Origin of the sequence: Caloramator sp. mosi_1 (assembly GCF_028622835.1) — a bacterium.
Taxonomy (GTDB): domain Bacteria; phylum Bacillota; class Clostridia; order Clostridiales; family Caloramatoraceae; genus Thermobrachium.
Map to the genome: position 1 here is coordinate 1,348,187 of NZ_CP117677.1, position 461,373 is coordinate 1,809,559.

Sequence of the window (461,373 nt, forward strand, 5' to 3'; positions counted from 1 at the left end):
AAATTAAAATCAATGGTTGATGTTGAAGTAGCAAGCGAACTTGTTCCAACAATTGATGAATATAGAAGTGCACTTATGGAGGCAGTTGCAGAAACAGATGAAGAACTACTTGATAAATATCTAAGTGATGGAGAACTTTCAGATGAAGAAATAATAATGGGACTTAAAAGGGTATATTATCCTGCGAAATAGCACCAGTATTTTGTGGTTCGGCTGCAAATAACATAGGCATACATACTCTCCTTGATAATATTATTACTTATTTCCCATCACCAATAGAGAGGACCTATGAAGGAATTAACCCTAAAACAGGAGATATAGAAAAGAGAAGTTCAAGCATAGATGAAGCATTTTCAGCTGTTGTGTTTAAGACAATTGCAGACCCATTTGTAGGAAGATTGTCATTGTTTAGAGTTTTATCTGGAAGTATTTCAGCAGATTCTTCAATATATAATTCTACTCAAGATAAAGTAGAAAAAGTTGGAACACTATACCTTTTAAAGGGTAAAAACCAAATTGCAGTGGATAAGCTTTATGCTGGAGAAATAGGAGCAGTTTCAAAGTTGCAGTATACATTAACAGGAGATACTCTTTGTGATGCTGCTAAACCAATTGTTTATGGTAAGATAGAATTCCCTGAACCTTGTTTATCAATGACAGTTAAACCAAAATCTAAGGGAGATGAAGACAAGATTTCAAATGGTCTTCATAAATTGCTTGAGGAAGACCCAACCTTTAAGATAAGTAGAGATGTTGAAAATGCAGAAACTATAATTTCAGGACTTGGTGAAATTCACATTGAAATAATTGCAAACAAACTAAAAAGTAAATATGGAGTAGATGTAGTACTTGAGACTCCAAAGGTACCATATAGAGAAACAATTAGAAAAACCTCTGATGTACAAGGTAAATATAAGAAACAAAGCGGTGGTCACGGACAATACGGAGATGTTTGGATAAAGTTTGAGCCACAAAATGAAACCGAGGATTTAATATTTGTAGATCAGATAGTAGGTGGTGTTGTTCCAAGACAATATATTCCAGCAGTTGAAAAGGGCTTAAGAGAGGCTATGAAGCACGGAGTTCTTGCAGGATATCCAGTTATAGGTATTAAGGCAACTTTACACGATGGTTCATACCATCCAGTTGATTCTTCAGAAATGGCCTTTAAAACAGCTGCATCTTTAGCATACAAAAAGGAATGAAGGAAGCAGATCCAGTTCTACTTGAACCAATAATGCACGTTGAAGTTACTATTCCAGATGAATATATGGGAGATGTAATGGGAGATATTAATAAGAGGCGTGGAAGAGTTTTAGGAATGGAACAAAAGAACGGACTTGAGGTTGTAACAGCAGAGGTTCCACTTGCAGAGATGTTTAAATATGCTACTGAATTGAGATCAATGACTCAAGCAAGAGGAAGTTTTACAATGAGATTTGAACGCTATGAGGAAGTTCCTCCTGTAATTAGTCAAAAATAATTGAAAGTGCACAAAAACTTAAAGAGATGGAAGAAGAATAAGCCTTTGGCTTATTCTTTTTTATAGTAAAAAACAAATTATTATGTAAATAAAATACATTTTATAATTTATTTTCATATAGAGTAAATTTTATATTTATTTATTTTGATAAATATCTTTATAAAAAAATTTAAAGGGTAAAACTAAATATTGAGGAGGGAGATAATGTCAGATTATAGAATAAATTTTGGCAGCATTATAGACCAGTTAGATCAACGAAAGCTGTTGGATGTAATTGATATAATTGGTAAAAATGATGAGCTTGTTATAACAATAGATGCAGCAGATGCAACTCAAACTGAAAGTATAAACAGAGTCTTAGAAAATAATGGATTTGAAATTACTGTAAAAGGTGGCCACGACGATAACAAATACAATATTATTGCAAGGAGGCGTTAGTATGAAGGATGAATACAACCTTCATTTATATGGAGAAATGGTTCCATCAGAATTTGCTTGGATGACACCAGAGGAGCAGAGGAAAAGAGTAGATGAGGTAGAGCAAAAATTAAAGTCAAAAAATAAAAGGATAAAAAATAGGTGGTTTAACCACCTATTTAATAAAAAATGAGAAATAGCTAAATATTTTTCTTTATTTAGTTACAATAGTTATAATTTAAAGTAAATTGGAAATAATTAAATTTGAAGGGCTATAAATAAGTATTATAATTATAGATGAAAGGTCAAAGAAAGTCAAAGTCAAAAGAGGTGGTGTGATGGCAAGACTATCTGATATTATAGAGGATTTTATAAAACAGATGCTTGAGACAAGCGAACAGAATGTATTAGAGATACAAAGAAATGAGTTGGCTAACATATTTAACTGCGCACCATCGCAAATAAATTATGTTTTAACAACAAGGTTTACAATAGATAAAGGTTATTATATAGAAAGCAGACGTGGCGGTGGAGGATGCATAAGAATAACAAGAGTTGAATTGGATAAAAATCAATATATAAAAAGAGTAATAAAAGAAAACATAATGGATAGTTTAACTCAAAGTGATGCAGAAGCATATATAGAATTTTTTAAAGATAGGGGTTTTTAAGTGAACGAGAGGCAACTATAATAAAGGCCGCAATTAGTGATAGAAGTATTCCGCTTGATGGTGAAACAAAAATAGAGTGCGTGCACATATATTAAAGAATATCCTAATAACAATGATAGAATAGGGGGTATTGATATGTTGTGTCAAAGATGTAATCAAAAGAAGCCAATGTTCATATAACAAAAATAATAAATGGAGTGAAGACTGAACTTCATCTTTGTGATGAATGTGCAAAACAAAGTGAAGACGTAAATGTAAATTTAGCATTTAATTTTGGAATGCCTATGTCCTTTCAAAATATTTTAGATGGGTTTGTAGAGATGTTAGGAGGTGCTCCTAAAACCTACGAAGAAGAGGTTTGCCCTGTTTGTAAGATGTCCTTTAATGATTTTAGAAATAAAGGAAGAATGGGATGCAGCAGATGTTATACTACCTTTGCACCTAAGATTACACCTATCATAAAAAGAATACACGGTAATATAGAACATACAGGAAAGGTTCCTGTTAGAACAGGAGGAGATCTAAAGTTAAAGAGGGACATCGAGAGATTGAAGGAAGAACTTAAACTTGCCATAAACAAAGAAGAATACGAAAAGGCTGCAAAGCTAAGGGATGAAATAAGAAATCTTGAATCTAAATTAGGTAACCAAAGGGGTGAGTAATATGGCTTGGTTCTTTTCAAAGTCATCTGATGAGGGGATTGTTTTAACAAGTAGAATAAGACTTGCACGTAATATAGATAATACACCTTTTCCACATATTTTAGATAAACAAAATGCAAAGAAGATAGTAGAGGAAGTTAAAGCCTCTATTTTAGAAAGCAATTCAGCAATTTCGAAGGATTTTGACCTTATTAATTTGAGCGACATTTCCTTAAATGAGAAAATGTCAATGGTCGAAAAACATTTAATAAGCAGAGATTTAATAAATAGAAGTGATATTTCTGCTGTTTTGATTAATAAAGATAAAAATGTATCAATAATGATAAATGAAGAGGACCATATAAGGCTTCAGGTAATCTACCCAGGCTTTAAGCTTAAGGAGGCCTATGAGTTAGCAAGTAGGATAGATGATTTAATTGAACAAAGAGTAAATTATGCCTACGATACAAGGTTAGGATATTTAACAAGCTGTCCAACCAATGTCGGAACTGGACTTAGAGCTTCAGTTATGCTTCATCTTCCAGCACTTACTATTACAAAAACATTAATAATATTATAAATACAATAAATCAAGTAGGCTTAACAATAAGAGGACTTTATGGAGAAGGAAGCAATGCTTTAGGAAATGTATATCAAATATCTAATCAGATAACCCTTGGCCTATCAGAGGATGAAATTATAAACAACCTGATAGCTGTAACAAAAAGATAGTAGAAAAGGAAAAGAAGGCAAGGGAGATGCTACTTGAAAAACAATCAGTTGAGCTTGAGGATGAGCTGTACAGGGCCTTAGGTATATTAAAATATGCAAGAAGTATTTCTACGCAAGAGAGTTTAGAGCTTATATCAAAAGTAAGAATGGGAGTAGAAATGGGAATAATAAAGGATGTACAAGTAGATAGATTAAATGAACTATTTGTAAGTGTACAACCAGCAACATTACAACTTATTGAAAAAAGAGACCTAAGCCCTAAGGATAGAGATATTGTTAGAGCAAAATTAATAAGAGAACAATTAAATTAAGGAGGTGTATATTATGTTTGGAGGATTTACAGAAAGAAGCCAAAGGGTTTTGAATTTGGCTGCAGAGGAGGCTCAAAGGCTTGGGCATAATTTTATCGGAACAGAGCATATTCTTCTTGGGATTATAAGAGAAGGTGGATATGCTTCAAAGGTATTATCTGAATACGGTGTAGATGCAAATAGATTAAGACAAGAGATAATCAACATAGAGGGCACAGGTGAAGTTGATTTCTTTTTAAAGCAACTGGAACTTACTCCAAGAACAAAAAGACTTATAGAAGTTGCAAAGGGAGAAGCCAGTTCATTAAACCATAACTTTATTGCACCTGAACACCTTCTTCTTGGAATTATAAGAGAAGGAGAGGGTGTTGCAGTTACACTTCTTGAAAAGATGGGAATAGATTTCAATAAAGTAAGAAATGATTTAATTCAAAATATGTCACAAAACAATGAAGTTCAAGCAAAGTCAAGACAGGATAAAAGGACAAAGGCAAATACTCCAAACTTAGATCAATTTGGAAGAGATTTAACTGAACTTGCAAGAACAGGTAAACTTGATCCTGTAATAGGAAGGGAAGAGGAAACTGAAAGGGTAATAGAAATATTATGTAGAAGAACTAAGAACAATCCTTGTCTAATAGGCAGAACCTGGTGTAGGTAAAACAGCTATAGCAGAAGGATTAGCACAAAAGATAGTAGAAGGAAATGTTCCAGAAATACTAAAGAACAAGAGAGTTGTAACTCTTGATTTATCAGGTATGATTGCAGGTTCAAAGTATAGAGGTGAATTTGAAGAAAGATTAAAGAGGGTTATGGAGGATATAAAAAAGGCGGGAAATGTAATATTATTTGTTGATGAGGTTCATACAATTGTAGGTGCAGGTGCTGCAGAGGGGCAATGGATGCATCCAACATTTTGAAACCAGCTCTTGCAAGGGAGAATTACAGGTTATAGGTGCAACTACAATTGACGAATACAGAAAGTATATAGAAAAGGATTCAGCATTAGAGAGAAGATTTCAACCTGTTATGGTAGGAGAGCCTTCAGTAGAAGAGTCAATATTAATCTTAAAAGGATTAAGGGATAAGTATGAAGCACACCATAAGGTTAAGATAACTGATGAAGCAATAGATGCAGCAGTTAACCTTTCACATAGATATATAACAGATAGATATCTACCAGATAAAGCAATAGACCTAATGGATGAAGCTGCATCTAAGGTTAGATTAAAGACATTGACTGCACCACCTGATATTAAAAAATTAGAAGAGGAAATAGAGAAGGTTAAAAAGGATAAGGATGAAGCTGTAAATATGCAGGAATATGAGAAGGCTGCAAAGCTTAGGGATAAGGAACAGGAGCTTGTTAATGAGCTAAATAAGTTAAAGGATAATTGGCAAAATAAGAAGGATAATGAAACACTGTCAGTAACAGCAGAGGATATCGCAAATGTAGTATCAAGATGGACTAATATACCAGTTAATAAGCTAACTGAAACAGAATCAGAAAAACTTTTAAAACTTGAAGAGATACTTCATAATAGAGTTGTAGGACAAGAAGAAGCAGTTAAAGCAGTAGCACGAGCAGTAAGGCGTGCAAGAGTGGGATTAAAAGATCCAAAACGTCCAATAGGTTCCTTTATATTCTTAGGTCCAACTGGTGTTGGTAAGACAGAGCTTACAAAGGCACTTGCAGAGGCTATGTTTGGTGATGAGAATGCAATGATTAGAATTGATATGTCAGAGTATATGGAAAAGCACGCTGTGTCAAGGCTTATAGGTTCTCCACCAGGATATGTTGGATATGAAGAAGGAGGACAATTAACTGAAAAAGTAAGAAGACAACCATATTCAGTTGTGTTATTTGATGAAATAGAAAAGGCACATCCTGATGTATTTAATATTTTATTACAGATACTTGAGGATGGAAGATTGACTGATGGTAAAGGTAAGACGGTAGATTTTAAAAATACAATAGTTATTATGACATCTAATGTTGGTGCAAGTACTATAAAGAAGCAGCAAAGCCTTGGATTTGCAGCAAACACAGAAAAGGATAAGGAAAATTCCTATGAAAAGATGAAGGAAAATGTAATGGAGGATTTAAAGAGAACCTTTAGACCTGAGTTTTTAAACAGAATTGACGACATAATAGTATTCCATTCTCTTGAAGAAAAGGATATAGAAAAGATTGTTGAGCTGATGTTAAATAGCGTAATAAAGAGACTTAAGGATTTAGATATAGAAATAGAATATACAGAAGAAGTTAAGAAACATCTTGCAAAGGCAGGATTTGATCCTGTATATGGAGCAAGACCTTTAAGACGTGCTATAACTAAGGCTGTTGAGGATAAGTTGTCAGAGGAAATGTTAAAGGGTAATATTAAAAAGGGCGATAAAGTAAAAATGGATGTAAAGGATGGAGAGATTGTGTTCGAAAAATAAGGGGAGTAAAAATCCCCTTATTTTTTAATTTACATATTTATTTTTAGAAAACTTAGTGTAAAATAATAAAATGGAAATAAAAATTTAAAATTGTGGAAGTGATTTTATGCCAAAGATTAAAACAAAATTTATTTGTCAAGAATGTGGATATGAATCCCTAAAATGGATGGGAAAGTGTCCAGAGTGTGGTGCTTGGAACAGTTTAGTAGAGGAGATAGAACAAAATAGTAGTAAAACATATATAGCCACAACTAATGTAGTAATGCCTCTTACTGTAGATGAAATAGAGGTTACGGAGGAGGAGAGATTAAAGACAGGTTTAGATGAACTTGATAGAGTTTTAGGCGGAGGTATTGTACGAGGTTCTTTGATTCTGGTAGGAGGAGACCCAGGTATAGGAAAATCCACTCTGCTTCTTCAAGTATCTAAAAATTTATTATTAAAGGGCTATAAAGTTTTTATATATCAGGTGAGGAATCTGAAAAGCAGATTAAAATTAGAGCACAGAGGTTAAAGGTTAAAGGAAGTAATCTTTATATTGTTTCTGAAACAAATTTAGATATTTTAGAGAAGCATATACAGAATTTAAAACCTGATATAATCATAGTAGACTCTATACAAACGATGTTTAAAATGGAATTGCAATCTGCACCAGGAAGTGTAAGTCAAGTTAGAGAGTCTACATTGACTTTTATGAGGATTGCAAAAAGTCTTTCTATACCTATATTTATAGTTGGTCACGTCACTAAAGAAGGGGCCATTGCAGGTCCAAGAGTTTTAGAACATATGGTGGATACTGTTTTATATTTTGAAGGAGAAAGACATCATACCTATAGGGTTATTAGAGCTGTAAAAAATAGATTTGGTTCAACTAATGAAATAGGAATATTTGAGATGAAGGGAGATGGGCTAAAGGAAGTACTTAATCCATCAGAGGTTATGTTGTCAGGAAGGCCTGAGAACGTACCAGGTTCAGCTGTTGTTTGTAGTTTAGAGGGAACAAGGCCTGTTCTTGTTGAGATACAAGCCTTAACTTCTGCAACAGCCTTTGGTATGCCAAGAAGAATGGCAACAGGAATTGATTACAATAGAGTTGTACTTTTAATGGCGGTTTTAGAAAAAAGAGTAGGTATGCAACTTCAGACCTTTGATGCCTATATAAATGTTGTTGGCGGTTTAAAATTAGATGAGCCAGCCTGCGATTTAGGGATAGTTTGTGCAATTGCCTCAAGTTTCAGAAACATTCCAATTGACTCCAAAACGGTTGTGATTGGAGAATTAGGTCTTACTGGTGAAGTAAGAGGAGTAAATTTTATTGAAAAGAGAATTTTAGAGGCACAAAAACTTGGTTTTGAAAGATGTATAGTTCCTTATGAGAATTTAAAGGCTATTGAGGATAAGCTTGACATAAATGTAATTGGAGTAAAAATATATATGAAGTATTAGAAGAGATATTAGGGGGATAGTTAATATGAGATATAGAGAAACTGAACTTTTAAATGTTTTAAAGCTGATGGCACCAGGAACACCCCTAAGGGATGGACTTGAAAATGTTTTGAAGGCAAAAACAGGTGGACTTATTGTTATTGGTGATCAAGAAGAGATTATGAAAATAGTAGATGGTGGTTTTTATATAAATAGTGAATACTCACCTTCATATTTATATGAACTTGCAAAGATGGATGGTGCCATTATAATCAGCAGTGATTTAAAAAGGATTCTTTATGCAAATACACAGCTTATACCAGACCCAACTATTCCAACAACAGAAACAGGAACAAGGCATAGAACAGCAGATAGGGTTGCAAAGCAGACGGGAAATTTAGTTATTGCAATTTCTCAAAGAAGAAATGTAATAACAGTATACAAAGGAAACTTTAAATATGTTCTTAAGGATATAAGTATTATACTTACTAAGGCTAATCAAGCGATTCAAACTCTTGAAAGGTATAAGCAGGTTTTAGATGAAGCTATGTCAAATCTATCTGCATTAGAGTTTGAAGATTTAGTAACAGCCTATGATGTAACTGTAGCAATACAGCGAAATGAAATGGTAATGAGGATAGTCTATGAAATTGAAAAATATATATATGAGCTTGGAAATGAGGGAAGACTTGTTTCGATGCAGTTAGATGACTTAGCAGATGGAGTAGAGGAGGAGGGTATGCTTCTTATAAAGGATTATGCAGAACGTGATGTTGCAGATGTTCAAAAGGCAATAAGAAATATTCCTTCTGATGATTTAATAGACATAAATGTTGTTAGCAAAGTTTTAGGATATGCACCAGATGCTATGTTTGAAACAATGATATCTCCAAGGGGATATAGACTTTTAAATAAAATACCGAAGTTACCACAGGTAGTTGTAGAAAATATGGTTAAGACCTTCGGACAATTTAAGAATATATTAAATGCAACAATTGAGGAGTTAGATGCCGTAGAAGGTATAGGAGAGGCAAGAGCAAGAGCAATAAAGGAAGGATTAAGAAAGATTCAGGAACAAGTAATCCTAAACAGAAGAATATAATTGTTATTATTTAAATTTACCCCAAGAATGAATTTTTATTTAAAATCCTTCTTGGGGTATTTAGATATACAGATTTATAACATAGAGAATTTTCCGAGAGTAGTTATGTTTTTATATTCCTTTAAAAGCACATCAAATAGGTTGATGTTTAGTGCATCACAAAGAGCAGCAAGATAATATAGTTCTGATCCTATTTCGTCCTCTAAAACTTCACGACAGTTATCGCAAAGTTTCCCTTAATTTGATAAGATAGAAGTTTTGAAGCATCCTCTAAAGAACAGTCTTCAGGCAGCTTTTGTTTTTCTGCGTCTATCTTAATACAACCACAATTTGTTGCAGATTTTGCAATAGCTCGATTTATACGAGATTGTGATTCATTAAGTTTGGTCATTATGTCAAGTATGCTTTTGTGCCTTATTAGTGATTCAGAAACGGCATTTTGGAAGTCATCGATTATTATGTCCTTCATATGCTTACACCCCTTTTCTTAAAAATTAAACAGGAGGTACAAAGCTTACAATATGTTGGGGTAAACTTTGCTTTAATAATATTATAAATATTCTTACTTTAATGTGTCAAATGTAATGGGTTAATATATACAATATTTAACATATTAAAAAAGACATTAATATAATGAATTAAGGAGATTTTTAATTTTTAATAAAAGAGGGGTTGCTATGTTTAATATTGGAGATAAAATTTATCATCCTAAGTTTGGGGCAGGAAGTATAGTTAATATAGAGGAAAAGGAGATATTGAAGGAAATAAAAAGATATTATATGATAAAATTTATTATAGATGATATAGAGATTATGCTACCTGTAGATTATAATAGTCATAAAAAGGTGCGAAAAGTTATTAAAGAAGAAGAACTTAAGATTATATTTAGAAAAATGAGTGAATCTCCTAATAAGTTACCATCAAAATGGATTGATAGATTAAAATTATATGAACTAATATTATCAGAAGGAGATGCTTATAAGATTGCTGAAACCATCAGAGATATAAATTTCCTATCAAGTAAAAAACAGTTATCAAAAAGTGAGGATAAGATATTAGATAATTTTATTTTATTTTTATCCAGTGAAATTTCTATTATATTAAATGTATCAATTGAAGAAGCAAAGCAAAAATAATTAATAACTTATTGTCTAAAAATTAATAAAAATATAATAATATTATCTTTTACCTTCATTGCTTTTTTTATAATTGTTGTATAGTAAATATTAAAATATGGAAAATATATGTAATAGGAGGTGTATAAATGCTAAATAGGATATTTAGGTGGCTTTTACAATTTCGGACTTATACTGGGATATGTATTGACATCAATAGTTGTTAAAATTGACTACATCAAGCATTTATTTAATATCAACTCAACTTCACTTACAGGAATCATAATTTATATTTTTGGTATTTTATTGGTAGGACTAATATTCTATATCATATCACCCTTTATTATTTCTCTGGTATGGAAATTAGTTGAACTATTAGAAGCAGGATTACAAAAGGTTCCGACAAATGAAATAATAATTGGAGTAATTGGACTTATTATTGGACTTTTAATTGCAAACCTTCTTATAGGTTCAGTAGCAAGCTTTTGCAGACTAATTCTGTTTTATCGGTAATAGGCAGTGTGCTTTCTTTAATAGTAAACATTGTGTTTGGCACTTTAGGTGTAAACGTAGCAATTAAGAAAAAGGATGAATTATCAAATGTTTTTACCTTTATGAAGAAGTTTACTAAAGATAAAAAGCATAAGATTGATATTAAACCAAGTCAACCTAAAATATTAGATACAAGCGTAATTATCGATGGAAGAATTTTAGATATTTTAAAAACAGGATTCATTGAAGGTACTATAGTAATTCCTCAATTTGTCCTTGAAGAATTGAGACACATTGCCGATTCTTCTGATAATTTAAAAAGGGCAAGAGGTAGAAGAGGTCTTGATATATTAAATGAAATACAAAAGGAACTTCCTGTAAATGTAGAAATATGCGACAGGGATTTCCCAAATGTAGCTGAGGTTGACAGTAAATTATTAAAGCTTGCTGAAACTTTAGGTGGTAAGGTTATAACAAACGATTTTAATCTAAATAAAGTTGCAGAATTCCAGGGTGTTCCAGTTTTAAACATAAATGAACTTGCTAATGCAGTAAAGCCAGTTGTTATACCTGGAGAAGAAATGAATATCCATATTATAAAGGATGGAAAGGAATCGGGACAGGGTGTAGCATATCTTGATGATGGTACTATGATTGTTGTTGAAGGTGGAAAAAATATGTTGGAGAAGTTGTTGATGTTATTGTTACAAGTGTCCTTCAAACAGCAGCAGGAAGAATGATATTTGCTAAACTTAAAAATGCACAGGATAAAGCAGTATAGGAGGAATTATGGTTACAGCACTTATTGTAGCGGCAGGTAAAGGAAAGAGGATGGGATTAGGATATAATAAGCAGTATCTTTTATTAGATGGTAAAGAAGTAATAGCAAGAACAATAGATGTATTTGAAGAGGCTGATTTTATAGATAGTATAATTGTAGTAGTTTCGAAGGATGAATTAGATTATTTTAGAAGAAATATCATAGAAAAGTACAATTACAAAAAGGTTAGTAAAATTGTTTGTGGAGGAGAGGAAAGACAACATTCTGTTTATAACGGTCTGATTGAATGTGAAAAAAGTGATATAGTGGTTATACACGATGGTGCAAGACCTTTTGTAAAAAGGAACATATTATGGAAACAATAAATAAAGCAAAAATATATGGTGCATCTGCAGTTGCTGTTAAGGCAAAGGATACAGTAAAACTTGTAAAGGGAGATTTTTGAAAAGACTTTAGATAGAGATCATATATATTTCATTCAAACTCCACAAACCTTTCAATATGAATTGATTTTAGAAGCCCATAGATATGCACAGAAAAATGGAGTTGTTGCAACTGATGATACAAGTTTAATAGAGTTTATAGGGAAAAAAGTAGCTATTGTTGAGGGTTCCTATGATAATATAAAAATAACTACAAAGGAAGATATTTATTTAGCAGAGTTTATATTGAAAAAATGAAATTTTACAAAAATAAGTTGCAATTTTCATATGAGTATAATATAATGTAATATGTAAAGTAAATAGTTTAACGGAAACAACGGCGTTTCCTTATAATACACATTAAGTGTATATAAGGGGCGCCTTATCTTTTTGAAAAAGGGAGGTTTTTATATGGCAAACGGAAATGGAAAAATTGATTTAAAGCAAGTTTTTGGAGAAAATGTATTTAATGATGAAGTGATGAGGGAAAGGCTACCTAAGAATGTTTATAAATCCCTAAGAAGGACAATGGACGAAGGTGTTCCTCTTGACCCATCAGTTGCAGATATTGTTGCTAATGCTATGAAGGATTGGGCAATTGAAAAGGGTGCAACCCATTATACCCACTGGTTTCAGCCAATGACAGGAATAACTGCAGAAAAGCACGAATCCTTTTTAAATACAATAAGTGAAGGAAGAGCAATAACTGAGTTTTCAGGTAAATCTTTAATAAAGGGTGAACCTGATGCATCATCCTTTCCGTCAGGAGGTATAAGAGCAACTTTTGAAGCAAGAGGATATACTGTATGGGATGCTACATCCTATGCATTTTTAAAGGAGGATGAGGGTGGATTAACTCTTTGTATTCCGACTGCCTTCTGTGCCTATACAGGTGAAGCATTAGATAAAAAGACACCTCTTTTACGTTCAATGGAGGCAGTATCAAAGCAGGCACTTAGAATACTAAGGTTATTTGGTAATACAACAGCAAAAAAGTATTTGCGACAGTTGGAGCCGAACAGGAATACTTTTTAATAGATAAGGACCTTTATCTGAAGAGAAAAGACTTAGTTTTCACAGGAAGAACACTATTTGGGGCAAAGCCTCCAAAAGGACAAGAACTTGAGGACCATTATTTTGGAAGTTTAAAGGACAGGATAGCAAACTTTATGAAGGATTTAGACTATGAACTTTGGAAGATGGGAATACCAGTTAAGACTAAGCATAACGAAGTGGCCCCAGCACAACACGAAATAGCACCTATTTTTGAGAATGCAAACATTGCAACTGACCACAATCAGGTTATAATGGATACTTTAAAGAGAGTTGCAAACAGACACAATTTAGCTTGTCTTCTTCACGAAAAACCCTTTGCAGGAGTTAATGGTTCAGGAAAACACAACAACTGGTCTCTTTCTACAAATGAAGGTCAAAATCTATTTGAACCAGGTAAAACTCCCCACGAAAATGCACAGTTTTTAATATTTTTAAGTGCAGTTATAAAGGCTGTTGATGAATATGCTGAACTCTTAAGGGCCTCTGCGGCGAATACAGGAAATGACCATAGACTTGGTGCAAATGAGGCACCACCTGCTATAATATCTATGTTTTTAGGTGAACAGCTAACAGAGATTCTTGAAAACATTGAAAAGGGAAATGGTACAGAAAAGAGGGAAAGAGAATATTTAAGAATAGGAGTGAGTACTCTTCCACCGTTACCAAAGGATGCTACAGATAGAAACAGAACTTCGCCTTTTGCTTTTACAGGAAATAAATTTGAGTTTAGAATGGTACCTTCTTCATCTTCTATTGCAAATCCAAATGTTGTTTTAAACACTGCAGTGGCAGAAGTTTTAAGTGAAATTGCAGATAGACTTGAAAAGGCAACGGATTTTGATTTAGAGGTAAATACAATTGTTAAGGAAATAGTTAAGAACCATAAAAGAATAATATTTAATGGTGATGGTTATTCAGAGGATTGGGTAAAAGAGGCTGAAAAGAGAGGTCTTAAAAATATAAAAATACGGTTGATGCTATTCCAGCGTGGATTTCTGATAAAGCAATTAATTTATTTGTAAAACACGGAGTATTTACAGAAGTTGAACTTAGAGCAAGATACGAAATTAAGTTAGAGGAATATATAAAGCACATTAATATAGAAGCACGAACTATGATTGATATGGTTAAAAAACAAATAGTACCAGCAGTTATAAGAGAAATAACAGATGTTTCAAAATCAATAAATGAAGTTAGAATGGCAATTCCGGATGTTGATGCAGAAGCACAATTAGAAGTATTAAAGGAGTTACAGTATAATTTAAATGAATTAAGAAGAGAAACTTTAGAACTTGAAAAGAATTAGAAGCTGCTCATAGTTTTGAAGGGGATATTTTCAAAAAGCAGTAGTATTTAGAGATAAAGTAGCAGAAAAGATGAAACAAGTAAGGGTTTATGGCGACAAACTTGAAATGATGGTTGATGAAAATAAATGGCCATTCCCAAGCTATGAGAAGTTACTATTCTATGTGTAATTTTTAAAAATAACTTAAGTTGATTTAGGTTATAGTAGTTTTGTTATAAAGGCTCCTACTATGGATTAAATTGGTGTAATAAACTATAAAGTCCATAGAGGGGCCTTAAAATTTGTTTGTATGTTTATGTTAAGTAAACATTAAGATTTGTTAGTGTTGCTTGGAGTATTTAAAATATTGTGGTATAATTTACCTGTATTAGGAGGTGCGTTATGAGGATAGGTCACGGTTATGATGTACATAAACTTGTTGAAGGAAGAGACCTTATAATAGGTGGTGTGAAAATACCATACGAAAAGGGACTTTTAGGCCATTCTGATGCAGATGTGCTTCTCCACGCTATAATGGATGCAATACTTGGAGCTGCTGCATTAGGTGATATAGGTAAACATTTCCCAGATACAGATGAAAGATTTAAGGGTGCCGATAGTATGAAGTTGTTTGAGTATGTAATTGAACTGATTGGGAAAAGAGGTTTTAGGGTAAATAACATAGATGCTACAATAATAGCCCAAAGACCAAAGATGGCACCTTATATTGATAGGATGAGAAAAAATATTGCAGAGGTTTGTAAAGTAAGTATAGATGATGTAAATGTAAAGGCTACAACAGAGGAGGGACTTGGATTTACAGGAGAGGGGTTAGGTATTGCAGCCCATTCTGTTTGTACAATTATAAGGGGGAATAGAATGATTGAGGTAATGGGGTTAACTAAAAATTCAAAGATGTAACTGCAGTTGAAAATATTAGCTTTAAAGTAGATGAGGGTGAAATAGTTGGACTTTTAGGAGAAAATGGGGCAGGAAAAACAACTACATTAAGAATGATTTCAACAATGCTAAAGCCAACATCGGGTACAGCAAAAATATGTGGCTTAGATTTAATTAAAAATCCAGATGAAGTAAGAAAAAAGATAGGAATTTTGTTTGGTGGAGAGGTAGGGTTATATGATAGGTTAACTGCAAGAGAAAATATTAAGTATTTTGCAGATTTAGGGGGACTTTCAAAGGAAGAGACCGACAAAAACATAGAAATGTTAGCACAGATGCTGGATATGAAGGAATATATGGATAGGCGTGTTGGAAAGTTCTCAAGGGAATGAAACAAAAGGTTGCAATAGCAAGAGCAATTGTTCATAATCCTGATGTTATGCTTTTGACAGAACCAACAATAGGTCTTGATGTTTCATCCAGTGCTATTGTTCAGGATTTTATATTAGACTGTAAGAAGAAAGGAAGAACCATTATATTTTCAAGTCATAGTATGAGGGAAGTTGAAAAGTTGTGTGATAGGGTAGTAATTATTCACAAGGGTAGACTTGTTTATGATGGAAGGATTGAAGATTTAAGAAGAGAATATAATGGTGAGGATTTAGAAAAAGTATTTTTGAGATTGGTGGGGATAAAAATGAATAGTTTGTGGGGAATTGTTTTTAGAAAGGAATTAAAGGATTTATTTAGAGATAGAAAGACGGTTATTATGTCTGTTGTGCTTCCATTAGTTCTTTTTCCGCTGTTATTTGGGCTAATAGGTAGAGGCGTTAAAAGTTCTACTGAAAAAGTGGCTAATGAAGTAAAGATAGCCTATGTTGGAGGAGAATCCTCTCTAAAAAGCTTTTTATCTCAGGTACCTAACATAAAGATTATTGAAACACAAGATTATAAAGAAGCAATAAAAAAGGTAGTGTATATTTAGCGGTTGTTGTAGGAGAAGATTTTGATTTTAATATGGCAAAGGATAAGATGTCGGAAATAAAAATTATATATGATTCAGAGAGTACAAATTCCCAAACTGCCTTGGATGTTGTTGAAGACATTATTAATTCTTATAAGGATGAGGTTGTAAAAAGAAGGCTTAAGGCAAAGGGAATAGATATATCAATTTTAAAACCCATTGAGGTTAAGAATGAACCAATAAACAAAGAAAAGGCAAATCAAGGTGCCCTTATTTTAACTATGCTTCTTCCTCTTTACTTAATAATATATGCAATAACAGGTCCAATGGCTGCTGCAGTTGATTTAGGTGCAGGTGAAAAGGAAAGGGGAACATTAGAGCCGCTTCTTACAACTCAAGCAAGCAGAATGCAACTATTGTTCGGTAAACTTTTTGCAATAACTATTATGGGAATTATAGGAACTACCTCTTCCTTAACAGGACTATATATAGCCTTTAAATATTCTATGAATTTTTAGGTGAGTTTGGATTGAATATTTCTATAGGCTCTCTTGTATTAATAGGAATTACTGCAGTAATATTAAATATGATTTTTGCAGCACTTGAACTGGCTGTAAGTATATATGCAAGGTCCTTTAAAGAAGCCCAAACATATTTATCTCCTGTTACAATAATTGGTATGATAGTTGCCTATGGAACCTATATGATGGATGTAAAGAATGTATCTACAGTAATGTTTAATATACCTCTTGCAAACATATCGCTCATTATAAAAGAATTTATAATTGGAATCTATAATCCTTTGCATATAACTATAACATTTGCTTGGGCGTTAATTTATATTGTAGCATCTATAATGTTTGCAAGGTATATGTTTAGTAGAGAAGAAGTAATATTTAGAACTTGACTAAAAGCCCCTTGAAGATAGTTAAACTAACTTCAAGGGGTTGACTTGTTTAATTATGGATCATTTCATCCAATATGTCCTTTATACTTGAGGTTAAATAGGATATTTTATCCTCGAGCATTTTTGCTCTCAATATAAATATCATCTACTTCTACAAGTTTAATTCTGGTTTCGATATTATTAAGTTTCCTATAGGCCTGGGTAAAGAGATTATTAAGTAAATATCCCTTTGAGGAAGGATTAGAATTGCATAGATACAGGCATTTTATAAATCCAAGACTTTGCGAAAAATAAGAAAGGGAAAGAAGATAGTCGTTATAGATTTCACGATATATAGGCATAGATTCTTTAGATACTTTAATTCCCTTTAAGTGATATGAAAGGTTAAAAAGTGCTTTTTCTAAGGAGTTCATCTTAAAAATTATTCCTGCAAGAGTACTTTCCTTATATTTAGTTTCCAAGGGGAAAACCTCCTAAAATTTATTTATACTATAAAATATGCAGATAATATTATTAAGATGTTTAGTTTACATTACTTAAATTTGTGTTAACTTTAGGCAATATGTTGTACGTATACAGCGGACAATGCAAGAAATATTTTTAGATGTGATGTAAAATATTAGATATATAAAGAAAGAATATAATAATGCAAGAAATTAAAAGAAATGTTCATTCAATTATATTTAATGAGTAAATATTAAAAAATATAGGTTAATATAAGATATAATAAGGATAAATTAAATTGAATTTTTTGTCGAGTATTGTATATTAATATTAAGATAATTTAAAATTTTTATAGGAATGAGGGAAAAATATGCAAGTTACTTTTGAAATGATTAAAGAGGCTCAAAAAGATTAGATGGAGTAGTGAGAAAAACAGAACTTGCTAAGTCCTATAGCTTAACTCAATTAACGGGAATGAATGTATTTTTAAAGGCAGAGAATAGACAAAAGACGAATGCATTTAAATTAAGAGGAGCGTATAACAAAATAGCAAGTCTAACAGAAGAAGAAAGAAAAAGAGGAGTTATAGCTTCATCTGCAGGAAATCATGCACAGGGTGTTGCATATGCTGCAAAGGTTTTTGGGATAAATGCAACTATATGTATGCCAGAGACTGCTCCCAAGACTAAGGTAGAATCAACAAAATCTTATGGTGCAACAGTAGTTCAATATGGACTTGTGTATGATGATTGTTATCAAAAGGCTGTTGAAATTCAAAAGGAAACAGGTGCAACATTTGTGCATCCCTTCAACGACCCATATGTTATTGCTGGACAGGGAACAATAGGTCTTGAAATACTTGATGAATTTAGTGATGTTGATGCTATTGTTGTTCCAATAGGTGGAGGTGGAATTATATCAGGTATAGCAATAGCAATGAAGCATATAAAACCAAGCATAAAGGTAATTGGGGTTCAGGCTGAGGTTATAGCTTCAACAAGAGCATCACTTGATGCAGGTAAGATAGTGACACTACCAGGTGTGAAGTCATTAGCAGATGGTATTTCAGTTAAGACACCAGGGGATGTAACTTTTGATATAATACAAAAATATGTTGACGATGTAGTTACTGTATCAGAGGATGAGATAGAGGATGCAATATATAGACTACTACAAAAATCAAAGCTTGTAGTTGAAGGAGCTGGTGCAACAACAGCAGCTGCTGTTATAAATGGAAAGGTAAATATGTCTGGTAAAAATGTTGTTTGTGTATTAACTGGTGGAAATATAGACCCTATGGTACTTGCGAATATAATTCAAAAAAGAATGCATAGCTACAGATTCATCTGTAGCTTTTTTAATATATGTGTTGAAAAAAATGAATAAATATATAAAATTGTATTAGTATATTATTTTACGGAGGTGTATTATGGAAAGAGTTAGATTTGCCCCAAGTCCAACAGGGCATTTGCATATAGGTGGTGCAAGAACAGCACTATTTAATTATCTTTATGCTAAGAAGACTGGTGGAAAGTTTTTGCTTAGAATTGAAGATACAGATTTAAACCGTTCTACAGAGGAATCAGAAAAGGTTATTATTGAAGGTTTAAAGTGGCTTGGAATAAATTGGGACGAAGGTATAGAGGTTGGAGGAGAACACGGGCCTTATAGATCAACAGAAAGAGTACATATATACAATCCATATGTTCAAAGGCTTTTAGATGAAGGGAAGGCATATCTTTGCTACTGCTCAGAAGAGGAGCTTGAAAAAGAAAGAGAAGAGGCACTAAAAGAGGAGAAATGCCAAGATATTCAGGTAAATGTAGAAACTTAACAGAAGAAGAGAGAGAAAGGTTTGAAAAAGAAGGTAGAAAGCCTGTTGTAAGATTTAGAGTGCCAGAAGATGAGCTAATTGTAGTAGATGACCTTGTAAGAGGAAGAGTAGAGTTTAATTCAAACGATATTGGGGATTTTATTATAGTAAAATCAGACGGAATACCTGTTTACAACTTTGCAGTTACAATTGATGACTATTTAATGAAAATAACTACAGTAATTCGTGGAGAAGAACATCTTTCAAATACACCAAGACAAATTCTTATATATAAGGCATTAGGTTTTGATATTCCAAAGTTTGCACACGTTTCTTTAATACTTGGAAAAGATAGAACAAAGATGAGTAAACGCCACGGTTCGACTTGGGTAGAACAATATAGAGATGCGGGATATCTTCCAGAGGCTATAATTAACTTCCTTGCTCTACTTGGATGGTCTCCTGAGGGAGAAGAAGAAATATTTTCTATGGAAGAACTTGAAAAAATGTTTGATATAAATAGGGTAAGTAAGAATCCAGCTGTTTTTGATATCGATAAGTTAAATCATATAAATGGGATTTATATAAGAAATGCAGAGCTTGATAGAATAGTTGATTTAGCAATTCCTCATCTTGTAAAAGGTGAGTTTATTACAGAGGAATTTGCAAATACAAATAGAGAATGGATATCAAAGATAGTAGATACAGTAAGAGGCGGATTATCCAATGTTTCAGAGATTGTAAACCACGTGGGTATATTCTTTGGAGAAGAAGTTAATTTAGAAAACGAAGAAGCACAGGAAGTATTAAAGCAAGAACACGTTGCTGCACTACTTGATGAATTTAAGAATATACTATTAGAAACAGAAGTAGTTACTAAAGAAAATGCAAAGGACATAATGAATGAAGTTAAAAGAGAACAGGAGCAAAGGGAAAAGCGTTATTTATGCCAATAAGAGTTGCTGTAACAGGTCAAGTTCACGGTCCTGAGCTTGTGAATGTTTTAGAAATATTAGGTAGAGATATGTTAATAAAAAGAATTGAATATGTAAAACAAAATTTGCTATAATAAAATAAAAGGCAATGAAGGGAAGAATAAGGAATTAATCCATTTCAGAGAGTAGCTGTCTTAGGCTGTGAGCAGCTATATGGACACTCCTTTAGTGCGTCCTTGAGCTTTTCTACTGAAGGTCAAGTAGGTAGAGACGGTAATTCCGTTATAATTTTGAGTGAGGCTATTGCCTAATTAGAGTGGAACCACGGAGTGCCCCTTCGTCTCTAAGGAGATGGAGGGGTTAATTTATATAATAAAGAGGTGATGTTATGGGAATTAAGGTTTTTAATACTATGACAAGACAAAAGGAAGATTTTGTAACAGTAGAACCTGGTGTTGTTAAGATGTATGTATGTGGACCTACTGTTTACAACTTTTTCCACATAGGTAATGCAAGAACCTTTATTGTGTTTGATACCATTAGAAGATATCTGGAGTATAGAGGGTATCAAGTAAAATTTATTCAAAACTTTACAGATATTGATGATAAAATGATTAAGAGGGCAAATGAAGAAGGTGTAACTGTAAAGGATGTAGCAGAAAAATATATAAGTGAGTATTATAAGGATGCAGATGCATTAAATTTAAAAAGAGCAACTGTGAATCCAAGGGCTACAGAGTATATAAATGAGATAATAAAGTTCGTTAAGGATTTAGAGGACAAAGGATTTGCCTATGCAGTTGATGGGGATGTTTACTTTGATACTACTAAATTTAAAGAGTACGGAAAATTAAGCCATCAGAGCATAGAGGATTTAGAGGCTGGTGCAAGAATTGAGGTAGATGAGAGAAAGAGAAATCCTATGGATTTTGCACTATGGAAGGCCAAAAAGAGGGAGAACCAGCGTGGGAAAGCCCTTGGGGTGAAGGAAGACCAGGTTGGCATATAGAGTGTTCAACAATGGCTTGCTCGCTACTTGGTGAAACTATTGATATTCACGGTGGCGGAGCAGACTTAGTATTTCCTCACCACGAAAATGAAATAGCACAAAGTGAAGCAAGAAATGGCAAACCTTTGCTAAGTATTGGATGCACGCTGCCTATTTAAATGTAAACAATCAAAAGATGTCAAAATCATTAAATAACTTTTTACAGCAAGAGAAATATTAGAAAAATATGATGCAGAAGTTATTAGAATGTTTATGTTGTCTGGACACTATAGAAATCCTATTAACTTTAGCCTTGATTTATTAGAACAAGCAAAGGCTGGACTTGAGAGAATTTATAATTCTATATCAAATCTTGAACACGTAATTGAGCTTTCAAAGTTTGACACAATTAAGGAAGAAGAAAAGGAATTTAGTGTAAAACTTGATGGTTATAGAGATAGGTTTATTGAAGTTATGGATGATGATTTTAATACTGCAGATGCAATTTCTGTTATTTTTGATATGGTAAGGGATATTAATAGTAATATTAACCTTGAAAGTTCTAAGGAAATTGCAAAGAAGGCGTTAGATTTAATAAGGGAGCTTGGTTCTCCACTTGCAATACTTCAAAAAAGACTAAAGAAGATTTAGATGAAGAGATTGAAAGACTTATTGAAGAAAGACAAAAAGCAAGAAAAGAAAAGAATTTTGCTCTTGCAGATAAGATAAGAGATGAGCTTAAAGCAAGGGAATAATATTAGAGGATACACCACAGGGTGTAAGGTGGAAGAGGATGTAAAAGGGGCCTTAAGGCCCTTTTAAAATATATAGGTAAGGTAGGAGAAGAGGGAACCGATTAATATTCCGGCTGCTACGTCTGTTGGATAGTGGACTCCAAGGTAAATTCTTGATAGACCTACTAAAAGGGCAAGCGAGATAAATAAAACTGATAGATAAGGAAAGAAAAATGCTAATGTTGTAAATATTGAAAACGCAGCTGTTGTGTGCCCAGATGGAAAGGAATAATCCTTTAGTTCGATGTTAAAGGATGAAAAATCCTTATTTATCCAACAAGGTCTTTGTCTTGAGAAGGCCTTTTAATAAAATGTACACAAATATGGCTTGTGGATAGAGATATTAAGCAATTTTTACCGCATTCCTTTAGATAATCATTTCCGCAAAATATCATTAAAAGAGGCATCACTATTGTAAAAACAGGTCCCCCAAGATGAGTCACTAAGGGCATTATCTTGTCAAAAAGTTTTCGTTTGTATATTATATTAAAAGCATATAAAATTCTTAGGTCATTTTCAAAGATAAAAGATTTTACCTTTTTCATATTATCCTCCAAATCTTTTATTAATATAATAATATATTTTTGTTATAATGGTGTAAAGTTAATATTAAATAAGATTAAGAAAGGGAGCTTAAAATGTTAAATGTTGACAAGTATATAGGACTTAGCAGAAGAGAAGTAGGACTATTAAGTCCTATTATTTGGGCGTATATTGGAGATGCTGTATATGAGATGTTTGTAAGAAGTCACCTTATTACAAAGGGTATAGTAAAACCAAACCAAATCCATAGAGCGTCAATAATGTATGTTAAGGCATCAAATCAGGCACAGTTTTTAAGGGAAATTGAACCTATTCTAACAGAAGAGGAGCTTGATATAGTAAGAAGGACAAGGAATGCAAAGGTAGGACACGTTCCTAAAAATGCAAATTTATTTGATTACAAAATGGCTACTGCCTTTGAAGGGTTAATAGGATATCTCTACCTTACAAGAAGATACGATAGACTTGACGAAATTGTAGATATTACTTTAAATAAAATTAATGTATAAGGGATGGTGTTTTTATGGAATCAAAATTAAAAGTTAAGCTTTTAGCCTATACTCCTGATGCTGAAAAAATAGTAGCATCAGCTGCAAAATTATGTTATAGTGCAGTTGGAGTGGAAGAAATTTCAAATAAACTTGATGATGAATCAACAGAGAGATTTTTAAATATGCTTATGTCATTAGGGCACGAATCTCCTATAGAGCATATAAGTTTTACCTTTGCAATTGAAGGTATATCAAGAGCTTGTAGCCATCAGCTTGTAAGACATAGAATAGCTTCCTATTCACAACAAAGTCAAAGGTATGTTAGACTTAATCAATTTGAATACATTATTCCTCCAGCAATATATGAAAATGAAGAGGCATTAAATTTGTTTCTTGAAGCTATGAAGAAGGATCAAGAATACTATGACAAAATATCTGCTATATTAAAGGAAAACCATATGAAAAGATTGATTAAAGAAGGGGAAGATGAAAATAGTGCTGAAAAAAGGCTGAAAAAATGGCAATAGAAGATGCAAGATATGTATTTCCTAATGCCTGTGAAACTAAAATTGTTGTTACAATGAATGCAAGAACTCTTTTGCACTTCTTTAATCATAGATGCTGTACAAGAGCTCAATGGGAAATAAGACAGGTTGCTGATGAAATGCTAAAGCAAGTGAAGGAGGTAGCACCTACGATATTTAAATTTGCTGGACCATCCTGTATAAGGGGTGCTTGTAAAGAGGAAGTATGAGTTGTGGTAAACAAAAGGAAATGAGGGAAAAATACTTATAAAAAGGAGAGAAAATGTATGAACAAAACTAAAAAGAAAGTAGATTTTAAAAATGAAAATGTAGAAAATATTGTAGAAGGTAAAAACCCTGTTATAGAGGCATTAAAATCAGATACAACTGTTGAGAAGATATATATTGCAAAGGGTTTATCACAAGAAGGACCTATGAAACTAATAAATGCTTTAGCAAAGGAGAAGGGAATTCCAGTTATAGAGGTTGATAGAAAGAAACTTGATGATATGTCTGTAATTAATGTACATCAAGGGGTTATTGCAGTTGTTTCTCCCTATAAGTATTCAACAGTAGATGAAATTTTAGAATATGCTAAGGAGAAGGGAGAAGATCCTTTTATAATTTTACTTGATGAAATTGAGGATCCGCATAATTTAGGTTCGATTATAAGGTCGGCAAATGTATTTGGAGCCCACGGAGTTGTAATTTTAAAAGAAGATCAGCATTAGTTACCCCAACAGTTATAAAGGCATCTGCAGGAGCTGCAATGCACACAAAGGTTGCTAAGGTTACAAACCTAACACAAACAATAAAGGAACTAAAAGAAAAGGGTCTTTGGATAATAGGAACAGATATGGATGGTGAGATAAGTTATAAAACAAATCTTAAAGGACCGATTGGTCTTGTAATTGGAAGCGAAGGTAAAGGACTTTCAAGGCTTGTTAAAGAAAATTGTGATATTATTGTAAAGATACCTATGATGGGGCAAGTTAATTCCTTAAATGCTTCTGTTGCAGCAGGGGTTGTAATGTATGAAGTTATAAGACAGAGGGGAATATAAAGTGGAATTTAAAAGATATATGTTTGTGGATGGCTATAATGTAATAAATCAATGGAATATTTTAAAAAATATTAAAGATGAAAATTTAGATTATGCCAGAGATAAACTGGTTGATTTATTGCAGGAGTATTCAGTTATAAAGAATACAACTGTAATAGTTGTTTTTGATGCACACCTTCAAAGGGGAAAGTAGAAAGTGTACAAAGAATAGGAAATATTGATGTTGTATATACAAAAGAGGGTGAAACTGCCGATTGTTATATAGAGAGAAACGTTGCACATTACTCTAAAAAGGGCAAGTATATGTGGTAACCTCCGACTATATAGAGCAGAGAATAATTCTTCAGATGGGTGGTGCAAGAATTACTCCAACAGAACTTTGGTGGGAGATAGAGACATTAAAAAAGAGGTTAAGAAAAAGTCGAATGTTAGCTATAAAGATAAAACCATTACACTTGCTGATGTCTTAGATGAGGAAATTTTGGAAAAACTTGAAAAAATGCGTCGAAAGCGTTGAAAATACTTGATTTATGGAGGATTTAGCATTATAATTTATTTTAGTTGAGGCCTTTGATTTAGGGGGTTAAATTGAGTTATAATTTAGCTAAACAAAATAAAATGTTGAATTATATTGATATGGTGGATGAAGAAATTGTTGAACTTGCCAAAAGGGGGATAATAAAGCAGAGGAATATTTGATAAATAAATATAAAAATTACGTTAAATCAAAGGCTAAAAGTTATTTTTTAGTTGGAGCTGAAAAGGAAGATTTATATCAAGAAGGAATGATAGGTTTATATAAAGCAATAAGAGATTTTAAGCCAGAAACGCTTGCTTCCTTTAGAGCTTTTGCAGAAATATGCATTACAAGACAAATAATAACAGCAATTAAAACTGCAACCAGACAAAAACATATTCCTCTAAATAGCTACATATCGCTAAATAAACCTGTTTATGATGAAGAATCAGATAGAACTCTTATAGATGTTTTATCTACTATATATGTATCAGACCCAGAAGAGCTTATAATAAGCAAAGAACAGAGAAAAAGATTGAAAAGAGAATGAGGGAAGTATTGAGTGATTTAGAACTTGAGGTTTTGAGAAGTTATTTAAATGGAAAAACCTATCAAGAGATTGCCTGTGATTTAGATAGACACGCAAAGTCAATAGACAATGCACTTCAAAGAGTAAAAAGAAAAATAGAAAAGCTATTGACAGAGGATTAATTATAATATTGACATATTTTTTTAAGAGTGTACAATATAATACTGAAGTGTATTCTGAGCTTTGCCCATGTAGCTCAGTAGGCAGAGCGTCACCTTGGTAAGGTGGAGGTCGTCGGTTCAATCCCGATCATGGGCTCCATTATTTTACATTTATGAAACACCAGGATGAGTTTTTCTGTCAGACATATCGCCCAACTAAAAATGGGCGAAAAAATAAACTAGGGTATGAACAGTCCGAAGTTACGCCTGTGGAGATTAATAATCTGTGAAGCAGGAACCCAAAATGGGAAGTTCAAATTTTGCAATATTAAACTATACATAAAGGAGGAGAAGAGAAATGGCAAAGGCACATTTTGAGAGAACCAAGCCACACGTAAACATAGGAACAATAGGACACGTAGACCACGGTAAGACAACATTAACAGCAGCAATAACAACAGTATTAGCTCAATACGGAAGAGCACAAGCAACAAAGTATGACGAAATAGATAAGGCACCAGAAGAAAAGGAAAGAGGAATAACAATCAACACAGCACACGTTGAATACGAAACAGAAACAAGACACTATGCACACGTTGACTGTCCAGGACACGTTGACTACGTAAAGAATATGATAACAGGAGCAGCACAAATGGACGGAGCGATCTTAGTAGTTAGTGCAGCAGATGGTCCAATGCCACAAACAAGAGAGCACATACTACTTGCAAGACAAGTTGGTGTTCCATACATTGTAGTATTCCTAAACAAGGCAGATATGGTAGACGACCCAGAACTAATCGACCTAGTAGAAATGGAAATCAGAGACCTACTAAACGAATATGAATTCCCAGGAGATGACACTCCAATAGTAGTAGGATCAGCACTACAAGCATTAGAATGTGGATGCGGAAAGCCAGATTGTCAATGGTGTGGAAAGATATTAGAGCTTATGAACACAGTAGATAGCTACATTCCAACACCAGAAAGAGATAGAGATAAGCCATTCCTAATGCCAGTAGAAGACGTATTTACAATCACAGGAAGAGGAACAGTTGCAACTGGTAGAGTAGAAAGAGGAGTACTAAAGGTAGGAGACGAAGTAGAAATTGTAGGACTATCAGATGAAAAGAAGAAGACAGTAGTAACTGGAGTAGAAATGTTCAGAAAGATACTTGATATGGCAGAAGCAGGAGACAACATAGGAGCACTATTAAGAGGTGTAACAAGAGACGAAATCGAAAGAGGTCAAGTACTTGCAAAGCCAGGATCAGTAAATCCACACAAGAAGTTTGAAGGTCAAGTATACGTATTAAAGAAAGAAGAAGGTGGAAGACATACTCCATTCTTCAACGGATACAGACCACAATTCTACTTCAGAACAACAGACGTTACAGGTTCAATTAAGCTACCAGAAGGTGTAGAAATGTGTATGCCAGGAGACCACATCAATATGGAAGTTGAACTAATCACTCCAATCGCTATGGAAGAAGGATTAAGATTCGCTATCCGTGAAGGTGGAAGAACTGTAGGTGCTGGTGTTGTTGCTAAGATTTTTGAATAATAACATTGGGAGCTTAGGGTTATCCTGAGCTTCCTATTTTACTTTTAATATGGTAAATATTAAATTTATTTGTGTTCTTGACACAATGTAGTATTTATGATAAATTAAAATAGAATGCTTAAAAATAGTGATGTAGCACTTTTCTCAACTAGGAGGTGTAGAAGGTGAGAGTAAAGATAACATTAGCTTGTACAGAATGTAAGCAAAGAAATTATCACACAACTAAAAACAAGAAGAATGACCCAGATAGAATAGAGCTAAATAAATACTGCAAATTCTGCAAGAAGCATACTGTTCATAAAGAAACAAAGTAATTTTGATTAAGGATGTGAATCTTATGGCAGCTAAATCAAATGGGGTAGTGTCATATTTTAAGGATATAAAGGCCGAATTTAAAAAATTACCTGGCCTACATTAAATGATGTAAAGGAAGCAACAATTAAGACACTTGTGGTTATGTTGTTCTTTACAATAATAATAGCCGTATATGATTCAGTGTTTAGTAACATACTAAAGGGTGTCCTCAATTATTTTAAATAAAAGGAGGGAGGGACTATAAAGGTTAGTCCCTTAAGCTATGGCAGAAAGAGCAAGATGGTATGTAGTACACACATACTCAGGTTATGAAAACAAGGTTAAGGCAAATTTAGAAAAGACTATAGAAAACAGAGGTTTGCATGACCTTATACAAGATGTTCAAATTCCTTTAGAGGATGTCGTTGAAACAAAAACGATAAAACAAAAGTAGTTCAAAGAAAAAAATTCCCAGGATATGTTTTGGTTAAAATGGTTATGACAGATGAGTCTTGGTATGTAGTTAGAAACACAAGAGGTGTTACAGGTTTTGTAGGACCAGGCTCTAAACCAGTGCCTTTAACAGATGAAGAGGTTGAGGCAATGGGAATTGTTGAACCAGTGCAGCTTATAGATGTAGAAGTAGGTGAAAACGTTAGAATAATAAGCGGTGCATTAGAAAGCTGCATAGCTGAAATTAAAGAAATTAACTATGAAAAGAAAAAGATAAAAGCTCTGGTTAATATGTTCGGAAGGGAAACTCCTATCGAACTTGATTTTAACCAGATTGAAAAGATATGATTTCGCATTTTAAGGAGGTGTATAGAAAATGGCAAAGAAAGTAGTAGGTATGGTAAAACTTCAATTACCTGCAGGTAAGGCAACTCCAGCCCCACCAGTAGGTCCAGCACTTGGTCAACACGGTGTTAACATTATGGGATTCTGTAAGGAATTTAATGCAAAGACTGCAAATCAAGCAGGATTAATAATCCCAGTTGTTATCACAATATATCAAGACAGATCCTTCAACTTTATACTAAAGACTCCTCCAGCAGCAGTACTATTAAAGAAGGCAGCTGGTATAGAGTCAGGTTCAGCAGTACCAAACAAGCAAAAGGTAGCTAAGGTTTCAATGGCTAAGGTAAGAGAAATAGCTGAACTTAAAATGCCAGACCTAAATGCAGGTTCATTAGATGCTGCGATCAGCATGATCAAGGGAACTGCAAGAAGTATGGGAATTGAAATAGTTGAGTAATTTCCTGCTTTTTAGTGGGAGGTTATTACCGTTAATACCACATAAGGAGGGTTAAAGATGAAAAGAGGAAAGAATTATTTAGAAAGTGCAAAGCTTGTAGATAAGAGCGTACTTTATAGTCCAAAGGAAGCTTTAGATTTAGCAATCCAAACTGCTAAGGCTAAGTTTGATGAAACAATCGAAGTGCATGTAAGACTTGGTGTAGATCCAAGACATGCTGACCAACAAGTTAGAGGAGCAGTTGTTCTTCCACACGGTACAGGAAAAACTGTTAAGGTTTTAGTGTTTGCTAAGGGAGATAAGGCTAAGGAAGCTGAAGCTGCAGGTGCAGATTATGTAGGAGCAGAAGAACTTGTTGATAAGATTCAAAAGGAAAACTGGTTTGACTACGATGTAGTAGTAGCAACTCCAGATATGATGGGTGTTGTAGGTAGATTAGGTAAGATACTTGGTCCAAAGGGACTTATGCCAAACCCAAAATCAGGTACAGTTACATTTGATGTTGCTAAGGCAATAGCTGAAATTAAAGCAGGTAAGGTTGAATATAGAGTTGACAAGACTGCTATAGTACACGTTCCAATTGGAAAGAAGTCATTTGGAACTGAAAAGCTTCTTGATAACTTCCATACATTAATGGAAGCTATAGTAAAGGCTAAGCCAGCAGCAGCAAAAGGACAATACATCAAGAGTGTTACAGTTTCAAGTACAATGGGACCTGGAATTAAGATAAATCCAGCAAAGACTCTTGAATAATATATTGACACGCTGCTTTAAATTTGATATAATATTTAAGTCGAACTGAATACGAAAAAAATGCCGTAGACAGTAGGTGCCATAGTGCATAACGGGTAACCGACCTACCGAGGTTTTAGATATGATATTTAGGCCTCTCTATGTCTACGGGAGGCCTTTTGTGTTTAGCAAAAGGCCTATATAAAAGGCAAGGAGGTGTAAACGGTGGGCAACAGAGAAATTAAAGAAGCAAAAGTAAGAGAACTTGCAGAAAAATTCCAAAAAGCCCAAGCAGCTATTTTGACATCATATATAGGTATTACAGTTGAGCAAGATACTGAGCTTCGTAAAAATATGAGAGAAGCGGGCGTAGAATACAAAGTTGTAAAGAATACTTTAGCTTTAAGAGCAGCTAAGGAAGCAGGTATTGAAGGTTTAGATCAATATTTTGAAGGACCAGTTGCTATTGCTTTTGGATACGATGATCCAACTGCACCAGCAAGAATACTTGCTAACTTTGCTGAAAAGAATAAAGCAATACAACTAAAAGCAGGTGTTGTACAAGGACAATTATTTGACACTGCGAAGGTTGTTGAATTATCAAAGATACCACCAAGAGATGTTCTTATTGCAAAATTCCTTGGAAGTATCAAGTCACCATTATCAAGCCTTGTTTATGTGCTTGATGCTATTAGAAAACAAAAAGAAGAAGCAAATGCATAATAATTAAAATTTAGTGGAGGTGTTTTAAAATGACAATTCAAGAAATCATTCAAGCTATAGAAAATATGACTGTTCTTGAACTAAATGAATTAGTAAAAGCATGTGAAGAAAAGTTCGGAGTTAGTGCAGCAGCTCCAGTAGCAGTTGCAGGTGCAGCAGCTGCAGCAGCTCCAGCAGCTGAAGAAAAGACTGAATTTGATGTAATTCTTGCAAATGCAGGTGCTGAAAAGGTTAAGGTAATTAAGGTTGTAAGAGAACTAACTGGTCTTGGATTAAAGGAAGCTAAGGACCTAGTTGACAACGCTCCAAAGACTCTAAAGGAAGCTGTAAGCAAGGAAGAAGCTGAACAAATAAAGGCAAAGCTTGCTGAAGTAGGAGCAACTGTAGAAATAAAGTAATTTAAGAATAAATAAAAGAGTTACTGAATGAACATTCAGTAACTCTTTTTATTTTTAAATTATACAACAAAGACCATTTTTTATTATTTTGTAAATTTGTCGCAGATTAATTTTTGTTTTTTATTATTATCTTGACACATAATTAGGATTATGGTATCATATTAAAATGCACGAATAATGGGATTATTATGCAATAATATAATTTATTTTGTATATTATTTTCTTATTATGTAAAAAATATATAGATAGCTGATAAATATTTTATTTAAATTAACATATAGTGTCAATAGTCATTTATTAATACATAAGGGGTGAGATTTTAATGGTACATCCTGAAAACAATATCGTACATCCTGTTCAAGTTGGCAAGAGAACAAGGATGAGCTTTTCAAAGATCAAAGAAGTCATTGACATGCCAAATCTTATCGAAGTACAGCTTAACTCATATCAATGGTTCTTAGATGAAGGGTTAAGGGAAGTATTTGAAGACGTTAATCCAATAACAGATTACACTGGCAATTTAGTTTTAGAATTCGTTGACTACAAGTTGGACTATGACAATATAAAATATACTGTCGAAGAGTGTAAGGAAAGAGATGCAACATATGCAGCACCTTTAAAAGTTAAGGTGAGATTGGTTAACAAAGAAACCGGAGAAGTAAAGGACCAAGAAGTGTTTATGGGAGATTTCCATTAATGACAGAACAAGGTACATTTATAATAAACGGTGCCGAAAGAGTAATAGTAAGCCAATTAGTTAGATCACCAGGTGCATACTATGCAGAAACAATAGACAAATCTGGTAAAAGACTTTATTCATCAACAATTATTCCAAATAGAGGTGCTTGGATAGAATATGAAACTGATTCTAACGATATTATTTACGTTAGAATTGATAAAACAAGAAAGCTTCCTCTAACAGTATTTATTAGAGCACTTGGATTAGGACTAGACAATGAAATTATCCAGTTCTTTGGCGAAGATGAACATTTAAGAGCAACAATAGAAAAAGACAGCACAAAAACAACTGAAGAAGGTTTAATAGAAATTTATAAGAGATTAAGACCAGGTGAACCACCAACAGTTGAAAGTGCAACAACTTTAATAGAAGGTTTATTCTTTGACCCGAAGAGATATGATTTATCAAGAGTAGGAAGATATAAGTTTAATAAAAAGCTATCAATAGCTTTAAGATTAGCAGGTCAAATTGCTGCTGATACCATTGCTCACCCTGAAACAGGTGAAATACTTGTTGAAGAAGGGCAAAAATATCAAGAGAAACGGCTTGGGCAATACAAAATGCAGGTATTAATGTAGTAGATGTACTTGTTGAAGGAAAAAGAGTAAAGGTTATAGGTAATAATTTTGTAGACCTTCACAGCTTAAATCTTCCATTTGATTTAAGTGATTTAAATATAAGAGAGTTTGTACATTATCCTACACTTAAAGCAATATTAGATGAGTATCAAGATGAAGAAGATATAAAGGATGCAATAAGACAGAATATACATCAACTTATTCCAAAACACATAATAAAGGATGATATTTTTGCATCAATTAGCTATTGCTTAAACCTATCCTTTGGCATTGGATACGTTGATGATATAGATCACCTTGGTAACAGAAGACTAAGAGCAGTAGGAGAACTACTTCAAAACCAATTTAGAATTGGTTTATCAAGAATGGAAAGAGTAATAAAGGAAAGAATGACAATACAGGACTTAGACGTAGTTACTCCACAACATTTAATAAATATAAGACCTGTAGCAGCAGCTATAAAGGAATTCTTTGGTAGTTCACAGCTATCACAATTTATGGACCAAACAAACCCATTATCAGAACTAACACACAAAAGAAGACTTTCTGCATTAGGACCAGGAGGTCTTTCAAGAGAAAGAGCTGGATTCGAAGTTAGAGACGTTCACCACTCACACTATGGTAGAATGTGTCCTATAGAGACACCAGAAGGTCCAAACATAGGTCTCATAAACTCACTTGCAACCTATGCAAGGGTAAATGAATATGGATTTATTCAAACTCCATACAGAATAGTTGATAAAGAAAAGGGATTAGTAACAGATAAGGTTGTTTACTTAACAGCTGATGAAGAAGACCAATATATAATTGCACAGGCAAACGAACCTCTGGATGAAAGTGGAAGATTTATAGATAAGAGGGTTACAGCAAGAGCAAAGAAGGAGATAGTTGTAGTATCTCCAAATCAAGTTGATTTAATGGACGTTTCACCAAAGCAAATTGTTTCAGTTGCAACAGCTATGATACCATTCCTTGAAAATGATGACGCCAACAGAGCACTGATGGGTTCAAATATGCAACGTCAAGCAGTGCCACTAATAAAAACAGAGGCTCCAATTGTAGGAACAGGTATTGAGTATAAGGCTGCAAAGGATTCAGGAGTAATACCACTTGCAAAGGCCGATGGTGTTGTTGTAAAGGTTACAGGTGACACAGTTCAAATCAAGAGAGATGAAGATGGAAGGATAGATACTTACAAACTAATAAAGTTTAAGAGATCTAACCAAGGAACTTGTATTAACCAAAGACCTATTGTTAACGAAGGCGATAGAATAAAGAAGGGTGACATAATAGCAGATGGGCCTTCAATTGACCAAGGTGAAATTGCTCTTGGTAAGAATATATTAATCGGTTTTATGACTTGGGAAGGTTATAACTACGAGGACGCAATCCTAATTTCAGAAGAACTTGTTATGAATGATGTATTTACATCAATTCACATAGAAGAGTATGAATGTGAAGCCAGAGATACAAAACTTGGACCAGAAGAAATAACAAGGGACATACCAAATGTAGGAGAGGATGCTCTAAAGGATCTTGATGATAGAGGTATAATTAGAATAGGTGCTGAAGTAAGATCAGGTGATATACTGGTTGGTAAAGTGACTCAAAGGGAGAGACTGAACTTACAGCAGAAGAAAGACTACTTAGAGCAATATTTGGAGAAAAGGCAAGAGAGGTTAGAGATACATCCTTAAGAGTGCCTCACGGTGAAGCAGGTATAATAGTTGATGTAAAGATATTTACAAGAGAAAATGGAGATGAGCTGCCACCAGGGGTTAATGAACTTGTAAGAGTTTACATTGCTCAAAGAGAAAGATTTCTGTTGGTGACAAGATGGCTGGTCGTCACGGAAATAAGGGTGTTATTTCAAGAGTTCTTCCAGTAGAAGATATGCCATATTTACCAGATGGAAGACCACTACAAATAGTATTAAATCCACTTGGTGTTCCATCACGTATGAACATCGGTCAGGTGTTAGAAGTGCATTTAGGTCTTGCAGCATCAAAGCTTGGATGGCACGTTGCAACACCAGTATTTGATGGTGCAACAGAAGAAGATATAGAAAAGTGCTTAGAGCTTGCTGGATTTAGTCCAGATGGTAAGATTAGATTAAGAGACGGTAGAACAGGTGAAGAATTTGATAACAGAGTAACAGTTGGTTATATGTATATGCTAAAACTTGCACACCTTGTTGATGATAAGATACACGCAAGATCAACAGGACCATACTCACTGGTAACTCAACAACCACTTGGTGGTAAGGCACAGTTTGGTGGTCAAAGATTTGGAGAAATGGAAGTTTGGGCAATTGAAGCCTATGGAGCTGCCCATATGCTACAAGAAATACTAACTGTTAAGTCTGACGACGTTGTAGGACGTGTTAAGACATATGAAGCAATAGTTAAAGGTGAGAATATACCAGAGCCAGGAGTTCCAGAATCATTTAAGGTTCTTATTAAGGAATTACAATCTCTATGTCTTGATGTTAAGGTGCTTACTGATGATAAGCAAGAAATCACAATTAAGGAAGATATAGAAGATGATTTAGAAGAAATGCAAGAAACTATGGAGAGTGTAGAGGGAATATTCCCTACTGCACCACAGGAAGATATGGTTTATGAAGAAACTGAAGAAAATTAAGATATGATGGATGAAGACATAGATATAAACACCTTAATGGACGAGGACATAAAGATTGATGTTGATTTTGGTATAGATGAAGATTTAGATGGTTTTGATGATTTTGAAGAATAATAAAATATAGACTACCTGCACAATGTGTAGGTAGTCCATAATAAAAAATGAAGGGAGGATGTCCTCTTGTTCGAATTAAACAATTTTGATTCCATTCAAATAGGTTTAGCTTCTCCAGAAAAGATAAGAGAATGGTCAAAGGGTGAAGTTAAAAAGCCAGAAACAATAAACTACAGAACTTTAAAGCCAGAAAAGGACGGACTTTTCTGTGAAAGGATATTCGGGCCTGTTAAGGACTGGGAATGTCATTGTGGTAAGTATAAAAGGGTTAGATATAAGGGAATAGTTTGTGATAGATGTGGTGTTGAAGTAACAAAGTCAAAGGTAAGACGTGAAAGAATGGGACATATTGAACTTGCAGCACCTGTATCACATATTTGGTATTTTAAAGGGATTCCATCAAGAATGGGATTAATACTTGATATGTCTCCAAGATCTCTTGAAAAGGTGCTTTACTTTGCTGCCTATGTAGTTATAGATCCAGGTAATACAGGTTTATCAAAGAAACAAGTATTAACTGAGAAGGAATACAGAGAGGCAGTAGAAAAGTATGGTGAAGGTTCCTTTAGAGCAGGAATGGGTGCAGAGGCTGTTAAGGAACTTCTTCAAGAGATAGATTTAGAAAAGCTATCAAAGGAATTAAGAGCAGATTTAGAGGGAAGTACAGGACAGAAAAAGGTTAGAACTATAAGAAGACTTGAGGTAGTTGAAGCGTTTAGAAAATCCAACAACAAGCCAGAATGGATGATTTTAGATGTTATACCAGTTATTCCACCAGACTTAAGACCAATGGTTCAATTAGATGGTGGTAGATTTGCAACATCAGACTTAAATGACTTATATAGAAGAGTTATAAATAGAAATAACAGATTAAAGAGATTACTTGATCTTGGAGCACCAGATATAATAGTTAGAAATGAAAAGAGAATGCTTCAAGAAGCGGTAGATGCACTTATAGACAATGGAAGACGTGGAAGACCAGTTACAGCTCCTGGAAATAGACCATTGAAATCTCTTTCAGATATGCTAAAGGGTAAGCAAGGTAGATTCCGTCAAAACCTACTTGGAAAGCGTGTTGACTACTCAGGACGTTCAGTTATCGTAGTAGGTCCAGAACTTAAAATGTATCAATGTGGTCTTCCAAAGGAAATGGCACTTGAGTTGTTTAAGCCTTTTGTAATGAAGGCACTTGTTGATAAGGGAATAACTCACAACATAAAGAGTGCTAAAAAGATGGTTGAAAAGGTTAATAATCAAGTTTGGGATATACTTGAGGAAGTAATACAAGACCATCCAGTACTATTAAACCGTGCTCCTACTCTACATAGACTAGGAATTCAGGCATTCCAACCAGTACTTGTAGAAGGACGTGCAATTAAGCTGCATCCTCTTGTATGTACTGCATATAATGCAGACTTCGATGGAGACCAAATGGCAGTTCACGTACCGCTATCAGTAGAAGCACAGGCTGAAGCAAGATTTTTAATGCTTGCAGCTCATAATATGTTAAAACCATCAGATGGTAAGCCAGTTACAGTACCATCTCAGGATATGGTACTTGGTTCATACTATCTAACAATTGAAAAAGAGGGAGAAAAGGGAGAAGGAAAGTACTTCTCATCTCCTGAAGAAGTATTACTTGCTTATCAGCTTGGAGAAGTAGGAATACACGCTAAGATTAATGTAAAGGTTACTAAGGAGATAGATGGACAAAAGGTAAGCAAAATAATTAAAGCTACTCCAGGTAGAATTATATTCAATGAAGCAATCCCACAGGATATAGGATTTGTTGACAGATCAAATCCAGAAAAAATGTTTGACTTGGAAGTTGATTTCTTAGTTGATAAAAAGCAATTAGGTAAAATTGTAGATAGAGTATATAAAAAGCACGGACCAACACAGGCATCAATAACCCTTGATAAGATAAAGGCACTTGGATTTAAGTTCTCAACAAGGGGTGCTATTACAGTTTCTGGTTTCAGATATGATTATTCCAGAGGCCAAGAAGGAATTACTTGCACAAGCAGATGCAAATGTAGATGAAATTCAAAAGATGTTTAGACGTGGTCTAATTTCAGAAGAAGAAAGATATAATAGCGTAATCGACACTTGGACAAAAACAACAGAGTCTGTTACAAATGCTCTTATGGACAGCTTTGATAAATTAAACCCAATATATATGATGGCACACTCAGGAGCAAGAGGTTCTAAGAACCAAATTAGACAGCTATGTGGTATGAGAGGACTTATGGCAAACCCATCAGGTAAGATTATCGAGCTTCCAATTAGAGCAAGTTTCCGTGAAGGTCTTAACGTGTTAGAGTACTTTATATCAACACACGGTGCAAGAAAAGGTCTTGCGGATACAGCATTAAGAACAGCAGACTCAGGTTACTTAACAAGAAGACTTGTTGACGTATCTCAGGATGTTATAGTAAGAGAGGAAGACTGTGGAACTCAAGAAGGATTCTATGTAGAAGCTATAAAGGATGGCAATGAAGTAATTGAACCACTTAAGGATAGAGTGTATGGAAGATATGCAGCAGAGGATGTTATAAATCCTGAAACAGGAGAAGTACTTGTTGCTAAGAATGAATATATAACAGAAGAAATAGCAAATAAGATTGAAAAGCTTGGAATAGATAAAGTAAAGATTAGAAGTGTATTTACTTGTAAAACAAGATATGGAGTATGTTCAAAGTGCTATGGTATGAATATGGCAACAGGTGACAAGACAAATATAGGAGAAGCAGTAGGTATAATAGCTGCACAATCTATCAGTGAACCAGGTACTCAGCTTACGATGAGAACATTCCATACAGGTGGTGTAGCTGGTGCCGACATTACTCAAGGTCTTCCAAGAGTTGAAGAGTTATTTGAAGCAAGAAAACCAAAGGGACTTGCAATATTATCTGAAATTGGGGGCCTTGTAAAGGTTACTGAAGATAGAAAGAGAAAATTAGTTACAGTTACATCAGATTCAGGAGAAGAGAGAGTTTACCCAATTCCTTATGGTTCAAGACTAAAGGTTTACGATGGTCAAGTGATAGAAGCTGGAGATCTTTTAACAGAAGGTTCAGTAAATCCACACGATTTAATTAGAATAAAAGGTGTTGAAGCGGTTAGGGCTTACCTTCTTGCAGAAGTTCAAAAGGTTTACAGAATGCAAGGGGTTGAAATTAATGATAAGCACCTTGAAATTATAATTAAACAAATGATGAGAAAGATAAAGATCGAAGAAGCAGGAGATACAGATCTACTGCCTGGAAGCCTTGTAGATATGTTTGAATTCGAAGAAGTAAATAGAGAAGCAGTAGAAAAGGATTAAGACCAGCAGAAGGTAAAGTTTCACTGCTTGGTATAACAAAAGCTGCACTTGCTACAGATTCATTCCTATCTGCAGCTTCATTCCAAGAAACAACAAGAGTTTTAACAGATGCAGCAATAAAGGGCAAGATTGACCCACTTGTAGGATTAAAGGAAAACGTAATCATAGGTAAACTAATACCAGCAGGTACTGGTATGACAAAATACAGAAGTATACAAATACGTACAACAGAGGAAGAAAATACAGAGACAGATTTAACAAAATAATAACACAGTATTGTTGACACATTGAATTTTAGATGTTAAAATTAAATTTGTGTGACTATGGGACAGCATTATGCTGTCCATAGTCAATGTATTTTTGCCTTTTTAGAGGGTGGTAAAATGAGCGGAAAGTTGCCAAACAAAAAGATTGTAGGAGCCAAGCAGACATTAAAGGCAATAAAGCAGGCAACTGCAAAAATTGTATATGTTGCAAAGGACGCAGATAAAAAGTAACTCAACCAATAATCGATTTATGCAATGAAGCTAAAGTTGAACTGGTAATTGTTGAAAGTATGCAAGAACTTGGAAGATTATGTGGAATTGATGTTGGAGCGTCTGCAGCATGTATATTAAAGGATTAGCTTAAACATTATTTTTATATAATGTGTTTCACTTTGGAAGGAGGTGCACATATGCCAACTATTAACCAGCTAGTAAGACTTGGAAGAGAAAAGGTTGAAAAGAAGTCAAAATCACCAGCTCTTAAGGCTTGCCCTCAAAGAGAGGAGTATGTACTGTAGTTAAGACTACAACTCCAAAGAAGCCAAACTCAGCGTTAAGAAAGATTGCCAGAGTAAGGCTTACTAACGGAATTGAAGTAACTGCATACATCCCTGGTGAAGGACACAACCTACAAGAACACAGCGTTGTTCTAATAAGAGGTGGAAGAGTAAAGGACCTTCCAGGTGTTAGATATCACATTGTAAGAGGTACTCTTGACTGTGCTGGTGTTGCTAACAGAAAGCAACAAAGATCAAAATACGGTACTAAGAGACCAAAGAAGTAATTTAATATTTAGTGCTGTGTGCAATGCAATGAAAGCTCCTTCTAGGGTTATATAGATTGCATTAACAGAGCACTTTGCGGCGAAAGCCGAGTACCGATGAACTTAAATTCTTATGTTAAGGAGGGAAGAAAAGTGCCAAGAAAGGGTTATGTTCCAAAGAGAAGTACTTCCTGATCCAATATATAATAGCACTGTTGTAACAAAACTTATCAACAAGATTATGTGGGACAGGAAGAAGGGCGTAGCACAAAAATATGCTACGATGCATTTGAAATAATAAGAGAAAAGACAGGAAAGGATCCACTTGAAGTATTCGAAACTGCAATGAACAATGTTATGCCAGTTCTTGAAGTTAAAGCAAGAAGAATAGGTGGAGCAACTTACCAAGTTCCTGTTGAAGTTAGACCTGATAGAAGACAAACACTTGGTATCAGATGGCTTGTTGATGCAGCAAGAAATAGAGGAGAAAAGTATATGAGACTAAGACTTGCTGGTGAAATAATGGATGCAGCAAACAATACAGGTGCTGCTGTTAAGAAGAAGGAAGATACTCATAAAATGGCAGAAGCAAACAAGGCGTTTGCTCACTACAGATGGTAATAAATTTATAAAAATCACCCTAAATGCACATAATGTTAATGTGCATTTAGGGTTTCCTATATACAAATAGTATCCTAGAGAGGAGGAAAAATAGTGCCGAGATTAGTACCACTTGAGAAGGTTAGAAATATAGGTATAATGGCGCATATAGACGCAGGTAAGACAACAACTACAGAACGTATTCTTTTCTATACAGGAAGAACTCACAAAATAGGTGAAGTTCACGAAGGTGCTGCTACAATGGACTGGATGGTACAAGAGCAAGAAAGAGGTATCACAATAACATCAGCAGCAACTACTTGCCAATGGAGAGGGCACACTATAAACATAATAGACACACCAGGACACGTAGACTTTACAGTTGAAGTTGAAAGATCACTTCGTGTACTTGATGGTGCTGTTGCTGTATTCTGTGCAAAGGGTGGAGTTGAACCACAATCAGAAACAGTATGGAGACAGGCGGACAAGTATGGTGTTCCAAGAATAGCATATGTTAACAAGATGGATATAATGGGTGCTGACTTCTTCAACGTTGTACAAATGATGAAGGACAGACTTGGTGCAAAGCCAGTTCCAATACAAATACCAATAGGTAAGGAAGATACATTTAAGGGTGTAATCGACCTTATTGCAAATGAAGCACTTATTTACACAGATGACCTTGGAACAACTTCAGAACATACACAAATTCCAGAGGAATTAAAGGATCTTGCAGAAGAATATAGAACAAACCTTATAGAAGCTGTTGCTGAATCAGATGAAGAATTAATGATGAAGTACTTAGATGGTGAAGAATTTACAATAGAAGAAATAAAAGCAGGACTAAGAAAGGCTACTATAGCTGGTGAAATAGTTCCTGTTTGCTGCGGTTCTTCATATAAGAACAAGGGTGTTCAACCACTACTTGATGCAGTAGTTGAATTCCTTCCATCACCAGTTGATATTCCTTCAGTTAAGGGTGTCAACCCAGATTCAGGTGAAGAAGATGAAAGACACGCAAGTGATGAAGAACCATTATCAGCACTTGCATTTAAGATAATGGCTGACCCATTCGTTGGAAAGCTTGCATTTACAAGAGTATATTCAGGTATTCTAACTTCAGGAAGCTATGTTCTAAACTCAACAAAGGGTAAGAAGGAAAGAATAGGAAGACTTGTTAAGATGCACGCCAACCACAGAGAAGAAGTAGAAGAAATAAGAGCAGGAGATATAGGTGCTGTTGTTGGTCTAAAAGATGTTACAACAGGGGATACTCTATGCGATTCAGAAAAGCCAATAATACTTGAAAAGATGGAATTCCCAGAGCCAGTTATACACATTGCTATAGAACCAAAGACTAAGGCTGGTCAAGAAAAGCTTGCTCTATCACTACAAAAGCTGGCAGAAGAAGACCCATCATTTAGAACTTATACTGACCAAGAAACTGGTCAAACAATAATAGCAGGTATGGGTGAGCTACACCTTGAAATAATAGTTGATAGACTTCAAAGAGAATTTAAGGTTGAATGTAATGTTGGTAAGCCACAAGTTGCTTACAAAGAAACTATTAGAAAGGCTGTTAAGGTTGAAGGTAAGTTTGTAAGACAATCAGGTGGTCGTGGACAATACGGTCACGCTTGGATTGAACTTATACCTCAAGAAAGAGGAAAGGGATATGAATTTGTTAACAACATCGTTGGTGGTGTAATACCAAAGGAATATATACCAGCAATTGATTCAGGTATACAAGAAGCTATGACAAGCGGTGTTGTTGCAGGATATCCAGTTATCGACTGTAAAGTTGTACTATTTGATGGTTCATACCACGAAGTAGACTCATCAGAAATGGCCTTCAAGATTGCAGGTTCTATGGCATTTAAGAATGCAATGCAAAAGGTTGACCCAGTGCTTCTTGAACCAATAATGAAGGTTGAAGTTGTTGTTCCAGAAGAATATATGGGAGATGTAATGGGTGATATCAACTCAAGAAGAGGAAGAATTGAAGGTATGGAACCAAGAAATGGTGCTCAAGTTATAAGAGCATTTGTTCCATTAGCTGAAATGTTTGGATATGCAACTACTCTACGTTCAAGAACACAAGGTAGAGGAACATATGTAATGCAATTTGCAACATATGAAGAAGTTCCATCAAGCATCCAAGCACAAATAGTTGGAGAAAGAAGCAAAGAGAGCTAATTAATTTGAGTTTATATATAAAGGAGGAGAAGAGAAATGGCAAAGGCACATTTTGAGAGAACCAAGCCACACGTAAACATAGGAACAATAGGACACGTAGACCACGGTAAGACAACATTAACAGCAGCAATAACAACAGTATTAGCTCAATACGGAAGAGCACAAGCAACAAAGTATGACGAAATAGATAAGGCACCAGAAGAAAAGGAAAGAGGAATAACAATCAACACAGCACACGTTGAATACGAAACAGAAACAAGACACTATGCACACGTTGACTGTCCAGGACACGCTGACTACGTAAAGAATATGATAACAGGAGCAGCACAAATGGACGGAGCGATCTTAGTAGTTAGTGCAGCAGATGGTCCAATGCCACAAACAAGAGAGCACATACTACTTGCAAGACAAGTTGGTGTTCCATACATTGTAGTATTCCTAAACAAGGCAGATATGGTAGACGACCCAGAACTAATCGACCTAGTAGAAATGGAAATCAGAGACCTACTAAACGAATATGAATTCCCAGGAGATGACACTCCAATAGTAGTAGGATCAGCACTACAAGCATTAGAATGTGGATGCGGAAAGCCAGATTGTCAATGGTGTGGAAAGATATTAGAGCTTATGAACACAGTAGATAGCTACATTCCAACACCAGAAAGAGATAGAGATAAGCCATTCCTAATGCCAGTAGAAGACGTATTTACAATCACAGGAAGAGGAACAGTTGCAACTGGTAGAGTAGAAAGAGGAGTACTAAAGGTAGGAGACGAAGTAGAAATTGTAGGACTATCAGATGAAAAGAAGAAGACAGTAGTAACTGGAGTAGAAATGTTCAGAAAGATACTTGATATGGCAGAAGCAGGAGACAACATAGGAGCACTATTAAGAGGTGTAACAAGAGACGAAATCGAAAGAGGTCAAGTACTTGCAAAGCCAGGATCAGTAAATCCACACAAGAAGTTTGAAGGTCAAGTATACGTATTAAAGAAAGAAGAAGGTGGAAGACATACTCCATTCTTCAACGGATACAGACCACAATTCTACTTCAGAACAACAGACGTTACAGGTTCAATTAAGCTACCAGAAGGTGTAGAAATGTGTATGCCAGGAGACCACATCAATATGGAAGTTGAACTAATCACTCCAATCGCTATGGAAGAAGGATTAAGATTCGCTATCCGTGAAGGTGGAAGAACTGTAGGTGCTGGTGTTGTTGCTAAGATTTTTGAATAATTAAAATAAGGGCGACGTTAAGTCGCCCTAAATTATGAAAAAATACTAATAAGAAAATAAAACAAAGGTATTGTCAAATTACAATTTATATTGTAAAATATAAGAGTTGTGAAGTGTCAAGGTGCGATGACGCAAGAGGTTGCCGGTAACGGGGAATTCTTGCCGAGTATGTCCAGATCTTGAATCGGGCGACGAGGTTGTGTGTGTATTTATGGGGATAATTAAGAAACACCCGGTATAGTGTACACAATAACCGTTGTCGTGCGTAGTAAAATCAAAGCGTGCGATGAAAAGGAGGGTAAGATTATGGCAAAGCAAAAATAAGAATCAAATTAAAGGCATTTGATCACAATCTATTAGATGCATCAGCTCAAAAGATAGTTGAAACAGCAAAGAAGACTGGAGCACAAGTTTCAGGTCCAGTACCACTACCAACTGAAAAGGATGTAGTTACAATCCTAAGAGCAGTACACAAGTATAAGGATTCAAGAGAACAATTCGAAATAAGAACTCATAAGAGACTAATCGATATAACAAACCCAACTCAAAAGACAGTTGATTCACTTATGAGACTTGACCTGCCAGCAGGTGTTGATATCGAGATTAAGCTATAATATGAACTATTATGAATGCAGATGCATTCCGCTGATAAGTTTAGGAGGTGTAAGAGATGAAAAAGGCAATATTAGGTAGAAAGCTTGGAATGACTCAAATATTTGATGAGAACGGAAGAGTAATTCCTGTTACAGTTATAAAGGCTGGTCCATGTTTTGTAGTGCAAAAGAAGACTGTGGATACAGATGGATATAACTCAATACAAGTTGGTTTTGAAGAAATAAGAGAAAAGCTTGTAAATAAGCCAATGAAGGGACATTTTGCAAAAGCAAATCTTAAACCACTAAGATTTGTTAAGGAATTTAGATTAGAAGATGTTTCAGCATACGAAGTAGGAAGCGAAATTAAGGCTGACGTATTCGCAGCTGGAGATAAGGTTGATGTTACAGGAACATCAAAGGGTAAAGGATTCCAAGGTGTTATTAAGAGATGGAATGCTAACAGAGGACCAATGAGCCACGGTTCAAAGTATCATAGAGCGGTAGGTTCAATGGGTGCTTCATCAGACCCATCAAGAACATTCAAAGGAAAGAAAATGCCTGGACATATGGGTGCAAGAAAGTCAACAATGCTTAACCTACAAGTAGTAAAGGTTGATGCAGAAAGAAACCTAATACTTGTTAAGGGTGCAGTACCAGGACCAAAGAAGGGTCTAGTAATAATAAGAGATTCAGTTAAGGCTTGATTCTAAAGGAAAGGAGGAATAACGATGCCTAAGGTAGATTTATATAATATGAATGCTGAGAAGGTTGGAGAAATCGAACTTTCAGATGCAGTATTTGGAGTTGAAATAAATCCATATGTTATGCATCAAGTTGTAAAAATGCAACTTGCAAATAAGAGACAAGGAACACAATCAGCTTTAACAAGAGCAGAAGTTTCTGGTGGTGGAATAAAGCCATGGAGACAAAAGGGAACAGGTAGAGCAAGACAAGGTTCTATAAGAGCTCCACAATGGACACACGGTGGTATTGTGTTTGCTCCAAAGCCAAGAGATTACAGCTTTACAGTTCCAAAGAAGGTAAAGAGACTTGCATTAAAGTCAGCTCTTTCATCAAAGGTTGTTGATAACAACATAATAGTTCTTGATGAATTAAAGCTAGACGCTCCAAAGACAAAGACAATAGTTGAAATGCTTAAGAAGTTCGATGCAAAGAAAACTTTAATAGTTGTTAAGGAATCAGACGAAGTTATCTATAAGTCAGTAAGAAATATAGAAAACGCACACGTTATACCAGTAAACAACATAAATGTTTACGACCTATTAAAGTATGAGAAGCTAATAATAACAAAGGATGCCGCTTCTAAAGTGGAGGAGGTGTATGCATAATGAAGCTAACAAGCTATGATATAATAAGAAGACCAGTAATAACTGAAAAGACAATGGCTCAAATGGCAAATAGACAATACACCTTCATGGTTACATGTAGATGCAAACAAGTCAATGATAAAGAGAGCAGTAGAAGAAGTTTTTGGAGTTAAGGTTGAAGACGTTAAGACTCAAAATTATGAAGGAAAGACAAAGAGAGTTGGAATGAACGTTGGTAAGAGACCAAACTTCAAGAAAGCAATAGTTAAACTTACTGCAGACAGCAAAGCAATTGAATTCTTTGAAGGATTTAATGCGTAATTGATATAGATACTTTGGCGCTATTGGCGGGATTGCCAGATAAGCTGTAAAGGAGGGTTAGCAATGGGAATTAAAAAGTTTAAACCAACTACGCCTGGTAGAAGAAATATGACTGGGCTTTCATTTGAAGAAATTACAAAGAAGGAACCTGAAAAGTCATTGGTTATAACACTAAAGAAGCATTCAGGTAGAAATAGCTACGGTAGAATAACTGTACGTCACAGAGGCGGCGGTTACAAGATAAAGTACAGAATTATAGACTTCAAGAGAGATAAGGATGGTATTCCAGCAAAGGTAACTGCTATAGAATACGATCCAAACAGAACAGCAAATATAGCACTTCTTACTTATGCCGATGGAGAAAAGAGATATATACTTGCTCCAAATGGACTATCAGTAGGCGATACAGTAATGTCAGGTGAAAATGCTGACATTAAGGTAGGAAATGCTCTAAAACTTAAGGACATTCCAGTAGGTACAATGATTCACAACATAGAATTAAATCCAGGAAAAGGTGGTCAATTAGTAAGAGCAGCTGGTGCGGCAGCTCAGCTAATGGCAAAGGAAGGTAAGTATGCACAAGTTAGACTACCATCCGGAGAAGTTAGATTAGTAAGACTTGAATGTAAAGCTACAATTGGTGTTGTAGGAAATGCAGAACACGAACTTGTTATAATAGGTAAAGCAGGTAGAAAGAGACATATGGGTATCAGACCTACAGTTAGAGGTTCTGTAATGAACCCAGTTGACCACCCACACGGTGGTGGTGAAGGTAGATCACCAATCGGACGTCCATCACCTGTTACTCCTTGGGGTAAACCAACTCTTGGATATAAGACAAGAAAGCATAAGAAGTATTCAGATAAATTAATAGTAAAGAGAAGAAAGTAATATAAGGGGCAGGGCTAAGCTCTGCTTCCTAATGTTAACTTATGCGAAGGGAGGCACGAATTAATATGGGTAGATCATTAAAAAAGGTCCATTTGTAGAAGAAAGACTTTTCAAAAGAATACTTGAAATGAACAAAAGCGGTGAAAAGAAGGTAATAAAGACTTGGTCAAGAAGTTCAACAATATTCCCACAAATGGTTGGACACACAATAGCTGTATATGATGGAAGAAAGCACGTTCCAGTTTATATTACAGAAGATATGGTAGGACATAAGCTTGGGGAATTTGCACCAACAAGAACTTACAGAGGCCATGATGACACAGAAAAGAAATCAAAAGTTAGATAATGAAGGGAGGGCGCATTCATGGAAGCAAGAGCACATGCAAGATATATAAGAATGTCTCCAAGAAAAATAAAGGTTGTTCTTGACCTAATAAGAGGCAAGAAGGTTAATGAGGCTTTAGCAATACTAAAGCACACTCCAAGGGCAGCAGCACCTGTTGTTGAAAAACTACTTAAGTCAGCAATAGCAAACGCTGAAAACAATCACAATATGGATGTAACTAAGTTATTCGTTGCAGAAACATATGCAAACCAAGGACCAACACTTAAGAGATTTAGACCAAGAGCTCAAGGAAGAGCTTACAGAATAAGAAAAAGAACTAGCCATATTACTATGGTATTAAAAGAAAGAGCATAAAGCATAACCAGAAGGAGGGTTAATAGTGGGACAAAAAGTAAATCCACATGGATTAAGAGTTGGAGTTATTAAAGACTGGGATGCTAAATGGTTTGCAAATGATAAGGATTTTGCAGACTTACTAATAGAAGATAACAAGATAAGAGAATTTATAAAGAATAAGCTATATGCTGCAGGAATTTCAAAGGTTGTTATCGAAAGAAAAGCAAACAAGTCAGTTAAGGTTAATATACACACTGCTAAGCCAGGTATAGTAATCGGAAAAGGCGGTCAAGGTGTAGAAGAACTTAAGAATGAAATTGCTAAGATGACTGGAAAGAACATACTTATAAACATAGTTGAAATAAAGAATCCAGAAATAGATGCACAACTTGTTGCAGAAAATATAGCTGCTCAAATAGAAAAGAGAGTTTCATTCAGAAGAGCAATGAAGCAAGCTATATCAAGAGCAATGAAGTTCAATGTAAAGGGTATTAAGACTGCTGTTTCAGGAAGACTTGGTGGAGCTGAAATGGCAAGAACTGAAAGATATCACGAAGGAACTATTCCACTACAAACTTTAAGAGCGGATATTGATTACGGATTTGCTGAAGCTCATACAACTTACGGAAAAATAGGTGTTAAGGTTTGGATATATAAGGGAGAAGTTCTTGGAAAGAAAAAGGAAGTTATCGAAACTGAAGAAGCTGCTAACAACTAATGTAACGGGAAGGAGGAAAATACCATGTTAATGCCTAAGAGAGTTAAGCATCGTAAGGTGCAACGTGGAAGAATAAAAGGAAAGGCTACAAGAGGTAACTTTATAGCATACGGAGATTATGCTATAATGGCAACAGAAGCTGGATGGATAACAAGCAATCAAATAGAAGCTGCCAGAATAGCAATAAACAGACATGTAAGAAGAGGCGGAAAGCTTTGGATAAAGATATTCCCAGATAAGCCAATAACAAAGAAACCAGCTGAAACACGTATGGGTTCAGGTAAGGGTTCACCAGAATACTGGGTAGCAGTAGTTAAGCCTGGTAGAGTATTATTTGAATTATCAGGGGTTGCAGAAGAAGTTGCAAGAGAAGCAATGAGACTTGCATCACACAAGCTTCCTGTAAAAACTAAGTTTGTTACAAGAAGAGACTTCGAGATGGGTGGTGAAGTAAATGAAGGCTAATGAATTAAAGGCACTACGTGAAAGCAATCTTCAAGAATTAAATAAAAAGGTTATGGATTTAAAAGCTGAACTTTTCAACTTAAGATTCCAACTTGCCACAGGACAGCTTGAAAATCCAATGAGAATAAGAGAAGTTAAGAAGTCAATCGCACAACTTAAGACAATAATAAGAGAGAAAGAACTAGTAGAAGCAAATAAATAATGAAGGGAGGTACTTCCTGTGGAAAGAGGACTAAGAAAGGTTAGAATAGGTAGAGTTGTATCTGATAAGATGCAAAAGACAATAGTAGTTGCTGTTGAAGATAAAGTACGTCACCCATTATACGGAAAGACTGTTAACAGAACAAAGAAGTTTAAGGCACACGATGAAAACAATGAAGCTAAAATCGGTGATATTGTAAAGATAATGGAAACAAGACCATTAAGCAAGGATAAGAGATGGAGACTTGTTGAAATAGTTGAAAGAGCAAAATAATTGGTTGTGAAAGGAGGGCTTTTATATGATTCAGCAACAAACCATACTAAAGGTTGCAGATAACTCTGGCGCTAAGGAAATTATGTGTATCAGAGTATTAGGTGGTTCAAAGAGAAAGTATGGAAATATAGGAGATATAATAGTTGCTAGCGTTAAAAGTGCAACACCCGGAGGTGTTGTTAAAAGGGAGACGTTGTTAAGGCAGTTATCGTAAGATCAGTAAAAGGAACAAGAAGACCAGATGGTTCATATATAAGATTTGATGAAAACGCAGCTGTTATAATAAAGGATGATAAAACACCAAGAGGAACAAGAATTTTTGGACCAGTTGCAAGGGAATTAAGAGATAAGGAATTTACAAAGATACTATCACTTGCACCAGAAGTTCTATAATGCAAGGAGGTGGCTAAAGTGACAATGCCTAAGGTACATGTAAAAGAGGAGACACAGTTGTTGTAATAGCAGGAAAAGATAAGGGTAAGGTAGGAGAAGTTCTAAAGGTTCTACCAAAGAAGAATAGAGTAATAGTAAAAGGTGTTAACATGATATCAAAGCATGTTAAACCAAGTATGGCAAATAGAGAAGGCGGAATAATAAAGACAGAAGGAACAATACACGCATCAAACGTTATGCTTTACTGCACAAAGTGCAATAAGGCAACAAGAGTAGCATACAAGTTCTTAGAAGACGGAACAAAGGTAAGAGTATGCAAGAAGTGCAATGAGACTTTCTAATCCTGAAAGGAGGTACACTAGATGATTCCAAGACTTAAGGAAAAGTATGAGAAAGAAGTGGTACCAGCATTACGCGAAAAGTTTGGATATAAGAGCATAATGGAAGTACCAAAAATAGAAAAGATCGTTATCAATATGGGTGTTGGTGACGCTAAGGATAATTCAAAACTATTAGATGCGGCAGTAAATGACTTAACTTTAATAACAGGACAAAAGCTGTTGTTACAAGAGCTAAGAAGTCAATAGCAAACTTCAAGCTAAGACAAGGAATGCCAATAGGATGCAAGGTAACTTTAAGAGGAGCAAAAATGTATGAATTTGCTGATAAACTATTTAATGTAGCTCTTCCAAGAGTTAGAGACTTCAAGGGAGTTTCAAATAAGGCATTCGATGGTAGAGGAAACTATACTTTAGGAGTTAAGGAACAATTAATATTCCCAGAAATAGAATATGATAAGGTAGAAAAGCTAAGAGGAATGGATATTGTGTTTGTAACTACTGCAAAGACTGACGAAGAAGCAAGAGAACTATTAAGACTTCTTGGAATGCCATTCGCTCAATAATAAAGGAGGGAAAACTGTGGCACGTAAAGCATTAGTTGAAAAGTGGAAGAGAGAACCTAAGTTCTCAACTAGAGCATATACAAGATGTAGAATATGTGGTAGACCACACGCTGTTCTAAGAAAGTACGGAATATGCAGAATTTGCTTTAGAGAACTAGCTTATAAAGGACAAATTCCAGGTTGTAAGAAGGCAAGCTGGTAATGATAAATGAAAGGAGGCAGAAAATATGGTAATGACTGATCCAATTGCAGATATGCTAACTCGTATAAGAAACGCAAATATAGCAAGGAAAGACTTTGTTGAATTTCCTGCTTCAAAGATAAAGAAGGCCATAGCACAAATTATGTTAGAAGAAGGTTATATATCTAACCTTGAAGAATATATGGACGGGTCAGTTCCAATGTTAAGAGTAACTCTTAAGTATGGACAAAACAAAGAAAGAGTTATAACTGGTGTTAGAAGAATATCAAAGCCAGGTCTTAGAGTATACGCTCAAAAGGACAATATACCAAAGGTGCTTGGAGGATTAGGAACAGCTATTCTTTCAACATCAAAGGGAATAGTAACTGATAAGGTTGCAAGAAAAGAAGGAGTAGGCGGAGAAGTTATCTGTTATATATGGTAATATAAACGAATGGAGGTGCAGTCATGTCAAGAATAGGAAGATTACCTATTGCTGTTCCTCAAGGAGTAACTGTTACTGTTGATGCAAACAACCTTGTAACAGTTAAAGGTCCAAAAGGAACTCTAACAAGGCAATTTAGCAAATTAATGAATATAAATGTTGAAGACGGAAAAGTTGTAGTAACAAGACCAAACGATGAAAAGAAGTCAAGAGAGCTACACGGTCTAACAAGAACATTAATTAACAATATGATAGTTGGTGTTACTCAAGGATATCAAAAGGCACTTGAACTTGTAGGTGTAGGTTACAAGGTTCAAAAGCAAGGAAAGAAGCTTGTAATTAATGTTGGATACTCACATCCAGTTGAAATAGAACCAGTAGAAGGAATTGAGTTTGATGTACCAGCAGCTACACAAATAGTTGTTAAGGGTATAGACAAGGAAGTTGTTGGTCAAGTAGCTGCAAGAATAAGAAGCGTAAGAGAACCAGAACCATACAAAGGAAAGGGAATCAAGTACGTTGACGAAGTAATTAGACGTAAGGAAGGTAAGACAGGTAAGAAATAATAGAAGGGAGTGAGCGACATGATAAATAAGCCATCCAGAAGCGAACAAAGGGAAAAGAGACACCTAAGAGTTCGTAAGAAGGTTTATGGTACTGCTGAAAGACCAAGATTAAATGTATATAGAAGTGAAAAGCATATATATGCACAAATTATAAATGATGAATTAGGAGTAACACTTGTTGCAGCTTCATCACTTGATAAAGAACTTAAAGGAAAGCTTGAATGTGGTAGCAACAAAGAAGCAGCAAGAGTTATAGGAGAACTTGTTGCAAAGAGAGCCCTTGAAAAGGGAATTAAGAAGGTTGTATTTGATAGAGGCGGATATATATATCATGGTAGAGTTAAGGAACTTGCAGAAGCTGCAAGAGAAGCAGGCCTTGACTTCTAATTGAGAAGGAGGGAAATAGATGAGAATCGATCCTAGCAAGTTAAACCTTAAAGAAAAGGTTGTATATATAAACAGAGTTACTAAGGTTGTTAAGGGTGGTAGAAACTTCAGATTCAGTGCTCTTGTAGTTGTAGGAGATGAAAAGGGTCACGTTGGTGTAGGAATCGGTAAGGCTGTTGAAGTTCCAGAGGCAATAAGAAAAGGAATAGAAGATGCAAAGAAGAACCTAATAGAAGTTTCACTAACTGGAACTACAGTACCACACGATGTAGTTGGTGAATTTGGTGCTTCAAGCGTACTTATAATGCCTGCAAACGAAGGTACAGGAGTTATCGCAGGTGGTCCTGTACGTGCAGTGCTTGAGCTTGCTGGAATTAAGGACGTTAGAGCTAAGTCTCTAGGTTCAAACAATCCAAGAAATATGGTAAATGCAACAATAAACGGACTTTCCAAGCTAAGAACTCCTGAACAAATAGCAAAGCTTAGAGGAAAGACTGTTGAAGAGATATTAGGATAAGAGGGGGATTTACATGGCAAAGTTAAAAGTAACATTAGTAAAAAGCACAATAGGAAAAAACCTGACCATGTAGCTACTGTTAAAGCCCTCGGTTTAAGAAAGATAGGTCATACAGTTGAGCATCAAGATACTCCTGCAATCAGGGGAATGATAAATAAAGTAAATTACATGTTAAAAGTTGAAGAAATGTAATGAGGGAGGTGCTAAAATGAAGCTACATGAATTAAGACCAGCTCCCGGTTCAACAAAGGAGCCTAAGAGAAAGGGTAGAGGTACAGCTACAGGACAAGGTAAGACAGCTGGTAGAGGACAAAAGGGCCAAACTTCAAGATCAGGTGGTGGAGTAAGACCAGGATTTGAAGGAGGTCAAATGCCACTACACAGAAGACTACCAAAGAGAGGATTTACAAATAAGTTTGCTAAGGAATACACAGAACTTAATATAGAAGTTTTAAATAAATTTGAAAACGGAACAGAAGTAACACCAGAACTTCTAAAGGAAGCTAAGATAGTTAAGAATGTAAGAGACGGTATAAAGATATTAGGCGAAGGAACTTTAACAAAGAGCTTAACAGTAAAGGCTCATAAGTTCACAAAGTCAGCTATAGAAAAGATAGAAGCTGCCGGAGGAAAAGTAGAGGTGATTTAATTATGTTTAAGACCTTACGTAATGCTTGGGGGTACCAGAACTAAGAAAGAAATTGCTTGCAACTCTGTTCTTGTTATTAGTATTCAGGGCAGGAGTATTTATTCCTGTTCCTGGAGTTAGAACAGATGTTGTAAAGCAGATGGTAGAGGGAGGTCTGTTTCTGGGTTTCCTCGATATAATATCAGGTGGAGCTTTTAAAGATTTTAGTATTTTTGCATTAGGTGTAGTTCCATACATCAATGCATCCATTGTATTCAGCTTGTTAACAATAGCAATTCCAAGCCTTGAACAGCTTTCAAAGGAAGGCGAAGAGGGTAGAAAGAAAATTGCAGAATATACAAGATATGCAGCACTAATATTTGCTGCAATACAAGGTTTAAGCATAAGCTTGTATTTAAGAAACAATGGTGCACTTGCACAAGAAGGTTGGACACAAATTATTATTATTATAATAACCCTAATCACAGGAACAATTTTCTTAATGTGGTTAGGTGAAAAAATGACAGAGTACGGTTTGGGTAATGGAACATCACTAATAATATTCTCCGGTATATTAGCAAGGATACCAGCTATGATTGCTCAGTTAACTATATTAGTTAAGGGACAATCAGTTAACATTATACAAGTAGTTCTATTCTTAGTATTTGCACTTGCATTAGTTGTTGGTGTTGTTACTATGGACTTGGCTGAACGAAGAATACCTGTGCAATATGCACAAAGAAAAGTTGGAATGCGTATGTATGGAGCACAAAGTACGCATATACCAATAAACGTTAACTCAGCTGGTGTTATTGCTATAATATTTGCAATGTCAGTAATGCAATTTCCTCTTGTAATTTCACAACTTACTTTGCCACCAACAAACAAGTTTAGAATGTTATTTGAAGCAGGATGGTTAAGTCCAAAGTATCCACTATATCCAATTATTTATGTAATACTTATTGTATTCTTCACTTGGTTCTATACTACAGTAACATTTAAACCAGATGAAGTAGCACAAAACTTACAAAAGAGTGGAGGATTTATTCCTGGACTTAGACCAGGTAAACCAACTGAAGAGTTCTTAACAAGAGTTATAAATAGAATGACTATTATTGGTGGTATATTTGCTTCAATCGTAGCAGTTACTCCAATTATATTAAGCCAAGTAAGTAATCTTGGACAATTACAATTTGGTGGTACTGCATTACTTATTGTGGTTGGTGTAGCATTAGAAATAGATAAACAGTTAAAAGCAAACCTTGTGATGAGACACTACGAAGGTTTCTTGAAATAGAGTAAATGGAGTTGATTTAAATGAAAATAGTGCTTCTTGGACCACCTGGGGCGGGAAAAGGAACACAAGCAAAGCTGATAGTTCAAAAATATAATATACCTCACATATCAACAGGTGATATATTTAGAAAGAACATAAAAGAAATGACGCCTCTGGGCATCAAGGCCAAGGAATACATTGACAAAGGACAATTAGTTCCTGATGAGTTAACTGTTGAAATAGTAAAGGATAGGATAAAGGAAGACGATTGTAAAAATGGATTCCTATTAGATGGTTTTCCAAGAACAGTTGCTCAGGCTGATGCATTAAATGAAGTGTTAGCAGATTTAGGAACCAAGTTAGACTATGTTATAAATATTAAAGTAGATGAGAATAATTTAATAGAAAGACTTTCTGGTAGAAGAGTTTGTCCTAAGTGTGGAGCAAGTTTCCACGTAGTATTTAATCCTCCAAAGGTTGATGGAGTATGTGACTATTGTGGAGCGGAAGTTGTACAGAGAGCAGACGATTCTGAAGAGACAGTTAAGAATAGACTATCAGTTTACAATAAACAAACTCAACCACTTATAGATTACTATACTAATAATGGATTAATTATAAATATAAACGGTGAACAGGATATAAATGATGTTTTTGCAGAAATATGTAGTGTATTAGGGAGCGACAAGAAATGATTTATTTAAAGTCTGATCAAGAAATTGAAATGATGCGAAGAGCAGGACAAATAGTCGCTGAAACTCTTCTAATATTAGAAGAGGCAATTAAACCTGGTATCACCACTAAAGAACTTGATAGAATAGCAGAAGAATTTATAATAAGCTGTGGAGCCCGTCCTTCATTTAAGGGTTACCACGGGTTCCCAGCAACAATTTGTACTTCAGTTAATGAAGAAGTAGTACATGGAATTCCGGGAGAGCGAGTACTGAAGGAAGGCGATATAATAAGTGTTGACTGCGGTGCTTTTTATAGAGGTTTTCATGGTGATGCAGCAAGGACCTTCCCAGTAGGTAAGGTAACTCCCGAAGCCCAAAGACTAATTGATGTTACCAGGGAAAGTTTTTGAGGGAATCAAATATGCAAATGTAGGCAACAGATTAGGAGATATATCAGCAGCTATTCAGGAATATGTTGAAAAGAATAATTTCTCTGTTGTACGTGACTATGTAGGTCACGGCATAGGAAGGAAATGCACGAAGAACCAGCAGTTCCAAACTACGGTAAAAAGGGAAGAGGCATTAAACTGCAAAGAGGTCTTGTATTAGCAATAGAACCTATGGTTAATATGGGAACGTATGCAGTTAAGGAGTTAGAGGATGGCTGGACAGTTATAACATATGATAGAAAGCTGTCTGCACATTATGAAAATACTGTTGCTATACTTGATAATGGTCCTGAAATTCTTACTTTGAAAAAATAGAGGTGGAATATATGGATAATATTGCCCTGGGACAAATAGTTCATTCGAGAGCAGGTAGAGATAAGGGTAGATACTTTGTAGTAGTAGGAATTGTAGATGAAAACTATGTTCTTATTGCAGATGGTGATTTAAGAAAGATAGAATCACCTAAAAAGAAGAAGATTAAACATCTTGTTTTTCACGATAAACTTGCAGTAGACATAGTTGAAAAAATAAAAACAAACCAACGCATCACCAATGCAGACCTTAAAAAACTTTGCAGTCAATGGGTTTATTATAAGGAGGTTAGATTAGCCTATGGCAAAAGAGGATGTAATTGAATTGCAGGGTACTGTTATAGAAGCATTACCTAATGCAATGTTCCAAGTGGAGTTAGAAAATGGCCACAAAATACTCGCTCATATATCAGGTAAGTTGAGAATGAATTTTATAAGAATACTTCCAGGTGATAAGGTAACAGTTGAAGTTTCACCTTATGACTTAACTCGTGGTAGAATTATATGGAGAGGAAAGTAAGGAGGGATAGCCAATGAAGGTTAGACCATCAGTTAAGCCAATTTGTGAAAAGTGTAAAATAATAAGAAGACACGGTAGAGTTATGGTTATATGCGAAAACCCAAAGCATAAGCAAAAGCAAGGTTAATTTTGCGCGGCTGCACTGAAGGCTTAATCGCTTCGGTGATTTATATATTAAAGTTCAATGTGTTTTTAAGTAAAATACAGGAGGTGTAAAAACTCAATGGCAAGAATAGCTGGTATAGATTTACCAAGAGAGAAGAGAGTAGAAATAGCACTAACATACATCTATGGTATTGGTAGACCAAGTGCTAACAAGATTCTTGAAGCTACAGGTGTAAATCCAGATACAAGAGTTAAGGATTTATCAGAAGAAGACGTTAACAAACTAAGAGAATATATTGATAAGAACTTTGTTGTTGAAGGCGACCTAAGAAGAGAAGTAGCTCTTAACATAAAGAGATTAATGGAAATAGGTTGCTACAGAGGACTAAGACACAGAAGAGGTCTTCCAGTAAGAGGACAAAGAACTAAGACAAATGCAAGAACAAGAAAAGGACCAAGAAGAACAATTGCTAATAAGAAGAAAGCAGGAAAGTAATAAAGGAGGGACAGTGAATGGCGGCTCAAGCAAAGGCTAAGAAGGTTAGAAGAAAAAGAGAGCGTAAACATGTTGACCGTGGAGCGGCACACATCAAGTCAACATTTAACAATACTATAGTAACTATAACTGATACAGCAGGAAATGCTATTTCTTGGTCAAGTGCTGGTGCACTTGGATTTAGAGGTTCAAGAAAGAGCACTCCATTTGCAGCACAAATGGCAGCAGAAACAGCTGCAAAGACTGCAATAGAACACGGAATGAAGTCAGTTGAAGTTTATGTAAAGGGACCTGGAGCGGGTAGAGAAGCTGCTATAAGAGCTCTTCAAGCAGCTGGACTTGAAGTTAGCCTAATAAAGGATGTAACTCCAATTCCACACAACGGTTGTAGACCACCTAAGAGAAGAAGAGTTTGATGATTGGAGGTGTAAAGAATGGCAAGATATTCAGGACCATCATGTAAATTATGTAGAAGAGAAGGAGTTAAGCTATATCTTAAGGGAGATAGATGCTACTCAGAAAAGTGTGCATTAGCAAGAAGACCATATGCACCAGGACAACACGGACACAACAAGAAGAAGCTAACTAACTATGGTGTTCAATTAAGAGAAAAGCAAAAGGCTAAGAGAATTTACGGAGTACTTGAATCACAATTCAGAAAGTACTACGAAGAAGTTGATAGATTAAAGGGAATCACAGGTGAAAACCTACTAAGACTTCTTGAACTAAGACTTGATAATGTAATATTCAGACTTGGATTTGCAAGCTCAAGAGCAGAAGCAAGACAATTAGTAAGACACGGACACTTTACTGTAAATGGTAAGAAGGTAAATATACCATCATACCAAGTTAGAGTAAATGATGAAATAGCTGTAAGAGAAAAGAGCAGATCAAGCGAAAAGATAAAGGCTCTAATGCAAGTTGAAACTAATGTTCCAAAGTGGTTAACTGTTGATAAGGAAAATATGGTAGGTAGAGTAGTATCACTTCCACAAAGAGAGGACATTGATATACCAGTTAACGAAACATTAATAGTTGAGCTTTACAGCAAGTAATTTAGTGTAGAATTATTTGCCCTCGCAAGTTGATACTTCTAAATAAAGGAGGGTTAAATTAATGTTAGAAATAGAAAGACCAAGAGTTGAATGTGTTGAGAAATCCGAAGATGGTTCATATGCAAGATTTGTTGTTGAACCACTTGAAAGAGGATACGGAACAACCCTGGGTAATGCTATGAGAAGGATTCTGCTGTCATCACTTCCAGGTGCAGCAGTAACTTCTGTTAAAATAGATGGGGTTTTACACGAGTTCTCAACTATACCAGGTGTAAAGGAAGATGTAGTTGAGTTAATACTTAACCTAAAGAGTCTAGCAATTAAAATGGACGGCGAAGGAACTAGAACTGGTGTAATTGATGTTAAGGGGCCAGCAGTAGTTACAGGAGCGGATATAAAGGTTGATGGAGATGTTGAAATAATCAATTCAGATCACGTACTTGCAACAGTAAGTGAGTCTGGAAGATTATATGCTGAGAATAACTATAGGTAAAGGTAGAGGTTATGTTTCAGCTGATAAGAATAAGCATCCGGGTCAACCAATTGGTTTGATTCCAGTAGATTCAATCTACACACCTGTTAAGAGAGTAAACTATACTGTTGAAAATACACGTGTAGGACAGATTACAGATTATGATAAGTTAACTCTTGAGTTATGGACTAACGGAACTATAAAGCCAGAAGAGGCAGTTAGCTTATCAGCAAAGATATTAATTGAACACTTTAAGCTTTTCCTTTCACTAACAGACTTAGCTGATAAAGTAGAAATAATGGTTGAAAAGGAAGAAGAAAAGAAGGATAAAGTTCTTGAGAATGACAATAGAAGAGCTTGATTTATCAGTTAGATCCTACAACTGCTTAAAGAGAGCAGGAATAAACACAGTTCAAGAACTTGTAAATAAAACAGAAGATGATATGATGAAGGTAAGAAATCTTGGAAAGAAATCATTAGAAGAAGTTCAACAAAAGCTTGAAGCACTTGGACTTAGCTTGAAAAAGAGCGAAGAATAGGAGGGATTTTCAGTGGCAGGATATCGTAAGCTAGGACGTCCAACTGACCAAAGAAAAGCTATGCTAAGAAATCTTGTAACAAGCTTTTTAAGTCAGAGGACGGTAGAATAATAACAACTGAAGCAAGAGCAAAAGAAGTAAGAAGTCTTGCTGAAAAGATGATAACTCTTGCAAAAAGAGGAGACCTACACGCAAGAAGACAAGTTCTTGCTTTTATAACTGAAGAAGAAGTAGTAGCAAAGCTATTCTCAGAAGTTGCACCAAAGTACGCTGAAAGAAACGGTGGATACACAAGACTAATAAAGATGGGTCCAAGAAGAGGCGACGCAGCAGAAATGGTTATACTTGAATTAGTGTAATAAAAAAGAGGGATTAAGTTAAGTATATTTATACTTAATCCCTTTCTATATTAAATTTAGAAGGTGCCTGAGATGGAAAATATGGTTGAGATTAATAATGTTTTTTATGGATATAAAAAACACGACCAAGCAGAGGAGTTCTTGGCACTAAGGGGTGTCAATTTAAAGGTTAAAAAGGTGAGTTTCTTGTAGTAATTGGGCATAATGGTTCAGGTAAATCTACTCTTTCAAAACATATAAATGCAATATATCTTCCCAAAGAAGGAGAAGTAATAGTTAATGGAATGAATACAAAGGATAGTTCAAAACTTTGGGATATTAGACAGTCAACAGGGATGGTATTTCAAAATCCTGATAATCAGATTGTTGCAACAATAGTGGAAGAGGATGTTGCCTTTGGACCAGAAAATATGGGGGTTGAGCCAAGTGAAATAAGAAGAAGAGTAGATGATGCATTAAAGGCTGTCAGAATGGAGGAATATTCAAAGCACGCACCACATTTGCTATCAGGTGGACAAAAACAGAGGGTTGCTATAGCTGGAATATTAGCAATGAGGCCTAAATGCATTATATTGGATGAACCAACTGCTATGCTTGACCCATCAGGAAGAAAAGAAGTAATAGATACTATCAAGAAACTAAATAAAGACGAAAAAATTACTATTATATTAATTACTCATTTTATGGAAGAAGCTGTAGATGCAGATAGAGTTGTGGTTATGGATGATGGAAAGATCGTTGCAGAGGGAACGCCAAGAGAAGTTTTTCAAAGGTAGAGTTACTAAAGAGTTTAGGTTTAGATGTTCCTCAAGTTACAGAGCTTGCCTATGAACTTAGGAAAAGCGGAGTAAATATAAGACAAGATATAATAACTATTGATGAGTTGGTGGAGGAGCTATGTCAATTAAAGTAAATAATCTAACATTTAAATATATGGTAGATACTCCCTTTGAAAAACAGCATTAGATAATGTATCCCTTGAAATTCAAGACGGTGAATTTATAGGCCTAATAGGGCATACAGGCTCAGGAAAGTCAACACTTATTCAGCATCTAAATGGCCTTTTAAAGCCAACTTCAGGTGAAATATATGTTGATAATGAATGTATAACTTCAAAGGGTGTTGACTTAAAAAGAATTAGACAGTTAGTAGGCTTAGTATTCCAGTATCCAGAACATCAACTATTTGAAGAAACTATCTATAAAGATGTTTCTTATGGACCTAAAAATTTAGGTTTAGATGAAACTGAAGTTGAGCAAAGAGTAAAATGGGCACTTAATATAGTTGGTATTGATTATGATAAATATAAAGATGTATCCCCTTTGATTTAAGTGGTGGACAAAAAGAAGAGTTGCAATTGCAGGTGTATTAGCAATGCAGCCAAAGGTTTTAATTTTAGATGAGCCAACGGCAGGCCTTGATCCAAAGGGAAGAGACGAAATTTTACAAAACATAAAAATTTGCACAAGAAAGCTAAAATGACTATCATTTTAGTTTCCCACAGTATGGATGATGTTGCAGAGTTGGCAGACAGGTTAATAGTAATGTATAGGGGTAAAAATATTCTTCAGGGAACTCCAAAGGAAGTGTTTAGAAATGTTGAAACATTAGAATCTATTGGACTTGGTGTGCCTCAAGTAAAGTATTTAGTCAGAAGTCTAAATAAGAATGGCTTTAGCTTAAATGAAGATATTATAACTGTAAAAGAGGCAAAGGATGCTATCCTAAAGGCATTAAGGAGAGAAAAGAAATGATTAAGGACATTACATTAGGACAATATCTTCCTGGAGATTCCGTAATTCATAAATTAGACCCAAGAATAAAAATAATATTATCTACCTTATACGTTATTAACTTGTTTATTATAAATAAATTTATTGGATATCTTTATGTGGCTATTTTTACAGCCTTTATACTTTTAGTAGCTAAGATACCATTTAAATATATAATGAAGAGTTTAAAACCTATTTTATGGCTGTTACTTTTTACAGCAGCTTTTAATGTATTGCTTACACCAGGTGAAATAGTTTATGCAAGATTTGGACCATTTGCTATTACAGACAAAGGGGTATATCTTGCAGGTTTTATGATATTGAGAATAGTATTTTTAATAGTCGGAACCTCTGTTTTAACCTTAACTACCTCACCAATAGCATTAACAGATGGAATTGAACTTCTACTTAATCCATTTAAAAGATAGGTGTTCCAGCACACGAACTTGCAATGATGATGACAATTGCTTTGAGATTCATACCAACATTAATAGATGAAACAGATAAAATTATAAAAGCACAAAAGGCAAGAGGTGCTGACTTTGAATCAGGAAATTTAATTAACAGAGCTAAGAATTTGATTCCTATACTTGTACCTTTATTTATAAATTCCTTCAGACGTGCTGATGAACTCGCATTAGCGATGGAAGCAAGGTGCTATAAAGGTGGAGAAGGTAGAACAAGGATGAAACAGTTTAATATAGAGAAAAATGATTATATATCAATATTAGTTATGATAACCTTTATTATTATCTCTATATTAAGTAGGAGATAAATATGAAAAATATTAAATTAGTCATTGAATATGATGGAACAAACTATGTAGGATGGCAAAGACAAAAAAATGGTCTTTCAGTATCAGAAGTTATTGAAGGAGCCATTTATGAAATAACTAAACAAAATGTAGACCTTATAGGTTCAGGAAGAACAGATGCAGGTGTACACGCACGAGGGCAAGTAGCTAATTTTTTATAGATACAAAAATTCAACCTGAACGTTTAAAAGATGCAATAAATAGCAAACTTCCATCAGATATAACTATTGTTAATTCAATGGAGGTTGCTAAAGATTTTCATTCAAGGTACAACTGCAAAGGAAATGGTATAGCTATACGATTTTTAATAGGCAAGAGCCATCTCCGTTTTATAACAAATATGCAGCACATATAAAGTATAATCTTGACTTAGAAAAATGAAAGCTGCAGCACAATATTTAATAGGTACCTACGATTTTGCTGCATTTAAATCAGAAGGAAGTTCAGTTAAAACTACTGTTAGAACAATATACAGCATAGATATTGTTAAAAACGGAGATATTATACGTTTAGATTATAAAGGAGATGGATTTCTTTATAATATGGTAAGAATAATAACGGGTACCTTAATTGATGTTGGTAGGGGCAAAAAATACTATGGATATCCTTAAAATTTTGGAATCAAAGGATAGAAGCTTAGCGGGTTTTACAGCCCCAGCCTGTGGATTGTGTTTGGAAAAAGTTTATTATTAAATTAAGCTTGACACACCCGGCTCAATGTATTAAAATAAAAAATGGTGTAATTTACGATACTAAGATCCACTGGCCCCGGATCTTTATCGATAGAGAGATTCAATAAGTCAAGGAGGGAAAAAGATGAAAACATACATGGCAAAAACTCAAGAAGTAGAAAGAAAATGGTATGTTGTTGATGCTACTGACAAGACTTTAGGAAGACTTGCAAGCCAAATAGCTACAATACTAAGAGGAAAGCATAAGGCGATTTATACTCCAAACGTAGATACTGGTGACTTTGTAATAGTTATAAATGCTGAAAAAGTTGCTTTAACTGGTAAGAAGTTAGATCAAAAACTATACAGACATCACTCACTATATCCAGGTGGATTAAAGGAAATCCCATATAGAAGACTATTAGAAACTAAGCCAGAATTAGCAATAGAAGAAGCAGTTAGAAGAATGCTACCAAAGGGACCTCTTGGAAGAAAGATGGCAAAGAAACTTAAGGTATACAGAGGTGCAGAACATAATCACCACGCTCAAAAACCAGAAGTACTTGAATTAAAGTATTAATGTGGTGTGAAGGGAGGAAGGAAAGATGGCAAAGGTTCAATACTTTGGAACAGGTAGAAGAAAGACATCTATAGCAAGAGTAAGATTAGTTCCAGGAGAAGGAAACATCGTTATAAATAAAAGAGATATAGACAATTACTTTGGTCTTGAAACTCTTAAGGTTATAGTAAAGCAACCACTTGTTTTAACTGGAACACTTGATAAGTATGATGTACTTGTAAATGTTCACGGTGGTGGATTTACAGGTCAAGCAGGTGCTATAAGACACGGTATAGCAAGAGCACTTGTTCAAGCTGATGCTGATTTAAGACCAGTTCTTAAGAAGGCAGGTTTCCTAACAAGAGACCCAAGAATGGTAGAAAGAAAGAAGTACGGTCTAAAGAAGGCAAGAAGAGCACCACAATTCTCAAAGAGATAATTTACTTATTATATACAGGAACTGCACATATGCAGTTCCTGTTTTGTTTTTGTTTTGTTATTATTATTTTTCAAATGCATATAATAATTATTGAATAATTAAAATAGGGTGGTTATGATGATAAAAAGATATATTGCAGTAGTTTTAGCAATAGCTGTAGGTTTTATTTTATATATGAAGATACCTGCCTTTGGGTTTAACACAAATAAGGTTATAATAATTGATGCAGGACACGGTGGAATAGATCCAGGAGCAATAGGTAGAGATGGGACTATAGAAAAGGATATAAACCTTAGCATATCTCAAAAACTGAAGGGCTATCTTGAGGATGCTGGGTATACCTGCATAATGATTAGGGAGGTTGACGAGGGGTTATATAGTGAGTATGGTAGAATAAGAGATAAAAAGAACGAAGATTTAAGAAACAGAAAGCAGTTTATTAAAAAGTACAAGGCTAATCTATTCATTAGTATACACTTAAACTTTTTTCCTGAAAGTCAATATTATGGTGCACAGGTGTTCTATCCTAAAAATGATGTAGAAAGTGAGAAAATAGCAAAATTAGTTCAACAGGAGCTAATAAAGACATTAAATAGAGGAAATAAAAGAGAAGCAAAGGGTACAAATGATATATACGTAATAAGAGACAATCAGATACCCTCAATATTGATTGAATGTGGTTTTTTATCAAATTATGAAGAAGAGCAGCTACTTAAATCAGATATGTATCAAAATAAAATAGCCTGGGCCATTTTTAAAGGTATTTCGACATATTACCTGGGAAATAGTAAATAGTAATAAAACCGTCCTTACGTTTAATAAATAAGGACGGTTTTAAATTTACTTATTAATATGCTTATTGTAATATCTTTATTATATCCCTTGTTGTTAAAGCTATTTTATATGCGTGGTCGCCAACTCTCTCAAGGTTTGTTAAAGAATCTAAAAATATCATTCCACTATTAGGATTACAAATACATTTATTTAACCTATCGATATGGTCCTTTCTTAATTGTTTTTCTACAGCATCAATTTTCTGTTCAAGTTCAATTACTTCTTTTATTTTTCTAAATCTCTATTTTTTAGAGCTTCTAATGCTTTAGCAAAAGAACTATGGCATAATTCGAAAAAATATTTTAATTCAACTGAAGCTTCTTCAGAAAAGTTAATGTAGTGATTAAACTTATATTCTGCAAGATCTAAAAGGTTTATAGCGTGGTCTCCAACACGTTCCATATCATTTATCATATTATATAAACTCATAATTACTTCTGATTCACCATAGGTTGGATTTTTCATTGACAGCTTAGTTAAAAATTCATTAATGCGTCCTCAAGATAATCAAGTAAATCTTCATCCTTTTGTATTTGATTTATGTTATTTCTTCTAAAATCGAATATTAAATTAAAGGATTTTTCAAGGTTTAGTAGAGCTATTTCTCCCATTCTGCTAATTTCTTTAATACATTGTTCAATTGCTACAGAGGGGTATTAGTAACATAAGGGTTAATATATTTAAATCTCCTTGTATTACTGTTAGTTTTAGTAGGATATACATTATTTAAAAGACTCTTAATTATTGAATCTGAAAGTAATATTGAAATTAAAGAACCAAGTAGGTTAGTTAAAATATGCAAAAGAATAATATTTAATGATAAAGATGATGTTGCGTTTAATAGTTTAGGATTTAAAAGGAATACTATAAACACAGCAAAAGCACCTATTATATTAATTATAAAATGTATGAAGGAGGTTATAATAATGTGTCTTTCTTGTTTATAGGATTTTAATAAAACAAACAGAGAAGAACCTATGTTAGCTCCTATAACTGTAAAAACAGCAGAATTAAATCCTATAACATCGTTTTGTACAAAAGGAACAAGTAGTATGACGATTGCATTACTACTTCTAAAAATAAGAGCAATTAGAGTACCTAAAAATAAACTTGAAATATAGTTATTTTTGATTAAATGGATAAGTTGATTTTCTATTGTGCCAGTTTTTATATAAATTAAAGAGACCAAAGAAGTCCAATGCTTAAAAGCATTTGACCTAAATTATATATATTTTTCTTAGTATTTTTATTAACAAATAGAATTATAAAAGTACCAACAAATACAAAAGATAGGGGATTATAGAAATATTTAATAGTATAACAATAGGAATTAGTGATGCACCAATGTTGACACCACATATAAAGTACAGTATATTTATAAATTCAATAGATCCTGCCTCAAGTATACTTGAGTAGGTTGTTGCTGAAATAGTACTACTTTCAGTTATAAAAGAAAATATAATTCCTTCAAATAAGGAATGTATTTTTTATTTGTTTTCTGTTTAAATTGATTATGAAACCAGTAGCTAAAGTAATTTTGAGAAGAATGGCTAAGCATTCCAAGCGAAAAAATAAGTAAACCTATTCCACCTAATAAATTATAAATTTGTGTTTTCATCTGTATTCCCCCATTGATAGTTTCATTACTAATATTATATCAAATGCATTCTTTATATTACACAAAAAGTGTAATTAACTTAGTTTACAGCTAAAAATATTTTAAAAGTGCCATAGACAATAGTGATTTTAACACCTTGTTTATGGCACCTTAAAACTAATTATTCATCCTTTTTCATACAATGTGGGCAAGGATAGTAAAAGGGATGATCTAAAAGTAGTGAAGCTTCATTTAGTGAACTATACATATCAATTGCTTCTTTATCTATGCTATCAATATTACATTCAGGCTTTTCGTTTACTAAATCGTGCAGTGTCTTTTTTCAATATCATATAGATATCTTTTACCATAGTAGGGTTCTTCGTATCTTCTCATATTTTCACTCCTTAAAATCAAGTACCATTTGTGCAATATTGTTAGAATGGTCTCCAATTCTTTCGATATTGCTTATTAAATCTAAGAAAATAGTTCCACTTGAAGTTGAACATATACCCTTGTTTAGTCTATCTATATGCTCGTTTCTAAGTTGTTTTTCCATCATATCAATTTTACCTTCAGCCTCAAGAACCTTTTGTGCAAGAGTAAAGTCAAAGTTATTAAGAGCTTCTATTGAAGAATCAACTGCGTATTTTGCAACACTATATATTTCCTTAAGTTCCTTTATTGCATCATCTGAAAATATTAATTTATTATCTATCCTATATTGTGCAAGTTCTGCTATATTATCAGCGTGATCGCCAATTCTTTCTATATCATTTACTACGTGGAATAAAGATGTTATAATTTCTGAATCGTGTTCAGAAAGGGAAGTATTTGATAATGCTACCATAAAGGCAGTTATCTCTCTTTCAAGGAAGTTTACAACTTGTTCTACTTCAAAAACTTTATTTATAAGTTTTGTATCTTCATTAAAGAATGCTTCCATTGAAGTAGTTAAGTTTTCGGATGCAATTTTTCCCATTCTTGAAACTTCTTTAATAACTTGACCAACTGCTATAGATGGCGTTTCAAGAAGTCTTGAATCAAGATGTTCAAGGGTCATTGCAGTTGCTTCCTTTTCTTCTCCAGGAACTAACCATTTAACCCATTTTACTAAAAGTGGTATAAAAGGAGCTTGAATTATAACGTTTGTAAAGTTAAATATTGTATGTGAATTAGCAATTTGTCTTTTTATATCTCCTCCAAGTAGAGGAATTAATTTTACAACAACTGGAAGTATTGCCATAAAAATAAGTGTACCTATTAAGTTAAAGGATAGATGTATAAATGAAGCTCTTCGTGCGTTTTTACTTGCTCCTATACTTGCAAGCATTGCTGTAACACAAGTACCTATGTTATCACCAAATAATATTGGTAGAGCAACGTTAAGTGGCATAGCGTTTACTCCAGCAAGGGCTTGAAGTATACCTATTGTAGCACTACTACTTTGAACAACAGCTGTCATTCCAAGACCTACCAAAACTCCAAGTATTGGATGAGTTCCTAATGTTATGATTAAATTTCTAAAGCCATCCATTTGCGCAAGAGGCTTCATTGAATGTTCCATCATTTTCATACCAACAAATAGAACACCAAAACCAAAAACTATCTCTCCGATATCCTTTGTTTTCTTTTATTAGAAAACATAAGCATAGCAGCACCAATTGCAAGTATCAATGGAGCAATATCAGTAAGTTTAAAGGCTATAAGCTGTGCAGTCATAGTTGTACCTATGTTTGCACCCATTATAACTCCAGCTGCTTGATATAGATTCATAAGTCCTGCGTTAACAAAACCAACTGTCATAACAGTTGTTGCAGATGAACTTTGGATAATTGCAGTAACAAGTGCACCTACAGTGATTGCAAATAATCTGTTGGTTGTTAAAACCTCAAGTATCTTTTTAGCTTTTCACCTGCAGCTTTTTGAGTCCTCCTCCCATCATATGCATACCATAGACGAAAAGACCAAGACCACCAAGCAGTTCAAAGATCATTTTTGCATTCATAATATACCCCCATCTTTTACATTATTATAACGCGTAAACAAAGACTTTTACGCGTTATTTTTCGACAAATTAATTTTAAATAAGATATATTTTTACACACGTAGTTAATTATAGTTACCCAATGTTAAATCTGTGTTAAGTTTGTGTTAATAAAAGAAAATATTTAACTTGAATATAATGTTGAATTAATATAAATTTAACAATCCACTATATTAATTATACATTTGATTAAATACTTTATAAAGTATAAAATTAAAGAGGGGTGATTAAAATGTATTTAAAAGAGCTTGAGCCATTTAATAATAGAATAATTTCAAAAATTAATATAGATGAAAGACCAGCGAATTATGTTAATTTTCCTTCAGATTTATCTGATGAATTAAAGGATTTTTAATTGTAAAGGGTTTTAAAAAACTTTATTCACATCAAAGGGAGATGTATGAGCATTCTAAAAAGGGTGAAAATGTAATAATAACTACTCAGACAGCAAGTGGGAAAACACTAAGTTTTTGCTTCCAGTTGTAGATGAAATACTTAAGGATAATAAAACAAGAGCTATATTTGTATATCCTACAAAGGCCCTTGCAAATGACCAATTTAGAAATATACTGCCCTTTATTGAATATTTTGGAGAAGATAGAATACAAGCAGGTATTTATGATGGGGATACTCCCCTAATGAGAGAACAAGGATTAGAAAAACAGCAAATATTATTTTAACAAATCCTGAAATGCTTAATTCGGCCTTTTTACCAAACCATAGTTTATATGGTTTTAATCACGTATTTTCTAAGTTAAAGTTCTTTGTTGTAGATGAACTTCACGTTTATAGAGGTGCCTTTGGTTCACATATGGCCAATATTATAAGAAGATTAAAAGAATATGCAAATACTATAGGTCAAACCCTCAATATCTTTTTAGCTCAGCAACTATAGCAAACCCAAAGGAACTTGTTGAAACGTTAACAGGTGAAGAATTTTATCACGTTAAGAAGGATGGTTCGCCATCCCATAAAAAGCACATTTATATTTGGCAACCTCCCTATATTAGAGATTCAGAATATAGAAAGACTCCTGAAGAAGAAGCAGCAGAAATAATACCAGATATGATACAAAATGGGAGACGATTTATAACTTTTTGTAAAAGTAGGCGTGAAGTTGAGGTCGTTTTAAAGGAAACAAGGGATAAATTATCAAATATAGAATACATACCAAGTTTGTTAGATTTAACCGATAAGATAGCAGGTTATAGAGGAGGGTATAAAAAAGAAGAAAGAAAAGACATAGAGAAAAGACTTGTTAAGGGAGATATAAACGGTGTAATTGCAACAAATGCATTAGAACTTGGTATAGATATAGGGGACATTGATATTGTAATATGTTCAGGGTTCCCAGGCACCAAGGCATCATTTTGGCAGCAGATAGGACGTGCAGGAAGAAGAAAAGAAGCAGTTGGCATATTGATACTTGATGTTGGACCTATATATCAATATATAGCAGTAAATAGTGAATTTTTATTAAAGACAGGTATAGAAAATGCCGTTTTAGATAAAAACAATCTATTTATTCAACTTGCTCACGTAAGAGCAGCAGCTGCAGAACTACCACTTACCCTTGACGATGCAGAATTATTCCCTGATATTGCAGAGATAATACCTGTTCTTCTAAAGGCAGGAGAATTAAAGAATGATGGTGGAATATTTACTTGGATTGGTAAGGAACATCCAGCAGGTGATTTTAGTTTAAGAAATATATCAAGGGATATATACAAGGTAATTAATAAGATAAATGGAGAGATGCTGACAGAGATGGATGAATATCAGGCCTTCCACGAGGTATACGAAAAGGCAATCTATATGCACGATGGTGTGCAGTATATGGTTGAAAAACTTGATTTGGTAAATAGAATTGCAACTGTTTTTCCAATAGAAGTTAATTATTTCACTGTTCCATTTACAGATACAATGGTAAATATAATAAAGGAATTTAAGAACACAGAATTTGCAAGAACTACTGCAACCTTTGGAGATGTTCTAATAAAAGAGGCAGTAGTGGCTTATAAGATGATTCAGTTTCACAACAGGCAAAATTTAGGCTTTGAGTCTATAAGGGATAACCTTTTACTACCCTTGAAACAGAAGGATTATGGTATCTAATACCACAGGATGTCGATGATGTTTTAAACCTATATACAGAATTTAATTACTATAACGGAATAAAGCACGCACTTCTTACAGCAGCAAGGATCAGGACTATGGCAACAGCAGAGGATATTGGAGCGACTATGTTTAACACTGTTGAGAAGGATGGAGAAATAAAAAGGGCCTATGTAATACTATATGATTTATATCCAGGCGGATTAGGTTTTACAGAAAAGGCCTTTGATTATGCAAGGAAATCCTATTAGATGCCATAAATATGTTGAAAAATTGTAAATGTAAAGATGGATGTCCAGCTTGTGTTGGAGACTATCACCTTGATAAAAAGATGGTTCTTTGGGCACTTGAAGGTATGATAAAAGATGTGGAGGAGACTCCAAAGGTAACAAAAAGGTAGAAGAAGTCATTGTTGAGGAGAATAAATATTTTAAGTTAGAAGAATTAGAGTATAAATGGAAGGATTTTAGAAGCTTTTTAAGGTCAAGGAGTGAAGCCTTCTTAGGATTTTTTAACATAGTAGATGAGGTTGAAGTTAGAGGAAATGTATTAGTCCTAAATGTTACATCTTCCTTTTTAAAGAATGGATAATGGATACTTTAAATAAAGCAAAAATTGAAAATATAATAAGAAGATATGTAGAGGTTAATGATAATTTTTCTATAGATGTGAATGTAATAAATTATGAAAGCAAAATCGATAAAATTATTAGAAGATATGATGATTTAAATAGGTAGGTGAGATTTTGCAGGATTTATTTGATAAGTTAAATAGCTTTCAAAGAAGGGCAGTTGAGACAGATGAAAAATATGTGGCCCTAAGAGCAAGTGTAGGAAGTGGTAAGACTACAGTTATAGTGTACAGAGTATTATACTTACATCTTGTAAAAAAGTCCCTTTAGACAAAATTATGGTTGTTACATTTACAAACAAAGCTTCAGAGGAGCTAAAGGAACGGCTACAAAAACATATAAGTGAAGAAATCAAATATATAGGCACCTTCCACAGCATTGCAAATAGAATATTAAGGGAAAATGTAGACTTAGAGGAATTTGGATATTCTAAGGATTTTAGAATAATATCCTATGACGAGGCAGGCGAGATATTAAATAATATAATCAGAGAAGGAAGATTAAATATAAAATATAAATCAAAAGTACAAAAAAGGATAGAAGAGTTTAAAAATGGTAATATACTGTATGCAAATATGAAGAGAGAAGATGATATTGAAAGACTTTATGAAGAGTATAAAAGAGTAAAAAAGATAAAAACCTAATGGATTATGAAGATTTAATAATAAATTGTCGTGATTTCTTAAAGGAAAATTTAGAATTTGACCATATAATAGTAGACGAATTTCAGGATACAGATTATATGCAACTTGAACTAATAGAAAAAATTGCAGGGGATAGAGCAAAAATATTTGTTGTAGGAGATCCAAATCAAACAATATATTCCTTTAGGACAGGTACACGAAATATATTTAAGATGTTTATCGAAAAATATAATGCATCTATATATGAACTCCTATAAACTACAGGTCAACAAGAACAATAACAGAGGCAGCAGCAGCTTTAATAGGTGAGAAAATACATTGTGAAAGGGAATATGGAGAACCAATAAAGATTACAAGTCACTATGATGCCTTCAATGAGGCAAGCTATGTCTTAAGAAGAATTAAAGAGTTAAAGGATAAGGGAGTACATCTTAAGGATATTGCTGTGCTTTTTAGAAGACAAGCACAGGGGGAATTCCTTTATGATGTACTAAGTCGAGAAGTTGAGTGTGAATTTATAAAGGGAATAGAAGTGGAAGAAGATAAAATTGATAAAGAAAGTGTGAAACTTCTTACACTTCATTCATCAAAGGGTTTAGAGTTTAAATATGTTTTTATGGTAGGAGTAAATGAAGGAAATATACCAATATCTAAAAAGCGGGAAATTGAAGAGGAAGAACTTAGACTTTTCTTTGTTGGTGTTACAAGGGCAAAGGAGGTCCTTGAGATTTCGTATATAAAGAGTCCATCTTTTTTGGATTTAAGGGATATAAAAGCCAATATATAACTATGTTTCCCAAGAATCTTTTGTTAGAGGAGGATAATAATTCAAAATATACTTTAAATGAAATTTATGATATGTTAAGATTAGAAAAAGAAAAGAAAAATGCAGAAAAAAGGTTATCCATAAAAAATATGGAGAAGGAATTGTAATTTATGAGGATGATAATGTATTGAAGGTTAAATTTGATTCCTATGGTGAAAAGGAATTTTTAAAGTTGTTTTGCCAAGGAGAATTTATTTAAGGGGGATTTTTGTGGATGAATTCAACAATAACAATGATTTAAATGATGAACCAGTAAGACTGGGGTTTAAAGATGTACTTGCAATGACTATTGCAGCAATAGAGGTGCTTTTACCTATTGCATTGGCCTTTGCTGCTATAATGGGAATTGTGTTTTTATATTGTTGAAGTTTTGGATTAAATAGGGAGGAAGTTGATGAGCTATATAAAGGAAAGAATGAAAAGTATTTATTTCAATAATAAACTTTTTATTTTTGCTGTGTTTTTACTTTTTATTAAGAGTATTTCAATATTGGCATATATAATAACAGATACAAAGAGTTTTGCTTTTTTTACACTATAGGTTGTATACCCTCATACCTACTTTATTTTTCTTATATTATTATTTTAATGTCCTTTTATTTTTTATTTAGAGGAAAGGCTAAAGTTTATTATTTATTTTTTATAAACTTTTTAATTACTATTTTATTCTTGGTTGATATTTGGTACTTTAGAGGTTTTGGAAGTTTTTATCAGTACATTCATTGATGCAGACAGGAAACTTATACAATTTATCGGATAGCATAAAATCCCTTATAAGATTTTATGATTTAATTTTATTTTTAGATATTTTTGTGTTGTATTATTTTTATAAGAAACATAGTGTATACGTATTGAGAAAAAGTGTACAAGCTAAAGCATTTACTATTTCATTTTTGATTTCAATAATTTTTATAGTTGAACCAGTAGATGCAAAGATTTTATTTAATACAAAAAACAGGCAATATATCAGATAACATATTCTCCAAAGGTTACTATTTCTAATTTATCGCCAATTGGATATCACGTTTTTGATGTTTTCAATTATATAAAAGAATGTAGGCATATTGAACTTACTGAAGTGGAAAAGGCTGAAATAAATGAGTGGTTTAATAAAAAGGAAAAGATAGAAGCAGATAATGAGTACAAAGGTTATTTTAAAGGTAAAAATCTTATATATATACAGGTGGAATCTTTAGAGAATTTTGTGATTAATAAGAAAATAAATTCTAAGGAGATAACTCCAAATTTAAATAGACTTTTAAAAAATAGTATTTATTTTGATAATTATCACGAGCAAACCCATAATGGAATAAGTTCTGATGGAGATTTTATAATAAATACTTCTATGTACCCTGTTCGAAGGGGAAGTACATTTTTAGATATCCAGATAATACCTACAATTCTTTACCAAAGATACTCAAAAATACGGATACTATACTCACGCAATACATTCAGATAAAGGACCCTATTGGAATTGGATGAGGGCATTATATTCGATAGGCTTTGAAAAGTGTACTGATGAAACAAGTTTTAATGTTGACGAAAAGATAGGTTTAGGATTGAGCGATGAATCCTATTTAAAACAGATAGTGCCTTTAATTATAGCTCAAAAGAAGCCATTTTATACATTTATAGTTACATTAACAAGTCATATGCCCTTTAATATCGATGATAAATATAGAAATTTAAATCTAAATAAGGAACTTAATGACTCCTATTTAGGTGGGTATTTTGAAAGCATTCATTATGCAGATAAGTGCTTAGGAATGTTTATAGATGAACTTGATAAACAAGGAATATTAGAGGATACGGTAATTGTTATATCAGGAGATCACGAAGGAGTTCATAAATATTATCAAAGTAGTATCGAAAATTTAAGCCAAAAAGAGGATTGGTGGCTTGTTAATAACAAAGAGATACCTCTTATAATTTATCACAAGGGTATGCAGCCAAAGGTGATTAATACAATAGGTGGACAAATTGACCTTCTACCAACAATATGTTATCTGCTTGGAATAGAAAGTTCTGAATATCAAGATACAGCTATAGGTAGAGTTTTACTAAATACTAACTTAAATTTTACAGTTTTAGATGATGGAAAGGTTATTGGAGAGGTTGATGAAGAATTAAAACAACACGCATTAAAGGGTATTGAGATTTCAGATAAGATTATTAGTTCAAATTACTTTAATGGAAGATAAGGGCATAAGCCCTTATCTTATATTAAAGCAAAGTGATGCCTAATTCACTGCATTTTTGTATTATATGCTCTGGCCAGACAGATGATTGAACTTCCCCAATATGAGCTTTTCTTAGAAAGAACATACATATTCTTGATTGACCAATTCCACCACCTATCGTAAAAGGAAGTTCCTCTTGTAAAATCATCTGGTGGAAGGGTAAGTCTAATCTATCTTTGCAGTTGCATTTTTCAATCTGATAAAGCAGAGCATCTTTATCTACTCTAATTCCCATAGAAGACAATTCAAAGGCACAGTCTAAGACAGGATAGTAGAATATAATATCACCATTTAATTTCCAATCATCATAATCAGGAGAACGTCCGTCGTGTTTTATTCCTGATTTTAGATAATCCCTATCTGCATTAAGAATATAGCTCCATATTTTTTACAGGCTTGATATTCACGTTCTTTAGGTGAAAGTTCTGGGTACATATCCTCAAGTTCCTGAGTTGTAATAAATGTTATTTCCTTAGGCAGAATAGGTGTAATGTGAGGGTATAGGCTATAAACGTAAAGTTCGGTTTGTTTAAAAACACTATATATATCTTTAACTATTTGCTTTAGTGTCTGAACTGTTCTTTGTTCCTTTAATATTATTTTTCCCAATCCCATTGATCAACATAAATTGAGTGCAGTGCATCAAGTTCCTCATCACGTCTAATTGCGTTCATATCAGTGTATAGTCCTTCACCAGGTTTAAAACCATATCTTTTAAGTGCATATCTTTTCCATTTTGCCAATGATTGAACAACCTCAAGGGATTCTCCTTTAATATCAAAGGCATCAAAGGATACTGTTCTTTCAACTCCATTTAAATAGTCATTTAACCCTGTGGACTTTTGTACAAATAGAGGAGCAGAAACTCTTGTTAAGTTAAGCTTTTGGGATAACACGGATTCAAAGTAGTCCTTTAATCTCTTAATTGCAATTTCAGTCTCCTTTAAATCGAGGGTAGGTTTATAATCATAGCATACCTTCCATTCCATAATAGTTCCTCCTTAATACAATAGATTTTTATATATGTAGCGCTACAGATTACAAAATAAAAACCCTTCATCCCTTTAATGGGACGAAAGGTTAACTTCCGCGGTACCACCCAAATTGGTATAAAACCCACTCTCAGTACGGAGATAAACTCGATACTGTACTCCTTTTAACGGTAGAGTTTTCCGCCCAAGTCTACTTTCATAAAGATTTCGGTTGGGAGCTTAGGGATGTTCTTCAAAACAGGCTTCGTACTGGTCTTCCACCATCACCAGCTCGCTTTAACTACTTCCTGTATCTACTCTTCCCTTCATCGCTTTTTACTAATTATAAAGTGAAATTTTATAAATGTCAACATTCAATTTTAAAAATTTTTTATATTGTATTATTTTGATTGGTATTTATAAATATACTTTTTTATTGGTATATAGATTGGTTAAAGTGATTATCTTTTATTTATTTACTTGAATAAAATAGATTTATTTATAGTATTAATAAGTTTATAATAATTTTACATACGTTATAAAACATAATATTGAATAGTTTTTATGATTATCAAAATTATGCTATAATTTATTTGGTTATTTCTATAAATAAAATTAAAATTGTAGGTTTGGGGTGTTTTGTAGGTATGCTTGAAAATGATGTAATTAATACAGAATTTCATAAGGAAATAAATGAGTTGGAACAAATAATAGTGCATACATTAGATAAAAATAAAAATGTACTTATTAAGGGTAGTAGAGGATACGGCAAAACATTTTTGTTAAAGAGGATTTCAGAAAATATTAGAAATAATAATACATATACAATATATATAAATTCAAAAGATAAAAATGCTTATATAGATTTTATAAATCAATTATTGAAGATTTATCAATTGCATAAAAATTATACAGTATTTAATAAAGAAATTTTAGAGCTTTTATTGTCAAAGGTTAATAAAAATAGTAAAGATGAATTATATATATTATTTTATTATATAAGACAGATAATAAAAGATATTACTTTATATTCTAAGTTAATTGTATTAATAGATGATATTCAGTATCAAGATGAATATATTATTGATTTAATTACTTTTTTATTAAAGGAGAAACTGTATGAAGGTTTTAACTTTGTTATAGCATATTCTGAATCTTTAAATATAAATTTTATCAAATTTATTGAAGATATCAAGAAATTTGATTTTGAAGAATTTAAGTTAAAAGGAATATGTGAAAAAATATGATTAATAAATACACTAAGTTTAATAAGATGTATGATGAGGAAAAAATAAAAACTATTATAAAAGCTACTGATGGAAATCCACTTTTATTTATACAATATATGAATTATCAAAAAATAAAAGAGAGCTTTATAATGAACTATGGCCTATAAAAACATTTAACCAATTAGAGGAAGAATATAAAAAATTAATGAAATTTATTTCCCTTTTTAAAAATGGTGTAAGCCCATACGTTTTATCGAAGTTAACAGGATATGAAATAGACAATGTAGAAAGAATATTAAGTAAATTATTTATGGAAGGATTGATAAGTTATAGCATAACAGATATAGGATTTATTTATAAATCATCTTTTATGCTGCTAACAAATCACATATTGAAGGGATTGAATATTGAATATGTAAATTCATTAAGATTAGAAATAGTAAAGTTACTTAGTGAAAATAAAACACATTTTTTATATTTAACGAGGAGATTTTATATCAAATAAATCAAATCAATGATAATAAATTAAAGTTAGAATATTTAAGTAGGCTTAAGAAGTTTTATTTTAATGAGAAAAAATGGAATGCACTAATTGAGGTAATGTACGAAACAATTGAATTAATCAGCAATGAAGAAGTATTAAATATATATGAATCAATTGCAGATATATATGAATTAAATGGTGAAACAAAAAGAGCACTTGATATATACAACGATTTGATAAGTAAATACAAAGACGATAAAATTATAACACTTGAAATTTTAATAAGAAAAGCAAAACTGTTTATAAGAACAAACAATGTTAAGGATTTTAAAACTATATTATCTGAAATAAAAAATTATAAAACGGAATATATAAGAGACAAAAAGATATTAAATAATTTAGTAATAATAAATGCATACGACACACTATTTGATGGTGATTTAGAAAAATCAAAACATATATGTTTTAATATATTAAAAAATATAGAAATGGAACCTATTTTAAAAGGAGAAGCACATCAAATTCTGGCGGTTATAGATAAATTTTCTGGTAACCCAAAGGGGCAATAAGTAATTTCTTAAGGGCATATAAATTATTCACAAAGTGTGGATATATAAGAGGTATTGTATATTCACTAAATAATTGTGGAACTATATGGGTTGATGATTTTGAGGATTTTTCAAAGGGAATAAAATATTTAAATAAATCCAAAGAGATAGCAAGAAAAAATAATGTTATATCCTTAGAAATTATGCCTATATGCAACATAGCATTTACATTATTTTATCAATTAGAACTTGATGAATGTAAAAAAATTGTGTTGAGGCAATGAGATATGTAAATAGAGTAAATAATGTAGCAATAAAGACATTGATATTAGGGTGCCTTTCATTTATAGAATTAATAAATGGAAATTTTAAAAAGGCAATGAAATACTTAGAAGAATCAAAGATTTTAATAGATAAGGTACATAGTAATTATATATGGTCTTATTATTTATCAATGGCCTTAATTAACTTTCTAACAAATAATGAGAAAGAATTTAAAAACTACTTAGATATTTTAAAAAATAGTAATGATAAGTTACCTATAAATAAAGAAATAAACGTATTTTATAATATATATATTCCTGAATATTATATTAATAACATAGAAAAACTAAATCAAAATTTTAAGTTTAGTATATGTTTACTTTTATGTGAAAAAGAATTTAATGATTATGCAAATAAAATATTTGAAAAGATTATAAATGAACAGAAAGATAGTATTAATTTAGTTGCTAAAGTGCAGCTAATAAAGTATTTTTAGGATATAATTTAGAGTTAGAAGATATAGAATTGTTAATTAATAAAATAAAAAATAAACACATTCTATGGAAACTGTATATAATAAAAGCTTTATTAAATAGTAACCAAAATAATAAGTTTTCTGCTATAAATGATATTATACAAGCGGCTAATATAATAAATACTATCTTTAGTGGACTGAATTTTTCCTTAAAAACAAATTATGTGAAAAGATATGAAATATACTTAAAAAAACTTAAAGAAACTAATTTAATAGATTATTTTCTTGGTGTTTTGCATAATGAAGATAACAAATATGAAATGAATTTAGAAGAAATAAGGAAATATTGGATGAGCGAAAATAACAGTAAAGGCAATGAAATATTAGAAAATGTAATGCAGGTTATGAATAATTATTCCAATGATTGTTTGAAAAATCTTGAATTGATAGTAAGCTATATAAAATCTATAACTATGTCCGATGAGGTTTATATAGTAGATTCAACTGATAAAGTAATAGTAAGTACTAAAAAGAATTAAAATATAAAGAGTCAATAAAAAATTTAAAAGAGGGTATTTTTGAAACATATAAATACAAACTTAATAAAAATATAACAACTATGATAATCAAATTAAAAAATAAGCAATTTATTGAAGCATTTTTGGTAGCTAAAAGTGATAAACATTTAAACAATATTAATATAGATTCACTTAATTACTGCAAAATGTTTAATAACCTGATACTTCATAATATTCATCAACTTAATATTAATCAGAACTTTTATGTTGACAAATTAACAGGTGCTTATAATAGAAAGTATATGGACATAGTTTTTCAAGACTTAAACAAATATCAAAATTATAGTTTAGCAATGTTTGATATTGATAATTTTAAGTATATAAACGATAAGTATGGACATTTAATGGGAGATGAAGTTTTACGACAATTTTCTAAAGTAGTATTGATGGCTAATAAAAGGGAGTTTTTCCTGTTTAGGTATGGTGGAGAAGAATTCTTATTATTTATGCCTGATACTTCGAAAGAAGAAGCACTTGTTTTTGTGAAGAGATTAGAAAAGTTATAGAAAATATAGAAATTATAGGTTTGGAATATAAAATTACAGTAAGTTCAGGAATATTTTATTGTGATAATATTAAACAAAACATTAATTCATCTATTGAAAAAGCAGATGCAGCACTTTACATTTCAAAAATACAGGAAAAAATAGGTGTACAGTTTGGGATATAGAAAACAATATACACGAAAATAGTTTAAACTTTATTCCTACCGGAAATGTACTTAAAGATACAAAATATTTGGATGGAATTTCTAAAATAATTAATATTGCCAAGTTGAATTTAGATAAGGAAAAGAAAATAGAATTATATAAAAATAGATTAAAGGATTTATTTGAAGCATCATTTGTAAATATACACAAAGCTGAAACGCAATATTTTAAAGATGATCTATTTGAATTTACATTATCAAAGGTAATTGAGGAAAAAGGTATAAAGGTATTTATAGAGACAATAAAACAACATAATTCCTTTTTAATTAGGGAAAATATACTTGTTCCTATAATAAAAAATGAAGCTGTAGAATACGTATTACACATTGTATTTGATAATCAAAAGTTGCTTTTATTGCATCAAGATTATAATGCTCTTTCAACTATTGCTCAAATATACTTACTTATGGTATAATCAAATGTTGTTAAAACTTTAATACAAAGGAGCGTTAGATATGAGCTTATATAAAAAGTGGGAAGAACTTGCAGATTCAAAGGTTAATGCACCAGATTATGAAGAGTTTTGGACAGACTATTTAAAGAAAGAACAGGAAATCTATAAAGACATATTAGAGAACAAGAAAAATGTAGTTGAAGGAAAATTAAAGGACCTTGCTAATCAATATGGTGTTGATGAGCTTACATTTGCTGCATTTGTATCAGGTATCAACACAAGTTTAGTAAATCCAGTAGATGAAGAAAAATTAGAAGAGGATACAGAACTTAAGCTTGAAATAGACTTTGAAAAGCTATATTATAATATGCTTGATGCAAAGGCTAATTGGTTATATGAACTTCCAGAATGGGATGGAATTTTATCAGTAGAAAGAAGAAAGGAAATAAGAAAAGAATACAACAAATCAAAGATAGTTGTAAATGAAAACAAAGTAGGTAGAAATGATCCTTGCCCTTGTGGTTCAGGCAAAAAATATAAGAAATGTTATGGAAAATAAAGGTGCATTTGCACCTTTATTTTATATTTTTATGATTAATTACTTAAATGTGGTTTTATAAAAAATTTACATTTTAAGAACAATATTTTAGTTGTAGAAAAAAATTAAACAAATTATATTATAAATATGACATTAAATTTTTAAAGAAGGAAGGTCTTAATTATGGTGGAAGTTTTACGATGTGGTATAGATGTAGGTTCCACTACTGTAAAACTGGTTTTGATTGGGAAAAATGGGGAAATACTGTTTAAAAGATACAAACGACACTTTTCAGATATTAAAGGAACGCTTAAATCTTTATTAGAGGAACTGATAAATGAATGTGGAGATTTAAATTTAAATGTCAAAGTAACAGGTTCAGGGGGCTTTCAATTGCAAAGTGGACAGGCATACCCTTTGAACAGGAGGTGGTTGCTCTAACCTATGCAGTAGAAAGGTTAATTAATGAAGTTGATGTTGCTATTGAACTTGGTGGCGAAGATGCAAAGATTACATATTTTAAAAATGGAATAGAACAAAGAATGAATGGAACCTGTGCTGGTGGAACAGGTGCTTTTATAGATCAGATGGCAACCCTTTTAAATACAGATGCAGATGGACTAAACGAGCTTGCAAAGAATTTTGAAATTATTTATCCTATAGCCTCAAGGTGTGGAGTATTTGCAAAAACAGATATACAGCCTCTTTTAAATGAGGGTGCAAGAAAAGAAGATATAGCAGCATCTATTTTTCAGGCGGTAGTAAACCAAACAATAAGTGGTTTAGCTTGTGGAAGACCAATAAAGGGTAAGGTTGCCTTTTAGGAGGACCACTATATTTCTTATCCGAGCTTAGAAGAAGGTTTATTGAGACACTCAATTTAAAAGAAGAGGATGTGTATATACCACAAAATTCACAGGTGTTTGTAGCAATAGGAGCAGCACTTTTAAGCAGTAACAGCAATATTTATAGGTTGAAGGACATTATAAGTAAATTAGATGAAGCTATAGATATAAAAGAGGTTGATGAAGATGTACTTGAACCATTATTTAAAGATGAAGGGGAATATATAGATTTTATAAATAGACACGAAAGAAATAAAGTTAAAAGGCGAGAGCTTTCAAGCTACCAAGGAGAATGTTTTTAGGTATAGATGCAGGTTCAACCACAACAAAGGTTGCATTGATTGACAAAGAAGGAAATCTTCTATATTCATTTTACTCAAGTAATCAAGGAAGCCCATTAAATTCAATATTAGAAGCTCTAAAGGATTTATATAGTAACTTAAACGATAAAACATATATTGCAAAATCTGCAGTTACAGGATATGGAGAACAGCTATTAAAAAATGCATTGAATATAGATATTGGTGAAGTTGAAACTGTTGCACATTTTAGAGCGGCAAACTACTTTTTAAATGGAGTAGATTTTATATTAGACATAGGCGGACAGGATATGAAGTGCCTAACTGTAAAGGATGGAATTATTGAAAACATAATGCTAAATGAAGCCTGCTCTTCAGGGTGTGGCTCCTTTATTGAAGGCTTTGCAAAGTCCCTTGGAATGAATATAGAAGATTTTGCAAAGGCGGCACTTTTGCAAAGCATCCTGTTGATTTAGGAAGTAGATGTACAGTATTTATGAACTCAAAGGTTAAGCAGGCACAAAAGGAAGGAGCAACTGTAGAAGATATTTCAGCAGGATTATCATATTCTGTTATAAAAAATGCTCTATTTAAAGTTATAAAATTAAAGGATTCTAAGGATATTGGCAATAAGGTTGTAGTTCAAGGAGGTACCTTCTATAACGATGCAGTTTTAAGAGCCTTTGAAAAAATTACTGGTTTAGAGGTTGTAAGACCTGATATATCGGGGATTATGGGTGCCTTTGGAGCAGCACTTATTGCAAAGGATAATTACCAAGCTGGAGAAAAATCAAAGGTATTGAACAAAGATGAGATAATTAACTTAACCTATACAAATGAGATAAAAAGATGTAAATTATGTACTAACAATTGTCTTCTTACCTTAACTAAAATAAACAATAAAACCGTTGTAACCGGTAATAGATGTGAAAGAGGAGCAGGCATAGAAATCACAAAGGAAAAGCTTCCAAATCTTTATGAATACAAATACAATAAGTTGTTTAGCTATAAACCAATAGATGATACTGAAGCAATAAGGGGAAGTGTTGGTATACCAAGAGTTCTTAATATATATGAAGATTATCCTTTTTGGTTTACCTTCTTTACTGAACTGAAATTTAAGGTTATATTGTCAGATACATCAACAAGAAGACTATATGAACTTGGTATGGATACAATTCCTTCAGATACAGTATGTTATCCTGCAAAAATTGTGCACGGCCATATAGTAAATTTAATAAACAAGGGGGCAAATTTTATTTTTATCCATCTTTGCCCTATGAAAAAATTGAATTTAGCGATGCCCATAATCATTACAACTGTCCTGTTGTAACATCCTACAGTGAAGTAATTAAAAATAATATGGATATTTTAAATGAAAAGAGAATAAAGTTTTTAAACCCATTTCTACCCTTTGATGATAAAGAAAAGCTTAAAATTAGATTGTTTGAAGAGCTTTCAGATTTTAATATATCCTTTGAAGAAATATCTAAGGCAGTAGATAAGGCAGACAAGGAATTAAATAGGTTTAAAGAGGATATCAGAAGAAAAGGACAGGAAGTTTTAGAGTACATCATTAAAAATAATAAAAGGGCAATTGTACTTGCAGGGCGTCCATACCACCTGGATAAGGAAATAAATCACGGAATAGACAGATTAATTGTATCTCAAGGTTTTTGTGTTTTAACAGAGGATAGCGTAGCTCATCTTGGAAAATTAGAGGAGCCTTTAAGGGTAGTGGACCAGTGGGCATATCACTCAAGGCTTTATAGAGCAGCAAGTTTTGTTGCAAAAATAAGAATTTAGAACTTGTTCAACTTACATCTTTTGGATGCGGACTTGATGCTATAACTTCAGATCAAGTTAAAGAACTACTTGAAGCATACGGTAAGATATATACTTTAATTAAAATAGATGAAATAAACAATTTAGGTGCAGTTAAGATTAGAATTAGATCACTTAAAGCAGCGGTTGAAGAAAGAGATAAGTTAAACTTTGTTCCCAAAAGGATAAAACAATACTCACATAAAGCGGTATTTACAAAGGAAATGAAAAAAGACATACTATACTTGCACCTCAAATGGCACCAATACATTTTGAATTAGTTGAAGAGGCTTTTAAGTGGGCAGGATATAAACTTGAAGTTCTTCCATCAGTTGATAAAAATGCAATAGATGAGGGACTAAAGTATGTAAATAATGATGCCTGCTATCCTTCAATAATAGTAGTAGGGCAACTTATGAGTGCACTAAAATCAGGTAAATACGACCTTAATAATACCTCTGTGATTATTTCTCAGACAGGGGAGGATGTAGGGCAACCAACTATATTGGATTCTTAAGAAAAGCACTTTCAGATGCAGGATTGTCACACGTTCCTGTAATTTCTCTAAATGCTGTTGGGCTTGAAAAAATCCAGGATTTAAGATAACTCTTCCAATGCTTCATAGGGGTGTTATGGCATTACTTCTGGAGATTTAATAATGAGACTATTATACAGAACAAGACCCTATGAAAAGAAAAAGGAACCTGTGATGAGCTTTATGAAAAATGGATAGATAGATGTAAAAGGGTTGTAAGAAGAGGAAGCATATTTGAATATAAGAAGATTGTATCCGAAATGATTGCAGACTTTGAATCAGTTGAAATTGAAGATGTAATAAAGCCAAGAGTTGGTGTAGTAGGTGAAATACTTGTTAAGTTCCATCCAACAGCAAATAATGATATAGTAAAGCTTATTGAAGAAGAGGGTGGAGAGGCTGTAGTTCCTGATCTTGTTGATTTCTTCCTATATAGTGCCTATGATGCAGAATATAAGTATAAATATCTATCAGGAAGTAAGAGGGCAAAGATATTAGGTAATGCAACTATAAATGTAGTTGAGATGTATAGAAGTGTTATAAGAAAGGCACTTAAAAATTCAAAAAGATTTGAACCACCAACAACTATTTATCATTTAGCAGAAAAAGCAAAGGAGATAATAGATTTGGGTAACCAAACAGGAGAAGGATGGCTGTTAACTGCAGAGATGATAGAACTTATTGAGATGGGAGTACCTAATATAGCTTGTCTTCAACCTTTTGCGTGTTTACCAAACCACGTAACAGGAAAGGGTGTCGCTAAAGCTCTAAGAGAAAGATATAAGGATGTAAATATTGTTGCAGTAGATTATGACCCAGGTGCAAGTGAAGTAAATCAAATAAATAGGTTAAAACTAATGATGTCTGTAGCCCACAGAAGAATTGTGGACAATGTTAAAAAGTTCAATGAAAATATTGCTTTAGAAGAGGCAAGTATATCGGAGCAAAAATAAATGAGGACATTGTGTCCTCATTTATTTTTGTCTAAATTATTTCAAAAACTCATACATTTTGACACTACTTAATCGTTTAATTTTGTAGTAAAATAAACTTGAAGGGAGTGATTTTTGCTTGGAAAACTAAGAGATTACAAAAAGAAGGAAATAAGTTTTTATTTAGTTTTGAAAATGGAGAAGGGATATTAGAAGTAATAAGCAGTAGGATTATAAATGTTTTTGTTCCTATCAAATATAATGAGCACAATTCAAAGGCAATTGAAGACTTAAAAATAATAGAGTCAAATATTACAGAAAAAAGGTTTCAAGATAGGGTAGAGATAGAGACAGATGATGTTATTGCAGTAGTATACGATAATTTTAAAGTTAATTTTTATGATAAAGAAAAAATCCATTATGTTTAGATTATGATGGTGAGAGGAAACCATTTATAAGACGTGGAAATACTTCAATTGCAGAGGGAGAAGGAATAAGCACCCAGGCTGATTTTAAAAAACATAAAATTGAAGTTATAAAAAGATGCTTGGAGATGAATATTTTTACGGCTTTGGAGAAAAAACAGGTCATCTTAATAAAAAGGATACTACTATGAAATGTGGAATACAGATGATCCAAAACCCCACGTTGAAAGCTATACTACACTTTATAAATCCATTCCCTTCTTTATTACATTAAGAGATAATAAGGCTTTTGGAATATTCTTTGACAATACCTTTAAGACATATTTTGATATGGGAAAGGAAAACAGTAATTATTACTATTTTGGAGCAGATGATGGGAACTTAGATTACTATTTTATATATGGTCCAGAAGTTGTAGATGTTATTGATGGATATACATACTTAACAGGAAGAACTCCTCTTCCTCAAATGTGGACACTTGGTTATCAGCAGTGCAGATGGAGTTATTCTCCAGAAAGTAGGGTAATGGAGATTGCAGAAAACTTTAGAAAAAGAAACATTCCCTGTGATGTTATATATCTTGACATTGATTATATGGACGGATATAGAGTATTTACTTGGGATAAGCAAAAATTTAAAGACCCAAAACAATTTACAAAAAGTTAGAGGATATGGGATTTAAGGTTGTTACAATAATTGACCCTGGAGTTAAAAAGGATAAGGGATACTATGTTTATGATGAAGGAATTGAAAATGGATATTTTGCAACCGATAAGGACGGTATACCTTATGTAAATGAAGTTTGGCCAGGTGAATCCCTTTATCCTGACTTCTCAGATAGAAGGGTTAGAAGTTGGTGGTCAGAAAAACAAAAGGTAATGTTAGACAGTGGTGTAGCTGGAATATGGAATGATATGAATGAGCCTGCCTCCTTCCGTGGACCACTTCCAGATGATGTTCAGTTTAAAAATGATGGATTCCCAACAGACCATAGGGAAATACATAATGTATATGGGCATTTAATGTCAAAGGCAACTTATGAGGGAATAAAAGATATTCAAATAAAAGACCATTTGTTATAACAAGGGCGTGTTTTGCAGGAACACAAAAATATTCAACTGTTTGGACTGGAGATAACCACAGCTTTTTGAACATTTAAGAATGGCTGTTCCAATGTTAATAAACTTAGGGCTTTCAGGATTTGCCTTCTGTGGAACAGATGTTGGAGGTTTCCAATTTGATTGTACACCAGAACTTTTATCAAGATGGGTACAACTTGGATGTTTTACACCTCTATTTAGAAACCATTCTTGCGTAAACACAAGAGACCAAGAGCCTTGGGCTTTTGATGAAAAAACAGAAGAAATAAATAGAAGGTATATAAAGCTTAGATATAAATTACTTCCTTATCTTTATGACCTATTTTATCAATCAGAAAATAAGGGACTTCCAATAATGAGGCCTTTATTTATGCACTATATGAATGATAAAAATACCTATGAATTAAACGATGAATTCCTATTTGGTGAAAATATTTTAGTTGCTCCGATATTAGAGCAAGGAAAAAACTTTAGAGCAGTATATTTACCTGAGGGAGTATGGTATGATTATTGGACAGGTGAAAGATTAGAAGGCAAAAGACTGGTTTTAAAAGAGGCTCCAATTGACATTTGTCCGATATACATAAAGGCAGGAAGCATTATTCCAACCTATGAAGAAATGGACTATATTGGAGAAAAGGAATTAAAGGAAGTTGAATTTGAAGTCTATAGAGGAAATGGAAGCTATGTTCATTATGAGGATGATAGAGAGACATTTAATTATAGGGAAGGTAAGTATAATCTCTATAAGATAGCACAGTTTGAACAGGAGAATGTCTTAAACATTCAATTTAGCATTGAATATAAAGGATTCGATATGGGATATAAAAATATAAAGTTTAGACTAAAGAACATTAAAGCAAGTAATGTTAAAGTAAATGATGTTGAAGTTAAACCTGAAGTTGATGGAAATGATACAGTTATTTCTTTAGGCCTAAAAAATTGCAATATAAAGTTATTTATATAGGAAATTAGCCGGCTATTTAGCCGGCTTATACCATATTTTTATAAATCTATATTAAAGGGGAACTATTATGGGGGAAATTTGAGCTTCACTCTACGTATCTAATAATACAGGTTCTATATTAAGATGTTGTTGATAAATTGTAAACATAGTGTAAATAATAATATCAAAATATTTTTACAATAGTTTACAATTTATTTAAGTTAATTTAACTAATAAATAATAAACCTTACATTGAATTTATGATATATTATTTATTGTCATTATAAAATTAAGGAAAGGTGATATTGTGAACATCAAGGAAGTTATGGATATAGCCAGCTTTGCAGGGAGATACTTCTATCAAGTGGTGCAGAAATATATAGGGTTGAGGATACTATAACAAGAATCTGCAACAGCTATGGGGTTGAATGTGAATGTTTTGTTATGCCAACGGGTTTTTCACTAACGGTAAGGAATAAAAATGGAGAAGTTTTGAGTAATGTAAAAAGAATCAGGCATAGAAGTGTAGATCTCCATAGGGTAGAGATGGTTAATACCTTTTCAAGAAGGCTTCTTAATGAAAGGGCTTCATATAAAGAGGCAATGCAGGAGCTAAATAGTATAAAAATATGCCGTATTTTAGTTATAAGCTTCAAATTGTATCATCAGGTTTTGTTGCCTTTGGATTTGCTAAGCTCTTTGGAGGAAGTTTCTTAGATTCATTAGTTGCTTTTATAATAAGTATGTTTATATTTTATATCAAAGACAACATTCAAAGATATGGATTTTTTCAATTTTTGGAGTTTTTTATATCAGGACTTATAGCAGGAGTACTTTCTATAATTGTTGGTAAATTTATATACTATGTAAACATTGATAAAGTAATAATAGGAGCTATTATGACACTTGTTCCAGGTGTTGCAATAACAAATGGTATAAAGGATGCACTGTATGGTGATTTTATATCGAGCTTTGCAAGGCTTATTGAAGCTTCATTTATTGCAATTGCAATAGGCCTTGGTGTTGGTGTTTCATTAATATTACAATTAAGTTGGGTGTGATGTATTATGATGGATTTTGTTTTAGCATTTATAGGAAGCTTTGCGGGTGCAATACTCTTTAATATTGAAAGAAAAAATCTAATTTGGGCTGGAGTATGTGGAGGAATATCTTGGGTTGTATTTAAAATATTTTTTATTCAAACCGAAAGAGTTGTTTTTTCAACTTTTTAGCAGCATTTGTATGTGGGGTATATAGTGAGGCTATGGCAAGAAAACGAAAAACCCCAGCCTTTGTATTTTCCATTCCTGGAATCTATCCGTTAGTTCCTGGTATAACTGCCTATACAACAGTTAGAGCAATAGTTGAAGGAAGGCTTGTATTTGCAGCAAATAAAGGAATAGAAACAATAGGGACTGCCGGTGCAATCGCCTTTGGTATAATGCTGGCATCAACAGTATTTCAATTCTTTTATAAAGTTAACGAAAGATATAAAAATAAGCCTAAGCTTACTTCTTAGGCTTATTTTTGCATTCACTACATATCCCATAAAGCTCAAGCTTATGGTCTAATAGTTCAAAATCTTCATTTTCTATGTTTGATTTAAACATATCAAGAGGGCAAAAATCTATTGCCTTTGTTTTACCACATTTTGTGCAAATTATATGATGGTGGTGGTTATCTACCTCAATAATTTCATAAAAGCAGATACTATGAGCATCCATATTTGTTTTATGTACCAGCTCAAGTTGCTCAAGTATTTCAAGATTTCTATACACTGTTGAAAAATTTGTTTGAGGACATTTATTTTTAGATAGATTTAATATATCTTCAGCAGATAAAAACTTACCAATGTTTTCACATAAAACCTCTAATATAGCTCTTCTTTGATTTGTCATTTTATATCCATTTGATTTTAATATTTCTTCAAGCTGTACAGGTTTCATTTTAACACACTCCAATTTATTTTTCTGGTGGGTATATAAATGAATTAACTATGAAAGCAACAGCAATTCCAATAAGTGTTTCGAAAAATCTCTTATAGCTGTATACAAGTGCGTGCTTATTATCCTTTATATTTAGCATAATTGCTAAAAAACAATTCCTGCCATTGATATAGCATCATTCCATTCAAGCTTATTACATATACATATAAGAACAATTATTCCTACAGCTGAAAAAATTGCATTTGTCGGAAAGAAGGAGGCAAATACAAACCCAAGAATTGCTCCAATTAACGTACCTAAAAGTCTGTTTTTTCCTGCTGTATAAGTTTTTCTAAAGTAGACTGCATACATACAAGTGCAGCAATAGCCGCATAAAAGGGATAATCAAGCTTTAATAAATTTGAAATTATAATTGATAAAAATACAGAAAGTGCAGTTTTCAAATTTCTAAGGCCAATATTCATTGCATCACCTTTACAATTTTGTTTATTAAGATTATTATAATCAAAGACGCATCAATTTTCAAATACAGGTGGTGATAAAGATGAAGATGTGGGGAGACAAAAGATATTATTCTCTTAATTATTTTCTAAGACAGAAGTTTGGAGAGAAGGTTTTTAAAATATCCCTTGATGCAGGTTTTTCCTGTCCTAATAGAGATGGAAAGATATCAAGTGGTGGTTGTATATTTTGCAGTGCAAGGGGTTCGGGAGATTTTGCAGGCTGTGGAGAGGATTTGGAAAAGCAATTTAATGATATAAAAAGTATTATGAATAAAAAGTGGAAGGAAGGAAAATATATTCCTTATTTTCAAGCATATACAAATACCTATGCACCAGTTGATGTATTAAGGCAAAAATATTATAGCGTTCTAAATTTAGAGGGTGTTGTAGGACTTGCAATTGCAACAAGACCAGATTGCTTACCCGATGATGTTCTGGATTTATTAAGTGAAATTAATGAAAAAAATATTTGTGGGTTGAACTTGGTCTTCAAACAATACACGATGATACTGCACAGCTTATAAATAGAGGTTATCCGCTCGAGACATATATTAATGCAGTTGAAAAATTAAAAAAAGGAATATAGATGTAGTAACCCACGTTATACTTGGATTGCCAAAAGAAGATAAAAAAGAATGCTTGAGACGGTTGAATTTGTAGCAAACACTAATACACAAGGAATTAAACTTCATCTTCTTCATCTTATGAAGGGAACAAAGATGGTGGAATTATATGAAAAGGGAGAGCTTAAGTTTTTAGAGATGGAGGAATATGTAGATTTAGTGGTAGATTGTATAGAAAGACTACCAGAAAATATGGTTGTTCATAGAATGACAGGAGACAGTCCAAGGGAGCTTTTAATTGGTCCTATGTGGAGTTTAAAGAAGTGGGAAGTTTTAAATGCAATAGATAGAAGGTTTATCGAAAGAAATACTTGGCAGGGCAGGCTTTCATAATTAATACTTAGGTGAAGGGATTAACAACTATTTAACCTAATTAGTGACAGAAGTCGCCCACTTCTATAAGTGGGTGAGGATGTTGAATAGTAATGAACCTTCACCTTTTAAATATTTTGAAGAAAAATTTTAATAAAAAACTTGAAATAATTATTGTTTTAGTAGAAAATAGTAAATATATAAAAATAAATACATAAATAGAAAAAATAAAAATATATTTGTTTTAGAAAAACAAAAAGGAGTGAAATTATGTATAAAAACTCTATAGGTCCAGGACAGAAAGGATGATAGCAGGGGTTTGTGGAGGAATTGCAAACTATTTTGAAATTGACCCTACATTGGTAAGATTAGGTTGGGTTTTTGCTACATTTCTTGGAGGTTCAGGCATTTTGGCCTATATTATATGTGCTATAGTTATTCCACTTGAGCCTATTGAATAATTTTTTAGGGGGTATAAAATGTATTCAAATGTTGTTGCCTATTATAAAAACATTAATTTAAAAGGGATGGGGTAAAGTTAACAGTACTATATGGTGTACTAACAGGTTTTGTAGTTGAGACAATTATTTATATTCTCGATTTTTTAGGACTTGTTGACTTATCATTGTTTCAGAATACAGGTGTACAGTCGGTTTTAGAGAAGAGTATTTTCTTAGCGATGATGTTAACTCTTGTAATGTCACCAGTTTTAGAAACGATTATTTTTCAGTTTGGTATCTTTGAAATATTATATGGAATAATTGGTGCATTTAAAAGAAATAAAACTAAATGGAATACCTTAATACCTGCTACAATAACAGTTACATTGTTTGCATTTGCTCACAATTTTTCAATGGCGTATATTATTATAATATTTTTACCTTCGGTATTATTTCAAATTACTTATATAAAATTTAGAACTGAACAGAAAATGTCAAGGGCGATAATGTTTACTATGCTTCAACATTTTATCTATAACGCTTCAACAGTCGTATTTTCAATGATCTATTATCTAATATTTAAGTAATGTGGGGGATATTTATGTTCAAGAAAAGTTTAAAGATGATTTTTACAGAGCCTCTTTTAGTGATTCCATTATTTTTATGTAACCTTTTAGGTAATTTAAAACTTCCAATAAAAAAGATATACAACTTGAATATGGCTTTGATTTTAATAGTATAGTTCAAGCCTATTCAAAACAAATTAAGTTTGCACTTTTAATTTTAGTTTTGATGGTTTTAGTTTCGCCCTACCTTATAGCTTGGACTAATTTGATGATTAAAGATAGAGTTTTAAAGAATAAAGTTGATTTTAGAGAAAGTTTTAAGAGCTCTTCAAACTACTATCTTAGAATATTAGTTGTAGTATTGTCGTTAATGGGTGCACTAATAGTTTATCTATTTATGTCTGTGTTTATAATAGGCATACTTTATGTTACAACTAAGGGTTCTTTAGGAGTTTTTATAATAGGAAATTTATTTTTATATTAATATTAGTTTTTCTTGGTATATTAGTAACACCTGTGATTCCAATTATTGTTGTTGATAATGAAGGATTTACAGGAGCCTTTAAAAAATCCTTTAAGTTTGGTTTTTCAAATTTATTTAATATATTAGGAGTTTTCCTATTTTATATTGTTATAGGTGCAGTAGTAGGCTTGGTATTTAGTAAAGTTCCATTTGTTCAAACACTTGTTAATTCCTATATGGTAACTTTAGTAACAGTTTATGTGGTAAATAAATATATAGAAGATAATGTTGGGTATAAAGAGAATACAGAGGAAGTTACTATAAATAATGATAGTACAACATTAGAATAAGGGGGCAAGTGCCCTTTTTATTTTGTAAAAGTTTAGAAGTTAATTTTACAAACAAAATATTAACAAACTTACAATTAATTGACTTTAATTACTGGAACAATTAAAATAATTATGTATATTTTGGTAAAAAGTCAGATTAATTACTTGACAGAATGATTTAATTTTATTATACTTTGATTATAAAAATATTTGATAATCAAAGTATTGAGGTGGTACTGTGTCAAAGTCATATTCTGTACTAAATGAACTTTTGGTGGAACTATTTAACGATATACTTATGATTGAACAGCAGGCGTTAAAATCAAAGGACTTTAACGATTTATCAATTACAGAAATCCATACAATAGAGGCAATTGGAATGTATGGAGATAAGACTATGTCTGAAGTTGCAGAGAAGTTAAACATAACTGTCGGAACACTTACAGTTGCAGTAAATAACCTTGAGAAAAAGGATATGTAGAGAGAAAGCGTTCAGAAGAGGATAGAAGAATTGTTTTTGTACACCTTACCAACAAAGGTAAACTTGCTTATAGAATGCACGAAAAGTTTCACAGTGCAATGATAAATGAGGTAATTGAGGGGCTTACTGATGAAGAAGAAAAGATTTTAATAAGTTCCCTTGAAAAATTAAATAACTTTTTTAAAGTAAGGCTTAAAAAAATAGGTGGTGATGAATAGATGAAGTTAATTGGTATAGGAAGCTGTGTTCCAGAGAGGGTTGTGACAAATGATGAACTTTCTCAATATGTTGATACATCAGATGAATGGATAGTAACAAGAACTGGAATAAAGGAAAGAAGATTGACACTTGGACAAAACACCTCAGACCTTGGAAGTATTGCAGCACAGAGGGCAATAGATATGGCAAAAATAAAGCCTGAGGAGATAGACCTTATAATTGTATCAACAGTAACACCCGATTATTTTACTCCATCAACAGCCTGCGTAATACAAAAAATATAGGTGCGAAAAATGCAGCTTGTTTTGATTTGAATGCGGGTTGTACAGGACTAATATATGCACTTGTTACAGCAGAGGCAATGCTTAAATCACTTAACTACAGATACGCACTTATTGTTGGTGCAGAAACACTTTCAAAGATAGTTGATTGGAATGACAGAAATACCTGCGTTTTATTTGGAGATGGAGCTTCTGCTTGTGTAGTGGAGGCATCTGAAGATGGTGTTTTAAGTATGTTTCTTTCATCAGATGGAGAAAAGGGAAAATATCTTGAATGTAATGGATTGCCCTTAAGAAATGTTTTATTAAAGAACGCGTGGGATAGTTTTGTAAGGATGGATGGAAGGGAAGTATTTAAGTTTGCAACAAATGCAATTGTAAAGTGCATAGATATTCTTTTAAAAAATGCTAATTTACAAAAAGAAGATATATCTTATGTGGTTCCACACCAGGCAAATGTTAGAATAATTGACTATGCAGCAGAAAAAACAGGTATAGGAAAAGAAAAATTCTACGTAAACATAGATAAATATGGTAATACATCATCTGCAAGTATAGGAATAGCCCTTTGTGAAATGCAAGAAAAGGGAATGTTAAAAAGAATGACAAGGTTGTTTTGGTTGGCTTTGGAGGAGGATTAACCTCAGGAGGCCTTATAATAAATTGGAGTATATAAGGAGGAATTACAATGTTTGAAAAGATAAGAAATATAATAGCAGAACAATTAAATGTAGATGAAAATGAAATAACAGAGGAAACATCATTTGTTGATTTAGGAGTAGATTCATTAGACCTATTCCAAATACTAATAAGTCTTGAGGATGAATTTGGAATTGAAATTCCAAATGAAGATGCAGAAGGTATAAAAACAGTGAAGGATGTAGTAGATTACATAAAGGAAAGAATAGGTGAGGAATAATGATAAAAACAAAGCTATGTGAACTTTTAAATATAGAACATCCTATTATCCAGGGTGGGATGGCCTGGATTGCAGACAGTAGCCTTGCAGCTGCTGTCTCAAATGCAGGTGGACTTGGAATTATTGCAGCAGGAAACGCACCAGCAGAAATAGTAAGGGAAGAAATAAGAAAGGCAAAAAAATAACCGATAAACCCTTTGGTGTAAATATAATGCTTTTAAGTCCTTATGCAGAGGAGATAGCAAGGGTTGTATGTGAAGAAAAGGTAGCAGTAGTCACAACGGGTGCAGGAAATCCAGGGAAGTATGTTGAAATGTGGAAGGGAAATAATATAAAGGTAATACCAGTTGTTCCTTCTGTTGCACTTGCAAAGAGAATGGAAAGAAGTGGAGTAGATGCAGTAATAGCAGAGGGACACGAGTCTGGAGGACACATAGGAGAACTTACGACTATGGCACTTGTACCACAGGTTGTTGATGCTGTTTCAATACCTGTTGTTGCAGCAGGAGGTATAGCCGACGGTAGAGGCCTTTTAGCAGCTTTATCTTTAGGGGCTGTAGGAGTACAAATGGGAACAAGATTTTTAGTAGCAAAGGAATGTAATGTTCATCAAAACTACAAACAGAGAGTCTTATCAGCAAAGGATATTGACACAGTAATTACAGGCTTATCGACAGGACATCCAGTTCGTTCCTTAAGAAATAGATTTACAAGAGAGCTTCTAAATATCGAAAAGCAAGGACTAGATGCTGAAATTTTTGAACAAAAGGCTGCAGGATCTTTAAAAAGAGCAGCAATAGATGGAGATACTGACTTTGGTTCTGTAATGGCAGGTCAAGTATCAGGACTTGTAAAAAAGGAACAAACTTGTAGTGAAATTATCGAGGAAATAATAAATGAGGCTTCAATCCTTTATAAAGCCTTAGGTGGGATGGTGAAATAAATGAAGATAGCCTATTTATTTGCAGGACAGGGAAGTCAATATTTAAATATGGGTAGAGAACTTTATGAATTAAAGGAAGGTAGAGAAGTTTTTGATAGAATAAATTCTTGTATTGACGTAGATGTAGCAAAACTTTGCTTTGAAGAACAAGACAATTTAAATAAAACAGAATATGCACAAATTGCAATATTTACTGTAAGTATGGCGGCATTAAATATTTTAAAGTATAAGGGAATAGAAGTAGAGGCAGCAATAGGGCTTAGTCTTGGAGAATATTCAGCCCTCTGTTTTGCAGGAAGTTTTACGTTAGAGGATGGTGCAAAACTTGTTAGAAAAAGAGGACAAATAATGCAAAGGTATGCAGAAAAAACAAAAGGTACTATGGCTGCGATAGTAGGACTTGAGGAAACTGAAGTCTGTGAAATTTGCAAAAGCAGAAGGTGTAGGATTTGTTAGAGCTGCAAACTTTAATTGTCCAAAGCAGGTTGTTATAGCAGGAGAAGAAGAGGCGATACTCAAAGCAATGCAGATTGCAGAAGAAAAAGGAGCAAGAGCTGTAAAACTTAATGTAAGTGGAGCTTTTCATACAGAAATGCTAAAGGATGCAGGTGAGGAATTTTATAGTGTATTAAAGGATATAGATATAAGTCTTCCTAATAAGAAGATAGTTTCAAACTTATATGGTGATTATTATAAGGAAGATTGTGATATAAAGACAATTTTAAAAAGGCAGATGACGTCTCCAGTATACTTTGAAAAGGGCGTAAGAAAATTAATTCAAGATGGATATGATACATTTATTGAACTTGGTCCATCTAAGGTTTTAAGTGGATTTGTAAAGAAGATAGATAGAAAACTAACAACACTTAATGTAGAAGATATAAAATCTCTTGAAAAACACTTGAGTATATTGGAGGTGAGTAATATGAAAGTAGCAATAATAACTGGTGCAAGCCGTGGAATAGGAAGGGCTATATCAAGTGAGCTTGCAAAGATGGGGATAAACTTAGTTTTAAACTATAGAAAAAGTGAAGATGATGTTAAAGAGACAATTGAAGAAACAAAAATATGGTGTAGAAGTTTTAGCTGTTAAGGCAGATGTAAGTAACTATGATGATGCAAAAAGATTGTAGATGAAGCAGTAAATAAATTTGGAAGAATAGACATACTTGTAAATAATGCAGGTATAACAAAGGATACATTAATTTTAAGAATGAAGGAAGAGGATTTTGATTCAGTAATAGACGTTAATCTTAAGGGAACCTTTAATATGATAAAACACGCAGCACCTTACATAATGAAATCCGATGCAGGTAGGATAGTTAATGTATCTTCAGTAATAGGTTTAATTGGAAATGTTGGTCAGGCAAACTATGCATCTTCAAAGGCGGGTGTTATAGGGCTTACTAAATCTGTTGCTAAAGAGCTTGCTTCAAGAGGTGTTACAGTAAATGCTGTTGCACCTGGGTATATAGATACAGATATGACAAAGGTTTTAAGTGACAAGGTTAAAGAGGGAATAAAAATTTAATACCTTTAAAGAGAGTTGGAACTGTAGAGGATGTTGCAAATTTAGTAGGGTTTTTAGTTTCAGAAAAGGCGTCATATATAACAGGACAGGTTATAAATGTTGATGGTGGAATGGTTATGTAGGAGGTGTAGTATGAATAGAGTTGTTGTAACTGGACTTGGAGCCGTAACTCCACTTGGAAATAATGTAAGGGATTTTTGGAATGGTCTTAAGGAAGGTAGAAATGCTATAGATTTTATAAAATCTTTTGATAATCAAAATTTCAAGGCTAAACTGGCGGCAGAAGTTAACATAAATGCAGAAGACTATCTTGATAAAAAGAAGCAAGAAGAATTGATAGATTTACACAATTTGCTCTTATTGCAGCAAATGAGGCAGTATTAGACTCAGGACTTGATATTGAAAATGTGGATAAATACAGATTCGGCGTTGTGTTAGGTTCTGGTGTTGGAGGAATTAAAACACTTGAGAATGAACATAGTATACTTTTAGAGAAGGGTCCAGGAAGAGTATCACCATATTTTATACCAATGATGATTAGCAATCTTGCAGCAGGAAATGTTGCAATAAAGTTTGGTGCAAAGGGAATAGCAAATACAGTTGTTACAGCCTGTGCATCAGGAACCAATGCTATAGGTGAAGCCTTCAGATTAATTAAATTAGGATTGCTTGATGTTGTAATAACAGGGGAACTGAAGCAGCAATAACTCCTCTTGCTCTTGCAGGATTTAGTTCTTTAAAGGCGTTAAGTTTTAGCCAAGATAAAAATAGGGCGTCAATCCCATTTGATAAGGAAAGAGAAGGATTTGTAATGGGAGAAGGAAGTGGAATTCTAATACTTGAGAGCTTGGAACACGCACTAAAAGAGGAGCAAAGATATATGCAGAGGTTGTAGGCTATGGTGCAACCTGTGATGCGTATCATATTACAGCACCAGTTGAAACAGGTGAAGGTGCAGCCTGTGCTATGGATATGGCAATAAAAGAGGCAGAAATTGATGTGACCTGTGTAGATTATATTAATGCCCACGGAACAAGTACACCTTATAATGATAAGATTGAGACAACAGCAATTAAGAGACTTTTAAGGAGCACGCCTATAAGGTAGCTGTTAATTCAACAAAATCAATGATAGGGCATCTTCTTGGTGCAGCTGGTGCAGTTGAGGCGATAGTATGCGTAAAATCTATTCAGGAGGATTTTGTACATCCGACTATAAATTTAAACGTTAAGGATGAAGACTGTGACTTAGACTATGTACCAAATACGGGACGCAGTATGAGGGTAAATTATGCTCTATCCAACTCTTTAGGTTTTGGTGGACATAATGCCAGCATATTATTAAAGAAATGGGAAGGTTGATATTATGGATACAAAAACTTCAGGAACTTATTGAATGTGTAAGCAATTCAAATTTAACATATTTTGAGGTTGAAGAGAGCGGTATAAAAATAATAATGAAAAAGAATGTGAAGGTGTTGTAATAAAGGAAGTTCCAAGATTTGAAAAGGCAATTTCAGCAGACAAAGTTGAAGAAAAATCCTATGAAAAAACAGAGAAGGCAACAATACAGGAAATTAGGGATGAGATAGTTGTAAAATCACCTATGGTTGGTACCTTCTATAGTGCACCATCACCAGAATCAGAAGCCTTTGTTAAAGTAGGCCAAAGGGTAAAAAAGGAGATATACTCTGTATAATTGAGGCTATGAAGATAATGAATGAAATCGAAGCAGAGATTGATGGTATAGTTGCGGCGGTTTGTGTTCAAAATGGCGAGATGGTAGAATACGGTCAAGCACTCTTTAGAATTCAAAAGGAAGGTGAATGATGTGCTAACAATTAATGATATAAAAAAATAATTCCACATAGATACCCTTTTTGCTTGTGGATAGAGTGGATGAACTTGAGGCAGGAAAAAGGGCAGTTGGATATAAAAATGTTACGTTTAATGAGTATTTTTTTCAAGGGCATTTTGAACAAGAACCTGTAATGCCAGGAGTTTTAATAATTGAAGCACTTGCTCAGGTTGGTGCTATAGCAGTTTTATCCCACGAGGATTATAAGGGTAAGATGGCATACTTTGGTGGAATTAACAATGCAAAGTTTAGAAGAAAGGTAGTTCCTGGGGATGTTTTAAGACTTGAAGTAGAGATGGTTAAACTAAAGTCAAGGGCAGGAGTTGGAAGAGCTATTGCCTACGTTGGTGATGAGATTGCCTGTGAAGCAGAGATTATGTTTATTACAGCATAGGCTGGAGGTTAATTATGAAAAGGATACTTGTTGCAAATAGAGGTGAAATAGCTGTTAGAATAATAAGGGCTTGTAGAGAATTAGGAATTGAGACGATTGCTGTATATTCTGAGGCAGATACTAATTGTCTACACGCACATCTTGCAGACCACGCAATATGTATTGGTCCAGCTAAATCGAAGGACAGCTATTTAAATATGCAAAACATATTAACAGCAGCTTTAATGACTGGATGTGAAGCAATACACCCAGGTTATGGTTTTTATCTGAAAACAGTAGATTTTCAAAGATGTGTGAAGAGTGTGGTATTAAATTTATAGGACCATCTCCTGAATCAATATCTCTTATGGGAAATAAATCAGTTGCAAAGGAAACAATGAAGGCTGCTGGAGTTCCTGTAGTTCCAGGTTCAGACGGTGCTGTAAAATCATTAGACGAGGGATTTAGGATTGCTAAAAAATAGGCTTCCCCGTTATGATAAAGGCCTCTGCTGGAGGTGGAGGTAGAGGAATGAGACTTGTTTTTAAAGAGGAGGATTTTGCACAAAACTTTACCTCAGCAAAACAAGAAGCAGAGGCTGCCTTTTCAGATGGAAGTTTATATATTAGAAAAATATATAGAAAAACCAAGACATATTGAGTTTCAAATACTTGCGGATGAGTATGGTAATGTGGTTCATTTAGGAGAAAGAGACTGTTCTATTCAAAGAAGAAATCAAAAGGTTATAGAGGAGGCACCAAGTTCTCTTTTAAGTGATGCTTTAAGAAAAAGTATGGGAGAGGCTGCAATATCTGCGGCAAAGGCTGTGAATTATAAAAATGCAGGAACAATTGAGTTTCTCTTAGATATGTATGGAAATTTTTATTTTATGGAGATGAATACAAGAATACAGGTTGAGCATCCTGTTACAGAGCTTGTAACGGGTATAGATTTAATAAAGGAACAAATTAAAATAGCAATGGGAGAAAGACTGAGGTTTTCACAGGATGACATAAAAATAAAGGGACACGCCATAGAGTGTAGAATTAATGCTGAAAATCCAGATAAAAATTTTATGCCATCACCTGGCGAAATAAAGAGATTGATAGTTCCATCTGGTTTTGGAGTGAGGTTTGATAGCCATATTTATCAGGGATATAAGATACCACCCCATTATGATTCAATGATAGGTAAACTAATTGTTTATGGGGAAACAAGGCAAGAGGCTATAAGTAGGATGAATAGAGCATTATATGAACTAATAATTGATGGGATTGATACAAATATAGAATTTCTAAGTAAAATAATAAATCATAGAGACTTTATAGAAGGAAACTATGATACATCCTTTATTAAGAAAAATTTTAATATTTAGGGGTGACAGTATGATTGACAATATGTTTGATAGAAAAAAGAGATTTTTATGATAATGTATCTGTAAAAATAGATATACCTGATGGATTATGGATAAAATGTGATAGATGTAAAAGATTATATATAAGGATGATTTAGTTTCATCCCTTTATGTATGCACAAGTTGTGGATATCATTTTAGAATTACTGCACCCCAAAGAATAGAGATGCTCTGTGATGAAGGAAGTTTTGAAGAAATTGATAGGGATCTTGTAGGAGAGGATCCTTTAAACTTTCCAGGGTATCAGGAAAAGTTAAATAAAATTAGAGAAGAAACAGGATTGAAGGAAGCTGTCATAACTGGATTTGGTAAAATAGAGGGAATAGAAGTAGCACTTGGAGTTATGGATAATAGATTCTTGATGGGCAGTATGGGATATGCTGTTGGAGAGAAAATAACAAGGCTTGTATATAAGTCAATCGAAAAAGAACTCCCCTTATTATATTTACAACATCAGGTGGAGCAAGAATGCAGGAGGGAATTGTATCCCTAATGCAGATGGCAAAAACCAGTGCTGCACTTGCAAGACACAACAAAGAGGGACTTTTATACATATCCTACTTAACAGATCCTACAACAGGAGGAGTTTCTGCCAGCTTTGCAATGCTGGGAGATATTATACTTGCAGAACCAGGTGCCTTAATTGGTTTTGCTGGTCCAAGAGTTATAGAGCAAACTATAAGACAGAGGCTTCCAGAAGGGTTTCAGACAGCAGAATTCTTACTGAAACACGGATTTGTTGATAGGGTTGTAGATAGAAGGGATATGAGAAATATGATAAACAGCTTATTAAAAATGCACTTGGGGGTGAGGTAATGTCTATATTAGAATTAGATAAAAGATAGAGGAGCTGGAGGTTAAAATAGAGGAACTAAGAAAGATTTCAACTGAAAATAATATTGACTTAACAAGTGAAATAGAAAAATGGAAATGAAGCTCCTTGAACTTAGAAATGATTTGTCAGGTAAACTTACCCCTTGGGATAGAGTTGTCTTAGCAAGAATGAATGACAGACCCACAAGCCTTGATTATATAGAAATGATATTTGATGAGTTTATTGAATTGCACGGAGATAGATTATATGGAGATGATCCAGCAATTGTTGGAGGAATTGCTACATTAAATGGAATACCCGTTACGGTAATTGGAGAACAAAAGGGCAGAAATACAAAGGAAAATCTCTATAGGAACTTTGGAATGCCTCACCCTGAAGGATACAGAAAGGCCCTTAGGCTTATGAAACAGGCACAAAAGTTTAAAAGACCTATTATAACATTTATAGATACTCCAGGTGCCTACTGTGGAATAGGTGCAGAGGAAAGAGGACAGGCAGAAGCTATAGCAAGAAACTTAATGGAGATGTCTACTATAGATACACTAAAGATTGCAATAGTTATAGGAGAAGGCTCAAGTGGAGGCGCCCTTGCAATATCTGTAGCTGATGAAATTTGGATGCTTGAAAATGCTGTCTATTCTATTTTATCTCCTGAAGGTTTTGCAAGTATTCTTTGGAAGGATGCATCACGAGCTAAGGAGGCTGCTGATGTTATGAAGATGACAGCCTATGATTTAAAGGAACTTGGAATTATAAGCAGGATAATAAAGGAACCAGTAGGGGAGCCCACAAAGCACCTCAATTGGTGGCAGAGGAGATAAAGAAGAATTTAATAGAAGTGTTAAAAAATAGGTCGCATTTGTGACCTATTTTAATTTAAATATGAATTATTATAGACAAGTTGTAAAAATATTCGTATAATGGAGTTGATTAAATAAGATAGGGTGATGTTTATGCCAGTAACTATAAATGATGTTGCTAAAGAGGCAGGGGTATCTATTACAACAGTCTCGAGAGTTATAAATGGGAATTATCCTGTAAAGCAAGAAACAAGACAAAGGGTTGAGGAGGCAATAAAGAAACTAAATTTTCAACCTAATCTAATTGCAAGAAGTCTTGTCTGTAGAAAAACAAATAGTGTAGGTATTGTTATACCGAGTATAACGAATATGTATTTTACAGAGGTTGTAGATGGTATAGAAAAATATGCCAGAACCAATGGTTACGATATCTTTTTAAATATTACAAATGGAGAAGCAAAGGCAGAAATAAATGCAGTAAATAAATTTATAGAAAGATATGTAGATGGAATAATAGTTGTAGACCCACAGACAGAAAATATACTTTCAGGCTTTTATAATGAAATAGTAAATACAGTTCCTGTAGTTTTTGTAAATGGATATCATCAGGAGATAGATTTAAGTTTTGTTATAAGTAATGAGGAAAACGGCTTTAAAAATGCCCTAAAACATCTGAATAAGACAGGGCATAAGAATATAATATTTGTTAGAGGTGAAAGCAGCTATTCTTATGATTTAAAGGAAAATATATACAAAAATTTATTAAAAATATTGAAAGTAGAGAATACATTTTAACAGTTAATGGTGGAAATAGTATTGAAGTTGTTGAAAATACTAAAAAATCAATACTACGCTTAAACAGTGAAATAAAAATAGGAAAGGATTTTACTGCACTTATTGCCTGCAACGACCTTATGGCAACAGGTGCCTTAAATGCCTGCCTCGAACTTGGGATTAAGGTGCCAGATGAATTTTCTATAATTGGATTTGATAATATCATTCTATCCCAAATGACAACTCCAAAGCTGACAACAGTTGATCAAAATATGAAAAAGCTTGGTGAAAAGTCAGCAGAAATGCTGTTTAGTTATATAGAATCGGGATACGAAGCTGATAAGGTACTAATTAATACAAAACTAATTCTTAGGGAAAGTTGTAAGGTATAAAGGTCTCAAAATTAGGTAAAAACGCCTAATTTTGAGACCTTTGTTGCGATTAAATTGATGGACAATTTAGAAAAATTATTTTATAATAGAATTGAAAACGTTTTCTAAAGGGGTGTGTATAATGAAAAGCTTTTGGAGTTGACTACTATCCAGAACACTGGCCTATTGAATTAATGGACCAGGACATTGATAGAATGGTAGATATGGGGGTTGAAGTAGTTAGGATTGGAGAGTTTGCTTGGCATATAATGGAGAAAGAAGAAGGACAATATGATTTTTCCTTCTTTGATATGGTTATAGAAAAGCTTAAACAAAGAGGAATAAAGGTTATATTTGGAACTCCAACTGCAACTCCTCCAGCTTGGCTTATAGATAAATACCCAGATATACTTCAAAGGGATGAAAATTTAATGCCAAGGAGCTTTGGTGGGAGAAGAATATATTGCTATAATAGCAAAATATATAGGGAATATACAAAAAGATAGTTACAGAGCTTGTAGACCACTATAAGAATGAGGATTCTATAATAGCTTGGCAGATAGATAATGAATTTGGACACGAAGGTAGTGATTTATGTTTCTGTGATACTTGTAAAAATAGTTTTAGAGAATATTTAAAGGAGAGGTACGAAACAATAGATAATCTTAATAGAACTTGGGGGACAGTTTTTGGAGTCAGACCTATAATAGCTTTGAAGAAATTCCACTCCCACTTAAGACAATAACATATCACAATCCTTCAATGCTGCTTGATTATAAAAGGTTTATGTCAAAGTCAATAACTGAATATGCAAAGCTTCAGGTAGAGATTATAAGAGGTATATTAGGTGATAAGGCTGTAATTACAACCAACATAGCAGGTGGATATTTTGATAAAAATTTTGACCATAATGAAATGACAAAACTTATGGATGTTGCATCCTATGATAATTATCCCGTATGGGGAGGGTTAAAAGAACCAATAACTCCAGCAAATATTGCAATGGATTTAGATTTTATAAGGGGACTTAAGAGAAAAAACTTTTGGATTGTGGAAGAACTTATGGGAGCACAAGGACACACTATAATAGGTTATCTTCCAAGACCTAACCAAGCAAAGATGTGGGCATATCAGGCAGTAGCTCACGGGGCACAATCTGTACTGTTCTTTAGATATAGAACAGCAACCTTTGGAACCGAGGAGTTTTGTTTAGGCATAATTGATCAAGACAATAGAGAGGGAAGAAAATTTAGAGAGGTTAAGGAGTTCTTTGAAGATGCAAAGAAGCATAAAGAATTACTTCAGAGTCCAATAAAATCTGAAATAGCCTTTTTATATGATTATGAAAATATATGGGCTTGGAAGATTCAGCCTCAGAGTACTGCTTTTAATTATAAAGATGAAATGTTAAAGCTATACACCGCCTTCTATAGACATAATGTTCATATTGATGTTATTGATTCAAAGGAGGACTTTAGTAATTACAGGGTGGTTGTACTACCTGTTATGATGATAATTGATGAAGAACTAAAAATAAAGCTTGAGGAATTTGCTAAAAAGGGTGGTACTATAATTTTTACATATAGAACTTCTATAAAGGATAGAAACAATAATCTTTATCTTGGTAAGACAATGCCCTGCAATTTAGCAGAGCTTACAGGAATTGAGATTGAGGAAATAGAATCATTACAGGAAGGTCAATTTGCCTATGCAGACGGTAAGTTTGGAAAAACGAAATGCAAAGTTATGAGAGAAATGATAAATGTTAAAGAGGCTGAGGCTCTTTACAAATATGAAGACAAATTCTATAACCAAAAGGCGTGTATAACATTAAATAGGTTTGGAGAAGGAAAGGTATATTACATTGGAACTTCTGCTGATGAAGAAGTTTTATTAAAAATAGCAGAGGAAATTATAATGAAAAATAATATTGAACACTATAATACACCCTACGGCGTTGAGGTTTATACAAGGTATTTAAATGGCAAAAAGTATGTGTTTGTTATGAATCATACAGAGGAGGAAAAGGAAGTTTTAGGAGTAAAACTTATGCCTTATGATAGTAAGATTATAGAGGTGAAATAGATGGGGGTAAAAAATATAAAGATTATATTGGGCTTTATACTAAATCTATGCAATATGTGTTTAAAATCGAGGAGGATTTTATAAGACACGTTTATTTTGGAGAAAAAATACCATTAGAGGATTTTAAATTAGAGGAGATAAGGGAGGTCTCCTCTAATGATTCAATATATGATGTAGCTATGGAGGAGTTGTCTTATCACGGAAAGCTAAGGTTTAAAGAAACCTGTCTTAAGGCTGAGTTTGAAGATGGAACAAGAGACCTTGTTTTAAAGTTTAAGGATGTTAAAGTAGAGGATGATTATGTTGAAGTTGCACTTCAAGATGAACATTATAAAGTAGAAGTAAAACTTAAATATATTGTTTATGAAGAAGAGGATTTGTTTGCAAGATGTGTTGAAGTTATAAATTTTGGTGAAGAAAGGGTAAGATTTGAAAAGTTATTCTCCTTTGAACTCAATTTAGATGGATTAGGATATTACATAAACAATGTAGGGGTCATTGGGGTAAAGAAGGTGTAAAATTTAGACAACCTATAAACTATAGTAAGGTTGTACTTGAGAGTAGAAAGGGTAATACAGGTCATAACAACAATCCATATTTTATTATAGAAAAAAATGCAGAGGAGGATAGGGGAGAAGTTTATTTTGGTGCATTAGAATATAGTGGAAACTTTAAAATAGTTGCAGAGGGTATGCCCTATGGTTACACAAGGATATTAGTTGGGGTTAATGATTTTGATACTTCGATAACATTAGAAAAGGGTGAGTTATTCCTTTCGCCTACTGTTTATTTTGGATATACAAAAATGGCTTTGGGGATATGTCAAGACGAATGCACAGTTTTATTAGAAGTAAAATAATGCCTGAAAATTTTAATAAGAAACTAAGACCGGTTTTATACAACTCTTGGGAGGCGACTTTATTTGATGTTAAGTGTAATGAACAGATTGAACTTGCAAAGAGTGCAAAAGAACTGGGGTGTGAACTTTTTGTTGTAGATGATGGGTGGTTTGGAGAGAGAAATAGTGATAGTGCAGGTCTTGGTGATTGGTATGTTAATAAAAATAAATTTCCACAGGGCTTAAAACCTTTGATTGATGAGGTAAAAGCTTTGGGGATGAATTTTGGAATATGGGTTGAGCCTGAGATGGTAAATCCAGATAGTAACCTTTATAGAAATCATCCTGAGTGGGTATATCGTTTTAATAATAGAGAATGCACCACAGCAAGAAACCAACTTGTGTTAAATATGACACTAAAGGAAGTTCAGGAGTATGTATATGGTGTATTAGATGAACTATTAAGTAATAATGATATAAACTTTATAAAATGGGATATGAATAGGCCCTTTTCAGAGGCAGGAGCCATAAATCTAAAAGACAGAAGAAGCATTTGGATAAAGCATACAGAGGCAGTTTTTGATATAGTCAGGAGGCTAAGAGAAAAGCATCCTAATGTTCATTTCGAAGCCTGTGCCTCTGGAGGCGGAAGAGTTGATTTAGGTTCTATAAGATATTTTGACCAATACTGGACAAGTGATAATACCGATGCCTTTGATAGGCTTAAAATACAAGAATCCTATAGTCTAATTTATCCTACACTTGCAATGAGGGCTTGGGTAACGGATTGTCCTAACTTTTTAACCAACAGAACAATTCCTTTAAAATTTAGATTCCATTGTGCTATGATGGGTACTTTAGGGATTGGAGGCAATATAAATAAGTGGACTGATGAAGAAAAGAGAATAGCAAGGGATTTAGTAGAAGAATATAAAAAGATAAGGCATATAGTACAATTTGGAGATATACATAGACTAACCTCTATAGAAAAGGAAGAAATACATTCAGTTCAGTATGTTTTAGGGGATGAGTCGGTAGTATTTACTTTTTACCAAGGCAAAACTATTCAAAATCTAAGTTTAAAGTTAAGTTAAGGGGATTAGAGGAGGATAAAAGCTATAGGATAATTACAGAAGGAAAAGAGGAGTTTAAGTCTGGTGCATATTTAATGAATTATGGGTTAGAGTTAGAACTTAAGGGAGATTATGCTTCAAGTATCACACATATAAAAGGTAAATAATTAAAGTTTAGTTATAATATAATTAGCCCCTTGAAGGATTTTTGGCTTTTTTACGGCTTAATCAAGTCTAAGATTTTCTTTGTTTGAAGATGTCCTACCCTTGCGATGCCCTTCTCCTTAAGGGTCGCTGGGCTCAGCACATCGTGTGCCAAATTATGGGCTTTTCAAAGCCTAAAGATACGACTTGCTAAAGCTTATGAAAAGCCAATCGTAATCCTTTCAAGGGGCTATTTTGAAGCCTGAGTATTTTTATTGGTAGCAACAATTATCAAATATTTTGAAAATTTGTGTTTATTTTTTGTGATGTTGTTGTATAATGAATATAGAAAAGGTTTTCTATAAGGAGGAATGGTTATGGCAGAATTAAGATGGAACCCACTTTTAAAAACTTGGACTATGGTAGCTTCAAATAGACAGCAAAGACCTAATATGCCAAAGGATTGGTGTCCCTTCTGTCCAGGTTCGGGCAGGGTACCTGACAATTATGATGTATTTAAATATGACAATGATTTTCCAGCACTAACTCAAACACCAGGTGAACCTGATGTTGAAGGAAATGAATTATATAAAGTTGCTCAAAACTATGGAAAGTGTGAAGTCATTCTTTATTCACCAGAACATACTAAAACACTACCTGAACTTGAAGTTTCTCATATATATAAACTTGTTAATCTTTGGACACAAAGATTTGAGGAGTTATCAAAGGATGAAAGGATAAAATATATTTTTGAATTTGAAAATAGAGGAGAAGAAGTTGGAGTTACAATGCCCCATCCCCACGGTCAAATATATGGGTATTCCTTTGTTCCACTTAAGGTAAAGGTTGAATTAGATTCTTGTAGAGAATATTATGAAGAGAATAAAGAATGTATGATTTGTAGGATGAACAGAGAAGAAAAGGATTTTGAAAAGAGAATTATATATGAAAACGAAGGTTTTATTGCATATATACCATTTTTTACAGATTACCCCTACGGAGTTTTCATTGTAAGTAAATCCCACAAGGGAAACTTTACTGAGTTTACAGATAAGGAAAGATGGGATTTAGCAGACATTTTAAAGAAGGTAACAGGTGCCTTTGATACACTTTTTGATAGGTTATTCCCTTATATGATGTGTATACACCAAACACCTGTAAATAGTAAAGAGTATGAAAATAGCAAAGACTATTATCACTTTCATATAGAGTTTTATCCACCTCTTAGGGATGCAAATAGAATAAAATATTATGCATCCTCTGAAATGGGGGCTTGGGCTGCCTGCAATACCCTTTCAGTTGAACAAACATCAGAACAATTAAGACAGGCATTAAGAAAATTTTTAGATAAGATAGGGGGATAATTATGGACTTGAAAATGTTAAAGGATATGTTTGAGAAGGAATATGGCGAAGGAGAAGTTGAGGTTTATTTTTCACCTGGAAGAGTTAACTTGATAGGAGAGCATATAGATTATAACGGTGGTTATGTTTTTCCAGGTGCACTTACAATAGGTATCTATGGAATGCTTAGAGAAAGGAATGATAGTTTTATAAGACTTAGGTCTAAAAATGTAGATAGAGAGGTTGTAATAGATTTAAATAAAGATATAGTATACGATGAAGAAGATGATTGGGGCAACTATCCAAAGGGAGTTATAAAAAGGTAAAGGAATTAGGTTTTAAAGTTAATGGATTTGACATATTGTTCTACAGCAACCTTCCAGATGGTGCAGGACTTTCCTCTTCAGCAGCAATTGAGGTGCTAACTGCCTATATACTATTACACAAAAATAAAGGCAATGATGTAGACAGAGTTGAAATAGCAAAGATGTGTCAAGAGGTAGAAAATAAATTTGTTGGAGTAAACTGTGGTATTATGGATCAATTTGCTGTAGCAGTGGGAAAGGAAAATAATGCAATCTTGTTAGACTGTTCAACACTTTACTATGAGTATATTCCCTTTAACTTAAAGGATTCAAGTTTAGTTATAATGAATACAAATAAAAGAGGGAACTTAGCGAATCTAAGTATAATGAGAGAAGGTCAGAGTGTGATAGGGCACTTGAGATTATAAGAAGATATAGGCATATAGAAAACCTTTGCCAAGCACAAATAGAAGATTTGAATTATATTGAAGATGAAACAATTAAAAAAGAGCACGCCACGCAATTACAGAAAATATGAGGGTAAAAGAAGCAGTTAAAGTTTTAAAACAGGGAAATATAGCGGCCTTCTCTAAACTTTTAATTGAATCACATAAATCCCTTAAGGAGGATTATGAGGTTACAGGGTTGCATCTTGATACTATAGTTGAAGAGGCATTAAAATTTAGAGGATGTCTTGGTGCAAGAATGACAGGGGCTGGCTTTGGAGGTTGTGCAATTGCAATTGTAAAGGAAGGTATAGAAGATGAATTTATCAAAGTAGTTTCAAATAGATACAAAGAAAAAACAGGAAAAGAGGCATCCTTTTATATAAGCAAAATAGGTGATGGAGTCAAATTTTTAGGAAGGTGCTGAGATTATGAGGGTTGAAAATATAATTTACAAGGGTTTACAAGGAATAAAGGTAGAAAATGATGTTGTAAGTTTAGTGATATTACCTGAACTTGGTGCAAAAATAGCGTCAGTTATATATAAACCTCAAAATTTCGAAGTTTTAGCACAGCCAACATTAAATAAGTATACAACTGCAGAATATGGCGATAAATTTAAAAAATATGATACCTCAGGAATTGATGAAATGTACCCAACAATAGATGAATGTGAATACCCCTATGAAGGATACAAAGAAAGGATGCCAGACCACGGAGAGCTTTGGAGTATTCCTTGGAAGGTTCAGGTTTTTGATGATGAAATAGTATGTAGAGCTTGGGGTGTAAAATTTAAATATGAATTTGAAAGAAGAATAAAATTAGAGAAGAATGTCATAAGGTTTAATTATAAAGTAAAAAATACAGGAAACTGTCCACTGTATGGTCTTTGGGCATTTCACGGGCTTGTTGCCTGTGATGAATATAGCAGAATTTTATTAGATGAAGATAGTATAATGAATGTCCACAAAAGCAGTATTTATGGAGATGTAGGGAATATTCATCTATTCCCTGAAACTATTGATATGAAAGGCAAAAAGTTAGGGTTGATAGAATTGGACCTAAAACCCTTGAAAAGACAGAAAAGTTTTATGTAAATGGAGAGGTTAAGAAGGGGAAGCAGGAATAACATTAAATAAAAATAACTTGTTGTATAAATTATTATTCCCAAAAGATAGGATCCCATACCTTGGAGTTTGGATTAATGAAGGTGGATTTAAAGGTGAATATAATTGTGCACTGGAACCCTCAAATGCTTTTTATGATTCTGTTGAAATTGCTAAAGGATATGGTAAAATAAAACCATTAGAAGCAGGAGAAGAACAGGACTGGTATGTAGATGTTGTTCTTGAAGAATTAGTTTAGGAGGGGTTTGATGAATATTTTAGTAACTGGTGGAGCAGGTTATATAGGCTCCCATACTGTTAAGATGCTAAATAAAATGGGAAAGAATGTTGTAGTATATGATAACTTAGTTAAAGGACATAAAGATGCAGTTAAGTGCCCAAATTTTGTAGAGGGCGATATATTTGACAGTGAAAAATTAGAATGGACTATTAGAAATTATAACATTGATTCAGTAGTTCATTTTGCAGCCTACAGCCTTGTTGGAGAATCTATGGAAAAACCTCAAATGTATTACTATAATAATGTACAAGGAACCCTTAATCTTCTTGATGTTATGCTTAAAAACAATGTTAAAAAATTAGTATTTTCATCAACAGCAGCAGTTTATGGTGAACCTGAAAGAGTACCTATAACTGAGGATATAGCTAAAAATCCAACAAATGTTTATGGCAGAACAAAACTTATTATGGAAAATGCTATGGAGGACTATTCAAGGTCCTATGGGTTAAAGTATATTGCTTTAAGATATTTTAATGCCTGTGGAGCAGATGATGAGGGAGATATAGGAGAAGACCATAGCCCAGAAACACACCTTGTTCCACTTGTTTTACAAACCTGCCTTGGAAAGAGGGAGAGTATAAAAATATTTGGAGATGATCACAATACAAAGGATGGAACCTGCATAAGGGATTATATTCACGTTAATGATTTAGCAGAGGCACATATTCTTGCTTTAGAAGCACTTTACGATGGAAAGAATTCAAATGTTTATAATCTTGGAAATGGAAACGGATTTACTGTAAAGGAGATTATAGAGGCAGCAGAAGAGGTTACGGGAATTAATATAAAGAAGGAGATTGCTCCAAGAAGAGCAGGAGATCCAGCAATTTTAATTGCAAGTTCAGATAAGATAAGAAGAGAACTTAATTGGAATCCAAAGTATACAGATATTAAAAAGATTATTGAAACAGCTTGGAGATGGCACAAAAACCACCCAAATGGATATGATGATAAAAAATAGCTTTGCATTATGCAAAGCTATTTTTGTTATCTTAATAACGGTAAGCTGTATCCACATACCAAGTGAAATTAAAAATAATAAAATTGCATTTATCATATAGGCTAAGTCTTTAAAACCTTCTGGAGGTTGTGTTTTAGCTTTTACTATAAGAAATATTCCAAAAGCTGCAATTAAGAAAGAAAAAACAAGTGGAAATTTAATGGATTTGGAAATTTTTAAAATAACATAAGATAAAATAACCCCAATTAATATACAGATTGGGAAAATAAGATATTGCATATAATCCCTCCTCTTATTTATTATATCAATAAAATTCACAACATAAAACACAAAAAGTATTAATATTAATTAAAATGAAATAATTTTTTAGAGGAGAGAGATGGGGATATTAAGATATAATAAGAACAAATTTAAAAGATATAGTAAAATAAGTATTTTTAGTGTTGTATTTAAGTTGTATTTTTTATATTTTTAATTTGTTTAGTACTATTTTTCATAGTATTCATTAACTACAAACAACCAAATAAATCTTTGAAAGTAGTAAGAATGAAAAGAAGTGAAGCATTTAAAAGAGGAATGGATATGATTAATTTTGTATGGGAATATGATGCATCAAAAATGGAATTATAAATAATGATGAAATAACAATGCCAAGACACTTAAAGGATGGGGAACTTGTAAGTGGAATACCCTACTGCTGGGGTGGATACATATCCCTTGATATGAGCAATCAACCTCAAATTAAAAATTTCAAAGATGCCTTAGATAAGGGACTGGTTGCTGGCAATATAAACACAAATGGAGGTTATAAACCGCTAACTGCAGGTCTTGACTGTTCGGGTTTTGTTGGTGCAGTTTATAAACTGCCTATTAAGGTTTCTACACAAATGCTTGATGATTATTTTCACCCAATAAAGTTTGAGGATTTAAAGCCTATGGACATAATAAATCACAAAAATACCACGTTTTTATATACCTCAAAGAATCAGCAGATAAGAAGGGTATTATTGTTATGGAGGCAACGACAGGAAAATATGTTGCCTTTGACAGGACAACGATAAATTATAGAAGTTATTCTGAGATAAAAAGTACATTGAAGATGGAACTTATATACCTATGAGGTATAATAAAATAGTTGATGATAAAGTAGAACTATTTAAAGACAAGAATGAATTTAATAACTTTGAATATTTAGCTACCAAAATAATCTTAGATGAATTACAGCAGGGGTACATAGATTATGCAGGAGATGTTGATATATATACATTAAAATTAAATAAAGGTAATTATACTATAAATTTTAAAAGTGATAAACCTATTAATGTTGAAATATATAGTGGAGAAAATAATATACTGTCCTTGTATGTAGATAAAAATAATGAGGGGCAGTTTAGTATTTCAGAAGGTCAAGAGGTAAAGATAAAGGTTTATTCAAAAAATTAGAATACAGGTTTAAATATGAGTTTAGTATTTTAGATAAATAGTTCGAAGTTAAATTTAAGTGATAATAGAATAGCTTAGCAATATAAAGGAATTTTATCTGTATTGCTAAGCTAAATTTATTATAATGACAAATTATAATTTAAGGTAAATACCTACAGTTGATATAAAAAGTGCTAACACTGTTGCGGGTATAGCAAGCATTAACCATCTTTTCCATCCTACGTGTATTTTATTTTTTCCAATATGCTATAAGCCATAACGTTTGCAGAAGCCCCTATTGGTGTCATATTTCCTCCAATATCAAGTCCTAATGTTAAAGACCATACAAAGTTGCTTTTATACATAGCTAATTCAGGTGTCTGACTTATTATGCTAAGTAGAATATATGACATAGTAAGGGCCATAGGAACATTGTCAACAATAGCACTAATTACACCACATATCCAAATAAAGGAGAAGGAAAGTAATATAGGGTTTCCCTTTGAAATTCTGATTATCTTTTCAGCAATTACCGAAATAACTCCAGTTTTTTCAAGTGAACCTATTATAATAAATAAACCAATAAAGAATAAAAGTGTTTCACCATCTATTGAACGAAGTATGTCATCTGATTCTTCTTTTAATAATGATAAACATACCATAGCAGGCAGTAGTGTAGCAATAGATGCATATATATGGAATCCAAACATTTCATTTAGTAAATGATGTGTAACCAAGAAAAGTATAGCAAATACAAATGAAGAACCACCTATTTTTACATATTTCATATTTGATATTTTATTTTCTATAATTAATTTTTCTTTTTCATTATCATTAAGTTTTTTAATGCTTTTTAAGCCTTTTAAATTTATTAAGAAGAAAAACAGTGTTACTACAATAGTTGCAACAATGGCAATAGGTCCTGTGTTTTTAACAAAATCAGAGAATGTATAATTTAGAACGCTTCCTATTATTACGTTTGGCGGGTCTCCAACCAAAGTACCACTTCCACCAATGTTTGCAGTGCAAACTTCTGCAATAACCAAAGGAACAGGACTTATATCAAACATCTTGCAAAGATTTATAGTTAATATAGTGAAGAAAATAAGAACTGTTATACTATCCATAAAGCCTGCAAGAATAGCTGTTATCATTGGAAAAACAATATATATTTTTTAATATCAAAATTTAGTTTTTCCATAATTTTAAGAGCCATAAAATTAAAGAAGTTTGCTTCTTCAAGTACCTTAATAATAATAAACATACCCAGGAGAAGACCTATAGTATCCCAGCTAACAAAGGACATAGCATCATTTAAAGATAGAACACCTGATGCAATTATAATTAATGCTCCTATTAGAGAAATTAAATATTTTGGTAATTTTTCTAACATTAAAAGGATATAGGTTGCCGAAAAGGTTATTAGAGCAATAGTCATCAAATCCCCCTTAAATGTTTCTTTATTTAAATTATACAAAAATTAATAAAATTTAAAATAGTTTTGCTTAAAAAGGTAGAAAAATAATCTTTTTTGTCATTTTTTAAGTTAAAATGATTTCCCTATTAAATATAACTTGAATTCGGCAAGTAAATTTTAAAAAAGTTTCTACTTGCCATTTTTGTTTTCTTTATGAATAAATTTACATTTATTATGATATTTTATACCGTTAGGTCTTTTTTGAGTATACTTAATAAACCCAAATAACATTTGGATTTTTAAGGGAATTTATTGTTTTTATTTTACTATTAAGTATAAACTGTTATCATTTTTCTACTAAAAATATGTATTTGTTTTTGAATATGAGTAATGATTTTTTCTAATAAGCAATTATTTGAAAAACTTAAATATCTATAATATTTGCTGCCGCAAACATTACCACAAACTCTATAAAATATTCTTCTTAATGTACTAATTTCATGATGTTGTACTTCCTTAGGCATGATTGCTTGTTTAAACCAGTTATGAATGTTATATGCTATCATTTTTATTAAAAGGTACAATTCATTGCATTTATGATTTACTAAACTATTTTCGCTAAAGGCATAGCCTTCTTTTATTTCATCTATATTATTTTCAACATCACATCGTTGATTATAATCTTGAAATATTTCTTCAGGTGTTAAATAATTTATATTTGTTACTATTGCTTGATATTTATATTTACATTCTTCGAACATTAACTGATTCATATTTTTTGGAATAATTTTTTCTCTTATAATCACAAATCTTCTTGCTCTTTGCCATTTAGGCAATGGAACTGTAATTTCTGTAACAGATAAAGTAGAACTTATATCGTGCCATATATAATCCTTTGGATTATTATTTATAAAATCTATTATCATTTTAACAGTAGAATACATTTTACATTTAACAACATATTCTATTCCATTATCTTCAAAATATAAAAAGTTTTCTTCATCAAAAAACCTCTATCAAGTCTAACTCTTTTAAGAATATATCTTGAAGGAAGCTGGTTTACACAACTCTTAAAGAAATCTAAAAATTTATAATTACTATGGTGTCTACCATTTTCAAGAGTAATGTTAAGTAATTCATCAGTTCCTGAAATAAACCCAACTTTTTCTTTAAATGATGGTCTTCCATTGTACCTTGGATTATATCCTATTCCTGATTTTTCTTGATTACCAAAGATAGTTATAACAGTATCATCAATATTAATACAAACCTCGCGTACATCTTCAGTTGAAGACTTTAAGTCAAGTATTTTTTTATTTATAGTTCTTAATTCTTCTAAAGTTTCTGTTGGTAAAGCTTTTAAGAGATCTCTACATACTTTTTCACTGGGTAATTTATCTACACCTTTAAACTTTTTATATCCTTCATCATTTCTTAATGTTTCAATGTGCATAAATCTTGAGAAACCAAGAATATTTGCATCAATCTATGTATTCTATAATTTCTGCAGTATTAAAAGTAGAATTAGCGGCCTTCTTATAGGTTACGCCTTTTTCTAAAATAGTTGGTAATCCTATTATTTGTTTAAAGGATTCCACATAAGAAAAAGTTGCTACAGAAGTAACTTTGGTATCATTAAATTTTGCTTTCATGTTCAAAAATCTAATTTTCTTCTTTAAATTTTTTGATTTTGTTGTAAACTATCCATAGAAATCACCCTTTTGTGTTTTAGTTTTGCAATTATATTTTAACACTTAAAAGGGATGATTTCTTTTAATTTTTGAACAAAAATCCTTTAATTCCAATGTCTTTCGGCATTACTTGCCGAATACAAGTTTAAAAATAGAAAAGGGACAAGTTTTTGGGATAATAGGAAAAAGTGGTGCAGGCAAATCAACCCTATTAAGGTGCTTAAACTTGCTTGAAACTCCAGACGAAGGTGAAATTTTAGTAGAAGGAAGAGATATAACTAAATTTAATAAAAGAGAGCTTAGGGAGTACAGACAAAGGGTTAGTATGATATTTCAGCATTTTAATCTGCTTTCAAATTCAAATGTATTTAAGAATGTAGCTTTTCCCCTGGAGATAGCAGGACATAAAAAGGATTATATTGAAAAAGGGTTAGGGAACTTCTGAAGATAGTAGGATTAGAGGAAAAAGAAAGGGAATATCCTTCTAATCTATCTGGAGGACAAAAGCAGAGGGTTGCAATAGCAAGAGCACTTGCCAATAATCCTAATATACTCCTTTGCGATGAGGCAACCTCAGCCCTTGACCCCCTCACGACAAAACAAATTTTAGATTTATTATTAGAGCTGAATAAAACTTTTGGATTAACAATAGTTTTAATTACCCACGAGATGGATGTAGTAGAGAGAATATGTAGTAATGTAGCAGTTATGGAAATGGGTGAAATTGTTGAAGAGGGGACAAAGGATGAGGTATTTAAGAATCCTAAATCAAAAACATTAAAACAGTTTCTTCAAAGTCAAAATGGTAAAGTTTATTATTTAGACTTTAAAGAAAGAGCAATTTAGGGAGGACGATGATATGAAGGAAATAATAGATTTAATTTTACCCTCATTTTTAGATACGTTGTATATGGTGTTTTTTTCAACATTATTTTCTTTGATTTTAGGAGCTCCATTAGGAATATTTTTAGTGCTTACAGATAAAGAGGGGCTTCTAAAAATGCCAAAGTTAAACTCTGTAATAGGTTTTATAATAAACATAACAAGATCAATACCCTTTATTATATTAATAATAATTCTTTTTCCCCTCTCAAGAATTATTGTTGGTACAACAATTGGTAAAGAAGCTGCAGTGGTTCCACTATCAATTGCAGCAGCCCCTTCGTTGCAAGGGTAGTGGAATCTTCATTAAAGGAGGTTAATAAGGGAGTAATAGAGGCGGCGATATCATTAGGTGCTTCTACATCGCAAGTAGTTCTAAAGGTTTTAATAAAGGAGGCACTATCAGGTTTAATATTAGGTATAACTTTAACAATTGTAAATATAATAGGATATTCTGCAATGGCAGGTGTTATAGGAGGTGGAGGAATAGGAGATTTAGCGGTTAGATATGGGTATCAAAGGTTTAGAACAGATATACTTATAGTAACTGTTATAATTTTGATACTACTTGTTGAAATAACACAAAGAACAGGAAATTATTTTGCTAAAAAAATTGACAGGAGGTAATAACTATGAAGTTGAGAAAATTTACCGCAGTAGCTTTAAGTGTAGCATTGCTTTTAACAGGACTTACAGGATGTGCAAAAGGAAGTGACAAATGCAAAGAAGATTGTAGTAGGTGCAACTCCACTTCCGCACGCAGAGATACTAAATTACATAAAGCCAAAGCTTAAAGAAAAGGGTATAGAACTTGAAGTTAAGGAATTCACAGATTATATTACTCCAAATACTGCATTAAATGATAAGCAAATAGATGCAAACTTCTTTCAACACATTCCATATCTTGATGAGTTTAATAAGGAAAAGGGATTAAATCTTGTATCAGTTGCAAAGGTACACGTTGAACCAATGGGTGCATATTCAGAAAAAATAAAAATAAGGATGAAATAAAGGATGGAGCAGTAGTAGCAATACCTAATGATGCAACAAATGAAGGAAGAGCACTTTTGCTTTTACAAAAACAAGGTTTAATTAAATTAAAGGATAATAGCTTAACACAAACTCCAAAGGACATAATTGAAAATCCTAAAAATCTTCAATTTAAGGAGTTAGAAGCTGCACAGCTTCCAAGAGTTTTAAAGGATGTAGATTTTGCAATAATAAATACAAACTATGCACTTGAAGCCAATTTAAACCCAGTAAAGGATAGTTTGTTTATTGAAGATAAGGATTCACCCTATGCAAATGTTTTAGTTACAAGACAAGATAATAAGGATAATGAACTAATTAGAGAACTTATTAATGTACTTCAATCAGAGGATGTTAAGAAGTTTTTAGAGGAAAAATATCAAGGAGCAGTAGTTCCAGCCTTCTAAAAATGCTTTAGGTGTTTATACCTAAAGCATTTTTTCTTCAAATATCTTAAAGTTTAACCCAGCTAAGGCCCAAAAGAGAGGTGCAACATAAACAACACTATCATTAAAAATTCCAGCAATTAAATACGCAATAATAGCAAAAATATTGAAATTGTTATTAACTTATAGTGGTTATCTTCCATAGTTATAATTTCTCTAAAGCTATAAATTAAATAGCCAATAATAAATAATATAAAGGCTAATGTACCTACTATTCCAATATTAATTGCATTTTGTAAATACATATTATGAGGCTTGTCTACTAATATATTGGGAGTATTTAAAAATAAAAACTTACCTATATAATCGTGTTGTGGGAAATACAATGCATAGGTATCAGGTCCATATCCTATAAATAAGGTTTTCTTTAATAGTGGAATAGACCTTGACCATATATATACTCTTCCTGAACCAAGTCTTTCTTTGCCCTTTACATTTAATTTTTCTACAGGATCTATATTATAAGTTTTTCCGTTGAAGCTTAATATTTTAAATCCATTATTTGTTTTAATTAGGTTTAAGCTGTCATAGCCATTGTTTAATATTAATACTGGCATATTGTCATAATGATTAATAAAATATTTTAGTTGAGAATAGGTTGGGTTATCAAATAAAAATTCTTTTTATCTGAATCGAATTTAAAGGGAATCCTTTTGTTATTTTCGTCTACTACATAAATATTACTATTATTAATTATAAAATTTAAAGTAGACTTATTAAAATCAAGTGTAATCATATTATCTTTTACTTTTATTTCCTTTAGATTATTATAGTTTGGAGTAGTAATGGTTTTATTTATATCAGTAAACAGACTTTCAATTTTATTTCCAACATAGTTACTGGACAAAGTATTTATAAATGTGTATACAAGAAAATATATTATTAAAATAGGTACGACAAACTTTATATTTCTCAGTATTTCTTTATATTTGTAAATTAAAAATAGTATAACTGAAAAAATAACACCTAAAATTCCAGCTCTTGAATGTGAGGAGATTAAACTAAAAAACATAATAATAGAGAGTATACCATAAATAAATCTCTTTTTTCATTGCACAATACATAAAGTATAAAGGTAGTTATAAATGCAATAGCCATAAAATTTCCTACATAATTTGAATTATATAAGGTTGCATAAACATATCTTGGGCCTGGATTAAACTTGATATAAACCTTTCCTAAGTATTCTAATTAGAAATGTGTGTAGTTTTCCAACAATGTAATATTTTATAAAATCTAAATTAAAAAACTGAAAAATTGATATTATTCCTATTAAGCTTGAAGAAAATAAAAAGGCATTTAATATAAAATTTACGTCTTTAATTTGGGGTACAATAGCAAAAACAAAAATATTATTATGTATGAAAATAGAATCACTGCACCTTCATATCTGTCAGGAAATCCCCAAAGAGAAATATCTTTATATTTTGAAAATATTGTAGAAAGTATTATGAAAAACAAGTAAATAAATAGGGTAAGGTATATTTTAGAAAATTTTATGTTAATATCTTGTCTCCTTAATCTGTATAGCAGAGATATTAATGAAAAGAGTACCAAAATTAGAAGTACTTTGATTTTGTAGTAGGAGAAATAGTCAAAGTTTACTCCAGCAATCCAAAAATTTTTAAGATGATCAGGTAAGATAATAATTTTTTCATAAACTATTAAAGGAACAAAAAAATAAGAGATAAAGGCAATAAATAAAATTTTTTCAACAGAATCCCTCCTTTATTTGTAAATTATAACAAAAATTTTAATAAAAGTCCATTAAATTATCTAATATTAACAAAAATACAATAAAACCCCAAGAGATTTTAAAATTAATTCTTGGGGTTTTACATTATGCCTGCTTAATATATAAATTTTAGTTAAAAATTATTATTATTTTGCATTAAGCATTATTAAGAATTCACATCCGTCAATATTAACATTGTCATTTTCATCTATTCTCCCTGAAACATTATTTAATATTATTCTAACCTTAATGTTTTCATTTTCATCAATTATAGACAGCTCATTAATACTAAGTTCCTTATCTGGTCTTTCGGTTCCATATTTTTTACAGTTTGTTTGAATAATATCCTTAATACTCTTTCTGTAAATTTCTTTGTTGTTCTTTAATATTGCTATTTGAGCGGTTGAATTATAGTATTTAAAACTAAATTCCTTTGAATTTTGCACCTCTTGGCTGTAAGAATTGAGCTGTATAAAATAGTCATATCCCTTTATATCTATAAGGCTGTTTTGAGGGATTCTAAAGTAAAAATATTGTTCTTTAGGTAAATAAGGCATTTCATAGTTGAATCCAAAGACTTCATTCATTTTTGATGTATTAAAGTCCTTAGGTACGTACTTTAACTTATCTATTCCCTGTCTTGATTCAAAATAGAATACAATACTGCTTATTGTTCTTTGGTCGTCTTTATTTACATTTGGATTCTTTTCAATCTTTCCATTCTTTAGCACATTATTTTTAATTAAAAGGTGTTCAAAACGCTTGTTTTGACTGTACCTTGATATACTGAAACTGGATAATGGGGTAAATAAAGAAATAAATATTGTTAATGCAAGGGTTGACGGAATTAAAGTGTTTTTGGTTCTTTTCTTATATTCCAATATATAAAAACAAACAAAATCCATATTCCTGCTACTATAACATAATATCTTGGTTCGGTAACACCGTAGGCGTTAATTCTTATACCCATTGATACAAACATCATAACAATAAGAGGTATTATTATTTTAGTTATAATCTTAGTAAAATAGAAGGCAATTTTAACTTCTTCCTTTATTGGATGTAAAAAGAATATTACTAAAATAGTTATAAATGAATACCATAGTACAAGGTGGGATACAAGTCCCTTTGGCCAGTTTTGAGTTATTAATATCTTAAAAAGTAAATGTATAAAATAACTGTGTAGGCACTTAAAAGGGGAATAACTATATAGCTTAAAAGAATATTAAAGGCCCTTGGAAAATCAACTTTTGTAAAGACATCCTCCTTTTTGGTACAAGTGAAAGAAAGTAGTTTACAGCGAATATAAAAAGGCATATAAACCAAGTTTCTATATATGTTCTCAGGTTCCACTTTGATATTAAGCAATCGATCTATTGTAAAAAGTATAGCACTCAATCCTAAATAAAGAACTAATGTGTATATTGCTGTAATAAAAAACCTGTAAATATCTTAATAGAATACATTTCAAAATTCTTTCTATTCAAAAAGTAAGGAATAAAAAGAAATGCTAAATAAAAAATCAAATTAGTTCCAACAAATCTTGATACACTTATATAATCTATCTTATTAAGATATATAAAGTAGTATCCGATAATTATAATTATAGAAGTTAAATAGTATAGGAGTAGTTGTCTTAAGTCTTTACTTTTTCTTTCCCAAAGAAGTTTAAAACTCAAGGTAATAGGTATTGATAGTGCAAAAATTAAAATTAGTCGCTGTAAAGTTAAATTATTCTCTAACTTTCGTTCAATCATAATGATTATGGATAAACAGGTTGCAAAGGCTGATAAAACAGTTAAGGGAAATCGTCTTATACTATTTTCAAGTGCCTTTGTAAGTTTTAATGTCAAAGTTGAGATTCTCATAAAAATTCTCCCTTCATAGCTTATTATTAATATTATACTACAATGATTTATAAAAAAATTAAAAATTGGTATAAATTTTTAGAAAATATTTTTATCAATTTTTAATTTTTGTATCTAATTTAGCATTTAAAATATTGTTGTATAAAAAGTTTTTCTAAAGGATTTTGTGATTAAATGTAGAATTTAATTATATATGCTTAAGATTGTGGAGGAGACACTGATGAAAAAGGTATGATTATAACTTTAATTGCGGTATATATTTTGGCACTGGGGGCAGGAATTACTTTTGGCAAATTGTATGCAAAAACAAAATGAATAATGCAAAGGCAGAACAGATAAATAAAATTCGAAAAGAAGAAATAAATAAAAATGATGAAAACTTAAAGAACATTAGAGTTGAATCAAGTGAAAAAAATACAGAGGGCAAGGATTTAAATAAAAAGAAAATGAAGAACAAAACAATAAAGAAAAACAAGTAGATGATAAAATCAAAGAACAAACTTTAGCTTTAAATAGTGAAAAGAAGACATCACAAGCAGTTGATATAAACAAACAAAGAACAAGTCAATTTTACAAAAGTAAAGGCAAAAAGGTGGCCTATTTAACCTTTGATGATGGACCAAGTAAAGATGTAACACCCAAAATATTAGATATACTTAAAGAAAATGATATAAACGCAACATTTTTGTATTAGGATGTATGGTTAAGTCAAATCCTGAACTTATAAAAAAATATATGATAGTGGACATACTATAGCAAACCACTCCTATTCCCACTCATATAAAAAATTTATTCTTCACCAGATGCAATGATGCAGGAAATAAAGGAAACAGAAGCTTTAATAAAATCTGTACTTGGTGAAGAATATAACAATAATTTTTTAGATTTCCTGGAGGAAGTGGTGGAAGGCCTGTGGATATAAAGGAGACTATAGTGAATAATGGGTATTTATATATTGATTGGAACTGTTTAACAGGAGATGCAGAGGGTAAAATGATGTCGGTTGAAAAACAATATAATAGATTTTTACAAACATCAAAGAATAAAAATTCCCTTGTCATCTTAATGCACGACGGAGTTGGCAAGCATACAACCCCGAGGTTTTAAAAATGGTTATAAAATATCTTAAAGAACAGGGATATCATTTTGAAGTTATAAAGTAGGTGATGTTATGGAGAATGTAAAGGTATTAATAGTTGAAGATGAGGCAAGTATAAGAAAGTTTGTTAAGATTAATCTTGAAAGAAGTAAATTTATTGTATTTGAAGCGGAAAGTGGAGAGGAGGCCTTAGAATCCTTTTCAAGTATAAAACCCGATGTTGTTGTACTTGATGTTATGCTGCCTAAAATTGACGGATTTGAAGTTTTAAGAAGAATACGTGAGATAGATAACGAAGTGATTGTTATTATGCTTACTGCAAAGTCTCAGGATATGGATAAAATAATGGGGCTTGAAATAGGTGCAGATGATTATATGATAAAACCCTTTAATCCTTTAGAGCTTATTGCAAGAATAAATACTATATTTAGAAGAATAAACAAGGATGAATCAAAAAACAAGAAATAGTAAGCCATAACATAAAGGTAGATTTAGAGTCGATGAAGGTATTCAAGGATAACGTTGAGATTAATTTAACTCCTAAGGAGCTTGAAATTTTGCTATTTTTTATAAAAAATGAAGGAAAAGTTTTAAGTAGAAATGAAATTTTAGATTATGTTTGGGGAAAAAACTACTTTGGTGAAGTTAAAACTGTAGATGTACACGTAAGAAGACTAAGGGAAAAAATAGAAGATGATTCATCAAATCCCGTATATATAGAGACAGTTTGGGGATACGGCTACAGATGGCGAAGGGAGAAAAAGGTATGAGCAGTATAAGACGCAGGTTACTTTTTAACTTCGTCATTATTGTCGTTTTAACAGTTACAACGTTAAATTCTATTATTTTTCTATCCTTCAAGAATATCTACTATACTAATATTGCAAATCTACTAATAGGTCAGATAAAAATATCCTCAGATATCTATAGTAAATATTTTTCTAAAAACAGCTTATATGAAAACGTACTAAACGGTGTAGATATTTTTTAAATAGAAGTGACATAGAGGTACAGGTTTTTGATAATACTGGAAGAATAATATTTGATTCAATAGGGATAATTGAAGACAACGAATTTTTGGATATAAAGGAGGCTCTTTCAGGAAATATAGGCAGATGGATAGGAAATGTAAGCTATGATGATGAAAAGGTTCTGGCAGTATCTCATCCCCTTTATAGCGGTGGAGAGATAGTAGGCGGTTTAAGGTTTATAACAACCTTAAGGGAAGTAAATAAGGATTTAAGAAATATTTTTATGATAATTACTGTGCTTGGTGTTATTGTTACTTTGATTTTTGCATTAATTAGTATACTATTTTCTAACTCAATTGTTGTCCCTATAACAAAAATAACAGAGGTTGCAAAGAAGATGGCGGAGGGAGATTATAACAATAGGTGTGAAAATGCAGAATTTGAAGAAATAGAAAAACTCTCAACAACCTTAAATAATATGGCGGATGAAATAATAAAGAGGGAGAAACTTAAGGATGAATTTATATCCTCTGTTTCCCACGAACTTAGAACACCTCTAACCTCGATAAAGGGATGGGCAATTACCCTAAAGGAGGCAGGAGAAGATAAAGAGCTCATAAGGGATGGTCTTGACATCATAGAAAAGGAATGCGACAGGCTTACCTCTATGGTGGAGGAGCTTTTAGACTTTTCAAAGCTCTCTTCTGGAAAAATTGAGTTTAAGATGAAGATATTAGATTTAAATTGTTTCCTAAAAGAAATCAAGAAACAGATTGAACCGAGGGCATGCAGAGAAAATAAGATATTTAGTATTTTAATGGATAATAAAAGTATATTTGTATATGCAGATGAAAACAGGTTAAAACAGGTATTTATAAACCTTTTAGACAATGCCTTTAACTTTACAAATGCAGGTGACAGTATTAATGTCAAGGTGTTAGAGAATAGTAAGGAAGTTTTAATCATAGTTGAGGATACCGGACTTGGTATATCTAAGGAGGACTTGCCCCACGTCTTTGAAAAGTTTTACAAGGGAAAGGAAGTAGATCAAAAATGGTATAGGGCTTTCGGTATGTAAAGAAATAGTAGAAAAAATGAGGGGCAGTATAAAAATTGAGAGTGAGGAAAACAAGGGAACAAAGGTTCTTCTTATATTTCCTAAAAATGGAGTGGTTAAATGAGAAAAAGATTTTTAGTTGTAATTATGATTTTTGTTATTATAGCAAACTTTACGAGCTGTAGTAATTTTTCAAGTTCACAAAAGGTTAAGGCACCAAAGAATAAAATAATACCAATAAGAGGTACCTATAAGGTAGAAGGTGTTGATAATTATAAAAAGGACGATATGATTGAAAGGAGTTTTGTCTTTAAAGAGGACGAATTTTGGGATGGAGTAGATAGATTTATAGGTGTCAATTACAAAATAAAAATAGTTGATATGTCGGAGTATCTATTAAATGGATACAAAATAGATAACAGTGTAAACAAAGGGAAAGAAGTACAGGTAGTATCTGTATTAAGCAATGGAAACTTTATATATGATTTTATTAAAATTAACGATGATTTAATAATGCTTGTGTATAATAAAAAGGTATATAAATTGAAGAAAATAACTGACGAATATGATATGTCGTTTTGGAGAAGAAACATTAATATTTTACCATCTAAAAAAGTACACCCAATAAAGATATAGCCGTATACATTGGTTTAAGAAGTAAGGTAGACGGACAATATCTATACAAAACCTATTATATAGGAGCCTCAAATGGAGAGATAAAGGAGGCCTATGTAACTGATAACATATTTCTTCCAAGAAAAAATGGCTTTTGGAAAATAAATCTTGAGGATTCTCAAATAAAAATTGATAACCTTTCAAAGGGGCAACAAAAGGTTGTGGACAAAAAGAGGCAGCATCTCTTGTTCAAAGTACGGCAGATATTAATTTCTATATAGATTTTGTTGGAAATGACTATATTGTTATAAATCAAGAGGATGGATCATCAGAAAGATTAAAGATTGTTCCTGTTGACAGCCCAATGCAGCAGAGGGAATAAGTATAATGGATTTACTTGGAGAGGGATATAAACAAAAGTTTGATGAAAAGAGAGAGGAAATATTAAAGGAATTAAATGGAGAGGAGATAAATAAAGAATTAAAATATGAAAATATAGGCCTTTTAAGAAGGGAGGGCAACTACTTTTTAAAGGGAAGAATAAACTATAAGTCTTCAAACTTTATCTCCTATATTGACTTTAATACAGGATTTTTCCTCCAAACAATATGGTAATGTATGACAAACTCTGTATCTCTTTTAAGGATATAAAGGAAAAAATACCTCAGGCAATAGATGCCTACTCTTCCCCAAATAGGGACATAGTAGTTGTAGTTCTTCCAAAAACGATTGAATTTTATAAAATAAAAAATCAAAGGCTCTCAGAAAAGATAGGAGAAATTAAAACAGGCAAAAACGATAAAATAATTATGCTGGAGTGGGCAGAGGGGAGCTTTTCACAGGTGTGGAGGGAAAACTTTATTAAAAATAACTCTGCAGAGGAATTAAATATAAACAAAAATTAAGATTTTAACATTTTGTTAAGTATACAAAATTGTTTAATTATGGTATAATAAAAGAGATTTTAAAGTAAATAAATGTAATTTTTAATTAAAATAAATAAAAAACTAAAGAAATAAAATTCAAAAATTAACATATATATTTAATTTCATTATTAATTATTTTAAAAAAATATTAAAAAGCATAAAGTAAAGGGGTATTTTTATGCAGCCAAGAAAAAGGTTAGGAGAGTTTTTAATAGATGCAGGAATAATTACACAGGAACAGCTTCAAAAGGCTTTGATTATACAAAAAATACGAATAAAAAATTAGGAGAAATACTTGTAGAAAATGGTTTTGTAACAGAGGACCAAATAATTGAAGTTCTCGAATACCAGCTTGGAATACCCCACGTAAAACTTGATAGATATCCAATAGACCAAGAATGTGTGAAGATGGTTTCAGAGACCTTAGCAAAGAGGCATAGCCTTTTGCCTATTAAGTTTGAGAGGGACAAGCTTGTTGTTGCAATGGCAGACCCCTAAACATCTTTGCCCTTGAGGATGTTCAGATTTACACAGGTAAAGATGTTCAGCCTGTTCTTGCAAAGGAAGAAGAAATTAAGAGGTTTATAAATAAATACTATGGAAAGCAGGAGGCTCTAAAGGCGGCAGAGGAATTCAAAAAGGAAAATAAGGCCTTTAGAGCTGAAAAAGTAAAAACCCAAGAATTCAGGAGGATGATGTTCAGGGGCCTATTGTAAAACTTGTAAATTCAATATTTGAACAGGCTATAAATCAAAGAGCAAGCGATATTCATATAGAGCCCTTTGAGGAAGAGGTTAAGATAAAGTTTAGAATAGACGGAATTTTATATGAAATAATGAAGGTGGAATACGAACTTCACGCACCGCTTGTGGCAAGAATTAAGGTTATAGGTAATATGGATATTGCAGAAAAGAGAATACCGCAGGACGGAAGAACCACCTTTGAGATATATGATAGAGAATACGATATGAGAATATCATCTTTACCAACTGTTTTTGGTGAAAAGATTGTTATAAGAATAGCAGACAAAAGGGAGTTTTTAAAGGACAAAAAGAATTTAGGTTTTTAGAACACGACCTTATGCAGTATGAAAAACTTGTATCTTCACCCCACGGAATAATATTGGTTTCGGGACCCACAGGAAGTGGTAAGTCAACAACCCTTTACACCGCCCTTAGGGAGCTAAATACAGGGGATAGAAATATAATAACAGTTGAAGATCCTGTTGAAAGTACAATATATGGTGTAAATCAGGTCGAAGTAAATCCTAAGGCAGGACTTACCTTTGCATCAGCCCTAAGGTCAATTTTAAGACAGGACCCAGATATCATAATGATAGGCGAGATAAGAGATAGAGAAACAGCAGAGATAGCAGTAAGAGCGGCTATAACAGGCCACTTGGTTTTATCTACAATACACACCAATGATGCACCAAGTTCTGTAACAAGGCTTATAGATATGGGTGTTGAAAGCTTTATGATAAGTTCCTCTTTAATCGGCGTTATAGCCCAAAGACTTGTTAGAAGAATATGTCCCCACTGCAAAATGGAATATTTTGCAAACCTTGACGAAATAAAGGCACTTGGGCTTGATGAGAATAAGGAATACAAGCTTTATAGGGAGCAGGATGTATATACTGTGGACAAAAGGGATATATAGGAAGAACTGGTATCTATGAAATATTAACAATAGATAAGGAGTTAAGAGCCGCTATAACAAGGGGTGTAAGCTCTGATGAACTTAAGGATTTAGCCATAAAAAAGGAATGGTTACACTTAAAAACAGCTGTATTCAAAAGGTATTAAACGGTGAGACGACCGTTGAAGAATATCTAAGAGTTACTTATTCTATGGATTAATGAGGGGTGCTTATGGCAAATTATGTATATGAAGCAATAGATTTAAACGGAAAAAAATAAAGGGTAAACTTGTAGCTGAAGATGAACAGGATGCAATAAGACAGCTAAAGGACAAAAACCTTTATGTGGTAGATATAAATAAGGATAATCTGTTAAATAAGGAGATAGACATTAAGTTTTTAAATAAGGTAAAGGCAAAGGACCTTGCTGTGTTTTGTAAGCAGGTTGCAACCCTTTTACAGGCGGGGCTTAACATTTTAACCTGTTTAAGTGTAATAAAAAATCAAATAACCAACAAGAAACTAAAAAATGCCGTAATAAATCTATATGAGGATGTTGAAAAGGGTACTGCAATATCAACTTCAATGAAAAGATATCCAGATGTATTCCCTGAAATTCTAATCAATATGGTGGAGGCAGGAGAGGTTGGAGGTTCCCTTGACAACTCCTTTGAAAAGATGGCAATTCAGTTTGAAAAGGAAATGAAGCTAAAGCAAAAGATAACCAACGCCCTTATGTATCCCGCCATTGTAATTGTTGTTGCTTTAGCAGTTTTAAACCTACTTTTAATATTTGTTATTCCAACCTTTGTGGGAATGTTTAATGACCTTGGTGTAGAACTTCCGCCAACCACAAGGTTTATCTTAAGTACAAGTACCTTTATGCAGGATAATTGGTTAATAATTTTAGCACTATTTGTGCTATTAATTATATTTATAAACTACTACAAAAAGACTCCTTCAGGAAGTATATTCTTTTCAAAACTTAGGCTAAAGATGCCGCTAATTGGACAAATATCACTCTTTTCTTCAATAGCAAGGTTTACAAGGACGCTTTCTACTCTTGTAGGTTCAGGTGTACCTCTTGTTACTGCTATTGAAACAACCAAGAACCTTTTAAATAATGCCTACATAGAAGAGAAGTTTGAAGGAGTCGTAGAACAGGTTAGGGGGAGAAGGCCTAAGCAGGCCGATAGAAAACTTAGAAATTTTTCCAGAGCTTGTACCAATTATGATTAAGACAGGAGAAGAGAGTGGAACCTTAGAGGAGATGCTCTCTAAACTGGCAGATCTCTATGAAAATGAGGTTGAGAATATGGTTACAAGACTAACAGCAGTTTTTGAACCTATAATGATTGTATTTTTAGCCCTTATTGTAGGTTTTATGCTGGCATCAATAATTCTACCAATGTTTAAACTTTACGGAAATATGAATTTTTAAAAAAGGATGGGGAGGTTTTTAAAATGAATAAGAGAAACAAGAAAAAGGTTTTACGCTAATTGAAATGATTGTAGTAGTTGCTATTATTGCTATTTTAGTTGCAATTGGTGTTCCACAAATAACAAAAGTAATAGGTAATTCAAAAAGCAATCAGACATAGCAAATGCAAAAACAATAGCTTCAATGTTACAACAAAAATAGCTGAAGGTACTTTACAAAGTACTTCAAGTGGTCAATATTCACTAGTTACAAGTGCATTAGAAAGTTCAGATATACCAAAAGTTAAATTTAATTCAAGTTGGAATTTCTATTATACTTTTGATGGTAAAGATGAATTAAAAATCTTTATAAATGATAATTCTAATTATGATCAAGTATATCCATTTGAAGGTAATGATATTAATAGTAATGATGTTTATAAAAAATAATGTTTAATAAATTTTTTCATTAAGGGGCATATCTGCCCCCTAACCATATTTTTATAGGTGATAGATATGAGAAAAAAGGGTTTTACGCTTGTTGAGATGACAATAGTAATTGCAATTTTAGGCATTCTTCTTTCAATTTCATATATAAACTTTACCAAAAGCATAATTAAGTCTCAGATGGATTCTGCTGCCAACGAAGTTGCATCAATGCTTAAGGATGTATATGAGAACGGCAACAAATCTATGGACTATAACGCATATTATCTAAAGATAGAAAAAGAAGAAGGTACTTATAAAATAAAACTTTTCAAAAACGATAAAGAGGTAAGCGTAACTGAATATAAAAACATCGATTTAGAAATAAAGTGGATTACTCAAACAGAAAATAGAACCTATGAGGTACAGATTGAAAATTACATATATTTCTCATCAGAGGGAGAAGCGGTTTTAAAGTATGATAAAACTCAAGAAGGAGAAGGAATTAATCAAATAATTATAATATCAAAGTCAAAAAATGTATCAAAGAAGATTACCATAGAAAGCATCCCACCAGGCAGTATTAAGGTTGAATAAGTTAAGGAAGAGTAGGGGTTTACTATGAAAAAAAAGGTTTTACACTTGTTGAACTTTTGGTTGTATCAGCAATTCTATTAATCTTATTAGAAGCGGGGTACAGCTTCTTTAATAATCATTATAAAATACTTCAAGAGGAAAAAAGAAGGCCTATATAGAATCGCAGGTAAAGAGCTTTATGGACTATGTAATGCAGTCACTTCAAATGGCGTACCAGGAAAAAATAACAGTTGAAAATCATAAGATACATACAGATACACAGGAATTAGTTATATATGTTCCAAAGGATAACAGTAAAATAGATTTTGAAGAAAATAATGCGATAAAAATTGAGATATACAGTTTAGAAAATAAAATATATATATCAAAAACAAATGGTATTACGCTTAACAACAGAATACTTGATGGATATATTGAGGATTTTAGAATAACAACAAAACCAGACAATTACGATGAAAACAACAAATTAGAATATGTTCAGATAGATTTTACAGTAGACTATAAAATAAGAGGAATAAAAAGAGACTATTCAATCAAATACAATATAAGAAGATAAGGGGTAGTAATATGTTAGAGGGTTTATTTAATAGCTTAGTAATTGAAATAAATAGCAGTTATATAAAGGTAGTAGAAGGTAAAAAGGGTAAGAAGGTAAAAGTATTAAAATTAAATGAAATGTTGATAAATGAACAAAATAATGGAGTTATTGATTCTTTAGACGAAGCTGCTATTTTAAATTTAATGAATAAATATATGATTGAAAACAAGGTTTCAAAATATAATGTTAACATCGTTTTATCAGGCTTAACCAATTTACTTGTAAGAGAAGTAGTGATTCCTAACATTCCAAAGGATAAGATATATTCAATGCTAAAGATTGAAGCACCTCAATATTTCCCGGTAAATATAGATAGATATATATTAGATTACAAGGTACTTGAGGTTTTAAGAGAGGGCAAAACTAAAAAACTTAAGCTTTTAGTTTTTGCAGTACCTAAAAATGTTATTGACCAGGTAATTTCAGTTGTAAATAAGTTGAATTTAAAAATAAATAAAATAGATATAGAACCTAATGTGCTTGCAAAGCTTTCCTTTAAATTAGGAATAGGTAAAGATGAAAGTGCAATGGTTTTAAACGTAGAGAAGAACTTTTTAACTGCAGTTATTGTTAAAAACAATATAGTACAACTAACAAAGACCTATCCCCACGATTTAAGTGAGTTAACTGATGAAAATTTAAAGATAGACGACTATAAGCTAAATGAAATAAATGATAATGTTGTAAAGCTAATTGAGTTCTACAAAATCAAAGAAAGGGAAGAATTAAATAAGGTTTATATATTAGGAGATAAGGCTAAATTTCTACATCTTGAAAGAGTCTTGCCATCAAAAACAGGTTCTGATGTTTTATCAATAGAAAATCTGGATTTTGTAGATGGTGCCGAAGATTTGAATAAGTTTATAGTTCCAGTAGCTACATTTATATAGTATAAGGGGGATATTATGCTAACTAATATACAATTGAACAACAATAAGGATATAAATTTGCTTGAGGCCTATAACAGGCAGCACCAAAGGAAGAGTGAGGATAATAAAAAGATACTCATTGTTATTGCGGCAGAATTGATTTTATTTGCTGTTGTAACTATCATTTCAATCTTTAGAATATCATACTATAAAATGCAAAATGCAAAATTAGAAGAAAAAATAAAAAGCCTTATTCCAATCGAAAATCAGGTTAAGGAATATACACAGGTAAAGCTCTTATACGAAAACAAAAAGACAATCTTAGATTCAGTTGCAAAGGATAATGAAACACTAAATTTAGTTATAACAAATCTTGAGGAAATAACTCCTTCAGAGATGTCAATTGAAAATATGACCTTAAGTAAGGATAAGGTATCCTTTGTAATAAAGTCCTCAAGGGAGGAAAACATAGCACAGTTTGTTTATAATATGCAAAACTCAGAAATCTTTAAGAACATAGTGTTTAGCGGTATATCAAATCAAGGAAACGAAAAAAGAACATCAATTACTGCTGAGATTGTGAGGAAGTGATGGGTATGTTTAAGTTAACAGATAGAGATAAGAAAATGCTTTTAATTCTTTTAATTTTTATAATAGGGTTAGCCTTTTATTATACCTACAGCTTTACTTTAGGGAAAATAGATTCCCTAAAGGAGGAAAACTCTAAAAAGCAAGCAAGGCTTGAGGAACTAAACCGAGCAGTTGAGATATTTAATAAAAACAAAGACAAAATAGAGGAAACAAAGCTCAACTATTATGATATATCACAAAAGCTTGCAAATAATTTAGATGAAAAATTCTGTGTTGTAGATGTATTAAATTTACTAAGAAAATATGATGCAACAATAAATGACCTGCCTATATCTGCAAAACAGGAATACAAATATAACAAAAACAACAAAAAAATTGAAGGAGCCTTTTATTATACTCTGAAGATTTCAACACAACTATCCTATGACAAGTTCAAAAATATGCTTGTAGAAGTAGAGAATTTCAACACAGTCTATTCGATTGATAATGTATCCATAGTTCCAATATTAAATGGAGAAAATATTGCAACAACCTTTGATTTGAATTTATACGGTTATAGAGATGAAAAAGCACCAATTAGGCAATGGAAGGATTTTAATTTAAATACCGGGAAAATAAATATTTTTTCAAGTATTAGTGGGATAACTAATGAAAATAATAAGTCAAATAATGAATATATTGAAAAAATAAAGATTTTTTAGTAACAGTATCAACTTTAAACTCTCCAACTTCAGCAATTGTGTTAGAAAAGGTAGGAGAGGGAGTTGATGTTCTTGCAAAAATAATCCAATTGAAAAAGCATTTATAGAATTAAAACAAACTGGAGACAAATTTATGTATAAAATGTCTACAGAAGGTGGACAACATCCAAAGGATGGTGGTTACAAGGAATTTAACCCAAATTCTGATAGTATAATAATATATGTTTATTCACAAAAAGAAAATACTTAGATGATAAAAATGTAGCACTGTTAAACATAAAAAACGAAACACAAAAGAGCGTATTTGTTTATGTATATAATGATGATAGTGTATTACCAAGAGTAAATGTAATTCCTATAGGTTCTAATATATTTGTTGAGAAGAGATGATGAATATGATTAGAGGGAAAGATAAAGGCTATACATTAGTTGAACTTTTGGTTGCATTTGCAATTTTTGCTATTCTTATTGTACCTATTTCTTCTATAATAAATATGAATATAAAAAATAATAGTAAATCTAAGGATAATATTGAGATAGCTAATATAATTAATTATGCCTATGAAAGTTATATAAATGGAGAAGAAATAAATAATTATATGGGCTATGACATTGAATATGTAAAAGAAGAGAGAGTGGAAGATTATAAACTTAAAGGAATAAGATATGATGATTATGATTTAATAATAGAAGTTACAGCAAATAAAATTAAATTTAAATATAGTTATAGACATAATGGAATTACAGAGCTTAAAGATTATATTGTCAATGATTTTAATGAGATAAATAACTATAGGATTGAAATAATTTCTGATGAGGAAAATCTCATTTATAAAATAAACGATATAGAAATAACTACAACGGATTCTACTGCTGGGATACTTTTAATTTTAAATAATAGTGCAGAAAAAGAGTTAAATATGGTAATAGATGGTGTTAAGGAGACCAATAATATAAAATCAAAAATTATTAATTTTGCTTATATTAAATATCAAGAGGACAAAACAACACTTAATTTAGCTTCTGTATATCCAAATGTAAATTTTGAGGAGAAAAATGAAAATAAATTCACAGAAGAACAAAAATCGATAAATTAACTATTATTGTAAAAAGAATGGTAAAGAAGTTAAAAGACAAGTATTTGATATAACAAATAAACTAAAATGAGAGTGATGAATATGAAAAAGAAAAAGGGTTCGGCTTTGATTTTTGTAATTTTAATAATAGCTGTACTTTTCACATTAAGTATAGGTGTAATGCAAATAACATTAGCCTCCTTAAGACAAAGTACAAGTTACTACGGTAAAAATGAAGCCTTCTATATAGCCGATTCAAGTATGGAAAAAATTTTATTTTATTTAGATAAGGTTGCTGATGAAGCAAGGTATGAGGCAAACGCATATTGCTTTGATGCGTCTGGTGCAGTTAATATGCAAAATTTTGAAGAAGAATATAAAAAATTATTAGATGGTCAATTAACTAAAGAGGAGTATGAAAAAATTATAAAAGATGAGTTTATAAGGATTTATAAAGAATATATAATAGATTTTTAGAAAATAGCAAAGAAGTAGATATAAAAATAAATAATAAGGAAGATAGTGAACAAGATCTTGAAAATAAATATTGGAGAAATTGGCAGGAGTATTTACAATCTAAATTAAGTAGTGATAATGTAGAAATTGTTTTTAAAACCTTTAATGAAGCATCTTTAGATGAAGAGTTTAGCAAAATAGTTAATGGTATGGACAGGAATAAATTTATTAATCACAACAAAGAGGATTTAAATAACTATCCTAAAGAAACAATTATATTAAAGATACAATTGAAGGAAAAAAATATAAAGAGATATATGATAGCTACTTTTGAATTTAACCCATTTGGCAATAAATTAGATAAAGTCAGTTTAACCTCAAAAAAATAAAGAAGGGTTATAATAATGTATTAGACTATGCATTGATTGCTGGTAAAAACTTGTTTGTGGTAAATGATACTTCAAAATTCACAATAAATGGTGATGTATATGTTCGAGGTTCAGGAAATGATTTAGACGAACAAAAATTTTATAATGAATTTGGAGGAATTTTAGTTGGAGCAAATGAAAATACTCTAACTGAAATTAAGAAAAGTTCTATTAATAAAACAGAAATAACTAATTTGCCTACCGTCAAGGGTAACATAGAGGTAAATGGGAATGTTTACTTAGGAGAGGTAAAGAAAAACCAACGTCGGGAGAAGGAGAAAATTTTAAATTATCTTCAGGTTTTTTAAGAACATCAAAAGATGGTTCAACAGCAACAATAAATGGAGATATATATTGTCATTCAGTTGTAACAGATGAAGAAGCAACTGGTTCAAAAATTCTGATTAATGGCAATGCATATATAGCAGACAATATTTCTTTATATGCACAAAGTAGTGAAATAACAATAAATCAGAATTTAATATCCTTTGAAGAGGCAGATGATGATACAAACTTCAATAGCTCTTCATCAATAGTAGTAAATGATGATACTTCTAAATTAACAGTTGGACAAAATATTGTATTATTTGGAACAGGTTTTATAGAGGATCTAAAGGATTTGCAAAATAAATATTACAAAACAATAGAAACAACAGCAATAAATCCTAATTTCTTGATATACAATTATAAGATAGATCCATTTATTACAAGAGATAATAAAAATTTTAATTGGCAAACCAGTGAATCTGATTACAAAAACTATAATTTAGGAAATGGAAATACAATTAAAATGTTTGATACAACATCAGGTGATATGACTGAACAAGTTAATAAAGGATTAAATTTTTATTTCAATACTTAGTTAGAAATAAATACAATGATTTTTATGAACAAAACTATAATAAAGGAGAAGAAACAATTCAAGCAGATAATTTGACATTTTCCTCTGCATCAATTAACACAAGCTATTTCCCTTATATCTTTTAGCAAATGGAAAGATACAGGTTCTAAGAGAATTGAACTTTATAGAAGATAATGAAGGTAATAAATTGTTTAATGAAATAAATGATTATATAAGTGTTCACAACACTGACGGAGCACAAAGTATATATCTTAAGGTTTCAAAAGATTTAGTGCCAAAAATAAAAGATGATATAGTAAATAAATTAAGTTTTAAGGATAAGGGATTGGAAAGTGAAGGCTTCGAAGATTATATAAACTTTGGTAATCTTGAAGATATAGAAATTAAAGATACAACTAAAAGATTTTTATAAAGGTATCTAATTCTAATATAAGTTTAGACTTAAATGATTTAGATGAATATGAGGTGCTTATAATAACAAAAGGTACATTATATCTTAAAAATACTAAAGCTGAGGGAGTAAATATAAAAGGTAACATTATAGCTAAAGAAGACATAGTAGTGGAAGGTGGAAATATTAATCTTGTGTGGAACCAAGAAACATCAAAAGATTGCTACATTATTTTAATTTAACAGAATATGATAAGTGTATAGCTTTATACAAAGTATTTGCAAAGGGTATAAATCCTAAGGAAACAAAAGAACAAGAAGTATATAGCGGGTTTGATGAAAGAGTTAAGTCTAATATAAGTATAATTAGTAAAAGACAAATATTAACTAAATAAGAGGGTGAGGGTATGAAAAAACAAGGTTTATGGCGGCCTTCTTAAGTTTTTGCATAATTTTAACAGCAATTAACACAGGTGTATTTGCTGATACAACTATCCCTACAATAATAACAGACGAAATTAAAATATTAGAAATAGTTCCAGACTACAAAGATGAATCAAAATTAAAAAACTTTATTGAATCAAATAAAGCTACTTATCCAAATATAAAAGTCGATGCAATAACATTAAGCAAATTAAATTCCACAAGAAATGATATAAATGGAGAATATGACATAGTTTATTTTGGTCAAGGGAAGTATGGAGGAGTGTTAGAGTCAAATCAATGGGATAATAATTACTTGTCACAAAATAAAATGAGAAATCCTAATAGTATTGGAAGTTTTAATAATTATCATCCAAGACGTTATAATGATATAACAAATTTAAGGGCACAGAAGATAAAAGAAATGATAGAATCAGGTCAATGCGTTTTATTTCATAATAGTTCATTTATTGATTTTAATTCAAATAGCACAAAAATTGCCGCAAAGTATTCTAAATTATATAAAAACTTTAATTCTATAGCTAAAAAATAGGAATAAATGAAATATCAAAAGAAAGTTTTTATTATAATTTTTATTTAAACTATGTTAGTTCAAAGAAAAAATTGAATTTATTAAATTTACAGTACCCATCAGAAAATGTAGAATTTAAACAGAACGATAAATTAGTTTATTCCTTCATAATAGAAGATAAAAATAATTTAAGTGGTGGATACACAGCAACTCTATATTTAGATTATAACAGAGATACATTGTATAGGGATGATGAAAAAGCAATTGAAAAGATAAACTTAAAAAGGGCGAATTAATATCAATAGAATATACACTGCCCATAACCTACACAGCTCCAATATATTGGAAATTAGAGATAAAATCAAATAGTGATAGTAGAATTAAGTATGTAAAATACGGATTGATAAAATATAAGGGTATAAAAATAACAGGAAATATATTTCAGATTAGACCAAATAATGATTTTAAAATATATGATGCATTCAAAAATAAAGCTAATGATTTGAAAATAAAATTTGATGATAGCTTGAATTTAATAGAAGATGAAAATGGAAATTTTAGTTTTAAATTTGATAGTATGAAGTGTGATGATTTAAATAATTTAAATAAATCTATCAATTTTAGTTCTAAATATGATATGATTATTTTTGGGTTTGGTGATACATATAGAGGTGATATAGGTATAAAAAAGAAGGAAATAATTATATAGAAAAAGATATAATATGGAAAGATATCAAGGACTTTAAGGACAAGGGACTTGGAATAATGTTAACTCACGATACCATTTGGTATAATGGAAGTACTGCAAAAACATAAAAGCATTTTTTATGAGGGATGCAGCTCAGGTTAGTGTTAATGATTCAGATTATAGTAGTAATAACATAGAAAAGGTTTTTAAAGATAATTCAAACATAAAAAGCACATACTATCTCCCAAGGCCATCAATCATTACTTATATAAGAACAATTATTGGTGATATATTAGGTTGGGCAAGATATACTTATATGAGGGCTGGAACGGATTCAGGTTCAGGTGTCGAAACGCGTCCATTTGATCATAATTACAATAATTCAAGAGAAGTTGCACTTGTTAATAAAGGGATAGTAAATCAATTTCCATACAATTTACCTAATAATATGGAAGTAGGAAGAACCCATCTTCAATACTATGCCATTAATCTTGAGGATGAAAATGTAATACCTTGGTTTAACTTAGTTATGGATGATAAAGATATTTATAATTCTGAAGATTTTTATTATACCTATTCAACTAAAAATATTACTTTTTCTGGAACAGGACATACAACTACAGGTCCTGAAGGTATTGAAAGTTCACGCTATGAATTAATGATGTTTATAAATACAATGGCAAAGAGCTTTCTTGCAGCAAACCATAAACCAGACTTAGATGTAATTTCACCAACAGAAGGAAATAGTATATCAGTTACTTCACCAAGATTTAATGTTAGCTTTATACCTTATGATTATGACTTAAAAGATGCAGATAATCTGACAGCTAAGATATATATGCAAAATCAAAGTGGACAATATGAACTATTAAAAACAGAAAATGGACTTAAAAGTAGCCAAAGGTATGACTATGAGATTGATAATAAATATTATGGAACAGATCTAAATGATATATTAAAGAAATTAAAGGTTGAATTAATAGATAATAGTGGTGCATCAGCTTTTAAGGAAATAAATTTAAGAATAGTTAATGATGTAGTTGTTCCTAATCCTTCTTTGACCTATAAGGAATTCCAAAACACAAGCAAGCCAACAATTAAAGTAAATTTAAGCAAAACTAATACTAATACAACACAAAAACTAATGGTTAAACTTAAAGATAATACTGGTAATGTAATAAAAAGTGATGTTATTGATAACTTAAATGATGAACAAGAAATACATTATCAATTTGAAGGAATACAGGATACAATAGATTTTACAAAGCCATATATAATAGAAGTACAGCAGATATGCCCACAATATAATAAGCAATCTCACGTTGTAAGTGGAAATCTTTATATTGATACACAAAATCCAGAAATTAAAAATCTTTCACTTTCAAATGGTGAATTTTTAAGTGAAAATGGCAATTTAATTGACTACGACAATCCAATTTTTAAAGGAACATTAGAAGACAATGACCCAGAAGTTAGAGGAGTTGCTTTACTCAAAAGATAAATAATGGGCAAGAAGTTGATATAGCAAGTATTCCAGTTAGAGGAGGCGAATTTAAATTTGAATTACAGGCAAAACTTGAACAGGGAGAATATATATTAAAAATCGAGGCAGAAGATAGAGCAGGAAACAAAGCATATAAACAATATAGTATAGAGGTAAATTTCAATTATATAGAAAGTATTGAGATAAGAAATATTTCAAATAGATATAATCCGATTTATGCTAATAATAATTTAGTTTCTATGCAATTTATTATTACAAAAAAGAGAGTGTTTCTGTACCTTTAACTAATGTAATGATTCCTCTAAATTTAGAGTATAGTATTAATTCGGGTTTTTCAAAGATAGATGATTCAAATTATGCAAGCTCAACTTCTTCAAATTGTACTATAATTTCTTCTACATCAAATAAAATTTATATTAAAATAAATGATTTTAATGATAGACAGGTTGTAGTTAATCTAATCTTTAAGGTTTATTCAAATTCCAAAGATATAGATTTAATTGGAATTAAGTTAAATGAAAATGAAGAAATTGAATACAGTGTAAATAATAAAAATAAAAAGAGAAATTAAAGGATCAAGTGGAATATAAAATACAAGTAAAAAACTTTAGAATTATGTAAAGTAAATCCCCTACTTGTTAGGGGATTTTTATTTAATCTTAATCAAAATTTTACCATTTATCCCAACCATAATTATAAAATAATCTTAAGAAAAAATTAGGGGTTGGGATATATGAAAAGAAAAGTATATATTGGCCTTATACTTTTTTAATAGTTCTCTTTTTCTTAATGTCACCAAAGATACACATTGGATTTTAGATTTTAATATCATATCCTTCTCAAACCTTGTATATCTTTCTCTTAAATGATAAAATATATATCTAAAATATTCTTTTGGAGGAATAAAAATGAGACTGCCAGAGAAGTTTTTAGATAGAATGAAGGAACTTTTAAAGGATGAGTTTGATGATTTTTTAAAGAGCTATGAAGGAGAAAGGTATCAAGGTATAAGGGTAAATACGCTAAAGATTAGTGTCGAGGACTTTCTTAAACTTTCCCCATATAAAATATTAGATAGGGTGCCTTGGGAGGAGAGGGGCTTTTACATAGAAGAAGAAAAACCCGGTAAGGACCCCTACCACGCAGCAGGGCTTTTTATGTCCAAGAGCCAAGTGCAATGTCTGTTGCACCACAGGTACAGATTAAAAGGGAGAGAAGGTTTTAGACCTTTGTGCATCGCCAGGTGGAAAGTCAACCCAAGCTGCCTCTTACCTTCAGGGAGAAGGACTTCTTGTTTCAAACGAGATTAAACTAAAAAGAGCCCAAATACTTGTTCAAAATGTTGAAAGAATGGGAATAAAAAATGCAGTTGTAACAAACAACTCACCAGAGGAATTAGAGAGGGTATTTAAGGGATACTTTGATAAGGTTATAGTTGATGCTCCTTGTTCAGGGGAGGGAATGTTTAAAAAGGATAAAGATGCCCTAAATTATTGGAGCGTAGAGAACGTTCTTAACTATCAGGCAATGCAAAGGCCTATTTTAAGGTCTGCAGCTAATATGCTAAAGCCTGGAGGACTTATGGTTTATTCAACCTGTACATTTTCTGTTGAAGAAAATGAGTTTATTATAGATGAGTTTTTAAAGGAAAATAAGAACTTTGAACTTGTTAATATAGAAAAGAAATACGGCTTTAGAGAAGGTTTTTATGAAGTCTTTGACAACCCTGAGCTTAAAAAGGTTGCAAGACTTATGCCCCACAGACTAAAGGGAGAAGGGCATTTCTTGGCACTTTTAAGAAAGATAGATGGAGATGAAGAGACTCCAAATTTGTTAAAGAGCAACATAGGTAAAAAGATATAAGTGAATTTAAAAACTTTGTAAAGGATACGATAAAATTTGATTTTTATGATGAGAGGCTCTTTATGAGGGGAGATAGGCTGTATTATGTTCCAGAGGATTGTTTTGATTTAAAGGACATTAATGTACTTCGTCCAGGAATACTTCTTGGAGAATTTAAGAAAAACAGATTTGAACCAGACTATGCCCTTGCAGCAACCCTAAAGATGGATGAGGTATATAGGAATATAAACTTTAATAGGGATTCAGAGGAAATAAGAAAGTATATAGAAGGTTACACTTTAAATGTAGATTTAGAAGATGGCTGGTATCTTGTAAATGTAGATGGTTACTCCCTAAGCTTTGGGAAAGTAGCAAAGGGGTTCTTAAAAACTATTTCCCTAAGGCATTAAGATGGCAATAAAACATTAAGTTTAAACAATTTATACCATTAATTACAATTAGTAATTGAAACAAGTTAACTTAAGATAGCAAGTAATTCATCTTTTCTTTAATGTAGCTTTTGTGTATAATGAAAAATAAGGGAGTGATGTAAATGGATACAGCTATTTTAGATGCATTAAGGATAGTTATAAGAGAAGAACTTAAGCCAATTAAAGAGGATATATCACAGCTTAATGTGAGAATGGAAAGAATAGAGATAAGAATGGACAAATTAGAGTCCAGAATGGATAATATAGAATCCAGGATGGACAAATTAGAATCCAGGATGGATAAATTAGAATCAAGGATGGACAAATTAGAATCCAGAGTAAACAATCTAGAATCAGATGTAAATGGCTTAAAGCAGGATATAAAATATATAAAGGTACAAGTTGATGAGAACACACAAATTCTAAAAGCATTAGAACATAAAGTAAATGTTAGTAAGGCAGAAAATGATAAACTAATATACCAAGTGTCTGAATTAGAAGCAGGTTTAAATTCTCTAAAACCTGATGTTATAAAGGGGATTGAGGCATATAATTTTATACAGGAACTAAAGCAAATAGCAGCAAAGTAGGCAAAACTGCCTACTTTTTATATTTAAAGTAGTATTCCGGTGTGTTGTCATCGATAACCATAAATTCATACCCTCTTTCCTTATAATAATCTATTATCTTAGGCAGTGCCTTTACAGTATTATTGTCAGTCTCACTGCAGTGCATAAGCAAAAATACAGTATTCCATTTTTTACTTGTCTTAATTGCTTCCTTATAAAGCACATCTGGTTCTTTGCTGGGTACATATCCATCTGATATTCTTGCATTCCAATCAAATACCCTATATCCTAAATCTTTTAATTTCTTATGAAACTTCTCATCAAGGTGTCCAATGCTTCCACCAGGAAACCTAATAATTTTGGGTCTAATTCCTATAACATTATATATTGCATCTTCTGTTTTTTCATTTCCTCTATAAAATTGTCTTCACTTTTATATATTTGTTTCATTTTATGTGTATAAGAGTGTAGACCAATAGAATGTCCTTCATAATATATTCTTTTTACTACCTCTTTTCTTTCTTCAACTTTATTCCCAATTAAAAAGAAGGTAGCCTTAACTTCCTTTTGTTTTAAAACATCTAAAATCTGATTTGTAATTTTATAACTTGGGCCATCATCAAAGGTAAGATAAACTGTTTTTACTTTTGATGAATCATCAATAGCTGCTCTATAGGTTGCCTGAAGGTTAGAAAGAGTATACAGAATAATTCCTGTCAATAAGAAGGATAGAATAGATAGCACTTTATTTTTCACATAATCATCTCCTAAAGTTTATTATGCTTATTGTAAGTATTGAGGCTGATGAAAAAGCTATAATAAGATTGTCACCTTGAAGGGATTTTTTGGTATTCCTTTATTTAGTTAATCAAGTGTTGGATTTTCTTTGTTTTAAATGTCCTATTCTTCCTATGTCATCATTTGTGAGGAGTGCACAGCTTGGTATATACAGTGCCAAGTTACGGACTTTTTCAAAGTTTAAAGATGGCATTTACTTAAGCTTATAAAAAGCTAAAGGGAATCCTTCAAGGGTCTATACATACATAGCAGCTTTTATGTTTGTAAACACCAAATAACTTGCAAGAATCAATAATAATAGTATATACCGTATATTAACTTAATATAATTTAGTATGTGTATCAGTATAAATTAAAGCCTATTTTTTAAAGAATTTAGTTTTATCAGGGAGGAGTATTATGGAACATCTTAAAGAATCAAAGCATAGCTTATTAAAATTTTTACTACTTCTTTTTTATTGTACTTTCATTAAATTTATTAGGTTTTAGGGTTTTAAAACTGAATGTAGAATACTTTAATTCCTTTTCAGCAGTATTTATAAGTATTATACTTGAGGCAATACCCTTTATACTTTTAGGCTCTTTTATATCTGCAGCCATTCAGGTTTTTGTATCGGATGCAACAATAAAAAGATTAATACCTAAAAACAGGGTAGTTGCAATATTTACAGCATCCTTACTTGGCCTTTTTATTCCTATATGTGAATGTGGAATAATACCTGTAGTCAGAAGGCTTATCAAAAAGGAGTCCCAAGCTATGTTGCAATAACCTTTATGCTTGCTTGTCCAATTATAAATCCAGTTGTAATCCTCTCTACATACAACGCCTTTTACGATATGAAATATATGGTGGCATTTCGTGTAGGTTTTGGTGTTGCTGTATCTGTTTTAATAGGCCTTCTTTTATGGTATCTTGAAGGCGATAGGAATGTCCTAAAAACTACAGTAGAACACCACCACTGTTCCTGCGGTCATTCCCACCAGCATAAATCAAAACTTTATGAAATATTTGACCATACAAGTCACGAATTTTTGGATATAGGAAAGTTTTTGATTTTTGGAGCCTTAATTTCGGCAATAATACAGACTTCAAATCTTCGATTTGCCATAATAAATTATTCTACAGACAGCTTCCTATCTGTCATTGCTATGGGTATTTTTGCATATGTTATATCCTTATGTTCTGAGGCAGATGCATTTATAGCAAGAACCTTTATTCAGCAGTTTACAGTAGGCTCCCTTATTACATTTCTAATCCTTGGACCTATGATAGATATTAAAAATACTCTTGTATTGTTTTCCTCCTTTAAAAGAGATTTGCAGTAGAGCTTATTCTTTTAATATTTTTAATTTGTATATTAGTTGGCACACTCTTAAATACATCAATAATGTTGAGGTGAAGGTATGAAGGTAGAGAACATATTATGGGCAGGTATATTGTTTTTACTTTTTATAATAATAACCTTTTTAAATACAACAGGTAAAATATTTTATTTTCTTCATCCAAGACTTTATATATACAGCATATTTGCCTCCATTATGCTCTTTGTTTTGTTTTTATTCGAAATATATAAGCTTTTAAAGAGAAACATCATCACCATCATAAAATTAGAGTTTTTCCATATTTTATGTTTATAATTTTTGTTTTTATAGCAGGTACCTATCAGTTTGAAAATGCATCACGGAACATTGCACAAAACAAGGAGGTAAATTTAACAATTCCCTTTAAATTAACAGGAGAAATAATAAAGGATGGATTAATAGATGTTAACAACAAAAACTATTTAGATGTTTTAGATGAGCTTCAACGAAATTTAGATAAATATCAGGAAAGAGAAATAAAAATAGAGGGCTTTGTATTTAAAGATAAAAGTTTTAATAAAAATCAGTTTGTTGTTGCAAGAATGCTTATTACTTGCTGTGCAGCCGATGCACAAATAATAGGACTTATGGTTGAAGGGGATTATAATGTAAAGGAAAATGAATGGGTTAGAGTTGAAGGAGTAATAAATAAGGGAGTATACAACGGCGATATAATACCAATAATAAGGTCAAAAAGCGTTAAATTAATAGAAAAACCAAAGGAAGAGTATATTTATCCATAAATTTTAAATAAAAGAGGTCAATAAAGTTTGTATAATTAATAAATTAACAAAATTAGAATTTGAAATAATCAAAAAATATGTAATACTATAACAAACACTAATTAAGGGAGGTAAATATATGGGAAAGATAAATGGTAAAATTATAGCAATAGCAGTAGTAGTTCTAATAATATTTTGGGGTGTAGGAAGCTACAATGGACTTGTTTCCTTAGACCAAAAGACAAAGGAATCCTACAGCCAGATACAAAATCAGCTTCAAAGAAGAGCAGATCTAATACCTAACTTGGTTGAAACAGTAAAGGGATATGCAAAGCAGGAAAGGGAAGTAATTCAGTCTATAACAGATGCAAGGGCAAAGCTTGCAGGAGCAAAGACTCCACAGGAGCAGGCGGCTGCAAACAATGAACTAAATACAGCACTTTCAAGACTTTTAGTTGTTGTGGAAAACTATCCTAATTTAAAATCAGACGCAAACTTTAGACAGCTTATGGATGAACTTGCAGGAACAGAAAACAGAATTGCTGTTGCAAGACGCGACTATAATGCTGCCGTTAAAGAATATAATGTTAAGGTTAAGAGATTCCCAACAGTAATAATGGCAAGATTATTTGGTTTTAGCGAAAAACAATATTTTGAGGCAACCCCAAATGCACAAAATCCACCAGAAGTTAAATTCTAAGGGGGATTTTATGAAGAAAAAATCCTTCCCCTAAGCATTTTATTTATATTTTTTTAAGCATAGTGTCTCTTGCAGCCCCAAAATTTCCACAGCCTACAGAGTATAAATATTTCAACGATTATGCTAATATCATAGATCCAATAGTAAATCATAAGATACTCCAACTTGGAAGCGAACTATATACAAAAACAGGTGCAGAGATTACAGTTGTAACGATAGATTCAACAGATGATTTAAGCATCGAGGAATATGCCAATGAACTTTTTAGAAGATGGGGAATTGGACAAAAGGGTAAGGATAATGGAGTTCTTTTACTTGTTGCCGTTAAAGATAGAAGTATGAGAATTGAAGTAGGATATGGTCTTGAGGGGGCACTTCCTGATGGTAAAACAGGGAGAATAAGAGATGAGTACATTCTTCCTTATTTTAAGCAGGGTGACTATTCAAAGGGAATACTCCTTGGATATCAGGCACTATGCATAGAGGTTGCAAAGGAATATGGTGTTGAACTTGAATCCTTAGATAAAGACATTAAGCCTATTAGAAGTGGTAAAGCAGTAGAAGGGGATTCCTTTTATATAATACTAATTATATTAATTTTATTAGGTTTAGATGGAGTATTTTTTAGATGGACACTTTTAAGAACAATACTATATATATTAGCAAGTTCTAATAACAGGAGAGGGCCACGAGGCGGAGGTTTTGGTGGCTTTGGTGGAGGCTCCTCTGGCGGTGGCTTTGGAGGCTTTGGAGGAGGTTCTTCAGGTGGAGGAGGTTCCTCTGGTAGATGGTAACAAAAGTGCCACCCAGGTGAATGTTACTTTTCACCTGGGTGGCACGTTACTTATTTTATTTTGCAGCCTTTACTTCTGTCCAAATTCTATCGTATTCCTTCAGCATATCTGATAAATCCTTATATACTTCGCACCTACTTAAAACATCTTCATCTGGATATGCAGTTTTATCATTTCTTGTTTCTTCATCAAGCAGCTTATATGCCTCCTTATGAGGAGTAGAATAACCTATATATTCTGTGTTTTTCTTTGCTATTTCTGTTTCGCACATAAAGTTTATAAACATTTCAGCTTCCTTTTTATGCTTTGAAGTTTTTGGTATTACCATACAGTCAACAAAAAGATTACTTCCTTCCTTTGGTACTGCAAATTCTAAATCAGGATTTTGCTGCTTCATAAATACAGCATCGCCTGCCCAAGCTATGGCAAGTGCAGCTTCTCCTGATATCATCTTATCCTTTATCTCATCTCCAACGTATGCAAGCACAAGTGGCTTTTGTTTTATAAGTTCTTCTTTTGCTTGTTCTAATTTATCCTTATCTGTTGTATTTAAAGAATACCCAAGCTTTTGGAGTGCAACTCCTATAGATTCTCTTTGGCTATCCAGCATAAGTATTTGTTTTTTATATTTTTCATTCCAAAGTATATCCCAGCTGTCAACAGGGTCTGATACCATTTTCTTGTTATAAACTATTCCTACAACACCCCACATATAGGGTACTGAGTATTCATTATTTGGGTCAAAATCAAGTCCTTTAAATCTTTCATCGATGAATTTGTAGTTTGGAACATTAGAAAAATCAATTTTTTCAAGCATACCTTCCTTAATCATTTTTGAAATCATATAATCTGAAGGTATTGCAACATCAAAGGCAGTTCCTCCAGCCTTAATTTTAACGTACATATCTTCGTTAGTTGCAAAGGTCTCATAGTTTACCTTTATTCCGTATTTATTTTCAAATTCAGATATTACAGATTCATCAATATAGTCTCCCCAATTATATACATTAAGCGTTACCTTTTTGTCCTTTGAACAAGAGGTAAATGGGAGCACTGATAGCATAATTAGAAAAATAGCTATTAATTTACTAAGTTTTTTCAATTAATCTCATCTCCTTTAATTTGTTTTTTAAACTTAATGGGTTAATAAAAAGAGTAGTTAAAAAATTTATTTGAAATATAATGCATTAACAAATTGATGTTTATTTCTTATTTTGTACCTACTCTCTATTTATACACCCTTTACTATTATATTAAAATTTTAGTTTACTATTACTAAACAAATATAATTATACTACACTGTAAATATAAGTCAATACATTATTACCAAAACCTATAAAAAGATGCTGCATAAGCGGCACCTTTTATAGCTGTATAAATCCTATTTTTCTTTGCATCTTTCTTAAAGTCTTATTTGCAACATAGTTTGCCTTTTCGGCACCTTTTTTGTAGATAGACTCAAGGTAAGACTTATCTGATAAAAGCTGATTTACTTTATCCTGTATTGGCTTTAACTCCTCAATTACAATTTCAGCAACATCCTGCTTTAGCTTTGCATAACCTTGCCCTTCATAGCCAGAAACTATATCCTCAGGCTTTCTTCCTGTTATTGCAGAAATAATATTTATTAAATTCTTTATTCCTGGCTGTTCATCAGTATAATTAATAACTCCAACTGTATCTGTTACAGCCCTTGATATCTTTTTCTAATTACATCAGGAGAGTCGTTTATTAATATGTATCCGTTTGGATTATCCTCTGACTTTGACATCTTCTTTTCAGGATTTTGAAGGTCCATTATCTTTGCACCAGCCTCTGGTATATATGCCTCTGGAACCTTAAAGGTTGGGCTGTATAGGTTATTAAATCTAATAGCAATGTCCCTTGCAAGTTCAAGGTGCTGCTTTTGGTCCTTTCCTACAGGAACAAGGTCAGTATTATATAAAAGTATGTCTGCCGCCATAAGTACTGGGTAGTTAAAAAGACCTGCACTAATGCTCTCACCAAGTTTTTGAGACTTATCCTTGTATTGAGTCATTCTGCTTAGTTCTCCCATATAGGTAAAGCAGTTTAGCAGCCATTGTGCCTCGCTGTGGGCAGGAACGTGGGATTGTATGAATAAAGTACACTTATCTGGGTCGATTCCAGATGCTATGTATGTTGCAAGAATTTGAAGTGTACGAGCCCTTAAATCCTTTGGTTCCTGCTTTACTGTGATTGCGTGAAGGTCAACAACACAAAAGTAAGAATCATACTCTTCCTGAAGCTTTACCCAATTTTTTATAGCACCTAAATAGTTACCTAAGGTTAATTCACCAGAGGGTTTAATTCCACTAAACAATACCTTTTTTGGTCTTCCATAGAAATCCTCCTTTCGAATATATAAAAATAAAAGCCCTATGCCAAAGCATAGGGCGTAATACTACGCGGTACCACCTATTTCAAGAAGCAAAAGCTTCTCCTTTGAAGGATACTAACATATCCTGCTCCTTTAACGCAGAGCCTGCGTTTTAGGCTACTGTAAGTTCACCCAAATCCTCAAGGACCCATTCGGCCTATGGTAAGTTACTGCATTTCCACCACCAGCAGCTCTCTTTGAACATCCCATATGCTTACTTGCTTCCTGTCATTGGATTTATCTTTTTGTTTTTATTATTTTATTATATGCAAAAAATACATAGCTTACAAGTATTTTATAAAATTTTCTATATATAAAAATTAAAAAATATAACAAATATTTCATATCTATTAACTTTTGCAAATATTATGGTATAATATTTTAGACTACATAAGAAAAGAGGGACAAAAGTGAAGATACTTGTTGTTTCAGATAAAGAATCGACCTACATATGGGACCATTTTGATAAATCAAAATTTAATGATATAGATTTAATAATATCCTGTGGGGACTTAAAGGCAGATTACCTATCCTTTTTAGTAACTATGATAAATGCACCTTTATATTATGTTCACGGAAACCACGATAGAACATATATTAATAATCCACCTGATGGATGTATATGTATAGATGATAAATTAGTTGTCTTTAATGGGGTAAGAATATTAGGAATAGGTGGAAGCCCTCTATATAATGGGAAGGAATTTCAATATACAGAAAAACAGATGGAGAAGAGAGTACAAAGGCTAATTCCGAAAATTTGGTGGTATGGAGGAATTGATATTTTGGTAACCCATACACCAGCCTATGGTTTAGGGGACGCCCCTGATATAGTACATACTGGCTTTAAGGTATTTAGAAAACTTCTTGATAAGTACAAGCCCAAATATTTCCTTCACGGTCACCAGCATTTAAATTATGCAAATGGTGCAAGGATAATAAACTACAATGAGACGACAATAATAAATGGATACAGATACCATATATTTGAATACTAAAAAGTGCCACCCAGGTGAAATGTGAAATAACCCATTTATTGGAAATACATTTCACCTGGGTGGTTTTATATTATCACATTATCCACATACCACTTCATCGAAAGTATCTGTTCGTAGGTTGCAGCATCTCCTTCTTCAATCCTTAGCATACCTTTGTTGTCGTATATAGGGCCTGTGAAGGGGTTGTAGATGCCATCTGCTATCATTTTTTCATAAACTCAACAAGCTTTTGAGTCTCCTGTGGAACTGCATTTTTAGAGTAGTATATATCTAAGACTCCTGCATCAATTCCCCACCAGAAATTATAGGATTTATTTGTTCCTGTAAATATATCTGCAATATTTTTGGATTGTTCGTTTAGTACGCTCTTTAGTATTTTTTCGTAGAAAACTCCCCATCTCCAAATAGGTGCAGCATAGTATTTTTCAGGTTGTTTAGTCTCTTCATTTATTGAAGTTAACATTGAGTAAACTCCAAACATCTTTGTCACAGGATGATTTACATCTATAGTCATATTGGATATAATGTCAACTCCAAGGTCTATTAATTTTTTATTTGCATCTTCGTACTTATCATTTTTATGCCATTCACCAGTCCAGGAGACATAAACCTTAGAATATGGATTTACAAGCTTTGCTCCAAGAGAAAATGCGTTTATAGAACTAATTACTTCGTGGCTTGGCGTTGTTGCTACATATCCTATCTTGTTATTTTTAGTAAGTGCCCCTGCAATAATTCCTGTTAAAAACCTTGGTTCATAGGTTCTACCAAAGTAATTGTTAACCTGTGTATAGGGTGAAAACTCCGAACAATTAAAAAACTTAATATTAGGATACTCAAGTGCACATTTTAAAGTCTCCTTATGATATATAGGACTTGTTGTGAATATCACGTCGTATCCAACCTCAGCAAGATCCTTAAATACATTATAGGCACCTTCGTCTAAGGGTACATTTTCAACATATTCAGTAACGACCTGTTCCTTTAATACTTCTTCTATATGCTGTCTTCCAAGTTCGTGGGCATAGGTCCATCCAGATGATTCAATTGTATTAGCATAGGCAAATAGAACCTTTAGTTTCTTTTTAGGTATTACAAAGGTACTTAAGGTTTGAATCAGGTTTTCCCTAACCTCAAGAGGAGAGGTTTGAAGGTTTGCATAGTCAACATTTGATAAGGACTTAAGTTCTGGAATAAGAAGCCTTATCCTCTGGGTTACTTCATCCCTTGAGGTATTAATAAAGGGTAGTCCATAGAGTTTAAAATATTCAAATAGAGCATCTCCAGTTGTTATGGGTATATTTCCGCCGCCTAATGATAAATATATTTCTCTAAAGGGGATATAAATATTTCGTTCGAAATACTTATATCTATCTTCTTTAAAGTCTTCAGAATCTATATCAATTTTATCTATAGCATTTAAAAGCCTGTTAAATCTATTTTTCTTACTAAAGTATATTGTGTTAAGTCCCGTTATTTTATTGAAATTTAAGAACTCATAATAAATCTTTATATCGTGGTTATTTTCATCATACTTTGGTATAATTCTTGTTACATTTGCGTGTATGGAATAGGCATCAAAGTATTTTAAAACACTAACTCTTTTATTGCCTTCAACTACATAAAACCAGTTTAAATATTCATAAACCTTAATAGGGTCTCTAATGCCTTCTTCAAGATGGGCAGCACAAAGATTTACCCACTTTGTCTGCATCTCTGTATTTTCATTCAATAGAGGCATAAAGTTCCTTGCAAAGGATAAACTACGAAGATAAGAATATGTTCCAACAACCTTCTTTAAAGGTATTTCAATAAGCCCAAGATTAACTTCTGAAACTATATCTGTATTTTTAACAATACCCTCAAGGGATGGGAGATATCCTGATTCCCCTTTGGAGGCATATTTATTGTATTCTTTAACAGCCATACGCCTTGCAGCAGAATAATGTTCTCTTGCCTCATTAATAATATTGTTTTTCATCTACATCACCCTTAAAAGTCAAACTATAGTTTATATTATATTCTACAATATTTAAAAAAAATAGCAAAGAAAATATTAATTTACTATTAAAAAATATCTTTTGTGGAAAAATAAAATAAAAAGAGGTGATATGATGGACGAAAGATGGAGGCAGGGAATGTACGTGTTTCCCTTTGCACCCTTTACAAATTATTATGACTTAAAACAGGAACACGATACCTACAGAATATATGTAAATGGAGACTACGTTGGCAACAAGACTCTTTTAAGCCAAGGAGAAGATATAAAAGACATAGAAGGCTTTTTAAAAAGCAGAGGTTATAAAAATATAGCTTCACAAATTGAAGGAAATATGTATAATATAGAAGTTGCAGATGAATTATTAGAAGAAATAAAAAGAAACCTAAATGTTTATCTAAACAATAGATAAGCAGGAGAAATCTCCTGCTTAAAATTTACCTTTTAAAAATGTTTCTTAAGGCTTCTTTGGTTCGTTCCATAAATTGTTCTTTTTCTCAAGGTAATTTCTGTAGGTTTCTTCATCGTAATATTTTTCATCTTCTTTATAGAAGCCCATAACATCACCACCTTACCTTTATTATGTGCAAAGGCAGTGATTTTAATGTGCTATGTTAATAGATTAACAAACAGTAAATTGAATACACTAATTACTAAAAATACTATATTATTTTTCTTGCAATTATGAGGTTATCCCATTATAATTAAAAATATAAAAATATTATTAAAATATTTATAATATTTTTACAATTTTATCAAGGAGGTTACGAATATGAAAAGATTTCAAGATGTTCTGGTTATTGGACTAGCACTATTTGCAATGTTCTTTGGAGCAGGTAACCTTATATTCCCACCCTACATTGGACTTATATCAGGGGATAAATGGTTTATATCTTTAATAGGATTCCTTCTAACAGGAATAGGTTTACCTCTAATAGGAATTATAGTTATGTCTAAAAATGACGGTAAGTTTGAAAACTTTGCAGGTAAAGTGGGGACAAACTTTAGCAAAGGCCTTGGAATAATAATAATGCTTGCAATAGGACCACTTCTTGCTATACCAAGAACTGAGTGCTACAACTTATGAAATGGCAATAAAGCCACTATTTCCAGGTGTGAGCCCTATAATTGTTACAGCAATCTATTTTGCAATTAATCTATACCTTGTAATTAATCCATCATCTGTTGTAGATAAAATAGGTAAAATATTAACTCCAGTACTTTTAACAATGCTTGCAATAATAATATTTAAGGGAATAACTACACCAATAGGAACACCAATTGAAACAGGAATACAAAATCCCTTCTCAAAATCCTTTGCAGAAGGATATCAAACAATGGACGCACTTGCTTCAACAGTGTTTGCAGGAATAGTAATAGCAAGTGTAGTTGCAAAGGGCTATAAGGACACAAAGGATCAAATAAAACTTACACTTCTTTCAGGTGTAATTGCAGCAGCAGGTCTACTTCTTGTGTATTGAGGACTTATGTATCTTGGTGCAACAGCATCAGGAGTTGCAAATGCTGATATATCAAAAACTCAACTTACAATTATGATAACAGAAAAACTTCTTGGAACATTTGGTAAAGTAGCATTAGGAGTTGCAGTAGGTTTTGCCTGCCTCACAACATCAGTTGGGCTTACAGCAACAGCAGGAGAGTTCTTCTCAGGTTTAACTAACAATAAACTAAGCTACAAGTTGGTAGTAACAGTAGTTACTATATTTAGTGCAGTTGTATCAAACTTTGGAGTTGAAAAGATAGTAAAGCTTGCAGTTCCACTACTTGTTACTGTTTATCCAGTTGTTATAGTTCTAATTATATTAAATATATTTGATGAATTTATAAAGAACAAAAACTGCTATGCAGGTGCAGTATATATAACACTTATAATAAGCATAGTTGACGGACTTGCAGCAATAGGTATAAACTTAAAGGGAGTACAAGCACTAGTTGCAAAACTTCCTTTGCAAGTGCAAGTTTTGCTTGGATTGTACCTGCTATAATAGGTTTTATAATACCATTATTCTTCTCAAAAAAGCAGGGAGCTAATAACTAAAACTAAATAAGGGGTTGGAGGAGTTGCAGATACCTTTACCACCTGTAATGCCTAAATTCACAGTGTTTAGGTTTATTGCAGGGATAATAATAAAGCTTGTTGGAATATGGGGATATTATTTGTTGTTAATCGGGTTATCAACCTTTATGTGCCTAAAATTCTGCTTAAGGGCATATGAAAATAAAAGCTTTGATACAGTGCTATTAATTGTTATCTTCTATCTAATACTTGTTGGAGGAATTGTAGCACTTATAAATTCATAAGCCTTTTTACCTGTGGCTTGTGTTAATAACCTATGTGTGCTTTGATTTTGAATTGGCCTCTTGAAGGAATGCCAAGGAAATCCTTCAGGAGGCTAATTTTATCTTGACTTCTTAAACAGCCTCCTTTTTATACAAATCTTTATTTCTCTATGTTTTAACAAAAATCTTTTCTTTACTAATTGTTTTATAGTATATTATTATTAACAATTATTTTAACTTGTATTCGGCAAGTAATGCCGAAAGACATTGGAATTAAAGGATTTTTGTTCAAAAAATTAAAAGAAATCATCCCTTTTAAGTGTTAAAATATAATTGCAAAACTAAAACACAAAAGGGTGATTTCTATGGATAGTTTACAACAAAATCAAAAAAATTTAAAGAAGAAAATTAGATTTTTGAACATGAAAGCAAAATTTAATGATACCAAAGTTACTTCTGTAGCAACTTTTTCTTATGTGGAATCCTTTAAACAAATAATAGGATTACCAACTATTTTAGAAAAAGGCGTAACCTATAAGAAGGCCGCTAATTCTACTTTTAATACTGCAGAAATTATAGAATACATGATTGATGCAAATATTCTTGGTTTCTCAAGATTTATGCACATTGAAACATTAAGAAATGATGAAGGATATAAAAAGTTTAAAGGTGTAGATAAATTACCCAGTGAAAAAGTATGTAGAGATCTCTTAAAAGCTTTACCAACAGAAACTTTAGAAGAATTAAGAACTATAAATAAAAAATACTTGACTTAAAGTCTTCAACTGAAGATGTACGCGAGGTTTGTATTAATATTGATGATACTGTTATAACTATCTTTGGTAATCAAGAAAAATCAGGAATAGGATATAATCCAAGGTACAATGGAAGACCATCATTTAAAGAAAAAGTTGGGTTTATTTCAGGAACTGATGAATTACTTAACATTACTCTTGAAAATGGTAGACACCATAGTAATTATAAATTTTTAGATTTCTTTAAGAGTTGTGTAAACCAGCTTCCTTCAAGATATATTCTTAAAAGAGTTAGACTTGATAGAGGTTTTTGATGAAGAAAACTTTTTATATTTTGAAGATAATGGAATAGAATATGTTGTTAAATGTAAAATGTATTCTACTGTTAAAATGATAATAGATTTTATAAATAATAATCCAAAGGATTATATATGGCACGATATAAGTTCTACTTTATCTGTTACAGAAATTACAGTTCCATTGCCTAAATGGCAAAGAGCAAGAAGATTTGTGATTATAAGAGAAAAAATTATTCCAAAAAATATGAATCAGTTAATGTTCGAAGAATGTAAATATAAATATCAAGCAATAGTAACAAATATAAATTATTTAACACCTGAAGAAATATTTCAAGATTATAATCAACGATGTGATGTTGAAAATAATATAGATGAAATAAAAGAAGGCTATGCCTTTAGCGAAAATAGTTTAGTAAATCATAAATGCAATGAATTGTACCTTTTAATAAAAATGATAGCATATAACATTCATAACTGGTTTAAACAAGCAATCATGCCTAAGGAAGTACAACATCATGAAATTAGTACATTAAGAAGAATATTTTATAGAGTTTGTGGTAATGTTTGCGGCAGCAAATATTATAGATATTTAAGTTTTTCAAATAATTGCTTATTAGAAAAAATCATTACTCATATTCAAAAACAAATACATATTTTTAGTAGAAAAATGATAACAGTTTATACTTAATAGTAAAATAAAAACAATAAATTCCCTTAAAAATCCAAATGTTATTTGGGTTTATTAAGTATACTCAAAAAAGACCTAACGGTATAAAATATCATAATAAATGTAAATTTATTCATAAAGAAAACAAAAATGGCAAGTAGAAACTTTTTAAAATTTACTTGCCGAATTCAAGTTTAATAATTTCTGGGGAATAAAAATGCTAAGACACGCCGTATATGTTGAAGAAAAGGGATATATATATAAGGATGAAATAGAGAAAGATACACTAAACAAAATAGTAGATTTATTTAATTTAGAGGAGAAAACGACAGGGGATACCTATACCTACTTTAAATTAGACTCTAAAGATTATGTATTAGTAAAATCCCTTTTAATAGATGAAAAAATGCACTTCATATAGTTGTAATGGATGAAAAAATACAAATCCTCTTAATTTAATTCAAAAGGACATATTCATAAAAAGGCTCAAGACATAGAAAATTTAAAAAGAGAAATAGACGGAAACTTAAACCTTGATGAGGCAGAGGAGTTTTTAAAGTCAAGAAAAGATAGAAGCATAAAGGATATGGTCTATCTTCTAATAAAGGGTGAAAAAATAACCATAGTAGACGAAGTTTTAAATCAAATAAAATGGATAGAAGCAGTATACTATTGTTTTACCTTAAGCTCCTCAAAAATATAACCTTTACGACAAACCCATATTTTAAAGGAGATGTAAAGCTACACATACATAATAAAAATGAAGACAATTCTACCTATATTTTCGATTTTAAAAGAGGTATAAAACCTCAGCTTTCAGCAAACACATCCTACGTAAAATTCATAGACTCAGGTATATTTGCCTCAAAAAAGATATACCGCACCTATATGAATTTTATGGAATATTTTACCTACGACCAGCTGGAGGAAGGGTTAAATGACAGCTACAACCTTTTTCTTATTTTAAATGTTCCTAATTTAATAAATGATGCCCAAACTATAAAGGAGGCACTAAAATTCCTTTTGATTATATAAAATTAGATGAAAGACAAGCCTTTATAGAAAACTATATAAACTCCCTTGACTCTCTTTTAGCAAAATAACCTACGATATTTTTGAAAAATTTTTCATCTTTATCTTTAAGGATGTTGAACACAAAAAGGAGTATACGACAGAATAGTCTCTATGTTTTATAGAAGCTACTTTAATATTCTAAAGGAAACCTCAGATATTTATAGTGCAGTTCATATTTTTGAAGAAATATTAGAACTAAATAAAGAAAAACCATATTTTAAAACCTATGTACTTGATAAAACCTTTTTAAATTTGTTGAGGATTTTATAGGACTTGATACGGCAAAGGAACTTGCCCTATATATTGCAGTATCCTGTGCCTTAAGTTCAGGTTTTTCCTATACACAGCTTAAAAACATAGATGGCTTTAATAAAATATTAGAACAAGGTATAAGCGAAGGAATTGTAAAATATATATTAGATAAAATAGAACCAGACTTAGATTTTACCTTAAGCTTTATGATTGATGTAGAAGGTCGCACAGCAAATTCTATTATAGAAAATAAATTATATGAACTATATAAAATAGAAGACATTGAGGTTAAAAGAAGCATAAATAGGAGATTGATAGATTCAGACAAAAAGGAGTTAGCCTTTAACCTTTTTAAAAGAGGGCTTGAGGAAAGTGAAAACCCAATAGAATACTTTGAACAGTATAGAAAAGAAATATTAGATTATTTTATTGAATATACAAAGGAATATTTAGGAAAAATAATAATTGAGCACTTTAAAAGCCTAAATAGGCAAGAGAGATTCCAAGAAGCAAAAAGCTCTTATTTGAATATATTATAAACACGCCCTACACAATAAACAAAGAGGCAGAGGTTAAGATAGTAGAAACCTTCGAACTTGGCATTACCCTTGAAAACTACCTTCAGCATAAGTAACTTGTTGAACAGGTAAGGGGCATTAAAACAAAAAGAGATATTAAAACAAAGATTGATATGTCCTTTTTAGATGTAATCTACCTAATAGATGACTTTAAAGAGGGAGACTTTGGGGAACTAATTGAAGAAATAAAATGTGTAATTAGAGAATACGACATAGAAACCAGCATAAAACACAGAAACATTCTCCTCTATAAGGTAGGTAGATACTTAACAAATTTTGAATACCACAGGGCACTATTTGACCTTTTCTATGATGAAGAGGACCTATTGACCTATTTTGAATTTATTAAAATAAATAGAATGGAATTAAGTTACAAAGATATACTTGCAAGCTTTATTGTCTACTACCTATACTACATAGAACCAAAATACAGACTTTTAAATAGAGAAGATAAAAACACAGAAATTGAAGAAGCAATAATAAATGAACTTACAACCTTTAAAAGTAAGGATTTAGATTATTTTGACATAAAAATAAAGGAAACCTTTGATAATTTGCATTTAAGTATTCCAGTAAAATGGAGTATAATAGTAAATAATACAAAAAGAGGATGACTTTAAAATATAAATTACTAAACCTTTTTAGAGGGTAAATGAGGTGGTATTATGAAGGCAGAACTAATATGTGTCGGCACAGAACTTCTCTTAGGAAACATAATAAATACAAATGCAGCCTTTATAGCAGAGAAGTTGGCAGTCCTTGGAATTGACCATATATTCCAATCCGTTGTTGGTGATAACAGGGAAAGGTTGCTTTCACAGCTTGAAATTACAAAATAGAGCAGATATAATAATACTATGTGGAGGGCTTGGACCAACACAGGACGATTTAACAAGAGAAACAGTTGCAGAACACCTAAATAAAAAGCTTATTTACAATGAAGGCGTATATAGGCATATAGAAGAATACTTTAAAAAGATAAGAAGGCCAGCAACTGAGAGCAGCAAAAACAGGCCTATGTAATAGAGGGTGCAAAGGTTTTAAACAACGAGTGGGGTACAGCACCAGGCCTTTTGTGTGAAGTTGATGATAAGATATATATACTTCTTCCAGGGCCACCTATGGAACTTGAGCCTATGTTTGAAAAATACGTATTCCCATATTTAAAGGAAAAGAGCGGATATGTTATTGTTTCAAAAACTTTAAAGATAATGGGAATAGGAGAGTCCCAGGCAGAGGAGATGGTCCTTGACCTGATAAACAGCAAAAACCCAACGGTTGCACCCTATGCCAAAAATGGAGAGGTACACTTTAGAATAACTGCAAAGGCAAAAAGTGAAGAGGAGGCTCAAAATCTAATAAAGCCTGTATATGAAAGGTTTAAAGATATTTTTGGAATAAACATATATGCAGAGGATGATGAAACATTAGAGGAGGCAGTAGCAAAGCTACTTATAAATAAAAACTTAACCATAGCAGTTGCAGAATCCTGCACTGGAGGGTTAGTCTGTGCAAAATTAGTAAACTATCCTGGAATATCAAAGGTTTTATTAGAGGGCGTTGTAACCTACAGCAATGATGCAAAACAAAGAAGGCTCAGTGTAAGCGAAGAGACTCTAAAACAGCACGGTGCAGTTAGCTATCAAACTGCAATTGAAATGGCTGAAGGCGTTGCAAAAACTTCAGGTGCAGACATAGGAATATCTACAACCGGAATTGCAGGTCCCTCAGGAGGAACAAGTAAAAAACCAGTTGGTCTTGTGTATTTAGGTGTATATATAAAGGGATATAAGACCTTTAAGGAACTTAAACTTACAGGCGATAGGCAAAAGATAAGAGATAGGGCAACAAAGGAACTTTTAGACTTTTTAAGAAGAGAACTTATAGTTGAGATGATTGGAAAATAGTCCAATCATCTCAATAGATTCTGTTCAATTATCTTCCTTAGGCTTTTTCAAAATTCAAGTTGTTTATATGGGTTCTTTTTTATGATTGCAAATTTTACCGCCGCTTTCCCTTACTTTGTAGTTTACATATCTTTGCATTAAAAGTGAATCTATGTTCTGGTTTGTAAAAATCAGACCATTTTGGTTTATTGCAAAGGTTCCCTTAGATAGAACCATCGCAGCAACACCGTAATCCTGCGTTACAACAATATCGCCCTGCTTTGCTTCATTTACAAGGGCAAAATCCACAGAATCACGTCCTTTTCCCACTATAATGTTCTTTGAATATCCATCATCTATAATATGGGATGTATCCATAAACATTAAAACATCAAGCTTATACTCCTTTGCAACCTTAACAATTATATCCTTTACAGGACACGCATCAGCATCCACCAAAATCCGCATAACACCCTCCAAAAATTTCTGTTTAATAAAATTATATGTATAATTGTAACAAATAATTTTAACCTACGGTATAAAAATTTATAGGGGGATTTATATGAACAGGGATAAAAGCTACATAAAAAGGTCTCACGAAAGATGCCAAAAACTTAGTTTAGATAAAAATCTAAAGTACAGCAGAATCCTTTTAAGTCAAAAGGAGCTAAACGATAGGCTCATAAGAAAAAGAAAGCTTATTTTAGCAGCTATACCCTTTATGAATATGCTCTATGATTTTGTTAAGGGCTATGACTTCTTTTTAATCTTAACAGATGAGGAGGGGTGTATCTTAAACATTTTAGGAGACCAGAACATCCTGATGGAGGCCTTTGAACTAAAAATGATTCCAGGTGCCTTTATGTCGGAGGAGGCAATAGGAACAAATGCAATGGGTACTGCACTTAAGGAAAAAGGCCAGTTCAGGTTTCAAAGGATGAACACTATATATATGCCTATCACAAATGGACCTGTTCTGCAGCACCTATTAGAAACAAAGAGGGAGAAATAGTAGGTTGCCTTGATATTACAGGCTATAGTGAAAATGTCCATCCCCACACACTTGGTATGGTTGTGGCAGCAGCCTTTGCAATAGAGAGGGTAATTGAAAGCGAAGGTTATCTTGAGGAGATAAATAAATCAAAAAGGTACATAGAAAGAATATTCAATTCTATTGAAGCAGGAATTTGTGCCTGTAGTGAAGATGGAAATATTAGCTACTACAACAGCATATTTAAAAGTCTTTTTAATATAAAAAAGAAACCATAAATATTGGGGATTTGATTTATGATTATGAAGATATAAAAAGAAGCTTTTAAAGGAAAGAGAGATAAAGGATCAGGAGGTTTATGTTAAGGCAGATGCAGACAAACTATCCCTAACCTTAAGCATTTATCCTATCTACACATCAGGAGAACACGAGTATGTATGTGTATTTAAAGAGATAAAAAAGAAAGAAAACTTATAGACAAAATATCCTCCTCAAAGGCAATATACACCTTTGACAAGGTAATAGGGCAGAACGAAAACTTTAAAGCCACCGTAGAATACGCAAAAAAATATCAGACAGCAAATCAACTATATTAATTCTTGGAGAGAGTGGAACGGGTAAGGAGGTCTTTGCCCAATCTATCCACAACTACAGCAAAAGAAGTGAAAAACCCTTTGTTGCGGTAAACTGTGCAGCAATTCCAACAAACCTGATAGAGTCGGAACTGTTTGGATATGAGGAGGGCTCCTTTACAGGTGCAAGGCGTGGAGGATATGAAGGTAAGTTTCAGCAGGCAAACGGAGGTACAATCTTTTAGACGAAATTGGCGATATGCCTCTTGATATGCAGGTTAAGCTCCTTAGGGTTATAGAGGAGGGGGTTATCGTTAAAATTGGAGGAACTGTACCAAAGTATGTAGATGTAAGAATAATAGCAGCCACTAATAAGGATTTAAAAAGGCTTGTTGAGGAGGGAAGGTTTAGAAGCGACCTTTATTATAGATTAAATGTACTTCCATTATATATTATGCCCCTTCGCGAACGCAGGGACGACATTCCCTACCTTATAAAATATTTTATGGACAGACTCTCTAAACGCCTAAATAAAAAGCCAGTAATTATAGACGAAGCTGAGATGCAAAGGCTAATTTCCTACGATTGGCCAGGAAACATAAGGGAGCTTGAAAACTATGTAGAGTATGTGATTAACATAGGCCACATACCAAAGAATCTAAAGGAAATGGATACAAAGGATGTTCAAAGTTTTACCCCAAGGACCTTAATTGATGTAGAGAAAAAGCACATTCAAAACACCTTAAGACATTTTGACTTTAATGTGACAAAGGCAGCAAAGGCCTTAGGTATAGGAAGAAATACATTATACAGAAAGATAAAGGATTTAAACATAGATTTAACTGTTCCAAAATAGAACAAAGTTCCACTTTTGAACAGGTGTTATATAACAAATATGACCTATAATAGAACACAATCTACAATAAAGCAGGGTTGATGATTTGGCATTAACCTTGCTTTATTTATATTAAGTTTCAAACAGAAACTTATTTTGAAGGGAGGTTTTTATATGTTTGGCTACAGGGGAACATTACTTAGGGTAAACTTAACAACAGGAGAGATTAAAAAGAGAGTTTAGACAAAGAACTTGCTAAAAAATTTATAGGAGGAAGAGGCCTTGCAACAAAGCTCTACTATGATGAAGTTGGGGCAAAGGTTGAACCCTTTGATGAAAAGAACAAGTTAATTATAGCAACAGGTCCTCTTACAGGAACAATGGCTCCAACAGGTGGAAGATATATGGTCGTAACAAAATCTCCTTTAACAGGAACAATTGCTTGTTCTAACTCTGGAGGTTTCTTTGGTGCAGAGCTTAAAAATGCAGGTTATGATGCAATAATAATAGAAGGAAGAGCAGAAAATCCAGTTTACTTATTCATAGAAGACGATTTAGTTGAAATAAGGGACGCTTCACACCTTTGGGGTAGGGTTGTATCTGAAACAACAGATGAACTTAAAAAGGTTTCAAAGGAAAAGGCAGGGGTTTTATGTATTGGGCCTGCAGGTGAAAAACTATCAAAAATTGCAGCTGTTATAAATGATTATGATAGAGCGGCAGGACGTTCTGGCGTTGGTGCTGTAATGGGTTCAAAGAATCTAAAGGGAATAGTTGTAAAGGGAACAGGTAAGGTTGACTATTCCGATGAAGATGAAATGAAGCAGATAGTTCAAGATTGTATAAAGAAGTTAAGAGATAATGGAGTAACAGGACAGGGACTTCCAACTTATGGTACAGCAGTTTTGGTAAATATAATAAATGAAAACGGTGTTTTCCCAACAAATAATTTTAAAGAATCCTATTTTGAAAAGGCAGACAACATAAGCGGCGAAACTATGACTGATAAGCATCTTGTAAGAAAGAACCCCTGCTACCGTTGTCCAATTGCCTGTGGTAGATGGGTTAAGATAGAGGATTTAAATATGGAGGCAGGAGGACCAGAATACGAAACTCTATGGGCCTTTGGAGCAGATTGCGGTATAGATGACATCCAGGCGATATTTGTAGCAAACCACCTATGTAACGAATATGGATTAGACACAATTTCAACAGGTGCAACAATAGCAGCCGCAATGGAACTATACGAAAAGGGACTTATAAAGGATGATGAAGTTGACGGAACTCCACTTAAGTTTGGAAACAAGGAGGCAATAATTGAATGGACTAAGAAGATGGGACTGCGTGAAGGATTTGGAGATAAATTAGCAGAGGGCTCCTATAGATTGTGTGAAATGTATGGAGTTCCTGAACTTTCAATGTCAGTTAAAAAACAAGAACTTCCAGCCTACGACCCAAGAGCTATCCAAGGACACGGCCTTGAGTATGCAACAAGTAATAGAGGTGGATGCCACGTTAGAGGATATATGATTTCCCTGAAATTTTAGGTCTTCCAGAAAAGCTTGATAGAAACTCTCTTGAAAATAAGGCAGAATGGGTAAAGATATTCCAGGATTTAACCGCTGTTATCGATTCCTTAGGTATGTGTCTATTTACCTCCTTTGCCCTTGGTGCAGAGGATTATGCAAAGCTGTTTGATGCGACCTGTGGATTTGACTATGATAAAGACAGCATACTTGAGGCAGGGGATAGGATATACAACCTTGAGAGGATGTTTAACTTAGATGCAGGAATCGACCCAAGTCAAGATACACTTCCAAAGAGACTGCTTGAGGAACCTATACCAGGTGGGCCATCAAAGGGCAGTGTTCACAGACTATCAGAACTTCTACCAAAGTACTATGAGGTTCGCGGTTGGGACGAAAAGGGAATACCAACAAAGGAGAAACTTACAAACTTAGGATTATAAAAGGATGGTATAGATGAAAATCAGAGTAAAGCTGTTTGCTACCTTAAGAGAGGGGCGAGATAAGGATAAAGTTTATGACTTAAAGGAAGGAATAAAGGCAAAAGATGTACTTTATATGCTAAATATCAGTTTAGATGACGTAAAAATTCTTCTTATAAACGGACAGGATGCAGACTTTGAAAAGGAGCTTATGGATGGAGATGTAGTATCAATATTTCCACCCGTTGGTGGGGATAAAGAAGGAGCAGGATTTCCTACTCCTTCTTTTCTCCTTTATAAAGACTATCTACTAAAATTGCAATTGCATTGTCTCCTGATACGTTACAAGCTGTACCAAAGCTGTCTTGAGTTATATATAAAGCAATCATAAGTGCAAGTTGTGCTTCAGAGAATCAAGCATTGATTGAAGTATTCCAAGTGCCGCCATAACAGCTCCTCCAGGAACTCCAGGTGCAGCAACCATTGTCACACCAAGCATAGCAATAAATCCAACCATCTTTGAGAATTCAACAGGCATATTATTTAGCATCATAACTGCAATTGCACAGGATGTTAGAGTTATTGTACTTCCTGATAGGTGTATAGTTGCACAAAGTGGAACAACAAACTCTCTTATTCCCTTTGAAACTCCCATATTTTCAGAACATTGTAGATTTACAGGTATTGTAGCAGCTGATGATTGTGTACCTATTGCTGTAAGGTATCCTGGTATTTCCTTCTTTAATGTTGTAAATATATTTTTCTTTCCAACTGAACAAGCAATAGTATATTGGAAAAGTATTATTATAAGGTGTGCAGCTATAATGATTAAAAATACCTTCCAGAATACTCCAAGGATTCTTCCAACTTCACCAGCATAAGTCATATTTGCAAATATACCCATAATGTGAACAGGTAGAAGTGGAACTATAACGTTTCTTATAGTTTTTCCATAATCTTTTGGAATTCACTTGCTATATTATATAATGTTTTTCCTTTATTGCTGCAATTCCAAGTCCAAGTAGGAAGGCAAGTATAAGTGCTGTCATAACTCCCATAACAGGGGGCATATCAATTTTAAAGAAAGGTGCCAATAGCTTGTCCTCTGGATTGCCAGCATCGCTTAAAACCTCAGCAGTGTGAATAAATAGTGGGAAAAATGACTTTGCAACAAAGTATGCAAAGAAACCAGCAATTAATGTAGAGATATATGCAATTGCTGTTGTAAGTCCAAGTAGCTTTCCAGCACCTTGTCCAAGGTCTGCGATACCTGCAACAACAAATCCTAATATTATAAGAGGTATACAGAATCCAAGGAAGCTACCAAAGATAGCATTAAATGTAGCAAGAAGTCTTACTACAGGTTCGAAGGTAAACTTACCGATTAAAATACCAAGTATGATTGCAATAATGAGTCGTGGAACAAGTCCAAGTTTTTCATTTTATCCCTCCTAAATTATTAAGTTTTATACATACATTTTACTGAATATTTAAAATTAAGTCAATTATAAAAATAAGAAAAATATATAATAATGTAGTTTTAGAGGGTAAAAATGCAATTTAGGAGTATAATGTCCTAAATTTGGTAAATTAGACAGAATAATATGAAAGAATAACTACAATAAATTTCAAAAATCGCACAATTTAATCAAAAAGAAAAACTTAAATATTTTAATAAATTTTTCTACATACCCCTAAAGTTTATAAAACTTCCTTCGAAAAATAAAATAGAACAAAAACAAACAAAAAATAAAAAAATTTTTTTAAAACCCCTAAAGTTTTATAAAACTAAATCGAAATATTAAGTAGAAACTAAAACACAAAACTTTCGGCCGAAAGGTTAGTGTTTTAAAAACACAAAAGGCAAGGATGCCAAAAACAAAAATTCAGGGAGGTATGTAAAATGATAATTAATCACAATCTTAATGCGATGAACGCACATCGTCAGTTGGGAATTAACACTGTAAATGCTGGAAAGTCAATGGAAAAGTTATCATCAGGTCTAAGAATCAATAGAGCAGGAGACGACGCAGCAGGTCTTTCAATTTCAGAAAAGATGAGAGGACAAATAAGAGGTTTACAACAAGCATCAAGAAATGCACAAGATGGTATATCAATGATACAAACAGGAGAAGGTGCATTACAAGAAACCCATGCAATTCTTCAAAGAATGAGAGAATTAGCAGTACAAGCAGCAAATGATACAAATGTTACAGCAGATAGAGATGCGATAAAAGAAGAATTAACAGCACTAACAAATGAAATTGATAAGATAGCACAACAAACAGAATTCAACACTCAAAATCTATTTAGTGCAGCTTCAACAACAGTAAAACTTCAAGTAGGTGCAAATAAGGACCAAGTAGTAAGTATAACTTTCTCACAAATGACTGCATCTGCATTAAGTGTAAGTAGTGTTGCAAGTTGTGTTGCTTCATCAGCTGATGCAACGGCTACAATAAAAACTATAAACGATGCAATTGAAAAAGTATCAACAGAAAGAGCAAAACTTGGTGCATTCCAAAATAGATTAGAACATACAATAATGAACCTTGACAATGCAGCAGAAAATCTACAAGCAGCAGAATCAAGAATTAGAGATGTAGATATGGCTAAAGAAATGATGAACTTCAGCAAGAACAACATCTTGGCACAAGCTGCTCAAGCAATGCTAGCACAAGCTAACCAACAACCACAAGGTGTTCTACAACTATTAAGATAATAAGGCTATAGAAGAGTAGCGTTTTAACCTACTCAAGAGTAGCGTTTTAACCTACTCTTCTATTTTTGGCTCTTTGTCAATAGTTGGGGCGGGCATTAGATTAGAATGCCTGTCCTTTCTTATTTGATAATGATTTTAGCAAGATAGATAGGATGAGGGGAGTTTACCCTTAAAAATTGCACGACAAAAAGACCAACGATAGTTGGATTTCCTAAAATACAATATTTAACAGATTATTTATTACAACAATGAAGAATTCTATTCCTGAATCTATCAAAATTTCTATAGCCGAAGGCTATTCTTTTAATAACTTTGATTTTATTATTAAATCCTTCTATACAAGCATTTGTATAAGGAATATCAAAAGAATTACAAATCTCATTAAAATATCTGATATAGGTATTTGCACATCTTTTCAATTCATTGATACCACTATTTTGTGCAAGTTTAATCCAATCTTTTAAGAGGACACGAGCTTCGTTAGAAGAAGGTGAAGCATCAATAATACTCAATAACTTTTCCTTTAAAGTGTGGGCAATTGCTAATTCACTATTATAAGAAAACATAACTTGTAAAGCTAACTTTGAATCTGTATCAAGTAAGCCATATCTTTTTAAAATAAGCTTTTTACTTCTTTTAAAGTATTTTCTTAATTTAATTGATAGTTCTCTTTGGATACGTTTTCTTACCGCTTCTACTGCCCATATGACTTGTCTAATATAGTGAAATTTATCTATAACAATTACAGCATTTTTGAAATAAGTTTTAGCTAAATCAATATAGGGTTGCCACATATCACAAATAAAGTGTGTAACGCTATCGCGATTTTTAATTTTTCTAAAATAATCTATAAGAATATGCTCTTTTCTATCTTTAATAATGTCTAGTATTTTATGATTAACAGGATCGACTATTGCACAATGATATTTAGAACCACCAGAGTTACCTTTAAATTCATCTATAGATATTATTTTAGGTAAATTAGTAGGAGAAGAGTAAGATACATTATCAAAAATACGTTTTATAGTATCGATAGATAGATTAGTTTTTCTAGCAACTGATGTCATACTATATTCATTAGATAATTCATAAATTACAAACATAGCTAATCTATTAGTTATTCTATGATAACGAGGTAAAAATTCTATATGTTCATAAAATTTTTGCCGCAGGCATTACAACGATATCTACGTTTTTTAAGAATGATAAAAGTATGTTTAAAGAATAAGGGTATGTCTTTAATACGCTGAATTCTATAATCGTGAACTCTTGTAACTTTGGAATTACAATTAGGGCAAGTACAAATTTTTTCTTAGTTTCTAAGTATATCTCAATGTACGTGTCATTATGAATAATCTTTTTATAATAACATCTTTAAAACCTAATAAATTTTTGATAGAATTATTAGTGTGCACTTGATGGATGCCTCCTTTCAGGTAAGGTTTTTGTTTGGTTATTTTAATTTTACCAGGTGTCTAATCAGGTGCACATATTTTTTGTAAAAAATATGCTGGGTCTACGCCCCAACATTTATTATAGAACCCTATTTTTAATGTGGAAAATTAAGTTATAGATTTTGGAGGGTAAAATGTTACTCAGTATAGCACTTATGATAAAAATGAAGAAAAGCATTTAGAAAAATGCTTAAAGGCTTTATTGCCTTTAAAAGAAAAATTAGATTCTGAAATAGTTGTTATAGATACAGGTTCTGTAGATAATTCAGTTAAAATAGCAAAAAATATGCAGATAAAGTTTTTGAAGAGGTTTGGAAAGAAGATTTTGCTTATATGAGAAATTTATTGATAGATAGATGTAGAGGTTCTTGGATTTTGATGGTTGATGGTGACGAAGTGTTAGAAAATCCAGAGGAAATTATTGATTTTTTAAAAGTAATTTATATAAAAAATATAGTTCAGCAGCAGTTTTTATTAAAAATTTAAATTCTGATGATGATGATAAATATATTTTAGGAACATTAGTAAGATTGTTTAAGAAGGAAAAAGATACCTATTATACAGGCATTGTACATGAACAGCTTAAATTTAAATCACCAGCTTATAGGTTAAATGCTATATTTAAACATTATGGATATAATAATAAAGATTATCAATTGATGATATATAAATATGAAAGAAATTTAGAACTCTTAAAAAAACAGTTAAAAGAAAATCCAAATGATATTTACACGCTTTTTCAAATAACTCAATCTTATTCAATGATGAAGAAGGACATAGAAGCATTAGATACAATTAAAAAGGCCTATTGGTTGTGTAAAGAAGAAAAAGATTCTTTAAATAAATATTTATATATTTACCATCAATATGTGAAGGAACTTTTAAAAATAAATGATTTTAATGAAATAATACGTGTTTGTGAGGAAGTTATAAAAGAAAAAAAGGGATATTTAGATTTTTATTATCTTTTAGGTGCTTCATATGATTATTTAGGAATGAGTGACAAGGCACTAATACATTATAATAATTATTTGAATGTTAGAGATAATTATGAACAATCTGAGGAGTATAAGACACTATCTATAACAAACTTTTCTTATGCTAGAAGAGATGAAGTAATATCAAATATTATAAAAATACAGTTTAATAACAAAAATTTTAGAGAAGTAGTGAATTTATTTAATGAAATATCAGAAGAACAAATTAAAAATTCATTATTAAGTGCATATATTACAAGTTGTATAATGATTGGTGAGAAAAACCAATTAGTTAAATACTTATCTAATAAAGATATAGATGACCAATTGATAGAAACAATTATAACTTCTATTAAACAAATAAAAATTTTAAATGATAATAAATTTGAGGAAATAGATTATTTGTTAAATATTGATAAAAAGGTTAAGAATGTTATTAATATTATATTTGATTTTAAAAAGATTGTTGCATAGAAGATATAGACTATGTTAAATACTATAATTGGAAGGCAGTAATTTTAAAGGAAAAGGTTAAATTAGATAAAAATAGTATAGAGAGTATTATTAATCTAACTAAAAGATATAAAATTCAATATATTAATTATTTAATTAATGATTATGAAGCAGTAAATAATTTGGTTTTATATTTAAAGGAAAATATATTAACATCAGATATAAGAAAAATATCATTAATTTGTGAAATAGAAAAAGCTTTACTAACAAATAAAATTTTGCCTGAAGAAGAATATATTAAAGTTTATTATATGTATTTATCACATAAATTGATTAAATTTAATTATGTATATAAAATAGGTTTTGAAAATAATGGTTATGAATATATAGATGACGAAGATGATTTTGTTGCATATAAATTAATAGAAAGTGTAAGATTGTATGAAAATAATAAAGTTATGTATATAAATATGCTTAAAAATATAGTTAAAAATTACGAAGAATATAGAAATTTAATAGATTATTTAAGAAAAATATAGATGATGCTATTATAAATGATGAAATGAAGAAATATAAAAAACAAGTAATAGCAAAAGTTGAAGAATTAGTTGGCAGTGGACAATTATTAGAAGCAGATAAGATATGTAAAGAATTATATTCAATATTTAAATATGATGTAGATGTTCTTAATGCAAATGCAGTAGTGGATTTTAGTTTAAATAATGTAGAAAGGTCTTTAGAATTTTTAACTATTTCTTATGTATTAAATGATAAAGACTTTGAAACTTTATACAATATTGCAAATGTACTAGAGTATAAAAATAGATTAAAGGATTGTTTATATTTTTATAATTTAGCAAACAACTCTTGTGTAAATAAAGATTTAAAGTTTATTATAGAAGAAAAAATAAATACATTAAATCAGAAACTTTCTAATGCATCCATTTAACAAAAATGGATGCAAATTTTAGTATTTTAAGTTAAAAAATTTTAAGTGGTGATGTTATGATTAGTTTGTGTATGATTGTTAAAAATGAAGAAAATAACATAGCAAAATGTTTAAATAGTATAAAAGATTATGTTGATGAAATTATAATAACAGATACCGGTTCGACTGATAACACGAAAGAAATTGCCAAAAGTTTTACAGATAAAATTTTTGATTATAATTGGAACAATAATTTTGCAGATGCAAGAAATTTTTGTATTAGTAAAGCTAAAAATGATTGGGTACTTGTGCTTGATGCAGATGAAGTAGTTATTGAATTTGATATAAAAAATATTTTAGAATTTATCAATAAAAATTTAAGTTGTGTAGGAAGAATTAAAAGAATTAATATATTTGAAGATAACGGTATAAAAAATACATAGAAAGAATAAATAGATTTTTTAATAAAAATTATTATTATTATGAAGGAATGATTCATGAACAAGTTGTAAGTAAGATAGATAGCAATTATAATATGATGAATATTGATATAACAGTTGAACACATAGGATACAAAAAGATATTATAGATATGAGTAAAAAATTAGAAAGGAATATAACTCTTTTAAAAAAGCATTAGAAAAAAACATAAATGACCCTTATTTACATTATCAGTTGGGTAAGTCTTATTATATGGCTAAAGATTATCAACTATCTGTATTAGAGTTTCAAAAACATTATCTTTAATAAATAATTATTCTTTTGAATATGTAGAAGACTTGATAGAAACATATGGATATGCTTTAATAAATTCAGGTAAATATAAAGATGCATTAGAAATTCAAAAGTATGAAAAATATTATTCATTTTCTGCTGATTTCAGTTTTTTATTAGGTTTAATATATATGAATAATGGTTTAATAGATTTATCAATAAAGTATTTTAGTAAAGCAACTCAATTAGGTGATGGTAATATAGAAGGAACTAATTCATATTTAGCTTTTTATAATTTAGGTGTAATTTATGAATGTTTAGGATTAATTGAAAAAGCAAAGGAATATTATCAAAAATGCAATGGATATGATTTGGCTGTTAATAGATTAAAAATCATAAATTGAATAGTTAAGAGTTAGGTAGGAGGATTTTATGAAAAGCTTATTAATAGATTTAATTTATAATATAGATAATGATATAAATTTTGATGAAAGCTTATTACAAATAACTAAGTTAATTAAAACAGGTAAAATTAATGAAAATGATATTATTGATGCTGTTTTAAATAGTTCTATTAATGATAAAAATAAAGTTTTAAATGATATAGCTGTATATTTATATAATAATCAATTATATGATTATATAATACCTTTGTTAAGTAAATCATATGAATTAAATAATCAACATAGAGATACAGTATATAATTTAGCATTTTTTTAGATTTAATTGACGAAAAAAGATGGCACTTAGTTATTTACACAATTTAAAAGAAAAAGATAATGAAATAGTATGGTTAATAAGTGAAATTGAAAAAAAATCATAGATAAAGTAATAAGTTTAATAGATAATAATAAAATTTATGAAGCAAAGGAAATGATTCAAAAACCAAGATTGCATTATTGATAGAGAGATTGAATATGTACTTTTTGCAATGATAGCAATTAAAGAAAACCAATTTATTGAAGCAGAAAGAATTTTAAATAATGGTATAAATATATTCAATGAAAGTTTTATGTTAAATTATTATATGGGATTTTATTATAAAATATTGAATAAAAAAGAACTCGCTTTAACTTACTATAAAAAATCATTAGAGTATGTGAAAGAAGAACAACAACAAAATAAAGTTTATAATGAATTACAAAATTTATACTATGAACTTGCTAAAGAATTTGAAATCAATGGAAATAATACAGATGCTGTATTGTATTATGGATTATCTTGCAGATATGCACAAGATGAAAATTTTAAAAAGAAACTAGAAACTTTATTTATAGATAATGAATATTTAAAAACAATATTTAATGCTGCAAAACAATCTAAAAAAGGAGTTTTATTATATTATCTTCTTGTAAATGGGGGATAATTATCAACGTCCTCATCATATTGCACGTTCTCTAGCTAAATTTGGAAATGAGGTAATTTATATAACTCCTGCTAATAGAGTTGAAATTAATCAAAATGATATAGATATAGAAGTATTGAATAAGTTAACATTTGAAAATAAAAAAGTAATAGATGATGTAAAAATTTTTAGCACTATTTCTGCAGTTTTTAATGGTAAAGAAGTTAAAAATAATTATTTTAATGTTGTTCAAAATTTTGTTACTTTACATCAAGGTGAATTAGAACCTATAATTATTACTTATTTACCTAGCCAAGTTGAAGTATTGAAAGAAATAAAAGGTAAATATTTTCATATTTATGAATGTGTAGACGAGCACAGCGATATTGAATATGCCTTTGGGGAAACAGGTTTGATGTTATTCGTGAACAGGAGCTAATGGATATAGCAGATGCAATAACAACTACTGCTACATCTTTATTTTTACAAAGAGTGTCTATAGAAGGTAGAAAAAATGTATATTTATCAAGAAACGCTGTTAATGAATCTGATTTTATATTAAATAAAGAAATCTCTATACCAGATGATTTAATAAATATACCTGAACCAAGAATTGTATATACAGGGGCAATTTATAATTGGTTTGATGTAGAGCTTTTTATAAAATAGTTGAATCAAACCCAGATAAGTCTTTTGTTATTATTGGATTTGGTAATGAAGACTTACTAACAAGAAATTATCCAAATTTGTATTTCCTTGGGGCAAAAACATAGTGATTTAATAAAGTACTTAAAATTTATGCAAATTGGTATTATTCCATTTAAAAATAATAATGAATTAATAATAAATTGTGATCCTATAAAACAATATGAATATTTAGCTTGTCATTTGCCTGTAATTACAACTTATATGCCTGAAACAGTTATAGATAAACCTTATACTTTTGTGGCAAATACCAAGGAAGAATTCAATAAAGCTATAGAACAATGTCTAAGCTTAAAAATAGATAAAAAAATTATTCAAGAGTTTTTATATAAAAATTCTTGGAATTTAAGGGCAGCATTGTTAATAGAAATTTCTGAAAGTAGAAATTTGGAGGTTACAAATATTGAATATATAGGTAAAATATTGAGTATTTTATGTAAAGAATATGATATACCAATATTTAATACTCTATATGGAATGTATTTGAATCTAAAAGATGCTGAAAAGTTTAAAAAATTGGCTCAAAGTTCTTATAATAAAGAAAAAAATAAGTATATAGAAAAACAATATATAAGAGCTCTCTTAAAAAATAATAGCAGAACGGAATTGATTAAAGTAATTTTAAAATCATCATATGTAAAAAGGAATTAAAAGATGAATTATTATATCAATTAGAAAATAAACAAATTAAAAATGTGGATATTATTGCATATTTATGTATCAATGATATAAAAAATGCATTAACATTAATTGATAATTTAGATACAGAAGAAGTTAAATTAATATACTATATATATATAAAATATATTTTAGATTTAGTTATAACAGAAAAAGAAAGGAATCTTATATTCAATATTAAAAGTAGTATACCTTTATTAACATTTTTAATCAGTAATTTAAAACAACAATATAAAGTAAATATTAATACGAATAGTAAACCATTTATAAGTTTAATAGTTCCAACAAGAAATTCAGCTGAAGTTTTAAAATATACTTTGCTTACTTGTATAGAACAGAATTATGATAATTATGAAATTATAGTTAGTGATAATAGTTGCCCAGGTAACGATGAAACAAAGGAATTAATAGAAAGTTTAAATTCAAAAAAATTAAATATTTTAGAACACCAAAAGAATATGCAATGATAGAAAACTATGAATTTGCATATGAAAAAGCAAGCGGAGATTATATGTTAATATTAGGTTCTGATGATGGTTTATTGTTGCATTGTTTGGAAGCTTTGGCGAAAATTATAGAAGAACTTAATAATCCTCTTTCTATAACTTGGGATGTAGTAGCTTATGGATGGCCTAATGTTAAGATTAATAGTATGAAAAATGGATTGTTTATTCCTTATTTAAGTAATATAAAGAATATAAAATATATATATCGTGATGAATCATTTTTAAAAGCAGTACTAAATTTTGAAGCCAGATATAGTGTATTGCCAATGTTTTACTATAATTCAATTATTAAAAGGGAACTTGTTGAAGAAGCAAAGAAGATAACTGGAAAATTGTTTTATGTTTCACCACCTGATGTTTGGACAGGTATCATATTTGCATATTTACAAAAAAATATTTGCACGTTAACATACCTATGACTATTGGAGGTTCATCTGGAAAAAGTATTGGTATAATTGGAGCTGAGAGTATTTACAAAAATACAAATAAAGATTTTATGTTTGAATTAAAAAAATTAAGAGAAAAAATATGGATTATCACCAATATTGTGCACCTTATTTTGCAGGAGAAGAAGGTGCTGTATTAATGTCAACCACAATAGCTAAAGAAATTTTTTAAATGAAGATATAAATATGTACAATTTTTATAAACAATGTATTAAATATTTATATGCTGATGAATTTTTACCAAATAAAATTGAGGAATTATATTCTTGTATAAAGAAATATGGAGATATTAAAATTATTAAGTGGTTTGAAGAAAATTATATATTTAACAAAAATTTTTCAGGTTATTCCAATTATATGAATGATCCTTTAAAAGTTGGATATATAAATGAAAAATCATTGGTAATTGATACTTCAAAATTTAATGTATTTAATGTATTTGAAGCATCAAAGTTGTATAGAAATATACTTGGGTATTAATAATAAGCTAAAATTATATCTATAAAAGGAGAAGAAGATATGCTAAAAATACTCCATATAACTCCTCATATGGGAGGAGGAGTTGGTAAAGTTATTTCTGAGTTGATTACATTAAGTAAAGAAAATATATCTCATAAAATAGTTCTTTTAGAAAAACCAGAAAAAATAAATAAAATAAATAAATTAAAAAAGATGGAATAGATATAATTTTATATGATTTAAATAAAAATGAAGAATCTATACTTCCCTTAATGTATTGGAGTGATATAATTTTAGTGCATTGGTGGCATCATCCTAAAATTTCAAAGTTTTTATTTAATTTACCTCAAATTCCAATAAGATTAGTTATTTGGACTCACGTTTCAAATTTAACAGTACCAGCTTTAAATCCTCAAATATTACTTAATGTCACAAGAGTAATGTTTACAACAGAAGCTTCATATGAAGCTTCTGTTTTTGAAAATATTTCTGATAAAGTTTTAAAAGAAAAAACAGATGTAGTTTATGGATGCCCTGGATTAGATGAATTTAAAGAAATAAAATATAATAGATATAATAAACATGAAAAATTTAATATAGGATATGTAGGATATATTGACTTTTCAAAAATGCATCCGCAATTTGTTGAATTTTGTAGAGAAATTAATATACAAAATTCCAAATTTATTTTAGTTGGTGATGCACCTGCTAAAGAAATAATAAATTATCAAATCAAACAAAAAATATAAAAAATGAATTTGTTTTTATTGATTTTGTTGAAGATGTTAGATCTATATTAACTGAAATAGATGTCTTTGGTTATCCATTAATGCCTTATCATACTTGTTCTACCGAAAATGCAATATTAGAAGCTATGGCAGTAGGGATACCTCCTGTATTATTAAATCAGTTAACAGAAAAGTATATTGTAGAAGATGGGATAACAGGTTTTATAGTAAATAATAAAGAAGAATATGGCAAAATAATTAGATATTTATATAAAAATGAAGATGTGAGAAAAAAGTTGGTGAAAATGCGAGAAAATATGTTCTTAACAAATATACAAGCAAAAACTTTTTAAATAATTTTTATAGAAATTGTGAAATAACTATGACATATCCTAAAAAGATAATAGAATTAAAAAAATTTTAGGGAATACACCAGCTGAATGGTTTATGTCATGTTTAGGGAATGATTATGAAGTATTTAAAATTAGTTTTGATTTAGGAATCAATAATAAAAGTGATATCATTAAAAAATTAAAAAAGATACAAGTCCATTGTTAAAATTAAAAAATAAGTCATCAGTTTTACATTATTATAGAGAATATCAAAATGACAAATTTCTTGCATATTGGGCAAGATTATTAAGAGAGGAGAATATAAATGAAAGATAAAAATATGGAGTTTAAGATACAAATTGAAGAATTACTCTTTTCAAGTATAAAGATATCTCAAATAAATAATTTGTTAAGAGAAATTCAATCCAATGAAGTATATATCTATGGAGCTGGTAATGTTGGTAATATGACATATAATTTGCTTAAAAAATTTAATATTGATATAAATGGATTTATTGATAGGAAAGCTGATACTGTTAAGATATATATGAATAAACCTGTATATAAAATTGAAGACAAAACTATTAATAAAGAAAATACATTTATAATTATTGCTTTTTATGCGATTATGAAGAGTTTAAAAATATAAAGCAAAGGCTCAATAACTTAGGATATAGAAATATTTTATATTATTATGATATTTATAATATAGCAATTATGAAAGAAACTTTTAATTTTGATACAAATAAAGCAAGAGATATTAACATTTCAGAAAATTATAGAGAAAAAATATTAAAAGTTTCTGAATATTTATATGATGACAGATCACAAGAAATTTATTATAAATTTTTGATGCATTATTATCTTGTAACCAAGATAAATTTGCTACACCAGATAAAGATCCTCAGTATTTTATAAAAGATGTTAATTTTAATAAAGGTTATTCAAGATTTGTAGATTGTGGTGCCTTTAATGGGGATACAGCATTTATGATAAAAGAAGAAATCGGGCAAATAGAGAAAATAGCTTTATTTGAACCAGATATAAACAATTTTAATCAATTAATAAAAAATATAAAACAAAATCATATTGCTAAAGAACATATTTTATTTCCATGTGGTGTATGGAATAATAATGAAATAAAATCATTTGTTTCTGGAAAAGATTCTATAAGTTCTATTTCAACTGAAGGGAATGTCTATGTACAATGTGTGGTATTAGATGATGTATTAATAGGATTTAATCCAACTTTCATAAAAATGGATATAGAAGGTGCTGAAGTTGAAGCTTTATTAGGTGCTCAAGATATTATAAAAGAATGTGCCCCAGATTTAGCGATAAGTGTTTATCATAAAATTGAGCATATGTGGGAAATACCGCTTTTAATAAAAGATATCAATCCTAATTACAAACTTTATTTAAGAAGTCATGGATTACGAGGAATGGAAACTATATTATATGCAACATAGTGCGGAATTTTAATGTATTAGGGGAAGTATTTATGACAGGAAAAATAAAACCAAGTTATGATACCAATCGTAAAAGACTTGCAGATATAATACCATTATCGACACCATTTACTATATTTATTGAGCCTACTCGTTATTGTAATTTTAAATGTTTTTATTGTCTTCATAGTACAAAAGATTATAAAGATGGTGAATGGTCAAAAACAGGTTATGAAATAAAACATATGGATGAAAAACTATATGATAAAATTTTAGAAAATATATGTAAGTTTCCTAATAAACCAAAGAGAATAGTTTTTCAGGATTAGGAGAACCTTTAATGAATAAAAACTTGCCTTATATGATATCTCAAGTAAAAAATTAAATTTAGCAGAAAGAATAGATATTTTAACAAATGCATCACTTTTAACACCTGAGATGACAGATTTGCTTATAAAGGCAGGAACAACTAGAATACAAATTTCACTTCAGGGTTTACATAGTGAAAAATATAAGCAAGTTTCTAATGTAAATATAAATTTTGATGAAATTTATAATAATATTTCTTATTTATATAAAAATAAAAATCAATGCACAGTTTTTGTTAAAATTATTGATGCATTATTAGAAAGTAAAGAAGATGAGGAAAAATTTTATAATTTATTTGGTGAAATATGTGATCAAATGTATATTGAGCATTTAATAACTTTGCAACAACAAATGGGAGATCATAATGGCAGAGCAGACGATTCAAGAAATCTTAATAACGAAAAAGTAGAATTTCGTTATGTTTGTCCTGTTATATTTTATATGATACAAATAGATGTTGATGGTAATGTTTTTCCATGTCCAGTAGGAGGATTGCCTAAAAATTTTGCTATTGGTAATATAAAAGAACAGCCATTAACTGAAATATGGAACAGTAAAAAAGAAAAAATTTAATTAAATCTCATTTGAGTTTTGATAGAAAAAAATACCTGTATGTTCAAATTGTAAGGCTTGTGCTTGTGTTTTGGATAGAAATGAATATTTAGATGATGTTGCAAAGGATTTGTTAAATTTTTTGATTAGAGAAAAAGGAGAGATTATAAATGACATCAGAAATTAAACCAATATGTGGAGTTAATCGAGTTAAACTTGCAGATGTTGTTCCTTTAGATACACCATTTACTATATATTTATTTCCTACAACTTATTGCAATTTTAAGTGTAATTATTGTGCACATTCATTAGGAATAGAAAAAATGAAAGAGAAATATGGATTTAAACCTGAAACTATGTCTATGGAAACATATAATAAAATTATTCAACAATTAAAGGAGTTTCCAAATAAATTAAAGGTATTATCATTAACTGGTCAAGGTGAACCATTAATCAATAAAAATTTACCTCATATGATTAGTATTGCTAAAGAAGCAGGAGTAGCAGAAAGAATAGAGATAATAACAAATGCATCATTATTAAGTAATAGTGTTTCAAATCAATTAATTGATGCTGGTTTAGATGTAATAAGAATATCTATTCAAGGACTTACATCTGCTAAATATAGAGATATATGTCGTTATAATTTGGATTTTGATGAATTAGTTTCAAATATAAAATATTTTTATCAAAATAGAAAACAATGTAAGGTATATGTAAAAATTATGGATATATCATTAGAGAAAGGTGAAGATAAAAAGTTTTACGATATTTTTTCTAATATAAGTGATAGAATGTTTATAGAACAATGTAAACCTGTGTATGATGGAGTAGAATATGGTAGAAAAATATCAACTGTAACAGATAGATATGGTAGAGTTCACAAAAAAGGAAGTATGTCCATTGCCATTTTATATGTTAGGAATATTCCCTAATGGAGATGTAGAACCTTGTGATACAATTTACAAACCGATAATTTTGGGGAATATACATGAAGAAAGTTTAATAAACATGTGGAATGGAAACAAATTAAAACAATTTAGATTGTTGCAATTAGAAAAGAAAAGAGAAAATAATATTAAATGTAGGGTATGTTGTGCACCTAATGATGTTGCACATCCTGAAGATGATTTAGATGATGACTGTGATGAAATTATAGATAGAATAAATCAAAAATAATAATAAATGTAAAGGAATGATGGCATGAAGAGTGATATCGTAAAAGGAATAACACCTGGAGGTAAGCGTGCAGTATTAGGGGATGTTTTACCATTAAGCAATCCATTTTTAGTACAGATATTTCCAGTATATAGCTGTAACTTTAGGTGTAATTATTGTATATATGCTCTTCCTAAAAGTAGACATGGGTATATATCAAATAAAGTTTTTATTGAATTAGATATGTTTAAAAAGTGTATTGATGATATGGTAGATGCTAATTGGAAATTAAAAATGCTTAGATTTGCTGGTATAGGAGAACCATTGTTACATAAAGATATTGATTTTATGATAAAATATGCCAAAGATAATAATATTGCTGATAGTGTTGATATAGTAACAAATGGAGTATTATTAAACGAAAAGCTTTCAATGAGATTGATTGAAGCAGGCATAGACAAGTTAAGAATTTCTATACAAGGAATATCAACAGAACACTATAAAAATGTATGTGATGTTAATATAGACTTTGATAAGTTTGTAAAAAATATAGAATATTTTTATAAAAATAGAGGTAGAACAAAAGTATATATAAAGATTATAAATTCTGTTTTGAAAGATGATGAATATAATGTTTTTTTGATATATTTGGAGATATTTGTGATGAGAATAGCTATAGAAAACTTAACACCAACTGTAAAAGGTATAGATTATACAAAAATTACTAAAAATGATAATTTTAATTTAACCCAAAATGGTACTCTAATTATTGATACCCAAATATGTCCACAACCATTTTATATGATGCAAATAAATCCAGATGGATGTGTTGTTCCTTGTTGTTCAATGAGTTATCCATTAGTAATAGGTAATATTTTAGAAGAAAAAATAGCACAAATATGGAATGGGAAAAAATTTAATGAATTTAGACGTAATATGCTTGAAGGAGTAAAAAATGCGTCTAATGTATGTTCAGAATGTTCGTTATATAAATATGGAACATATAAAGAAGATGTTTTAGATTCTTATGCTGAACAATTAAAGAATTTATATTAATTTTTTAAAAATTGTTGTAGGATATAAAAATTAAAATTCTGTATACCTTTTCAAATATAAATATTACAAAAAATGAAACTATATAAAACTGCGATGTCATTATCAAAAGTAGTTTTAAATCTACTGAAGTTTGAATAGTATTTTTAAAAGAATTAGAGATAAATTTATTAATACCATAATTAAATTTTTACATAGGAGTGAATTATAAAAATGAAAGCTGTTATTCTAGCTGGAGGTTTTGGTACTAGATTAAGTGAAGAAACTATAAAAAACCAAAGCCTATGGTTGAAATAGGTGGAAAACCAGTTCTATGGCACATAATGAAAATATATTCACATTTTGGTATAAATGATTTTATTATATGTTGTGGATATAAAGGATACATTATTAAAGAATATTTCTATAATTATTATATGCATATGAGTGATGTGACTATAGATTTGAGTACAGGAAATATTAATTATTACAATTGTAAGGCAGAGCATTGGAAAGTTACTTTAGTTGATACAGGATTACATACAATGACTGGTGGAAGAATAAAAAGAATAAAGGAATATGTTGGTAACAAAACCTTTATGTTGACTTATGGAGATGGTGTAGCAGATGTGGATATAAATAAATTACTATATTTTCATAAAAAACATGGTAAAATAGCAACAGTAACAGCTGTTCAACCACCTGGAAGGTTTGGAGCGTTAGAAATTATTAATGAAGGTCAAGTCAACACTTTTTAGAAAAACCAATTGGAGATGGTGGTTGGATAAATGGAGGTTTTTTGTTTTTGAACCAGATATTTTTAATTATATAATTGATGATACTACAGTTTTAGAAAGGGAACCACTAAATAGGCTAGTTGAAGAAAATAATTTAATGGCATATAAACACTATGGATTTTGGAGACCTATGGATACAATGAGAGATAAATATGAACTAGAAAATTTATGGCAAAATGGTTTAGCTCCGTGGAAGGTATGGGAGTAAGGTAGTAATCAAATATTTATAGGAGGATACTAATATGGAAATAGTAAGAACAGAGTTAGAGGGTGTCTATATAATAAAGAATTTTATTTTTAATGATAATAGAGGTAACCTTATAAAAGTTTATAATAGAAAAACTTTTGATGATTTTGGAATAAGTTTAGAAATAAAGGAACTTTATTATACAATATCAAAAAAATGTCATAAGAGGAATGCATTTTCAATTAAAGCCATATGAAGTTGATAAGTTGGTTTTTGTTACTAAAGGAAGAATATTAGATGTTGTATTAGATTTAAGAAAGGAATCAAAAACATTTAAAAAATTTATATCTGTAGAATTAGACCAATACAATATGAATTCTATATATATTCCAAAAGGATATGCACATGGATATAAATCTTTAGAAGATGATTCAATAGTAAATTATGCTACAACACGAGAATATAATCCTGTTTATGATACTGGTATTAGATGGGATAGTTTTGGTATGGATTGGAAAGTAGATAATCCTATTATTTCTGAAAAAGATATGAAATTGATAAAATTAGACGAATTTAACGATTGGTTTTAAGGGTGATTACAATGAAGACTGTTTTGGTTACAGGAGCTACTGGATATGTTGGTTCAAATTTAGTAAAAACATTAGTTAATTTAGGTTATAATGTACATATAGTCGTTAGAAAAGAGTCTAAACTTGAAGTACTAGAGAGTTTTTAGACAAAATAAAAATATTTGTTTATGATTATAAAATAGAAAATTTGATAAATTATTTTTTAAAACATAAATTTGATGCTATATTTCATTTAGCATCATTATTTATAGCAGAACACGATTCAAATCAAATTGATGATTTATTAAAAAGTAATATAATATTTGGTACACATATATTAGAGGCTATGAAATACGGAAATGTTAAAAATATGGTTAACATTGGTACATATTGGCAACATTATAAAAATGAAGAATATAACCCCGTGTGTTTGTATGCTGCTTCAAAAGAAGCTTTTGAAAAAATAATTGAGTTTTATATTCAAGTTGAAAATATAAAAGTTATTACATTGAAGTTATATGATATCTATGGAATAAATGATAAAAGAAAAAAATAATAAATATATTAAAAGAACATATTAATTCAGATGAATTATTGTTAATGACAAAAGGTGAACAATTATTAGATCTAGTATATATTGACGATGTTGTTGAAGGAATTATAAAGGCATATGAACATATTATTAAAGAAGATGTCGCAAAACATTATAAATATGCACTATCTTCTAATAAAAAATAAAGTTGAAAGAATTGGTTGAAATTATAGAGGAAATTTGCGGTAAAAAACTCAAAATTGTTTGGGGTGGAAAAGATTATAGAAAAAGAGAAATATTTACACCTATAAATTTGTATGAAAATTTACCAGGGTGGTATCCAAAAATATCATTAAAAGAAGGGTTAGAAAGAATAATAAAACAAATTGAATAAATTGATAAATAAAATATATGGTTGCAAAAATAGATTTTGTGAAAATGTGGATTACTTTTAAGAAATATTTGTTTTCTAAACGAATTTAAGTGGCTTGATAGTCAAGAAAAAATACAAATAATAATTTAGAAAAAGTTATTCACAAATTTAAAGAAATTGAAATAAGTAAAAATAATGTATTTTGAGGTTAGTGAAGGAAAATATAAAAGTTTTACGGTTAGAAAAGTAGAAATATCAATTGTTGTGAAATTTTGCAGTCGACTATGATAAATAAAATATTAGGAGGTTAAAATGAGAGGTTTTTTAAAAATATATATGAAGGAAAAAGAGTGCTTTTAACAGGTTCAACGGGTTTTAAAGGCTCTTGGCTTTCAATATGGCTTAATAAACTTGGAGCTGAGGTTATAGGATATTCTTTAGATCCTCCTACACAACCTTCTCTTTTAATATATGTAATTTAGATAAAAAGATTAATAACATAACAGGTGATATTAGGGATGAACAAAAATTAATAGAAGTGTTTAAGAAATATAAACCAGAAATAGTATTTCATTTAGCAGCTCAACCTTTAGTTAGACGTTCATATATTTTTCCTAAAGAAACTTATGAAATAAATATTATAGGGACTGTAAATATATTAGATATTGCTAAAAATATTGATAGTATTAAGGCAGTAGTTGTAATTACCACAGATAAGTGTTATGAAAATAAAGAATGGATTTATGGATATAGAGAAACAGATCCTATAGGAGGATTTGATCCATATAGTTCTAGCAAGGGATGTGTGGAATTAATAGTATCTTCATATAGAAATAGTTTTTATAACGAAAAAGGAATAGCTTTATCTTCAGTGAGAGCAGGTAATGTAATAGGAGGAGGGGACTGGGCAGAGGATAGGCTTATACCTGATTTTGTAAGAGCGGTTTCGCAAAATAAACCAGTAATAGTAAGAAATCCATTAGCAATAAGACCTTGGCAATATGTCTTGGAGCCTTTGTCAGGTTATTTATGGCTTGGAGCGTTGATGCTTGAAGATAAAGAAAAATATAGTAGTTCTTGGAATTTCGGACCTAATGATACAGATGTCTTAAATGTAAGTGAAATTTTAAATTTAGCTATAAAAAATTGGGGCAAGGGAAATATAGAACTTGATAGAAATTCACAACTTCACGAAGCAAATTTTTGAAACTTGACATAAGTAAAGCACGAACTTACCTTCAGTGGTATCCTGTATATGATGTATATAAAGCTATAAATAAAACAATAGAGTGGTATAAGATATATTATGAAAATAATAATGAAGACATGTATGAATATACTTTAAAGCAAATAGAAGAATATGAAAGGGAAGCAAAAATAAAAAATATGAAATGGAGTGAATAAAAGTAATCGTTAATTATATTGATACATCGATAACCCATTTATCTTTATCAATAAGGCTCTTTGTCAATAGTTGGGGCGGGCATTAGATTAGAATGCCTGTCCTTTCTTATTTGATAAGGATTTTAGCAAGATAGATAGGATGAGGGAGTTTACCCTTAAAAAATTGCACGACAAAAAGACCAACGATAGTTGGATTTTCTAAAATACAATATTTAACAGATTACTTGTTACAACAATGAAGAATTCTATTCCTGAATCTATCAAAATTTCTATAGCCGAAGGCTATTCTTTTAATAACTTTGATTTTATTATTAAATCCTTCTATACAAGCATTTGTATAAGGAATATCAAAAGAATTACAAATCTCATTAAAATATCTGATATAGGTATTTGCACATCTTTTGAATTCATTGATACCACTATTTTGTGCAAGTTTAATCCAATCTTTTAAGAGGACACGAGCTTCGTTAGAAGAAGGTGAAGCATCAATAATACTCAATAACTTTTCCTTTAAAGTGTGGGCAATTGCTAATTCACTATTATAAGAAAACATAACTTGTAAAGCTAACTTTGAATCTGTATCAAGTAAGCCATATCTTTTTAAAATAAGCTTTTTATTTCTTTTAAAGTATTTTCTTAATTTAATTGATAGTTCTCTTTGGATACGTTTTCTTACCGCTTCTACTGCCCATATGACTTGTCTAATATAGTGAAATTTATCTATAACAATTACAGCATTTTTGAAATAAGTTTTAGCTAAATCAATATAGGGTTGCCACATATCACAAATAAAGTGTGTAACGCTATTGCGATTTTTAATTTTTCTAAAATAATCTATAAGAATATGCTCTTTTCTATCTTTAATAATGTCTAGTATTTTATGATTAACAGGATCGACTATTGCACAATGATATTTAGAACCACTAGAGTTACCTTTAAATTCATCTATAGATATTATTTTAGGTAAATTAGTAGGAGAAGAGTAAGATACATTATCAAAAATACGTTTTATAGTATCGATAGATAGATTAGTTTTTCTAGCAACTGATGTCATACTATATTCATTAGATAATTCATTAATTACAAACATAGCTAATCTATTAGTTATTCTATGATAACGAGGTAAAAATTCTATATGTTCATAAAATCTTTTGCCGCAGGCATTACAACGATATCTACGTTTTTTAAGAATGATAAAAGTATGTTTAAAGAATAAGGGTATGCCTTTAATACGCTGAATTCTATAATCGTGAACTCTTGTAACTTTGGAATTACAATTAGGGCAAGTATAAATTTTTTCTTAGTTTCTAAGTATATCTCAATGTACGTGTTATTATGAATAATCTTTTTATAATAACATCTTTAAAACCTAATAAATTTTTGATAGAATTATTAGTGTGCACTTGATGGATGCCTCCTTTTAGGTAAGGTTTTTGTTTGGTTACTTTAATTTTACCAGGTGTCTAATCAGGTGCACATATTTTTTGTAAAAAATATGTTGGGGCTACGCCCCAACATTTATTATAGAACCAACATTTGAAAGATAGGTGTTAAGATGAGAACAATTATATCTTTTATTGTTAAGTATGAAACACTAATGGGCTCAATTATAGGGGCATTATTAGCTGCATTTTTGGTATATTAACACAAGTATGGTTAGATAAAAAGAGAAAAAGCAGAAGCTAAAAATATTACTGAATTAGTAAAGTATGAAATGGATTTGAATTACCAATTAGCAAAACAAATGGCAATAACAAAAGAAGGCATATATGAATTTAAAACAGACTATTATGACAGATTTTTAGATAAAATAATGCTAATAAATAATGATATGATAAAAAGTAAGATATTAGATATTTATATTGATTTAAAGTTATATAATGCTGGAATTAATTCGCAATATGGTTTGATTATTAAAAAATTAGAGAATTAAATCAGGTTTCTAAATGGGGACTAAAAATAGAAACTGAAGAAGAATTAAATAGAGAAATTTCAATTTATCAAATGAAAAAATAAAGGAGAAATAAAGGAGTTGGAATTAGCTAATTATCAAGCTAAAGATAAAAGAGGATATTATGGTATAATATGTAGTATAGATAATCTAAGTAATAAAATAGAAAGAGTTTTTAGAAATAACAATTAAACTGTGGAACAGTGCTACAAATTTTAAGTGACAATTCATGAACATGGAAAAAAGAGTAAGAAAATAAATTAAACATATAGTGTCTTAAAAAATTAAGGGGTTGATACCATGGACATAGCCGCCCTATCAATAAACCTAAACCAAGCAAAAGTAGCCCAACAACCAAGCATAGCTGTAATGAAACTTGCAATGGAAACAGGAAAACAAACAGCCAATGAACAAGTGAAGATGATTGAAAAGAGCATAGATCCAAATTTGGGAAAAATAATAGATGTAAGTGTGTGATAAAATGGATAATGAAGAGTTAATACAACAACTAAACTTAATAAAATACAGGCTTAGGATGATAGATTTAATAGAAGAAAAACTATTGAAAATGAGAGCCTTAGCCTGTTTAGTTAAAGAGAAAGAAATGGATAAAGAAGAAATAGATAAGATAAATAAAGAAATACAAAGACTTGCAAAGGAAGTTAATGCATTAGATGAAGAGAGTAGGGTAATGATAAATACGGGGATTTGACTAACCCAAATTGATAGACTTTTATTGAATCAATTAGGGTTCAATTCCCTCGCCTCCAGCAAAACTATACGTTTCATTGATACCATAAGCCTTGAGAAATCAGGGCTTTTTGCTTTTGAATGGCAGCTATATAACATATAACTTTTATCCCTGATTTAGTGCAGGATGAAATTAAAAGAGAAAAGAAGTAAAGGATAAAAGATAGAAGGGAGTTTTTAGGTAAGATTATATGTGGTGACTGTGGAAGTTTTTACGGCAGAAAGTTTTGGGAATCTATGTAAAAACTTAAGAGGGGAATATCGGAGAAAATAAAAGTATTTAAAGAGGTTAGAGTAATCTAGATTCTTTTTATACCGTTTTAAACAGTTGAAGTATATAATTAAAATAATATGTAAATTTAAGTTTATTTATATCAAACAATTAAATGGAATATGGGATATGTAGAATAATGTAGAAAAAAATAGAAAAAATATAGTTGACAATATATATATATATATATAATATTATTGTAAATGAATTGGATATAAATGCTATAAATATCAAAATATATACTTATTTGATAATTATATACGGTAACTTTAGGAGGAATTTTATGTTAAATATTAAGGATGGATAGGAATTAAAAATAAGTAACCTTCTTTCTTTAAGAAAGAAAATGACACAAGAAGAAGTAAAGGAAGAAATGATGAAGATAGGAGAGTTTTTAAATCAAAAAAGTTAATGAAGATTGGACCAGTAGTAACGGCAACATTACAAGTAGAAATGAAAAATGGTCAACTAACTATTGATATGGAAATACTAGTATCAGTAGATAGAGAAATAGAATCTAATAGTACAAGTGAATATAATTTTAAAAAGGTATTTCACTTAGTAAATGCTGTATTTGTAATACATGTTTGGAAAGTAATGTTATTAAAAAACACATATAATGAAATGATGAATTATATAAATACAAATAATTTACAACAATAACTGCAGTATATAATATGACTGTATCTGATATAAAAGATGGACAAGCATTAGATGAGTTAATTGTAGATGTATATTTAGGGGTGAGTTCATATAGCCTATAGTAAATAGGTGTACTATGTGTATATAATCAACCGGTTGATTTATATAAAATAAAGAGCATGTTCTAGAAAATAACCAAGATTTAATAATGTTATTAGGTTATTTAGTAACAATATTTTTAAATTTATATATTTGCTCAAAAAGTTAAGTTGCTTAATTTTGCTAATACAAAACATGTTATTCTCCTCCTCTGTGGATAGTTTTAGATATTTGTATAATTTAATAATGCCACAGTGGAGGAGAATAAAAAGCCTTACGGCTAAAAAAAGTAAAATCATTGGTTGCATAATTCTTCAACCGACTATATAATACAAAAATAAGGAGGTTAAAATATGGTACAAAAGATATTTAAAAAGTCAATTACAGTTTTATTATTAGGCATATCTTTAACAGGTGTGGTTGCTTTAGCAGCATCTCAATCATTAAATAATGGTGGAGCAACATGGTCAGGAGGAATATCAGACGACAAGGTATATTCAAAGATTGTTGATAATAAAGTGGATGGATTGGCATATAAAGCTACTGTTTGGGTAAAAAATGATAAAGGTAATTATAATGAAGTTACAGATAAAACAAAAGGTATGGGTGAATTATATAAAATATATGTTGATATAGGGGCAACACATAGTAGTTTCTTAACACCTAACAAAGCAGGATATAAGAATTTTGAGGTAGTAAAGGCAACTGGAAATTAAATGTATTTAACATTATCAAAATCCAATGCATTAATTTGCATTGGATTTTGATAATAAAATTCATAAAGCTATACAGGGGGATAAAATATTATATGAAGAAGGTATTTAATATAATTGGTATATTATTAGGAATATATTTAATTTATACATTTCTAATATTTGTTAATTCTTCAGAATATCGTTTAAGTAGTGATATATATGATATTTCTATTGATAACAAGAGTATAACATATGTGATAAATTAAAGGAATATGCAGAAAAAAGCGATACAACAATAGTATTAATTAACTTTAAAAATACAAGTTTTTTAATTGTGATCTTGAGTTTACATTTATTAATCCAGATAAAAATATTAAAATGGGTAGACAAAAAGTATTTTACCAGGTCACAAAATTGTATATAAAGATATTAATGATATTAGAGCAGAAAAAGTGAAATATTTTCATGTGATTTTTGCTGACGAAGGAAAAGTTGAGAAGATAAAATATTTATTAGAACAAGATGAATATAAAATTAATTTTATTGAAAAAAGAGATAAAATTAAAATTAGTTGGTCGTTTATTTTTACAGACTTTAATATTAAGTTTTATGGAACACTTATGATGTTATTGTTTTTAAGCATAGTAATGTATTATGTACATAGATTAAAGGAAATTGGAATTTTAAAGTTAAACGGTTGGAGTGACAGAAAAATTATTTCAAGGCTTTTTTTAGAATGTATGGTCAAATAATGCGGTTTAGCTTGATATTAATCATACCTTTTGGTATTTATATTATGTTTGTTGATATAACAAAATTAAATTTATATATTAATCTTATAATAGTTATATATATGCTATTGATTTTGGTTTTTGCTATATCTGCAATTATAAGCATTATTTTTGTAAATAATATTAATCAGGTTCAGGTTATAAAAAACAAAAAATAATAGAATAGTGTTTTACACTTTAATGGCATTTAAGACTATTATTGTAGTAATATTATTAATAACAATTAATACATCAATAGAAAAAATAAATTTGGTTAAGCATACTATATTTAATATTAATAAATTAAGTAAATATAATCTTTATAGTGTAAAAACTTCATGTACCCCAGAAAAAGAGTTAAATGAGAAGATTAATAAAATGATAGATTCTATTGATACTAGTCACTTTTATTTATATAAGGGAGATGAGATAGAATATAATAAACTTAATAAATTCATTTCTAATAAAAACTTAGAAGTTATGAAGAAAAAATTGCAGTTATAATTTCACCTAATATGTTAAAATATTTAAATGTTTTAGATGAAAATGGAGAAAGAGTTTCAGAAAATAGAGTTGATGAAACTACATTATTAATACCATTGCATTACAAAGAATTTGAAAATAAAATTTTAGAAGAATATAATATAGAAGATAGTGTAGCACACAAATATACACATGAAGACATTATATACATTCTAGATGGACAAGTATATAATTCATTTATACATCCAGATATGTATAATTATGATTGTATTTTTATTTTTAGAAATGTTTATAAAGATGAATATTATATATATGGATTTGATTTTTAGATGAATTTGCCGCCAAAAGACTTGAAAAGGGATTTGAAGACATTGGAATAAATGAGGGTAGTATAAATGTTATTCCGCTTAAAGCTGAATACGACCAAAGAATTAATGATTTACAATTGGCTCTTTATGAAAACATTTCTTATGTGTTCAATAGTTTTTAGCATTTTTGGTATGTGTAATTTCATTGGTAATTATTTTTCTTGAACTAAGAAAAAAGAATTTGGTGTATATAAATTTATTGGTAAACAACCTGTTAAAACAATATTAAAGTTTATTACAATGAATTGTGTAGTTACAATAGTCATTGCAGTAATGATAAATCAGATACTTGTATTAATAATATTTATTGAAATTTTAATATACAGCATATATATATATATGTATTTGAATAATAAAGCGATATTATCATTAAAAGGTGAATAATTTGGGAGGGAACACAGTGATTATTAAGTTGGAAAATATAAAAAAAGATATGGAGAAAAAGAAGTTTTAAGAGATTTTAATTTAGAAATAAAAAAGGTGAGTTTATTGGTATAATAGGAAAAAGTGGAGCTGGTAAATCAACATTATTGAATATTATAGGATTATTAGAGGAATGTGATGATGGTAAAGTAATAATTGAAGGAGATGAGATAAAAACAAAAGATAGAAAAAAATACAAAGCTTATTGAAAAATAAAATAGGGTATTTATTTCAAAATTATGCCCTAATAGATGATTTAACGGTGTATGAAAATCTAAAAATAGTATTAGAGGGTAAAGATAAAGAAATGAATAAAAATTAATTTTAGAAGCTTTAAACAAGGTTGAATTAGGAAATATTTTAGATAAAAAAATTTATCAATTATCTGGAGGAGAACAGCAAAGAGTAGCAATAGCTAGATTGATATTAAAAAGAAGTGAAATAATTTTAGCAGATGAGCCTACAGGAAGTTTAGATAGAATAAATGGAAAAAGAATAATGGAATTGCTTAGAGAGTTAAACAATCAAGGTAAGACAATTATTATTGTTACTCATGATGAGCATGTAATTGAATATTGTACACGAGTGATAAATTTATCATAAAAATAGCCCTTGATAACGTCCGTAGATTCGTATAAATTTATTTAAATATAATTAAAACAAACTGGAGATTATTATGGTAGTTAAATCCCATAGTAATTTTTATTTTTATAGGAATTACTAAATAATTAGATAGTGTAACTGTTGTACAATATTATTTTTGTAACCGTCAAAATTAAGAACATAGATATCTCATCCTCCCATTGATAGAATAAAAGCAAATATTATTAATGGGAGGTAATTTATGGGTAAAAAATTAAGCCATGCTAAATGGGAAGAATGTATAAAGGCTAATAATACCTAAAAGGGTGCGTAGCCACAAACTACTCACCCTTTAATATTGCACTCCATAAACAAAATCAAAAATTTCTCTAAAAACATCATTTCAACCTGCCTATACATTTCAAAATCGCCAAAGGTATTTATATTTTTAAATATATACTGTGAGGCTTCCTCAGAAACATTACACATGAGCTTGAATCATAGCAGGGTTTAGACCATGAATATTTTTAAGTAAAGCAATTGGTGCTAGAAGCTCTGCAGCAATCAATAAAAAGACATTTATATAAAGAAAATTTTGACAATCGACAATTATTGACCAAATTTGTTGTTGAATAATAGTATAATTTATCTAATAAACTAACAATGTTTTAATAAAATTATTTATTTTTAGGAGGCGTTCCATGGCCCAAATAGCTTCTTTTAAAGATCTAAATTGAAAGTCTATTCTACAATGAAATTTATGAAGAACTATCTAACTTTATTGAAGAAAATCCTGATAGAATTGAATGTAGTACATACTTTGTAAAATCACCTGATGAAGCGGAGTTATATGATTATAGAGTTAATGCTATTGATATAATACCTTCAGAAGGAAATGAAATAATATTTGATTTGATAGTTGCTGCTGAAGTAAAAATTGCTGAAACTGTAAAAGAGATAGGAGAACTGATGAAACTGAACAATGGTTTATTATATCTTGCAATGCAGAATTAAATAATGGCATAAATAATTTTAACATAAAAAGGGTGGCGGTATATAACAATGATAGGAGTAATTTAAAACTACGTTCTTCAGAAAGTCTAATTCCCATAATAAAGAAGGAAGAACTTGATTTCGTTGCAGAAGTTTTTCTAAAAAATATTTTCCTGAAGCATTAGAAAAACCAATGAAAGTATTACCCCAAATAATTGTAGAACGAATGGGGCTTGAACTATTAGAAATGAATATAACAAAATCATCAAAAGCATTTGGACAAATAGTCTTTGATGATTGTGAATTTGAATACTTTGATATTGAAAAAATAGTTACGAAAAAAATTTATCAAAAAGGAACTATAATAGTAGATCCTAAGAATTATTTTATGCGAAATTTAGGTTCAGTTAATAACACAATAATACACGAGTGTGTGCATTGGGAATTACATAGAAAATACTTTGAACTTGTAAATTTATATAATGAATATAAAAAATATATATTATGCAATATAACTGAAACCACAAAACCAAAACAAGGGTGGAGCCCATATGAAATAATGGAATGGCAAGCCAATGCTTTAGCACCTAGAATATTAATGCCAGCTAAGCAAACAAAAGAAAAAATAGAAGAATTAATTGAAAAGAATAAAAAAGTTTTAAATACTACAAGAAAAACTGATATTTTAGAATCGGTTATATATGAATTAGCTGACTTTTTGGTGTATCAAAACTTGCTGCAAAAATTAGGATGATAGATTTGGGATATCATGAAGTAGAGGGGATATATCTATTTGTTGATAATCATTATGTAACAAGTTATATTTCGGAACAAAACGCATTAAAAAATAATCAAACTTATACAATAGAAGTTCAAGATGCACTTTTTTACTTTATGCAGATGAAAAATTTAAAGAAACTGTAAAAAAGGAAACTTTATATTTATAGACAATCACTTTTGTATTAACGATTCTAAATATATAAAAAGTGATGAATTAGGAAATATAAGTTTAACGGATTATGCAAGAGAACATATAGAAGAATGTTGCTTAATTTTTGATTTTAATTTTAATAAGAATAATAAATATGGATTAGAATTTTATAATGAAAACTTACTTTTTAGAAGCTTAATTTCGGATAAAATAGTTGAGATAAAGTATGATGAAAATAAGCAAAATGAAGAAGTTAAAAAAGGGCAAAAGATTTAAAAGATACAGCTAAGGATATTTTGAAAATTAAGAAGCAACTTCCAAATGATTTTTCTGGGACTTTAGTTGCACATATGAAAAGAAAAAAATGCTCTGTTGAAAAATTAGCAGAATTATCTTTAGTAGGAGAAAAGACAATACAGCGGATGAGAAATGATGAAAATTATCAAGTTAGTTTAGAAAATATAATTGCAATTTGTATAGGACTCCAACTTGAAGAAGAATTTAGTTATGATTTAATTAAAAAAGCAGGTTATAGTTTTAGAGAAACAGAACAACATATAATATATGAATTGTTAATTCGAAATTGTTATATGCATTCAATTCACTATTGCAATGAGATTTTAATGGAAAATAATATGAAACCCTTGGGAACAATGAAATGATAAATAGTTTTTTATATAACCGGACATAAAATGTCTGGTTATTTTTTGATTTAATATATTATTCTCAAGTTCAAACCTTTGAAAATTATAAAAATTATGAAGAAAATAGGACATTCCATGTCCGGGTAAAATTCAATTTTAGATTTAATATTAAATTAAAGAGTTGGCCAACTCAATAAAATCAAACAGATTTTATAAGGAGGGCATATATAATGAACCAATTACAATTGATTGACGAAAGAGAAGTTTTAGGAAAAGATTTTAGAATTTATGGAACTTTAGAAGAACCGTTATTTTTAGCAAAGGACGTGGCAGATTGGATTGAATATAGTGACGTTTCAACAATGATTAGAACTGTAGATGAAAGTGAAAAGCTGATACAAAGAATGTTTGTATCAGGTCAAATTAGAGAAGTATGGTGCCTTACTGAAGATGGCTTATATGAAGTATTAATGCAAAGTAGGAAACCTATAGCAAAGGAGTTCAAGAAAAAGTAAAAGAAATTTTAAAAGATATACGTAAATACGGGGTATATGCTACCAATGATGTAATAGAAAAAATGTTAAAAGACCCAGATACAATGATAAAGACACTACAAGCATTAAAGGAAGAAAGAGAAAAAGTGGCCCAATTAAAAGAAGTAGTTAAAGACCAAGATGAAAAACTTAAGCTTTTAGAAATTTACAGAAACTAAATGAAATGCTAAGGGCCTCGGATATTGGTGCATATTATGGTATTACAGCAAAGGATTTTAACCGTATCATGCAAGATGCAGGTGTTATTAAAAAATAGATTCAAATATTAAAGGAAGAAAAATTTACTATGTAATGACCTCTAAATACAGCCACACTAAGTATTGTCAGGTAATCACTGAAACTTTAGATAATGGTAAAAGAATTAAGACTAATGTATGGACTCAGATTCATTGGAATTTATTGATGGGATTATGAACCAATATGGATACAGATTTGAAATTTAGAAGAAGGGAGATAAATTAATTGGAGTAATATTATTTCCACATCAAATACAAGCATTGGAGCAAACCCAAAATTTAAACAGAGTGGCCTATTATTTGGATATGGGCCTTGGAAAAACCTATGTATGCTCTGAGAAGATGAAACAGCTAAATGCACCATATAATCTTCTAATTTGTCAAAAGTCCAAAATCAAAGACTGGGCGGAGCATTTTAAACTCTACTATGACTACAATGTGGTTATTTATAAAAACCAGACCATTGAATCTATACCAGAACACAGTGTAATTATCATAAATTACGATTTGGTATGGCGTAGGCTACAGTTAAAACAATTAAGGAATTTCACATTAATACTTGATGAATCACAGTATATAAAAAATGAAACATCAAAGAGGTCAAAATTCATATTAAGCCTAAATCCAACTAATGTAATACTACTATCTGGAACACCCACCGGAGGTAGATACGAAGAACTTTGGACTCAAGTCAGACTACTTGGCTGGAACATTAGTAAGAAGGCCTTTTATAATCACTATACAATAATAGAAATGATAGATGTTGGTGGATTTAAAATACCGGTTGTAGTGGGATACAAAAATGTAGATAGACTAAAAGAAAAACTCAAATCATACGGTGCAGTATTTATGAAATCTGACGAAGTATTAGATCTTCCAGAGCAAGTTGAACAAATAATTACAGCTCAAAACACAAAGGAATATAAAATGTTTAAAAAGATAGAATCATCACAATAAATGAAGAAACTTTAGTAGGTGATACATCTTTAACCAAACTATTATACCTAAGGCAGCTATCATCAATTTACAATCCTAATAAACATGAGGTTTTTAAAGATTTAATATTATCAACAGAAGATAGAGTAGTAGTTTTTATAACTTCAAAAAGGAATTTGAAATATTAAAGGGAATCTGTGAATCACAAGAAAAACCTATCTCATATATTAACGGCGATGGTATTGATTTAGAAAACTACGAAACAAAAGAAAATACAATAACATTAGTCCAATATCAAGCTGGAGCAACTGGCATAAATCTTCAAAGGGCAAATAAGGTTATTTATTTTAGCTTACCCTTATCAAGCGACCTTTTGATGCAGTCAAAGAAAAGAATACACAGAATAGGCCAGAGTAGGACATGCTTTTACTACTACCTAATGACTAAAAACAGCATTGAAGAAAAAATATTAGATGTTTTAAAAGAAAGGCAGGATTTTACTTTGGATTTATTTAAGAAGGTGGATGAGTGAAGGAGAAAGAGTTTCAAAGAAAAGTAATAAAATACCTAAAATCAGTTCCAAATACATGGTTCTTTAAAGTATGGGGAGGTGGTTATCAAAGAAGTGGTATTCTGATCTTATATGTTGTATAAATGGAGTTTTTGTAGCAATAGAACTTAAATCAGAAATTGGAAACCCAACAGAACTTCAAAAGATGAACATAAAAAATATAAATTCAGCAGGAGGTATTGGAGTAATTTTATATCCATCAGGATTTGAAACATTTAAAAACTTATAGAGGAGGTGCTTCAGTGCAGTTTTCCCACAGCAGAGTTGAATGTTTTGAAAAGTGCAAATACCAATTCAAACTGCGATATATTGATGGAATAAGGACAATTCCAATGTATGGTGCAGATAGTGCATTAATTGTAGGTTCAGCTATGCACATTGGAATAGAAGAAGGAATAGACAAAATGGAAAGGTTCTATTATAACCAATATCCAGTAATAACTGATGAAAACATAAATGAAGTTATAAAACTATCAAATTTAGTAAATAAGGCAAAAGAAGCCCTAAATTCAATACTGCACAATAAAGAACCAACAGTTATTTATGAATACAAAATAGACTTTCCAGAATTTATAGGATTTGTAGATTTAATTATTAAAAATAAAGATGAAACAATTAGTGTTTATGACTTTAAATACAGCAACAATAAAGAGCATTATCTTAAGTCAAAACAGCTTCATTTGTATAAATACTTCCTTGAAAAATTAGGATTTAAAGTAACAGATTTAGGATATATATTCATTGCTAAAACTTTAATAAGACAGAAGAAAACAGAGGATTTGTATCAGTTTAGAAAGCGGCTAAAAGAAACTTTAGAAAATATGGAAGTTGAGATAGTAAACATAGACTATGATGAAATAAAGGTTAATGAGTTTTTCAGAATATGTGATGAAATTAAAAATGAAACTGAGTTTGAAAAAACACCTTCAAAGCTATGTGAATGGTGTGAATATAAATTGTATTGCGAAGGAGGAGAAACATATATGCTTTTACCTGAAAACAAAAGAAGGGACATAAAAATTGATGAAAACCCTGATATGTGGATTTATGCAGACAGCTATGTTGGAAAATCAACTTTTGTTGATAAGTTTCCAAATCTGATATTTTTAAATACTGATGGTAATACAGATAACACAACAAGTCCAGTTGTAAAAATAGCTGATGAAGTAACATTTGAAGGAAGGCTTAAAAAACAAAAATGGCTTGGGAAGTATTTCTTGATGTAATAACAGAGCTTGAGAGAAAAGATAACACATTTGAAAGAGTATGCATTGATTTAATCGAGGACCTTTATGAACACTGCAGGCTATATATGTATAAAAAATTAGGAATAGACCACGAACAGGACGCAGGCTTTGGAAAGGGATGGGATATGGTAAGGACTGAATTTTTATCAGCAATAAAAAGGCTTAAAAACCTAGGATACCAAGTGATTTATATATCAAAAGAAATTAATACAGAGGTAACATTAAAAAATGGCAACAAGTTAACAACAATAAAACCAAATATCAATGAAAAAATAGCAAATGTGTTAGCTGGAACAGTTGATTTAACAGTTAGAGCATATATGGATGATGATGAAAGATACTTGCTTCTTGAAAAGCAGGAGAACATTTTTGGAGGAGGTAGATTTAATTTTAAAGTCCCAAAAGTGAAATTAGACAAAGATGAGTTTTTAAAAGCCTTAAAAGAGGCACAAGAAGAAGTAAAAGAATCAGATGATGAAAAAAGAGCAGACGCTCAAGAAAAAATAATAATGAGGAGGAAATAAACTATGGCGAGTAATAACCTATTTGCAAAATTTGATAAGGAGTTTGATATTCAAGGCTTAAAGGAAGATTTAAAAAATGTTGGTGCTCAAGAAGGTCAATTTAAAGAAGTTCCATTTGGAGTATATGAAGTTAAGATTGAAAAGATGGAGCTTGTGGAATCAAAGACAGGAAAACCAATGTTATCTTGCTGGATGAGAATATTAGAGGGAGAATACAAAAATTCAATGCTTTTTATGAATCAAGTTTTAAGTTCAGCTTATGGGATACATACAGCTAATGAATTTTTAAGGTCACTTGATTCAGGTATTGATGTAGAGTTTGAAAGCTTTACACAATATAACAACCTAATACTTGATATTTATGAAGCAATAGAAGGTAATTTAGAATATGCAGTAGAATATGGGGAAACCAACAAAGGATATAAGACTTTTAAAATAACTGAAGTTTTTGAGGTTTAATCGTATGATTCTATTCTTTGACGCAGAAGTCTTTCCCCACGACTGGCTCTTCGTCATAATAGACCCAACGACACATCAAAACATGTCTTCATAAATGATGCTAAGAAATTAGCATCATTTTATGAAGAACATAAAGACTATATATGGATAGGCTACAACAGCCACCATTATGACCAGTATATTTTAAAAGGAATCCTTTGTGGTTTCAACCCAATAGACATCTCAAATTATATTATATCAGAAAAAAGGCAAGGATGGCAGTATAGTTCATTATTTCAAAAGATACAGCTTTATGAATTTGACATTATGACAACAACTCATGGCCTAAAGGAACTTGAAGGATTTATGGGAAATGACATTAGAGAAAGCACAGTAAGTTTTACAATAGATAGAAAGTTAACAGATAAAGAATTAGATGAAGTAATTAAATACTGCACCCACGATGTAGAGCAGACAATGGAGATATTTATTCATAGAAAAGAAGAATTTGAAACACATATTGCCCTATTAAAGGCTTTCAAATTACCGCTTAAATATATAAGCAAAACAAAGGCACAACTATCATCCATTATATTAAAGGCAAACAAAGTAAACAGAGATGATGAATTTGAAATTAATATTCCAAGTAATTTAAAGATCAACAAATATAAAGAAGTTGTTGAGTGGTATAAAAATCCTACAAATCACAACTATGATAAATACTTAGAAGTTAATGTTAGTGACGTTCCTCATGTATTTGCATGGGGTGGGCTTCATGGTGCAAAAGAAAATATATAGGTGAAGGAATAATATTAAACGTTGATGTAGTTTCATTTTATCCAACACTTATGATAGAATATGGATTTTTATCAAGAAATGTAGTTGATTCTAATTTATATAAACAAATATATGAAGAAAGAATTAGATTAAAGGTTGAAAATAACCCTCTGCATAAGCCATATAAAATTGTTTTAAATTCTACCTATGGTGCTATGAAACATAAATATAACAACCTATATGACCCAAGGCAGGCTAATAACGTGTGTGTAGTTGGGCAACTTCTTTTATTAGATTTAATAGAGAAGTTAGAACCGCACTGGATGTTAATTCAATCTAATACTGACGGTTTGATAGGGAAAATAAAAAGGATATCAGATTTAGACAAAATTAAAGAAATATGCAGAGAATGGGAAGAAAGAACTCATATGAAACTTGAATTTGAAACTTTTAAGAAGATATATCAAAAGGATGTAAACAACTATATTTTAATTCATGAAGATGGAAGTTTTAAATCAAAGGGAGCTTATGTTAAAACTTTAAATGAAATAGACAATGACCTTCCAATTGTTAATATGGCATTAAAAGAATATTTTATAAACAAAACACCAGTAGAAGAAACAATTAATAACTGCAAAGACTTATTAATGTTTCAAAAGGTAGTTAAGCTAACCTATAAATATTCACATGCCTTATATGGGGACAAACCATTAAAGGAAAAAACATTAAGAGTTTTTGCATCAAAGAATGAGGATGATAAAGGTGTATTTAAAGTTAAACCAAATGGCAGAGTTGAAAAAATAGCAAATACACCAGAAAAATGTTTTATATTAAATGACAGTGTAATAGGGAAAAGAGTGCCAAGAAGGCTTGATAAGGAGTGGTATATAAATTTAGCAAAGAAAAGAATTGAGGATTTTGTGGGTAAATCAGATTAAAAGTTATATGAATTTGGGAAGTTACTACCCAAAAGGGGTTGTTTTAAGATAATTCAATACTTATTTTAAGATGATTTATAGTAATAAAACTATAAATTTTGATGGTTAAACAGCCCCAAAAGTATACGAAAATGGGAAGAAAAATTATATTTTTACTATGCATTTTATACCAAAAAGGTGGTGAAAATACTATGGATATTTTTAAAGGATATATTCCTTTAAAAGGCAAAAACCATTAGAAGAATATAAGGATAGAAATAAATTTTATTGTTATGATTATATTAGAAGAACAAATAATGATTATGGGGCAGTTTTAAAAGATGATATTATTCAAATAGACTTTGATAATAAGAAGGAAGCAGAAATTGTAAAAAATATAATAACGGATTTAAACATTAAATGCTGCATATTAAAGACTGACAGAGGGATGCATTTTTATTTTAAAAACACAGATTTAAAAACAAGAAAAATCAAGACAAAGACTCCTTTAGGACTAACAGTTGACATAGGACTTGGCTCAAAAATTGTATTGTGCCATTAAGAGTAAATGGTGTAACAAGAAGATGGCTAAACAAAATAGATGAAGTTGACTATCTTCCAGAATGGCTTAGACCATTAAAAACAGCACCAGATTTTTTAAATATGAAAGAAGGAGACGGAAGAAATCAAGCATTATTCAATTATATATTAACCCTTCAATCAGAAGGCTTTAGTAAGGATAGTATTAAAAACATTATAAATATCATAAACAAATATATTTTAAAAGAACCATTAGAGCAAAGGGAACTTGATACAATACTTCGTGATGAAGCATTTTTAAAACCTTTGTTTTATCAAAAGTCAAAATTCTTACGATGACCAGTTTGCAAGATTTATAAGGGATGAAGAGCATATTATAAAAATAAACAATCAGCTTCATATATACAAAGATGGTATATATGTGAGTGATTCTTTGATTATAGAATCTGCTATGATAAAACACCTGCCAGAATTAAATAAAGCAAAACGAACAGAAACGTTAAATTACCTTGAATTAATAACAGATACAGTATCACCAAGTAGAGAAGATTATAACAAAATTGCATTTAACAATGGAGTATATGACATATCGGATAATAATTTTAAAGAACATTCTCACCAATATATAATTACCAATAAAATCCCTTGGGATTTTAATCCAAATGCTTATTCGGAACTTGCAGATAAAACATTAAACAAAATTAGTTGCAATGATACTGAAATTAGAAGTCTTCTTGAAGAACTAATAGGATACACATTCTATAGAAGAAACATAATAGGAAAGGCGTTTATACTAACAGGAGAAAAGCAAAATGGTAAATCAACATTTTTAGATATGATAACGGCCCTGCTTGGAACAGACAATATTTCAGCACTTGATTTAAAAGAACTTGGAGAAAGGTTTAAAACAGCAGAACTATTTGGTAAACTTGCAAACATTGGTGATGATATAGGGGACGAATTTATAGCAGAGCCTTCGTTTTTAAGAAACTTGTTACAGGAGATAGAATAAATGTAGAGAAAAAGGCAAAGACCCATTTGATTTTAACAATTATTCAAAATTATTATTTTCTGCAAATAATATTCCGAGGATAAGAGATAAAACAGGTGCAGTCCAAAGAAGGCTTTTAATAATACCTTTCAATGCAAAGTTTTCAGAAGATGACCCTGATTTTAGACCAGAAATAAAGTATGAACTTAGAAACAGCGAAGTAATGGAATACTTAATTTTATTAGGGATTGAGGGTCTTAAAAGATTAATGAAGAATAAGAAATTTACCAAGTCGATTGAAGTGGAAAGAGAACTTAAAGAATATGAAAAGTTGAATAATCCAATAATAGAGTTTTATGAAGAGTATGAGGATAAAATTGAGAGTGAGCCAACCAAGGAAGTATATAAGAAGTATCTTGAATTTTGTATAAATAACAACAACCAGCCGCTGAGTCAGATTGAGTTTTCAAGGCAGATTGTCAAAAGGTTTGGATTTAAAATAGAAGATAGAAAAATTAATGGTAACAAATACAGAATATTTATTAAGAGTTCAAGATAGGTTCAAGAAAAGTTCAAGATGGGTTCAAGATTAAACATAGATATATCAAGGCGGTTCAAGATGTTCAAGATGTCTATATCTTTTATTTATATATTAATAAATATAAAAAATATGTATATATAAATAAAATAATATATATATAATATATAACATCTTATCCTGAACCGTAACCTGTAAAAAATTAGAAATATAGCGGAGGAATAAATATGCCAAGAAGAGCGAAAGAAAAATATAAAAACGATGCCAAGGATTGTTTTGCATATAGAAACAAAAGATGCACAGTGTTAACCTCTACAGACTGTGTTGGATGCAAATTTTACAAAACACGTGAGCAATATAAATTAGACATCGCAAAAGCAATGGACAGGCTTAATTCATTAGACAAAGAATTCAAATCCTACTTTATGGAAAAATATTATTTACACAAGGGGATGAAGTGATGAGGGCAAAGGAATTTTTACAACAAGCAATATGGCTTGATAAATTAATAGATAGTAAACTAGAACAACTTGAAAAATTAGAGGCTTTAGCACAAAAGACAACAGTTGACTCAACTAAAGAAAGAGTTTCAGGAGGAAGTGGTGCAACAAGTCCTATGGAGAATGTTGTGGTAAAGATAATAGAGCTTAAAAAGAAATTAATAACGACATAGATAGATTAATTGACCTTAAAAGAGAAATAGCTGAAATAATCTCAAGGTTAGATGAGCCAAGCTATCAACTTATACTTGAAATGAGATATGTAAATAACAAGGATTGGGAAGATATAGCATATGAAATGAATGTTGGAATAAGAACTATTTATAGGCTGCATGGCAAAGCATTAAAAGAAATCGAATTAAGAAACTTTACCCCAAAAAATGGCAGTAAAAGTCACTAAATGTCATTGAAAGTCATGTAATAAATGTGATAGTATTAAGATGAAAAGATATATCGACTATGATACTGCATAATACGCCGAGGGTAGCAGTATCTTAAGCCTGAGGGTTTGCCCTTGGGCTTTTTTAAAATAAAATCATTGAGAGAGGTGCTGCGGATGGAAAATTTAAGATTTATACTTGTTTGTGAAAACTGTGGAGAAAGAATAGAACTTAAAGATAAAATAACCGATAAAGAAATATCAGATTCTTTTGAAATCATTGCAGATGATGAAGGAAGAATTCATATAAGGTGTAATAAATGTGGTAATAAGATTTGTTTTTAAAAATTATAAGTTTTGAAATTCGCCACTAAAAGGCAGTAAAATTCACTAAAAGACACTATTAATCACTCTTGAATTATGATATAGTTATAATAGAGAAAATATATTAAAAAGCCACTTTGGGGAAGCCTAAGGTGGCTTTTTAAATGCCTTTAACGAGGGGGATGTGTAGTGACAATGCAGGAATACTTTAAGATAGATAAATTTATAAATTCTAAAATTGAACAGCTATTATCCTTAAAAAGCTTAAGGATAAAGTTAAAATTAGAATTCAGATATGGAAAATATATTGACAAAAATAAAAGATTTAGAATCACAAATTGAGTCAGAAATAGATAAACTATTAGAGTAAAAAAGAAGTAATGACTATGATAAAGGAAGTTGACAATATGGAATATCAAACACTTTTAGAATCAAGATACCTTTGTTTTAAGCCTTGGGAACAGATAGCGGTAGAGATGGGATATGATTTGGGATATGTATATAAACTTCATAAACGAGCACTTAAAAAGTGCAATATAAATCAAAAACTCGCCAGTAAAAGCCACTAAAAGACATTGAAAGCCACTTTTGAATTATGATATAGTTATAATAGAGAAGCTGTTGCAGAAAAATCTACGATGGCTTTTTTATTGGAGGTAATCATAATGAAAGCTAAAAGAAAACAAAGCAAGTGCTATAAATGCGTATGGGGAACATGGTTTATCACCTGAATTGGTGTTTTGCATGTTCCCTTGTTGTTTTAAGGAAGGTGAAAGCCGTGCCAAGAAAACCAAAACGACCTTGTAGCTATCCCCGGCTGCCCTGAACTTACCCATGATAGGTATTGTGAAAAGCATGAGAAGGAGATGGCAAAGGAATACAACAGAAACAACAGGACCTACAAGTATTTATACAACACTGCAAGGTGGAAGAAACTAAGGATACAGTTTTTAAAAGAACATCCACTGTGTGAAGAATGTAAAAGGAATGGAGTTATTACTGCATCAGAAGTAGTAGACCATATTATACCCCACAGGGGTAACAAAGAATTGTTTTGGGATGAAGATAACCTTCAGGCTCTTTGCAAAGAGTGTCATGATAGAAAAACAGCAAAGGAAGATGGTAGATGGGGAAGAAAAGATAAGATATATACCTATTGAACTTATCAACAACACCTGTGGATAAGTTGTGGACAACCTTGTGAATAAATAATATACCCAAGGGGGTATAAATCTCTAAGCCTTGAGCCACAAGGTCGGGCGGGCCCCTCTACGCAAAAATTCGCAAAATTACAGGGTGGGGGTTATATGCTGTCAGCCTTTGAAAAATCAAGGTTTTAGGGTGATAAAAACAAGGGTATTTTAAATCAAAATTAAAGAGTTTTAGGAGAGTGGTTTTGTGGAGGTAAAAAGATAGCAGTTGATAAGATAAATCCTGCTAAATATAACCCAAGGAAAAAGTTAAAACCTGGGGATGCTGAATATGAAAAACTTAAAAGGTCAATAAAAGAATTTGGATATGTAGAGCCTATCATTTGGAATGAAAGAACAGGGAATATAGTAGGCGGCCATCAAAGGTTTAGTGTTTTAAAAAATGAAGGCTATAAAGAGATTGATTGTGTTGTAGTTAATTTAGGTGAGCAAGAGGAAAAGGCCCTAAATATTGCACTAAATAAAATTCATGGTGATTGGGATATGCCACTTTTAAAAGACCTTTTAGAAGAACTTGATAAATCAATGTTTGATGTTTCTCTAACAGGATTTGATGCTGTTGAAATAGAAGAATTAATTTCTAATGTTCATGATAAAGAAGTAAAAGATGATGACTTTGATGAGAAAAAGGCCCTTGAGGAAATAAAAGAACCAATAACTAAATATGGGGATGTGTGGCTACTTGGTAAACATAGATTAATGTGTGGAGATTCAACACTACTTCATGATATTTTAACCCTGCTTGATGGAAAGAAAGCAAATATATGCGTTACAGACCCACCATACAACATTGACTATGAAGGCGGCACAGAAGAAAAATTAAAAATTATAAACGACAAGATGGAAGATAAAAAGTTTTATGAATTTTTACTTTCAGCTTTTAAAAACATCTATGAGGTTTTAGATGATGGAGCAGCAGTATACGTATTTCATGCAGACACAGAGGGGATTAATTTTAGAAAGGCATTTAAAGATGCAGGGTTTCATCTTGCTAATGTGTGCATATGGGCAAAGAATAGTTTAGTTTTAGGAAGGTCAGATTATCACTGGCAACATAAGCCTATACTTTATGGTTGGAAACCAACGGGAAAGCACAGATGGTATTCAGATAGAAAGCAGACAACTATTTGGAACTATGATAGGCCTTGTAAAAATGCAGAGCATCCAACAATGAAGCCTATTCCTTTAATAGCATATCCTATAAAAAACAGTAGCATGACAAACTGCATTGTATTAGACCCTTTTGGTGGAAGTGGTTCAACATTAATAGCATCAGAGGAAACAGGAAGGATATGCTATACGATGGAGCTTGACCCTAAATATTGTGATGTAATAGTTAAAAGGTTTATTGAGTATTGTGGTAATGATAATGAAGTGTTTTTAATAAGGGATGGAGAGAAGAAACAATATAAAGAAATAATATAAATAACTTGACTTAACCTGTGTTTAGAGTGATTAATGTAATAACAAAAACACAGGAGGTATTAAGATGGATAGAAAAGAGATAGTTAAAACATTAAGTGAAGTTTTAGGTTCTAAACCTACTTATCTTGGAGCACCTACATTTGCTTATGAAATAAAGACTGAAAAGGATGTGTATAGAATAGGCAAAGATGGCGTTATAAGAAATTCAGAATATAGAGAAGTTACACTAGAAGAAATATTGTTTAAAGAACAAGAAGATACCTTGGATAATGCAAACATAGAGATGCCATTTAAAGACCATACAGGAAGAACACTTATCAATATATTGAATATGCTTTACAGCAAACAACATTTGATTGTTGAGGCTTTAGAATTAGATGAAATTTTGATTGATAAAGAGTATATAACAAAACTAAACCAAAAGAAAATAGAAACCATAGAAGAATTAAAAGAGGCTATTTACGAAGCAGGTCCTAAAGGGTGTAATGGAATAGATTTTAATTTTGAAGAAGAAACATTTTCAATCAAGCTTTTAGGTAAAAATCTAAATGAAGAAAAAATATCTGCATTAATGAAACTTACAACTTTAATAAGTGAAAATGCAAAGAAACTAAAATATGCATCCTTTAAAGAAGCACAGGATGATAACCCTAAATATGCATTTAGGACTTGGCTTATACGACTTGGAATGAATGGGAGAGAGTATAAAGAAGATAGAAAAATACTTCTTAAAAATCTTAAAGGTAATAGTGCATTTAGGGAACCTGTGATAGAAGGGAGTGCAGAAATTGAAGGATAAATTTTTAAATCAAACAAGGTGCGATAGATGCAAAGGAAGTTTAAAGGGTGGGAGAATAATGTCAATGTTCAATGAAGAGTGTATATGTATGGCATGCAAGGAAAAGGAAATGAAACGAAATGATTATAAAAGAGCAGTAGAGGCAGAATTAGAGGAAGTTAAAAAGGAAATTATAATTTTAAAGGGATAGAAGGGTAGAATAAATAATTTTAGGAGTCTACGTTGGTAGGCTCTATTTTCATAAAAGGGGTGAAACTTGTGGCAACAAGAGGAAGAAAGCCGAAACCGACAGCACTTAAAGTTTTAGAAGGCAATCCAGGCAAAAGGCCTTTAAATAAACTTGAACCAAAACCTGAAAACAAAGCACCAAAATGTCCATCGTGGCTTGAAAAAGAGGCCAAAAAGAGTGGAGAAAGATGTCAAAGACTTTAGAAACACTTGGGATATTAACAGAAGTTGATGCAGCAGCATTTGCAGGATACTGCCAAGCTTATGCAAGGTGGAAGGAAGCAGAAGAATTTTTATCAAAACATGGGACAATATTTAAGACACCATCAGGATATATACAGCAGGTGCCGCAGGTTTCAATAGCACAAACTTATCTTAAAATAATGAAGGATTTTTGTACAGAGTTTGGCTTAACACCTTCATCACGTTCAAGAATAAGTGCAAATGAAAATATAGCAGAAAATGATGATCCGATGGAGATGTTACTAAAAATTAAGTAAATAAACTTTAATTTGACAACATTTTCAAACATATATTTACAAATTTTATATAATAAAGGTGTTATAATAAAAATAAATAGGGGAGAAACATTATTACTAAAGAAAAATTATTATATGAAATGGATAAGTTAAATAAAATGCTAGAAGGTGATATCGAAAGAACTTCTGAAAAAGTTGTTAAACAAAGTCAGAAGGTAGATAGATTAATTTTAGAATATATGAGAGAACATGGGGATATGAAAAATATAAAAGATAATAAGAGACAAATTTAAGAGAGCCTTTATAAAGGTTCTTTTTTATTAGAAAAAATAGGGGGTAATAGGTCAATGCCTTATTAAGAAGAAAAGGCAAATAGAGTAATTACATTCATTCAGCAATTAAAACTAACAAAAGGTAAATGGGCAGGAGTAATTCAGTTTTTCATAAGAAACACTGACCTATAATTAACTTGCTTTGTATCAATATAAGAGTTAACATGTGTAGCTGAAAGGGGAATTAATAATGCAAAGGAAGGTTATAAAGCTTGAACCTAAAATTATTAAAACTATAGCTAAAAACGTGTAGCAGCCTATGCAAGAGTATCAAGTGGAAAGGATGCAATGCTTCACTCTCTTTCAGCCCAAATTAGTTACTACAGTAGCTTTATTCAAAAACACGTTGAATGGGAATTTGCAGGAGTATATGCTGATGAGGCTATGACTGGAACAAAGGATGAAAGGCCAGAGTTTCAAAGATTACTTAAAGACTGTAGAGATGGCAAAATAGATATGGTTATAACAAAATCAATTTCAAGATTTGCAAGAAACACTGTAACATTACTTGAAACAGTAAGAAAACTAAAGGATTTAAATATTGATGTATATTTTGAAAAAGAAAATATTCACAGTATTAGCGGGGATGGTGAGCTTATGCTGACTATCCTCGCTTCATTTGCACAAGAAGAATCAAGGTCAGTCAGTGAAAACATAAAATGGAGGATAAGAAAAGGCTTTAAAGAAGGAGAACTTGTTAACTTAAGATTTATGTATGGGTATAGGATAGAAAAAGGGAAAATAGAAATCAATGAGGATGAGGCTAAAATTGTCCGAATGATTTTTCAAGACTATATAAATGGAATGGGTGCAACTAAAATAGCAAAGAAGCTAAGAGAAATGGGAATAGAAAAAATAAGGGGTGGAAAATGGAACTCAGATAGGGTTGTTGAAATATTAAAAAATGAAAAGTATACAGGAAATGCAATACTTCAGAAAAAATATGTAAAGGACCATCTTACTAAAGCTTTAGTGAGAAATAAAGGAGAACTTTCAAGATATTATGCAGAAGAAACACATCCGGCAATAATTGATTTAGAAACATTTCAAAAGGCACAAGAAATATTAGAAGAAAGAAGATTAAGGTATTCATCTCGAAAAGAAACTACAAGTCATATATTTTCAGGAAAAATTATATGCAGTATATGCGGTAAAAAGTATAGAAGGAAAATAGTAAGGGATAAGTTTATATGGCAGTGTTCTACCTATTTAAAATATGGTAAAGATGCCTGCCCAGCAAAACAGATCCCTGAAGAAATATTAATCACAGCTTGCGAAGAAGTTTTAGGAATAAAGGGATTTAGCAAAGACGAATTTGAAAACAAAATAAAGGAAATACAGGTGATGGATAAAGGGATAATTAACTTCATATTAAATGATGGAAATATAGTTAAAAAGAATGGAGCTACAAATCAAGAAGTGAAAGCTGGAGTGAAGAAAAACGCCAAAGGGCAAGAGAAAAAGCCTTAAAAGATTAGAAGGGAGGAATGACTTATGGCAAGAGCCGTAACTGTTATACCAGCAACATCAACTAATGTTTCTCCAATTACAAAAACAAAAATAAATAGAAAAAGAGTAGCTGCCTATGCAAGAGTTTCAACTGACAATGAAGAACAACTTCAAAGTTTTGAGGCACAGATGGATTACTATACAAGACATATTAAATCAAACCCTGATTGGATATTTGTAAATGTCTATACAGATGAAGGAATATCAACAACAAGCACTAAAAAGAGAGATGGGTTTAATAGAATGATTGAAGATGCCTTAAGTGGCAAGATAGACCTTATAATCACAAAATCAGTTAGCCGATTTGCAAGAAATACAGTAGATACATTAACAACAGTTAGAAAACTAAAGGAAAAAGGTGTAGAGGTATATTTTGAAAAGGAAAATATATATACAATGGACAGCAAAGGAGAGCTTTTAATTACCATAATGTCAAGTCTTGCACAAGAAGAGAGCCGTTCAATTAGTGAAAATGTTACATGGGGGCAAAGAAAAAGATTTGCAGATGGTAGGTTTAGTTTGCCATACAAGCACTTTTTAGGCTATACAAAAGGAGAAGATGGATATCCTAAAATAGTTGAGGAAGAAGCAAAGATTGTAAGGCTAATATATAGAATGTTTTTAGAGGGAAAAACAGCATTAAGCATAGCAAAGTATTTAACAGAAAACAAAGTTTCAACACCAGCAGGTAAAGGAGTATGGCATCAAAGCACAGTATTAAGTATTCTTCAGAATGAAAAATATAAAGGAGATGCAGTACTTCAAAAGAAGTTTACAGTAGATTTTCTAACAAAGAAGATAAAGAGAAATGAAGGTGAAGTTCCACAGTATTATGTACAAAACAGCCACCCTGCAATTATCTCACCTGAAGTATTTGATTTAGTGCAGATGGAGCTTAAGAATAGAAAAGGGGCTAAGGGGTATAAAACAGGAAGAAACTACTTTTCAGGAAAGATTATATGCGGTGATTGTGGAAGTTTCTATGGCAGAAAGGTTTGGCACTCTAATGATAAGTATAGGAAGGTTATCTGGCAGTGCAATTCTAAGTATAAGAATGAGGAAAAGTGCAAGACACCATTTATAAATGAGGAAGAACTAAAGAAGGCATTTGTTGAGGTGTTTAATGGGATTGTTAATAATAAAGAAGAAATATTAAGAGGGTATGAGGAAGTTATAAAGGAACTTACTTATACCAAAGATTTAGATGAAAAAATATTTGAACTTGAAAAAGAAGCAAAAGAAATTTTAGATGAGATAAATAGATGCATTCGTGATAATGCAACTAAAGCACAGGACCAAGAGAAATATACGACAAAATATAATGCCTTAGTTGAAAGGTATGAAAATATTAGAAAGGCAATTGAAGATGCTGAAAATGAGAGGTTTGAAAGGCTTGCAAAGAAGGATAGGATAGAGGAATTTATTAAGGTTTTAAGGGATAGGAATTGGTTAATAGATGAGTTTGATGGGGAGCTTTGGCTTGGAACAGTTGATAAGGTGGTTGTGAGTAGAGAGGGAAGACAAAATTTGTATTAAAAGATGATAGGGAAATAGAGTGGTAAGTTGATATAAATAAAAACATTTAAGGGGTTAGAGTAATCTAGCTTCTTTTTATGAAGTAAAAGGATATAATTAAAATAATATGTAAATTTAAGTTCACCTAAACAAAACAATTAAATTTAATATGGTATATGCAGAATAATGTAGAAAAAATAGAAAAAATATGATTGACAATATATACATATATATGTATAATTATAAATCAAATGGTTGTTGTAACCAATAAAATAAATAATATATATTTGATGAATAATTATATACAGTAACTTCTGAAAAAATTTTGTGTTAAATATAGAATAAAAAGAATTAAGATTAATTAGTATTCTTAAGATAGAGTAGTAGAGTTTAATAGTACAAGTGGATATAAGTTTAAGTTAGTAAATGCTGTATATGCAAGACAAGTTGGGAATCAATTTTATTACAAAAGCATATAATGAAAAGATGAATTATATAAATGTAAATAATTTATAACCAATAACTGTATCATATAATGTAACTGTAACTGACATAAAAGATGGACAAGTATAGATACATTAATTGTAGATTTATATATAGGGGTATGTTCAAATAGCTTATAGTTGATACTTCTGATTTGTGCATATAATCAACTGGTTGATTTATATAAAATAAAGAACATGTTCAAGAAAATAACCAAGATTTAATTTAGTAACCATATTTTAAAATTTATATATTTGCTCAAAAAGTTAAGTTGGTTTATGTTGCTTATATAAAACATGATATTTTCATCCTTTGTGGATAGTTTTTGGGTGTTGTTATAATTTAATAATGCCACAGTGGAGGAAAATATAAAAGCCTTTTGGCTAAAAAAATAGTAAAATCAATGGTTGCAGAATTTTGTAACCGACTATTAAATATATTTCAGGGAGGGAAACTTATGTTTAAGAAATTTATGTCAATATTTATGATTTTATGTTTTACCCTGACTATTAATATGGTTGCATTTGCAGAAAGTAATAACTTTGAGAAAAAGTTCATGATACTAAAATAGTAAATACTAATAAGGATCAACATAAGACATATACAAAAATGAGATTCTGGTTTTGAAAAAATATGTTTCAGTTAATGATAACGGATTGTTTGAACTTGATTATAAGAAAGCTAAGGCTGATGGAATAGAGGAAGAATTATTAAAGGGACAGCTAGATTATTTTAACTTTATAAATAATTCAATAAACAATGGAGAGCTAACAGCAGATAAAAATCTAAATATAATATCCAATAATAAAAACCAAATTTCGTATTATGCAACTTCAGGTCACTGGTATAGCTGTGGCGGAGGCTTAAATACAGATGTAAGTTATCATTGGTGGGGATATAGTAGATATGCATGCGATTGTGAAACTCAAAGAATGTCATCAGATTTTAACTCTGTTGCTGCGGTTGGTGCTGGAATAACAGTTGTGGCAGCTTATTTTGGTGCTGTACCTGCTATTCCTCCTGGACTATCATCAGCATATTTCTGGTTATTAGCATCACGTCTGGATGCAAATAATCATGGTAGAGGAGTATATGTTGAAATGACATGGGCTTTAGTTTTTGATATAACTCCACAATAATATCTAAGTAGAATATACATAAATATATCTTGAATGGGGAGAATTATCTATGTGGAAGATATATACCAGATATGCATTACCATTTTTAGTTCTAACTATTGTTTTTATATCAATTATTAGAGCATCAAGAGAATATAAACAGAATGATGATCCTAAAAAAGAACAAAAATGCTAAAAAAGTTGCGGTTAGTGCGACAATCTCATTGTTACTATTATCAATAATAATAATAATAATATTATCTTAATTAAGAAGGATATACCTTAGTATAAGCATAAGGTATATCCTTCTTAATTTATTATAAATTCAGTGGATGATTGATAGGCAGTTGGGAGGAGGAATTTGACACCCATACAAAGAATTGCAATAGCTGAGAAGTATAGATACATATACTAGGAAAAAGCTAAAGAGAATCAAAGTACTAGAAATGGTTTAAACTCTTCGTTCAAAAGAACAGAAGGTTCCGAAAACCAATAGATACACTTGAAGAACTTGCTAACATAGCAGGAGTATCAGAAACTACATATTTCAAAGGTGAAAGAATTTTATATAGCAATAATAAAGAAACAAAGAAAGTAGTTTTTAACGGTGGAATGAAAATAGGAACTGCTTATGAAAAATTATTTAGAAAGAAGAAAAAAGTATAGAGGAAAAATCCTATACAGAGATTGTCTTATATACTAAGTTTTACATGGTTGAAAACTATCATCAAAAGTATTATCTTCAGCTTATAAAACCCATAATGAATGACCCTGACTAAGCGCTAGGGTCATTTTAAGTTATATGGGTGATTTATATCCATATCTTCATAAAGTGTGCCTTTGAGGCTGCGGGCTTTACGTAGGATATGTTCATTGCATCGAAGGAATGCTGGGATATTAAAGGAACCCTTGAGCCCTTTTCATAGGTCAGGTCAGTAACTATTGCGGAGTGGTATATTACTCCGTTTTTATTTTCATATTGAATGATGTCACCTGTTTCAAGGCCTGAGATATCAGGTATTTCAATTGCCTTAATTCCCGGAAGCTTAAGCTCGGTTCTGGATTTTAATGTCCAGTAAAGTGAATGGGCAACAGACCAGGATACAGACCAGGTATCATGCTGCCTGTTATAGCCATTTTTATACCACCAGGGTTTTTGAGATTTTGCGTCCATTTGGGCTCCGCCTGCAAGAAGACATTGTGATACAAAGTTGGAGCAGTCTCCGCCTCCATCTCCGTGTGATGCAAAATACCTAAAATCACTATTAGGTGAAAGGGCATATCTAAGGGCATATTTAACAGCCCTATTTCTATCATATTTGTTGGAATTATAGTTTAGATTCATTTAACACTCCTGTAAAAATACTATTATTATATGTTTATGCGCTATGGACAAGATACGTTAAAAAGATTTGTTTCCATATAATTCAAGGTGGTTTATAATTTAATATATAGTAATGTAAAACTAAATTTTGTTTTCTGGGGGATTTTAATGGAGAATATCAAGTTGGATGAATTTACTGGATACAAATTTCTATCTGGTATAAGGCTGTCTCCTAATGGGGATTATGGCTGCTTTGCACTTCATGAGACTGATGTTGAGGAAAACAGCTATAAGTCAAATCTTTGGCTCTACGATATTAAAAATAAAAGACATTTTAGACTAACTTCCTTTGATAAGGAGAGAAGTTTTCTGTGGTTAAAGGACGGAGAAAGTATTATTTTTCAGGGGCTAGAGGCGAAAAGGACAGGAAAAGCCTTGAGGAGGGGAAGAGTTTACAATCTTCTATAAAATAAATATAGATGATTGCAGAATGTAAAAATTGAAATTGTGGATAACTTTTTGGATTTTACTAAAAAAAATCACAAAAAAGAACATGCCAAAAACCTTTGATAAAAAGGCATGCGAAGCATAAATACAAATTTTGGATTGTGGATATGTGGATTAAGCAGGTATTTTAAGAAGTTTTGATATACTTCTTAAATATTCAGGTTTATTCATGGCGTAAGCCAATATTACATTTATAAGTTTAGATATAGCAGTCAAATATAGGTCAGCACGCATTGTAGAGGTATTAACAGTTTTAGGTTGCTGTATACATGGGTTTGATTTTAAAGATGCTATTTCTCTCTCAATGCAACAACGTATTGAATAAGTTTTTCCCATTCCACAGAGTTTCTTATAATACCAGGATAAAGCCTAAAATTTTTATCAGGATAAACATAAGTCATGCGCCCACTTTTGCTATCAGTACATGGATTTTCACATGTGTGATAAGGTTTACCATTTTTATCACGATGTGATTTAGGGCAAGTAAACTTATATCTTAAACTTCTATTTTTCCCTTTACAAGAACCATCAAATTTAAAATGTTCTTGTGTTAAGGGACATATAGGAATACCTTCGGTATTATATTCAAGTTCTCCAATTTTTGTATTGGATTGGCTACGAGGATTAAGTGGGATAAGAACTTTTCAAATTCTAAATGTTTAAATAATCCAAAGTTATCATAACTATCAAATTCTGAATCACCTAAAAAAGTTTTAAATTTAAAATTTGAATATTTTTTTAAGTTATTCAAAAATGGTACAATTACTGGTTTCAATGAAGCATTATCATAAAAATATTTTTGTTCTTCAGGAGTAGAGAATTCTTTTTCTACAGATTTATAAAAGTCTTCTTCGAAGAATTTTATGCTTAAAGGTATACCCCAACCATTAGTTAATAATCCAAATTTATAGAAGTAACCAAAATGTCCATTTACGAAATCAAGTCGTATATTTGGGTTAGCTTGAGAATACTTAGGCATGTTTTTATATGCGGCAGCATAGGGATTAAAGTTCTTGTCATTAATAATTTTTGAATATGCTTTTTGCTTATTTATTTCACTTGCAAGTGTTTTAGGATTATTTTCTTTTACACGAGGCTTTAATCCAGATGTATCATATATCAAAATTGAGTTTAAATTTTTATATGGGGAATCAGCAGGAAGAAGATTATTAATATCTTCACATATATCAATAACTTTAGGAACCATAGAATTAAATAAATCTGCGATATCACTTTCAAAAGTAGTTTTAAATCTACTGAAAAAGATTCATCAGGTATAGATTTATAGAAACCACAAAATTCTCTAATTTCAGTAGAAAATACAAGAAATAGATTTAACAACGCAGTTGTAGGTATATGAAATATTTGCATAATTAGCAAAGATGATAATATAGAAGAAAGCTCATATTCACGATTTCTTCCTAAATCTGAATAGTAATGTTCTTTAAAAGAATTAGGGATAAATGTATTAATATCAAAATTATCAGCAAGCAATTTAATAAACCCTACGGGTTGTTTAGTAACCATATTTTTAAATTCATATACTTGCTCAAAAAGTTAAGTTGCTTAATTTTGCTAATACAAAACATGCTATTCTCCTCCTCTGTGGATAGTTTTAAAGGTTGTTATAATTTAATAATGCCACAGTGGAGGAAAATATAAAAGCCTTATGGCTAAAAAATAGTAAAATCAATGGTTGGAGAATTCTGCACCGACTACAGTACCATTATTTCAAGGAGGGATATTAAAATGGCATCTGTATCAAATTCATTAAAAAATGCACCGAGTTATGTTCAGCAATTCTACAAAAATTCTACTACTAAAAACCAAAGTGCTTCAAAAAGCAATACCTCAAAAGATGTAGCAAAAGGTGGTTCTGTAGCGATGCAACAAAATCCACTAAAGGGTACCAACTATCAAGTGGTTACTAAACCTGTATCGTCATCTGGGAAACCTACATCTTCGGTATTAATTATTATGGATAAATCACTTGGGGAAGTTGCCAAAAATGGATCACCTAAAGGTGATTGGGTATTTAGAGTAGATAGCCCGCATGGAAACACTAATTACAATCATGTTAATACTAATTCAAAACTTTATCCTGATAATAAAATATATAAGGCATTAAATCATAAACCAGTTTCCAATACTGTATATAATGTAGCAAAGAACATGGATGATATAGCAAAAGTTGCTAAAGTAGGTGGACGTGCAGTTGCTGTTGCAGCAGTTGTAATGGACGGAAAAGATATTTATGATTCCTATAAAGCAGATGGCAACAAGGTTGGTAAAAATACAGTTACAACAACAGCAGGTGTAGCGGGAAGCTGGGCTGGTGGCGTTGGTGGAGCTAAAGTGGGAGCAATGGCAGGAGTAGCAATTGGAACAATGATATGCCCTGGCATTGTAACTGCTATTGGGGGAGTTATTGGAGGATTAATTGGAGGCATAGCCGGATCACTTGGAGGTAGAGCGGCGGGACAGGAAATTGCAAAGGCAGCATTCAGATAGAGGAGGTGAAATAAATGTTCTTTAAAAAAAGACAACCCCGAAAACTGTAGAGTTTATTGAGTGTGTTATTCTTAAAAAGACAGAGAAAAATTTATCATATTTTTTTCATTAGAAAATTTTAGAGAGAAAACGTATGCAAACCAATACTTATGGAATTACATACAAAGAGATGTTGTTGTTTCAATTCTTTCTGATTTTTCGGTATATATTTATACACCGGATGATAATAATACTGTACTAAAAGAAAATTATGGAAATTTATATCACATCAAAGAGAGTAAAGATGGAAGGGTTTTTTATATTGCCGTAGATTAGATTATCGAATTGTAACTGAACTAATAGAAGCATACGATAATATGTGGCAATATAATTATTTCGTTAATTTTACAGCGTATTCTGAAAAAGTTGCCCAAATTGATTTTGAACAATTAATGAATTATGAGCAATTAAAAGGATTCGCAATAAATATTAAGCCGCTTGGAGATAACGCAGGGCTTGAAATAACCATTGACCCTGAACAAATCTCAGAGGCTGAACTTATAGAACGGATACGAAGTGTTGTCGAAAAATATAGAATTGAGTTAAAAGTTATATAAAGAAGTAAAGAAGGTGTGGATCTATGTCAGAATATTTGCCGATAGGTTCCGTGGTGCGTTTGTTTGGCGGTACTAAAAAACTTATGATTTATGGAAGGAAACAGATACAGTCAGGGGTAAATAGAAAATGGGATTATGTAGGTTGCTTATATCCTGAAGGAAACCTAAGTGAAAAGTATAATGTTTTTTTAATCATAATGAAATTGAGGAAATATATTTTAAAGGGTATGAGGATGAGGAAGAAATTTACACGAGGGAACTATTAAAAAACTTTGACAAATGAGGTTTTATATTAACATTTGGTGCGAATATATTTTGTTATTATACTAATTTAATTTTTATAAACTATAAAATAGGGATAACAAATTAAATTTTTTGTTGATTTGCATAACTTATTTGTATCAACATCATCGTCCAAAGACAAAATTGAACAACATATTGATACAATAGATAAAAGCCTTGAAGTGTTAAGCTTTGAGGCTATTTTGCTTTTGGATGGTAGCCTTATCACATATAACTTTTATTTCTCTAAATGCAAGTCCTGCCAAGATGGGAGCCTTTCAAAATAAAGGTGATGCACTTCTTTAAAAAACTTATACAGTTGATTTTTGACCAAAAAAGAGCAGTTAACAACGGTAAGTTCCAATGTATTATGTAGAAGAAAGCCACCCTGCAATTATTGATAAAGAAATGCATACCGCAGTACAGCTTGAAATGGAGAGAAGAAGAGCTTTTGCAGAAAAATATAACATCAGTAAGCTTGATTATGCTACAGTTGATAATCCTTTTGCAGGAAGAGTTATCTGCGGACATTGTGGTAGCCCTTTTGGCAGGAAGGTTTGGAATTCTACAGATGAAAGGTTAAGAAGGGTTGTTTGGAGATGTAATAAAAAATATGAAGTAAAGGGGAAAAAGAGCTGTGAGAATAAGCATATAAATGATAAGGTTTTGTATCAAGCCTTTGTAAATACGTTTAATGCTATGGTGGAAAATAAGGAATATTTTATAGAAAAGTGGAAGAAAGAACTTAAAAGTGAGAATGTATTGGTAAGATACAGGGCAAAGCTGTTTATAAATATTTTAGCTGATGCAGAGAAAGTAGAGAATTTTGATGTGGATATGTATTTTAGGATAATAGAGAAAATGACAGTATTTGATGGAGAAAAGATAATAGTTAGTTTGCTTGATGGGACGGAGATAGAAGTTGTAATTGAATAGAGGAATTTTAGAGACAGATGAGGATTGTTGAGCAATTCTTGGCAGATTTCTCAATTTAAATAATAAAATAGAAATGGATAACTTTTGTCATTTTGTGTCGTAAAATTTTACCAAAGAAATTATTGACATTTTTGTTATGGGGGGTAAAATTACAAATGTAGACAAGTTGTCTATAAATATAATTAATAGTTCTATAATATTACAAAAATACCAAAGAAAGGAGGTATCATTAATGGATACAAAGACTATTCAGGTTTATTCTGAAAAAGAAGGTAGAATGGTTGATGTTGAAGTGATCAACAAGGAGGCAGATAGTCGTTTTGCCAACAGAATCAGCGTTATGCTTGTGGTTGATGAAGAGGAGTAAGTTCTATGCTAGGGGGATTATGTTATTGCATAGCCCCCATTTCAAACTATATGGAAGGTGATTATTATATGAAAAAGTTTTATATTGCACCGACTTATAAATGCAATAATAGATGTATGATGTGTGGTGTATTTAACACTAAAAAGATTCAGAATGGGAATACGGTCTTGAAGAGTTAAAAATGGAGATTGATGGTAAGGAAATTGCTAATGGCGATGTAGTTATTGTTTCAGGCGGGGAACCAACAATATATCCATATTTTTATGATATACTTAAATATCTTGAATTAAAGGGTGCCTTATGTTACAATTTTTAGTAATGGGAGATCTTTTAAGAGTAATGAAAATGTATTAAAATTAAAAGAATGTAAGTATGAAAATATGCTAATACCTTTATTTGGAAGTGATGCACAAACTCATGATAGGCTTACTGGAGTGAAGGGAGTTTTGATGATACAATTAAAGGATTACATAATCTGGAACTAAATGGATTAACACATTCAATAAAGACTGTTGTGATGAAGGATAATTATGCTAATCTTCCTTACTGGGCAAATTTTATCTGTGAAAATTTTAAACATCCCCACATGGTATCAATACATGGATTGCATTTACAAGGGAAGCTCCCAAGGTTGCAGAAGAACTATATGTAAGGCACGATAAGATAGCTTATTATGTGGAAAAAGCCCTTGATATTTTGTTGTCTAATGATTATAATGTGTTTTTTCAGCAATCCCGTTATGTAATATAGACCCGTACTATTGGAAATATAATATCGTATCGGATATAAAAGACTATAAGGCCATATCAATAGATTCAAAGGAAATTAGTGAAAGTAATCGCAATAATTATGAATTGATGCCTAAGCAATGTGAGAGCTGTAGAGTTAAGGAACTCTGTGAATGGCCTTGGAGAATGTATAAAAAGATGTTCACACTAGATTATATAAAAACTATTTAGGAGGACGATATGCAAATTAAAGAAAGACCAGATGTACGAAACATATATGTATCATTAAATTATATATGTAATAATAAATGCTTGATGTGTGGTGTCCCTTTCGATAAGCATAATAGATATAATGAAAGTTTAGATTTTTATATATCTGAGATGAATAAAGTTCCTTTTACAATTAATAAAAATGATATTGTGACTATTTCTGGAGGAGAACCGTTTTTATTTAGGGATTTGTTTACTTTCATTGAATTTATAAAAAGCAAATTTGGTTGTAGGATTACAATATTTACGAATGGAAGAGCTTTAAAGAAAAAGGAAATTGTTGAGAGAATAAAAGAATTAAATGTTGATAAATTAGTCATCCCCTTTTTTCGTATAATATGGAAACTTATGACTTGATAGCTGGGGCAGAAGGTGCATATATGGAAGTTATAGAAGGATTTAAGAATCTAAATGAATGTTTTGTTTATAATGAAGCAAAGTTTTTACCAATGAAGCAGAATGCACTTGATATAGCAGAGTCATATAAATTTATTAAGTCTCATTTCCCAAGAACTAAATTTACTATTTGCGGAGTACAATATTTTGGAGAAGCGGTACATAATTTAAAAAAATTGGAATTAAATACTGTGAATTAAAAGAGGAACTAGAAAAAACTTTTGATGAAGCACAAGAAAAATATAACGAAATTATACCACTTTATCGTTTTCCAATGTGTGTCCTTGATGCTAAGTATAATAATAATGGGGTATTAACTTTGTTTCAAGAATATATAATTGGTCCAGACTATTCAGATGTTGCACTATCTGATGATAGCAAAAGAAATTTAACATTCCGACAGAATGTAGAGAATGCTTATCATTCTGTGATTGGTATTCACAAAAATATGAACATACTTTTGGTTTGCAAGAGTTGAAAGCGTTAGGAGGTGTGAAAGCTTGACAAAAGATAGAAATATACGAAGGTTGGTTCTATTTTCAATACTTACATCTATTGATTTTTTTCAGCAATTGAAGTGGCATTTTTTTACAAAAAGATTTGACTGCATCTCAAATATATATGATATACTCCATTTTTTCAATTCTTATTTTCCTGTTGGAAGTACCCGCAGGATATTTAGGAGATAAAATTGGATACAAGAAAAGTATAATATTGGGACTAATATGCGGTATATTAGGGTTTATAGGTTTTATATTCGGAAAGGGCTTTAGGGTCATAATAATTGCTTATTTTTTATGGCTTTGATGAATGTATTAATCAGTGGATCCGATGATGCATTGCTATATGACACATTGAAAGATAACGGTAAGGAAGATAAGTTTGAAGTTACATATGCTAAAATAGCGTCATATGGATATTTTGCATCCATTACTGGAAGTATTCTTGGGGTATAATAGCGGGAGTGTCAATGAATTTCAATGTAGTTGTACAGACGGCTTTTGTTATAGCCGGATTATGTATTATGGCTTTGGTAAATTCCCCAATCAATTTGATGACGAAAATGAAAATATTGAAGAAAGTGTAAAATACAAACGCAAAGAGATAAAATCTGTGGCTACAGAATTGATTTTAGCTGGTTTTTTATGACAAGTACCTTAATAGGGACTAAATTTTCCCAACAAATAATGCTTTCTGCAAATATACCTATATCCTTTTTGGCATTTTTACTGCATTATTGACGGTGATGGCTTCGATTTTTCTTATATTGCCCCAAAATGCAAGAAAATCCCATTTTCGTCTATTATGCTTATGCCTTCGTTGATCCTTATTGCAATTGGAATATCTCAAAATGGTCTTTTGGTTTTTTTACTATTGATTACATCTGCCAGTAGAGCATTGGGTAATGTTAAAATTACAACTTTAATAAATAAAAAATATCATCTAAATATCGTGCAACAATTAATTCTGTTAAGAGCTTATTGTTTAGATTGTTTTACTCTGTAATTATTTTGGTATGTGGCAAGGTGGCAGATTATGATATTTTCTGGGCTGTTATGTTAAGTGGTATTATTCTATTTATTATGTTAAGTGTTTTTCTAATTATAAGGTGGGAGGTGGAAAAACATGAATTACCAGCGTAACAGTCGAATGAGTATATCTGAAAAGAATGGTGAAATAACACGGTTTTCAAAAAGTACCCAAGCAGGTTTTAAATGGAAAACAAAAGATGGGGTACTTTACTATTCAACAAGTCCATTAGTACAGGAGCGTTGGTGTAATGAAGTTATAAATTGGTCTATAGAAAAAGAAATGCTTTATTCAATGGAAATAAAAGATTTCATAAATATCTCAAGCAAAATTAATAAAATAGCCTTTAACGATAATGTTGATGAAGTTGTGGTGACGTTAAGACAAAAACTCGATACTTTATGTGTTGATGATAAGAAGAGCATCATAGAAAAATATGAATTAAAAATAACCGTATATAAGGATAATGAGAGATTACTAGTATGTTGCGGAGGTAGTGGTCCCATAGAAGAAGTGCTTCGTAAATATGATTTTTTCAAGAATTCAAGAGAAGACTACGCTTTTATCAGTATCCATTGTTTAAAATGAAGTTCAGTGGCATGGAAAAAGTTTTACTTGGCAATCAGGCAACAGGATTTTTGTGCCATGAAGCAGTCGGACATATGGCAGAAGGTGATATAATAGCTACTGGAACAGCTTTTTATGAAAAACTAGGATGCAAAATTTTTGATAATAGGGTTAGTATTGTTGATTCGGGTAACATACCAAACGGGGCTGGAAATATTGTATTTGATGATGAAGGGACATATGCGACGGAGAATTATATAGTCAGAAATGGAGAATTGGTTAGCTATTTAACAAATAAGGAGATAGCCAAAAGGTATGGAATTAAGAATACTGGAAATAGTAGAAGTTCCAGTTGGAGTCAACCGAGTTATGTAAGAATGACTAATACTTATATGCTCAAAGGTGACAAAAATTAGATGATATTATTAAATCGATTGATTTTGGTATATATGTTGTAAGTGTTACTTCTGGGAATTGCAGTCTAGACGGTTCTTTTTCAATCAGATCCAATGAGGCTTATTTAATAAGAAATGGAAGTATAGTAGAAAGAGTGAAGAGAATATCAATTGATGATACGGTCTTTTCAGTGTTCAATAATATTTGTGAAATAGCAGATGATTCAAAAATTTGTTTAGGTTCATCCAGTTGTGGGAAGGGTGGGAGTATTAAAGTTGATGCCGGTGGTCCACATATATTAGCATTCATGAAAGTAGATGTTAATTATGAATATATATGAAGCAGAAGAGGAAATTAGAAAGATTATAGACAGTTCAAGTCACAAATATATATACTATGAAATTTTTTATACTTTGAAAACAGAGAAGTTAAATCAGAAAGATTACATATTCAGGAAATCAGTTGTTATGCAGAAACTATGGAGGGTATCTCTGTAATAAATTCGACATTTGGAACGAAACAAGAACTAAGGAATATTTGGGACAATTTGTTTTTGAGTATCATGTTTTCAAACAAGATCAATATAAGATCTCATAGAAAATATAATGATACGAATAGGTATAACGAAAGCAACAGGTTGACTAACAAAGTAAACAATCAAAAAGCAGAAAATATAATTTGTGATATCACGAGTGTTTCTATAGAAAAAATTTTTTTAACTCTGAGGGAATCCGGAAATATTCAGCAACCCCTTATTACTATAGAAATCAATTTAATAATAGAAGATTACTTTTCTGTGAAAAAGTGTGGACAAAATATATGACGATTTTAAATATGAATCAAGTATTATTGAAAATTCTATCTATAAGAATGATGAGTCAAATATTATAATGCTATCCCCAAGAGTTACGCATTTATGGTTAACACTACCGCTCACTCAAATTGTTTGTACAGAAAATTATAATTATAGTATTTTAACAGAATATGCATATTTAACGGATAAATTAAAATTTTCAGATTTACCTAACAATAGAAGCAGTATATTCAATGATTCATTTGATGCATTTGGAAATGATTATATAGACAGAATCTATATTGACAGAGGGAAATACGAAAAATATACAAAAGAAGATCAAAGATTTATAATCGACAATGGGCAAATAAAAGAGGGTTGATCTTTCCGATTGTTGAAGTATCAAATAATATAATTTGTGTCGATGGAAATATATTGATATTTTATGATTTTGTTGGTAAAGTTGATGTAACCAAGAATTATATTTCTGGTATTTTATTTTCTAATAATAAGAGACAGAAGATTAATATTAAATGGACATCATTCTTGAAAAATATACAAGGAAGTAATGGGCGATACAGTAATATAAAATATGTTATTGTAGGTAGATCTCCTTATTTAATTGTTGACAAGGGGGTATTATTTGATGCGGAATAGAATAAAACTTGAAGTGGATTATAAAGAATATTTAGAGGGCGATATTGAAAACCATTTAGATGGATGCTACATCGGACAGCGGCGAATTATGACATTTGATCAGAAAAAATAATGAGAAGATATGCTGAATGTGTTATAGATGGCAGAAAAGATGTCCGATTATTAGAGGTGGGATATGGACTTGGTGTATTTGCAGAGGAATCTGAAAATATAGGAACAGAAGAGCACGTTATTATTGAATGTCATCCGAAGATATGTGCTATTGCTAGAGAAAAATACAAAAATCAAAAGCATATTAAGATTTTTCAAGGATTTTGGCAGAACTTCAATGCAGAAAAATGTTATAATGCTATCTTCTATGATTCTGCAGTTATTGGTGAAGATATAGATGCAGTCGAGGAATTACTTCAATTTATTGAATTTGCTATGAAAAACCTTCTTACAGATGATGGGATAATGTCGTTTTGGTATCGAGGCAATAAAATTGATTCACGAATTTTGGATTTTCTTAAGAAAAAATAATCAATTTTCAAATTGTACTTTGTGAGATAGATAAAGCACAATACTTAATTTTTAAATTAAACAATACACCTGCTAAAGCAGGTGGATTTGGGGTATAAATACCCCATGACTGAAAGTCATTTCTAAGGCTAAAGCCTTCTAAAAGACCTTTAGCTTGAAGGTATCTTAAAGATTATGACTAAAACTCATGGTTCTACTTTAAATTATAATTTGTGTAATTTATTTCTTGATTCTCTATATATTTCTTTATTGTTTCCTCTGTAACACTTCCGAATGTAGCACAAAAATATCCTCTCGCCCATAAATGTTGTCCCCAATATCTCTTTTTCAATGTAAGCGTCAAAAATTTAGCGCCTACAATTTTTCTTAAAGTAGCATTAAAATATCCTAGTAAGGCAAAGGAGCTTTACTAGGATTAATTTATTTCTTATATTTAATTTTCATATCTTCAGGTATTTTATGAGACCAAGGCATAAGATTACCTAAGCTATCGCTATCTTGCATATCTATTTTTGATAAATTGTCAAACAAATAGATTAAATACTTTTCTACAACTAAATTATTAGCCTTGGCAGTTTCAATAATACTATATATTATACTACTTGCCGTTGCACCTTTTGCAGTATTGGCAAATAAAAAGTTTTTTCTACCTATTACAAATGGTTTAATTGCTCTTTCGGCAGCATTATTGTCTACCTCAAAAACATCTAGTAGTACTTTCTTTAATCTTGGTAAATGATTTTTAGCATGATCAAGTGTTTTACCTAAAGGACTTCTTTGGAGAGTAGATTTTGTTTCTTTTTCAACAGACTCAATAACATTATCTATAATCAAAGATATTTTTTAACTCTTGATATCACGCACCTCTATGAAAGTGAAATTCTTGCATATATATATGCATTCCTTTTTAGGGGTACATCTTTACGCAAAATCAATATTTATGCGTATTAGTATCATTTTTCTATCAAAACACAAAATTGAACAACATATTGATACAATAGATAAAAGCCTTGAAGTGTTAAGCTTTGAGGCTATTTTGCTTTTGGATGGTAGCCTTATCACATATAACTTTTATTTCTCTAAATGCAAGTCCTGCCAAGATGGGAGCCTTTCAAAATAAAGGTGATGCACTTCTTTAAAAAACTTATACAGTTGATTTTTGACCAAAAAAGAGCAGTTAACAACGGTAAGTTCCAATGTATTATGTAGAAGAAAGCCACCCTGCAATTATTGATAAAGAAATGCATACCGCAGTACAGCTTGAAATGGAGAGAAGAAGAGCTTTTGCAGAAAAATATAACATCAGTAAGCTTGATTATGCTACAGTTGATAATCCTTTTGCAGGAAGAGTTATCTGCGGACATTGTGGTAGCCCTTTTGGCAGGAAGGTTTGGAATTCTACAGATGAAAGGTTAAGAAGGGTTGTTTGGAGATGTAATAAAAAATATGAAGTAAAGGGAAAAAGAGCTGTGAGAATAAGCATATAAATGATAAGGTTTTGTATCAAGCCTTTGTAAATACGTTTAATGCTATGGTGGAAAATAAGGAATATTTTATAGAAAAGTGGAAGAAAGAACTTAAAAGTGAGAATGTATTGGTAAGATATAAGGCAAAACAGTTTATGGGGATTTTAGCTGATGCAGAGAAGGTAGAAGAATTTGATGTGATTATGTTTTTAGGATTACTGAGAAAGATGGGAAGAAGATAATAGTGAGTTTGCTTGATGGGACGGAGATTGAGGTTGTAGTTGAATGAGGGATAATTTGCAACCAGCTGAAGATGGTGTATCAATTCTTACTATATTTCTTATTTAAAATAATAACATGGAATTAAATCACTTTTTGTCATTTGATGTCGTAAAATTTTACCAAAGAAATTATTGACATTTTTGTTATGGGGGTAAAATTACAAATGTAGACAAGTTGTCTACATAAAAAGAATAAAAATCAAAGGGTAGCTGTCTTAGATATATAAAAAACTTTGACATTACCTTTTTAGAAAGGGGGAGTAATAATGATATATCAAGTTGAAATTATTGAAGAAATAAAATCAGAAGACCAAGATATGGTAGCTTTGGTTTGGATGGAGTAGAGTTCAAAGAAATAACCGAAATAATTATATTTCGGTTATTTTAATATTATTGTGCGAGGGATTAAAGTTATGATTAAGGAATTTATTAGCAACAAAAATTTTAACAACTATTATTTTGGTAGAAATATTAGCAATATAGGTGATATTTTTCACGATGTTGCTCTCACAATTATAGTTTCTTCTTATACCAATTCAATTTTTATTTCGGGTGTGCTTGTATCTATAAATGCTATCGTGAGAGTATTAAGTTCTTTATTTTTAATTAAGATTATAGATAAACTTAATCCCAAAAATCTATGATAAAATTGAACATGCTGTATGGATTTTTGTTCTGATATTATTTTTACTTATAGTTTTCAAATTCAACTATTTTTATTTATTCATATTTGAGATTATTTTTAGTTTTATTTTTTCTATATATAAAATAGTAAGGGAAAAGATTTTAAAATCAATATTACCATCAAGTAATAAATCAAAATATATGTCATTTATTTACACTTCTGAAAATACTTTGAGCGTATTAGTACCAATAATATCAGTGCTTTTGCTAAAGTTCATAAGTTTAAGATACTTTATATTAATTAATTCCATATCATTTTTGTATCTGCTTATTATACTACTCGTATAGTAATTGATATGGGAAACCGTGGAAAAGTTAAAAATGAGAATACAAATTATGATTTTAAATATATAACTCAAATTTATCCTTATTTAATTCTGATATTTATTATAGCAGCAGTTATAACATTTATATCTTCTACTTCTAAAATTATAATTCTTCAGTTTATTAAAGAGTTTAATTTTGATTCTAAAAAAGTAGGAGTACTTCAATCAATATTTGCAGTAGGTTGTATACTGGGCTCTTTTATTCCAGGAATGTTTAAAGATAATAGCATAATTAAAAATCTAAAAAATTTATTTTTATATGTATTGCCATTTTTATTCCATATATATTATATCAAAGCTTTTATACGTTTGTAATAGTAGATTTTTGTTACGGACTTATCTTTACTGCTATTAATGTATTCTTACAGGTTTATTATCAATCTACTATTAAAGAAGAACATTTTGGATTTATTAGAAGTATTCACACTATTGTGGTAGGCGCTATAATACCATTATCGATGTTTATAAGTGGTTATTTGCTTAATTTATGGACACTAAAAATATTATTTTTGATTTTCAGTGTTATAATTCTATCTTTATTAGTTGTATTTTACATTTTAGAAGTTTGTTATGAAGAGAACTATTTTGCAAAAGGAGAATGAAAATGTATAGTATTAAATTAGACACAGGGAAAATACTGCATATTGCTGAGAATTATGGATGGTACATTGATGGTAATCTAGCAGGTGATGAAGATAATAGCATTTATTCAAGTAAATTAGTTAGAGAATTAGACTGGTATAGCTATTTAAGAAACTACAATATTTATGTTTCTGCTAACTGTAATGGAAAATGTTTGTATTGTTACCAAGATGCTCAAGAGAAAAGAACTATTGAAAACTTATCTTTTGACGATATTAAAAATTATATAAATTATATTGAATCTATTAATGATGCAAGAACCCTTCCAAAGTCGATAGAATTATTTGGAGGAGAGCCGCTGCTAAGAAAAGATATTCACAAAATATTAGATTATATACTTGATAGAGGATATAGTGTTAAAATCGCAACAAATGGTACCTTACCGATAATACAATCTAAAGCCATGTTAAAATATATAAAAAATTCAAACATACATTTTAGAATAAGTCTAGATGGTCATACGCAAGAATTACATGAGAAGTATAGAACTAAAAATACATTTTATAAGATTATAGATAATATAAAATATTTAGTTGGGAATGGTGCAGAAATATCGCTAAAAACTATTGTAACTAACCATAATTTTAAATATTTAAAAGATATTTTACATTATTTTAAATATGATTTAGGAGTAAAGCTTTGGAATTATAATGCTCTTTATGTGTTAGATTCAACTATAAAAAATAATATAGAAAGTACAATAACTCATTATACTTTAGTTGAAGAATTAACTAAAGACGAATATAAAGAATATTGGGATATGTTTATTCAAACGCCATTAGCACAGATGTTAAAAAGTATTTATGTAAAAAAATAAAAAAATATAGACGAACATATCTATTTTTAAATTATGATAAAAACTTGTATTTAAATGATCAGCTTATTTTTCCAGAATATAGTATTGGAAATTCTAGTTGTTTAGACTTTGAAAAAATGAAAATGTTAGTATCAGAAATAGAAATGAATAGAAAAAGTTGTGAAAATTGCTTTGCAAAGGATTATTGTTTTTGGGTAACTATGGAGAATTATATAATATAGATAAAAGTTTAAGTACTGAATTTCCAACATGTGATCAACTAAGAAAAGCTGTAATACATATAATGTCATTAGAGGAAAAGGGACTCCATATTCTCAAAACAATATATAAGATTTCCTAATTATTACAGGAGGGTATTATGGATAATTTATTTATTAATGTTGATAGAAATACATATAGATGGTCGGTGGACTATGAAAAACATAAATATAATTCAGGCATATTTAAGCCAAGGGTAAATATAGATGATTATTTACTAATACATTCATCTATTGCTATAACAAACAAATGTAACCTCAATTGCATCTATTGCTATAAAGAGGTTAATAAAAAACAGAAATACACGAAATACCAAAAGAAGAGATATTTAATTACATTAACCTGTTAACAAATATGGATAACTATAAATTAAAAACAATTCAGTTAATTGGTGGAGAGCCTTTAATTCATTCAGAGATTATAGAGATAATCGATTTTTGTTATCCAAAGGCATCCAAGTAAGAATATCTACTAACGGCATGAGTGATATAATAAAGAAACCTGAATTTAAGCACATATTAAATGACACAAAGGTAGAATTTAGAGTAAGTTTAGATAGTCATATCGAAAGTATACATGATTCTTTTAGAGGAAAAGGAACTTTTAAAAAGCTGATAGGAAATATAGAATATTTATGTCAACATAAATGCCGATTATCAGTTAAATCTGTTATTACCAAGAGTAATATAAAAGACCTAAAACCTATGCTTTATTTTTTAAAGGAAAGAAATATAAGTAATTTTGCTTATAGTGCATTATATAATTTAGGCAGTGCTGAAGATAAATTTTATAGTGAAAATTATATATCAAATAGTGATATTCTATTGGAAATATTGAACATATTAGAAGAAGATCCAAGTTTGGCAAAGTTATTGAGACCCAATATATTACGCCATGTATTAGACAGTCTATTTATAAAAAATCCATATATATTATCTAAGATGTATCTGCATGTAAATTATGACGGAAATATATATCCACAAGATCAGCTAATTTACGATAAATTTTGCTTAGGGAATATTTATAAACTAAATAATGATATATTTGGAGATATTGTTAGCAGGTTTAAAGATATTAAATTAAGATATGAAATAAATAGGAAAGAGTGTCTTGAATGTGACTTTTACCCATTTTGTGTTAAAGGTAACTATGGTGAGCTATATAAAAAGGATGAGAAATTACTGGAGTGCTTTCCAAATTGTGATGATTTAAAAAATTTATATCTATATTAATGAAAAATGGAAGCAATTCAAGAAATATATTATTAAAGATGCATAATATTTCATAATAGTATATGTAGTGTTTTATTCTAGTTGTAACAATAGTTTACTTACATAATTTTAGATTAGTTGTAATTGATTTTCTACTAATTTGAAAAACGTTTGTTCAAAATCTTCAGAAAGTCTTATTGAATGCTTAGGAAAGTATAAAATTTTCGCAACCTGAAAGCTAGATTTTATCTAGCTTTCAGGCGTTTTATATGTAAGCGTCAAAGTTTTAGTACCTTTAATATCTTCAAAAATAGCATTAAAATATCGTAGTAAGGCAAGATTGTGCTTTACTAGGATTAATTAATTTATTTTTATCTTTAATTTTCATATTTTCAGGAATCTTATCTGACCAAAGCATAAGATGCATTAAACTTTCCCTATCGGATATATGTAAGCGTCAAAATTTTAGCACCTACAACTTTTATAAAAAGACATTAAAATATCCGGTTCTATAATAAATGTTGGGGCGTAGACCCAGCATATTTTTTACAAAAAATATGTGCACCTGATTAGACACCTGGTAAAATTAAAATAACCAAACAAAAACCTTACCTGAAAGGAGGCATCCATCAAGTGCACACTAATAATTCTATCAAAAATTTATTAGGTTTTAAAGATGTTATTATAAAAAGATTATTCATAATGACACGTACATTGAGATATACTTAGAAACTAAGAAAAAATTTGTACTTGCCCTAATTGTAATTCCAAAGTTACAAGAGTTCACGATTATAGAATTCAGCGTATTAAAGACATACCCTTATTCTTTAAACATACTTTTATCATTCTTAAAAAACGTAGATATCGTTGTAATGCCTGCGGCAAAAATTTTATGAACATATAGAATTTTTACCTCGTTATCATAGAATAACTAATAGATTAGCTATGTTTGTAATTTATGAATTATCTAATGAATATAGTATGACATCAGTTGCTAGAAAAACTAATCTATCTATCGATACTATAAAACGTATTTTTGATAATGTATCTTACTCTTCTCCTACTAATTTACCTAAAATAATATCTATAGATGAATTTAAAGGTAACTCTGGTGGTTCTAAATATCATTGTGCAATAGTCGATCCTGTTAATCATAAAATACTAGACATTATTAAAGATAGAAAAGAGCATATTCTTATAGATTATTTTAGAAAAATTAAAAATCGCGATAGCGTTACACACTTTATTTGTGATATGTGGCAACCCTATATTGATTTAGCTAAAACTTATTTCAAAAATGCTGTAATTGTTATAGATAAATTTCACTATATTAGACAAGTCATATGGGCAGTAGAAGCGGTAAGAAAACGTATCCAAAGAGAACTATCAATTAAATTAAGAAAATACTTTAAAAGAAGTAAAAAGCTTATTTTAAAAGATATGGCTTACTTGATACAGATTCAAAGTTAGCTTTACAAGTTATGTTTTCTTATAATAGTGAATTAGCAATTGCCCACACTTTAAAGGAAAAGTTATTGAGTATTATTGATGCTTCACCTTCTTCTAACGAAGCTCGTGTCCTCTTAAAAGATTGGATTAAACTTGCACAAAATAGTGGTATCAATGAATTGAAAAGATGTGCAAATACCTATATCAGATATTTTAATGAGATTTGTAATTCTTTTGATATTCCTTATACAAATGCTTGTATAGAAGGATTTAATAATAAAATCAAAGTTATTAAAAGAATAGCCTTCGGCTATAGAAATTTTGATAGATTCAGGAATAGAATTCTTCATTGTTGTAATAAATAATCTGTTAAATATTGTATTTTAGGAAATCCAACTATCGTTGGTCTTTTTGTCGTGCAATTTTTTAAGGGTAAACTCCCCTCATCCTATCTATCTTGCTAAAATCATTATCAAATAAGAAAGGACAGGCATTCTAATCTAATGCCCGCCCCAACTATTGACAAAGAGCCAAATATCCTAGTAAGGCAAATAAGCTTTACTAGGATTAATTTATTTCTTATCTTTAATTTTCATATCTTCAGGTATTTTATGAGACCAAGGCATAAGATTACCTAAGCTATCGCTATCTTGCATATCTATTTTTGATAGGTTATCAAACAAATAGACTAAATACTTTTCTACAACTATATTGTTAGCCTTGGCAGTTTCAATAATACTATATATAATAGCACTAGATGTTGCACCTTTTGCTGTATTTGCAAACAAAAAGTTTTTTCTACCTATTACAAAAGGTTTGATAGCTCTTTCTGCTGCATTATTATCAATTTCTAAAGAACCATCAAGCAATACATTCTTTAGTCCAGGTAAATGTTTTTTAGCGTAGTCTAGTGCTTTGCCTAATGGACTTCTTGGAAGAGCATTAGGTATTTCTCTTTCAACATAATCTATAAATTCATCTAATAGCGGAGCTAATTTTTCAACTCGTATTTTATATCTAATTTCATAATAGTTTTCATCACTTGAATAAGATTCTCGTAATTCTTTTTCAAGTTTATAAATTTGCTCACAAAAATTAAACCCTATTATAGCTCTAGAGTCCTTTAGGGCTTCCTCATCCAGCTCTGCAATTATATTATAAAAGTGTCTTCTTATATGAGCTAAGCAGTACACTCTTGTAGCATTTGAAACAGAGTTATAGCCACTATAACCATCTGTTTGAAGATACCCACTAAAATCTCCTAAGAAATTTTTAGGGCAAGAGCTTGAACGGGTATTTTGATAATCATACAAAATTACAGGCTTTGAATTGGTATTGCTCATATATAACCACATATATTTTTAGATTTAGACTCCGTACCATTATCATTAATTACCGTTAGAGTAGTTTCATCTGCATGAATATAATTCCTACTTAACAATTCTTTTTCATGTGGTTATATATTGGTTCTAGAGCTTTGGCTGCCGCCATAGTCCAGTTTGATAGAGTTTGCCTTGAAAGTGTGGCTCCCATCATATCAAAATATGTTTCCTGCCTATAAAGTGGAACAGCATGTTGATATTTTAAAGTAAGGGTATGTGCAACCAATTCATGTGAAGCCATGCTGTTGTAAAAAATAGTCTTTGGAGCTTCCGTTGAAATTATATTACTTTCACCAGTTTCTTTTTCACAAGCTTTACAAGCGTAGCTGTATATAATATGTTCTTCAACTATAAGTTTAGCTGGAACATATTTTATAATTTCCTTTCTAGACTTAACACCAATTTCAATAAGCTCTTCACCACATTCTTTGCATTTAAGGTCTTCGCCTTCTAATTTATGTTCAATAACTACTCTTTCTAAATTTGCAAGATTATCTTTTTACCTGTACTGTTATTTCTCTTAGCTCTTCTATATGTAATTTCTTCTAAAGTAGGTTCTTCTGCTTTTGAATCACTATGTTTTTCAGCCTCGTTAAAAAGAGATAGTTGGTTAGCATCTACTTGTTCACTAGATGTTCCAAATATCTTTTTATTCTTATTTGATATAATAGACTTTAAAAATTCTATTTCATTTTTAAGATTTTTTATTTCTTCATCTTTTGACTTAATTCCTTTGATTTTGCATTGATTTCTTCTTCCATCTTTTCTATTAATGCTTTTGTAGTATCATCTATTTCATTAGTTAAAATTTCGTGATTCATAGTAAAGTACCTCTTTAGAATTTATTTTACAAATTAATTATATCATAAAAGTCCTTGAAAATAAAGGTTTCTCAAGGACTTTTTATGTTCTATTAAAAATAATTACTTGGTTTTATAGGTTTAAATTTAGATACTGTTCTTACTTCGTAACCTTTTAAAAGCCAACGTAATTCTTCTATATTAACTTTTAATGCTTCTTGTGGATTTGATGGCCATTTAAAGCGATTAGCTTCTAAACGATAATAATATAACCAAAAGCCTTCGTCAAAATGCAGAATCTTTAATTTATCCATTTGTTTGTTGCAAAAACAAATAAGGCTTTTTCAAATGGGTCTAGCTTCAATTGACTTTGGACTATCATTACTAGACCATCTATACTTTTTCTTAAATCCGTAAAGCCGCAGGCAAGATAAACTGTTTGTACTTTTTCTATATTTAGCATGATATAGATAATTCCTTTATTATTTTAGATATTAGATTGACTTCATCAGAAGGAATGATTACAGTTACATTACCTACGGTAATTTTTACTTCTTTTGATAATTTAGCAGTTTCTTTTGCTCATCTTGTATAGCTAATGGAATAGCGTGAAATACAATGTCTTTTCTATCATTTGATTCTTCCTTTTGCAATCTTTTTCTATGGTAATAGAATTGTGTTTTACAAATGTCATTTTCTATACAAAAATCCTTTACTGTTATTGAACCATTATATGATTCAAATTTCTTTATATATTCTTCCCATTTAGCATGACTCATTCTTTTACCCATAAATTACCTCCCATTAATAATATTTGCTTTTATTCTATCAATGGGAGGATGAGATATCTAGGTACTTAATTTTTGACGCTTACTAATGAATTAAATGGAGACTATTCTTTAGAATTAGTATACCCAGCACACTCAGATAAGGCACAATATTTAAATAAATGGAACATAATAAAAGCAGATGGTCAGCTATTTAGAATTTACAACGTTCAAAGAAGTGAAAAAACGGAATGTTTATTACTGTAAGGGCTAAGCACATATTTTATGATATGGCTTTCTTTTTATAGAAAAAGCAGAAGGAGCAAATAAAACTATAGATAATGTAATTAAAACAGCATTTCCAAAAGAAGTTTTAAATTTATTTGATATGCATGTTCAACCAGGTTTAAATAAAATATTTCCATATAATATTGAAGAAACAAATTGTGTAAAGGCGTTATTTTATCTTCTAAGTATATATGGTTATGAAATAATAAGAGATAACTTTTCAATTAAAATAGTTGATAGGGTAGGAAATGAGAATGGTATAACAGTTAAATACGGGAAAAATATTTTAGGGATTGAAGCAATTGAAGACACATCAGAATTGATTACAAAGATATATCCAGTTGGAAAGTCAGGACTTAAACTCCCAGAAAGATATATAGAAGTTGATAATATAAATGATACTTCACTATATATTCCATATCCAATCATTAAAAGGTAGAGTTTTCTGAAGTTGAAGATATACAAACATTAAGAGAAATGGCTAAGGCATATTTAGATAAAAACAGTAAACCAAAAGTATCAGTTGAAATTGATTTTTAAGCCTTTATAAAACTGAAGAATATAAACAATATGAAGGATTAACAAAAGTAAATATTTGGGATACAGTGAATGCTACACATTTTGAGTTAGGAATTAAAACAAATGTAAGAGTTATTAAAATAGAAAAAATATTTTAAACCCAAAAGATATAAAAATAGGGTTAGGAGAAGCTAAACAAACAATTTTAAAAGAAATTGATAAGGCAAATATATACGATGAAATTAAAAAAATATCTCAAAAATCAACGGATATATCAACAATTTATAAAAGTAATTCAACAGATAGAATTTTTACAACTACAAGTTCAGAGCTGATTTTTGAATTTGAAAATTTTATGTCAGACAATATAACAATGAATATAAATATAATTGGAGAAGCAACAGAAGATTTAGTCATAGAAATAACTATGTTTAGAGATGGTATTGAACTTCCTTTAAAACCAAAGCAAAAGGTAGGAAAGGGAGAAAATGTTTTAAGTATTCCATATGTATTAACTCAGGTTAAAGAAGGAGTTCATAACTTAAGTTTTAAAGTTAAAACATCTTTAGGGGAGTTTAGAGTAAACAAAGGTCAATTTGTACTTATTCTACAAGGCAAGTCTTTAGAGGGAGGTATAGTGGCAGAACCACCGTATCCTCAGAAGGTTGAAACAATAGTAAGTAATATATTATTTGTTTTACAAAATAAAAACACTATAGAAGATAAAATTGATTCAGTTGTTATTTCAAATACAACAAAAATACAAAACAATGAAACTATAAATTTAGTTCAAAGTAATTTACAAACAAAAATTATTGAAAGCTATTTTGTTAATTTTAAAATAGCAAAAACCTATATTGAGCTTTTAAATGTTGATTATATTATTGATACAACTATTTATAACTTAGAAAACAAAGAGAATATTTTAATTACACAAAAAAATCACAACTTATTGAAGAAAAATTAGGTAATGGATTTGTTTATAGAACTAATTTGATTGATAAAACAAAAATAAAAACAATTGAAAGGGTTGAATTAATATAATGAAGTGCTTAGAAACAGATGGTGTTAATTTGGTTGATTTTGGTTTTTACGATTCATCAGAATATACAAATACTTTATCAATTATGTTTTGGATAAAGGTATTAGAAAAAGTTCCAAGCAATTGTAGATTTTTGGACGATTAAATGGATTTAATATAGGAACAGATGCAAATGGTGCTTTAAGATGTTTTATAAGAAGAAAAGATACAACCCTTTATAATCATGTAAGTAATAAAAAACTTTCTTGGGACCTATGGACACACATAGCAATAACTTATCAAAATGATGGTTTGTTTTTATATGTTAATGGTTATGGACCTTATATATATAGCTTTAATGATAATAAAAATGAAATAGAAAAAACAGCAGCGACAAAGTTAAGTTTAGGAGGACTTTTTAGTGATGATAATGTTACACCAACCTATCAATGTAAATGTAGAGTAAGTGATTTAAGTCTATGGAATATACCTTTAACACAAGAAATAATAGGAAAACATATGAGAAATGAAATAGATACTACAACCAATGGTCTTTTGCATTATTGGAAGATAAATGAAGGTAATGGGACAAAGATAAATGACTGTGTTGGTAACATAAATGGTATAGTCCCAACGACATTTAAATGGGTTGATGAAACGATAAATTTAAAAGGTAAATATCAAGACGATTTAATTTGGTTAGGTAATAATTTTTCTGAAACAAGAGAAAAATCAAAAGATTGTAGAGGACAAATTTTTTATATTAAAAAGCCATTTTATATAGAAGGGATATCTATACCTGCTCATTTTAAAGAACCAGGAGATGTATATATTGTTTTAGCGAAATTCAGGCCAAAAGGTTCAACAGATATACCACAAGGTAAACCAAGTAATGTTATTGCTGAATGGAATTTAAATATAAAAGCTGAACAATCAGGGGTATTTATTATTCCCACTACACCTATTTTGCTGGATGATATAAATTCAGAGTATATTATATATAATTGGTTTTTGGGAAAACGAGATATTATGTATCATGAAAATTGTAAATATGAGGATAACTATTTTAAAATTATTGGTTCAATTTATAGTAGTACAGCTGAAACTCCACAAGCTCAATTTACTTGGACAATATGGAATGATTCCACAGCAAAAGCATATATTAATGGATTTTTAGTAGGAGAAAACTTAATACCACAGAAACTGTTTTTAATGATTGATGGAAATGAAATTAAAACGTGGGATGGAGTTTCTTTTGTTAAAATAGGGGAATTACCATTAACAGAAGATATGTTTTTAAATTATGCAGTAACAGAAATTCCTAATTCAAGAATCGGTATATTAACTAATGAACCTGAGATTGTTGTTTATAGTCCTATAAAATTAAATAGTAAAAATATTGTAGAAACCTTTATACCAAAGGAAGAATTGATTTTAGGGAGCAAAGATTATATTTTAGAAGGAAGTTTAAGTAGGATAAATATAGATGTTAACACTATTGGCAATGTTATTATCAAATTTATTATAAGTATTGATGAAGGAAATTCGTGGTATTGGTTTAATGGGAATAATTTTACTCAAATAAGTTCAATAGACATAAACAACATTAGTTATACGTCTAATACAGCTGTGCAAATAAATTCTATAGCAGAAGATAAATGGATAAGTTTTATAGGAACATCAAACAAAATTAGATTAGGTATATATATTAATTCAAATGATGCTAGTTCAATAGCAACAATCAACGAAATAACATTATTTTACAGATAAAGTGGGTGAGATAATGATTAGCTATACAAAAATAATTTATTAAATCAAGAAATTTTAATTGATAAGATGAAACCATATACAGAAATTAGAGGAATAAGTAAGGTTCAAATATTTAATTCAAAAACAGGTGAGATAGAAGTAGAATCAGTAAGTGAAAATGTAGTAACATATGCCCAATCGATAATTCTATATTATAATTTTTTTATTTCGTATATTTGTGGAATAGGAATAACACAAAATAACTTTATACCTAAAATTGATGCTGACCCTTTTAAAAATATTTATATAGCACAATTGACTAATCAAGGGGTAGAACCTGTACAAGAAGATCCATTTCAAATAAGAGTGCCAATAACACATAGAGTTAGAGGGTATGCTGATAGATATTTGCCGTATTCAGGTGGAGATACATCAAGAGGAACGATAAATGTTGCAGAAACTAAATTTTATAAGGAAGGAAATGATTTCATAGTTCATTTTGTTTTTGATTTTCCAACTCATGCAGGTAATGGAGATTTTGATTGTATTTATTGGGCAAATGATTCATATTCAAGAGCATATGAGCTTGATACTAAAACCTTTAATACAGGAAAACAGTTTAATAATTTCGCAGATGTTATACCAATGGAAGATTCAAGAAATGACAATATATTAATAGCTGTATGTACTGACAAAGAAACTGTAGCAGACAACAAAATTAAATATAAGCTATCAAGGATTTATGTTTTTGATAAGGACATGAATTTTTTATTTTATAGAGATATGGAACAATATATAAACTCATTACCAATGAATAGTACTATTGTTTTCAATATGAGGTCAGATGGGAAAATTGCATTAATAGATAATACTAATCAAAAATTCACTTATATGATTACGAAATGGATTCTGTTGTTCAAACTATGAATGTATCAGGTTTAGGAATTGATAAGTGTATGGTTTACGAAGGAGACTATTTATATATTTGCAATGTAAAGTCAGGAGATACAACAAAAGATGAATATACAAAATTCTTAGTTTCTGAAGAACAAGGACTAAAATCTATATGGACTGTAGAAGAAAATACTGTTACACCATGGGCACTTAAGGTACAAGATGGAAAGATAATGGGGAAATATAAAGATTATTCTAATCAGATATGGGTTGATGTTTCAGAAAATGTAAGAACAGTATCAACAAATATTTCAGTTGGGGAAGTTATTATAAAAATTATCAAAATGTAAGAAAAAATAATATGAATATAAAGGTAAGCTCTAAAACTGATTCAGATGGGCGACTAATATTAGAGGTTACAAGAAGATTGATTGGTTTTATGGGTGCATTCAATAAACTACCATCAAGACTGACAAAAACAGAAACCAATACTATGAAAATACAATATGATTTTAGATTTGAGGATCCAATGAATAAAATATTAGCAAAAGAATTTTCTTAATTTAAACTAACTAAATTTATATAAATAGGGGGATAGTATGAAGGGTTCAAATAACGTATTCCAATTAATCTCTGCTACCATAGGCGGATATATTGGATACTTTTTAGGAGGGTTTGATGGGTTTATGTATGCACTTGTAACCTTTGTTGTAATTGATTATTTGACGGGGCTTATGGTAGCAGTAATAGAAAAGAAACTTTCAAGTGAGGTGGGATTTAGGGGATATTTAAGAAGGTATTAATTTTTGTAATGGTAGGTATAGGTAACATAGTAGATGTTCATTTGATTAAAAACGGTAGTGCAATTAGAACTGCCGTTATTTTTTCTATATTTCAAATGAAGGCATAAGTATAATTGAAAATTCAGCAAAGATTGGACTACCTGTTCCACAAAAGCTAAAAGAACTATTAAAACAAATGAATGAAGGGGAGATAAGAAATGGCAAAGGTATGTTTAGACTATGGTCATGGTGGGGTTGATAGTGGTGCTGTATATAAAGGAAGGTGTGAAAAGGATGATAATTTAGAACTGGGTTTGAAGATTGCAGAAGAATTAAGAAGGCATGGTGTAATTGTAGGTGAAACAAGAACTTCTGATACAACTTTAAGTTTAAAGGATAGAACATTGTTTGCAAATAAAGGCAATTTTGATTACTTTATATCCTTTCATAGGAATGCCTATATACCAGAGAAAACAAATGGGGTTGAAACATATGTATATATAATAGGTAGAGAAAAATCAATAGAGCTTGCAAATAAGATTCAAAAGGCTTTGACTCAAGTTGGTTTTACTAATAGAGGAGTTAAAAAGGCTAATTTTTATGTTTTAAGAGAAACAAAATCACCTGCAGTTCTTATTGAAGTTGGCTTTATTGACAATAGTGAGGACAACAAATTATTTGACAGCAGAAAAGATGAAATAGCAAAAGAAATAGCAAAGGCTATATTAGAGCAGTTAAATATAAAATATGTAGAAGCTCCTAAAACTCTATACAGAGTAGTCGCAGGCTCATTTTTACAAAGAGAAAATGCAGAAAAGCAGGTTAAAAGATTAAAAGAACTAGGTATAGATGCAGTTATTGTTGAATCTAAATAATAATATTGAAGCTTTTATGGGCTTCATTTTTTATGCTTAAAAGGGGATACTTATGACTAAAGAGCAGTATGAAAGAGAGAAAAACTACAGGGTATCAATTGCTATTGCAAAATCAATGCTTTCAAAAATATAATTGATGAAGATGACTTTGAAAAAATAAAGAAGATGTTTATTGATAAATATAGACCTGCCATAGAAACACTAACATATAATTAACTTGCTTTGTATCAATATAAGAGCTAACATATGTAGCTGAAAGGGGGAATCAATAATGCAAAGGAAGGTTATAAAGCTTGAACCTAAAATTATTAAACCTATAGTAAAAAACGTGTTGCTGCCTATGCAAGAGTATCAAGTGGAAAGGATGCAATGCTTCACTCTCTTTCAGCCCAAATTAGTTACTACAGTAGCTTTATTCAAAAACACGTTGAATGGGAATTTGCAGGAGTATATGCTGATGAGGCTATGACTGGAACAAAGGATGAAAGACCAGAGTTTCAAAGATTACTTAAAGACTGTAGAGATGGCAAAATAGATATGGTTATAACAAAATCAATTTCAAGATTTGCAAGAAACACTGTAACATTACTTGAAACAGTAAGAAAACTAAAGGATTTAAATATTGATGTATATTTTGAAAAAGAAAATATTCACAGTATTAGCGGGGATGGTGAGCTTATGCTGACTATCCTCGCTTCATTTGCACAAGAAGAATCAAGGTCAGTCAGTGAAAACATAAAATGGAGGATAAGAAAAGGCTTTAAAGAAGGAGAACTTGTTAACTTAAGATTTATGTATGGGTATAGGATAGAAAAAGGGAAAATAGAAATCAATGAGGATGAGGCTAAAATTGTCCGAATGATTTTTCAAGACTATATAAATGGAATGGGTGCAACTAAAATAGCAAAGAAGCTAAGAGAAATGGGAATAGAAAAAATAAGGGGTGGAAAATGGAATTCTGAAAGGGTAGTAGAAATATTAAAGAATGAGAAGTATACAGGAAATGCAATGCTTCAGAAAAAATATGTAAAGGACCATTTAACAAAGACTTTAGTTAGAAATAAAGGAGAACTTCAAAGATATTATGCAGAAGAAACACATCCAGCAATAATCGATTTAGAAACATTTCAAAAGGCCCAGAAGATTTTAGAAGAAAGAAAATCAAAGTATTCAAATCAAAAAGAAAGTTCGAATCAAATATTTTCAGGGAAAATTATATGTGGTATATGCGGTAAGAAGTATAGAAGGAAAAGAGTAAGGGATAAGTTTATATGGCAGTGTTCTACCTATTTAAAATATGGTAAAGATGCCTGCCCAGCAAAACAGATCCCTGAGGATATTTTAATTTCACTTTGCAATGAGGTTTTAGGAACAGAAGAGTTTGAAAAGAAAATAAAGGAAATACAGAATATAGAGCAGGGAAAAATTGCCTTTATATTAAACGATGGAAGTATAGTTAAAAAGAATGGAGTTATAAACCAAGAAGTGAAAGCTGGAGTGAAGAAAAACGCCAAAGGGCAAGAGAAGAAAGCCTTAAAAGAATTGAAGGGAGGAAAAACCTATGGCAAGAGCCGTAACTGTAATACCTGCAACAGCAAATAATGTTTCTCCAATTACAAAAACAAAAGTAAATAGAAAAAGAGTAGCAGCCTATGCAAGAGTTTCAACTGACAATGAAGAACAACTTCAAAGTTTTGAGGCACAGATGGATTACTATACAAAATATATAAAGGCAAACCCTGATTGGATATTTGTAAATGTCTATACAGATGAAGGAATATCAACAACAAGCACTAAAAGAGAGATGGATTCAATAGAATGATTGAAGATGCCTTAAGTGGTAAGATAGACCTTATAATCACAAAGTCAGTTAGCCGATTTGCAAGAAATACAGTAGATACATTAACAACAGTTAGAAAACTAAAGGAAAAAGGTGTAGAAGTATATTTTGAAAAGGAAAATATATATACAATGGACAGCAAAGGAGAGCTTTTAATTACCATAATGTCAAGTCTTGCACAAGAGGAGAGCCGTTCAATTAGTGAAAATGTTACATGGGGACAAAGAAAAAGATTTGCAGATGGGAAGTTTAGTTTGCCATATAAAAACTTTTTAGGCTACACAAAAGGAGAAGATGGTTATCCAAAGATAGTAGAGGAAGAAGCTGAGATTGTAAGGTTAATATATAAAATGTTTTTAGAGGAAAAACAGCATTAAGTATAGCAAAGTATTTAACTGAGAATAAAGTAAAAACACCAGCAGGTAAAAAGGTATGGCACCAAAGCACAGTATTAAGCATACTTCAAAATGAAAAATACAAGGGAGATGCAATACTGCAAAAGAAGTTTACAGTAGATTTTCTTACAAAGAAGATAAAGAGAAATGAAGGTGAGGTTCCACAGTATTATGTACAAAACAGCCATCCGGCTATAATTTCTCCTGAAGTATTTGATTTAGTGCAGGATGAAATTAAAAGAGAAAAGAAGTAAAGGGTTATAAGACAGGAGGTAGCTGCTTTTCAGGGAAGATTATATGTGGCGACTGTGGAAGTTTCTATGGCAGAAAGGTTTGGCACTCTACGAGTAAATATAGGAGGGTAATATGGCAGTGCAATAATAAGTTAAAAAATGATAAAAGGTGCAAGACACCACATATTTATGAAGATAAGATAAAGAAGGCTTTTGTTGAGGTGTTTAATGGATTTATTGAAAATAAGGAAGAGATATTAAAAGGGTATGAGGAAGTTATAAAGGAACTAACAGATACATCAAAGATTGATAAAGAAACAGAAAAACTTAAGGGAGAACTTGAGGTAATATCTGAAATTATTAGAAAATGTATTGAAGAAAATGCTCGAAGTAAAATAGACCAAGGGAAGTATATTGAAAGGTATGAGGAGTTAGTTAACAAGTATGAAGGAATTAAAAGTGAAATAGAAAGGATAAATGAAAAAAGGTTTGAGAAAAAGGTTAAGAAGGAGAAAATATTGGAGTTCATAAAGGAACTTGAAGGAAGGGATGAATTAATTACAGAGTTTGATGAGGAGCTTTGGTTTGGAACGGTTGATAGGGTGGTTGTAAATGATAATGGGAAGATAATATTTGTATTTAAAGATGGTAGGGAAATAAGTTGTAAGTTGATATAAATAAAAACATTTAAGGGGGATAGAGTAATCTAGTTTCTTTTTATGCACTAAAAGTATATAACTAAAAAATGTGTAAATTTAAATTTACTTAAATAAAACAATTAAATTAAACATGGTATATACAGAATAATGTAGAAAAAAATAGAAAAAATATAATTGACATTATATATATATATATATAATTGTAGATGAAATGGTTATTATATACAATAAGACAAAAATATATATTTGATAAATAATTATATACAGTGACTTCTGAAAAAATTTTGTGTTTAATATAGAATAAAAAGAATTAAGATTAATTAGTATTCTTAAGGTAGAGTAGTAGAGTTTAATAATACAAGTAGATATAAGTTTAAGCTAGTAAATGTTGTATATGTAAGATATGTTGAGGAGCTGATTTTATTACAAAATACATATAATGAAAAGATGAATAATATAAATAATTTACAACAAATAACTGTAGTATATAATGTGACTGTAACTGACATAAAAGATGGACAAGCATTAGATACATTAATTGTAGATTTATATATAGGGGTGAGTCCAAATAGCTTATAGTTGATAGTTCTGATTTGTGCATATAATCAACCGGTTGATTTATATAAAATAAAGAGCATGTTCAAGAAAATAACCAAGATTTAATTTATTATCTATGTTTTTAAATTTATATATTTGCTCAAAAAGTTAAGTTGATATATGTTGCTTGTATAAAACATGATATTCTCCTCCTCTGTGGATAGTTTTAAAGGTTGTTATAATTTAATAATGCCACAGTGGAGGAAAATATAAAAGCCTTATGGCTAAAAAATAGTAAAATCAATGGTTGCAGAATTCTGCAACCGACTAAATTAAGAATTAAGTTAAGGAGAGGGAGATAACAATGAAAAAGAGAGTATTTTTAATTTTGATTATATGTATTTTTTAAGTCAAAATTATGGCATATATTTCAGTGTAAAAGCAAGTGATTTAATTGAGCAAAATGATATCTATTATATTACAGAAAATAATATCAATAAAAACCAAATAAAAATAAAGATGAATGGAATAGAAGTTAAAGGAAATATTAAAAAATAGATATTAAAAATTTTCAAGATTATAATAAAGATTCAATTATTTGGGTAGATGGCAATATAATTAAAAAACCTGGAGTAAAAAATAAAATTATAAAAATGTATAATATGGGCCAAACAATTGTTATACGCAGAGACAATATATCTAAGAAAGAAGCATTAGAATATTTAGATATTGATGATGATTATTGTGATGAACAAATAGACAAAAACCTAAAAGGGTAGCTGTTTTGGTAAGAAAAATAGATAAAAATAGTTATGATATAATAGGATTAAATGTTTATGATGATAATGACGATAATATAAAAGAGGGAATGCTATATATGTCTAAGAGTGATTTTAATCTAAGAATCAGAAAGAGAATAATTGATAAAGAAACTGAACATGTGTATAATAAAAATACAAGTTTAAGAAGAAATTTAGTACAAGCCGCTAATTGGAAAAGTGTAAAAGTTGGTTCTAATGTAGATGTGTGGAAGACTGTTAAAATACAATGGTCAATCGATCTTCAAAAAGATGCAGACTCACCTACAAATGGACAATATAGGTCATATCATAAAGCAATAATAGAAGCAGAAACAACGGATTCTATGTACAAGATAAAAGAAATGTACATATATCAAGATGGTGGTGGAAAAACAAAAGTTTATAATTATGATCCAAAACCTTCTACTCAAAATTTAGGACAAGTAACTTTTTCTCTTCCTTGGGGAGTTAGCTATACTTATGATTTAGGTTCAAGTGTTAAAATAGAAAAAAATGCTGGTGGAATAGGTTCAAGTTATGTAGAATTAAGATTTATAAATTCAATACATACAAGGGTATTAAATGGAATAGTTGCAACAGAACAGTTTCAAACAGGTACTAGTTATTATTCATCAGGAATAAGATATATTGTTAAGATTAAGAAAGACGAAGGTTTCCCAAAAGTAGATGATTATGCTACTGCTAATGCTTCACATTATGTTGGTGGATATTGATTTAGATTTAGATTTTTAATTTATAATGTTTAATATAAACTTTTATTCGCTAAGTGTCCTAGAAAAATTAGGAAACTTTTGGCGAATCAAAGATAAATTTTTGAATAATTTAATATTAGGTAAGTTCTAAGGAGTAAATAATTTTCTAGATAGAATTCACTATTTTTATGTGATTTTAGTTAATAAAGTCTAATGTGAATGATTTACCAATTAAAAATTAACTTCAAAAAACTTATGAGTAATTTCTAGGATATGAATTTTTACTAAATGATTTATACATAAATTCACTTTTCTTTAGGAGTTTTTGTTTTTCACTATATATAAAATGGCTCAAAGAGTAGATAAACTTCGGATATCCATATAACTTAACAAAATTCAATTAAATTTGGATTTGTAAAGTGTTACTTGTAAGCTTGGATGTATCTAATGTTTATATTAAAGTTTTTGGAATAGAAATCCAGTAATGTTAATGTTTTTTAAAATTACTTGCTGAATTAATGTTAAAATTTAGGAGGCATTAATATGAAAAAAATATATTTGGTATAATATTATTTTTATTTATTTTAGTACCGGGTATATATTTGGTTATATATTGTAATAGTTACATTAAAGATAAAGTATATAAGGATTATAGAGAATATACTGTTAAAGACAAGGTGGTTGAAGATATAAAATTTAGAATTAACAATGAACTACAAAAATCTTCTATTAAAATTAATGATTTTAAATGTATTAAAGAACATACCATAGATGATAAACTTGTTATACTATATACATATAATTTATTAAATAATAAGTATTTAGGTTGTATAACTTATGAAATTGATAAAAATAGTGATAGGTATAAATTTATACAAAATCTTAAAGGACCGTATGATGTTTATAATATTTTGATGGGGAATTATTTAATTCATTTTGGATATATTGATGACGATACAAATGTATTTGAAATTAGAATAGGGAATAATAAGATAATAAAAGAATATAAAAAGAAGGATTTTTTATGGAGTTTTATGATATAACTAAGGGGGTGTATCAATAACTCCCATACGTAAATGAGAAAATTTCACAATTGTAATTTTGGGTAAGCGTCAAAAAAATGGTGTATTTAATTTTCATAAAAAGATATTAAAATATCCTAGGGGACTGTAAATAATTTTGTGTAAATTGATTAAAGACCTCTTTCTTGGTAAGAACTAGAAATATAAATCAAGGGGAGGTTTTTAAATGTCTTTATTATCAAAAGAACAGTTAAAAGCTTTTATTAACCAAAACAATATTCAATCTGTAAACGACCTATATTAATCTCTAAAAGAACTTTTTAAAGAGACTTTACAAGAAATGCTTGAAGCGGAGCTTTCCTCAAATTTGGGCTATGAAAAATATGAAAAGACAGATAAGAATACTTCAAATTCTAGAAATGGATATACTCAAAAGACAGTTAAAACTCAATTCGGAGAAATGGAAATTGATATCCCACGTTATAGAAATGGGGAATTTGAGCCTAAAATTGTCCCAAAGCACAAAAGAGATATTTCTGGAATAGAAGAAAAAATTATTGCTCTTTATGCAAAAGGTATGTCTACAAGAGATATTCATGACCAAATTAAAGAAATATATGGTATAGATGTTTCTGCTGAGATGGTTAGCAAGATAACTGAAAGAATCGTTCCTGAAATTAAAAGTTGGCAATTAAGACCTTTAGAAAAAACATATCCTTTCATATTTATGGATGCTATACATTATAAAGTTAGGACTGATGGACACATAATAAATAGAGCAGCTTATGTTGTTTTAGGGGTAACTATTGAAGGGAATAAGGATATTTTAGGTATATGGATAGGTGAAAACGAAAGTTCTAGATTTTGGCTTGGTGTTTTAAATGAACTTAAAAATAGAGGAGTAGAAGATGTATTGAGTCCATTTTATAAATTTCCTAATGAAATCAGAAAAATCATGTATACAACTAATATTATTGAAGGGTTCCATAGACAATTGAGAAAAGCTACAAAATCCAAAGCTATATTTCCTTCAGATGAATCACTAGAAAAAATGCTTTATCTTGTTAGTATGAATGTAGTAAAGAAATGGACTCAAAGATATAAAAATTGGGATATGGTACTAAACCAATTATTAATAATGTACCCAGGTAGACTAGAAAAATACATATAATATATACAAAAAGCAAAAAACTCTAAACTACCCCTTAATCAATTATTTTAACCAAATTTATTCAAATTAATGCATAAAATTTTTAAAATTGGATATACTCTCAAATGAAATTACTAATTCTGATTCTATATTCTTACCATGAAAAGAGGTAAAGTTGTTTAAAATACACAAATTATTTTACACTACCTAGACTATTATAAGTCACATAGCTATAAAAGTTTAAGTAGGTGTTTTATACCAAAAACCTCTATACTAACTCTCCTAAAGTTTATAACATCTTTTACTTTATTATTCCATAATATCATAATTATAATACAATACTCTACAATATCTTAAACTTACATTTTATGCATATAAAAAGGGGTTTTTGAGTTAGAGGATAATTACAATAAAATCTAACTTATAACCCCTTTGTTAAATCAACATATTTAATGTTTCTATTTAATTTTAATATTATTTTTATTTAACTTGAATTCGGCAAGTTAATTTTTTAAAAAATTCTACTTGCCATTTTTATTTTCTTTATGAATAAAATTACATTTGGTATGATATTTAATACCGTTAGGTCTGTTTTTGAGTATACTTAATAAAACCAAATAATATTTGGTTTTTTAAGGTAATTTATTATTTTTATCTTACTATTAAGTGTATACTGCTATCATCTTTCTACTAAAAACATGTATTTGTTTTTGAATATAAGTAATGATTTTTTCTAATAGGTAGTTGTTTGAAAAACTTAAATATCTATAATATTTGCTACCGCAAACATTACCACAAACTCTATAAAATATTCTCCTTAAAGTACTAATTTCATGATGTTGTATTTCCTTAGGCATAATTGACTGTTTAAACCAGTTATGAATGTTATATGCTATCATTTTTATTAAAAGGTACAATTCATTGCATTTATGATTTACTAAACTATTTTCGCTAAAGGCGTAGCCTTCTTTTATTTCATCTATATTATTTTCAACATCACAGCGTTGATTATAATCTTGAAATATTTCTTCAGGTGTTAAATAGTCTATATTTGTTACTATCGCTTGATATTTATATTTACATTCTTCGAACATTAATTGATTTATATCTTTTGGAATAAATTTTTCTCTTATTATAACAAATCTTCTTGCTCTTTGCCATTTAGGCAATGGAACAGTAATTTCCATAACAGATAAAGTGGAACTTATATCATGCCATCTATAATCCTTCGGATTTTTATTTACAAAATCTATTATCATTTTAATAGTAGAGTACATTTTACACTTAACAACATATTCTATTCCATTATCTTCAAAATATAAAAAGTTTTCTTCATCAAAAACCTCTATCAAGTCTAACTCTTTTAAGAATATATCTTGATGGTAGCTGGTTTACACAAATCTTAAAGAAATCTAAAAATTTATAATTACTGTGATGTCTACCATTTTCAAGAGTAACGTTAAGTAATTCATCAGTTCCTGAAATAAACCCAACTTTTTCTTTAAATGATGGTCTTCCATTGTACCTTGGATTATATCCTATTCCTGATTCTTCTTGATTGCCAAAGATAGTTATCACAGTATCATCAATATTAATACAAACCTCTCGCATATCTTCAGTCGAAGACTTTAAATCAAGTATTTTTTTATTTATAGTTCTTAATTCTTCTAAAGCTTCTGTTGGTAAAGCTTTTAAAAGGTCTCTACATACTTTTTCACTGGGTAATTTATCTATACCTTTAAACTTTTTATATCCTTCATCATTTCTTAAGGTTTCAATATGCATAAATCTTGAGAACCCAAGTATATTTGCATCAATCAAGTATTCTATAATTTCTGCAGTACTAAAAATAGAATTAGCTGCCTTCTTATAGGCTACGCCTTTTTCTAAAATAGTTGATAGTCCTATTATTTGTTTAAACAATTCCACATAAGAAAAAGTTGCTACAGAAGAAACTTTCGTATCATTAAATTTTGCCTTTATGTTTAAAAACCTAATTTTTTTCTTTAAATTTTTTTGATTTTGTTGTAAACTATTCATAGAAATCACCCTTTTGTGTTTTGTTTTTGTAATTGAGGGAATTGCACAATTAAGAAATTTTAAAACTGTATAATTTATCCACAGGTTATAATATTGATTTATTTGATTTTTAATAGAAATTGATTTAAATATGTATTTTTGACGTACTTTAATAAACCACAAGCAAATATTGTGATTTTATGGTAAATATTATATTTTATTACCACTAAGCACTTGTGGATAATGTGTTTAATTTATTTACAGCTATTGTACCAGCAACTAATGCTATACAATTTAATAATGCCCATGTTTTAGCTTTGGCTATTCCTGCAGAACGCATATTATCTAAATTTAAATATTCTTTCAATCTACTATTGCATCTTTCAACAGAGGTTCTTAAGTTATATAATTTAATCCATTTTTCTGAACCTCTTAGCGGATAGCTAAATAACCTATGGTTTTTCTTATAATTTACTTTTAAGCAATATCCGTAGTTTGAACTGCTACACCAGCTTAGCCCATATGGACAATCAACTTTCCCTGTAGCATGAGGACAACGAAGTTTTATATAATTTCCATCTATACCCCAAAATGAAAGAGGATATCCCATAGAACATATAGGCCATAGGTTATCATTAAATCCTTCTGGTGGAGCATAACTACCTCTTTTGTTGTATGCTATAATTGCTTGACCATTAGTATTATTTATAATGTAGTTGTAATTTTCCTCAATATCATAACTTGAATCCATTATGTAATATCTAGGACTTAATATAGAACCCCAAAATTGTTTAAATTTTTTAAGTAAACAAATAGCATACTTACCATCATTAAAACTTGCAGGAGTAATGTCTACATAAAGTGGTAATTCACTTTTACAATCTACTATTATATGTGCTTTCCATCCAAACCACTTTATATCATTACCATCAGTATCTTTTTCTTACCCCAATTAGGGGATATGCCATCATCTTTAATTTTAGATTTTGGTTTAGCTTTTTCAAAAGAATCTAATTTAGTAGCATCAATAGCAACATTAGTATCATCAATGATACCTAAATTTTTAACTTTTAGCACAAGACGTTTAAATTCTTCTTCTACATCAGGCATAGATGATATTTTAGATAAAAATCTACTAAAAGTTGATGTAGAGGGTGAAGGTTTTAGTATATCAAAACCACAGTTAAACTTAAAGTATAAGTCAGAATCTAATCTCTGTTTTAATCTATTAAAATCATTGATTTTTTCTACTTGCATAGCAATTAATGCATTAATTAAAGAAACAGGATTATGTCCTTTCGGACCTCTTTTATGTTTAGGTTTTTTAGTTTATTTATCAAGTCGCTAAAATCAAGTTGAGATAAAATTAATTGAAGTTTATTTTCTTTTTGAAATTTTAATATTTCTTCGAAGGAAAATAGACATTCTTGTCGAATATACATAAGTAGGATTCACCCCTTTGTTGGTATTTTGATCTTACTTATATATATTCGACATTTGAGGTGAATTTCCTTTTTGTATTAACAAAAATTAAGTATTTTCAAGGCTTAAGAATTATGAAATTTGCTCAATCATTTTCGTGAATTGCATTATAAAGTTCTTTTGCTAAATTATCTAAAATTTCCTCAACTCCAAATAATGCAAACCAAAAGCTTAATACCTCTAATACCCCTTCTTTAAATCTTTCAAAATCTCTAATATGACTGCATCTATTCAATATGTCAACAATCTCAGGATCATATTCATCTATTTGATAATCAGTGTGAATTATTAATGCAGGATCATACTCATTCATTATCTTTCTTAACTTTTTAATTATATCACTTTCCATATTCATCCATTCTTTCCTTAGAACCATTTCTAACCTCCTAATAAAATAATAGTATTTAAGAATCTATTAAAATTTATTATTAAATAGCTTTCACTTAAATAACCTTATTTATTTTATTATCCTCAACCTATCAAGTATGTTTAATGCTTAACAAAAGAAAAATTTATTTATTACAAATCTGAACAACTTATCGCTATTCGCTAACAAGCAATTTGTAAGCTGCTAAGTAATCTCTTCTAAAATATTCCACTAATGCTTTATATTTCATATCTCCTAATTTCAAATAACTATTTTCCATTAATATTGCAGCAGAATATGGCCAATTAGGAAATTCTCCGCTTAATGCATGGTTATATATTATATCATATACTACTTTATTATCACGAAAATAATTCAGCTCTGCCCATTTAGCTAAACCTTCAGACACTGTCTTAAACCTTTTTCCATTACTCCATTTAGAATTAAATGTTACATTACTACTGTTATAATTTAGACCTTCGTATATTGCAGCATGAGGTATGTTCATGTATTAAGGTTGCAAGAATTAAATCTTCTTTTAGTTTTTCTTTATCTAAAGACGTATCTTCTTGTAAAGTTTCTTCTATTCTTTTCTTAATCTCATCAAGGCATAATAGAACCACACCTGTTTTGTTTATATAAAAATGTTCAGGATATCCATTTGATTTTAATTTATTAATCAGCTGTTTTTTTTCAATAGTAGGTAAAATATATACTCCATAAATATAAATAGTAGAAACAATCGATTTATACTTTACTAATTCCCTTTTCATCCTTTTTAACATATCAAAAATAATATTAATGGCTATCTCTAATGCAACAAGTATAGATTTAAGATCTTTTTCCAATACCCCATTTCATCAACACATTTAACCAACTTAGTAAACTGTGCATTTGAAGTATATTTACGCCAAATTTCAAGTATAGGTTTAGCACCTCTATTTCCATACACATAAAAATATTCTCCACTTAAGCTTATATCGTTTCTATATCTCTCATTGATTTTTTAAAATCATCTCCATATATTTCAAATCTTCATAGCAGTTAATAATAGGATCCTTTGCAGTCGATATTTCTGAAATAAAAATATTATTGTTATTTCTTTCATCAAAAATATATCAAACCTATCCTTAAGAATATTTGATAAATTATAAGCTGTTTCTGCATAACCTCTTAAAATAAGAATTGCATTTCCAGACAAATTATGAAAACCTTCATATTCTATAGACCTTAATTGCCTCCCTATATTTTCTGGTAGAAATGCACCTGTATGAAATGTAAGAGATACTGATAAAATAAATTTTATTATTTCTTTTATATCATCTCTTAAATCAAGTTCATTATTATCTTTATCAATTATTTCTGTTTCAATATAATCCTTAATAACATACTTATCAACAATAAAAGTAGGAACAGGATAATACCTAAGTCCAGTTACTTTTTCAACATATGGTATTGCCTTGAGCAGCATATTTCTTACAATTTCAGCATCATCTTCTTTTGTTGGAACAATTGGAAGAACTGTAACAGTAAAGTTAATATCCTTGGTTTCTTTATTTTCATTTAGTATTTCTTCTATTTTCTCAAGTTTATCTTCGATATATACATTCCTTTTGCTTTTCTTGGTTTTCTTAATATCACCACTTAAATCAATTATTATTACTTCTATGTTATTTAGTTTTGAAATTTTATCCATTATTTCTTCATATGTATTTATACTTGAATTATCTTCTCCATCTGTTACACATAAAATAATATTCTTATTATCATCCATTAAGTATCTACCTGAGATTGATCTGCTCTTATTTTGAATTTCATTTATCAAATCATTAATTGAATCCCATATGCGAGAACTACTTCCCCAACAACTCATATATCTTAATCTTTTTCAAGCTCTTCTAAATCATTTGTAATACCTTCACTTTTCAATCTATTAGCAAAACTATATATAAATATTTCTTCAAATTCACATATTCTACCTTCTAAAAAAGATATAAGTTTTTCTTTCAATAAATCTATCTTTCTTGTTGAAGTATTAATATCTCTGTCCCACATACTACTTGAATTATCAATCAGTAAAAACAAATTCTTTCTTCCCATTGTAACACCTCTTATAATTAATCTGATAATTATTATGAGGATTCGTAAATATTTTACTTGCTTCTAAAATTTTCTTCATAGGTTTTGAAATATAAACTTTATTTTGCTTGTTTTTAAATCTTTTTATTCTTGAATAGTGATCTGCATGTGTATGTGAAATTAATATTCCATCATAATTATCTTTAAAATCAACTTCTACATCCTGCTCATTTTCTATTGGTAATCCTATATCCAGCAAAATTGAATTATTTTCTGAAGTCAGTTCAATACAATTACCCCCTAACTCTCTTCCTCCACCCAAAAACCTTATTATCATATCTTACCAACTCCAAGATCAAAAACACTAACATCCAATCGTTTAAGTAAATTTTTTAGAAATGGCATTTCACCTTTCATTAATTCCAAATATTCTTCATCTCTTTCATTTTCATTAAAAATTAATACCGCTTTTTTATTTGTTCATTTGTATATCCATTAAAATCCTGATAACTTTTTAAAAATTAACTTTATCTAACCACTGGTAATATGTTGCTATCTCTAATGCTGCTTTTAATAAAGTTTCTTCATTAGCCTCTTTATCCTTGTGTTTATAACACTTAAGTTCTATTAACCATATACTGTTCTTGGATTTGCTAATAAGGTCAATTTTACCTACTCCATCATCCTTTTGTGTTTTCTTCAATGGTATTTGATAGTCTATTATTTCTCCTAATTCTCCAAAAATAATGCCAAAATTTTTGATGCATTAAATAATGCAATAGCTATTCTATCTTCAATTCTGTTTGAAGTAGTATTGGAAGTGGTAACAACACCTGTATGTCCTGCATTGTAATTTGAGCGACTAATATGTTGGATTCCATTCAATTGTTTAACAAAGTTATTAATTATCAATTCTCGAGATATAACCTCAGTATAGTATTCTTCTGTATCTTTGGTCTTTCCCTTGTAATTTAAAAATCCCTCTTTATATAACTCTTCGGGCTTTTTATTTGATCTGGCAAAATTCAATTTATTTATTATTTCTTGTTCTGAATACTTAATCATATTATTATCCTCCTTTTTTAAATTACTATTATCCTCTCATTAACATCAAAGTAAGTAGTAGCTGTCTTTATACCTTTTACATTTATAGGAACACTTCTTTGATTACGATATCCAAATACAAATTTAAAAACATAACCCCAAAACGCCCCTATGGCTTTCTTTTCATAATCAGTTAAATTTGATGGTATTTTATCATTAACTAACACAAAAACCTTTACAGGTGGAACATTTAAAACATCATTACAAAATATTATTTTATTCATCAAATCCTGATTTTTAACTGTTTTTATACATTCATCCCATAAAAATCCTGAATCTATAAAAGTACTAAATGCTTTATAAGTTTTACTAAAGCCATCATATATTTTTTTATTATTTCTTCTGAAGTAAAATTCAAATTTACATCACTCCCTTTGTTATTTGAGCAAATTGCATATTTTTAAAACCTTGAAAATACTTAATTTTTAGTAACACAAAAAGGAAATTCACCCCAAATGTCGAATATAATAAGTGTGAATAAAATACCAACAAAGGGGTGAATCCTACTTATGTATATTCGACAAGAATGTCTATTTTCCTTCGAGGAAATATTAAAATTTCAAAAAGAAAATAAACTTCAATTAATTTTATCTCAACTTGATTTTAGTAACTTGATAAATAAACTTACGAAACCTAAACATAAAAGAGGTCCCAAAGGATATAACCCTGTTTCTTTAATTAATGCATTAATTGCTATGCAATTAGAGAAAATCAATGATTTTGAAAGATTAAAGCAAAGATTAGATTCTGACTTATACTTTAAATTTAATTGTGGTTTTGATATATTAAAACCTTCACCTTCTACATCAACTTTTAGTAGATTTTTATCTAAAATATCATCTATGCCTGATGTAGAAGAAGAATTTAAACGTCTTGTGCTAAAAGTTAAAAATTTAGGTATCATTGATGATACTAATGTTGCCATTGATGCTACTAAATTAGATTCCTTTGAAAAAGCTAAACCTAAATCCAAAATCTCTGATGATGGAGTATCTCCTAATTGGGGCAAGAAAAAGATACTGATGGTAATGATATAAAGTGGTTTGGTTGGAAAGCACATATAATAGTAGATTGTAAAAGTGAATTACCACTTTATGTAGACATTACTCCTGCAAGTTTTAATGATGGTAAGTATGCTATTTGTTTACTTAAAAAATTTAAACAATTTTGGGGTTCTATATTAAGTCCTAGATATTACATAATGGATTCAAGTTATGATATTGAGGAAAATTACAACTACATTATAAATAATACTAATGGTCAAGCAATTATAGCATACAACAAAAGAGGTAGTTATGCTCCACCAGAAGGATTTAATGATAACCTATGGCCTATATGTTCTATGGGATATCCTCTTTCATTTTGGGGTATAGATGGAAATTATATAAAACTTCGTTGTCCCTCATGCTACAGGGAAAGTTGATTGTCCATATGGGCTAAGCTGGTGTAGCAGTTCAAACTATGGGTATTGTTTAAAAGTAAATTATAAGAAAAACCATAGGTTATTTAGCTATCCGCTAAGAGGCTCAAAAAAATGGGTTAAATTATATAACTTAAGAACCTCTGTTGAAAGATGCAATAGTAGATTAAAAGAATACTTAAATTTAGATAATATACGCTCCGCAGGAATAGCCAAAGCTAAAACATGGGCATTACTCAATTGTATATCATTAGTTGCTGGAACAATAGCTGTAAATAAATTAAACACATTATCCACAAGTGCTTAGTGGCAATAAAATATAATATTTACCATAAAATCACAATATTTGTTTGTGGTTTATTAAAGTGCGTCAAAAACACATATTTAAATCAATTTTTATTTAAAATAAAACAAATCAACATTACAACCTGTGGATAAATGATACAGTTTTAAAATTTCTTAATTGTGCAATTTCCTCATATGTAAATTTGAACGATACATATTTATTCTTATTCTTAAATTTATGGTTTAGAAATTTATGAAAGTTTTATAAAGATGCACACCTTTAAGCAGAAATATAAAATAATTTAGCAATATTGAGGGTGTTAACCATACTAAAAAATCCACTAACTTGTATCAACATCATCGTCCAAAGACAAATTTGAACGATTCATTGATACGATAGATAAAAGCCTTGAGAAATCAGGGCTTTTTGTTTTGTAGTGTAAAAAGACTTGGAGACGAGGGGAATTGAATATATAATTTAAAAAAGAAGGGAAATAAGTTTTGATGTAGAAATATAAAATTATTAGTCTAAAAATCTTTGATCATAATTTTATGTAAATTTTATTTTAACAGAGGTGTTATAATTGAGTAAAAATATTAAAGAAGATTTAAAAAATTCAAAAGAAGATATTTTGCATACTGCTGCAAAAACTGGGTTATCAATGATACCAGTATTTGGAGGAGTTGCTGCTGAAATTTTTTCAAACATAATTGCACCTCCTATTTCAAAAAGAAGGGATGAGTGGTTAATACGCATTTATAAGGAGTTGGAAAATATAAAAAGTAAAATACAAAATTTTGATTGGGATTCTTTATCACAGAATGATAATTTTATTACTATAGTTATGCATGCCACACAAACAGCAATAAAAAATCATAATGAGGAGAAATTGGAGGCTTTAAAAAATGCAGTATTAAATTCAGCTATAAAAATAGAAATTGATGAGAACTTACAGCTAATGTTTATTAATTATATAGATTTATTAACACCGTGGCATTTGAAAATCTTCACCTATTTTAGAAATCCAAGAGAATGGCTTAATGAAAGAAAAATAAATATACCGCAATTTTATACGACTTCGCCTGCAAATATACTTGAGATTGCTTTTCCAGAATTAAAAGGTAAAAGAAACTTCTATGACATAATAATCAAAGATCTTTATTCTAAGGGATTATTAGAACTAGAAAGTTTACATACAACAATGACAGAAAGTGGTGCACTTACTTCAAGAACAACTGAAATTGGAAATAAATTCATAACGTATATTTCTATTCCAAAAGTTTAAAAGAAGATTTTAATTAATAATTGGGTAAGAGTAAGAATAAGAACATTGATAACAGTATCCTACTTTGATAAAATTTAGACAAATAATTAAGTAGAAGAAATTATAAAGTTTGAATTATATAATGGTTCGATTATAGGGAAGAATTTAATATAGATTAATAGTTTTTGTCAAAGCTAAGGGGGATATTTGACTAGAATGCTTGTCCTTTCTTGTTTGAGAGTGATTTTAAAGTATTGAGTATCCCCTAAAAAATTTACGATAAAAAGACTAACGGAAGTTGAATTGTAAATGGTAAAATGTTTTATCAAATTAGAACAACACATTTTTATAAGCTTTTAGAAATAAGAGTTTTTGTTAAAGTGGATATGGTTACATAAACGTTTCACATTGAGTGCGTGGTATTGATGTAAGAGGTAATGCAGGTTTTATAATAACTCAAATTGAATGAAAATCATAGTATAATATTAGTTTATTTGTACAACAACTGTAATGTTTTTATGCACATATACTGGTATCCTCATCACATATAACATTTGAAGACTTGTAAACAGTAGCATAAAAAACAAAATCCTGCTAAAATAATGTTAAGGGAATTGGAGGTAGATGATATGCCAAAGAAAGGTAATTTAAATAAGGATAATTATAACGATAAAATAAAAGTACAAAGTGTAGATATAAAAAAGACTATGACCTAATCCCACCAAAGATGGATTTTGTGTTTAAATATATCTTTGGAAGTCAGCAACATAAAAGAGCATTAGTTTCATTCCTAAGTGCAGTACTAAGAGTACCTAAGGAAGAACTAAAAGGACTTGAAATACTAAATAGCGAGCTTATAAAAAATCATAAGAAAGATAAAAGGGAGTCTTAGATGTAAGGATAAAAACTAAGGATGGGAAAGAAATAGACATAGAAGTTCAAATAATTGACAGTGGTTACATGGCAGAGAGAACACTCTTTTACTGGAGCAAGATGTACACGCAACAATTAGAATCAGGACTAGACTACACACATTTAAAGAAATGTATAACTATAAACATAGTGGACTTTGATGTAACACCACTTAAAAAGCTAAGCTCAGTCTACCACATATTTGAGGATGAAACAAAATTTAAGCTAACAGATGTACTTGAAATACATTTTTTAGAGCTTAAGAAACTTTATAATCCAGAAGTTCCAAAGGATGAAGATGATCCGCTGGTAATGTGGATGGAATTCATAGATGGAAAGAGGGAGGTGATTGATGTGCTATCAAAGAAGAATGAAGACATCAACTACGCATACGACCTTCTAAAGATAATAAGCAAGGATAAGAAAGCAAGGATGGAATACGAAGCAAGGATGGCTGCAATTAGGGATGAAATGACAAGACTACATGTAGCTGAGAAAAAAGGCATAGAAATTGGAATGCAGAAAGGTAAAATAGAAGTAGCAGAAAATCTAATTAATCTTGGACTTGATATAAATACAATAATAAAAGCAACAGGATTAACTGAAGAAGAAGAGAAAGAATAAGAAAAGAAATGAAAAATAAAGCTCATTAATAAACACCATAACTTAAAGAGGAAGCGGTAAATACTGCTTCCTCTTTTTCATGTGTGCCCAGCATGGGCGTAAGCGTCAAAAATTAAGTACCTAGATATCTCATCCTCCCATTGATAGAATAAAAGCAAATACTATCGATGGGAGGTAATTTATTGGTAAAAATTAAGCTATGCTAAATGGGAGGAGTATATATAAACCCCAAAGGGTGCGTAGCGGCAAACTACTCACCCTTTAATATTGCACTCCAATAACAAAATCAAAAATTTCTCTTAAAATATCATTTCAACCTGCCTATACATTTCAAAATGGCCAAAGGTATTTCTATATATATACATTGAGGCTTCTTCAGAAACATTACACATGAGCTTGAATCATAGCAGGACTTAGACCATGAATATTTTTAAATAAAGCAATAGGTGCTAAAAGTTCAGCAGCAAAGTTATGCAAATAATTAAAAATATTTAGTAAAATATGGTTCACAATTTATGAATAACTTGATAATATTTACGCATAGGTGTGAAATATGCGTAAATAGAGGAGGTGAGTTCATGAAAGAAAAATATATTCGTTTTGGTGATTTTATAAAACAAAAAGGCTAAATGATCCAAGAAAATTAACACTTAAAGATGTATCAGAAATGTTAGGAATATCTTTAAGTTTATTGAGCGATATAGAAAATAACAGGAGAAAACCTTTTGATGCTGATAAGATTGAGAAATTTGCACAGGAGCTTAACCTTTCAGGAGAAGATAAAGCTAAAATGTATGATTTAGCCGCAAGAGAACGTAAGGAAATACCATCAGATATAGAAGAAATAATGATGTATGATGAAATAGGAGATATGGCAAGGTTTGCTTTAAGACAATCAAATGCTGGAGTTGTAACTGAAGAGGATTGGAAAAAATTCATAAGAGAAATTGAGAAAAAAAGGAGAAATAAAATGATTGAATTCGGTTGAGGTAAATTTGATAAAAAACAAACAACCCGATAATAAGTGATAAAGAGATAGACAAGCTTGCTGAATTGATTTTAAAGGATTATAAACCTAATCTTTTAAACGAACCAAGTACAATTAATTATATGCACTTTTTAGAATCATATTTAGGTGCTAACTTAGAGTTCCAATATATTTATTATGAGGAGAATGAAAAGCCAAAATTAGGAGCAACAGCATTTGATAAAGGAAAATTAAAAATATTTGATAAAGAAAACTTGTGTACAAGAGACATTATAGTGAAGGAAAATACTATAATTCTTGATATTAGTATTATGGAAAAAGGTAAAGAACCATTAGCTTTATTTACAGCACTTCATGAAGCAGGACATTTTTGGATGCATAAAAAGTATATAAGAAATGTGGTGAACAATTATCAATATTTAATACAAATAAGATAAATATGGAACCTGTAATATGTTGTCGTACAAGCAGTATTGAAAACTTTGAAGGTAAAAAACAATTAATCACTCCTGAAGACTTTAGAGAGCATCAAGCAGATTATTTTGCAGCTGCTATTGCTATGCCTAAATCTACATTTATTCCTCTTGCAAATAAGATTTTAAAAGATAAGGGTATTAATAATGGAAAAGTAGTAACAGGTATAGACTCAAAACTCGATAAATTTGCTGAGTATGAGTTTCCTAATAAAATAGCTGAAGCCTATGGGGTATCAAAAAAGCAGCAAAAATAAAATTAAAAAAGTTTGGATTTATAATAGGAAAGGATGAATTTTTAAAACAAGGAAATCAGCTAACGTTTCTTTAGTTCTTTGTTAGTGCAATATTTAAAGTAAATATAAACAAAAGTTTAAGAATAATTTTTTTAATTATAATTACGCGAATTGGTGAACATAGTGAAAAAGGGGGATGAAAAACAATGGAAAAGGTAAAATGCCCAATATGTAATCAAAGATTGTTTGATTTAAAATTTGGTGAAGTTGAACTGGAAATAAAGTGTCCAAGGTGTAAAAAGTCATCAACATAAAAAGACATCCTAGTTATAAATAATCATACCGAGCAACGGAGTCAAATGAACTACCAAATAGCCGGATGAGTTAGATAAAACATTCTAACTTATCGGGCTATTTTTTATAAAAATTTTTTCAAATAGGAAAAAACCTTCCTATTTAACTTTTATTATAAAGCCACAGAGCAAGGGAAAGGGGGTGAGAAAGTGATGGGACCAAATGAAAGGCGGATGCAAATAATAGAAGCATTGTGCAGAAGAAGGCAGGATACAATGAAGAATTTAGCTTTTGAGTTTGGAGTTACAGAAAGAACTATTAGAAATGACATAAATATCCTATCACTTTCTTACCCTATAGAAACCATTCGAGGAAATGGTGGTGGGGTTAGGATTATGGATGGTTACAAATTAAACCATGTTATTGTCAATCAAAATTCCCCACTTTCGGGAAGATTTTTCCCCACCTGAAAATGTAAAAAATAAAAGCACATACTTTTCAGTTTTCTTTAGGCAAGGATTCCGCAGTCATTGCTTTAATAACTCCTTCTCTTTGCTTCATTGTATAGCTCTCACCTTTGATAACTACAAAATGGCAATGATGAACAAACCTATCTAAAATAGCGGTAGCTAAGACAGGATCATAAAAGATTCTTGCCCATTCTTCAAACACTTTATTCGAGGTTATAATTATAGAGCCATTTTTATATCTTCTTGAAATTATTTCATAAAAATCATCGACGCTATTTTGATTAAGCTTCTTAAGCCCTAATTCATCTAATATAAGCAAATCAGGTGTTGTATAATATCTAAGTTTTTGATGAAATGAGTTATCTGCCCTTAATATGTAAAGCTCTTCAAGCATTTCATTTACGGTAGTAAAAAGTACTTTATATCCTTGGGCAACTGCCTTTAATCCTATAGAAATAGCTAAATGTGTTTTACCTGTTCCTGGCGGACCTATAAAGGCCACATTTTCATTTTTGCGGACAAATTCACAGGTCGCCAGATTATAAATAAATCTCTTATTAATATTAGGATGATAATTAAAATTATATTCTTCACGAGTTTTATGTTGCGGGAATCTTGCTTTGCTTGTTCTTTTTATATTGCTGTTATTTTGCCTATTTAAAACTTCATAATTTATCAAAAGCTCAAAGAATTCCATATAGGATAAGTTATTTTTCAATGCTTCCTCATTTCTAACATCAAGGGTTTTTATTATTCCTGAAAGTTTTAAATCCCTAAGACGGGATACTAATGAATCATTCATCTGTTTAACTCTCCTAAGGTTGATAATTTATCATATTCTCTTAAATCTCTGGTAATGGATGTTTGTTCTTGGTTTGTATAGCTTTCATTTGACTTAACAGGTAAATTTATTATCCTTTTTTCACATATTCTTTTTACAACTTTATAGCTGTATGCATCATAAGACATAGCTCTTAAGCAGGTTGAATCTATTATTTCATCACTATATTCTTTTCTTAAGGATAAGATGCCCGCAATAGTCCTATAATCATATTTTTTAAGGTTACCCTGCTTTATGAAATTTTCAAAGAACATTAGAGCATTATCCCCAATTTCTTTAATCTCTTCTCTTTGTCTTGACAGTATGTCTTCACTTGATATATTCTTACTATTAGGGTAATGTTTATTATTTGTTGTGTAATGGCCCTTATCACCGTTCCAAAGTGTATGTAGGGCTATTTCTTTTCTTTAAAGTAGATTTTAATTAAATCATTTACAATGATTGCTTCTACTTCTTGCCCAATGTATGCATATGGTACTGAATAATAATTGCCGTCATAAGATATGTGGCAGTTTGTGTTTACTTTACATTTAACAGAGTTTGATAAGATAAAGTCATCTGCTGGAAGTGATGATAGTTTTTCTTTTTCTATGGAATAAAAACTTCAGCGGGGATTTTCTTTGTTGTACCATGCTATCTAACATTTGCAATAGTATCAAGCCATTCTCTTGAAAAGCTTATCGCTTCATCTATGTTTTTAAAATTTCTTCCTTTAAAACAATTATTCTTTACATAATCAACATTTGATTCTACTTTTCCTTTATCTGTTGGAGTTCTTACTCTGCAGGGCTGTGCCCAAAATCCATAGTGTGCAGCAAAAGCTGCATAGTTTTTCTGCACTGTTGGCTCGTAAAAATCTGCCTCCAATATTCCAGATTTTAAATTGTCTATTTTTACAGTTTCAGGCACTCCTCCAAAGTATTTAAAATCATTCTTATGACATTCTATAAATGTTTTAACAGATTGATTTAAAACAACTTCTATGTACATATATCTTGAATAACTTAATGTCATTACAAAAACCCATGCCTTTTTATGCTTACCATTCACATTTAATGTACCTATGTAACCAAAATCAACTTGTGCCTCTTCCCCTGGCAAAGTGTTTAATACCATATATGCCTTTGGAGGCTGATTTTTTATACTTTTAACATATCTTTTTACTGTATCATAGCTCCCTGTAAAATTAAACTCTCTTTGCATATCCTGAAATATTCTCATTGCTCCAAGATCTTTAGTAACTTGTATATTTATATATTCCTTATATGGATCAAGAATAGAAGGTTTTTCTTTTCTTTCAACAACTCCCTTCTCATTAATTTTATTAAGTACATTCCTTACGGTTTTTCTATCTATTTTAAGAATTGATGCAATTTGAGTTTTGTTATATCCTTTATTAAACAGTGTTTCTATTGTTGTATGCATTTCTACCCCAGCATTTAAATCCCTCCCTTAAAGATATTTTAATCTTTAAAGGAGCTTAATTTCCATCTTTACTGGGGAAAAATCTTCCCTTTTTCGGGTAATTTTATTTTACCAGTAATATACATATGAAGGAGAATTTGTAATTTTTCTCTTTCAATGTATTAAACTAAAAATGACACAAATAACATTAGACTATTTTTAAGTCGATTGAATACTAGCTACGCTTGTGATTTTGCTTTCCTTAATAAATTCTTTTAGTTGTGCCTTTGATAAAATTGATATTAAAAATCTCCTCCTTGTACTTTTCTCTTAATTCTTGCCAAGAAGGAGATTTCTAAACCACTTTACACAAAATTCTTTACAGACTCCACAAAAATGTATCTTCAACATGGAGAGGTGCTGATGCATTTGGGTATTATTGGCAAAACAACGCTATAGCTTATAAAAAATTCACATCCTATACTATAGATGCATGGAACTATGGATTTAAAGGATATGCTGTATCCCTATTAACAAGTACAGGACGTGCGTATCATACTTTAATTATTGTTGGGTATGATTCTGTTAACAAAGACCTTATATGTGCAGCACACACAGGTAACACTAATACGGCTTCTCTAAAATCTAAAGCAAGTGGAGCACCTGGTGGTTTTATAATATATAAGACATGGTGATAAAAAAGTATTTTTATACAAAAGTTTACATAAAGTAGAATAATACAAATAGATTTAGGTAAATGTATTATTCTACTATTTTAGTTTTTATTTGTGTTGTTTAGAAATGAAAAGGGCATATATTATTTTTATTGACATTTTATAGGTCTACGTACAATTTACAGTATAAATATTAAGTAGTGATATTTTATAAGATTAAAAGCTAATAATTCTCTTTATAAAGAAGTAGCCTAAATAACTGATAAACTTGATATTATCATTGCTAAAAATAAATTTGATTATACTGTTTGTTATGGAGAATTTCAATATAAGGTTGCTAGTAGGGATTACCCTTGTGGGGTCATTGTTAAAAGTGAAAAACCTATTGGTCAATTTGCTTATTATTGATATATTAAATATTTTTGAATTTAATTTTTAGTTGATGAATTAAAATTATTTTTTAAAATAGGATATTTTTTACTTGTTAATCGTTTAATATATAAAAGAGGAGCATTCCTGTAATGAAATAATTTAAGAGTGGATAAAAAAGCACCTCCTGATAGAATACGGGGTATAAGGCTTTGCAAAGCTTATCCCTAATTAAATAAAACTATCATTGGAGGTACCTAAAATGAATTATAACCAAAACAAAAGAATAATGCAAATAAATGAACAAACTTTAATTATTGGTGTTGATATTGCAAAAGAGCGCCATGTAGCAAGAGCACAGGATTTTAGAGGTATTGAGTATGGAAAAACTCTTTATTTCAGCAATGATAATAAAGGTTTTATTGAACTTTACAATTGGTTCAATAAGTTATGTGCGGAGCATGCTAAAACCAATGTGATTGTAGGTATGGAACCTACAGGACATTACTGGTTTTGCTTAGCAAAGTTTTTAAGACAAAAAGGAATAAAAATAGCTATTGTTAATCCTATGCATGTGAAAAAAGTAAAGAGCTTGATGATAACTCTCCAACAAAAATGATCCGAAGGATGCGAGAGTTATAGCACAACTTCTTAAAGATGGTAGATTTGCAGAGCCTAATATGCCACAAGGAATATATGCAGATTTAAGAACAGCTATGAACCTTAGAGATATGCTAATAAAAGAAGTACAACTGTAAAAGCAAAAATATCACGCTGGCTTGATATATATTTCCCTGAGTTTGAAGATGTATTTTCATCTTGGGAAGGGAAAACAGCATTATTAACATTAAAACATTTATCTACACCATCAAAAATATCACAAACAAGTGCAGAAGATATTTTAATTTTGTGGAAAACAGAAGTTCAAAGAGCTGTAGGCATAAAACGTGCTCAATTGCTTGTGGATAAAGCTAAAATATCTATAGGTTTAACTGAAGGCATTGAAATGGTTGAATACGAGCTTAAATATCTTTTAGACAGATACGATGCTTTGATGTTAAAGTTAGAGGATTTAATGGTTAAAGTTGAAGCTATCCTAAATGAAATACCAGGAGCAAATGAGATGTTGTTAATACCAGGGCTTGGTCTTGTAACTGTTGCAGGATTCTTATCTGAAGTTTGTGAATTGGTACAATATGCACATCCACGCCAAATTCAGAAACTTGCTGGTTTAACTTTAAAAGAATATAGTTCCGGTAAACACAAAGGACAAACAACTATAACCAAAAGAGGAAGGCGAAAGCTTAGAGCATTGTTATTTAAAGCTATAATGCCTATGGTTGCTAAAAATTCAGAATTTAAGGCACTGCATCAATACTATACAACACGCACCAATAATCCTCTAAAGAAGAAACAATCACTTATAGCATTATGCTGCAAGCTTATAAGAGTTCTTTATGCAATAGGGACAAAAGGTACTGCTTATAATCCACAAAAACTAATGAATGATATTAAACATCCAGAAGTAACAGGGAAAGCTGCTTAATAATTGTTGATAACTATTTTATTATAGTTTAATTATAAATTATCCATAGATTTTTAGATTGTAGTTCTTTGACATATATAAAGCTTGGAGTAGTTGGTAGTGAAAATCACCATTAGGGCACTGACCCTGCAAAGGAGCATAACCGACATCCACCTCATGGATAGGTTGAACGAAGGAATTTAGGGACGATGATCCTGTGAGACATGGGAGGGTAGACCACCTTGAGAATTGTGGAGATCCATTGGCAAACATAATTTACCAAATAATTATTATGTTTGTTAAAGTCGACCCTGTAATTCCAATATCTCTTATAAATATAAGTTATATCCATGTACTTTATTATGTCAATTATGAAAATCTAAGAATGATTGAGTATATTAAAGAAAATTAAAGATTATAGAGGGAGGTGAACTTAAAAGTTGAACAATAATTTTTCAATTCTTACAGAAAAGGAATTTGTTGAAATATATCAACGCAATGTAGATACTGTTTACCGGATTTGCTATATTTACTTGAGAAACCATGATGATACGGAAGATGCTGTTCAATCTGTGTTTATGAAATTACTTAAAAATAATAAAAAGTTTGAAAGTTCTGAACATGAAAAAGCATGGTTAATTTTAACTTCTAAGAATTACTGTAAAGATGTATTAAAAAGTTGGTGGAGAAAACACCGAATTAGTATTGATGATATTCCAGAAATTGCTTGCTGGGACAATAGTCAAATTGCTTGTGAAGTTTTAGAAAAATTACTATCCTTACCAGCAAAATACAAAGAAGTTTTATATTTATATTATTATGAGGGATATTCTATAAAGGATATTTCAAAGCTCTTGGGTAGAAATGAAAGTACTATTCAAACACAACTATCTACTGGACGTAAACGTCTTAAAATAAGTATTGGAGGTGAGTATAATGAAAAACCATATTAATGAACTATTTGATAGTTTTACCCCTAAAGAAGAACAAAAAGCAAATATACTCCACAAGATAATGAATGAAAGAGAACGTAGAACATCTATAAATAGCAAATATTTTTATGGATGGAGAGGTTTTCTACGTCCAGCCATTGCTTGTTTGTTTTGTTTGTTAATTGCAATTTGTGTATTTGCGTTTAGGGAAGAGTGAACACAATTACCGTGTATGCTTATGGTGAAAATGTGGAAATTACAAACAATGGTGTAATGCTTTCTACTGGTGTTATAAATGATAATGGTGAAATGAAGGGGCAGCTTATGCAGTTATATGTTAAAGGCAAAAACATTGAAAAAATTAGATTTTCATGTAAAAATCAATATATTGATTTTACTGATTGGACGGAAAGTAGATCTAATTTTAGTATGGAAAAACAGTTTACTATACATTATGGTAAAAAGGTATCTGATTATGATTATCTTGTAGTTAACTGGAATCCAGAAAATACTATAAGGGAGCTTACTGATAAGAAAAATAATTCTATTGTAAAACTTAGTCCTAAATTAAGAAATGATATTATTGTTATGGAAATAACATTTATGAATGGGAAAAAAGAAACAAAAGCTGTTGTTATAAACATTAGAGATGATGGGAAAATATTTGCTAAACTTCAGGATTATGTTGTAGATCCAAAGGATGATTTTGTATTGAATCCTCAAAATAAATTACAAAAACAGACTCAAAAAACAATGAAGAAAAATTGAAAAATACAAATGGAAAACACACTCAAGAAGAAATTGAAAGTGCAAAAGAAGTTGCTAGAAAATATTATTCTAAGACAGTTTTTAAAGGTAAAATTGATTCTATTGAATATTTAGAGGATTTGTCTTCGCTTAGCAGTTATATACATGATGAATACAAGAATTGGAACATTATTGCTTTTAAAGTTTATGAAACTTTAAAGAATCCAGGTTTGCCAAGGATAATTATTCTAGCAAAGGAAAATGATAAAAAGATTGGGTTGTAATCAATGAAGGTTATTAGTTTAAAAATAGTTTTAAAATACTAAATTATCCATTAAGCTTGTTAAGTATTATTGGACCTATGTCAATATGGTAGACACAAAAACACGAATTTACTATGCTGATTTTTTAGCCATATCTTCATATTGCTGAGAGGTAATATATCCAATGATGCTATGGATTCTCTTTCTGTTATACCATGATTCTATGTATTCAAATATTGCCAGTCTTGCAGCATTAAAATCATAGTAGGTTACTATGTTAACCTCTTCCTTTTTAGGGCATTATGAAAAGACTCAATACAGGCATTGTCATAGGGATTTCCCTTGGAACTGAATGAGTGAATAAATTTAGGCTCTTTGTCAATAGTTGGGGCGGGTATTCGATTAGAATTCCTGTCCCTTTTCTTGTATCAAAATCATCGTCTAAAGACAAAATTGAACGTTTCCTTGATACGATAAGCCTTGAGAAATCAGGGCTTTTTGCTTTTTGTCAGAGTATTCTTGGAGACGAGGGGAATTATTGTCTAATAAAAATTTTTGTAGAGAAGGAATTTTGATAATTTTGTTGAAATACTTTATTAATAATGAGAGTTTAAAAGCATTGTAATTGAGTTATGAAGTAAAGGTAAAATTTTGTAGTAATCTCTAACAAATATGGCATTTCATAATCAATAATTTAATTTGGTCAAGAAAAAACCTATAGGCATATATAAAATAGGTTTAACATCTATAGAAAAATGGTAAGAAAGCATATTATACTTAAATTATAGCAAGTTCCAGTGAGCTATTAATGAAAAGAGCAATATCAAAGAAAGATTTTTTATTTGTACATTCATATTATGATCGCTGGGTTAATTGAGAAACGGGTGTTAGGCATAAGGTCAGTAGAAAATCAAGAAATACTGCTTATATTTTCGCTTTGATAGAAAAATATTCAAACAATGATGGGAAATAAGATTAAAACAAATTATAAAGGGGACACCGAAATTGGATATAAGCAAAATAAAAACGCTATCGTATGATGAGTTACGTGCCTTATATAGAGAATTCCTACATAGTCAGAGTATTGCAAAGGCAACTATAAACACATCTTATGTTGATACCTTCTACCTCTGGAGGAAAGGGAGTAAAGACCTGTTTTAGAATACGGTAACTTCGCCTGCTTTTGAGAATGATGCGAAAGAGGCATTAATTAAGGCTCTTTCTGAGAACTCGACAGGTAATGTCAATTCACTAGTTAATAGTTATTTGTCTCATTTAAGAAGATTCCGTTTATTCTTAGCTTCTGACGGAACTGCTGAAACATCAACGCCTAAGCAGGATAATACTGCTAATCGTACATATAGACGTAAGAAAAAACTGAGATTAATGTTCCTCAACCATCAACTGAACAGGTGAGTTATATCTTGCTAAGTGGAATACACTTGAGAACTATCGCCTGCAGGAGAATGCACTTAATAAGCTGTTCTTTGAGCTATGTCCAAATAATACGGATATTATTGATGTCCTTTTGAAAGCATCAGCGCTTAACGACTTTTATAGTACAAATATTTTCTCTATCTATCCAGTGGCCAAGCACATATGTACTTTGAATATTGATACGAGGCTTAAGGCCGGAGATGTTACTCTTGTTGGAGACATCCAGTATGTAAATATCGGCGATACAGAGAAGAATTTTTACTCTTTTGCCACAAAGTATTGCAGCCATCACAATCAACTCGATTATCCGATTTATGACAGCTACGTCGATGAGGTGCTTCGATATTTTAGAAATCGTGATGGATTCTCAGATTTCCCAGATGGTGATTTGAAAGAATATATTAAATTTAAACGTATACTGATAAATTTTCGTGCTTTTTATGGCTTGGATAAATATAACCTGAAGCAAATTGATCAGTATCTTTGTTTACTTGGGAAGGATTACTTCCTAAAACCTATGGAAAGAAAATTAGGGGGACAAATAGTTATGAAGATTCATTATTTCCAAAGATATCATGCGAAAGAGAATGTCGCAACAGCAAATACGATGCTACTATTATCTCGGCTATATTCATACTCTCCAGATAAGTTCTTTCGTTTCCTGAAATCAGAATTCTTTTCAGATTCCTTTGAACCAGAGATTGTTTTTAACCTTCAGGAAAAGAGTACTGAAAGTATCCCAGATGCTACCATTACACAAGAAAGCTTTAAAATTGTTGTTGAGACAAAAATGTCTGACTGGTTTTATTCAGATCAGTTACTACGACATTTAAAATCTTTTGGTGATGAAAAGTATAAAGTAATAATTACTTTAGCACCGGAGTTGATGGCTCCAGAAAAGAAAAAGAATTCGAGGACCAATTAAAGAAATATAATGCCTCACAGAGATATCCTGTCATGCACGTTAATACCACTTTCGATGGTATTATTGATGCGATACGAGATGTTATTGATGATAGGGATTATGAAATGCAAGAAGTTTTAGAAGACTTCTTGAATTACTGTTATAACGATAAACTCATAATTGTTTCAGATTCATGGAAACGTATGAGAGTACAACTGGCAGGTACTACATTTAATTTTAATGTTAGTGAGAACCTTTATTATGATGATATTGAGCATGGATTTAGTGCACATGATTATCTCGGTCTATATAAAGAAAAAGTGTAAGAGCAATCGGGAAAATCAATGCCATCATCACTGCAGTTACTACAGAAAATGGCCTTGAGTATAAAGCCGAACTTGGAGAATTGACCGAAGAAAGAAAGCAGCAAATTGACCGGGCTAGAGAAGATGGTAAAAACTATGGCTATGTAATGGATGCTACAAGATATTTTTCGTAGAAAAATTCTACGAGACTGATTTTAAGAAGATAACTCCAAGGGCACCAATGGGCTCACGAGTATTTGATTTAACACAAATTCTTGAAACAGAAAAACTACCTGGAATTGCGGAGATCGCAGAGTTACTTAAGTATAAGACATGGGGTTAGTTACTGGAGTGAACAAATATGTATGTTGGTTCATTGGAGGAACGTCGAGATTGTTACTGGTAAAATAAAATTACCCGAAAAAGGGAAGATTTTTCCCCAGTAAAGATGGAAATCAAGCTCCTTTAAAGATTAAAATATCTGATAGTGTAAAGTAAATATGAAAAAATAGCGTAGCTAGACGTATAATTAATCAAAAATGCTTATGTTTTTAATGAATTTCAATTAATTAGACGTGATAATTAGGGATTTATAAAAAATAGGCATGCTGAAGGCACCTACAAAAACTTAAAAATTGTAGGTGTATAAATAAATATGTATTTTTTAGCTAAGCAGATAGAAGCCAGTTATTTATTGCTGTTTCATCAACTGAAATACCAGCTACTTGTGCAGGAGTTAGGTTGTTTAAAGAATAATGAGTGTTTAGTATAAACTAATACTAGGCCAAAAATATAATTGAAAATTAGGCCACCTAGAATAGATACTTTCTCTTATGGAAAGGATAACATAATAACATAAGAGGAAGTGTTGAAGGTGATAAAGTTGAAGGATAAACAAGAAATTATTCTAGAATATATTAGAAATGGTAAGTCCCAAAGACAGATAAGTAGAGAGACAGGTATTTCAAGGGAAACTATCAGAAAATATATTAATGAATATGAGAAAAACCTCGTAGAACTAGGAAGTATTAAAGAAGGTGATGAATTAATTAAGGTTGATTTGATTGATGAAATTGTTAAGACTCCTAAGTATAAAACAGGGAAGAGACAGAAAAGAGTATTAACCGATGAAGTTATCGACAGAATAAAATTTTACTTAAAAGAAAATGAAAACAAACGATTAAATGGCTTATCGAAACAGCAAAAAAGAAAAAGGATATACATGAAGCTTTGATAAATGAAGGGTTTAATATAAGTTATCCCAGCGTAGCACAAGCAGTTTCTAAAATAGAAAGAAAGGAAAAGGAGGCATATATAAGACAGGAATATACTTTAGGAGATGTGGTTGAATTTGATTGGGGAACAGTTAAAATTTATACAGAAGGAGATGTTTTAAGAGAATATCAAATGGCTGTATTTACATCTGCTTATGGTAATTTTAGATGGGCACGACTATTTCCTAAGCAAGATACACATTGTTTTCTTGAAGCACATGCTCTGTTCTTTGAAAGTATAAAAGGAGTATATAAAACAGTAGTATATGATAATACAAGAGTTGTAATTAAAAGATTTATCGGTAGATATGAAAAAGAACCTACTGAGGCACTTTTAAAGTTATCTCTTTACTACAAGTTTAATTTTAGATTTTGCAATATATATTCTGGTAATGAAAAAGGGCATGTAGAAAGAAGTATAGAATTCGTAAGGCGAAAAGCCTTTGCTAATAAAGATCATTTTAGTTCAATGAACGAAGCAAATGATTATCTTCAACAAGTTTGTACAAACTTAAATAGCTTACCACAAGCATCCCATAATAATAGAACTGCATTACAAATGCTTGAAGAAGAGAGGGCATATTTATTACCTAAAATGCCTATATATGAAACAGCAAGGATTGAAGATTTAAGAGTAGACAAATATTCTACAATATCAATTGATTCATGCCATTATTCAGTACCAGATGCTTATGTGGATTGCATTGTAAGATGTAAAATATATTCAAGTAAAATTGTAGTATTTTATGAAAAAGAAAAAATAACAGAACACATAAAAAGACAAGGGAACAATCAATGGGAAATAAAAATAGAACATTATCTAAAGACATTGTTTAGAAAGCCTGCGGCTTTAATTAACAGCACTGCTTTAAAACAAGCAGATAATAGTCTTAAAGAAATATATGATAATTATTATAAATCAAGAGAAAAAGACTTTATAGAACTAATACAACTTGTTGGAGAAATAGGAATAGATGAAGTAAAAAGAGGTATTGAAATATTAAGAAACATCTGTCCTACAGATATATCTACAAATAAAATAAAATATATTTGCAACAGAAGTAATGACATTGAATTTTATAGAGAATATTTTAAACAAAAGCAAAATGACATAATAGACTACTCAAAAGATATGCTTAATATATATTCTAAAATGTTGTCAGAATATAATAGTTAAAAATAAGGATATAAATGGAGGTAATAAATATAAATAATATGGACAAAAATAAGAAACTATTAATGAATGGAATTTTAGAATATACTAACTATCTCAAATTAACATTTGTAAAAAGTAAAATTAATGAACTTTTAAAAGAAGCTACTTTAAATGATATGAGTTATGAAGAATTTTTATATAAGCTTTTACAAGGTGAATATGATAGGAGGCTTGATAATCTTAAAAGAATAGAATTAGAATGGCTGAATTTCCATATAAAAATATCTCGAAGATTTAGTTGTTGAAGAGCTACCAGAAGATGCACAAAAGAAACTAAAACTATTAGAGAGCCTAGAATTCATAAAAGAAGGGCAAAATGTTATACTATCAGGTAATCCTGGTACAGGTAAAACACATTTGGCGATTAGCCTTGGAATAAAAGCATGCATGGAGGGATACAAAGTACTTTTTAACACGGTTCCCATTTTCATAAACAAATTAAAAGAATGTAAGTCTAATAGGACATTAAGAGCGTATCAAAATAAGTTTGAAAAATATGACCTTGTAATACTTGATGAATTTGGTTACATATCTTCAGATAAGGAAGGAGCAGAACTATTGTTTACAAATCTGTCCTTACGGACAGGAAGAAAATCTACAATAGTTACAACTAATCTTTCTTTTGATAGATGGGGCGAAGTATTTATTGACCCTGTAATGACAGCAGCTATGACCGATAGATTGGCACATAAATCATATTTAGTTAATATGAATGGTAATTCATATAGATTAAAAGAAACTCAAGAATGGCTTAAAGAAAAGATAAAATAGTGCAAATTACATACCATATAATGGAAAGAAATGGCCTGCTTTTCGTTTATAATTTGGCTTTAAAATAATGTATAAAATACAAATGAGGTCTTAAAAAATTATAATGGAAAATAAACATTGCTATTAGAGTATTTGCACTTTCAAATGATTTAAAGCCTCTTTTACGTTTATACCAATCTTTAAAAGTATCGTTAAAAGCTTCTATTAAGTTGTTGGATATATCATCTTTAAATGATTGAACTTTTATGTGCTTAGAAGTATTAAAAATTGTTTTGGTAGCAAGATTATACGAACCTAACCTATCTGTTACAATAGCAGATGGACAGCCAAATTTACTTGTTGAATTAAACAAAGCGAAGGCTTGAGAAGCATCTCTTGATGGTGATAAGTTAAAACTAAGAATCATTCTGGTTTCTGAATCAATAATTAGCCATAGATAATGTTTTACACCATTAATAAAAACCACAGTTTCATCGGCATGCCATTCATCAGAGTTGCCTAAATTAAGGTTTGTAGTAAGTTTATTAGCTATATCTAAAAAATAGGAGCAAATTTTTACACCAAGATGCAATAGTTACGTGAGATACTTTAACGTTATATGTAAGCTTAAAAATAGAGATATCCTTCTAGTTGAAGAACCGTTTAGGTAATAAAGATTAAGTGCAGTAAGAATTAAAAACAAAGGAAACCTCATTCTTTTAAAATCGGTTTTTCCTTTAATTAGTTCACAAGATGCAGAATTTATATTATTAGGTTTTGCGATAAAAAACGAATGACCACATTTTTTGAGTTACAAGTAAAATGAGAGTAATACTCGTAATCATGATGCAAATAGGTATCATTTCCACAAACAGGACAACGAGGGTACCCTCTCAAAATACGATTCTTCTTACCTGAACTATCTTCAAGTGTAAACTGGCGTCGGCAATCTTTGCATTGGTATTTTTGATTACCCGCTTTGTCTTTTCCAAAGCGATAGAGATTTTGACTATGGCATCTTGGACATGAAATTTTATTCAATAATTTGCACATAATTTCATCTCTCCTTCGGAGGTATTTTGTTTTTCGCTATATATAAGATAACTCAAAGGGAGATGAAATTCAAATATCATATAACTTAACAAGACTGAGAGTTTTAATTGGAGGTTTGCCATGATTGAGCTAAATATTGATGAAGAAGTTGATTATTTAGTAGAAAAGACAGGGTGCACTTCGGAAAAAGGATATTTATTCATAGAAGCTGAATATGAGTATCTTGATAATAATGGTTTAATAAATCATGAAGGAAATGATGAATTGCCGGAAGGTCCATATGAAGGAGCACCTTCGATTGATAATGATGAAATGGTCAATTTCATATCAGTGTTAACTGGTATTGATAGAGTTTTGGTAGAAAAAATGTCTTATGCGAAGCTTAACTATATGGAGAGCATAGGTCTGGTAAGTGAGGTGGAACAATGCTTGGAGCAATAATTGGGGACATCGTCGGTTCCCGTTTTGAATGGAATAATAACAGGAGCAAACAGTTTGAATTCCTGACTTATAAATGTAGCGTTACAGATGACTCTATCATGTCTTTGGCAATAGCAAAAGCTTTATTGGAAAGCAAAGCAGATTACAGTGATCTATCTGAAAATGCTATAAAATATATGCAAGAAATCGGAAGGCATTATCCTGATTGCGGATATGGCGGACAATTCAGAAGGTGGATATTTTCAGACAATCCTCAGCCTTATGGTAGTTATGGAAATGGTGCTGCAATGCGTGTCAGCGCATGTGGTTTCGTGGCCAACAGCCTAGAAGAAGCTAAACAGCTATCGGAAGCAGTGACTATTGTAACGCATAATCACCCAGAGGGTTTAAAAGGTGCAGAAGCTACAGCGGTTGCTATTTTCCTCGCACGTTCTGGAAAGAGCCTACTTGAGATTCGTGACTACATAACGAAGAACTACTACCCGCTGGACTTTACGCTTGATGGAATTCGAGACAGTTATGAGTTTAACGAAAGCTGCCAAGATACAGTGCCTCAAGCATTGGAAGCTTTCTTTGAGTCAAAAATTTTGAAGACGCAATTCGAAATGCAATATCAATTGGAGGCGACAGTGATACACTTGCGGCTATTACAGGAGGTATTGCAGAAGCCTACTACGGTATACCGACAGAGATCAGAAAACATGCTCTTACCTTCCTTGATGAGCGCTTGCTTAAGATATTGGTAGAGTTTGAAAATAAATATCCAAAACTATAAGTTCCATTGATACGATAAGCCTTGAGAAATCAGGGCTTTTTGCTTTTGAATGGCAGCCATATCAAATATAACTAAAGAAATAGATATATGCATTCGTGATAATGCAACTAAAGTACAGGACCAAGAGGAATATATGAGAAGATACAATGCTTTAGTTGCAATCTATGAAAATATTAGAAAGGCAATTGAAGAAGTTGAAAATGAAAGATTTGAAAGGATTGTAAAGAAGGATAGGATAGAGGAATTTATTAAGGTTTTGAAAAGGAGAGATGTATTACTTGATGAGTTTGATGGGGAGCTTTGGAATATGGTTATTGGGGCAGTTAAGGTTTATTCAGGTGGAAAGATGGTGTTTGTGTTCAAGGATGGGATGGAGATGATAATGTAAAGGGACTATGGATAATTAGGTTATAGTATGGATTTTAATTACATTAAAAGGAATTATGAATAAGTTGTTAGTAGATTAAGATTATGATAATGTTTTTTATTTACCATATGCATAATAATGTAGAAAAAGTAGAAAAATTATTATTGACTGGATATATATATATATATATATATATAATAATTATGTAAGTTTTCATAAGTGTGTGCACACATAATAAAAAATGACATTTTTATAGATATACCATTGCTACAAACAGGATAACGAGGGTACCCTCTCAATACACGATTTTTCTTACCAATAAAATCTTCAAGAGTAAACTGACGTCTACAGTTTTTACATTGATATTTTTGATAACATGCTTTATCTTTCCCAAAGCGGTAGAGATTTTGACTTATGATTTAACAAAACTAATACTTTAATAAGGAACATATGTCAATGTTTAATCAAGAGTGTGGCTTAAATATTAGTACTGGTAGTTTAATTATCATTAATATATTAATAATAATACTTTTATTATTTATTTATAGGCGTTTAATCGTGTTAAATTTAATGGATTATAATATAAAAAATATTTGTATTATTTTTATCAGGTAGTATTTGCTCATTATTGAATAAACTTATCTTAGGAGGTAGTCTAGACTATATATTGATTAAAAGATGGATAGTTGATTTGAAAGATATTTATCTTTATGGTGCATATATATATTTATGTATATATTTAATTATTAATTTAGATATTAATAAAACTAATAAAAAATAAATATGGAGTGAATAACTAAAATTAAATAAGGTTAAAAATTTTTAGGGTGAATAGCTATGAAAACAGAAAATAATTATATGGATATAAATATATCTGGTATTAAACTAAATGCTATGAGCATGGTAATAGGCATTATTAATGTAAGTATTTTAGTTACTTTATATATAATAAGATGGGGATATGATACAATATATACAATTTTAAATATAAATGATGCTAGTTTTTATATATGGTTAATAATTGGATTAATATTACATGAAATTTTACATGGAATTGCTTATGTTGTTTTTGGTAAAGTAAAGAAATCAGATGTTATGTTTGGTATAAATTTTAAAACATTAACCTTGTATGCAAGTTGTAAAGTTCCTATATCAAGTATAGCCATTGTGAAAGTATGTATATTTCCTTTATTAATTTTAGGGATTGTACCAATAATATTATGTATGCTATTTAAGGAACTATCATTTTTGTTTATGTGGTCTGTGTTTATGGTAGCATTGTCGAGTGGAGACATATATATATCGTGGATTATGAGAGAGTATATTGAGGATTTTATTTTTATGGATAAACCAAATGAAATAGGATTTTATTTAATGAAAAAATAAAAGTTTAATATTTTTTAAATTGGAGGAAAAATCACATGAGAAACCCCTTCAAAAGATATGTATGCATAAAGCAACATGATTTAAAAGATTGTGGATCTGCATGTCTTGCAACAATAAGTAAACAGTATGGATTTAAAATACCAATATCCAAAATTAGAGAAGTAGCAGGAACAGACATGCAGGGAACGAGTGCCTACGGAATAATAAAAGCAGCAGAAAAACTTGGATTTAGTGCAAAGGGTGTAAAAGCAACAAAACCAGAGGATATTTTTCAGAGTTTCCACTACCAGCAATTGCCCATGTAGTTATAGATGGAAAGCTTCTTCATTTTGTAGTAATACATGAAATTAATAAAAAGAAATAATAGTTGCTGACCCAGGTAAAGGAATAGTTAAGTACAAGCCAGAGGAATTTTTAAATATCTGGACAGGTGTATTGATATTAATGGTTCCGAAAACGGAATTTAAAAAGGGAGATGAAACAAATGGACTCTTTGCTAGATTTATAGGACTTTTAAAACCGCAAAAAGCTCTTTTAATAAATATATTTTTAGCCTCTATTATATATACAATACTTGGTATAATAGGAGCTTTTTATTTTAAATTTCTAATGGATGAAATAATACCATATAATTTGATAAAAACATTACATGTTTTTTCTATAGGTATAATTGTGTTAAATTTAACAAAAATATTATTAAGTGCATTTAGAACGCATCTTTTGCTATATTTAAGTCAAAAGATAGACATAAATTTAATGCTTGGATATTACAAGCATGTTTTAGAATTACCTATGAATTTCTTTTCAACAAGAAAGGTTGGAGAAATAATATCAAGATTTATGGATGCTTCTAAGGTAAGAGAAGCTATATCAGGAGCCACATTAACGATAATGATAGACACATTAATGGCAATTGCGGGAGCAATAATACTATATATTCAAAATGCGTATCTTTTGCAATAACTTTAGTGCCAGTATTTATATATGCAATTATAGTTACATGTTTTAATAAGCCATTTGAAAGGTTAAATAGACAACAAATGGAGGATAATTCATATCTAACAACATATTTAGTTGAATCTTTAAATGGCATTGAGACAGTAAAATCCTTTGGAGCAGAAGATAAAGTAAACTTTGAAACTGAAAGTAGGTTTGTAAAGTTAGTAAAATCAATATTTAAATATGGATGGGCAACAAATTTGCAATCAACACTAAAAACATTTGTAAAAACAACAGGAGGTACAGTTATTATATGGGTAGGAGCATATCATGTAATGCATGGAAAGATGACATTAGGACAGCTTCTTACATATAATTCGCTTCTAGCATATTTTTAGATCCAATAGAAAACTTGATAAATCTCCAATCTATGCTACAATCTGCATTTGTTGCATCAGATAGATTAGGAGAAATATTTGATCTTGAAATAGAGAAAAATGAAAATGAACATAAAAAATTAAAGTGAATTCTCTAAAAGGAGATATTAATATAAATAATTTAGACTTTAGATATGGAACTAGGCATTTAGTTTTAAAGAATATTAATTTAAATATAAAACAAGGTGAAAAAATAGCAATTGTAGGAGAAAGTGGTTCAGGTAAAACAACACTCGCAAAGCTACTATTAAGATTTTATGATTGGGAAAAAGGAGAAATACTAATAAATGGAGTAAACATAAAGGATATAAACATAGAAAGTTTAAGAGAAAGAATTTCATATATTTCACAAGACATATTTCTTTTTAGTGGAACCATAAGGGAAAATTTATCACTAGGTATGGAAAATGATAACCTAGAGGAAATAATAGAAGCATGTAAAATATCAAAGGCACACGACTTTATTAACACACTACCTTTAAGATATGATACCCTTCTTGAGGAAAATGGAAGTAATTTATCAGGGGGCAAAAACAAAGACTTGCGATAGCAAGGGCTATTTTAAAGAAACCAGATATACTAATAATGGATGAAGCAACAAGTAATTTAGATTCAGTAACTGAAAGAGCAATAGAAAAAACAATAAATGAGTTTAGTAAAAATATAACTACAATAATAATAGCACACAGACTGAGTACCATTAGAAGATGTGATAGGATAGTTGTAATGGATAAGGGAGAAATAGTTGAAATTGGAACACATGATGAATTAATAAACATAAAAGGTTATTATTATAAATTATGGAATGAACAGTTTGAAATAGACATAAATGAAGAAGCAGCAATTACTAAAGAATTTTCTGAGGTGTAAACTTATGAGGGAAACTATTTATGATTTAAGACAATTAACAGATAGTAGAGAATTATTGGAGGCTAAGCCTCATAGGTTTGTTCAAATATTTGTATATATGCTAATTATAATATTAACTACAACAATTATATGGACATATTTTGGAGAAATGGATATTGCAGTTAAGGCAAATGGAGTAGTTAGAACAAATGATAAAATGAGTTTAGTAACAAACAAGGTAATGGGGAAGGTAGTTGAAGTAAATTATAAAGAAGGAATGCCTGTAAAAAAGGAGATGTATTATATAAAATAGATGATAAATCTTTTGTAATAGAGAAAAATAATATTAAAAAACAATTGGACAAGCTAAAAAAGGAAAACGATAATCTAAATAATTTTAAAGAGAGTATAATAAAAAACAAAAATTTATTTTCAAAAGGAGAAGAATATTATAATAAATATTTAAAATACAAAATAGATTATGAAAGATTAAGATTAGAATACAAAAAACTTATCTAACAGCAAAAGAAGAAGAAAGACATAAGGAGTTAGAAAATAAAAGCATAGGATATCAAATAAACTATATAGATGAGACAATAAAAAATATGAATTTATTAAAACAATCAATAATTGATAACAAGAATTTATTAATAGGAAATGAAATATACGAAGCAAAATATAAGGATTATGAAATTAATTTGGAAAAGTACAAAAATGTAATTGAAGATAAAAAACTAACATTAGAACTATTAAAAAATCAAGAGACAACAAGTTTAATAGATATTCAAAATCAATTATATGATGTTGAAAGTAGCTTATCTAGTACTAATTTAGACCTTCAAATATATAAATATACATATATTTCAAATATTAGAAGTAAGATGAATGAACTAAACAACTTGAATGTGGATTATAGTGGAACTTTACCATATACAACAAATAGAATAAATGAACTTAATAATAAAATTGACAATCTAAAGTTATTAGAAAAATCAATAATAGATAACATAAATTACTTTACAGATCCAAACAGTGAATACTACAGGCAATATCAAGATTATAGCTATAACTATCAAAAATTGCAAAATCAAGCTAATCAGATAGAGTTAGATAGATATAAAAATGAGTATATTTTAAGTATAAAAAGTCTTATCAAGAAGCATTAAGTTTAAAACAACAATTAGAAAGTAATTTATTAGTTAGTAATTTAAAGTTAAGTAACAATAACAACGAAATGTACAAACTATCGCTTTTGGAAAAATCAATTCAAGAAGATAAAAATTATTTACCAACAGATGACAAAGAATACTACAATAAATATTTAGAATATAAGTCTAATATAGAAAAGTATCAAAATAGTATTAAGCAAATAGAAAGGCAAAGAAGCTATTTGCAGGATAAAAAAGTACAATTAATAAATGAAATGCAAAACAAATTAAAAAATGCAGAAATTAGTTTAAATGAGAATAGAGGTAGATTTATCTAAATATAAAAATGAATATATATTAAATCTGCTAAGTCAAATAGAAGAAAACAAAAGAGCACTACAAAAACTTTCTATAGATTTAGAATTAAACAAGACAAATTCAGAAATAAATTTAGTAAATATAGAGTATGCCAAAAATACATTAGATAAATATCAAATAGACAATTTAGTTAGCATAGATGAAAGTATAAAAAATAATTTAATTCAAATATCAGAGTTAGAGAAGAACTTAAACATAGCAAATATAAATATTTCTGATTGCAGAGTAGTAGCACAAAATGATGGAGTAGTAAATGTAATAAAGGATATAAATGTTGGGGATTTACTTCAAAGCGGAGTAGATGTGTTAACGGTAGTGCCAAATAGTGGCTCGGAATATAAGGTTCAGTTATATGTAAATAACAAAGACATAGGAACATTAAAGGAAGGGAATAAAGTAAAGTTTCATTTTTATGCATTGCCATATAAGGAGTATGGAGAATTAACTGGTAAAATATCAAAGGTATCAGTTGATTCAAGAATAGATGGACAAACAGGGACAAGCTATTACTTAGTAGAATGTGATGTAGAAAATAGACCACTTTATAGCCATAAAGGAGAAAAGGCGGAAATTAAACTTGGGATGACCTGTGAAGCTTATGTTGTTACAAAAAGGAAAAAGATACTTCATTATTTACTTGAAAAAATTAATTTAAAGGACTAGGGTATATAACTCTGTCTTAACAAAGGTGGAGTTATATAAATAGATGTATAAATGGGAAAGGGGTGAAGATGATGGAAATGATGTTAAATAATAATTATTTTATTGAATTACGATTAGATGAAGCTGAAGTTGTTAATGGCGGAGGTGGACCTATAAGTAATACAATAAATGCAACATTAGGAACAGTATTTGCAGGGAATAGTGTTGTTGCAGGAGTTGCTGTAGGAGTACTTGCTACACCTGTTGCAGGAATAGTTGTAGGTGCAGCTACATTGGCTACAGGAATATATTGTATAAAGAATGCATTAGATTAGATATAATTAATTTTGTTAAGAATTATTTTATAATTGCACATTAAATATAACTAAAAAATAAAAAATTTAAATTATTTGAAAGGATGTAAGAAAGTGTGTTTGGATAATACTTTAATAATATTGGAAGAAACTAGTTTGTTAAATATTGAAGGTGGAAAAGTTAATTTCAGTATGCAAGATGGATTATCTCTTCTTGTTACTACAGCAGGTATAGCATTATCAAACCCAGTTCTATCAGTTTGTGGTGGAATAATTTGGTTAAGTGATTGGTTAGATAAACAAAGTTGGTGATGAAAATGAAAAAAATTATAATTTTAAAATTATTAGTAGCAAGTATTGTTGGAATATTATTTGTTTTGCTAATGCAAATAGAAAAATTTAGAGAGATGAGAGGTTTTATAGTTTTTGTTTTTGTTATGATAGGATATGTTTTCAATTATTATTTGAAAAAGAAATTTTTAAATTGAGTGATTATATGTAAGCGTCAAAATTTTAGCATCTACAACTTTGCTAAAAATAGTATCAAAATATCCTAGTAAGGCAATGAAGCTTTACTAGGATTTATTCTTATCTTTAATTTTCATATTTTCAGGTATCTTATGAGACAAGGCATAAAATGCCCTCAGATTGTTGATAAACCCCGTGATATTTTAAATCACGGGGTTTATTTATGCGGCAGCATAAAAAATTTTAAAGAGATTTTCTAAATTTAGCATCGATAGTTTGCTAATTTTTTCAAGAAATAAAAGGGCTAGTACCCTTGCAATCTTTTTCATATTCTGAACTGCTGCTGTAAGTAAGCATTGTTCGCTTACTTTAGATAATCCGCGGAAGCGACAATAGCGAAGCCCGTGTAATTCTTTTGAATCCGCAAAGCTTCGCTCTATTGTTTCCTTTCTTCTTTTATATATTCTTTTGCCTTTATCTGTTTTTAAAAAGGCAATATTTTTTCTTTATGTTCTTCCCATACATGACGTCTAATTGTTCTAAACTGACTTTTACCTGTTAGACATTTATCTTTTAATCTACAATTTAAACAAGTTTCTTTATCACAAACATATTCTTTATATCCTTGACGAGTAGTAGTTTTGTATTGTAAAAAATAGTTATTAGGGCATGCATATACATCCCATTCTTTTATATATTGAAATTTATTTTTGTATATTTACCTTTTTCATGTGGTCCTAATCTTGTGCCTATTGCATATGTAATATTTCTATCTGAAAGTCCTTTACATATATAATTGGTAAAGTAACCAGCATCTAATCCAACATATTTAACATTAAAATTAAAGGTGTTAATTATTCTATCAATTCTATTCAAGTAAGGATCTACATCATTTACATTTCCTGGAGTAACATGAACATCTACAATTATATTATGTTTACTGTCTACAGTTCTATGATCTAAATAGAAGAACCCTTCGGGTTTATTATCTCTTACCATATAACCGCTTTCTGGATCTGTTGTACTTACTTTTATAAATTTAGTCTCTGGTGATTTTTGAGTTTTTTAAAGGCTTTTTACCGTGAGCAATTCTATCTTCATCAATTGCTTTATCAAGTTCAGAAATATAATCTTTAACAGATTTATCAACTTCTTGTTCTATGAATTTTCTTTTATTAGCGTTAGCTTTAAGATGTGTTGAATCTGTATAAAGAATTTTTCCTTCAACTAAACCGTGTGAAATTGCTTGAAGAACAATATTATCAAAAATTTTTGAGCTATATCTGTATTTTTAAAACGTCTTCTTCTGTTTTGGCTGATGGTTGAATGATCAGGAATTTTATCAGTAAGGGAAAAACCTAAAAACCATCTATAAGCAATATTTACCTCAATGTCTCTAACGAGCTGACGCTCTGATCTGATACCAAATAGATAACCAATAAATAACATTTTAAAAAGAACAACAGGATCAACTGCTGGTCGGCCATTATCAAGACAGTATAAGTCTTTAGTTAATTCACGAATAAAAGAGAAATCAATATATTTATCAATTTTTCTCAAAATATGATCTTGAGGAACTAAGTTCTCAATAGGAACTAAGTTCTCAATATAAACCATTTCCAATTTTTGTTGTTTGGATTTAATCTCGTTAATCATAATATACCTCCGATTTAAATTCTCTCTATATATAATATAATTCTACATAAATCATAAAAATCCTTTTGCTACGCAAAAAAGCTGCTGACAAATTATGTTTGTCAACAGCCTGAAGGCATAAAATGCCCTAGGTTTTCATTATCTTGACAACCTAACTTCGATAGATTGTCAAATAAATAAACTAAATATTTCTCTACAATTACATTATTTGCCTTGGCGGTTTCAATAATACTATATATAATGGCACTAGATGTTGCACATTTTGCTGTATTTGCAAACAAAAAGTTTTTTCTACCTATTACAAAAGGTTTGATAGCTCTTTCTGCCGCATTATTAACAATTTCTAAAGAGCCGTCAAGCAATATATTCTTTAGTTCAGGTAAATGTTTCTTAGAATAGTCTAGTGTTTAGCTCAATAAGAATATTAGGTATTCTATAATATTTTTTAGTGTATTATAATAGAAGTTGTTTATCAATAGTTGATTTTACAATTTATCAAGATTGTATATTTATTCTTGTATCAATATCATCGTCCGAAGACAAAATAGAACGTTTCATTGATACGATAAGCCTTGAGAAATCAGGGCTTTTTGTTTTTGAATGGCAGCCATATCAAATATAACTAAAGAAATAGATATATGAATTCGTGATAATGCAACTAAAGCACAGGACCAAGAGGAATATGTGAGAAGATACAATGCTTTAGTTGAAAGCTATGAAAATATTAGAAAGGCAATTGAAGATGCTGAAAATGAGAGATTTGAAAGGCTTGTAAAGAAGGATAGGATAGAGGAATTTATGAAGGTTTTAAGGGATAGGGATGGGTTAATAGATGAGTTTGATGGGGAGCTTTGGAATATGGTTATCGAGGTGGTTAAGGTTTATGCAGGTGGAAAGATTGTGTTCGTGTTTAGGGATGGGATGGAGATGGTAATGTAAAGGGGTTATGGATAATTGGGGTTTAGTATGTAGTTTAATTAAATTAAAAGGGATTATGCACAAATTGTTGTATATTAATATTGGAGTAGGTATTTTTATTTACCATGTGCAGAATAATGTAGCAAAAATAGAAAAGTTATTATTGACTGGATATATATAGATATATATAATATAAGTATAAAATTTTTAAAATTGTGTGTAAACATAATAAAAAATGACAGTTTCATAGGCATACCATTGTCATAAACAGGACAATGAGGGTATCCTCTCAATACACGATTTTTCTTACCCATAAAATTTTCAAGAGTAAACTGACGCCTACAATCCTTATATTGATATTTTTGATTACCTGCTTTGTCTTTTCCAAAGTGATAGAGATGTTGACTTATGATTTAACAAAACTAATACTTTACATAGGAGAGTTGTATTTATGGTTAAAAAGTTATCTCTTTGTTTATTATGTTCTCAATTGTTAAAGGAGAAGAAATGAGATACAGAAACTACTTAGTAAAGAATAATGAGGAATGATCTGTATAACGATACCTAATCTTATGATAATATACAAAAATTTAAAGTAATATACAAATTTGATTTAAATGTTATATTTAATGTAAAAATCTAAGAAATAATGCGAAACTAAAAAAATTTAAAGATTACTATGGGGGAGAACATATTGAGTAAAAGAATTTTAGAAATTAATAATTTATGTAAAAATTATAGGAAATTTTCACTAAAAAATATTAATCTAACTTTAGAAGAAGGTAAAGTTCTAGGTTTAATAGGACAAAATGGTGCTGGGAAAAGCACAATCATAAAGTCACTGTTAGGGTTAATTTCGTATGACAGCGGAAGTATTTTAATCAATAATCAGGTTATGACTTCTGATAGTATAAAATTAAAACATGATATAGGATATGTACCAGAAAATGTTTTCTTATATCAAGATGTTAAGTGTAGGGATTTTTATAAATTTGTTAAGAGTTGCTATAAGAATTGGGATGATGATTTATTTTTTAAGTTAACAAAAGAATTTGATTTAAATTTAGATAAGAAAATAAAAGAATTATCTAAAGGTAATCAAGTGAAAATATTAATAATAATTGCAATTAGCCATCATCCAAGGCTCCTTGTATTAGACGAGCCTACTTCAGGACTAGATCCATTAATAAGAAATCAAGTTTTGGATTGTTTAAAAAGAGTTGTTGTAGAAGAAAAATGTTCAATTTTATTTTCTTCTCACATAACAGAAGATATCAATAAAATAGCAGATACTGTAGCTTTTTACACAATGGACATATACTACTATCTGAAAGTAAAGAAACAATTTTAAAGAAATATAAAAAAGTAGTTTATAAAAATGGAATACCTAATAATATTAGGGAAAGTAGTAAATTTGTATATAACAATATGATTATGATATGTGATGATAATGATATCGTACACATGAATTTTAATCAAGAAGAATGTTGCGTAAGTGATATTACATTGGATGAAGTTCTAGGATTTTTGGTTAATAATGAAAAGAAGCTAAATCCTTAAATTTGATTCACCACGGAATTTAAGATAGAAAGGAGAAAAAAATGATACAATTAATTCTTAAAGATTTTAATTTCAATAAGAAAAACATATATATATCTTTTTAGTTTGCTTAGTAGGATTTTATTTAATTAGTCAAGATGGAGAAAGATTTAAAATTCTAGCGTGTACTTTAATTCCACTATTATTATTTAATTTTATTATAGGTAAGTTATGTTTTGTTGAAGATAGGGACAAAGTATTTAAATATATACAAGCTTTACCTATAAAAAATCTCATTTTGTAATCGCCAAATATTTCGAAGGTTTTTTAGTTCTGGTTGTATCCTTTGTATTTATATTTATTGAGAATTTTATTTTAAGGATATTAAATAAAAAATACTTTAACTTAGATCTTCAATACACATTATTAATTTTCAGTATAATGTTAATTTATGTTGGAATATTTTTCTTATTATATTTTAGATTTAATTATCAAGTTGCAAATCAGACTTTAGTAGTTTTCTATATTTTTGTCTTATGGGTTATAAACTATTGGAATTATTGAATTTGGATATATTAAAATTTATGAATTACAAATATTTTAATATTTTCTTACTTATTTTAGCATTTAGTTGTTATACTTTTACTTTTATATTATCCAGACATTCATATTATCGAAAGGATGAGTAATTCACAAAAAAACTAGTATTAAGTTTATTGTGAATTATTTAATATTGATTTTTGAAAGGGAGTGAATATAAAATGGAGATATTAAATCAAGAAGTTAACAATCCAGAAGTTGGAGGGCCAGTTGCATACTTTGTTGCTTGTATGAGTCTTTGCTGGGTATCAAATGGTGTTGTTACAGCTATGGCATTGGCATTAGTATCAATGTAAGAAATTTTATATCATATTGAATAAGAGGGATATATAATGGAAGTAATCAACAATGAAATAATTACCAATTAAGTAGGATTTTCATGAGCATGCTTAGTTGCATGCGGAATGAGTTGTATACTTGTTGGTGGAGTCGTAGTTGGTGCATTTGCTACAGCATTAGAAGTATTTTAAAATATATAAGGCTTTAACGAAAGATTTTATGTCAAAGCCTTATACATAGAGAGTATAAACATACATGAGTTCACTTTTTACATCAATTGACTCAAGTATGTTTTATATTATAACACTAATAATTATAGAAGTAAATACTTTATAAGTTATTAATGAGGAGATGGAAATTTATGAATATGAATAAAAATCCTAAAGTATTAGTATTTAGCACTGATAACAATAAATATATATTTGATAATGTAAGTGGCAATGTATTTCCTTATTCAAATGAAATCATGTTTATAATAAATAATTTTTTTAGGTTATCAAAAGATGATATTATAGAAGAGTTAGCCAATAAATTTGGGGTGGAGAAAAGAAAGTGTAGCAATTTATATTTATATATAGAAAATCTTATAAATAATGGATGCTTTTATAATGAAATGGTGGTTACTGAGGTGGACTGTAGAGAGGAGTCTCTAAAAACACCAATGTCACAGCTAATTTTAGTATTAACTGAGCAATGTAATTTAAGATGTAAGTATTGTATTTATTCAGAACATTATCCAAATGTTATGGGATATTCAAATAAAAGTATGAATTATGAAACCGCAAAGCTGGCAATTGATCAATATATGCAGTAATATAATGAAAAGAAAAAGTATGGATATAGGAAAAAGCCTATAATCAGCTTTTATGGCGGAGAACCTTTTTAAAATTTGATGTAACTAAGCAGGTAATTAAATACTGTAGGGAAAAGAATACGAAGTTAGATACTATGTAACAACAAATGGCACAATAATGAATGAAGAAATTATTGAATATATAGTAGATAATGATTTTATAGTTACATTTAGTGTAGACGGACATAAGGAACAACATGATAGAAATAGAGTTTTTGCCGACAACAAGGGCACGTTTGATTTAGTGCTTTATAATATAGAAAGGCTCCAGAATTACAAAAGAAAAAGAGGTATTGAACAATTAATAACATTTAACCTAATCAACGACAGAAGTCACCTACTTCTATAAGTGGGTGATGAATGTCAGTTGACAAATTCATCGTTCAGATACAAAATAAGCATTAGAAAATAGATACATAGATTTAGATAATAATGATCATTCAGTATTCTTGCTATATTATCATCTTGTTTTAGTAACGAGATATAGAAGAAAGCTTATAAATGATAATATTGTGAAGGCCAATTGAAGTTATTAAAAAATATATAGAAAAGCAAGGTGAATAGGTGTGACTTTGCTAAAAGCCTATAAATATAGAATATACCCAACAAAAGAACAAAAGGAATATTTATCAAAAGTATTTGGTTGTGTAAGGTTCATATATAACAAAATGCTTAATGATAAGATAGAGCATTACAAACAAACAGGAAAAATACTTAAAACAACTCCTGCACAATATAAAAAGAATATACTTTTCTAAAAGAAGTAGATAGCCTTGCTCTTGCTAATTCACAGCTTAATTTAGAGAAGGCATACAAGAGCTTTTTAGAGATAACAGCATAGGCTTTCCTAAATTCAAGAAGAAAAAAGGATATCAATCCTATACAACAAAAATCAAAATGGGACAGTTGATATTATAGATGGTTACTTAAAAATACCAAAATTAAAAACAAAGATAAAAATAAAACAGCATAGGCAATTTGAAGGAATTATTAAATCAGTAACAATATCTAAAACACCAACAGAAAAGTATTATGCTTCTATATTAGTAGAAACAGAGATAAAGGAGTTACCAGAAGTAGATAAAAAAATTGGAATAGATTTAGGGTTAAAGGAATTTGCAATATTATCAGATGGAGCAAAAATAGAAAATCCCAAATGGCTAAGAAGAACTGAAAAAGAATAAAGAAACTACAAAGAGATTTATCAAGGAAACAAAAGGGCAGTAAAAATTATGAGAAAAACAGGCAAAAACTTGCTAAATTACACGAAAAAATAACTAATCAAAGAAGAGATTTTCTTCATAAATTGTCCTCTAAAATTATAAACGAAAACCAAGTTATAGTTTTAGAGGATTTGAAGGTAAAGAATATGCAACAAAATAGATGTTTATCAAAATCAATAAGTGAAGTATCCTGGGCAGAATTTAGAAGAATATTAGAATATAAAGCAAAGTGGTATGGAAGAGAAATAATAATAGCACCACAAAACTATGCATCAAGTCAAATATGTAGTGAATGTGGATATAAAAACTCAGAGGTAAAGAATTTAGCATTTAGGGAGTGGGAGTGTCCTAATTGTGGTGCTAAACACGATAGAGATGTAAATGCAGCAAAGAACTTACTAAAATTAGCCATATAAATGGTAAAACTGGGGATGGAACAGCCCTTTGAGCGTGGGTAAACTGGCAACAGAAGTTGCCTTGACCACGAAGCCACCATCTCTATAGGTGGGGGTAGTTCACGAAGATTATGCGATTCTTGCTATATACATTTTGTAAAAGATGAAAATAATCTTGAGTTTGATAGTGAGTTTTGCAAAGACAAAAAGAGTATTTTGCCAAAGACACTGTCAGTGTTATATTCATTGTTAGAACATAATCCAAAAATGTTTGAAATAACATTTAATAATGATATTCAAGAAGAAAGTATCATAGAATTTTATCAAGTAATGAAGTAAAGGATGTGATAAAATCGAAAGTTATTTTAGGTTGAATCCTTATATAAGATTTGAGAAAAAAGTACTGAAGCTTGTATTTATAATTTATGTAATGGAGATATCATTTTTTAGATGAGAAAAAGCGAATATAATCGAGAAATGCGAAAGAAATGAAGCTATAAGTAATCTCAACATTGATGAACTTGGTTTTCTTAATAAACTTGAAGATATGGGTATAGGCAGGTATTATGATAGGAAAGTATTTGTTGAGAAAATGTTTTTAGGGCAAGAAGCAGATTTTGAAAGTACAATGAAAAAGAATATAACTTTCTCAAGATTATTTATTGAAGTTACTAACGAATGCAATTTAGATTGCGTGTTTTGTAATTACTTAGATGAAAAGGCCTATAGAAAGACAGGCTGTAAAAGATGGTATTCAAGTGGAAGAAATTTGAGCACAGAGCAGTATAAGGAAGTTATCAGGCAAGCGGTTCCTATGGGAGTTAAAGAAATAGTTTTTATGGGTGGAGAACCTTTTTAGAATTTGAAAAAATGAAGGAATTAATACAGTATACTAAATTTTTAGGTGTAGCCTAGGTTACTGTGTATACTAATTTAACTCTGCTTAATGAAGAGATTCTTAAGATAATAAAGGAGTTCAAGGTAAGTCTTATAGTTCAAGTGATTTCTAATAATAAAGAAGAATTTGAATGTATCTCTAATAAGCCACTTGAAGTAGATATTATGAAAAATATTAAATTATTAAAAGATAATAATGTTGACTTTGGTATAAAGATTTTAGTGTGCAGATATAACGAAGATAATATAGAAAATATGATAAGTGAATTAAGCAGGATAATTAGTACTAATAAGATTCAATTAGATTTTATATATCCTCACAACAAAATTCATCATTCCCCAAAGTATCTTAATTATATATACAACAAGAAGTTCAAGTTATTTAGAGTAAATCTTCCTATGTATTCTTTCTACACTAAATACAATAATTGCTTTGGTAATCAGATTGCATTAACACTAGATGGTGACATACTTCCATGTATAATGACAAGAAAATTAAAGTTGGGGTCTATAATTGAACAACAACTACATGAGATTTTAACAGATGGAAAATATGAAGCATTGCAGACATTAACAAAGGATAAAATACAAGGTTGTAAGGAATGCATATATAGGTTTGGATGTATTGATTGCAGAGCTATAGAGATGGAATATTCAAATACTATAAATGAAACAAATTATAATGGAAAATTTTTATGTGAGAAAATACCAAGGGATAATAAATTAGATTTGAACAAGCTGTGCAGTGAGTCTATTCCTATTAAGTTTAAAAGTATCTACGAGAACAGAATAGATGATAAAACAGAATATGTTAAATTGCCTACATTTAATCACCCTAAAATTGATAATGATTTTGAGCAGTTTTTAAATGAATCAAAAAGTAAGAATTTAATAATAGATGTGAGAAGTAATATGGGAGGGCTTATAGAGAAGGCCATAAATGTTTCTTCAATGTTATTGAAGGATATAAAAAACATAGGATTTATAGCCTCGAGAAATGAGGCGGAATTAAGACCAATAACTATAAATCCAACTGGAAAATATTTAGACAAATTTAAGAAAATTATTATTTTAGTTGATAGAAATACTGACAGTTCTGTTGAGAATATTTTTATAAGAGCTTTAAAAAACAGTAGTAATAAAATTAGGATTCTAGGCACTGAAACTATGGGATTGGTTCATCAATCAACAGTATTTACTCTAAAAGATAATTCACAATTACAGGTAACTACTAGTAAATATTATGATGTTAACAGAAATTTATTAAAGCCTGAAGGTATTGAACCGGATATCTTTGTTGAAAATGGTTTGAATATTTTTATGGGTATAGACAATCAACTTAATATGGCATTAAAATTATTAGAACATAGTGTATAGAAATAGACTAATAATCTATCGTACTTCATTAATTTCATTAATAAGGAGACAAAAAACATGAGGATATTAAAATATATTTTTACAGGATTGACTTGGTGTAGTATTTATACCGCTATAAATTTATTGAAAAACAAAACTGATTTTGTTAAGTTTATGCAAACTCCAGGTTATAAATTTGATTTATTAATATATTTTTTATATCAATTTTAGTTACTTATTTAGTTGAGTTAAGACAAAAATATAAAAATAAATCATGAAATGCTATGGATATGTTTGTTTAAATTATTATAATAGAATTCTTGTATAAGGAGAAATAATTCAAATTAATAAGGTTAAAATCTAAATGAAAGATTATATTTAATAGAATATTTTAACCTGTATTATTTATCAACTTCGATTTAATGTTAAATTGTTATTTTTGGCTCTTTGTCAATAGTTGGGTAGGTATTTGATTAGAATGCCTATTTTTTCTAGAAATTATAAAAATCGAAACTTGTATCAAAATCATCGTTCCAAGACAAAACTATACGTTCCATTGATACGATAAGCCTTGAGAAATCAGGGCTTTTTGTATGTGATTGATGTTAGATGGTAGTAGGTTGTTAGAAATTTGTTGCAAAAAGGGTTTTTCATAAATATGTAGAAAATAACAATATATGAATAATGCTGTCGACCTATAATCATGCAAAAAACTAGAAGGTAGACAGCAAGAACAAAACAAGTATTTTCAAGGAAAGAGTGTTTTTGTTAACAAATTGTTTACAAATATCAAAATTCACAAACCTAGATTTTTTAAGCTTTAAATGGGTTTATATAGTCCCTATGAGGGAGGAAATACATGATAAAAATATAATCAAAGAAATAATCCTAGTAAAACTATATTGCCTTACTGGGATTATTTTTTAAAAAATTACTATACAATATTACTTTAAACCTTATATTGTAATTACAGTACACCATAATGCCAAAAATAAACAAAATCCATATAAACATATTGACTGTATTTGTGTAATAATGTATAATAAAATTAAATAAAAAGGAGGGGATTTATATGTCAAGTAAAAAAGCAAAAACTCATCTTTTAGGGAATATTCCTACTGCATTAGGAACTAAGAAGAAAACATTTATAATACCGGATGAATTAGATATGGCATTAAAACTTCAAGCAGTTATGGAAAGTAAAACAGAATCTCAAGTATTAATAGAAGCACTACAAAATTATATTAAATCTGAATATTTAGAAAAGGCAAGAGATAAGCATAGAATAATTATTTCTAATTCCAACGAAGAAAACAAAGAAGATGATGAGAATATAAAATAGCTAGAAATCATTTTTACACAATATAATAAAGTTAAATAAAATATCTTAACTGAATTTTAATAAATGCAAATGTACAATATGGGAAAATTTAAAACAAATTATACCAATTGGGGGATTGTGAGTTGCCTAAAGATAAAACAACTGAAATTCAAGATTTTTTAATTGGTGTAGGTGAAAAACTGGGACTAGTATCAAAAAAGAAGTAAGTTTAATTAAGACAGAATTTTACTCACCTATTTTTGATGTTGTTTGGTTTCTTGATCTGAGTAAGTATTTCGATTTTACTCATATCAATGATTTTATTGAAAATAATTTTTATTATAAATATTTAAACTTGCTTCCAATAGCTGTTTTTGAAATTGAAGGTTCTAGTTCAAGTAGCAAAAATCAAATTGGAAATATGACAAACTTAATTCTTAGTAATTCTTTTTAAAATTTATTGTAGTAAATAATGAGGAAGGTATACCTGAAAAGGATACATATAGAAGGGCTATAAAAATAAAAAGATATTTTGAAGACTTTTCTGGAGATAGTAATGTAATATTATTAGATTGGAGTCAATTGAAGCAAAGTGATAAATATTTAACTTCAAGTGATTTTATGATTAATTACGATAATATTACTAATGATAAGTATAGAAGAAAAGGATCAGGAGGAGAAACGGCATCAATAGATATAGGTGATAAAATCCTCAAATTACTTTATAAAACTGGTTTAGAAATAAAACAGGATTATGCTCCTATAAAATGTAAAATAAAAGATTGGTTAGATAGTTATTTTGGAAATAAATACAAATATGATGATAAGGAATCTAATTTTTATCTTAAAAAATTGGAATAAAGGATCCTAAAGAAAAAGTATTATACAAATTAAAAAGTATAAGAGATAGAAGATATTTACCTAAAATTGACATTGTAGCAGGGTTTAATTTACCAATAAGTGTTATTAAATGGCTTAAAAATATTTCAATATTTTTAGAATATGATATTATTAACAATCCTTTTTATTTTATCTTAAACAATTTTCTGATGAAAATATTTTTGTTCCTTTAATTTCAGTAGAAATAGAAACAAGTGTAAGTAAGCATTTGAATGGAGGATTATTTAATTTGTGGAAAAATTCTTATATAGGAATTTTAGTATCAACAAAGGAAGCACAACCTCATTTGGAATTTTTTAGGTTAAATGGTTGTAATAATATATCTTTTGTAGATTGCAAAAGGGTGATGGGGTTATGAAGATAGGTTTGTTCTTACAAGAAATTACTTTACCTAAAAAGAAAAAAGATAAAATTTTTTATGAAACACTTAATTTAGCAAGAGATAATAACTTAGATTTGCTTGTTTTTCCTGAACATTTTTATTGCCCTGAAGATGAAGAATTGGAAAATTATGCTTATTTAAGTTATGAAATTGAAGAGAACATAGAAGAATGTGATTTTGATAAAATAATAGATACATTTAAAAAATATTCTGAAATAGCTAATTGCCCAATTTTAGTAAGTAGGGCAGATAAATACGGGTTTATATATGCATTGTATGTTTCACCATATGAAGAAAATATAAAATGGTATGGTAAACATATAGCAACTGATTTTTCAGTATTTGATATAACAGATTATGAAGAAGCAGTAAAAGAAATATTTATGCCTATAGATTATAAAGGCTATAAAATAGGAGTTACTATTTGTTATGATTCAACTAAACCACTATTTTCTAGATTTTACAAAGCCTATGGTGACATTGATATTTTAATCAACTTAACTGGTGGTCATGTAGATTATAAAAAGTGGAGTATATATCAAAAGGCAAGAGCTTTAGAAAATAAATGTTATAATCTTTGTACAATGGCATATTATGATGAAGGAAAAAGAAACAAATCATATGTTTTTGCTTATGATGGTTTTGGCAAAAAATGAATTATAAAATTTTAAACAAAAGAATAAGTAATAAATATAATAATGATATACCAAATGGTTTATATATGTTTGAGATTGACAAGAAATCAAATACATTCGAAAAATTTAAGCTTGATAAAGCAGAAGATGATGAATTTTTAGATTCCAATCCTTCTATAAATAAAAAATAGATATAAACTTGTCTAAAACAGACATTTTAAAATTACTGAATAATAAAAACAAAATTGATGATTGTCTGTACTTAGTAAAACAAGATAATCATAATTTAGTTTTGTTAGATTTAAAAGAACATATGATAGAAGAACCTATTTTAGTAGAAAGTTTAATGTATAGTAATAAATTAAAGTGTATCTCTAATAAAAAGTATATTATAATAAATAGATGGGATAAATTAGAAGAAGATTATTACAAAAGAAGTTATCTACTATATTAAAAGCAAGAGCAGCAGAAAACTTTTGCATAGTGATATTGATAAGTGATATAAAAGAAGAGTGCATACAAGTAGGATTGAATAAAAATGTTCAAATAGTAAAATGTGTAGGTGGAAAATATGGATTAGATTTATCCAGATCAACAGGGCCCGAATCATTTTGGAAGAATGATAGAATAAAGGGAATTAAAAAGTGCTGGCGTGAAAAATATGAATTTTTAATAGATTACTTGATGAACAAGAAAAAATAAATAACCGAGGAAAATAGGATTTCTTTATTAAGTTCTATGTCAATAGTTGAGCTGGGTATTTTATTAGAATTCCTGTTCCATTCTTGTATCAACATCATCGTCCAAAGACAAAATAGAACGTTTCATTGATACGATAAGCCTTGAGAAATCAGGGCTTTTTTTTTTGAATGGCAGCCATATCACATATAACTTTTGCAAAAACAGCCACCCTGCAATTATCTCACCTGAAGTATTTGATATGGTTCAGATGGAGATAAAGAATATAAAAGGGGCTAAGGGGTATAAAACAGGAAGAAACTACTTTTCAGGTAAGATTATCTGCGGTGATTGTGGAAGTTTCTATGGCAGAAAGGTTTGGGACTCTAATGATAAGTATAGGAAGGTTATTTGGCAGTGCAATTCTAAGTATAAGAACGAGGAAAAGTGCAAGATACTATTTATAAATGAGGAAGATTTAAAGAGGGCATTTGTAGATGTGTTTAATGGGGTGATTAATAATAAGGAAGAAATATTAAAAGGGTATGAGGAAGTTATAAAGGAACTTGTTGATGTTAAAGGATTAGATGATAAAATAAAATAACTTGAAAAAGAAGCAAAAGAAATTTTAGATGAGATAAATAGATGCATTCGTGACAATGCAACTAAAGCACAGGACTAAGAGGAATATATGACAAGATACAATGCCTTAGTTGAAAGGTATGAAAATATTAGAAAGGCAATTGAAGATGCTGAAAATGAGAGGTTTGAAAGGCTTGTAAAGAAGGATAGGATAGCGGAATTTATGAAGGTTTTGAAAAGGAGAGATGTATTACTTGATGAGTTTGATGATGAGCTTTGGAATACAGTAATTGAGAAAGTTAAGCTTTTGTAGATGGGAAGATGGTGTTTGTGTTTAAGGATGGGATGGAGGTTGTAATATAAAGGGGTTACGGGTATTTAGCCTCTTTTTCTGTAACAAAATGAAGTTAGATATGAATTAAAAGGAATTATACACAGATTATTGGTAGATTAACATTAAGATAATTGATTTTTATTTACCTTGTGTAGTATAATATAGAAAAAATAGAAAAATTTTATTGACTGAATATATATATAATCTAAATAGAAAATATTTACACCTATGTGTACACATAATAAAAAATGACAGTTTCATAGGTATACCATTGCCACAAACTGGACAACGAGGGTACCCTCTCAAAATACGATTCTTCTTACCTGAACTATCTTCAAGTATAAGCTGCGTCGGCAATCTTTGCATTGGTATTTTTGATTACCCGCTTTGTCTTTTCCAAAGCGGTAGAGATTTTGACTTATGATTTAACAAAACTAATACTTTACATAGGAGGGTTATATTTCTGGTTAAAAAGTTATCTCTTTGTTTATTATATTCTCCATTGTTATTGGAAGTATTTCTGTTTTTGCTATGGATACTAACTCTAATAATACTGATGAGCAAGTTGTAAGGGTATCTTTAATAAGCGATGCTAATATAACCAACAATCATACTTTAGCACAATCAACAATAAATTATATTAATAATATGTCTGTTGATGAATTAAATAATTTTATAAATAATATAGCAGAAAAATATTTATTAATGGAAGCTAAAATAAATAATAATACAATAAATTTAAAAACAACAACTCCAACATCAGTGGATAGTATATATTATGATCCTATAGTTGAAATTAAAGCTGCATGGTTAGCAGCTGCGCAAATAGCTAAATTAAAAGGTTATACTTGTTCTGCAACTTTAGTTGAACATTCGGTATTAGGGAAAAATTATTACGAACAATCGAGTATCTTTTCTCAAAAATAAAATCATCTAATGAATACAAATTATGGATGAATAAGGATAAAAAAACTTCAGATTTAGTTTTTTCAACTGGTGACTTATTCTATGCTTTACAAAAAGTAAAAATTTCATTCTCTGCAGTTAGTAGTCAAGGGGCAATGGTTCATATAAATGATAAATTTGATTTTGAGTTAGATTTACAATACTCGGATCTTTTTGCTTCTTTAGTAAATAACTGGGCGTGGTTGTGCCAACATTCATATGTATTAACGCCAATTGATGTAGACATATACTTTACTTATAAACCTACAATCAACCAAAAATTAAATAAAAGGAGATGTTAGTATAAATAGTAAAATAATTAAAATAATTGTACTATCAATAATATCAATAGTTGTTTTTTGATATTTCAATTTAAACCTTTGCTTAATTATTTAAATAATATAATTATATATAAAGAAACACATATTAAATTATATAATAATGAACCTATTTTTAAAGCAATATCTCCATCAAGTTTTCATGGAGATGGAGTAGATTATTATGTATATCGACTAAAAAATCAGATATTGATTCAATATTAAATGATAATAAAAATATTTCAAAATGGAATAGATTACCTATAAATAAAGAATTATTTAGTGTTATTAATAAACAACTTACTTATGAAATTGAATTAGCAAATTTACTCAAAAACTCAGGTTATTCTCCAATACCAAATGTTAATAATGGATATTATTTGTTTATATATACAAATAAATATAAAGAAAATTATGGCTTTACTTTTTACTCAAATTTTAAGTTATATATATTAGATGCAGATAATTTTTTACTATATTTAATTAAATATGATTCTTGATTTAAGAAATTGAACAATTTATATTTTGAAAAATGGATTAAGTTATCTATAAAATAATTAAGGTTCTTTGTTTATAGATGAGGAGAGTATTATATTTTTTAAATGCCAGCCATATCACATATAAAAATCATAGAATTCTGTAACTGACTAGTAAAAATAAGATGATCCTGCTTATTGGTAAAGAAATTGTCAATATTTAGGCACATATGGCGGTTATAAATTTTTATATTTAGAATCAGCTGCAAATGTTGAATCATCTTGGGTTACTCCTAGGAATATTAGTACATCTTTAAAGTGGGATGAGATAACTAAAAAGTCTATAGAAACTATAGCCGATCATTATGTAAAAGGAAATTTTTACAAAGCGGTAAAAGTTGCTTATGGTGCTTTGTCAACTTTATTTAGTAGCTTTGATGTTCCGCTTTCTATAACTTATAGTTCATCAGGAGGATACATTAAGGCAAAGGTTTCTGGAGATTTGTATATAAGGACGGTTTTTATAAAAGATAATAAGGATAGAATTCCTGGATATGCATATTATAATTGAGGAACTACCCAACAATTTAAAGTATATTTAAAGGTTGATGCGAAGTGGCCAACAAGCAAAAGACCAGGAGGAACATATAATTACAATACAAATACAGTAACTTATTCTCCGCAATACAGTACAACTCCTGGATTTTATGGAAATTCAACATTGTACACTAGTATTATTAGTCTTTATGAAAATACAGTAGGATATTTTACACATAGTGAGAGTATAGATATAAATAGTGTAGTTGCAAGGCTATTGGATTAATAAGATAAAATACTATTATTATAATGATTACAAGCTTAAAAGGGAGAAATTATGAAATTAAATAAAGGAATAGATATTATAAAATGGATAAGTTTATTTCTAATAATAGTAATTTTTTAGTATATGTTATACCAATACCAATAAATAAAGTATATGATGCTATAGAGATAAAACTAGATGATCCTTCCTATATTGTTAAGTGTCAAATTAAGGTTTATGGAAAATATTACAATAATTTATTTGCAAATGATGTTTTTGACGGTCAAATTGTGGTTTCTAATTATAAGCTTACAAATGAAAAAATGCGAAAAGTATATTTTATAAAAGATGGTTGCCCACTAGAATATTACCATGATACAGGACGATATGATAATAATGGACGTAGAATTTATGAAGAATATATTTTTGGACGTATATATTCAAAGTCTTGGTTTCGAGGAATGATAATTAGTGTTTTTAGAGATAATGCATTAAACAAAAATGAGGGTTGGAGAGTTGAAGGCGGTTGGGGAGGATGGGATACCCAACAAGGATACTGTATTGTACCAAATGTAACTACCAGAGAAGAGGCTATTAATGTATTATTAAAAAATAAAGTTATTCCATAACATCACTTGAAATAATAAGGGAACTTATCATATATTTTCAGGAAAAAATATATGCAGTATATCCGGTAAAAATATAGACGTAATACTAACCATAAAAAATACTTGGCACTGCTCTACGTATTTAAAATATAGAAAAGATTATTGTGTTTAGTATAATCTAATACTAGGCCAAAAATATAATTAAAAATTAGGCCACATAGAATAGATACTTTCTCTTATGGAAAAGGTAACATAATTATATAAGAGGAAGTGTTGAAGTAAGCGTCAAAATTTTAGTACCTACAACTTTTCTAAAAATACATTAAAATATCCTAGTAAGACAATAAGGGTTTACTAGGATTTATTTTTTATCTTTAATGGCTCTTTGTCAATAGTTGGGGCGGGCATTAGATTAGAATGCCTGTCCTTTCTTATTTGATAATGATTTTAGCAAGATAGATAGGATGAGGGAGTTTACCCTTAAAAAATTGCACGACAAAAAGACCAACGATAGTTGGATTTCCTAAAATACAATATTTAACAGATTATTTATTACAACAATGAAGAATTCTATTCCTGAATCTATCAAAATTTCTATAGCCGAAGGCTATTCTTTTAATAACTTTGATTTTATTATTAAATCCTTCTATACAAGCATTTGTATAAGGAATATCAAAAGAATTACAAATCTCATTAAAATATCTGATATAGGTATTTGCACATCTTTTCAATTCATTGATACCACTATTTTGTGCAAGTTTAATCCAATCTTTTAAGAGGACACGAGCTTCGTTAGAAGAAGGTGAAGCATCAATAATACTCAATAACTTTTCCTTTAAAGTGTGGGCAATTGCTAATTCACTATTATAAGAAAACATAACTTGTAAAGCTAACTTTGAATCTGTATCAAGTAAGCCATATCTTTTTAAAATAAGCTTTTTACTTCTTTTAAAGTATTTTCTTAATTTAATTGATAGTTCTCTTTGGATACGTTTTCTTACCGCTTCTACTGCCCATATGACTTGTCTAATATAGTGAAATTTATCTATAACAATTACAGCATTTTTGAAATAAGTTTTAGCTAAATCAATATAGGGTTGCCACATATCACAAATAAAGTGTGTAACGCTATCGCGATTTTTAATTTTTCTAAAATAATCTATAAGAATATGCTCTTTTCTATCTTTAATAATGTCTAGTATTTTATGATTAACAGGATCGACTATTGCACAATGATATTTAGAACCACCAGAGTTACCTTTAAATTCATCTATAGATATTATTTTAGGTAAATTAGTAGGAGAAGAGTAAGATACATTATCAAAAATACGTTTTATAGTATCGATAGATAGATTAGTTTTTCTAGCAACTGATGTCATACTATATTCATTAGATAATTCATAAATTACAAACATAGCTAATCTATTAGTTATTCTATGATAACGAGGTAAAAATTCTATATGTTCATAAAATTTTTGCCGCAGGCATTACAACGATATCTACGTTTTTTAAGAATGATAAAAGTATGTTTAAAGAATAAGGGTATGTCTTTAATACGCTGAATTCTATAATCGTGAACTCTTGTAACTTTGGAATTACAATTAGGGCAAGTACAAATTTTTTCTTAGTTTCTAAGTATATCTCAATGTACGTGTCATTATGAATAATCTTTTTATAATAACATCTTTAAAACCTAATAAATTTTTGATAGAATTATTAGTGTGCACTTGATGGATGCCTCCTTTCAGGTAAGGTTTTTGTTTGGTTATTTTAATTTTACCAGGTGTCTAATCAGGTGCACATATTTTTTGTAAAAAATATGCTGGGTCTACGCCCCAACATTTATTATAGAACCTCTTTAATTTTCATATTTTCAGGTATCTTATGAGACCAAAGGCATAAGATGCTATAGATTTTCATTAACTTGATAATTTAACCTTGATAGATTGTCAAATAAATAAACTAAATATTTCTCTACAACTACATTATTTGCATTGGCGGTTTTAATAATACTATATATAATGGCACTAGATGTTGCACCTTTTGCTGTATTTGCAAGCAAAAGTTTTTTCTACCTGTTACAAAAGGTTTAATAGCTCTTTCTGCCGCATTATTATAAATATATAAAGAACCATTAAGTAATACATTCTTTAGAATTATGAATAAGTTGTTAGTAGAATAAGATTATGATAATGGTTTTTATTTACCATATACAAAATAATGTGGAAAAAATAGAAAAATTATTATTGACTGGATATATATATAATAATTATGTAAGTTTTCATAAGTGTGTGCACACATAATAAAAAATGACATTTTTATAGATATACCATTGCTACAAACAGGATAACGAGGGTACCCTCTCAATACACGATTTTTCTTACCCATAAAAACTTTAAAAGTAAATTAACGTTTCCAATCCTAATATTGATATTTTTGATTATCTGCTTAATAAAAATATAAAGTTTAAAGGATCTGATAGAATTTTTATCCTGCACATATAATAGTAGAAATTAATGATGTGTGCAATTTAAACTGCTTACATTGTTATAGATTAGAAAAAATCGCATGGGTGCATTTATAAATTACATTGATTTGTGTAAAGTGCTATACGAATTATCAAATGAGTCAACTATAGGTATAGAAATTACTGGTGGTGAACCAACATTACATCCCAATTTTAAAGAAATTGTTGTAATGGTACAAATTTATATGAACAAATGTTAAAAGAATTACAGATATATAAAAACAAGATATTTTGGAGTATAAGTTTAGATAGTTATGATAAAGAATATCCTGATAAATTTAGAGGGAAAGAAGGAGCATGGGAAATTACATTTAATAATATAAAAAATTAACTAATAATGGGTATTTAGTAAGAGTTGCAATGAGTATCACACCGGATAATATAGATCATATGGATAAGTTAGCACAATTGTGTGTTCAAAATAATGTACAAGTATTTACTTATAGTCCTGTTCTTCCTTTTGGAAGAGCAAATAACATAACTTGGAGCTCAGAAGATCTAATAAGATTAAAAACAATTGAGCAAGAAATTAGAGAAAAGTATAAAAAGTTATACCAATCGTATCTCTTGAAAAGTATGGTAATAATGGTATAATAAATTGTGGAGTTAGATGGAAAAGTATAGTTATAAATCCATATTTTAATATTAGACCTTGTGTTATTTCAGATTATAGGGAATATTGTTTTGGGAAAATAGAACCTAATAATCCTAAATAATTTCTTATAAAAAATAATGAAATTATTAATAATTATTCAAAAATAATAGCACCAACGGAACAAATTTGTTGTAATTGCAAATTTTTGAATTTTTGTAATGCGTGCTTTTGAGAGCTAAAAAATTGATAAATGAAGGTATTATTAATAAAATTAATTGTAAATGGTGTGTAGAAAATAAATTATATTTATAAAAATTGATAAGTTTTTAAGAAGTATAAATAATTGATTTTTTTATATCGATACATAGAGATTTTCTCTTTATTGTTTTTATTTACAAAATATAATCCTATAAAAAGTGAGGGAATTATATTATATATATTTGAAGGTTCAGGCTGTTAAGTCCTTATAATTACAATCAAGGCTATAAAAATAAATGGGAGGTATAAAATGAGAAAAGAAATTTTGATTATATTTGCTATTTTAGGGTTATATGGATACTATAGATTCCTTACAGTACTACTTAAACTAAGAAAATTAAAAACTAATTCAAACAATTTCCAGAATAATCTTTTTAATAAAGTTTGTTTTATGGATTTATTAATTGGCTTTATAACAATTTTTGTATCATTAAAATATTTTAATATAAACGAACGTGAATATGTATTTATTATGTTCCTATTTTCTATTTCATTAATATTAAGGGGATTACGCAATATACTTAATATTTCTCAAAGAAAAGTTTTCTATAGAAAAATTTTTAATTATATTGCAAATTCTTATATAATTATTTCAGTGTGGATGATAGGGAAGTATTGAATAACTATAATATATTAATGGCATTTGAATTAAGTACGGGATTTTTTTATTAACCTTTTTATTATTTATTATGTATACTATTTGCATTAAAAGTGTAGATTGTGTTAAGTAGGTATGAAAAGATAGTGTAGCTTTTCGTATAATTACACAAGATTGCACAGTTTTTATGTGACTTGAGTTAATAAAGTTTAATAATACTGAATTTATGAAAAAAGGGTATGCCGAAGGTACCTACATAAAACATAAAAGACATTCCATTCATCAGAGACACTTAAATCAAGATTTTCAGTAAGCTTATTATCTATGCTTAGAAAAATTGGAGCAAATTTTTATACCAAGATGCAATAGTTACATGGGAAACTTAGACATTATAGGTTGGTTTAAGAAATTGGGATATTCTTCTTGTTTGAGAACCATTTAGATAATATAAATTAAGTATAGTAAGAATTAAAAATAATGGCAACCCCATTCTTTTAAAATCTGTTTTTCAGTTAATTAATTCACAAGAACCAGATAGTATATTAATTGTTTTTGCAACATAAAAAGAATGACTACATATAACCTAATAAAACTAAATTGCAATTGAGGAGTTGATAAGATGAATATTGTTGAAGTTAAAAATTTGAAAAAGACTATAAACGGCAGAGAGGTTCTAAGAGATATAAATTTGTTTGTAAAACAAAGTGAAATATATGGCTTATTAGGAAAGAATGGTGCGGGCAAAACAACAACAATAAGATCTATACTTGGTTTAATAAAAAAGATTATGGGGATATAAAAATTTTTGGTGAAGAAGTTGAAAAAATAGATTATAAAAGAGTTGGGGTTATGTTTGATTATGAAACTTTTAACTTTGATTGGACTGTTGAAGATAATTTGAAATCTATGTGTTATATATATGGTGCAGACGAACAAGATATATTTTCATATATTGATTTATTGCAAATTAATCAAATAGATTTAAAGAAGAAATTCAGGCATTTATCAAAAGGTATGAAGAGGAAGGTTTCATTAATAAGTGTTCTTCTCCCTAATCCAGACTTAATAATACTTGATGAGCCAACATCAGGATTAGATCCAGAAATGCAAATAGTAGTGAGAAATTTTATTCTTGAGCTAAAAAAGAAAGGAAAAACAATAATATTTAGTTCGCATAATTTAGAAGAAGTGCAAAAAGTATGTGATAAAGTATCTATAATTAATAAAGGTGAAACATTAGTTGAATTTCCTATACAAAAAATTATTACATAATAAGAGGAGAATTTACAAGGTTAGATATGTATAAAATTAAAAATACTGATTTTTATATAATGGGAGAAGAATTAATAAAAAATATTGAAATTAGTGATTATACAGTAGTTGAAAGTTTAGAAGGAATCTATATGTTAGCTGTAGGAGGAGATTTTATATATGGTAAATAAGATAAAATTTATTAAGTTAGAGTTGAAAAATTTAATAAAAACAATGTTTATTTCATTAGTTCTAATTAATGTAATTTTATTTGTGCTATTACTAAATATAAGCGACTTTTTGCAACAATAAAAAATATAAGGGATTTATCACAATTATATGTTTTAGTTTTATTAATTTCAATTTCATATTCAATTATATTCATATCAACTATAAATTTAGAAAAAGAAAAGTTATATAATGTATATCATAGATATTTCGTAATTCCGATAAAATCCCCATATAATTTAATTATAAAATTAATCCCAATTATTATTATTGATTTAATATTACTAATTTTTTGGGGGTTGTTATATTTTTAATGTATAGTCCAGTTAAATTACAAATATATTTACTATATTTGTTATTATCAATTATTTTTATAATTGGAGGTCTTTTGATATTTTTTTATTTTAATTTAACTATGAGCAATTCAAGTTTGTTGCAGGTGATTAAGTTTATTTTGATATTTATTTTTTCATATTTCCCCAAATTATTAATTACTAAAAACAAGTCAGCAGAATTTTTATTAGGATTAATTTTACTCTTAGTTGTTACAATATTCTTTATTGGAATATTCTTAGTTAAAAAATTAAATTCAGAAAAGGTTTTGTTACAATAAAAAGTTATTTCTTAATTACTTGAGTGGTATACGTTCAGAATGTCTGTCTTTTCAAGTAATTATAAAAAGGAAGAAATAATGAAGACATTTGTTGAGGTGTTCAATGGGATTATAAGTAATAAGGAAGAAACATTGAAAGGGTATGAGGAAGTTATAAAAGAACTTACTTATACCAAAGATTTGGATGATAAAATAAATGGACTTGAAAAGGAAGCAAAATAAATTTTAGATGAGATAAATAGATGCATTCGTTATAATGCAACTAAATCACAGGGGCAAGAGAAAAATACTACAAAATACAATGCCTTAGTTGAAATGTATGAAGGTATAATAAAGGAAATCAAAGATGTTGAAAATGAAAGGTTTGAAAGGCTTGTAAAGAAGGATAGGAAAGAGGAATTTATGCAGGTTTCAAGGGACAGGAATGGGTTAATAGATGAGTTTGATGAGGAGCTTTGGAATACGGTAATTGAGAAAGTTAAGGTTTATGAAGGTGGGAAGGTTGTGGTTGTGTTTAAGGATGGGATAGTGGTTGAGAGGGTGGGTGACAGTATAAGATAATTTTACTACGTTTTTTATTTTATGATAAAATTTTAACGTGCACTTTAATTTATATTTGAGGAAATTGCACAATTTAAAAATCTTAAAACTGTATAATTTATCTACAGGTTATAATATAGAACATATAGGCCATAGGTTTTCATTAAACCCTTCTGGTGGAGCGAAGCTATCTCTTTTGTTATATGCTACGATTGCTTGACCATTGGTATTATTTATAATGTAGTTGTAATTTTCCTCAATATCATAACTTGAATCTATTATGTAATATTTAGGGTTTAATGTAGAACCCCAAAATTGCTTAAATTTTTAAAGTAAAAGAATAGCATACTTACCATCATTAAAACTTGCAGGAGTAATGCATACAGAAAGTGGTAACTTACTTTTGCAATCTACTATTATATGTGCTTCCCATCTGTAAAAAGAAGTAGAGGCTGAATTAGAGGAAGTCAAAAAGGAAACTTTAATTTTAAAGGGATAGAAGGGGAGAATAAATAATTTTAGGAGTTTACTTTGGTAGGCTCTATTTTCATAAGTGAAGATGTTATATCATCCTTTGAAGGGATTGACGTTGAAATAGAATTAAATCAGCTATCTCTTGAAAGTAGAGCTTTGCTTCAGGGTGCAAAAGTTGTAAAAGGTGTATTAGTAGAAAGCAAAGATGATATATCACCAATAATAGCACTTGGTTTTAAGTCAAAAAAGATGAATGGAAAGTATAGATATGTGTGGCTTTTAAAAGGTAAATTTGAACTTATATCAGATGAATATGATACTGAGGCAGAAAAACCAAAGCCACAAAAGTGCAAAGCTTAAAGAAAAATTTATTAAAGGGACTTTGATGGAAATTATAGATTTATTGCTGATGAAGATGCTATATGTGTAGATGAAAGTATTATAAACAGCTGGTTTGATGCAGTAGTGAGTGAGCCGGAACAAACAATTTAAAGAAGATGATTTAAAGATAACCATTTATTATTATATCAATAAAATGATATAATATAGATATTAGATATGAGCATAATTAAATAAAAAATGAAACACAAAAGTTAAATTATTACAATTTTTAATAAGCGTAGCTTAACTATCTAAAATGGAACTTAAATTGAAATGAAATAAATAAAAAGGTAGACTATCCCTTTGGTGAAATTGATGCTTAAAAATTTTGATATATCTTAGCTTAAGCTGTCTTTTTAATCCCGATAGGGATTTGTATTTATCAACACAGCCAGATTTTATAGCAGCAATTGCAATAGTTAAAAGACAAATATGTCCGATTGTATTTAGATTAGCAACAGAGTTAATATTTTTAACATAAGCTTGCTCAGTATTTAGATTCTTCCATCTAGAATTGTATCTTTCAGATTCAGTTCTAAGACTGTATATTTTCTTGAAAAATATAGAATCACGATTTATGGAAGATCTATAATCAGTGCCAATACTTATGTATTTTACACAACCTCTGTTTTTCTTACCGTTAAAGAATTTTTCGTGGTTACATGGACATAAAGAATCATCTTTAGAAGTTCTAAAAGGACAGCAAAACTTTTGTTTAATATAGGAATCAAAATATTGTTTGCCATCTTTATGCATTGCTAATCCAGCATCGCATATTACATTACCTGTGGATGTTAAGTCTTTAGGCTTTCTTCCACGTTTATTTAATGCAATGAAAGCATGACCTTTAAGGGTATTACGAATAAAGTCATGATTTTGCTTTGAATCATAGCCTTTATCAGCAATAATATAACTACCTTTGAGTGGGAACCACTCATTTGTATCAGATAGGATTTCTGTAAAGTTAGAAATTTCATTGACATCAGCGGTTGTAGTAAATTCAGCAATGGGAAGACCAGAGATAGCATCACAAATAACATGATTTTTGTATCCCCAGTAGAATTCATATTTTTCTTTGAATTATTAGGTTTATCTTCTGAAACTTGAACATTCATAGAGTTATTAGCAGAGAGCTTTTTAGAGATAATAGCATAGGGTTTCCTAAATTCAAGAAGAAAAAAGGATATCAATCCTATACAACAAATAATCAAAATGGGACAGTTGATATTATAGATGGTTACTTAAAAATACCAAAGTTAAAAACAAAGATAAAAATAAAACAACATAGGCAATTTGAAGGAATTATTAAATCAGTAACAATATCTAAAACACCAACAGAAAAGTATTATGCTTCTATAATTAGTAGAAACAGAGATAAAGCAGTTACCAGAAGTAGATAAAAAAATTGGAATAGATTTAGGGTTAAAGGAATTTGCAATATTATCAGATGGAGCAAAAATAGAAAATCCCAAATGGCTAAGAAGAACTGAAAAAGAATAAAGAAACTACAAAGAGATTTATCAAGGAAACAAAAGAGTAGTAAAAATTATGAGAAAAATAGACAAAAACTTGCTAAATTACACGAAAAAATAACTAATCAAAGAAGAGATTTTCTTCATAAATTGTCCTCTAAAATTATAAACGAAAACCAAGTTATAGTTTTAGAGGATTTGAAGGTAAAGAATATGCAACAAAATAGATGTTTATCAAAATCAATAAGTGAAGTATCCTGGGCAGAATTTAGAAGAATATTAGAATATAAAGCAAAGTGGTATGGAAGAGAAATAATAATAGCACCACAAAACTATGCATCAAGTCAAATATGTAGTGAATGTGGATATAAAAACTCAGAGGTAAAGAATTTAGCATTGAGAGAATGGAAATGTCCTAATTGTGGTGTAATACATGACAGAGATATAAATGCGTCAAAAACTTGCTAAAATTAGCTATTTAGATGGTAAAACTGGGGATGGAACAGCCCTTTGAGCGTGGGTAATCTGGTAGCAGAAGCTATCTTGACCACGAAGCCACCACCTCTATAGGTGGGGGTAGTTCACGCAAGAATAACTCTGTATCATAAGATAAGTCACTACCATTAAAGTTAAATATTATTTTATTATTGAATTTTAAACAAGCATCAGATAAACTATACATAGGGGTTCTTCATTTGTCTGGTATTTGTTTGATGATTATATTATAACAAATTTGGAACCTCTATTTTATTATTTTTGAATTCACTTTTTAATTGAAATGTATGTTAGTGAATAGTTTAGTTATTATGTGCTATAGAGCATTTTCAAAATATAATGGATAAAAAATCATTAATAAAGAAGGTGAAAGAAAATGAAGGATGAAACTATAAAAAGTATTTTATTAAGGGTAAATACGTTAAAAAATAGATTAATTCTAAAAAGTATTTTTGTTGGAATAAGTAGTAGTTTATTGGTTATATTATACAGGATAATGATAATAAAAGCAGATTTAATACGAGAATATGCTTTACATAGATATAGTCAGAATAAGTATGAAATTGTTTTTATTCTATTAGTTGTAATAATTAATTCATATATTGTTGATAGATTGGTAAAATCTGAGCCAATGATAAGTGGTAGTGGTATACCCCAAATAAGAGGAATTTTATTAAGAAAAATTTATTATAATCCATTAAGCGTTATATGTAAAAAAATTATTGGAGGATTTTTAGCTGTTGTAAATGGCTTGTCTGTAGGACGTGAAGGCCCTTCAATTCAAGTAGGTGCAACTGTTGGAATGCAGGTTAGTAAAATTTTAAATTTAAATAAAATTGAAGAGAAGTATTTAGTTACGGCTGGAGCAAGTGCAGGTCTTGCAGCTGCATTTAATGCTCCTTTATCTGCTGTCATTTTTTCATTAGAGGAACTTCATAAAAATTTTTCTCCAGTCATTTTACTCACATCTATGGCTTCAGCTATAATTTCTGATTTTATTTCAAAAAGTGTTTTTGGTTTGAAACCAGTTTTTGATTTTAAATTAAATAATACACTACCTTTAAATTATTATCCAATACTAATTGCTCTTAGCATATTAACAGGTATATTAGGAGTTTATTTTAATAGATGTCTAATAAGAACACTTGAATTAACAAAAAGTTTAAATATAAGATGCTTACAACATCTTTATTAGGTGTTATATTTCTTATTAATTTACCTGAAGTATTAGGTGGAGGTCACGATTTGATAATAAAACTCACAGAGAAACAATATACATTAAAACTATTATTGTTAATTTTAGTTATTAAATTTGTATATACTTTGATTAGCTATAGTTCATCAGCACCAGGAGGAATATTTCTCCCTATGTTGGTGATAGGATCACTAATTGGGAATATATATGCTTTAATTTTAATAAAGTTATTTAATCTCGATAGTATTTATAACATTAATTTTGTAGTTTTGGGTATGGCTGGGTATTTTGCATCAGTTGTTAGAGCTCCTATTACTGGAATTATATTAATTACAGAATTAGTGGGTTCCTTTAATTACATACTTCCATTGTCTTTAGCATCCTTTACTTCATATGTTGTTGCTGAATTTTTAAGAGAAGAACCTATATATGAAGTGCTCTTAGATAGGCTTTTGGGAAATAAACTGGAGAATAAAGAATTAGGATTAGAAGCTAAGAAAAGACCATATTTGAAATACAAATAAGTACTGATAGCGAAATAGATGGAGTTAAAATTAAGGATTATAAATGGCCAAAAGGATGCTTGATTGTTTCGGTTAAAAGAGGTGAAAAGAAATAATACCAAATGGTGATACTGTACTTCAAGCTGGAGATATTATAACTATACTTTCGACTGAAGGATGTTCTTGTAAGTATAAAATGGCATTGATAGAAAGAGCAACAACAAATATTCTTAAATAAAAGATAGTTTAAATTAAATATTAAAAAAGGTTCTATAATAAATGCTGGGGCATAGCCCCAGCATATTTTTACAACAAACTTTGTCAATTCATGTATTTTTTTAAATACAAATATTGTTGGTCATTTTGCCACATAATTTTTATTTAGAAACTCCCTTAATTCAATTTATCTTGTGAAAATTCTTATCAAATAAAGAAGGACAGGCATTCTAATAGAATTCCCTCCCCAACTATTAACAAATAGCTATTATAAAATCTATTAAAGTTTTATTGGTTTAGTAAGATATTTTAATGTTATATTAGAAAATACATATACTAAATTTTTAGTGCATTTTTATTTTAATGCCTTTTTTACTGTATATGTTGAAATGAATGATACTAAAAACATTGCAATTGATGCTAAAATAAATACATAATTAAAATTATTATATATATTAATAATTTTACCGTTTACGCTTGTTCCTATTGCACCACCAACAAACATATTAAAGGATGCAAGTGACATAGCGGTTCCCTTAATGCAGGCATTGTTTCTTGTGCAGTTGAAACAAGTGTTGATTGTAGTGAAACAAATGCAAGACCAAAACCAAACAGTGAAATAACTATTAAAGTGATTGATGAAGTAGATGCAAGAAGATATAAAGATAATGAACCAATTACTCCTAATATTAGAAGGAATTTATTTTTAAGTTTTGCCCTAAGTTTAGGAGCTACTCTTCCACCTATAACTGTAGCAATACCAAAAGAAGTTAAAACAATACCAACTAATAAAATGTTATATCCTGTTTTTGACTGAATTAGTTTACCAGTGTATGTGAAACTTCCAAAAACACTAAAACCAACAAGCATAATAGTTGATACAACAGCAACAAGTTTTTGGTTTGAAAGTGCTTGCTTATATACACTTGATAGGTTTAGTTTGTTAATTTTACCAGGTAATTTTGGTAGTTTCTTTAGCATAATTAAAGCTAAAATAAATTCACCTAAACCGTAGATAAAGTAAACTGCTCTCCAAGAACCAAGATAAGCAAGAATACCTCCAATTAATGTAGCTGAAGCACCACCTAAAAACATCATACCCATAACTTTACCTATTGATTTTTGTCTTTCGTTTTGTTCAAATACTTCACCTATAAGAGCCATTGTTACAGGAAAATACCTGCACCAAAGGCACCATTTACAGCTCTAAAAAAATAAGTGATGGTAGATTAAAAGCAAATGCACCAAGCATACTAAATATTGCAGTTCCGAAGGCGGCTATATTTATTATTTTTGTCTTACCATATCTATCCCCAAGAGGCCCAAATAAAATTGTAAATACACCAAATGCTAACATATAAGCAGTTACTGAAATTGCAGCAGTTGTTAATTTAAGGTTTAAATCTTTTGCAATATTTATTATTAGTGGAGCAGCTGCATAATTATCTCCATTAGCTAAAAAGCCATAAGACCAAGAAGAATCAAAATAATTTGTTTGTCTTTATTATTCACAATAACACCTCCAAAAGTTTTAAAATTATATAAGCAAATAATAAAATAATTATATTATAAAATTATAATATAATATTATAATAACTTCTTTGTATTGTCAACAATATAATTAATTAATAAATTACTTAGACAAAAAATCTATAAATAATCAATTATCTAAAATATGATAAACACAAAAATATACTAAAAACTAAAAAAGTAACTACAATTATATTTGTTCATAAAAAGACTTAATACAAAAATATTAAATAGTTGTAGGTAATTGAAATTGATTAATTAGTCATAATAATTGTTGCTTTTAATTTAAAATAGCAATTTTTAAATTGATATTAATAGTAATTTAAAAGATTAATTATTTAAAGTATGTATATTGAGTTAGTATTTTAATCAATTTTTGAGAAAAAGTAAACTATAAAAAGTGTATACAATTGTGATGCTATTAAGAAATAAATAAAGAAAAGGAAATACTAATATGTTTATAGTTTTTAAAATATTTTGTATAGAAAAAATATTTTATTTATCTTTTTATATTTTTAAAAAATGAATGAAAAATTGCAAAAATTATAGACGCAATGCGATTTAAATGTTATATTTAATATATAGGCAATTAGTATTGTACATTTAAAGAGGTGAAATTAATGTCTAATGGTCAAACAAGAAATAGGCAATTACCAAGTAAGTTTAATACAACAACAATAGTTAAATTATTTATTTTACATTTTTTAAATAGTAAGAACTGCTATGGTAATGAGCTGATTGATTTGATTGAAAATAGTTTGAATTACATATGGAAACCAAGCCCTGGAATGATATATCCATTGCTTAGAGATATGGAAGAAAACCTTTTAATTGAAGGATGGTGGGAGGAACCTGATAAAAAGACAAAAAGGATATATAGAATAACTGATAATGGCAGAAAGCATTATGAAATAATCAAGAATTTAAACAAGCCATTAATTGAAGAGTCAATGTATATTTTAAAATATACATTAAAGACTATATATGAATGATTTTTGGGAGGGATATTATGGAGTTATCAAAAAGCAAGACAAATTGCACCATCAACTACTTTAGCAATCACAGCAAAGGCAAAAAAATGAAGAGCGAAGGAATAAATGTTATTAGCTTTGGAGCTGGTGAACCAGATTTTGATACACCTCAATATATTAAAGATGCAGCTATTGATGCAATAAATAATGGATTAACAAGATATACTCCTGCTTCAGGTATTATTGAATTAAAAGAAGCTATTTGTGATAAATTGAGAAATGAAAATGGCTTAGAGTATACACCCTCTGAAATTGTAGTTTCAAATGGTGCAAAACATTCTATTTATAATGCACTAATGGCTATTTGCAACCCAGGGGATGAAGTTATAATTCCTATACCTTATTGGGTTAGTTATCCAGAACTTGTAAAGTTGGTGGATGCAGTACCAGTTTACATAGAAACAGACGAAAGTAATCAATTTAAAATTAATATAGATGATTTAAAGAGAAAGATTACATCAAAAACAAAGGCAATTATATTAAACAGTCCAAGCAATCCTACAGGAACAGTTTATACAGAAGAAGAACTATTAAAAATTGCTGAAGTAGTTGTTGAAAATGATTTGATAGTTATATCAGATGAAATATATGAAAAATTAATCTATGATGGTTATAAACATATAAGTATTGCTTCTCTAAATGAAGATATTAAGCAAAGAACTATTGTAATAAACGGTATGTCAAAGGCATATGCAATGACAGGTTGGAGAATTGGTTATACTGCTTCAAACAGAGAGATTGCTTCATTGATGGCTAATATACAAAGCCACGCAACTTCTAATCCTAATACTATTGCACAGTATGCAAGTGTTAAGGCTTTGAAAGGAAGTCAAGAAGAAATTGAAGTGATGAGAAAAGAGTTTGAAAATAGAAGAAACTTTATGGTTGAGAGAATTAACAGGATATCTGGGTTAACTTGTGTGAATCCAGTAGGAGCATTTTATGTAATGGTAAACATTTCAAGTATAAAGGGAAGAATGTTTAATGGGAAAAATATATTAACATCTTTAGATTTTGCTAATTTATTATTAGAAGAAGAAAATGTAGCAGTTATTCCAGGAGATGCTTTTGGAGATGATAATTATATAAGATTGTCATTTGCAACATCTTTGGAACAAATTAAAGAAGGCTTAGATAGAATTGATACTTTTATTCAAAAACTAAAGTAGGAGAAATACTCCTACTTTTATGGTTCTTTATCAATAGTTGGGGAGGGTATTTTATTAGAATACCTATCCCTTTTTAGTCATAGGGATTTTTCAAAGAGAGATTAGATGGGAGAGTTTCTTATATACGTTAAAACTTTTAGAAATAAGCATTGGGGTTAGGGGTGAGGTGAGGTTAATATTAAATGTTTTGTCGTAATCCAGCATATTTTTTATAAAAAGATATATGCCTGATTAAACACCTGTTAAGATTAGGGTATTTACACAAAAACCTTACTTGAAAAGAGGCATTAATCAAGTGTGCACTAATAAATTTATTAAAAATTTATGTTTTAATACGGGTTTTTCTGGTTATACATATCTAACTAATTAGACAACGTGATTACTGTTACCTCAGGCCTATTATTAAATCTTAAGCCAAAATCTCCATTACCTAACCCTCTATTTACAATTAAAATATTATTATTAATTTCATACTTACCAGCATTGTATTTAGGAAAGAAAACTCTCTCCGGAGAAAGAAATCCACCGATAAAAGGTATTCTTATTATTCCACCGTGAATATGCCCACATAAAGTTAAATCAGCACCCCAAGAAGAATATGTTTTAAAATAAAGTGGATTATGGGTTAATAATATGTTATAAGTCCTGTCATCTATTTTACCCAAAATTTTTTCAATCTTATCTAAATCAAAAAATACATCCTTTGTATATTGATTTTTAGAATCTTTATAGTATTTTAGGTTATAGCATAAACCATATAAATTTATTTTATCTTCTCCTTTAATTAGAGTAAATTTTTGATTGTTAAGTATTTTAACTCCAAGTTCATCAAGCCTATTAAATAATTCTCTTTTTTATTATCAGATAAATTTTGTTCGTGATTTCCAACTATATAATATACATCATAATCTTTACTTAGTTGTTCTGATAAACTTAAAAACACATTATAATCAGTATCCTTTGTATTAATCATATCTCCTGTCATAACAATTATATTAGGTGATTCTCTTTTAATATTTTTAATGAGCTTGTCATTATTTCTCCCAAAACTTTTACTATGCAAATCCGATATCTGAACTATTTTGAAATTATTAAATGCATTTGGGATTTTATTAGATATAACCGTATAATGCGAGACCTGTAAAATATTATTTTCATAATAATACAAAGCAATTAAAAATAAAATTGTTATTAGAGTTAAATTCCATTTTTTAAATTTTATTTTCATATTAATTTTATCCTCCAATTATAGATTAAAAATTTATATGGAAAATGTTTAATAGTAACTGCAATTTAATTTTATAAATATAACTTTTCATAAACTTTATATACAACAATTAATCCTATAATTTTAAACAATATTACAAAATTATATCAATTATAACTATACTATACTATGTATTTTCTATAATTTGCAATTATTTTTTAATAATAATTTTTTAAATAAAATTCATTATATGTTAAATACATATATAAATAGTTTCTTACAAAGAAGTTAAAGAAAAATAAGAGTAAAGTTTTATAGTTAGACGTGAAAACAAGCATTCTCACTTAATTACTTTTGAATTTTTGATTTGGTATAGGATGAAATTATAAAGATAAAAGAGGCAAAGGGTTATAAGACAGGAGGAAGTAATCTGGTTTTGAACATTAAGAATTTGTAGTTGTATATATAACCCTTCTAAAAATTTTATTGGTATGTGTTAAGATGAAATAATAGTAGCAACAATAAAGATAAAGTAGGTAAATATAAAACAATTATGTGTAATATGGTTTATATGGAATAATATAGAAAAAAGTGTTGACTTTATATTTCTATAGATTTAAAATGATTATAAATTAATTGGAATAAGTAACAATAAAAAGGATATATTTACACTTATGATAAATGCGTAGAGTATTTTTGTGTTTATTAGTCTTCAATCAATTAATAAAAAGAAGGTGGTATCATTAATAAGAGAATAGTTAAAATAATAATATTATCGATATCAATAATTGCATTGTTGATGTTGCAATTTAAACCATTGCTTAATTATTTAAATAATCTAATTATATACAAAGAAACTCATATTAATTTATATAATAAAAAACCTATTTTTAAAGCTGAATCTTCACCAAGTTTTCACGGTGATGGAGTAGATTATTATGTATATAAACTAAAGAAAGCAGATATTGATTTAATAGTGAATGATAAAATAAAAGATTCTAAATGGAATATATTGCCTATAGATAAAGAAATATATAGTGTTATAGATAAACAAATTACTTATGATGCTGAACTAACAAATTTACTTAAAAATACAGGCTATTGCCCGATACCAAATGTTAAAAATGGATATTATTTTTTATAAATAAAAATAGCAATTCAAAAGATTATTATTTTAATTTTAAGCTATATATGTTAGATGTAGATAATTTTTTACTTTATTTAATTAAATATGATTCTTGATTTTTATTAGTTGATGGAAAAAAGTATTCCTTATAACAAAAATGTTGTTGCAAATTATTGCCCTCCTGTAAAGTAGGCAGTTTTAATACTCAACTTTTTAAAAATCATAGAGTATTAATGGGATTTGTTGACATTGTATTTGTAAAATGTCCTAATATAGTGATAGTTTAAATAGGGTTTATTTATTATGTTAAAAGTTCATAAGAAGAAATTATAAAAAATAAAAGCCTTAATTTTGAGGTTTTATCAAGCTCTTGACAAATTATGTTTGTCAAGAGCTTGATATTTTTGTAAAAATATGCTGGGGCTACGCCCCAACATTTATTATAGAACCTCATATTTTTGGTATAGAGTCATTTTGTCGAAATATGTTGGTGAATAAATATTGAATAATCGAGTTAGAAATATTATTATTAAATAGTTATAATGTTTATAGTCAATTATTTTATACAGATGTAAAGTATAAAACACATATTTGTAAAGATTATTTTACAAATATGTCAGATTGTTGATAAACCCCGTGATATTTTAAATTCACGGGGTTTATTTATGCTGGTAGCATATAAATTTTTAAGGAGATTTTCAAAATTTGTTTTAATTATAAATAAAATATATGGTTTATGGCATATAAGTTGCTTAAATATGTTAAAATTTAAACAGGAGGGATATAAATGGAAAAACGAAAAAATACATCTAAAGGTGTTGCCTTAATTCCTTTTTTAATTTTTATATTGGTTTATCTTGGAAGTGGAGCATATTTGCAATCAAAGGGTGTTGAGTTAGCTTTTTATCAATTTCCTGCACCTGTTGCCGCCTTTATAGGAATTATCTTTGCTTTTCTACTTTTGAAGGGAGTGTAGATGAAAAATTTGATACCTTTATAAAGGGATGTGGAAATCCAAATATTATCATTATGTGTATTATCTATTTGCTTGCAGGTGCATTTGCTACAGTTTCCAAGGTTATAGGAGGGGTAGATTCTACTGTTAATTTAGGTTTGACATATATACATCCAAATTACATAATTGCTGGATTGTTTGTGATAGCTTGCTTCATATCCTTGGCAACTGGTACTTCAGTTGGTTCAATAGTTGCTATTGGACCTATTGCAGTGGGTTTAGCACAAAAGGCAGGATTATCTTTACCACTTACATTAGCTTCTTTATTAGGTGGTGCTATGTTTGGAGATAATCTATCCGTTATATCAGATACAACAATAGCAGCAACAAGAACACAAGGGTGTGAAATGAGAGATAAATTTAGAGTTAATATTTTTATTGATCTACCTGCAGCGGTAATCACTTTGATTTTACTTGTTATTTTTGGAAGACCAGAAACAATACCAAGTTTACAGGTTTATGATTATAATTTAATTAAAGTAATACCATATTTATTTGTCTTGATATTGTCATTAGCTGGTCTAAATGTTTTTGTTGTTTTAACAATAGGTATTTTTTATCAGGAATAATAGGACTCTACTATGGTGATTTAACTCTATTAACCTTTAGCCAACAAATATTTGAAGGTTTTAAAGGTATGATTGATATATTTATACTTTCTCTTCTTACTGGTGGATTAGCAGAACTTATTTCAAAGGCTGGAGGAATTCAATTCTTAATGGAAAAGATTCAAAAATTGATTAGAGGAAGAAAATCTGCAGAGTTAGGAATTGCGGCCTTGGTTTCTTTAACAGATGCAGCTGTTGCAAATAATACTGTAGCAATTATAATTAATGGTTCAATTGCTAAAGAGGTGAGTAAAAATATAATGTAGATCCAAGAAGATCCGCAGCTTTATTAGATATATTTTCTTGTATTGTGCAAGGACTAATTCCCTATGGTGCACAGATGCTTATACTACTTAGCTTTGCAAATGGTTCAGTTTCTCCTTTTGAGGTAATTCCTTTAGTATGGTATATACATTTACTGGCAATATCATCGATAATATCTATTTTCATACCATTTTCAGAAGGAATAAGAAGGGGAACTTATAGAAAGTAATAATAAAAAGTTATATTAGGTATAAAAATAATTTAATAAATTAATATTTTGGGGTAAGTATTCGATTAGAATGCTTACCCTTTTGTATTACATTACTTTATTAGCATAAGATAATAATGTTTACAAAATTAGTTTTTATGCTAAAATTAAATTATAAATATATGGGAATCTTTTAGGAGGACATATGTGTATTAATAAAGATATGATTATACTTGATATTGTTGAAAAATATCCAGAAACAGAGGATGTTTTTCATATGTATGATGAAGCAGCTGGTACCTGCATATTGTGTTCTAATCTGTTTGATTCTTTAGAAAATGCTTTAAATAAGTATGGTTTAGATTTAGATAAAGTTATGCATCAATTAAATACAGTTATTGATAAAAATAAATATTAAAATTCTGGGTTTAAGTGAATAAATCTATGTTTGTGCTTTGTGTAATGAATACTTCAATAAGAAGGGAAGTTTTAACCTAATCATACTCCTATAAGTGGGTTATGAATGTTGCTTGATAAACAAAATTATTACCGAAAATCAAGGTAAAGTTAGCCATTTAGATGGTAAAACTGGGGATGGAACAGCCCTTTGAGCTTGGTAATCTGGTAGCAGAAGCTATCTTGACTACGAAGCCACCACCTCTATAGGTGGGGGTAGTTTACAATAAAAGATTAAGGAGGATATTAATATGAACTGGAAGTATGAAAATGGACGCATATACAGTGTTGATGAAAAAGGAGAATTAATGGCGGAGACAACTTTTGTTCTAAAGGACAATGGAGAGGTAGATATTGATCATACATATGTTAATCCTGTTTTAAGAGGACAAGGTGTTGCATCAAAAATGATGGAGGTTGTAGCAGAGTATTTAAGAGAAAAAGATTTAAAAGCTACAGCAAGCTGTTCATATGCTAATTCTTGGCTTCAAAAGCATAAAGAACAATATGCAGATATTATATCAAAAGATTTAGATAATGAAGTTATTGCTTGTAAGATAGGTGGAAAGCATTAATATTTTTTAAAAAGCCTTTAAAAAAGGCTTTTTCATTTTTAAAAAGAATTAAAGAAAGACTTGAATTAATGGTTAAGGCAGGAATCAAAGTAGTGTGTGTAGAATAGTACTACTATAAATTTAAATGCTTGCTATATAGGAAAATAGAAATATATATTTTTCAATAAGTTCAAATTGTATGTTTATGGTTAAAATTGTTTTAGATGTCATAAACTAATATATATTTGAATAATGCATATAAAGTGGATTTAAAAAATAAAAAAATTATTTATGCAAAGAGGTGTTGGTATATGAAGGGGGCAGTTGTTTATTTTTCAGGGACTGGTAATACAGAATTTGTTGCTAAACTATTTGAAAAGGAATTAAAGGAGAAGGGATATGAAATTACTTTAATTGATGTTTGCAAAAAACAAACTTTAATGATAACTACTCTTTTATGTATTTGGATGTGTTATACACGCCGAAATGTTTCCAGATGTATTTATGAATTGGATAAGAAAAATATAAAACAAGGTAGTAAAAGAAGATGCATAATTTTTTCAACCCAAGCATCAAATAAGGCAGCAGGGGCGAGTTTATTAGCTGATGAGCTTGAGGATAAAGGTTTTGATGTAAGAGTAGTTGAATTTATAACTATGCCTAATAACTATTATTTAGTTGGTTTTGGTAAGGACAGTCAACATAAAAAGATATGCTAAAGCAACAAGCTAAAAATACTGTAAAAAAGCAGTTGATACCTTTGTTGAGGGAAGGAGCAGCATAAAAACTGCATCTAAGCTACGAAAAACATTTGCAAAAATAGAGTATCCTATGTTTTTAAGGTTTTCAAAATCTTGGGCAAGAAAAAAGTGAGTGTAGATACAACACTTTGTGTAAAATGCCAAAAGTGTGTAAAAAATTGTCCAGTTAAAAATATTTATTTTGAAGAAGAAATAAAATTCAAAGATAACTGTATATCCTGTCAAAGATGTTTGCATTTATGTCCAGTTAATGCGTTTAAATATAAGGGTAAGCATTTTGAACAATACAGTATTTAATTAGGGTATATGCTCAAAATAAGTCGAAAAATATTGAAATATGGGGAATGAAATGGTAAAATATATTCAAATTATTTATTAAAACTAATAAAAGAAGTGAGTGAATTGAATGGCAGTAAAAATTTTAACAGACAGTACAAGTTATTTAACTGAAGAGATCTGTAGAGAACTTGACATTAAAAAATTTCACTTAGCGTATCTTGGGATGATATGAGCGTAAAGGAAACTGAAATTAGTAATGAGGATTTTTACCGTTTGATGGAAGAAAAGGGGATACCAAAGTCTTCTCAACCTTCAATAGGAGAGATGTTTGAGGAGATGAAAAGGGTTGTAGCAAATGGAGACAGCCTTGTGTGTATTCTTCTTTCCTCTGAAATGAGTGGTACATATCAATCAGCCCTTATGGTAAAAGAAATGGTGCTTGAGGAATACAAAGATGCTAAGATAGAAATTATTGATTCAAGGTCTAACTGTATGCAGCTTGGTTTTGCTGCTATTGTTGGGGCAAGAGCAGCAAAGGCAGGAAAAACAATAAAAGAGGTTGTTGATGTTATTAAGCAGAATATAAGAAGAAGCAGATTTCTATTTATTCCTGATAATCTTGATTATTTGAAAAAGGTGGAAGAATAGGAGGAGCCAGTGCACTTTTAGGAAATCTTTTAAAGATTATTCCAATACTAACTGTTGAGGATGGAAAAACAACAGTAGCCACTAAGGTTAGAACCAAGAAAAATGCTGTTGCAACAATGATTGAAAAGGTAGTTAAGGATAGCTCTGTTTTTGGACTTAAGGAAATTATAGTGCACCACATTAACTGTTTAAATGAGGCTTTAGAGTTATCAAAATCTATAGAGGAAAAGCTAAATGTCAAACCCAAGATTGTTGATATAGGACCGGTAATTGGATTACACGTTGGTCCAGGTGCAATAGGAATTGTCTATTATACAGAAAAAGATATGAGGTAAGAGGTAATATGCACTGCATATCACCTCTTTCAATTTTTAATTATAAAAAACTTAAATAAAAAATTTCTAAAAAATATAATAAATAATATTAGGTTATAGTACAATTTTAGAGAAGGAATATTAAGGTATTATACGAATATATGTATATATATGATATAACATATATATTACAAAAATAATTTTATTAATTTTTTAAAAGGAGGGGGTTAGTTTGAGGAGGGAGGATTTTACCTTTAAAGATGAGCAGGGTGTAGAAATTTATACTTATAAGTGGATCCCAGATGAACAGATAAAAATTAAAGGTGTAATTCAGATAGCCCACGGAATGGCTGAAACAGCGGCAAGATACGAGAGGTTTGCAGAGTTTATAACAAATGAAGGATATGTAGTGTATGCAAATGATCATAGGGGACACGGTAAAACAGCTAAATGTATTGAGAATATTGGCTATATAGGTAGTGATGGATTTAATTGGATGATTAAAAATATGAAGCAGCTGAATGATATTATTAAAAAGAATATCCAGATATTCCAGTTTATCTGATGGGACATAGTATGGGTTCTTTTCTTTCACAGGGATATATTCAAAGATATGGTGACAGTATAGATGGAGTGATTTTATCTGGAACTGCAGGTAGACAGGGACTGCTATTGGAACTTGGTATAATTATTGCAAAGCTTGAGATGAAAAACAAAGGAGAGAGATGGCAGAGTAATTTGCTTAATAAATTATCCTTTGGAAATTATAATAAATCATTCAAACCAAACAAAACAGAATTTGATTGGCTTAGCAGTGACGAAAAAGAGGTTGAAAAATATATTAATGATCCATTTTGTGGAACAGTATTTACCACAAGCTTTTTTACGACTTTCTTAAAGGCCTTAAAAACATACATAAAAATAGAAATATGGCAAAAATACCAAAGGACTTACCAATTTATATCTTTGCAGGTGAACAGGATCCAGTAGGAAATAAGTGTAAGTCGATTAAGTGGCTAATAGAAAGATATAAAAGATTAGGAATAAAGGATATAGAGTATAAGTTTTATAAAGATGGAAGGCACGAAATGCTAAATGAGGTTAATCGTGATGAGGTTATGAGGAATATATTAGCGTGGCTTAAAGCCCATTAGATATGCTTATAAACAAAGTGGTGTAGATTTACATCACTTTTATTTTTAGATATATGGAAAAGATAATTATTGATTGAAGTATAGTGAATATAATGATAGAATTTTTTATATAAGAATAATTATTATTTAGATATGAGCATAATTAAATAAAAAATAAAACAACAAAAGTTAAATTATTACAATTTTTATTAAGCGTAGCTTAACTATCAAAAACGGAACTTAAATTGAAATGAAAGAAACAAAAAAGGGTAGACTATCCCCTTGGTGAAATTGATGCTTAAAAATTTTGATATAACTTAGTTTAAGCTGTCCTTTTAATCCCGATAGGGATTTGTATTTATCAACACAGCCAGATTTTATAGCAGCAATTGCAATAGTTAAAAGACAAATATGTCCGATTGTATTTAGATTAGCAACAGAGTTAATATTTTTAACATAAGCTTGCTCAGTATTTAGATTCTTCCATCTAGAATTGTATCTTTCAGACTCAGTTCTAAGACTGTATATTTTCTTGAAAAATATAGAATCACGATTTATGGAAGATCTATAATCAGTGCCAATACTTATGTATTTTACACAACCTCTGTTTTTCTTACCGTTAAAGAATTTTTCGTGGTTACATGGACATAAAGAATCATCTTTAGAAGTTCTAAAAGGACAGCAAAACTTTTGTTTAATATAGGAATCAAAATATTGTTTGCCATCTTTATGCATTGCTAATCCAGCATCGCATATTACATTACCTGTGGATGTTAAGTCTTTAGGCTTTCTTCCACGTTTATTTAATGCAATGAAAGCATGACCTTTAAGGGTATTACGAATAAAGTCATGATTTTGCTTTGAATCATAGCCTTTATCAGCAATAATATAACTACCTTTGAGTGGGAACCACTCATTTGTATCAGATAGGATTTCTGTAAAGTTAGAAATTTCATTGACATCAGCGGTTGTAGTAAATTCAGCAATGGGAAGACCAGAGATAGCATCACAAATAACATGATTTTTGTATCCCCAGTAGAATTCATATTTTTTCTTTGAATTATTGGGTTTATCTTCTGAAACTTGAACATTCATAGAGTTATTAGCAGTATGAACACCTAATTTACAATCTTTATCAGAAGAAGGCGGGTTATTTTTAGAAAACTTGTTATTTGCGAAGCATTTAGGATTATTAAATTTAGTGTTAGCTTTAACAGGCGTTGCATCAACTGATATAAAGTTGTTGTCAATAAATCCTAGTTCTTTAAGAATATTAACTTGATTTTTCATGATTTCCTTAAGATAAGAGTTAGATAAATTTTTAATAAATCTCTGAAAAACTGAGTATGAAGGCAAAGGCTTAAGAATATTAAAACCACAAAGCTGAGCAATGATTAGATTATTTTCTAGAAAATCTTTTAGGTCAGTAATTTTGCTGAACTTCTCACATTTCATAACAATAAAGGCTCTAAAAGAGCATGGCGAGAATAGCCATTAGGACCATATTTAGAAGGAATCCTATCGGGTAATATAGATAAATCAAGGTTATCAAAGATTTTGGTATAAAAATTGATAAGTTTTTGAGAAGTAAAAAGTTCAATTATATTAAATATTTCTTGACGTTGGTACATAGAGATTTCCTCCTTATTGTTTTTGTATTATGTGTGGTTATATAGTATAATTCGACAAAAAGAGAGGAAATCCTATGACATAAATTTGAGTGATAAAAAATTTGGCCCTATCGGGCTAGTAAAATCAAGGTCTTTGAGTTATGCTCAAGGCTAGAATAATTATTATTTATTTGTGAGGTGATATAGTGGATTACATAAAATCAAGTCCAGTTCTTTTATCATTGTTAGCAACACTTTTTACTTGGTTTTTAACTGCATTAGGGTCAACTATGGTTTTTATATTTAAGGAGATTAATAGAAAAGTATTAGATGGAATGCTTGGTTTTGCAGCTGGGGTTATGATTGCTGCAAGTTTCTGGTCTCTTTTAAACCCTGCAATAGAAATGGCTGAAAATATGGGTATTATTTCTTGGATTCCTGCAGTTATAGGGTTTTTGTTAGGAGGGCTTTTCTTAAGATTTGTAGATATGTTTATGCCACATCTTCATATGTTTTCAGATGAGGCAGAGGGTATAAAAACAAGCTTAAAGAGAAGTGTACTGCTTGTGCTTGCAATTACACTACATAATATCCCAGAAGGTCTTGCTGTAGGAGTTGCTTTTGGCGCATTGAATACAGGAAATACATCTGCTAATTTAGCAGGTGCAATTGCACTTGCAATAGGAATAGGACTTCAAAACTTCCCAGAGGGTGCTGCTGTTTCAATTCCCTAAGAAGGGAAGGATTATCAAGGTTTAAAAGTTTTATTTATGGTCAATCTTCAGGAATAGTTGAACCTATTGCAGCAGTAATTGGTGCATCTTTAGTTTTTATATGCAAAATATTTTACCCTACGCATTGTCCTTTGCAGCAGGAGCTATGATATTTGTAGTTGTTGAGGAGCTTATTCCAGAATCACAGGCAGGAGAACATACACATATTGCAACATTAGGCACTCTTTTAGGCTTTGCTGTTATGATGGTATTAGATGTTGCATTAGGTTAATTGAATTTTGTATATAGGGGCTGTAGATGAATTTAAAGATTAATGAAACAAATTAAAATGATTATAGTTTACATACAAGTTTCATCAATATATAGGCTCTTTGTCAATAGTTGGGGCGGGCATTAGATTAGAATGCCTGTCCTTTCTTATTTGATAATGATTTTAGCAAGATAGATAGGATGAGGGAGTTTACCCTTAAAAAATTGCACGACAAAAAGACCAACGATAGTTGGATTTCCTAAAATACAATATTTAACAGATTATTTATTACAACAATGAAGAATTCTATTCCTGAATCTATCAAAATTTCTATAGCCGAAGGCTATTCTTTTAATAACTTTGATTTTATTATTAAATCCTTCTATACAAGCATTTGTATAAGGAATATCAAAAGAATTACAAATCTCATTAAAATATCTGATATAGGTATTTGCACATCTTTTCAATTCATTGATACCACTATTTTGTGCAAGTTTAATCCAATCTTTTAAGAGGACACGAGCTTCGTTAGAAGAAGGTGAAGCATCAATAATACTCAATAACTTTTCCTTTAAAGTGTGGGCAATTGCTAATTCACTATTATAAGAAAACATAACTTGTAAAGCTAACTTTGAATCTGTATCAAGTAAGCCATATCTTTTTAAAATAAGCTTTTTACTTCTTTTAAAGTATTTTCTTAATTTAATTGATAGTTCTCTTTGGATACGTTTTCTTACCGCTTCTACTGCCCATATGACTTGTCTAATATAGTGAAATTTATCTATAACAATTACAGCATTTTTGAAATAAGTTTTAGCTAAATCAATATAGGGTTGCCACATATCACAAATAAAGTGTGTAACGCTATCGCGATTTTTAATTTTTCTAAAATAATCTATAAGAATATGCTCTTTTCTATCTTTAATAATGTCTAGTATTTTATGATTAACAGGATCGACTATTGCACAATGATATTTAGAACCACCAGAGTTACCTTTAAATTCATCTATAGATATTATTTTAGGTAAATTAGTAGGAGAAGAGTAAGATACATTATCAAAAATACGTTTTATAGTATCGATAGATAGATTAGTTTTTCTAGCAACTGATGTCATACTATATTCATTAGATAATTCATAAATTACAAACATAGCTAATCTATTAGTTATTCTATGATAACGAGGTAAAAATTCTATATGTTCATAAAATTTTTGCCGCAGGCATTACAACGATATCTACGTTTTTTAAGAATGATAAAAGTATGTTTAAAGAATAAGGGTATGTCTTTAATACGCTGAATTCTATAATCGTGAACTCTTGTAACTTTGGAATTACAATTAGGGCAAGTACAAATTTTTTCTTAGTTTCTAAGTATATCTCAATGTACGTGTCATTATGAATAATCTTTTTATAATAACATCTTTAAAACCTAATAAATTTTTGATAGAATTATTAGTGTGCACTTGATGGATGCCTCCTTTCAGGTAAGGTTTTTGTTTGGTTATTTTAATTTTACCAGGTGTCTAATCAGGTGCACATATTTTTTGTAAAAAATATGCTGGGTCTACGCCCCAACATTTATTATAGAACCAATATATAAAGTTTGATGAAACTTGTTTTTTAGTCAAAATTTTGTCAAACCTATGAAGGATTTTTCGATAATATATAGAATATTTATAATATACAGTATAATTTAAATAATAATAAAAGACACACTTTGTCCTATTAAATTAAGTAGTTTCATAAATATATTATAAAGGAGGTATAGGTTGATGAGTTCCTATAAAATTATTGAGATAAAAGAAAGTGTTTTCTCTAATAATGATAGACAAGCAGATATTTTAAGGGAAGAACTAAAAAAGAAAAAGACCTTTTTATTAAATCTTATGTCTTCTCCAGGTTCTGGTAAAACGACTACTGTGTTAAGAACTATTGAGGCATTAATGGAGGAAATGAATATAGGAGTAATGGAGGCAGATATTGATTCAGATGTAGATGCCAGTTTAGTTGCAAAAACAGGGGCAAAGGTAATACAACTACATACAGGTGGGATGTGTCATCTTGATGCAGATATGACTAAACAAGGATTAGATGAACTTGAAGCAGAAGGGCTTGATTTAGTTATACTTGAAAATGTTGGAAATCTTGTTTGCCCAGCAGAGTTTGATACAGGTGCATCAAAAACGCTATGATTTTAAGTGTTCCAGAGGGAGATGACAAACCTTTAAAGTATCCCTTGATGTTTTCAGTTGTTGATGTTCTTTTAATAAATAAAATTGATGCGATGTGTATTTTTGATTTCGATATTGAAAAGGTTAAAGAACGTGTAAAAAAATTAAATCCAAATATAAAGGTTATTCCCATTTCAGCAAGAACTGGAGAGGGATTTGATGAATGGATAGACTGGTTAAGAAAAGAGGTAAAGGCTTGGAAGGAATAATTTATTAGGGGGATAGATTTATGGTTAAAGAAAAGGTGCTTGATTTAGCAAACAAAATAAGTAGAACAAAGCGTGGTTCAAAGGATGAGATAACACCAAATGACCCAGAGTACAAGATATTAGAACCAGTTGTAACAGAGGAAATGGCAGAGGTAGGACTTTGTCTTGAGCTCAGGAAGCCTCAAAGTGCAGAGGAAATAAGTAAAAATGTGGTAAGTCCATAGAAGAAACAGAAAGATTGTTGTGGGAATTAGCAAAGGCTGGAGCAGCATTTGTTAATAAAATTGATGGTGTTGATAAATTTTGGCACGAGATATGGGTACCAGGTCATATGGAAATGATAGTTAATAATAAAGAAAATGCTAAAAAGTATCCACAATTAGGAAAGGCCTTTGATGAATATGGAAAAAGAGGGGACCAAAGGCTGCAGGAAATGTTCCTGTGGGAGTTGGACCTATGCGTGTAATACCAATTGAACACGCTATTGAAGGAGAAACAAGAAGAGCATCCTTTGAGGAAATATCGAAATATTTAAATGAAAATACGATTTTTTCAGTTTCCGACTGTTCCTGTCGTACAGCAAGAGAGGCAATGGGAGAGGGATGTGGTCATTTAAAGGAGGATATGTGTATTCAGCTTGGACACGCAGCAGAATACTACATAAGAACAGGAAGAGGAAGACAGATTACACGTGAAGAGGCCTTTGAAATAATAAAAAGAGCAGAGGAAAATGGATTGATGCACTGTATTCCAAACACAGATGGGCCAGGAAAAACCCACGCTATTTGTAATTGCTGCGGGTGTGGATGTTTTGCAGTAAGAATTGCAAATATGTTTGTAAATCCTGATATGGTGCGTTCAAACTATGTCTCACAGGTTGATAAGAATAAGTGTGTTGCCTGTGGAGAATGTGTAGAAAACTGTCCAACAAATGCCTTAAAACTTGGTCAGAAGCTGTGTTCAAAAACTCCTATTACACAAAAGAAAAGAGAACTTCCCTATGATACAGAGTGGGGTCCAGATAAATGGAATCCTGATTATCGTATAAATAGACAGGTTGTGTTAGAAACAGGTTCAAGCCCTTGTAAAGCAGAATGTCCAGCACATATTGGTATACAAGGCTATATAAAATTAGCAGCACAGGGAAGATATACAGAAGCACTTGAACTTATAAAACAAGAAAATCCTTTCCCTGCTGTATGTGGCCGTGTTTGTCCAAGATATTGTGAATCAGCTTGTACAAGAGGAGATATAGATGACCCTGTTGCGATAGATGAAATTAAAAAATTTATTGCAGAACAGGATTTAAATAAGGAAAGGCGTTATATACCTAAAAGAGACATAATTATGGCAAAAAGATTGCTGTTATTGGAGCAGGGCCAGCAGGTTTATCCTGTGCATATTATCTTGCTATAGATGGATATAATGTAACTGTTTTTGAAAAGGAAAAGGTATTAGGTGGTATGCTGACCCTTGGAATACCATCCTTTAGACTTGAAAAGGATGTTGTTAATGCAGAAATAGATATATTAAAAGAAATGGGTGTGGAGTTTAAGACTGGTATAGAAGTTGGAAAGGATATAAAATTAGATGATTTAAGAAAACAAGGTTATGAAGCCTTTTATATTGCAATTGGTGCACAAGCAGGTAGAAAATTAAAGATTGAAGGTGAAGATGCAGAAGGAGTTATAACTGGGGTTGACTTCTTGCGTTGTGTAAATTTAGGTGAGTTAAATAATTTAAAGGGAAATGTTGTAGTTGTAGGTGGTGGAAATGTTGCAATAGACGTTGCAAGAACAGCAGCAAGAATAGGTGCTTCAAAGGTCGATATGTATTGTCTTGAAACCAAAGAAGAAATGCCTGCACTTGATGAGGAAATAGAAGAGGCAGAAGCAGAGGGAATAGTTATAAATAATTCTTGGGGACCAAAACGTATTATAACAGAAAATGGAAGGGTAGTTGGTGTTGAGTTTAAAAAGTGCGTTTCTGTTTTTGACGAAAATAAAAAGTTTAATCCAAAATATGATGAAAATGAAACAAAGTTAGTAGAGGCGGATTATGTTTTAATATCAGTAGGTCAAGCGATTGATTGGGGAGGACTTATTGAAGGAACAAAAATAGAGTTGAATCCTAATAATACAATAAAGGTTGACCCTGTAACCTATCAAACTGGCGAAAAGGATGTGTTTGCAGGAGGAGATATTGTAACAGGGCCTAAGTTTGCAATTGATGCAATTGCTATGGGAAAAGAAGGTGCAATATCAATTCATCGTTTTGTGCACCCAGGACAGAGCTTGGTTCTTGGAAGAACAAAGAGAAATTATAAGCCCTTTGACAAGCAAAACCTTGTACTTGAAGGATATGATAGAATGCCAAGACAAAAACCAGTTCATATTGATGTAGAAAAGGCAAAGGCAACCTTAAGAGATTTGCGTGGTACATTTACTGAAGAACAAGTTAAGAAGGAAACAGAACGTTGTTTAAGCTGCGGTGCAACAGTTGTTGATGAGTTTATGTGTATAGGATGTGGACAATGTGTAACAAAATGTAAATTTGATGCAATTAAGCTGGTTAAAAAATATGATGCACAAAATCCTGAGTTTAGCAAAATGAAGTCTACTATAGTTAAGTATGCTCTAAAGAGAAAAATAAGAATTACACTTAAAAAGCCTATGAAGTATATAAAATCTGTTTTTACGAGAAAAAATAAGAGAGCTTTAGCATATATAAATACTTAATATTGTCGCCAACTTTTGAAGTTGGCGACAATATTAATTAAATTATTTTGTTTAAGGAGATGTTTTTATGCACGAGTTAGGAGTTATAATTGAAGTTGTTAAATATGTTGAGGATTTTGCAAAGAAAAATAATCTAAAGAAAATAGATACTCTTGTTCTTCAAATAGGTGAATTATCTGCTATGATTCCAAGATATATTGAGGCCTGCTATCCAGCGGCAGTGGATGGAACAATGCTTCAGGATACAAAATTAAAAATTGAAATAATGCCTGCGAATGCAATTTGCAAGGATTGTGGGAATGTTTTCAATGTACTTAAAAACAATAAAGTATGTCCAAAATGTAAAGGCGAGGTTTGGGAACTTCTCTGCGGCAGGGAATTTATGATAAAGGAAGTTGTAGCCTATTAATATAGGTATTCCCCCTCAGTTTTGGTGTTAAGTTTTATTAATAAAAAGGCAACATATGCATAGTATTGTATGCGGAAATTCATTTCCACAATATTTAGAAAATTAATTATTAAATATAACTTTTCATAATTGAATAAAACAAGTTTTTTATTCAAAAATATATATTTAGCAAATATATTTATTTTCATAATGAATTAATATAAAACACACTATTCACAAAACAGAATAAATAAAATATTCATAATATAAAAACTTTTTATTGAATTATTGCGTATGTTGTCGAATTGTGTATAATAGTATTTGTGAGATGAACAAATAAGAAAAAATACCTAAGGAGGGGGACAAAAATGGCATCAAATAAGAAGCCAACAGGTAAACTTACACTGGTATCATTGATACTTATGATCTTTACTTCAGTGTATGGATTCAACAACATCCCAAGATCATTCTATAAGATGGGATATGCTGCTATTCCTTGGTTTATACTATCAGGAATAACATTCTTCATTCCTTTTGCATTTATGATGGCTGAATATGGTGCAGCCTTTAAGAATGAAAAGGGTGGAATTTATTCTTGGATGGAAAAATCAGTAGGACCAAGATTCGCATTTATAGGTACATTTATGTGGTACGTTTCATATATCATTTGGATGGTTAACGTATCACAAGGTATGTGGGTTCCTTTCTCAAATGCAATATTTGGTAAGGATACAACAAAGGATTGGGTAATTTTAGGATTATCAGGACCAAAGTTACTTGCAGTACTTGGTATATTATGGATAGTATTCGTAACTTATATCTCAACTAAGGGTCTTGACAAGATAAAGAAGATTACTTCACTTGGTGGTTCAACAGTTGCAGCACTAAACATTGTCCTTTGGATAGGTGCTATAGCAATATTAATACTAAATAAGGGACAACTTGCTCAACCAATAGAAGGACTAAAGTCATTTACTCAATCACCAAATCCAAAGTTTGCTGGAAATATGATAGCAGGACTTGCATTCATAGTTTATGCAATATTTGCATATGGTGGTATTGAAGCAGTTGGTGGTCTTGTTGACCAAACTGAAAACGCTGAAAAGACATTCCCAAAGGGAGTTGCAATATCAGCAGCGATAATATCAATTGGTTACTCAATGGGTATATTACTTGTAGGTATATTCACTAACTGGACAAATGTTATAAATCAAGAGGGTGTTCACTTAGGAAACGCAGGTTATGTTGTTATGACTAACCTTGGTATAGAATTTGGTAGAGCTATAGGTGTAAGTGATGCTACAGCTATGGCTATGGGAGCAGGAATAGCAAGATTTGTTGGTATTTCAATGTTCTTAGCATTAATGGGAGCATTCTTTACACTAACTTATGCACCACTTAAGCAAATGATTGAAGGTACACCAGCTGAATTATGGCCTTGGAAGATGGGTGAATTAAAGGATGGTATGCCAATATATGCTATGTGGGTACAAGCTGGTATAGTTGTTGTTATGATAACTTTACTTGCAGTTGGTGGAGATTCAATGTCAAAGTTCTTTGATATACTTGTTGCGATGACTAACGTTGCAATGACTCTACCATATATGTTCCTATCAGGTGCATTTGCACCATTTAAGAAAAAGACAGAAATACACAAACCATTCGAAGTGTTTAAGAGCTACAACAGTGCATTATTTGCATCAATAGTAGTTACACTTACAGTTGGATTTGCTAACTTCTTTACAGTACTTGAGCCAGCATTAGCTGGAGATATGAAGACAACATTCTGGTCAGTTGCAGGACCAATATTCTTCTCAATAGTAGCATTTATAATGTACTACGTATACGAAAAGAAAACTGCTTCAAAGAAGGCAGACAGGGCTGCATAATAGGAGGCTGCATTTGCAGCCTCTTTTTATGTTTCGATAGTATTTGACAAAATACGATATTAGTTATATCATAATATTGTATTATTGTGATATAGGAGGTATAGTATGAAAAAGGCTGTTGATTTTCATAGAGAAGGATATAACTGTGCAGAGGCAATAATAAAATCAGCTAATCAAAAATTCGGTTTAGAAATCCCAGTAGGTTTAGGGAGTGCTTTTGGGGAGGAATGGCTGTAGGAAGTACTTGTGGTGCGATAACTGCAGCAGCTGTAGTTTTAGGTTATATAAATGGCAGAAATGAAGCATCAGAAAAAATGAAGCAAGAGCTCCTATGAGGGAGATTATGAAGGCTGTAAAAGATAATTATGGAACAGATAACTGCCTTCAGCTTAAGAAAAACGGAGTTTCTTGTGATGAAATAATTGATTATATAGATGCTTTACTTGAAAACGTAGCAAAGTAGAATTTAAATCGGTTAGTTTAAAAACAGGTGTCGAGAGGATTTATATATTTGAAGACGCCTGTTTTTTATTATTTTATAGTATAATAAAATTTGCTTTTTAAGAATGTTTAGAAATATAATATAATTAAGTGCAAGACTAAAAGAAGGAGAGGCATTATGAGAAATTTGATGTTTTTAATTAAAACAGTATTTGCTGGTTTGTTTACTGGAGTAGCATTTGCCATACCTCTTGGTCCAGCAGGTTTAGAGTCGATTAAAAGGACTGTAAATAGTGGTATAAAGGATGGATTAATGGTTGCACTTGGGGCAGTATTGGCAGATGCCTTTGATATTTTATTTATAAACATTGGGCTTTTTAGTTTGCTTAATCAAAACAAAAGCACAGAAGCAATTTTTTATAATTTGTGGTTTCTTTATCTTATTTTTCGCATTTGAGGACATAAAAAGTACAAGGGAGATGTGGATAAGAATACAACCAAATATGATTCTAAACCTTTATTAAAGGGATATGTTATAGCATTTACAAATCCAATGACGCATTCCTTTTGGTTGACAATAAGTGGTACTCTTATACATAGGTTTAGTGATATAAGACCTATATACTATTATATATTTTTAGTTTTCATAATCATTGGTATGTTTATATGGTTTATGTTATTAAATTTAGCTGCATTGAAGGGATTTCAAAGATTTGAAGGAACAAAAACAACAAAATATTTGAAAAGCTTACAACAGGTATAATGATTTTATTTGGTATAGGCTTTATTATTTTTGGGCTATATAATTTTAAATTATTTAAAGGGTGATTAGATGAAGGGAAATATAAGATTAGAAATAAGAACAAAGGATACTATAGGAATAACCCTAAAAATACTTGAAAAATTATATGAGAATGAAGATAGATTTAAGGGCTGCAGAGGTTTTTCTAAGAAGGTGTGTATTAAAATAGATGAAATATCAAAGGAAAGACTTGAAAAACTGATAGAACGTATATCTGAGATTGAAGAGGTTTTAAGTGTTGATGAGGTTGAATTATTGTCCAATGAAAAAATGAAAGAAAATTAATTGCTATAATTGATGCCGTTGATGAGGGGGTACTCGCAGTAAATAAGGACTATAAAGTTGAAATATTTAATAGATACTGCGAAACATTATTTAAATACAACAAGGATGAAGTCATTGGTAGTGATATTAGAGGAATTATAAATAAAGATGCACCTATGTTTAAGCTGTTTAGAGATGGTATCCCCTATGACAACGTTGAACAGATTGTGGATAGGGAGAGTTTAAAATACATTATTTAACATCAGGCAGGCCGGTATTGGATGATCTAGGTAATACAATTGGTGCTGTTGCTTCGATTAAGTATATTAATAAAGCAATGGAGCTTGTAGAAGTTGTAAATACAATAAAGGATGGTGCCTTTTCTGATATAATAGGAAAAAGTAATCAGATAGAGTATGTAAAGAAGCTTGCAGCTTCTGTAGCTAAAACAACATCCACTGTTCTTTTGCTTGGTGAAAGTGGAACAGGTAAAGAGCTTTTGCAAAGGCTATACATAGGCTGAGTAATAGAGGAAATAATAAGTTTATTGCAATAAACTGTGCGACTTTGCCTGAAAATCTATTAGAGAGTGAACTTTTTGGATATGAAGAGGGAAGTTTTACAGGTGCTCTAAAAGGTGGAAAGGATGGTATATTTGTTGAGGCAAATGGTGGTACTTTGTTCTTAGATGAAATAGGTGAAATGCCCCTTAAACTACAGGCAAAGATATTAAGAGTGCTGCAGGAGGGTGTTGTTCGAAAAATAGGTTCAAGCAAGAGAAACTAAAATAGATGTTAGAATTATAGCTGCTACAAACAGAAATATTGAGGATATGGTTAAAAATGGAGAGTTTAGAGAGGATCTTTATTATAGGCTGAGTGTTATGCCGATTTATCTTCCACCACTTAGAGAAAGAAAAGAGGATATACCTCTTCTTGTTAACTATTTTGTGGAAAGTTTAAATAAAAAGTTCAATGGAAAGATAAAGAAAATAGAAAAGGGATATATTGAGGAGTTAATGAAATACAGCTGGCCAGGGAATATAAGAGAATTACAAAATGTAGTAGAAAGATCTATTATACTCTGTGAAGGAGATGCACTAACAAAGGACAATGTGTACATAAATATTGAAAAAGTAGGGCAAAATGAAGTTGTAGATTTTAACTACAAAGAGAGAACCCTTGATGAGATTGTATCTGAATGTGAGAGGGAAGTTGTAAAAAGAGCTCTTGAAAAATATAAAAGCTATAGAGAGGCTGCAAAACATTTAGGGGTATCTCATACAACTATAATGAATAAAATAAAAAAGTATAAGCTATATATGTAAAATTTAATTTACGACTGTAAAAGAATTTTTACATTTATTAATACATACTGTAAAGTATATTTTACAAATAATAATAATCCTTTGAACTTTCTGTCTTTAGTTGTTGCATCATATTTGCTTATATATAATTGAAAAAGTTCAAAGGAGGAAACTTTATGGATAGAGAAAAAGCAAAAAATATGGGATTTTCAACTAAAGCAATACACGCAGGAAATCACAAAAATGAGTTTGGTACTTTAGCAACACCAATATATCAAACTGCTACATTTGTTTTTGATAGTGCACAGCAGGGAGGAAATAGATTTGCAGGAAAAGAAGAAGGATATATATATTCAAGATTAGGAAACCCTACTGTGAGTGTATTGGAAGAGAAGATATCAATACTTGAGGGTGGAGAGGCTTGCGTTGCTACATCATCAGGTATGGGGGCTATATCATCAGCACTATGGACAGCACTAAAGGCTGGTGACCACGTAGTAGCAGCAGATACACTATATGGTTGTACCTTTGCATATTTAAGTCACGGGCTTACAAGATATGGAGTTGATGTTACTTTTGTAGATGCATCAAATCCTGAAAATATAAAGAGTGCTATGAGGGAAAATACAAAGGTTATTTATATAGAAACACCAGCAAATCCAAACTTAAAATTAATAGATATAAAAAGGTAGCAGAAATTGCACATAGTAAGGAAGACTGTATACTAATTGTAGATAATACCTTCTGTACACCTTATATTCAAAGACCAATTGAACTTGGTGCGGATGTAGTTGTTCACTCAGCAACTAAATTTTTGAATGGACACGGGGACGTTATTGCAGGATTTGTAGTAGGAAGAAAAAGTTTTATAGACCAAGTAAGATTGTTTGGTATAAAGGATATGACAGGTGCTTGCTTGAGTCCATTTGATGCATATTTAATTTTAAGAGGGCTTAAGACATTAGAAATAAGAATGGAAAGACATTGTAGTAATGCAATAAAGGTAGCTAAATTCTTAGAAGAGCATAAGGCCGTTAAAAAGGTTTATTATCCAGGGCTTGAAAGCTTTGAACAATATGAACTTGCAAAGGAACAAATGAGACTGCCAGGTGCCATTATTGCCTTTGAATTAAATGGTGGAGTAGAAGAAGGAATAAAAGTGCTAAATTCCTGCAGGGTTTGTACATTAGCAGTAAGTTTAGGAGATGCAGAAACTTTAATACAACATCCAGCTTCAATGACACATTCTCCTTACACAAGAGAAGAAAGACTAAAGGCTGGCATATCAGATGGACTAATAAGACTTGCTGTTGGACTTGAAAATGCGGAGGATATTATAGCAGATCTAAAGCAGGCTTTAGATGCTATAGTATGAAATAAAAATCTATAGAGGGGTAACACTAAAAAGGAGCAAGAGTTTGCTCCTTTTTAACTAATATTAATAAAAATAAATACTTTAACTTTTTTTAATGACTTAGTAATTTAATTGGTGTATAATACTATTAGAGGTGGTAATATGTTGTATATATGGATATTAGTATCACTTGCAGCAATTTTAATTGATGCACTTACAAGTAGCTTTATATTTTTTAGCTTTGCTGTAGGAGGAATAGGAGCATTAATACTTTTAATGTTTAATGCTTCCATTGCAGTACAGATTATTGTTTTTATGGTCCTTAGCATAATTTCAATACTATGGGTTGCTCCATACGTAAGGAAAACACTTAAAAAACACCCCTGCTTTTAAACCAATGGAACAAAACTATATAGGTAGGGTGCTTGTTGCTGAGGAAGATATAAAAGAAAAGACACAGATAAAATATGAAGGAATATATTGGTATGTGCTTAATGCTGGAGAACCTATAAAGAGGGGGATAAATTTAAAATAACAGGTATTGAGGGAAATAAATTAGTTATAGAAAAAATAAAGGAGGGACTATAATGGGATATGTTTTAGTAACAATTTTATTAGTATTTGTATTAATAATTATTTTATCAACTATAAAGATAGTTAACACTGGTTATTTATATGTAGTAGAAAGGTTTGGTCAGTTCCATAGAATATTAGAACCAGGTTGGCACATATTGATTCCTTTTGTTGATTTTGTAAGGGCAAAGGTTTCAACAAAACAACAAATATTAGATATTGAACCACAATCGGTTATAACAAAAGATAATGTAAAAATATCTATAGACAATGTTATATTCTATAAGGTTATGAATGCAAAGGATGCAATATATAATATTGAAAATTATAAGTCAGGTATTGTATATTCAACTATAACAAATATGAGAAATATAGTTGGTAATATGACCCTTGATGAAGTCTTATCAGGAAGAGATAAAATAAATGCAGAGCTTTTAAGGGTTGTTGATGAAATAACAGATGCATATGGAATTAAGATACTATCTGTTGAAATTAAAAATATAATTCCACCTGCAGAAATTCAGCAGGCAATGGAAAAGCAAATGAAGGCAGAGAGAGATAAAAGAGCAGCAATACTTCAGGCAGAAGGTGAGAAACAAAGTGCTATAGCAAGAGCAGAGGGACAAAAGCAAGCAATGATACTTCAGGCAGAAGCAGAAAGAGAAGCTAATATAAGACGTGCAGAAGGTATGAGAGAGGCACAACTTCTTGAGGCAGAAGGTAAAGCTATGGCAATGGAGAGAATAGCACAGGCTCAAGCAGAGGCTATTAAAAAGGTAAATAATGCAATACACGAATCAAATACTGACGAAGTTGTAATTGCACTAAAGCAGGTTGAGGCATTACAAGAAATGGCTAAAAATCCAGCTAACAAGCTTATTATACCAAATGAGGTAGTTTCAACATTAGGTAGTATATCTGCAGTAGCAGATATGATTAAAAGTAATATAATAAAAGGCTGCAGAAGCGGCCTTTTATTATTGCTTTATAATGGGATATGTAATATAATTTACAATGACAATATTTTTGGGAGTGGAAGGTTAAATTATGATTAAGTTTTACAATAGAAAAAGTAAAGAATACCAAGTAGAAAAGGTAGCAGGTAATTTGGCAATAAAATGGATATATGGTTCAAGACTTGTTGGTAAAGGACTTTTACATTTTTTAATTAAAAGAAGGATTGCTTCAAAATTATATGGACTATATTGTTCTTTGCCTGTTAGTAGAAAAAGATAGATAAATTTATAAAGGATTTTAATATTGATATGGATAGATTTGAAGTTCCAGAGGGTGGGTTTCAAAACTTTAATGAGTTTTTTATAGGAAATTAAAGAAGAATAGGATTGATATAGAAAAACAAGGTAATGTTCTAATATCACCCTGTGATGGAAAGGTGCTTGCGTATCAAAATGTGGATATAGATATGATTTTACAGGTAAAGGATATAACATATTCATTAAGGGAATTGATTGGTAATGATGAGGTAGCAGAAAAATATAATAAAGGAACTTGTTTGATTTTTAGATTATGTCCTGCTGACTATCATAGATTTCATTTCGTAGATGATGGGATATGTGAAAAGACAAATACTATAAAAGGTTGTTATTATTCTGTAAACCCTGTTGCACTTGATAGAATAGAAAAGCTATTTTGTGAAAATAAAAGGGAATGGAGTATCTTTCACTCAAATAATTTTGGGGATATTCTTTATGTAGAAGTTGGGGCAACCTTTGTGGGTTCGATTGTTCAAACTTATGTGCCAGGAGAAACTATTAAACGAGGGGATGAAAAAGGATATTTTAAATTTGGTGCTTCTACAGTTATATTATTCTTTAGAGAAAATAAGGTCATAATTGATGGTGATATATTAGAGCAGACACAAAAGGGTTTTGAAACCTGTGTTTATATGGGTGAAAAAATAGGAGTAAAAAGGAGGAATAAATCCTCCTTTTTTTATTTAAGAAAATTTTAAAATTACATTTTAAAATCCTAAGGTAAATGTAGAAAAAATAAGAAAATAAATGCAAATATGTAGTGAAATATGGATACTTTAAAATTATCAGACAAAAAGAAAAATATATAAAATTAATAAATTTTTATAATTTGCAAAACTGATTTTAGGGAGTAAAATTAATTTATGATTTTTAGGGGGTGAGTAAATGGAGGATAACATTGAAAAGGTTATTCAAAATATAATACATATTGATAGGAGTGCTGAAGAACTGAGAAAAAAGTTGATGAAGATGTACAAAGAAAAAAAACGAGTATAGCAGTAAAATAAAGATTATGAAAATTGAGATACTTGATAAAAAATTGAAGAGCTTCAGAAGATAAAAGAAGCTGAAATGATAAATATAAAAAGTGAAGAGAGTAAAATAATTGATATGTATACAGAAAAAGCAAATGAGTTAGAAAATAAGTACAATTTAATAAAACAAGAGTTTTTAAAACAAATTTTTGAAGACATTTTTTAAAAAAGATAGGTGATTTATATGCCTGCTGCTGTAAATTATGAAGCTATTAATGCAAAGATACATTCTATTTTAGGAAGAAGATTAAAAGTGGAAGATTATAAAAGATTATTGTCCTTTACTTCCGTCAACGAAATTGCATTATATCTTAGTAAAAATACTGATTACAGTAAATATATATCAAATGAAAATATTAATTCAATTCATCGAGACGAGTTGGAGAAAAAATTAAAGATGATGTTAATCTACTATATAGATAAGTTTGATAATTATTTTAGCGGTGAGTATAGGGACTTTTTATGACATTTTATCTTAAATATGAGATTTACGACTTAAAAAGGCTTGCAAGGCTAATACATATTGAAGGAGAATTACACTCGTTAAGAGAATATTTGGTATTTGTAGATTATTATAAGAACATAAATGTAGATAATATTGTAAAAGCAAAATCAATTTCTGATTTAATAGAGTTATTAAAGGATTCTATATATTATCCATATCTAAGAAATTTATTAGATGGAAATAAAGAAGAAAATTTATTTAGATTTGAGATGGTATTGGATAAAGCATATTTTGCAATTTTATTAAATAAAATAAATAAGTTGTCTAAAAAGGATAAAAAGGCATTCTTTGATGTTTTCAACTCCATTATTGATATGACTAATATTCAGTGGATATACAGAGGAAAAAAATTTTATAATATGTATCCTGATGAATTGTTTAACTACACAATATCTGGTGCAGGAAAGCTTAATTATAAGATTATTAAGGAATTTTGTTATTCAAAAACTATTGAGGACTTGGAGGAAAAAATAAAACTTACACCATACTTTTTATGGTAAAAGGAGATGATATGCAGGATATATATATGGAAAGACGTATGAACAGATATACATATTACAAGCTAATAGGTATATTAAGAAAAAATAAAAGGGATATTTCTAATATACTGGCTTTAATGCAGTTAATTGAATATGAGATAAGAGATATAGTTTCTATTACGGAAATGGTTAGGTATGAAATAGATTATAACCAATCAAATAACTTTTTAATTAAGGCTGTTTAGCTGTGGGGTGGTTTTATGGCAGTTGCCAAGATGGAGTTTATTAATATTATTGGTCATATGGATAGTTTGGAGGATGTAGCAAAAAGAATTGTTCTATCGGAGTCAATACATTTTGTAAATGCTATGTCTGAAATTAATGAAAATAATTTTCCTATACTGCAAGCAAAGGATGAAGTAGATGCGGTTATTGGTTTTAATTATATTAAGCAGTATCAGTCGAATTTAGATTTAAACGAGATAAGTAAGATTTATGATGAATTATGTAATATGTTTGAAATTAGAAAAAATATAATAGAAAAGTTGTAGAGCAGGACTATGTGTTTTTAGATGATATAAATAAACTTAAGAGGATTTATGAAGAGGTAAGCGAAGAAAATAGGACGCTTTATAGACTGCAGGATGAATATAAAGAGATTGAAGAAATTGAATGCTATATAACAAGAATTAAAAATGTAGAGGTTAATTTAGATGATTTGTTTAATTTAAAGTATATTGATTTTATTATGGGTAAGATTTCAAATTATAATATGGAAAAGTTAAAAAGAATTATGAAAATATACCTGCAATTGTATTAAAGCTTGATAAAAATCAAGATTATTCAATGATTATGGTGTTTGTACCAAAGGTTGTTGAGTTAGAAGTAAGAAGGGTATTAAATTCTTTAGAGTTTGATGAATTAAAATTTGATTTCAAATTTCGAGGTAGTCCGAATCAATGGATAAATGATATACAAGTTAGAAAAAGACAAATCGAAAGGGAAATTGCAGTAATAAAAAATAAAATAAAAGAGTTTAAAAAGAATATGTAAATTTTATAGAAGTTTTTTATTCTAAACTTCAAATGCAATTTAAGATAGAAGAAATTAAATCTAATATGGGTTGTACAAATGAATTCTTTTATATGAGTGGGTGGATACCCAGCTTTAAAAAGAAGGCTTTGTCAAGAAGGCTTGGGGATTTTGAAAATAAATTAATTATAATTTACAAAGAACATAAAAACTTGAGAGAAGGATTAGAGCCACCTACTTGTATATATAATGGTTTTCTATTACGTCCCTTTGAGTCGGTTGTTAAACTTTATGGAGTGCCATCCTATAATGAATTGGACCCAACTGCCTTTGTAGGATTAAGCTATATGTTTTTATTTGGAGCTATGTTTGGTGATGTAGGACAAGGACTCGTACTTTTAATAATAGGATTAATTTTAGAAAAGAAAAAGTCTAGACCTAACTTAGGAGGAGTTCTTGCAAGGCTTGGTATTAGTTCTACAATTTTTGGATTTTTATATGGCAGTGTATTTGGGTTTGAAGATATTATTGGGGCACTTTTAGTAAGACCTATGGCCAGCATAGATAAGGTTTTGATTTGGGCAGTAGGTATAGGAGTTTTCTTGCTGAGTGTAGGATTTGTATATAATTTGGTTAATTGTTTTAGGAAAAGGGATATAGAAAATGGACTATTTAGTAGAAATGGACTGGCAGGTCTATTCTTTTATTGGCTTCTTCTATATTTGGTTGTTTCAAAGGTATCTGGTTTTAAAACAATTATACCAAGTTCTTTAATAACTTTGATTCTTGTTGTGCTTTTGTTATTAATGTTATTTAAGGAACCTTTAACTAATTTAATAAAGGGAGAAGAAAAATTATATAGTGAGTCTAAATCAGATTATTATATTGAAGGTGGATTTGGTGTACTTGAGACACTGCTTAGTATGTTGAGTAATACTCTTTCTTTTATTAGAGTTGGGGCCTTTGCGATAAATCACGTAGGGCTTTTTATAGCCTTTGAGACACTTGCTAAAATGATGGGTAATGAACTTGAAAGTATTTTAATGATTATTTTTGGAAATGTAGTGATTATTGGATTAGAAGGTTTGATTGTGTTTATTCAAGGTCTTAGGCTTGAGTATTATGAGTTATTTAGTAAATTTTTAGTGGAACAGGATATGAATATAATCCAGTAAAACTTTAAAAAGGGGAGGAATTTATATGTACTTTTTTGGTATTAGCTGTTTCAATAGTTGTTTTAACAATTTCAAATGGGGTTGTAAAACTTTTTAAAGGAGAGAGAACAAACTCCTTAGGTGTAAAAAAGCAATAAAGATGAACATACTTTCTTTTGTACCTGTCTTAACAGGACTTATTATAACTATGATTCCACAGGTCGCACACGCTGCAGGAACTAATAACCCTTCTGCAGGCATTGGATTTTTAGCAGCTGGATTAAGTACAGGCCTTGCAGCAATTGGTGCTGGTTATGCAGTAGGTTCTGTTGGTTCTTCTGCCCTTGGTGCAGTTTCTGAAGACCCTAAAATATTAGGAAAAACGCTTATATTTGTTGGACTTGCAGAAGGTATTGCAATTTATGGGCTTATAATTTCAATTATGATATTGGGTAGATTATAGGAAGTGGTCTTATGGTTATATATCTTATATCGGATAATAGAGATACATTAGTAGGGTTAAGACTTGCAGGGATAAAGGGAAAGGTAGTCCACGAAAAAATGAAGCTAAGGAAGTTTTAAACAAAGTTCTACAGGATAAAAACATAGGAATAATCGCTGTTACGGAAAAAGTAGCAGAACTGATAAAGGATGAAATTACGGAAATAAAGTTAAAAAACCTTATCCACTTATTGTAGAGATACCTGATAGACACGGATCTAAAAAGGAAATGATTATATTTTAAACTATGTTAGAAATTCTGTAGGTATAAAGGTTTGAGGTGGTTTTTTATGATAACTATTGAAGAAAAATTAAATCTTTTTACTAAGTTAGTATATGAGAAGGTAGAAAAGGAGAATAGCATTGTTATTAGACAGTTTGAAGAAGAGTATGGAAAAATTTTAGAAGAAAAAAGAGGGAGTTTGAGGAAAAGGCAAATGAAATAGAGCAAAAATATACAGGGACATTGAAATAAAGAGGACTCAGACCTTATCTAAGGCACATATCAAGGGAAAAAGAATTGTATTAGAAAGAAAAATGTAATTTATAACAAAGCTATAGAGGATTTAGTTTGTTACATTAAGGAGCTTAAGAATGAGAAGGAGTATAAACAATATTTTGCAGATAAACTCAATAGTTTAATAAAAATTAATAATATAGAAGATGCATATTTGATAATAAGTACTCAGGATTGGAGGCTTTGGGGTACAGAAATAGATGATAAGGTAAGTAAAGTATTAAAAGTAGAATTTGATGAAAGTTTAGATGGAGGCTTTGTATTAATCGATATGAAAAATAATTTAAAATATGATTTTTCAATTACAAACATAGTAGATGAAAACAGAGAAAAAATCGGAGAAACATTATTTGCTATGCTATAGGTGGTGGTAAAATGGAGGGTTTTGAAGGTAGAGTTGTTTATGTAAATGGACCTGTTGTAAAGGCAAAGAATATGAAGAGCTTTAAAATGAGGGAAATGGTTACAGTAGGAGAAAAGAAGTTAATAGGAGAAGTTATTTCTATTGATGAGGATTTAGGTACAATACAAGTTTATGAAGAAACAACAGGAATAAAAATAGGTGATGTAGTTGTATCAACACAAAAACCCTTATCGGTTACATTAGGTCCTGGAATTGTTGGTAATATTTTTGATGGAATACAGAGACCTTTAAATATTATATTTGATAAATCAGGTAATTTTATTAAAGAGGGAATAGGCCTTGCAACTATTGATAAGACGAAAAAATGGTATGTACAATTAATGGTTAAGGTTGGAGATGAACTTAATGAAGGAGATATATTTGGTGTTGTAGATGAAACGCCTCTGGTTAAACATTATTTAATGGTTCCACCCAATATACAAGGTAAAGTAGTAGAGGTTAAACAGGATGGTGAGTATGATTTAGATACGATTTTAGTAAAATTAGACAATGGTTTTCAGCTAAGAATGTATCAGGAATGGCCAGTTAGAATTCCAAGACCAGTTAAAGAGAGACTTCCAATACAAAACCACTTATAACAGGGCAAAGGGTAATTGATACATTTTTCCCTATAGCAAAGGGAGGTACAGCTGCTATACCAGGTGGTTTTGGAACAGGGAAAACAATGACTCAGCATCAGCTTGCTAAATGGTCTGATGCGGATATTATTGTGTATATAGGATGTGGCGAACGTGGAAATGAGATGACGGAGGTTTTGGAGGATTTTCCAAAACTTATTGACCCATCATCAAATTTGCCTTTGATGAATAGAACAATACTTATTGCTAATACGTCAAATATGCCTGTTGCGGCAAGAGAAGCATCTATATATACAGGGATAACGATAGCTGAATATTTTAGAGATATGGGTTATAATGTGGCTGTTATGGCAGATTCCACATCAAGATGGGCAGAGGCTCTAAGAGAAATATCTGGTAGACTTGAGGAGATGCCAGCGGAAGAAGGTTATCCTGCATATCTACCTTCAAGGTTGGCAGAATTTTATGAAAGGGCAGGGTATGTAAAAACTCTGAATGATAAAGAAGCCTCTGTTACTATAATCGGAGCAGTATCTCCAGCAGGAGGAGATTTTTCAGAACCTGTTACACAAAATACTAAGCGTTTTGTCAGTGCGTTTTTAGGGTTGGATAGAAAGCTTGCCTATTCAAGGCACTATCCTGCTATAAATTGGCTTTCAAGCTATAGTGGATATATTACACAGCTTGAGGATTGGTATAAGCAAAATGTTGCAGAGGATATGATATTTTTAAGGGGAGAAATGATGAAGATTTTACAAGAAGAAAGTAAGCTACAGGAAACAGTTAAATTAGTAGGGGAAGATGTTCTGCCAGATCAACAAAGATTAATACTTGAAATTGCAAGACTTTTAAAGGTAGGTTATTTACAACAGAATGCCTATCATAAAGAAGATACATTTGTTCCTTTAAATAAACAGTATTTGATGCTTAAAGTGATTGATAATTTTTATAAGTTAGCAAAGGAAGCTGTTAAAGTTGGAGTTCCTATATCTGTAATTAAGACAAGTGATTTGTTTTATAAAATAATTAAAATGAAATATGAAATACCAAGTGACTTTGGAAGGTCTTTTGATGAGCTGATGAATGATATAAGTGAGTATTTCTCTAATTTAATAAGAGAATATGAGGGTGATTAGTATGCATAAGGAATATATGAGTTTAAAAAAATAGAAGGCCCTCTTATTGTAATAGAAGGGGTTGAGGGTGTATCCTATAACGAAATGGTTGAAATAAAGGTACAGGGTAAAACTAAACACGGAAAGGTTGTACAGTTAAATAACCATATTGCAGTAGTTCAGGTTTTTGAAAACACTTCTGGTATGTCTGTAAATGATATTTCCATTAAGTTCACAGGTAAACCTCTTGAAATTAAACTTTCAAGGGAGATATTAGGTAGAATGTTTAATGGAATAGGTCAGCCAATAGATGGAGGTGGACCTGTTTTTAGTGGAGTTAAACTTGACGTAAATGGAAGTCCTATAAATCCTGTTGCGAGAAGATACCCAAGAAATTATATTCAAACAGGTATTTCAGCAATAGATACACTTACTACCTTAATAAGAGGTCAAAAGCTGCCCATATTTTCAGGTAATGGATTACCTCATAATGAGATAGCTGCCCAGATTGTAAAACAGGCAAAGGTTGCAGAAGGTGAAGGTGAATTTGCAGTTGTATTTGCAGCAATGGGAATAAAGCACGATGATGCCCATTATTTTATAAAAACATTTCAAGATGCAGGGGTTTTAGATAAGGTAGTTATGTTTATGAATTTAGCAGATGACCCTGTAGTTGAGAGAATTGTTACCCCAAGATGTGCTTTAACTGCGGCAGAATATTTAGCCTTCTATGAGAATATGCATATATTAGTTATTATGACAGATATTACGAGTTATTGCGAAGCATTAAGAGAAATATCGGCTGCAAGGGAAGAAGTTCCAGGAAGAAAGGGTTACCCTGGATATCTATATTCAGACTTAGCAAGTTTATATGAAAGAGCTGGTATGGTTGAGGGTTCTAAAGGCTCAATTACTCAGATACCTATATTGACTATGCCAAATGATGATATAACACATCCTATACCAGATTTGACTGGCTATATTACAGAAGGTCAGATAGTTTTAAGCAGGGAGATATATCAAAGAAATATCTATCCACCTATAAATATACTTCCATCCCTCTCGAGACTTATGAAGGATGGAATAGGTAAAGGATATACACGTGAAGATCATCCTGATGTAGCTAATCAGTTATTTTCATCCTATTCGAGAGTACAGGAGGTTAAAGCGTTATCTCAGGTTATAGGAGAAGATGAATTGTCTGAGCTTGATAAAAAATATTTAGAGTTTGGAAATACATTTGAATATAGTTTTTTAAAACAAGGATTTGATGAAGAAAGAGATATAAATAGGAGCTTGGAAATTGCTTGGGATATATTATCTATACTCCCTAAAAATGAATTAGATAGAATTAACCCCAAATTTGTTGATGAGTTTTATAGAGGGTGATTAAATGGAAAATATTGCACCAACAAAATCTAATCTTATGAGTGCAAAGGCAACATTGGAATTTTCAAAGAAGGGTTATGAACTATTAGACCAAAAGAGAAATGTGCTTATTAGAGAGATGATGGGATATGTAGATAAAGCTAAGGAAATCCAGGAGAAGATAAACAGGAAGTTTGAGGAGGCCTATGAGGCACTTAGAATGGCAAATATCACAATAGGTGTTTCTACAGTTGAAGAAATTTGCCAGACTGTACCTGAAAATGGACAATTTAGTTTACTGTTTAAAAGTGTAATGGGAGTTGAAGTACCTATAGTTAGATATTACAAAAACTTTAGGGAACCTACCTATAGTTTTTATCAGACTAATACAGCAATGGATATAGCCTTTATAAAATTTTCAGAAATAAAGTACTTAATAATGGAATATGCTGAAGTTGAAAATGCAGTATTTAAGCTTGCAATGGAGATAAAAAGACTCAAAAGAGAGCTAATGCTCTTGAAAATATACAGATTCCTAAATATGAAGAGATTGTAAAATACATTCAGGATGTATTAGATGAAAAGGATAGAGAGGACTTCTTTAGACTTAAGGTTGTAAAAAGAAAAGTTTAAGAAAGAAGAGTAAGCCATAAAAAGGATAGTTAAGATAAACTATCCTTTTTTTATGACAAATGTCATTAATAAAGGTTATTATGGTAACTAACAAATAAAAGCAATTTATAATAAACTTATTATAGATAAAAATAGAAAGGGGATAATTATGATGATTGTTGAAGTTGAAAATTTAGTTAAAAGGTATAAGGATGTTTTAGCTTTAGATAATGTAAGTTTTAGTATTAAAGAGGGGAGATATTTGGATTTTTAGGTCCAAATGGTGCAGGAAAAACAACGACAATTAATGTACTTTTAGGTTTAATAGGTTATGATTCAGGCAATATAAAAATATTTGGAAAGAATTTAAAGGATAATGAAGATGAAATAAAGAAAAATATTGGAATAGTCCCGCAGGATATTGCCTTATATGAAGATTTAACTGTATTAGAAAATATTAAATTTTTGCAGGGCTTTATGGATTAAAAAAAGAAGAATTAAAAAATGCAATATATGATACATTAGAATTCACTGAACTAATGGATAAAAAAATTTACTTGTGAAAAAACTATCTGGTGGCATAAGAAGAAGGGTTAATATTGCATGTGGCATTGTTCATAAACCAAAACTCATAATTATGGATGAGCCTACAGTAGGAATAGATGCACAGTCAAGGAACCATATTTTAAATTCAATAAAAAACTAAATAAAATGGGAGCAACTGTTATTTATACATCCCACTATATGCAGGAAATAGAAGAAATATGTTCATATGTTGCTATTATTGATAAAGGTAGGATAATTGCAAAAGGCACTAAGGAAGAATTGAAATCTCTTATTACTAAAGATGAGAAGTTAGTTATAGAGGTATCAAATATAAATTATTCGATGATTGATGATATTAAAGGAATTAAAGGTATAATTGCTTGTGATATAAAAGAAAATTTTATTTATATAGTTGAAAAAAAGGAACAAATAATCTAACTTCTATAATTGACAAGATATTAAATAATGGTGGAGAGATAATATCTATAACCAGTGAAAAGCCAACATTAGAGGGAGTTTTTTAACCTTAACAGGAAAAAGTTTAAGGGATTAGGGGTGATAAAATGATTTCTTTTAATATCGCTTATTATAAATTTATAAGAAATTGGAGAAATAAAACTAATTTAATGCTTCTTTTCTTTTTCCCATTTTAATAATTTATATATTGGGTAATGCATTAGGAGGAATGTTTTCAGGTAGTACGCTGAACTATAAAAAATTAGAAGTTGCTTTTTAAATAAAGATAGTGGCGAGATTTCAAAGAAATTTGAAGATTATTTAGAAATTGAAGAAATAAAAAATTTATTAATGTAACTAAAATGGAGGATATAGGTAAGGCGGAAGAATTATTAAAGAGAGGAAAATTTGCATCAATTATTGTAATTGAAGATGGTTATACAGATAAGATAAAAAAGGTGAAAAAGCAGATATAAATTTAATAGAAAACAATATAAAGATTTATAATACTTTTATTGTAAAGGCTATAGTTCAATCCTATGTAAATGGTATGAATATAAATAAAGCAGTGTATGAAGTCAAAAAGCAATTTGTTAAATATGAAAATATTAAATCAATTGAAAGTATAGGACTTTCTAAAGATAATAAATCTCCCAGGGCAATTGATTACTATTCTGTAACAATGATTATAATGACAATTATGTATGGGTCAATAATTGGATACTACTCAATAGGAGAGGGGTACTTTAGTAGAACAATTCAGAGATTTAAGGTTGCAGGTATAAAAATTACCAAATATATATAGGAACATTATTAGGGGATTTGTTTTGGTTATTTGTTGATTCTATAATAATAATAATAATAACAAAATTCTTTTATGAGGTAAATTGGGGAAGCAATTATTTAATATTAGCAGTAATAATATTATTAACTTGTATATTGGCATTAAGTATGGGAATTACAGTCTATATGTTAGTGAATAATTTTAAAGTTGCAGATGCCTTATTAAATATTTTAGTTATTTATTTTACATTTATAAGTGGAGGATATGTTAGGATTATTGATAGCTCAGGTACAATATTGGAGAAACTACAATATACTTCACCGAATTTTTGCTCAACGTGCAATATTTAACCTAATATATGGAGATGGTTTAACTGAAACTTTTAAATTTATATATATCTTAATAATATTGATATGTATGATGTTTTTATTATCAGGTTTATTTGCAAGGAGGCGAGCAATTTGATTATATTTAAAAACAATATAATGAGAATTTTTAAGGATAGAGCAAACTTTATTTTTATGGTAATGATACCAATCATAATAATAATATTTATATTGATATTTTCTGTAGGTGAAGATAGGTTTAATTTAGGGTTAGCTGATAATGATAAAACTTTTTTAACTAATTATATAATAAAATCCTTTGATGATAAAGTTAATATAATATATGCAGATGAGAATCAAATAAAAAATCTAATTGTTTCTGAGAAGATAGATTATTCATTGGTAATAGAAAAGGGAACAACAAATAAAATTATTAATGGAGAAGTACCTAAGATAAAGACATATAGGTTGAAGGACAGTGAGGCTACAATTTTATTTGAGAATTATATAAATACAATAGTTAGTGATTTATATAATATTGGAAAAACTGTAAATGGAGATATTGATGAATATAAAAATATATTTAAAATATATACTCAAAAAAATATGGAATTAATTATAACGTTATATCAGGATTAAATTTTAATGTTATATTAAGCAGTTTGGGTCTTTTTACATTTTTGATGTTGATTTTAGGAACAACTACCTCAAAGTTGATATTAGATGATAAAAGATATAAAGTATACTATAGAGTTTTTGCTGCTCCAGTAAATCAAAAAATTATATGATACAAAATATTTTAAGTTCTTATATAGTAATAGCCCTACAGACAACAGTGGTATTTCTTATAATAAATAAAATATTCAATTTTAATTTCAATAATATTTTAATTAATCTTTATATATTATTTTTATTATTCTCTATTTTTTCTGTGGCACTTGGCATTTCAATTTCAAATATTTCAAAGGATAGAATACAGTTTGGATATTTAACTAATCTAATAATAGTTCCGATGTGTATGCTTGGTGGATGTTATTGGCCTCAAGATTTTATGCCAGAATATTTGCGAAATATATCTAATTTAGTACCTACGTCTTGGTTTATGAAGGCAGTAGAAAAAATAGTTTTTGGAACAGAATTAAATGGAGTTTATAAGGAAATATCAATAATAATTTTATTTACTATTATATTCTTTTTAATTGGAATCAGTAAAAAGTTGATATAAGTAAATAAGTTTAAAAGCATGAACAATTTAGAATTTTTTTAAAGTTGTTCATGCTTTTTATGGTATAATATAAATAAAAAGAGGTTTTATATGGATAGGATTTACAGAATTATACTTTTAATTTGTATTTTAGTTAAGTGTATAGATATTAGGCTATCTTATTTTATAGTAGCAGCACTTTTGTGTTTAGTTGCATCAAATATATTTAGATTAAAATTTAAAAATACTATATTACTTATGATTTTTGAAGGATTATTAGTAATTTATTTATATAGCCAAGAAAAGTTTTTTTAACTTGAATTCGGCAAGTAAATTTTAAAAAAGTTTCTACTTGCCATTTTTGTTTTCTTTATGAATAAATTTACATTTATTATGATATTTTATACCGTTAGGTCTTTTTTGAGTATACTTAATAAACCCAAATAACATTTGGATTTTTAAGGGAATTTATTGTTTTTATTTTACTATTAAGTATAAACTGTTATCATTTTTCTACTAAAAATATGTATTTGTTTTTGAATATGAGTAATGATTTTTTCTAATAAGCAATTATTTGAAAAACTTAAATATCTATAATATTTGCTGCCGCAAACATTACCACAAACTCTATAAAATATTCTTCTTAATGTACTAATTTCATGATGTTGTACTTCCTTAGGCATGATTGCTTGTTTAAACCAGTTATGAATGTTATATGCTATCATTTTTATTAAAAGGTACAATTCATTGCATTTATGATTTACTAAACTATTTTCGCTAAAGGCATAGCCTTCTTTTATTTCATCTATATTATTTTCAACATCACATCGTTGATTATAATCTTGAAATATTTCTTCAGGTGTTAAATAATTTATATTTGTTACTATTGCTTGATATTTATATTTACATTCTTCGAACATTAACTGATTCATATTTTTGGAATAATTTTTTCTCTTATAATCACAAATCTTCTTGCTCTTTGCCATTTAGGCAATGGAACTGTAATTTCTGTAACAGATAAAGTAGAACTTATATCGTGCCATATATAATCCTTTGGATTATTATTTATAAAATCTATTATCATTTTAACAGTAGAATACATTTTACATTTAACAACATATTCTATTCCATTATCTTCAAAATATAAAAAGTTTTCTTCATCAAAAACCTCTATCAAGTCTAACTCTTTTAAGAATATATCTTGAAGGAAGCTGGTTTACACAACTCTTAAAGAAATCTAAAAATTTATAATTACTATGGTGTCTACCATTTTCAAGAGTAATGTTAAGTAATTCATCAGTTCCTGAAATAAACCCAACTTTTTCTTTAAATGATGGTCTTCCATTGTACCTTGGATTATATCCTATTCCTGATTTTTCTTGATTACCAAAGATAGTTATAACAGTATCATCAATATTAATACAAACCTCGCGTACATCTTCAGTTGAAGACTTTAAGTCAAGTATTTTTTATTTATAGTTCTTAATTCTTCTAAAGTTTCTGTTGGTAAAGCTTTTAAGAGATCTCTACATACTTTTTCACTGGGTAATTTATCTACACCTTTAAACTTTTTATATCCTTCATCATTTCTTAATGTTTCAATGTGCATAAATCTTGAGAAACCAAGAATATTTGCATCAATCATGTATTCTATAATTTCTGCAGTATTAAAAGTAGAATTAGCGGCCTTCTTATAGGTTACGCCTTTTTCTAAAATAGTTGGTAATCCTATTATTTGTTTAAAGGATTCCACATAAGAAAAAGTTGCTACAGAAGTAACTTTGGTATCATTAAATTTTGCTTTCATGTTCAAAAATCTAATTTTCTTCTTTAAATTTTTTGATTTTGTTGTAAACTATCCATAGAAATCACCCTTTTGTGTTTTAGTTTTGCAATTATATTTTAACACTTAAAAGGGATGATTTCTTTTAATTTTTTGAACAAAAATCCTTTAATTCCAATGTCTTTCGGCATTACTTGCCGAATACAAGTTTAATATTAGTTTCGTATTTTTTATTTGATTTAATAATACTTAATAAAGAAATCATAGCATATATTCTTTTGTTTGTTATTTCACCTTTTATTCCTAAATCGGATTTTCTATTATATATATTTATATTTTTAAATACTATTACTTTAGCAAAGTTTTACTTGAAATCAAAAATGAAGGAAGAAATTTATATAACATCTTTAGATAATGAAAGAAAATTAAGATATGAATTGGAATTTTTAAAGAGAAAACTATTTGATTCTTTAGAAAAAACAGAAGAGTTATCAATTATTAGAGAAAGAGATAGAATATCAAGAGAGCTTCACGATTCATTAGGACATAAAATTACGGGTATATTATTTCAATTGCAGGCGTGTCTAAAACTTATCGATAAAGATAAAGAAAGATCAATTGAATTACTTGAAAGTTCTATAAAAGAACTTTCAGATACATTGAAACTTATTAGAGAAACAGTTCATAAATTAAAGCCTAAAAATGTTTATGACATAGAGTTTATAAAAAAATTATTGACAATTTCAAGTATTGCAAAACAAATTTTAAATATAGTGGGGATTTAAACAAAATTACATCATTGCATTATGAGTTTTTAATTAATACTATAAAGGAATTATTAACAAATGCGTATAAGTATTCATTTGCATCAGAAATTGATATAGAGTTTACAATATATGATAGTTTTTTAGATTATATTTTAAGGATAATGGAATAGGATGTAAACAGATAAAAGAAGGAATGGGCTTAAATTCCATTCGATATAGAGTATATAATTTTAATGGAAGGATAGAGGTGGATGGTGAAGATGGTTTTATGGTTTTAATATTAATTCCATTAAAAGGTGGGGATATATTTGAAGGTATTAATAGTAGATGATGAAGCGTTAATTAGAGATAGTCTAAAACTTATTTTAGGGTTAGAGGAAGATATTGAAATTGTAGGAACAGCAAAGAATGGACAAGAGGCAATTGAAATATGTAAAAAACAAAATGTAGATGTTGTTTTAATGGATATTAGAATGCCAGTTATGGACGGGGTGTTGGCTACAAAATATATAAAAGATATAAATAGGAATATAAAAATAATAATTTTAACAACATTTAGGGATGATGAATTTATTGAACAAGCAATGAAAAATGGAGCTGAAGGATATATATTAAAAACTCAATCGACTGATAGCATAATAGATACAATTAAAATGGTTTATAAAGGTGTTGCAGTATTTGAAGGAGAAGTTTTAAAGAGTATATCTAATATGTTAAAAGGGAAAGGAAGATGAGTTATAAGGATTTTAATATAACTGAGAGAGAATATGAAATTATAAAACTTGTTGGAGGCGGATTATCAAACAAAGAAATAGCATCAAAGCTGTTTTTAAGTGAAGGAACTGTTAGAAATTATATAACAGGACTTTTAGATAAGCTAAATTTAAGAGATAGAACACAATTGGCAATTTTTTACTTAGAAAATTGTAATTCTAACGAAAAAGAGTAATTTATTTAAACTACTACTGAAATTAATATTAAAATTTATTAGTTTTTAAAGAGGTTAGTACTAAATAGATTATTCATAATGATACTATGATAAAAGTGCTAAGAAAATGAATTTTACTTAGCACTTTTTATCATAGATGATTAATATTAACAATCTATATAGAAGTAGTTTTCTTAATTGCACGTTTATATGTTGGATTATAATCAGTCCAAACATCGGTTCCTGCATCTCTTTCAATTGCAAGATGGAAGGCGTTGATTTCTGCACTTGCTTTATCGGCATTGTGGACAGCTATTGCTTCAAGTGTCATAGGCAACACAGGTGAACCCATTTCAAGTGTTCCGTGATGAGAAAGTATACAATGTTCAAGTTCATATCTTAATGATTGAGGAAAATCAGGAATTTTTGATATAAAGCTATTTAATATTTCAACTCCAATATTAATATGTCCTATAAGTTTTCCTCTTGTTGTATATTTATTTTCTGGGAAGTCAGAAAGCTCAATTATTTTTCCTATATCGTGAAGTAGTGCAGAGGCTACTGCGATATCATAGTTGACATATGGAAAAATATGTGTAAAATTAATTACAATTCTTGCTACTTCAAGTGTATGTTGTGCAAGACCTCCTATGTATGCGTGATGTATTTCTGCTCCTGCAGCTTTTTTAAAAAATTTGTTTTAATATTATCATTTGAGAATATATTATTTAATAATTGCTTTATTTTTTCATTTTGTATAGTTTCAATTATATTAAATAGTTCTTTTTCCATTTGTTCGCTGTTTAGATAGCAAGAGGGTATAACTTTATTTATAAGTTCTTGGCTTGGATTTTCAATTTTTTCGATTTTATTAATATGTATTTGAAGAGTACCTTTGAAATCCTTAGCAACTCCTGAAATATAGGCAAAGCAACCAGGTATTATTCTTTCTGCAATATCAGGATTATCATTCCATATTTTTGCATCATAGTTTTTTATGCCTGAGCTTATTTGTAGATGGTAGTATCCTTTATCGTTTTGACCTACTTTCTTTTCAATTTTCCTTACTACAACAGGTTGATTTTCTATTTTTTCATTTGGAAATAAATTTTGCATAAAATCACCTCGTTAATATTATACATTAAATTTATAAACTTTACACACAAATATTATGATGGAGGGATAAAAATGGAAAAAACATTAGTTTTAATTAAACCCGACGGGGTAGAGAGAGGGCTTGTTGGAGAAATAATAAAAAGATACGAAATGAAGGGACTAAAAATAAGAAATATAAAGTCGGTTGTTCCTACAAGAGAATTAGCAGAAAAACACTATGAAGAACATAAGGGTAAAGAATTTTTTGAAGAACTTATAAAATATTTAACTTCAGGGATGGTAATAGCAATGATATTAGAGGGAGAGAATGCAATAAAGTGTGTAAGAAATATAAATGGTGCGACAAAATATCAAGATGCACTACCAGGGACAATAAGAGGTGACTTTGCATATAAAGATACCTACAATCTTGTCCACGCCTCTGATTGCAGTGACTCTGCAGAAAGAGAAATAAACCTTTGGTTTAAAGAGTGCCACCCAGGTGAAAAGTGAAATGAACCATAATATGGAAAAAGCCTTAGCATATGCTAAGGCTTTTGGTCTGGGTGACTGGACTTGAACCAGCGACCTCAAGAACCCCATTCTTGCGCGCTACCATCTGCGCCACACCCAGATATATTTGACACATATATTATAAAACTAATTTTAAAATAAATCAATACCAATTAGTATAAAGTTTGTTACAATAGAGGTAATCTATTTATATATTTATTGTTTATTATTGATATTTATACCTAATTTAAAAATTACTCATAAAATTTCAATCTCTTTTATAGTTTTTTAAGTATGCTTTTTAACTTTTGATTTTATTAAATTTTTGAAATTTAAGTTGTATTTTATATATTAGGATAGTATAATTATATTGAAGATAAATAAAGCAGACGCTGGGGAGCCTTAGGCTGAGAGGAAGGCAAGACCTTCGACCCTTAGAACCTGAACTGGGTAATGCCAGCGAAGGGAAGCGGAAAAAGTACTCCTTTTTGCGTCTGTATAAAAAAGGAGGTTTTTTTATGCAATTTTGAAGGACTTTTAAAAATTAAGCCCTATGTATGGGCAATACTTGGTGTTTTACTAATCATATCCATTGTATCTATTTATTTAAACAAATCTAAAGAGGATAAAAAGTTTGACACAAGAAAAATTACAACAGCAAGTCTATGCATAGCTCTTTCCTTTGTACTATCTTATATTACAATATTTAAACTTCCACAGGGTGGTTCTATAACATTAGGAAGTATGATTCCTATTTTTATATTTGCATATATCTATGGGGTAAAGGATGGAATAATTGTAGGTGCAGTGTACGGAATACTCCAATTTATTCAAGAGCCTTATATCGTTCATTGGGCACAAGTTTTAATAGATTATCCTCTTGCCTTTGGTGCGTTAGGACTTGCTGGATTGTTAAGAAAAAATATGCCTGTTGGTATGTTGATAGGAGGAGTTGGAAGGCTGTTTTTCCACGTTATTTCAGGTGTTATATTCTTTGGGTCCTATGCACCAGAAGGGCAAAATGTTTTAGTATATTCTTTGGTATATAATTCAACTTATTTATTACCAGATCTTATATTATGTGTTGTTGTAGGGTTTATACCTCAGTTTAAAAATGCTGTAAAAAGGTTAGTAGTAGAAAGAAGTTGAGCCGTGAACAATATTGTTCACGGCCTTTTATGTTAATTGTATGAAGGGGATAACTTATATAGTATTTATTAACTCAAACAAAGCTTTTGCTGCAAGGGCTGGTCCTTCTTTTTCTAAGCCCTTTATACCAAGCTGAGTTTTTATTTGACCAACCTTGATTCCTTTGTTAAACAGCTCTTTAAAATATATATTTATTAATTCATCCGACCTACCTTGCCATTGAAGGGGACCAAAGGGGTTAGCAAAATATGAAGATACAAGACCTACTTCATTAGTGGTTCCCTTTGCAAGCCTTTTTCCGGATTTAAATACATCTATTGCCTTTTCAACATCTGTAAATATTTCAATTGAATTGTCATCTTCAACCTTATCGTAATTATTAGCATATAGGAATAGATCTACCTTATGGCCTTTTACTATTTCCTTATAACTTGATACGGGTATTATGAGTCTGGCATTTGTTTTATCAGGGTTCATAAATATACTTCTATCAATTTCTTTGAAGGCATAGCCTTGATCAAGGTCATCTAATCTTACAAAGGCCCCTATTTCAGTACCATATGCCAGAATATCATTTTCCTTTAATCGTATTGTTCCCATATCGTCAAATATTATCGAAAGTTCACTTACATAGTTTGCCTTAAGGTTTCTAATAGCTTCAAGAGTTTCAGATTTACCAGCACCACTATCCCCAATAAGAATAACATTGGCTTGCTTTCCATTTTTCAATGTAATATTAGCCATTGCTCCGTGGAGAGGTAGATATCCCCTCTTTAGCATTATTAAATTATGAAGTGTTAAGGTCATTTTTTCATATAACCAAAATAATCTATTTCATCGCTGTAGGAAACTAAACCAAGCATTATATCATTTTCTTCATCATTGAAAAACACAGTTTTTGTTTCGCTGCAATTACATCTTGCACCAAAGACATATATTATATCAGGTTTCTTTCCTTGGTATTCTTCTTTTTGGCTATTTCAAACAAGTTACAAAGAGAAATACCGTGAGACATAAAGTCTCTATGAAAATAGATATAGGCTAATAAATCCCCAACTTTTGCAGGAAAGCAAAACCAGTGCCTTGTTGTTATTTTGCAATTATTTAATGGATTTTCAAATACTTCATTAAATGTTCCTTCTCGCTTGTTCTTTTTGGATATACAATGAAGGGGGATCAAGCAAGATATTTTCAATAAATGGAATATTTTTTAGTGGCTCATACAGAGGGGAATTTTCCAGTCATTATTGCTTAAAACAAGGCCTGCGTTGCCTCCTGCGGGGAGTTGTCTATATACATTTGGGGTTATTTGCAATATATTTTCTTCTACCTTTCTGTATAGTGAAAGAATTAAATTAGAAAATTCTTGGTTTGCTTCAATAAAACGTGTCTTTTCAAGACCTTCAGTTATTTTGTTGTTAAATAGGCTCTTTGTCAATAGTTGGGGCGGGCATTAGATTAGAATGCCTGTCCTTTCTTATTTGATAATGATTTTAGCAAGATAGATAGGATGAGGGGAGTTTACCCTTAAAAAATTGCACGACAAAAAGACCAACGATAGTTGGATTTCCTAAAATACAATATTTAACAGATTATTTATTACAACAATGAAGAATTCTATTCCTGAATCTATCAAAATTTCTATAGCCGAAGGCTATTCTTTTAATAACTTTGATTTTATTATTAAATCCTTCTATACAAGCATTTGTATAAGGAATATCAAAAGAATTACAAATCTCATTAAAATATCTGATATAGGTATTTGCACATCTTTTCAATTCATTGATACCACTATTTTGTGCAAGTTTAATCCAATCTTTTAAGAGGACACGAGCTTCGTTAGAAGAAGGTGAAGCATCAATAATACTCAATAACTTTTCCTTTAAAGTGTGGGCAATTGCTAATTCACTATTATAAGAAAACATAACTTGTAAAGCTAACTTTGAATCTGTATCAAGTAAGCCATATCTTTTTAAAATAAGCTTTTTACTTCTTTTAAAGTATTTTCTTAATTTAATTGATAGTTCTCTTTGGATACGTTTTCTTACCGCTTCTACTGCCCATATGACTTGTCTAATATAGTGAAATTTATCTATAACAATTACAGCATTTTTGAAATAAGTTTTAGCTAAATCAATATAGGGTTGCCACATATCACAAATAAAGTGTGTAACGCTATCGCGATTTTTAATTTTTCTAAAATAATCTATAAGAATATGCTCTTTTCTATCTTTAATAATGTCTAGTATTTTATGATTAACAGGATCGACTATTGCACAATGATATTTAGAACCACCAGAGTTACCTTTAAATTCATCTATAGATATTATTTTAGGTAAATTAGTAGGAGAAGAGTAAGATACATTATCAAAAATACGTTTTATAGTATCGATAGATAGATTAGTTTTTCTAGCAACTGATGTCATACTATATTCATTAGATAATTCATAAATTACAAACATAGCTAATCTATTAGTTATTCTATGATAACGAGGTAAAAATTCTATATGTTCATAAAATTTTTTGCCGCAGGCATTACAACGATATCTACGTTTTTTAAGAATGATAAAAGTATGTTTAAAGAATAAGGGTATGTCTTTAATACGCTGAATTCTATAATCGTGAACTCTTGTAACTTTGGAATTACAATTAGGGCAAGTACAAATTTTTTCTTAGTTTCTAAGTATATCTCAATGTACGTGTCATTATGAATAATCTTTTTATAATAACATCTTTAAAACCTAATAAATTTTTGATAGAATTATTAGTGTGCACTTGATGGATGCCTCCTTTCAGGTAAGGTTTTTGTTTGGTTATTTTAATTTTACCAGGTGTCTAATCAGGTGCACATATTTTTTGTAAAAAATATGCTGGGTCTACGCCCCAACATTTATTATAGAACCGTTAAATATTAATGTATATCTTTCAATTTTACGCCAGTATCTATACAAGTCCTCTACAAAATCAATTAGTTCTTCTTTTGAATTTGAAAATACGCAGTATTTTTCATTTATTTTTATTATTTCATCAAGATTTAAAATAGAAAGTAACTTAAATAATGATATAATTTCTTTATTCATAATTGCGAGGTCGTCGGTATATAGTTTGCTTGATAGAAATCTATATACTTTTGTATTTGAATTTTTAGATTTTGAAAGATAAGTTGATAAAACCTTCTCAAATCCTTCGCTATCAAGCACCTTTTCGTAGGAGTCGCAGTAGTAGGAAGAAAAGTTTATCATTGCTTTGTTGTTGCTTAATGAAAATGCTTTGTACATAATAGACCTCCTTGAAAGTTTCCAAAACAAATCTTGCAATTATTATACAATTATTCTGTGGTGCTTGTCAACGATTTAAAGTATTTTATTTTGATTTATATAGATTTATAATTTCATTTACGTATTTTTTAGATTGGTACGCAGATTTTGGGATATACCTATATTTATGCTAATGGAATCAATTTGGATACCAAATAGTGTAATCTTTGTATTTTTGTAAAACATTATATCGTGATGAAATTTATAGGGAGGGTTAAATTCAAAATTAGGGATTATAATAGTACTTCCAGGGTGTAGATTAAAATCAACTGCATCAACTATAATTATGTCATTATATTTATTTAAAATATCATTTATAAGGGAAGTGTCTGTTTCGCAAATTATACAATTTATTCCCTTTTTCTTCAGAATATGTCCAAGTACAATACCTATTCCATCATCACCCATTAAAATATTACCTATGCACAAAATGGTTTTCATTTAAAAGGACTCCATCTTTACTTACTAAGTGGGTTGCACAGGATACACAGGGGTCAAAGGAATGAACAGTTCTTATAATCTCTATTGGGTTAGATGTATCTTCTATGTAAGTTCCTATTAGAGCCTTTTCAAGGGGGCCTTTAATACCATCATATGTAGGAGATAGGTTAAATGCTGATGGTGTTATTATATTGTATTGAAGGATTTTTTTATTTTTTATTTCTACTTTGTGGTATAGTGCTCCCCTTATGGTGTCAGTAATACCTATTCCAGTTCCATCTAAAATATCTTTGGCTATTGAGTTTTTATTCATAACTGCTTCCTTTAGCATTTCCTTTACTTTTTCTGCAATTAAATTTGTTTCAAAAACCCTTGCTCTAATTCTGCTCATTGTAGAACTTTTAATCCAACCCTCATTTATAGAGTTTCTTGCAAGTGGACCTGTTTCTACAGGAAGGTTTAAATATCTTGGTGCTTTTATAAAGGAGATGTCATCTAAAACTTCATATTCTTTTATATCATTTAAGTTTAATTCTTTGTATTCTTTATTAATAAAACTTCCTTTTTGCAAAGAGTAAATTCAGCAGTATCATCGAAAAGGCCAAAGCTTAAATAGTTTCCGCCTGAATCACCGATATTATAGTAGTCATTATAATATTTTTCTATAATAAAATAGTCCTCTAACATAGTTTTACAGAATTCTAAAATTTCATCTGCTATTTCAACTGCTTTGGAATATTCATAGGGATTAATTTTTGTTGTAATACCTCCAAAGACAATTCCGTGATTATGAGGAGCTTTACCACCAAAAATACTTAATCCCTGATGAGCTAATGTTGAATAGTACAAGGATTTTATATAGTTATTTCCAATTTTAATCTCTAAATCCCTTGGAATTCTACTTTTAAAGTTTTCAGTTTCAACATTTACAAAGTCTGGAACGGAAAATAAATAAAATTGTCTAATATGATTTTGTAATATATCAAACCCGTGGATGATGTTTCTAATAATACTTGAGTTATAATCAATATCAAGGTTAGAACAATCCTCAAGAGCTCTGCTTGAAGCAATGCTGTGAGCAGAAGAACAAATACCACATATTCTTTGGGTCAAATAAACTGCATCTTGAGGATGTCTATCTAAAAGTAATTTTTCAAAACCTCTAAACATTGTTCCTTTACATTGGGCATCAACTACAGTATTATTTTCTACCTTAACTATAATAGTTAAAAAACCACTTATTCTGGTTATTGGACTTAAAACTATTTCCATTTAAACTTCATCCTCCTTAAACAGCGTATAGTTTGGGAAATCCTTTGAAGAACATCCAATACAAGGTGAGTTTACTCCTATAGGCCATTTTATATAACCATTCCATCTTGTATAGGGACAAGGTGCCTTTGTTGAAGGTCCAACGCAACCAATTTTTAAATAGCAGCCTATATCTCCAACCTTTTTAGCAAAAATATTTCTTTCAAAAATGTCCTTCTTTCACAAAAGTCGTGGATTGTATTTGCATATAGATATAGAGGTCTTCCTATAGGGTCTAATTCTATCTCTTTTTCTTCAATAAGGTTTAATAAAAGAGATGCCATCCAATTACCTGAAACAGGACAACCAGGCATTTTTATTATTTTTTATTGGGTATAACTTCGCTTAAGGCCTTTGATTCAGATACATTAGGGTATGATGCAGAAATCCCTCCAAAACAGGAACAAGTACCTGCTGAAACAATAAATTTAGCATTTTCAGATGCTGCTTTTACTGCTTCGAGTGCAGTTATATATCTATCCTTGTAGTAACCAATTATGTTGTATTTTCCATTATCCCTTGTAGAAATAGCACCCTCTACAACAAGAATATATTCACTATTTTCTATAGTGTAAAAAATGCACCCATTGCCTTTGTACCAAAGGGATACATTTCACTGTTGCTGAAGGTTATATTAATCTTTTGTTTTATAAATTCGAAGGAGGGATTTTCGCTGTTTAAAAACGATATAATGTTTCCTGAGCAACCATTAGTTTCAAGCCAAATAAGGTTCATTTTTACTCTCCTTTTTAGATTTCTAATAGATTTTATGAATTATAGAAGTAAATATATTCAAGGTATAGTAAAAACTTTGTGAGAAAAAATAAATTATAGGAAGGAGTGATACTATGGATGAAATATTCAAAAGAAGAAGCATAAGAAAATATCAATCGAAGCCTGTTGAGAAGGAAAAGATTGATGATCTTTTACACGCAGCAATGGCAGCACCATCAGCAGGAAATGAACAGCCTTGGCATTACATAGTTATAGATGACAGGAATATATTAAACAATATTGCAAATACTCATCCTCACGCTGCAATGTTAAAGGAGGCACCGGTTGCAATACTTACCTGTGCTGATTTAACAAAGGAAAAATATGAGGGTTTTTGGGTACAAGATTTATCGGCATCTACTCAAAATATTCTTTTAGAAGCCGTAAGTCTTGGACTTGGAACAGTATGGATAGGCGTATATCCAAATGAAACCAGAGTTAATGAAATTGTAAAGATGTTTGGATTACCATCTAATATAATTCCATTTTCGATAGTTGCAGTAGGATATCCAGATGAGTATAAGGATGAAACAGATAGATATGATGCAAATAGAGTACATTATAATAAATGGTGATATATAAAGTAGTATAAAGTTTTAGAAGGGTATTTTGGTTTAGCCCCGTGAAAGGATTCTATGCCTTTATAAGTCCAATAACGGGGCTTATTTACTTATATATTTTTAATTAATTTTTTATATGTTATAATACCTGTATAAGGTATAAGGGGGGTGACATAATGAAGATTGTACAGAAGATAAAAGAACTAATTAAAGAAATCTATAACGATTATAAAGAATCTGGTAATATTTATAGAACTGGATGCGGATGAGGAGTAAACCCATATTATAATGAACGTGCTCTGGAGGAGCACGAAAAAAGTAAGATTAAAAGATAAAAGTTGTTTACATTTGTTATGTAAAATAATATAATATAGTATAAATACCTATAGAGGGTATAAATGGAGGTGGAAATATGGAAATAAAAATTACTCAGTCTGCTGCTGAGGAATTAAAGAAAAAATTAGAAGGCAAGGAGCAAAATATTGGAGTTAGAGTTTATGTTGCAGGTGTTGGATGAGGTGGACCAAGTTATGGTTTAGCTCTGGATGAGCAAAAGAAAACTGATAATGTTTATGAAGTGGAAGGAATTAAAGTCATATTTGATAAGGAACTTTCGAGATATACAAGGGGTTTCATAATTGACTACAGAAATTCCTTCTTTGGTAAAAGATTTGTGGTTGATCAGTTATACGGAAGAGGCGGATGTTCCTGCTGATAAAAAGAGTGCCAGAAATGGCACTCTTTTAAAACTTAAAAAGATCATTTTTAATTTTCTTAAATAATGGAGGTAGATTCATTGTAATTACTTTATCCTCAAGATATTTTAAGTTTCCTCCAATATTTTTAAATATCAATTTATTTGCAACAAGAAGCTGATGATTTAACCCAAACTTATTAAAGAAAAAGCTGTTGAACTTTTTATTACCGTACTTTGGATCTCCAACTATTGGATTACCTAAATGTGATAAATGAGCTCTTATTTGATGGCTTCTTCCTGTTACTAAGTCAATTTCCACTACAGAAGCAATACCAACAGATTCTACATTTAATATTTTAGTTATTATTTCTTTGGAATTTTTTATTTTTTTATCTAATATCATTACTTTATTATTTCTTTCATTTTTGGTTATATATCCTATGTACTCACCAGCAGCAATTTTACCTTTTACCAATGCAGTATATATTTTTGTATTCCACCAAGTCTAATTGCTTCGTTTATTTGCTTAAGTGAATCGTAGTTTTTAGCAAAAATCACAAGACCCTCTGTATTTCTATCTAATCTGTTGCAGGGTGATGGTGCAAAGGTTTTTCTTCATCTGGATTATATTCACCCTTATCATAAAGGTAAGCCCATACTACGTCTGTAAGAGTTATTTCGTTTCCTTCATCAGGATGAACTAACTGATTAGGTCTTTTTCTACAATCAATATGTTTTCATCTTCATAGGCTACGCTAATATCATAATCAATTTCCAAGAACTTTTTAGTTTCTTTTTCTTATCTGGATTTATTTCAATATTAAAGCTTAAAATATCACCTTCATTTAATATGTATTTTTCGCTCTGCTTTTTACTGTTTATTTTTATTTCACCTTTTCTTATAGATTTATATATAGCTCCAAGAGACATATCCTTTAAATATTTTCTAAGGAATTTATCAAGTCTCTGACCTGCCTCATTTTTAGTTATAACAATTTCCTTCATATCATCACCTCATAAAATTATAGTACAATTTATATTATATATATTATCAGCATAAGTCAACAAAAAATAAATAAGTATTTAATTTTAGATATAAGGATAAATTATTTAAATTATTTCATATATTTTATTAAAAAAATATTTTGGTGGTTTTATGAGAAATAAGATAATTAGAGTGGCTATAATCCTATTTATTGTTTATTTAGCTTATATAAATTATTATAAAGCAGCCTTTGAATTTGTATTTAATTTTAAAAGTGATTATTCTACTTTAAAATCAATAAAATATCACGTACTAACAGAAAGTTATAGTGAAAGTCAAGGTAAATTTGTAAAGCATCAAGATGTCTATTTTATATATCCCAATAAGCTAAGAATTGATACAGTAAGTGATACAAAAACAACTGAAATATATAACAGTGAAAAGCACTACTACTATGATGAAATAACTAATAAGATAAGGGTGAAATTGTCCTTTCCTCCAAAGGAACCATATGTGGTAGAAATCTCTAAAAAGGTAATTGATGTAATTAACTCAGGAAGATACGAGTTTTTGGATATGAAGAAAAGAATAACTTAAAGATGGAGGTTCTTGGGATTAAGAATAAAATAGACCAAAACAACTATATGCATAAAATTTGGATAACAGAGATAAATGGTGTTTTACTACCAATGAGAGAGGAATATTTTATCAATGGTCAAGTAGTAGAAAAAGTGAGTATACCTATGAAAAAGTAAATGAAGATATTGAAAAAGTGTTTTTGAAATAGAAAGTTTACCTAAGGTTGAAGTAGTTGATGATGGATATTTGGCCAAGCATTTTGAAACGATGGAACAGGCAAGAAAATACCTTAATTTTAAAGAGGTACTTCCCACAAACTACATCCCTATATATATTTCTGTTAGTCCTCCTTCAAATAATCCTTGCTTGACGGTAGTATATCTTATTAACAACAAAAGAATAATATTAAGTGAGTGGGTAGGAAATCTGGAGTTTAATCCAAATGCTAAAATGGGCAATATAAATGTTTTAATAGTAGAGAATAGTTCTGTCATTTTTATTAAATGGGTTAAGGATAATCTTGTATATGAAATTTGTGGTGAAAAACAAAGTTTAAATGATATAATAAGGATTGCAGAGGAGATTACAAAGGCAAAATTTATATTACAAGGAGAGTGAGTATGAATAGATTAATTTTTACAGTTGAAGATAATGGTGTAGGAGTTAAAATATCAAACTACTTAAAATATGAAAAGAATATGTCAACAAGGTTGGTGCGTAAACTATCAAGAAGGGGTAACATATTAGTAAATAATAAGCCTATAAAAATGGATTATGTTTTAAAATCAAATGATAAAATCGAAGTTATTTTAGACACAGAAGAAAGCCAAGATATACTACCAGAGGATATACCTGTTGATATTGTTTTTGAAGATACCGACTTGTTAATTGTAAATAAACCTCCCTTTATGGTTGTACACCCTACAAAGGGGCATCCAACTGGTACTCTTTCTAATGCAGTAATGAACTATTTTAAAACCACTAACCAAAATTCAATAGTAAGGCTTGTAAATAGATTAGATAGAGATACCTCTGGGCTTGTTATTATTGCTAAAAGCCAATTTGCACATCAGCAAATGGCAACAAAAATGGAAAAGGATGAGATTGAAAAATATTATATTGCTGTTGTAGAAGGGTGTATTGAGGGAAAAGGAACAATTGATTTACCAATAGACAGACCTTCTTTAGACTCTATAAAAGAGAAGTTATGGAATCAGGTCAAAGAGCAGTTACACATTATGAAGTATTAAAATCTTCAAAGGATATGAGTGTGGTTTTAATAAGGCTTGAAACAGGAAAGACGCATCAGATACGAGTACACTTTAGCCATATAGGTCATCCATTAATTGGTGATACCTTATATGGAAAAGAGAGCACATTAATTAACAGGCAGGCACTCCACGCTTACAAGCTTAGATTCAAGAGTATTAGGGAAGATAAAATAATTGAAGTGGTTGCAGATATACCTGAAGATATAAAAAGCTTGATTAAATATATCGAAAAATGAAGTAAATTGTATATAATTTTTTGTTGAATATGAATAAATTGTATAGTATAATTTAAATAAAGTAGGAAGAGCGAGATGCGCGTTGAGAAAAGTGGCAGAGCCGCTTGCACTCGCTCTTCTTTTTATTATTTAACTCTTTCTCTATTCCTAAAGAATGTTCCAATATAAACTGTTAGTGGGATTGCTATAAGATGAAGTATAATCCAATAAGTCCAACCCATTCTTGGTGTATACATAAATCATTCTCCTTTCTATTCAATTCCTTTATTTCTTCTCATTGATGCTCCCCAATATAGAAGTAGTGGTATTGCTATGATATGTAAAAGTAACCACCAGCCCCATCCAATGTTTGGAGTTAAATTATACATAGGAACACCTCCTTTTATATATTCTACTTGTATTTTTTACTAAAATCTAAAGATTATACATAAAAATGCTTCTCCATTTACTTGGAGAAGCTGAGTTTTTGGGTTAATATGAAGACAGATGCATAAATTAAATAGCATATTAAAATAAACATTTGAACAGGAAGGAGTTTTACTAAAATTGAACCAATAATATATACCAATACTCCAATCAAAAGAGGTATGATTATGTTTTTATAAAAATCAAAATTAAATCCCTTAAGAGTTTTATAAATACAAGTCAGGTTAATAATTGCTCCAGTAGCTCCAGAAATAGCAAAATTAATACAATATCCATATATATTTATCTGAGGTATTGCCATAAGAAAATATATTAATGTTATGTCAATAAGAGAAACAAAGATAGAATTAATTAAAAGATTAAATTGCTTACCCAGTCCGTTTAATATAGAGAAGGTTAATATTTCAAAATAAACAATAGGCAAACCAATTGATAAATAATATATTAGATTTCCTACAGATGAATCTTTATAAATAAACATTGAAATTTCCTTTGAAGAATTAAGTAAAATAGCACAGGATGCAAAGGCAACAGCCATAGCAAATTTAATTGTAGTATTTATTCTGTGATTTAATATCTTGTAGTTTTTAAATGCAATTTCTTCAGAAATTGAAGGTATTAATAAAGTGCTTAAGGAGGAAATTATTATGGCAGGGAAAAATACAACGTTCATAGCCATCCCCTGAAGTTTACCTAACATAGATATTGATTCCTCATAGGGTAATCCTGCAATATGTAGTCTTTTAGGGATTAATATTGCGATTATTGAACTAAACATTGTAGACAAAATACCATTTAATGCAAGAGGAATAGACAATTTAAGAAGATTAAATAAAAGTTGAAGGCTATTATCGGATTTACCCGTTGGAGGATTTTGATGTTTAAAATTAATAAAACATATGAATAATAATATCAAACTTGTTAGCTCTCCTATGGATAGGGCAAGATAGGCAGCTGCTGACTTAATATTTATATCGTATCCCTTTAAAACTTGAATTAATAGGTATATGCTAAGTATCCTAATTGCTTTTTCAAGAACGTCAATTATTGCAGGTTCTAATACCTTTTGATACCCATAGAAAACTCCTTTAAATATAGAGGAAATTGAGACGATAATAAGTGCAGGACAAAAGCAGAGTATACTAAGTTGAGTTCTATCATCATTTAATATATTTTTGAAACAAAACTGGATAAAAGTATAAGAATAGCCGTTATAAAGATTGACCAAATAATTTCAAATATGCAAGCAATTTTAATAGTATTGTATAATTCACGTGTTTTTCCGAGGGCTTTTTTCAGCACTTATTTTAGAAATAGATACTGTAACACCACCACCAGTAAAGAAAAGAAACATTGTATATAGAGGAGAAACAAGCTGGTAGAGTCCCATTCCCTTTGAACCAATTTCACGAGATAAAATTACTGTAAATAAAAAGGCGAGTGCACCTGTTAAAATGTTAGATAAAGTTAATATAAAGGTATTTATAAAAAATTTAGAACGCATTTTACACCCCTATTAACATTTTACATACTATAATAATATGGTGTATTTTTTTTATTATGAAAAGTTAGGGTGAAATGAAGTAAAATAAATTATATAGAAAAAGTGCCGCAAGTAAGATTACGGCACCTTTTTAAAATTATTTTAAGTTTTCAGGATTTAATCCTTCAAGTTCTGGAATTACAAATCTTCCATCTTTTCTTATTAGAACGTCGTCGAAGTAGATTTCTCCTCCACCGTATTCAGGAGTTTGAATATAAACTAAATCCCAGTGTATAGCTGATTTATTTCCATTAAATGCATCATCGTAGGAGCTTCCTGGTGTAAAGTGGATAGAACCTGCTATTTTTTCGTCAAATAGAGTATCTTTCATAGGTTTAGTTATATATGGGTTAACACCTATGGCAAATTCACCAACGTATCTTGCACCTTCATCAGTATCAAATACCTTATTTATTCTTTCTGTATCATTAGCTGTTGCCTTTACTATTTTACCATCTTTAAACTCAAGTCTTATATTTTCATAAGTAAATCCTTGATATTCAGCTGGTGTATTGTATGTTATGTATCCATTTACAGAATCCTTAACAGGAGCAGTATAGATTTCACCATCTGGTATGTTCATCTTACCGTCGCACTTTACTGCAGGAATTCCTTTTATTGAGAATGTAAGATCAGTTTGAGGTCCTACTATTCTTACCTTATCTGTTTTGTTCATAAGTTCAACTAATGCATCCATTGCCTTTGACATTTTTGAATAGTCAAGGTTACATACATTGAAGTAAAAATCTTCAAATGCTTCTGTACTTGTATTTGCAAGTTGAGCCATTGATGGTGATGGGTATCTTAGTACAACCCATTTAGTTTTTGGAACTCTAATCTTTCCGTGTACTTCACTCCAGAAGTACTTGAAGTATAGATCCATTCTTTCTGATGGAACATCAGACAACTCTGATGAGTTATCACCTGAACGAATACCTATGTATGCGTCCATATCGCTCATTCTTGCAGCTTCATATTTAGCCATCATCTTCATTTGTTCTTCTGTTGCACCCATTAATATAGCTCTGTCAACAGATTTGTTTTTTATAGTAACAAATGGGATAGCACCTACCTTGTAGGCTTCTTTTACAAGTTCCTTAACAAGAGGAAGTTCAAGTCCTATAGTTTCAATTAGAACTTTTTCACCCTCTTTAAGTCTACAAGAATAGTTAATTAGATTATGGGCTAATGTTGTTATTCTTGGATCTACCATTTCAGTTACCCCTGTCTTTATACTATGTGCAAGAATATTATAACACGAATTTTGAAATTTTACAAAAATATTATTTATTTTATGAAAGAAATATTTCAGTTTTCCATAAAAATTTGTTGTTATTTTTTTAAAAAACTATTTACAACTTGTCGAAAATTAGCTAAAATAATAAAAGTGTGTTGGAAAAACGTAAGGTCTTAAACATAAAAATTTAAAAGCTCCACCTGTAAAATGCCTATAAAGGCATTTTTTTTATTCCCCTTCATATATTTTAGGTGAATAAAAAGTAGGGGGAATAAGATGAAAAATAAAAAGGTGTTAATTGTTTTGATTTTAGTTTTATCTTTAGGAGTCCTATCTATAAATTTTTTCATAGGGATTAATGAAGAATCTTGTGATGTAACAACTAAAGTTATTGTACAGGATGGATATAATGTAAAAAACAAATTGAGGGACTCAAGGAGCCTACAGCATTTGTAGTAGATTTAAATGGAAATTTTTATATTGCTGAAAAGGTAGATAATGAAATTGTTATAAATAAATATTATAGGAATGGCAAAAATGAAACAATAGCAAAGGGCTTTAGTTATCCAATAAACTCAATTTTAATATACAAGGATTATTTGTTAGTATCCCATAAGGGGAAGATAAGTAAAGTTTCAGATAAAAAGGTAGAAGATATAATAACTGGTCTTCCAAGCTATGGTGATTATTCAAATAATGGTATTCAAATAGGTTATGATGGTTACTTATACATCTGCCAAGGCTCAGCAACTAATTCTGGTGTTGTTGGAATTGATAATTATGAAAGAGGATGGCTAAAAGAAAATCCATATTTTCACGATTTTTATCCTGTTGATGTTGTGTTAACTGGAATAAATTTCAAATCATCTAATCCAATGACGGAGGAAAAAATGATAAGGCTACAACAGGTGCCTTTATGCCCTTTAATATGCAGTCTGGTAAAGATTCGGTAGTTAAAGGTAAAACTCCAGGAAATGCAAGCATATATAGGACATACGTAGGTTCAACTAATCTTGACTTATTTGCTTACGGAATAAGGAATCCAATTAATATTGTATTTACCCACGATAATAAAGCTTATGTTTCAGTTCAAGGAATGGAAAATAGAGGACAAAGGCCTATAGATAATGGGTGCGATTATATATATGAAGTTAAAAAGGAGACTGGCTTGGATGGCCTGACTATGAAGGTGGGGAACCTGTTACTTTAAAAAATTTAAACCTAAGAATTCACCTCAACCTCAATTTATAACCCAGATGCATCCAACAACAACACCTCCAAAGCCCCTTATAGCCTTTAATGAAAGTGGAAGAATAGGAGTTATGGATATATCAAGACAAAATGCTTTTGGGTTTGTAGGTAGTTTATTTATACCATTTAAAGCTGGTAAAAACGAAGAGGCAAAAATAATTGCCTATGATATAAAAAATAATATGTCAGTTGATTTTATAAAAAATAAAGAAGAAAAAATAATAAAGGAGCCTATACAGTGTAGCTTTTCTAAAGAAGGTATATTGTATATATTAGATAAAGGGAATGGATGTATATATTCGGTTGAAAAAATCGAAGAAAACCATCAAGGTTTTAATAAAATATATATCCCTGTTGAGTATTTAATAGGAACAGTAGTAATAGCTTTAATTGTAATACTTATAATTCAAATAAGAAAAACTAAATAATACAGGTGGATAATTGTTATAAAAAGGATTAAAATAAATATAAAAATAAAAACAGGGATGATGAATTATGAGTTTTATAGAAAATTCCTATTCAACAATTTTTAAAGGAATGCTTAAGGTTGTAAATCCTATTAAAAAAGGATAATTAAAACTGAATGTAAAGTACATCAATATATAAATAATCAAGCATTAATCATTTTAAAAAATGATGGATATGAATATGCCTATAGAGAAATGAGTGCATATATAGATAAAATAAATGAAGGAGTTATATGGGCGGATCAGGATTTTAAAAGTAGCAATCATTTTTACAATCCACAAAGAAGTAAAGGCCTCTATGGATGTAGTAATGCTCTTAAGGAATGTTCTTATTATTATGCAAGGGCATTAACAAAGTATAAAAAGGGAGACAAGGATAAAGCCTTTTTTATCTTGGAGCAGCTTGTCATTTAGTTCAAGATGTTACAGTACCTCAACACGTAAATGTAAAATTGCTTGACAGCCACAGAAAATATGAGCAATGGATAATTAAAACCTATAGACATCACGAAAGCTTTAATGCCTATGAAGGTGGTATATATTTTAAATCAATAAAGGAGTTTATTGAATTTAATGCAAATTCCTCTATTAGAACATATTATAAATTTAAAAATGAGTTGAATGAAGAACTTAGATATTATAAAATAACATCTGTTATATTAAAATTGGCACAACGTACAACAGCTGGATTGATGTTAAAATTCTTTAATGACATAATAAAGCTAAAAAATTTATCTGAGGAGTGATGATTTTGTCTATAATTACGTGGAAGCCTGGTACTATGCTATATCCCGTACCTGCAGTATTAGTGTCCTGTAGCTATGAAGGGATAGACAATATAATAACTATTGCTTGGGCAGGAACAGTTTGTACCAATCCACCTATGGTTTCAATATCAATACGTCCTGAAAGATATTCCTACGATATAATAAAAAAATCGGGTGAGTTTGTTATTAACGTTCCAAACAAAAATTTAGCCTTTGCGACGGATTTTTGTGGTGTAAAATCAGGAAGAGATGTTGATAAATTTGAGGTTTTAAATTTAACAAAGCAAAAGGCATCGGTGGTTAATGTTCCTTTAATTAAAGAGTGCCCTCTTTCATTAGAATGTAAAGTTAAGGATATAGTTAATCTTGGAAGTCACGATATGTTTATTGCGGAGGTTGTAGCAGTAAATGTTGATGACAAGCTTTTAGATGAAGGAGGAAAACTACACTTAGATAAAGCAGAGCTTATTTGTTATAATCACGGACAATATTGTGTTGTTGGTAAAAGCTTAGGTAAGTTTGGCTTTTCAGTAGAGAAGAAAAAGAATAGAAAAGAAGAGGTAAATAATTTCTGCCTAAAAGGCAGGAATTATTTTTTTAATTGAATTTTATAAATATATAAAAGTTGGGGTGGTTTATATGAAAAAAATATATGTAGATATAAGAAATACTGATTTTGGGCAAAATATTATTGATGTGTGTAATGGTGGGGATAGTGTTATAAACCAAATAATAAGTAGTAGATACAATAACATCGAAAAGGATATATCATATATAAAACAATTAAAAAATAATAGTTTAAAATATGATTCTTGTATATTTTTCTTTGTTTTGTCAAGGGGTATATCAAAGCTTAAATTTAATAAAATATTAAAATCACTAACTAAAGTTCTACAAAAGGAAGTAAAGTATACATTTGGGATGTTGTAGAAAAAATAAGCTGTTTTCAAAGTACGAAATTAATGTAGAATCTGAATTTGGATTATATAAATTTCCAATTAATACTTATTTTAAACCCTATAGTGTTAAATTTCTTGACATCATTAAAATTTTAGAAAATAATAGTTTTATAATAAAAAATAGCCTAATAAACCAAGGTATAGTATATATAGAAGCAGTATTTAAAGGGGAGGAAATAAAGGTTAAAAATGAAGGTTATATTAGCAGCATTAAATGCAAAATATGTTCATTCAAATTTAGCAATAAGATATTTAAAAGAGAGATAGAGGAGTATGATGTTGAATTATATGAGTCCTCCATCAATGATGATATTTTAAAGATTTCTTTTGACATATCACAAAAAGAACCAGATGTAGTAGCATTTTCTTGTTATATATGGAATATAGAAAATACTTTAAAGGTTGCAGACACAATAAAAAATATAAACGAAAATATAAAAATAGTTTTAGGTGGTCCCGAGGTGTCCTTTGATTCAATTGAGTTATTAAATAAATATAGCTTTATTGATTTTATAATAAAAGGTGAAGGAGAAAGGGTAATAAAGCCATTAATAGATTGTATACATATGCAACATTTAGAAGGCTTAAAAAATATAAAGGGACTAACCTATAAAGAAAATAACAAGATAATAGATACAGGATTTGCAGATACTATTATAGATTTAGATAGTATAAAATTCCCTATGAAAATGAGATACCAGATAAAATAATCTACTATGAAGCCTCAAGAGGTTGTCCTTTTAGATGTAGCTATTGTATGTCTTCGATTGATAAAAAGGTTAGGTTTCGAAGTTTAGACTTAGTTAAAAAGAACTTAAGTATTTAATTGATAACAATGTAAAACTTGTGAAATTTGTAGATAGAACCTTTAACGCGAATAAAGACTTTTCAAGGGAGATATGGAAATATTTAATTGAATTAAATCCTTCAACAAGTTTCCATTTTGAAATAGCAGCAGACTTATTAGAAGATGAAGATTTAAGAATTTTAAAGGAGGCACCACAAGGGCTTTTTCAGTTTGAAATAGGAGTACAGAGTACAAATAAAAAGTATTAGAAAACATAAATAGATGTATGAACTTTGACAAGGTTAAGAGCAATATAGATAAAATACTTGAACAAGGCAATATTCATTGTCATTTGGATTTAATAGTTGGTCTTCCTGAGGAGGATATAAATTCCTTTAGAAAATCCTTCAATGAGGTTATGAGTATTAAACCTGATGAATTACAAATTGGTTTTTTAAAGGTTCTTAAGGGTTCTCCAATTTATTATGATAAAGATAAATATGGAATAAAATACTGTGGTTATCCTCCGTATCAGGTAGTAAAAACAAGTTGCTTAAGCAGCACTGAAATAAACTGGCTTTTAAAATTTGAGGAAGTTTTTGAAACCTTCTATAACAGCCATATATTCGAAAGGACTATTACTTACGTTTTTAGCTATATATATGATTATTATAATTTTTTAAAGAGTTGACGGATTATTTAATTCATAAAAATTTTTTAGAAAGAAGCATAGGTTTGCAAGAAAAGTTTTTTCAAATTTTTAATTTTTTAAATGAACGTTTTGAAGGAAATACTATAAGGGACTTGCTAATATATGATTATTTATATAATACAAAGAAGATAAACTTACCATATTTTCTAAAAAGCATATAGATAACGAATTGGAAATTAAAATCAAAAAATGCAAAGATAAGATAATTAAAGAATTAAATTTAACAAATCTAAAGGGGCTTTTAATTTTACCAATGTGTGTAGATGCTAAGAAAATTAATAGGGAGTTGAGTTTGATTTCTCTGATTATTTGATAATATTTGACTTAAAAAATAACACGCATTATAAAATAGATATGAAAAAATATATAAATGAATATGAATATGAAAAAATACAAAAATATAATGAAAAATCGACAAAAATGACTTTTATTTTTCAAAAAATTTAGTATAATAAAGTTAAAATTTTTAAATATTTAATCTGAAAAGGTGGTGATACTTTGGCTCTGGATGTGGTAAAGAAAATTAGTGAGATTGAAAGGCAAGGGGAAGAATTAATTAAAGAGGCACAAAAGAAGGCAAATGATATTTTAAAAGAGGCAAAAGACAAAGCAGAAAATATTAAAAAAGATGCACAGGAGAGTGCAGATGTCTTTTACAGACAAGTAATTGAACAATACGAAAACGAAGCAAAAATCAAATTGAGCCAATGATTGCAGAAGCAGAAAGGAAGAAAAAGGAGATAACCAATATACCTAAAGAAAAGATGGATAAAGCCATAAATATGGTTATTGAGAGGATAGTGAATAGTTATGGCAATAGTTAAGATGAAAAAAGTAACCATAACAGGTTCAAGAGAGGATAAATATAAAATTTTAAAGGCTCTTCAAAGGGCATCTGCAGTCGAAGTAATTGACCTAAAGGAAGTATTAGGAGAAGAATTAGATGGAATAAGTTTTGAAAATAAGACAGTAACAGAAACTGAATTTAATTTTAATAGAGTAAAGCAGGCATATGAATTTCTAAGAGTCTTTAGTGATAGTAAAAGGGAATTTTGCAAAAAGAGAAGTTTTAAACATTGAGAATTTTGAGAATATTGCAAATAATTTTGATTGGATGGATATCTGTAGTAAAGCAAAATCATTTGAAGAAGAAATAAACAATCTAAAGGCTAAAAAATCAAAGTTAGAATTACAAATTGAACATTACAACATTTGGAGCAATTTTGATGTATCCTTGAATGACCTAAATATGCTTAAGAGGGTATCTTATTTCATAGGTACTGTATCTAAAAAATATGAGGTATCAATGTTAGAAGAATTGAAAAATGTTGAAGGAATATACATAGAAAGAGTGTCGGAGAAACAGCAGGACCTAAATATTTTTGTCATCTGTCATAATGATGATTACAACCAAGTCTATGAGATTTTAAAGAAATACGGTTTTACAAAGCTTACTCTTGAGCTTGAGGATACACCAAAGAATATAATTACTAAGTTGAACAACGAAATTAATGAGATTTCATCAAGAGAAGAGGAAGTAGTTAATAGTGCTAAAAGACTTGCAAAATCTATTGATGATTTAGAAAAGGTATACGACTATTTTAATTCACAGATTGAGCTTGAAAGGCAAGTATCAAAAATAATAAATACAAAGAGATCGGTAGTTTTGCAAGGGTGGGTACCTGAAGAAAAAATAAATATATTAGAAGATATGATTAATAAATTCAATCTTCAGGTTTATTTAGAAGTTGAAGAAGCAAGGGAAGAAGATAATCCACCGGTTCTATTAAAAAATAATCCTTTAATTGAACCCTTTGAAGCAATTACAGAAATGTATGCACTGCCTTTACCTAATGAGGTAGATCCAACACCAGTATTAGCCCCATTTTTCCTATTGTTCTTCGGAATGATGATGGCTGATGTTGGTTATGGGCTTTTACTTGGTGCAGTAAGCTTATTTTTACTTTTAAAGGCTGATTTAAGTGATTCATTAAAAAGATGGTAAAACTTTTAGCATTAGTAAGTGTTCCTACTGTAGTATTTGGAGTTTTGTATGGTAGTTTCTTTGGAGGGATAATTAAAATAAAACCGTTATGGGTTGATCCTGTAGCAGACCCAATGACAGTTTTAAAATATTCCATTGTATTTGGTATAATCCACTTATATGTAGGCTTGGGAGTTAAAGCATATCAGTTGATTAAAGAGGGAAAGATTCTTGATGCGATATTTGATGTATTTTTCTGGTATGGTTTGGTTTCTGGGTTAATATGGTTGTTACTTGGGGGTGGAAGGCCAGCCCAAATTATCTCAATAGTTAGTGCATTAGGGCTATTATTGACACAAGGAAGAAGCAACAAAACACTTGTTGGTAAGTTCTTTGGTGGGCTATATGGACTTTATGGAGTAACAGGCTATTTAGGTGATGCTCTATCATATTCAAGACTTTTAGCATTAGGTTTAGCATCAGGATTAATTGGATGGTCCTTTAACCTATTAATTGGTCTTTTAGGAAAAGGAGCAGTAGCTTTTATATTTGGACCAATAATATTTGTTGCAGGACATACTTTTAACTTTTGATTGGAGCACTTGGAACTTTTGTTCATACTTGTAGATTACAATATCTTGAGTTCTTTGGTAAATTCTATCAAGGTGGAGGAAAGGCCTTCAAGCCTTTAAAAATATCAACTAAATTTATAAAAATAGAACAAGAAAATTAAAGGAGGAGTCAATTATGGAATTTACAACATTTGTTGAATTTTTAAAACAAAATGGAGGTTTAATCTTTGCACTACTTGGTGCAGCACTTGCAGCATTATTTGCAGGTATAGGCTCAGCTAAAGGTGTTGGTATTGTTGGTCAATCAACAGCAGGTTTAATTACAGAGGACCCAGAAAAATTTGGTCAATCACTTATTCTACAAGTTATCCCAGGTACACAAGGTTTTTATGGTTTTATTACAGCTCTAATTATTTTAAATAAGATTGGTATTTTATCTGGAAATCCTGTAAATCTAACTTTAGGTCAAGGTTTTATGCTACTTATGGCTTCACTTCCAATGGCATTTGTTGGATATAGCTCAGCTATATCACAAGGTAAGACTGCGGCAGCAGGTATTCAGATCCTTGCTAAGAGACCAGAAAAAATGTTCAACGGTGTTATCTATGCAGTTATGGTTGAAACATATGCCGTTGTTGCACTTATAACTTCAATATTAATGATTGTTAATATAAAGCTATAAGGGAGTGGCTAAAATGAATGGAATAGATAGCCTAAAGGAGAGGCTTTTAAGTGAAGATAAGATTAAGGCCTCAGAAATAGAGTTAGATGCAAGAAGAAGAGCAGAAGAAATAATAGAAAATGCAAATTTAAGAGCAAGCCAAATAGAAGAAGAAATTAAACAAAAGGCAGAAAAAGATGGTAAGGAAAGAAAAGAAAGAATGATTGCAAGAGCTGAGCTTGATGCAAGAAATATTGTTCTTCAAGCAAAGCAGGAGGCAATAGATTTAATTTTTAGTGAAGTAATTAAAAAATTAAATAATATGTCAAAGGAAGAATACACAAGTTTAATAAATAGAATGATTTTAAATAACGTAGAAACAGGGAAGAGGAAATTGTACTTTCAGATAAGGATAAAGATAGAGTACAAGTTAATCTTGATGAAATAAATAAGCAGTTAGTAGCTAAAGGAAAGAGGGGACTTTTAAAGCTAAGCAGTGAATATGCCAATATTCCTTCTGGCTTTATATTAAGAAAAAGTGGACTTGAGATTAACTGTACCTTTGAAGCACTAATTAGAGGTTTAAGGGATGAGCTTGAGGCAGATATTGCTTCAATGTTATTTTAAATAGCCTCCAGTTCTAAAAAGGAGGGTGAGTAATGGATAATACTATATTTGCTCAGTGTATAGCAAGAATTAAGGTTCTTGAAACAAAAATGCTTGATAGGGCAAAGATTGAAACACTACTTGAGGCAAAGGATTTTAACGAAGCAAAAAGAATTCTACAGGATAGTGTGTATGGAGACTATATAAATATGCCTTCCTATGAAGATGGATTAAAGAAGGCATTAGAAGATTTTTATAGAGAAATTGTTAAGATATGCCCAGTAGTTGAGGTTGTTGATGTATTTAGAACAAAATACGATGCCCACAACATAAAAACATTGATTAAAAATAAGTTTTTACAAAGAGATTTAGATAATATTTTAATTGATGCAGGTACAATAGAATTAAGTAAGCTTAAGGAAATTTTTAAGGATGAAAACCTACGTGATTTAAATGTAATATTTAAAGAGGCTGTCTTTAAGGCAATAGACGAATACAATTCAAATAAAAATCCACAGGATATAGATATAATAATAGATTCTGCGATGTTTCAAAGACAGCTTGAAATTGCAAAAGAGTCAAAGATAAATTTTATTAGGGACTATATAGAACTTCTTATAGATGTTTATAATATTAGAACATTTATAAGAGCAAAGGAACAAAATAGAGAAAGGGAGTTTTTAAGTAAGGTTCTAATAAAAGGTGGAAAGATTGATTTTGATGTATTTAAAAATAATTTTATAGAAGATATTGAAAACTTCTCAAACAAGATATTCCACACAGAACACTTTAAATGGTTAAAGGAAGGAATAGAAGAATATTTAAAGACAAAGGATTTAGGAAGCATTGAAAAAATGGCAGACAACTATTTAATTAGTGTACTTAAAAATTCAAAATTTATTAGTTTTGGTGCAGAGCCTGTAGTTGCATACATATATGCAAAGGAGAATGAAATTAAAGTTTTAAGAATTATATTAACAGGTAAAAAGAACGGTGTTAGTGCAGATACGATAAGGGAAAGGCTGCGTGATATTTATGTATAGGATAGGAGTAGTAGGAGAAAAGACGCAGTTATAGCCTTTTTATCCCTTGGTATGACTGTAAAAGCAGTAGATTCAGTAGAAGATGCTATAAAGGCAGTTGATACTATGGCAAGGGAAGGCTACGGATTGATTTTTTAACAGAAACGTATGCAAAGGATATGGAGGAAACTCTACTTAGATATCAAAATCAGATGGTTCCTGCAGTTATATTAATCCCTGGAACTCAAGGAAGCCTTGGAATAGGGCTTGAAAAGATTAGGGATAATGTAGAAAAAGCTGTCGGTGTAGATATATTATCAAAGAAGGAAGGTTGATAGCTTGAAGTACGGTAGAATTATTAAAGTTTCTGGTCCTTTAGTTATAGCTGAGGGAATGGAAAATGCTAAGATGTTCGATGTGGTTAAGGTTGGTAATAAAAGATTAGTTGGTGAAATAATAGAAATGAGAGGAGATAAAGCCTCTATTCAGGTATATGAAGAAACATCAGGTCTTGGAATTGGTGAACCAGTTGAAACAACTGGAGAACCTCTTTCAGTTGAGCTTGGACCTGGACTTATAGAAACAATGTTTGATGGAATTCAAAGACCTCTTGATGCTGTAATGAGGGTTGCTGGTGATTTTATAACAAGAGGAGTTGAAGTTCCATCCCTTGATAGAGAAAAAAGTGGCATTTTAAACCAACAAAAAAGTTGGAGATTATGTAGTAGCAGGAGATATTATTGGTGTTGTTCAAGAAACAACAATAATTGAACATAGGATAATGGTGCCTTATGGAGTTGAAGGGGAAATAGTTGAAATAAATGAAGGTGAATTTACAGTTGTTGAAACTATAGCAAAGGTAAAGACTCCAAAGGGAGAAACAAAGGATATAATGATGATGCAAAAGTGGCCTGTAAGAAAGGGAAGACCATATAAAGGAAAAATTCCACCAGCAGAGCCTATGCTTACAGGACAAAGAATAATAGATACCTTCTTCCCAGTTGCAAAGGGAGGTACTGCTTGTATTCCTGGTCCATTTGGAAGCGGTAAAACTGTTGTTCAACACCAACTTGCAAAGTGGGCAGATGCAGAAGTAGTTGTTTATGTAGGATGTGGAGAACGTGGAAATGAGATGACCGACGTTCTTATGGAATTCCCAGAGCTTAAGGACCCAAAATCTGGGGAACCACTTATGAAAAGAACAGTTCTTATTGCAAATACATCTAATATGCCAGTTGCAGCAAGAGAAGCTTCAATTTATACCGGTATAACAATTGCAGAATACTTTAGAGATATGGGATATTCTGTTGCTATAATGGCAGATTCAACATCACGTTGGGCAGAGGCACTTAGAGAAATGTCTGGACGTCTTGAAGAAATGCCAGGTGAAGAAGGATATCCAGCATACTTAACTTCACGTGCAGCAGAATTCTATGAAAGAGCAGGTAAAGTATACTGTCTTGGAAGTGATGAAAGAGTAGGAGCACTTACAGTTGTTGGTGCTGTTTCACCTCCAGGAGGAGACCTTTCAGAACCTGTAACTCAAGCAACACTAAAAATAGTTAAGGTGTTCTGGGGACTTGATTCAAACCTTGCATATAGAAGACACTTCCCAGCTATAAACTGGTTATTGAGCTACTCATTATATTTAGATAAGATATCAAATTATATTGAAGAGCAAGGATACAAAGGCTGGGGAGAAATGACAAAAGAGGCTATGAAGATTCTTCAAGAGGAAGCAGAACTACAAGAAATAGTAAGACTTGTAGGTATAGATGCATTATCAGAAAAGGACAGATTAACATTAGAGGCTGCAAGATCTTTAAGAGAAGATTATTTACATCAAAATGCCTTCCACGAAGTTGACACTTATGCATCTTTAACTAAGCAGCTTAAAATGTTAAAGCTTATATTAGATTTCTATCATCTTGGACAAGAAGCACTAAAGCAGGGTGTATATTTAAGTAAAATAACTTCTCTTCCTGTACGTGAAAAGATTGCAAGGGCAAAATATATACCAGAAGCAGAGATGGTTAAAATAGATGAAATATCCTCAGAACTTCATATGCAAATGGATACACTTGTGAAGGGAGGAGAAGTAAATGCTTAAGGAATATAGAACTATAAGAGAAGTAGCTGGTCCTCTTATGCTTGTTGACCAAGTAGAAGGAGCAGTTTATGATGAACTTGTTGAGATAGAAACTCAAACAGGAGAAATAAGACGTGGTAAGGTGCTTGAAATAAATGGTGATAAGGCACTTGTGCAGCTATTTGAAAGTTCAGCAGGAATCAACCTAAAGGATAGTAAAGTTAGATTCTTAGGAAAAACTCTTGAACTTGGTGTATCCCTTGATATGCTTGGAAGAGTCTTTGACGGACTTGGAAGACCAAAGGATGGAGGTCCAAAAATAATTCCAGAGAAGAGACTTGATGTTAATGGTAACCCATTAAATCCAGTTGCAAGAGACTATCCATCAGAGTTTATTCAAACAGGTATATCAGCAATAGATGGGCTAAATACCCTGGTTAGAGGACAAAAGCTACCTATTTTCTCAGGTTCAGGTCTTCCCCACGCAAACCTTGCAGCACAGATTGCAAGACAGGCAAAGGTTTTAAGTGCTGAGAGTAAATTTGCAGTTGTATTTGCTGCTATGGGTATTACCTTTGAAGAGGCAGATTTCTTTATTTCAGATTTTAAAAAGACAGGTGCAATAGATAGAGCAGTACTTTTTATAAACTTAGCAAACGACCCTGCAATTGAAAGAATTGCAACTCCAAGAATGGCATTGACCTGTGCAGAATACCTTGCATATGAAAAGGGAATGCACGTTCTTGTTATAATGACAGATATGACAAACTACTGCGAAGCCCTAAGAGAAGTTTCAGCAGCAAGAAAAGAGGTTCCAGGTAGACGTGGATATCCAGGATATCTATATACAGACCTTTCAACTCTATATGAAAGAGCAGGTAAGATTAGAGGTAAGGAAGGTTCAATTACCCAAATACCAACACTAACAATGCCAGAAGATGATAAGACACATCCAATTCCAGACCTTACAGGATATATTACAGAAGGACAAATAATATTAAGTAGAGAATTGTTTAGAAAGGGTGTAATGCCACCTATAGATGTACTTCCATCACTATCAAGATTAAAGGATAAGGGTATTGGTAAGGGTAAAACAAGAGAAGATCACGCAGATACAATGAACCAGCTCTTTGCTGCATATGCTCAAGGAAAACAAGCTAAAGAGCTTGCAGTAATACTTGGTGAATCTGCACTTTCAGATGTAGATAAACTTTATGCTAAATTTGCAGATGAGTTTGAAAAGAGATATGTATCACAGGGAGAATACGAAAATAGAAGCATAGAAGAAACCTTAAATATTGGTTGGGAACTTCTATCTATACTACCTAAGTCAGAACTAAAGAGAATTAGGGATGAGTACATAGAAAAGTACTTGCCTAAAAAGGGGATGAATAGGTATGAGATTGAATGTAAACCCAACCAGAATGGAGCTATCTAAGCTAAAAAACGTTTGGTTGTAGCAAAGAGAGGTCATAAGCTTTTAAAGGATAAACAGGATGAATTAATGAAAAAATTCATTGATTTAATAAAAAAGAACAATGAGCTTAGAATAAAAGTAGAAGAAGAGTTAACAGCTTCATTAAAAGAGTTTATGATGGCAAAGGCAGTTATGGGATCAGAAATATTAGAGGAATCAATTATTATGCCAAGTGAAACAATAAGTCTTGAAATTTCAAAGAAAAACATAATGAGTGTAAATGTTCCTGTTATGAAGTTCATAAGAGAAGGAACAGAAGGTGCAAGTATATACCCCTATGGATATGCATTGACATCAGCAGAACTTGATGGAGCTATAAATAAACTCTATAATATCCTTCCACAGCTTTTAGAACTTGCTGAGATTGAAAAGTCCTGTCAACTTATGGCTGATGAAATTGAAAAGACAAGAAGAAGAGTAAATGCTCTTGAGTATGTAATGATACCTCAACTTCAAGAAACAATAAAGTATATAACAATGAAACTTGAGGAAAATGAAAGAGGAAATTTAACAAGACTTATGAAGGTAAAGTCAATGATGGAACAAAGAGGAGTTTAAAACTTTGGCATTATTACACGTGCTATGAACAAAATGTGGCTCTTTGTCAATAGTTGGGGCGGGCATTAGATTAGAATGCCTGTCCTTTCTTATTTGATAATGATTTTAGCAAGATAGATAGGATGAGGGAGTTTACCCTTAAAAAATTGCACGACAAAAAGACCAACGATAGTTGGATTTCCTAAAATACAATATTTAACAGATTATTTATTACAACAATGAAGAATTCTATTCCTGAATCTATCAAAATTTCTATAGCCGAAGGCTATTCTTTTAATAACTTTGATTTTATTATTAAATCCTTCTATACAAGCATTTGTATAAGGAATATCAAAAGAATTACAAATCTCATTAAAATATCTGATATAGGTATTTGCACATCTTTTCAATTCATTGATACCACTATTTTGTGCAAGTTTAATCCAATCTTTTAAGAGGACACGAGCTTCGTTAGAAGAAGGTGAAGCATCAATAATACTCAATAACTTTTCCTTTAAAGTGTGGGCAATTGCTAATTCACTATTATAAGAAAACATAACTTGTAAAGCTAACTTTGAATCTGTATCAAGTAAGCCATATCTTTTTAAAATAAGCTTTTTACTTCTTTTAAAGTATTTTCTTAATTTAATTGATAGTTCTCTTTGGATACGTTTTCTTACCGCTTCTACTGCCCATATGACTTGTCTAATATAGTGAAATTTATCTATAACAATTACAGCATTTTTGAAATAAGTTTTAGCTAAATCAATATAGGGTTGCCACATATCACAAATAAAGTGTGTAACGCTATCGCGATTTTTAATTTTTCTAAAATAATCTATAAGAATATGCTCTTTTCTATCTTTAATAATGTCTAGTATTTTATGATTAACAGGATCGACTATTGCACAATGATATTTAGAACCACCAGAGTTACCTTTAAATTCATCTATAGATATTATTTTAGGTAAATTAGTAGGAGAAGAGTAAGATACATTATCAAAAATACGTTTTATAGTATCGATAGATAGATTAGTTTTTCTAGCAACTGATGTCATACTATATTCATTAGATAATTCATAAATTACAAACATAGCTAATCTATTAGTTATTCTATGATAACGAGGTAAAAATTCTATATGTTCATAAAATTTTTGCCGCAGGCATTACAACGATATCTACGTTTTTTAAGAATGATAAAAGTATGTTTAAAGAATAAGGGTATGTCTTTAATACGCTGAATTCTATAATCGTGAACTCTTGTAACTTTGGAATTACAATTAGGGCAAGTACAAATTTTTTCTTAGTTTCTAAGTATATCTCAATGTACGTGTCATTATGAATAATCTTTTTATAATAACATCTTTAAAACCTAATAAATTTTTGATAGAATTATTAGTGTGCACTTGATGGATGCCTCCTTTCAGGTAAGGTTTTTGTTTGGTTATTTTAATTTTACCAGGTGTCTAATCAGGTGCACATATTTTTTGTAAAAAATATGCTGGGTCTACGCCCCAACATTTATTATAGAACCCAAAATGTTTATGGCACGTGCATTTGTTTTGTTTCATTATACTTATCAATTTTGTAAATAAAAAGGTGTTGAATTTTTTTTTATTTTTATTAAAATATTAGTATCCTAATAAGGAGAAATGTGTATGGAAGGGTATGTAGTTACCAAAGTATTAAGTAATAATGTAGTTATAACTCAAAAAGGTGATGAAATTTTTGTTCTTACAGGAAAGGGAATAGGTTTTGGTAAAAAAAAGGAGACCCAATAACTGAGAAGGATGTAATAGAACAAAAATTTATTCAAATTACAAATGAACACAAAGAAAATTACAACAGATTATTAAAAACGGTAAATGAGGAAATAATTGCTGTATCAGAAGAAATAATTGAACTTGCAAGAGAAAAGTTAGGTGTGGAATTAAATCCTCATATTCATATTGGACTTACAGATCATATTAACTTTGCAATAACAAGATTAAGGGAAGGAATAAATATTGTAAATCCCTTTGAGATGGAAATTAAAACAATGTACCCTACAGAATATTCAATTGCAGAGGAAGCAATAGAGCTTATTAAAAAAGAATAGGTGTAGAGCTTCCAGTATCAGAAAAAAGCTTTATAGCATTGCATATCTATTCTGCAAGGGTAAATCAAACTGTTGGAGAAACACTTAAATATACAGAAATTGTTAAAGACGTAATAGATTATATACAGAAGGAATTAAAAATAAAGATAGACGAAAAATCCTTAGATTATATAAGGTTAATATCTCATTTAAGGTATGCACTATATAGAATTGAAAATAATAAACCAATTAAAAATATACTTTTAGGTTCAATAAAGAGACAACTTAAGGAAGAATATAAGCTTTCAAAAAGGCTTGTGAAATTATTGAAAAAAATTAGATAAGAAGGTACCCGAAGATGAAATAGGGTATATTGCAGTTCACCTTGGTAGAATTAAAAATAACTCTTAGGCGTGTTACTGATTCGATCAGGCATAAGCCTAATAAAACCACAAGGTTTTATTAGCTTATGCCTTTTTATTTAAATATTTTCAAAAATGGGAGGTAATTACAATGTTCAGCTTTTTCAAAAAGAAAAACAATGCAATAGAATTAAATGCTCATATGGTTGGTAATGTAGTAGAACTTGCAAATGTTCCAGATGAAGTTTTTGCTTCAAAAATGTTGGGTGACGGACTTGCAATTGAACCAACGGAAGGTGTTCTATATTCACCTTGTGATGCAGAAGTTGTTCAAGTTTTTCCAACAAAGCACGCAGTAGGATTAAAAACAAAGGAAGGTCTTGAAATACTTCTTCATATTGGTATAGATACAGTACAAATGCAGGGAGAAGGTTTTGAAGCATTTGTTAAAGAAGGAGATAAGGTTAAAAGGGAGATAAATTAGTTACTTTTGATTTGAATTTAGTAAAGGAAAGAGCAAAATCAACAATTACTCCAATGCTAATAACAAATATGGATGTAGTTGAAGAATTAAATGTAAACAGCGGTAATGTAGATTCTAATTCAGTAGTTGCAACAGTTAAGGTAAAATAATATTTTACTTTCACGAGTAATTAAAATAAAAATAAATGGAGGTAATGAAGATGATGGAAAAGAAGATAGTAATTCAAAATGAAACAGGTATACACGCAAGACCAGCAGGAATAATAGTAAAAGAGGCAGCAAAGTTTAAGTCAGCTATAACAATTGAAAAATCAGGAAAGGAATACAATGCAAAGAGTATAATGAGCCTTATGACTATGGCAGCAAAGAAGGGTTAAGAAATAGTTATAAAGGCAAATGGAGAAGATGAAGCACAAGCTATAGAAGCACTAACAAATCTAATACTAAATGGCCTTGAATAATTTTAAGGAGGAGAATTTAAATGTTGAAGGGAATAGCTGCGTCATCAGGAGTAGCTATAGGTAAGGCACTTGTAATAGTAGATAAAGAAGTTGAAATAGAAAGAAGAACAATAGAAAACGTAGAGGCTGAAACTACAAAATTACAAAATGCTGTAGCTACTGCAAAGGAGCAACTTGAAAAGATAAAAGACATAGCAAGAGAAAAAATAGGTGAAGATAAGGCACAGGTTTTTGAAGCACATCTTATGATGTTAGAGGATCCTGAATTTATCGGTGCAGTGGAAGCCCAAATTGCTGCTGAATCAATCTGTGCAGAGTATGCATTAAAGCAAACTGCTGATATGTTTATTTCAATGTTTGAGTCAATGGACAATGAATATATGAGAGAAAGAGCAGCAGATATAAGAGATGTAAGCAAGAGAATAATTAATATATTAATGGGAATAGAAACAGCATCAATAGCAGAAATAGATAGAGAATGCATAATAGTTATAAATGACCTGACACCATCTGATACAGCACAAATGGATAAGGAAAAGGTATTAGGATTTGCCACAGATATAGGTGGTAGAACATCCCACTCAGCTATAATGGCAAGATCACTTGAAATACCAGCGGTAGTTGGACTTTCAAATGTTACAAGCACAGTTAAAACAGGTGATATGCTTGTTTTAGATGGCGATGAAGGTGTTGTAATAGTAAATCCAGATGAAGAGACATTAGAAAAGTATAAAGAAAAGCAAAAGAAACTTATAGAATATAAGAAGGAACTATCAAAGTTAGTTAATGCAGAGTCAATAACAGTTGATGGAAGAAAGGTAGAATTAGCAGCAAACATAGGTACACCAAGTAACGTTGAAGGAGCACTAAAAAATGGTGCAGAGGGTGTAGGACTATTTAGAACAGAGTTTCTTTATATGGATAAGGATAGTCTTCCAACAGAAGAGGAACAATTTGAAGCCTACAAGGCAGTTTTAGAAGGAATGGGCGGAAGACCAGTTGTTATAAGAACGTTAGATATAGGTGGAGATAAGAAACTACCATATCTAAAGATTGATGAAGAGATGAACCCATTCTTAGGATACAGAGCAATAAGATTATGCCTTGATAGAAAAGACATATTTAAGACACAACTTAGAGCATTATTTAGGGCTTCAGTATATGGAAACCTAAAGATAATGTTCCCAATGATATCAGGCATTGAAGAATTAAGACAGGCAAAGGCAGTAGTAGAAGAAGTTAAGAATGAACTTAAGGCAGAAGGAATTGCCTATAGCAATAAGGTTGAAATAGGTATAATGATAGAAATACCATCTGCTGCAGTAATATCAGATATGCTTGCAAAGGAAGTAGATTTCTTTAGTATAGGAACAAATGACCTAATTCAATATACAGTAGCTGTTGATAGAATGAATGAAAAGATATCATATCTATATGATCCATTCCATCCAGCGGTATTAAGATTAATAAAGATGGTAATAGATAATGCCCACAAAGAAGGAAAATGGGCAGGAATGTGTGGAGAAATGGCAGGAGATGAAAGAATAATTCCTGTTCTATTAGGATTTGGATTAGATGAATTTAGTATGAGTGCATCTTCAATACTAAAGGCAAGAAAGCTTATAACAAGCCTAAGCTATGAAGAGGCAAAGAAGCTTGCAGATGAAGTTGTTATGTGTGCAACATCTGAAGAAATAAAGAGCAAAATACAAAATTTTGTAAATAGATAAAGTTGAAAACACCAATTGGTTTATACCCCCTTCTATAAAAACCAATTGGTGTTTTTTATTATTTAAAATAAATTGTATTTATTTTTACGTTTTTGGAAAAAATACTTATTAGGTGTGATTAGATTTTAAAAGAGGAGGAATTTTATGGCTAAGTATGATGTTGATTCTGAAAAATTAAAACAACTTGAAGATTATATTGACTCTATAAAGCAAAAGGAAGGGGCTTTGATTGGAGTACTATATAAGGCTCAAGAGATATTTGGCTACCTACCAAAGGATGTTCAACTTTTATTGCAAGAAAGCTTAAAATTCCAGCTGCAAAGGTTTATGGAGTTACAACATTCTATTCCTATTTTACAATGGAGCCAAGAGGAAAGCACGTAATAAATGTATGTATGGGAACAGCCTGTTTTGTAAAGGGGCAGATAAGGTTTTAGAAGAGCTAAGGAAAGAGCTTAATATTACAGAGGGCAATATGTCATCTGATGGTATGTTTACTGTAGATAGTTTAAGATGTGTTGGTGCCTGTGGACTTGCTCCAGTTGTTATGGTAGATGGGAAAGTATATGGAAGGGTTAAGGTTGAGGACGTAAAGGCGATATTAGATGAATATAGAGAGGGAGGTACTACTCAATGATTAAATCATTAGAGGAACTTAAAAAATCAGAGATCAGTACAAAGATGCACTTCAAAACAGGGAGGCAGAGGATAAAAATATAAAAATACTTGTAGGTATGGCTACTTGTGGTATTGCAGCAGGTGCAAGAAATACAATTAATGCAATCATTGAGGAAATAAGAAATGAAAACATTGAAAATGCTGTTGTGGTACAAACAGGATGTATGGGGTTTTGCTATGCAGAACCAACGGTTGAGGTAAGGATGCCAAACAGTGAACCTGTTTTATATGGCAAGGTTGATGGCGAGAAGGCAAAGGAGATTGTAAAAAGGCACGTTAAAAATGGAGAAGTTATAAGAGAATGGGTTTTAAGAGGATAGGAGGGATAATATGCCAATCAGAATGGAACTTTTGGTATGTGGTGGTACAGGATGTCAAGCCTCCAACAGCAACAGGGTTTTAGAGGTATTAAGAGAGGAAATTAAGAAGGCTAAATTAGAAAGTGAAGTTAGTGTTCTTATGACTGGTTGTTTTGGTTTTTGTGAAAAGGGGCCAATAGTTAAGGTTATGCCTGACAATATATTTTATGTTGAGGTAGATGAAGAATCTGCAAGAAAAATAGTTGCAGAACACGTTGTAAAGGGTAGGATATATCAAGAAAAGCTATACGTCGAACCTGATACCAAGGAGAAGTTGCCAGAACAAAGTAAAATTCCTTTCTATAAAAAGCAGCTTAGAATTGCTTTGAGAAACTGTGGAAAGATTGATCCAGAAAATATAAATGAATACATTGCAGCAGATGGATATATGGCGTTAGGTAAAGTATTAACAGAAATGACGCCAGAGGCAGTAATAGAACTTGTAAAAAGAGTGGACTTAGAGGTCGTGGAGGCGGTGGTTTTCCAACAGGTGTAAAATGGGAAGCGACAAGAAAATCAAAGTCAGATATTAAATATGTTATATGTAATGCCGATGAAGGGGACCCAGGAGCCTTTATGGACAGAAGTATTCTTGAGGGAGACCCACATTCTGTTTTAGAGGGTATGGCAATTGCAGCCTATGCTATAGGTGCTCAATTTGGTTATATCTATGTAAGAGCAGAATATCCATTGGCAATACATAGATTAAGAATTGCGATAAATCAAGCAAGGGAGTTAGGACTTTTAGGTAATAATATCTTCGGAACAGATTTTTCCTTTGATGTAGAAATTAAAATAGGTGCGGGTGCTTTTATATGTGGAGAGGAAACCGCACTTATAAATTCTATTGAAGGTGGACGTGGAGAGCCAACTGTAAAACCACCATATCCAGCTCAGGTTGGACTTTGGAAAAAGCCAACAAACATCAATAACGTAGAGACCTTTGCTAACGTTGCACCTATTATATTAAACGGAGCAGATTGGTTTGCATCAATAGGAACAGAAAAGAGTAAAGGAACAAAAGTTTTCGCACTTGCTGGTAAGGTAAACAATGTAGGGCTTGTTGAAGTTCCTATGGGAATTACTTTAAGAGAAATTATATACGAATTAGGTGGAGGAATTAGGGGAGGTAAAAAATTTAAGGCAGTTCAAACAGGTGGTCCATCAGGAGGATGTATACCAGCAGAATATTTAGATACACCAATAGACTATGACAACTTAACAGCACTTGGTTCAATGATGGGTTCTGGTGGTATGATTGTAATGGATGAAGATGATTGTATGGTTAATATTGCTAAATTCTATTTGGAGTTTAGTTGTGATGAATCCTGTGGAAGATGTACTGCTTGTAGAGTAGGAAATAAGAGGTTGCTTGAGATATTGAATAAAATAACAGAGGGTAAGGGAGAAATGGAAGACTTAGAGATGTTAAAGGAACTTGCTGAGACAGTTAGAGATTCATCCCTCTGCGGACTTGGTCAAACTTCACCAAATCCAGTTTTATCAACAATGAAGTTTTTCTATGATGAATATTTAGCACACGTTAGAGATAAGGAATGTCCTGCAGGTGTATGTAAAGAACTCTTAAAGTACTATATAATTCCTGAAAATGTGTAGGATGTACTGCCTGTGCTAAGGTGTGCCCAGTAAATGTAATACACGGAGAACCAAAGAAAGTTCACGTTATTGATAGAGATGGATGTATAAAGTGTGGTCAGTGTTATAAGACTTGTAGATTTGGAGCTATCACAAGAAAGTAAGTTGGGAGGGATAGGATGATAAATGTAACTATAAATGATATAAAATTGCAGGTTCCAGAGGGTACAACAATATTGGATGCGGCCAAAATGGTAAACATAAATATACCAACATTGTGTCACCTAAATTTACACGATATAAAAATGGTAAACAGAACAGCTTCCTGTAGAGTTTGTTTGGTTGAGGTTGAAGGCAGAAGAAATCTTGCACCTGCCTGTGCTACAGAATGTTTTGAAGGAATGATAATTAGAACTAATACAAAAAGAGCAATTAGAGCAAGAAGAACAATGGTAGAGCTTTTACTTTCAGACCATCCTACTGACTGTTTAGTATGTGAAAAGAATGGAAATTGTGATTTGCAAAGGATTGCAGCAGAATTAGGTATTAGAAAGATTAGATTTGAAGGAGAACAGTCTACATATCAAAAGGATAGCTCAAGCGGTGCACTTTATAGAAATCCAGATAAGTGCATTATGTGTAGACGCTGTGAAACTATGTGCAATGAAGTTCAAACCTGTAGTGTTTATTCTGCAGTAGATAGAGGTTTTGAGACAGTAGTAGGGCCAGCCTTCAATCTTCCAATGATTGATACTCAGTGTACCTTCTGTGGACAGTGTGTTTCAGTTTGTCCAACAGCAGCACTTACAGAAGTCAGCTATGTTCAGGATGTATGGAATGCACTTCACGATCCAGATAAATACGTAATAGCACAAACAGCACCAGCAATAAGAGTTGCATTAGGTGAAGAGTTTGGTATGAAACCTGGAACTATAGTTACAGGAAAGATGGTTGCAGCTTTAAGAAGATTAGGATTTAAAAGGTATTTGATACAGACTTTGCAGCCGATGTTACTATAGTTGAGGAAGCAAAGGAGTTTATAGATAGACTTAATGGGAAGGGAAGGCTTCCTATCCTTACAAGCTGTTGCCCAAGTTGGGTTAAGTTTATAGAACATCAATTTCCAGAACTTTTGGATATTCCTTCGACCTGTAAATCACCACATATGATGTTTGGTGCTATTGCTAAAACATATTTTGCTGAAAAATTCAATATTCCAGCAGATAAAATAGTTGTAGTATCTGTAATGCCTTGTATTGCTAAAAAGTATGAAATTCAAAGAGAAGAATTAAAATCTGATGGAGTACAAAATGTTGATTATGTTATAACTACAAGAGAATTTGCTAAGATGATTAGAGAGGCGGGAATAGATTTTACAAAGCTACCTGATGAAGATTTTGATAATCCACTTGGAGAGTCAACAGGTGCTTCTGTAATTTTTGGTACAACAGGAGGAGTAATAGAGGCAGCACTTAGAACAGCCTATGAATGGGTAACAGGTGAAACTTTACAAGATGTTGAATTCCACGGAGTTAGAGGATTTGAAGATGGACTTAAAGAAGCTACTGTAAAGCTAAAGGATATGGAACTTAAGATTGGTGTTGCCCACGGCCTTGGTAATGCAAGAAGATTATTGGAAGATATAAGGGATGGAAAGAGATTCTATCACGCAATTGAGATAATGGCTTGTCCAGGAGGATGTATAGATGGTGGAGGTCAGCCTTATCATCACGGAAATCTTGAAATAGTTAAGGCAAGAATGAATGCAATTTATGAAGAGGATAGAAGGAAACCAATTAGAAAATCTCACGAGAACCCAGCTGTTATAAAGATGTATCAGGAGTATATGGGAGAATATGGTGGCCATAAAGCACATAAACTACTTCACACTCACTATACTCCAAGAGAAAGCATATGATTTAGAAAATAGTTTCGTTTTGATAAACAATCAAAACGAAACTATTTTTATGTATGAAATAATATATTTGTTTTGGGAAAAATAATTTATGGGAGGGATTATTATGGATAAAAATACTGAACTTCTTAATTACATTTATAAAAATTCTCAAATGGGTATAGAGACAATAAACCAACTTCTAAAGGAAACAAAGGATGAAAATTTGAAAAGTATTCTTCAAAGGCATCTTAGTGAATACCAAAAATTTTATAATATTACACAAAATAAGCTTAAGTCGAAAAATATAGAACCAAAGGAGTTAAATTTTTATCAAAAACATTTACTGATTTGATGATAAATTTAAAGACATTAAGAGATAAATCATCATCTCATATGGCAGAAATGCTTATACAAGGAAGCACAATGGGTATTATAGATATGACAAAAAAGATAAAAGAATATCAGGGAGTAGAAAAGGAGACACTTGATTTAGCTAATGGACTTTTACAGTTTGAGCAAAAGAGTTTAGATGAATATAAAGAACTTTTATAAAAACTAATAAATAGAAATACCACTAAGTTAGTTTTTGTGGTATTTCTATTTTATATTTTTATCTTTCAAAACACTTTACTTATTGGTAAAAAGATGATATAAATAATTTAAAATATGAGTAATAGGTGGTGAAAGAGTGCTTGAAAGATATGATAGACAGATTGCAGTAATTGGTGAGGAAGCACAAAAGAAAATTTTAGAGGCAAAAGTTTTAGTTATTGGGGCAGGTGCATTAGGTACAAGCATTCTAAATAGTCTTGTTAGAGCTGGAGTAGGATTCATAAGAATTGTTGATATGGATGTAGTGGAACTTTCTAACCTTCAAAGACAGATGTTGTTTGACGAAAAGGATTTAGGTGAGAAAAAGGTTACAGCAGCAGCTAAAAAATTAAAATTAATAAATTCCTATGTAAATATTGAACCTATAGTTGATAGAATAACAGGTGAAACGATTGGTAAATATGCATCAGGGTGTGATATAATAATAGACGCAACAGATAACTTTGAAGCAAGGGAGATTATAAATGATTATGCAGTTAAAAATAATATTCCTTGGATATATGGAGGAGTTGCTGCAGCCTTTGGTATGGCAAAGACAATAATTCCAAGAGAAACTGCCTGTTTAAAATGCTTTATGAAGAAAAAACAAATGAGGAATATACAGCAAGAAACTCTGGAATAATAAATGGTATAACTGCTGTAATAGGAGCAATTGAGGCAAATATGGCTATAAGATATATTATAGGCAAACCATCGACAAAGCTAATTTACATAGATTTATTTGAAGATGATTTTCAAATTATTGAAATCAAAAGAGATTTAAGATGTTCTGTATGTGGAGGTGAAAAGGTTGATTAAAGTTAATGCTAAGGCCTTTGCTATGTTATCTAAATACATAGAAACTAATAAAAACTTTGAAGTTACAGTTGAAAAAGGTGCAACTGTGAGGGATGTTCTTAAAAAACTTAGTCTTCCAGAAGAAGAAATATTTACTTGTACTATAAATGGAGAAAATGCATCCCTTGATGATGAAGTAAAAGAGGGAGACAATGTAGGATTTTATCCTTATCTTGGAGGAGGTTAAAACAAAGGTGGCTATTTTGCCACCTTATTTGTTCCGCATTCGCTCGCAGTACCTCTTAATATTTCAACTCCGTGGGTTAAAACAGGAAGAACAACCTCAAGATGTTCTTTTACTGCCTTTGCACTTCCAGGAAGATTTATTATAATGCTGTTTTTCTTATACCAGCAACGCCACGAGATAACATTGCCTTCGGTGTGATTTGTAGTGAGCGAAGTCTCATTGCTTCTGGAATTCCTGGAGCAAGCCTCTCTAATACTTCAAGGGTTGCCTCAGGAGTAACATCTCTTTTGAAAACCCTGTACCTCCTGTTGTAAATATTAAATCAAGGTCTAAGTCTGACATTCTTACAAGTTCACGTTTTATATACTCCTTTTCATCGGGTACAATTATGTACTCAACTACTTCACAGTTTATTTCCTTTAACATTTCCTTTATAAGTGGGCCAGAACTGTCTTCGCGAATTCCTGCATAACCTTTATCACTAACTGTTATAACTCCTGCCTTCAATTTAAACCCTCCTTTATATATATAGTTTATTTTATCACAATATTGCAAATTTGTATCTATTCAGTATAAAATGTGTTAAAATTATTAAATAGAAGGGAGGCATTTTATATGCTAAAGGTTCTAACTGTTTCAGAGGTATTAAACATATTTAATAATATAAAAGAAGTAGATAATGAAAAGGTTGATATAAATAGTGCACTTGGTAGAGTGTTGGCTGAGGATGTTGTATCTACTGAAAATCTTCCTGGATTTAAAAGGTCTTCAGTAGATGGATATGCTCTAACTTCAAAGGATACATATCTTTGCAGTGAATCAATGCCTGCAATGCTTAAAAATAAAGGTTCTATAGCAATTGGGGAAAGACCAAATTATGCTTTAAAAGAAGGAGAATGTATTTATATCCCAACAGGAGCAATGCTTCCAGATGGTGCAGATGCCGTTGCTATGATTGAGGATTGTGAAGAATTAGGAGATGAAGTTCTTATAAATAAGCCAGCAAGTAGGTGGGAGAACGTTGTTTTCGAAGATGATGATGTTAAAGTAGGAGAGGTTGTAATAACAAGAGGAACAGTAATAGAAGACAGACATATAGCAGTATTGGCGGGACTTGGGATAACAGAAGTTAATGTAAAAGAAGGGTAAAGGCAGCAGTTATTTCAACAGGAGATGAACTTGTTTCTCCTTATGAAAAAGAGAAATTCCAAAGGTCAGAGATATAAATGGATTTTATTTAACTGCAGCATTAATTAAGGATGGATGTGATGTTAAATATAAAGGAATTTCTAAGGATAATGAAGAAGAGCTTTTAAACTTGTAAAGGAATCATTAGAGTAATCAGATATAGTATTTATATCAGGTGGAAGTTCTGCAGGTAATAGAGATTTTACAATAAATATAATGGAGAGGCTTGGAGAGGTATTATTTCACGGTATTGCAATAAAGCCTGGCAAACCAACTTTAATGGCAAGGGTAGGAGAAAAATTTATAGTAGGACTTCCAGGGCATCCATTGTCTTGTGCCGTTGTGTATAGGTTTATAATGTCAGAGCTAATAGATAGAGTGCTTGGAAGAATAAAGTCTGATAATTCGTTAATATTAAAGATGGGAGAAAACTACCATAAGGCAAAGGGAAGAGAGGAATATCTCCCAGTTAAGATAGAGGGAGGATATGCATATCCAATATATGCAAAGTCATCAGCTATAAGTGTTATGGCAAAATGTGATGGTTTTATAAAAATAGAGCGTGACCTTGAGGGAATAATGAAGGAACAAGAAGTAATTGTTATGAGGTGATTTTATGGCTCTTTTCTAAAAAACATTGATTTAAATGAAGCAAAAGAAATTATAAAAAATGAATGTAGCAATATACATCTTAATATAGAATATATTGATACCAGAGATGCTCTTGGCAGAGTTACCGCTGAACCTATCTTTTCTAAGATATCTTCACCCCATTTTATTGCTTCTGCAATGGATGGTATAGCAACAAAGTTTATTTATACATTAGATGCAGATATAAATAGGCCGATTTTATTAAGAAAGGATCAATATGAAGTTGTTGATACAGGAGATGCCATATCAGAGGGTTATGATTGTGTAATAATGGTTGAGGATATACAAACAACAGATGAAGGTGTTATTATAAGAAAACCAGCATATCCTTACCAAAATATAAGACCTGTTGGAGAAGATATACCAATGGGTGCTATGATACTTCCATCTAATCATAAAATAAGGGCAATAGATATTGCATCTCTTCTTGCAGGAGGAGTGAATGAAGTTCCTGTTTATGAAAAGGTGAGGGTAGGAATAATACCAACAGGAGATGAACTTGTTGATGTTGGAGTTACTCCAAAGACAGGAGAACTTATAGATTATAACTCTTGGACCTTTGCAGCTTTAGTTAAAGAGTGGGGTGGAGAACCTGTAAGATATGATATAGTTAAAGATGATTTTGAAAAAATAAAGGCTGCGGCTCAAAAAGCACTAAAGGAATGCCATATCGTAATTGTAAATGCAGGTTCAGCAAAGGGAAGAGGCGATTTTGCAGAGGACATATTAAGTACTCTTGGAGAACTTAAATTTCACGGAGTTACAATAAAGCCTGGTCGTCCTGCAAGCTTTTCGATGGCAGAGGGTAGGGCTATATTTGGAGTTCCTGGATATCCAGTTTCAGCTTATTTTGTTATGGAGAACATAGTTAAGGTTGGGTTTGATACAGTCTTAAAGGCAAAACAAGAAGAAAAAAGAGAAGTAGAAGCAATAATAACAAAGAAGATAAATTCCTCTTTAAAGAATGATGAGTTTGTTAGGGTAAAACTTGGTAAAGTTAAGGATAAGCTTATTGCATCTCCAATAGGAAGAGGTGCAGGAGTTACAATGTCTTTAACAACTGCAGATGGAGTTTTGGTTATTGATAAAAATACAGAGGGGCTTGAGGCAGGAGAGAAGGTAAATATAAAGCTTTTAAGGGATATAAAGGATATCGACAGTACCCTTGTTTGTATTGGCAGTCACGACGTTGTACTTGATGTTATTTCTGATATGATGAATAAAGGGGATTTAATCTTAATTCAACCCACGTTGGAAGTATGGGTGGAATTATGGCATTAAAGAGGGGAGAAACCCATATAGCACCTGTTCATCTTCTTGATGAAAAGGGAGAATATAATACAAGCTATCTTGAAAAGTATTTAGGAGAGTTTGCTTTATTAAAGTTTATAAAAAGAGTTCAAGGGTTTATGGTGAAAAAGGGAAATCCTCTTAATATTAATGGTTTTGAAGACTTAAAGAGAGTAAGATTTGTAAATAGACAAAAGGGTTCTGGTACAAGAATGCTGTTAGATTATCATCTAAACAAACTTTCTATAGATTCAAGGGAAATAAATGGATATGAAAGAGAAGAAGTAACTCATCTCAATGTAGCAGCACAGGTAGCATCAAAAAGTGCAGATTGTGGACTTGGAGTGTTGTCGGCAGCACAGTTTATGGGACTTGACTTTATTCCAGTATGTTTTGAGGAATATGATATTGCAATATCTAAGGAGATGCTTTATGACGAGAGATTTAAATGTTTCTTAGAGGTTGTTAAATCCAAGGAATTTAAAGATAAGCTCTTTGAAATTGGAGGGTATGAAATAAACAGTTTAGATATAATATATTAAAGGTGTGGTGAAATGTTAGATAAGTTTAATAGAGAAATAAATTATGCAAGAATATCAATAACAGATGCTTGCAATTTAAGATGTTTGTATTGTATGCCTAATGGATATGTAGCTAAGCACTATAATTTTTTAAGTGTGGAAGAAATAAAAAATATTGTAACAGCACTATCTAAATTAGGCGTAAAAAGGATAAGAGTTACAGGAGGAGAGCCATTAATTAGGCAGGATATAACAGAAATAATAAAAACTATAAATGAAGTTAAGGGTATTGAGGATATAGGTATTACCACAAATGGTATATTATTAGGTGAAAAGATATTTGATTTAGTGAAATATGGTTTAAAAAGAGTGAATATCAGCTTAGATTCTTTAAAGGAAGAAAGGTTTAAAAAGTTGACGGGTGGAGACTTAAATAAGGTATTAGATGGCCTAAACAAAGCCGTAGAACTTGGTCTTATCGTAAAGGTTAATATGATTCCTATAAAGGGTGTAAATGATGATGAAATAGTTGATTTTATCAATATGACAAAAAATATGAATATAGATGTAAGGTTTATTGAACTTATGCCAATTGGAGAGGCAACAAGGTTTACAGGAGTGACAAAAGATGATATCATTAAATATTTGGATGGGGCAAACATTGTAAAGATAGAAAACAATGGTGGTGGGCCATCAGAAGTTTATAGATTAGAAGGGCATATTGGCAGAGTAGGTTTTATTACAACAATGTCCCACAGCTTTTGCAGTAGATGTAATAGAGTTAGAATAACATCAGACGGTAAACTTAAAACCTGTCTTCATAACCCAGATGAATATGACTTAAGACCTTATATCCATGATATAGACAAGCTAATAGATATTATGAAAACAGGAATTTTCAATAAATATGAAAAACATACACTCTTAGAGGATAAAATAAGTAAGAGTAGTAGAGATATGGTTAGAACAGGAGGATAAATATGGAGTTAACTCATTTCAATGAAGAAGGAAGATCAAGGATGGTTGATGTTGGAGAAAAGGATGATACCAAGAGAGTTGCAATAGCAAGAGGGTATATAAAAATGAAGAGGGAAACCCTTGAGGCTATAAAGCAGGGAGCTATTAAAAAGGGTGATGTTTTAGCAGTTGCACAGGTTGCAGGAATAATGGGTGCCAAAAACAAGTGATATAATACCTATGTGCCATAATATATTTTTAAGTGGTTGTGATATAGAATTTCAAATAGATGAAGAAAACTCAAGAGTGTATATTACAGCAAAGGCTAAAACAGTTGGGAAAACAGGAGTCGAAATGGAGGCTTTAGTAGCAGTATCAACAGCTGCTTTAACTATTTACGATATGTGTAAAGCAATAGATAAAGAAATGGTAATAGGAGACATTAAGCTTATTGAGAAAAAGGTGGTAAATCTGGACATTTTGTAAGGAGTGATTTAAAGATGGGAAAAGTAGTATCAGTTAATACAAGTGATAAAAGGGAGTAGTTAAAAATCCAGTAAATGAAATAGAGTTGGTTGAGGATTTTGGTGTAAAGGGAGATGCTCACGCAGGAAAGTGGCACAGACAGGTTAGTCTTCTTGCTGAAGAGAGTATTGATAAAATGAAAAAGATGGGACTTGACCATTTAGATTATGGTAAATTTGCAGAAAACATAACTACTCAAGGCATAGACCTTCCAAGTTTAAAAATCGGTACAAGAATGATAATTGGAGAGGCAGAGGTTGAAGTAACTCAAATAGGCAAAGAGTGTCACGGTGGATGTGAAATTAAAAGGCTTGTTGGCGACTGTGTAATGCCAAGGGAAGGAATATTTGTAAAGGTTATTAAGGGTGGAAAGGTTAAAGTAGGCGATGATATAATTGTTATAGAATAGTTTTTGGAGGTTATATATATGGCAATTAGAGAAATAGTTAGATTAGGACATCCTGCACTTAAAGCAAAGAGTGAAGAGGTAAAAGAAATTAATGAAGAAATTAAAGAACTTATTCAGGATTTAAAGGATACGCTTTATAGTACAACAGGTATAGGGCTTGCGGCACCACAGATAGCAGTAAACAAACGAGTTATACTTATAGATTTAAGGGATGGAATGGAGCCTATAGTTTTAATAAACCCTGTTATAACAAAAAGAGGGGAAAACAGGAAAGTGAAGAAGGATGCTTAAGCTATCCAGGATATTATGGTTTTGGAAAGACCTGTAGAGGTTGAAGTTGAGGGAATAAACGAAGAGGGTAAAAAGGTAAAATATAAGGCAACAGAACTTTTATGCAGAGCCTTCTGCCACGAAATAGACCATTTAGATGGTATTATGTATGTAGATAGGGCATACGAAGTTTATAAGGATGAGTAGTAAATAAGTTCCATATAGGTGAATACTATATGGAACTTATTTTTACACCCTTAACATTAAATATAGGTCCAAATAGTGGTATTTTTGCCTTAAGTTCAATTGTTATTTCATCATCACATTTAAGGCTTTTGTGGATATATATTTTTATTCCATTTTGCTCATAATAATAGTAGTTTTCAATATTATCTACGTATTTTAAAGCCTCAATCCAAAGGCTTTTAATGCTGCCTGCTCATCCGCAGGAGGATTTAATAACAGTAATTATTAAATTACCTCCTTTTGAGGTAATATAATCTATAGCCTTTTGATTTATCAGAAATCTCATTCAAACACCTCCAAATCTGTATATAATAATTTTATCATACAAAGGGGTAATAAAAAATGCTAATAGTAACAGCTGCGATTATAGTAAAAGACGGAAAGATACTTATAACTCAAAGAAAAAAGAAAAGAAGGGAGGCCTTCTTTGGGAGTTTCAGGTGGAAAGCTTGAAAAGGATGAATCACCTGAGGAGTGTATTGTTAGAGAAATAAAGGAAGAAATAAATATTGATATTGAAGTTATAGATATATTTGATGTAGTTTTTTACAGGTATATTGATTTTAATATTCTTATGTTGGTATATAAATGTAAATATAAAGGTGGAGAAATAGTTGCAAAGGAAGTGGAGGACTATAGATGGGTTGATGTATCGGATTTGATCAATTACGATTTTTAGAAGCAGATATTTCAGTAGTCAAAAAATTATTGCTAAAAATATATAAAAATATAGACTTACATCTGTCTTTACAGTATAATATGTGTAAAGACAGATGTAAAGGAGGATGTTTATGAAGACAAGGGAGTTAACAATAGGAGCGGTTTTTGCAGCATTATCAATACTTATACCTCTTGCCTTTGGAGGATTTTTAACACTACATTTAGGTCCATTTACAGCAACTATTATGTCACACGTTCCTTTATTCTTATCAATGCTAATAAGTCCACAAGTTGCAGCTATGGTTGGTGCATCTTCTGCTCTTGGATTTTTATAAAGCTTGGAAGACCAGAAGTTACAGCAAGAGCCTTAATGCATATTATAGTTGGATATTTTGGTGGATGGCTTATAAAAAGAGGGATAAAATACGAACTTGTACTTCTTATAATTTTACCTGTACACGCACTTCTTGAGGCATTTATTGTAATTCCAATAGTTGGACTTGATTATAGGATGTTTTATATCGTTGCAGTAGGAACAGCAATACACCATTTAATAGATTCAGCAATATCAGTTTTCTTTGCAAGAACCACAGGACTATATACATTAAAAAATCAGCCTAATAGGCTGATCAGATTGTTGACAAACACAAAAGATGCATTGATTATGAAATTGCCCCTTGAAAGGATTTCAAATTGGCATATTTCATAAGCTTTAGCAAGTGTTGCTTTTCGACTTTGAAAAGTCCGTAATTCGGCACACGATGTGCCGAGCCGAGCGGCCCTCACGGATGAGGGCATCGCGAGGGTAGGACTTTTCAAACAAAGAAAAGCTTAGACTTGCTTAGCGAAATGAAGGAATGCCAAGGAAATCCTTCAAGGGGCCAAACATATTATAGCTTTTTCAACAGCCTCATCAGCCTAATAGGCTGATTTATTTTTCCTTTTCTAAGAAACATTTAATAGCAGCCTTTACAAGGCGTCTATCATATCCCCAATCCTTAATCCCTACGATCTTAACTTTATCAGAATACTTAAGTGCGATTTTAGGATAATAATATTCCGACATTACTCCAGAGGAGGATTCATCAAGGCAGACATATAATATGTTGTTACACTCTTTATCAATAAAATGCCTAATACCGTAGTCTAAATCGTCGGTTATTAAAAACACGTCATCTTTTCTATAAGTTTCATTAAGATGAGATTTTATTATAGTACCTACATCGGTATTTTTAGTTAAAAGAATTATACCATCAAATCTTGCAGGCATATTTATTATTTTTTCAGTTATATACTCCTGAAATTCGCCTGTTTCTTGAATGGATTTAGTTACTTTAACTTGAACTCCATTGGAGGATAGCTTTTTAAAGTCAACATATTTTTGATTTTTTCTATTCCATTATTATCTGCAGTATAATTTATAATGATTATTTCAGAACAACCGTCGTTTACGGCATAGGTTATAGCATCATTAAGAGTTGGAGTATATCCTGAATAGGCAATATAAAAATAGTAGGGTTTATAGCTTAGAATAGAAGATTTTACATCTCTTGCTATTAAGCTAAGATTATTATTTTTATTGTTAATTTCAAGTTCAGAATATATTTTTTTATTTTATAGCTATATATAGGCTTTAAATAAAAGGGCTTATCCTGTAAAAAATAGTTGGCGTAGTAGGGAGTATATTTTTCCATTTCACCTTCGCAGTAGAATATTACAGCTTTTTTATTTTGTGATATAGTACCAAAGTTTATTAAATTTTGTGTATTGGGTTTAAAAATTACATAGCTTGACAATAAATAAGAAACAATAAATGCAGTTACAGAATAAAGTAAATATTGCTTATTAATAATTAGCAATTTTTTAGCAGAAACTAATATTGCGATTGATATTATAAAAAGTACAATAAAAGAGGAGTGTAGGAAAAAGGAGCAGAGAGTATTAGACAAAATATAATTCCCAAAAGATTGAAAACAAGAGTAGTAGCATACAGTACCTCCCTAATCATTTCAAAAAAATATATGTTTAGAATTAGAAATTTATAACAAAAAATAAAGGAAAAAAATTATCTATTAATATTTTATTAACCTTTATTTTGGTGTATAATTTAAATATAAAATAAATGGAGGTGTAAAAAATGGCATCTATAGAATTGAAAAAGGGAATATATTGGATAGGAGTTAAAAATCCTGAACTTAGAGTTTTTGATATTATAATGACTACTAAGATGGGAACCACATATAATTCATATTTAATTGTTGATGAAAAGATTACGTTGGTGGATACAGTAAAGGATGGATATCAAGAAGAATTTTTAAATAACATAAAAAGTATAATTGGAGATAGAAATATTGACTATTTAGTAGTCCAACATACAGAACCAGATCATAGTGGTTCATTAAGAAAAATATTAGAAACCTATAAAGATATTGTTGTATATGCATCAAAACCAGCCTTAATTAATATAAAGGAAATTACTAATATGGACTTTAATTCAATAGAGGCTAAGGAAGACTTATGTATAGGTGAAAGAACACTTAAATTTATATCAGCACCATTTTTACATTGGCCAGATACAATATTTACATATAGTGAAAAGGATAAGGTGTTATTTACTTGTGACGCATTTGGTTGTCACTACTGTGATGAAAACAGCATTTTTAATGATGAAGTTGGAGATTTCTCTGAGGAATTTAGATATTACTATGATGTTATTATGGGACCATTTAAAAAATATGTATTGTCAGCAATAGATAAAATCAAAAACATTTCCTTTGATATGATTTGTACAAGTCACGGTCCTATATTAAGAAAGGATATAAACAAGTACATAGATTTATATGAAAAGTGGAGCAAAGAGGGAATATATCAAGAGGAAAAATCAGCAGTTGTTGCCTATGTATCAGCCTATGGGTATACAAAGACTATTGCAGAAAATATTGAAAAGGGACTTAAAGAAAATGGTGTAAAGGTTTATATGTATGATATTTCTGAATCAGATTTAAGTGAGATAGTAGATAAGATAGAAAGATCAAAGGCGTTATTAGTAGGTTCACCAACAATAAACCAAGATGCTGTAAAACCTGTTTGGGATCTATTATCACTTGTATGTCCAATAACAAATAGAGGCAAATTAGCAGTTGCCTTTGGGTCCTATGGATGGAGTGGCGAAGCAATTCCAATGCTTGTAGATAGATTAAAGGGATTAAAGTTTAATACAGAAATTGAAGCTCTAAAGGTTAAATTTAAGCCATCAGAGGAAGATATACAAAAGGCTATAGAACTTGGTAAGACTATTGCAAATAAAATATGAATAACTTAAAATAAAAGGGATATAATGTAAACGAGGTGATGAATATGAATACAAAAAGAATTTATGAATTTTTAGAAAAGCAAGGATTAGATGAAATCGACGAAATAGAATATAAGGAAAAAATAGCTGTTTTTAATTTTGTGTATACATTTGATGACGCAGAAATTGAGGCGGCAAAGTCCTATGCTAATGATAATTATGAGGATAAAGGTGAAGATGTTTGGTATGACGAATATTTCTTACCATATTTAGTTGATATTGCAGTAGACAATGTAAAGGATATTGTTGAGGATTTAGCAGAGGAATTTGATTTAAACTTTGATTTTGTTACATATGAATTAGATAGAAATTTCTTTGAACAGTGTGAATTTGTACTTGTTGTAAGTGATAAAGATGTTCAATTTGATATTGACAAGGTGCTGGATGATTTAGAACTGTAAAATTTAAAATTCTGAAATAAGAAATTGTTAAGAAAATAACTTCAAAATTAGTATTGACTTTAAAATTTTAAATTGGTAAAATTATTACATAAATAAACATTAAATTAGTAAGTGATGCCATTTAATAAATGGTGTTACCCCTATAGGTAAAGCTAAGGCACCTTCGTGGTGCCTTAGCTTTTGAAGGAGTGAATTTATGAATGTTGTTGTATTGAATGGAAGTTTTAATAAAAATGGAAAAACATACTCTATTCTGAATGAATTTTTAAACAAAATTAAACATAGAAGTAATAATATCTTTATTGTAGATGTTTACGATTTGAAGATAAATCACTGTATAGGTTGCAGAAGATGTGAAAAAACAGGTGAGTGTATCTATAGAGATTTAGATGAATTATATAAAAAATAGAAGATGCAGATTTGATTGTTATTTCATCTCCAGTATATTTTGTCTCCTTTACAAGTCCTCTTAAACAATTAATTGATAGATTGCAGGTTATTTATGCAAGAAAATTTATATTAAATCAATATATAAAACCTAAAAAGGGTATATTTATATTTACCGCGGGTAGAAAAAATAATAAAATGGTTGATGCATTATTGTTGCAGTGTAAGTATGTATTTATATCTTTAAATGCTGAATTAATTGGTTCTTTGTTTAAACTTGATACCGATAATGAAGTAGAATTAGATTTGGAAGTAATAAACAAGGATATAGATGTACTATTAAGTAATATATGATAGGACCTCCGATGTATAAATATAGTAATAAATGACTATAATCTTTAATAAAATATTTTGTAGTTATTTAAGGAGGTCCTTATGCATACCCGTGGTTTGTATGATTTAGAAAAACGGTATTTATTAAAAAGGTTTATTAATGTTTTTGCTTTTGTAATTATATTTCTTCTAATTATGTTTGTAAGACCTAAGGATGAATATACAGCCTTTGAAAAATCCTTAAAGGAAAGGGATTTTAGAGCCCTTTATAGTATGATAATAAATAAAGATTTTACTTATGGGGTTTTTGAAGAGTATATAAGATATAACTTTGGAGATGAAATATATATAAAGGAAAAACATAAAACAGAAGATGGTTATATTCTTAAAGTGGACAGTAAAACAGGTGAAAAAACATTAAAAATTAAAAAGATAAAAAATAAATTATATTGGGATTTTGATGACTATGTTTATGATTGGACTTTAAAGGTTCCCTTATACTCCACTGTTGAAGTGTGCGGCGTAGTATATGAAAACAAAGACGGCATTGTTACAATAGAAAAAATACCTTTTGCAACTTATAATGTAAAGATAAAACTTAAGGGATGCGAAGATTATCAAAATAGAATACTTGCTGGGCAAAAGTTAGAGGTAAAGTTAGAGCTTTCTAAGGAAGTAGTAGATAGATGTAAAGAAGCTATATATGATTTTTTAAAGTTTAAAGAAATGCAATAGAAAATAAAAAGATAACAGAAGTTCAATGTTTATATACAGATTCAGGACTGTATAAAGAGGTTTTGAATGAAATAGAATGGTTAAAGACTGTAGATTATAAATACTACAAAAATTAGTAAATTGGAATGTAATTTCTGCCAAATTAAAACATTCAGGAGTAATCGAAATAGACATTAAAGAGGAATGGGAAGTTAAAGTAATAACAGATGAAAACGAAAGCACAAATATAAATACACAGATTAATAGATACTATGTCGAGATGGGAGATAATTATAAAATCGTACAAATAAATACAATAAAATAATAAATTTCTTGTTTATATTTTTAAATAATGCACACTCTAAATAATGAAGAAAAAAGAAAGGAGTGTGTCCTATGAAAAATAGATTACTTACCGGACTTGCAGCAGGAGCATTACTTGGTGCAGCAGCAAGCTTGATGGCTATGCCAAGGATGGACTATAGAACAAGAAGAAAGGTAAATAGAGCTGGGAAGAGAATGGCACATAGACTTGAGGACATAGTTGAAGATTTAAGAGATTATATGAAATAGGGGTTTTTGCCCCTATTTATTTTTTGAATAAAAATTTTAATCATTTTTTAGTTGTAATGTTTAATAAAAATTTTATATAATTAAATAATAACAATATTAATGGGCGGGATGAGTATGGAAATATTAACTTTAGGTGAAAAGATAAAGGCAAAAAGAAAAGAAAAAATTTAACTTTAAAGGAACTTGCAGGGGATAGGGTTACACCTGGTCAAATAAGTTTAGTTGAGTCAGGTAAGGCTAATCCAAGTATTGAACTTCTGGAATATATAGCTCAAAAGCTTGAGACGGATGTAGATTATTTTTTAGAAAGTGAAGAAAAACAAGCATCCAAAATATGCGAATACTATCTTAATATAGTTGAAGTTTCTATTTCTGCCAGTGAATTTGAAAGAGCTAAAGAATATGTTGAAAAAGGAATACACTATGCCAATGAGTATAATCTTATCCTGTATAAGGGAAAATTCAATATGGCTTTAGCTTTAATAAAGTTCTATGACAAAAAATATGAAGAATCTCAACAATATTGCTTAATTGCAAATAGCTTGTTTTTAAAGCTTAATTTAGTTGAGGATGCTATTAAAAGCTTTATATTGTTAGGTAAAATTAGTATAAGTATGGGATATTATTCAACAGCATTAAATTATTTCATACAAGGAGATTCTATAATTTCAGAACACTTTTTAGAGGATGAGTTTTTAAAGGCAAAAATAAATTATTATATTGCTATGTCTAATTTGTATTTAAATAAAATTTCTCAAGCAATTGATTTTGCCTATATCGCAAAGAAAAAATTAGAGGTATTTAATGATAAAAAGTCGTACGCAGATGTGCTTGTGCTATTAAGTTTATCCTATGCTAAGGAAGGCAACATCGCAAAGGCAATTAACTATTCTAAAAAGGCAAAGCAAATACTATCAGAACTTGATTATAAAAAGGATATTGCAGAAATTGAAGATGGTATAGGTGAAATATTTGCAATGTTTGATAACTATGATGAATCCTTTAGTCATCTGACTACTGCATTAAAAATAAAACAAGAAATAAAAGACAATACTGTGCCACAAACATTATTTAAATTGTGTGATAACTATATTAAACTTGGTCAAGTTGAAAAGGCTAAAGAAGTTGTTATGGATGTTTTAGATACTTTAAAGTATGAAGATTATGAATACAGAATAAAGGCCAATGAATATTTATATAAGATATACAGCATAGAAAATAATACATCAAAGCTTGAGGAAATATTAATAAATACTATAAAATACCTTGAAACAACAGATTATAAAAAGGAACTTGCGAATTTTTATGTTCTTTTAGGGAAATTATACATAGATTTGAATATGCAGGATTTGGCACTTAAGTATATGAATAAGAGTTTAGATTTATATAAGGAATTAGGAATAATATAGAAGTGGGGATTGGTATGGGTGAGAATTTAGGTTTAAAAATACGTAATCTTAGAAAGCAAAGGGAATGACTTTAAAGGAGCTTGCGGGAAACAAAGTTACAGCGGCTCAAATAAGTTCAATCGAAAATGGTAAATGCAATCCAAGTGATGAGTTGTTAGCATATATTGCAGAGAAGTTAGAGGTAGATATTGAATATTTTACATTGACTGATAGAGAGAGGTTGCAAAAGAAATTTCAAAAAGTAATAGATAGTATTAATTATAAGCTTGATAAAGAAAATATTAATGAGGTTTTAAACAAAATAAAAGACTATGAAGAAAATTTAGATTTGCTTTCAGATGCTCAAAAGGGATATTTCTATTATTGTATTGGTAAGAAATTTTATTTTAATGAAGAATATGACAGTAGTTTCGTTGAGTTTTCCAAATCACTTGTTTATTATTTAAAAACCAATAATTACGATATAATATCTGATATATATATTTGCCTTGGTAATTGTAGCTATTTTAACAATAAGTATGAGTTGGCCTTTGGGTATTATAAAAACTCAGAAGAGCTAATAGAGAGGGAATATCTTTAGACAATATTGCAAGAACATATTATGATTTGGCTTTATGTGCAATATCCCTCAATAGGTATACATTATCGGATGTTTATCTAAACAAATTAAAGGAATTTATAAAACAGAATAACTGGCATAATAAAGAACATTATTTGCCAGGTATTGAAATGATGCAGGGAAACGTAGACTTAAAGATAAAAGATGCTGAAGATAGTTTTAAAAGATTTGAAAGTGCGTATAAAAATATAAACTAAATAGCGATTTAGAAGGTATGTTAAAGGCTAAAAATAATATGGCTGTTTGTCTTTGGGAATCAGGAAAAAAGAAGAGGCAATTGAGCTATTTAAAGAGATAATACAGTATGAGAAGGAGATAAATAAGGACAACATTGCTTTTATTTTAGATGTTTATCTAAACTTAATTGACTGTTTGCAGGAAATGAAGAGAATGGATGAAGCAATAGAGGTAATTAACCAAGCAGAAGTGGTTATGCTCAAACAAAACTATGAGGAAGGGATAATTAAGCTTTTGATTTCAAAGTTTGATTATTATTATAAAAACAAAGATTATCAAAGGGCTGAGGATTATGCCTTTTATGCAATAGATTTTATAAAAAGAGCAATAAACAGGAGCAAAATAAGGAACTTTATATAAAATTATCTCAAATGTATAAAAATATTGGAGATAATAGACAGGCAATAGAGTATTTACTTCTTTCTCAAAATACAAAATAAAAGTTATAGGCGTGGTTTCTTTTTAGAAATGTTTGGTATAATTAATAATAAAAGAAATCACGCTTTATTTATTGGGGGATAAGTATGGAATTTTTAGGGTTTGAAGCACAGGATTTTGAGTTTTTTAAAAATTATGAAAAATTAACAGGTGAAGAAGCTTTAAGGCAGAAGGAAAATGTAAAGATGAATTTCAGAGCATTTTGCTACGAACTTCAAAAGATATATCATAAAAATACAAACGGTTTTTTAGAATTAGAAAAGGAATTTTTAAAGAGTAATAAAAAAGTGATAGTCTTAAGGCAAGACATATGTTAGATGAAAATAAATACATAGATATTGTTATTAACCAATATGGTTTAGGTATTTTTATGATACACAGGATAAAGCAATTATACTAAATTCTAAAGATAGGATATGGAATTATGTTTTAAGTAATAAAAAATCTTTTATAAGTTTAAATAGAATAACAAAAATAAAAGTACTGAAATTATGAAGATAAATTGTTTAGAGATGAATTCAAAGGCATTTGACAATATAAAGAATGTTTTAGAGGAGAATAAAGATGATAGATTAAACTTGTTTATAGGTGCATTTTATACAAAATCAGAATGTATAAAGTTAAATAAACAACTTGTAAATCGCATTTATGAGGAGTTTTTAAAGATATACGATTTATACAAAGCATTATAAGGAGATGGTTTTATGGACGTTAATAAGATGACACTTAAGGTACAGGAGGCATTAAACCTTTCACAACAAATTGCAGTTTCCTTTAAACATCAACAGATAGATGTAGAACATCTTCTTTTGCTCTTTTAACCCAAGAGGATGGATTAATTCCAAGTCTAATTGAAAGAATGGGAACAGATAATAAAAAGGTTCAAAGAGAGGTTGAGGCATATTTAGATAGATTACCAAAGGTATATGGTCAAGGTGCTGACTCTTCTTATGTTTATGCTACACGAAGGTTGGAAGAGGTATTAGTTTCCGCTGAAAAAATAATGTCAAATATGAATGACCTATATATAAGTGTAGAACACGTATTTTTAGCAATTTTAGATGCAGAACATCCATTAAAGAAGGTTTTAGCTCAAAACGGAATAGAAAAAGAAAAATTTTTAAAGGTACTTATGGAGGCAAGAGGAGGCCAAAGAGTAGAGACTAATGATCCAGAAGGTACATATGATGCCTTAAAAAGATATGGAAGGGACTTAACAGATGAGGCAAGGAAAAATAAGTTAGATCCTGTTATAGGAAGAGATGATGAAATCCGAAGAGTAGTTATGATTCTTTCAAGAAAAACCAAGAACAATCCAGTTTTAATTGGAGATCCAGGTGTTGGTAAGACAGCAATTGTAGAGGGGTTAGCCCAGAGAATAATAAAGGGTGATGTACCAGAGGGATTAAAGGATAAAAAAATATTTTCATTAGATTTAGGTGCACTTATTGCAGGTGCTAAATATAGGGAGAATTCGAAGAAAGGCTAAAGGCAGTTCTAAAAGAAATACAAAGAAGCGAAGGAAAGATAATACTTTTTATAGACGAAATACATACAATAGTAGGAGCAGGTAAAGCAGAGGGGCGGTTGATGCTGGAAATTTAATAAAGCCAATGCTGGCTCGTGGAGAACTTCACTGTATTGGTGCAACAACCTTTGATGAATACAGACAATATATTGAAAAGGATAAGGCCCTTGAAAGAAGATTCCAGCCTGTTTATGTTGATGAACCAACTGTAGATGACACAATAGCAATACTTAGAGGTTTAAAGGAAAGATTAGAAATACACCACGGGATAAGAATTCACGATAGTGCTTTAGTAGCTGCAGCAAAATTGTCTAAAAGATATATTACAGATAGATTTTTGCCAGATAAAGCAATAGATTTAGTAGATGAAGCCTGTGCTATGATTAAAACTCAAATAGAGAGTGTTCCCTATGAACTTGATGAAATAAAAAGAAAGATATTGCAACTGGAGATTGAGAAAAGGGCCCTTTCGGGTGAAATGGATGAGTTATCAAAATCAAGGTTAAGCGATGTTGAAAGGGAAATTGCAAATTTAAAGGAAAAGGAGAAGGAGCTAAATACAAGATATAGCAAGGAAAAGGAAGAGTTAAAGAGAATACGAAACATTAAGGAAGAGATAGATAATCTAAAAGCACAAATGATAAAGGCGGAAAAGGAGTACGATTTAAATAAACTTGCAGAAATTAAGTATGGTAGGCTGCCACAACTTGAGAAGGAGTTAAAGGTTTTAGAAGAAAAAATAAAAATGCAAATCTCCTTCTTAAGGAGGAGGTTACTGAAGAAGAAATATGTGAGATAGTTTCAAGGTGGACCCATATACCTCTTTCAAAACTTGTTGAAGGTGAGAGGGAAAAATTATTGAATCTTGAAAAATCTATTAAAGAAAGAGTAATAGGTCAAGATGAGGCTGTAGATGTTGTTGTAGGCTCAGTTTTAAGGGCAAGGGCAGGTATTAAAGACCCTAAGAGACCTATCGGTTCCTTTATATTTTTAGGTCCTACAGGTGTAGGTAAAACAGAACTTGCAAAAACTTTAGCAAGGGAACTATTTGATAGTGAAGACAATATGATTAGGATAGATATGTCTGAGTATATGGAAAAGTTCTCGGTTTCAAGGCTTATAGGAGCACCTCCTGGATACGTAGGATATGAACAGGGAGGTCAGTTGACTGAGGCTGTTAGGAGAAAACCCTATAGTGTTATTTTGTTTGATGAAGTTGAAAAAGCAAACGAAGAAGTATTTGATGTATTTTTACAACTTTTAGATGAAGGCAGGTTAACTGACAGTAAGGGTCATATAGTTGACTTTAAAAATACAATAATTATTATGACTTCTAATTTGGCAAGCGATGTTATTCAGCAGGGATTAATGCAGAATAAAAATATAGATGAAATATATAAAGAGGTTCAGAATGTACTTAAAATGAGATTTAGACCAGAGTTCTTAAACAGGGTAGATGATATAGTTATATTTAAACCTCTTTCAAATGAATCAATAAAGAGAATAATAAAAATATTTATAAATGAAATACAGATAAGGTTAAATGAAAAGAATATAGAGCTTATTGTGGATGATGATGCATTAAATCATATAGCTGACATAGGATATGATCAGGTATATGGTGCAAGGCCATTAAGGAGATTTATTCAAAAGTATATTGAAACAGAATTGGCAAAGATGATATTATCAGGAAAAATTAAAGATGGAGATAAAGTGGAAATTAAGCATTTACAAGGTAAGTTGGAGTGTTTGATAACAAATTAACAAACTGTTAACAAATTTTTTATTAATTTGTGATATAATATCATTTGTTTATGTTGCAAGTTTTAAAATAAACAGTTTCATATCTAATAACAAATGGAGGTGTAAATATGGCAAAGGTATTGAAGGTAGCGGATAGAAGAAGATGCATAGGATGTTTATCTTGCCGTCAAGCCTGTGCAAGACTTAGAGGAGAATATTCAATTGCTAATTCAGCAATAGAGGTAAAAACATCAGGTGGTTATACAGGTGAATTCGTTATAAATATTTGCCGTGGATGTGAAGAACCAGCTTGTATGGAAGCTTGTAAGTTTGGTGCTTTAACTAAGAGAACAGGTGGAGGAGTAGTATTCCATAAGGATAAATGTACGAAGTGCGGTGCTTGTGGTGTTGCTTGTGCAGTAAATGCAATAAGATTTGATGAAGAGGGTTATCCAATAATTTGTACACACTGCGGATACTGTACAAAGTATTGTCCACACAGATGTATTACAACGAAGGAGGTTTTATAATATGCTAGCAAGAGACTATATAAATGTATTATATATAGACTTAGAAAAGCAAGAATATAGATATGAGCAAAGAAAGGACCTTGTAAAATACTTAGGAGGAACAGGTCTTGCAGCAAAACTATTAGATGAAAATATAAAGCCAGAGCTTGATCCATTAGATCCAGCACAACCAATGATATATGCAATAGGACCTCTTTCTTTTGTAATGCCAGTCTGTACAAAGACGGTTGCAACATTCTATTCTCCACATACAAAGGAATATGGAGAAAGCCATGCAGGTGGAAGATTTGCAATGGCAATGAGATTTGCTGGTATTGATGCTGTTGTTGTTACTGGTAAATCAGCACATCCTCAATATCTTTTAATTGACGATGGGGTACAGTTTAGAGATGCAAGAGCTATGTGGGGATTATCTGTTGAAGAAACTGGTAAGATACTAAGACAAACGACTCACGGAAGTGGTGTTAGAAGTTCAATAAGAATAGGAAGATCAGGAGAAAATCTTGTAACTTACGCTGGAGTAAATGTAGATACATACAGACACTTTGGAAGACTTGGTCTTGGTGCTGTAATGGGTTCAAAGAATCTTAAGGCAATAGTTGTTATAGGAAATAATACAGTAGATATACCTCAAGAATTAAAGGTAAAATATAGAAAAGTATATGATAAAATATATGACAGAGTATTAAATACTGACCTTATGAAGAAATATCACGAACTTGGTACACCAGTAAACGTTATTCCATTAAATGAAATGCACTCACTACCATCCTTTAACCTTCAAAAGAACAAGATTGATTTTGCAGAAGATGTATCAGGTGAAAAGTTTGCTGAGGATAATCTTGTAAGAAAGGTTGCTTGTGCAGGATGTCCAATAGGATGTATTCATATTGGTCAAGTTAGAAGAGAATTTGATGCAGGATATGAATATGAAACAATAAATGTATCCTATGACCACGAACTAATTTTCGCACTTGGTACATTCCTTGGAATAAAATCAACTGATGAAATACTTGAACTTATAGATGTTGTTGAAAGCGAAGGACTTGATGCTATATCAACAGGTGTTGTTTTAGGTTGGGCAACAGAAGCATATAAGAGAGGATATGTTTCATTAGAAGAAACACTTGTACCATTTGAATTTGGTATTGTTCAAAACTACATTGCAGCAGTTAAATATATTTCAACAAGAAAGAACAAGTTCTATGAGGATTTAGGAAAGGGTGTAGTTCACGCTGCAAAGGTTTACGGCGGTTCAGACTTTGCGTGCCATTTAGGTGGTAATGAAATGGCAGGATACCATACAGGATATGGAAACGTTGTAGGTTTTGCTGTTGGTTCAAGACACTCACACCTTGATAATGGTGGATACTCAATAGACCAATCAAAACCAAAGGAAGAAGATATTGTTAAGAAGGTTTATGATGAAGAATTAGAAAGAAACATTCTAACAAGCTTAGTAATATGTCTATTTGCAAGAAAGGTTTACACAAGAGATATAGTTCTTGAAGCATTAGAAGGCGTTGGAATAAATATGACAAATGAAGAGTTAACTCAATTTGCAAAGGATATACAAAAGCTTAAGTATCAAATAAAGCAAAAGCTTGGATACAGCTTAGATAGCATTAAGATTCCTGAAAGATTCTTCCAAACTAAGACTCTAAATGGAGTTCTAAGTAGTGAAAAGGCACACGAAATGGTTAAAGAATACAAGAAGATGATAGAAGAGTTAATGAATGAATAATAAAAGATGGGCTTTTAGTCCATCTTTTATTATAATAGATGATAAACTATTTTATAAACAATGATTCTATCTTACTAACTATTGCATACATTATATATGCTATAATAGACAGTATTATTATGCTTAGCATAACCATATCTAATTGGGCTACTTGACCACCAAAGACTATAAGAAAACCTAAACCTTCCTTTGCAACTAAAAATTCACCAACGATAACTCCAACCCAAGATAGTCCTACGTTTATTTTTAATGTTGAAATTATAGTAGGCAGGCTGTGGGGAAGAACAACATATTTTAGTATTTGATATTTATTTGCACCAAATGTTTTAACAAGCTTTATCATATCTTCATCCACATCGTTAAACCCAGTTAAAACAGAAATAATTGTAACAATTAAAGAAATTGTAAGGGCAATTATGATTATAGCAGGCTGACCATTTCCTACCCAGAAGATTAAAATTGGTCCTAATGCAATTTTAGGTAGAGCATTCAATACAACAAGATATGGTTCTAAAACTTTATTAATGAAGTCTGAAATCCATAGTATAATGGCTATTAATGTGCCAATTATTGTACCTGAGATAAAACCTATTACCGTTTCAATACAAGTTACATAAGTGTGCCTTAAAAGGTGTCCTTCCTCCAGCAGCTTAAAGAAGGTCTTTGCTATTCGTGAAGGTTGGCTTACTAAAAATGGATCAACAATGTTTAGCCTGGCAGTTATTTCCCACTGTGCTATAAAAATTATTAATATTAAAATTCTTGTTAATGTAATTAAAATATTTCTTCGTTTGATTTTTTCAATATATTCCAAATGTTCCTTTGAAGGAGTGTTATTTATCATATTTATCGAGCTCCTTCCATATCAGGTTAAAATAGTCTTTAAATTCTGGAGCATTTCTTGAGGTAATAGGCGTTCTATCTTCAATGCTTAATCTTATATCAAATACCTTTTTATTTTTGCTGGTCTTGAACTTAATACAATTATTCTATCTGCAAGTGAAATGGCTTCAGAAATGTCGTGGGTTACCATTAAAGCAGTTTTTCCTTCAGCCTTAATAATTCTATATATTTCATCTGCAACAAGTAATCGTGTATGGTAGTCAAGTGCAGAGAAGGGCTCATCTAATAAGAGTATTTCATGATTTAAAACTAAAGTTCTAATTAATGCAACCCTCTGTCGCATTCCACCTGAGAGTTGACTTGGAAAGTAATTTTTAAAGGATGAAAGACCGTATTTATCAATTAATGAATTAGCAAAATCTATATTCTCTTTTCTTAATTCTTTTCTAATTTCAAGCCCTAAAGTAATGTTTTTATAAATGTTTCTCCATTCAAATAATGTATCTTTTTGAAACATATATCCAATTTCATTGCAGGGATAGGATATTATTTTATCGTCTAAATATATTTCACCACTTGTTGGTTTAATAAGCCCTGCGATAATTGAAAGTAGAGTGGATTTTCCACATCCTGAAGGTCCTACAATTACAACAAATTCACCATCTTTTACTGTAAGATTTATATTATCAAGGGTTTTTGTTTCTGATTGTAAAGTATGATATATCATAGATATGTTTTCTAATGTGAGTTTACCCATATTTATCACTCTCGCTTATAAATACTTGTTTTAAAAATATAAGGTTATTAACCCCTTGATGAATTTTAAAAATTCATCAAGGGGTATTAAATTTATTTATTAGGAACTTTTTAGCAAATTCAGTTGTTACTATATCTTTATAAGGAGGACGTTTTGGAATTAGACTTGGATTATAGGATTGAATTATATCCATAAGTCTTGATAGAGAGTCTTCCTCTAATACTGGTGATTTAGCCCAAGTATCCTGTTGTTTATATCTATCTACAACTTTAGTTAATACATCAATGTCTGAGCCTGGGAAGAAATCCTTAACAGCTTCTGCTATTTCCTTTGATGAATGAGCTTCTGTCCAGAGCATTCCCTTATAAATAGCATTGGTGAATTTTTGGATTATATCTGGATTTTCATTAATATATGATTTTGTAGCAAAGAAGCAGGTATAGGGTATTTCACCAGAAGCTTTACCTATAGATGCAACTACATAACCTCCATTTTCCTTTTCCAGCATACTTGCTGTTGGTTCAAAAGGGCAACATAGTCACCTGTACCGGACTTAAAAGCCTGTGCAGTTGCTGTAAATGCAATGTTTGTTATGATATTTACATCTTTACCTGGTGTCAGACCGTGATTTCTTAATACATACTCCAATGTCATTTCAGGAACTCCTCCAGGACGCCCACCTATTATTGTTTTACCCTTTAAGCTCTCCCAAGAAAAATCAGTTTCGTTATTTCTTGAAACTAAGAAGGATCCATCTCTTTTAGTTAATTGAGCAAATAATACAGCATAATCTTCTCTACCTTGGTTGTATAGATATATTACTTGTTCAGGTCCACAAAAACCTATGTCTGCATTTTTAGATAAAACTTGTTGCATTGTTTTATCTGCACCTTGTCCAGTTGACAGTTCAATCTCGATGCCCTCTTCTTCAAAAACCTTGACTTATAGCAACATACATAGGTGCATAAAAGATTGAACGAACTACCTCATTAAGTCGTACCTTTACTAATTCCTTTTTAGGTTGTTCTCTTTTACAGGAAGAAAAAGCAGTTACAGTTAAAAGAAGTATAGAGAGTATGGCTACTACTTTTTGAATTTCATATATACATCTCCTTATTTTTATATCAATTTATATTATGTAGATAGATGCAATTTAGTTACAGTTTAGTCTGTGTTAATCTTGATTTTATGGTCAAAAATGTAATAATTATATAAAGATAAAGGGAAGAGGTGAGAAAAATGAGAAGAAATTCACTTTCTACATTTATATCAACATTAATCCCAGGTGTTGGATATATGTATTTAGGTCTTTATAGAAAGGGACTTGAAGCTCTTGCATTGTTTTTATTGGTTAAACCTGTTTTTTCGATTTTTGGATTAGGTGCAATTGGTTCTATACTACAATTTTTTATTTGGATATATGCATTTGTAGATACCTTTAAGACGGCTTCACTTTTAGATTCGGGTAAATATGTTGAAGATGATTATTTTATATTTAATGGATTTTACAGCAGGGATTCCTATGGAAATAAAAAGAATATAGATATAAGATATTTGATAAATATTTTAGCAATTTTATTGATATTAGCAGGAGTATTTTCGATAGTAAATAAAGCATTTGGTACAAATGAACTTTATATAATGGTTAAATCCTTTGTCAAACAATATTTTATACCTGTAGTTATGGTTTTAGGTGGTTTCTATCTTCTTCTTCAAAACAGAAGATAAATATGTTGACAATGTATTTTTTTAAATATAATAATAAATAAAAGTTAATAGCTAAAGGCTGTGAAGAAGAGGAGTAGGTAGTAACACCTAAAAGAGAGGAAGACCCATAGGCTGGGAGGTCTTCTTAGGTAAAGTGCTATCGAAGGTAGCTTTGGAGCCTTTCATCCGAAACAAAGTAGGATGAAACGGGAAACCGTTATCAAAATAAGAGCTGCATTTTTGCAGAATTAAGGTGGTACCGCGGTCCTTCGCCCTTAGTGTGCGAAGGACCTTTTAATTTGGAGGTGTTGTGGTGGGTTACATACTGGCGGTATTTGGTGGTATATTAACCTATGGCTCTAAAAGAATAGTAAAAATGTTTAACCTAAATAAAAATAAAGAGCTAATTATAAAATTAATTGGATTAATAATTGCAACATTAGGATGTTTAAAGATTATGAGTATTATATAAAAAGGAGGTTCTAAAATGGAGGAAAATAAAAATATAGCCAAAAATTATGATCCTAAAGAGTTTGAAGAAAGACTTTATAATGAATGGTTAGAAAAGGGATATTTTACACCAAAGGTAGATAGAGAGAAAAAGCCTTTTACAATAGTAATGCCACCTCCAAATATAACAGGACAGCTTCATATGGGACACGCACTTGATAATACACTTCAGGATGCATTAATAAGATGGAAAAGGATGCAGGGGTATGAAACATTATGGCTTCCAGGCGAAGACCACGCAAGTATTGCTACAGAGGTTAAAGTAGAGACTGAACTTGCGAAAAAAGGAATTAACAAAAAGGAGATAGGTAGAGAAGAATTCTTAAATCACGTATGGGATTGGACTCATACCTACAGAGAAAGAATTAAAAACAATTACAAAAGATGGGTGCATCCTGTGATTGGACTCGTGAAAGATTTACGATGGATGAAGGTTTAAACAAGGCTGTTAGAGAGGTATTTGTTAGATTATATAATAAAGGGCTTATTTATAGAGGAAATAGAATAATAAACTGGTGTCCAAGATGTATGACAGCTCTTTCAGATGCAGAAATTGAGTATCAAGAAAAGCAAGGAAATCTATGGCATATTAAATATCCGGTAAAAGATAGTGAGGAATATATTGTTATAGCAACAACAAGACCAGAAACAATGCTGGGAGATGTTGCTGTTGCTGTAAATCCAAATGATGAAAGGTATAAACACTTAATTGGAAAAACATTAGTTCTTCCACTTGTTAATAGAGAAATACCTGTAATTGCTGATGAATATGTTGAAATGGAATTTGGAACTGGAGCAGTAAAGATTACTCCAGCTCACGATCCAAATGACTTTGAAGTAGGTCAAAGACACAACTTAGAACAAATAGTAGTTATGAATGATGATGGAACAATGAATGAACTTGCAGGCAAATATGCAGGGCTTGATAGATATGACGCAAGAGTGAAAATAGTAAAAGATCTACAAGAGATAGGATTACTTGTTAAAATTGAAGAACACAATCACAATGTTGGTGCCCACGACAGATGTGGAACAACAGTTGAACCTCTTTTATCAAAACAGTGGTTTGTAAAGATGAAGCCACTTGCAGAGCCAGCAATTGAAGCAGTTAAAAGGGAGAAGTTGAGTTTGTTCCTGAAAGATTTGCAAAAGTTTATTTTAACTGGATGGAAAACATTCAAGACTGGTGTATATCAAGACAACTTTGGTGGGGACATAGAATTCCTGTTTGGTACTGTAATACTTGTGGAGAAGTAATTGTATCATCAGAGGATCCAGATGTTTGTCCAAAGTGTAAATCTTCTAATTTAAAGCAGGATGAAGATGTCTTAGATACTTGGTTTAGTTCTGCTCTATGGCCCTTCTCAACATTAGGATGGCCGGATAAGACTGAGGATTTAGAGTATTTCTTCCCAACAGATGTACTTGTTACTGGATACGATATTATTTTCTTCTGGGTTGCAAGAATGATATTCTCAGCTATAAATGAAATGGGAAGTGTTCCATTTAAACACGTATTGGTACACGGTATAGTTAGAGATTCACAGGGAAGAAAGATGTCTAAATCACTTGGTAATGGTATAGATCCACTTGAAATAATAGATAAATATGGTGCAGATGCATTAAGATTTACACTTGTTACAGGAAACTCACCAGGTAATGATATGAGATTCTATATGGAAAGGGTAGAGGCATCAAGAAACTTTGCTAATAAGATTTGGAATGCCTCAAGATTTATGCTTATGAATTATGATGAGGAGCTTGTAAATAGATATAAGGATGAGGCAAATAATATAAGAAATACTGTTGATAGATGGATATTAAGCAGAATAAACGAAGTAGCAAAGGAAGTTACTGATAATCTAAATAAATTTGAACTTGGTATTGCAGCACAAAAGATATATGATTTTATCTGGTCAGAGCTTTGTGACTGGTACATTGAACTTGTAAAACCAAGGTTATACGGCGATGATGAAAAGTCAAAGGCAGCTGCACAAATTACATTAATTGAAGTTTTAAAGGATAGTCTAAAGCTTCTACATCCATTTATGCCATTTATAACAGAAGAAATATATAAGCACATAACTGATGAAACACCATCAATTACAATTGCAAAATGGCCAGAATATAGAGAAGATAGAAATTATCAAGAAGATATGAAATCAATGGAATATGTAATTGATGCAATAAGAGCAGTAAGAAATATAAGAGCAGAAATGAATGTTCCAAATTCAAGAAGAGCAAAGATAATGCTAATACCTTCAAATGAATCAGCAAAGAAGGCCTTTGAAGATGGTGCAGTTTATTTTGAAAAGTTAGCCTTTGCCTCAGAGGTTGCATTTATAGAAGAAATTGAAATTCCAAAGGATGCTGTATCTCAAGTTACTGAAGGAGCACAAATATACTTACCTTTAGAGGATTTAATAGATAAGCAAAAGGAAGTAGAAAGACTAACTAAAGAAAAAGAAAAGCTTGAGAAGGAAGTAGAAAGAGCAGAGGGTAAGTTAAATAATCCAAATTTCGTAGCAAAGGCACCCCAAAAGCTTGTTGATGAAGAGAAGGAGAAGCTTGCAAAGTATAAAGAAATGCTTGACAAGGTTATAGAGAGACTTAATGCACTTAAATAGTTTAAATAGGTGGTATAGACAAATCTATACCACCTATTTTTAAACAAAAACAAAATTAAGTCATTAATAGATGTTATTCATATAATAGTACTATAAGTAATCTATGGAATGGTTATTATGTATATTGATGCAGTATTTGAGGGTGGAGGAGTAAAGGGAATTGCATTTTTAGGAGCTATTAAATGCTTAGAGGAAAGAGGATATAAATTTAATAAAGTTGCAGGTACATCAGCAGGTGCAATTATATCTTCTTTGATTGCCGCAGGCTATAGTGCTGATGAGTTAAAACAGATACTTTTTAATTTTGATTTTATTAATTTTCAAGATAAGGATGCAGTTCAATCTTTACCGTTTATAGGTAGTATACTTGGACTTGTTGTAAGTAAGGCTATTTTTTCAGGAGATGCCTTTGAAAATTGGTTAAAGGAACTTTTAGTGAAAAAGGGTAAGGTTAAATTTAAAAATTTTATAAATAATAATGAATTTGCACTTAAAATAATTGCCTCAGATATAACTAAAAAGGACATACTTATACTTCCAGATGATTTAAAAGAATACGGTATAGACCCATTAGAGTTTGAAGTTGCAAAGGCTGTTCGTATGAGTATGAGCATACCACTTTATTTTAAACCTGTTAAACTTAAAGTTAACGATGAAATACATTATATTGTTGATGGAGGTATTTTAAGCAATTTTCCAGTTTGGATATTCGATGTTGAAGGCATACCACGCTGGCCAACCTTTGGATTCAAATTACAGGAGCCAGCACCAAAACCAAGAAATGAATATATATCCTTAAAGGATTATTTGATGGACATTGTAAATACAATGATTGAAGAGAATGAATTAAGGTATATAAAAAATAAAGATTTTGTTAGGACTATTTTGATACCAACTCTTGGAGTAAATACAACTGATTTTTCTATATCTAATTCAATGAAACAAAAACTATATATTTCAGGATATAATTCAGCAAAGACTTTCCTTGAAACGTGGAATTTTGATGACTATGTAAAAGATATAGGATGAAAGGGTGTTGAAAAAGCCCTACCCTCGTGATGCCCTCATCCTTGAGGGCCGCTCAGCTCGATACATCGTGTGCCGAATTACGGACTTTTTTCAAAGTCTAAATATGCACTTGCTAAAGCTTATGGAATATGCCAATTTGAAATCCTTTCAAGGGGCAATTTCATAATCAATGCATCTTTTATGTTTGTTAACAACCTGAAGGCTATTTTAAACAGCCTTTTTTTATGGTATAATTTATCTAATAAATACATAGAGGTGATAAAATGGATTATAAAGAAGCCTTGACATATATTGAGGGTGTTGGTAAATTTGGTATGAATTTAGGTTTAAATAGAATTGAAAGAATGTGTGAACTATTAGGGAATCCACAGGACAGCTTAAAGGTAATACACGTTGGAGGTACAAATGGTAAGGGTTCAACTGTAACTTTTATTTCAAACATATTAATTGAAGAAGGTTATAGGGTAGGGATTTATACATCACCTCATTTAGAAAGATTTACAGAAAGAATTAAAATAAACAATGAAGAAATATCTGAAAATGATGTTGTAAGATTAATAGAAGGAATGAAGCAAGTTATTGATATTGTTGTTAAAGAGGGGTATGACCATCCAACTGAGTTTGAAATAGTTACTGCCTGTGCATTAAAGTATTTTAGAGAAAAGCAGGTGGATTTTGTAGTCTTAGAGGTTGGACTTGGTGGAAGACTTGATGCTACAAATATTGTAGACCCGCTTGTTTCAGTTATTACTTCAATAAGTTATGACCATACCAATATTTTAGGTAATACAATAGAAGAGATTGCATTTGAAAAGGCTGGGATAATTAAAAAGATAGGCCCTTAGTTTTATATCCACAGGTTGAAGAAGCAGAAAAGGTTATTTTTAAAAGGGCAGAAGAAATGAATTCCAAAATATATTATGTAGATGAAGTAGAATATGAGATAAATGCAGATACTCTTGAGGGTATTTCCTTTGATGTAAAAACAAAAAAGCCTATACAAGGGCTTGAAGATAAAGATGATTAATAGATACCAAGTGCTCAATGCTATAACTGCTCTAATGACAGTAGAGGTATTAAAGGATATAGGATATAAGATTTCAGATAAATCTATATTTAATGGATTGGGAAACTCAATGTGGCCAGGTAGATTTGAGATATATAAAAAAATCCATATATAATTTTAGATGGCGGGCATAATATACAAGGCATAAGGGCACTTACATATGGTTTGAATAAATATTTTAGAAATAAAAAAATAAAAATAGTATTTGGGGTATTAAGGGATAAAGACTATATAAAAATGATTGATGAGCTTATTAAAGTTTCAGATGAATTTATAACGGTAACTCCTGAAAACTCTCGTGCACTTAAAGCAGAAGAGCTAAAGGAGATTATAGAAGAGAGGGGTAAGAGGGCAAAGGCCTTTTTAAATATTAAAGAGGCTGTGGAATATGCAATAAACAACTTAGATTATGATGTTTTAGTTTTTGTGGTTCTCTCTATATGATAGGTGATATCAGAAGAATATTAAATTTTAATTTTAGAAAAGAAAGTGAATGAATATAATGTATTAAAGCATTTTGTTTTGGAGGAAAAATTGTCAGTTGATATTAAAGAACGAGTTAGATTGGCTTGTGAGATATATTATTATGCAATTAAAAATGAGGATAAAATACCCAAGGAACTTATTAATATGGCGAAGATTATATGCAATGATACGATTAAAGCTGCCAAAATGATGAAGGTTGGTTTAGATAATGATGAACTGGCAGATAAGATTTTAAAATAGAATTGGTTAAATAAAAATTAATCCCCAAGGTAACTACATCCTGGGGATTTTTATTATGGGTTTATTTTTGATTGAGGGTGTCTGATAAATCAGCGTATATTTTTTCTCCTGAATTTCTCCAATTATTTCTTATTAATTCAATATCTTCCATTGTCTTGACTGGTAGTTTTATTTCAATAAGATTTTTACTTCCTTTTTTAAGATTAATGTTACCTCAAATCCATCTTTAGTTGGCATATATTCTGTACTTGCTTCTATTTTTGCGTATTTTCATTTTTTGATTCAAAATAATCATCTAACTTTTCAATTTTTGAATCAGGTATTCTATTGAGAAAGAAATTAAGTGTATCAGATCCCTTACTGCTTATTACTAAGTATTGTTTTTGTTGTCAGTTATGGTATTTATAAAACCTGTATTTATAAGTTCAGATATATACTGCTGTAGAGTAAAATAATTTATTAAATTGTTTTCTAATATAATTTGTGTTAGTTGAGAATTAGAAGTTGGTTTATTTAGTTTATTTAGTATGTATAAAATAATAAGTTTGTTTATAGCTAAATCTGTTACATCCATAAAACTTTGTCACCTCTTTATTTAATTTCAAGTTTATTATACCAACAAAGTTATCTATATTTCAACAAAATAGAACTTTTTTTATAACGTGATATAAAGAATCATAAACATAAAAACAAGAAGGGTTAAATCCCTTCCTGTTATAGTTTTTCAAGTTGTTTTCCGCTCATAAGTTCCTTTTCAGCAAGTGCAATCATTCTTTTAACCATTGCACCGCCAACTCTTCCACAGTCCTTAGATGATATATTTCCCCAATAGTCTTCTGAACCTTGATACACTGGAATTCCAAATTCTGATGCTATTTCATATTTTATGTTATCTAATATTTGATGAGCTTCTGGAACAAGTTGAGTTCTTCCTGAGCCATTCTGTCCTGCTGCCATTTTTACTCCTCCTTATGTACTTTATTATTTGTTTAGTTATAATTTGTGTAGTTTAACAAAAATTTATGTTAGGAAACTAAAGGAAAAGGGTTGCAACTTGCAACCCTTTTAGGTCAACTTTTCTTTGATAGGGATTTTTCTGTCTTTTCTTGTACCATGTCTTTTCACACTTTCTAATTGAGCCTTTTGAGATTTTGCCTCTCTATGATAGTGTCTATCTTGACCTAAAAGGTTTTCAGAAGCAAATTCCTCTTGATGCCCAAATAGATTAGTAAAACGTGCTTTTCGCATGGTCATAAAAATCCCTCCTTTATTGACCTTATCTTTATTATTTGTATCTATTTAAAAATTTAATACAGGTGTTTTAAATTTAAATTTATTTAAATAAATATGTATAAATAGAATCTATTGGAGGGGAATAATTTTGAAGGTTATAATTTTAAGTAAAGAAAAAATTAAAAACATACTGGTCGTTTTTTGATTATTTTTATTGCACTATTATTTAAAATGTTAGGGGATATAAGTTAATAGATGTATTTTTAAATTCTAAATCTGATTTGCCCATTTATTCTGTAGAAACAAAGGAAAAAAGGTGGCATTAACCTTTGATATTGGATGGGGGATGAGTATATACCTTCTATTTTAAAAGTATTAGATGAAAATAATATAAAAGCAACATTTTTTATTATAGGGACTTGGGTAGATAAATATCCAAACAGAGTAAAAGAAATAGATATGAAGGGACACGAGATAGGAAATCATTCAAATAATCATATTTATTTTACAAGACTTACAAAATCAAAGATAAAAGAAGAAGTATTTACAGCAAGTAATAAAATTAAAAAAATAACAGGAAAGGATACTAAGTTAATGAGGGTACCTTATGGTGATTATAACAGTGAGGTAATTAAAGCAATAGAGGAAACGGGGCATTATTGTATACAATGGGACGTTGACCCTGTCGATTGGAAAAGTATATCTTATGAACAAATTCAACAAACAGTAATCTCAAAAACAAGAAATGGTTCAATAATTCTTTTGCATAACAGCAGTGTTGAAACAGTTAAAGCATTGGATACAATTATAAAGGAATTAAAAAATAAAGGTTATGATTTTGTTAAGGTATCAGATTTAATATATAAGGAAAACTATTATATCGACTATACAGGTAGACAAAAACCTTTAAACGAATAAATTTCAGAATATTTAAAGGCCTCCTCCTTTGAATAAATAACAAAAAATGTACAAGATATAAAAAGAGAGGAGGCTTCTTTATGATAATAATTGGTATATTTGGGAGTAGAGGAAAGTCCTTTGTTGGAGATTTTCTAATTGAGTTTTTTAAGAAACATAAAAAAATGTTTTTATAATAGGAACAAAGGACGATAGCGAGGAATTATTTTTTAACTTATTAAGAAATAATATTGATTATATAATTATAGAAATATCAAGAGAAGATATACTTAACAATAAAGTAAATAAAATTAAATTTGATGTATTGATACATACTGCTCTTGAATATGAAAATGAAACTCTTATTAAGTCCTATCAAAATTTAATTTCAAATCTAAAGGAAAATGGATATATTATACTAAATGCTGATTCAATTCAAAAGATAGATTATGTATGTGAAAAGGCTTATCCAATTACATATGGTTTAAATGAACGCACAACAGTCTCAGCCTCCAGCATAGATGATATGAATCAATTATGTTTTAGTTTCTGTCTTCAAAGAAGTATAGTAACTATAAATGGTAATTTAGTTCAATCCTTTGAAAAGCCACTAAAATTTAAAGGAAAGTATCAAGATGTATATTATTATCTTGCTGCTTTAAGTACGCTTTTATGTTTAGGTTATGAATTTTAAAAAAATAGGTATAAAAAATAAAAATCATAATATTTATATTTTAGATAATAAAATCTAAAATGTACAAAGGGGATGGGATTATGAACGATTATCAATTAACATCAAACAAAGTGTATATTGAAGGTAGGGTGGTTTCGGAATTATCCTACAGTCACGAGATGTTTGGAGAAGCTTTTATAACTTTACTGTTGAGGTTCCAAGATTAAGTGAAGCGGTCGACAGGCTTCCTATTACTGTTTCAGAAAGACTACTTCCAACTGTTGATGTATCAAATGGAAAGATAGTATGCATTGAGGGGCAATTAAGGTCCTACAATAAAGTTGTAGATGGTACAAATAGATTAATATTAACAATATTTGCAAGGGATATAAAAAATATTGATACTATTAGTACAAGCCCCAATGAAATATATTTAGATGGTTATATTTGCAAGGCACCAATATATAGAACTACGCCTTTTGGAAGAGAAATAACAGACATTTTAATAGCAGTGAATAGACCATATAATAAATCCGATTACATACCTGCTATTGCTTGGGGAAGAAATGCAAGATTTTCAAGTACGCTTGAAGTAGGTTCACATATTAAAATTTGGGGAAGAATTCAAAGTAGAGATTACGAAAGAAGCTTTCTGAGACTGAATCAGTAAAGAGAACTGCCTATGAAGTATCTATTTCAAAGATGGATAAGGTTGAAGAATAAAGTATAAGTTAACAAAAGGTAATACACCTTTTGTTAACTTATTTTCTTAAATCTTCCAATATCTGTGTTTTACTTTTTGTTTTCTCATCAACTCTTTTTATAACCTTTGCTGGAGAACCAGCAACAACTACATAGGGTCTCTACATTTTCAGTTACAACTGCACCTGCTGCAACTACAGAGCCTTTTCCTACCTTTACACCTTCTAATATAACGGCATTTGCACCTATCAAAACATCATCTTCAATTACTACAGGGTCTTTACTTGGTGGTTCTAAAACTCCTGCAATAACAGCACCTGCTCCAACGTGTACATTTTTTCCTATTTTTCCGCGTGCTCCAACTACAGCATTCATATCTATCATTGCACCTTCGCCTATTTCGGCTCCAATATTTATTACAGCTCCCATCATTATAACAGCATTTTTGCCAATAGTTACGCCTTCTCTAATTATAGCACCAGGTTCAATTCTTGCTTCAATATGTCTTATGTCAAGCATAGGGATTGCAGAATTTCTTCTGTCCCATTCAATTCTATAGTTTTTAATTTTATCTTTATTTTCCTTTATAAATTCTTCAACTGCAATGTTTTCTCCAAATAATATGAAGAAGTTACCATCTCCATATATCTCTATGTCTTTTGGTTCTATTCCTTGCAGGTTTCCGTTTATATATGCTTTAACAGGAGTAGTTTTTTTGCATCTTTAATATATCTTGCTATTTCATATGGGTTTGTTAAATCATATTCTACTTTCATATCCATTTATTTCCCTCCCTATAAATTATTATCAATAAATATACAATAGTATAAATAGTTTGTCAAATATAAATAAAAGTAGTATTCTATAGTTGAGTATATTTAGGGGTGTTAAAATGTTACAAAAAGGATGCATTCAAATTTATACAGGTAATGGAAAAGGAAAAACAACTGCTGCAGTAGGTCAAGGAGTAAGAGCAGTAGGAAGAGGGCTTAAAGTTTATATGGTGCAATTTTTAAAGGGTAATGATACAGGTGAGCTACATAGTTTAAAAAAATTAGAACCTGATTTTAGGGTTTTCAGATTTGAAAGACCAAGAGGTTTTTTGGACCTTGAGTGATGAGGAAAAAATTGAGCTTAAAAGGATATTGATAAAGGATTTGAGTTTTGTAAGGAAGTTTTAAAGAATAAGGAATGTGATGTGCTTATTATTGATGAAATAATGGGAGTTCTTTCGAACAAGCTTCTTGATATACAAGAAGTAGTTGAGTTTTTAAAATCAAAACCAGAGAATATTGAAATAATATTAACTGGAAGGAATGTTCCTCAAGAAATTGCAGACGTTGCAGATTTAATAACTGAAATGAAGGATATTAAACATTATTTTAATAATGGTGTTCCTGCAAGAAAAGGAATAGAATTTTAAGAGTCATAATTCCCACTTTTTGGGTGGGGATTATGCAAATTGTTTACAAACATAAAAATGATCTGAATATGAAATGGCCCCTTGAAAGGATTTTGATTGGCTTTTCATAAGCTTTAGCAAGTCTTGCTTTGCGACTTTGAAAAGTCCGTAATTCGGCACACGATGTGCCGAGCCGAGCGGCCCTCAAGGACGAGGGCATCGCGAGGGTAGGACTTTTCAAACAAAGAAAAGCTTAGACTTGCTTAGCGAAATGAAGGAATGCCAAAGAAATCCTTCAAGGGGCCAAGCATATTATAGCTTTTTCAAGTCATCCATAATTCCTGCTTTTTAGGTGGGAATTATGGCTTTTATGAGAAGAAAAGCTAAGATATTAGTAAGTATATGATAGATATCTTATTTTATATTTATAATTTAGATATGTAGTTTTCAATTCTATCTAATGCAATTTGTAATTCCTTCATAGAATATGCAAAGGAGATTCTTATATAACCTTCTCCATATTTAGAAAAAGCACTTCCAGGAACAACTGCAACTCTTTCCTTTTCAAGTAGGTCAAGTGCAAAGTCAAAGGAGTTTTTGTGTACTTTTTATACTTGGAAATATGTAAAAGGCACCTTCTGGCTTTACAACCTCTAATCCCATTTTTATGAGCCTGTCATACACGTAATCCCTTCGTTTTATATATTCCTGCTTCATTATTATTGAATCGTCTATTCCATTTGTCAGTGCTTCAAGTGCAGCATACTGACTTATGGATGTAGCACAAGTATTAAGATATTGATGTACCTTTATCATATGTTTTGTTATAAATTTAGGTGCCAATGTATAGCCTATTCTAAAACCTGTCATTGAATGTGATTTTGACAGACCGTTTATAACTATAGTTTTATCCTTTAAATTTTTAAGAGCTGCTATTGAATGGTGTTTATCATTATAAACAAGTTCGCTATAGATTTCATCAGATAGAATAAATATATTTTTATCTTTGATGAAATCTGCAATTTCCTTTAATTCATTAAGGCTTAAGCATTGTCCTGTTGGGTTAGAGGGATATGGTATAATTATACACTTAGTTGAATAAGTAATATTTTCTTCAAGTAATTTTTTAGTTAATTTAAAATTGGTATTTGATGTATCTATGTATTTTACATTTCCACCACATAGTTTTACAACAGGTTCATATCCTGGGTAACAAGGTGCAGGAATTAAAACTTCATCACCTATATTCAATAAAGTTTTTATTGCTATAAAAATTCCTTCACTTGCACCACAGGTAACAATTACTTCATCATCAGGGTTATAATTTAAATTGTATTTTTTTGAACAAAATCAGAAATTTTTCTTCTTAATTCTATAATTCCAGCATTGTGAGTATATATTGTTTTGTTATTTTTTATAGCTTGTATTGCGGATTCCTTTATATGGTAAGGTGTGTTAAAATCCGGTTGGCCTATTGTAAGTGATATTACATTATCATATTTAGATACCATATTATAAAATTTTCTAATACCTGATATTTCGATATTTCTAACCTCTGCATTTAACAAACTTTCCATACGTACCTCCAAGTGTATAATGATAATTAAAACAAAAATTATTATAAAACCCCCATAAAAGGATTTTATGAAGGCATATATAATAGTTTTATATAAACATTGCCTAAAAATCCTCTATGGGGTTATAGTAACAAAATTTACTTAAATTATTTATAATTATAAAATTCTAATTATTTATTACATCCTGCATTGTATAAAAACCATTTTCTTTTCCCAAAATATATTTTGCTGCTCTAATTGCACCATAGGCGAATACATCTCTTGAAAGAGCAGAGTGCTTTATTTCAATGTTTTCAAAGGGACCTGCAAATAAAACTTCGTGTTCTCCAACTATGCTTCCACCACGAACAGCGTGAATTCCAAGCTCATTTTTTCGCGTCTTTGTGTTTTGGAGTGTCTGCCATAATTATAATTTAAGATATTTTCTAATGATTTGTTTATTGCATCGGCAATCATTAATGCTGTACCGCTTGGTGAATCAAGCTTTTGATTGTGGTGTTTCTCAATGATTTCTATATCGAAATTTTCATAAAGAACCTTAGCAGCCTGTGAAACTAAGGATAAAATTAAATTAACACCAACAGACATATTGGCTGAGTTTAATATAGGTATATTTTTTGAGGCTTCATACATCTTGTTTTTTTCTTCCTGAGAAAAACCGGTTGTACAAATTACCAATGCAACTTTATTTTTCTTTCCATATTCCAAAATTGAATCTAAGCAGGTATGGTTTGAAAAGTCGATTAGTACATCAACATCTTCTTTAACTTCATCTAAATTTGAATATACAGGATATGAATTTGCAAATCTTGTAGTATCTTTATCAACTCCACATACAACTTCAATATCATCTAATGTTGAAATAATTTTAGTTAAAGTTTGGCCCATACGTCCATTACAACCGTGTAATAATACCTTCATACATCCACCTCTATGCAAGCTTTATTCCGTAATTCATCATTTCTTTCTTTAAGATTTCAAGATTTTTGGAGACATATCTACAAGAGGAAGTCTTAGATGTCCAACGTTCATTCCCATTAAATTCATTGCGGTTTTAACTGGAATAGGGTTTGTTTCAATGAATAATGCCTTAATCAGTTGAATCATATTAAGTTGTATTCTTAATGCCTCTTTAAAGTTTCCCTTTAAGAACTGTTCACACATATCGTGGGTATCCTTTGGAAGAATGTTTGCAACAACAGAAATAACACCTTTTCCACCTAAGGACATTATAGGTATTACCTGATCATCATTTCCTGAGTATATATCAAGTTTATCACCGCATAGTTGTGCAATTTCTGCAACTTGAGAAATGTTACCGCTGGCTTCTTTAACAGCAGCTATATTATCTATCTTTGAAAGTTCAAATAGAGTTTCTGGAAGTATATTAAATCCTGTTCTTGAAGGAACGTTATAGATTATGATAGGCTTTGTAACAGCAGATGCTATTGCTTTAAAATGTTCAATTGCACCCCTTTGGGTAGTTTTATTATAGTAGGGTGTTATAACCAAAAGGCCATCTACACCTATGCTGTCTGCCCATCTACTCATATCAACTGCAGCTTTAGTGTTGTTGCTTCCTGTTCCTGCTATAACAGGTATCCTTCCCTTTACAACATCAACAGTAAATTTTATGGTTTCTTTTCTTTCTTGTTCTGACATAGTTGAAGCTTCGCCTGTTGTTCCACATATTATAATTGCATCTGTTTTTGCTCTATATGCCACTCAATAAGTTCCTCTAATTTTTTAAAGTCAACTCCATCTTCGTTAAATGGCGTTACTATTGCAACACCGCTTCCAGTAAATAGGCTCATCTTTAACCCATCCTTTCTAAAAATATCCTTAATATTATTATATTACATTATTTAATTAAAAGTTCTGCAATTTGAACAGCATTTGTTGCAGCTCCCTTTCTTATGTTATCAGCTACAACCCATAAATTAATTCCATTTTCAACGCTTTCATCTCTTCTAATTCTACCTACAAATACTTCATCTTTACCTTCTGCTAAAATAGGCATTGGGTAGATGTTGTTATTAACATCATCCATTACAACTATGCCTGTAGAATTTTTTAATATCTGTTTTACTTCTTCTATTTCAAATTTTTTTCAAATTCAACATTTATTGATTCGCTATGTCCATAAAATACTGGTACTCTTACGGTTGTTGCAGTAATTTTCAAATCAGGCCTATGCATAATTTTTTTGTTTCATTTATCATCTTCATTTCTTCTTTAGTGTAGCCATTGTCCAAAAACACATCGATATGAGGAATTAAGTTATATGCAATAGGATGAGGAAATTTCTTTGGTTTTTCTCCTTTTATTCCATTAACTAAATCTTCATATCCGCCCATTCCGGCACCAGAGACAGCTTGATATGTTGAGTAGACTATTCTTTTAATATTAAAGTTATCATCAAGGGGTTTTAATGCTACTACAGCTTGAATAGTTGAACAATTAGGATTTGCAATTATGCCCTTATGCCATTTCACATCCTCTGGATTTACTTCTGGTACTACAAGTGGAACATTTTCATCCATTCTCCAGGCACTGCTGTTATCTACAACAATACAGCCTTTACTTGCTGCAATTGGTGCAAATTTTAGGCTTGTTGATGCACCAGCAGAAAATAAAGCTATGTCTATGCCCCTATCAAAGGAATCTTCTTTAAGTTCCTCTACGACATATTCTTTATTGTTAAAATTAACAACCTTTCCTGCTGACTTTGAAGATGCAAAGAGATAAAGTTCATCGATAGGAAATTTTCTTTCACTTAAAACTTCAATAAATTTTCTGCCAACCATACCAGTTGCACCTACAACTGCTAACCTGATACCCATTATATTTACCCCTTTATTTTATCTAATATAGTTATATAGATTAATTTTGTACATTATAACATATATTTAAAGTTAATTATATACGATCCAGTTATAAATATGCAACTGTATACATTTCAAAATAATTGTCGAAATAAGTAATAAATTCATATTACAAAAATATTGACAATGATGATAATCACTGGTAAAATACAGAAAAAGAAAAAACATATCTTAAATCCTTCAATCTTCAATTATGAATAAGCGAAATTTATTTATTAAATGAAAAAAGAATGCAATATTGCTTTAAATTTCAGAAAAATACACAGCTAATCATAGGAATAAAATTCTATAAATATCATACAGTTGTATTAGGAATATAACCCGGTTGGGTTATAAATATAAATTTATATTAAAGGGGAGCAGAAATGAACAAAAAGCTAGCAAGTTTTGCTGCAGGATTATTAGCTGCTATGATGCTGTTAACATCCTGTGGCCCAGGTAAACAATCAGACACAACAAGAAAGGATGTAGCTACAGTAGAGAAGGCTACAAATCCATCCAAATTACCTGATGTATCAAAAATAGAAAGGACACTTTAATTGTTGGTACAACAGCACCATCAGGTAAGTTTAATCCAATCTATTCAGATTCAGTTTACGATTCTTGGGTAGTTAGCCTTGTATTTGACGGATTAATTTCAAATGATGAACAAGGTAACCCAACTCCACTTATTGCAAAGGAATGGAAAATATCAGAGGATGGAAAGACTTATACCTTTACATTAAATAAGGGCGTTAAGTTTAGTGATGGTAAAGAAGTTACCGCAGAAGACGTAGCCTTCACATTTACTGCAATTTGTGATCCAAGCTATGACGGACCAAGAACAGATGCAGTTTCAAGCTTAGTTGGATATAAGGAATATAATGAGGATAAAGAAGGTAAGGTTAAGGAAGTTGCCGGTATCAAAGTTATTGATAAATATACAATTTCATTTACATTAACAGAACCAAAGGCTCCAGCTATATATGATTTTGGTTATGGTATTATGCCAAAGCACATATATAACTTTGAAAAGGGTAATATAAAGCCTCTTAAGGATAAGTTCTTAAATCCAGTTGGTGCAGGTCCATACCTATTTAAAGATTATAAGGCAGGACAAGAAATTGTATTTGAAAAGAATCCAAACTATTGGAGAGGCGAACCAAAGATTGCAAAGATCATAATGAAGGTAACAAACGCAACAACTGTAATTCAAGAATTAACAACTGGTAGTGTTGATATAGACAGAGTTCCAAGTAAGCCAGAACAAATTGACCTTGTAAAGAAGGCAGAATTCCTTGATATTTACAGATATCCATCAAATAGCTATGGATACATAGGATGGAATTTAAGAGATGAAAAGTTTAAGGACAAGAAGGTTCGTCAAGCTCTTGTATATGGACTTAACAGAGCAGGCTTTATACAAGCTTACTATAAGGGACTTGGAGATGTATGTAATGCACCAGTATCAAAGGTATCTTGGGCATATACAGACGATGTAAATAAATATGAATATAATCCAGAAAAGGCAAATCAACTTCTTGATGAAGCTGGATGGGTAAAGAAGGAAGATGGATACAGATATAAGGATGGTAAGAAGTTCACAGTTCACTGGATGACATATACAGGAAGTAAGTATGTTGAAGCGTTAACACCAATACTTATAGAAAACTGGAAGCAAATAGGTGTTGAAGTAATTCCTGAATTAATGGAATTTAGCACACTTGCTCAAAAGGTATATGATGAACAAAAATTTGAAATGTACAATATGGCTTGGTCATTATCAATTGACCCAGACCCATCAGGAATATTCTCAATTGAACAAGATAAGCTTGGTGGATTCAACTCAGTTGGCTGGAGAAATGAAGAATCAGAAAAACTTATAAAGGAAGGCTTAAGAGAAACTAATATGGAAAAGAGAAAAGAAATATATCATAAGTGGGTTAAACTTGCTAATGAAGAATTACCATATATATTCTTAAGCTATGCAAATGACACTTATGCTGTAAGTGCAAAGGTTAAGGGATTAAGATTATCACCATTTACAGATTGGACATACGATATTCACAAAGTTGAACTTCAAGAAGTTAAGTAATAAATGCCCGGCCTTAAGCCGGGCTTAATTTAGGGGGATATAATGAGACAGTATATAACAAGAAGGCTTTTACAAATGATACCTGTGCTTATTGGTGTATCTGTAATAATATTCTTAATATTTCAAGCAGCACCTGGAGATGCATTAACTGGTATGATGGACCCCAAAATGTCCTATGAAACAAAGCAAAAACTTAGAAAACAACTTCATCTTGATGAACCAGGTATTGTTCAATACAAATATTGGGTGCAAAATGTTTTAAAGGGTGACTTTGGAGAATCCTTTTATTTTAAGCAACCAGTTGGCAAGGTTATGAATACATATATATGGAATTCTTTCTATTTATCACTTGCCTCATTTATATTAAGTGTACTTATTGCAATTCCTATAGGGGTAATTTCTGCTACAAGGCAATATAGCTTTATGGATTACTTTTTACTGTATTTGCCTTGATTGGTATATCCATGCCGTCCTTCTTCTTTGGATTACTTTTAATCAAATGGTTTGCTGTTGATATTAAAATATTCCCAGTTTCAGGTATGTTGACACCAGGAAGCACTGCGGTTGGATTTGCCAAATTTAAAGATGTAATGTACCATATGACATTACCTCTTATAGTATTAACATTAGGTAGTGTTGCTGGACTTATGAGATATACGCGTTCAAGTATGCTTGAAGTTATTAGACAAGATTACGTAAGAACAGCAAGAGCAAAGGGCTTAAGAGAAAAGGTTGTTATATATAAACACGCACTTAGAAATGCATTAATTCCTGTTGTTACAATATTCGGTATGTGGTTACCAGGTCTTTTCTCAGGAGCTATGATAACTGAGGCAATATTTAACTGGCCAGGAATTGGACCTATCGAACTTTTAGCAGTAAACAATAGAGACTATCCTCTTTTAATGGGTGTAAATATGCTTCTTGCGTTTTTAACCCTCCTTGGAAATCTAATAGCAGATGTAACCTATGCATTGGTTGACCCAAGAATTAGATTAAAGTAGGAGGTGGGACATATGGCGGAAATTAAAAGAATACAAATAAAAACCTTGAGATCAAGGGTGCAAAAAGGAAGATATTATGAGCCCTTGGAAGGTAGTTAGACATAGGTTAAGAAGAAATAAACTTGCAATGGTTGGTTTATATATTCTTTTATTTATGATTGTGGTTTCTGTTTTTGGACCTATTGTACAAAAGTACATTTTTGGTATTACTATGGAAAAGATAGATCTATATAATATATCTGCACCACCAAGCTTAAAGCATCCACTTGGAACAGATGAGGTTGGAAGAGATGTTTTAACAAGACTTATGTATGGCGGAAGAATATCTCTTACTGTAGGTATAGTTGCAGTTTCTATTAGTGTTTTAATTGGAAGTATAATTGGAGGAATATCTGGCTATTATGGTGGAGTAGTAGATGGTATTATAATGAGACTTGTTGATATATTTATGTGTTTTCCATTCTTTCCACTACTTTTAATGCTTGCAGCGGTTCTTTCAGACTATAAGGTAGACCCTAAGTATAGAATATATTTTGTTATGCTTATAATTGGTATATTGAGCTGGACAGGCCTTGCACGTATCGTTAGAGGACAAATACTATCCTTGAGAGAACAAGAATTTATGCAGGCTGCTGAAGCATTGGGGCTTAGGGACAGAAGAAAAATATTTAGACATCTTCTTCCAAATACCTTTGCTTCAATCATTGTATCTGCAACCTTGGGTATAGGTAGTGCAATTCTTTCAGAATCAGCACTTAGTTATTTAGGATTAGGTGTTACACCTCCTTATCCATCTTGGGGACAAATGATTCAGGTTGCAACTGACTATTATGTAATGACAGTTGAGTATTGGAAGTGGATACCTCCTGGTGTTTGTATTTTCCTAACTGTTATGGCAATAAACTTATTTGGAGACGGATTAAGAGACGCACTTGATCCAAAGTTAAAGAGATAGGGGTATTATAATGGGAGAGTTGCTTAGTATAAAGAATTTAAAGACATATTTTTATACAGAGGACGGTGTAATTAAGGCTGTTGATGATGTGTCTTTATCTATAAGAGAAGGAGAAACATTAGGTGTTGTTGGAGAATCAGGATGTGGTAAAAGTATAACAGCAATGTCAATACTTAAACTTATTCCAAACCCACCTGGTAAGATTGTAGAGGGTGAAATAATTTTTGAAGGTAAAGATTTAACAAAGACAACAGATGAAGAAATTAGAAAAATACGTGGTAATAAAATTTCGGTGATTTTCCAAGAACCAATGACTTCACTAAATCCAGTATTTACCATAGGAGATCAAATAATAGAAGCTATAGTACTACATCAAAATATGAATAAAGAAGAGGCACGTAAAAAGGCTATAGATATGTTAAAATTAGTTGGAATTCCAAGAGCTGAGGAGGTTGTCGATGCTTATCCACACGAGCTTTCAGGTGGAATGAGACAAAGGGCAATGATTGCTATGGCAATGGCTTGCAATCCAAAACTTTTAATTGCAGATGAACCAACTACAGCCCTTGATGTTACAATTCAAGCACAAATACTTGACCTGATGAGAGATTTAAAAAATAAAACAAATACTTCAATAATGCTTATAACTCACGATCTTGGAGTTGTTGCAGAGATGGCAGACCACGTTGTTGTTATGTATGCAGGAAAGGTTGTGGAAGAAGCTAATGTTTATGAGATATTTAAAAATCCTATGCATCCATATACATTAGGATTGCTTGAATCAAAACCTATTTTAAATCAAGATAAAGAAAGATTAAACTCTATACCAGGACAAGTTCCAAACCCACTAAATATGCCAGAGGGATGTTATTTCCATCCGAGATGTTCAAAGGCAATGGATATATGTAGAAAAGAACAGCCAAAGCTATGTAGTGTAAAAGATGGGCATAAGGTGGCTTGCCACCTCTATGGGGAGGTGAAGTAAAATGGCTGAAACTTTATTAAAGGTAGAAAACTTAAAAAATATTTCCCTATAAAGGCTGGAGTTTTTCAAAGAACAGTTGGGTATGTAAAGGCAGTAGATGATGTCTCCTTTGAACTTAAAGAAGGTGAAACTTTAGGATTTGTTGGAGAATCTGGATGTGGAAAATCAACGACAGGTAGAACAATACTTAGGCTATTAGATAAAACTGATGGTAGTGTATATTTTGAAGGTAAGGATATATTTAAATTAAGTAGAAGTGAGCTTAGAAGTATAAGACCAAAGATGCAAATTATTTTCCAAGACCCCTATAGTTCACTAAATCCAAGAATGACTGTTGGTGAAATTATTGGTGAAGCACTTGTAGACCACGGTTTAGTATCTAAAGACGAAGTTAAGGATAGAGTGCTTGAGGCGATTGAAATGTGTGGTCTTGCACCATACCATATAAGAAGGTATCCACACGAATTTTCAGGTGGACAAAGACAGAGAATTGGTATTGCAAGAGCATTAGTTTTAAATCCTAAATTTATAGTTTGTGATGAACCGGTATCTGCCCTTGACGTTTCAATTCAATCACAGATTGTAAATCTGCTTTGTGACCTGCAGCAGAAATTTGGATTTTCATATATGTTTATATCCCACGATTTAAGTGTTGTAAAGCATATAAGTCATAGGGTAGGGGTTATGTACTTAGGTTCACTTGTGGAACTTGCAGATAAGCACGAATTGTATAAAAATCCTCTTCATCCTTATACAAAGGCACTATTATCTGCTGTTCCAATTCCTGACCCAACATTGAAAAGGGAAAGAATTATACTTCAGGGTGATATACCAAGCCCAGCTAATCCACCAAGTGGATGTAAATTCCATACAAGATGTCCATATAAAAGGATATATGTTCACAGGAAATACCAAAGTTTAGAGATGTAGGTGGAGGACATTTTGTTGCGTGCCATTTAGTATAAAATATGCCCCTCTTGGATAAAATAATCCTGAGGGGGTGTTTTTATGACAACACCATTTAAAAAGAAGGTAAAGGCAAAGCTTAAAGCTAAAAAGCCTTTAAGTGAAGAGGAGCTTGAAAGAGAAAAGATTAAATATGAAATAGCAGAGGAACTTGGTCTTATAGATAAAGTAAAAAATATGGGTGGAGTGGACTAACAGCTGAGGAAACTGGAAAGATAGGAGGCATAATGACTAAAAGGAATAAAGATGCTGGTAGAAGGTGGAATAAATGAAGTTAAATAATTTTTATTTATTTAAAAAGCCAGTAATTCGGCACATTTTTGTCTAAATACTGGCTTTTCTTAGTTTAAAGAGACATCTTGATAAAGCTTTTGAAATGTGCTATTTTGAAATTCATTCAAGGGGTAATTTCATAAGTACAGAATTTCTAATGTTTATCAACAATCTTAACTTTTATTATAGATATACCTTTAATAGTTTTAATTGTCCATCTATCTCAAATTCTTCTTCTTTTGCAGGGATCATAAAGGTTTTTCCTCCGAAGATAGGGTATATTTTGCCATTATAATTTAATTTTCCACTACCTTCAATACACATAAATATATAAAAGGTTTCTTCGTTTGTTTTATCGCTGTATTTGCTTTCTATTCTAATTTCATCTACATTAAAGTAATCACATTTTGCTAAATTAGATAAACTGTATCCATTCAATTTTTGTAAAGTTGGCGAAAGAATCTTACCTGTTATATTAAAGTCAATAACATCAAGTGCCTTTTCTATATGAAGTTCACGAGGTTTTCCGTCTTTATCAACTCTGTTCCAGTCATATACCCTATAGGTAGTATCACTGTTTTGCTGTATTTCAGCAACTACAATTCCACCAAGTATTGAGTGTAGAGTACCAGAAGGTATGAATATAACGTCGCCCTTTTTCACAGAAACATAATTTAAGTAATCCTCAAGTTTTTTATTAATAAGTGCTTTTTTAAACTTTTCTCTTGTTGTTGCTTCTTTTACACCATATATAAGCTTTGCATCCTCCTTTGCATCAATAACATACCACATTTCAGTTTTACCATAATCCCCCTCATTTTTAATTGCATATTCGTCATTAGGATGAACTTGAACTGAGAGTTTATCACTGGCGTCGATATATTTGATTAGAAGAGGGAATCTATCGTATTTTAGGGCCTTCAATCCTATTAGTTTTCCCCGTAAACATCTATTAAATCCTGTAGAGTTTTTCCTTTAAAGGGACCATTTTCAACTATACTCCTTCCATTTTTATGACAGCATACCTCCCAGCTTTCAGCAGTTTTTTCAAAGGGTAATTTTCGATTAAAAATTTTATTTAAATTTTGCCCTCCCCATAAAATTTCTTTATAAACTGGTTGAAAAAATAAAGGATATAGCATAAAATACCTCCTGTAAAGTATTTTAATTGAATTATTATTGCCTTTTAAAATATGTAAGAAAATTTAGGAGTTGAAATATATGGAACAGTATTCAAATTTATCTTTTGTCTATGATGAACTAATGGATGTAGATTATAAAAAGTGGGCAGATTTTATAAAGGAGTATTTCAATAATAAGAATATTGATTTAAAGTACAAAAATGTCTTGAACTTGGATGTGGAACAGGAAATATGACTATTAATCTTAAAAAACTTGGATTAGATGTAGTAGCATTAGATAGTTCAGAGGATATGCTGACAAAGGCAGAGGAAAAGATAAGAAAAGAAAAATTAAGGGTTACATTATTAAGACAGGATATTAGAAATTATAAATTAAATAAAAAGTTTCCATTTATATTTAGTTTTTGCGACTGTTTTAATTACATAATCGATTTAAAGGATTTAGAGAAAGCACTTATAAATGTATATAATCACTTAGAGGATGGAGGATATTTTATATTTGATATAAGCTCAGAATATAAATTAAAGAAATTAATAGGAGAAAAACATTTACGTTAAATAAAGAAGATATATGCTATATATGGGATAACTATATAAGCGATGATATATTGGAGATGTACATTACCTTTTTGTAAAGGAAGGGAAATACTATAGAAGATTTGATGAAAGGCATATACAAAAATTTATAGGGTAGAAGATATTATAAAAATTTTAAAAGAAATTGGATTTCAAGAGGTTGAAGTCTTTGATGATTATGATTTTAAGCAATATAATGAAGAAAGTATTAGAGCTACATTTGTTGTAAAAAACAATAGAAGTTAGTTGTTTGCATCACAAATTTCAACCTCTTTATCTTTAACTCTAATACTGATTTTAAAAAAGTCGTTTTCTATTTTTATTTTTTCTTTTTGCCATCCTTAGATTGACGTACCTTTACTTTAAGTTTATCTTTTTCTGAATCCATAAAAAACACTCAAATAAGTGCTATATAATATATTATTCTTAAGTTTTTTAAATGTTGCAATGAAGGTTTATTTAAATTGACTTGTAAATTATAGATTTGTATAATGAATATAAATTTTAACAGAATTAATATTTCAAAATTTAGGAGGAAAAAGATGGGTAAATTAGTTAGAGCAACTGCTTCAAATGGAGATATAAGGCTTTTTGCAGCAATTACAACTGATATTGTAGAAAAGGCAAGACAAATACATAATTTAAGCCCAACAGCTTCAGCAGCTTTAGGAAGGTTACTAACTGCAGGAAGTATAATGGGTGCTATGCTAAAAGGGGAAAAAGATACCCTAACTTTATCTATGAATGGAAAAGGACCAGCAGGTAATTTAGTTGTTGTAGCAAATTCAAAGGGAAATGTAAAGGGATATATAACAAATCCTCACGTAGATTTACCATTAAATGAAAAAGGAAAGCTGAATGTAGGTGCAGCAATAGGTAAAGAAGGATTTTTAAACGTGGTAAAGGATATGGGGCTTAGAGATCCTTATGTTGGAAGTGTGCCTATATATACAGGAGAAGTAGGAGATGATATTGCCTATTATTTTACAGTTTCTGAACAGGTTCCATCAGCTGTAGCATTGGGTGTACTTGTTGATACAGATATTTCTATAAAGTCAGCAGGGGGATTAGTCATACAAATGATGCCAGGAGCAAATGAACTGTTGGCGGATATAATTACATTTAGATTACAAGAAATACCACCGCTTTCAACATTAATAGCTGAAGGTAAAACCTGTGAAGACATACTAAATCTTCTCTTTGATGATATGGATCTAAAGATACACGAAGAGATAGATATAGCCTATGAATGTGATTGTTCAAGACAAAGAGTGGAAAAGGCACTTATTGCTTTAGGTAAGGATGAACTTGAAAGATTAAAGGAAGAGGAAGAATTAATGCAGGTAGAGTGCCATTTTTGCGATAGAAGATATCAATTTACAAGAGAGGACATACAAGCTTTAATAGATTCTATAAAATAAAACATATAGAACTGTATGATTAGCCCCTTGAAGGATTAATTTCCCATTTAGGTTAAAAACAAGATTTGTTATACACAATGGGATATGCCTACACAAATCCTTTCAAGGGGTATTTTTAATTACATATTTTTAAGTTTGCTAATTAGCTAAATTATGTAAAACATATATTTAAATCAAACTATTCTGAAAAATAAAAAACATATATTTTTGATGGAAATATAGAGAAATAATATTTAAAATTAAGCAAAAAAAATATTTAGTTTACTATAAACTGTGGGTTGTTTTGTACGATAAATATAGATGAGATCGATGTAAAGGGTGTGTGGTATGAAAAAGGAAGATCTGGGGGTTATTAAAATTGCACTAAGTTATCTATTGTTTGGTACTTTATGGGTAGTTTTTTCTGATAATTTAATATTTAGGTCAATTAAATATAAAGATAGCCATTTAAATTACTCAATAATAAAGGGGATTATATTTGTAGTACTTTCAACGTTTTTAATTTTTATTTTAGTAAAAGAGAGATTAATAAAAGAGTAAAGATATGGGAATATTATGCAACTCACGACGCTATGACAAGGTGCTTAAATAGAAAAGCTGGCTTAGAAAGATTAAATATGTTGCTTAAAAATTATTCAACTCGAATACCCATATCTATCATTTATGCTGATTTAAATAATCTTAAAACAATAAATGATAGTTTTGGACATAGTGAGGGAGATAAAGCTATAATTAGAATTAGCAAAATATTTAAAGAAACAATAAAAGCAAATGATTTTGTTGTTAGATTAGGTGGAGATGAGTTTTTAATAGTTCTTTTAAATTCTGATTATAAAAATGCAGAAAAGGTAATTGAAAAAATAAATAAGAAAATAAAAATTCAAAACACATCAAGCAGAGTAGAATTGAGTATAAGTTGTGGGGTAGCAACCTATACTAAAAATTATATAAGCGTAGAAGATTTTATTAATGAGGCAGATAAAAAGATGTATGAAAATAAAAAAATCTTTCATTCGCAGTTAAAATTTGCATAAAATAATTAAGAAAATGTATTGACAAAACTATAAATTCATTGTATTATAATTTATGTCAAATGAATTGGGCGCGTAGCTCAGCTGGGAGAGCATCTGCCTTACAAGCAGAGGGTCACAGGTTCGAGCCCTGTCGTGCCCACCATAATGGCCCAGTAGCTCAGTTGGTTAGAGTGCCGGCCTGTCACGCCGGAGGTCGAGGGTTCGAGCCCCTTCTGGGTCGCCAACTGGCCAGATAGCTCAGTAGGTAGAGCAGGGGACTGAAAATCCCCGTGTCGCTGGTTCGATTCCGGCTCTGGCCACCAATTTTTATATGCGGGAATAGCTCAGTTGGTAGAGCGTCACCTTGCCAAGGTGAATGCCGCGGGTTCGAGTCCCGTTTCCCGCTCCATAATTTAATATGGCGGCATAGCCAAGTGGTAAGGCAGAGGTCTGCAAAACCTTTATTCCCCAGTTCGAATCTGGGTGCCGCCTCCAAAGATAAGGGATAGAAGTTAAACTTCTATCCCTATTTTACTAACTAACTTTTCAAACTACCCATCGATAAAGGAGCGATTCCGATGAAGGAAAAGTTTGTAGAGCTTCCAAACTTACCAAAGGGGAGGTCTCTTTGGTTGTGTGTGATGGAAGAATTAATTCAGATATTGAATATAATTTAAAAAGTATGGGAATTAACATTATTAAAACTCAAAAACAAAAGGTTTTGTATGAAGCGGTTTCTTATCATCCAGATATACTCTTTCACCATCTTGGAGGTAAAGAGATAGTTATAGCACCGAATATTGAAGACAAATTGTATTATGCTTTAGAAAACGAAGGTTTTAATTTAATAATAGGAAAAAATAAGTTAGAAAGAAAATATCCAAAGGATGTTTTATACAATGTTGCAAGACTCAGGGATGTTGCTATTTTAAATATAAGACATACAGATGAAGTTCTGTTGGAGGAACTTGATAGAAGAAAAATCAAACTTATTGATGTAAAGCAAGGCTATGCAAAATGTTCTGTATGTATTGTTTCAGAAGATGCAATAATTACGTCGGATATAGGAATTCATAAAAAGCAGTAGGAAATTCACTAAACTCCCTTCTGATTAAACCAGGGCATATCCACCTTTTTGAACTAAACTATGGTTTTATTGGAGGTTGTACAGGATATATATCAAGTGGTATTTTAGGTTTTTATGGCGAAGTTGAGACGCATCCTGATTTTATTCAAATAAAAAATTTTTGAACAAATTTGAAAAAAATATCAAAATCTCACTAAAGGTAATTTAATAGATTATGGTACATTAATACCTCTTAAGGAATATTGTATAATATAACTTTTAAAGTTTATTAGTATATGTTTTATCTATGAACATATACTAAACTTGAAGGGAGTGATAATATGATTCTCCTATCAATTGGATTCAGTAAGGATAATAGAGAATTTTATGATAGATTAAATGAGCTCTGTCAATATTTTAAAGAAAAAGGTGTAAATATTTCATTGATAGAAAATAAAATATCCAACATTAACTATATTAAGTGTGTTTTAAAGGAAACAGAACGGGATATAAAGATTTTCGATAGTTTTAGTGAAATGTTTTATATTTATGTTTCAAATCTCATATATGAGTATATTGTAAACTATTATGATTCTGTTTCAGTTGAAAAAATAATAAAAACAAACTATGATTTTTTATCTCAAGAGGATGTACAGATTATAAAAGATAAGTGTATTATGGCATTGAATGGAACAGGAATTTTTACACAGGATGGCATACAACTTATTATAAACAGAAAAAATACTATTTTAAAGCTTATAGAAGAATACCTTGATGAAAATAAAGAACTAATAATAGATGGGTTTATTACCTTTAGACTAAGAAATTTTTCTAATGACTTAAAAATAATAGTCGAAAAAATTACAGAGGAATATATAATTGAAAAGGAATATAGTGAGTTTATTAAGCTATTAAAGTACTTTGTTGATATACAGGAAAGTAGGTACGACATTGTCAATGTTATAATACAAAAGGACGGCAACTATTTGATTTACGACAGGCAGTACAATAATATAACAACTGAGTTTTTGAAGATTTTTCTTCTGATATAAAAATAGATGCGACAATTCACGATATGCTAATTAGTGCACTTATTACCTTTGCACCACAGAACATAATAATTCACGGAATTGAGAATTCAAAAAGTCAGGAAACTGTTGAAACAATAAAAAATATATTTTCAGATAGATTAAAAATCTGCAGTGGATGTGAAATTTGCAAATCTATTAATAATATAATATTGACATAGTTTGTGGTAATTTATATAATATTAATTAAAATATAAAAGGCGATGAAGGGGAAGAGTAAATCAAACCCAGTTAACAGAGAGGGAAATCCGTTGGCTGAAAGATTTCCTTAATATGGATGATTGAAAACCACCCCAAAGCTCCTACCTGAAGATTAGTAGGGATAGGCGTGAGGCTGCGTTAATGCAAATGAGTGGACCTTAATGGTCAATTTGGGTGGAACCGCGAGAACTCTCGTCCCATTTTTGGATGAGGGTTTTTTATTTGTATAAATACATAAGGAGGGATAGTATGATAAAAGTTACTTTAAAGGATGGCAAAGTTTTAGAATTTGAACAGCCAGTTAAAGTAGAAGAAGTTGCAAAAAATAGGTATGGGACTTTATAAGGCAGCACTTGCTGCAAAGGTTGATGGAGAAGTTGTTGATTTGATGAAGACAATTGATAAAGACTCTACAGTAGAAATATTAACATTTGATGATGCTGACGGAAGATGGGCATTAAGACATACAGCTTCCCACATACTTGCACAGGCAGTTAAGAGACTTTATCCTAATGTTAAGTTAGCAATTGGACCTGCAATCGATAATGGATTCTATTATGATTTTGATGCAGATTTTGCTATAACACCTGATATGCTTATTGAAATTGAAAAGGAAATGGAAAAGATAATTAAGGAAGATTATGAACTTGAAAGGTTTACTCTTTCAAGAGAAGAAGCAATAAAATTTATGAAGGAAAAGAATGAGGATTATAAGGTAGAATTAATAGAAGAACTTCCAGAAGGAGAAGAAATATCCTTCTACAGACAGGGAGAATTTGTTGACCTTTGTGCTGGTCCTCACGCACCATCAACAGGAAGAGTAAAGGCTATAAAGCTTCTATCAGTAGCTGGGGCATATTGGAGAGGCGACGAAAAGAATAAAATGCTACAAAGAGTTTATGGTACTGCCTTTACTAAAAGAGTGAACTTGATGCTTATTTAAATATGCTTGAAGAAGCGAAAAGAGAGACCATAGAAAGTTAGGAAAAGAATTAGAACTATTTGCAATAATGGAGGAAGGTCCAGGATTCCCATTCTTTTTACCAAAGGGTATGGTTGTTAGAAACGAACTTGAAAATTTCTGGAGACAAGTACATCAAAAGAATGGATATAAGGAAATAAAAACTCCTATAATATTAAATGAGGCACTATGGCATCGTTCAGGACACTGGGATCACTATAAAGAAAATATGTATTTTACAAAGATAGATGAACAGGATTATGCAGTAAAACCAATGAACTGCCCAGGTGGTATTTTAGTATATAAGAGCCAGATGCACAGCTACAGAGAATTACCACTTAGACTTGGTGAATTAGGACTTGTACACAGACACGAAATTTCAGGTGCTCTACACGGACTTATGAGAGTAAGATGCTTTACTCAAGACGATGCACATATATTTATGCTTCCTTCACAAATAAAGGATGAAGTTTTAGGAGTAATCAATTTAATAGACCATATCTATAAGCTATTTGGATTTGAATATCACGTTGAGCTTTCAACAAGACCAGAAGATTCAATGGGAAGCGACGAAGATTGGGAAAATGCAACAAACGCATTAATAGATGCATTAAATGCAGCAGGGCTTGAATATAAAATAAATGAAGGAGATGGAGCCTTCTATGGACCAAAGATAGACTTCCATCTAAAGGATTGTTTAGGAAGAACTTGGCAATGCGGAACTATTCAGTTAGATTTCCAAATGCCAGAGAGATTTGACTTACATTATATTGGTGAAGATGGAGAAAAGCACAGACCAGTAATGATACACAGAGTTATATTTGGAAGTATAGAAAGATTTATAGGAATTTTAATTGAACATTATGCAGGTGCCTTCCCAACTTGGCTTGCACCAGTTCAAGTTAAAATACTTCCTGTTACAGATAGAGCAAATGAATACGCAAGACAACTTGAGGAAAAACTAAAGGAAAGTGGCATTAGAGTAGAAGCAGATTTAAGAAACGAAAAGATAGGATATAAGATAAGAGAAGCACAACTTCAAAAGGTACCATATATGCTTATACTTGGAGATAAGGAAGTAGAAGCATCAAATGTTTCAGTACGTTCAAGAAAAGATGGAGATATGGGTGCAATGTCTGTAGAAGACTTTATTTCAAAAATAAAAGAAGAGATAGACAAAAAATAAGTACACTATAAAAATGTATTGACATATAATAAATAGTATGTTATAGTTATTAAGTGTTAAGAAGAAGCCATCCGCTTCTCACCTTACGCCAAAGGTAGTAAGGTTATCGATGTTTAAGCTTTTGAATGTTTGCGGATGGAGTATGTCCATCCGCTTTTGTTTTGTAATATATTAGGAGGTGAATGTTATTAATAAAGAACATTTAATTAACGAGGAAATTAGAGCTAAGGAGCTAAGAGTTGTTACTGCAGATGGTGAACAACTTGGAATAATGACAACAAAGCAGGCACTTGAGATTGCTGAAGCAAGACAGCTTGATTTAGTTTTAATAGCTCCAAAGGCAGAACCACCAGTTGCTAAAATAATGGATTATGGAAAGTTCGTTTATGAGCAACAAAAGAAGGAAAAGGAAGCTAAGAAGAAGCAAAAGCAGATAACAGTAAAGGAAGTAAGAATAACTCCAAATATAGAAGAGCACGATTTAAATGTAAAGGCAAAAATGCTGAAAAGTTCTTGAGAGATGGAGATAAGGTAAAGGTTACTGTTAAGTTTAGAGGAAGAGAAGCTGATTATGCTCACTTTGGTGAAGATATTTTAAATAGATTTTATGAAAAAATTAAAGAAGTTGGACAAATAGAAAAGCCGGCTAAATTAGAAGGCAAAAATATGACAATGGTTATAGCACCAAAGAAAGGTTGAAAATAAGAGAGGAGGAAATAACTATGCCTAAAATGAAAACTCATAAGGGTGCAGCAAAAGATATAGAAAAACTGGAAATGGAAAGTTCAAGAGAGCACACGCTTTCAAGAGACATATCCTTACTAAGAAGACTTCAAAGAGAAAGAGACAACTAAGAAAAGGAACTTATGTTGCTAAGACTGAATTCAAGATTGTAAGAAAGTTACTACCATACGTATAAGAAGCAAAGGAGGTTTAAAAAATGGCAAGAGTTAAGAGAGCTGTTCATTCACATAAAAGACGTAGAAAAATATTAAAACTTGCAAAGGGATACTATGGTGCAAAGAGCAAGAATTATAGAATTGCAAAGCAAGCTGTAATGAGAGCACTAAGCACAGCTTATGTAGGAAGAAAGTTAAAGAAGAGAGACTTCAGAAAACTTTGGATAGCAAGAATAAATGCAGCTGCAAGAGCAAATGGACTTTCATATTCAAAGTTCATAAACGGATTAAAGCTTGCAGGAATCAACATAAACAGAAAGATGTTAGCTGAAATTGCAGTTAACGATGAAGCAGCTTTTGCAGAATTAGTAAATATAGCTAAAGAAAAGGTAAATGCATAATATAAATTAAGCTAAAAGGCCTGATTTTCAGGTCTTTTAGCTTTTGTATAAAATACATTTTTTTGGTATTATACTTAAGTAGTATAATATTGGAGGTTTATTAAAATGTTTATTAAAGAGAAGATAGATGGAATTAAGTTTTATAGATTTCAACCAGTTCAAGTATTAGCTTTAGGCTTTGCAGCTGTTATTTTATTAGGTTCTATTTTACTTTCACTACCAATATCATCAAGAGATGGAACACCTACTAATTATATTGATGCACTTTTTACTTCTACTTCTGCAGTTTGTGTAACAGGTCTTGTTACCTTAGACACAGGTACCCACTACAGCCTTTTGGTCAATTAATAATTTTACTTTTAATTCAAACAGGTGGGTTAGGTTTTATGACCTTTGCAACTTTAATTGCTTTAATATTAGGAAAAAGATATCTCTTCGAGAAAGACTTATAATGCAGGAGGCATACAATACCTTTAATATCCAGGGAGTTGTTAAACTTGCTCTATATATTATGGGGATAACTTTTTCAATTGAGTTGCTTGGTGCTTTAATACTGTCAACACAGTTTATTCCCAAATTTGGAATTTTAAAGGGGTTATATTTTGGATTGTTTCATTCTGTATCAGCCTTCTGTAATGCAGGTTTTGATTTAATAGGTAATTTCCAAAGTTTAACTCCATATGTTGGTAATGTGGTTGTAAACCTAACAATTATGAGCTTGATAATAATAGGTGGTATAGGATTTGCGGTTTTAACAGAAGTTTTAAATTATAGAAAAACAAGAAGACTATCTTTACACGCTAAAGTTGTTCTTTCAGCAACAGCATTTTTAATAATAAGTGGAGCGATTGGCTTTTTCTTACTTGAATTTTCAAACCCTAAAACTTTAGGAGCTTTAGATTTAAAAGGAAAAGTTTTAGCAAGTTTATTTGCTTCTATAACTCCAAGAACAGCAGGTTTTAATACAATATCTACTTCTGATATGACTACGGCAGGAAAGTTTTTAACAATTGTATTTATGTTTATAGGTGCATCACCAGGTTCAACGGGTGGAGGTATAAAAACATCGACTGCATTTTTACTTTTATGACTGTAGTTGCAGTTGTTCAAGGTAAAGAAGACACAGAAATATATCAAAAGCGAATAAATAAAAGCTATGTGTATAGAGCCCTTGCAATAGCACTTATAAGCTTTACAATAATAACATTTGTTACGATGGTTTTATCAATAGTACAAAATGGAGATTTCATTGAATATTTATATGAGGCAACCTCTGCCTTTGCAACCGTTGGTCTAACTTTAGGTCTTACTACAAGGTTAACTTTAATTGGTAAGATTATAATAATATTAACAATGTACATAGGAAGAGTAGGTCCACTTTCAATTACTATGGCAATTGCCCATAAACAGCAAACAACAACAAATTTAATTAGATATCCTGAAGACAAGATTTTAATTGGCTAATTTGGGAGGTTTATAAAAATGAAATCAAAACAGTTTGTAGTTATAGGACTTGGAAGGTTTGGTTCAAGTATAGCAAAAACATTATATTCTTTAGGTCACGAGGTTTTAGCAATAGATATAGATGAAGAAGTTGTACAGGATATTTCAGACCACGTAACTCACGCAGTTCAGGCAGATGCAACAGATGAGGCAACCTTAAAATCATTGGGAATAAGAAATTTTGATATTGCGGTTATAACAATTGGATCAGATGTACAGTCAAGTGTACTTGTAACACTGCTTGTAAAGGAACTTGGTGTTAAATATGTAATAGCAAAGGCACAAAATGAACTGCACGCAAAGGTCTTATATAAGATAGGTGCAGATAGGGTAGTATTTCCGGAGAGAGATATGGGAATTAGAGTTGCCCATAATCTGTGTTCATCCAACATATTAGATTATATAGAACTTTCACCAGATTACAGTATTATGGAAGTTACAGCCCTTGAGGAATGGGAAGATAAGACTTTAAAGGAATTAAACTTAAGAACAAGATATGGTATTAATATAATGGCAATAAAAAGAGGTAATGATATTAATATATCTCCAGCAGCAGAAGACACGATTAAAAAGGAGACATACTGGTTGTAATTGGCGGAACAGATGATATCAAAAATATTGAAATGCAAAGGATGTAGTTTATATGATTCTTAAAAGGGACAGTAATATAGTAAAAGGTGCACTTAAACTTAAACAAAAAAATACAGAGAGATTGAAGGTAAATTTTTAGTAGAGGGTATTAGACTTATTGAGGAAGCAATTTTTGAGGGATTAGTTGAACAAATATTTTATAGTAATAAAATTTATGAAGTAAATGGATATGACAGAGTACTTAATAATAGCATACCAAAGTATGAAGTTGATGAAACTGTAATTAAAGAACTAACCAGCACTACAACTCCTCAAAGTATAGTTGCAGTAGCATATAAACCTAAAATTAATATAAAAAAGAATTAAGCTTTGTTGTGGTAGTTGATAAGGTGCAGGACCCTGGAAATTTAGGAACTATAATTAGAACCTGTGATGCTGCAGGAGTTGATGCGGTATATATTGTAAAGGGAACTGTGGATGTGTATAACGATAAAACCATAAGGTCAACTATGGGTTCAATTTTTCATTTGCCTATTGTGTTTTTCGAATCCTTTAAGGAAGTATCAGAGGATTTATACTCAAAGGGATTTAATATATATGCAACAACTTTAGATGGAGAAGATGTGTATAAAACTAATTTTAAGGAAAAAGTAGCAATAGTTATAGGGAATGAAGCAAACGGTATGTCAGAAGAAGATACAAGGCTTTGTAATAAAAAATAAAGATTCCTATGCTTGGAAGAGCAGAATCATTAAATGCATCAATAGCAGCTGCAGTAATAATATATGAAGCTGTACGGCAAAGATTATAAAAGGATATTTACACTTAATTAATTATTGTGTTATAATAAGCAAAAAAGTAAAGGCTGTGAAGGAGGCAAGTAGGCTAATACCCTGCACAGGGAGGATAGGTCATAGATTGAGAGCCTATCTGCAGAAGGGTTAGTTGAAGTTTCCCTCTGGAGCTTTCTGCTTGAAATAATAGTAGGGCAGAACGGTGTAACCGTTATTTTAATGAGTGGGCCAGTTTGGCCAATTAGGGTGGTACCGCGAAGATTTCCCTTCGTCCCTTTTGGGATGAAGGGTTTTTTGTTTGGAAATTTTTGAAAGAAAGGAGTAGAACAATGAGGGAAAAGCTACAACAAATAAAGGACGAGGCACTTTTAAAATTAAAAGAATGCCAAACAAGTCAAATGTTAGATGAATTAAGAGTTAAATATCTTGGAAAAAGGGTGAACTTACAACTATTTTAAGAGGAATGGGACAATTATCTCCAGAGAAAGACCAATAGTAGGTAAAATAGCAAACGAGGTAAGAGAAACTATTGAGGCAGCAATAGAGGAGACTTTAAAGGAAATAAAACAAAGGGAAAAGAATTTAAGACTTTCTATGGAAACGATAGATGTAACTATGCCAGGTAAGGCAAATAAAATAGGTGGATTACATCCTCTAACTAAAGCCTTAGATGAAATAAAGGAGATATTCATAGGAATGGGATTTTCCATTGCAGAAGGTCCAGAGGTTGAACTTGATTATTATAACTTTGAAGCACTAAACATACCTAAAAACCATCCAGCAAGGGATGAACAAGATACCTTCTATATAAATCAAAATGTAGTATTAAGAACACAAACATCACCTGTTCAAATTAGAGTTATGGAGAATAAGAAACCTCCAATAAGAATTATTGCACCAGGAAGAGTTTATAGATCAGATACTGCTGATGCAACACATTCACCTATTTTCCATCAAGTAGAAGGTCTTGTAGTTGATAAAGGAATTACAATGGCAAGCTTAAAGGGAACATTAGATGCCTTTGCAAAGAGAATGTTTGGAGAAAAAACAAAGACTAAATTTAGACCGCATCATTTCCCATTTACTGAACCTTCTGCAGAAGTTGACGTATCCTGCTTTGTATGTGGTGGGACAGGATGTAGAGTATGTAAAGGCTCTGGATGGATTGAAATATTAGGTTGTGGTATGGTTCACCCAGATGTTTTAAGAGCAGGTGGAATAGATCCTGAAGTTTATAGTGGTTTTGCCTTTGGACTTGGACTTGAGAGAATAGTAATGATTAAATATGGAATAGATGATATAAGATTATTCTATGAAAATGATATTAGATTTTTAAAGCAGTTCTAAGGAGGGATAGTATGAAGGTTCCATTTAATTGGCTAATTGAGTATGTAGATTTAGATAAAGATATTAATGAAGTTGCAGAAAAATTAACTTTAACAGGTTCAAAGGTAGAGGAAGTAATAGAAAAGGGAAAAGAAATAGATAGAGTTGTAACTGGTAAAATTATAAAAACTGAAAAACATCCAAATGCAGATAAACTAACGGTATGTCAAATAGATGTAAAGGATGAAGTAATACAGATTGTTACTGGTGCAGATAATATAAAAGAGGGTGATATAGTTCCAGTGGCACTTCACGGTTCATCACTTCCAGGTGGAGTAAAGATTAAAAAGGTAAACTAAGAGGTGTTGAATCAAATGGAATGCTGTGTTCAGAGGCAGAACTTGGTCTTGCAGATGAAGATTCTGTACACGGAATTATGATATTAGACGAAAATACACCTATAGGTGTTGATATTAAGGAAATACTTGGCCTTAATGGTGGAGTGATTGACTTTGAAATAACATCAAACAGGGCCGATTGTTTTTCAGTATATGGAATAGCAAGAGAAACAGCTGCCTCCTTTGGATGTGAGTTAAAGAAGGTAGATTTAAACTTTAATGAAAATAACGAAAATATAAATGATTATTTGAAGGTTGAAGTAAAAACACCTCTATGCAGAAGATATATGGCAAAAATGATAAAGAATATAAAGGTTGGTCCTTCGCCTGAATGGATGCAGGCAAAATTACAAGAGGCAGGGGTTAGACCAATTAATAATGTAGTTGATATTACAAACTAT

Annotated in this window: 517 protein-coding genes, 7 tRNA genes, 159 pseudogenes, 1 riboswitch and 8 other annotated features (2 of these 692 only partly in view); of the genes and pseudogenes, 568 read left to right on the plus strand and 115 right to left on the minus strand. The window is 30.6% G+C overall.

What is annotated here, in order from left to right:
* The 10 genes and pseudogenes from fusA (PL321_RS09590) to disA form a co-directional block, all read left to right on the plus strand.
* Positions 1-1,524: pseudogene (gene fusA / locus PL321_RS09590) on the plus strand (elongation factor G) (it extends 560 nt beyond the left edge of the window).
* A 163-nt stretch (positions 1,525-1,687) separates the two neighbouring features.
* Complete coding sequence (locus PL321_RS09595) at positions 1,688-1,921, plus strand: hypothetical protein (protein ID WP_273964296.1); 234 nt, start codon at positions 1,688-1,690, stop codon at positions 1,919-1,921.
* Between the two features lies 1 nt (position 1,922).
* Positions 1,923-2,093 carry a hypothetical protein gene (locus PL321_RS09600; RefSeq protein WP_273964297.1) on the plus strand — a complete coding sequence of 57 codons (171 nt, stop codon included), beginning with the start codon at positions 1,923-1,925 and terminating at the stop codon, positions 2,091-2,093.
* A gap of 145 nt (positions 2,094-2,238) precedes the next feature.
* Positions 2,239-2,695, plus strand: a pseudogene (locus PL321_RS09605) (CtsR family transcriptional regulator).
* Positions 2,696-2,768: 73 nt separating this feature from the next.
* Positions 2,769-3,233 (plus strand): UvrB/UvrC motif-containing protein, encoded by a 465-nt coding sequence (locus PL321_RS09610; protein WP_273964299.1) that lies wholly within the window; start codon positions 2,769-2,771, stop codon positions 3,231-3,233.
* A gap of 1 nt (position 3,234) precedes the next feature.
* A pseudogene (locus tag PL321_RS09615) lies at positions 3,235-3,944 on the plus strand (hypothetical protein).
* Between the two features lie 26 nt (positions 3,945-3,970).
* Positions 3,971-4,255, plus strand: a complete 285-nt coding sequence (locus PL321_RS21305) for a hypothetical protein (RefSeq protein ID WP_443110707.1) — start codon at positions 3,971-3,973, stop codon at positions 4,253-4,255.
* A 13-nt stretch (positions 4,256-4,268) separates the two neighbouring features.
* Positions 4,269-6,700, plus strand: a pseudogene (locus tag PL321_RS09620) (ATP-dependent Clp protease ATP-binding subunit).
* A 106-nt stretch (positions 6,701-6,806) separates the two neighbouring features.
* Positions 6,807-8,146 (plus strand): annotated as a pseudogene (radA, locus tag PL321_RS09625) (DNA repair protein RadA).
* A 25-nt stretch (positions 8,147-8,171) separates the two neighbouring features.
* A complete protein-coding gene (gene disA, locus PL321_RS09630) occupies positions 8,172-9,227 on the plus strand; it encodes a DNA integrity scanning diadenylate cyclase DisA (protein WP_273964300.1) in 1,056 nt (351 codons plus the stop codon).
* Between the two features lie 74 nt (positions 9,228-9,301).
* Here disA and PL321_RS09635 read toward each other — a convergent pair.
* A pseudogene (locus PL321_RS09635) lies at positions 9,302-9,696 on the minus strand (DUF1573 domain-containing protein).
* A gap of 208 nt (positions 9,697-9,904) precedes the next feature.
* On the opposite strand from PL321_RS09635, the gene PL321_RS09640 reads away from it, so the two are divergent.
* The 9 genes and pseudogenes from PL321_RS09640 to PL321_RS09680 all read left to right on the plus strand — a co-directional run bounded on the left by PL321_RS09640 (position 9,905) and on the right by PL321_RS09680 (position 17,149).
* The gene (locus PL321_RS09640; RefSeq protein ID WP_273964301.1) at positions 9,905-10,363 is read left to right on the plus strand and encodes a CarD family transcriptional regulator; all 459 of its coding nucleotides are present in this window, start codon (positions 9,905-9,907) and stop codon (positions 10,361-10,363) included.
* 128 nt (positions 10,364-10,491) lie between these two features.
* Positions 10,492-11,615 (plus strand): annotated as a pseudogene (locus tag PL321_RS09645) (PIN/TRAM domain-containing protein).
* An 8-nt stretch (positions 11,616-11,623) separates the two neighbouring features.
* Positions 11,624-12,295, plus strand: a pseudogene (ispD, locus tag PL321_RS09650) (2-C-methyl-D-erythritol 4-phosphate cytidylyltransferase).
* Positions 12,296-12,448: 153 nt separating this feature from the next.
* Positions 12,449-14,568, plus strand: a pseudogene (locus tag PL321_RS09655) (glutamine synthetase III family protein).
* A gap of 212 nt (positions 14,569-14,780) precedes the next feature.
* Positions 14,781-15,299, plus strand: coding sequence for a 2-C-methyl-D-erythritol 2,4-cyclodiphosphate synthase (ispF, locus tag PL321_RS09660; protein ID WP_273964302.1), 519 nt, complete (start codon positions 14,781-14,783; stop codon positions 15,297-15,299).
* Between the two features lie 41 nt (positions 15,300-15,340).
* The gene (locus PL321_RS09665; RefSeq protein ID WP_273964509.1) at positions 15,341-15,670 is read left to right on the plus strand and encodes an ATP-binding cassette domain-containing protein; all 330 of its coding nucleotides are present in this window, start codon (positions 15,341-15,343) and stop codon (positions 15,668-15,670) included.
* The gene (locus PL321_RS09670) at positions 15,667-16,263 is read left to right on the plus strand and encodes a hypothetical protein (protein ID WP_273964303.1); all 597 of its coding nucleotides are present in this window, start codon (positions 15,667-15,669) and stop codon (positions 16,261-16,263) included. The genes PL321_RS09665 and PL321_RS09670 overlap by 4 nt, the downstream gene beginning before the upstream one ends.
* Positions 16,264-16,295: 32 nt before the next feature.
* Positions 16,296-16,760 carry an ABC transporter permease subunit gene (locus PL321_RS09675; RefSeq protein WP_273964304.1) on the plus strand — a complete coding sequence of 155 codons (465 nt, stop codon included), beginning with the start codon at positions 16,296-16,298 and terminating at the stop codon, positions 16,758-16,760.
* 11 nt (positions 16,761-16,771) lie between these two features.
* Positions 16,772-17,149 carry a hypothetical protein gene (locus tag PL321_RS09680; protein WP_273964305.1) on the plus strand — a complete coding sequence of 126 codons (378 nt, stop codon included), beginning with the start codon at positions 16,772-16,774 and terminating at the stop codon, positions 17,147-17,149.
* Positions 17,150-17,256: 107 nt separating this feature from the next.
* On the opposite strand, the gene PL321_RS09685 is transcribed toward PL321_RS09680, so the two are convergent.
* Positions 17,257-17,610: a hypothetical protein gene (locus PL321_RS09685; protein ID WP_273964306.1), complete on the minus strand. Its 354-nt coding sequence runs from the start codon at positions 17,608-17,610 to the stop codon at positions 17,257-17,259.
* Between the two features lie 406 nt (positions 17,611-18,016).
* On the opposite strand from PL321_RS09685, the gene ilvA reads away from it, so the two are divergent.
* The 4 genes and pseudogenes from ilvA to PL321_RS21310 form a co-directional block, all read left to right on the plus strand.
* Positions 18,017-18,979, plus strand: coding sequence for a threonine ammonia-lyase (gene ilvA / locus PL321_RS09690; protein ID WP_273961893.1), 963 nt, complete (start codon positions 18,017-18,019; stop codon positions 18,977-18,979).
* Between the two features lie 43 nt (positions 18,980-19,022).
* Positions 19,023-20,475, plus strand: a pseudogene (gene gltX, locus PL321_RS09695) (glutamate--tRNA ligase).
* Positions 20,476-20,480: 5 nt separating this feature from the next.
* Positions 20,481-20,689: a binding site (T-box leader), on the plus strand.
* Positions 20,690-20,804: 115 nt separating this feature from the next.
* Positions 20,805-21,605: pseudogene (cysS, locus tag PL321_RS09700) on the plus strand (cysteine--tRNA ligase); the annotation flags it as partial.
* Between the two features lie 180 nt (positions 21,606-21,785).
* Positions 21,786-22,128 (plus strand): annotated as a pseudogene (locus tag PL321_RS21310) (DALR domain-containing protein); the annotation flags it as partial.
* A gap of 19 nt (positions 22,129-22,147) precedes the next feature.
* Here PL321_RS21310 and PL321_RS09710 read toward each other — a convergent pair.
* Together PL321_RS09710 and PL321_RS09715 are read right to left on the minus strand one after the other, a co-directional pair.
* Complete coding sequence (locus PL321_RS09710) at positions 22,148-22,396, minus strand: phosphatase PAP2 family protein (RefSeq protein ID WP_337961146.1); 249 nt, start codon at positions 22,394-22,396, stop codon at positions 22,148-22,150.
* Positions 22,393-22,668, minus strand: coding sequence for a hypothetical protein (locus PL321_RS09715; RefSeq protein ID WP_273961894.1), 276 nt, complete (start codon positions 22,666-22,668; stop codon positions 22,393-22,395). The genes PL321_RS09710 and PL321_RS09715 overlap by 4 nt, the downstream gene beginning before the upstream one ends.
* A 93-nt stretch (positions 22,669-22,761) precedes the next feature.
* Here PL321_RS09715 and PL321_RS09720 point away from each other — a divergent pair, with 93 nt between their 5' ends.
* From PL321_RS09720 to cwlD, 61 genes and pseudogenes are all read left to right on the plus strand, one after another.
* Positions 22,762-23,175, plus strand: a complete 414-nt coding sequence (locus tag PL321_RS09720) for a Mini-ribonuclease 3 (RefSeq protein ID WP_273961895.1) — start codon at positions 22,762-22,764, stop codon at positions 23,173-23,175.
* Between the two features lie 14 nt (positions 23,176-23,189).
* Positions 23,190-23,952, plus strand: a pseudogene (gene thyX, locus PL321_RS09725) (FAD-dependent thymidylate synthase).
* Positions 23,953-23,968: 16 nt separating this feature from the next.
* Positions 23,969-24,744 (plus strand): annotated as a pseudogene (gene rlmB / locus PL321_RS09730) (23S rRNA (guanosine(2251)-2'-O)-methyltransferase RlmB).
* A gap of 19 nt (positions 24,745-24,763) precedes the next feature.
* Positions 24,764-25,214, plus strand: a pseudogene (locus PL321_RS19925) (NYN domain-containing protein).
* A 166-nt stretch (positions 25,215-25,380) separates the two neighbouring features.
* Positions 25,381-25,972: pseudogene (sigH, locus tag PL321_RS09745) on the plus strand (RNA polymerase sporulation sigma factor SigH).
* Positions 25,973-26,035: 63 nt separating this feature from the next.
* Positions 26,036-26,111 (plus strand) — tRNA-Thr (locus PL321_RS09750).
* A 198-nt stretch (positions 26,112-26,309) separates the two neighbouring features.
* Positions 26,310-27,512, plus strand: coding sequence for an elongation factor Tu (gene tuf, locus PL321_RS09755; protein ID WP_273961898.1), 1,203 nt, complete (start codon positions 26,310-26,312; stop codon positions 27,510-27,512).
* Between the two features lie 164 nt (positions 27,513-27,676).
* Positions 27,677-27,826 (plus strand): 50S ribosomal protein L33, encoded by a 150-nt coding sequence (rpmG, locus tag PL321_RS09760; RefSeq protein WP_027309270.1) that lies wholly within the window; start codon positions 27,677-27,679, stop codon positions 27,824-27,826.
* Between the two features lie 85 nt (positions 27,827-27,911).
* A complete protein-coding gene (gene secE / locus PL321_RS21315; RefSeq protein ID WP_443110771.1) occupies positions 27,912-28,052 on the plus strand; it encodes a preprotein translocase subunit SecE in 141 nt (46 codons plus the stop codon).
* Between the two features lie 37 nt (positions 28,053-28,089).
* Positions 28,090-28,607, plus strand: a pseudogene (gene nusG, locus PL321_RS09765) (transcription termination/antitermination protein NusG).
* 28 nt (positions 28,608-28,635) lie between these two features.
* Positions 28,636-29,061: a 50S ribosomal protein L11 gene (rplK, locus tag PL321_RS09770; RefSeq protein WP_273961899.1), complete on the plus strand. Its 426-nt coding sequence runs from the start codon at positions 28,636-28,638 to the stop codon at positions 29,059-29,061.
* A 57-nt stretch (positions 29,062-29,118) separates the two neighbouring features.
* Positions 29,119-29,814: a 50S ribosomal protein L1 gene (gene rplA, locus PL321_RS09775; protein ID WP_273961900.1), complete on the plus strand. Its 696-nt coding sequence runs from the start codon at positions 29,119-29,121 to the stop codon at positions 29,812-29,814.
* Positions 29,815-29,859: 45 nt separating this feature from the next.
* Positions 29,860-29,985: a sequence feature (ribosomal protein L10 leader region), on the plus strand.
* A 33-nt stretch (positions 29,986-30,018) separates the two neighbouring features.
* Positions 30,019-30,516 (plus strand): 50S ribosomal protein L10, encoded by a 498-nt coding sequence (gene rplJ, locus PL321_RS09780; RefSeq protein ID WP_073249892.1) that lies wholly within the window; start codon positions 30,019-30,021, stop codon positions 30,514-30,516.
* A gap of 29 nt (positions 30,517-30,545) precedes the next feature.
* The gene (gene rplL, locus PL321_RS09785) at positions 30,546-30,914 is read left to right on the plus strand and encodes a 50S ribosomal protein L7/L12 (RefSeq protein WP_027309276.1); all 369 of its coding nucleotides are present in this window, start codon (positions 30,546-30,548) and stop codon (positions 30,912-30,914) included.
* 343 nt (positions 30,915-31,257) lie between these two features.
* A pseudogene (rpoB, locus tag PL321_RS09790) lies at positions 31,258-34,764 on the plus strand (DNA-directed RNA polymerase subunit beta); the annotation flags it as partial.
* 290 nt (positions 34,765-35,054) lie between these two features.
* Positions 35,055-38,582: pseudogene (gene rpoC / locus PL321_RS09795) on the plus strand (DNA-directed RNA polymerase subunit beta').
* Positions 38,583-38,699: 117 nt separating this feature from the next.
* The gene (locus PL321_RS19930; RefSeq protein ID WP_337960797.1) at positions 38,700-38,813 is read left to right on the plus strand and encodes a ribosomal L7Ae/L30e/S12e/Gadd45 family protein; all 114 of its coding nucleotides are present in this window, start codon (positions 38,700-38,702) and stop codon (positions 38,811-38,813) included.
* 59 nt (positions 38,814-38,872) lie between these two features.
* Positions 38,873-38,941: a hypothetical protein gene (locus PL321_RS19935; protein ID WP_337961147.1), complete on the plus strand. Its 69-nt coding sequence runs from the start codon at positions 38,873-38,875 to the stop codon at positions 38,939-38,941.
* A 51-nt stretch (positions 38,942-38,992) separates the two neighbouring features.
* A pseudogene (gene rpsL / locus PL321_RS09805) lies at positions 38,993-39,366 on the plus strand (30S ribosomal protein S12).
* A 132-nt stretch (positions 39,367-39,498) separates the two neighbouring features.
* Positions 39,499-39,966, plus strand: a pseudogene (gene rpsG / locus PL321_RS09810) (30S ribosomal protein S7).
* A 93-nt stretch (positions 39,967-40,059) separates the two neighbouring features.
* Complete coding sequence (fusA, locus tag PL321_RS09815; RefSeq protein ID WP_273961901.1) at positions 40,060-42,141, plus strand: elongation factor G; 2,082 nt, start codon at positions 40,060-40,062, stop codon at positions 42,139-42,141.
* Between the two features lie 36 nt (positions 42,142-42,177).
* On the plus strand, positions 42,178-43,380 hold the full coding sequence (gene tuf / locus PL321_RS09820) for an elongation factor Tu (protein WP_273961902.1): 1,203 nt from the start codon (positions 42,178-42,180) through the stop codon (positions 43,378-43,380).
* A gap of 320 nt (positions 43,381-43,700) precedes the next feature.
* Positions 43,701-43,994, plus strand: coding sequence for a 30S ribosomal protein S10 (gene rpsJ / locus PL321_RS09825; RefSeq protein ID WP_273964512.1), 294 nt, complete (start codon positions 43,701-43,703; stop codon positions 43,992-43,994).
* Between the two features lie 56 nt (positions 43,995-44,050).
* Positions 44,051-44,680: a 50S ribosomal protein L3 gene (gene rplC / locus PL321_RS09830; protein ID WP_273961903.1), complete on the plus strand. Its 630-nt coding sequence runs from the start codon at positions 44,051-44,053 to the stop codon at positions 44,678-44,680.
* Positions 44,681-44,704: 24 nt separating this feature from the next.
* Complete coding sequence (rplD, locus tag PL321_RS09835) at positions 44,705-45,325, plus strand: 50S ribosomal protein L4 (RefSeq protein ID WP_027309125.1); 621 nt, start codon at positions 44,705-44,707, stop codon at positions 45,323-45,325.
* Positions 45,325-45,625: pseudogene (rplW, locus tag PL321_RS09840) on the plus strand (50S ribosomal protein L23). The gene rplD and the pseudogene rplW overlap by 1 nt, the downstream one beginning before the upstream one ends.
* A gap of 63 nt (positions 45,626-45,688) precedes the next feature.
* Entirely contained in the window at positions 45,689-46,516 is an 828-nt protein-coding gene (rplB, locus tag PL321_RS09845) for a 50S ribosomal protein L2 (protein WP_273961904.1), read from the plus strand.
* Between the two features lie 73 nt (positions 46,517-46,589).
* Positions 46,590-46,862 (plus strand): 30S ribosomal protein S19, encoded by a 273-nt coding sequence (rpsS, locus tag PL321_RS09850; protein ID WP_273964513.1) that lies wholly within the window; start codon positions 46,590-46,592, stop codon positions 46,860-46,862.
* Between the two features lie 18 nt (positions 46,863-46,880).
* Positions 46,881-47,216, plus strand: a complete 336-nt coding sequence (rplV, locus tag PL321_RS09855; protein ID WP_273961905.1) for a 50S ribosomal protein L22 — start codon at positions 46,881-46,883, stop codon at positions 47,214-47,216.
* 25 nt (positions 47,217-47,241) lie between these two features.
* Positions 47,242-47,916: a 30S ribosomal protein S3 gene (rpsC, locus tag PL321_RS09860; protein WP_273961906.1), complete on the plus strand. Its 675-nt coding sequence runs from the start codon at positions 47,242-47,244 to the stop codon at positions 47,914-47,916.
* Positions 47,917-47,940: 24 nt separating this feature from the next.
* Entirely contained in the window at positions 47,941-48,381 is a 441-nt protein-coding gene (gene rplP / locus PL321_RS09865) for a 50S ribosomal protein L16 (protein ID WP_027309131.1), read from the plus strand.
* Positions 48,371-48,583, plus strand: coding sequence for a 50S ribosomal protein L29 (gene rpmC / locus PL321_RS09870; RefSeq protein WP_027309132.1), 213 nt, complete (start codon positions 48,371-48,373; stop codon positions 48,581-48,583). The genes rplP and rpmC overlap by 11 nt, the downstream gene beginning before the upstream one ends.
* Before the next feature lie 18 nt (positions 48,584-48,601).
* Positions 48,602-48,856, plus strand: coding sequence for a 30S ribosomal protein S17 (gene rpsQ, locus PL321_RS09875; protein ID WP_273961907.1), 255 nt, complete (start codon positions 48,602-48,604; stop codon positions 48,854-48,856).
* Positions 48,857-48,881: 25 nt separating this feature from the next.
* Positions 48,882-49,249: pseudogene (rplN, locus tag PL321_RS09880) on the plus strand (50S ribosomal protein L14).
* Positions 49,250-49,314: 65 nt separating this feature from the next.
* Positions 49,315-49,590, plus strand: coding sequence for a 50S ribosomal protein L24 (gene rplX / locus PL321_RS09885; protein ID WP_273964514.1), 276 nt, complete (start codon positions 49,315-49,317; stop codon positions 49,588-49,590).
* 21 nt (positions 49,591-49,611) lie between these two features.
* A pseudogene (gene rplE, locus PL321_RS09890) lies at positions 49,612-50,153 on the plus strand (50S ribosomal protein L5).
* A 16-nt stretch (positions 50,154-50,169) separates the two neighbouring features.
* A complete protein-coding gene (locus PL321_RS09895) occupies positions 50,170-50,355 on the plus strand; it encodes a type Z 30S ribosomal protein S14 (RefSeq protein ID WP_027309136.1) in 186 nt (61 codons plus the stop codon).
* A gap of 25 nt (positions 50,356-50,380) precedes the next feature.
* Positions 50,381-50,779, plus strand: coding sequence for a 30S ribosomal protein S8 (rpsH, locus tag PL321_RS09900; protein WP_273961908.1), 399 nt, complete (start codon positions 50,381-50,383; stop codon positions 50,777-50,779).
* Between the two features lie 23 nt (positions 50,780-50,802).
* The gene (gene rplF, locus PL321_RS09905) at positions 50,803-51,345 is read left to right on the plus strand and encodes a 50S ribosomal protein L6 (RefSeq protein ID WP_273961909.1); all 543 of its coding nucleotides are present in this window, start codon (positions 50,803-50,805) and stop codon (positions 51,343-51,345) included.
* A gap of 18 nt (positions 51,346-51,363) precedes the next feature.
* Positions 51,364-51,732: a 50S ribosomal protein L18 gene (gene rplR, locus PL321_RS09910; protein WP_273961910.1), complete on the plus strand. Its 369-nt coding sequence runs from the start codon at positions 51,364-51,366 to the stop codon at positions 51,730-51,732.
* Positions 51,733-51,751: 19 nt separating this feature from the next.
* Positions 51,752-52,249, plus strand: coding sequence for a 30S ribosomal protein S5 (gene rpsE, locus PL321_RS09915; RefSeq protein ID WP_273961911.1), 498 nt, complete (start codon positions 51,752-51,754; stop codon positions 52,247-52,249).
* A gap of 13 nt (positions 52,250-52,262) precedes the next feature.
* Positions 52,263-52,441, plus strand: a pseudogene (gene rpmD / locus PL321_RS09920) (50S ribosomal protein L30).
* 16 nt (positions 52,442-52,457) lie between these two features.
* Positions 52,458-52,898 carry a 50S ribosomal protein L15 gene (rplO, locus tag PL321_RS09925; protein WP_273961912.1) on the plus strand — a complete coding sequence of 147 codons (441 nt, stop codon included), beginning with the start codon at positions 52,458-52,460 and terminating at the stop codon, positions 52,896-52,898.
* 2 nt (positions 52,899-52,900) lie between these two features.
* Positions 52,901-54,174, plus strand: a pseudogene (gene secY, locus PL321_RS09930) (preprotein translocase subunit SecY).
* A 20-nt stretch (positions 54,175-54,194) separates the two neighbouring features.
* On the plus strand, positions 54,195-54,848 hold the full coding sequence (locus tag PL321_RS09935) for an adenylate kinase (RefSeq protein ID WP_273961913.1): 654 nt from the start codon (positions 54,195-54,197) through the stop codon (positions 54,846-54,848).
* Positions 54,845-55,591: pseudogene (gene map, locus PL321_RS09940) on the plus strand (type I methionyl aminopeptidase). Before PL321_RS09935 ends, map begins: the two are co-directional and overlap by 4 nt.
* A gap of 11 nt (positions 55,592-55,602) precedes the next feature.
* A complete protein-coding gene (locus PL321_RS09945) occupies positions 55,603-55,911 on the plus strand; it encodes a KOW domain-containing RNA-binding protein (RefSeq protein ID WP_273961914.1) in 309 nt (102 codons plus the stop codon).
* On the plus strand, positions 55,889-56,107 hold the full coding sequence (gene infA / locus PL321_RS09950) for a translation initiation factor IF-1 (RefSeq protein WP_273961915.1): 219 nt from the start codon (positions 55,889-55,891) through the stop codon (positions 56,105-56,107). The genes PL321_RS09945 and infA overlap by 23 nt, the downstream gene beginning before the upstream one ends.
* A gap of 13 nt (positions 56,108-56,120) precedes the next feature.
* A complete protein-coding gene (gene rpmJ / locus PL321_RS09955) occupies positions 56,121-56,234 on the plus strand; it encodes a 50S ribosomal protein L36 (RefSeq protein WP_018663678.1) in 114 nt (37 codons plus the stop codon).
* A gap of 96 nt (positions 56,235-56,330) precedes the next feature.
* Positions 56,331-56,708 carry a 30S ribosomal protein S13 gene (gene rpsM, locus PL321_RS09960; RefSeq protein WP_273961916.1) on the plus strand — a complete coding sequence of 126 codons (378 nt, stop codon included), beginning with the start codon at positions 56,331-56,333 and terminating at the stop codon, positions 56,706-56,708.
* A 17-nt stretch (positions 56,709-56,725) separates the two neighbouring features.
* Positions 56,726-57,124 carry a 30S ribosomal protein S11 gene (gene rpsK, locus PL321_RS09965; RefSeq protein ID WP_027309149.1) on the plus strand — a complete coding sequence of 133 codons (399 nt, stop codon included), beginning with the start codon at positions 56,726-56,728 and terminating at the stop codon, positions 57,122-57,124.
* Between the two features lie 18 nt (positions 57,125-57,142).
* A complete protein-coding gene (rpsD, locus tag PL321_RS09970) occupies positions 57,143-57,763 on the plus strand; it encodes a 30S ribosomal protein S4 (protein ID WP_273961917.1) in 621 nt (206 codons plus the stop codon).
* Between the two features lie 61 nt (positions 57,764-57,824).
* A pseudogene (locus tag PL321_RS09975) lies at positions 57,825-58,774 on the plus strand (DNA-directed RNA polymerase subunit alpha).
* 12 nt (positions 58,775-58,786) lie between these two features.
* A pseudogene (rplQ, locus tag PL321_RS09980) lies at positions 58,787-59,133 on the plus strand (50S ribosomal protein L17).
* 72 nt (positions 59,134-59,205) lie between these two features.
* Positions 59,206-60,046: pseudogene (locus PL321_RS09985) on the plus strand (energy-coupling factor transporter ATPase).
* A pseudogene (locus PL321_RS09990) lies at positions 60,031-60,887 on the plus strand (energy-coupling factor transporter ATPase). The pseudogenes PL321_RS09985 and PL321_RS09990 overlap by 16 nt, the downstream one beginning before the upstream one ends.
* Positions 60,884-61,680 (plus strand): annotated as a pseudogene (locus tag PL321_RS09995) (energy-coupling factor transporter transmembrane component T family protein). The pseudogenes PL321_RS09990 and PL321_RS09995 overlap by 4 nt, the downstream one beginning before the upstream one ends.
* Positions 61,681-61,682: 2 nt before the next feature.
* Positions 61,683-62,412, plus strand: a pseudogene (gene truA, locus PL321_RS10000) (tRNA pseudouridine(38-40) synthase TruA).
* Between the two features lie 123 nt (positions 62,413-62,535).
* Positions 62,536-62,970 carry a 50S ribosomal protein L13 gene (gene rplM, locus PL321_RS10005; RefSeq protein WP_273961918.1) on the plus strand — a complete coding sequence of 145 codons (435 nt, stop codon included), beginning with the start codon at positions 62,536-62,538 and terminating at the stop codon, positions 62,968-62,970.
* A 25-nt stretch (positions 62,971-62,995) separates the two neighbouring features.
* Positions 62,996-63,388, plus strand: a complete 393-nt coding sequence (rpsI, locus tag PL321_RS10010; protein WP_273961919.1) for a 30S ribosomal protein S9 — start codon at positions 62,996-62,998, stop codon at positions 63,386-63,388.
* 114 nt (positions 63,389-63,502) lie between these two features.
* Entirely contained in the window at positions 63,503-64,183 is a 681-nt protein-coding gene (gene cwlD, locus PL321_RS10015; protein WP_273961920.1) for an N-acetylmuramoyl-L-alanine amidase CwlD, read from the plus strand.
* Between the two features lie 61 nt (positions 64,184-64,244).
* On the opposite strand, the gene PL321_RS10020 is transcribed toward cwlD, so the two are convergent.
* The 7 genes and pseudogenes from PL321_RS10020 to PL321_RS10045 form a co-directional block, all read right to left on the minus strand.
* Positions 64,245-64,451 carry a PhoU domain-containing protein gene (locus PL321_RS10020; protein ID WP_337961148.1) on the minus strand — a complete coding sequence of 69 codons (207 nt, stop codon included), beginning with the start codon at positions 64,449-64,451 and terminating at the stop codon, positions 64,245-64,247.
* Positions 64,448-64,687, minus strand: a complete 240-nt coding sequence (locus tag PL321_RS10025; protein WP_273961921.1) for a hypothetical protein — start codon at positions 64,685-64,687, stop codon at positions 64,448-64,450. Before PL321_RS10025 ends, PL321_RS10020 begins: the two co-directional genes overlap by 4 nt.
* A gap of 11 nt (positions 64,688-64,698) precedes the next feature.
* Positions 64,699-64,833, minus strand: coding sequence for a hypothetical protein (locus PL321_RS10030; protein ID WP_273961922.1), 135 nt, complete (start codon positions 64,831-64,833; stop codon positions 64,699-64,701).
* A gap of 32 nt (positions 64,834-64,865) precedes the next feature.
* The gene (locus tag PL321_RS10035) at positions 64,866-65,411 is read right to left on the minus strand and encodes a hypothetical protein (RefSeq protein ID WP_273961923.1); all 546 of its coding nucleotides are present in this window, start codon (positions 65,409-65,411) and stop codon (positions 64,866-64,868) included.
* A 73-nt stretch (positions 65,412-65,484) separates the two neighbouring features.
* Positions 65,485-65,706 (minus strand): hypothetical protein, encoded by a 222-nt coding sequence (locus PL321_RS21320; protein WP_443110772.1) that lies wholly within the window; start codon positions 65,704-65,706, stop codon positions 65,485-65,487.
* Positions 65,667-65,840, minus strand: a complete 174-nt coding sequence (locus tag PL321_RS10040) for a hypothetical protein (RefSeq protein WP_273961924.1) — start codon at positions 65,838-65,840, stop codon at positions 65,667-65,669. Before PL321_RS10040 ends, PL321_RS21320 begins: the two co-directional genes overlap by 40 nt.
* 379 nt (positions 65,841-66,219) lie before the next feature.
* Positions 66,220-67,827, minus strand: a pseudogene (locus PL321_RS10045) (Na/Pi cotransporter family protein).
* Positions 67,828-68,098: 271 nt separating this feature from the next.
* Between PL321_RS10045 and PL321_RS10050 the strand changes: the two are divergent.
* From PL321_RS10050 to PL321_RS10120, 14 genes and pseudogenes are all read left to right on the plus strand, one after another.
* Complete coding sequence (locus PL321_RS10050; RefSeq protein ID WP_273961925.1) at positions 68,099-68,221, plus strand: hypothetical protein; 123 nt, start codon at positions 68,099-68,101, stop codon at positions 68,219-68,221.
* A 115-nt stretch (positions 68,222-68,336) separates the two neighbouring features.
* Positions 68,337-68,761, plus strand: a pseudogene (locus PL321_RS19940) (DEAD/DEAH box helicase).
* Positions 68,762-68,931: 170 nt separating this feature from the next.
* A complete protein-coding gene (locus PL321_RS10065) occupies positions 68,932-69,981 on the plus strand; it encodes a helicase-related protein (RefSeq protein WP_273961928.1) in 1,050 nt (349 codons plus the stop codon).
* 98 nt (positions 69,982-70,079) lie between these two features.
* On the plus strand, positions 70,080-70,232 hold the full coding sequence (locus tag PL321_RS10070) for a hypothetical protein (protein WP_443110651.1): 153 nt from the start codon (positions 70,080-70,082) through the stop codon (positions 70,230-70,232).
* Positions 70,233-70,243: 11 nt separating this feature from the next.
* Positions 70,244-70,381 carry a hypothetical protein gene (locus PL321_RS10075; RefSeq protein WP_273961929.1) on the plus strand — a complete coding sequence of 46 codons (138 nt, stop codon included), beginning with the start codon at positions 70,244-70,246 and terminating at the stop codon, positions 70,379-70,381.
* 190 nt (positions 70,382-70,571) lie between these two features.
* Positions 70,572-70,718, plus strand: coding sequence for a hypothetical protein (locus PL321_RS10080; RefSeq protein ID WP_273961930.1), 147 nt, complete (start codon positions 70,572-70,574; stop codon positions 70,716-70,718).
* An 8-nt stretch (positions 70,719-70,726) separates the two neighbouring features.
* Entirely contained in the window at positions 70,727-70,882 is a 156-nt protein-coding gene (locus PL321_RS10085) for a UvrD-helicase domain-containing protein (protein WP_273961931.1), read from the plus strand.
* Between the two features lie 8 nt (positions 70,883-70,890).
* Positions 70,891-71,513 (plus strand): annotated as a pseudogene (locus PL321_RS19945) (UvrD-helicase domain-containing protein).
* 56 nt (positions 71,514-71,569) lie between these two features.
* A pseudogene (locus tag PL321_RS21325) lies at positions 71,570-71,698 on the plus strand (hypothetical protein); the annotation flags it as partial.
* A 3-nt stretch (positions 71,699-71,701) separates the two neighbouring features.
* Positions 71,702-72,043 (plus strand): 3'-5' exonuclease, encoded by a 342-nt coding sequence (locus PL321_RS10100; protein WP_273961934.1) that lies wholly within the window; start codon positions 71,702-71,704, stop codon positions 72,041-72,043.
* Positions 72,044-72,045: 2 nt separating this feature from the next.
* Positions 72,046-72,189 carry a hypothetical protein gene (locus PL321_RS10105; RefSeq protein ID WP_273961935.1) on the plus strand — a complete coding sequence of 48 codons (144 nt, stop codon included), beginning with the start codon at positions 72,046-72,048 and terminating at the stop codon, positions 72,187-72,189.
* Positions 72,190-72,292: 103 nt separating this feature from the next.
* Positions 72,293-72,448: a hypothetical protein gene (locus PL321_RS10110; protein ID WP_273961936.1), complete on the plus strand. Its 156-nt coding sequence runs from the start codon at positions 72,293-72,295 to the stop codon at positions 72,446-72,448.
* A gap of 712 nt (positions 72,449-73,160) precedes the next feature.
* Positions 73,161-73,541 (plus strand): hypothetical protein, encoded by a 381-nt coding sequence (locus tag PL321_RS10115; protein ID WP_273961937.1) that lies wholly within the window; start codon positions 73,161-73,163, stop codon positions 73,539-73,541.
* A gap of 19 nt (positions 73,542-73,560) precedes the next feature.
* Entirely contained in the window at positions 73,561-74,283 is a 723-nt protein-coding gene (locus tag PL321_RS10120) for an LTA synthase family protein (protein ID WP_273961938.1), read from the plus strand.
* 22 nt (positions 74,284-74,305) lie between these two features.
* Here the strand turns inward: PL321_RS10120 and asnA are convergent.
* Positions 74,306-75,311, minus strand: a pseudogene (asnA, locus tag PL321_RS10125) (aspartate--ammonia ligase).
* A gap of 76 nt (positions 75,312-75,387) precedes the next feature.
* Positions 75,388-75,632: a binding site (T-box leader), on the minus strand.
* A 290-nt stretch (positions 75,633-75,922) separates the two neighbouring features.
* Between asnA and PL321_RS10130 the strand changes: the two are divergent.
* From PL321_RS10130 to PL321_RS10195, 17 genes and pseudogenes are all read left to right on the plus strand, one after another.
* Complete coding sequence (locus tag PL321_RS10130) at positions 75,923-76,540, plus strand: ATP-binding protein (RefSeq protein WP_273961939.1); 618 nt, start codon at positions 75,923-75,925, stop codon at positions 76,538-76,540.
* Positions 76,537-76,689, plus strand: a complete 153-nt coding sequence (locus tag PL321_RS10135) for a hypothetical protein (RefSeq protein ID WP_273961940.1) — start codon at positions 76,537-76,539, stop codon at positions 76,687-76,689. The genes PL321_RS10130 and PL321_RS10135 overlap by 4 nt, the downstream gene beginning before the upstream one ends.
* Before the next feature lie 38 nt (positions 76,690-76,727).
* Positions 76,728-77,027 (plus strand): hypothetical protein, encoded by a 300-nt coding sequence (locus PL321_RS10140; RefSeq protein WP_273961941.1) that lies wholly within the window; start codon positions 76,728-76,730, stop codon positions 77,025-77,027.
* A 95-nt stretch (positions 77,028-77,122) separates the two neighbouring features.
* Positions 77,123-77,575 carry a hypothetical protein gene (locus PL321_RS10145; protein WP_273961942.1) on the plus strand — a complete coding sequence of 151 codons (453 nt, stop codon included), beginning with the start codon at positions 77,123-77,125 and terminating at the stop codon, positions 77,573-77,575.
* 259 nt (positions 77,576-77,834) lie between these two features.
* Positions 77,835-78,314 (plus strand): hypothetical protein, encoded by a 480-nt coding sequence (locus tag PL321_RS10150; protein ID WP_273961943.1) that lies wholly within the window; start codon positions 77,835-77,837, stop codon positions 78,312-78,314.
* 29 nt (positions 78,315-78,343) lie between these two features.
* Positions 78,344-78,832 (plus strand): hypothetical protein, encoded by a 489-nt coding sequence (locus tag PL321_RS10155; RefSeq protein ID WP_273961944.1) that lies wholly within the window; start codon positions 78,344-78,346, stop codon positions 78,830-78,832.
* 80 nt (positions 78,833-78,912) lie between these two features.
* Positions 78,913-79,377: a GGDEF domain-containing protein gene (locus tag PL321_RS10160; RefSeq protein WP_273961945.1), complete on the plus strand. Its 465-nt coding sequence runs from the start codon at positions 78,913-78,915 to the stop codon at positions 79,375-79,377.
* Between the two features lie 20 nt (positions 79,378-79,397).
* Positions 79,398-79,541, plus strand: a complete 144-nt coding sequence (locus PL321_RS10165; protein ID WP_273961946.1) for a hypothetical protein — start codon at positions 79,398-79,400, stop codon at positions 79,539-79,541.
* 68 nt (positions 79,542-79,609) lie between these two features.
* Positions 79,610-79,996 carry a hypothetical protein gene (locus tag PL321_RS10170; protein WP_273961947.1) on the plus strand — a complete coding sequence of 129 codons (387 nt, stop codon included), beginning with the start codon at positions 79,610-79,612 and terminating at the stop codon, positions 79,994-79,996.
* 40 nt (positions 79,997-80,036) lie between these two features.
* Positions 80,037-80,534 carry an SEC-C metal-binding domain-containing protein gene (locus PL321_RS10175; RefSeq protein ID WP_273961948.1) on the plus strand — a complete coding sequence of 166 codons (498 nt, stop codon included), beginning with the start codon at positions 80,037-80,039 and terminating at the stop codon, positions 80,532-80,534.
* A gap of 162 nt (positions 80,535-80,696) precedes the next feature.
* A pseudogene (locus tag PL321_RS10180) lies at positions 80,697-84,969 on the plus strand (acyl-CoA dehydratase activase-related protein).
* A 107-nt stretch (positions 84,970-85,076) separates the two neighbouring features.
* Positions 85,077-85,376 carry a hypothetical protein gene (locus PL321_RS21330; protein WP_443110652.1) on the plus strand — a complete coding sequence of 100 codons (300 nt, stop codon included), beginning with the start codon at positions 85,077-85,079 and terminating at the stop codon, positions 85,374-85,376.
* Positions 85,377-85,491: 115 nt separating this feature from the next.
* Positions 85,492-86,532, plus strand: a pseudogene (locus tag PL321_RS21335) (TIM-barrel domain-containing protein).
* A gap of 2 nt (positions 86,533-86,534) precedes the next feature.
* Positions 86,535-87,440: a glycoside hydrolase family 31 protein gene (locus PL321_RS21340; RefSeq protein WP_443110653.1), complete on the plus strand. Its 906-nt coding sequence runs from the start codon at positions 86,535-86,537 to the stop codon at positions 87,438-87,440.
* 330 nt (positions 87,441-87,770) lie between these two features.
* On the plus strand, positions 87,771-88,136 hold the full coding sequence (locus PL321_RS21345) for a threonine/serine exporter family protein (RefSeq protein ID WP_443110773.1): 366 nt from the start codon (positions 87,771-87,773) through the stop codon (positions 88,134-88,136).
* Positions 88,049-88,480 carry a threonine/serine exporter family protein gene (locus PL321_RS10190; RefSeq protein WP_273961949.1) on the plus strand — a complete coding sequence of 144 codons (432 nt, stop codon included), beginning with the start codon at positions 88,049-88,051 and terminating at the stop codon, positions 88,478-88,480. Before PL321_RS21345 ends, PL321_RS10190 begins: the two co-directional genes overlap by 88 nt.
* Before the next feature lie 9 nt (positions 88,481-88,489).
* Positions 88,490-88,938: pseudogene (locus PL321_RS10195) on the plus strand (threonine/serine exporter family protein).
* On the opposite strand, the gene PL321_RS10200 reads toward PL321_RS10195, so the two are convergent.
* The 3 genes and pseudogenes from PL321_RS10200 to PL321_RS21350 form a co-directional block, all read right to left on the minus strand.
* Positions 88,928-89,365, minus strand: a complete 438-nt coding sequence (locus PL321_RS10200) for a Fur family transcriptional regulator (protein ID WP_273961950.1) — start codon at positions 89,363-89,365, stop codon at positions 88,928-88,930. The pseudogene PL321_RS10195 and the gene PL321_RS10200 overlap by 11 nt on opposite strands.
* A gap of 16 nt (positions 89,366-89,381) precedes the next feature.
* Positions 89,382-89,504 (minus strand): hypothetical protein, encoded by a 123-nt coding sequence (locus PL321_RS10205; RefSeq protein WP_273961951.1) that lies wholly within the window; start codon positions 89,502-89,504, stop codon positions 89,382-89,384.
* A 5-nt stretch (positions 89,505-89,509) separates the two neighbouring features.
* Positions 89,510-89,829, minus strand: a pseudogene (locus PL321_RS21350) (FUSC family protein).
* An 80-nt stretch (positions 89,830-89,909) separates the two neighbouring features.
* Here PL321_RS21350 and PL321_RS10220 point away from each other — a divergent pair.
* The 35 genes and pseudogenes from PL321_RS10220 to PL321_RS10385 all read left to right on the plus strand — a co-directional run bounded on the left by PL321_RS10220 (position 89,910) and on the right by PL321_RS10385 (position 113,444).
* Positions 89,910-90,824: pseudogene (locus tag PL321_RS10220) on the plus strand (TIGR01212 family radical SAM protein).
* Between the two features lie 269 nt (positions 90,825-91,093).
* Positions 91,094-91,264, plus strand: a pseudogene (locus PL321_RS10225) (PspC domain-containing protein); the annotation flags it as partial.
* 164 nt (positions 91,265-91,428) lie between these two features.
* A complete protein-coding gene (locus PL321_RS10230; protein WP_273961954.1) occupies positions 91,429-91,830 on the plus strand; it encodes a CPBP family glutamic-type intramembrane protease in 402 nt (133 codons plus the stop codon).
* 14 nt (positions 91,831-91,844) lie between these two features.
* Positions 91,845-91,985 (plus strand): hypothetical protein, encoded by a 141-nt coding sequence (locus PL321_RS10235; protein ID WP_273961955.1) that lies wholly within the window; start codon positions 91,845-91,847, stop codon positions 91,983-91,985.
* Between the two features lie 47 nt (positions 91,986-92,032).
* On the plus strand, positions 92,033-92,293 hold the full coding sequence (locus PL321_RS10240) for a hypothetical protein (protein ID WP_273961956.1): 261 nt from the start codon (positions 92,033-92,035) through the stop codon (positions 92,291-92,293).
* Positions 92,294-92,325: 32 nt separating this feature from the next.
* Positions 92,326-92,622: a hypothetical protein gene (locus tag PL321_RS10245; protein WP_273961957.1), complete on the plus strand. Its 297-nt coding sequence runs from the start codon at positions 92,326-92,328 to the stop codon at positions 92,620-92,622.
* 277 nt (positions 92,623-92,899) lie between these two features.
* Positions 92,900-93,300: pseudogene (locus PL321_RS10250) on the plus strand (MarR family winged helix-turn-helix transcriptional regulator).
* A pseudogene (locus PL321_RS10255) lies at positions 93,301-94,258 on the plus strand (beta-ketoacyl-ACP synthase III).
* A 12-nt stretch (positions 94,259-94,270) separates the two neighbouring features.
* The gene (acpP, locus tag PL321_RS10260) at positions 94,271-94,501 is read left to right on the plus strand and encodes an acyl carrier protein (RefSeq protein WP_273961958.1); all 231 of its coding nucleotides are present in this window, start codon (positions 94,271-94,273) and stop codon (positions 94,499-94,501) included.
* A pseudogene (gene fabK, locus PL321_RS10265) lies at positions 94,501-95,444 on the plus strand (enoyl-[acyl-carrier-protein] reductase FabK). The gene acpP and the pseudogene fabK overlap by 1 nt, the downstream one beginning before the upstream one ends.
* The gene (locus PL321_RS10270; protein WP_273961959.1) at positions 95,445-95,900 is read left to right on the plus strand and encodes an ACP S-malonyltransferase; all 456 of its coding nucleotides are present in this window, start codon (positions 95,445-95,447) and stop codon (positions 95,898-95,900) included.
* Positions 95,863-96,975 (plus strand): annotated as a pseudogene (locus PL321_RS10275) (SDR family NAD(P)-dependent oxidoreductase). Before PL321_RS10270 ends, PL321_RS10275 begins: the two are co-directional and overlap by 38 nt.
* Positions 96,975-97,097: an SDR family oxidoreductase gene (locus PL321_RS10280; RefSeq protein ID WP_273964517.1), complete on the plus strand. Its 123-nt coding sequence runs from the start codon at positions 96,975-96,977 to the stop codon at positions 97,095-97,097. The pseudogene PL321_RS10275 and the gene PL321_RS10280 overlap by 1 nt, the downstream one beginning before the upstream one ends.
* Positions 97,098-97,107: 10 nt before the next feature.
* A pseudogene (fabF, locus tag PL321_RS10285) lies at positions 97,108-98,336 on the plus strand (beta-ketoacyl-ACP synthase II).
* Positions 98,333-98,458 (plus strand): hypothetical protein, encoded by a 126-nt coding sequence (locus PL321_RS10290; RefSeq protein WP_273961960.1) that lies wholly within the window; start codon positions 98,333-98,335, stop codon positions 98,456-98,458. Before fabF ends, PL321_RS10290 begins: the two are co-directional and overlap by 4 nt.
* Positions 98,459-98,681: 223 nt before the next feature.
* A complete protein-coding gene (locus tag PL321_RS10295; protein ID WP_273961961.1) occupies positions 98,682-98,804 on the plus strand; it encodes an acetyl-CoA carboxylase biotin carboxyl carrier protein in 123 nt (40 codons plus the stop codon).
* Positions 98,805-98,831: 27 nt separating this feature from the next.
* Positions 98,832-99,226, plus strand: a pseudogene (gene fabZ / locus PL321_RS10300) (3-hydroxyacyl-ACP dehydratase FabZ).
* Between the two features lie 11 nt (positions 99,227-99,237).
* Positions 99,238-100,580, plus strand: a pseudogene (locus tag PL321_RS10305) (acetyl-CoA carboxylase biotin carboxylase subunit).
* Between the two features lie 14 nt (positions 100,581-100,594).
* A pseudogene (gene accD, locus PL321_RS10310) lies at positions 100,595-101,435 on the plus strand (acetyl-CoA carboxylase, carboxyltransferase subunit beta).
* A pseudogene (locus PL321_RS10315) lies at positions 101,435-102,242 on the plus strand (acetyl-CoA carboxylase carboxyltransferase subunit alpha); the annotation flags it as partial. The pseudogenes accD and PL321_RS10315, both read left to right, overlap by 1 nt.
* A gap of 165 nt (positions 102,243-102,407) precedes the next feature.
* A complete protein-coding gene (locus PL321_RS10320; RefSeq protein ID WP_273961962.1) occupies positions 102,408-103,049 on the plus strand; it encodes a LacI family DNA-binding transcriptional regulator in 642 nt (213 codons plus the stop codon).
* 71 nt (positions 103,050-103,120) lie between these two features.
* Entirely contained in the window at positions 103,121-103,420 is a 300-nt protein-coding gene (locus PL321_RS10325; protein WP_337961150.1) for a substrate-binding domain-containing protein, read from the plus strand.
* A gap of 194 nt (positions 103,421-103,614) precedes the next feature.
* Positions 103,615-105,271, plus strand: a pseudogene (locus tag PL321_RS10330) (beta-galactosidase); the annotation flags it as partial.
* Positions 105,272-105,403: 132 nt separating this feature from the next.
* Positions 105,404-105,484, plus strand: a complete 81-nt coding sequence (locus PL321_RS10335) for a hypothetical protein (RefSeq protein ID WP_273964519.1) — start codon at positions 105,404-105,406, stop codon at positions 105,482-105,484.
* Between the two features lie 47 nt (positions 105,485-105,531).
* The gene (locus PL321_RS10340; RefSeq protein WP_273961963.1) at positions 105,532-106,002 is read left to right on the plus strand and encodes a glycoside hydrolase family 36 N-terminal domain-containing protein; all 471 of its coding nucleotides are present in this window, start codon (positions 105,532-105,534) and stop codon (positions 106,000-106,002) included.
* 14 nt (positions 106,003-106,016) lie between these two features.
* Positions 106,017-106,343 carry a glycoside hydrolase family 36 N-terminal domain-containing protein gene (locus PL321_RS10345; RefSeq protein ID WP_273964520.1) on the plus strand — a complete coding sequence of 109 codons (327 nt, stop codon included), beginning with the start codon at positions 106,017-106,019 and terminating at the stop codon, positions 106,341-106,343.
* Complete coding sequence (locus PL321_RS10350; protein ID WP_273961964.1) at positions 106,304-107,416, plus strand: alpha-galactosidase; 1,113 nt, start codon at positions 106,304-106,306, stop codon at positions 107,414-107,416. Before PL321_RS10345 ends, PL321_RS10350 begins: the two co-directional genes overlap by 40 nt.
* Positions 107,362-107,562, plus strand: a complete 201-nt coding sequence (locus PL321_RS21355) for a GH36 C-terminal domain-containing protein (protein ID WP_443110775.1) — start codon at positions 107,362-107,364, stop codon at positions 107,560-107,562. Before PL321_RS10350 ends, PL321_RS21355 begins: the two co-directional genes overlap by 55 nt.
* Before the next feature lie 354 nt (positions 107,563-107,916).
* Entirely contained in the window at positions 107,917-108,903 is a 987-nt protein-coding gene (gene galT / locus PL321_RS10355; protein WP_273961965.1) for a galactose-1-phosphate uridylyltransferase, read from the plus strand.
* Positions 108,904-108,905: 2 nt separating this feature from the next.
* Positions 108,906-110,060 (plus strand): annotated as a pseudogene (locus PL321_RS10360) (galactokinase).
* Positions 110,061-110,064: 4 nt separating this feature from the next.
* The gene (locus PL321_RS10365) at positions 110,065-110,730 is read left to right on the plus strand and encodes a hypothetical protein (RefSeq protein WP_273961966.1); all 666 of its coding nucleotides are present in this window, start codon (positions 110,065-110,067) and stop codon (positions 110,728-110,730) included.
* Between the two features lie 52 nt (positions 110,731-110,782).
* Positions 110,783-110,998 (plus strand): hypothetical protein, encoded by a 216-nt coding sequence (locus tag PL321_RS10370; RefSeq protein WP_273961967.1) that lies wholly within the window; start codon positions 110,783-110,785, stop codon positions 110,996-110,998.
* 10 nt (positions 110,999-111,008) lie between these two features.
* Entirely contained in the window at positions 111,009-112,001 is a 993-nt protein-coding gene (galE, locus tag PL321_RS10375) for a UDP-glucose 4-epimerase GalE (protein WP_273961968.1), read from the plus strand.
* A gap of 647 nt (positions 112,002-112,648) precedes the next feature.
* Positions 112,649-113,062 carry a hypothetical protein gene (locus PL321_RS10380; protein ID WP_273961969.1) on the plus strand — a complete coding sequence of 138 codons (414 nt, stop codon included), beginning with the start codon at positions 112,649-112,651 and terminating at the stop codon, positions 113,060-113,062.
* Between the two features lie 55 nt (positions 113,063-113,117).
* The gene (locus PL321_RS10385) at positions 113,118-113,444 is read left to right on the plus strand and encodes a hypothetical protein (protein ID WP_273961970.1); all 327 of its coding nucleotides are present in this window, start codon (positions 113,118-113,120) and stop codon (positions 113,442-113,444) included.
* A 218-nt stretch (positions 113,445-113,662) separates the two neighbouring features.
* Here PL321_RS10385 and PL321_RS10390 read toward each other — a convergent pair whose 3' ends face one another.
* From PL321_RS10390 to PL321_RS10400, 3 genes and pseudogenes are all read right to left on the minus strand, one after another.
* Positions 113,663-114,577, minus strand: a complete 915-nt coding sequence (locus PL321_RS10390; RefSeq protein ID WP_273961971.1) for an SLC13 family permease — start codon at positions 114,575-114,577, stop codon at positions 113,663-113,665.
* On the minus strand, positions 114,574-114,861 hold the full coding sequence (locus PL321_RS10395) for an SLC13 family permease (RefSeq protein WP_273961972.1): 288 nt from the start codon (positions 114,859-114,861) through the stop codon (positions 114,574-114,576). The genes PL321_RS10390 and PL321_RS10395 overlap by 4 nt, the downstream gene beginning before the upstream one ends.
* 308 nt (positions 114,862-115,169) lie before the next feature.
* Positions 115,170-116,507, minus strand: a pseudogene (locus tag PL321_RS10400) (IS1380 family transposase).
* A gap of 154 nt (positions 116,508-116,661) precedes the next feature.
* Between PL321_RS10400 and PL321_RS19950 the strand changes: the two are divergent.
* The 5 genes and pseudogenes from PL321_RS19950 to PL321_RS10415 all read left to right on the plus strand — a co-directional run bounded on the left by PL321_RS19950 (position 116,662) and on the right by PL321_RS10415 (position 118,849).
* Entirely contained in the window at positions 116,662-116,976 is a 315-nt protein-coding gene (locus PL321_RS19950) for an ATP-binding cassette domain-containing protein (protein WP_337960798.1), read from the plus strand.
* 2 nt (positions 116,977-116,978) lie between these two features.
* Positions 116,979-117,047: pseudogene (locus tag PL321_RS19955) on the plus strand (hypothetical protein); the annotation flags it as partial.
* 153 nt (positions 117,048-117,200) lie between these two features.
* Positions 117,201-117,377: a hypothetical protein gene (locus tag PL321_RS19960; RefSeq protein WP_337960799.1), complete on the plus strand. Its 177-nt coding sequence runs from the start codon at positions 117,201-117,203 to the stop codon at positions 117,375-117,377.
* Between the two features lie 13 nt (positions 117,378-117,390).
* Positions 117,391-118,040 (plus strand): annotated as a pseudogene (locus tag PL321_RS10410) (methionine ABC transporter permease).
* 5 nt (positions 118,041-118,045) lie between these two features.
* Positions 118,046-118,849: pseudogene (locus tag PL321_RS10415) on the plus strand (MetQ/NlpA family ABC transporter substrate-binding protein).
* Positions 118,850-118,968: 119 nt separating this feature from the next.
* On the opposite strand, the gene PL321_RS10420 reads toward PL321_RS10415, so the two are convergent.
* The 5 genes from PL321_RS10420 to PL321_RS10440 all read right to left on the minus strand — a co-directional run bounded on the left by PL321_RS10420 (position 118,969) and on the right by PL321_RS10440 (position 122,491).
* Entirely contained in the window at positions 118,969-119,445 is a 477-nt protein-coding gene (locus PL321_RS10420; RefSeq protein ID WP_273961973.1) for an O-antigen ligase family protein, read from the minus strand.
* 26 nt (positions 119,446-119,471) lie between these two features.
* Complete coding sequence (locus PL321_RS19965) at positions 119,472-119,735, minus strand: hypothetical protein (RefSeq protein WP_337960800.1); 264 nt, start codon at positions 119,733-119,735, stop codon at positions 119,472-119,474.
* 1,034 nt (positions 119,736-120,769) lie between these two features.
* Positions 120,770-121,354 (minus strand): hypothetical protein, encoded by a 585-nt coding sequence (locus PL321_RS10430; RefSeq protein ID WP_273961974.1) that lies wholly within the window; start codon positions 121,352-121,354, stop codon positions 120,770-120,772.
* A gap of 116 nt (positions 121,355-121,470) precedes the next feature.
* Positions 121,471-121,794: a DUF4153 domain-containing protein gene (locus PL321_RS10435; protein ID WP_337961151.1), complete on the minus strand. Its 324-nt coding sequence runs from the start codon at positions 121,792-121,794 to the stop codon at positions 121,471-121,473.
* Positions 121,795-122,035: 241 nt separating this feature from the next.
* Entirely contained in the window at positions 122,036-122,491 is a 456-nt protein-coding gene (locus PL321_RS10440) for a hypothetical protein (RefSeq protein ID WP_273961975.1), read from the minus strand.
* Between the two features lie 311 nt (positions 122,492-122,802).
* On the opposite strand from PL321_RS10440, the gene PL321_RS10445 reads away from it, so the two are divergent.
* From PL321_RS10445 to PL321_RS10605, 35 genes and pseudogenes are all read left to right on the plus strand, one after another.
* Entirely contained in the window at positions 122,803-122,970 is a 168-nt protein-coding gene (locus PL321_RS10445) for a hypothetical protein (RefSeq protein ID WP_273961976.1), read from the plus strand.
* Positions 122,971-123,035: 65 nt separating this feature from the next.
* Complete coding sequence (locus tag PL321_RS10450) at positions 123,036-123,185, plus strand: polysaccharide deacetylase family protein (RefSeq protein ID WP_273964524.1); 150 nt, start codon at positions 123,036-123,038, stop codon at positions 123,183-123,185.
* Between the two features lie 218 nt (positions 123,186-123,403).
* On the plus strand, positions 123,404-123,598 hold the full coding sequence (locus PL321_RS10455; RefSeq protein WP_273961977.1) for a hypothetical protein: 195 nt from the start codon (positions 123,404-123,406) through the stop codon (positions 123,596-123,598).
* A 64-nt stretch (positions 123,599-123,662) separates the two neighbouring features.
* Positions 123,663-124,360: pseudogene (locus tag PL321_RS10460) on the plus strand (response regulator transcription factor).
* A gap of 307 nt (positions 124,361-124,667) precedes the next feature.
* A complete protein-coding gene (locus PL321_RS10465) occupies positions 124,668-125,639 on the plus strand; it encodes a sensor histidine kinase (protein ID WP_273961978.1) in 972 nt (323 codons plus the stop codon).
* 16 nt (positions 125,640-125,655) lie between these two features.
* Positions 125,656-125,742, plus strand: coding sequence for a hypothetical protein (locus tag PL321_RS21360; protein ID WP_273964525.1), 87 nt, complete (start codon positions 125,656-125,658; stop codon positions 125,740-125,742).
* A complete protein-coding gene (locus PL321_RS10475) occupies positions 125,739-126,254 on the plus strand; it encodes a hypothetical protein (protein ID WP_273961979.1) in 516 nt (171 codons plus the stop codon). Before PL321_RS21360 ends, PL321_RS10475 begins: the two co-directional genes overlap by 4 nt.
* A 366-nt stretch (positions 126,255-126,620) precedes the next feature.
* A complete protein-coding gene (locus PL321_RS10480; protein ID WP_273961980.1) occupies positions 126,621-126,848 on the plus strand; it encodes a hypothetical protein in 228 nt (75 codons plus the stop codon).
* Positions 126,848-127,138: a hypothetical protein gene (locus PL321_RS10485; protein ID WP_273961981.1), complete on the plus strand. Its 291-nt coding sequence runs from the start codon at positions 126,848-126,850 to the stop codon at positions 127,136-127,138. The genes PL321_RS10480 and PL321_RS10485 overlap by 1 nt, the downstream gene beginning before the upstream one ends.
* A gap of 199 nt (positions 127,139-127,337) precedes the next feature.
* A pseudogene (locus PL321_RS21365) lies at positions 127,338-129,017 on the plus strand (GspE/PulE family protein).
* A 125-nt stretch (positions 129,018-129,142) separates the two neighbouring features.
* The gene (locus PL321_RS10495; protein ID WP_273961982.1) at positions 129,143-130,036 is read left to right on the plus strand and encodes a type II secretion system F family protein; all 894 of its coding nucleotides are present in this window, start codon (positions 129,143-129,145) and stop codon (positions 130,034-130,036) included.
* Complete coding sequence (locus tag PL321_RS10500) at positions 130,029-130,238, plus strand: type II secretion system F family protein (RefSeq protein ID WP_273961983.1); 210 nt, start codon at positions 130,029-130,031, stop codon at positions 130,236-130,238. Before PL321_RS10495 ends, PL321_RS10500 begins: the two co-directional genes overlap by 8 nt.
* A gap of 43 nt (positions 130,239-130,281) precedes the next feature.
* Positions 130,282-130,398, plus strand: a pseudogene (locus PL321_RS10505) (type IV pilin protein); the annotation flags it as partial.
* Between the two features lie 334 nt (positions 130,399-130,732).
* Positions 130,733-131,239: a pilus assembly FimT family protein gene (locus PL321_RS10510; RefSeq protein WP_273961984.1), complete on the plus strand. Its 507-nt coding sequence runs from the start codon at positions 130,733-130,735 to the stop codon at positions 131,237-131,239.
* Positions 131,240-131,271: 32 nt separating this feature from the next.
* Positions 131,272-131,397, plus strand: a pseudogene (locus tag PL321_RS21370) (PilW family protein); the annotation flags it as partial.
* Between the two features lie 47 nt (positions 131,398-131,444).
* Positions 131,445-131,795: a hypothetical protein gene (locus PL321_RS10515; RefSeq protein WP_273961985.1), complete on the plus strand. Its 351-nt coding sequence runs from the start codon at positions 131,445-131,447 to the stop codon at positions 131,793-131,795.
* Between the two features lie 11 nt (positions 131,796-131,806).
* Positions 131,807-132,727, plus strand: coding sequence for a pilus assembly protein PilM (pilM, locus tag PL321_RS10520; RefSeq protein ID WP_273961986.1), 921 nt, complete (start codon positions 131,807-131,809; stop codon positions 132,725-132,727).
* A 15-nt stretch (positions 132,728-132,742) separates the two neighbouring features.
* Positions 132,743-133,297, plus strand: coding sequence for a PilN domain-containing protein (locus PL321_RS10525; protein ID WP_273961987.1), 555 nt, complete (start codon positions 132,743-132,745; stop codon positions 133,295-133,297).
* A 5-nt stretch (positions 133,298-133,302) separates the two neighbouring features.
* Positions 133,303-133,998 carry a hypothetical protein gene (locus PL321_RS10530; protein WP_273961988.1) on the plus strand — a complete coding sequence of 232 codons (696 nt, stop codon included), beginning with the start codon at positions 133,303-133,305 and terminating at the stop codon, positions 133,996-133,998.
* A gap of 395 nt (positions 133,999-134,393) precedes the next feature.
* Positions 134,394-135,095 (plus strand): type II secretion system protein, encoded by a 702-nt coding sequence (locus PL321_RS10535; protein WP_273961989.1) that lies wholly within the window; start codon positions 134,394-134,396, stop codon positions 135,093-135,095.
* A gap of 81 nt (positions 135,096-135,176) precedes the next feature.
* Positions 135,177-135,551: a pilus assembly PilX N-terminal domain-containing protein gene (locus tag PL321_RS10540; protein ID WP_273961990.1), complete on the plus strand. Its 375-nt coding sequence runs from the start codon at positions 135,177-135,179 to the stop codon at positions 135,549-135,551.
* A gap of 424 nt (positions 135,552-135,975) precedes the next feature.
* Positions 135,976-136,266: a hypothetical protein gene (locus PL321_RS10545; protein ID WP_273961991.1), complete on the plus strand. Its 291-nt coding sequence runs from the start codon at positions 135,976-135,978 to the stop codon at positions 136,264-136,266.
* A 311-nt stretch (positions 136,267-136,577) separates the two neighbouring features.
* Complete coding sequence (locus PL321_RS10550; protein ID WP_273961992.1) at positions 136,578-136,820, plus strand: hypothetical protein; 243 nt, start codon at positions 136,578-136,580, stop codon at positions 136,818-136,820.
* A 154-nt stretch (positions 136,821-136,974) separates the two neighbouring features.
* Positions 136,975-137,232, plus strand: coding sequence for a hypothetical protein (locus PL321_RS10555; protein ID WP_273961993.1), 258 nt, complete (start codon positions 136,975-136,977; stop codon positions 137,230-137,232).
* Positions 137,233-137,407: 175 nt separating this feature from the next.
* Positions 137,408-137,605, plus strand: coding sequence for a hypothetical protein (locus PL321_RS10560; protein ID WP_273961994.1), 198 nt, complete (start codon positions 137,408-137,410; stop codon positions 137,603-137,605).
* Positions 137,606-137,634: 29 nt separating this feature from the next.
* Positions 137,635-138,186: a hypothetical protein gene (locus PL321_RS10565; RefSeq protein ID WP_273961995.1), complete on the plus strand. Its 552-nt coding sequence runs from the start codon at positions 137,635-137,637 to the stop codon at positions 138,184-138,186.
* A gap of 71 nt (positions 138,187-138,257) precedes the next feature.
* Entirely contained in the window at positions 138,258-138,461 is a 204-nt protein-coding gene (locus tag PL321_RS10570) for a hypothetical protein (RefSeq protein WP_273961996.1), read from the plus strand.
* A 41-nt stretch (positions 138,462-138,502) separates the two neighbouring features.
* Positions 138,503-138,874 carry a DUF5057 domain-containing protein gene (locus PL321_RS10575; protein WP_273964526.1) on the plus strand — a complete coding sequence of 124 codons (372 nt, stop codon included), beginning with the start codon at positions 138,503-138,505 and terminating at the stop codon, positions 138,872-138,874.
* A 118-nt stretch (positions 138,875-138,992) separates the two neighbouring features.
* Positions 138,993-140,354, plus strand: coding sequence for a hypothetical protein (locus tag PL321_RS10580; RefSeq protein WP_273961997.1), 1,362 nt, complete (start codon positions 138,993-138,995; stop codon positions 140,352-140,354).
* The gene (locus PL321_RS21375) at positions 140,351-140,641 is read left to right on the plus strand and encodes a hypothetical protein (RefSeq protein WP_443110776.1); all 291 of its coding nucleotides are present in this window, start codon (positions 140,351-140,353) and stop codon (positions 140,639-140,641) included. The genes PL321_RS10580 and PL321_RS21375 overlap by 4 nt, the downstream gene beginning before the upstream one ends.
* Before the next feature lie 8 nt (positions 140,642-140,649).
* Complete coding sequence (locus tag PL321_RS10585; RefSeq protein ID WP_273961998.1) at positions 140,650-140,928, plus strand: hypothetical protein; 279 nt, start codon at positions 140,650-140,652, stop codon at positions 140,926-140,928.
* Between the two features lie 337 nt (positions 140,929-141,265).
* On the plus strand, positions 141,266-141,667 hold the full coding sequence (locus PL321_RS10590; RefSeq protein WP_273961999.1) for a hypothetical protein: 402 nt from the start codon (positions 141,266-141,268) through the stop codon (positions 141,665-141,667).
* A pseudogene (locus PL321_RS10595) lies at positions 141,624-142,220 on the plus strand (SAM-dependent methyltransferase); the annotation flags it as partial. The gene PL321_RS10590 and the pseudogene PL321_RS10595, both read left to right, overlap by 44 nt.
* On the plus strand, positions 142,217-142,609 hold the full coding sequence (locus PL321_RS10600) for an RsmF rRNA methyltransferase first C-terminal domain-containing protein (protein WP_443110777.1): 393 nt from the start codon (positions 142,217-142,219) through the stop codon (positions 142,607-142,609). The pseudogene PL321_RS10595 and the gene PL321_RS10600, both read left to right, overlap by 4 nt.
* Positions 142,610-142,752: 143 nt before the next feature.
* Positions 142,753-143,220, plus strand: coding sequence for a hypothetical protein (locus PL321_RS10605; protein WP_273962001.1), 468 nt, complete (start codon positions 142,753-142,755; stop codon positions 143,218-143,220).
* Positions 143,221-143,230: 10 nt separating this feature from the next.
* Here PL321_RS10605 and PL321_RS10610 read toward each other — a convergent pair whose 3' ends face one another.
* The 3 genes from PL321_RS10610 to PL321_RS10620 all read right to left on the minus strand — a co-directional run bounded on the left by PL321_RS10610 (position 143,231) and on the right by PL321_RS10620 (position 144,596).
* On the minus strand, positions 143,231-143,422 hold the full coding sequence (locus PL321_RS10610) for a hypothetical protein (RefSeq protein ID WP_273962002.1): 192 nt from the start codon (positions 143,420-143,422) through the stop codon (positions 143,231-143,233).
* 149 nt (positions 143,423-143,571) lie between these two features.
* Entirely contained in the window at positions 143,572-143,955 is a 384-nt protein-coding gene (locus PL321_RS10615; RefSeq protein ID WP_273962003.1) for a polysaccharide deacetylase family protein, read from the minus strand.
* A 485-nt stretch (positions 143,956-144,440) separates the two neighbouring features.
* Positions 144,441-144,596: a hypothetical protein gene (locus PL321_RS10620; RefSeq protein ID WP_273962004.1), complete on the minus strand. Its 156-nt coding sequence runs from the start codon at positions 144,594-144,596 to the stop codon at positions 144,441-144,443.
* Between PL321_RS10620 and PL321_RS10625 the strand changes: the two are divergent.
* From PL321_RS10625 to PL321_RS10645, 5 genes and pseudogenes are all read left to right on the plus strand, one after another.
* Positions 144,565-145,322 (plus strand): annotated as a pseudogene (locus PL321_RS10625) (permease). The gene PL321_RS10620 and the pseudogene PL321_RS10625 sit on opposite strands and share 32 nt — an antisense overlap.
* A gap of 78 nt (positions 145,323-145,400) precedes the next feature.
* Positions 145,401-145,634, plus strand: coding sequence for a hypothetical protein (locus tag PL321_RS10630; RefSeq protein WP_273962005.1), 234 nt, complete (start codon positions 145,401-145,403; stop codon positions 145,632-145,634).
* Complete coding sequence (locus PL321_RS10635) at positions 145,625-146,101, plus strand: TIGR03943 family putative permease subunit (RefSeq protein WP_273962006.1); 477 nt, start codon at positions 145,625-145,627, stop codon at positions 146,099-146,101. Before PL321_RS10630 ends, PL321_RS10635 begins: the two co-directional genes overlap by 10 nt.
* Positions 146,102-146,219: 118 nt before the next feature.
* Positions 146,220-146,780: a LemA family protein gene (locus tag PL321_RS10640; protein ID WP_273962007.1), complete on the plus strand. Its 561-nt coding sequence runs from the start codon at positions 146,220-146,222 to the stop codon at positions 146,778-146,780.
* A 62-nt stretch (positions 146,781-146,842) separates the two neighbouring features.
* Entirely contained in the window at positions 146,843-147,574 is a 732-nt protein-coding gene (locus PL321_RS10645; protein ID WP_273962008.1) for a TPM domain-containing protein, read from the plus strand.
* Positions 147,575-147,629: 55 nt separating this feature from the next.
* Here PL321_RS10645 and PL321_RS10650 read toward each other — a convergent pair whose 3' ends face one another.
* A complete protein-coding gene (locus PL321_RS10650) occupies positions 147,630-148,676 on the minus strand; it encodes an ABC transporter substrate-binding protein (RefSeq protein WP_273962009.1) in 1,047 nt (348 codons plus the stop codon).
* 262 nt (positions 148,677-148,938) lie between these two features.
* A pseudogene (trpS, locus tag PL321_RS10655) lies at positions 148,939-149,954 on the minus strand (tryptophan--tRNA ligase).
* A gap of 27 nt (positions 149,955-149,981) precedes the next feature.
* Positions 149,982-150,213 (minus strand) — a binding site (T-box leader).
* A 169-nt stretch (positions 150,214-150,382) separates the two neighbouring features.
* On the opposite strand from trpS, the gene PL321_RS10660 reads away from it, so the two are divergent.
* Entirely contained in the window at positions 150,383-150,970 is a 588-nt protein-coding gene (locus PL321_RS10660) for a metallophosphoesterase family protein (protein ID WP_273962010.1), read from the plus strand.
* 65 nt (positions 150,971-151,035) lie between these two features.
* Here the strand turns inward: PL321_RS10660 and PL321_RS10665 are convergent, their stop codons facing one another.
* Both PL321_RS10665 and PL321_RS10670 read right to left on the minus strand, forming a co-directional pair.
* On the minus strand, positions 151,036-151,176 hold the full coding sequence (locus PL321_RS10665; RefSeq protein WP_273962011.1) for a hypothetical protein: 141 nt from the start codon (positions 151,174-151,176) through the stop codon (positions 151,036-151,038).
* On the minus strand, positions 151,173-152,951 hold the full coding sequence (locus PL321_RS10670; RefSeq protein ID WP_273962012.1) for a BMP family ABC transporter substrate-binding protein: 1,779 nt from the start codon (positions 152,949-152,951) through the stop codon (positions 151,173-151,175). Before PL321_RS10670 ends, PL321_RS10665 begins: the two co-directional genes overlap by 4 nt.
* A gap of 130 nt (positions 152,952-153,081) precedes the next feature.
* Here PL321_RS10670 and PL321_RS10675 point away from each other — a divergent pair, with 130 nt between their 5' ends.
* The 11 genes and pseudogenes from PL321_RS10675 to PL321_RS10725 all read left to right on the plus strand — a co-directional run bounded on the left by PL321_RS10675 (position 153,082) and on the right by PL321_RS10725 (position 160,802).
* Positions 153,082-153,381: a hypothetical protein gene (locus tag PL321_RS10675; RefSeq protein ID WP_273962013.1), complete on the plus strand. Its 300-nt coding sequence runs from the start codon at positions 153,082-153,084 to the stop codon at positions 153,379-153,381.
* A 360-nt stretch (positions 153,382-153,741) separates the two neighbouring features.
* Complete coding sequence (locus PL321_RS10680) at positions 153,742-154,056, plus strand: branched-chain amino acid transport system II carrier protein (protein ID WP_273962014.1); 315 nt, start codon at positions 153,742-153,744, stop codon at positions 154,054-154,056.
* A gap of 1 nt (position 154,057) precedes the next feature.
* Positions 154,058-154,975: pseudogene (locus tag PL321_RS10685) on the plus strand (branched-chain amino acid transport system II carrier protein).
* Between the two features lie 76 nt (positions 154,976-155,051).
* Positions 155,052-155,291, plus strand: a complete 240-nt coding sequence (locus tag PL321_RS10690; protein ID WP_273962015.1) for a hypothetical protein — start codon at positions 155,052-155,054, stop codon at positions 155,289-155,291.
* A gap of 344 nt (positions 155,292-155,635) precedes the next feature.
* A pseudogene (locus tag PL321_RS10695) lies at positions 155,636-157,012 on the plus strand (IS1380 family transposase).
* 196 nt (positions 157,013-157,208) lie between these two features.
* Positions 157,209-157,412 (plus strand): hypothetical protein, encoded by a 204-nt coding sequence (locus tag PL321_RS10700; RefSeq protein ID WP_273962016.1) that lies wholly within the window; start codon positions 157,209-157,211, stop codon positions 157,410-157,412.
* Positions 157,413-157,663: 251 nt separating this feature from the next.
* Positions 157,664-158,026, plus strand: a complete 363-nt coding sequence (locus PL321_RS10705) for a hypothetical protein (RefSeq protein ID WP_273962017.1) — start codon at positions 157,664-157,666, stop codon at positions 158,024-158,026.
* 150 nt (positions 158,027-158,176) lie between these two features.
* On the plus strand, positions 158,177-158,335 hold the full coding sequence (locus tag PL321_RS10710; RefSeq protein ID WP_273962018.1) for a hypothetical protein: 159 nt from the start codon (positions 158,177-158,179) through the stop codon (positions 158,333-158,335).
* Between the two features lie 188 nt (positions 158,336-158,523).
* A complete protein-coding gene (locus tag PL321_RS10715; protein ID WP_273962019.1) occupies positions 158,524-158,856 on the plus strand; it encodes a hypothetical protein in 333 nt (110 codons plus the stop codon).
* Positions 158,857-159,008: 152 nt separating this feature from the next.
* Complete coding sequence (locus PL321_RS10720) at positions 159,009-159,509, plus strand: hypothetical protein (RefSeq protein ID WP_273962020.1); 501 nt, start codon at positions 159,009-159,011, stop codon at positions 159,507-159,509.
* Positions 159,510-159,560: 51 nt separating this feature from the next.
* Positions 159,561-160,802 (plus strand): annotated as a pseudogene (locus PL321_RS10725) (competence/damage-inducible protein A).
* 63 nt (positions 160,803-160,865) lie between these two features.
* Here the strand turns inward: PL321_RS10725 and PL321_RS10730 are convergent.
* Positions 160,866-161,249, minus strand: a complete 384-nt coding sequence (locus tag PL321_RS10730; RefSeq protein WP_273962021.1) for a YaiI/YqxD family protein — start codon at positions 161,247-161,249, stop codon at positions 160,866-160,868.
* A 94-nt stretch (positions 161,250-161,343) separates the two neighbouring features.
* Between PL321_RS10730 and PL321_RS21380 the strand changes: the two are divergent.
* The 3 genes and pseudogenes from PL321_RS21380 (at position 161,344) to PL321_RS10760 (ending at position 165,518) form a co-directional block, all read left to right on the plus strand.
* Positions 161,344-163,200, plus strand: a pseudogene (locus PL321_RS21380) (sigma-54-dependent Fis family transcriptional regulator).
* A 153-nt stretch (positions 163,201-163,353) separates the two neighbouring features.
* A pseudogene (locus PL321_RS10755) lies at positions 163,354-165,148 on the plus strand (aldehyde ferredoxin oxidoreductase family protein).
* Between the two features lie 13 nt (positions 165,149-165,161).
* A complete protein-coding gene (locus PL321_RS10760; protein ID WP_273962024.1) occupies positions 165,162-165,518 on the plus strand; it encodes a MoaD/ThiS family protein in 357 nt (118 codons plus the stop codon).
* On the opposite strand, the pseudogene PL321_RS10765 reads toward PL321_RS10760, so the two are convergent.
* A pseudogene (locus PL321_RS10765) lies at positions 165,403-166,566 on the minus strand (dicarboxylate/amino acid:cation symporter); the annotation flags it as partial. The gene PL321_RS10760 and the pseudogene PL321_RS10765 sit on opposite strands and share 116 nt — an antisense overlap.
* A 464-nt stretch (positions 166,567-167,030) precedes the next feature.
* Here PL321_RS10765 and PL321_RS10770 point away from each other — a divergent pair.
* A complete protein-coding gene (locus tag PL321_RS10770; RefSeq protein ID WP_273962025.1) occupies positions 167,031-167,849 on the plus strand; it encodes a flagellin N-terminal helical domain-containing protein in 819 nt (272 codons plus the stop codon).
* 233 nt (positions 167,850-168,082) lie between these two features.
* Here PL321_RS10770 and PL321_RS10775 read toward each other — a convergent pair whose 3' ends face one another.
* A complete protein-coding gene (locus tag PL321_RS10775; protein ID WP_337961026.1) occupies positions 168,083-169,021 on the minus strand; it encodes an ISL3 family transposase in 939 nt (312 codons plus the stop codon).
* Complete coding sequence (locus PL321_RS21385; RefSeq protein ID WP_443110716.1) at positions 168,994-169,155, minus strand: transposase family protein; 162 nt, start codon at positions 169,153-169,155, stop codon at positions 168,994-168,996. Before PL321_RS21385 ends, PL321_RS10775 begins: the two co-directional genes overlap by 28 nt.
* A gap of 320 nt (positions 169,156-169,475) precedes the next feature.
* Between PL321_RS21385 and PL321_RS10785 the strand changes: the two are divergent.
* The 33 genes and pseudogenes from PL321_RS10785 to PL321_RS20010 form a co-directional block, all read left to right on the plus strand.
* Positions 169,476-169,640: pseudogene (locus PL321_RS10785) on the plus strand (glycosyltransferase); the annotation flags it as partial.
* A complete protein-coding gene (locus PL321_RS10790) occupies positions 169,637-169,789 on the plus strand; it encodes a hypothetical protein (protein WP_273962027.1) in 153 nt (50 codons plus the stop codon). The pseudogene PL321_RS10785 and the gene PL321_RS10790, both read left to right, overlap by 4 nt.
* Positions 169,790-169,833: 44 nt before the next feature.
* The gene (locus PL321_RS10795; protein ID WP_273962028.1) at positions 169,834-170,754 is read left to right on the plus strand and encodes a hypothetical protein; all 921 of its coding nucleotides are present in this window, start codon (positions 169,834-169,836) and stop codon (positions 170,752-170,754) included.
* A 161-nt stretch (positions 170,755-170,915) separates the two neighbouring features.
* Positions 170,916-171,272 carry a hypothetical protein gene (locus PL321_RS10800; RefSeq protein ID WP_273962029.1) on the plus strand — a complete coding sequence of 119 codons (357 nt, stop codon included), beginning with the start codon at positions 170,916-170,918 and terminating at the stop codon, positions 171,270-171,272.
* 23 nt (positions 171,273-171,295) lie between these two features.
* A complete protein-coding gene (locus tag PL321_RS10805; RefSeq protein ID WP_273962030.1) occupies positions 171,296-171,682 on the plus strand; it encodes a hypothetical protein in 387 nt (128 codons plus the stop codon).
* A 56-nt stretch (positions 171,683-171,738) separates the two neighbouring features.
* Positions 171,739-172,104: a glycosyltransferase family 2 protein gene (locus PL321_RS19990; RefSeq protein ID WP_337960802.1), complete on the plus strand. Its 366-nt coding sequence runs from the start codon at positions 171,739-171,741 to the stop codon at positions 172,102-172,104.
* Positions 172,105-172,439: 335 nt separating this feature from the next.
* Entirely contained in the window at positions 172,440-172,778 is a 339-nt protein-coding gene (locus PL321_RS19995; RefSeq protein WP_337960803.1) for a hypothetical protein, read from the plus strand.
* A 28-nt stretch (positions 172,779-172,806) separates the two neighbouring features.
* A complete protein-coding gene (locus tag PL321_RS10815) occupies positions 172,807-173,094 on the plus strand; it encodes a hypothetical protein (RefSeq protein ID WP_273962031.1) in 288 nt (95 codons plus the stop codon).
* A gap of 211 nt (positions 173,095-173,305) precedes the next feature.
* On the plus strand, positions 173,306-173,740 hold the full coding sequence (locus tag PL321_RS10820; protein ID WP_273962032.1) for a hypothetical protein: 435 nt from the start codon (positions 173,306-173,308) through the stop codon (positions 173,738-173,740).
* The gene (locus PL321_RS10825; protein WP_273962033.1) at positions 173,730-174,158 is read left to right on the plus strand and encodes a hypothetical protein; all 429 of its coding nucleotides are present in this window, start codon (positions 173,730-173,732) and stop codon (positions 174,156-174,158) included. The genes PL321_RS10820 and PL321_RS10825 overlap by 11 nt, the downstream gene beginning before the upstream one ends.
* Positions 174,158-174,388, plus strand: a complete 231-nt coding sequence (locus PL321_RS10830; RefSeq protein WP_273962034.1) for a hypothetical protein — start codon at positions 174,158-174,160, stop codon at positions 174,386-174,388. Before PL321_RS10825 ends, PL321_RS10830 begins: the two co-directional genes overlap by 1 nt.
* A gap of 129 nt (positions 174,389-174,517) precedes the next feature.
* The gene (locus tag PL321_RS10835; protein ID WP_273962035.1) at positions 174,518-175,075 is read left to right on the plus strand and encodes a hypothetical protein; all 558 of its coding nucleotides are present in this window, start codon (positions 174,518-174,520) and stop codon (positions 175,073-175,075) included.
* Positions 175,076-175,119: 44 nt separating this feature from the next.
* Positions 175,120-176,027 (plus strand): annotated as a pseudogene (locus PL321_RS10840) (glycosyltransferase family 2 protein).
* A gap of 213 nt (positions 176,028-176,240) precedes the next feature.
* Complete coding sequence (locus tag PL321_RS10845) at positions 176,241-176,534, plus strand: hypothetical protein (protein WP_273962036.1); 294 nt, start codon at positions 176,241-176,243, stop codon at positions 176,532-176,534.
* 39 nt (positions 176,535-176,573) lie between these two features.
* Positions 176,574-176,735 carry a hypothetical protein gene (locus PL321_RS10850; protein ID WP_273962037.1) on the plus strand — a complete coding sequence of 54 codons (162 nt, stop codon included), beginning with the start codon at positions 176,574-176,576 and terminating at the stop codon, positions 176,733-176,735.
* A gap of 50 nt (positions 176,736-176,785) precedes the next feature.
* The gene (locus PL321_RS10855; protein ID WP_273962038.1) at positions 176,786-177,262 is read left to right on the plus strand and encodes a hypothetical protein; all 477 of its coding nucleotides are present in this window, start codon (positions 176,786-176,788) and stop codon (positions 177,260-177,262) included.
* Between the two features lie 17 nt (positions 177,263-177,279).
* Positions 177,280-177,594, plus strand: a complete 315-nt coding sequence (locus PL321_RS10860; RefSeq protein ID WP_273964529.1) for a glycosyltransferase — start codon at positions 177,280-177,282, stop codon at positions 177,592-177,594.
* 304 nt (positions 177,595-177,898) lie between these two features.
* Positions 177,899-178,222, plus strand: a complete 324-nt coding sequence (locus PL321_RS10865) for a hypothetical protein (protein ID WP_273962039.1) — start codon at positions 177,899-177,901, stop codon at positions 178,220-178,222.
* A gap of 265 nt (positions 178,223-178,487) precedes the next feature.
* Complete coding sequence (locus PL321_RS10870) at positions 178,488-179,042, plus strand: FkbM family methyltransferase (protein ID WP_273964531.1); 555 nt, start codon at positions 178,488-178,490, stop codon at positions 179,040-179,042.
* A gap of 32 nt (positions 179,043-179,074) precedes the next feature.
* A complete protein-coding gene (locus tag PL321_RS10875; RefSeq protein ID WP_273962040.1) occupies positions 179,075-179,350 on the plus strand; it encodes a hypothetical protein in 276 nt (91 codons plus the stop codon).
* A 118-nt stretch (positions 179,351-179,468) separates the two neighbouring features.
* The gene (locus PL321_RS10880; protein ID WP_273962041.1) at positions 179,469-179,963 is read left to right on the plus strand and encodes a radical SAM/SPASM domain-containing protein; all 495 of its coding nucleotides are present in this window, start codon (positions 179,469-179,471) and stop codon (positions 179,961-179,963) included.
* Positions 179,964-180,112: 149 nt separating this feature from the next.
* Positions 180,113-180,877 (plus strand): radical SAM protein, encoded by a 765-nt coding sequence (locus PL321_RS10885; protein WP_273962042.1) that lies wholly within the window; start codon positions 180,113-180,115, stop codon positions 180,875-180,877.
* A complete protein-coding gene (locus tag PL321_RS10890) occupies positions 180,858-181,121 on the plus strand; it encodes an SPASM domain-containing protein (RefSeq protein ID WP_273964532.1) in 264 nt (87 codons plus the stop codon). The genes PL321_RS10885 and PL321_RS10890 overlap by 20 nt, the downstream gene beginning before the upstream one ends.
* A gap of 24 nt (positions 181,122-181,145) precedes the next feature.
* Positions 181,146-182,156, plus strand: coding sequence for a radical SAM/SPASM domain-containing protein (locus tag PL321_RS10895; RefSeq protein WP_273962043.1), 1,011 nt, complete (start codon positions 181,146-181,148; stop codon positions 182,154-182,156).
* Positions 182,157-182,366: 210 nt separating this feature from the next.
* Positions 182,367-183,137, plus strand: a pseudogene (gene rfbF / locus PL321_RS10900) (glucose-1-phosphate cytidylyltransferase).
* 34 nt (positions 183,138-183,171) lie between these two features.
* Positions 183,172-183,706 (plus strand): annotated as a pseudogene (rfbC, locus tag PL321_RS10905) (dTDP-4-dehydrorhamnose 3,5-epimerase).
* A gap of 11 nt (positions 183,707-183,717) precedes the next feature.
* Positions 183,718-183,852, plus strand: a complete 135-nt coding sequence (locus PL321_RS10910) for a GDP-mannose 4,6-dehydratase (protein WP_273962044.1) — start codon at positions 183,718-183,720, stop codon at positions 183,850-183,852.
* A gap of 41 nt (positions 183,853-183,893) precedes the next feature.
* Entirely contained in the window at positions 183,894-184,241 is a 348-nt protein-coding gene (locus PL321_RS10915; protein WP_273962045.1) for an NAD-dependent epimerase/dehydratase family protein, read from the plus strand.
* 44 nt (positions 184,242-184,285) lie between these two features.
* Entirely contained in the window at positions 184,286-184,423 is a 138-nt protein-coding gene (locus PL321_RS10920) for a hypothetical protein (protein ID WP_337960804.1), read from the plus strand.
* 11 nt (positions 184,424-184,434) lie between these two features.
* Entirely contained in the window at positions 184,435-184,611 is a 177-nt protein-coding gene (locus PL321_RS10925; RefSeq protein ID WP_273962046.1) for a hypothetical protein, read from the plus strand.
* A gap of 329 nt (positions 184,612-184,940) precedes the next feature.
* The gene (locus PL321_RS20000; protein ID WP_337960805.1) at positions 184,941-185,072 is read left to right on the plus strand and encodes a hypothetical protein; all 132 of its coding nucleotides are present in this window, start codon (positions 184,941-184,943) and stop codon (positions 185,070-185,072) included.
* Between the two features lie 29 nt (positions 185,073-185,101).
* Positions 185,102-185,797, plus strand: a complete 696-nt coding sequence (rfbG, locus tag PL321_RS20005) for a CDP-glucose 4,6-dehydratase (protein WP_337961154.1) — start codon at positions 185,102-185,104, stop codon at positions 185,795-185,797.
* On the plus strand, positions 185,794-185,994 hold the full coding sequence (locus PL321_RS20010) for a hypothetical protein (protein ID WP_337960806.1): 201 nt from the start codon (positions 185,794-185,796) through the stop codon (positions 185,992-185,994). Before rfbG ends, PL321_RS20010 begins: the two co-directional genes overlap by 4 nt.
* Positions 185,995-186,214: 220 nt before the next feature.
* Here the strand turns inward: PL321_RS20010 and PL321_RS10935 are convergent, their stop codons facing one another.
* A complete protein-coding gene (locus PL321_RS10935; RefSeq protein WP_273964535.1) occupies positions 186,215-187,288 on the minus strand; it encodes an ISL3 family transposase in 1,074 nt (357 codons plus the stop codon).
* A 450-nt stretch (positions 187,289-187,738) separates the two neighbouring features.
* Here PL321_RS10935 and PL321_RS10940 point away from each other — a divergent pair, with 450 nt between their 5' ends.
* From PL321_RS10940 to PL321_RS11145, 43 genes and pseudogenes are all read left to right on the plus strand, one after another.
* Complete coding sequence (locus tag PL321_RS10940) at positions 187,739-187,927, plus strand: hypothetical protein (protein WP_273962047.1); 189 nt, start codon at positions 187,739-187,741, stop codon at positions 187,925-187,927.
* Positions 187,928-188,245: 318 nt separating this feature from the next.
* Entirely contained in the window at positions 188,246-188,422 is a 177-nt protein-coding gene (locus PL321_RS10945) for a YjfB family protein (RefSeq protein ID WP_273962048.1), read from the plus strand.
* A gap of 4 nt (positions 188,423-188,426) precedes the next feature.
* Entirely contained in the window at positions 188,427-188,657 is a 231-nt protein-coding gene (locus PL321_RS10950; RefSeq protein ID WP_273962049.1) for a hypothetical protein, read from the plus strand.
* A 720-nt stretch (positions 188,658-189,377) separates the two neighbouring features.
* A complete protein-coding gene (locus tag PL321_RS10955) occupies positions 189,378-189,629 on the plus strand; it encodes a hypothetical protein (RefSeq protein WP_273962050.1) in 252 nt (83 codons plus the stop codon).
* Between the two features lie 431 nt (positions 189,630-190,060).
* On the plus strand, positions 190,061-190,423 hold the full coding sequence (locus tag PL321_RS10960) for a hypothetical protein (RefSeq protein ID WP_273962051.1): 363 nt from the start codon (positions 190,061-190,063) through the stop codon (positions 190,421-190,423).
* A 92-nt stretch (positions 190,424-190,515) separates the two neighbouring features.
* Positions 190,516-190,668 carry a hypothetical protein gene (locus tag PL321_RS10965; RefSeq protein WP_273962052.1) on the plus strand — a complete coding sequence of 51 codons (153 nt, stop codon included), beginning with the start codon at positions 190,516-190,518 and terminating at the stop codon, positions 190,666-190,668.
* Between the two features lie 186 nt (positions 190,669-190,854).
* Positions 190,855-191,154: a hypothetical protein gene (locus tag PL321_RS10970; RefSeq protein WP_273962053.1), complete on the plus strand. Its 300-nt coding sequence runs from the start codon at positions 190,855-190,857 to the stop codon at positions 191,152-191,154.
* Positions 191,155-191,358: 204 nt separating this feature from the next.
* The gene (locus PL321_RS10975; RefSeq protein WP_273962054.1) at positions 191,359-191,676 is read left to right on the plus strand and encodes a hypothetical protein; all 318 of its coding nucleotides are present in this window, start codon (positions 191,359-191,361) and stop codon (positions 191,674-191,676) included.
* 11 nt (positions 191,677-191,687) lie between these two features.
* A complete protein-coding gene (locus PL321_RS10980; RefSeq protein ID WP_273962055.1) occupies positions 191,688-191,984 on the plus strand; it encodes a hypothetical protein in 297 nt (98 codons plus the stop codon).
* Between the two features lie 569 nt (positions 191,985-192,553).
* Positions 192,554-192,655, plus strand: a complete 102-nt coding sequence (locus PL321_RS10985) for a hypothetical protein (RefSeq protein ID WP_273962056.1) — start codon at positions 192,554-192,556, stop codon at positions 192,653-192,655.
* Between the two features lie 211 nt (positions 192,656-192,866).
* The gene (locus PL321_RS10990; RefSeq protein ID WP_273962057.1) at positions 192,867-193,049 is read left to right on the plus strand and encodes a hypothetical protein; all 183 of its coding nucleotides are present in this window, start codon (positions 192,867-192,869) and stop codon (positions 193,047-193,049) included.
* A gap of 1,165 nt (positions 193,050-194,214) precedes the next feature.
* Positions 194,215-194,775: an ImmA/IrrE family metallo-endopeptidase gene (locus tag PL321_RS10995; RefSeq protein WP_273962058.1), complete on the plus strand. Its 561-nt coding sequence runs from the start codon at positions 194,215-194,217 to the stop codon at positions 194,773-194,775.
* Entirely contained in the window at positions 194,772-194,945 is a 174-nt protein-coding gene (locus PL321_RS11000) for a hypothetical protein (protein WP_273962059.1), read from the plus strand. Before PL321_RS10995 ends, PL321_RS11000 begins: the two co-directional genes overlap by 4 nt.
* A 303-nt stretch (positions 194,946-195,248) precedes the next feature.
* Positions 195,249-195,614, plus strand: coding sequence for a helix-turn-helix domain-containing protein (locus PL321_RS11005; protein ID WP_273962060.1), 366 nt, complete (start codon positions 195,249-195,251; stop codon positions 195,612-195,614).
* 212 nt (positions 195,615-195,826) lie between these two features.
* A complete protein-coding gene (locus PL321_RS11010) occupies positions 195,827-196,111 on the plus strand; it encodes a BRO-N domain-containing protein (RefSeq protein WP_273962061.1) in 285 nt (94 codons plus the stop codon).
* 62 nt (positions 196,112-196,173) lie between these two features.
* Positions 196,174-196,308: a hypothetical protein gene (locus PL321_RS11015; protein ID WP_273962062.1), complete on the plus strand. Its 135-nt coding sequence runs from the start codon at positions 196,174-196,176 to the stop codon at positions 196,306-196,308.
* Between the two features lie 366 nt (positions 196,309-196,674).
* Complete coding sequence (locus PL321_RS20015; RefSeq protein WP_337961155.1) at positions 196,675-197,343, plus strand: SNF2-related protein; 669 nt, start codon at positions 196,675-196,677, stop codon at positions 197,341-197,343.
* 256 nt (positions 197,344-197,599) lie between these two features.
* Positions 197,600-197,854 carry a helicase-related protein gene (locus PL321_RS20020; RefSeq protein WP_337961156.1) on the plus strand — a complete coding sequence of 85 codons (255 nt, stop codon included), beginning with the start codon at positions 197,600-197,602 and terminating at the stop codon, positions 197,852-197,854.
* A gap of 70 nt (positions 197,855-197,924) precedes the next feature.
* Entirely contained in the window at positions 197,925-198,122 is a 198-nt protein-coding gene (locus tag PL321_RS11025) for a hypothetical protein (RefSeq protein ID WP_273962063.1), read from the plus strand.
* 13 nt (positions 198,123-198,135) lie between these two features.
* On the plus strand, positions 198,136-199,119 hold the full coding sequence (locus tag PL321_RS11030) for a PD-(D/E)XK nuclease family protein (protein ID WP_273962064.1): 984 nt from the start codon (positions 198,136-198,138) through the stop codon (positions 199,117-199,119).
* Positions 199,092-199,664 carry an ATP-binding protein gene (locus PL321_RS11035; protein WP_273962065.1) on the plus strand — a complete coding sequence of 191 codons (573 nt, stop codon included), beginning with the start codon at positions 199,092-199,094 and terminating at the stop codon, positions 199,662-199,664. Before PL321_RS11030 ends, PL321_RS11035 begins: the two co-directional genes overlap by 28 nt.
* Positions 199,665-199,667: 3 nt before the next feature.
* Complete coding sequence (locus PL321_RS11040) at positions 199,668-200,123, plus strand: DUF669 domain-containing protein (RefSeq protein ID WP_273962066.1); 456 nt, start codon at positions 199,668-199,670, stop codon at positions 200,121-200,123.
* Positions 200,124-200,429: 306 nt separating this feature from the next.
* Entirely contained in the window at positions 200,430-200,900 is a 471-nt protein-coding gene (locus PL321_RS11045; protein ID WP_273962067.1) for a hypothetical protein, read from the plus strand.
* Positions 200,864-201,817: a hypothetical protein gene (locus PL321_RS11050; RefSeq protein WP_273962068.1), complete on the plus strand. Its 954-nt coding sequence runs from the start codon at positions 200,864-200,866 to the stop codon at positions 201,815-201,817. Before PL321_RS11045 ends, PL321_RS11050 begins: the two co-directional genes overlap by 37 nt.
* 531 nt (positions 201,818-202,348) lie before the next feature.
* Entirely contained in the window at positions 202,349-202,675 is a 327-nt protein-coding gene (locus tag PL321_RS11055) for a primase C-terminal domain-containing protein (protein WP_273962069.1), read from the plus strand.
* A gap of 82 nt (positions 202,676-202,757) precedes the next feature.
* Positions 202,758-203,348: a DUF5906 domain-containing protein gene (locus PL321_RS11060; RefSeq protein WP_273962070.1), complete on the plus strand. Its 591-nt coding sequence runs from the start codon at positions 202,758-202,760 to the stop codon at positions 203,346-203,348.
* A 247-nt stretch (positions 203,349-203,595) separates the two neighbouring features.
* Entirely contained in the window at positions 203,596-203,886 is a 291-nt protein-coding gene (locus PL321_RS11065) for a primase-like DNA-binding domain-containing protein (protein ID WP_273962071.1), read from the plus strand.
* 206 nt (positions 203,887-204,092) lie between these two features.
* The gene (locus tag PL321_RS11070) at positions 204,093-204,326 is read left to right on the plus strand and encodes a hypothetical protein (protein WP_273962072.1); all 234 of its coding nucleotides are present in this window, start codon (positions 204,093-204,095) and stop codon (positions 204,324-204,326) included.
* A complete protein-coding gene (locus PL321_RS11075) occupies positions 204,326-204,538 on the plus strand; it encodes a hypothetical protein (RefSeq protein ID WP_273962073.1) in 213 nt (70 codons plus the stop codon). The genes PL321_RS11070 and PL321_RS11075 overlap by 1 nt, the downstream gene beginning before the upstream one ends.
* Positions 204,539-204,576: 38 nt before the next feature.
* Positions 204,577-204,765: a DUF1492 domain-containing protein gene (locus PL321_RS11080; RefSeq protein WP_273964536.1), complete on the plus strand. Its 189-nt coding sequence runs from the start codon at positions 204,577-204,579 to the stop codon at positions 204,763-204,765.
* 156 nt (positions 204,766-204,921) lie between these two features.
* Complete coding sequence (locus PL321_RS11085; RefSeq protein WP_273962074.1) at positions 204,922-205,089, plus strand: hypothetical protein; 168 nt, start codon at positions 204,922-204,924, stop codon at positions 205,087-205,089.
* A gap of 168 nt (positions 205,090-205,257) precedes the next feature.
* Positions 205,258-205,410 carry a hypothetical protein gene (locus PL321_RS11090; protein WP_273962075.1) on the plus strand — a complete coding sequence of 51 codons (153 nt, stop codon included), beginning with the start codon at positions 205,258-205,260 and terminating at the stop codon, positions 205,408-205,410.
* 44 nt (positions 205,411-205,454) lie between these two features.
* Positions 205,455-205,637 (plus strand): hypothetical protein, encoded by a 183-nt coding sequence (locus tag PL321_RS11095; protein ID WP_273962076.1) that lies wholly within the window; start codon positions 205,455-205,457, stop codon positions 205,635-205,637.
* Between the two features lie 297 nt (positions 205,638-205,934).
* Complete coding sequence (locus PL321_RS11100) at positions 205,935-206,228, plus strand: HNH endonuclease (RefSeq protein WP_337960807.1); 294 nt, start codon at positions 205,935-205,937, stop codon at positions 206,226-206,228.
* 252 nt (positions 206,229-206,480) lie between these two features.
* The gene (locus PL321_RS11105; protein ID WP_273964537.1) at positions 206,481-207,704 is read left to right on the plus strand and encodes a site-specific DNA-methyltransferase; all 1,224 of its coding nucleotides are present in this window, start codon (positions 206,481-206,483) and stop codon (positions 207,702-207,704) included.
* Between the two features lie 64 nt (positions 207,705-207,768).
* The gene (locus tag PL321_RS11110; protein WP_273962077.1) at positions 207,769-208,503 is read left to right on the plus strand and encodes a virulence-related protein; all 735 of its coding nucleotides are present in this window, start codon (positions 207,769-207,771) and stop codon (positions 208,501-208,503) included.
* Positions 208,493-208,693, plus strand: a complete 201-nt coding sequence (locus tag PL321_RS11115) for a gamma-glutamylcyclotransferase (RefSeq protein ID WP_273962078.1) — start codon at positions 208,493-208,495, stop codon at positions 208,691-208,693. The genes PL321_RS11110 and PL321_RS11115 overlap by 11 nt, the downstream gene beginning before the upstream one ends.
* A gap of 68 nt (positions 208,694-208,761) precedes the next feature.
* Positions 208,762-209,231: pseudogene (locus PL321_RS11120) on the plus strand (phage terminase small subunit P27 family).
* 119 nt (positions 209,232-209,350) lie between these two features.
* Positions 209,351-209,503 carry a Spo0E family sporulation regulatory protein-aspartic acid phosphatase gene (locus tag PL321_RS11125; protein ID WP_273962079.1) on the plus strand — a complete coding sequence of 51 codons (153 nt, stop codon included), beginning with the start codon at positions 209,351-209,353 and terminating at the stop codon, positions 209,501-209,503.
* A gap of 327 nt (positions 209,504-209,830) precedes the next feature.
* On the plus strand, positions 209,831-211,012 hold the full coding sequence (locus PL321_RS11130; RefSeq protein WP_273962080.1) for a recombinase family protein: 1,182 nt from the start codon (positions 209,831-209,833) through the stop codon (positions 211,010-211,012).
* Between the two features lie 24 nt (positions 211,013-211,036).
* Positions 211,037-212,587, plus strand: a complete 1,551-nt coding sequence (locus tag PL321_RS11135; protein ID WP_273962081.1) for a recombinase family protein — start codon at positions 211,037-211,039, stop codon at positions 212,585-212,587.
* Positions 212,588-213,672: 1,085 nt separating this feature from the next.
* The gene (locus PL321_RS11140) at positions 213,673-214,188 is read left to right on the plus strand and encodes a hypothetical protein (protein WP_273962082.1); all 516 of its coding nucleotides are present in this window, start codon (positions 213,673-213,675) and stop codon (positions 214,186-214,188) included.
* Positions 214,189-214,237: 49 nt separating this feature from the next.
* The gene (locus PL321_RS11145; RefSeq protein ID WP_273962083.1) at positions 214,238-214,363 is read left to right on the plus strand and encodes a hypothetical protein; all 126 of its coding nucleotides are present in this window, start codon (positions 214,238-214,240) and stop codon (positions 214,361-214,363) included.
* Positions 214,364-214,978: 615 nt separating this feature from the next.
* Here the strand turns inward: PL321_RS11145 and PL321_RS11150 are convergent.
* Entirely contained in the window at positions 214,979-215,512 is a 534-nt protein-coding gene (locus PL321_RS11150) for an amidase domain-containing protein (protein WP_273962084.1), read from the minus strand.
* Positions 215,513-215,659: 147 nt separating this feature from the next.
* On the opposite strand from PL321_RS11150, the gene PL321_RS11155 reads away from it, so the two are divergent.
* Positions 215,660-215,959, plus strand: a complete 300-nt coding sequence (locus PL321_RS11155) for a hypothetical protein (RefSeq protein ID WP_273962085.1) — start codon at positions 215,660-215,662, stop codon at positions 215,957-215,959.
* A gap of 153 nt (positions 215,960-216,112) precedes the next feature.
* Here PL321_RS11155 and PL321_RS11160 read toward each other — a convergent pair whose 3' ends face one another.
* Together PL321_RS11160 and PL321_RS11165 are read right to left on the minus strand one after the other, a co-directional pair.
* Positions 216,113-216,334 carry a hypothetical protein gene (locus tag PL321_RS11160; RefSeq protein ID WP_273962086.1) on the minus strand — a complete coding sequence of 74 codons (222 nt, stop codon included), beginning with the start codon at positions 216,332-216,334 and terminating at the stop codon, positions 216,113-216,115.
* 214 nt (positions 216,335-216,548) lie between these two features.
* The gene (locus PL321_RS11165; RefSeq protein ID WP_273962087.1) at positions 216,549-217,205 is read right to left on the minus strand and encodes a hypothetical protein; all 657 of its coding nucleotides are present in this window, start codon (positions 217,203-217,205) and stop codon (positions 216,549-216,551) included.
* Between the two features lie 542 nt (positions 217,206-217,747).
* On the opposite strand from PL321_RS11165, the gene PL321_RS11170 reads away from it, so the two are divergent.
* From PL321_RS11170 to PL321_RS11245, 16 genes and pseudogenes are all read left to right on the plus strand, one after another.
* The gene (locus PL321_RS11170; protein WP_273962088.1) at positions 217,748-218,509 is read left to right on the plus strand and encodes a hypothetical protein; all 762 of its coding nucleotides are present in this window, start codon (positions 217,748-217,750) and stop codon (positions 218,507-218,509) included.
* A gap of 356 nt (positions 218,510-218,865) precedes the next feature.
* Positions 218,866-219,105, plus strand: a complete 240-nt coding sequence (locus PL321_RS11175) for a hypothetical protein (protein ID WP_273962089.1) — start codon at positions 218,866-218,868, stop codon at positions 219,103-219,105.
* 83 nt (positions 219,106-219,188) lie between these two features.
* Positions 219,189-219,388: pseudogene (locus PL321_RS11180) on the plus strand (DUF4176 domain-containing protein).
* Positions 219,389-219,750: 362 nt separating this feature from the next.
* Complete coding sequence (locus PL321_RS11185; protein WP_273962091.1) at positions 219,751-220,323, plus strand: zinc ribbon domain-containing protein; 573 nt, start codon at positions 219,751-219,753, stop codon at positions 220,321-220,323.
* Between the two features lie 136 nt (positions 220,324-220,459).
* Positions 220,460-220,690 carry a hypothetical protein gene (locus PL321_RS11190; protein ID WP_273962092.1) on the plus strand — a complete coding sequence of 77 codons (231 nt, stop codon included), beginning with the start codon at positions 220,460-220,462 and terminating at the stop codon, positions 220,688-220,690.
* Between the two features lie 181 nt (positions 220,691-220,871).
* Entirely contained in the window at positions 220,872-221,006 is a 135-nt protein-coding gene (locus PL321_RS11195; protein ID WP_273962093.1) for a hypothetical protein, read from the plus strand.
* Between the two features lie 652 nt (positions 221,007-221,658).
* A complete protein-coding gene (locus PL321_RS11200; RefSeq protein ID WP_273962094.1) occupies positions 221,659-222,045 on the plus strand; it encodes a radical SAM protein in 387 nt (128 codons plus the stop codon).
* 23 nt (positions 222,046-222,068) lie between these two features.
* Complete coding sequence (locus tag PL321_RS11205; protein WP_273962095.1) at positions 222,069-222,284, plus strand: hypothetical protein; 216 nt, start codon at positions 222,069-222,071, stop codon at positions 222,282-222,284.
* Between the two features lie 119 nt (positions 222,285-222,403).
* Positions 222,404-222,562 carry a hypothetical protein gene (locus tag PL321_RS11210; protein ID WP_273962096.1) on the plus strand — a complete coding sequence of 53 codons (159 nt, stop codon included), beginning with the start codon at positions 222,404-222,406 and terminating at the stop codon, positions 222,560-222,562.
* Between the two features lie 104 nt (positions 222,563-222,666).
* On the plus strand, positions 222,667-222,891 hold the full coding sequence (locus tag PL321_RS21390; RefSeq protein ID WP_443110778.1) for an MFS transporter: 225 nt from the start codon (positions 222,667-222,669) through the stop codon (positions 222,889-222,891).
* An 819-nt stretch (positions 222,892-223,710) separates the two neighbouring features.
* A complete protein-coding gene (locus tag PL321_RS11215; RefSeq protein WP_273962097.1) occupies positions 223,711-224,202 on the plus strand; it encodes a hypothetical protein in 492 nt (163 codons plus the stop codon).
* 74 nt (positions 224,203-224,276) lie between these two features.
* A pseudogene (locus PL321_RS20025) lies at positions 224,277-224,917 on the plus strand (TldD/PmbA family protein).
* A 466-nt stretch (positions 224,918-225,383) separates the two neighbouring features.
* Positions 225,384-225,752: a hypothetical protein gene (locus PL321_RS11230; protein WP_273962099.1), complete on the plus strand. Its 369-nt coding sequence runs from the start codon at positions 225,384-225,386 to the stop codon at positions 225,750-225,752.
* Positions 225,749-226,027, plus strand: coding sequence for a hypothetical protein (locus PL321_RS11235; RefSeq protein ID WP_273962100.1), 279 nt, complete (start codon positions 225,749-225,751; stop codon positions 226,025-226,027). The genes PL321_RS11230 and PL321_RS11235 overlap by 4 nt, the downstream gene beginning before the upstream one ends.
* Positions 226,017-226,139, plus strand: a complete 123-nt coding sequence (locus tag PL321_RS11240) for a hypothetical protein (RefSeq protein WP_273962101.1) — start codon at positions 226,017-226,019, stop codon at positions 226,137-226,139. The genes PL321_RS11235 and PL321_RS11240 overlap by 11 nt, the downstream gene beginning before the upstream one ends.
* Positions 226,139-226,549, plus strand: coding sequence for a hypothetical protein (locus PL321_RS11245; protein ID WP_273962102.1), 411 nt, complete (start codon positions 226,139-226,141; stop codon positions 226,547-226,549). The genes PL321_RS11240 and PL321_RS11245 overlap by 1 nt, the downstream gene beginning before the upstream one ends.
* A gap of 193 nt (positions 226,550-226,742) precedes the next feature.
* Here PL321_RS11245 and PL321_RS11250 read toward each other — a convergent pair.
* Together PL321_RS11250 and PL321_RS11255 are read right to left on the minus strand one after the other, a co-directional pair.
* Positions 226,743-226,880 (minus strand): annotated as a pseudogene (locus PL321_RS11250) (transposase); the annotation flags it as partial.
* Positions 226,881-226,969: 89 nt separating this feature from the next.
* The gene (locus PL321_RS11255) at positions 226,970-227,383 is read right to left on the minus strand and encodes an IS66 family transposase (RefSeq protein ID WP_273962103.1); all 414 of its coding nucleotides are present in this window, start codon (positions 227,381-227,383) and stop codon (positions 226,970-226,972) included.
* A 362-nt stretch (positions 227,384-227,745) separates the two neighbouring features.
* Between PL321_RS11255 and PL321_RS11260 the strand changes: the two genes are divergently transcribed.
* From PL321_RS11260 to PL321_RS11295, 8 genes and pseudogenes are all read left to right on the plus strand, one after another.
* Positions 227,746-228,036, plus strand: coding sequence for a zinc ribbon domain-containing protein (locus PL321_RS11260; protein WP_273962104.1), 291 nt, complete (start codon positions 227,746-227,748; stop codon positions 228,034-228,036).
* Positions 228,037-228,047: 11 nt separating this feature from the next.
* Positions 228,048-228,257 carry a hypothetical protein gene (locus PL321_RS11265; RefSeq protein WP_273962105.1) on the plus strand — a complete coding sequence of 70 codons (210 nt, stop codon included), beginning with the start codon at positions 228,048-228,050 and terminating at the stop codon, positions 228,255-228,257.
* Between the two features lie 1,019 nt (positions 228,258-229,276).
* Positions 229,277-229,621 (plus strand): hypothetical protein, encoded by a 345-nt coding sequence (locus PL321_RS11270; protein ID WP_273962106.1) that lies wholly within the window; start codon positions 229,277-229,279, stop codon positions 229,619-229,621.
* A gap of 289 nt (positions 229,622-229,910) precedes the next feature.
* A complete protein-coding gene (locus PL321_RS11275) occupies positions 229,911-230,765 on the plus strand; it encodes a radical SAM protein (RefSeq protein WP_273962107.1) in 855 nt (284 codons plus the stop codon).
* 358 nt (positions 230,766-231,123) lie between these two features.
* Entirely contained in the window at positions 231,124-231,372 is a 249-nt protein-coding gene (locus tag PL321_RS11280; RefSeq protein WP_273962108.1) for a hypothetical protein, read from the plus strand.
* Between the two features lie 130 nt (positions 231,373-231,502).
* A complete protein-coding gene (locus PL321_RS11285) occupies positions 231,503-232,255 on the plus strand; it encodes an SPASM domain-containing protein (RefSeq protein WP_273962109.1) in 753 nt (250 codons plus the stop codon).
* Between the two features lie 721 nt (positions 232,256-232,976).
* Positions 232,977-233,138, plus strand: coding sequence for a transposase family protein (locus tag PL321_RS21395; RefSeq protein WP_443110716.1), 162 nt, complete (start codon positions 232,977-232,979; stop codon positions 233,136-233,138).
* Positions 233,135-234,048: pseudogene (locus tag PL321_RS11295) on the plus strand (ISL3 family transposase). Before PL321_RS21395 ends, PL321_RS11295 begins: the two are co-directional and overlap by 4 nt.
* A 207-nt stretch (positions 234,049-234,255) precedes the next feature.
* Here the strand turns inward: PL321_RS11295 and tnpC are convergent.
* The 5 genes from tnpC to tnpA all read right to left on the minus strand — a co-directional run bounded on the left by tnpC (position 234,256) and on the right by tnpA (position 236,656).
* Positions 234,256-235,038 carry an IS66 family transposase gene (gene tnpC, locus PL321_RS11300; RefSeq protein ID WP_273962110.1) on the minus strand — a complete coding sequence of 261 codons (783 nt, stop codon included), beginning with the start codon at positions 235,036-235,038 and terminating at the stop codon, positions 234,256-234,258.
* A gap of 79 nt (positions 235,039-235,117) precedes the next feature.
* Positions 235,118-235,531, minus strand: a complete 414-nt coding sequence (locus PL321_RS11305; protein ID WP_337961157.1) for an IS66 family transposase — start codon at positions 235,529-235,531, stop codon at positions 235,118-235,120.
* Between the two features lie 11 nt (positions 235,532-235,542).
* The gene (locus tag PL321_RS20035; protein WP_337961158.1) at positions 235,543-235,803 is read right to left on the minus strand and encodes a transposase; all 261 of its coding nucleotides are present in this window, start codon (positions 235,801-235,803) and stop codon (positions 235,543-235,545) included.
* A gap of 175 nt (positions 235,804-235,978) precedes the next feature.
* On the minus strand, positions 235,979-236,200 hold the full coding sequence (gene tnpB, locus PL321_RS11315) for an IS66 family insertion sequence element accessory protein TnpB (protein WP_273964477.1): 222 nt from the start codon (positions 236,198-236,200) through the stop codon (positions 235,979-235,981).
* 213 nt (positions 236,201-236,413) lie between these two features.
* On the minus strand, positions 236,414-236,656 hold the full coding sequence (gene tnpA / locus PL321_RS11320) for an IS66 family insertion sequence element accessory protein TnpA (protein ID WP_273962111.1): 243 nt from the start codon (positions 236,654-236,656) through the stop codon (positions 236,414-236,416).
* Positions 236,657-236,728: 72 nt separating this feature from the next.
* Between tnpA and PL321_RS11325 the strand changes: the two genes are divergently transcribed.
* The 17 genes and pseudogenes from PL321_RS11325 to PL321_RS11400 all read left to right on the plus strand — a co-directional run bounded on the left by PL321_RS11325 (position 236,729) and on the right by PL321_RS11400 (position 250,130).
* Positions 236,729-236,899 (plus strand): hypothetical protein, encoded by a 171-nt coding sequence (locus PL321_RS11325; protein ID WP_273962112.1) that lies wholly within the window; start codon positions 236,729-236,731, stop codon positions 236,897-236,899.
* Between the two features lie 37 nt (positions 236,900-236,936).
* Entirely contained in the window at positions 236,937-237,359 is a 423-nt protein-coding gene (locus PL321_RS11330; protein WP_443110779.1) for a phage tail spike protein, read from the plus strand.
* A gap of 435 nt (positions 237,360-237,794) precedes the next feature.
* Positions 237,795-238,406 carry a hypothetical protein gene (locus PL321_RS11335; protein ID WP_273962113.1) on the plus strand — a complete coding sequence of 204 codons (612 nt, stop codon included), beginning with the start codon at positions 237,795-237,797 and terminating at the stop codon, positions 238,404-238,406.
* Positions 238,407-238,482: 76 nt separating this feature from the next.
* Positions 238,483-238,626, plus strand: coding sequence for a hypothetical protein (locus PL321_RS11340; protein ID WP_273962114.1), 144 nt, complete (start codon positions 238,483-238,485; stop codon positions 238,624-238,626).
* A gap of 11 nt (positions 238,627-238,637) precedes the next feature.
* Complete coding sequence (locus PL321_RS11345) at positions 238,638-240,230, plus strand: LamG-like jellyroll fold domain-containing protein (RefSeq protein ID WP_273964542.1); 1,593 nt, start codon at positions 238,638-238,640, stop codon at positions 240,228-240,230.
* A gap of 66 nt (positions 240,231-240,296) precedes the next feature.
* Positions 240,297-241,136 (plus strand): hypothetical protein, encoded by an 840-nt coding sequence (locus PL321_RS11350; RefSeq protein ID WP_273962115.1) that lies wholly within the window; start codon positions 240,297-240,299, stop codon positions 241,134-241,136.
* Positions 241,112-241,453 (plus strand): hypothetical protein, encoded by a 342-nt coding sequence (locus PL321_RS11355; protein WP_273962116.1) that lies wholly within the window; start codon positions 241,112-241,114, stop codon positions 241,451-241,453. The genes PL321_RS11350 and PL321_RS11355 overlap by 25 nt, the downstream gene beginning before the upstream one ends.
* Positions 241,454-241,464: 11 nt before the next feature.
* Positions 241,465-241,665 carry a hypothetical protein gene (locus PL321_RS11360; RefSeq protein WP_273962117.1) on the plus strand — a complete coding sequence of 67 codons (201 nt, stop codon included), beginning with the start codon at positions 241,465-241,467 and terminating at the stop codon, positions 241,663-241,665.
* Between the two features lie 37 nt (positions 241,666-241,702).
* Positions 241,703-242,144, plus strand: a pseudogene (locus PL321_RS11365) (phage holin family protein).
* The gene (locus tag PL321_RS11370) at positions 242,104-242,760 is read left to right on the plus strand and encodes an N-acetylmuramoyl-L-alanine amidase (RefSeq protein WP_273962118.1); all 657 of its coding nucleotides are present in this window, start codon (positions 242,104-242,106) and stop codon (positions 242,758-242,760) included. Before PL321_RS11365 ends, PL321_RS11370 begins: the two are co-directional and overlap by 41 nt.
* 52 nt (positions 242,761-242,812) lie before the next feature.
* A pseudogene (locus tag PL321_RS20040) lies at positions 242,813-242,976 on the plus strand (SHOCT domain-containing protein).
* A 153-nt stretch (positions 242,977-243,129) separates the two neighbouring features.
* Positions 243,130-244,362 carry a recombinase family protein gene (locus PL321_RS11375; protein ID WP_273962119.1) on the plus strand — a complete coding sequence of 411 codons (1,233 nt, stop codon included), beginning with the start codon at positions 243,130-243,132 and terminating at the stop codon, positions 244,360-244,362.
* Positions 244,322-245,905 (plus strand): annotated as a pseudogene (locus PL321_RS21400) (recombinase family protein). The gene PL321_RS11375 and the pseudogene PL321_RS21400 overlap by 41 nt, the downstream one beginning before the upstream one ends.
* Before the next feature lie 429 nt (positions 245,906-246,334).
* Positions 246,335-246,466 (plus strand): hypothetical protein, encoded by a 132-nt coding sequence (locus PL321_RS11385; protein WP_273962120.1) that lies wholly within the window; start codon positions 246,335-246,337, stop codon positions 246,464-246,466.
* A 742-nt stretch (positions 246,467-247,208) separates the two neighbouring features.
* Positions 247,209-247,958, plus strand: a complete 750-nt coding sequence (locus tag PL321_RS11390; protein ID WP_273962121.1) for a hypothetical protein — start codon at positions 247,209-247,211, stop codon at positions 247,956-247,958.
* A 581-nt stretch (positions 247,959-248,539) separates the two neighbouring features.
* Positions 248,540-248,980 carry a hypothetical protein gene (locus PL321_RS11395; protein ID WP_273962122.1) on the plus strand — a complete coding sequence of 147 codons (441 nt, stop codon included), beginning with the start codon at positions 248,540-248,542 and terminating at the stop codon, positions 248,978-248,980.
* A gap of 205 nt (positions 248,981-249,185) precedes the next feature.
* Positions 249,186-250,130: pseudogene (locus PL321_RS11400) on the plus strand (IS256 family transposase).
* A 641-nt stretch (positions 250,131-250,771) separates the two neighbouring features.
* On the opposite strand, the pseudogene PL321_RS11405 reads toward PL321_RS11400, so the two are convergent.
* The 12 genes and pseudogenes from PL321_RS11405 to PL321_RS11460 form a co-directional block, all read right to left on the minus strand.
* Positions 250,772-252,149 (minus strand): annotated as a pseudogene (locus tag PL321_RS11405) (IS1380 family transposase).
* 205 nt (positions 252,150-252,354) lie between these two features.
* Positions 252,355-253,047 carry a transposase gene (locus PL321_RS11410; RefSeq protein WP_273964543.1) on the minus strand — a complete coding sequence of 231 codons (693 nt, stop codon included), beginning with the start codon at positions 253,045-253,047 and terminating at the stop codon, positions 252,355-252,357.
* A pseudogene (locus PL321_RS11415) lies at positions 253,044-253,421 on the minus strand (transposase); the annotation flags it as partial. The gene PL321_RS11410 and the pseudogene PL321_RS11415, both read right to left, overlap by 4 nt.
* Positions 253,422-253,695: 274 nt before the next feature.
* Complete coding sequence (locus tag PL321_RS11420; RefSeq protein ID WP_273962123.1) at positions 253,696-253,986, minus strand: hypothetical protein; 291 nt, start codon at positions 253,984-253,986, stop codon at positions 253,696-253,698.
* Between the two features lie 166 nt (positions 253,987-254,152).
* Positions 254,153-254,485 carry a hypothetical protein gene (locus PL321_RS11425; RefSeq protein WP_273962124.1) on the minus strand — a complete coding sequence of 111 codons (333 nt, stop codon included), beginning with the start codon at positions 254,483-254,485 and terminating at the stop codon, positions 254,153-254,155.
* Complete coding sequence (locus PL321_RS11430) at positions 254,442-254,825, minus strand: hypothetical protein (RefSeq protein ID WP_273962125.1); 384 nt, start codon at positions 254,823-254,825, stop codon at positions 254,442-254,444. The genes PL321_RS11425 and PL321_RS11430 overlap by 44 nt, the downstream gene beginning before the upstream one ends.
* Before the next feature lie 179 nt (positions 254,826-255,004).
* Positions 255,005-255,751: a hypothetical protein gene (locus tag PL321_RS11435; protein WP_273962126.1), complete on the minus strand. Its 747-nt coding sequence runs from the start codon at positions 255,749-255,751 to the stop codon at positions 255,005-255,007.
* A gap of 104 nt (positions 255,752-255,855) precedes the next feature.
* On the minus strand, positions 255,856-256,077 hold the full coding sequence (locus PL321_RS11440) for a hypothetical protein (protein WP_273962127.1): 222 nt from the start codon (positions 256,075-256,077) through the stop codon (positions 255,856-255,858).
* Positions 256,046-256,393: an MBL fold metallo-hydrolase gene (locus tag PL321_RS11445; protein ID WP_273962128.1), complete on the minus strand. Its 348-nt coding sequence runs from the start codon at positions 256,391-256,393 to the stop codon at positions 256,046-256,048. The genes PL321_RS11440 and PL321_RS11445 overlap by 32 nt, the downstream gene beginning before the upstream one ends.
* A 177-nt stretch (positions 256,394-256,570) precedes the next feature.
* Positions 256,571-256,759: a hypothetical protein gene (locus tag PL321_RS11450; RefSeq protein WP_273962129.1), complete on the minus strand. Its 189-nt coding sequence runs from the start codon at positions 256,757-256,759 to the stop codon at positions 256,571-256,573.
* Positions 256,760-256,785: 26 nt separating this feature from the next.
* Positions 256,786-257,121 carry a hypothetical protein gene (locus PL321_RS11455; protein WP_273962130.1) on the minus strand — a complete coding sequence of 112 codons (336 nt, stop codon included), beginning with the start codon at positions 257,119-257,121 and terminating at the stop codon, positions 256,786-256,788.
* A 17-nt stretch (positions 257,122-257,138) separates the two neighbouring features.
* Positions 257,139-257,384 (minus strand): hypothetical protein, encoded by a 246-nt coding sequence (locus tag PL321_RS11460; RefSeq protein WP_273962131.1) that lies wholly within the window; start codon positions 257,382-257,384, stop codon positions 257,139-257,141.
* A gap of 285 nt (positions 257,385-257,669) precedes the next feature.
* Between PL321_RS11460 and PL321_RS11465 the strand changes: the two genes are divergently transcribed.
* From PL321_RS11465 to PL321_RS11505, 9 genes and pseudogenes are all read left to right on the plus strand, one after another.
* Positions 257,670-258,197 carry a transposase gene (locus PL321_RS11465; RefSeq protein ID WP_273962132.1) on the plus strand — a complete coding sequence of 176 codons (528 nt, stop codon included), beginning with the start codon at positions 257,670-257,672 and terminating at the stop codon, positions 258,195-258,197.
* Complete coding sequence (locus tag PL321_RS11470) at positions 258,161-258,583, plus strand: transposase (RefSeq protein WP_273962133.1); 423 nt, start codon at positions 258,161-258,163, stop codon at positions 258,581-258,583. The genes PL321_RS11465 and PL321_RS11470 overlap by 37 nt, the downstream gene beginning before the upstream one ends.
* A gap of 85 nt (positions 258,584-258,668) precedes the next feature.
* Positions 258,669-258,887: pseudogene (locus PL321_RS21405) on the plus strand (transposase); the annotation flags it as partial.
* Between the two features lie 562 nt (positions 258,888-259,449).
* Positions 259,450-260,151, plus strand: a complete 702-nt coding sequence (locus tag PL321_RS11475) for a hypothetical protein (RefSeq protein WP_273962134.1) — start codon at positions 259,450-259,452, stop codon at positions 260,149-260,151.
* Positions 260,152-260,857: 706 nt separating this feature from the next.
* Positions 260,858-261,666 (plus strand): annotated as a pseudogene (locus tag PL321_RS11485) (Rpn family recombination-promoting nuclease/putative transposase).
* Positions 261,667-262,303: 637 nt separating this feature from the next.
* Positions 262,304-262,654 (plus strand): annotated as a pseudogene (locus PL321_RS11490) (helix-turn-helix domain-containing protein); the annotation flags it as partial.
* A gap of 65 nt (positions 262,655-262,719) precedes the next feature.
* Positions 262,720-263,091 carry a hypothetical protein gene (locus PL321_RS11495; RefSeq protein WP_273962136.1) on the plus strand — a complete coding sequence of 124 codons (372 nt, stop codon included), beginning with the start codon at positions 262,720-262,722 and terminating at the stop codon, positions 263,089-263,091.
* A gap of 2 nt (positions 263,092-263,093) precedes the next feature.
* A complete protein-coding gene (locus PL321_RS11500; RefSeq protein WP_273962137.1) occupies positions 263,094-263,384 on the plus strand; it encodes an ImmA/IrrE family metallo-endopeptidase in 291 nt (96 codons plus the stop codon).
* Positions 263,385-263,869: 485 nt separating this feature from the next.
* Entirely contained in the window at positions 263,870-264,127 is a 258-nt protein-coding gene (locus PL321_RS11505) for a helix-turn-helix transcriptional regulator (protein ID WP_273964545.1), read from the plus strand.
* 28 nt (positions 264,128-264,155) lie between these two features.
* Here PL321_RS11505 and istB read toward each other — a convergent pair whose 3' ends face one another.
* Positions 264,156-264,929 (minus strand): IS21-like element helper ATPase IstB, encoded by a 774-nt coding sequence (gene istB, locus PL321_RS11510; protein ID WP_273962138.1) that lies wholly within the window; start codon positions 264,927-264,929, stop codon positions 264,156-264,158.
* Positions 264,926-266,393 (minus strand): annotated as a pseudogene (gene istA, locus PL321_RS11515) (IS21 family transposase). The gene istB and the pseudogene istA (PL321_RS11515) overlap by 4 nt, the downstream one beginning before the upstream one ends.
* A gap of 353 nt (positions 266,394-266,746) precedes the next feature.
* Between istA (PL321_RS11515) and PL321_RS21410 the strand changes: the two are divergent.
* The 8 genes from PL321_RS21410 (at position 266,747) to PL321_RS11550 (ending at position 270,903) form a co-directional block, all read left to right on the plus strand.
* Complete coding sequence (locus PL321_RS21410; RefSeq protein WP_443110780.1) at positions 266,747-267,067, plus strand: amidase domain-containing protein; 321 nt, start codon at positions 266,747-266,749, stop codon at positions 267,065-267,067.
* A 610-nt stretch (positions 267,068-267,677) separates the two neighbouring features.
* The gene (locus PL321_RS11520; RefSeq protein ID WP_273962139.1) at positions 267,678-268,034 is read left to right on the plus strand and encodes an IS110 family transposase; all 357 of its coding nucleotides are present in this window, start codon (positions 267,678-267,680) and stop codon (positions 268,032-268,034) included.
* Between the two features lie 19 nt (positions 268,035-268,053).
* Positions 268,054-268,173 carry a hypothetical protein gene (locus PL321_RS11525; RefSeq protein ID WP_273964546.1) on the plus strand — a complete coding sequence of 40 codons (120 nt, stop codon included), beginning with the start codon at positions 268,054-268,056 and terminating at the stop codon, positions 268,171-268,173.
* 149 nt (positions 268,174-268,322) lie between these two features.
* Positions 268,323-268,961 (plus strand): transposase, encoded by a 639-nt coding sequence (locus tag PL321_RS11530; RefSeq protein WP_273962140.1) that lies wholly within the window; start codon positions 268,323-268,325, stop codon positions 268,959-268,961.
* A gap of 419 nt (positions 268,962-269,380) precedes the next feature.
* A complete protein-coding gene (locus tag PL321_RS11535; RefSeq protein WP_273962141.1) occupies positions 269,381-269,893 on the plus strand; it encodes an RNA polymerase sigma factor in 513 nt (170 codons plus the stop codon).
* Positions 269,877-270,089: a hypothetical protein gene (locus PL321_RS11540; RefSeq protein ID WP_273962142.1), complete on the plus strand. Its 213-nt coding sequence runs from the start codon at positions 269,877-269,879 to the stop codon at positions 270,087-270,089. The genes PL321_RS11535 and PL321_RS11540 overlap by 17 nt, the downstream gene beginning before the upstream one ends.
* A complete protein-coding gene (locus PL321_RS11545; RefSeq protein WP_273962143.1) occupies positions 270,086-270,640 on the plus strand; it encodes a hypothetical protein in 555 nt (184 codons plus the stop codon). The genes PL321_RS11540 and PL321_RS11545 overlap by 4 nt, the downstream gene beginning before the upstream one ends.
* On the plus strand, positions 270,637-270,903 hold the full coding sequence (locus tag PL321_RS11550; protein WP_273962144.1) for a hypothetical protein: 267 nt from the start codon (positions 270,637-270,639) through the stop codon (positions 270,901-270,903). Before PL321_RS11545 ends, PL321_RS11550 begins: the two co-directional genes overlap by 4 nt.
* A gap of 111 nt (positions 270,904-271,014) precedes the next feature.
* Here PL321_RS11550 and PL321_RS11555 read toward each other — a convergent pair.
* Positions 271,015-271,238 (minus strand): annotated as a pseudogene (locus PL321_RS11555) (IS3 family transposase); the annotation flags it as partial.
* 1,172 nt (positions 271,239-272,410) lie between these two features.
* On the opposite strand from PL321_RS11555, the gene PL321_RS11560 reads away from it, so the two are divergent.
* From PL321_RS11560 to PL321_RS11580, 4 genes and pseudogenes are all read left to right on the plus strand, one after another.
* Positions 272,411-273,244, plus strand: coding sequence for a hypothetical protein (locus PL321_RS11560; RefSeq protein WP_273962145.1), 834 nt, complete (start codon positions 272,411-272,413; stop codon positions 273,242-273,244).
* 1,158 nt (positions 273,245-274,402) lie between these two features.
* Positions 274,403-275,979, plus strand: a pseudogene (istA, locus tag PL321_RS11570) (IS21 family transposase).
* 14 nt (positions 275,980-275,993) lie between these two features.
* Positions 275,994-276,263, plus strand: a complete 270-nt coding sequence (locus PL321_RS11575; RefSeq protein WP_273962148.1) for a hypothetical protein — start codon at positions 275,994-275,996, stop codon at positions 276,261-276,263.
* A 55-nt stretch (positions 276,264-276,318) separates the two neighbouring features.
* A complete protein-coding gene (locus PL321_RS11580; RefSeq protein WP_273964339.1) occupies positions 276,319-276,789 on the plus strand; it encodes an ATP-binding protein in 471 nt (156 codons plus the stop codon).
* Between the two features lie 46 nt (positions 276,790-276,835).
* Here PL321_RS11580 and PL321_RS11585 read toward each other — a convergent pair.
* Positions 276,836-277,821, minus strand: a pseudogene (locus tag PL321_RS11585) (IS6 family transposase).
* Positions 277,822-277,941: 120 nt separating this feature from the next.
* On the opposite strand from PL321_RS11585, the gene PL321_RS11590 reads away from it, so the two are divergent.
* The 14 genes and pseudogenes from PL321_RS11590 to PL321_RS11650 all read left to right on the plus strand — a co-directional run bounded on the left by PL321_RS11590 (position 277,942) and on the right by PL321_RS11650 (position 285,985).
* On the plus strand, positions 277,942-278,262 hold the full coding sequence (locus tag PL321_RS11590; protein ID WP_273962149.1) for a hypothetical protein: 321 nt from the start codon (positions 277,942-277,944) through the stop codon (positions 278,260-278,262).
* Positions 278,247-278,768: pseudogene (locus tag PL321_RS11595) on the plus strand (ADP-ribosylglycohydrolase family protein); the annotation flags it as partial. The gene PL321_RS11590 and the pseudogene PL321_RS11595, both read left to right, overlap by 16 nt.
* A gap of 110 nt (positions 278,769-278,878) precedes the next feature.
* Entirely contained in the window at positions 278,879-279,037 is a 159-nt protein-coding gene (locus PL321_RS20070; RefSeq protein ID WP_337961160.1) for a hypothetical protein, read from the plus strand.
* 49 nt (positions 279,038-279,086) lie between these two features.
* The gene (locus PL321_RS11600; protein ID WP_273962150.1) at positions 279,087-279,425 is read left to right on the plus strand and encodes a hypothetical protein; all 339 of its coding nucleotides are present in this window, start codon (positions 279,087-279,089) and stop codon (positions 279,423-279,425) included.
* Between the two features lie 816 nt (positions 279,426-280,241).
* On the plus strand, positions 280,242-280,790 hold the full coding sequence (locus PL321_RS11605) for a DUF3267 domain-containing protein (protein WP_273962151.1): 549 nt from the start codon (positions 280,242-280,244) through the stop codon (positions 280,788-280,790).
* A 35-nt stretch (positions 280,791-280,825) separates the two neighbouring features.
* A pseudogene (locus PL321_RS11610) lies at positions 280,826-283,036 on the plus strand (peptidase domain-containing ABC transporter).
* 4 nt (positions 283,037-283,040) lie between these two features.
* Positions 283,041-283,328 (plus strand): hypothetical protein, encoded by a 288-nt coding sequence (locus PL321_RS11615; protein WP_273962152.1) that lies wholly within the window; start codon positions 283,041-283,043, stop codon positions 283,326-283,328.
* A gap of 44 nt (positions 283,329-283,372) precedes the next feature.
* Entirely contained in the window at positions 283,373-283,534 is a 162-nt protein-coding gene (locus tag PL321_RS11620; RefSeq protein ID WP_273962153.1) for a hypothetical protein, read from the plus strand.
* A gap of 86 nt (positions 283,535-283,620) precedes the next feature.
* A complete protein-coding gene (locus PL321_RS11625) occupies positions 283,621-284,181 on the plus strand; it encodes a hypothetical protein (RefSeq protein WP_273962154.1) in 561 nt (186 codons plus the stop codon).
* A 68-nt stretch (positions 284,182-284,249) separates the two neighbouring features.
* On the plus strand, positions 284,250-284,501 hold the full coding sequence (locus tag PL321_RS11630) for a hypothetical protein (RefSeq protein ID WP_273962155.1): 252 nt from the start codon (positions 284,250-284,252) through the stop codon (positions 284,499-284,501).
* Complete coding sequence (locus tag PL321_RS11635) at positions 284,476-285,204, plus strand: HlyD family efflux transporter periplasmic adaptor subunit (RefSeq protein ID WP_273962156.1); 729 nt, start codon at positions 284,476-284,478, stop codon at positions 285,202-285,204. The genes PL321_RS11630 and PL321_RS11635 overlap by 26 nt, the downstream gene beginning before the upstream one ends.
* A gap of 68 nt (positions 285,205-285,272) precedes the next feature.
* Positions 285,273-285,518 carry a hypothetical protein gene (locus tag PL321_RS11640; protein ID WP_273962157.1) on the plus strand — a complete coding sequence of 82 codons (246 nt, stop codon included), beginning with the start codon at positions 285,273-285,275 and terminating at the stop codon, positions 285,516-285,518.
* Between the two features lie 135 nt (positions 285,519-285,653).
* Positions 285,654-285,809: a hypothetical protein gene (locus tag PL321_RS11645; RefSeq protein ID WP_273962158.1), complete on the plus strand. Its 156-nt coding sequence runs from the start codon at positions 285,654-285,656 to the stop codon at positions 285,807-285,809.
* A gap of 5 nt (positions 285,810-285,814) precedes the next feature.
* Entirely contained in the window at positions 285,815-285,985 is a 171-nt protein-coding gene (locus PL321_RS11650) for a hypothetical protein (RefSeq protein ID WP_273962159.1), read from the plus strand.
* A gap of 201 nt (positions 285,986-286,186) precedes the next feature.
* On the opposite strand, the pseudogene PL321_RS11655 reads toward PL321_RS11650, so the two are convergent.
* Positions 286,187-287,621 (minus strand): annotated as a pseudogene (locus tag PL321_RS11655) (IS1182 family transposase).
* A 101-nt stretch (positions 287,622-287,722) separates the two neighbouring features.
* Positions 287,723-288,013 (minus strand): annotated as a pseudogene (locus PL321_RS21415) (IS66 family transposase); the annotation flags it as partial.
* 292 nt (positions 288,014-288,305) lie between these two features.
* Between PL321_RS21415 and PL321_RS11665 the strand changes: the two are divergent.
* From PL321_RS11665 to PL321_RS11745, 18 genes and pseudogenes are all read left to right on the plus strand, one after another.
* Positions 288,306-288,560, plus strand: a complete 255-nt coding sequence (locus tag PL321_RS11665) for a hypothetical protein (RefSeq protein WP_273962160.1) — start codon at positions 288,306-288,308, stop codon at positions 288,558-288,560.
* Between the two features lie 673 nt (positions 288,561-289,233).
* Positions 289,234-289,890: an ABC transporter ATP-binding protein gene (locus PL321_RS11670; RefSeq protein ID WP_273962161.1), complete on the plus strand. Its 657-nt coding sequence runs from the start codon at positions 289,234-289,236 to the stop codon at positions 289,888-289,890.
* 452 nt (positions 289,891-290,342) lie between these two features.
* On the plus strand, positions 290,343-290,642 hold the full coding sequence (locus tag PL321_RS21420) for an ABC-2 transporter permease (RefSeq protein WP_443110781.1): 300 nt from the start codon (positions 290,343-290,345) through the stop codon (positions 290,640-290,642).
* A 197-nt stretch (positions 290,643-290,839) separates the two neighbouring features.
* Positions 290,840-290,974, plus strand: a complete 135-nt coding sequence (locus PL321_RS11675; RefSeq protein WP_273962162.1) for a hypothetical protein — start codon at positions 290,840-290,842, stop codon at positions 290,972-290,974.
* A gap of 344 nt (positions 290,975-291,318) precedes the next feature.
* Positions 291,319-291,771, plus strand: coding sequence for a hypothetical protein (locus PL321_RS11680; RefSeq protein WP_273962163.1), 453 nt, complete (start codon positions 291,319-291,321; stop codon positions 291,769-291,771).
* Between the two features lie 157 nt (positions 291,772-291,928).
* Positions 291,929-292,159 carry a hypothetical protein gene (locus tag PL321_RS11685; RefSeq protein WP_273962164.1) on the plus strand — a complete coding sequence of 77 codons (231 nt, stop codon included), beginning with the start codon at positions 291,929-291,931 and terminating at the stop codon, positions 292,157-292,159.
* A gap of 67 nt (positions 292,160-292,226) precedes the next feature.
* Positions 292,227-292,322: pseudogene (locus tag PL321_RS11690) on the plus strand (IS200/IS605 family transposase); the annotation flags it as partial.
* 60 nt (positions 292,323-292,382) lie between these two features.
* A pseudogene (tnpB, locus tag PL321_RS11695) lies at positions 292,383-293,449 on the plus strand (IS200/IS605 family element RNA-guided endonuclease TnpB).
* A 526-nt stretch (positions 293,450-293,975) separates the two neighbouring features.
* The gene (locus PL321_RS11700) at positions 293,976-294,287 is read left to right on the plus strand and encodes a radical SAM protein (protein WP_273962165.1); all 312 of its coding nucleotides are present in this window, start codon (positions 293,976-293,978) and stop codon (positions 294,285-294,287) included.
* Between the two features lie 62 nt (positions 294,288-294,349).
* The gene (locus PL321_RS11705; RefSeq protein ID WP_273962166.1) at positions 294,350-295,702 is read left to right on the plus strand and encodes a S41 family peptidase; all 1,353 of its coding nucleotides are present in this window, start codon (positions 294,350-294,352) and stop codon (positions 295,700-295,702) included.
* 1,051 nt (positions 295,703-296,753) lie between these two features.
* A complete protein-coding gene (locus PL321_RS11710) occupies positions 296,754-297,023 on the plus strand; it encodes a hypothetical protein (RefSeq protein ID WP_273962167.1) in 270 nt (89 codons plus the stop codon).
* 561 nt (positions 297,024-297,584) lie between these two features.
* Positions 297,585-297,863, plus strand: a complete 279-nt coding sequence (locus PL321_RS11715; protein WP_273962168.1) for a hypothetical protein — start codon at positions 297,585-297,587, stop codon at positions 297,861-297,863.
* A 393-nt stretch (positions 297,864-298,256) separates the two neighbouring features.
* Entirely contained in the window at positions 298,257-298,940 is a 684-nt protein-coding gene (locus tag PL321_RS11720; RefSeq protein ID WP_273962169.1) for a carbon-nitrogen hydrolase family protein, read from the plus strand.
* Positions 298,937-299,110 carry a hypothetical protein gene (locus PL321_RS11725; protein WP_273962170.1) on the plus strand — a complete coding sequence of 58 codons (174 nt, stop codon included), beginning with the start codon at positions 298,937-298,939 and terminating at the stop codon, positions 299,108-299,110. The genes PL321_RS11720 and PL321_RS11725 overlap by 4 nt, the downstream gene beginning before the upstream one ends.
* 101 nt (positions 299,111-299,211) lie before the next feature.
* Positions 299,212-299,373, plus strand: a complete 162-nt coding sequence (locus tag PL321_RS11730) for a hypothetical protein (protein ID WP_273962171.1) — start codon at positions 299,212-299,214, stop codon at positions 299,371-299,373.
* Between the two features lie 29 nt (positions 299,374-299,402).
* Positions 299,403-299,621, plus strand: a complete 219-nt coding sequence (locus PL321_RS11735) for a hypothetical protein (protein ID WP_273962172.1) — start codon at positions 299,403-299,405, stop codon at positions 299,619-299,621.
* Between the two features lie 163 nt (positions 299,622-299,784).
* Complete coding sequence (locus PL321_RS11740) at positions 299,785-300,201, plus strand: zinc ribbon domain-containing protein (protein WP_273962173.1); 417 nt, start codon at positions 299,785-299,787, stop codon at positions 300,199-300,201.
* 87 nt (positions 300,202-300,288) lie between these two features.
* Positions 300,289-300,492, plus strand: coding sequence for a hypothetical protein (locus PL321_RS11745; protein ID WP_273962174.1), 204 nt, complete (start codon positions 300,289-300,291; stop codon positions 300,490-300,492).
* A 323-nt stretch (positions 300,493-300,815) separates the two neighbouring features.
* Here the strand turns inward: PL321_RS11745 and PL321_RS11750 are convergent, their stop codons facing one another.
* Positions 300,816-300,938, minus strand: a complete 123-nt coding sequence (locus tag PL321_RS11750; protein ID WP_443110782.1) for an IS1/IS1595 family N-terminal zinc-binding domain-containing protein — start codon at positions 300,936-300,938, stop codon at positions 300,816-300,818.
* 58 nt (positions 300,939-300,996) lie between these two features.
* Between PL321_RS11750 and PL321_RS11755 the strand changes: the two genes are divergently transcribed.
* The 4 genes from PL321_RS11755 to PL321_RS11770 all read left to right on the plus strand — a co-directional run bounded on the left by PL321_RS11755 (position 300,997) and on the right by PL321_RS11770 (position 303,682).
* Complete coding sequence (locus tag PL321_RS11755; RefSeq protein ID WP_273962175.1) at positions 300,997-301,440, plus strand: hypothetical protein; 444 nt, start codon at positions 300,997-300,999, stop codon at positions 301,438-301,440.
* Positions 301,441-301,466: 26 nt separating this feature from the next.
* Complete coding sequence (locus PL321_RS11760; RefSeq protein ID WP_273962176.1) at positions 301,467-301,760, plus strand: hypothetical protein; 294 nt, start codon at positions 301,467-301,469, stop codon at positions 301,758-301,760.
* A gap of 903 nt (positions 301,761-302,663) precedes the next feature.
* Positions 302,664-302,822 (plus strand): hypothetical protein, encoded by a 159-nt coding sequence (locus tag PL321_RS11765; RefSeq protein ID WP_273962177.1) that lies wholly within the window; start codon positions 302,664-302,666, stop codon positions 302,820-302,822.
* Positions 302,823-303,157: 335 nt separating this feature from the next.
* Complete coding sequence (locus PL321_RS11770; protein ID WP_273962178.1) at positions 303,158-303,682, plus strand: hypothetical protein; 525 nt, start codon at positions 303,158-303,160, stop codon at positions 303,680-303,682.
* Between the two features lie 524 nt (positions 303,683-304,206).
* Here PL321_RS11770 and PL321_RS11775 read toward each other — a convergent pair.
* The 4 genes and pseudogenes from PL321_RS11775 to PL321_RS21430 form a co-directional block, all read right to left on the minus strand.
* Positions 304,207-305,145, minus strand: a complete 939-nt coding sequence (locus PL321_RS11775; RefSeq protein ID WP_337961026.1) for an ISL3 family transposase — start codon at positions 305,143-305,145, stop codon at positions 304,207-304,209.
* Positions 305,118-305,279 carry a transposase family protein gene (locus PL321_RS21425; RefSeq protein ID WP_443110716.1) on the minus strand — a complete coding sequence of 54 codons (162 nt, stop codon included), beginning with the start codon at positions 305,277-305,279 and terminating at the stop codon, positions 305,118-305,120. Before PL321_RS21425 ends, PL321_RS11775 begins: the two co-directional genes overlap by 28 nt.
* A gap of 288 nt (positions 305,280-305,567) precedes the next feature.
* Positions 305,568-305,723 (minus strand): hypothetical protein, encoded by a 156-nt coding sequence (locus PL321_RS11785; protein ID WP_273962179.1) that lies wholly within the window; start codon positions 305,721-305,723, stop codon positions 305,568-305,570.
* A 41-nt stretch (positions 305,724-305,764) separates the two neighbouring features.
* Positions 305,765-305,821 (minus strand): annotated as a pseudogene (locus tag PL321_RS21430) (hypothetical protein); the annotation flags it as partial.
* A gap of 444 nt (positions 305,822-306,265) precedes the next feature.
* Here PL321_RS21430 and PL321_RS11790 point away from each other — a divergent pair.
* The 9 genes and pseudogenes from PL321_RS11790 (at position 306,266) to PL321_RS11830 (ending at position 311,105) form a co-directional block, all read left to right on the plus strand.
* On the plus strand, positions 306,266-306,388 hold the full coding sequence (locus PL321_RS11790) for a hypothetical protein (protein ID WP_273962180.1): 123 nt from the start codon (positions 306,266-306,268) through the stop codon (positions 306,386-306,388).
* Positions 306,382-306,519, plus strand: coding sequence for a hypothetical protein (locus tag PL321_RS11795; protein ID WP_273962181.1), 138 nt, complete (start codon positions 306,382-306,384; stop codon positions 306,517-306,519). Before PL321_RS11790 ends, PL321_RS11795 begins: the two co-directional genes overlap by 7 nt.
* 59 nt (positions 306,520-306,578) lie before the next feature.
* Positions 306,579-306,782, plus strand: a complete 204-nt coding sequence (locus tag PL321_RS11800) for a hypothetical protein (RefSeq protein ID WP_273962182.1) — start codon at positions 306,579-306,581, stop codon at positions 306,780-306,782.
* A 509-nt stretch (positions 306,783-307,291) separates the two neighbouring features.
* Positions 307,292-307,660: a hypothetical protein gene (locus PL321_RS11805; RefSeq protein ID WP_273962183.1), complete on the plus strand. Its 369-nt coding sequence runs from the start codon at positions 307,292-307,294 to the stop codon at positions 307,658-307,660.
* Between the two features lie 598 nt (positions 307,661-308,258).
* Positions 308,259-308,911 (plus strand): annotated as a pseudogene (locus PL321_RS11810) (ABC transporter ATP-binding protein).
* Between the two features lie 26 nt (positions 308,912-308,937).
* A complete protein-coding gene (locus PL321_RS11815; RefSeq protein WP_273962184.1) occupies positions 308,938-309,081 on the plus strand; it encodes a hypothetical protein in 144 nt (47 codons plus the stop codon).
* A gap of 728 nt (positions 309,082-309,809) precedes the next feature.
* Positions 309,810-309,953 (plus strand): hypothetical protein, encoded by a 144-nt coding sequence (locus PL321_RS11820; RefSeq protein ID WP_273962185.1) that lies wholly within the window; start codon positions 309,810-309,812, stop codon positions 309,951-309,953.
* Between the two features lie 93 nt (positions 309,954-310,046).
* Positions 310,047-310,292 carry a hypothetical protein gene (locus tag PL321_RS11825; RefSeq protein WP_273962186.1) on the plus strand — a complete coding sequence of 82 codons (246 nt, stop codon included), beginning with the start codon at positions 310,047-310,049 and terminating at the stop codon, positions 310,290-310,292.
* A 510-nt stretch (positions 310,293-310,802) separates the two neighbouring features.
* Entirely contained in the window at positions 310,803-311,105 is a 303-nt protein-coding gene (locus PL321_RS11830; RefSeq protein WP_273962187.1) for a major tail protein, read from the plus strand.
* A 264-nt stretch (positions 311,106-311,369) separates the two neighbouring features.
* Here PL321_RS11830 and PL321_RS11835 read toward each other — a convergent pair whose 3' ends face one another.
* Positions 311,370-312,161 (minus strand): transposase, encoded by a 792-nt coding sequence (locus tag PL321_RS11835; protein ID WP_337961161.1) that lies wholly within the window; start codon positions 312,159-312,161, stop codon positions 311,370-311,372.
* A 92-nt stretch (positions 312,162-312,253) separates the two neighbouring features.
* On the opposite strand from PL321_RS11835, the pseudogene PL321_RS11840 reads away from it, so the two are divergent.
* The 4 genes and pseudogenes from PL321_RS11840 to PL321_RS21435 form a co-directional block, all read left to right on the plus strand.
* Positions 312,254-313,080 (plus strand): annotated as a pseudogene (locus tag PL321_RS11840) (RNA-guided endonuclease TnpB family protein); the annotation flags it as partial.
* Positions 313,081-313,469: 389 nt separating this feature from the next.
* A complete protein-coding gene (locus PL321_RS11845) occupies positions 313,470-314,288 on the plus strand; it encodes a chloride channel protein (RefSeq protein WP_273962188.1) in 819 nt (272 codons plus the stop codon).
* The gene (locus tag PL321_RS11850; RefSeq protein ID WP_273962189.1) at positions 314,267-314,812 is read left to right on the plus strand and encodes a chloride channel protein; all 546 of its coding nucleotides are present in this window, start codon (positions 314,267-314,269) and stop codon (positions 314,810-314,812) included. The genes PL321_RS11845 and PL321_RS11850 overlap by 22 nt, the downstream gene beginning before the upstream one ends.
* A 29-nt stretch (positions 314,813-314,841) precedes the next feature.
* The gene (locus PL321_RS21435) at positions 314,842-314,907 is read left to right on the plus strand and encodes a hypothetical protein (RefSeq protein WP_443110783.1); all 66 of its coding nucleotides are present in this window, start codon (positions 314,842-314,844) and stop codon (positions 314,905-314,907) included.
* Positions 314,908-315,362: 455 nt separating this feature from the next.
* Here PL321_RS21435 and PL321_RS11855 read toward each other — a convergent pair whose 3' ends face one another.
* From PL321_RS11855 to PL321_RS11865, 3 genes are read right to left on the minus strand one after another with little or no spacing between them, the layout of a single operon-like run.
* Positions 315,363-315,512: a hypothetical protein gene (locus PL321_RS11855; RefSeq protein ID WP_273962190.1), complete on the minus strand. Its 150-nt coding sequence runs from the start codon at positions 315,510-315,512 to the stop codon at positions 315,363-315,365.
* Positions 315,491-316,171 carry an MFS transporter gene (locus PL321_RS11860; protein ID WP_273962191.1) on the minus strand — a complete coding sequence of 227 codons (681 nt, stop codon included), beginning with the start codon at positions 316,169-316,171 and terminating at the stop codon, positions 315,491-315,493. Before PL321_RS11860 ends, PL321_RS11855 begins: the two co-directional genes overlap by 22 nt.
* Positions 316,172-316,205: 34 nt before the next feature.
* Complete coding sequence (locus PL321_RS11865) at positions 316,206-316,430, minus strand: MFS transporter (protein ID WP_337961162.1); 225 nt, start codon at positions 316,428-316,430, stop codon at positions 316,206-316,208.
* A gap of 727 nt (positions 316,431-317,157) precedes the next feature.
* Between PL321_RS11865 and PL321_RS11870 the strand changes: the two genes are divergently transcribed.
* Both PL321_RS11870 and PL321_RS11875 read left to right on the plus strand, forming a co-directional pair.
* Positions 317,158-317,529, plus strand: a complete 372-nt coding sequence (locus PL321_RS11870; RefSeq protein WP_273962192.1) for a PadR family transcriptional regulator — start codon at positions 317,158-317,160, stop codon at positions 317,527-317,529.
* 12 nt (positions 317,530-317,541) lie between these two features.
* Positions 317,542-318,737 (plus strand): annotated as a pseudogene (locus PL321_RS11875) (pyridoxal phosphate-dependent aminotransferase).
* Between the two features lie 362 nt (positions 318,738-319,099).
* On the opposite strand, the gene PL321_RS11880 reads toward PL321_RS11875, so the two are convergent.
* Both PL321_RS11880 and PL321_RS11885 read right to left on the minus strand, forming a co-directional pair.
* Positions 319,100-319,402, minus strand: a complete 303-nt coding sequence (locus PL321_RS11880) for a hypothetical protein (RefSeq protein WP_273962193.1) — start codon at positions 319,400-319,402, stop codon at positions 319,100-319,102.
* Positions 319,403-319,521: 119 nt separating this feature from the next.
* Positions 319,522-319,965 carry a metallophosphoesterase gene (locus tag PL321_RS11885; RefSeq protein WP_273962194.1) on the minus strand — a complete coding sequence of 148 codons (444 nt, stop codon included), beginning with the start codon at positions 319,963-319,965 and terminating at the stop codon, positions 319,522-319,524.
* Positions 319,966-320,761: 796 nt separating this feature from the next.
* Here PL321_RS11885 and PL321_RS11890 point away from each other — a divergent pair.
* The 11 genes and pseudogenes from PL321_RS11890 to PL321_RS11920 all read left to right on the plus strand — a co-directional run bounded on the left by PL321_RS11890 (position 320,762) and on the right by PL321_RS11920 (position 327,331).
* Positions 320,762-321,088, plus strand: a complete 327-nt coding sequence (locus PL321_RS11890) for a hypothetical protein (protein WP_273962195.1) — start codon at positions 320,762-320,764, stop codon at positions 321,086-321,088.
* 769 nt (positions 321,089-321,857) lie between these two features.
* On the plus strand, positions 321,858-322,046 hold the full coding sequence (locus PL321_RS21440; protein ID WP_443110654.1) for a hypothetical protein: 189 nt from the start codon (positions 321,858-321,860) through the stop codon (positions 322,044-322,046).
* Between the two features lie 53 nt (positions 322,047-322,099).
* The gene (locus tag PL321_RS21445) at positions 322,100-322,654 is read left to right on the plus strand and encodes a Na+/H+ antiporter NhaC family protein (protein ID WP_443110655.1); all 555 of its coding nucleotides are present in this window, start codon (positions 322,100-322,102) and stop codon (positions 322,652-322,654) included.
* Between the two features lie 68 nt (positions 322,655-322,722).
* Positions 322,723-322,959, plus strand: coding sequence for a hypothetical protein (locus PL321_RS21450; RefSeq protein WP_443110656.1), 237 nt, complete (start codon positions 322,723-322,725; stop codon positions 322,957-322,959).
* Positions 322,960-323,003: 44 nt separating this feature from the next.
* The gene (locus PL321_RS21455; RefSeq protein WP_443110657.1) at positions 323,004-323,186 is read left to right on the plus strand and encodes a hypothetical protein; all 183 of its coding nucleotides are present in this window, start codon (positions 323,004-323,006) and stop codon (positions 323,184-323,186) included.
* Positions 323,187-323,370: 184 nt separating this feature from the next.
* The gene (locus PL321_RS11900) at positions 323,371-323,583 is read left to right on the plus strand and encodes a disulfide oxidoreductase (protein WP_273962196.1); all 213 of its coding nucleotides are present in this window, start codon (positions 323,371-323,373) and stop codon (positions 323,581-323,583) included.
* A 289-nt stretch (positions 323,584-323,872) separates the two neighbouring features.
* Positions 323,873-324,196, plus strand: coding sequence for a GNAT family N-acetyltransferase (locus PL321_RS11905; protein ID WP_273962197.1), 324 nt, complete (start codon positions 323,873-323,875; stop codon positions 324,194-324,196).
* Positions 324,197-324,486: 290 nt separating this feature from the next.
* Positions 324,487-324,894 carry a hypothetical protein gene (locus PL321_RS11910; protein ID WP_273962198.1) on the plus strand — a complete coding sequence of 136 codons (408 nt, stop codon included), beginning with the start codon at positions 324,487-324,489 and terminating at the stop codon, positions 324,892-324,894.
* 150 nt (positions 324,895-325,044) lie between these two features.
* Positions 325,045-325,233 (plus strand): 4Fe-4S binding protein, encoded by a 189-nt coding sequence (locus tag PL321_RS21460; RefSeq protein ID WP_443110658.1) that lies wholly within the window; start codon positions 325,045-325,047, stop codon positions 325,231-325,233.
* 109 nt (positions 325,234-325,342) lie between these two features.
* Positions 325,343-326,198, plus strand: a pseudogene (locus PL321_RS11915) (DegV family protein).
* 211 nt (positions 326,199-326,409) lie between these two features.
* Positions 326,410-327,331 (plus strand): annotated as a pseudogene (locus PL321_RS11920) (lysophospholipase).
* 219 nt (positions 327,332-327,550) lie between these two features.
* On the opposite strand, the gene PL321_RS11925 reads toward PL321_RS11920, so the two are convergent.
* A complete protein-coding gene (locus tag PL321_RS11925; RefSeq protein ID WP_273962199.1) occupies positions 327,551-328,765 on the minus strand; it encodes a transposase in 1,215 nt (404 codons plus the stop codon).
* Positions 328,762-328,941 (minus strand): hypothetical protein, encoded by a 180-nt coding sequence (locus PL321_RS11930; RefSeq protein ID WP_273962200.1) that lies wholly within the window; start codon positions 328,939-328,941, stop codon positions 328,762-328,764. Before PL321_RS11930 ends, PL321_RS11925 begins: the two co-directional genes overlap by 4 nt.
* Before the next feature lie 269 nt (positions 328,942-329,210).
* Here PL321_RS11930 and PL321_RS11935 point away from each other — a divergent pair.
* Positions 329,211-329,925: pseudogene (locus tag PL321_RS11935) on the plus strand (ZIP family metal transporter).
* A gap of 260 nt (positions 329,926-330,185) precedes the next feature.
* Here PL321_RS11935 and PL321_RS11940 read toward each other — a convergent pair.
* Both PL321_RS11940 and PL321_RS21465 read right to left on the minus strand, forming a co-directional pair.
* Positions 330,186-331,124, minus strand: a complete 939-nt coding sequence (locus tag PL321_RS11940; protein WP_337961026.1) for an ISL3 family transposase — start codon at positions 331,122-331,124, stop codon at positions 330,186-330,188.
* A complete protein-coding gene (locus tag PL321_RS21465; protein WP_443110716.1) occupies positions 331,097-331,258 on the minus strand; it encodes a transposase family protein in 162 nt (53 codons plus the stop codon). Before PL321_RS21465 ends, PL321_RS11940 begins: the two co-directional genes overlap by 28 nt.
* Before the next feature lie 418 nt (positions 331,259-331,676).
* Between PL321_RS21465 and hypB the strand changes: the two are divergent.
* The 34 genes and pseudogenes from hypB (at position 331,677) to PL321_RS12110 (ending at position 356,323) form a co-directional block, all read left to right on the plus strand.
* Positions 331,677-332,344 (plus strand): annotated as a pseudogene (gene hypB, locus PL321_RS11950) (hydrogenase nickel incorporation protein HypB).
* Positions 332,345-332,364: 20 nt separating this feature from the next.
* Positions 332,365-335,082 (plus strand): annotated as a pseudogene (locus PL321_RS11955) (FAD-dependent oxidoreductase).
* A gap of 67 nt (positions 335,083-335,149) precedes the next feature.
* Entirely contained in the window at positions 335,150-335,491 is a 342-nt protein-coding gene (locus tag PL321_RS11960) for a hydrogenase maturation nickel metallochaperone HypA (protein WP_273962201.1), read from the plus strand.
* Positions 335,492-335,838: 347 nt separating this feature from the next.
* Entirely contained in the window at positions 335,839-337,359 is a 1,521-nt protein-coding gene (yjeM, locus tag PL321_RS11965) for a glutamate/gamma-aminobutyrate family transporter YjeM (protein WP_273962202.1), read from the plus strand.
* 105 nt (positions 337,360-337,464) lie between these two features.
* Positions 337,465-337,596, plus strand: a complete 132-nt coding sequence (locus PL321_RS20080) for a hypothetical protein (RefSeq protein WP_337960811.1) — start codon at positions 337,465-337,467, stop codon at positions 337,594-337,596.
* The gene (locus PL321_RS20085; RefSeq protein ID WP_337960812.1) at positions 337,587-337,694 is read left to right on the plus strand and encodes a hypothetical protein; all 108 of its coding nucleotides are present in this window, start codon (positions 337,587-337,589) and stop codon (positions 337,692-337,694) included. The genes PL321_RS20080 and PL321_RS20085 overlap by 10 nt, the downstream gene beginning before the upstream one ends.
* On the plus strand, positions 337,691-337,822 hold the full coding sequence (locus tag PL321_RS20090; protein ID WP_337960813.1) for a hypothetical protein: 132 nt from the start codon (positions 337,691-337,693) through the stop codon (positions 337,820-337,822). The genes PL321_RS20085 and PL321_RS20090 overlap by 4 nt, the downstream gene beginning before the upstream one ends.
* Before the next feature lie 168 nt (positions 337,823-337,990).
* Positions 337,991-338,563, plus strand: a pseudogene (locus PL321_RS11975) (LysE family translocator).
* A 69-nt stretch (positions 338,564-338,632) separates the two neighbouring features.
* A pseudogene (locus PL321_RS21470) lies at positions 338,633-340,193 on the plus strand (sigma 54-interacting transcriptional regulator).
* A gap of 179 nt (positions 340,194-340,372) precedes the next feature.
* Positions 340,373-341,547 (plus strand): annotated as a pseudogene (gene megL, locus PL321_RS11985) (methionine gamma-lyase).
* 141 nt (positions 341,548-341,688) lie between these two features.
* Entirely contained in the window at positions 341,689-341,919 is a 231-nt protein-coding gene (locus PL321_RS11990; RefSeq protein WP_273962203.1) for an NfeD family protein, read from the plus strand.
* Positions 341,920-341,923: 4 nt separating this feature from the next.
* The gene (locus tag PL321_RS11995) at positions 341,924-342,061 is read left to right on the plus strand and encodes an NfeD family protein (protein WP_273962204.1); all 138 of its coding nucleotides are present in this window, start codon (positions 341,924-341,926) and stop codon (positions 342,059-342,061) included.
* Positions 342,062-342,113: 52 nt separating this feature from the next.
* Positions 342,114-343,154: an SPFH domain-containing protein gene (locus tag PL321_RS12000; RefSeq protein ID WP_273962205.1), complete on the plus strand. Its 1,041-nt coding sequence runs from the start codon at positions 342,114-342,116 to the stop codon at positions 343,152-343,154.
* Positions 343,147-344,071: pseudogene (locus PL321_RS12005) on the plus strand (phosphatidylserine decarboxylase). The gene PL321_RS12000 and the pseudogene PL321_RS12005 overlap by 8 nt, the downstream one beginning before the upstream one ends.
* 373 nt (positions 344,072-344,444) lie before the next feature.
* Positions 344,445-344,573, plus strand: a complete 129-nt coding sequence (locus tag PL321_RS12010) for a hypothetical protein (protein WP_273962206.1) — start codon at positions 344,445-344,447, stop codon at positions 344,571-344,573.
* 18 nt (positions 344,574-344,591) lie between these two features.
* Positions 344,592-345,412 (plus strand): annotated as a pseudogene (locus PL321_RS12020) (V-type ATPase subunit).
* An 11-nt stretch (positions 345,413-345,423) separates the two neighbouring features.
* Positions 345,424-345,636, plus strand: coding sequence for a hypothetical protein (locus PL321_RS12025; protein ID WP_273962209.1), 213 nt, complete (start codon positions 345,424-345,426; stop codon positions 345,634-345,636).
* 15 nt (positions 345,637-345,651) lie between these two features.
* Positions 345,652-345,942: a hypothetical protein gene (locus PL321_RS12030; RefSeq protein ID WP_273962210.1), complete on the plus strand. Its 291-nt coding sequence runs from the start codon at positions 345,652-345,654 to the stop codon at positions 345,940-345,942.
* An 11-nt stretch (positions 345,943-345,953) separates the two neighbouring features.
* The gene (locus PL321_RS12035) at positions 345,954-346,211 is read left to right on the plus strand and encodes a hypothetical protein (protein ID WP_273962211.1); all 258 of its coding nucleotides are present in this window, start codon (positions 345,954-345,956) and stop codon (positions 346,209-346,211) included.
* 26 nt (positions 346,212-346,237) lie between these two features.
* Positions 346,238-346,444, plus strand: a complete 207-nt coding sequence (locus PL321_RS12040; RefSeq protein WP_273962212.1) for a hypothetical protein — start codon at positions 346,238-346,240, stop codon at positions 346,442-346,444.
* Between the two features lie 65 nt (positions 346,445-346,509).
* Positions 346,510-347,598, plus strand: a complete 1,089-nt coding sequence (locus PL321_RS12045; protein ID WP_273962213.1) for a V-type ATPase 116kDa subunit family protein — start codon at positions 346,510-346,512, stop codon at positions 347,596-347,598.
* A gap of 139 nt (positions 347,599-347,737) precedes the next feature.
* Positions 347,738-348,040 carry an ATP synthase subunit C gene (locus PL321_RS12050; protein WP_273962214.1) on the plus strand — a complete coding sequence of 101 codons (303 nt, stop codon included), beginning with the start codon at positions 347,738-347,740 and terminating at the stop codon, positions 348,038-348,040.
* A 148-nt stretch (positions 348,041-348,188) separates the two neighbouring features.
* A complete protein-coding gene (locus tag PL321_RS20110) occupies positions 348,189-348,275 on the plus strand; it encodes a hypothetical protein (RefSeq protein WP_337961164.1) in 87 nt (28 codons plus the stop codon).
* Positions 348,276-348,368: 93 nt separating this feature from the next.
* On the plus strand, positions 348,369-348,524 hold the full coding sequence (locus PL321_RS12060; RefSeq protein WP_273962215.1) for a hypothetical protein: 156 nt from the start codon (positions 348,369-348,371) through the stop codon (positions 348,522-348,524).
* 225 nt (positions 348,525-348,749) lie between these two features.
* On the plus strand, positions 348,750-348,959 hold the full coding sequence (locus PL321_RS12065) for a hypothetical protein (protein WP_273962216.1): 210 nt from the start codon (positions 348,750-348,752) through the stop codon (positions 348,957-348,959).
* Positions 348,960-348,970: 11 nt separating this feature from the next.
* A pseudogene (locus PL321_RS12070) lies at positions 348,971-350,733 on the plus strand (V-type ATP synthase subunit A).
* A 12-nt stretch (positions 350,734-350,745) separates the two neighbouring features.
* Positions 350,746-352,101 carry a V-type ATP synthase subunit B gene (locus PL321_RS12075; protein WP_273964549.1) on the plus strand — a complete coding sequence of 452 codons (1,356 nt, stop codon included), beginning with the start codon at positions 350,746-350,748 and terminating at the stop codon, positions 352,099-352,101.
* Positions 352,102-352,138: 37 nt separating this feature from the next.
* Positions 352,139-352,713 (plus strand): annotated as a pseudogene (locus PL321_RS12080) (V-type ATP synthase subunit D).
* A gap of 148 nt (positions 352,714-352,861) precedes the next feature.
* Positions 352,862-353,791, plus strand: a pseudogene (locus PL321_RS12085) (ABC transporter ATP-binding protein).
* 453 nt (positions 353,792-354,244) lie between these two features.
* Positions 354,245-354,499: a hypothetical protein gene (locus tag PL321_RS12090; protein WP_273962217.1), complete on the plus strand. Its 255-nt coding sequence runs from the start codon at positions 354,245-354,247 to the stop codon at positions 354,497-354,499.
* A gap of 17 nt (positions 354,500-354,516) precedes the next feature.
* Entirely contained in the window at positions 354,517-354,828 is a 312-nt protein-coding gene (locus tag PL321_RS12095; protein ID WP_273962218.1) for an ABC transporter permease, read from the plus strand.
* Positions 354,829-354,939: 111 nt separating this feature from the next.
* Positions 354,940-355,443, plus strand: a complete 504-nt coding sequence (locus PL321_RS12100) for an ABC transporter permease (RefSeq protein WP_273962219.1) — start codon at positions 354,940-354,942, stop codon at positions 355,441-355,443.
* A 142-nt stretch (positions 355,444-355,585) separates the two neighbouring features.
* Positions 355,586-356,029, plus strand: a pseudogene (locus PL321_RS12105) (ABC transporter permease); the annotation flags it as partial.
* A 90-nt stretch (positions 356,030-356,119) separates the two neighbouring features.
* A complete protein-coding gene (locus PL321_RS12110; protein WP_273962221.1) occupies positions 356,120-356,323 on the plus strand; it encodes a hypothetical protein in 204 nt (67 codons plus the stop codon).
* Positions 356,324-356,496: 173 nt separating this feature from the next.
* On the opposite strand, the pseudogene PL321_RS12115 reads toward PL321_RS12110, so the two are convergent.
* Positions 356,497-357,830: pseudogene (locus PL321_RS12115) on the minus strand (IS1380 family transposase).
* 239 nt (positions 357,831-358,069) lie between these two features.
* Here PL321_RS12115 and PL321_RS12120 point away from each other — a divergent pair.
* Genes PL321_RS12120 through PL321_RS20115 form a run of 5 tightly spaced genes read left to right on the plus strand, consistent with a single transcriptional unit; the run spans position 358,070 to position 359,507 of the window.
* Entirely contained in the window at positions 358,070-358,576 is a 507-nt protein-coding gene (locus PL321_RS12120) for a histidine kinase dimerization/phosphoacceptor domain-containing protein (protein ID WP_273962222.1), read from the plus strand.
* A 14-nt stretch (positions 358,577-358,590) separates the two neighbouring features.
* Entirely contained in the window at positions 358,591-358,728 is a 138-nt protein-coding gene (locus PL321_RS12125; RefSeq protein WP_273962223.1) for a hypothetical protein, read from the plus strand.
* Positions 358,729-358,751: 23 nt separating this feature from the next.
* On the plus strand, positions 358,752-358,889 hold the full coding sequence (locus PL321_RS12130) for a hypothetical protein (RefSeq protein ID WP_273962224.1): 138 nt from the start codon (positions 358,752-358,754) through the stop codon (positions 358,887-358,889).
* Positions 358,867-359,292 carry a response regulator gene (locus tag PL321_RS12135; RefSeq protein ID WP_337960815.1) on the plus strand — a complete coding sequence of 142 codons (426 nt, stop codon included), beginning with the start codon at positions 358,867-358,869 and terminating at the stop codon, positions 359,290-359,292. The genes PL321_RS12130 and PL321_RS12135 overlap by 23 nt, the downstream gene beginning before the upstream one ends.
* Positions 359,289-359,507 carry a response regulator transcription factor gene (locus PL321_RS20115; protein ID WP_337960816.1) on the plus strand — a complete coding sequence of 73 codons (219 nt, stop codon included), beginning with the start codon at positions 359,289-359,291 and terminating at the stop codon, positions 359,505-359,507. Before PL321_RS12135 ends, PL321_RS20115 begins: the two co-directional genes overlap by 4 nt.
* A 154-nt stretch (positions 359,508-359,661) precedes the next feature.
* On the opposite strand, the gene PL321_RS12140 is transcribed toward PL321_RS20115, so the two are convergent.
* Together PL321_RS12140 and PL321_RS12145 are read right to left on the minus strand one after the other, a co-directional pair.
* Positions 359,662-360,153 carry an HD domain-containing protein gene (locus PL321_RS12140; RefSeq protein ID WP_337961165.1) on the minus strand — a complete coding sequence of 164 codons (492 nt, stop codon included), beginning with the start codon at positions 360,151-360,153 and terminating at the stop codon, positions 359,662-359,664.
* On the minus strand, positions 360,135-360,602 hold the full coding sequence (locus PL321_RS12145; RefSeq protein WP_273962225.1) for a hypothetical protein: 468 nt from the start codon (positions 360,600-360,602) through the stop codon (positions 360,135-360,137). Before PL321_RS12145 ends, PL321_RS12140 begins: the two co-directional genes overlap by 19 nt.
* A 72-nt stretch (positions 360,603-360,674) precedes the next feature.
* On the opposite strand from PL321_RS12145, the gene ndk reads away from it, so the two are divergent.
* A complete protein-coding gene (ndk, locus tag PL321_RS12150; RefSeq protein ID WP_273962226.1) occupies positions 360,675-361,094 on the plus strand; it encodes a nucleoside-diphosphate kinase in 420 nt (139 codons plus the stop codon).
* Positions 361,095-361,139: 45 nt separating this feature from the next.
* Here ndk and PL321_RS12155 read toward each other — a convergent pair.
* Positions 361,140-361,215: transfer RNA gene (locus PL321_RS12155), tRNA-Pro, on the minus strand.
* A 263-nt stretch (positions 361,216-361,478) separates the two neighbouring features.
* Positions 361,479-361,579, plus strand: a riboswitch (TPP riboswitch).
* Here PL321_RS12155 and thiT point away from each other — a divergent pair.
* Positions 361,548-362,243 (plus strand): energy-coupled thiamine transporter ThiT, encoded by a 696-nt coding sequence (thiT, locus tag PL321_RS12160; protein ID WP_273962227.1) that lies wholly within the window; start codon positions 361,548-361,550, stop codon positions 362,241-362,243. (Overlaps the previous riboswitch by 32 nt.)
* Before the next feature lie 54 nt (positions 362,244-362,297).
* On the opposite strand, the pseudogene PL321_RS12165 reads toward thiT, so the two are convergent.
* The 10 genes and pseudogenes from PL321_RS12165 to PL321_RS12205 all read right to left on the minus strand — a co-directional run.
* Positions 362,298-363,663: pseudogene (locus PL321_RS12165) on the minus strand (phosphoenolpyruvate carboxykinase); the annotation flags it as partial.
* Positions 363,664-363,835: 172 nt separating this feature from the next.
* Positions 363,836-364,909 carry an ISL3 family transposase gene (locus PL321_RS12170; RefSeq protein WP_273964333.1) on the minus strand — a complete coding sequence of 358 codons (1,074 nt, stop codon included), beginning with the start codon at positions 364,907-364,909 and terminating at the stop codon, positions 363,836-363,838.
* A 210-nt stretch (positions 364,910-365,119) separates the two neighbouring features.
* On the minus strand, positions 365,120-365,521 hold the full coding sequence (locus PL321_RS12175) for a hypothetical protein (protein WP_273962228.1): 402 nt from the start codon (positions 365,519-365,521) through the stop codon (positions 365,120-365,122).
* A 117-nt stretch (positions 365,522-365,638) separates the two neighbouring features.
* Entirely contained in the window at positions 365,639-365,968 is a 330-nt protein-coding gene (locus PL321_RS12180; RefSeq protein WP_273962229.1) for a hypothetical protein, read from the minus strand.
* Positions 365,969-365,975: 7 nt separating this feature from the next.
* Positions 365,976-366,572: a nickel-dependent hydrogenase large subunit gene (locus PL321_RS12185; protein ID WP_273962230.1), complete on the minus strand. Its 597-nt coding sequence runs from the start codon at positions 366,570-366,572 to the stop codon at positions 365,976-365,978.
* Entirely contained in the window at positions 366,530-367,273 is a 744-nt protein-coding gene (locus tag PL321_RS12190; RefSeq protein ID WP_273962231.1) for a nickel-dependent hydrogenase large subunit, read from the minus strand. The genes PL321_RS12185 and PL321_RS12190 overlap by 43 nt, the downstream gene beginning before the upstream one ends.
* Entirely contained in the window at positions 367,274-367,483 is a 210-nt protein-coding gene (locus PL321_RS21475; RefSeq protein WP_443110784.1) for a hypothetical protein, read from the minus strand.
* Positions 367,441-367,596: a hypothetical protein gene (locus PL321_RS12195; protein WP_273962232.1), complete on the minus strand. Its 156-nt coding sequence runs from the start codon at positions 367,594-367,596 to the stop codon at positions 367,441-367,443. Before PL321_RS12195 ends, PL321_RS21475 begins: the two co-directional genes overlap by 43 nt.
* A 35-nt stretch (positions 367,597-367,631) precedes the next feature.
* Positions 367,632-367,892, minus strand: coding sequence for a hypothetical protein (locus PL321_RS21480; protein WP_443110785.1), 261 nt, complete (start codon positions 367,890-367,892; stop codon positions 367,632-367,634).
* Entirely contained in the window at positions 367,877-368,047 is a 171-nt protein-coding gene (locus tag PL321_RS12205; protein ID WP_273962234.1) for a hypothetical protein, read from the minus strand. The genes PL321_RS21480 and PL321_RS12205 overlap by 16 nt, the downstream gene beginning before the upstream one ends.
* Positions 368,048-368,160: 113 nt before the next feature.
* Between PL321_RS12205 and PL321_RS12210 the strand changes: the two genes are divergently transcribed.
* Together PL321_RS12210 and PL321_RS20120 are read left to right on the plus strand one after the other, a co-directional pair.
* Positions 368,161-368,661, plus strand: coding sequence for a nitroreductase family protein (locus tag PL321_RS12210; RefSeq protein ID WP_273962235.1), 501 nt, complete (start codon positions 368,161-368,163; stop codon positions 368,659-368,661).
* Positions 368,662-369,058: 397 nt separating this feature from the next.
* Positions 369,059-369,361 carry an iron-sulfur cluster assembly accessory protein gene (locus PL321_RS20120; protein ID WP_337960817.1) on the plus strand — a complete coding sequence of 101 codons (303 nt, stop codon included), beginning with the start codon at positions 369,059-369,061 and terminating at the stop codon, positions 369,359-369,361.
* 28 nt (positions 369,362-369,389) lie between these two features.
* On the opposite strand, the pseudogene PL321_RS21485 reads toward PL321_RS20120, so the two are convergent.
* Positions 369,390-370,348: pseudogene (locus PL321_RS21485) on the minus strand (RluA family pseudouridine synthase).
* 151 nt (positions 370,349-370,499) lie between these two features.
* Between PL321_RS21485 and PL321_RS12225 the strand changes: the two are divergent.
* The 4 genes and pseudogenes from PL321_RS12225 (at position 370,500) to PL321_RS12240 (ending at position 372,414) form a co-directional block, all read left to right on the plus strand.
* Entirely contained in the window at positions 370,500-370,925 is a 426-nt protein-coding gene (locus tag PL321_RS12225; RefSeq protein ID WP_273962237.1) for a hypothetical protein, read from the plus strand.
* 2 nt (positions 370,926-370,927) lie between these two features.
* A complete protein-coding gene (locus tag PL321_RS12230) occupies positions 370,928-371,083 on the plus strand; it encodes a hypothetical protein (protein WP_273962238.1) in 156 nt (51 codons plus the stop codon).
* 91 nt (positions 371,084-371,174) lie between these two features.
* The gene (locus PL321_RS12235) at positions 371,175-371,525 is read left to right on the plus strand and encodes a hypothetical protein (protein ID WP_273962239.1); all 351 of its coding nucleotides are present in this window, start codon (positions 371,175-371,177) and stop codon (positions 371,523-371,525) included.
* A gap of 290 nt (positions 371,526-371,815) precedes the next feature.
* Positions 371,816-372,414 (plus strand): annotated as a pseudogene (locus PL321_RS12240) (RluA family pseudouridine synthase).
* Positions 372,415-372,859: 445 nt separating this feature from the next.
* Here the strand turns inward: PL321_RS12240 and PL321_RS12245 are convergent.
* The 3 genes from PL321_RS12245 to PL321_RS12255 form a co-directional block, all read right to left on the minus strand.
* Positions 372,860-374,068 (minus strand): polysaccharide biosynthesis C-terminal domain-containing protein, encoded by a 1,209-nt coding sequence (locus PL321_RS12245; protein ID WP_273962240.1) that lies wholly within the window; start codon positions 374,066-374,068, stop codon positions 372,860-372,862.
* A 42-nt stretch (positions 374,069-374,110) separates the two neighbouring features.
* Positions 374,111-374,344: an oligosaccharide flippase family protein gene (locus PL321_RS12250; RefSeq protein ID WP_273962241.1), complete on the minus strand. Its 234-nt coding sequence runs from the start codon at positions 374,342-374,344 to the stop codon at positions 374,111-374,113.
* A 136-nt stretch (positions 374,345-374,480) separates the two neighbouring features.
* Positions 374,481-375,596, minus strand: a complete 1,116-nt coding sequence (locus PL321_RS12255; RefSeq protein WP_273962242.1) for an aminopeptidase — start codon at positions 375,594-375,596, stop codon at positions 374,481-374,483.
* A 300-nt stretch (positions 375,597-375,896) separates the two neighbouring features.
* Between PL321_RS12255 and PL321_RS12260 the strand changes: the two genes are divergently transcribed.
* The 22 genes and pseudogenes from PL321_RS12260 to PL321_RS12365 all read left to right on the plus strand — a co-directional run bounded on the left by PL321_RS12260 (position 375,897) and on the right by PL321_RS12365 (position 389,532).
* Complete coding sequence (locus PL321_RS12260; RefSeq protein WP_273962243.1) at positions 375,897-376,076, plus strand: hypothetical protein; 180 nt, start codon at positions 375,897-375,899, stop codon at positions 376,074-376,076.
* A gap of 143 nt (positions 376,077-376,219) precedes the next feature.
* Positions 376,220-376,573 carry a hypothetical protein gene (locus PL321_RS12265; RefSeq protein WP_273962244.1) on the plus strand — a complete coding sequence of 118 codons (354 nt, stop codon included), beginning with the start codon at positions 376,220-376,222 and terminating at the stop codon, positions 376,571-376,573.
* Positions 376,537-376,830: a hypothetical protein gene (locus tag PL321_RS12270; RefSeq protein WP_273962245.1), complete on the plus strand. Its 294-nt coding sequence runs from the start codon at positions 376,537-376,539 to the stop codon at positions 376,828-376,830. The genes PL321_RS12265 and PL321_RS12270 overlap by 37 nt, the downstream gene beginning before the upstream one ends.
* Before the next feature lie 46 nt (positions 376,831-376,876).
* The gene (locus PL321_RS12275; RefSeq protein ID WP_273962246.1) at positions 376,877-377,299 is read left to right on the plus strand and encodes a hypothetical protein; all 423 of its coding nucleotides are present in this window, start codon (positions 376,877-376,879) and stop codon (positions 377,297-377,299) included.
* A gap of 67 nt (positions 377,300-377,366) precedes the next feature.
* Positions 377,367-378,084 (plus strand): annotated as a pseudogene (locus PL321_RS12280) (zinc dependent phospholipase C family protein).
* 35 nt (positions 378,085-378,119) lie between these two features.
* The gene (locus PL321_RS12285) at positions 378,120-378,710 is read left to right on the plus strand and encodes a flavin reductase family protein (RefSeq protein ID WP_443110786.1); all 591 of its coding nucleotides are present in this window, start codon (positions 378,120-378,122) and stop codon (positions 378,708-378,710) included.
* 34 nt (positions 378,711-378,744) lie between these two features.
* Positions 378,745-379,035 (plus strand): hypothetical protein, encoded by a 291-nt coding sequence (locus PL321_RS12290; RefSeq protein ID WP_273962248.1) that lies wholly within the window; start codon positions 378,745-378,747, stop codon positions 379,033-379,035.
* Positions 379,022-379,774 carry a B12-binding domain-containing radical SAM protein gene (locus tag PL321_RS12295; RefSeq protein ID WP_273962249.1) on the plus strand — a complete coding sequence of 251 codons (753 nt, stop codon included), beginning with the start codon at positions 379,022-379,024 and terminating at the stop codon, positions 379,772-379,774. The genes PL321_RS12290 and PL321_RS12295 overlap by 14 nt, the downstream gene beginning before the upstream one ends.
* Before the next feature lie 136 nt (positions 379,775-379,910).
* Positions 379,911-380,120, plus strand: coding sequence for a hypothetical protein (locus tag PL321_RS12300; protein ID WP_273962250.1), 210 nt, complete (start codon positions 379,911-379,913; stop codon positions 380,118-380,120).
* Between the two features lie 149 nt (positions 380,121-380,269).
* A pseudogene (locus PL321_RS21490) lies at positions 380,270-380,724 on the plus strand (DUF4080 domain-containing protein).
* 337 nt (positions 380,725-381,061) lie between these two features.
* Positions 381,062-381,274, plus strand: coding sequence for a hypothetical protein (locus tag PL321_RS12310; RefSeq protein WP_273962252.1), 213 nt, complete (start codon positions 381,062-381,064; stop codon positions 381,272-381,274).
* 99 nt (positions 381,275-381,373) lie between these two features.
* Positions 381,374-381,643, plus strand: a complete 270-nt coding sequence (locus tag PL321_RS12315) for a hypothetical protein (RefSeq protein WP_273962253.1) — start codon at positions 381,374-381,376, stop codon at positions 381,641-381,643.
* Positions 381,597-382,568: a V-type ATPase 116kDa subunit family protein gene (locus tag PL321_RS12320; protein WP_273962254.1), complete on the plus strand. Its 972-nt coding sequence runs from the start codon at positions 381,597-381,599 to the stop codon at positions 382,566-382,568. The genes PL321_RS12315 and PL321_RS12320 overlap by 47 nt, the downstream gene beginning before the upstream one ends.
* Positions 382,562-383,140: a hypothetical protein gene (locus tag PL321_RS12325; RefSeq protein WP_273962255.1), complete on the plus strand. Its 579-nt coding sequence runs from the start codon at positions 382,562-382,564 to the stop codon at positions 383,138-383,140. Before PL321_RS12320 ends, PL321_RS12325 begins: the two co-directional genes overlap by 7 nt.
* On the plus strand, positions 383,137-383,280 hold the full coding sequence (locus PL321_RS12330; protein ID WP_273962256.1) for a hypothetical protein: 144 nt from the start codon (positions 383,137-383,139) through the stop codon (positions 383,278-383,280). The genes PL321_RS12325 and PL321_RS12330 overlap by 4 nt, the downstream gene beginning before the upstream one ends.
* Before the next feature lie 14 nt (positions 383,281-383,294).
* Positions 383,295-383,801 (plus strand): V-type ATP synthase subunit K, encoded by a 507-nt coding sequence (locus PL321_RS12335; protein WP_273962257.1) that lies wholly within the window; start codon positions 383,295-383,297, stop codon positions 383,799-383,801.
* A gap of 13 nt (positions 383,802-383,814) precedes the next feature.
* Positions 383,815-384,228, plus strand: a complete 414-nt coding sequence (locus PL321_RS12340; RefSeq protein WP_273962258.1) for a V-type ATP synthase subunit E family protein — start codon at positions 383,815-383,817, stop codon at positions 384,226-384,228.
* A 211-nt stretch (positions 384,229-384,439) separates the two neighbouring features.
* On the plus strand, positions 384,440-385,429 hold the full coding sequence (locus tag PL321_RS12345; RefSeq protein WP_273962259.1) for a V-type ATP synthase subunit C: 990 nt from the start codon (positions 384,440-384,442) through the stop codon (positions 385,427-385,429).
* Positions 385,416-385,743, plus strand: a pseudogene (locus PL321_RS12350) (V-type ATP synthase subunit F). The gene PL321_RS12345 and the pseudogene PL321_RS12350 overlap by 14 nt, the downstream one beginning before the upstream one ends.
* Positions 385,744-385,747: 4 nt before the next feature.
* Positions 385,748-387,518, plus strand: a pseudogene (locus PL321_RS12355) (V-type ATP synthase subunit A).
* On the plus strand, positions 387,511-388,935 hold the full coding sequence (locus PL321_RS12360; protein ID WP_273962260.1) for a V-type ATP synthase subunit B: 1,425 nt from the start codon (positions 387,511-387,513) through the stop codon (positions 388,933-388,935). The pseudogene PL321_RS12355 and the gene PL321_RS12360 overlap by 8 nt, the downstream one beginning before the upstream one ends.
* Positions 388,895-389,532 (plus strand): annotated as a pseudogene (locus tag PL321_RS12365) (V-type ATP synthase subunit D). Before PL321_RS12360 ends, PL321_RS12365 begins: the two are co-directional and overlap by 41 nt.
* Before the next feature lie 203 nt (positions 389,533-389,735).
* On the opposite strand, the gene PL321_RS12370 reads toward PL321_RS12365, so the two are convergent.
* Positions 389,736-390,674 (minus strand): ISL3 family transposase, encoded by a 939-nt coding sequence (locus tag PL321_RS12370; protein WP_337961026.1) that lies wholly within the window; start codon positions 390,672-390,674, stop codon positions 389,736-389,738.
* Positions 390,647-390,808, minus strand: coding sequence for a transposase family protein (locus PL321_RS21495; RefSeq protein ID WP_443110716.1), 162 nt, complete (start codon positions 390,806-390,808; stop codon positions 390,647-390,649). The genes PL321_RS12370 and PL321_RS21495 overlap by 28 nt, the downstream gene beginning before the upstream one ends.
* 361 nt (positions 390,809-391,169) lie before the next feature.
* On the opposite strand from PL321_RS21495, the gene PL321_RS12380 reads away from it, so the two are divergent.
* From PL321_RS12380 to PL321_RS12450, 16 genes and pseudogenes are all read left to right on the plus strand, one after another.
* A complete protein-coding gene (locus tag PL321_RS12380) occupies positions 391,170-391,292 on the plus strand; it encodes a CAT RNA binding domain-containing protein (protein WP_273962261.1) in 123 nt (40 codons plus the stop codon).
* A 116-nt stretch (positions 391,293-391,408) separates the two neighbouring features.
* Positions 391,409-391,609: a PRD domain-containing protein gene (locus tag PL321_RS12385; protein WP_273964551.1), complete on the plus strand. Its 201-nt coding sequence runs from the start codon at positions 391,409-391,411 to the stop codon at positions 391,607-391,609.
* A gap of 38 nt (positions 391,610-391,647) precedes the next feature.
* A pseudogene (locus tag PL321_RS12390) lies at positions 391,648-391,999 on the plus strand (PRD domain-containing protein).
* A gap of 102 nt (positions 392,000-392,101) precedes the next feature.
* Positions 392,102-392,434, plus strand: coding sequence for a PTS sugar transporter subunit IIA (locus tag PL321_RS12395; protein WP_337960821.1), 333 nt, complete (start codon positions 392,102-392,104; stop codon positions 392,432-392,434).
* Between the two features lie 11 nt (positions 392,435-392,445).
* Positions 392,446-392,583, plus strand: coding sequence for a hypothetical protein (locus PL321_RS20140; protein ID WP_337960822.1), 138 nt, complete (start codon positions 392,446-392,448; stop codon positions 392,581-392,583).
* Positions 392,584-392,633: 50 nt separating this feature from the next.
* Positions 392,634-392,810, plus strand: a complete 177-nt coding sequence (locus PL321_RS12400) for an HPr family phosphocarrier protein (protein ID WP_337960823.1) — start codon at positions 392,634-392,636, stop codon at positions 392,808-392,810.
* 104 nt (positions 392,811-392,914) lie between these two features.
* Positions 392,915-394,624 (plus strand): phosphoenolpyruvate--protein phosphotransferase, encoded by a 1,710-nt coding sequence (gene ptsP, locus PL321_RS12405; RefSeq protein ID WP_273962263.1) that lies wholly within the window; start codon positions 392,915-392,917, stop codon positions 394,622-394,624.
* A 144-nt stretch (positions 394,625-394,768) separates the two neighbouring features.
* A pseudogene (gene nuoE / locus PL321_RS12410) lies at positions 394,769-395,261 on the plus strand (NADH-quinone oxidoreductase subunit NuoE).
* Positions 395,262-395,358: 97 nt separating this feature from the next.
* Positions 395,359-395,622: a (2Fe-2S) ferredoxin domain-containing protein gene (locus tag PL321_RS12415; protein WP_273962264.1), complete on the plus strand. Its 264-nt coding sequence runs from the start codon at positions 395,359-395,361 to the stop codon at positions 395,620-395,622.
* Positions 395,623-395,632: 10 nt separating this feature from the next.
* Positions 395,633-397,421, plus strand: a pseudogene (locus PL321_RS12420) (NADH-ubiquinone oxidoreductase-F iron-sulfur binding region domain-containing protein).
* Between the two features lie 15 nt (positions 397,422-397,436).
* Positions 397,437-399,175: pseudogene (locus PL321_RS12425) on the plus strand (NADH-dependent [FeFe] hydrogenase, group A6).
* A 103-nt stretch (positions 399,176-399,278) separates the two neighbouring features.
* Positions 399,279-399,506, plus strand: a complete 228-nt coding sequence (locus PL321_RS12430) for a hypothetical protein (protein ID WP_273962265.1) — start codon at positions 399,279-399,281, stop codon at positions 399,504-399,506.
* The gene (locus tag PL321_RS12435; RefSeq protein WP_273962266.1) at positions 399,506-399,706 is read left to right on the plus strand and encodes a hypothetical protein; all 201 of its coding nucleotides are present in this window, start codon (positions 399,506-399,508) and stop codon (positions 399,704-399,706) included. Before PL321_RS12430 ends, PL321_RS12435 begins: the two co-directional genes overlap by 1 nt.
* A gap of 136 nt (positions 399,707-399,842) precedes the next feature.
* Positions 399,843-400,388 (plus strand): HesA/MoeB/ThiF family protein, encoded by a 546-nt coding sequence (locus tag PL321_RS12440; protein ID WP_273962267.1) that lies wholly within the window; start codon positions 399,843-399,845, stop codon positions 400,386-400,388.
* Entirely contained in the window at positions 400,334-400,564 is a 231-nt protein-coding gene (locus tag PL321_RS12445; protein WP_273962268.1) for a hypothetical protein, read from the plus strand. The genes PL321_RS12440 and PL321_RS12445 overlap by 55 nt, the downstream gene beginning before the upstream one ends.
* Positions 400,557-400,790 carry a MoaD/ThiS family protein gene (locus PL321_RS12450; protein ID WP_273962269.1) on the plus strand — a complete coding sequence of 78 codons (234 nt, stop codon included), beginning with the start codon at positions 400,557-400,559 and terminating at the stop codon, positions 400,788-400,790. The genes PL321_RS12445 and PL321_RS12450 overlap by 8 nt, the downstream gene beginning before the upstream one ends.
* Positions 400,791-400,801: 11 nt before the next feature.
* Here PL321_RS12450 and PL321_RS12455 read toward each other — a convergent pair.
* Positions 400,802-401,297 (minus strand): annotated as a pseudogene (locus PL321_RS12455) (MogA/MoaB family molybdenum cofactor biosynthesis protein).
* Between the two features lie 108 nt (positions 401,298-401,405).
* Here PL321_RS12455 and PL321_RS12460 point away from each other — a divergent pair.
* The 11 genes and pseudogenes from PL321_RS12460 to PL321_RS12510 all read left to right on the plus strand — a co-directional run bounded on the left by PL321_RS12460 (position 401,406) and on the right by PL321_RS12510 (position 408,216).
* Positions 401,406-401,939 (plus strand): hypothetical protein, encoded by a 534-nt coding sequence (locus tag PL321_RS12460; protein ID WP_273962270.1) that lies wholly within the window; start codon positions 401,406-401,408, stop codon positions 401,937-401,939.
* Between the two features lie 207 nt (positions 401,940-402,146).
* Positions 402,147-402,590 carry a molybdopterin-binding protein gene (locus PL321_RS12465; RefSeq protein WP_273964552.1) on the plus strand — a complete coding sequence of 148 codons (444 nt, stop codon included), beginning with the start codon at positions 402,147-402,149 and terminating at the stop codon, positions 402,588-402,590.
* A gap of 84 nt (positions 402,591-402,674) precedes the next feature.
* Positions 402,675-403,910, plus strand: coding sequence for a molybdopterin-binding protein (locus PL321_RS12470; RefSeq protein WP_273964553.1), 1,236 nt, complete (start codon positions 402,675-402,677; stop codon positions 403,908-403,910).
* Positions 403,901-404,461: a substrate-binding domain-containing protein gene (locus PL321_RS12475; protein ID WP_273962271.1), complete on the plus strand. Its 561-nt coding sequence runs from the start codon at positions 403,901-403,903 to the stop codon at positions 404,459-404,461. The genes PL321_RS12470 and PL321_RS12475 overlap by 10 nt, the downstream gene beginning before the upstream one ends.
* A 12-nt stretch (positions 404,462-404,473) precedes the next feature.
* Positions 404,474-405,418 carry a GTP 3',8-cyclase MoaA gene (gene moaA / locus PL321_RS12480; protein ID WP_273962272.1) on the plus strand — a complete coding sequence of 315 codons (945 nt, stop codon included), beginning with the start codon at positions 404,474-404,476 and terminating at the stop codon, positions 405,416-405,418.
* 2 nt (positions 405,419-405,420) lie between these two features.
* Positions 405,421-405,894: pseudogene (moaC, locus tag PL321_RS12485) on the plus strand (cyclic pyranopterin monophosphate synthase MoaC); the annotation flags it as partial.
* Between the two features lie 3 nt (positions 405,895-405,897).
* Positions 405,898-406,331 (plus strand): annotated as a pseudogene (locus tag PL321_RS12490) (MOSC domain-containing protein).
* An 18-nt stretch (positions 406,332-406,349) separates the two neighbouring features.
* A pseudogene (def, locus tag PL321_RS12495) lies at positions 406,350-406,808 on the plus strand (peptide deformylase).
* 466 nt (positions 406,809-407,274) lie between these two features.
* Complete coding sequence (locus PL321_RS12500) at positions 407,275-407,526, plus strand: NUDIX domain-containing protein (protein WP_273962273.1); 252 nt, start codon at positions 407,275-407,277, stop codon at positions 407,524-407,526.
* A gap of 112 nt (positions 407,527-407,638) precedes the next feature.
* The gene (locus PL321_RS12505; protein ID WP_273962274.1) at positions 407,639-407,842 is read left to right on the plus strand and encodes a hypothetical protein; all 204 of its coding nucleotides are present in this window, start codon (positions 407,639-407,641) and stop codon (positions 407,840-407,842) included.
* Positions 407,843-407,877: 35 nt separating this feature from the next.
* Positions 407,878-408,216: a hypothetical protein gene (locus PL321_RS12510; RefSeq protein ID WP_273962275.1), complete on the plus strand. Its 339-nt coding sequence runs from the start codon at positions 407,878-407,880 to the stop codon at positions 408,214-408,216.
* Positions 408,217-408,438: 222 nt separating this feature from the next.
* Here PL321_RS12510 and PL321_RS12515 read toward each other — a convergent pair whose 3' ends face one another.
* Positions 408,439-408,777 carry a hypothetical protein gene (locus tag PL321_RS12515; RefSeq protein WP_273962276.1) on the minus strand — a complete coding sequence of 113 codons (339 nt, stop codon included), beginning with the start codon at positions 408,775-408,777 and terminating at the stop codon, positions 408,439-408,441.
* A gap of 867 nt (positions 408,778-409,644) precedes the next feature.
* Between PL321_RS12515 and PL321_RS12520 the strand changes: the two genes are divergently transcribed.
* From PL321_RS12520 to PL321_RS12590, 16 genes and pseudogenes are all read left to right on the plus strand, one after another.
* Positions 409,645-410,820 carry an FprA family A-type flavoprotein gene (locus PL321_RS12520; protein ID WP_273962277.1) on the plus strand — a complete coding sequence of 392 codons (1,176 nt, stop codon included), beginning with the start codon at positions 409,645-409,647 and terminating at the stop codon, positions 410,818-410,820.
* A gap of 44 nt (positions 410,821-410,864) precedes the next feature.
* On the plus strand, positions 410,865-411,260 hold the full coding sequence (locus PL321_RS12525) for a hypothetical protein (protein WP_273962278.1): 396 nt from the start codon (positions 410,865-410,867) through the stop codon (positions 411,258-411,260).
* 196 nt (positions 411,261-411,456) lie between these two features.
* Complete coding sequence (locus PL321_RS12530) at positions 411,457-411,669, plus strand: NAD(P)H-dependent oxidoreductase (RefSeq protein WP_273962279.1); 213 nt, start codon at positions 411,457-411,459, stop codon at positions 411,667-411,669.
* 11 nt (positions 411,670-411,680) lie between these two features.
* A complete protein-coding gene (locus tag PL321_RS12535; protein WP_273962280.1) occupies positions 411,681-412,001 on the plus strand; it encodes an NAD(P)H-dependent oxidoreductase in 321 nt (106 codons plus the stop codon).
* A gap of 174 nt (positions 412,002-412,175) precedes the next feature.
* On the plus strand, positions 412,176-412,715 hold the full coding sequence (locus PL321_RS12540; protein ID WP_273962281.1) for a hypothetical protein: 540 nt from the start codon (positions 412,176-412,178) through the stop codon (positions 412,713-412,715).
* A 375-nt stretch (positions 412,716-413,090) separates the two neighbouring features.
* Positions 413,091-413,267 (plus strand): YtxH domain-containing protein, encoded by a 177-nt coding sequence (locus PL321_RS12545; RefSeq protein WP_273962282.1) that lies wholly within the window; start codon positions 413,091-413,093, stop codon positions 413,265-413,267.
* 167 nt (positions 413,268-413,434) lie between these two features.
* Positions 413,435-413,557, plus strand: a pseudogene (locus tag PL321_RS21500) (helix-turn-helix domain-containing protein); the annotation flags it as partial.
* Between the two features lie 177 nt (positions 413,558-413,734).
* The gene (locus PL321_RS12550) at positions 413,735-414,676 is read left to right on the plus strand and encodes a tetratricopeptide repeat protein (protein WP_273962283.1); all 942 of its coding nucleotides are present in this window, start codon (positions 413,735-413,737) and stop codon (positions 414,674-414,676) included.
* A gap of 64 nt (positions 414,677-414,740) precedes the next feature.
* Entirely contained in the window at positions 414,741-415,256 is a 516-nt protein-coding gene (locus tag PL321_RS12555) for a helix-turn-helix domain-containing protein (RefSeq protein WP_273962284.1), read from the plus strand.
* 26 nt (positions 415,257-415,282) lie between these two features.
* A complete protein-coding gene (locus tag PL321_RS12560) occupies positions 415,283-415,492 on the plus strand; it encodes a hypothetical protein (RefSeq protein ID WP_273962285.1) in 210 nt (69 codons plus the stop codon).
* Positions 415,493-415,544: 52 nt separating this feature from the next.
* Positions 415,545-415,892: a tetratricopeptide repeat protein gene (locus tag PL321_RS12565; RefSeq protein WP_273962286.1), complete on the plus strand. Its 348-nt coding sequence runs from the start codon at positions 415,545-415,547 to the stop codon at positions 415,890-415,892.
* Between the two features lie 164 nt (positions 415,893-416,056).
* Positions 416,057-416,287 (plus strand): hypothetical protein, encoded by a 231-nt coding sequence (locus tag PL321_RS12570; RefSeq protein ID WP_273962287.1) that lies wholly within the window; start codon positions 416,057-416,059, stop codon positions 416,285-416,287.
* A gap of 174 nt (positions 416,288-416,461) precedes the next feature.
* Entirely contained in the window at positions 416,462-416,662 is a 201-nt protein-coding gene (locus PL321_RS12575) for a hypothetical protein (protein ID WP_273962288.1), read from the plus strand.
* A 12-nt stretch (positions 416,663-416,674) separates the two neighbouring features.
* A pseudogene (gene clpB / locus PL321_RS12580) lies at positions 416,675-419,262 on the plus strand (ATP-dependent chaperone ClpB).
* Positions 419,263-419,369: 107 nt separating this feature from the next.
* Entirely contained in the window at positions 419,370-419,771 is a 402-nt protein-coding gene (locus tag PL321_RS12585; protein WP_027307688.1) for a 4Fe-4S binding protein, read from the plus strand.
* Between the two features lies 1 nt (position 419,772).
* The gene (locus PL321_RS12590) at positions 419,773-421,515 is read left to right on the plus strand and encodes an aldehyde ferredoxin oxidoreductase N-terminal domain-containing protein (RefSeq protein WP_273962289.1); all 1,743 of its coding nucleotides are present in this window, start codon (positions 419,773-419,775) and stop codon (positions 421,513-421,515) included.
* A 46-nt stretch (positions 421,516-421,561) separates the two neighbouring features.
* Here the strand turns inward: PL321_RS12590 and PL321_RS12595 are convergent, their stop codons facing one another.
* The 3 genes and pseudogenes from PL321_RS12595 to PL321_RS12605 form a co-directional block, all read right to left on the minus strand.
* A complete protein-coding gene (locus tag PL321_RS12595) occupies positions 421,562-422,359 on the minus strand; it encodes an ABC transporter permease (RefSeq protein ID WP_273962290.1) in 798 nt (265 codons plus the stop codon).
* Positions 422,349-423,115, minus strand: a pseudogene (locus tag PL321_RS12600) (ABC transporter ATP-binding protein). Before PL321_RS12600 ends, PL321_RS12595 begins: the two are co-directional and overlap by 11 nt.
* 76 nt (positions 423,116-423,191) lie before the next feature.
* Positions 423,192-424,073: pseudogene (locus tag PL321_RS12605) on the minus strand (ABC transporter substrate-binding protein).
* A gap of 281 nt (positions 424,074-424,354) precedes the next feature.
* Here PL321_RS12605 and PL321_RS12610 point away from each other — a divergent pair.
* The 8 genes and pseudogenes from PL321_RS12610 to PL321_RS12645 all read left to right on the plus strand — a co-directional run bounded on the left by PL321_RS12610 (position 424,355) and on the right by PL321_RS12645 (position 430,780).
* On the plus strand, positions 424,355-424,843 hold the full coding sequence (locus tag PL321_RS12610) for a hypothetical protein (RefSeq protein WP_273962291.1): 489 nt from the start codon (positions 424,355-424,357) through the stop codon (positions 424,841-424,843).
* A gap of 51 nt (positions 424,844-424,894) precedes the next feature.
* Positions 424,895-425,102, plus strand: a binding site (T-box leader).
* 33 nt (positions 425,103-425,135) lie between these two features.
* Positions 425,136-425,294 (plus strand): hypothetical protein, encoded by a 159-nt coding sequence (locus tag PL321_RS12615; protein ID WP_273962292.1) that lies wholly within the window; start codon positions 425,136-425,138, stop codon positions 425,292-425,294.
* Between the two features lie 15 nt (positions 425,295-425,309).
* Positions 425,310-427,959, plus strand: a pseudogene (locus PL321_RS12620) (valine--tRNA ligase).
* A gap of 117 nt (positions 427,960-428,076) precedes the next feature.
* Entirely contained in the window at positions 428,077-428,988 is a 912-nt protein-coding gene (locus PL321_RS12625) for a patatin-like phospholipase family protein (RefSeq protein WP_273962293.1), read from the plus strand.
* Between the two features lie 263 nt (positions 428,989-429,251).
* The gene (locus PL321_RS12630; RefSeq protein ID WP_273962294.1) at positions 429,252-429,833 is read left to right on the plus strand and encodes a bifunctional folylpolyglutamate synthase/dihydrofolate synthase; all 582 of its coding nucleotides are present in this window, start codon (positions 429,252-429,254) and stop codon (positions 429,831-429,833) included.
* 56 nt (positions 429,834-429,889) lie between these two features.
* Positions 429,890-430,015 carry a hypothetical protein gene (locus PL321_RS12635; protein ID WP_273962295.1) on the plus strand — a complete coding sequence of 42 codons (126 nt, stop codon included), beginning with the start codon at positions 429,890-429,892 and terminating at the stop codon, positions 430,013-430,015.
* 204 nt (positions 430,016-430,219) lie between these two features.
* Positions 430,220-430,498 (plus strand): glutamate ligase domain-containing protein, encoded by a 279-nt coding sequence (locus PL321_RS12640; RefSeq protein ID WP_273962296.1) that lies wholly within the window; start codon positions 430,220-430,222, stop codon positions 430,496-430,498.
* 90 nt (positions 430,499-430,588) lie between these two features.
* A complete protein-coding gene (locus tag PL321_RS12645; RefSeq protein WP_273962297.1) occupies positions 430,589-430,780 on the plus strand; it encodes a hypothetical protein in 192 nt (63 codons plus the stop codon).
* A gap of 61 nt (positions 430,781-430,841) precedes the next feature.
* Here the strand turns inward: PL321_RS12645 and PL321_RS21505 are convergent, their stop codons facing one another.
* The 4 genes and pseudogenes from PL321_RS21505 to PL321_RS12660 all read right to left on the minus strand — a co-directional run bounded on the left by PL321_RS21505 (position 430,842) and on the right by PL321_RS12660 (position 432,034).
* Positions 430,842-430,988, minus strand: coding sequence for a DUF4364 family protein (locus PL321_RS21505; protein ID WP_443110787.1), 147 nt, complete (start codon positions 430,986-430,988; stop codon positions 430,842-430,844).
* A gap of 46 nt (positions 430,989-431,034) precedes the next feature.
* A pseudogene (locus tag PL321_RS21510) lies at positions 431,035-431,354 on the minus strand (DUF4364 family protein).
* Positions 431,355-431,494: 140 nt separating this feature from the next.
* Positions 431,495-431,737: an alpha/beta-type small acid-soluble spore protein gene (locus tag PL321_RS12655; RefSeq protein ID WP_273962299.1), complete on the minus strand. Its 243-nt coding sequence runs from the start codon at positions 431,735-431,737 to the stop codon at positions 431,495-431,497.
* Positions 431,738-431,845: 108 nt separating this feature from the next.
* Positions 431,846-432,034: a hypothetical protein gene (locus PL321_RS12660; protein WP_273962300.1), complete on the minus strand. Its 189-nt coding sequence runs from the start codon at positions 432,032-432,034 to the stop codon at positions 431,846-431,848.
* A gap of 318 nt (positions 432,035-432,352) precedes the next feature.
* On the opposite strand from PL321_RS12660, the gene PL321_RS12665 reads away from it, so the two are divergent.
* The 3 genes and pseudogenes from PL321_RS12665 (at position 432,353) to PL321_RS12675 (ending at position 434,306) form a co-directional block, all read left to right on the plus strand.
* The gene (locus tag PL321_RS12665; RefSeq protein ID WP_273962301.1) at positions 432,353-432,931 is read left to right on the plus strand and encodes a polysaccharide deacetylase family protein; all 579 of its coding nucleotides are present in this window, start codon (positions 432,353-432,355) and stop codon (positions 432,929-432,931) included.
* A gap of 175 nt (positions 432,932-433,106) precedes the next feature.
* Complete coding sequence (locus PL321_RS12670) at positions 433,107-433,604, plus strand: Mur ligase family protein (RefSeq protein ID WP_273964554.1); 498 nt, start codon at positions 433,107-433,109, stop codon at positions 433,602-433,604.
* Between the two features lie 80 nt (positions 433,605-433,684).
* A pseudogene (locus PL321_RS12675) lies at positions 433,685-434,306 on the plus strand (single-stranded DNA-binding protein).
* Between the two features lie 38 nt (positions 434,307-434,344).
* Here the strand turns inward: PL321_RS12675 and dapD are convergent.
* A pseudogene (gene dapD, locus PL321_RS12680) lies at positions 434,345-435,061 on the minus strand (2,3,4,5-tetrahydropyridine-2,6-dicarboxylate N-acetyltransferase).
* Positions 435,062-435,177: 116 nt separating this feature from the next.
* Here dapD and PL321_RS12685 point away from each other — a divergent pair.
* Positions 435,178-435,708, plus strand: a pseudogene (locus tag PL321_RS12685) (cob(I)yrinic acid a,c-diamide adenosyltransferase).
* A 564-nt stretch (positions 435,709-436,272) separates the two neighbouring features.
* On the opposite strand, the gene PL321_RS12690 reads toward PL321_RS12685, so the two are convergent.
* The 5 genes and pseudogenes from PL321_RS12690 to PL321_RS12710 all read right to left on the minus strand — a co-directional run bounded on the left by PL321_RS12690 (position 436,273) and on the right by PL321_RS12710 (position 440,107).
* Positions 436,273-436,989: an aminotransferase class I/II-fold pyridoxal phosphate-dependent enzyme gene (locus tag PL321_RS12690; RefSeq protein WP_273964555.1), complete on the minus strand. Its 717-nt coding sequence runs from the start codon at positions 436,987-436,989 to the stop codon at positions 436,273-436,275.
* 23 nt (positions 436,990-437,012) lie between these two features.
* Complete coding sequence (locus PL321_RS12695) at positions 437,013-437,264, minus strand: hypothetical protein (protein WP_273962302.1); 252 nt, start codon at positions 437,262-437,264, stop codon at positions 437,013-437,015.
* A 166-nt stretch (positions 437,265-437,430) separates the two neighbouring features.
* A pseudogene (gene dapB, locus PL321_RS12700) lies at positions 437,431-438,185 on the minus strand (4-hydroxy-tetrahydrodipicolinate reductase).
* Between the two features lie 10 nt (positions 438,186-438,195).
* Positions 438,196-439,078 (minus strand): annotated as a pseudogene (dapA, locus tag PL321_RS12705) (4-hydroxy-tetrahydrodipicolinate synthase).
* A gap of 47 nt (positions 439,079-439,125) precedes the next feature.
* Positions 439,126-440,107, minus strand: a pseudogene (locus tag PL321_RS12710) (aspartate-semialdehyde dehydrogenase).
* Between the two features lie 407 nt (positions 440,108-440,514).
* On the opposite strand from PL321_RS12710, the gene PL321_RS12715 reads away from it, so the two are divergent.
* The 7 genes and pseudogenes from PL321_RS12715 (at position 440,515) to PL321_RS12745 (ending at position 446,405) form a co-directional block, all read left to right on the plus strand.
* A complete protein-coding gene (locus tag PL321_RS12715) occupies positions 440,515-440,688 on the plus strand; it encodes a hypothetical protein (protein WP_273962303.1) in 174 nt (57 codons plus the stop codon).
* Positions 440,689-440,837: 149 nt separating this feature from the next.
* The gene (locus tag PL321_RS12720) at positions 440,838-442,223 is read left to right on the plus strand and encodes an ABC transporter substrate-binding protein (protein WP_273964556.1); all 1,386 of its coding nucleotides are present in this window, start codon (positions 440,838-440,840) and stop codon (positions 442,221-442,223) included.
* A 42-nt stretch (positions 442,224-442,265) separates the two neighbouring features.
* Positions 442,266-443,227: pseudogene (locus PL321_RS12725) on the plus strand (ABC transporter permease).
* Positions 443,228-443,303: 76 nt separating this feature from the next.
* Positions 443,304-444,182 (plus strand): oligopeptide ABC transporter permease, encoded by an 879-nt coding sequence (opp4C, locus tag PL321_RS12730; protein ID WP_273962304.1) that lies wholly within the window; start codon positions 443,304-443,306, stop codon positions 444,180-444,182.
* 10 nt (positions 444,183-444,192) lie between these two features.
* Positions 444,193-445,167, plus strand: coding sequence for an ABC transporter ATP-binding protein (locus PL321_RS12735; RefSeq protein WP_273962305.1), 975 nt, complete (start codon positions 444,193-444,195; stop codon positions 445,165-445,167).
* A 15-nt stretch (positions 445,168-445,182) separates the two neighbouring features.
* Positions 445,183-446,132, plus strand: a pseudogene (locus tag PL321_RS12740) (ABC transporter ATP-binding protein).
* Positions 446,133-446,175: 43 nt separating this feature from the next.
* Positions 446,176-446,405: pseudogene (locus PL321_RS12745) on the plus strand (small, acid-soluble spore protein, alpha/beta type).
* Positions 446,406-446,589: 184 nt separating this feature from the next.
* Here the strand turns inward: PL321_RS12745 and PL321_RS12750 are convergent.
* Both PL321_RS12750 and PL321_RS12755 read right to left on the minus strand, forming a co-directional pair.
* On the minus strand, positions 446,590-447,330 hold the full coding sequence (locus tag PL321_RS12750; protein ID WP_273962306.1) for a class I mannose-6-phosphate isomerase: 741 nt from the start codon (positions 447,328-447,330) through the stop codon (positions 446,590-446,592).
* 5 nt (positions 447,331-447,335) lie between these two features.
* Positions 447,336-447,548, minus strand: coding sequence for a type I phosphomannose isomerase catalytic subunit (locus PL321_RS12755; RefSeq protein WP_273962307.1), 213 nt, complete (start codon positions 447,546-447,548; stop codon positions 447,336-447,338).
* Between the two features lie 79 nt (positions 447,549-447,627).
* On the opposite strand from PL321_RS12755, the gene PL321_RS12760 reads away from it, so the two are divergent.
* The 24 genes and pseudogenes from PL321_RS12760 to pheT all read left to right on the plus strand — a co-directional run.
* The gene (locus tag PL321_RS12760) at positions 447,628-447,783 is read left to right on the plus strand and encodes a hypothetical protein (protein WP_273962308.1); all 156 of its coding nucleotides are present in this window, start codon (positions 447,628-447,630) and stop codon (positions 447,781-447,783) included.
* Positions 447,780-448,106: a class I SAM-dependent DNA methyltransferase gene (locus PL321_RS12765; RefSeq protein ID WP_273962309.1), complete on the plus strand. Its 327-nt coding sequence runs from the start codon at positions 447,780-447,782 to the stop codon at positions 448,104-448,106. Before PL321_RS12760 ends, PL321_RS12765 begins: the two co-directional genes overlap by 4 nt.
* 560 nt (positions 448,107-448,666) lie before the next feature.
* A complete protein-coding gene (gene hslO / locus PL321_RS12770) occupies positions 448,667-449,545 on the plus strand; it encodes an Hsp33 family molecular chaperone HslO (protein ID WP_273962310.1) in 879 nt (292 codons plus the stop codon).
* A gap of 327 nt (positions 449,546-449,872) precedes the next feature.
* On the plus strand, positions 449,873-450,085 hold the full coding sequence (locus tag PL321_RS12775; protein ID WP_273962311.1) for a hypothetical protein: 213 nt from the start codon (positions 449,873-449,875) through the stop codon (positions 450,083-450,085).
* Positions 450,086-450,087: 2 nt separating this feature from the next.
* Positions 450,088-450,579, plus strand: a complete 492-nt coding sequence (locus tag PL321_RS12780) for a GGDEF domain-containing protein (RefSeq protein ID WP_273964557.1) — start codon at positions 450,088-450,090, stop codon at positions 450,577-450,579.
* A gap of 66 nt (positions 450,580-450,645) precedes the next feature.
* Positions 450,646-450,721: transfer RNA gene (locus PL321_RS12785), tRNA-Val, on the plus strand.
* A 4-nt stretch (positions 450,722-450,725) separates the two neighbouring features.
* Positions 450,726-450,802, plus strand: a tRNA-Asp gene (locus PL321_RS12790).
* Between the two features lie 3 nt (positions 450,803-450,805).
* Positions 450,806-450,881, plus strand: a tRNA-Phe gene (locus tag PL321_RS12795).
* A 10-nt stretch (positions 450,882-450,891) separates the two neighbouring features.
* A tRNA-Gly gene (locus PL321_RS12800) sits at positions 450,892-450,967 on the plus strand.
* Positions 450,968-450,978: 11 nt separating this feature from the next.
* Positions 450,979-451,053, plus strand: a tRNA-Cys gene (locus PL321_RS12805).
* Positions 451,054-451,192: 139 nt separating this feature from the next.
* Entirely contained in the window at positions 451,193-451,645 is a 453-nt protein-coding gene (locus tag PL321_RS12810; RefSeq protein WP_337961167.1) for a DUF6873 family GME fold protein, read from the plus strand.
* Between the two features lie 11 nt (positions 451,646-451,656).
* Positions 451,657-451,809 (plus strand): annotated as a pseudogene (locus PL321_RS21515) (DUF6873 family GME fold protein); the annotation flags it as partial.
* A gap of 156 nt (positions 451,810-451,965) precedes the next feature.
* On the plus strand, positions 451,966-452,676 hold the full coding sequence (gene ytxC / locus PL321_RS12815; protein ID WP_273962313.1) for a putative sporulation protein YtxC: 711 nt from the start codon (positions 451,966-451,968) through the stop codon (positions 452,674-452,676).
* Between the two features lie 23 nt (positions 452,677-452,699).
* Positions 452,700-452,873, plus strand: a complete 174-nt coding sequence (gene ytxC / locus PL321_RS12820; protein ID WP_273962314.1) for a sporulation protein YtxC — start codon at positions 452,700-452,702, stop codon at positions 452,871-452,873.
* A gap of 33 nt (positions 452,874-452,906) precedes the next feature.
* Positions 452,907-453,116: a binding site (T-box leader), on the plus strand.
* A 46-nt stretch (positions 453,117-453,162) separates the two neighbouring features.
* A pseudogene (gene thrS, locus PL321_RS12825) lies at positions 453,163-455,060 on the plus strand (threonine--tRNA ligase).
* A 52-nt stretch (positions 455,061-455,112) separates the two neighbouring features.
* Positions 455,113-455,228 (plus strand) — a sequence feature (ribosomal protein L20 leader region).
* A 10-nt stretch (positions 455,229-455,238) separates the two neighbouring features.
* Positions 455,239-455,759: pseudogene (infC, locus tag PL321_RS12830) on the plus strand (translation initiation factor IF-3).
* Positions 455,760-455,782: 23 nt separating this feature from the next.
* A pseudogene (gene rpmI, locus PL321_RS12835) lies at positions 455,783-455,979 on the plus strand (50S ribosomal protein L35).
* A 21-nt stretch (positions 455,980-456,000) separates the two neighbouring features.
* On the plus strand, positions 456,001-456,360 hold the full coding sequence (gene rplT, locus PL321_RS12840) for a 50S ribosomal protein L20 (RefSeq protein WP_027307651.1): 360 nt from the start codon (positions 456,001-456,003) through the stop codon (positions 456,358-456,360).
* Positions 456,361-456,465: 105 nt separating this feature from the next.
* Positions 456,466-457,824 (plus strand): annotated as a pseudogene (locus tag PL321_RS12845) (TrkH family potassium uptake protein).
* Between the two features lie 18 nt (positions 457,825-457,842).
* A pseudogene (locus PL321_RS12850) lies at positions 457,843-458,501 on the plus strand (potassium channel family protein).
* A gap of 67 nt (positions 458,502-458,568) precedes the next feature.
* Positions 458,569-458,820, plus strand: a pseudogene (locus tag PL321_RS21520) (RNA methyltransferase substrate-binding domain-containing protein); the annotation flags it as partial.
* Between the two features lie 8 nt (positions 458,821-458,828).
* Positions 458,829-459,176, plus strand: coding sequence for a TrmH family RNA methyltransferase (locus tag PL321_RS12855; protein ID WP_273962315.1), 348 nt, complete (start codon positions 458,829-458,831; stop codon positions 459,174-459,176).
* Between the two features lie 136 nt (positions 459,177-459,312).
* Positions 459,313-459,527, plus strand: a binding site (T-box leader).
* A gap of 50 nt (positions 459,528-459,577) precedes the next feature.
* A pseudogene (gene pheS / locus PL321_RS12860) lies at positions 459,578-460,595 on the plus strand (phenylalanine--tRNA ligase subunit alpha).
* 11 nt (positions 460,596-460,606) lie between these two features.
* Positions 460,607-461,373: pseudogene (gene pheT / locus PL321_RS12865) on the plus strand (phenylalanine--tRNA ligase subunit beta); it runs 1,589 nt beyond the window's last position.

Coding starts and splice junctions, on each gene's coding strand:
- rpsH (WP_273961908.1), top strand. CDS start 50,381: ATGGTAATGACTGATCCAATTGCAGATATGCTAACTCGTATAAGAAAC.
- tnpA (WP_273962111.1), bottom strand. CDS start 236,656: ATGGGTAAAAGAATGAGTCATGCTAAATGGGAAGAATATATAAAGAAA.
- PL321_RS11125 (WP_273962079.1), top strand. CDS start 209,351: ATGGATAAGTTAAATAAAATGCTAGAAGGTGATATCGAAAGAACTTCT.
- PL321_RS10910 (WP_273962044.1), top strand. CDS start 183,718: ATGAAGACTGTTTTGGTTACAGGAGCTACTGGATATGTTGGTTCAAAT.
- rpsM (WP_273961916.1), top strand. CDS start 56,331: ATGGCAAGAATAGCTGGTATAGATTTACCAAGAGAGAAGAGAGTAGAA.
- PL321_RS11435 (WP_273962126.1), bottom strand. CDS start 255,751: ATGGATGATAATAAGAATATTATTTTATGTGTAACAGATGGAGAAGAT.
- PL321_RS11575 (WP_273962148.1), top strand. CDS start 275,994: ATGGAGGTAATAAATATAAATAATATGGACAAAAATAAGAAACTATTA.
- PL321_RS12665 (WP_273962301.1), top strand. CDS start 432,353: ATGGGGGATGAGTATATACCTTCTATTTTAAAAGTATTAGATGAAAAT.
- PL321_RS11285 (WP_273962109.1), top strand. CDS start 231,503: ATGAGTGATATAATAAAGAAACCTGAATTTAAGCACATATTAAATGAC.
- tuf (WP_273961898.1), top strand. CDS start 26,310: ATGGCAAAGGCACATTTTGAGAGAACCAAGCCACACGTAAACATAGGA.
- PL321_RS11720 (WP_273962169.1), top strand. CDS start 298,257: ATGAAGATAGGTTTGTTCTTACAAGAAATTACTTTACCTAAAAAGAAA.
- PL321_RS10580 (WP_273961997.1), top strand. CDS start 138,993: ATGAGGGATGCAGCTCAGGTTAGTGTTAATGATTCAGATTATAGTAGT.
- PL321_RS10760 (WP_273962024.1), top strand. CDS start 165,162: ATGAAAATCAGAGTAAAGCTGTTTGCTACCTTAAGAGAGGGGCGAGAT.
- PL321_RS10295 (WP_273961961.1), top strand. CDS start 98,682: ATGAAGATAATGAATGAAATCGAAGCAGAGATTGATGGTATAGTTGCG.
- PL321_RS10565 (WP_273961995.1), top strand. CDS start 137,635: ATGGCGGCCTTCTTAAGTTTTTGCATAATTTTAACAGCAATTAACACA.
- PL321_RS10535 (WP_273961989.1), top strand. CDS start 134,394: ATGATTAGAGGGAAAGATAAAGGCTATACATTAGTTGAACTTTTGGTT.
- PL321_RS09720 (WP_273961895.1), top strand. CDS start 22,762: ATGTTAAATGTTGACAAGTATATAGGACTTAGCAGAAGAGAAGTAGGA.
- PL321_RS11445 (WP_273962128.1), bottom strand. CDS start 256,393: ATGATAATAAGGTTTTTGGGTGGAGGAAGAGAGTTAGGGGGTAATTGT.
- PL321_RS10790 (WP_273962027.1), top strand. CDS start 169,637: ATGAGAAATTTATTGATAGATAGATGTAGAGGTTCTTGGATTTTGATG.
- PL321_RS20080 (WP_337960811.1), top strand. CDS start 337,465: ATGAAAAAGGCTGTTGATTTTCATAGAGAAGGATATAACTGTGCAGAG.
- PL321_RS12715 (WP_273962303.1), top strand. CDS start 440,515: ATGAACAAAAAGCTAGCAAGTTTTGCTGCAGGATTATTAGCTGCTATG.
- PL321_RS10940 (WP_273962047.1), top strand. CDS start 187,739: ATGGCAATAACAAAAGAAGGCATATATGAATTTAAAACAGACTATTAT.
- PL321_RS10150 (WP_273961943.1), top strand. CDS start 77,835: ATGAGATATGTAAATAGAGTAAATAATGTAGCAATAAAGACATTGATA.
- PL321_RS12445 (WP_273962268.1), top strand. CDS start 400,334: ATGCTTTATGAAGAAAAAACAAATGAGGAATATACAGCAAGAAACTCT.
- PL321_RS11040 (WP_273962066.1), top strand. CDS start 199,668: ATGGCGAGTAATAACCTATTTGCAAAATTTGATAAGGAGTTTGATATT.
- PL321_RS10835 (WP_273962035.1), top strand. CDS start 174,518: ATGCAAATTGGTATTATTCCATTTAAAAATAATAATGAATTAATAATA.
- PL321_RS12190 (WP_273962231.1), bottom strand. CDS start 367,273: ATGGAAATAGTTTTAAGTCCAATAACCAGAATAAGTGGTTTTTTAACT.
- rpsK (WP_027309149.1), top strand. CDS start 56,726: ATGGCGGCTCAAGCAAAGGCTAAGAAGGTTAGAAGAAAAAGAGAGCGT.
- PL321_RS11675 (WP_273962162.1), top strand. CDS start 290,840: ATGGAGATATTAAATCAAGAAGTTAACAATCCAGAAGTTGGAGGGCCA.
- PL321_RS10965 (WP_273962052.1), top strand. CDS start 190,516: ATGAAGAAGGTATTTAATATAATTGGTATATTATTAGGAATATATTTA.
- PL321_RS10670 (WP_273962012.1), bottom strand. CDS start 152,951: ATGAAAAACAATATTATTAATGAGGCAAGAGAACATTATTCTGCTGCA.
- PL321_RS10395 (WP_273961972.1), bottom strand. CDS start 114,861: ATGACTATTGCTCTAATAACCTTTTCGGCAACCTATATCCTTTTAATG.
- PL321_RS12765 (WP_273962309.1), top strand. CDS start 447,780: ATGACTATTAATCTTAAAAAACTTGGATTAGATGTAGTAGCATTAGAT.
- PL321_RS11820 (WP_273962185.1), top strand. CDS start 309,810: ATGAAGACATTTGTTGAGGTGTTCAATGGGATTATAAGTAATAAGGAA.
- PL321_RS12315 (WP_273962253.1), top strand. CDS start 381,374: ATGGCAATAGTTAAGATGAAAAAAGTAACCATAACAGGTTCAAGAGAG.
- PL321_RS10065 (WP_273961928.1), top strand. CDS start 68,932: ATGATACAAAATGGGAGACGATTTATAACTTTTTGTAAAAGTAGGCGT.
- PL321_RS12695 (WP_273962302.1), bottom strand. CDS start 437,264: ATGGAAAGTTTGTTAAATGCAGAGGTTAGAAATATCGAAATATCAGGT.
- PL321_RS10200 (WP_273961950.1), bottom strand. CDS start 89,365: ATGAAACCTGTACAGCTTGAAGAAATATTAAAATCAAATGGATATAAA.
- PL321_RS10635 (WP_273962006.1), top strand. CDS start 145,625: ATGTTTATAATTTTTGTTTTTATAGCAGGTACCTATCAGTTTGAAAAT.
- PL321_RS11045 (WP_273962067.1), top strand. CDS start 200,430: ATGACAACAACTCATGGCCTAAAGGAACTTGAAGGATTTATGGGAAAT.
- galE (WP_273961968.1), top strand. CDS start 111,009: ATGAATATTTTAGTAACTGGTGGAGCAGGTTATATAGGCTCCCATACT.
- rplV (WP_273961905.1), top strand. CDS start 46,881: ATGGAAGCAAGAGCACATGCAAGATATATAAGAATGTCTCCAAGAAAA.
- PL321_RS12210 (WP_273962235.1), top strand. CDS start 368,161: ATGGATGAAATATTCAAAAGAAGAAGCATAAGAAAATATCAATCGAAG.
- ndk (WP_273962226.1), top strand. CDS start 360,675: ATGGAAAAAACATTAGTTTTAATTAAACCCGACGGGGTAGAGAGAGGG.
- PL321_RS10995 (WP_273962058.1), top strand. CDS start 194,215: ATGAAAGTATTACCCCAAATAATTGTAGAACGAATGGGGCTTGAACTA.
- PL321_RS10480 (WP_273961980.1), top strand. CDS start 126,621: ATGGATTTACTTGGAGAGGGATATAAACAAAAGTTTGATGAAAAGAGA.
- PL321_RS12755 (WP_273962307.1), bottom strand. CDS start 447,548: ATGCTATATCCTTTATTTTTTCAACCAGTTTATAAAGAAATTTTATGG.
- PL321_RS11065 (WP_273962071.1), top strand. CDS start 203,596: ATGAAGAATAAGAAATTTACCAAGTCGATTGAAGTGGAAAGAGAACTT.
- PL321_RS10140 (WP_273961941.1), top strand. CDS start 76,728: ATGAAATTTATTTCCCTTTTTAAAAATGGTGTAAGCCCATACGTTTTA.
- PL321_RS12145 (WP_273962225.1), bottom strand. CDS start 360,602: ATGCAAAATTTATTTCCAAATGAAAAAATAGAAAATCAACCTGTTGTA.
- PL321_RS10955 (WP_273962050.1), top strand. CDS start 189,378: ATGAAGATTGGACCAGTAGTAACGGCAACATTACAAGTAGAAATGAAA.
- PL321_RS11815 (WP_273962184.1), top strand. CDS start 308,938: ATGTATAAAATTAAAAATACTGATTTTTATATAATGGGAGAAGAATTA.
- PL321_RS11615 (WP_273962152.1), top strand. CDS start 283,041: ATGAGGGAAACTATTTATGATTTAAGACAATTAACAGATAGTAGAGAA.
- PL321_RS11160 (WP_273962086.1), bottom strand. CDS start 216,334: ATGGGAAAAACTTATTCAATACGTTGTTGCATTGAGAGAGAAATAGCA.
- PL321_RS12010 (WP_273962206.1), top strand. CDS start 344,445: ATGATAAATATAAAAAGTGAAGAGAGTAAAATAATTGATATGTATACA.
- PL321_RS10590 (WP_273961999.1), top strand. CDS start 141,266: ATGAGACTGCCAGAGAAGTTTTTAGATAGAATGAAGGAACTTTTAAAG.
- PL321_RS10855 (WP_273962038.1), top strand. CDS start 176,786: ATGTATTGGAGTGATATAATTTTAGTGCATTGGTGGCATCATCCTAAA.
- PL321_RS10820 (WP_273962032.1), top strand. CDS start 173,306: ATGATAGCAATTAAAGAAAACCAATTTATTGAAGCAGAAAGAATTTTA.
- PL321_RS11245 (WP_273962102.1), top strand. CDS start 226,139: ATGAGAAGATATGCTGAATGTGTTATAGATGGCAGAAAAGATGTCCGA.
- PL321_RS11460 (WP_273962131.1), bottom strand. CDS start 257,384: ATGAATAAAATAATATTTTGTAATGATGTTTTAAATGTTCCACCTGTA.
- PL321_RS11095 (WP_273962076.1), top strand. CDS start 205,455: ATGATAAAGGAAGTTGACAATATGGAATATCAAACACTTTTAGAATCA.
- PL321_RS12325 (WP_273962255.1), top strand. CDS start 382,562: ATGGTAAAACTTTTAGCATTAGTAAGTGTTCCTACTGTAGTATTTGGA.
- PL321_RS10720 (WP_273962020.1), top strand. CDS start 159,009: ATGTCCTTTTTAGATGTAATCTACCTAATAGATGACTTTAAAGAGGGA.
- PL321_RS20090 (WP_337960813.1), top strand. CDS start 337,691: ATGAGGGAGATTATGAAGGCTGTAAAAGATAATTATGGAACAGATAAC.
- PL321_RS10680 (WP_273962014.1), top strand. CDS start 153,742: ATGAAAAGATTTCAAGATGTTCTGGTTATTGGACTAGCACTATTTGCA.
- PL321_RS10510 (WP_273961984.1), top strand. CDS start 130,733: ATGAGAAAAAAGGGTTTTACGCTTGTTGAGATGACAATAGTAATTGCA.
- PL321_RS11770 (WP_273962178.1), top strand. CDS start 303,158: ATGGATAAGTTTATTTCTAATAATAGTAATTTTTTAGTATATGTTATA.
- PL321_RS11010 (WP_273962061.1), top strand. CDS start 195,827: ATGAACCAATTACAATTGATTGACGAAAGAGAAGTTTTAGGAAAAGAT.
- PL321_RS10845 (WP_273962036.1), top strand. CDS start 176,241: ATGTACAATTTTTATAAACAATGTATTAAATATTTATATGCTGATGAA.
- PL321_RS12230 (WP_273962238.1), top strand. CDS start 370,928: ATGGAGGTTCTTGGGATTAAGAATAAAATAGACCAAAACAACTATATG.
- PL321_RS10105 (WP_273961935.1), top strand. CDS start 72,046: ATGTTTCCCAAGAATCTTTTGTTAGAGGAGGATAATAATTCAAAATAT.
- PL321_RS10365 (WP_273961966.1), top strand. CDS start 110,065: ATGAGGGTTGAAAATATAATTTACAAGGGTTTACAAGGAATAAAGGTA.
- PL321_RS11200 (WP_273962094.1), top strand. CDS start 221,659: ATGCAAATTAAAGAAAGACCAGATGTACGAAACATATATGTATCATTA.
- PL321_RS21445 (WP_443110655.1), top strand. CDS start 322,100: ATGTGTATTATCTATTTGCTTGCAGGTGCATTTGCTACAGTTTCCAAG.
- PL321_RS11600 (WP_273962150.1), top strand. CDS start 279,087: ATGGCAGCCATATCAAATATAACTAAAGAAATAGATATATGCATTCGT.
- yjeM (WP_273962202.1), top strand. CDS start 335,839: ATGGCATCAAATAAGAAGCCAACAGGTAAACTTACACTGGTATCATTG.
- PL321_RS10190 (WP_273961949.1), top strand. CDS start 88,049: ATGCCGTATTTTAGTTATAAGCTTCAAATTGTATCATCAGGTTTTGTT.
- PL321_RS11165 (WP_273962087.1), bottom strand. CDS start 217,205: ATGGTTCCTAAAGTTATTGATATATGTGAAGATATTAATAATCTTCTT.
- PL321_RS11175 (WP_273962089.1), top strand. CDS start 218,866: ATGTGGCAATATAATTATTTCGTTAATTTTACAGCGTATTCTGAAAAA.
- rplL (WP_027309276.1), top strand. CDS start 30,546: ATGACAATTCAAGAAATCATTCAAGCTATAGAAAATATGACTGTTCTT.
- PL321_RS12775 (WP_273962311.1), top strand. CDS start 449,873: ATGAAAAAGGAAGATCTGGGGGTTATTAAAATTGCACTAAGTTATCTA.
- PL321_RS10420 (WP_273961973.1), bottom strand. CDS start 119,445: ATGCCAGTATTAATATTAAACAATGGCTATGACAGCTTAAACCTAATT.
- PL321_RS11150 (WP_273962084.1), bottom strand. CDS start 215,512: ATGAATCTAAACTATAATTCCAACAAATATGATAGAAATAGGGCTGTT.
- PL321_RS11635 (WP_273962156.1), top strand. CDS start 284,476: ATGAGAATAGAGGTAGATTTATCTAAATATAAAAATGAATATATATTA.
- PL321_RS11520 (WP_273962139.1), top strand. CDS start 267,678: ATGAATTATAACCAAAACAAAAGAATAATGCAAATAAATGAACAAACT.
- hslO (WP_273962310.1), top strand. CDS start 448,667: ATGGGTAAATTAGTTAGAGCAACTGCTTCAAATGGAGATATAAGGCTT.
- moaA (WP_273962272.1), top strand. CDS start 404,474: ATGTTAGATAAGTTTAATAGAGAAATAAATTATGCAAGAATATCAATA.
- PL321_RS10540 (WP_273961990.1), top strand. CDS start 135,177: ATGAAAAAGAAAAAGGGTTCGGCTTTGATTTTTGTAATTTTAATAATA.
- PL321_RS12540 (WP_273962281.1), top strand. CDS start 412,176: ATGTTTGTAAGACCTAAGGATGAATATACAGCCTTTGAAAAATCCTTA.
- PL321_RS11215 (WP_273962097.1), top strand. CDS start 223,711: ATGAATTACCAGCGTAACAGTCGAATGAGTATATCTGAAAAGAATGGT.
- PL321_RS10865 (WP_273962039.1), top strand. CDS start 177,899: ATGAAAGATAAAAATATGGAGTTTAAGATACAAATTGAAGAATTACTC.
- PL321_RS12430 (WP_273962265.1), top strand. CDS start 399,279: ATGGATAAAAATACTGAACTTCTTAATTACATTTATAAAAATTCTCAA.
- PL321_RS12610 (WP_273962291.1), top strand. CDS start 424,355: ATGAGAAGAAATTCACTTTCTACATTTATATCAACATTAATCCCAGGT.
- PL321_RS10120 (WP_273961938.1), top strand. CDS start 73,561: ATGAGGGCATTATATTCGATAGGCTTTGAAAAGTGTACTGATGAAACA.
- ytxC (WP_273962313.1), top strand. CDS start 451,966: ATGATTCTCCTATCAATTGGATTCAGTAAGGATAATAGAGAATTTTAT.
- PL321_RS11925 (WP_273962199.1), bottom strand. CDS start 328,765: ATGAAATGTGAGAAGTTCAGCAAAATTACTGACCTAAAAGATTTTCTA.
- rplT (WP_027307651.1), top strand. CDS start 456,001: ATGGCAAGAGTTAAGAGAGCTGTTCATTCACATAAAAGACGTAGAAAA.
- PL321_RS10390 (WP_273961971.1), bottom strand. CDS start 114,577: ATGATAACAGCTATTCTTGCAGGCTTTATGGATAGTATAACAGTTCTT.
- PL321_RS19930 (WP_337960797.1), top strand. CDS start 38,700: ATGAGCGGAAAGTTGCCAAACAAAAAGATTGTAGGAGCCAAGCAGACA.
- PL321_RS11825 (WP_273962186.1), top strand. CDS start 310,047: ATGTATGAAGGTATAATAAAGGAAATCAAAGATGTTGAAAATGAAAGG.
- PL321_RS11280 (WP_273962108.1), top strand. CDS start 231,124: ATGGATAATTTATTTATTAATGTTGATAGAAATACATATAGATGGTCG.
- PL321_RS12545 (WP_273962282.1), top strand. CDS start 413,091: ATGAAAAATAGATTACTTACCGGACTTGCAGCAGGAGCATTACTTGGT.
- PL321_RS10715 (WP_273962019.1), top strand. CDS start 158,524: ATGATTGATGTAGAAGGTCGCACAGCAAATTCTATTATAGAAAATAAA.
- PL321_RS12275 (WP_273962246.1), top strand. CDS start 376,877: ATGCATCCAACAACAACACCTCCAAAGCCCCTTATAGCCTTTAATGAA.
- PL321_RS12435 (WP_273962266.1), top strand. CDS start 399,506: ATGATAAATTTAAAGACATTAAGAGATAAATCATCATCTCATATGGCA.
- PL321_RS09595 (WP_273964296.1), top strand. CDS start 1,688: ATGTCAGATTATAGAATAAATTTTGGCAGCATTATAGACCAGTTAGAT.
- PL321_RS11870 (WP_273962192.1), top strand. CDS start 317,158: ATGTCTAATGGTCAAACAAGAAATAGGCAATTACCAAGTAAGTTTAAT.
- PL321_RS10205 (WP_273961951.1), bottom strand. CDS start 89,504: ATGCTAAATATAAAGGATAATAAGCACGCACTTGTATACAGCTATAAG.
- PL321_RS12575 (WP_273962288.1), top strand. CDS start 416,462: ATGAAGATAAATTGTTTAGAGATGAATTCAAAGGCATTTGACAATATA.
- PL321_RS10640 (WP_273962007.1), top strand. CDS start 146,220: ATGGGAAAGATAAATGGTAAAATTATAGCAATAGCAGTAGTAGTTCTA.
- PL321_RS11605 (WP_273962151.1), top strand. CDS start 280,242: ATGAAAACAGAAAATAATTATATGGATATAAATATATCTGGTATTAAA.
- PL321_RS10770 (WP_273962025.1), top strand. CDS start 167,031: ATGATAATTAATCACAATCTTAATGCGATGAACGCACATCGTCAGTTG.
- ispF (WP_273964302.1), top strand. CDS start 14,781: ATGAGGATAGGTCACGGTTATGATGTACATAAACTTGTTGAAGGAAGA.
- PL321_RS12060 (WP_273962215.1), top strand. CDS start 348,369: ATGATAACTATTGAAGAAAAATTAAATCTTTTTACTAAGTTAGTATAT.
- PL321_RS10075 (WP_273961929.1), top strand. CDS start 70,244: ATGTTGAAAAATTGTAAATGTAAAGATGGATGTCCAGCTTGTGTTGGA.
- PL321_RS12175 (WP_273962228.1), bottom strand. CDS start 365,521: ATGTACAAAGCATTTTCATTAAGCAACAACAAAGCAATGATAAACTTT.
- PL321_RS11015 (WP_273962062.1), top strand. CDS start 196,174: ATGTTAAAAGACCCAGATACAATGATAAAGACACTACAAGCATTAAAG.
- PL321_RS11745 (WP_273962174.1), top strand. CDS start 300,289: ATGACAAGATACAATGCCTTAGTTGAAAGGTATGAAAATATTAGAAAG.
- rpmC (WP_027309132.1), top strand. CDS start 48,371: ATGAAGGCTAATGAATTAAAGGCACTACGTGAAAGCAATCTTCAAGAA.
- PL321_RS10920 (WP_337960804.1), top strand. CDS start 184,286: ATGACAAAAGGTGAACAATTATTAGATCTAGTATATATTGACGATGTT.
- PL321_RS11795 (WP_273962181.1), top strand. CDS start 306,382: ATGTTAAAAGAATTACAGATATATAAAAACAAGATATTTTGGAGTATA.
- PL321_RS11240 (WP_273962101.1), top strand. CDS start 226,017: ATGCGGAATAGAATAAAACTTGAAGTGGATTATAAAGAATATTTAGAG.
- PL321_RS11070 (WP_273962072.1), top strand. CDS start 204,093: ATGCCAAGAAGAGCGAAAGAAAAATATAAAAACGATGCCAAGGATTGT.
- PL321_RS11360 (WP_273962117.1), top strand. CDS start 241,465: ATGAATATAAAGGTAAGCTCTAAAACTGATTCAGATGGGCGACTAATA.
- PL321_RS12250 (WP_273962241.1), bottom strand. CDS start 374,344: ATGCGTTCTAAATTTTTTATAAATACCTTTATATTAACTTTATCTAAC.
- PL321_RS11860 (WP_273962191.1), bottom strand. CDS start 316,171: ATGGCTCTTATAGGTGAAGTATTTGAACAAAACGAAAGACAAAAATCA.
- PL321_RS12000 (WP_273962205.1), top strand. CDS start 342,114: ATGGGATATGTTTTAGTAACAATTTTATTAGTATTTGTATTAATAATT.
- PL321_RS11145 (WP_273962083.1), top strand. CDS start 214,238: ATGTGGAAGATATATACCAGATATGCATTACCATTTTTAGTTCTAACT.
- PL321_RS10145 (WP_273961942.1), top strand. CDS start 77,123: ATGTACGAAACAATTGAATTAATCAGCAATGAAGAAGTATTAAATATA.
- PL321_RS11420 (WP_273962123.1), bottom strand. CDS start 253,986: ATGGTTCTAAGGAAAGAATGGATGAATATGGAAAGTGATATAATTAAA.
- PL321_RS11540 (WP_273962142.1), top strand. CDS start 269,877: ATGAAAAACCATATTAATGAACTATTTGATAGTTTTACCCCTAAAGAA.
- PL321_RS09675 (WP_273964304.1), top strand. CDS start 16,296: ATGGCAAAGGATAAGATGTCGGAAATAAAAATTATATATGATTCAGAG.
- PL321_RS12595 (WP_273962290.1), bottom strand. CDS start 422,359: ATGATAAATAACACTCCTTCAAAGGAACATTTGGAATATATTGAAAAA.
- PL321_RS21440 (WP_443110654.1), top strand. CDS start 321,858: ATGGAAAAACGAAAAAATACATCTAAAGGTGTTGCCTTAATTCCTTTT.
- PL321_RS12415 (WP_273962264.1), top strand. CDS start 395,359: ATGGCTACTTGTGGTATTGCAGCAGGTGCAAGAAATACAATTAATGCA.
- PL321_RS11155 (WP_273962085.1), top strand. CDS start 215,660: ATGGAGAATATCAAGTTGGATGAATTTACTGGATACAAATTTCTATCT.
- PL321_RS10825 (WP_273962033.1), top strand. CDS start 173,730: ATGGGGGATAATTATCAACGTCCTCATCATATTGCACGTTCTCTAGCT.
- PL321_RS12475 (WP_273962271.1), top strand. CDS start 403,901: ATGGCATTAAAGAGGGGAGAAACCCATATAGCACCTGTTCATCTTCTT.
- tuf (WP_273961902.1), top strand. CDS start 42,178: ATGGCAAAGGCACATTTTGAGAGAACCAAGCCACACGTAAACATAGGA.
- PL321_RS11195 (WP_273962093.1), top strand. CDS start 220,872: ATGGAGATTGATGGTAAGGAAATTGCTAATGGCGATGTAGTTATTGTT.
- rpsD (WP_273961917.1), top strand. CDS start 57,143: ATGGCAAGATATTCAGGACCATCATGTAAATTATGTAGAAGAGAAGGA.
- PL321_RS12345 (WP_273962259.1), top strand. CDS start 384,440: ATGGATAATACTATATTTGCTCAGTGTATAGCAAGAATTAAGGTTCTT.
- PL321_RS10830 (WP_273962034.1), top strand. CDS start 174,158: ATGGATATAGCAGATGCAATAACAACTACTGCTACATCTTTATTTTTA.
- PL321_RS10620 (WP_273962004.1), bottom strand. CDS start 144,596: ATGGCTGCAGATATAAAAGAGCCTAAAAGTATAAAGGGTATTGCCTCA.
- PL321_RS09640 (WP_273964301.1), top strand. CDS start 9,905: ATGTTTAATATTGGAGATAAAATTTATCATCCTAAGTTTGGGGCAGGA.
- PL321_RS10890 (WP_273964532.1), top strand. CDS start 180,858: ATGTTAGGAATATTCCCTAATGGAGATGTAGAACCTTGTGATACAATT.
- disA (WP_273964300.1), top strand. CDS start 8,172: ATGAGATATAGAGAAACTGAACTTTTAAATGTTTTAAAGCTGATGGCA.
- rplD (WP_027309125.1), top strand. CDS start 44,705: ATGCCTAAGGTAGATTTATATAATATGAATGCTGAGAAGGTTGGAGAA.
- opp4C (WP_273962304.1), top strand. CDS start 443,304: ATGAGCCCTTGGAAGGTAGTTAGACATAGGTTAAGAAGAAATAAACTT.
- PL321_RS12130 (WP_273962224.1), top strand. CDS start 358,752: ATGGGCTTAAATTCCATTCGATATAGAGTATATAATTTTAATGGAAGG.
- PL321_RS10445 (WP_273961976.1), top strand. CDS start 122,803: ATGAATAATGCAAAGGCAGAACAGATAAATAAAATTCGAAAAGAAGAA.
- PL321_RS12505 (WP_273962274.1), top strand. CDS start 407,639: ATGAAGACAAGGGAGTTAACAATAGGAGCGGTTTTTGCAGCATTATCA.
- cwlD (WP_273961920.1), top strand. CDS start 63,503: ATGATGATAAAAAGATATATTGCAGTAGTTTTAGCAATAGCTGTAGGT.
- tnpC (WP_273962110.1), bottom strand. CDS start 235,038: ATGTGGTTATATATGAGCAATACCAATTCAAAGCCTGTAATTTTGTAT.
- PL321_RS12525 (WP_273962278.1), top strand. CDS start 410,865: ATGAATACAAAAAGAATTTATGAATTTTTAGAAAAGCAAGGATTAGAT.
- PL321_RS12285 (WP_443110786.1), top strand. CDS start 378,120: ATGCTATATCCCGTACCTGCAGTATTAGTGTCCTGTAGCTATGAAGGG.
- PL321_RS11590 (WP_273962149.1), top strand. CDS start 277,942: ATGATTGAGCTAAATATTGATGAAGAAGTTGATTATTTAGTAGAAAAG.
- PL321_RS12510 (WP_273962275.1), top strand. CDS start 407,878: ATGCATATTATAGTTGGATATTTTGGTGGATGGCTTATAAAAAGAGGG.
- PL321_RS09935 (WP_273961913.1), top strand. CDS start 54,195: ATGAAAATAGTGCTTCTTGGACCACCTGGGGCGGGAAAAGGAACACAA.
- PL321_RS10515 (WP_273961985.1), top strand. CDS start 131,445: ATGGCGTACCAGGAAAAAATAACAGTTGAAAATCATAAGATACATACA.
- rplP (WP_027309131.1), top strand. CDS start 47,941: ATGTTAATGCCTAAGAGAGTTAAGCATCGTAAGGTGCAACGTGGAAGA.
- PL321_RS12555 (WP_273962284.1), top strand. CDS start 414,741: ATGACTTTAAAGGAGCTTGCGGGAAACAAAGTTACAGCGGCTCAAATA.
- PL321_RS10675 (WP_273962013.1), top strand. CDS start 153,082: ATGATGGACGAAAGATGGAGGCAGGGAATGTACGTGTTTCCCTTTGCA.
- PL321_RS10025 (WP_273961921.1), bottom strand. CDS start 64,687: ATGAAAAATCCAACCTATGGTGAATCAGAAGTAATTATGAGTTTATAT.
- PL321_RS12655 (WP_273962299.1), bottom strand. CDS start 431,737: ATGGCAGCAGGACAGAATGGCTCAGGAAGAACTCAACTTGTTCCAGAA.
- PL321_RS10270 (WP_273961959.1), top strand. CDS start 95,445: ATGAAGATAGCCTATTTATTTGCAGGACAGGGAAGTCAATATTTAAAT.
- PL321_RS10040 (WP_273961924.1), bottom strand. CDS start 65,840: ATGAAAACACAAATTTATAATTTATTAGGTGGAATAGGTTTACTTATT.
- PL321_RS10320 (WP_273961962.1), top strand. CDS start 102,408: ATGCCAGTAACTATAAATGATGTTGCTAAAGAGGCAGGGGTATCTATT.
- PL321_RS10875 (WP_273962040.1), top strand. CDS start 179,075: ATGACAGGAAAAATAAAACCAAGTTATGATACCAATCGTAAAAGACTT.
- PL321_RS11855 (WP_273962190.1), bottom strand. CDS start 315,512: ATGTTTGTTGGTGGTGCAATAGGAACAAGCGTAAACGGTAAAATTATT.
- PL321_RS10530 (WP_273961988.1), top strand. CDS start 133,303: ATGTTTAAGTTAACAGATAGAGATAAGAAAATGCTTTTAATTCTTTTA.
- PL321_RS10080 (WP_273961930.1), top strand. CDS start 70,572: ATGGATACTTTAAATAAAGCAAAAATTGAAAATATAATAAGAAGATAT.
- PL321_RS11805 (WP_273962183.1), top strand. CDS start 307,292: ATGAGAAAAGAAATTTTGATTATATTTGCTATTTTAGGGTTATATGGA.
- PL321_RS12270 (WP_273962245.1), top strand. CDS start 376,537: ATGCCCTTTAATATGCAGTCTGGTAAAGATTCGGTAGTTAAAGGTAAA.
- PL321_RS12110 (WP_273962221.1), top strand. CDS start 356,120: ATGGATAGGATTTACAGAATTATACTTTTAATTTGTATTTTAGTTAAG.
- PL321_RS10500 (WP_273961983.1), top strand. CDS start 130,029: ATGATTAAGACAGGAGAAGAGAGTGGAACCTTAGAGGAGATGCTCTCT.
- PL321_RS10235 (WP_273961955.1), top strand. CDS start 91,845: ATGTTCAAGAAAAGTTTAAAGATGATTTTTACAGAGCCTCTTTTAGTG.
- PL321_RS10440 (WP_273961975.1), bottom strand. CDS start 122,491: ATGAGAATCTCAACTTTGACATTAAAACTTACAAAGGCACTTGAAAAT.
- PL321_RS11425 (WP_273962124.1), bottom strand. CDS start 254,485: ATGAACATACCTCATGCTGCAATATACGAAGGTCTAAATTATAACAGT.
- PL321_RS10050 (WP_273961925.1), top strand. CDS start 68,099: ATGTATTTAAAAGAGCTTGAGCCATTTAATAATAGAATAATTTCAAAA.
- PL321_RS12360 (WP_273962260.1), top strand. CDS start 387,511: ATGCTTAAGGAATATAGAACTATAAGAGAAGTAGCTGGTCCTCTTATG.
- PL321_RS12225 (WP_273962237.1), top strand. CDS start 370,500: ATGAGAAATAAGATAATTAGAGTGGCTATAATCCTATTTATTGTTTAT.
- PL321_RS12395 (WP_337960821.1), top strand. CDS start 392,102: ATGTTCAGCTTTTTCAAAAAGAAAAACAATGCAATAGAATTAAATGCT.
- PL321_RS11905 (WP_273962197.1), top strand. CDS start 323,873: ATGAACTGGAAGTATGAAAATGGACGCATATACAGTGTTGATGAAAAA.
- PL321_RS10805 (WP_273962030.1), top strand. CDS start 171,296: ATGAAGAAATATAAAAAACAAGTAATAGCAAAAGTTGAAGAATTAGTT.
- PL321_RS12050 (WP_273962214.1), top strand. CDS start 347,738: ATGAACATACTTTCTTTTGTACCTGTCTTAACAGGACTTATTATAACT.
- PL321_RS11110 (WP_273962077.1), top strand. CDS start 207,769: ATGGATAGAAAAGAGATAGTTAAAACATTAAGTGAAGTTTTAGGTTCT.
- PL321_RS21305 (WP_443110707.1), top strand. CDS start 3,971: ATGCTACTTGAAAAACAATCAGTTGAGCTTGAGGATGAGCTGTACAGG.
- PL321_RS12630 (WP_273962294.1), top strand. CDS start 429,252: ATGGATTATAAAGAAGCCTTGACATATATTGAGGGTGTTGGTAAATTT.
- PL321_RS10030 (WP_273961922.1), bottom strand. CDS start 64,833: ATGGGAGAAATAGCTCTACTAAACCTTGAAAAATCCTTTAATTTAATA.
- PL321_RS10605 (WP_273962001.1), top strand. CDS start 142,753: ATGGATACAGCTATTTTAGATGCATTAAGGATAGTTATAAGAGAAGAA.
- PL321_RS11185 (WP_273962091.1), top strand. CDS start 219,751: ATGTATTATGTAGAAGAAAGCCACCCTGCAATTATTGATAAAGAAATG.
- PL321_RS11335 (WP_273962113.1), top strand. CDS start 237,795: ATGTCAGACAATATAACAATGAATATAAATATAATTGGAGAAGCAACA.
- PL321_RS12625 (WP_273962293.1), top strand. CDS start 428,077: ATGTATATTGATGCAGTATTTGAGGGTGGAGGAGTAAAGGGAATTGCA.
- PL321_RS10380 (WP_273961969.1), top strand. CDS start 112,649: ATGCCAAGACACTTAAAGGATGGGGAACTTGTAAGTGGAATACCCTAC.
- PL321_RS11100 (WP_337960807.1), top strand. CDS start 205,935: ATGGCAAAGGAATACAACAGAAACAACAGGACCTACAAGTATTTATAC.
- PL321_RS11050 (WP_273962068.1), top strand. CDS start 200,864: ATGGGGTGGGCTTCATGGTGCAAAAGAAAATATATAGGTGAAGGAATA.
- PL321_RS12205 (WP_273962234.1), bottom strand. CDS start 368,047: ATGAACCTTATTTGGCTTGAAACTAATGGTTGCTCAGGAAACATTATA.
- PL321_RS10630 (WP_273962005.1), top strand. CDS start 145,401: ATGAAGGTAGAGAACATATTATGGGCAGGTATATTGTTTTTACTTTTT.
- PL321_RS12735 (WP_273962305.1), top strand. CDS start 444,193: ATGGGAGAGTTGCTTAGTATAAAGAATTTAAAGACATATTTTTATACA.
- PL321_RS12380 (WP_273962261.1), top strand. CDS start 391,170: ATGGAAGGGTATGTAGTTACCAAAGTATTAAGTAATAATGTAGTTATA.
- PL321_RS12030 (WP_273962210.1), top strand. CDS start 345,652: ATGGCAGTTGCCAAGATGGAGTTTATTAATATTATTGGTCATATGGAT.
- PL321_RS12335 (WP_273962257.1), top strand. CDS start 383,295: ATGGAATTTACAACATTTGTTGAATTTTTAAAACAAAATGGAGGTTTA.
- PL321_RS10475 (WP_273961979.1), top strand. CDS start 125,739: ATGAGAAAAAGATTTTTAGTTGTAATTATGATTTTTGTTATTATAGCA.
- rplC (WP_273961903.1), top strand. CDS start 44,051: ATGAAAAAGGCAATATTAGGTAGAAAGCTTGGAATGACTCAAATATTT.
- PL321_RS10485 (WP_273961981.1), top strand. CDS start 126,848: ATGTATGACAAACTCTGTATCTCTTTTAAGGATATAAAGGAAAAAATA.
- rplO (WP_273961912.1), top strand. CDS start 52,458: ATGAAGCTACATGAATTAAGACCAGCTCCCGGTTCAACAAAGGAGCCT.
- PL321_RS11850 (WP_273962189.1), top strand. CDS start 314,267: ATGCTTACAACATCTTTATTAGGTGTTATATTTCTTATTAATTTACCT.
- PL321_RS12260 (WP_273962243.1), top strand. CDS start 375,897: ATGAAAAATAAAAAGGTGTTAATTGTTTTGATTTTAGTTTTATCTTTA.
- PL321_RS12195 (WP_273962232.1), bottom strand. CDS start 367,596: ATGGCATCTCTTTTATTAAACCTTATTGAAGAAAAAGAGATAGAATTA.
- PL321_RS11640 (WP_273962157.1), top strand. CDS start 285,273: ATGATGGAAATGATGTTAAATAATAATTATTTTATTGAATTACGATTA.
- PL321_RS12460 (WP_273962270.1), top strand. CDS start 401,406: ATGCTAAAGGTTCTAACTGTTTCAGAGGTATTAAACATATTTAATAAT.
- rplM (WP_273961918.1), top strand. CDS start 62,536: ATGAAAACATACATGGCAAAAACTCAAGAAGTAGAAAGAAAATGGTAT.
- rpmJ (WP_018663678.1), top strand. CDS start 56,121: ATGAAGGTTAGACCATCAGTTAAGCCAATTTGTGAAAAGTGTAAAATA.
- PL321_RS12570 (WP_273962287.1), top strand. CDS start 416,057: ATGGAATTTTTAGGGTTTGAAGCACAGGATTTTGAGTTTTTTAAAAAT.
- PL321_RS11025 (WP_273962063.1), top strand. CDS start 197,925: ATGGGGAGGTGGTTATCAAAGAAGTGGTATTCTGATCTTATATGTTGT.
- PL321_RS11845 (WP_273962188.1), top strand. CDS start 313,470: ATGAAGGATGAAACTATAAAAAGTATTTTATTAAGGGTAAATACGTTA.
- pilM (WP_273961986.1), top strand. CDS start 131,807: ATGTTAGAGGGTTTATTTAATAGCTTAGTAATTGAAATAAATAGCAGT.
- PL321_RS12585 (WP_027307688.1), top strand. CDS start 419,370: ATGGCAAAGGTATTGAAGGTAGCGGATAGAAGAAGATGCATAGGATGT.
- istB (WP_273962138.1), bottom strand. CDS start 264,929: ATGAATGATTCATTAGTATCCCGTCTTAGGGATTTAAAACTTTCAGGA.
- PL321_RS10525 (WP_273961987.1), top strand. CDS start 132,743: ATGCTAACTAATATACAATTGAACAACAATAAGGATATAAATTTGCTT.
- PL321_RS11455 (WP_273962130.1), bottom strand. CDS start 257,121: ATGATTAAGTATTCAGAACAAGAAATAATAAATAAATTGAATTTTGCC.
- PL321_RS11270 (WP_273962106.1), top strand. CDS start 229,277: ATGGGAAACCGTGGAAAAGTTAAAAATGAGAATACAAATTATGATTTT.
- PL321_RS12180 (WP_273962229.1), bottom strand. CDS start 365,968: ATGGGTGATGATGGAATAGGTATTGTACTTGGACATATTCTGAAGAAA.
- PL321_RS19960 (WP_337960799.1), top strand. CDS start 117,201: ATGGATGTAGTAGAGAGAATATGTAGTAATGTAGCAGTTATGGAAATG.
- PL321_RS10385 (WP_273961970.1), top strand. CDS start 113,118: ATGAGGTATAATAAAATAGTTGATGATAAAGTAGAACTATTTAAAGAC.
- PL321_RS20115 (WP_337960816.1), top strand. CDS start 359,289: ATGAGTTATAAGGATTTTAATATAACTGAGAGAGAATATGAAATTATA.
- PL321_RS11130 (WP_273962080.1), top strand. CDS start 209,831: ATGCTTCACTCTCTTTCAGCCCAAATTAGTTACTACAGTAGCTTTATT.
- PL321_RS12235 (WP_273962239.1), top strand. CDS start 371,175: ATGGAACAGGCAAGAAAATACCTTAATTTTAAAGAGGTACTTCCCACA.
- PL321_RS11375 (WP_273962119.1), top strand. CDS start 243,130: ATGCTTCACTCTCTTTCAGCCCAAATTAGTTACTACAGTAGCTTTATT.
- PL321_RS11885 (WP_273962194.1), bottom strand. CDS start 319,965: ATGAAAATAAAATTTAAAAAATGGAATTTAACTCTAATAACAATTTTA.
- PL321_RS10730 (WP_273962021.1), bottom strand. CDS start 161,249: ATGCGGATTTTGGTGGATGCTGATGCGTGTCCTGTAAAGGATATAATT.
- rplR (WP_273961910.1), top strand. CDS start 51,364: ATGATAAATAAGCCATCCAGAAGCGAACAAAGGGAAAAGAGACACCTA.
- PL321_RS12660 (WP_273962300.1), bottom strand. CDS start 432,034: ATGACCATGCGAAAAGCACGTTTTACTAATCTATTTGGGCATCAAGAG.
- PL321_RS11075 (WP_273962073.1), top strand. CDS start 204,326: ATGAGGGCAAAGGAATTTTTACAACAAGCAATATGGCTTGATAAATTA.
- PL321_RS10710 (WP_273962018.1), top strand. CDS start 158,177: ATGTTTTATAGAAGCTACTTTAATATTCTAAAGGAAACCTCAGATATT.
- PL321_RS11680 (WP_273962163.1), top strand. CDS start 291,319: ATGAATATGAATAAAAATCCTAAAGTATTAGTATTTAGCACTGATAAC.
- infA (WP_273961915.1), top strand. CDS start 55,889: ATGGCAAAAGAGGATGTAATTGAATTGCAGGGTACTGTTATAGAAGCA.
- PL321_RS10950 (WP_273962049.1), top strand. CDS start 188,427: ATGGATAATGAAGAGTTAATACAACAACTAAACTTAATAAAATACAGG.
- PL321_RS11900 (WP_273962196.1), top strand. CDS start 323,371: ATGTGTATTAATAAAGATATGATTATACTTGATATTGTTGAAAAATAT.
- PL321_RS11700 (WP_273962165.1), top strand. CDS start 293,976: ATGGGTATAGGCAGGTATTATGATAGGAAAGTATTTGTTGAGAAAATG.
- PL321_RS11370 (WP_273962118.1), top strand. CDS start 242,104: ATGGCAAAGGTATGTTTAGACTATGGTCATGGTGGGGTTGATAGTGGT.
- PL321_RS10175 (WP_273961948.1), top strand. CDS start 80,037: ATGAGCTTATATAAAAAGTGGGAAGAACTTGCAGATTCAAAGGTTAAT.
- PL321_RS11625 (WP_273962154.1), top strand. CDS start 283,621: ATGAATTTATTAAAACAATCAATAATTGATAACAAGAATTTATTAATA.
- PL321_RS20085 (WP_337960812.1), top strand. CDS start 337,587: ATGGCTGTAGGAAGTACTTGTGGTGCGATAACTGCAGCAGCTGTAGTT.
- galT (WP_273961965.1), top strand. CDS start 107,917: ATGGCAGAATTAAGATGGAACCCACTTTTAAAAACTTGGACTATGGTA.
- PL321_RS12515 (WP_273962276.1), bottom strand. CDS start 408,777: ATGCCTGCAAGATTTGATGGTATAATTCTTTTAACTAAAAATACCGAT.
- PL321_RS11275 (WP_273962107.1), top strand. CDS start 229,911: ATGTATAGTATTAAATTAGACACAGGGAAAATACTGCATATTGCTGAG.
- rplA (WP_273961900.1), top strand. CDS start 29,119: ATGAAAAGAGGAAAGAATTATTTAGAAAGTGCAAAGCTTGTAGATAAG.
- PL321_RS12520 (WP_273962277.1), top strand. CDS start 409,645: ATGGCATCTATAGAATTGAAAAAGGGAATATATTGGATAGGAGTTAAA.
- PL321_RS11725 (WP_273962170.1), top strand. CDS start 298,937: ATGAATTATAAAATTTTAAACAAAAGAATAAGTAATAAATATAATAAT.
- PL321_RS12340 (WP_273962258.1), top strand. CDS start 383,815: ATGAATGGAATAGATAGCCTAAAGGAGAGGCTTTTAAGTGAAGATAAG.
- PL321_RS11385 (WP_273962120.1), top strand. CDS start 246,335: ATGAATAATATAAATAATTTACAACAAATAACTGTAGTATATAATGTG.
- PL321_RS12400 (WP_337960823.1), top strand. CDS start 392,634: ATGATGGAAAAGAAGATAGTAATTCAAAATGAAACAGGTATACACGCA.
- rpsE (WP_273961911.1), top strand. CDS start 51,752: ATGAGAATCGATCCTAGCAAGTTAAACCTTAAAGAAAAGGTTGTATAT.
- rpsI (WP_273961919.1), top strand. CDS start 62,996: ATGGCAAAGGTTCAATACTTTGGAACAGGTAGAAGAAAGACATCTATA.
- PL321_RS19990 (WP_337960802.1), top strand. CDS start 171,739: ATGATTAGTTTGTGTATGATTGTTAAAAATGAAGAAAATAACATAGCA.
- PL321_RS11340 (WP_273962114.1), top strand. CDS start 238,483: ATGAAGTGCTTAGAAACAGATGGTGTTAATTTGGTTGATTTTGGTTTT.
- PL321_RS10895 (WP_273962043.1), top strand. CDS start 181,146: ATGAAGAGTGATATCGTAAAAGGAATAACACCTGGAGGTAAGCGTGCA.
- PL321_RS11465 (WP_273962132.1), top strand. CDS start 257,670: ATGTATATTCGACAAGAATGTCTATTTTCCTTCGAGGAAATATTAAAA.
- PL321_RS11170 (WP_273962088.1), top strand. CDS start 217,748: ATGGCATCTGTATCAAATTCATTAAAAAATGCACCGAGTTATGTTCAG.
- PL321_RS11630 (WP_273962155.1), top strand. CDS start 284,250: ATGTACAAACTATCGCTTTTGGAAAAATCAATTCAAGAAGATAAAAAT.
- PL321_RS11930 (WP_273962200.1), bottom strand. CDS start 328,941: ATGTACCAACGTCAAGAAATATTTAATATAATTGAACTTTTTACTTCT.
- PL321_RS10585 (WP_273961998.1), top strand. CDS start 140,650: ATGATTCCTCTAAATTTAGAGTATAGTATTAATTCGGGTTTTTCAAAG.
- PL321_RS10350 (WP_273961964.1), top strand. CDS start 106,304: ATGTCAAGACGAATGCACAGTTTTATTAGAAGTAAAATAATGCCTGAA.
- PL321_RS10135 (WP_273961940.1), top strand. CDS start 76,537: ATGATTAATAAATACACTAAGTTTAATAAGATGTATGATGAGGAAAAA.
- PL321_RS12255 (WP_273962242.1), bottom strand. CDS start 375,596: ATGGTAGATCCAAGAATAACAACATTAGCCCATAATCTAATTAACTAT.
- PL321_RS11800 (WP_273962182.1), top strand. CDS start 306,579: ATGGATAAGTTAGCACAATTGTGTGTTCAAAATAATGTACAAGTATTT.
- PL321_RS12635 (WP_273962295.1), top strand. CDS start 429,890: ATGAATTCCAAAATATATTATGTAGATGAAGTAGAATATGAGATAAAT.
- PL321_RS09945 (WP_273961914.1), top strand. CDS start 55,603: ATGGATAATATTGCCCTGGGACAAATAGTTCATTCGAGAGCAGGTAGA.
- PL321_RS11135 (WP_273962081.1), top strand. CDS start 211,037: ATGGCAAGAGCCGTAACTGTTATACCAGCAACATCAACTAATGTTTCT.
- PL321_RS11650 (WP_273962159.1), top strand. CDS start 285,815: ATGAAAAAAATTATAATTTTAAAATTATTAGTAGCAAGTATTGTTGGA.
- PL321_RS11085 (WP_273962074.1), top strand. CDS start 204,922: ATGGAAAATTTAAGATTTATACTTGTTTGTGAAAACTGTGGAGAAAGA.
- PL321_RS11760 (WP_273962176.1), top strand. CDS start 301,467: ATGAATAAGGATAAAAAAACTTCAGATTTAGTTTTTTCAACTGGTGAC.
- PL321_RS12760 (WP_273962308.1), top strand. CDS start 447,628: ATGGAACAGTATTCAAATTTATCTTTTGTCTATGATGAACTAATGGAT.
- PL321_RS12025 (WP_273962209.1), top strand. CDS start 345,424: ATGCAGGATATATATATGGAAAGACGTATGAACAGATATACATATTAC.
- acpP (WP_273961958.1), top strand. CDS start 94,271: ATGTTTGAAAAGATAAGAAATATAATAGCAGAACAATTAAATGTAGAT.
- PL321_RS10700 (WP_273962016.1), top strand. CDS start 157,209: ATGCTAAGACACGCCGTATATGTTGAAGAAAAGGGATATATATATAAG.
- PL321_RS11440 (WP_273962127.1), bottom strand. CDS start 256,077: ATGGGAAGAAAGAATTTGTTTTTACTGATTGATAATTCAAGTAGTATG.
- PL321_RS12090 (WP_273962217.1), top strand. CDS start 354,245: ATGAATATAAATAAAGCAGTGTATGAAGTCAAAAAGCAATTTGTTAAA.
- PL321_RS10980 (WP_273962055.1), top strand. CDS start 191,688: ATGTTAAAATATTTAAATGTTTTAGATGAAAATGGAGAAAGAGTTTCA.
- PL321_RS21360 (WP_273964525.1), top strand. CDS start 125,656: ATGAGGGGCAGTATAAAAATTGAGAGTGAGGAAAACAAGGGAACAAAG.
- PL321_RS11190 (WP_273962092.1), top strand. CDS start 220,460: ATGGGGGGTAAAATTACAAATGTAGACAAGTTGTCTATAAATATAATT.
- PL321_RS12290 (WP_273962248.1), top strand. CDS start 378,745: ATGAAAAAAATATATGTAGATATAAGAAATACTGATTTTGGGCAAAAT.
- PL321_RS10160 (WP_273961945.1), top strand. CDS start 78,913: ATGATAATCAAATTAAAAAATAAGCAATTTATTGAAGCATTTTTGGTA.
- PL321_RS09670 (WP_273964303.1), top strand. CDS start 15,667: ATGAAACAAAAGGTTGCAATAGCAAGAGCAATTGTTCATAATCCTGAT.
- PL321_RS10070 (WP_443110651.1), top strand. CDS start 70,080: ATGGCAACAGCAGAGGATATTGGAGCGACTATGTTTAACACTGTTGAG.
- PL321_RS11350 (WP_273962115.1), top strand. CDS start 240,297: ATGAAACCATATACAGAAATTAGAGGAATAAGTAAGGTTCAAATATTT.
- PL321_RS10960 (WP_273962051.1), top strand. CDS start 190,061: ATGGTACAAAAGATATTTAAAAAGTCAATTACAGTTTTATTATTAGGC.
- PL321_RS11260 (WP_273962104.1), top strand. CDS start 227,746: ATGTATTATGTAGAAGAAAGCCACCCTGCAATTATTGATAAAGAAATG.
- PL321_RS11990 (WP_273962203.1), top strand. CDS start 341,689: ATGTTGTATATATGGATATTAGTATCACTTGCAGCAATTTTAATTGAT.
- PL321_RS11035 (WP_273962065.1), top strand. CDS start 199,092: ATGGCTTGGGAAGTATTTCTTGATGTAATAACAGAGCTTGAGAGAAAA.
- PL321_RS11355 (WP_273962116.1), top strand. CDS start 241,112: ATGGATTCTGTTGTTCAAACTATGAATGTATCAGGTTTAGGAATTGAT.
- PL321_RS10335 (WP_273964519.1), top strand. CDS start 105,404: ATGAATCATACAGAGGAGGAAAAGGAAGTTTTAGGAGTAAAACTTATG.
- ptsP (WP_273962263.1), top strand. CDS start 392,915: ATGTTGAAGGGAATAGCTGCGTCATCAGGAGTAGCTATAGGTAAGGCA.
- PL321_RS11205 (WP_273962095.1), top strand. CDS start 222,069: ATGGAAGTTATAGAAGGATTTAAGAATCTAAATGAATGTTTTGTTTAT.
- PL321_RS09600 (WP_273964297.1), top strand. CDS start 1,923: ATGAAGGATGAATACAACCTTCATTTATATGGAGAAATGGTTCCATCA.
- rplF (WP_273961909.1), top strand. CDS start 50,803: ATGTCAAGAATAGGAAGATTACCTATTGCTGTTCCTCAAGGAGTAACT.
- thiT (WP_273962227.1), top strand. CDS start 361,548: ATGCCAGCGAAGGGAAGCGGAAAAAGTACTCCTTTTTGCGTCTGTATA.
- PL321_RS09715 (WP_273961894.1), bottom strand. CDS start 22,668: ATGAAAAAGGTAAAATCTTTTATCTTTGAAAATGACCTAAGAATTTTA.
- PL321_RS12550 (WP_273962283.1), top strand. CDS start 413,735: ATGGCTTTAGCTTTAATAAAGTTCTATGACAAAAAATATGAAGAATCT.
- rplB (WP_273961904.1), top strand. CDS start 45,689: ATGGGAATTAAAAAGTTTAAACCAACTACGCCTGGTAGAAGAAATATG.
- PL321_RS10815 (WP_273962031.1), top strand. CDS start 172,807: ATGAAAAGCTTATTAATAGATTTAATTTATAATATAGATAATGATATA.
- PL321_RS21450 (WP_443110656.1), top strand. CDS start 322,723: ATGATTGATATATTTATACTTTCTCTTCTTACTGGTGGATTAGCAGAA.
- ytxC (WP_273962314.1), top strand. CDS start 452,700: ATGCTAATTAGTGCACTTATTACCTTTGCACCACAGAACATAATAATT.
- PL321_RS12590 (WP_273962289.1), top strand. CDS start 419,773: ATGCTAGCAAGAGACTATATAAATGTATTATATATAGACTTAGAAAAG.
- PL321_RS10340 (WP_273961963.1), top strand. CDS start 105,532: ATGCAATATGTGTTTAAAATCGAGGAGGATTTTATAAGACACGTTTAT.
- PL321_RS10850 (WP_273962037.1), top strand. CDS start 176,574: ATGCTAAAAATACTCCATATAACTCCTCATATGGGAGGAGGAGTTGGT.
- PL321_RS11960 (WP_273962201.1), top strand. CDS start 335,150: ATGCACGAGTTAGGAGTTATAATTGAAGTTGTTAAATATGTTGAGGAT.
- PL321_RS11000 (WP_273962059.1), top strand. CDS start 194,772: ATGATAGATTTGGGATATCATGAAGTAGAGGGGATATATCTATTTGTT.
- PL321_RS11710 (WP_273962167.1), top strand. CDS start 296,754: ATGTCAAGTAAAAAAGCAAAAACTCATCTTTTAGGGAATATTCCTACT.
- PL321_RS10945 (WP_273962048.1), top strand. CDS start 188,246: ATGGACATAGCCGCCCTATCAATAAACCTAAACCAAGCAAAAGTAGCC.
- PL321_RS11505 (WP_273964545.1), top strand. CDS start 263,870: ATGGGACCAAATGAAAGGCGGATGCAAATAATAGAAGCATTGTGCAGA.
- PL321_RS12530 (WP_273962279.1), top strand. CDS start 411,457: ATGAATGTTGTTGTATTGAATGGAAGTTTTAATAAAAATGGAAAAACA.
- PL321_RS12040 (WP_273962212.1), top strand. CDS start 346,238: ATGATTATGGTGTTTGTACCAAAGGTTGTTGAGTTAGAAGTAAGAAGG.
- PL321_RS12045 (WP_273962213.1), top strand. CDS start 346,510: ATGGGTTGTACAAATGAATTCTTTTATATGAGTGGGTGGATACCCAGC.
- PL321_RS10665 (WP_273962011.1), bottom strand. CDS start 151,176: ATGATAGCAGATGGCATCTACAACCCCTTCACAGGCCCTATATACGAC.
- PL321_RS11910 (WP_273962198.1), top strand. CDS start 324,487: ATGAAGGGGGCAGTTGTTTATTTTTCAGGGACTGGTAATACAGAATTT.
- PL321_RS11995 (WP_273962204.1), top strand. CDS start 341,924: ATGGAACAAAACTATATAGGTAGGGTGCTTGTTGCTGAGGAAGATATA.
- PL321_RS11500 (WP_273962137.1), top strand. CDS start 263,094: ATGGAACCTGTAATATGTTGTCGTACAAGCAGTATTGAAAACTTTGAA.
- rplK (WP_273961899.1), top strand. CDS start 28,636: ATGGCAAAGAAAGTAGTAGGTATGGTAAAACTTCAATTACCTGCAGGT.
- PL321_RS11685 (WP_273962164.1), top strand. CDS start 291,929: ATGAATGAAGAAATTATTGAATATATAGTAGATAATGATTTTATAGTT.
- PL321_RS21340 (WP_443110653.1), top strand. CDS start 86,535: ATGGCTGTTCCAATGTTAATAAACTTAGGGCTTTCAGGATTTGCCTTC.
- PL321_RS10885 (WP_273962042.1), top strand. CDS start 180,113: ATGACATCAGAAATTAAACCAATATGTGGAGTTAATCGAGTTAAACTT.